The organism is Burkholderia sp. MSMB1826, assembly GCF_001526325.1.
In the GTDB taxonomy this organism is placed as follows: Bacteria; Pseudomonadota; Gammaproteobacteria; order Burkholderiales; family Burkholderiaceae; genus Burkholderia.
In genome coordinates this window covers 1-407,730 of sequence record NZ_LOYN01000029.1, presented here as the reverse complement: position 1 = coordinate 407,730, position 407,730 = coordinate 1, and the positions used below count along the sequence as shown (strand labels likewise).

383 protein-coding genes, 4 tRNA genes, 1 other RNA gene and 1 riboswitch are annotated in these 407,730 nt (G+C 67.7%); of the genes, 177 read left to right on the top strand and 211 right to left on the bottom strand.

The window, feature by feature from the left end:
* Window positions 1-568: 568 nt before the first annotated feature.
* The 4 genes from WS95_RS19435 to WS95_RS19420 all read left to right on the top strand — a co-directional run bounded on the left by WS95_RS19435 (window position 569) and on the right by WS95_RS19420 (window position 4,388).
* Entirely contained in the window at window positions 569-1,786 is a 1,218-nt protein-coding gene (locus tag WS95_RS19435; RefSeq protein WP_059781363.1) for a DUF2863 family protein, read from the top strand.
* 209 nt (window positions 1,787-1,995) lie between these two features.
* Complete coding sequence (locus tag WS95_RS19430) at window positions 1,996-2,844, top strand: response regulator transcription factor (RefSeq protein ID WP_059825091.1); 849 nt, start codon at window positions 1,996-1,998, stop codon at window positions 2,842-2,844.
* Between the two features lie 76 nt (window positions 2,845-2,920).
* Window positions 2,921-3,595, top strand: a complete 675-nt coding sequence (locus tag WS95_RS19425; protein ID WP_059825088.1) for an energy-coupling factor ABC transporter permease — start codon at window positions 2,921-2,923, stop codon at window positions 3,593-3,595.
* A gap of 136 nt (window positions 3,596-3,731) precedes the next feature.
* Window positions 3,732-4,388 (top strand): BspC domain-containing protein, encoded by a 657-nt coding sequence (locus tag WS95_RS19420; protein ID WP_059825086.1) that lies wholly within the window; start codon window positions 3,732-3,734, stop codon window positions 4,386-4,388.
* Window positions 4,389-4,468: 80 nt separating this feature from the next.
* Here WS95_RS19420 and WS95_RS19415 read toward each other — a convergent pair whose 3' ends face one another.
* Both WS95_RS19415 and yaaA read right to left on the bottom strand, forming a co-directional pair.
* On the bottom strand, window positions 4,469-5,623 hold the full coding sequence (locus WS95_RS19415; RefSeq protein ID WP_059825084.1) for a M14 family metallopeptidase: 1,155 nt from the start codon (window positions 5,621-5,623) through the stop codon (window positions 4,469-4,471).
* A 186-nt stretch (window positions 5,624-5,809) separates the two neighbouring features.
* A complete protein-coding gene (gene yaaA, locus WS95_RS19410; RefSeq protein WP_034207951.1) occupies window positions 5,810-6,592 on the bottom strand; it encodes a peroxide stress protein YaaA in 783 nt (260 codons plus the stop codon).
* A 57-nt stretch (window positions 6,593-6,649) separates the two neighbouring features.
* Between yaaA and WS95_RS19405 the strand changes: the two genes are divergently transcribed.
* The gene (locus WS95_RS19405) at window positions 6,650-7,147 is read left to right on the top strand and encodes a putative toxin-antitoxin system toxin component, PIN family (RefSeq protein ID WP_059781358.1); all 498 of its coding nucleotides are present in this window, start codon (window positions 6,650-6,652) and stop codon (window positions 7,145-7,147) included.
* A 28-nt stretch (window positions 7,148-7,175) separates the two neighbouring features.
* Window positions 7,176-8,348, top strand: a complete 1,173-nt coding sequence (locus tag WS95_RS19400) for a pyridoxal phosphate-dependent aminotransferase (protein WP_034207953.1) — start codon at window positions 7,176-7,178, stop codon at window positions 8,346-8,348.
* Between the two features lie 42 nt (window positions 8,349-8,390).
* Here the strand turns inward: WS95_RS19400 and WS95_RS19395 are convergent, their stop codons facing one another.
* Window positions 8,391-9,047, bottom strand: a complete 657-nt coding sequence (locus WS95_RS19395; RefSeq protein WP_034207954.1) for a glutathione S-transferase family protein — start codon at window positions 9,045-9,047, stop codon at window positions 8,391-8,393.
* A gap of 202 nt (window positions 9,048-9,249) precedes the next feature.
* Between WS95_RS19395 and WS95_RS19390 the strand changes: the two genes are divergently transcribed.
* Both WS95_RS19390 and WS95_RS19385 read left to right on the top strand, forming a co-directional pair.
* Window positions 9,250-10,041 (top strand): oxepin-CoA hydrolase, alternative type, encoded by a 792-nt coding sequence (locus WS95_RS19390; RefSeq protein ID WP_059825083.1) that lies wholly within the window; start codon window positions 9,250-9,252, stop codon window positions 10,039-10,041.
* A 196-nt stretch (window positions 10,042-10,237) separates the two neighbouring features.
* Window positions 10,238-10,930: a glutathione binding-like protein gene (locus tag WS95_RS19385; RefSeq protein ID WP_059825120.1), complete on the top strand. Its 693-nt coding sequence runs from the start codon at window positions 10,238-10,240 to the stop codon at window positions 10,928-10,930.
* A 47-nt stretch (window positions 10,931-10,977) separates the two neighbouring features.
* Here WS95_RS19385 and WS95_RS19380 read toward each other — a convergent pair whose 3' ends face one another.
* The 28 genes from WS95_RS19380 to WS95_RS19245 form a co-directional block, all read right to left on the bottom strand.
* On the bottom strand, window positions 10,978-11,454 hold the full coding sequence (locus tag WS95_RS19380) for a MaoC family dehydratase (RefSeq protein ID WP_034207956.1): 477 nt from the start codon (window positions 11,452-11,454) through the stop codon (window positions 10,978-10,980).
* Complete coding sequence (locus tag WS95_RS19375; protein WP_059499254.1) at window positions 11,451-11,912, bottom strand: MaoC family dehydratase; 462 nt, start codon at window positions 11,910-11,912, stop codon at window positions 11,451-11,453. Before WS95_RS19375 ends, WS95_RS19380 begins: the two co-directional genes overlap by 4 nt.
* 38 nt (window positions 11,913-11,950) lie before the next feature.
* A complete protein-coding gene (locus WS95_RS19370) occupies window positions 11,951-13,084 on the bottom strand; it encodes an acyl-CoA dehydrogenase family protein (protein WP_059825081.1) in 1,134 nt (377 codons plus the stop codon).
* A gap of 19 nt (window positions 13,085-13,103) precedes the next feature.
* On the bottom strand, window positions 13,104-14,300 hold the full coding sequence (locus tag WS95_RS19365) for an acyl-CoA dehydrogenase family protein (RefSeq protein ID WP_034207959.1): 1,197 nt from the start codon (window positions 14,298-14,300) through the stop codon (window positions 13,104-13,106).
* Window positions 14,301-14,452: 152 nt separating this feature from the next.
* Window positions 14,453-14,875 carry a DUF1178 family protein gene (locus tag WS95_RS19360; RefSeq protein WP_006750470.1) on the bottom strand — a complete coding sequence of 141 codons (423 nt, stop codon included), beginning with the start codon at window positions 14,873-14,875 and terminating at the stop codon, window positions 14,453-14,455.
* A 136-nt stretch (window positions 14,876-15,011) separates the two neighbouring features.
* A complete protein-coding gene (locus tag WS95_RS19355; protein WP_059825080.1) occupies window positions 15,012-15,602 on the bottom strand; it encodes an NUDIX domain-containing protein in 591 nt (196 codons plus the stop codon).
* Between the two features lie 39 nt (window positions 15,603-15,641).
* On the bottom strand, window positions 15,642-15,938 hold the full coding sequence (locus WS95_RS19350) for a DUF2818 family protein (protein ID WP_006478276.1): 297 nt from the start codon (window positions 15,936-15,938) through the stop codon (window positions 15,642-15,644).
* The gene (nuoN, locus tag WS95_RS19345; protein ID WP_059781347.1) at window positions 15,938-17,392 is read right to left on the bottom strand and encodes an NADH-quinone oxidoreductase subunit NuoN; all 1,455 of its coding nucleotides are present in this window, start codon (window positions 17,390-17,392) and stop codon (window positions 15,938-15,940) included. Before nuoN ends, WS95_RS19350 begins: the two co-directional genes overlap by 1 nt.
* Before the next feature lie 39 nt (window positions 17,393-17,431).
* On the bottom strand, window positions 17,432-18,922 hold the full coding sequence (locus tag WS95_RS19340; protein ID WP_006484881.1) for an NADH-quinone oxidoreductase subunit M: 1,491 nt from the start codon (window positions 18,920-18,922) through the stop codon (window positions 17,432-17,434).
* Between the two features lie 18 nt (window positions 18,923-18,940).
* Entirely contained in the window at window positions 18,941-20,995 is a 2,055-nt protein-coding gene (nuoL, locus tag WS95_RS19335) for an NADH-quinone oxidoreductase subunit L (RefSeq protein ID WP_034207962.1), read from the bottom strand.
* Between the two features lie 17 nt (window positions 20,996-21,012).
* On the bottom strand, window positions 21,013-21,318 hold the full coding sequence (gene nuoK, locus WS95_RS19330; RefSeq protein WP_006478272.1) for an NADH-quinone oxidoreductase subunit NuoK: 306 nt from the start codon (window positions 21,316-21,318) through the stop codon (window positions 21,013-21,015).
* A gap of 18 nt (window positions 21,319-21,336) precedes the next feature.
* Window positions 21,337-21,987, bottom strand: coding sequence for an NADH-quinone oxidoreductase subunit J (locus tag WS95_RS19325; RefSeq protein ID WP_011545812.1), 651 nt, complete (start codon window positions 21,985-21,987; stop codon window positions 21,337-21,339).
* A gap of 105 nt (window positions 21,988-22,092) precedes the next feature.
* The gene (nuoI, locus tag WS95_RS19320) at window positions 22,093-22,581 is read right to left on the bottom strand and encodes an NADH-quinone oxidoreductase subunit NuoI (protein WP_006478270.1); all 489 of its coding nucleotides are present in this window, start codon (window positions 22,579-22,581) and stop codon (window positions 22,093-22,095) included.
* 15 nt (window positions 22,582-22,596) lie between these two features.
* Complete coding sequence (gene nuoH, locus WS95_RS19315; RefSeq protein ID WP_034207963.1) at window positions 22,597-23,664, bottom strand: NADH-quinone oxidoreductase subunit NuoH; 1,068 nt, start codon at window positions 23,662-23,664, stop codon at window positions 22,597-22,599.
* Entirely contained in the window at window positions 23,665-25,995 is a 2,331-nt protein-coding gene (nuoG, locus tag WS95_RS19310; RefSeq protein WP_059825078.1) for an NADH-quinone oxidoreductase subunit NuoG, read from the bottom strand.
* Window positions 25,996-26,076: 81 nt separating this feature from the next.
* Window positions 26,077-27,387 (bottom strand): NADH-quinone oxidoreductase subunit NuoF, encoded by a 1,311-nt coding sequence (gene nuoF / locus WS95_RS19305; RefSeq protein WP_006478267.1) that lies wholly within the window; start codon window positions 27,385-27,387, stop codon window positions 26,077-26,079.
* Window positions 27,384-27,869, bottom strand: coding sequence for an NADH-quinone oxidoreductase subunit NuoE (nuoE, locus tag WS95_RS19300; RefSeq protein WP_009694121.1), 486 nt, complete (start codon window positions 27,867-27,869; stop codon window positions 27,384-27,386). The genes nuoF and nuoE overlap by 4 nt, the downstream gene beginning before the upstream one ends.
* 184 nt (window positions 27,870-28,053) lie before the next feature.
* Window positions 28,054-29,307, bottom strand: a complete 1,254-nt coding sequence (locus WS95_RS19295) for an NADH-quinone oxidoreductase subunit D (RefSeq protein ID WP_034207965.1) — start codon at window positions 29,305-29,307, stop codon at window positions 28,054-28,056.
* A gap of 9 nt (window positions 29,308-29,316) precedes the next feature.
* On the bottom strand, window positions 29,317-29,919 hold the full coding sequence (locus WS95_RS19290; RefSeq protein WP_034207966.1) for an NADH-quinone oxidoreductase subunit C: 603 nt from the start codon (window positions 29,917-29,919) through the stop codon (window positions 29,317-29,319).
* A 21-nt stretch (window positions 29,920-29,940) separates the two neighbouring features.
* Entirely contained in the window at window positions 29,941-30,420 is a 480-nt protein-coding gene (locus WS95_RS19285; protein ID WP_006398799.1) for a NuoB/complex I 20 kDa subunit family protein, read from the bottom strand.
* Window positions 30,421-30,482: 62 nt separating this feature from the next.
* Window positions 30,483-30,842, bottom strand: a complete 360-nt coding sequence (locus tag WS95_RS19280) for an NADH-quinone oxidoreductase subunit A (protein WP_006398798.1) — start codon at window positions 30,840-30,842, stop codon at window positions 30,483-30,485.
* 153 nt (window positions 30,843-30,995) lie between these two features.
* Window positions 30,996-31,080, bottom strand: a tRNA-Leu gene (locus tag WS95_RS19275).
* A 109-nt stretch (window positions 31,081-31,189) separates the two neighbouring features.
* Window positions 31,190-31,567, bottom strand: coding sequence for a preprotein translocase subunit SecG (gene secG, locus WS95_RS19270; protein WP_059825077.1), 378 nt, complete (start codon window positions 31,565-31,567; stop codon window positions 31,190-31,192).
* Window positions 31,568-31,639: 72 nt separating this feature from the next.
* Window positions 31,640-32,395: a triose-phosphate isomerase gene (gene tpiA, locus WS95_RS19265; protein ID WP_034207968.1), complete on the bottom strand. Its 756-nt coding sequence runs from the start codon at window positions 32,393-32,395 to the stop codon at window positions 31,640-31,642.
* 140 nt (window positions 32,396-32,535) lie between these two features.
* Window positions 32,536-33,555, bottom strand: a complete 1,020-nt coding sequence (locus tag WS95_RS19260) for an NAD(P)H-quinone oxidoreductase (RefSeq protein WP_059825075.1) — start codon at window positions 33,553-33,555, stop codon at window positions 32,536-32,538.
* 148 nt (window positions 33,556-33,703) lie between these two features.
* Window positions 33,704-35,851: a polyribonucleotide nucleotidyltransferase gene (gene pnp / locus WS95_RS19255; RefSeq protein ID WP_034207970.1), complete on the bottom strand. Its 2,148-nt coding sequence runs from the start codon at window positions 35,849-35,851 to the stop codon at window positions 33,704-33,706.
* Window positions 35,852-36,141: 290 nt separating this feature from the next.
* Window positions 36,142-36,411 carry a 30S ribosomal protein S15 gene (gene rpsO / locus WS95_RS19250; RefSeq protein ID WP_006398792.1) on the bottom strand — a complete coding sequence of 90 codons (270 nt, stop codon included), beginning with the start codon at window positions 36,409-36,411 and terminating at the stop codon, window positions 36,142-36,144.
* 107 nt (window positions 36,412-36,518) lie between these two features.
* Window positions 36,519-37,778 (bottom strand): branched-chain amino acid ABC transporter substrate-binding protein, encoded by a 1,260-nt coding sequence (locus WS95_RS19245; RefSeq protein ID WP_034207971.1) that lies wholly within the window; start codon window positions 37,776-37,778, stop codon window positions 36,519-36,521.
* Window positions 37,779-37,944: 166 nt separating this feature from the next.
* On the opposite strand from WS95_RS19245, the gene WS95_RS19240 reads away from it, so the two are divergent.
* The 3 genes from WS95_RS19240 (at window position 37,945) to WS95_RS19230 (ending at window position 41,070) form a co-directional block, all read left to right on the top strand.
* Complete coding sequence (locus tag WS95_RS19240) at window positions 37,945-38,457, top strand: hypothetical protein (RefSeq protein ID WP_027784990.1); 513 nt, start codon at window positions 37,945-37,947, stop codon at window positions 38,455-38,457.
* Window positions 38,458-38,839: 382 nt separating this feature from the next.
* The gene (locus WS95_RS36115; protein ID WP_059825074.1) at window positions 38,840-39,478 is read left to right on the top strand and encodes a carbonic anhydrase; all 639 of its coding nucleotides are present in this window, start codon (window positions 38,840-38,842) and stop codon (window positions 39,476-39,478) included.
* A 41-nt stretch (window positions 39,479-39,519) separates the two neighbouring features.
* The gene (locus WS95_RS19230; protein ID WP_059825073.1) at window positions 39,520-41,070 is read left to right on the top strand and encodes a SulP family inorganic anion transporter; all 1,551 of its coding nucleotides are present in this window, start codon (window positions 39,520-39,522) and stop codon (window positions 41,068-41,070) included.
* A gap of 72 nt (window positions 41,071-41,142) precedes the next feature.
* Here the strand turns inward: WS95_RS19230 and WS95_RS19225 are convergent, their stop codons facing one another.
* The 6 genes from WS95_RS19225 to WS95_RS19200 form a co-directional block, all read right to left on the bottom strand.
* A complete protein-coding gene (locus WS95_RS19225) occupies window positions 41,143-42,687 on the bottom strand; it encodes a 2-isopropylmalate synthase (protein ID WP_034207975.1) in 1,545 nt (514 codons plus the stop codon).
* 321 nt (window positions 42,688-43,008) lie between these two features.
* Entirely contained in the window at window positions 43,009-43,881 is an 873-nt protein-coding gene (pssA, locus tag WS95_RS19220) for a CDP-diacylglycerol--serine O-phosphatidyltransferase (RefSeq protein WP_059825071.1), read from the bottom strand.
* Between the two features lie 15 nt (window positions 43,882-43,896).
* A complete protein-coding gene (locus WS95_RS19215; RefSeq protein ID WP_006491035.1) occupies window positions 43,897-44,541 on the bottom strand; it encodes a phosphatidylserine decarboxylase in 645 nt (214 codons plus the stop codon).
* 127 nt (window positions 44,542-44,668) lie between these two features.
* Window positions 44,669-45,685 (bottom strand): ketol-acid reductoisomerase, encoded by a 1,017-nt coding sequence (ilvC, locus tag WS95_RS19210; RefSeq protein WP_006478252.1) that lies wholly within the window; start codon window positions 45,683-45,685, stop codon window positions 44,669-44,671.
* Window positions 45,686-45,788: 103 nt separating this feature from the next.
* A complete protein-coding gene (gene ilvN / locus WS95_RS19205) occupies window positions 45,789-46,280 on the bottom strand; it encodes an acetolactate synthase small subunit (RefSeq protein ID WP_034207977.1) in 492 nt (163 codons plus the stop codon).
* 111 nt (window positions 46,281-46,391) lie between these two features.
* Window positions 46,392-48,155 carry an acetolactate synthase 3 catalytic subunit gene (locus tag WS95_RS19200; protein ID WP_034207978.1) on the bottom strand — a complete coding sequence of 588 codons (1,764 nt, stop codon included), beginning with the start codon at window positions 48,153-48,155 and terminating at the stop codon, window positions 46,392-46,394.
* A gap of 355 nt (window positions 48,156-48,510) precedes the next feature.
* Here WS95_RS19200 and WS95_RS19195 point away from each other — a divergent pair, with 355 nt between their 5' ends.
* The 11 genes from WS95_RS19195 (at window position 48,511) to WS95_RS19145 (ending at window position 57,987) form a co-directional block, all read left to right on the top strand.
* A complete protein-coding gene (locus tag WS95_RS19195; RefSeq protein WP_059781338.1) occupies window positions 48,511-49,074 on the top strand; it encodes an RNA polymerase sigma factor in 564 nt (187 codons plus the stop codon).
* The gene (locus tag WS95_RS19190) at window positions 49,071-49,496 is read left to right on the top strand and encodes a DUF3619 family protein (protein WP_059825069.1); all 426 of its coding nucleotides are present in this window, start codon (window positions 49,071-49,073) and stop codon (window positions 49,494-49,496) included. Before WS95_RS19195 ends, WS95_RS19190 begins: the two co-directional genes overlap by 4 nt.
* Window positions 49,497-49,522: 26 nt before the next feature.
* Window positions 49,523-50,284 carry a DUF3106 domain-containing protein gene (locus tag WS95_RS19185; protein WP_059781337.1) on the top strand — a complete coding sequence of 254 codons (762 nt, stop codon included), beginning with the start codon at window positions 49,523-49,525 and terminating at the stop codon, window positions 50,282-50,284.
* Between the two features lie 6 nt (window positions 50,285-50,290).
* Complete coding sequence (locus tag WS95_RS19180) at window positions 50,291-50,797, top strand: RDD family protein (RefSeq protein WP_059825067.1); 507 nt, start codon at window positions 50,291-50,293, stop codon at window positions 50,795-50,797.
* A gap of 223 nt (window positions 50,798-51,020) precedes the next feature.
* On the top strand, window positions 51,021-51,959 hold the full coding sequence (locus tag WS95_RS19175) for a UDP-2,3-diacylglucosamine diphosphatase (protein ID WP_034207983.1): 939 nt from the start codon (window positions 51,021-51,023) through the stop codon (window positions 51,957-51,959).
* Between the two features lie 30 nt (window positions 51,960-51,989).
* Entirely contained in the window at window positions 51,990-53,024 is a 1,035-nt protein-coding gene (locus WS95_RS19170) for a glycosyltransferase family 4 protein (RefSeq protein ID WP_034207984.1), read from the top strand.
* Window positions 53,021-53,557, top strand: a complete 537-nt coding sequence (locus tag WS95_RS19165; RefSeq protein ID WP_034207985.1) for a diacylglycerol kinase — start codon at window positions 53,021-53,023, stop codon at window positions 53,555-53,557. Before WS95_RS19170 ends, WS95_RS19165 begins: the two co-directional genes overlap by 4 nt.
* 190 nt (window positions 53,558-53,747) lie before the next feature.
* Window positions 53,748-54,506, top strand: coding sequence for a TetR/AcrR family transcriptional regulator (locus WS95_RS19160; RefSeq protein WP_034207986.1), 759 nt, complete (start codon window positions 53,748-53,750; stop codon window positions 54,504-54,506).
* Window positions 54,503-55,084, top strand: coding sequence for a TIGR00730 family Rossman fold protein (locus WS95_RS19155; RefSeq protein ID WP_059781331.1), 582 nt, complete (start codon window positions 54,503-54,505; stop codon window positions 55,082-55,084). Before WS95_RS19160 ends, WS95_RS19155 begins: the two co-directional genes overlap by 4 nt.
* A 22-nt stretch (window positions 55,085-55,106) precedes the next feature.
* Window positions 55,107-55,868, top strand: a complete 762-nt coding sequence (locus tag WS95_RS19150; RefSeq protein ID WP_059825065.1) for an SDR family oxidoreductase — start codon at window positions 55,107-55,109, stop codon at window positions 55,866-55,868.
* A 226-nt stretch (window positions 55,869-56,094) separates the two neighbouring features.
* Window positions 56,095-57,987: an ArnT family glycosyltransferase gene (locus WS95_RS19145; protein WP_059825063.1), complete on the top strand. Its 1,893-nt coding sequence runs from the start codon at window positions 56,095-56,097 to the stop codon at window positions 57,985-57,987.
* A 145-nt stretch (window positions 57,988-58,132) separates the two neighbouring features.
* Here WS95_RS19145 and WS95_RS19140 read toward each other — a convergent pair whose 3' ends face one another.
* The 16 genes from WS95_RS19140 to WS95_RS19060 form a co-directional block, all read right to left on the bottom strand.
* Entirely contained in the window at window positions 58,133-58,750 is a 618-nt protein-coding gene (locus WS95_RS19140) for a DUF924 family protein (RefSeq protein ID WP_059825061.1), read from the bottom strand.
* On the bottom strand, window positions 58,747-59,478 hold the full coding sequence (locus WS95_RS19135; RefSeq protein WP_034207991.1) for an alanyl-tRNA editing protein: 732 nt from the start codon (window positions 59,476-59,478) through the stop codon (window positions 58,747-58,749). The genes WS95_RS19140 and WS95_RS19135 overlap by 4 nt, the downstream gene beginning before the upstream one ends.
* Window positions 59,479-59,582: 104 nt before the next feature.
* Window positions 59,583-59,993, bottom strand: coding sequence for a group II truncated hemoglobin (locus WS95_RS19130; protein WP_034207992.1), 411 nt, complete (start codon window positions 59,991-59,993; stop codon window positions 59,583-59,585).
* A 42-nt stretch (window positions 59,994-60,035) separates the two neighbouring features.
* The gene (locus WS95_RS19125; protein ID WP_059825060.1) at window positions 60,036-62,651 is read right to left on the bottom strand and encodes an ABC transporter permease; all 2,616 of its coding nucleotides are present in this window, start codon (window positions 62,649-62,651) and stop codon (window positions 60,036-60,038) included.
* Entirely contained in the window at window positions 62,648-63,265 is a 618-nt protein-coding gene (locus tag WS95_RS19120) for a DUF4126 domain-containing protein (protein WP_034207994.1), read from the bottom strand. Before WS95_RS19120 ends, WS95_RS19125 begins: the two co-directional genes overlap by 4 nt.
* 199 nt (window positions 63,266-63,464) lie before the next feature.
* Complete coding sequence (gene sugE, locus WS95_RS19115) at window positions 63,465-63,785, bottom strand: quaternary ammonium compound efflux SMR transporter SugE (RefSeq protein WP_034208737.1); 321 nt, start codon at window positions 63,783-63,785, stop codon at window positions 63,465-63,467.
* Window positions 63,786-63,938: 153 nt separating this feature from the next.
* On the bottom strand, window positions 63,939-64,220 hold the full coding sequence (locus tag WS95_RS19110; protein ID WP_059825058.1) for a putative hemolysin: 282 nt from the start codon (window positions 64,218-64,220) through the stop codon (window positions 63,939-63,941).
* Window positions 64,221-64,371: 151 nt separating this feature from the next.
* Window positions 64,372-65,070 carry a two-component system response regulator KdpE gene (kdpE, locus tag WS95_RS19105; RefSeq protein WP_034207996.1) on the bottom strand — a complete coding sequence of 233 codons (699 nt, stop codon included), beginning with the start codon at window positions 65,068-65,070 and terminating at the stop codon, window positions 64,372-64,374.
* On the bottom strand, window positions 65,063-67,906 hold the full coding sequence (locus WS95_RS19100) for a DUF4118 domain-containing protein (RefSeq protein ID WP_059825056.1): 2,844 nt from the start codon (window positions 67,904-67,906) through the stop codon (window positions 65,063-65,065). Before WS95_RS19100 ends, kdpE begins: the two co-directional genes overlap by 8 nt.
* 151 nt (window positions 67,907-68,057) lie before the next feature.
* Window positions 68,058-68,639, bottom strand: a complete 582-nt coding sequence (gene kdpC, locus WS95_RS19095) for a potassium-transporting ATPase subunit KdpC (protein ID WP_059781314.1) — start codon at window positions 68,637-68,639, stop codon at window positions 68,058-68,060.
* 39 nt (window positions 68,640-68,678) lie between these two features.
* Window positions 68,679-70,763, bottom strand: coding sequence for a potassium-transporting ATPase subunit KdpB (kdpB, locus tag WS95_RS19090; protein ID WP_059781312.1), 2,085 nt, complete (start codon window positions 70,761-70,763; stop codon window positions 68,679-68,681).
* 54 nt (window positions 70,764-70,817) lie between these two features.
* On the bottom strand, window positions 70,818-72,623 hold the full coding sequence (gene kdpA / locus WS95_RS19085) for a potassium-transporting ATPase subunit KdpA (RefSeq protein ID WP_059825054.1): 1,806 nt from the start codon (window positions 72,621-72,623) through the stop codon (window positions 70,818-70,820).
* Window positions 72,620-72,712, bottom strand: a complete 93-nt coding sequence (gene kdpF / locus WS95_RS19080) for a K(+)-transporting ATPase subunit F (protein WP_006752209.1) — start codon at window positions 72,710-72,712, stop codon at window positions 72,620-72,622. The genes kdpA and kdpF overlap by 4 nt, the downstream gene beginning before the upstream one ends.
* A 300-nt stretch (window positions 72,713-73,012) precedes the next feature.
* Window positions 73,013-73,987, bottom strand: a complete 975-nt coding sequence (locus WS95_RS19070; protein ID WP_059825052.1) for a quinone oxidoreductase family protein — start codon at window positions 73,985-73,987, stop codon at window positions 73,013-73,015.
* 172 nt (window positions 73,988-74,159) lie between these two features.
* The gene (locus WS95_RS19065) at window positions 74,160-74,552 is read right to left on the bottom strand and encodes a methylglyoxal synthase (RefSeq protein ID WP_034208002.1); all 393 of its coding nucleotides are present in this window, start codon (window positions 74,550-74,552) and stop codon (window positions 74,160-74,162) included.
* Between the two features lie 65 nt (window positions 74,553-74,617).
* A complete protein-coding gene (locus WS95_RS19060) occupies window positions 74,618-75,397 on the bottom strand; it encodes an SDR family oxidoreductase (protein ID WP_059825051.1) in 780 nt (259 codons plus the stop codon).
* Window positions 75,398-75,606: 209 nt separating this feature from the next.
* Here WS95_RS19060 and upp point away from each other — a divergent pair, with 209 nt between their 5' ends.
* The 13 genes from upp (at window position 75,607) to WS95_RS18995 (ending at window position 87,123) form a co-directional block, all read left to right on the top strand.
* The gene (gene upp / locus WS95_RS19055; protein WP_006481871.1) at window positions 75,607-76,257 is read left to right on the top strand and encodes a uracil phosphoribosyltransferase; all 651 of its coding nucleotides are present in this window, start codon (window positions 75,607-75,609) and stop codon (window positions 76,255-76,257) included.
* A 197-nt stretch (window positions 76,258-76,454) separates the two neighbouring features.
* The gene (locus WS95_RS19050; protein ID WP_034208004.1) at window positions 76,455-77,183 is read left to right on the top strand and encodes a YebC/PmpR family DNA-binding transcriptional regulator; all 729 of its coding nucleotides are present in this window, start codon (window positions 76,455-76,457) and stop codon (window positions 77,181-77,183) included.
* 102 nt (window positions 77,184-77,285) lie between these two features.
* A complete protein-coding gene (purD, locus tag WS95_RS19045; RefSeq protein WP_059781304.1) occupies window positions 77,286-78,566 on the top strand; it encodes a phosphoribosylamine--glycine ligase in 1,281 nt (426 codons plus the stop codon).
* A 118-nt stretch (window positions 78,567-78,684) separates the two neighbouring features.
* Window positions 78,685-79,608, top strand: a complete 924-nt coding sequence (gene hemF, locus WS95_RS19040; protein ID WP_034208006.1) for an oxygen-dependent coproporphyrinogen oxidase — start codon at window positions 78,685-78,687, stop codon at window positions 79,606-79,608.
* A gap of 14 nt (window positions 79,609-79,622) precedes the next feature.
* Window positions 79,623-80,348, top strand: a complete 726-nt coding sequence (locus WS95_RS19035; RefSeq protein ID WP_179949007.1) for a nicotinate-nucleotide adenylyltransferase — start codon at window positions 79,623-79,625, stop codon at window positions 80,346-80,348.
* A 4-nt stretch (window positions 80,349-80,352) separates the two neighbouring features.
* Window positions 80,353-80,796, top strand: coding sequence for a ribosome silencing factor (rsfS, locus tag WS95_RS19030; RefSeq protein ID WP_059791316.1), 444 nt, complete (start codon window positions 80,353-80,355; stop codon window positions 80,794-80,796).
* 18 nt (window positions 80,797-80,814) lie between these two features.
* The gene (gene rlmH / locus WS95_RS19025; protein WP_034208007.1) at window positions 80,815-81,285 is read left to right on the top strand and encodes a 23S rRNA (pseudouridine(1915)-N(3))-methyltransferase RlmH; all 471 of its coding nucleotides are present in this window, start codon (window positions 80,815-80,817) and stop codon (window positions 81,283-81,285) included.
* Between the two features lie 51 nt (window positions 81,286-81,336).
* Window positions 81,337-81,969 carry a Maf family protein gene (locus tag WS95_RS19020; protein ID WP_034208008.1) on the top strand — a complete coding sequence of 211 codons (633 nt, stop codon included), beginning with the start codon at window positions 81,337-81,339 and terminating at the stop codon, window positions 81,967-81,969.
* An 8-nt stretch (window positions 81,970-81,977) separates the two neighbouring features.
* Window positions 81,978-83,447 (top strand): ribonuclease G, encoded by a 1,470-nt coding sequence (gene rng, locus WS95_RS19015; protein WP_034208009.1) that lies wholly within the window; start codon window positions 81,978-81,980, stop codon window positions 83,445-83,447.
* A 126-nt stretch (window positions 83,448-83,573) separates the two neighbouring features.
* Entirely contained in the window at window positions 83,574-83,909 is a 336-nt protein-coding gene (locus WS95_RS19010; protein WP_059781300.1) for a YggL family protein, read from the top strand.
* 387 nt (window positions 83,910-84,296) lie between these two features.
* Window positions 84,297-85,259 (top strand): PRC-barrel domain-containing protein, encoded by a 963-nt coding sequence (locus WS95_RS19005; RefSeq protein ID WP_059825049.1) that lies wholly within the window; start codon window positions 84,297-84,299, stop codon window positions 85,257-85,259.
* Window positions 85,256-86,515: an MFS transporter gene (locus tag WS95_RS19000; RefSeq protein ID WP_034208012.1), complete on the top strand. Its 1,260-nt coding sequence runs from the start codon at window positions 85,256-85,258 to the stop codon at window positions 86,513-86,515. The genes WS95_RS19005 and WS95_RS19000 overlap by 4 nt, the downstream gene beginning before the upstream one ends.
* Before the next feature lie 41 nt (window positions 86,516-86,556).
* Window positions 86,557-87,123, top strand: coding sequence for an FUSC family protein (locus tag WS95_RS18995; RefSeq protein ID WP_034208013.1), 567 nt, complete (start codon window positions 86,557-86,559; stop codon window positions 87,121-87,123).
* 64 nt (window positions 87,124-87,187) lie between these two features.
* On the opposite strand, the gene WS95_RS18990 is transcribed toward WS95_RS18995, so the two are convergent.
* Window positions 87,188-87,571, bottom strand: a complete 384-nt coding sequence (locus WS95_RS18990; RefSeq protein ID WP_034208014.1) for an RcnB family protein — start codon at window positions 87,569-87,571, stop codon at window positions 87,188-87,190.
* A 93-nt stretch (window positions 87,572-87,664) separates the two neighbouring features.
* Window positions 87,665-89,416 carry a lipid A export permease/ATP-binding protein MsbA gene (gene msbA, locus WS95_RS18985; RefSeq protein ID WP_034208015.1) on the bottom strand — a complete coding sequence of 584 codons (1,752 nt, stop codon included), beginning with the start codon at window positions 89,414-89,416 and terminating at the stop codon, window positions 87,665-87,667.
* Between the two features lie 225 nt (window positions 89,417-89,641).
* Here msbA and WS95_RS18980 point away from each other — a divergent pair, with 225 nt between their 5' ends.
* From WS95_RS18980 to WS95_RS18970, 3 genes are all read left to right on the top strand, one after another.
* Window positions 89,642-90,394 (top strand): glycosyltransferase family 2 protein, encoded by a 753-nt coding sequence (locus WS95_RS18980; protein WP_059825047.1) that lies wholly within the window; start codon window positions 89,642-89,644, stop codon window positions 90,392-90,394.
* 119 nt (window positions 90,395-90,513) lie between these two features.
* Window positions 90,514-91,356, top strand: coding sequence for a glycosyltransferase family 2 protein (locus WS95_RS18975; protein WP_059825045.1), 843 nt, complete (start codon window positions 90,514-90,516; stop codon window positions 91,354-91,356).
* A 137-nt stretch (window positions 91,357-91,493) separates the two neighbouring features.
* Window positions 91,494-92,774, top strand: coding sequence for an O-antigen ligase family protein (locus WS95_RS18970; protein WP_059825043.1), 1,281 nt, complete (start codon window positions 91,494-91,496; stop codon window positions 92,772-92,774).
* Between the two features lie 139 nt (window positions 92,775-92,913).
* On the opposite strand, the gene WS95_RS18965 is transcribed toward WS95_RS18970, so the two are convergent.
* The 3 genes from WS95_RS18965 to dnaE all read right to left on the bottom strand — a co-directional run bounded on the left by WS95_RS18965 (window position 92,914) and on the right by dnaE (window position 99,177).
* Window positions 92,914-94,092: a glycosyltransferase family 9 protein gene (locus tag WS95_RS18965; protein WP_059825042.1), complete on the bottom strand. Its 1,179-nt coding sequence runs from the start codon at window positions 94,090-94,092 to the stop codon at window positions 92,914-92,916.
* 150 nt (window positions 94,093-94,242) lie between these two features.
* A complete protein-coding gene (locus tag WS95_RS18960; RefSeq protein WP_059825040.1) occupies window positions 94,243-95,331 on the bottom strand; it encodes a glycosyltransferase family 9 protein in 1,089 nt (362 codons plus the stop codon).
* A gap of 312 nt (window positions 95,332-95,643) precedes the next feature.
* Complete coding sequence (gene dnaE / locus WS95_RS18955) at window positions 95,644-99,177, bottom strand: DNA polymerase III subunit alpha (RefSeq protein WP_059825039.1); 3,534 nt, start codon at window positions 99,175-99,177, stop codon at window positions 95,644-95,646.
* Between the two features lie 216 nt (window positions 99,178-99,393).
* Between dnaE and WS95_RS18950 the strand changes: the two genes are divergently transcribed.
* The gene (locus WS95_RS18950; RefSeq protein ID WP_059781288.1) at window positions 99,394-100,248 is read left to right on the top strand and encodes a sulfurtransferase; all 855 of its coding nucleotides are present in this window, start codon (window positions 99,394-99,396) and stop codon (window positions 100,246-100,248) included.
* A gap of 25 nt (window positions 100,249-100,273) precedes the next feature.
* Entirely contained in the window at window positions 100,274-101,170 is an 897-nt protein-coding gene (gene gluQRS / locus WS95_RS18945; protein WP_059825037.1) for a tRNA glutamyl-Q(34) synthetase GluQRS, read from the top strand.
* Between the two features lie 285 nt (window positions 101,171-101,455).
* Here the strand turns inward: gluQRS and WS95_RS18940 are convergent, their stop codons facing one another.
* From WS95_RS18940 to purT, 4 genes are all read right to left on the bottom strand, one after another.
* Window positions 101,456-103,003 (bottom strand): DEAD/DEAH box helicase, encoded by a 1,548-nt coding sequence (locus WS95_RS18940; RefSeq protein ID WP_034208023.1) that lies wholly within the window; start codon window positions 103,001-103,003, stop codon window positions 101,456-101,458.
* A 373-nt stretch (window positions 103,004-103,376) separates the two neighbouring features.
* Entirely contained in the window at window positions 103,377-103,757 is a 381-nt protein-coding gene (locus tag WS95_RS18935; protein WP_034208024.1) for an MliC family protein, read from the bottom strand.
* Window positions 103,758-103,851: 94 nt separating this feature from the next.
* The gene (locus WS95_RS18930; RefSeq protein WP_034208025.1) at window positions 103,852-104,037 is read right to left on the bottom strand and encodes a DUF6726 family protein; all 186 of its coding nucleotides are present in this window, start codon (window positions 104,035-104,037) and stop codon (window positions 103,852-103,854) included.
* 18 nt (window positions 104,038-104,055) lie between these two features.
* Window positions 104,056-105,270 carry a formate-dependent phosphoribosylglycinamide formyltransferase gene (purT, locus tag WS95_RS18925; protein WP_034208026.1) on the bottom strand — a complete coding sequence of 405 codons (1,215 nt, stop codon included), beginning with the start codon at window positions 105,268-105,270 and terminating at the stop codon, window positions 104,056-104,058.
* A 216-nt stretch (window positions 105,271-105,486) separates the two neighbouring features.
* Between purT and WS95_RS18920 the strand changes: the two genes are divergently transcribed.
* Entirely contained in the window at window positions 105,487-106,032 is a 546-nt protein-coding gene (locus WS95_RS18920; protein ID WP_059781278.1) for an META domain-containing protein, read from the top strand.
* A gap of 177 nt (window positions 106,033-106,209) precedes the next feature.
* Window positions 106,210-110,730, top strand: coding sequence for a DNA translocase FtsK (locus WS95_RS18915; RefSeq protein ID WP_059825035.1), 4,521 nt, complete (start codon window positions 106,210-106,212; stop codon window positions 110,728-110,730).
* Window positions 110,731-110,826: 96 nt separating this feature from the next.
* Here WS95_RS18915 and WS95_RS18910 read toward each other — a convergent pair whose 3' ends face one another.
* Window positions 110,827-112,071, bottom strand: a complete 1,245-nt coding sequence (locus WS95_RS18910) for a lactonase family protein (RefSeq protein WP_156444499.1) — start codon at window positions 112,069-112,071, stop codon at window positions 110,827-110,829.
* 166 nt (window positions 112,072-112,237) lie between these two features.
* On the opposite strand from WS95_RS18910, the gene WS95_RS18905 reads away from it, so the two are divergent.
* Both WS95_RS18905 and WS95_RS18900 read left to right on the top strand, forming a co-directional pair.
* Window positions 112,238-114,067: a glycoside hydrolase family 15 protein gene (locus tag WS95_RS18905; RefSeq protein WP_059825032.1), complete on the top strand. Its 1,830-nt coding sequence runs from the start codon at window positions 112,238-112,240 to the stop codon at window positions 114,065-114,067.
* A 214-nt stretch (window positions 114,068-114,281) separates the two neighbouring features.
* Window positions 114,282-115,772: a polyhydroxyalkanoate depolymerase gene (locus WS95_RS18900; RefSeq protein WP_059825030.1), complete on the top strand. Its 1,491-nt coding sequence runs from the start codon at window positions 114,282-114,284 to the stop codon at window positions 115,770-115,772.
* 105 nt (window positions 115,773-115,877) lie between these two features.
* Here the strand turns inward: WS95_RS18900 and WS95_RS18895 are convergent, their stop codons facing one another.
* Window positions 115,878-116,510 (bottom strand): TetR family transcriptional regulator, encoded by a 633-nt coding sequence (locus tag WS95_RS18895; RefSeq protein ID WP_034208032.1) that lies wholly within the window; start codon window positions 116,508-116,510, stop codon window positions 115,878-115,880.
* Window positions 116,511-116,762: 252 nt separating this feature from the next.
* Here WS95_RS18895 and rsxB point away from each other — a divergent pair, with 252 nt between their 5' ends.
* Both rsxB and nth read left to right on the top strand, forming a co-directional pair.
* Window positions 116,763-117,656: an electron transport complex subunit RsxB gene (rsxB, locus tag WS95_RS18890; protein WP_373557158.1), complete on the top strand. Its 894-nt coding sequence runs from the start codon at window positions 116,763-116,765 to the stop codon at window positions 117,654-117,656.
* Complete coding sequence (gene nth, locus WS95_RS18885; RefSeq protein WP_059781269.1) at window positions 117,653-118,297, top strand: endonuclease III; 645 nt, start codon at window positions 117,653-117,655, stop codon at window positions 118,295-118,297. The genes rsxB and nth overlap by 4 nt, the downstream gene beginning before the upstream one ends.
* Window positions 118,298-118,360: 63 nt before the next feature.
* Here the strand turns inward: nth and WS95_RS18880 are convergent, their stop codons facing one another.
* Window positions 118,361-119,290 (bottom strand): DMT family transporter, encoded by a 930-nt coding sequence (locus WS95_RS18880; RefSeq protein WP_059825026.1) that lies wholly within the window; start codon window positions 119,288-119,290, stop codon window positions 118,361-118,363.
* Between the two features lie 186 nt (window positions 119,291-119,476).
* On the opposite strand from WS95_RS18880, the gene WS95_RS18875 reads away from it, so the two are divergent.
* Entirely contained in the window at window positions 119,477-119,944 is a 468-nt protein-coding gene (locus tag WS95_RS18875) for a DUF1841 family protein (RefSeq protein WP_373557157.1), read from the top strand.
* Between the two features lie 99 nt (window positions 119,945-120,043).
* On the opposite strand, the gene WS95_RS18870 is transcribed toward WS95_RS18875, so the two are convergent.
* Window positions 120,044-120,403 carry a c-type cytochrome gene (locus WS95_RS18870; RefSeq protein ID WP_006490657.1) on the bottom strand — a complete coding sequence of 120 codons (360 nt, stop codon included), beginning with the start codon at window positions 120,401-120,403 and terminating at the stop codon, window positions 120,044-120,046.
* Between the two features lie 40 nt (window positions 120,404-120,443).
* Window positions 120,444-120,803 carry a c-type cytochrome gene (locus WS95_RS18865; protein WP_006478192.1) on the bottom strand — a complete coding sequence of 120 codons (360 nt, stop codon included), beginning with the start codon at window positions 120,801-120,803 and terminating at the stop codon, window positions 120,444-120,446.
* Between the two features lie 245 nt (window positions 120,804-121,048).
* On the opposite strand from WS95_RS18865, the gene WS95_RS18860 reads away from it, so the two are divergent.
* From WS95_RS18860 to WS95_RS18840, 5 genes are all read left to right on the top strand, one after another.
* Entirely contained in the window at window positions 121,049-121,891 is an 843-nt protein-coding gene (locus WS95_RS18860) for an AAA family ATPase (RefSeq protein ID WP_034208036.1), read from the top strand.
* Between the two features lie 26 nt (window positions 121,892-121,917).
* The gene (locus WS95_RS18855; RefSeq protein ID WP_034208037.1) at window positions 121,918-123,093 is read left to right on the top strand and encodes a vWA domain-containing protein; all 1,176 of its coding nucleotides are present in this window, start codon (window positions 121,918-121,920) and stop codon (window positions 123,091-123,093) included.
* A gap of 55 nt (window positions 123,094-123,148) precedes the next feature.
* The gene (locus WS95_RS18850; protein ID WP_034208038.1) at window positions 123,149-124,360 is read left to right on the top strand and encodes a benzoate/H(+) symporter BenE family transporter; all 1,212 of its coding nucleotides are present in this window, start codon (window positions 123,149-123,151) and stop codon (window positions 124,358-124,360) included.
* Between the two features lie 168 nt (window positions 124,361-124,528).
* The gene (gene tal, locus WS95_RS18845) at window positions 124,529-125,482 is read left to right on the top strand and encodes a transaldolase (protein WP_034208740.1); all 954 of its coding nucleotides are present in this window, start codon (window positions 124,529-124,531) and stop codon (window positions 125,480-125,482) included.
* Window positions 125,483-125,723: 241 nt separating this feature from the next.
* Window positions 125,724-126,179 carry a VOC family protein gene (locus WS95_RS18840; RefSeq protein WP_034208039.1) on the top strand — a complete coding sequence of 152 codons (456 nt, stop codon included), beginning with the start codon at window positions 125,724-125,726 and terminating at the stop codon, window positions 126,177-126,179.
* Window positions 126,180-126,271: 92 nt separating this feature from the next.
* On the opposite strand, the gene mctP is transcribed toward WS95_RS18840, so the two are convergent.
* From mctP to WS95_RS18825, 3 genes are all read right to left on the bottom strand, one after another.
* The gene (mctP, locus tag WS95_RS18835; RefSeq protein WP_059499177.1) at window positions 126,272-127,822 is read right to left on the bottom strand and encodes a monocarboxylate uptake permease MctP; all 1,551 of its coding nucleotides are present in this window, start codon (window positions 127,820-127,822) and stop codon (window positions 126,272-126,274) included.
* The gene (locus tag WS95_RS18830) at window positions 127,819-128,061 is read right to left on the bottom strand and encodes a DUF3311 domain-containing protein (protein ID WP_059781260.1); all 243 of its coding nucleotides are present in this window, start codon (window positions 128,059-128,061) and stop codon (window positions 127,819-127,821) included. The genes mctP and WS95_RS18830 overlap by 4 nt, the downstream gene beginning before the upstream one ends.
* Before the next feature lie 199 nt (window positions 128,062-128,260).
* Window positions 128,261-129,178, bottom strand: a complete 918-nt coding sequence (locus WS95_RS18825) for a hypothetical protein (protein ID WP_059825024.1) — start codon at window positions 129,176-129,178, stop codon at window positions 128,261-128,263.
* A 243-nt stretch (window positions 129,179-129,421) separates the two neighbouring features.
* On the opposite strand from WS95_RS18825, the gene WS95_RS18820 reads away from it, so the two are divergent.
* The 3 genes from WS95_RS18820 to WS95_RS33615 all read left to right on the top strand — a co-directional run bounded on the left by WS95_RS18820 (window position 129,422) and on the right by WS95_RS33615 (window position 130,791).
* Window positions 129,422-129,676 (top strand): hypothetical protein, encoded by a 255-nt coding sequence (locus WS95_RS18820; protein WP_059825022.1) that lies wholly within the window; start codon window positions 129,422-129,424, stop codon window positions 129,674-129,676.
* A 109-nt stretch (window positions 129,677-129,785) separates the two neighbouring features.
* On the top strand, window positions 129,786-130,379 hold the full coding sequence (locus WS95_RS18815; protein WP_059825020.1) for a nucleotidyltransferase domain-containing protein: 594 nt from the start codon (window positions 129,786-129,788) through the stop codon (window positions 130,377-130,379).
* The gene (locus WS95_RS33615; RefSeq protein ID WP_082746943.1) at window positions 130,357-130,791 is read left to right on the top strand and encodes a hypothetical protein; all 435 of its coding nucleotides are present in this window, start codon (window positions 130,357-130,359) and stop codon (window positions 130,789-130,791) included. The genes WS95_RS18815 and WS95_RS33615 overlap by 23 nt, the downstream gene beginning before the upstream one ends.
* A gap of 263 nt (window positions 130,792-131,054) precedes the next feature.
* Here the strand turns inward: WS95_RS33615 and WS95_RS18810 are convergent, their stop codons facing one another.
* The 4 genes from WS95_RS18810 to WS95_RS18795 form a co-directional block, all read right to left on the bottom strand.
* Window positions 131,055-131,543 carry a DNA-deoxyinosine glycosylase gene (locus tag WS95_RS18810; RefSeq protein WP_059825018.1) on the bottom strand — a complete coding sequence of 163 codons (489 nt, stop codon included), beginning with the start codon at window positions 131,541-131,543 and terminating at the stop codon, window positions 131,055-131,057.
* Window positions 131,543-132,139 carry a chorismate--pyruvate lyase family protein gene (locus WS95_RS18805; protein ID WP_059825118.1) on the bottom strand — a complete coding sequence of 199 codons (597 nt, stop codon included), beginning with the start codon at window positions 132,137-132,139 and terminating at the stop codon, window positions 131,543-131,545. Before WS95_RS18805 ends, WS95_RS18810 begins: the two co-directional genes overlap by 1 nt.
* A gap of 8 nt (window positions 132,140-132,147) precedes the next feature.
* The gene (htpG, locus tag WS95_RS18800; protein WP_059825016.1) at window positions 132,148-134,046 is read right to left on the bottom strand and encodes a molecular chaperone HtpG; all 1,899 of its coding nucleotides are present in this window, start codon (window positions 134,044-134,046) and stop codon (window positions 132,148-132,150) included.
* Window positions 134,047-134,199: 153 nt separating this feature from the next.
* Window positions 134,200-135,660 carry an aminotransferase-like domain-containing protein gene (locus WS95_RS18795; protein ID WP_059825015.1) on the bottom strand — a complete coding sequence of 487 codons (1,461 nt, stop codon included), beginning with the start codon at window positions 135,658-135,660 and terminating at the stop codon, window positions 134,200-134,202.
* A gap of 229 nt (window positions 135,661-135,889) precedes the next feature.
* On the opposite strand from WS95_RS18795, the gene WS95_RS18790 reads away from it, so the two are divergent.
* The 7 genes from WS95_RS18790 to WS95_RS18760 all read left to right on the top strand — a co-directional run bounded on the left by WS95_RS18790 (window position 135,890) and on the right by WS95_RS18760 (window position 144,242).
* Entirely contained in the window at window positions 135,890-136,582 is a 693-nt protein-coding gene (locus WS95_RS18790) for a VOC family protein (RefSeq protein ID WP_059825013.1), read from the top strand.
* Window positions 136,583-136,629: 47 nt separating this feature from the next.
* Window positions 136,630-137,538: a DMT family transporter gene (locus WS95_RS18785; RefSeq protein ID WP_034208048.1), complete on the top strand. Its 909-nt coding sequence runs from the start codon at window positions 136,630-136,632 to the stop codon at window positions 137,536-137,538.
* Between the two features lie 152 nt (window positions 137,539-137,690).
* A complete protein-coding gene (locus WS95_RS18780; RefSeq protein ID WP_059825011.1) occupies window positions 137,691-138,872 on the top strand; it encodes an aminotransferase-like domain-containing protein in 1,182 nt (393 codons plus the stop codon).
* 42 nt (window positions 138,873-138,914) lie between these two features.
* Window positions 138,915-139,373 (top strand): RidA family protein, encoded by a 459-nt coding sequence (locus WS95_RS18775; RefSeq protein WP_034208050.1) that lies wholly within the window; start codon window positions 138,915-138,917, stop codon window positions 139,371-139,373.
* Window positions 139,374-139,386: 13 nt separating this feature from the next.
* Window positions 139,387-140,271 (top strand): PhzF family phenazine biosynthesis protein, encoded by an 885-nt coding sequence (locus WS95_RS18770; RefSeq protein WP_059825009.1) that lies wholly within the window; start codon window positions 139,387-139,389, stop codon window positions 140,269-140,271.
* Between the two features lie 216 nt (window positions 140,272-140,487).
* Complete coding sequence (locus WS95_RS18765; RefSeq protein WP_034208052.1) at window positions 140,488-142,827, top strand: bifunctional diguanylate cyclase/phosphodiesterase; 2,340 nt, start codon at window positions 140,488-140,490, stop codon at window positions 142,825-142,827.
* Between the two features lie 206 nt (window positions 142,828-143,033).
* Window positions 143,034-144,242, top strand: a complete 1,209-nt coding sequence (locus WS95_RS18760) for a chromate transporter (protein ID WP_059781243.1) — start codon at window positions 143,034-143,036, stop codon at window positions 144,240-144,242.
* A gap of 46 nt (window positions 144,243-144,288) precedes the next feature.
* On the opposite strand, the gene WS95_RS18755 is transcribed toward WS95_RS18760, so the two are convergent.
* Window positions 144,289-144,735, bottom strand: coding sequence for a multidrug/biocide efflux PACE transporter (locus tag WS95_RS18755; RefSeq protein ID WP_059825008.1), 447 nt, complete (start codon window positions 144,733-144,735; stop codon window positions 144,289-144,291).
* Window positions 144,736-144,846: 111 nt separating this feature from the next.
* Between WS95_RS18755 and WS95_RS18750 the strand changes: the two genes are divergently transcribed.
* On the top strand, window positions 144,847-145,731 hold the full coding sequence (locus WS95_RS18750; RefSeq protein WP_034208054.1) for a LysR family transcriptional regulator: 885 nt from the start codon (window positions 144,847-144,849) through the stop codon (window positions 145,729-145,731).
* Between the two features lie 51 nt (window positions 145,732-145,782).
* On the opposite strand, the gene WS95_RS18745 is transcribed toward WS95_RS18750, so the two are convergent.
* The 5 genes from WS95_RS18745 to WS95_RS18725 form a co-directional block, all read right to left on the bottom strand.
* Window positions 145,783-146,241: a CopD family protein gene (locus tag WS95_RS18745; RefSeq protein WP_059499163.1), complete on the bottom strand. Its 459-nt coding sequence runs from the start codon at window positions 146,239-146,241 to the stop codon at window positions 145,783-145,785.
* Between the two features lie 247 nt (window positions 146,242-146,488).
* Window positions 146,489-148,810, bottom strand: coding sequence for a DNA topoisomerase IV subunit A (gene parC / locus WS95_RS18740; protein WP_034208056.1), 2,322 nt, complete (start codon window positions 148,808-148,810; stop codon window positions 146,489-146,491).
* Between the two features lie 69 nt (window positions 148,811-148,879).
* Entirely contained in the window at window positions 148,880-150,862 is a 1,983-nt protein-coding gene (gene parE / locus WS95_RS18735; protein WP_034208057.1) for a DNA topoisomerase IV subunit B, read from the bottom strand.
* A 220-nt stretch (window positions 150,863-151,082) separates the two neighbouring features.
* Window positions 151,083-153,032 carry an ATP-binding cassette domain-containing protein gene (locus tag WS95_RS18730; protein ID WP_059825006.1) on the bottom strand — a complete coding sequence of 650 codons (1,950 nt, stop codon included), beginning with the start codon at window positions 153,030-153,032 and terminating at the stop codon, window positions 151,083-151,085.
* Between the two features lie 276 nt (window positions 153,033-153,308).
* On the bottom strand, window positions 153,309-153,713 hold the full coding sequence (locus WS95_RS18725) for a DUF4399 domain-containing protein (protein WP_059781239.1): 405 nt from the start codon (window positions 153,711-153,713) through the stop codon (window positions 153,309-153,311).
* A gap of 198 nt (window positions 153,714-153,911) precedes the next feature.
* Here WS95_RS18725 and WS95_RS18720 point away from each other — a divergent pair, with 198 nt between their 5' ends.
* Window positions 153,912-154,094 (top strand): rubredoxin, encoded by a 183-nt coding sequence (locus tag WS95_RS18720; RefSeq protein ID WP_034190709.1) that lies wholly within the window; start codon window positions 153,912-153,914, stop codon window positions 154,092-154,094.
* Between the two features lie 147 nt (window positions 154,095-154,241).
* Window positions 154,242-154,316 (top strand) — tRNA-Arg (locus WS95_RS18715).
* 164 nt (window positions 154,317-154,480) lie between these two features.
* Here the strand turns inward: WS95_RS18715 and WS95_RS18710 are convergent.
* From WS95_RS18710 to WS95_RS18670, 11 genes are all read right to left on the bottom strand, one after another.
* Window positions 154,481-155,203 carry a hypothetical protein gene (locus tag WS95_RS18710; RefSeq protein WP_059825004.1) on the bottom strand — a complete coding sequence of 241 codons (723 nt, stop codon included), beginning with the start codon at window positions 155,201-155,203 and terminating at the stop codon, window positions 154,481-154,483.
* Window positions 155,204-155,449: 246 nt separating this feature from the next.
* Window positions 155,450-155,836: a Rap1a/Tai family immunity protein gene (locus WS95_RS18705; protein ID WP_156440319.1), complete on the bottom strand. Its 387-nt coding sequence runs from the start codon at window positions 155,834-155,836 to the stop codon at window positions 155,450-155,452.
* 21 nt (window positions 155,837-155,857) lie between these two features.
* Window positions 155,858-156,604, bottom strand: coding sequence for a hypothetical protein (locus WS95_RS34880; protein ID WP_156444498.1), 747 nt, complete (start codon window positions 156,602-156,604; stop codon window positions 155,858-155,860).
* A gap of 42 nt (window positions 156,605-156,646) precedes the next feature.
* Window positions 156,647-157,162 (bottom strand): hypothetical protein, encoded by a 516-nt coding sequence (locus WS95_RS18700; protein ID WP_059825003.1) that lies wholly within the window; start codon window positions 157,160-157,162, stop codon window positions 156,647-156,649.
* Between the two features lie 325 nt (window positions 157,163-157,487).
* Entirely contained in the window at window positions 157,488-158,138 is a 651-nt protein-coding gene (locus WS95_RS34875; protein ID WP_156444497.1) for a hypothetical protein, read from the bottom strand.
* Window positions 158,135-158,551 carry a hypothetical protein gene (locus WS95_RS18695; protein ID WP_059825001.1) on the bottom strand — a complete coding sequence of 139 codons (417 nt, stop codon included), beginning with the start codon at window positions 158,549-158,551 and terminating at the stop codon, window positions 158,135-158,137. The genes WS95_RS34875 and WS95_RS18695 overlap by 4 nt, the downstream gene beginning before the upstream one ends.
* A gap of 76 nt (window positions 158,552-158,627) precedes the next feature.
* Window positions 158,628-159,662, bottom strand: coding sequence for a hypothetical protein (locus WS95_RS18690; protein ID WP_156444496.1), 1,035 nt, complete (start codon window positions 159,660-159,662; stop codon window positions 158,628-158,630).
* Between the two features lie 262 nt (window positions 159,663-159,924).
* Window positions 159,925-160,647 (bottom strand): O-methyltransferase, encoded by a 723-nt coding sequence (locus WS95_RS18685; RefSeq protein ID WP_156444495.1) that lies wholly within the window; start codon window positions 160,645-160,647, stop codon window positions 159,925-159,927.
* A 97-nt stretch (window positions 160,648-160,744) separates the two neighbouring features.
* Window positions 160,745-161,041: a 4Fe-4S dicluster domain-containing protein gene (locus tag WS95_RS33590; RefSeq protein WP_082746941.1), complete on the bottom strand. Its 297-nt coding sequence runs from the start codon at window positions 161,039-161,041 to the stop codon at window positions 160,745-160,747.
* Between the two features lie 2 nt (window positions 161,042-161,043).
* Window positions 161,044-161,352 carry a hypothetical protein gene (locus WS95_RS18675; RefSeq protein WP_059824996.1) on the bottom strand — a complete coding sequence of 103 codons (309 nt, stop codon included), beginning with the start codon at window positions 161,350-161,352 and terminating at the stop codon, window positions 161,044-161,046.
* A 12-nt stretch (window positions 161,353-161,364) separates the two neighbouring features.
* Complete coding sequence (locus WS95_RS18670) at window positions 161,365-161,946, bottom strand: RNA polymerase sigma factor (RefSeq protein ID WP_082746940.1); 582 nt, start codon at window positions 161,944-161,946, stop codon at window positions 161,365-161,367.
* Window positions 161,947-162,119: 173 nt separating this feature from the next.
* Here WS95_RS18670 and WS95_RS18665 point away from each other — a divergent pair.
* Both WS95_RS18665 and WS95_RS18660 read left to right on the top strand, forming a co-directional pair.
* Window positions 162,120-162,196, top strand: a tRNA-Met gene (locus WS95_RS18665).
* A gap of 222 nt (window positions 162,197-162,418) precedes the next feature.
* On the top strand, window positions 162,419-162,751 hold the full coding sequence (locus WS95_RS18660) for a hypothetical protein (RefSeq protein ID WP_059824992.1): 333 nt from the start codon (window positions 162,419-162,421) through the stop codon (window positions 162,749-162,751).
* Window positions 162,752-162,804: 53 nt separating this feature from the next.
* Here the strand turns inward: WS95_RS18660 and WS95_RS18655 are convergent, their stop codons facing one another.
* Window positions 162,805-163,545 (bottom strand): SDR family NAD(P)-dependent oxidoreductase, encoded by a 741-nt coding sequence (locus WS95_RS18655; protein ID WP_034208075.1) that lies wholly within the window; start codon window positions 163,543-163,545, stop codon window positions 162,805-162,807.
* Window positions 163,546-163,660: 115 nt separating this feature from the next.
* Here WS95_RS18655 and WS95_RS18650 point away from each other — a divergent pair, with 115 nt between their 5' ends.
* A complete protein-coding gene (locus WS95_RS18650; protein WP_059824990.1) occupies window positions 163,661-164,293 on the top strand; it encodes a TetR/AcrR family transcriptional regulator in 633 nt (210 codons plus the stop codon).
* A gap of 21 nt (window positions 164,294-164,314) precedes the next feature.
* Here WS95_RS18650 and eco read toward each other — a convergent pair whose 3' ends face one another.
* Window positions 164,315-164,815, bottom strand: a complete 501-nt coding sequence (eco, locus tag WS95_RS18645) for a serine protease inhibitor ecotin (protein ID WP_059824989.1) — start codon at window positions 164,813-164,815, stop codon at window positions 164,315-164,317.
* A gap of 143 nt (window positions 164,816-164,958) precedes the next feature.
* Between eco and WS95_RS18640 the strand changes: the two genes are divergently transcribed.
* Window positions 164,959-165,288 (top strand): hypothetical protein, encoded by a 330-nt coding sequence (locus WS95_RS18640; protein WP_059824987.1) that lies wholly within the window; start codon window positions 164,959-164,961, stop codon window positions 165,286-165,288.
* Between the two features lie 190 nt (window positions 165,289-165,478).
* Here WS95_RS18640 and WS95_RS18635 read toward each other — a convergent pair whose 3' ends face one another.
* Window positions 165,479-165,883, bottom strand: coding sequence for a hypothetical protein (locus WS95_RS18635; RefSeq protein ID WP_059824985.1), 405 nt, complete (start codon window positions 165,881-165,883; stop codon window positions 165,479-165,481).
* 117 nt (window positions 165,884-166,000) lie between these two features.
* Between WS95_RS18635 and WS95_RS18630 the strand changes: the two genes are divergently transcribed.
* Together WS95_RS18630 and WS95_RS18625 are read left to right on the top strand one after the other, a co-directional pair.
* Window positions 166,001-166,381 (top strand): DUF5594 family protein, encoded by a 381-nt coding sequence (locus tag WS95_RS18630; protein WP_059499107.1) that lies wholly within the window; start codon window positions 166,001-166,003, stop codon window positions 166,379-166,381.
* Window positions 166,382-166,566: 185 nt separating this feature from the next.
* Window positions 166,567-167,934 carry an MFS transporter gene (locus WS95_RS18625; RefSeq protein ID WP_059824983.1) on the top strand — a complete coding sequence of 456 codons (1,368 nt, stop codon included), beginning with the start codon at window positions 166,567-166,569 and terminating at the stop codon, window positions 167,932-167,934.
* A gap of 30 nt (window positions 167,935-167,964) precedes the next feature.
* On the opposite strand, the gene WS95_RS18620 is transcribed toward WS95_RS18625, so the two are convergent.
* The 3 genes from WS95_RS18620 to WS95_RS33585 all read right to left on the bottom strand — a co-directional run bounded on the left by WS95_RS18620 (window position 167,965) and on the right by WS95_RS33585 (window position 170,365).
* Window positions 167,965-168,603, bottom strand: a complete 639-nt coding sequence (locus WS95_RS18620; protein ID WP_080747810.1) for an AAA family ATPase — start codon at window positions 168,601-168,603, stop codon at window positions 167,965-167,967.
* Window positions 168,596-170,017, bottom strand: coding sequence for an alpha,alpha-trehalose-phosphate synthase (UDP-forming) (gene otsA / locus WS95_RS18615; RefSeq protein WP_034208082.1), 1,422 nt, complete (start codon window positions 170,015-170,017; stop codon window positions 168,596-168,598). The genes WS95_RS18620 and otsA overlap by 8 nt, the downstream gene beginning before the upstream one ends.
* Before the next feature lie 138 nt (window positions 170,018-170,155).
* The gene (locus WS95_RS33585; RefSeq protein ID WP_082725076.1) at window positions 170,156-170,365 is read right to left on the bottom strand and encodes a hypothetical protein; all 210 of its coding nucleotides are present in this window, start codon (window positions 170,363-170,365) and stop codon (window positions 170,156-170,158) included.
* 287 nt (window positions 170,366-170,652) lie between these two features.
* Between WS95_RS33585 and WS95_RS18610 the strand changes: the two genes are divergently transcribed.
* Both WS95_RS18610 and WS95_RS18605 read left to right on the top strand, forming a co-directional pair.
* On the top strand, window positions 170,653-171,204 hold the full coding sequence (locus WS95_RS18610) for a hypothetical protein (protein ID WP_059824981.1): 552 nt from the start codon (window positions 170,653-170,655) through the stop codon (window positions 171,202-171,204).
* On the top strand, window positions 171,201-171,695 hold the full coding sequence (locus WS95_RS18605) for a hypothetical protein (protein ID WP_050017462.1): 495 nt from the start codon (window positions 171,201-171,203) through the stop codon (window positions 171,693-171,695). The genes WS95_RS18610 and WS95_RS18605 overlap by 4 nt, the downstream gene beginning before the upstream one ends.
* Before the next feature lie 21 nt (window positions 171,696-171,716).
* Here the strand turns inward: WS95_RS18605 and WS95_RS18600 are convergent, their stop codons facing one another.
* From WS95_RS18600 to WS95_RS18560, 9 genes are all read right to left on the bottom strand, one after another.
* Entirely contained in the window at window positions 171,717-172,403 is a 687-nt protein-coding gene (locus WS95_RS18600; RefSeq protein WP_059825113.1) for a hypothetical protein, read from the bottom strand.
* A 70-nt stretch (window positions 172,404-172,473) separates the two neighbouring features.
* Window positions 172,474-172,956 carry a tetratricopeptide repeat protein gene (locus WS95_RS18595; protein ID WP_059824979.1) on the bottom strand — a complete coding sequence of 161 codons (483 nt, stop codon included), beginning with the start codon at window positions 172,954-172,956 and terminating at the stop codon, window positions 172,474-172,476.
* 74 nt (window positions 172,957-173,030) lie between these two features.
* Window positions 173,031-173,663, bottom strand: a complete 633-nt coding sequence (locus WS95_RS18590; protein WP_257139851.1) for a hypothetical protein — start codon at window positions 173,661-173,663, stop codon at window positions 173,031-173,033.
* A gap of 53 nt (window positions 173,664-173,716) precedes the next feature.
* Window positions 173,717-175,093: a PAAR domain-containing protein gene (locus WS95_RS32435; protein ID WP_063890170.1), complete on the bottom strand. Its 1,377-nt coding sequence runs from the start codon at window positions 175,091-175,093 to the stop codon at window positions 173,717-173,719.
* A 12-nt stretch (window positions 175,094-175,105) separates the two neighbouring features.
* Window positions 175,106-175,921 (bottom strand): DcrB-related protein, encoded by an 816-nt coding sequence (locus tag WS95_RS18580; protein ID WP_059824976.1) that lies wholly within the window; start codon window positions 175,919-175,921, stop codon window positions 175,106-175,108.
* A 97-nt stretch (window positions 175,922-176,018) separates the two neighbouring features.
* The gene (locus tag WS95_RS18575; RefSeq protein WP_257127828.1) at window positions 176,019-176,705 is read right to left on the bottom strand and encodes an ankyrin repeat domain-containing protein; all 687 of its coding nucleotides are present in this window, start codon (window positions 176,703-176,705) and stop codon (window positions 176,019-176,021) included.
* Window positions 176,706-176,800: 95 nt separating this feature from the next.
* Window positions 176,801-179,800 carry a type VI secretion system Vgr family protein gene (locus WS95_RS18570; protein WP_034208089.1) on the bottom strand — a complete coding sequence of 1,000 codons (3,000 nt, stop codon included), beginning with the start codon at window positions 179,798-179,800 and terminating at the stop codon, window positions 176,801-176,803.
* Window positions 179,801-180,312: 512 nt separating this feature from the next.
* Window positions 180,313-181,650, bottom strand: coding sequence for an ABC transporter ATP-binding protein (locus WS95_RS18565; protein ID WP_034208090.1), 1,338 nt, complete (start codon window positions 181,648-181,650; stop codon window positions 180,313-180,315).
* Window positions 181,651-181,672: 22 nt separating this feature from the next.
* On the bottom strand, window positions 181,673-183,430 hold the full coding sequence (locus WS95_RS18560; RefSeq protein WP_059504874.1) for an ABC transporter permease: 1,758 nt from the start codon (window positions 183,428-183,430) through the stop codon (window positions 181,673-181,675).
* A gap of 509 nt (window positions 183,431-183,939) precedes the next feature.
* On the opposite strand from WS95_RS18560, the gene WS95_RS18555 reads away from it, so the two are divergent.
* On the top strand, window positions 183,940-184,206 hold the full coding sequence (locus tag WS95_RS18555; protein ID WP_011545926.1) for a double-stranded DNA-specific endonuclease: 267 nt from the start codon (window positions 183,940-183,942) through the stop codon (window positions 184,204-184,206).
* A 42-nt stretch (window positions 184,207-184,248) separates the two neighbouring features.
* Here the strand turns inward: WS95_RS18555 and WS95_RS18550 are convergent, their stop codons facing one another.
* Together WS95_RS18550 and WS95_RS18545 are read right to left on the bottom strand one after the other, a co-directional pair.
* Entirely contained in the window at window positions 184,249-185,568 is a 1,320-nt protein-coding gene (locus WS95_RS18550; protein WP_059504872.1) for an ATP-binding protein, read from the bottom strand.
* Entirely contained in the window at window positions 185,552-186,277 is a 726-nt protein-coding gene (locus WS95_RS18545) for a response regulator (RefSeq protein ID WP_006493394.1), read from the bottom strand. The genes WS95_RS18550 and WS95_RS18545 overlap by 17 nt, the downstream gene beginning before the upstream one ends.
* A gap of 224 nt (window positions 186,278-186,501) precedes the next feature.
* On the opposite strand from WS95_RS18545, the gene WS95_RS18540 reads away from it, so the two are divergent.
* Entirely contained in the window at window positions 186,502-187,056 is a 555-nt protein-coding gene (locus WS95_RS18540; protein WP_059782332.1) for a periplasmic heavy metal sensor, read from the top strand.
* 69 nt (window positions 187,057-187,125) lie between these two features.
* Here the strand turns inward: WS95_RS18540 and WS95_RS18535 are convergent, their stop codons facing one another.
* A complete protein-coding gene (locus WS95_RS18535) occupies window positions 187,126-187,836 on the bottom strand; it encodes a pirin family protein (RefSeq protein ID WP_059782330.1) in 711 nt (236 codons plus the stop codon).
* A gap of 364 nt (window positions 187,837-188,200) precedes the next feature.
* On the opposite strand from WS95_RS18535, the gene WS95_RS18530 reads away from it, so the two are divergent.
* The 4 genes from WS95_RS18530 to WS95_RS18515 all read left to right on the top strand — a co-directional run bounded on the left by WS95_RS18530 (window position 188,201) and on the right by WS95_RS18515 (window position 191,410).
* On the top strand, window positions 188,201-188,983 hold the full coding sequence (locus WS95_RS18530) for an ABC transporter substrate-binding protein (RefSeq protein ID WP_059782352.1): 783 nt from the start codon (window positions 188,201-188,203) through the stop codon (window positions 188,981-188,983).
* 229 nt (window positions 188,984-189,212) lie between these two features.
* Window positions 189,213-189,902, top strand: coding sequence for an ABC transporter permease (locus WS95_RS18525; protein WP_034208096.1), 690 nt, complete (start codon window positions 189,213-189,215; stop codon window positions 189,900-189,902).
* Window positions 189,899-190,612: an ABC transporter permease gene (locus WS95_RS18520; protein WP_034208097.1), complete on the top strand. Its 714-nt coding sequence runs from the start codon at window positions 189,899-189,901 to the stop codon at window positions 190,610-190,612. The genes WS95_RS18525 and WS95_RS18520 overlap by 4 nt, the downstream gene beginning before the upstream one ends.
* A gap of 18 nt (window positions 190,613-190,630) precedes the next feature.
* Window positions 190,631-191,410 carry an ABC transporter ATP-binding protein gene (locus WS95_RS18515; protein WP_034208098.1) on the top strand — a complete coding sequence of 260 codons (780 nt, stop codon included), beginning with the start codon at window positions 190,631-190,633 and terminating at the stop codon, window positions 191,408-191,410.
* Window positions 191,411-191,476: 66 nt separating this feature from the next.
* Here WS95_RS18515 and WS95_RS18510 read toward each other — a convergent pair whose 3' ends face one another.
* A complete protein-coding gene (locus tag WS95_RS18510; RefSeq protein WP_034208099.1) occupies window positions 191,477-191,974 on the bottom strand; it encodes a GNAT family N-acetyltransferase in 498 nt (165 codons plus the stop codon).
* Window positions 191,975-192,110: 136 nt separating this feature from the next.
* Between WS95_RS18510 and WS95_RS18505 the strand changes: the two genes are divergently transcribed.
* Window positions 192,111-193,037, top strand: a complete 927-nt coding sequence (locus WS95_RS18505; protein WP_059825110.1) for a LysR family transcriptional regulator — start codon at window positions 192,111-192,113, stop codon at window positions 193,035-193,037.
* A gap of 542 nt (window positions 193,038-193,579) precedes the next feature.
* Entirely contained in the window at window positions 193,580-194,659 is a 1,080-nt protein-coding gene (locus tag WS95_RS18500; protein WP_034208101.1) for a porin, read from the top strand.
* A gap of 176 nt (window positions 194,660-194,835) precedes the next feature.
* Here WS95_RS18500 and WS95_RS18495 read toward each other — a convergent pair whose 3' ends face one another.
* Window positions 194,836-195,174 (bottom strand): P-II family nitrogen regulator, encoded by a 339-nt coding sequence (locus WS95_RS18495; protein WP_006398637.1) that lies wholly within the window; start codon window positions 195,172-195,174, stop codon window positions 194,836-194,838.
* A gap of 83 nt (window positions 195,175-195,257) precedes the next feature.
* A complete protein-coding gene (locus tag WS95_RS18490) occupies window positions 195,258-196,967 on the bottom strand; it encodes an NAD+ synthase (protein WP_059824972.1) in 1,710 nt (569 codons plus the stop codon).
* A 109-nt stretch (window positions 196,968-197,076) separates the two neighbouring features.
* Here WS95_RS18490 and WS95_RS18485 point away from each other — a divergent pair, with 109 nt between their 5' ends.
* A complete protein-coding gene (locus WS95_RS18485; RefSeq protein ID WP_034208103.1) occupies window positions 197,077-198,255 on the top strand; it encodes a GNAT family N-acetyltransferase in 1,179 nt (392 codons plus the stop codon).
* 71 nt (window positions 198,256-198,326) lie between these two features.
* Here the strand turns inward: WS95_RS18485 and WS95_RS18480 are convergent, their stop codons facing one another.
* Window positions 198,327-200,573, bottom strand: coding sequence for a glycoside hydrolase family 3 C-terminal domain-containing protein (locus WS95_RS18480; protein WP_059824970.1), 2,247 nt, complete (start codon window positions 200,571-200,573; stop codon window positions 198,327-198,329).
* A 152-nt stretch (window positions 200,574-200,725) separates the two neighbouring features.
* Between WS95_RS18480 and WS95_RS18475 the strand changes: the two genes are divergently transcribed.
* Window positions 200,726-201,760, top strand: a complete 1,035-nt coding sequence (locus tag WS95_RS18475; RefSeq protein ID WP_059824968.1) for a helix-turn-helix transcriptional regulator — start codon at window positions 200,726-200,728, stop codon at window positions 201,758-201,760.
* Between the two features lie 50 nt (window positions 201,761-201,810).
* Window positions 201,811-202,644: a GIY-YIG nuclease family protein gene (locus WS95_RS18470; RefSeq protein ID WP_059824967.1), complete on the top strand. Its 834-nt coding sequence runs from the start codon at window positions 201,811-201,813 to the stop codon at window positions 202,642-202,644.
* A 52-nt stretch (window positions 202,645-202,696) separates the two neighbouring features.
* On the opposite strand, the gene ppa is transcribed toward WS95_RS18470, so the two are convergent.
* On the bottom strand, window positions 202,697-203,224 hold the full coding sequence (gene ppa, locus WS95_RS18465) for an inorganic diphosphatase (RefSeq protein WP_034208107.1): 528 nt from the start codon (window positions 203,222-203,224) through the stop codon (window positions 202,697-202,699).
* Window positions 203,225-203,564: 340 nt separating this feature from the next.
* Between ppa and WS95_RS18460 the strand changes: the two genes are divergently transcribed.
* The 3 genes from WS95_RS18460 to WS95_RS18450 all read left to right on the top strand — a co-directional run bounded on the left by WS95_RS18460 (window position 203,565) and on the right by WS95_RS18450 (window position 207,418).
* Window positions 203,565-205,004, top strand: a complete 1,440-nt coding sequence (locus tag WS95_RS18460; RefSeq protein ID WP_034208108.1) for an aldehyde dehydrogenase family protein — start codon at window positions 203,565-203,567, stop codon at window positions 205,002-205,004.
* A 204-nt stretch (window positions 205,005-205,208) separates the two neighbouring features.
* A complete protein-coding gene (locus WS95_RS18455; protein ID WP_034208109.1) occupies window positions 205,209-205,967 on the top strand; it encodes an SDR family oxidoreductase in 759 nt (252 codons plus the stop codon).
* 146 nt (window positions 205,968-206,113) lie between these two features.
* Complete coding sequence (locus WS95_RS18450) at window positions 206,114-207,418, top strand: MFS transporter (RefSeq protein WP_059824965.1); 1,305 nt, start codon at window positions 206,114-206,116, stop codon at window positions 207,416-207,418.
* Window positions 207,419-207,691: 273 nt separating this feature from the next.
* Here WS95_RS18450 and WS95_RS18445 read toward each other — a convergent pair whose 3' ends face one another.
* From WS95_RS18445 to hemC, 3 genes are read right to left on the bottom strand one after another with little or no spacing between them, the layout of a single operon-like run.
* A complete protein-coding gene (locus tag WS95_RS18445; RefSeq protein WP_059824963.1) occupies window positions 207,692-208,879 on the bottom strand; it encodes a heme biosynthesis protein HemY in 1,188 nt (395 codons plus the stop codon).
* Between the two features lie 2 nt (window positions 208,880-208,881).
* A complete protein-coding gene (gene hemDX, locus WS95_RS18440) occupies window positions 208,882-210,852 on the bottom strand; it encodes a fused uroporphyrinogen-III synthase HemD/membrane protein HemX (protein WP_059824962.1) in 1,971 nt (656 codons plus the stop codon).
* Window positions 210,852-211,856, bottom strand: coding sequence for a hydroxymethylbilane synthase (gene hemC / locus WS95_RS18435; protein WP_059782311.1), 1,005 nt, complete (start codon window positions 211,854-211,856; stop codon window positions 210,852-210,854). Before hemC ends, hemDX begins: the two co-directional genes overlap by 1 nt.
* Window positions 211,857-212,063: 207 nt before the next feature.
* Here hemC and ppc point away from each other — a divergent pair, with 207 nt between their 5' ends.
* Window positions 212,064-215,093: a phosphoenolpyruvate carboxylase gene (gene ppc / locus WS95_RS18430; RefSeq protein WP_059824960.1), complete on the top strand. Its 3,030-nt coding sequence runs from the start codon at window positions 212,064-212,066 to the stop codon at window positions 215,091-215,093.
* 118 nt (window positions 215,094-215,211) lie between these two features.
* Here ppc and WS95_RS18425 read toward each other — a convergent pair whose 3' ends face one another.
* Window positions 215,212-215,964 (bottom strand): class I SAM-dependent methyltransferase, encoded by a 753-nt coding sequence (locus WS95_RS18425; RefSeq protein WP_059824958.1) that lies wholly within the window; start codon window positions 215,962-215,964, stop codon window positions 215,212-215,214.
* 232 nt (window positions 215,965-216,196) lie between these two features.
* On the opposite strand from WS95_RS18425, the gene WS95_RS18420 reads away from it, so the two are divergent.
* The 3 genes from WS95_RS18420 (at window position 216,197) to WS95_RS18410 (ending at window position 219,303) form a co-directional block, all read left to right on the top strand.
* Window positions 216,197-217,006: a helix-turn-helix transcriptional regulator gene (locus WS95_RS18420; protein ID WP_034208116.1), complete on the top strand. Its 810-nt coding sequence runs from the start codon at window positions 216,197-216,199 to the stop codon at window positions 217,004-217,006.
* A 107-nt stretch (window positions 217,007-217,113) separates the two neighbouring features.
* The gene (gene argH, locus WS95_RS18415) at window positions 217,114-218,523 is read left to right on the top strand and encodes an argininosuccinate lyase (RefSeq protein ID WP_034208117.1); all 1,410 of its coding nucleotides are present in this window, start codon (window positions 217,114-217,116) and stop codon (window positions 218,521-218,523) included.
* 96 nt (window positions 218,524-218,619) lie between these two features.
* The gene (locus WS95_RS18410) at window positions 218,620-219,303 is read left to right on the top strand and encodes an HAD family hydrolase (RefSeq protein WP_059824957.1); all 684 of its coding nucleotides are present in this window, start codon (window positions 218,620-218,622) and stop codon (window positions 219,301-219,303) included.
* Window positions 219,304-219,391: 88 nt separating this feature from the next.
* On the opposite strand, the gene WS95_RS18405 is transcribed toward WS95_RS18410, so the two are convergent.
* The 5 genes from WS95_RS18405 to apbC all read right to left on the bottom strand — a co-directional run bounded on the left by WS95_RS18405 (window position 219,392) and on the right by apbC (window position 225,091).
* Complete coding sequence (locus tag WS95_RS18405; protein ID WP_059824955.1) at window positions 219,392-220,204, bottom strand: lysozyme inhibitor LprI family protein; 813 nt, start codon at window positions 220,202-220,204, stop codon at window positions 219,392-219,394.
* A complete protein-coding gene (locus WS95_RS18400) occupies window positions 220,204-222,483 on the bottom strand; it encodes an arginine/lysine/ornithine decarboxylase (RefSeq protein WP_059782305.1) in 2,280 nt (759 codons plus the stop codon). The genes WS95_RS18405 and WS95_RS18400 overlap by 1 nt, the downstream gene beginning before the upstream one ends.
* A gap of 81 nt (window positions 222,484-222,564) precedes the next feature.
* The gene (gene dcd / locus WS95_RS18395; protein WP_006398615.1) at window positions 222,565-223,134 is read right to left on the bottom strand and encodes a dCTP deaminase; all 570 of its coding nucleotides are present in this window, start codon (window positions 223,132-223,134) and stop codon (window positions 222,565-222,567) included.
* A gap of 195 nt (window positions 223,135-223,329) precedes the next feature.
* Complete coding sequence (gene sodC / locus WS95_RS18390; protein ID WP_034208121.1) at window positions 223,330-223,866, bottom strand: superoxide dismutase [Cu-Zn]; 537 nt, start codon at window positions 223,864-223,866, stop codon at window positions 223,330-223,332.
* Window positions 223,867-223,999: 133 nt separating this feature from the next.
* Entirely contained in the window at window positions 224,000-225,091 is a 1,092-nt protein-coding gene (apbC, locus tag WS95_RS18385; RefSeq protein WP_059824954.1) for an iron-sulfur cluster carrier protein ApbC, read from the bottom strand.
* 352 nt (window positions 225,092-225,443) lie between these two features.
* Between apbC and WS95_RS18380 the strand changes: the two genes are divergently transcribed.
* Both WS95_RS18380 and metG read left to right on the top strand, forming a co-directional pair.
* Window positions 225,444-226,091, top strand: coding sequence for an OmpA family protein (locus WS95_RS18380; protein WP_006485420.1), 648 nt, complete (start codon window positions 225,444-225,446; stop codon window positions 226,089-226,091).
* A 379-nt stretch (window positions 226,092-226,470) separates the two neighbouring features.
* Window positions 226,471-228,627: a methionine--tRNA ligase gene (gene metG / locus WS95_RS18375; RefSeq protein ID WP_059782302.1), complete on the top strand. Its 2,157-nt coding sequence runs from the start codon at window positions 226,471-226,473 to the stop codon at window positions 228,625-228,627.
* A 92-nt stretch (window positions 228,628-228,719) separates the two neighbouring features.
* Here the strand turns inward: metG and WS95_RS18370 are convergent, their stop codons facing one another.
* Together WS95_RS18370 and WS95_RS18365 are read right to left on the bottom strand one after the other, a co-directional pair.
* Window positions 228,720-232,763, bottom strand: coding sequence for a translocation/assembly module TamB domain-containing protein (locus WS95_RS18370; RefSeq protein ID WP_059825106.1), 4,044 nt, complete (start codon window positions 232,761-232,763; stop codon window positions 228,720-228,722).
* Between the two features lie 40 nt (window positions 232,764-232,803).
* Window positions 232,804-234,618, bottom strand: coding sequence for an autotransporter assembly complex protein TamA (locus WS95_RS18365; RefSeq protein WP_059782300.1), 1,815 nt, complete (start codon window positions 234,616-234,618; stop codon window positions 232,804-232,806).
* Window positions 234,619-234,873: 255 nt separating this feature from the next.
* On the opposite strand from WS95_RS18365, the gene WS95_RS18360 reads away from it, so the two are divergent.
* From WS95_RS18360 to panD, 4 genes are all read left to right on the top strand, one after another.
* Window positions 234,874-235,062 (top strand): DUF3460 family protein, encoded by a 189-nt coding sequence (locus WS95_RS18360; protein WP_009692996.1) that lies wholly within the window; start codon window positions 234,874-234,876, stop codon window positions 235,060-235,062.
* Window positions 235,063-235,066: 4 nt separating this feature from the next.
* Window positions 235,067-235,939, top strand: coding sequence for a segregation and condensation protein A (locus tag WS95_RS18355; RefSeq protein WP_012329011.1), 873 nt, complete (start codon window positions 235,067-235,069; stop codon window positions 235,937-235,939).
* Between the two features lie 260 nt (window positions 235,940-236,199).
* On the top strand, window positions 236,200-237,039 hold the full coding sequence (gene panC / locus WS95_RS18350) for a pantoate--beta-alanine ligase (protein ID WP_034208125.1): 840 nt from the start codon (window positions 236,200-236,202) through the stop codon (window positions 237,037-237,039).
* Window positions 237,040-237,083: 44 nt separating this feature from the next.
* Complete coding sequence (gene panD / locus WS95_RS18345) at window positions 237,084-237,470, top strand: aspartate 1-decarboxylase (protein WP_034208126.1); 387 nt, start codon at window positions 237,084-237,086, stop codon at window positions 237,468-237,470.
* A 189-nt stretch (window positions 237,471-237,659) separates the two neighbouring features.
* Here panD and WS95_RS18340 read toward each other — a convergent pair whose 3' ends face one another.
* From WS95_RS18340 to WS95_RS18330, 4 genes are all read right to left on the bottom strand, one after another.
* Entirely contained in the window at window positions 237,660-238,319 is a 660-nt protein-coding gene (locus WS95_RS18340; protein WP_034208127.1) for a ParA family protein, read from the bottom strand.
* Window positions 238,320-238,466: 147 nt separating this feature from the next.
* Entirely contained in the window at window positions 238,467-238,880 is a 414-nt protein-coding gene (locus tag WS95_RS18335) for a DoxX family protein (protein ID WP_034208128.1), read from the bottom strand.
* 148 nt (window positions 238,881-239,028) lie between these two features.
* A complete protein-coding gene (locus WS95_RS35775) occupies window positions 239,029-239,163 on the bottom strand; it encodes a hypothetical protein (RefSeq protein WP_257139847.1) in 135 nt (44 codons plus the stop codon).
* Window positions 239,164-239,245: 82 nt separating this feature from the next.
* Window positions 239,246-240,748 (bottom strand): cobyric acid synthase, encoded by a 1,503-nt coding sequence (locus WS95_RS18330; protein ID WP_059824952.1) that lies wholly within the window; start codon window positions 240,746-240,748, stop codon window positions 239,246-239,248.
* 75 nt (window positions 240,749-240,823) lie between these two features.
* Between WS95_RS18330 and cobU the strand changes: the two genes are divergently transcribed.
* Genes cobU through WS95_RS18310 form a run of 4 tightly spaced genes read left to right on the top strand, consistent with a single transcriptional unit; the run spans window position 240,824 to window position 244,242 of the window.
* Window positions 240,824-241,378, top strand: a complete 555-nt coding sequence (gene cobU / locus WS95_RS18325) for a bifunctional adenosylcobinamide kinase/adenosylcobinamide-phosphate guanylyltransferase (RefSeq protein WP_034208130.1) — start codon at window positions 240,824-240,826, stop codon at window positions 241,376-241,378.
* Window positions 241,372-242,316 carry an adenosylcobinamide-phosphate synthase CbiB gene (cbiB, locus tag WS95_RS18320; RefSeq protein ID WP_034208131.1) on the top strand — a complete coding sequence of 315 codons (945 nt, stop codon included), beginning with the start codon at window positions 241,372-241,374 and terminating at the stop codon, window positions 242,314-242,316. The genes cobU and cbiB overlap by 7 nt, the downstream gene beginning before the upstream one ends.
* The gene (cobD, locus tag WS95_RS18315; RefSeq protein WP_059824951.1) at window positions 242,309-243,328 is read left to right on the top strand and encodes a threonine-phosphate decarboxylase CobD; all 1,020 of its coding nucleotides are present in this window, start codon (window positions 242,309-242,311) and stop codon (window positions 243,326-243,328) included. The genes cbiB and cobD overlap by 8 nt, the downstream gene beginning before the upstream one ends.
* Window positions 243,325-244,242 carry a cobalamin-binding protein gene (locus WS95_RS18310; protein WP_059824949.1) on the top strand — a complete coding sequence of 306 codons (918 nt, stop codon included), beginning with the start codon at window positions 243,325-243,327 and terminating at the stop codon, window positions 244,240-244,242. The genes cobD and WS95_RS18310 overlap by 4 nt, the downstream gene beginning before the upstream one ends.
* Before the next feature lie 81 nt (window positions 244,243-244,323).
* Here WS95_RS18310 and cobC read toward each other — a convergent pair whose 3' ends face one another.
* The 5 genes from cobC to WS95_RS18285 form a co-directional block, all read right to left on the bottom strand.
* The gene (gene cobC / locus WS95_RS18305; RefSeq protein WP_059824947.1) at window positions 244,324-244,929 is read right to left on the bottom strand and encodes an alpha-ribazole phosphatase; all 606 of its coding nucleotides are present in this window, start codon (window positions 244,927-244,929) and stop codon (window positions 244,324-244,326) included.
* Complete coding sequence (locus tag WS95_RS18300) at window positions 244,914-245,666, bottom strand: adenosylcobinamide-GDP ribazoletransferase (protein WP_059825104.1); 753 nt, start codon at window positions 245,664-245,666, stop codon at window positions 244,914-244,916. Before WS95_RS18300 ends, cobC begins: the two co-directional genes overlap by 16 nt.
* Before the next feature lie 13 nt (window positions 245,667-245,679).
* Window positions 245,680-246,735 (bottom strand): nicotinate-nucleotide--dimethylbenzimidazole phosphoribosyltransferase, encoded by a 1,056-nt coding sequence (cobT, locus tag WS95_RS18295; RefSeq protein WP_059782288.1) that lies wholly within the window; start codon window positions 246,733-246,735, stop codon window positions 245,680-245,682.
* Window positions 246,736-246,796: 61 nt separating this feature from the next.
* A complete protein-coding gene (locus tag WS95_RS18290) occupies window positions 246,797-247,615 on the bottom strand; it encodes an ABC transporter ATP-binding protein (RefSeq protein ID WP_034208137.1) in 819 nt (272 codons plus the stop codon).
* Complete coding sequence (locus tag WS95_RS18285; RefSeq protein WP_034208750.1) at window positions 247,612-248,610, bottom strand: FecCD family ABC transporter permease; 999 nt, start codon at window positions 248,608-248,610, stop codon at window positions 247,612-247,614. The genes WS95_RS18290 and WS95_RS18285 overlap by 4 nt, the downstream gene beginning before the upstream one ends.
* A 160-nt stretch (window positions 248,611-248,770) precedes the next feature.
* Window positions 248,771-249,018: riboswitch (cobalamin riboswitch) on the bottom strand.
* A gap of 154 nt (window positions 249,019-249,172) precedes the next feature.
* On the opposite strand from WS95_RS18285, the gene WS95_RS18280 reads away from it, so the two are divergent.
* The 5 genes from WS95_RS18280 (at window position 249,173) to WS95_RS18260 (ending at window position 251,549) form a co-directional block, all read left to right on the top strand.
* On the top strand, window positions 249,173-249,523 hold the full coding sequence (locus WS95_RS18280; protein ID WP_034208138.1) for an ATPase: 351 nt from the start codon (window positions 249,173-249,175) through the stop codon (window positions 249,521-249,523).
* The gene (locus tag WS95_RS18275; RefSeq protein ID WP_006478091.1) at window positions 249,520-249,834 is read left to right on the top strand and encodes a cell division protein ZapA; all 315 of its coding nucleotides are present in this window, start codon (window positions 249,520-249,522) and stop codon (window positions 249,832-249,834) included. Before WS95_RS18280 ends, WS95_RS18275 begins: the two co-directional genes overlap by 4 nt.
* An 81-nt stretch (window positions 249,835-249,915) precedes the next feature.
* Window positions 249,916-250,097: non-coding RNA, 6S RNA (gene ssrS, locus WS95_RS18270), on the top strand.
* A 69-nt stretch (window positions 250,098-250,166) separates the two neighbouring features.
* The gene (locus tag WS95_RS18265) at window positions 250,167-250,628 is read left to right on the top strand and encodes an EVE domain-containing protein (protein WP_034208139.1); all 462 of its coding nucleotides are present in this window, start codon (window positions 250,167-250,169) and stop codon (window positions 250,626-250,628) included.
* Window positions 250,629-250,808: 180 nt separating this feature from the next.
* On the top strand, window positions 250,809-251,549 hold the full coding sequence (locus WS95_RS18260) for an SIMPL domain-containing protein (protein ID WP_059824946.1): 741 nt from the start codon (window positions 250,809-250,811) through the stop codon (window positions 251,547-251,549).
* A gap of 123 nt (window positions 251,550-251,672) precedes the next feature.
* On the opposite strand, the gene lgt is transcribed toward WS95_RS18260, so the two are convergent.
* Together lgt and WS95_RS18250 are read right to left on the bottom strand one after the other, a co-directional pair.
* Window positions 251,673-252,569 (bottom strand): prolipoprotein diacylglyceryl transferase, encoded by an 897-nt coding sequence (gene lgt, locus WS95_RS18255; RefSeq protein ID WP_034208141.1) that lies wholly within the window; start codon window positions 252,567-252,569, stop codon window positions 251,673-251,675.
* A gap of 89 nt (window positions 252,570-252,658) precedes the next feature.
* Window positions 252,659-253,573 (bottom strand): LysR substrate-binding domain-containing protein, encoded by a 915-nt coding sequence (locus tag WS95_RS18250; RefSeq protein ID WP_034208142.1) that lies wholly within the window; start codon window positions 253,571-253,573, stop codon window positions 252,659-252,661.
* 134 nt (window positions 253,574-253,707) lie between these two features.
* Between WS95_RS18250 and ilvD the strand changes: the two genes are divergently transcribed.
* Together ilvD and WS95_RS18240 are read left to right on the top strand one after the other, a co-directional pair.
* Window positions 253,708-255,381, top strand: a complete 1,674-nt coding sequence (gene ilvD / locus WS95_RS18245; RefSeq protein ID WP_059782284.1) for a dihydroxy-acid dehydratase — start codon at window positions 253,708-253,710, stop codon at window positions 255,379-255,381.
* Window positions 255,382-255,507: 126 nt separating this feature from the next.
* Entirely contained in the window at window positions 255,508-255,834 is a 327-nt protein-coding gene (locus WS95_RS18240; protein ID WP_059824944.1) for a c-type cytochrome, read from the top strand.
* 165 nt (window positions 255,835-255,999) lie between these two features.
* On the opposite strand, the gene WS95_RS18235 is transcribed toward WS95_RS18240, so the two are convergent.
* Genes WS95_RS18235 through WS95_RS18225 form a run of 3 tightly spaced genes read right to left on the bottom strand, consistent with a single transcriptional unit; the run spans window position 256,000 to window position 258,749 of the window.
* Window positions 256,000-256,761 carry a DUF2486 family protein gene (locus tag WS95_RS18235; RefSeq protein WP_059824942.1) on the bottom strand — a complete coding sequence of 254 codons (762 nt, stop codon included), beginning with the start codon at window positions 256,759-256,761 and terminating at the stop codon, window positions 256,000-256,002.
* Window positions 256,762-256,786: 25 nt separating this feature from the next.
* A complete protein-coding gene (locus WS95_RS18230; RefSeq protein WP_034208146.1) occupies window positions 256,787-257,203 on the bottom strand; it encodes a DNA polymerase III subunit chi in 417 nt (138 codons plus the stop codon).
* 34 nt (window positions 257,204-257,237) lie between these two features.
* Window positions 257,238-258,749, bottom strand: a complete 1,512-nt coding sequence (locus tag WS95_RS18225; protein ID WP_059824940.1) for a leucyl aminopeptidase — start codon at window positions 258,747-258,749, stop codon at window positions 257,238-257,240.
* 122 nt (window positions 258,750-258,871) lie between these two features.
* On the opposite strand from WS95_RS18225, the gene lptF reads away from it, so the two are divergent.
* From lptF to WS95_RS18210, 3 genes are read left to right on the top strand one after another with little or no spacing between them, the layout of a single operon-like run.
* On the top strand, window positions 258,872-259,966 hold the full coding sequence (lptF, locus tag WS95_RS18220; protein WP_034208148.1) for an LPS export ABC transporter permease LptF: 1,095 nt from the start codon (window positions 258,872-258,874) through the stop codon (window positions 259,964-259,966).
* Window positions 259,967-259,969: 3 nt separating this feature from the next.
* Window positions 259,970-261,118 (top strand): LPS export ABC transporter permease LptG, encoded by a 1,149-nt coding sequence (gene lptG, locus WS95_RS18215; protein WP_034208149.1) that lies wholly within the window; start codon window positions 259,970-259,972, stop codon window positions 261,116-261,118.
* Window positions 261,119-261,144: 26 nt separating this feature from the next.
* Window positions 261,145-261,528 (top strand): sirohydrochlorin chelatase, encoded by a 384-nt coding sequence (locus WS95_RS18210; protein ID WP_059824937.1) that lies wholly within the window; start codon window positions 261,145-261,147, stop codon window positions 261,526-261,528.
* A gap of 81 nt (window positions 261,529-261,609) precedes the next feature.
* On the opposite strand, the gene cobA is transcribed toward WS95_RS18210, so the two are convergent.
* The 6 genes from cobA to WS95_RS18180 form a co-directional block, all read right to left on the bottom strand.
* Window positions 261,610-262,359: a uroporphyrinogen-III C-methyltransferase gene (gene cobA, locus WS95_RS18205; RefSeq protein ID WP_034208151.1), complete on the bottom strand. Its 750-nt coding sequence runs from the start codon at window positions 262,357-262,359 to the stop codon at window positions 261,610-261,612.
* Between the two features lie 60 nt (window positions 262,360-262,419).
* Complete coding sequence (locus WS95_RS18200) at window positions 262,420-263,736, bottom strand: sulfate adenylyltransferase subunit 1 (protein WP_034208152.1); 1,317 nt, start codon at window positions 263,734-263,736, stop codon at window positions 262,420-262,422.
* Between the two features lie 22 nt (window positions 263,737-263,758).
* A complete protein-coding gene (cysD, locus tag WS95_RS18195; RefSeq protein WP_006478076.1) occupies window positions 263,759-264,721 on the bottom strand; it encodes a sulfate adenylyltransferase subunit CysD in 963 nt (320 codons plus the stop codon).
* Window positions 264,722-264,796: 75 nt separating this feature from the next.
* Window positions 264,797-265,549: a phosphoadenylyl-sulfate reductase gene (locus WS95_RS18190; RefSeq protein WP_034208153.1), complete on the bottom strand. Its 753-nt coding sequence runs from the start codon at window positions 265,547-265,549 to the stop codon at window positions 264,797-264,799.
* Window positions 265,546-266,088, bottom strand: coding sequence for a DUF934 domain-containing protein (locus tag WS95_RS18185; RefSeq protein ID WP_059824935.1), 543 nt, complete (start codon window positions 266,086-266,088; stop codon window positions 265,546-265,548). The genes WS95_RS18190 and WS95_RS18185 overlap by 4 nt, the downstream gene beginning before the upstream one ends.
* A 25-nt stretch (window positions 266,089-266,113) precedes the next feature.
* Window positions 266,114-267,793, bottom strand: coding sequence for a nitrite/sulfite reductase (locus WS95_RS18180; protein ID WP_034208155.1), 1,680 nt, complete (start codon window positions 267,791-267,793; stop codon window positions 266,114-266,116).
* Window positions 267,794-268,007: 214 nt separating this feature from the next.
* On the opposite strand from WS95_RS18180, the gene WS95_RS18175 reads away from it, so the two are divergent.
* The 3 genes from WS95_RS18175 to WS95_RS18165 all read left to right on the top strand — a co-directional run bounded on the left by WS95_RS18175 (window position 268,008) and on the right by WS95_RS18165 (window position 270,357).
* A complete protein-coding gene (locus WS95_RS18175) occupies window positions 268,008-268,949 on the top strand; it encodes a CysB family HTH-type transcriptional regulator (RefSeq protein ID WP_006478072.1) in 942 nt (313 codons plus the stop codon).
* Between the two features lie 70 nt (window positions 268,950-269,019).
* Window positions 269,020-270,177 (top strand): ABC transporter substrate-binding protein, encoded by a 1,158-nt coding sequence (locus WS95_RS18170; RefSeq protein ID WP_059824933.1) that lies wholly within the window; start codon window positions 269,020-269,022, stop codon window positions 270,175-270,177.
* A gap of 95 nt (window positions 270,178-270,272) precedes the next feature.
* A tRNA-Leu gene (locus WS95_RS18165) sits at window positions 270,273-270,357 on the top strand.
* Window positions 270,358-270,706: 349 nt separating this feature from the next.
* Here WS95_RS18165 and WS95_RS18160 read toward each other — a convergent pair.
* Window positions 270,707-271,609, bottom strand: a complete 903-nt coding sequence (locus WS95_RS18160; RefSeq protein ID WP_034208157.1) for a LysR family transcriptional regulator — start codon at window positions 271,607-271,609, stop codon at window positions 270,707-270,709.
* Between the two features lie 121 nt (window positions 271,610-271,730).
* Here WS95_RS18160 and WS95_RS18155 point away from each other — a divergent pair, with 121 nt between their 5' ends.
* Window positions 271,731-272,468, top strand: coding sequence for an SDR family oxidoreductase (locus tag WS95_RS18155; RefSeq protein ID WP_059824932.1), 738 nt, complete (start codon window positions 271,731-271,733; stop codon window positions 272,466-272,468).
* A gap of 44 nt (window positions 272,469-272,512) precedes the next feature.
* Entirely contained in the window at window positions 272,513-273,412 is a 900-nt protein-coding gene (locus WS95_RS18150) for an SDR family oxidoreductase (protein ID WP_059824930.1), read from the top strand.
* A 30-nt stretch (window positions 273,413-273,442) separates the two neighbouring features.
* Here WS95_RS18150 and WS95_RS18145 read toward each other — a convergent pair whose 3' ends face one another.
* Window positions 273,443-274,333 (bottom strand): alpha/beta fold hydrolase, encoded by an 891-nt coding sequence (locus WS95_RS18145; RefSeq protein ID WP_059825102.1) that lies wholly within the window; start codon window positions 274,331-274,333, stop codon window positions 273,443-273,445.
* A 112-nt stretch (window positions 274,334-274,445) separates the two neighbouring features.
* On the opposite strand from WS95_RS18145, the gene WS95_RS18140 reads away from it, so the two are divergent.
* Window positions 274,446-275,333 carry a LysR substrate-binding domain-containing protein gene (locus WS95_RS18140; protein WP_059782271.1) on the top strand — a complete coding sequence of 296 codons (888 nt, stop codon included), beginning with the start codon at window positions 274,446-274,448 and terminating at the stop codon, window positions 275,331-275,333.
* Window positions 275,334-275,441: 108 nt separating this feature from the next.
* On the opposite strand, the gene WS95_RS18135 is transcribed toward WS95_RS18140, so the two are convergent.
* From WS95_RS18135 to copC, 4 genes are all read right to left on the bottom strand, one after another.
* Window positions 275,442-276,371, bottom strand: a complete 930-nt coding sequence (locus WS95_RS18135) for a LysR family transcriptional regulator (RefSeq protein WP_059824928.1) — start codon at window positions 276,369-276,371, stop codon at window positions 275,442-275,444.
* Between the two features lie 199 nt (window positions 276,372-276,570).
* Window positions 276,571-277,344, bottom strand: coding sequence for an SDR family oxidoreductase (locus WS95_RS18130; protein ID WP_059824927.1), 774 nt, complete (start codon window positions 277,342-277,344; stop codon window positions 276,571-276,573).
* Between the two features lie 179 nt (window positions 277,345-277,523).
* Window positions 277,524-278,024: a DinB family protein gene (locus WS95_RS18125; protein WP_059824925.1), complete on the bottom strand. Its 501-nt coding sequence runs from the start codon at window positions 278,022-278,024 to the stop codon at window positions 277,524-277,526.
* A gap of 64 nt (window positions 278,025-278,088) precedes the next feature.
* Window positions 278,089-278,463, bottom strand: a complete 375-nt coding sequence (gene copC, locus WS95_RS18120; RefSeq protein ID WP_059824923.1) for a copper homeostasis periplasmic binding protein CopC — start codon at window positions 278,461-278,463, stop codon at window positions 278,089-278,091.
* A 114-nt stretch (window positions 278,464-278,577) separates the two neighbouring features.
* On the opposite strand from copC, the gene WS95_RS18115 reads away from it, so the two are divergent.
* Both WS95_RS18115 and WS95_RS18110 read left to right on the top strand, forming a co-directional pair.
* Complete coding sequence (locus tag WS95_RS18115; RefSeq protein WP_059824921.1) at window positions 278,578-279,294, top strand: 16S rRNA pseudouridine(516) synthase; 717 nt, start codon at window positions 278,578-278,580, stop codon at window positions 279,292-279,294.
* Window positions 279,295-279,399: 105 nt separating this feature from the next.
* Window positions 279,400-279,588, top strand: a complete 189-nt coding sequence (locus WS95_RS18110; RefSeq protein WP_059824920.1) for a hypothetical protein — start codon at window positions 279,400-279,402, stop codon at window positions 279,586-279,588.
* Here WS95_RS18110 and WS95_RS18105 read toward each other — a convergent pair.
* The gene (locus WS95_RS18105) at window positions 279,571-280,608 is read right to left on the bottom strand and encodes an NAD-dependent epimerase/dehydratase family protein (protein WP_059824918.1); all 1,038 of its coding nucleotides are present in this window, start codon (window positions 280,606-280,608) and stop codon (window positions 279,571-279,573) included. The genes WS95_RS18110 and WS95_RS18105 overlap by 18 nt on opposite strands.
* A gap of 107 nt (window positions 280,609-280,715) precedes the next feature.
* Between WS95_RS18105 and WS95_RS18100 the strand changes: the two genes are divergently transcribed.
* From WS95_RS18100 to WS95_RS18090, 3 genes are all read left to right on the top strand, one after another.
* Window positions 280,716-281,747 carry a CDP-6-deoxy-delta-3,4-glucoseen reductase gene (locus WS95_RS18100; protein WP_034208168.1) on the top strand — a complete coding sequence of 344 codons (1,032 nt, stop codon included), beginning with the start codon at window positions 280,716-280,718 and terminating at the stop codon, window positions 281,745-281,747.
* 292 nt (window positions 281,748-282,039) lie between these two features.
* Window positions 282,040-283,224: an acetylornithine transaminase gene (locus tag WS95_RS18095; protein ID WP_059824917.1), complete on the top strand. Its 1,185-nt coding sequence runs from the start codon at window positions 282,040-282,042 to the stop codon at window positions 283,222-283,224.
* A 13-nt stretch (window positions 283,225-283,237) separates the two neighbouring features.
* Entirely contained in the window at window positions 283,238-283,693 is a 456-nt protein-coding gene (locus tag WS95_RS18090; protein ID WP_034208170.1) for a GNAT family acetyltransferase, read from the top strand.
* Between the two features lie 24 nt (window positions 283,694-283,717).
* Here the strand turns inward: WS95_RS18090 and WS95_RS18085 are convergent, their stop codons facing one another.
* The 8 genes from WS95_RS18085 to WS95_RS18050 form a co-directional block, all read right to left on the bottom strand.
* Window positions 283,718-284,389 carry a DUF2278 family protein gene (locus WS95_RS18085; protein WP_059824915.1) on the bottom strand — a complete coding sequence of 224 codons (672 nt, stop codon included), beginning with the start codon at window positions 284,387-284,389 and terminating at the stop codon, window positions 283,718-283,720.
* 360 nt (window positions 284,390-284,749) lie between these two features.
* Complete coding sequence (locus tag WS95_RS18080) at window positions 284,750-285,466, bottom strand: ABC transporter ATP-binding protein (protein WP_006750046.1); 717 nt, start codon at window positions 285,464-285,466, stop codon at window positions 284,750-284,752.
* Complete coding sequence (locus tag WS95_RS18075; protein ID WP_034178806.1) at window positions 285,466-286,242, bottom strand: ABC transporter ATP-binding protein; 777 nt, start codon at window positions 286,240-286,242, stop codon at window positions 285,466-285,468. The genes WS95_RS18080 and WS95_RS18075 overlap by 1 nt, the downstream gene beginning before the upstream one ends.
* 23 nt (window positions 286,243-286,265) lie before the next feature.
* The gene (locus WS95_RS18070) at window positions 286,266-287,435 is read right to left on the bottom strand and encodes an ABC transporter permease subunit (RefSeq protein ID WP_034208172.1); all 1,170 of its coding nucleotides are present in this window, start codon (window positions 287,433-287,435) and stop codon (window positions 286,266-286,268) included.
* 19 nt (window positions 287,436-287,454) lie between these two features.
* Window positions 287,455-288,405 carry a branched-chain amino acid ABC transporter permease gene (locus WS95_RS18065; protein WP_034208173.1) on the bottom strand — a complete coding sequence of 317 codons (951 nt, stop codon included), beginning with the start codon at window positions 288,403-288,405 and terminating at the stop codon, window positions 287,455-287,457.
* A gap of 211 nt (window positions 288,406-288,616) precedes the next feature.
* On the bottom strand, window positions 288,617-289,264 hold the full coding sequence (locus WS95_RS18060) for a hypothetical protein (protein ID WP_059824913.1): 648 nt from the start codon (window positions 289,262-289,264) through the stop codon (window positions 288,617-288,619).
* 270 nt (window positions 289,265-289,534) lie between these two features.
* Window positions 289,535-290,515 carry a 4-hydroxy-3-methylbut-2-enyl diphosphate reductase gene (ispH, locus tag WS95_RS18055; protein ID WP_034208175.1) on the bottom strand — a complete coding sequence of 327 codons (981 nt, stop codon included), beginning with the start codon at window positions 290,513-290,515 and terminating at the stop codon, window positions 289,535-289,537.
* 2 nt (window positions 290,516-290,517) lie between these two features.
* Window positions 290,518-290,973, bottom strand: coding sequence for an FKBP-type peptidyl-prolyl cis-trans isomerase (locus tag WS95_RS18050; RefSeq protein WP_034208176.1), 456 nt, complete (start codon window positions 290,971-290,973; stop codon window positions 290,518-290,520).
* 135 nt (window positions 290,974-291,108) lie between these two features.
* Between WS95_RS18050 and radC the strand changes: the two genes are divergently transcribed.
* The 4 genes from radC to nadB all read left to right on the top strand — a co-directional run bounded on the left by radC (window position 291,109) and on the right by nadB (window position 294,288).
* Complete coding sequence (gene radC, locus WS95_RS18045; RefSeq protein ID WP_059824912.1) at window positions 291,109-291,882, top strand: RadC family protein; 774 nt, start codon at window positions 291,109-291,111, stop codon at window positions 291,880-291,882.
* A gap of 237 nt (window positions 291,883-292,119) precedes the next feature.
* Window positions 292,120-292,353 (top strand): 50S ribosomal protein L28, encoded by a 234-nt coding sequence (gene rpmB / locus WS95_RS18040; RefSeq protein WP_004186391.1) that lies wholly within the window; start codon window positions 292,120-292,122, stop codon window positions 292,351-292,353.
* A 17-nt stretch (window positions 292,354-292,370) separates the two neighbouring features.
* The gene (rpmG, locus tag WS95_RS18035; RefSeq protein ID WP_006478046.1) at window positions 292,371-292,538 is read left to right on the top strand and encodes a 50S ribosomal protein L33; all 168 of its coding nucleotides are present in this window, start codon (window positions 292,371-292,373) and stop codon (window positions 292,536-292,538) included.
* A gap of 163 nt (window positions 292,539-292,701) precedes the next feature.
* Window positions 292,702-294,288 (top strand): L-aspartate oxidase, encoded by a 1,587-nt coding sequence (nadB, locus tag WS95_RS18030; RefSeq protein WP_059782253.1) that lies wholly within the window; start codon window positions 292,702-292,704, stop codon window positions 294,286-294,288.
* A 166-nt stretch (window positions 294,289-294,454) separates the two neighbouring features.
* Here nadB and nadC read toward each other — a convergent pair whose 3' ends face one another.
* From nadC to purN, 6 genes are all read right to left on the bottom strand, one after another.
* Entirely contained in the window at window positions 294,455-295,417 is a 963-nt protein-coding gene (gene nadC, locus WS95_RS18025; protein WP_257139841.1) for a carboxylating nicotinate-nucleotide diphosphorylase, read from the bottom strand.
* Entirely contained in the window at window positions 295,417-296,553 is a 1,137-nt protein-coding gene (gene nadA, locus WS95_RS18020) for a quinolinate synthase NadA (protein WP_034208752.1), read from the bottom strand. The genes nadC and nadA overlap by 1 nt, the downstream gene beginning before the upstream one ends.
* A gap of 303 nt (window positions 296,554-296,856) precedes the next feature.
* Window positions 296,857-298,053 (bottom strand): DesA family fatty acid desaturase, encoded by a 1,197-nt coding sequence (locus WS95_RS18015; RefSeq protein ID WP_034208180.1) that lies wholly within the window; start codon window positions 298,051-298,053, stop codon window positions 296,857-296,859.
* A 220-nt stretch (window positions 298,054-298,273) separates the two neighbouring features.
* Entirely contained in the window at window positions 298,274-299,656 is a 1,383-nt protein-coding gene (locus WS95_RS18010) for a mechanosensitive ion channel family protein (RefSeq protein WP_059824910.1), read from the bottom strand.
* A gap of 17 nt (window positions 299,657-299,673) precedes the next feature.
* A complete protein-coding gene (locus WS95_RS18005) occupies window positions 299,674-300,939 on the bottom strand; it encodes an RsmB/NOP family class I SAM-dependent RNA methyltransferase (protein WP_059824909.1) in 1,266 nt (421 codons plus the stop codon).
* The gene (gene purN / locus WS95_RS18000; RefSeq protein ID WP_059824907.1) at window positions 300,936-301,598 is read right to left on the bottom strand and encodes a phosphoribosylglycinamide formyltransferase; all 663 of its coding nucleotides are present in this window, start codon (window positions 301,596-301,598) and stop codon (window positions 300,936-300,938) included. The genes WS95_RS18005 and purN overlap by 4 nt, the downstream gene beginning before the upstream one ends.
* Before the next feature lie 123 nt (window positions 301,599-301,721).
* On the opposite strand from purN, the gene WS95_RS17995 reads away from it, so the two are divergent.
* The 5 genes from WS95_RS17995 (at window position 301,722) to dut (ending at window position 307,938) form a co-directional block, all read left to right on the top strand.
* Window positions 301,722-302,714: a bifunctional riboflavin kinase/FAD synthetase gene (locus tag WS95_RS17995; protein WP_034208184.1), complete on the top strand. Its 993-nt coding sequence runs from the start codon at window positions 301,722-301,724 to the stop codon at window positions 302,712-302,714.
* 102 nt (window positions 302,715-302,816) lie between these two features.
* A complete protein-coding gene (gene ileS, locus WS95_RS17990) occupies window positions 302,817-305,654 on the top strand; it encodes an isoleucine--tRNA ligase (protein WP_059824906.1) in 2,838 nt (945 codons plus the stop codon).
* Between the two features lie 3 nt (window positions 305,655-305,657).
* Window positions 305,658-306,158, top strand: a complete 501-nt coding sequence (gene lspA / locus WS95_RS17985) for a signal peptidase II (RefSeq protein ID WP_034208186.1) — start codon at window positions 305,658-305,660, stop codon at window positions 306,156-306,158.
* Window positions 306,159-306,225: 67 nt separating this feature from the next.
* Entirely contained in the window at window positions 306,226-307,437 is a 1,212-nt protein-coding gene (coaBC, locus tag WS95_RS17980; protein ID WP_059782242.1) for a bifunctional phosphopantothenoylcysteine decarboxylase/phosphopantothenate--cysteine ligase CoaBC, read from the top strand.
* A 54-nt stretch (window positions 307,438-307,491) separates the two neighbouring features.
* Window positions 307,492-307,938: a dUTP diphosphatase gene (gene dut, locus WS95_RS17975; protein WP_034208188.1), complete on the top strand. Its 447-nt coding sequence runs from the start codon at window positions 307,492-307,494 to the stop codon at window positions 307,936-307,938.
* 52 nt (window positions 307,939-307,990) lie between these two features.
* On the opposite strand, the gene WS95_RS17970 is transcribed toward dut, so the two are convergent.
* From WS95_RS17970 to clpS, 4 genes are all read right to left on the bottom strand, one after another.
* On the bottom strand, window positions 307,991-308,761 hold the full coding sequence (locus tag WS95_RS17970; protein ID WP_034208189.1) for a COG4705 family protein: 771 nt from the start codon (window positions 308,759-308,761) through the stop codon (window positions 307,991-307,993).
* 136 nt (window positions 308,762-308,897) lie between these two features.
* Entirely contained in the window at window positions 308,898-310,277 is a 1,380-nt protein-coding gene (locus tag WS95_RS17965) for an amino acid permease (RefSeq protein WP_034208190.1), read from the bottom strand.
* Window positions 310,278-310,380: 103 nt separating this feature from the next.
* Window positions 310,381-312,681 (bottom strand): ATP-dependent Clp protease ATP-binding subunit ClpA, encoded by a 2,301-nt coding sequence (clpA, locus tag WS95_RS17960; protein WP_059782238.1) that lies wholly within the window; start codon window positions 312,679-312,681, stop codon window positions 310,381-310,383.
* Window positions 312,678-312,992: an ATP-dependent Clp protease adapter ClpS gene (gene clpS / locus WS95_RS17955; protein ID WP_006398529.1), complete on the bottom strand. Its 315-nt coding sequence runs from the start codon at window positions 312,990-312,992 to the stop codon at window positions 312,678-312,680. Before clpS ends, clpA begins: the two co-directional genes overlap by 4 nt.
* A 545-nt stretch (window positions 312,993-313,537) precedes the next feature.
* Between clpS and WS95_RS17950 the strand changes: the two genes are divergently transcribed.
* Complete coding sequence (locus WS95_RS17950; protein ID WP_034208192.1) at window positions 313,538-313,741, top strand: cold-shock protein; 204 nt, start codon at window positions 313,538-313,540, stop codon at window positions 313,739-313,741.
* Between the two features lie 182 nt (window positions 313,742-313,923).
* Here WS95_RS17950 and WS95_RS17945 read toward each other — a convergent pair whose 3' ends face one another.
* The gene (locus WS95_RS17945; RefSeq protein WP_059825096.1) at window positions 313,924-315,531 is read right to left on the bottom strand and encodes a multicopper oxidase family protein; all 1,608 of its coding nucleotides are present in this window, start codon (window positions 315,529-315,531) and stop codon (window positions 313,924-313,926) included.
* Window positions 315,532-316,142: 611 nt separating this feature from the next.
* Between WS95_RS17945 and WS95_RS17940 the strand changes: the two genes are divergently transcribed.
* The gene (locus WS95_RS17940) at window positions 316,143-316,367 is read left to right on the top strand and encodes a hypothetical protein (RefSeq protein WP_034208193.1); all 225 of its coding nucleotides are present in this window, start codon (window positions 316,143-316,145) and stop codon (window positions 316,365-316,367) included.
* A gap of 120 nt (window positions 316,368-316,487) precedes the next feature.
* Here the strand turns inward: WS95_RS17940 and WS95_RS17935 are convergent, their stop codons facing one another.
* Window positions 316,488-318,716 (bottom strand): NADP-dependent isocitrate dehydrogenase, encoded by a 2,229-nt coding sequence (locus WS95_RS17935; RefSeq protein WP_059824904.1) that lies wholly within the window; start codon window positions 318,714-318,716, stop codon window positions 316,488-316,490.
* Window positions 318,717-318,999: 283 nt separating this feature from the next.
* Window positions 319,000-320,256, bottom strand: coding sequence for an NADP-dependent isocitrate dehydrogenase (gene icd, locus WS95_RS17930; RefSeq protein WP_006478026.1), 1,257 nt, complete (start codon window positions 320,254-320,256; stop codon window positions 319,000-319,002).
* Window positions 320,257-320,531: 275 nt separating this feature from the next.
* On the opposite strand from icd, the gene WS95_RS17920 reads away from it, so the two are divergent.
* The 6 genes from WS95_RS17920 (at window position 320,532) to WS95_RS35770 (ending at window position 327,697) form a co-directional block, all read left to right on the top strand.
* Entirely contained in the window at window positions 320,532-321,110 is a 579-nt protein-coding gene (locus tag WS95_RS17920; protein ID WP_059824902.1) for a pseudouridine synthase, read from the top strand.
* A 282-nt stretch (window positions 321,111-321,392) separates the two neighbouring features.
* Window positions 321,393-321,608: a hypothetical protein gene (locus tag WS95_RS33575; protein ID WP_011352970.1), complete on the top strand. Its 216-nt coding sequence runs from the start codon at window positions 321,393-321,395 to the stop codon at window positions 321,606-321,608.
* Window positions 321,609-321,768: 160 nt separating this feature from the next.
* Window positions 321,769-322,269, top strand: coding sequence for a DUF192 domain-containing protein (locus WS95_RS17915; RefSeq protein WP_059824900.1), 501 nt, complete (start codon window positions 321,769-321,771; stop codon window positions 322,267-322,269).
* A gap of 228 nt (window positions 322,270-322,497) precedes the next feature.
* Window positions 322,498-324,609 (top strand): elongation factor G, encoded by a 2,112-nt coding sequence (gene fusA, locus WS95_RS17910; protein ID WP_059782232.1) that lies wholly within the window; start codon window positions 322,498-322,500, stop codon window positions 324,607-324,609.
* 162 nt (window positions 324,610-324,771) lie between these two features.
* On the top strand, window positions 324,772-325,782 hold the full coding sequence (locus WS95_RS17905; RefSeq protein WP_034208199.1) for a HoxN/HupN/NixA family nickel/cobalt transporter: 1,011 nt from the start codon (window positions 324,772-324,774) through the stop codon (window positions 325,780-325,782).
* Between the two features lie 292 nt (window positions 325,783-326,074).
* Window positions 326,075-327,697 (top strand): hypothetical protein, encoded by a 1,623-nt coding sequence (locus WS95_RS35770; RefSeq protein WP_082746946.1) that lies wholly within the window; start codon window positions 326,075-326,077, stop codon window positions 327,695-327,697.
* A 27-nt stretch (window positions 327,698-327,724) separates the two neighbouring features.
* On the opposite strand, the gene WS95_RS17895 is transcribed toward WS95_RS35770, so the two are convergent.
* Window positions 327,725-328,570 (bottom strand): aldo/keto reductase, encoded by an 846-nt coding sequence (locus WS95_RS17895; protein WP_059824898.1) that lies wholly within the window; start codon window positions 328,568-328,570, stop codon window positions 327,725-327,727.
* 166 nt (window positions 328,571-328,736) lie between these two features.
* Between WS95_RS17895 and WS95_RS17890 the strand changes: the two genes are divergently transcribed.
* Window positions 328,737-329,483, top strand: a complete 747-nt coding sequence (locus WS95_RS17890) for a GntR family transcriptional regulator (protein ID WP_006489667.1) — start codon at window positions 328,737-328,739, stop codon at window positions 329,481-329,483.
* A 22-nt stretch (window positions 329,484-329,505) separates the two neighbouring features.
* Here WS95_RS17890 and WS95_RS17885 read toward each other — a convergent pair whose 3' ends face one another.
* The gene (locus WS95_RS17885) at window positions 329,506-330,897 is read right to left on the bottom strand and encodes a CoA transferase (RefSeq protein WP_059824897.1); all 1,392 of its coding nucleotides are present in this window, start codon (window positions 330,895-330,897) and stop codon (window positions 329,506-329,508) included.
* Between the two features lie 140 nt (window positions 330,898-331,037).
* Between WS95_RS17885 and WS95_RS17880 the strand changes: the two genes are divergently transcribed.
* On the top strand, window positions 331,038-332,270 hold the full coding sequence (locus WS95_RS17880; RefSeq protein ID WP_059824895.1) for a citrate/2-methylcitrate synthase: 1,233 nt from the start codon (window positions 331,038-331,040) through the stop codon (window positions 332,268-332,270).
* On the opposite strand, the gene WS95_RS17875 is transcribed toward WS95_RS17880, so the two are convergent.
* A complete protein-coding gene (locus tag WS95_RS17875; RefSeq protein WP_034208204.1) occupies window positions 332,243-332,566 on the bottom strand; it encodes a DUF2917 domain-containing protein in 324 nt (107 codons plus the stop codon). The genes WS95_RS17880 and WS95_RS17875 overlap by 28 nt on opposite strands.
* Window positions 332,567-332,792: 226 nt before the next feature.
* On the opposite strand from WS95_RS17875, the gene mdtD reads away from it, so the two are divergent.
* Window positions 332,793-334,229 carry a multidrug transporter subunit MdtD gene (gene mdtD, locus WS95_RS17870; protein ID WP_034208205.1) on the top strand — a complete coding sequence of 479 codons (1,437 nt, stop codon included), beginning with the start codon at window positions 332,793-332,795 and terminating at the stop codon, window positions 334,227-334,229.
* A gap of 168 nt (window positions 334,230-334,397) precedes the next feature.
* The gene (locus WS95_RS17865) at window positions 334,398-335,672 is read left to right on the top strand and encodes an EAL domain-containing protein (RefSeq protein WP_034208206.1); all 1,275 of its coding nucleotides are present in this window, start codon (window positions 334,398-334,400) and stop codon (window positions 335,670-335,672) included.
* Between the two features lie 19 nt (window positions 335,673-335,691).
* On the opposite strand, the gene WS95_RS17860 is transcribed toward WS95_RS17865, so the two are convergent.
* From WS95_RS17860 to WS95_RS17850, 3 genes are all read right to left on the bottom strand, one after another.
* On the bottom strand, window positions 335,692-336,297 hold the full coding sequence (locus WS95_RS17860; protein WP_059824894.1) for a class I SAM-dependent methyltransferase: 606 nt from the start codon (window positions 336,295-336,297) through the stop codon (window positions 335,692-335,694).
* A 91-nt stretch (window positions 336,298-336,388) separates the two neighbouring features.
* Window positions 336,389-337,444 (bottom strand): 2-dehydropantoate 2-reductase, encoded by a 1,056-nt coding sequence (locus tag WS95_RS17855; protein ID WP_059824892.1) that lies wholly within the window; start codon window positions 337,442-337,444, stop codon window positions 336,389-336,391.
* A complete protein-coding gene (locus tag WS95_RS17850) occupies window positions 337,437-337,961 on the bottom strand; it encodes an Mpo1 family 2-hydroxy fatty acid dioxygenase (RefSeq protein WP_059782214.1) in 525 nt (174 codons plus the stop codon). Before WS95_RS17850 ends, WS95_RS17855 begins: the two co-directional genes overlap by 8 nt.
* An 81-nt stretch (window positions 337,962-338,042) precedes the next feature.
* Here WS95_RS17850 and WS95_RS17845 point away from each other — a divergent pair, with 81 nt between their 5' ends.
* Window positions 338,043-338,750, top strand: a complete 708-nt coding sequence (locus WS95_RS17845) for a Crp/Fnr family transcriptional regulator (RefSeq protein WP_034208210.1) — start codon at window positions 338,043-338,045, stop codon at window positions 338,748-338,750.
* Between the two features lie 107 nt (window positions 338,751-338,857).
* Complete coding sequence (gene chrA, locus WS95_RS17840) at window positions 338,858-340,069, top strand: chromate efflux transporter (protein ID WP_059824890.1); 1,212 nt, start codon at window positions 338,858-338,860, stop codon at window positions 340,067-340,069.
* Window positions 340,070-340,171: 102 nt separating this feature from the next.
* Here the strand turns inward: chrA and sodB are convergent, their stop codons facing one another.
* Both sodB and xseA read right to left on the bottom strand, forming a co-directional pair.
* On the bottom strand, window positions 340,172-340,750 hold the full coding sequence (sodB, locus tag WS95_RS17835) for a superoxide dismutase [Fe] (RefSeq protein WP_034208212.1): 579 nt from the start codon (window positions 340,748-340,750) through the stop codon (window positions 340,172-340,174).
* 229 nt (window positions 340,751-340,979) lie between these two features.
* Complete coding sequence (xseA, locus tag WS95_RS17830; protein ID WP_059824889.1) at window positions 340,980-342,362, bottom strand: exodeoxyribonuclease VII large subunit; 1,383 nt, start codon at window positions 342,360-342,362, stop codon at window positions 340,980-340,982.
* Window positions 342,363-342,813: 451 nt separating this feature from the next.
* Between xseA and lpxK the strand changes: the two genes are divergently transcribed.
* The 4 genes from lpxK (at window position 342,814) to adk (ending at window position 345,803) form a co-directional block, all read left to right on the top strand.
* Window positions 342,814-343,842 (top strand): tetraacyldisaccharide 4'-kinase, encoded by a 1,029-nt coding sequence (gene lpxK / locus WS95_RS17825; protein ID WP_027812762.1) that lies wholly within the window; start codon window positions 342,814-342,816, stop codon window positions 343,840-343,842.
* On the top strand, window positions 343,823-344,017 hold the full coding sequence (locus tag WS95_RS17820) for a Trm112 family protein (protein ID WP_006482216.1): 195 nt from the start codon (window positions 343,823-343,825) through the stop codon (window positions 344,015-344,017). Before lpxK ends, WS95_RS17820 begins: the two co-directional genes overlap by 20 nt.
* A 123-nt stretch (window positions 344,018-344,140) precedes the next feature.
* Entirely contained in the window at window positions 344,141-344,932 is a 792-nt protein-coding gene (gene kdsB / locus WS95_RS17815; protein ID WP_034208215.1) for a 3-deoxy-manno-octulosonate cytidylyltransferase, read from the top strand.
* A 208-nt stretch (window positions 344,933-345,140) separates the two neighbouring features.
* Complete coding sequence (gene adk, locus WS95_RS17810) at window positions 345,141-345,803, top strand: adenylate kinase (protein ID WP_059824888.1); 663 nt, start codon at window positions 345,141-345,143, stop codon at window positions 345,801-345,803.
* Between the two features lie 240 nt (window positions 345,804-346,043).
* On the opposite strand, the gene WS95_RS17805 is transcribed toward adk, so the two are convergent.
* Both WS95_RS17805 and murJ read right to left on the bottom strand, forming a co-directional pair.
* Window positions 346,044-346,886, bottom strand: coding sequence for a SirB1 family protein (locus WS95_RS17805; protein WP_011546044.1), 843 nt, complete (start codon window positions 346,884-346,886; stop codon window positions 346,044-346,046).
* An 8-nt stretch (window positions 346,887-346,894) separates the two neighbouring features.
* Window positions 346,895-348,445: a murein biosynthesis integral membrane protein MurJ gene (murJ, locus tag WS95_RS17800; protein ID WP_059782205.1), complete on the bottom strand. Its 1,551-nt coding sequence runs from the start codon at window positions 348,443-348,445 to the stop codon at window positions 346,895-346,897.
* A gap of 302 nt (window positions 348,446-348,747) precedes the next feature.
* On the opposite strand from murJ, the gene rpsT reads away from it, so the two are divergent.
* On the top strand, window positions 348,748-349,020 hold the full coding sequence (gene rpsT, locus WS95_RS17795) for a 30S ribosomal protein S20 (RefSeq protein ID WP_006482211.1): 273 nt from the start codon (window positions 348,748-348,750) through the stop codon (window positions 349,018-349,020).
* 156 nt (window positions 349,021-349,176) lie between these two features.
* On the opposite strand, the gene WS95_RS17790 is transcribed toward rpsT, so the two are convergent.
* Complete coding sequence (locus tag WS95_RS17790) at window positions 349,177-349,497, bottom strand: DUF3579 domain-containing protein (protein WP_011546046.1); 321 nt, start codon at window positions 349,495-349,497, stop codon at window positions 349,177-349,179.
* A 412-nt stretch (window positions 349,498-349,909) separates the two neighbouring features.
* On the opposite strand from WS95_RS17790, the gene argF reads away from it, so the two are divergent.
* The gene (gene argF, locus WS95_RS17785) at window positions 349,910-350,839 is read left to right on the top strand and encodes an ornithine carbamoyltransferase (RefSeq protein ID WP_006482207.1); all 930 of its coding nucleotides are present in this window, start codon (window positions 349,910-349,912) and stop codon (window positions 350,837-350,839) included.
* Between the two features lie 87 nt (window positions 350,840-350,926).
* Here argF and murB read toward each other — a convergent pair whose 3' ends face one another.
* On the bottom strand, window positions 350,927-351,976 hold the full coding sequence (gene murB, locus WS95_RS17780) for a UDP-N-acetylmuramate dehydrogenase (RefSeq protein ID WP_034208218.1): 1,050 nt from the start codon (window positions 351,974-351,976) through the stop codon (window positions 350,927-350,929).
* 137 nt (window positions 351,977-352,113) lie between these two features.
* Here murB and WS95_RS17775 point away from each other — a divergent pair, with 137 nt between their 5' ends.
* A complete protein-coding gene (locus WS95_RS17775; RefSeq protein WP_034208219.1) occupies window positions 352,114-352,599 on the top strand; it encodes a YajQ family cyclic di-GMP-binding protein in 486 nt (161 codons plus the stop codon).
* Window positions 352,600-352,677: 78 nt separating this feature from the next.
* Here the strand turns inward: WS95_RS17775 and plsY are convergent, their stop codons facing one another.
* Together plsY and ybaK are read right to left on the bottom strand one after the other, a co-directional pair.
* On the bottom strand, window positions 352,678-353,319 hold the full coding sequence (gene plsY, locus WS95_RS17770; protein WP_059824886.1) for a glycerol-3-phosphate 1-O-acyltransferase PlsY: 642 nt from the start codon (window positions 353,317-353,319) through the stop codon (window positions 352,678-352,680).
* 116 nt (window positions 353,320-353,435) lie between these two features.
* Window positions 353,436-353,927 carry a Cys-tRNA(Pro) deacylase gene (ybaK, locus tag WS95_RS17765; RefSeq protein ID WP_034208221.1) on the bottom strand — a complete coding sequence of 164 codons (492 nt, stop codon included), beginning with the start codon at window positions 353,925-353,927 and terminating at the stop codon, window positions 353,436-353,438.
* A 237-nt stretch (window positions 353,928-354,164) separates the two neighbouring features.
* On the opposite strand from ybaK, the gene WS95_RS17760 reads away from it, so the two are divergent.
* A complete protein-coding gene (locus WS95_RS17760) occupies window positions 354,165-355,727 on the top strand; it encodes a class I adenylate-forming enzyme family protein (protein WP_059824884.1) in 1,563 nt (520 codons plus the stop codon).
* A 71-nt stretch (window positions 355,728-355,798) separates the two neighbouring features.
* Here the strand turns inward: WS95_RS17760 and xerD are convergent, their stop codons facing one another.
* The 3 genes from xerD to queG form a co-directional block, all read right to left on the bottom strand.
* Window positions 355,799-356,749 (bottom strand): site-specific tyrosine recombinase XerD, encoded by a 951-nt coding sequence (gene xerD / locus WS95_RS17755; RefSeq protein ID WP_059824883.1) that lies wholly within the window; start codon window positions 356,747-356,749, stop codon window positions 355,799-355,801.
* On the bottom strand, window positions 356,746-357,216 hold the full coding sequence (locus WS95_RS17750) for a methylated-DNA--[protein]-cysteine S-methyltransferase (protein ID WP_059782198.1): 471 nt from the start codon (window positions 357,214-357,216) through the stop codon (window positions 356,746-356,748). Before WS95_RS17750 ends, xerD begins: the two co-directional genes overlap by 4 nt.
* Window positions 357,217-357,281: 65 nt before the next feature.
* Window positions 357,282-358,517 (bottom strand): tRNA epoxyqueuosine(34) reductase QueG, encoded by a 1,236-nt coding sequence (gene queG, locus WS95_RS17745; protein ID WP_059782196.1) that lies wholly within the window; start codon window positions 358,515-358,517, stop codon window positions 357,282-357,284.
* A 17-nt stretch (window positions 358,518-358,534) separates the two neighbouring features.
* On the opposite strand from queG, the gene tsaE reads away from it, so the two are divergent.
* Together tsaE and WS95_RS17735 are read left to right on the top strand one after the other, a co-directional pair.
* Entirely contained in the window at window positions 358,535-359,086 is a 552-nt protein-coding gene (gene tsaE / locus WS95_RS17740) for a tRNA (adenosine(37)-N6)-threonylcarbamoyltransferase complex ATPase subunit type 1 TsaE (protein WP_059782195.1), read from the top strand.
* Window positions 359,068-360,594, top strand: a complete 1,527-nt coding sequence (locus WS95_RS17735; protein WP_059824881.1) for an N-acetylmuramoyl-L-alanine amidase — start codon at window positions 359,068-359,070, stop codon at window positions 360,592-360,594. Before tsaE ends, WS95_RS17735 begins: the two co-directional genes overlap by 19 nt.
* A gap of 45 nt (window positions 360,595-360,639) precedes the next feature.
* Here the strand turns inward: WS95_RS17735 and WS95_RS17730 are convergent, their stop codons facing one another.
* On the bottom strand, window positions 360,640-361,518 hold the full coding sequence (locus tag WS95_RS17730) for an EamA family transporter (protein ID WP_179950207.1): 879 nt from the start codon (window positions 361,516-361,518) through the stop codon (window positions 360,640-360,642).
* Window positions 361,519-361,822: 304 nt separating this feature from the next.
* Between WS95_RS17730 and WS95_RS17720 the strand changes: the two genes are divergently transcribed.
* Window positions 361,823-362,704 (top strand): pirin family protein, encoded by an 882-nt coding sequence (locus tag WS95_RS17720; protein ID WP_059782191.1) that lies wholly within the window; start codon window positions 361,823-361,825, stop codon window positions 362,702-362,704.
* A 52-nt stretch (window positions 362,705-362,756) separates the two neighbouring features.
* On the top strand, window positions 362,757-363,605 hold the full coding sequence (gene trxA / locus WS95_RS17715; RefSeq protein ID WP_034208230.1) for a thioredoxin: 849 nt from the start codon (window positions 362,757-362,759) through the stop codon (window positions 363,603-363,605).
* A gap of 103 nt (window positions 363,606-363,708) precedes the next feature.
* On the opposite strand, the gene tcdA is transcribed toward trxA, so the two are convergent.
* Window positions 363,709-364,566, bottom strand: a complete 858-nt coding sequence (gene tcdA, locus WS95_RS17710) for a tRNA cyclic N6-threonylcarbamoyladenosine(37) synthase TcdA (protein WP_034208231.1) — start codon at window positions 364,564-364,566, stop codon at window positions 363,709-363,711.
* A 128-nt stretch (window positions 364,567-364,694) separates the two neighbouring features.
* Between tcdA and pdxH the strand changes: the two genes are divergently transcribed.
* From pdxH to WS95_RS17695, 3 genes are all read left to right on the top strand, one after another.
* A complete protein-coding gene (gene pdxH / locus WS95_RS17705; RefSeq protein WP_034208232.1) occupies window positions 364,695-365,339 on the top strand; it encodes a pyridoxamine 5'-phosphate oxidase in 645 nt (214 codons plus the stop codon).
* A gap of 121 nt (window positions 365,340-365,460) precedes the next feature.
* Window positions 365,461-366,681 (top strand): SAM-dependent methyltransferase, encoded by a 1,221-nt coding sequence (locus WS95_RS17700; RefSeq protein ID WP_034208233.1) that lies wholly within the window; start codon window positions 365,461-365,463, stop codon window positions 366,679-366,681.
* A gap of 23 nt (window positions 366,682-366,704) precedes the next feature.
* Entirely contained in the window at window positions 366,705-367,994 is a 1,290-nt protein-coding gene (locus WS95_RS17695) for a DUF72 domain-containing protein (RefSeq protein ID WP_059824877.1), read from the top strand.
* A gap of 28 nt (window positions 367,995-368,022) precedes the next feature.
* Here WS95_RS17695 and msrA read toward each other — a convergent pair whose 3' ends face one another.
* On the bottom strand, window positions 368,023-368,583 hold the full coding sequence (gene msrA / locus WS95_RS17690) for a peptide-methionine (S)-S-oxide reductase MsrA (protein ID WP_059578436.1): 561 nt from the start codon (window positions 368,581-368,583) through the stop codon (window positions 368,023-368,025).
* Between the two features lie 231 nt (window positions 368,584-368,814).
* Here msrA and WS95_RS34870 point away from each other — a divergent pair, with 231 nt between their 5' ends.
* The 4 genes from WS95_RS34870 to WS95_RS17675 all read left to right on the top strand — a co-directional run bounded on the left by WS95_RS34870 (window position 368,815) and on the right by WS95_RS17675 (window position 372,004).
* On the top strand, window positions 368,815-369,150 hold the full coding sequence (locus WS95_RS34870) for a hypothetical protein (protein WP_156444493.1): 336 nt from the start codon (window positions 368,815-368,817) through the stop codon (window positions 369,148-369,150).
* Window positions 369,147-370,553 (top strand): selenium-binding protein SBP56-related protein, encoded by a 1,407-nt coding sequence (locus WS95_RS17685; protein ID WP_034208236.1) that lies wholly within the window; start codon window positions 369,147-369,149, stop codon window positions 370,551-370,553. The genes WS95_RS34870 and WS95_RS17685 overlap by 4 nt, the downstream gene beginning before the upstream one ends.
* Window positions 370,550-371,215: a hypothetical protein gene (locus WS95_RS17680; protein WP_059824875.1), complete on the top strand. Its 666-nt coding sequence runs from the start codon at window positions 370,550-370,552 to the stop codon at window positions 371,213-371,215. The genes WS95_RS17685 and WS95_RS17680 overlap by 4 nt, the downstream gene beginning before the upstream one ends.
* 279 nt (window positions 371,216-371,494) lie before the next feature.
* Window positions 371,495-372,004, top strand: coding sequence for a flavin reductase family protein (locus tag WS95_RS17675; RefSeq protein ID WP_034208238.1), 510 nt, complete (start codon window positions 371,495-371,497; stop codon window positions 372,002-372,004).
* On the opposite strand, the gene WS95_RS17670 is transcribed toward WS95_RS17675, so the two are convergent.
* A complete protein-coding gene (locus WS95_RS17670) occupies window positions 371,991-372,491 on the bottom strand; it encodes an Lrp/AsnC family transcriptional regulator (RefSeq protein WP_006477992.1) in 501 nt (166 codons plus the stop codon). The two genes, WS95_RS17675 and WS95_RS17670, sit on opposite strands and share 14 nt — an antisense overlap.
* Window positions 372,492-372,620: 129 nt before the next feature.
* On the opposite strand from WS95_RS17670, the gene kynB reads away from it, so the two are divergent.
* The 3 genes from kynB (at window position 372,621) to kynA (ending at window position 375,557) form a co-directional block, all read left to right on the top strand.
* Window positions 372,621-373,262, top strand: coding sequence for an arylformamidase (kynB, locus tag WS95_RS17665; protein WP_059782185.1), 642 nt, complete (start codon window positions 372,621-372,623; stop codon window positions 373,260-373,262).
* A gap of 27 nt (window positions 373,263-373,289) precedes the next feature.
* Window positions 373,290-374,543 (top strand): kynureninase, encoded by a 1,254-nt coding sequence (kynU, locus tag WS95_RS17660; protein WP_373557159.1) that lies wholly within the window; start codon window positions 373,290-373,292, stop codon window positions 374,541-374,543.
* An 81-nt stretch (window positions 374,544-374,624) separates the two neighbouring features.
* Window positions 374,625-375,557 (top strand): tryptophan 2,3-dioxygenase, encoded by a 933-nt coding sequence (gene kynA / locus WS95_RS17655; protein ID WP_059824872.1) that lies wholly within the window; start codon window positions 374,625-374,627, stop codon window positions 375,555-375,557.
* A 20-nt stretch (window positions 375,558-375,577) separates the two neighbouring features.
* Here the strand turns inward: kynA and WS95_RS17650 are convergent, their stop codons facing one another.
* The 4 genes from WS95_RS17650 to mdlC all read right to left on the bottom strand — a co-directional run bounded on the left by WS95_RS17650 (window position 375,578) and on the right by mdlC (window position 381,290).
* Window positions 375,578-376,984 carry an MFS transporter gene (locus WS95_RS17650; protein WP_059782180.1) on the bottom strand — a complete coding sequence of 469 codons (1,407 nt, stop codon included), beginning with the start codon at window positions 376,982-376,984 and terminating at the stop codon, window positions 375,578-375,580.
* Window positions 376,985-377,242: 258 nt separating this feature from the next.
* A complete protein-coding gene (locus WS95_RS17645) occupies window positions 377,243-378,187 on the bottom strand; it encodes a ketopantoate reductase family protein (RefSeq protein ID WP_059824870.1) in 945 nt (314 codons plus the stop codon).
* A 14-nt stretch (window positions 378,188-378,201) separates the two neighbouring features.
* A complete protein-coding gene (locus tag WS95_RS17640) occupies window positions 378,202-379,653 on the bottom strand; it encodes an aldehyde dehydrogenase family protein (RefSeq protein ID WP_059824868.1) in 1,452 nt (483 codons plus the stop codon).
* 29 nt (window positions 379,654-379,682) lie between these two features.
* Window positions 379,683-381,290, bottom strand: a complete 1,608-nt coding sequence (gene mdlC / locus WS95_RS17635) for a benzoylformate decarboxylase (RefSeq protein ID WP_059824867.1) — start codon at window positions 381,288-381,290, stop codon at window positions 379,683-379,685.
* A gap of 97 nt (window positions 381,291-381,387) precedes the next feature.
* Between mdlC and WS95_RS17630 the strand changes: the two genes are divergently transcribed.
* From WS95_RS17630 to WS95_RS17615, 4 genes are all read left to right on the top strand, one after another.
* Window positions 381,388-382,299, top strand: coding sequence for a LysR family transcriptional regulator (locus tag WS95_RS17630; RefSeq protein WP_059824865.1), 912 nt, complete (start codon window positions 381,388-381,390; stop codon window positions 382,297-382,299).
* Between the two features lie 209 nt (window positions 382,300-382,508).
* A complete protein-coding gene (gene dalD / locus WS95_RS17625; RefSeq protein WP_059824864.1) occupies window positions 382,509-383,903 on the top strand; it encodes a D-arabinitol 4-dehydrogenase in 1,395 nt (464 codons plus the stop codon).
* Window positions 383,904-384,008: 105 nt separating this feature from the next.
* On the top strand, window positions 384,009-385,490 hold the full coding sequence (xylB, locus tag WS95_RS17620) for a xylulokinase (RefSeq protein WP_059824862.1): 1,482 nt from the start codon (window positions 384,009-384,011) through the stop codon (window positions 385,488-385,490).
* A 121-nt stretch (window positions 385,491-385,611) separates the two neighbouring features.
* Window positions 385,612-386,568 (top strand): sugar-binding transcriptional regulator, encoded by a 957-nt coding sequence (locus tag WS95_RS17615; RefSeq protein WP_034208249.1) that lies wholly within the window; start codon window positions 385,612-385,614, stop codon window positions 386,566-386,568.
* 22 nt (window positions 386,569-386,590) lie between these two features.
* On the opposite strand, the gene WS95_RS17610 is transcribed toward WS95_RS17615, so the two are convergent.
* Together WS95_RS17610 and WS95_RS17605 are read right to left on the bottom strand one after the other, a co-directional pair.
* A complete protein-coding gene (locus WS95_RS17610) occupies window positions 386,591-387,814 on the bottom strand; it encodes an MFS transporter (RefSeq protein WP_059824860.1) in 1,224 nt (407 codons plus the stop codon).
* A complete protein-coding gene (locus tag WS95_RS17605) occupies window positions 387,811-389,007 on the bottom strand; it encodes a serine hydrolase domain-containing protein (protein ID WP_059824858.1) in 1,197 nt (398 codons plus the stop codon). The genes WS95_RS17610 and WS95_RS17605 overlap by 4 nt, the downstream gene beginning before the upstream one ends.
* A gap of 113 nt (window positions 389,008-389,120) precedes the next feature.
* Here WS95_RS17605 and WS95_RS17600 point away from each other — a divergent pair, with 113 nt between their 5' ends.
* Complete coding sequence (locus WS95_RS17600; RefSeq protein WP_034208251.1) at window positions 389,121-390,005, top strand: LysR family transcriptional regulator; 885 nt, start codon at window positions 389,121-389,123, stop codon at window positions 390,003-390,005.
* A gap of 17 nt (window positions 390,006-390,022) precedes the next feature.
* On the opposite strand, the gene WS95_RS17595 is transcribed toward WS95_RS17600, so the two are convergent.
* The 8 genes from WS95_RS17595 to WS95_RS17560 all read right to left on the bottom strand — a co-directional run bounded on the left by WS95_RS17595 (window position 390,023) and on the right by WS95_RS17560 (window position 398,342).
* On the bottom strand, window positions 390,023-391,132 hold the full coding sequence (locus WS95_RS17595; RefSeq protein WP_059782163.1) for an ABC transporter ATP-binding protein: 1,110 nt from the start codon (window positions 391,130-391,132) through the stop codon (window positions 390,023-390,025).
* A 55-nt stretch (window positions 391,133-391,187) separates the two neighbouring features.
* Window positions 391,188-391,886 carry an HAD family hydrolase gene (locus WS95_RS17590; RefSeq protein ID WP_059782161.1) on the bottom strand — a complete coding sequence of 233 codons (699 nt, stop codon included), beginning with the start codon at window positions 391,884-391,886 and terminating at the stop codon, window positions 391,188-391,190.
* Entirely contained in the window at window positions 391,883-392,734 is an 852-nt protein-coding gene (locus WS95_RS17585; protein ID WP_059782159.1) for a carbohydrate ABC transporter permease, read from the bottom strand. The genes WS95_RS17590 and WS95_RS17585 overlap by 4 nt, the downstream gene beginning before the upstream one ends.
* The gene (locus WS95_RS17580) at window positions 392,731-393,678 is read right to left on the bottom strand and encodes a carbohydrate ABC transporter permease (protein WP_034208255.1); all 948 of its coding nucleotides are present in this window, start codon (window positions 393,676-393,678) and stop codon (window positions 392,731-392,733) included. Before WS95_RS17580 ends, WS95_RS17585 begins: the two co-directional genes overlap by 4 nt.
* A 114-nt stretch (window positions 393,679-393,792) precedes the next feature.
* Entirely contained in the window at window positions 393,793-395,118 is a 1,326-nt protein-coding gene (locus WS95_RS17575) for an ABC transporter substrate-binding protein (RefSeq protein WP_034208256.1), read from the bottom strand.
* 72 nt (window positions 395,119-395,190) lie between these two features.
* A complete protein-coding gene (locus WS95_RS17570; protein ID WP_059824857.1) occupies window positions 395,191-396,549 on the bottom strand; it encodes a D-tagatose-bisphosphate aldolase, class II, non-catalytic subunit in 1,359 nt (452 codons plus the stop codon).
* Window positions 396,537-397,493 (bottom strand): sugar kinase, encoded by a 957-nt coding sequence (locus WS95_RS17565; RefSeq protein ID WP_059824855.1) that lies wholly within the window; start codon window positions 397,491-397,493, stop codon window positions 396,537-396,539. The genes WS95_RS17570 and WS95_RS17565 overlap by 13 nt, the downstream gene beginning before the upstream one ends.
* A 72-nt stretch (window positions 397,494-397,565) precedes the next feature.
* The gene (locus tag WS95_RS17560; protein ID WP_059824854.1) at window positions 397,566-398,342 is read right to left on the bottom strand and encodes an L-iditol 2-dehydrogenase; all 777 of its coding nucleotides are present in this window, start codon (window positions 398,340-398,342) and stop codon (window positions 397,566-397,568) included.
* Between the two features lie 342 nt (window positions 398,343-398,684).
* Here WS95_RS17560 and WS95_RS17555 point away from each other — a divergent pair, with 342 nt between their 5' ends.
* The 4 genes from WS95_RS17555 to WS95_RS17540 are packed head-to-tail and all read left to right on the top strand — an operon-like array spanning window position 398,685 to window position 401,784.
* Entirely contained in the window at window positions 398,685-399,146 is a 462-nt protein-coding gene (locus WS95_RS17555; RefSeq protein WP_027785279.1) for a Fur family transcriptional regulator, read from the top strand.
* 46 nt (window positions 399,147-399,192) lie between these two features.
* Window positions 399,193-400,104, top strand: a complete 912-nt coding sequence (locus WS95_RS17550; RefSeq protein WP_059824852.1) for a metal ABC transporter solute-binding protein — start codon at window positions 399,193-399,195, stop codon at window positions 400,102-400,104.
* A gap of 17 nt (window positions 400,105-400,121) precedes the next feature.
* The gene (locus WS95_RS17545) at window positions 400,122-401,009 is read left to right on the top strand and encodes an ABC transporter ATP-binding protein (RefSeq protein ID WP_059824849.1); all 888 of its coding nucleotides are present in this window, start codon (window positions 400,122-400,124) and stop codon (window positions 401,007-401,009) included.
* Window positions 401,002-401,784, top strand: a complete 783-nt coding sequence (locus WS95_RS17540; RefSeq protein WP_059782334.1) for a metal ABC transporter permease — start codon at window positions 401,002-401,004, stop codon at window positions 401,782-401,784. Before WS95_RS17545 ends, WS95_RS17540 begins: the two co-directional genes overlap by 8 nt.
* Before the next feature lie 109 nt (window positions 401,785-401,893).
* Here the strand turns inward: WS95_RS17540 and fghA are convergent, their stop codons facing one another.
* The 3 genes from fghA to WS95_RS17525 all read right to left on the bottom strand — a co-directional run bounded on the left by fghA (window position 401,894) and on the right by WS95_RS17525 (window position 405,533).
* A complete protein-coding gene (gene fghA / locus WS95_RS17535; RefSeq protein ID WP_059782145.1) occupies window positions 401,894-402,742 on the bottom strand; it encodes an S-formylglutathione hydrolase in 849 nt (282 codons plus the stop codon).
* Between the two features lie 16 nt (window positions 402,743-402,758).
* The gene (locus WS95_RS17530; protein ID WP_059824848.1) at window positions 402,759-403,865 is read right to left on the bottom strand and encodes an S-(hydroxymethyl)glutathione dehydrogenase/class III alcohol dehydrogenase; all 1,107 of its coding nucleotides are present in this window, start codon (window positions 403,863-403,865) and stop codon (window positions 402,759-402,761) included.
* A gap of 216 nt (window positions 403,866-404,081) precedes the next feature.
* Window positions 404,082-405,533 (bottom strand): xylulokinase, encoded by a 1,452-nt coding sequence (locus WS95_RS17525; RefSeq protein ID WP_059824846.1) that lies wholly within the window; start codon window positions 405,531-405,533, stop codon window positions 404,082-404,084.
* Window positions 405,534-405,972: 439 nt separating this feature from the next.
* Between WS95_RS17525 and WS95_RS17520 the strand changes: the two genes are divergently transcribed.
* Window positions 405,973-407,349: a nucleobase:cation symporter-2 family protein gene (locus tag WS95_RS17520; RefSeq protein WP_059506709.1), complete on the top strand. Its 1,377-nt coding sequence runs from the start codon at window positions 405,973-405,975 to the stop codon at window positions 407,347-407,349.
* The last annotated feature ends 381 nt before the right edge of the window (window positions 407,350-407,730 follow it).

Below are 407,730 nucleotides of genomic sequence, written 5' to 3'. Positions count from 1 at the left end.
TTCAAACCTGTTACTGTTTTCGGTTCTTTCGAACCGGTCGCTCACTCAAAGCTGACAGGAATATGAATCACTTCATAAACCTGACTTACTTTAGTGTGAGACTCTTGATACTTTTGCTATCTGATCCGAGGATCAGCTCGCTTTCATCAAGCGCCCACACTTATCGGCTGTTAGTTTTTAAAGAGCATTCTGCGAGGGAACCTGAAGTTTCCCGGCAGCGCTGCGTTTTCAGCAGCAGAGAAGCGAGATTATGAACCGTGTTTCGCAGCTCGTCAACAACTTTCTGCACTACATCGTTGCGACTGCGGGGCCATCTTTCTGCGCCGTCGGGCTCGCTACTTCCGAACTCCAACAGCACCGCTTCCCTTCTTCCCGCGCCGCGTTTCCGTTGGCGCGAAAGAGGCGTGATTCTATGCAGCCCACCCCGCAAGCGCAAGGGGTTTGAAGCAACTTTTTTACAGACGCCGCAATTCGGCCGTCCGGCCGTGCCCGGGCACGATGCCGCTTATGGTGCAAAGAACGGACTAGAATGTGAGGTTCTTCGCCTCTTTCTATATACGTCTTTAATATGCGCCAGCGAATCGCCAAACGCCTCCCCCCCGATGCCGACAAACTGGTCGGTCTGTCACTTGCGCTCTTCGCGTCGGGCAGCCGCATCGAGGATCGCTTCTGGGAAGCGAAGCTCGATGCGCTGCTCGCCAAGATTGTCCGCAACGGCAATCAGACCACGCTCGACGCCGCGCTCGACCATCTTCAGCAAAATCATCCCGACGCCTACGGCGCGCTCGCCGACATGGCCGAGACGCACAGCGAGTCGATGGTGATCGAACACGACGGCCAACCCTACGATGCGCTGCTGGTCGCCGTCCCGGTTCTCGCCTGGACGCGCTACATGATTCCGTCAGGCCCGCTCAAAGGCGACGTTGCCGACGCGCTGCGAACGCACCTGCAGGCGCATGTGCTCGCGAACGGCACCCTCGTCGGGCTCGCACCGTTTCTCTACAGCATCGACCAGTTGCCGCGGCACCACGTGGAAACCTATCGGCTGGCCCAGCAACTCGCCCATGCGGCAATCGGCCAGCACACCCCGAAGCTGAGCTTCGGCGACCTGCCGGAAACCTCGCCGATCCTGGCCGATCCGCGCTTCCTGCTGGCCGTCGTCGCCGCGCCGGCCGGCTCGCCGCTGTTCCGCTGGCAGGAAGAAGAAAACGGCAGCCGGATCGAGCGCGGCCAGTGCCTCGAACAATGGACGGCCCAAGGCGGCCCGAACCTGTCGATCGCGTTGCCCGGCTGCGAGTTCGAATGCCTGCTTCCGGACGCGTACTACTCGGCCTGTCGCGATGCGGACGAACGCGTGCGTCCGCACACCGTCCGAACGGCCATTCGTTATCTATTCGACACACTTGGTGCGGCGCCGCAGGAATTGCGCGCGGTGGTCGCCGGCTTCGGCGAACGTCGTGTCGACGAGTATCGCGTCGGCTTCACGCGGCGTGCCAGCAACGACGTGATCTACGGCGTCGTGTGGCCGCTCTATGGCCGTGAAAACGGCGACGTATCGATCGACAACGCGACGCTCGAAGGCGAAGCGCCGATCGAAGGGCCGCTCGAGGAAATCGTGAGCCTGCTGAAAGAATGCGGCGTAACCGACGTCCGCCGGCACGCGGGCCGCTTCGAGCCCGAATACTGCGACGACTGCGGCGTGCCGCTTTACGCCGATCCGCTCGGCGAAATCGTCCATGCGGAAATGCCGGAAGACGCGTCGCCCGCCCAGCCGCACTTCCACTGACCCGCCCCGCAGGCCACGATAGCCTGCCCTGCCCGAAGCCGCTTCCGGTGCCCACCGAAGCGGCTTTTTTCTTATCCGATGCCCGTCGTCCAAAATTTCGAACTTTTCCTAAGCCTTTCAGCCAAGCAGACATCGTGTAAGGTCTTTGTCATTATCGGGGCCAGCTAATACCCGACAGCAGTCAATGACTCACTTCACGGAGGTTGAATATGCGGTTCTTGGTACTTAACTCAGACGCCGAGCGGCGTGACGGACTGAAGACCCTGTTGCGGCAGATCGACCGGCACGCCAGCATCAACGATGCGCCTGACGGCTTCCAGGCGCGCCGGCTGCTGCGCACCCAGCGTTTCGACCTCGTCGCGATCGACTGGCTGGACGTGGGCCGGGTGAGCGAGCTTCAGGCACTCGGCAACGCGTGCTCGCCGACACCGGTCGCCGTTCTGGTCGACGACATCTCGCCCGACGCCATCCAGCGCTTCTTCAATTACGGCGTCGCGGGCGTGATCCCGCACTCCACGCGGCCGCACCTGATCGTGCGCGCGCTCGAGATCGTCCTGCTGGGCGGATACTACATTCCGCCGATCGCCCTCAGCCTCCTGCCGTCCACGGCGACGGCGACGGCGACGGCGCGCCACGATGCCCATTTCCAGACGCTCGCCGGCTCGCTGCCCCGGCGCCCGCCGAGCGGCCTCCTGTCACCGCGCCAAGCGCAGATCATGCGGTTCGTCCACATGGGCAGCACGAACAAGATGATCGCGCGTACGCTCGGCATCAGCGAAGGCACCGTGAAAATCCACCTCGCGAGCATCTTCCAGCAGCTCGGTGCCGCAAACCGCGCCGCCGCGGTCGCGATCTACAACGGCTGGCTGTCGCCCCATCTCGAGGTGCTGCTGGCGAACCGCAACCGCGCCCGCAAGCCGGCGATCGGCGAACACGGCCCGGCTCCGCTGCGTACGCAACGGCACGACCGTCCGTACCCGTTGCCCATCGCGAATGCCGGCACGCAAGACCTGCCGCTCGCCGCCGAGCCGCCGGCACGGTTCCGGCGCGGACGCTAGGCCAACAGTCTCGATATTGCGACGGTCGGACATGTGCAGGCTCCCACCTTTGATGCTCAACGAGTAATATGGACGCATGGGTTTTCTTTTCACACCGCTTCCGCTCTGGGTTGGCATCGGTGGCTGGATCGCCGCCGTGGCCCTGCTCGCGCTCGCGATCTGGAATCGCCCCTTCGTCCGTCTGCAAGACGCCACGCTTCAGCACGTGTGGCTTGCGCTCGTCACTGCGATCACGGTCCTGTGGGCCTCGAACGCATGGCTCGAAGATGGCATCGTCATGCATCTGCTTGGCGCAACGCTGCTCGTCACGCTGTTCGACTGGACACTCGCACTGGTCGCCATGGGCGCCGTCACGGCGGTTGCCGCGCTCATCTTCGACGCACCGTGGCAAGGCATCGGCCTGACCTATCTGATCTACGGTGCGCTGCCTGTCGGCGTGTCGGCGTTGCTGCAACGCGCCGCGCTCGCGTGGTTGCCGCACAACCTCGCGTCGTTCATCACCGGGCAGGGTTTCCTGTCGCCGGCCATCGCGATCGTCTCGGTCGCCGCCGCGGCGGCCGGTGTCCAGCTCGCGCTCGCGGACGGCGTGCCCGTCGTGATTCCGGCCGGCTATCTGCTGAACACCGCGCTGCTTGCGCTCGGCGAAGCATGGTTCACCGGCATGGCAACGGCACTCATCGCCGTCTATCGTCCTGCGTGGGTCACGACCTTCGACGTCCGGCGCTACCGCCTCGGCGGCCCGCGGGCCTGAATTCCTCCGAATCGGCTCGGCGCACACGCATACCGACGGATTCCACGGCGCGCGCCGAATACGTCACCTACTGCCGCACAACTTTTTTACGCTAAGATTGAACTCCTGTTCTTGATCGGGCATCTATACGTGCCCGATGTCTCCTTCGCTCCTCACCAATAACCAGATGGACAGCTCACCTGCCTCGCTCCGGATTTTCCGGGCGCTCGGCAAGCTGGCAGCCTGTATCGCGGGCCTGTCGCTTGCGCTTCCCGCTCCGGTATTCGCCGACCTGCTCGACCAGCGCTCCGAACTGATCAACAAATTCGTCAACGAGATGCATGCCGATCCGCTCGCCGCCGATTGTGCGGCGCACGGCAGCTTCATCGCCAGCACCTCGACGGCCTTCGACCGAGTCGACTTTGCGCCGAATGCATTCGACAGCGGCAACGCGACGATCACGCCGTGGAATGACTCGTTCGACCAAGGCAAACAGCGCGTGAAAGTCGACAATATCGTCACCGTCGACGGGCTCGGCATCCACAGCGACGGCAGCGATCCGACGCCGCTGAAATTCCGCTGCGGCTATGTCGGCCAGCAAATGCTCGCGTTCAGCTGGAACGATCCGGTTCCGCCGCTGAAGCCGCGCGTCGAGCGCTCGTCGTCTTCGACGAAGAAGTTCAAGGGCAAGTCGCACCGCGGCAAAGCCAAGGCGAAGGCATCGGGCCGCACCGGCAGCAAGAAGGCCGTCGCAACGAAGAAATCGAGCGGCCAGCACAAAGCCGTGAAGAAAAAAACCGCGAAGAAGTCCTGATACGGCGGACGGGTCAACAGCAGCAAAAAAGCCGGCGCATCTCGCGATGCGCCGGCTTTTTCATGCGACGACGGCTGCGCTTACGCGAACGTGTCGACGTGCACCAGGATCGCGGCCAGCATCGCCGCACCGAGCGCCGCGCTGCGCTCGCCGTTCCAGCCGACGCGCTCGTCGGGGAGGTTCGCGTTGTCCTTGAACGGCATCTCGAGCGTCAGCGACAGACAGCCGAACTGGTGACCAATGTACTTCGACGCGAGCTTCAACGCATCTTCCTTGTACTTGCTCGCCGCGTAGCCATGCTCGGTCTGGAAGTCGGGGCTTGCGACCTTGAACGCGTCGATGAACGCAGCCTGCTCCTTGCCCTGCTGCTCGGTAAAGCTCGGCAGCATCTCCGAGCCGGCGACGAACACGTACGGCAGATCCTCGTCGCCGTGAATATCGAAGAACATGTCGCAGCCGATTGCATGGATCGCGTCGCGCACGGCCAGCACCTCGGGGCTGCGTTCGGCATCGGGCGCCATCCACTCGCGGTTCAGGTTCGCGCCGGCCGCATTGGTGCGCAGGTTACCGTGCACGCTGCCGTCCGGGTTCATGTTCGGGACGATGTAGAAGGTCACGCGATCGTAGAGCTTGCGCGCCACCGGGTCGCCGGCCCAGTCGCCCCAGCCGGCCAGCCGCTTGACCAGGCCTTCGACGAACCATTCGGCCATCGACTCGCCCGGATGCTGGCGCGCGATGATCCACACCTTCTTCTTCGGCACACCGTCGGTTTCCGGCGTGCCGAGCGTCAACAGCGACATCGGACGGCCTTCGACCGTGCGGCCGAGCTCGACGACGCTGGCCTGCGGCAACTGCTGGACCGCCCCGAGAAACGCGGCGTGACGCTCTTCCGAGTACGGTTCGAAATACGCGTAGTAGATGCTGTCGAACTCCGGCGTATGGTCGATGGTCATCGTCTTGCCGTCGAACGTCGTCGGCACGCGGAACCAGTCGACCCGGTCGTAGCTCGCGACCGCTTGGTAGTTGCGCCAGCCGGACGGATACGCGCATTCGGCTGCGTTCTCGAACGTCATCACGCACCGCTCGCCGCGCGCCCCCGTCAAGCGGTAGTAAAACCATTGCGCGAACTCCGAACGATTGTCGCCACGCACGCGCAGCCGGATTGCATCGGGGCTGTCGCACGACACGACGTCGATTGCGCCTGCGTCGAAATTACTGGTAATCGAAAGGGCCATCTATCTCTCCTTTGTCGACCGGTGTTAGCGCTTCAGCGCTTACACCGGTCCCATGCAAAGCTGTCGACCGGTGTTAGTGCTTCAGCGCTTACTCCGGTCCCATGCAAAGCTCTCGACCGAAGCAGGCGGTGTACCGCCCGGCCGGCCTCGTGCATGCGCCTGCCGCCTCGCGAACGGCCGGCAGGGTCACTCGCCGACGCGCCGGCGATATACGTAAGTCGAATCGTTCGATGCGGCCGCATCGAACGCATAGCCCTCGGTCGAGAATGCCTTCAGCGCCTTCGGGTCGGCGATACGATTCTCGACGACAAAACGCGCCATCAGGCCGCGCGCGCGTTTCGCATGGAAGCTGATGATCTTGTAGCGGCCGCCCTTCCAGTCCTCGAATACCGGCGTGATGACCGGCGCGGCCAGCAGCTTCGGCTTGACCGACTTGAAGTATTCGGTCGACGCGCAGTTGATCAACACGCGCGCGGCGCCGCTGCGCGTCTCGAGCTGCTCGTTCAGCGCCCGCGTGATGCGGTCGCCCCAGAACGCATACAGATCCTTGCCGCGCGCATTCGCGAACCGCGTGCCCATCTCGAGCCGGTACGGCTGCAGCAGATCGAGCGGACGCAGCAGCCCGTACAGGCCCGACAACACGCGCACGTGCTGCTGCGCATAGTCGAGATCGGAGGACGACAGCGATTTCGCGTCGAAACCCTCGTAGACGTCGCCATTGAACGCCAGCACGGCCTGCTTCGCGTTGGCCGGCGTGAACGTCGGCGACCAGTCGGCATAGCGCTGGAAGTTCAGGCGCGCGAGCGGATCGGAGATATCCATCAGCGTCGCGATGTCCTGCGGCGACAGCTTGCGCAGGCCATCGATCAGCTCCGACGCGTCGTCGACGAATGCAGGCTTCGTGTAAGACTGGACGTGCGGGGGCGTATCGTAGTCGAGGGATTTGGCGGGAGAGAGAACGATTATCATAGAGGCTCGCTGGCACGCCGTGCCTTGCGGTCAGACGAAAACCTCCGATTGTAACGAATGGCCCGCTCTCTCGCCCCGCATGCCGCACACCGCGTCGTGCTCGACTCGAACGTCTGGATCGACATCCTCGTATTCGACGACCCCGCTACGCGCCCGATCCGTGCCGCGCTGGAGCACGGCATGCTTGCCGCCGTGATCGACGGCCGCTGCCTGACCGAACTCGAATACGTGCTCGACTATCCGCAGTTCCAGTCTCGGGCGATCGACAAGGCCGACGCGCTCGCCACGGTCGCCCGGCTCGCGAGCCTCGTCGAACCGCCGCCCGTCGACGCCGACGCGCCGCCGCTGCCGAAGTGCAAGGACCGCGACGATCAGAAATTTCTCGAACTCGCCCGCGCCGCGCAGGCCGAGTGGCTCGTGTCGAAAGACCGCGCGCTGCTGAAGCTCGCGAAGCGCACCGCACGCGACTTCGGTTTCCGGATCGCGCAACCCGCGCCGTTCGTGGAAGCCTGCGCGCTCGACGCCGCGCCGCCCGCCACGACGACGCCCGCCTGACGCAATCCATCCGAATCCGACCGTATCGATGAACGCTCCTTCAGATATGCCAACGACGCCCGTTTTCCCCTCGCGCCTGCCGAACGTCGGCACGACGATCTTCACGGTCATGAGCGCGCTTGCCGCCGAAAAAGGTGCGGTGAACCTCGGCCAGGGTTTTCCTGATTTCGATTGCGATCCGCGCATCGTCGATGCGGTCGCAACCGCGATGCGCAACGGGCACAACCAGTATCCGCCGATGGCCGGCGTCGCGCCGCTGCGCGACGCGATCGCCGACAAGATCGCGCAGGTGTACGGCCGGCGCTACGATCCGGCCACCGAAATCACCGTGACGGCCGGCGCGACGCAGGCGCTGCTGACGGCGATCCTGTGCGCGGTGCATCCGGGCGACGAAGTGATCGTCGTCGAGCCGACCTATGACAGCTACCTGCCTTCGATCGAGCTCGCCGGCGGCAAGCCCGTGTTCGTCACGCTGGAAGCGCCCGACTACGCGATCCCGTTCGACCGCCTCGCGGCAGCGATCACGCCGAAAACGCGGATGATCCTGATCAATACGCCGCACAACCCGACGGGCACCGTGTGGCGCGAGGCGGACATGCGCAAGCTCGAGGACATCGTGCGCGGCACCAACGTGCTGATCCTGTCCGACGAGGTCTACGAACACATGGTCTACGACGGTGCGCGCCACGAGAGCGTCGCGCGCTACCCGGAACTCGCCGCGCGCAGCTTCATCGTGTCGAGCTTCGGCAAGACCTACCACGTGACGGGCTGGAAGGTCGGTTACGTCGCGGCGCCAGCCGCGCTGACCGCGGAATTCCGCAAGGTCCACCAGTTCAACGTGTTCACGGTGAACACGCCGATGCAGATCGGGCTCGCCGACTACCTGCGCGACCCGGCGCCGTACCTGTCGCTCGCGGGCTTCTATCAACGGAAGCGCGACTTCTTCCGGGCCGGCCTCGAGCGCACGCGCTTCAAGCTGCTGCCGTGCACGGGCACGTACTTCCAGTGCGTCGATTACTCGGCGATCAGCGACCTGCCCGAAGCGGAATTCTCGAAGTGGCTCACGTCGGAGATCGGCGTGGCCGCCATTCCGGTGTCGGCGTTCTATCACGAGCCGCACGAATCGGGCGTCGTCCGCTTCTGCTTCGCAAAGCAGGAAAGCACGCTCGCGTCCGCGCTCGATCGGCTGGCTCGCCTGTAAGCGCCGCACGGGCGGCCGCGCGCCGCCCTTCGGGAACCGCGCTTATGAACGTGCGACGTTCGCCGCTTCGACATACGCCTTGCGCTCGGCTGCCACGCGTTGCGCGGCCGGGCGTTCACCCACCGTCTTCGCGTGCGCCTTCCAGTCGATGCCTGCCTCGAGCAGGAAGTCGCGGTCGAATATGGCCTTCGTCGCCATCCCGATGACCGGCAGATGAACCCAGGCGGCAATGTCCGCGAGGCCGAACGACTCGCCGAGCACATACGGCGAAAACCGCGTCATCTGCCTGAATGCATCGATCGCGCGCGGCAGGCGCTTCTCGACGTGCGCCTTCATCCCGTCGCTCACCTTGCCGCCGAAAAACGCTTCCGTATACACCTCGCGCGCCATCCATTCGAGATACAGCTCGAGCGTCTCGACCAGTTCACGCACCTTCGCCGCCGCGAACGGGCTCGCGGGGAGAATGCCTTTCTCGGGATAGCGCGCCGCCAGGTATTCGACGATCACCTGCGACTCGAACAGCGCGCCCTCTTCGGTCTTCAGGAACGGAATCTTGCCGAGCGGCGAATCGGCAAGCCGGGCCGGGTCGCTGATCGGCAAACCACACACCACCTCCTCGAACGGAATGTCGTGCTCGAGCAGGACGAACTTCACCTTGTTGTAGTAGTTGGACAACGGAATACCGCACAGCTGTAGCATTGGCATCTCCTTCCTTGCTGAAGCGCGGCCGCATCGACGCGGGCCGCATCGGGATTCATCGCGCTGAAAAGCACGTTCGTGCTAGTCTAAAGCAAGTCGTGCGTCCGTCACGACGACATTACCTCCGCTGCGGCGTCGGCTCCGCCCGTCCGCGCGACACACGCGGCGCCGCCGCCGCGCCACCCGATGGAGACACGCTCGCATGAGTGCTGAACTGCTGGCCTCGCGTCCGCCCGAGAGCGAATCGACGCTCGTCCTCACGCTGTCCAATCCCGGCGCGCGCAACGCGCTGCATCCCGACATGTACGCGGCCGGCATCGAAGCGCTCGCCACCGCCGAGCGCGATCCGGCGATTCGCGCCGTCGTGCTGACGGGCGCCGATCGCTTCTTCTGCGCAGGCGGCAACCTGAACCGGCTGCTCGAGAATCGCTCGAAGGATCCGTCCTTCCAGGCCGACAGCATCGACCAGCTCGCGGCATGGGTCACGGCGATCCGCGCGTCGACGAAGCCGGTGATCGCAGCCGTCGAAGGCGCCGCGGCCGGTGCGGGCTTCTCGTTGGCGCTCGCGTGCGACCTGATCGTCTCGGCACACGACGCGAAATTCGTGATGTCGTATGCGCGCGTCGGTTTGACGCCCGACGGCGGCGGCTCGTGGTTTCTCGCCCGCGCGCTGCCGCGTGCGATCGCGGCCGAAATCCTGTTCGAAGGCAAGCCGGTGGCCGCCGAACGCCTGCATGCGCTCGGCGTCGTCAACCGGCTCGCCGCGCCCGGCTCGGCACTGGGCGACGCACTGGCATGGGCCGACGCGCTCGCCGGCATCTCGCCGAATGCGCTCACGCGCATCAAGTCGCTGCTCGACGACGCGACCGCGCAACCGCTGGATGCGCAGCTCGGCACCGAGCGCGATCATTTCGTCGCGTCGCTGCATCATGCGGACGGCCTCGAAGGCATCACTGCCTTTCTCGAGAAGCGCCAGCCACGCTACAAGCGCTGATCCGCCGCCACGCCGCCGCGCCCATCCGATGCGGCCCGTCGCCGCGCGCTACGTCGCGGCGCTCTCCGGGCCGGCCGCGCATGCGCGTCGGCACGCGCGTTTCCGTCGCCAGCAGCCCGTGTCGATCCATGCTCTAATGACCGCCTGTCGCGGCGCCGCCGGCGCCGTTTTCGCGCATGCCACACAGGAGTTGACGATGATCGACGTCTATAGCTGGGCGACCCCGAACGGCCACAAGGTGCACATCATGCTCGAGGAAACGGGCCTCGCGTATCGCGCGCATCCGGTCGATATCGGCGCGGGCGACCAGTTCGAGCCCGAGTTCCTGAAAATCAGCCCGAACAACAAGATCCCCGCGATCGTCGATCCGGACGGCCCCGGCGGCCAACCGATCTCGCTGTTCGAATCGGGCGCGATCCTGATCTACCTCGCGGAGAAGACCGGCAAGTTCCTGCCGACCGATCCGGCCGCGCGCTATGCGACGCTCCAGTGGCTGATGTTCCAGATGGGCGGTGTCGGCCCGATGCTCGGGCAGGCGCACCACTTCCGCCTGTATGCGCCGGAGAAGATCGAGTATGCGGTCAACCGCTACACGAACGAAGCGAAGCGCCTGTACAACGTGATGGAAAAGCGCCTCGGCGAATCCGAATACCTCGCGGGCGACGCGTACACGATCGCGGACATTGCGACGTTCCCGTGGACGCGCTCGTGGCAGAACCAGGGCATCGTGCTCGACGCGTTGCCGAACGTGAAGCGCTGGTACGAGGCGATCGCCGCGCGACCGGCCGTGCAGCGCGGCGTCGAGGTGCTCGCGTCGATGCGCAAGGCGCTGCAGGACGACAAGGCGCGCGAAGTGCTGTTCGGCGCAACGCAGTACGCGAAACACTGACGCGCGTATGACGAGCGGAGCGGCATCCGTGCATGCCGCTCCGTGCGTCAGAAGTAATGCAGCGTGATGAACTCCGCCGCGCATACCGGCAGCGGCGCGTCGGGGCGCTCGACCTGCATCGATACCGACCACGTCACCTGGATGCCGCCGCGCGCGGCGTCGGCGGTTTCCTTCACCGCGAACAGCGCACGCACGCGCGCCCCGACCGGCACCGGCTTCAAGAACCGCACGCGGTTCAGCCCGTAGTTCACGCCCATCTTTTGCTCGAAACGCATTGCGTCGGTCATCAACGCGGGAATCAGCGACAGCGTCAGGAACCCGTGCGCGATCGGCCCGCCGAACGGCGACTCGCGCCGCGCGCGCTCGGGGTCGACGTGAATCCATTGATGATCGCCGGTCGCGTCGGCGAAACCGTCGACGCGCGCCTGATCGATCTCGCTCCAGCCGCTCGCGAGCGGCTCCGCGCCGACCCGCTCCCGCAACGCCTGCGCCGATGCGATCAGCGGCAAGGTCACGTCGGTCATGGGTTCGCGCCCCCCGGATGGCGCAGCCCGAAAATCACTTTGGTCTGCACGGTGATCACCGTCTCGCCGGCTTCGTTCACGCCGACCCATTCGGTCGACACGATGCCGCGATCGGGCTTGCTCTCCGACACGCGCTTGTCGTGCACCTTCTGGTACATCGTGATCGTATCGCCGGCGCGAACCGGCTTCAGCCAGCGGATCGAATCGATGCCCGGCGAGCCCATGCTGGTCGAATCCGATCCGAGCTTGCGGACCAGCAGGCTCATGAACACCGAGCACGTATGCCAGCCGCTCGCGACGAGGCCGCCGAAATGCGATGCCTTCCCCGCTTCCTCGTCGACATGGAACGGCTGCGGATCGTAGCGCTTCGCGAACGTCTTGATGTCGTCGGGCTCGAACGTGTAGCGGCCCACTTCGGTCGTGCTGCCGACCACCAGGTCTTCGTAACTGATGCCCACGGATAAGTCTCCTTGTCTGGCGCGCTCGCGCGTCGCCGTCATGCTACGTCGGTTTGCGCGAAATCGGGCAGCGCCGCGATGCGGGCGAGATGATGATCGGTATCGCCAAGCGTCGTCTCGATGATCGACAGCCGCTTGAACAGGTGCGCGGCGGCCACCTCGTTGGTCACGCCCATGCCGCCGTGCAACTGGACGGCCTGCTGGCCGACGAAGCGCGCGGCCGCGCCGACCCGCGCCTTCGCGGCCGACACGGCCTTGCGCCGCGCATCGGCATCGCCGCTCGCGTAGCGCACCGCCGCGAGATAGGTCAGCGAACGCGCCTGCTCGGCATGAATCAGCATGTCGACCATCCGGTGCTGCAGCGCCTGAAAACGCGCGATCGGCACGCCGAACTGCTCGCGCGTCTTCGTGTATTCGACCGTCGCGCGATTCAGCTCGTCGAGCGCGCCGACCGCTTCCGCGCACAGCAGGAAGGTCGCGTAATCGGCGATCTGCTCGAGTGCCGCCGCGTCGCGCGCACCGCCCGTCAGCAGTCGGGCAGGCGTGTCGTCGAACGCGATCGTCGCGGCACGCTGGCCGTCGATGGTCCGGTAGTCGACCACCTTCGCGTTGGCCGCATCGCGTTCGACGACGAAGAGGCCGATACCGCCACTGTCGACCCGCGCCGGCACGATCCACGCATGCGCCTGGGCGCCGTGCTGAACCACCGACTTGGTGCCGGTCAGCCGATACGTGCCGCCCTGCTCGCGCGCGTGCGTGTCGAGTTCGTACAGGTCGTAGCGCGCCCGCGGTTCGTGGAACGCGACCGCCACGCGCTTTTGCCCCTGCGCGACCGCCTCCAGCAGCGCGGCGTCGGCGCCTGCGCCGGAGCCGGCGATCCGCAGTGCTTCGACGCCGACCGCCGTGGCCCAGTACGGTTCGATCACGAGCGCGCGGCCGAGCTCCTGCATCACGACCAGCATGTCGACCGGGCCGCCGCCGAAGCCGCCCTGTGCGTCCGGCACGGGCAACGCGGTCAATCCCAGCTCGGTGAATGCGCTCCACTGCGCATCCGACACACCGGCATCGCTGCGCACGATCGCCTGGCGCGCTTCGAAGCCGTATTGCTCGCCGAGATACCGGCGCAGCGCGTCGGCGAACTGCTGCTGTTCATCGGTAAAGCTGAAATCCATGGTTGTCTCCGTTCCCTGATCACAGCCCCAGAATCATCTGCGCGATGATGTTCTTCTGGATCTCGTTCGAACCGCCGTAGATCGACGTCTTCCGGTAATTGAAGTAGTACGCGGCGAGCGGCGCCGCATCGTCGTCGCCCGCGATGCTGTGTTCGCGCTCGCCGTCGAGGAACGGCACGTCGAACGGGGCGGCCAGCGGGCCGATCGCTTCGACCATCAGCTCGGTGAGCGCCTGTTGCACCTCGGTGCCCTTGATCTTCAGCATCGATGCCTCGGGGCCGGGCCCCTTGCCGCTCGTCTCGCGGCTGACGACGCGCAGCACCGTCACTTCCAGCGCCATCAACTCGACTTCGAGCGCCGCGACCTTCGCGGCGAATACGGGATCGGCGAGCAACGGCTTGCCGTTCTTGCGCTGGTTCGATGCGACGCGCTTCAGGAACGCGAGCTCCCGCTTCGACGCACCGACGCGCGCGATGCCGGTGCGCTCGTGGCCGAGCAGGTATTTCGCGTAGGTCCAGCCGCGGTTCTCGTCGCCGACGAGGTTCTCGACCGGCACCTTCACGTCCTCGAAGAACACCTCGTTGACCTCGTGATCCTCGTCGAGCATCACGATCGGGCGTACCGTGATGCCGGGCGTCTTCATGTCGATCAGCAGGAACGAGATGCCCTCCTGCTTCTTCGCGGCCGGATCGGTGCGCACGAGGCAGAACATCATGTCGGCGTACTGGCCGAGCGTGGTCCAGGTCTTCTGGCCGTTGACGACGTAGTGATCGCCGTGGCGCTCGGCGCGCGTGCGCAGCGATGCGAGATCGGACCCGGAACCCGGCTCCGAATAACCCTGGCACCACCAGTCCGAGCCGTCGAGAATACGCGGCAGGTAGTGGCGCTTCTGCGCTTCGCTGCCGTATTTCATCAGGACCGGCGCGACCATCGACACCCCGAACGGCAACACGGTCGGCGCACCAATCCGCGCGCACTCCTCGTCCCAGATGTGTCGCTGCGTCGCGTCCCAGCCCGGGCCGCCATATTCGACCGGCCAGGCGGGCGCGGACCAGCCGCGCTGGCCGAGGATCCGGTGCCAGCTCGCGAAGTCCTCGCGGTCGAGTCGTTTGTGATCGAGTACCTTGGTGCGCAGTGCGTGAGGCAAGTTGGCCTCGAGCCAGGCGCGGACGTCGGCGCGGAACGCGTCGTCGGCGGGGGAATAGTCCAGATCCATGCGCAGTGTCTCCTGTCGACCGGAGTTAGTGCTTTAGCACTTACTCCGGTCCCATGCTTCGCGGTCGATCAGCATCAGCGCTTCCGCGCTTGCTCTGATCCCATGCAAGGCTCGCCGCGACCGTCCGGCCCGGCAAGGACACACTGCGTACGTTATTGCAGCGGTTCTTTCAGCGCGGCTGGAATCGGCAGCGGCATCACGTCGATGCCTTCTTCGACCAAGGACTGCGCATCCTCCGGCGTCGTGACGCCGCGAATGCTGCGTGCCGGCGCCTCGTTGTAATGGATGCGCCGCGCTTCCTCGGCGAAGCGCTCGCCCACGTTCTCGGTCTTCTCCAGCACCTCGCGCAGCGCGCGCATCACCTGCGCCTGCAGCGCACGCGGATCGGCCGGCTGCGCCTGCGTCGCGCCCGACAGGTTCAGGCGCGGCGCCGACGGCATCCGGTTGATCTCCGTCGTTCCGCACACCGGGCATTCGACCAGCTTGCGGGACAACTGCGCTTCGAATTCATCGGCGGAAGCGAACCAGCCTTCGAACCGATGACCGTGCGGACACTGTAAATCGAGGACCTTCATGCTGAATCAGGGCGTGTGACGAGTGTAGCGCAAAAAGCGGTTTTGTGAACGGTCGTGCTAAATCCGGATCGCGCGGCACGAACGCGCCGCGTCACGGAATTGTAACGCGGCGCCCCGGCCGCCGCCGACGCCGTGCTCAGGGCGTGACGACCGGCCCGAGCGGCCACGTGCCGGACAGCACCTTGTCGAGCCACATCGCGCCGATGATCGTCTTCACGTCGGTGATCTGGCCCGTGCGCACCCACTCCTGCAGGTCGGCCGGCGTCGCCGTGAAGGTTTCGAGGAATTCGCCGTCGTCGAGCTTGCGTTCGCCGGCCGTCAGCCCGCGCGCGAGATACAGGTCGATGAATTCGGTCGAATAGGAAATGATCGGATGAATGCGGGCCAGGAACACGTATTCGCGCGCCGTGTAGCCCGTTTCCTCGCGCAGCTCGCGCACCGCGCACGCGAGCGCGCCTTCGTTCGGGTCGAGCTTGCCGGCCGGGAATTCGGCCATCACCTTGCCGATCGGGTAGCGATACTGGCTCTCCATCAGCACGCGACCGTCGTCGAACAGCGGGATCACCATCACCGCACCCGGGTGCTGCACGTATTCGCGCGTGGCCTTCTTGCCGTCCGGCAGACGGACGGTGTCGCGCTTGAGCTTGAGGAACGCGCCGTCGAAGATCGCCTCGCTCTCGAGGCAGGTTTCGGTCAGTGCGGCGTCGTGATTGGGTAGTTCGGCCATCGGCGGCTCCTGAATGAGCACGACGGACGGCCGAAGCCGTCAGCGTCGTTTGACGAGATACTGGAACGTGAAGCCGGGAAACGCGAACACGACGAAGAGACTGAACGTGATCGCGTAAAACTGCCAGCCCTGTTCGAAGCGGTTGCCGGCGCGCGACTCGAGCCAGAAGCCGAGCGCGCCGACGACGAAGTACAGCACGATCAGCTCGCCGATCCGCACCCACGCATTCTTCTTCGTCGCGCCGAACGGCACGACGGCGAAGAGGCGTTGGTTCAGGAACGGCAGGTTGGCGCAGACGAGCGCCAACAGCACGATGAACCAGCCGGCTGCCGACATTACAGCGGCAGCGTGTGACGGATTGCCTGCAGGCAGGCGGTCAGCAGCGGGCTCGGGATCAGGCCGAGCACGACGACCGCCACGCCGTTCAGCACGAGGATCGTGCGCTTGCAGAAATCGCCCGTGATCGGCGTCGAATCCTGTGGAGCATCGAAGTAAATCACCTTGACGATGCGCAGGTAGTAGAACGCGCCGAACAGCGACGTGATCACGGCCAGCACGGCCAGCCACGTGAGGCCCGCGTTGACGGTCGCCTCGAGCACGGCGAGCTTCGCGTAGAAGCCGACGGTCGGCGGGATGCCGGCCAGCGAGAACATCATGACCATCATCACGAACGCGAACACCGGGCTGCGCTTGTTGAGGCCCTTGAAGTCGTCGATCGTCTCCGCTTCGAAATCGCGGCGCGCGAGCAGCATCACCACGCCGAACGAGCCGAGCGTCGTGATCAGGTAGACGATCGCGTAGAACATCGCCGAGCTGTACGCGTTCGCCGGCGCCGCCGCGTCGCCCTTCACGATGCCCGCGAGCAGGCCGAGCAGCACGAAACCCATGTTCGAGATCGCCGAGTACGCGAGCATCCGCTTGATGTTGCGCTGGACGATACCGGTGATGTTGCCGACGATCAGCGACAGCGCGGCGAGGATCACGAGCGCGGTCTGCCAGTTCTGCGCGAGCGGCAGCAGGCCCATCACCAAGAAGCGCAGGCCCCACGCGAACGCGGCAACCTTCGGGCCGCCGCCGACGAACAGCGTCATCGCGGTCGGTGCGCCCTGGTAGACGTCCGGCACCCACATGTGGAACGGCACGGCGCCGAGCTTGAACGCGATACCGGCGACGATGAAGATCACGCCGAACATCAGCACGGCCGCGTCGGTATTGCCGCCGACCGCCTTGTACACTTCGCCGAGCTCGAGCGAGCCGGTCGCGCCGTAGAGCATCGAGATGCCGTACAGCACGAAGCCCGACGCGAGCGCGCCCAGCACGTAGTACTTCATCGCGGCTTCGCTCGACTGCGCTGCGTCGCGACGCAGCGCGATGACCGCGTACAGCGACAGCGACATCAGTTCGAGGCCGAGGTACAGCGTCAGGAAGTTGTTGCCCGACACCATGACCAGCTGACCGAGCAGCGAGAACATGGCGAGCAGGAACACGTCGCCGCGGAACATGTCGCGGTCTTCGAGATACTTGCGCGAATAGACGAGCGAGACCGCGAACCCGAGCGACACGACCGCCTTCATCATGCTCGCGAACGAGTCGACGACGATCATCTTCGAGAAGAAGTAGTACTGCTGCGGGTCGAGCGCCTGGACCGCGAACCACACGCCGGCGACGACCGACGAGACGACCGCGATCAGATAGGTCAGGCGGCGGCCGGAAGCACCGGTAAAGGTGTCGTTCAGCCATGCGACGACGATGGCGGCCAGCACCAGCGCGTCAGGCAACAGGACATTCATAGAGGCGTTTTGCATGATCTTGAGTTCCTCCGCTCGCGATTACTGGGCCAGCGGCAGCTTCGACTGCGCGACGTGGGAGAGGAGGTTTTCCACGGAAACGTGCATCACGTCGGTGAAAGGCTTCGGATACAGACCCATCAGCAGCGTGAACGCGGCGAGCACGGCCAGCATCAGGAATTCGCGACGGCCGATGTCCTTCAGCTTCGCAACATGATCGTTCGCCACCGCGCCGAAATACACGCGCTTGTACATCCACAGCGTGTAGGCCGCGCCGAGGATCAGCGTGAATGCCGCGCCGAATGCGATCCAGAAGTTGTACTGGACGGCCGCGAGAATCACCATGAATTCGCCGACGAAACCGGACGTACCCGGCAGCCCGCAGTTGGCCATCGAGAACAGCATCGCGAACGCCGCGAACTTCGGCATCACGTTGACGACGCCGCCGTAGTCGGCGATCTGGCGCGAGTGCACGCGGTCGTACAGCACGCCGATGCAGAGGAACATCGCGCCCGACACGAAGCCGTGCGAGATCATCTGGATGATCGCGCCTTCGACGCCGAGCTGGTTGAAGATGAAGAAGCCCAGCGTGACGAAGCCCATGTGCGCGATCGACGAATACGCGACCAGCTTCTTCATGTCGGCCTGCACCATCGCGACGAGGCCGATGTAGATCACCGCGATCAGCGACAGCGTGATCACGACGGGCGCCAGGAAATGGCTCGCGTCAGGCGTGATCGGCAACGAGAAACGCAGGAAACCGTATGCGCCGAGCTTCAGCATGATCGCCGCCAGCACGACCGAGCCGCCCGTCGGCGCTTCCACGTGCGCGTCCGGCAACCACGTGTGCACCGGCCACATCGGCACCTTCACCGCGAACGCGAGGAAGAACGCAATGAACAGCAGGATCTGCGGCGTCATCGCGATCTTCGCGTTCTGCCACGTCGCGAGGTCGAACGAGTGCGTTTCCGTGTACAGGTAGATCAGCGCGACCAGCATCAGCAGCGAACCGGCCAGCGTGTACAGGAAGAACTTGAACGCCGCATACACGCGGTTCGGGCCGCCCCACACGCCGATGATGATGTACATCGGGATCAGGGTCGCCTCGAAGAACACGTAGAACAGCAGGCCGTCGGCCGCCGAGAACACGCCGATCATGATCCCGGACAGGATCAGGAACGCCGCGAGGTACTGCGCGACGTTCTCGGTGATCACTTCCCATGCGGCGATCACGACGATCACCGTGATCAGCGCGGTCAGCACGACGAACCACATCGAGATGCCGTCGACGCCGAGGTGATACGCGATATCGAAGCGTTCGATCCAGGTCGACTTCTCGACGAACTGCAGCGCAGCCGTGCTTGAGTCGAAGCCGGTGATCAGCGGGATCGTGACCGCGAGGCCGAGCAGCGCACCGATCAGCGCGACCCAGCGGGCCGTCCCCGGATTTTTGTCGTTACCGACCGCAAGCACGAGGAGGCCGAAGACGATCGGCAGCCAGATCGCGGTACTGAGAATCGGAAAAGCGTGCATTAGTGTTGTCCCCCCGCCTTATTTGCCGCCGAGCGTTACAAACAGGGTCAGGAGCCCCAGCATGCCGATGATCATGGCGAACGCGTAGTGATAGATGTAACCGGATTGGAGGAAGCGGATCACGCCGGCGAACCAGCCGATGAACCGGGCGCTGCCGTTGACGAGGCCGTCGATCACCACGACGTCGCCCTCCTTCCACAGGCCGCGGCCGATCGCCACCGAACCGCGGGCGAACACCACTTCGTTGATCTTGTCCATGTAGTACTTGTTGTCCAGCAGCGTGTAGATCGGGCCGAATGCACGGCGGATCGACGCCGGCAGCTCCGGACGCTTCAGATACAGGAACCACGCGACGACGACACCGGCGAGCGCCAGCCACACCGGCAGGCCCGACACCGAGTGCAGGCCCATGCCGACCCAGCCGTGGAACTCTTCGGCCATCTCGGCCAGCGCCGGATGGTTTTCGCCGATGAAGATGACCTTATCGAATGCGACGCCGTGCTGGAAGAAGTCACCGAACAGCATCGGGCTGATCGCGATCGCGCCGATGATCACCGACGGGATCGCCAGCAGGACCAGCGGCACCCACACGACCCACGGGGTCTCGTGCGGCTCGTGCGCGTGGTCGTCATGGCCGTGGCCATGACCGTGATCGTCGTGGCCGTGCGCGGCCGCCATGCCCATCGGCGATTCCGGATGCTTCGGATTGCGGAAGCGCTCTTCGCCGTGGAACACCAGGAAGTACATGCGGAACGAGTACAGCGCCGTGACGAACACGCTCGCGACGACCGCGAAGTACGCGAAGCCCGAACCCGGCAGGTGCGACAGCTTCACCGCGTCGATGATCGAGTCCTTCGAGTAGAAGCCCGAGAAGAACGGCGTACCGATCAGCGCGAGCGACCCGATGAGCGACGTGATCCACGTGATCGGCATGTACTTGCGCAGGCCGCCCATGTTGCGCATGTCCTGGTCGTGGTGCATGCCCATGATGACCGAGCCGGCGCCGAGGAACAGCAGCGCCTTGAAGAACGCGTGCGTCATCAGGTGGAACACGGCGACCGGGTAAGCGGACACGCCGAGCGCGACGGTCATGTAGCCGAGCTGCGACAGCGTCGAGTACGCGACCACGCGCTTGATGTCGTTCTGGACGATGCCGAGGAAGCCCATGAAGAGCGCCGTGATCGCGCCGATCACCGTGATGAACGACAGCGCGGTATCCGACAGTTCGAACAGCGGCGACATGCGCGACACCATGAAGATGCCGGCCGTCACCATCGTCGCCGCGTGAATCAGCGCCGAGATCGGGGTCGGGCCTTCCATCGAGTCCGGCAGCCACACGTGCAGCGGGAATTGCGCCGACTTGCCCATCGCGCCGATGAACAGGCAGATACAGGCAACGGTCAGCAGGCCCCAGTCGGTGCCCGGGAAGTGCAGGCTCGCGAGTTCCGCGCGCTTCGCGAACACTTCGCCGTAGTTCATCGAGCCGGCGAACGCGAGCAGCAGGCCGATGCCGAGCAGGAAGCCGAAGTCGCCCACGCGGTTCACGAGGAACGCCTTCATGTTCGCGTAGATCGCGCTCTCACGCGTGAAGTAGAAGCCGATCAGCAGGTACGACACCAGACCCACCGCTTCCCAGCCGAAGAACAGCTGCAGGAAGTTGTTGCTCATCACGAGCATCAGCATCGAGAACGTGAACAGCGAGATGTACGAGAAGAAGCGCTGGTAGCCGTCTTCTTCCGCCATGTAGCCGATCGTGTACACGTGCACCATCAGCGAGACGAAGGTCACGACGACCATCATCATCGCGGTCAGCGAATCGACGAGGAAGCCGACTTCGAGCTTCAGCGAGCCGACGTTCATCCATTCGTAGACGGTCGCGTTGAAGCTCGCGCCGCCCATCACGTCGAAGAAGACTTTCGCCGACAGGAGGAACGCGATCAATACGCCGAGGATCGTGATCCGGTGTGCGCCCTTGCGCCCGACTGCGTTCCCGAACAGCCCCGCAATCAGCGAGCCGGCCAGCGGAGCGAGCGGAATCGCCAGCAGCAGGTTTTCATTGAGTGTCGTTGACATAACAGCGTTGCCTGAAATTAACCTTTGAGCTGATCGAGATCCTCGACATTGATCGTGTCGAGCTTACGGAACAGGGTCACCAGAATCGCGAGACCGATCGCGGCTTCCGCTGCGGCGACGGTCAGCACGAAGAACACGAAGATCTGGCCGTGCACGTCGCCGAGGTAATGCGAGAACGCGACGAAGTTGGTGTTCACCGCCAGCAGCATCAGTTCGATCGACATCAGGATGATGATGACGTTGCGGCGGTTCAGGAAGATCCCGACGATCGCGATCGCGAACAGGATCGCGCCGAGCACGAGGTAGTGAGCAAGGGTCAGCATGGTTTTCTTTTCCTCCGCTTAGCCGTTGGTGCCCGAACCGGCTTCGCTTTGCGCCGTTTCCGGCTGCGGCTTGTCCGCTTCCATCTTCACGAGGCGCACGCGGTCGTTGCGGCGCACCTTGACCTGATCCGACACGCGCTGGCGCTTGCTGTCCTTGCCCTTGCGCTCGGTCAGGCCGATCGCGGCGATGATCGCGACCAGCAGCACGAGGCCGGCGATTTCGAACGCGAAGATGTAGTCGGTGTAGATCACCTTGCCGATCAGGCGCGTATTCGACCAGTTGGCCATCTCGCCCGTCGCCATCGCATGCACGGTGTGCGTGTCGCCGTAACCGCGCCACAGGATCAGCGCGGTTTCGATCACGATGATCGCGCCGACCACGGTGGCCATCGGCACGAAGCGCTTGAAGTCGCGGCGCAGGTAGTCGATGTTGATGTCCAGCATCATCACGACGAACAGGAACAGCACCATCACCGCGCCCACGTAGACCAGAACCAGCAGGATCGCGAGGAACTCCGCCTCCAGCAGCATCCAGATCGCGGCGGCGTTGAAGAACGCCAGCACAAGGAAAAGCGCAGACGCCACCGGGTTGCGCGAAGTGATCACCTTCAGCCCTGATACCACCAGGAGCAGCGCGAAGATGTAGAACAGTACGGTCGTGAATTCCATGATTACCGGTTCATCGTTAGGCCATAGTCAGGCGCGGCTTGCGGGACGCCCGCACCCGTCGCGGCGGCTCGGCCCGTCGATGCCGGGCCGGCACTGCAAACACAATCAACGATACGGCGCGTCGGCAGCCTTCGCCGCGGCGATGTCCTTCTCGTAGCGATCGCCCACCGCGAGCAGCATTTCCTTCGTGAAATACAGGTCGCCGCGCTTTTCGCCGTGGTACTCGAGAATCTGCGTCTCGACGATCGAATCGACCGGGCAGCTCTCTTCGCAGAAACCGCAGAAGATGCACTTCGTCAGGTCGATGTCGTAGCGCGTCGTGCGGCGCGTGTTGTCCGCGCGCGTTTCCGACTCGATCGTGATCGCGAGCGCGGGGCACACGGCCTCGCACAGCTTGCACGCGATGCAGCGCTCTTCGCCGTTCTCGTAGCGGCGCAGTGCATGCAGCCCGCGAAAACGCGGCGAAATCGGGGTCTTCTCTTCCGGGAACTGCACGGTGAACTTGCGCTTGAACGTGTAACGACCGGTCAGCGCGAGCCCCTTCAGCAGCTCGGTCAGGAAGAAAGTCTTAAAGAAGTGTTGGATAGCCGTCATGATTTCGTCCGATCTTTACTTCACCCAGATGTTCAGCGGCGACATCATCCAGAAGCCGACCACGACCACCCAGATCACCGTGACGGGCAGGAACACCTTCCAGCCCAGACGCATGATCTGGTCGTAACGGAAGCGCGGGAACGTCGCGCGCACCCAGATGAACACCGACAGCAGCGCGAAGACCTTCAGCACCAGCCAGAAGATGCCCGGGATGAACGACAGGAATTCGAACGGCGCGTCCCAGCCGCCGAGGAACAGCGTCGCCGCCAGCGCCGAGATCACGATCATGTTGATGTACTCGGCGAGGAAGAACAGCGCGAACGCCATGCCCGAGTAATCGATCATGTGACCCGCGACGATTTCCGACTCCCCTTCCACCACGTCGAACGGGTGACGGTTCGTTTCGGCGATGCCCGAGATGAAGTAGACGACGAACGCCGGCAAGAGCGGCAGCCAGTTCCACGACAGGAAGTTCACGCCGTGGCCGGCGAAGAAGCCATGCTGTTGCGAACCGACGATTTCCGACAGGTTCAGGCTGCCGGCGGTCATCAGCACGAGCACCAGCGCGAAGCCCATCGAGATTTCGTACGACACCATCTGCGCCGCGGCGCGCATCGCGCCGAGGAACGCGTACTTCGAGTTCGACGCCCAGCCGGCGAGAATCACCGCGTACACGCCGATCGACGAGATCGCCATCGCGTACAGCAGGCCCGCGTTCACGTTCGCGAGCACGGCTTCGGCCTGGAACGGAATCACGGCCCACACGGCGAATGCCGGCACGACGGTCATCACCGGCGCGATCAGGTACAGCCAGCGGCTGGCGGCGCTCGGCTGAATGACTTCCTTCAGCAGCAGCTTCAGCACGTCGGCGATCGGCTGCAGCAGGCCGCCGGGGCCGACGCGGTTCGGGCCGAGACGCACGTGCATCCAGCCGATCAGCTTGCGCTCCCACAGAATCAGGTACGCGACGCACAGCAGGATGACGACGGAGACGACGAGGATGCGCACGACTGCCCACACCGTCGGCCACGCGAAGCCGAGAAGCTCGGCCCCGCCCGCGTTGATCGTATCGAACAAGCTCATTTACGCCTTCTCCACCACCAGTTCACCGGACAGGCTGCCGAGCGCTGCGCCGGCAGGCGTCGCCGCCGACACGCGAACGACCGTCTCCGCAAGATTCGCGTCGCGCACGGCCGGCAACTGCACCGCACGCTCGCCCTGGCGCACGCGCACGGCGTCGCCTTCCTTCAAGCCCAGCTTGTCGAACAGCGCGGCCGGCAGGGCTGCGGCATTCGCCGCCTTCGCGGCGGCCGTCAGGTGCAACGCACCTGCGCGGCGCACGAGCGCGTCGGCGTGATAGATCGGCACGTCGGCCAGGCGCTCGAAACCGCCGTTCGCGGCATTCGCCGCGGCGCGAGCCGGCACGACCGACGTCCGGTTCGACAGGCGACCCGCGACGCCGGCGTCGCCGAGCGCGGCGACACGCACTTCTTCCGCGGTCTCGTATTCGAAGTTCGGCAGGCCGAGCAGGCTGCCGAGCACGCGCAGCACCTTCCAAGCCGGGCGCGTATCGCCGAGCGGACGCACGACGCCGTTAAAGCTCTGCACGGTGCCTTCCGCGTTGACGAACGTACCGGCCGTTTCAGTGAACGGTGCGATCGGCAGCAGCACGTCGGCGTAGTCGAGGCCGTGCTTGAACGGCGACATCACGACGACCATCTCCGCCTGGTTCAGCGCGGCCAGCGCCTGCGCCGGATCGGCGGTGTCGAATTCCGGCTCGACGTTCAGCAGCACGTAGCCCTTGCGCGGCTGCGCGAACGCTTCGCGAGCGTTCAGGCCGCCTTCGCCCGGCAGTGCGCCGACGACGTGCGCGCCGACCGTGTTCGCCGCTTCCGTCAGGAAGCCGAACGTGGCGCCGGTGTTGTCGGCGATCCACTGCGCGACGGCGTGCAGCTGCGCGAATTGCGGATGACGGACCGCGACGTTGCCGAGCAGCACCGCGCGGCGTTCGCCGTTCGCGAGCGACTGCGCGACAGCTTGCGCGGCCGGCGATGCGGCGACGCCAGCGAGCGCATCGGGCAGCGCGACGCCGCGCAGTTGCGCGACGGCCGCGGCGATGCCGGCCAGCTCGTCGAGCCATGCGGACGGCGCGGCGACGATGCGCTGCGCGGTCGGGATCAGCGAATCGTCACCGGTCGCGTGCAGGAAGTGCAGCTTCGCGCCGTTCTTCGCGGCCTGACGCAGGCGCGATGCGAACAGCGGATGGTCGCGGCGCAGGAACGAACCGACGACGAACGCGGCGTCCACGGTCGACAGATCGGCGATCGGCATGCCGAGCCACGGTGCGCCCTGGACCGGCGCCGAAAAATCCTGCTGACGCAGACGGAAGTCGACGTTCGGCGTCTTCAGTTCGGTGGCGAGCTGCTTCACGAGGAACAGCTCTTCCGCGGTGCTGTGCGCGCTCGCGAGCATCGCCAGCGCGTTCGCGCCATGATCCGCGGCGATGCCCTTCAGGCCCTTCGCGACGTATTCGAGCGCGGTCTGCCAGTCGGTTTCGATCCACTGGCCGCCCTGCTTCAGCATCGGCTTCGTCAGACGCTCTTCGCTGTTGAGGCCTTCATACGAGAAGCGGTCCTTGTCCGAGATCCAGCATTCGTTGATGGCTTCGTTCTCGAACGGCAGCACGCGCATCACGCGGTTGTTCTTCACCTGCACGACGAGGTTCGCGCCGACGGAATCGTGCGGGCTCACCGACTTGCGGCGCGACAGTTCCCACGTACGGGCGCTGTAGCGGAACGGCTTGCTGGTCAGCGCGCCGACCGGGCACAGATCGATCATGTTGCCCGACATTTCGGAGTCGACCGTCTTGCCGACGAACGTCGTGATTTCCGAATGCTCGCCGCGGCCCAGCATGCCGAACTCCATCACGCCGGCGATTTCCTGGCCGAAGCGGACGCAGCGCGTGCAGTGGATGCAGCGCGACATTTCTTCCATCGAGATCAGCGGGCCCACATTCTTGTGGAACACCACGCGCTTTTCTTCCGAGTAGCGCGACGACGACTTGCCGTAGCCGACCGCCAGATCCTGCAGCTGACATTCGCCGCCCTGATCGCAGATCGGGCAATCGAGCGGGTGATTGATGAGGAGGAATTCCATCACCGACTGCTGCGCCTTCACCGCCTTGTCGGACTGCGTGCGGACGATCATGCCGGCCGACACGGGGGTCGCGCAGGCAGGCACGGCCTTCGGCATCTTCTCGACTTCGACGAGACACATCCGGCAGTTGGCCGCGACCGACAGTTTCTTGTGATAGCAGAAGTGAGGAATGTACGTATCCGCCTTGTGCGCAGCCTGGATCACCATGCTGCCTTCGGGCACCTCGACCTTCTTGCCGTCTATTTCAAGTTCAACCATGATGGTGAATGGTCCTTAACCTATTTCCGCCCGTTCGCGCCTTCGCCCGACCGTGCGCTCAAATTCCGCAACCGGTGCGCTTCAGGCTGCCGCCGCGTGCGCGTGGCCGCCGACCATGCAGTGCTTGTGCTCGACGTGGTACGCGAATTCGTCCCAGTAGTGCTTGAGCATCCCGCGTACCGGCATCGCCGCCGCATCGCCGAGCGCACAGATCGTGCGGCCCATGATGTTCTCGGCCACCGAATTCAGCAGGTCCAGATCTTCCTGGCGCCCTTCGCCGTGCTCGATACGGTTCACGACGCGATACAGCCAGCCGGTGCCTTCACGGCACGGCGTGCACTGGCCGCACGATTCCTCGTAGTAGAAGTACGACAGGCGCAGCAGCGAGCGCACCATGCAGCGCGTCTCGTCCATCACGATCACCGCGCCGGACCCGAGCATCGAGCCCGCCTTCGCGATCGAATCGTAGTCGAGATCCGTCTGCATCATGATGTCGCCCGGGATCACCGGCGCCGACGACCCGCCCGGAATCACGGCCTTGATCTTCTTGCCGCCGCGCATCCCGCCGGCGAGCTCCATCAGCGTCGCGAACGGCGTGCCGAGCGGCACTTCGTAGTTGCCCGGACGTTCGACGTCGCCCGACACCGAGAAAATCTTCGTGCCGCCGTTGTTCGGCTTGCCGATCTCGAGGTAATTCTGCGGCCCGATGGACAACAGGAACGGGACCGCCGCGAACGTCTCGGTGTTGTTGATCGTGGTCGGCTTGCCGTACACGCCGAAGCTCGCCGGGAACGGCGGCTTGAAGCGCGGCTGGCCCTTCTTGCCTTCGAGCGACTCGAGCAGCGCCGTTTCCTCGCCGCAGATGTACGCGCCGTAACCGTGGTGCGCGTGCAGCTGGAACGAGAATTCCGAGCCCATGATGTTGTCGCCGAGGAATCCGGCCGCGCGCGCTTCGTCGAGCGCGGCTTCGAAGCGTCGATACACTTCGAAGATTTCACCGTGGATATAGTTGTAGCCGACGGTGATGCCCATCGCGTACGCGCCGATGGCCATGCCTTCGATCAGCGCGTGCGGGTTCCAGCGCAGGATGTCGCGATCCTTGAACGTGCCCGGCTCGCCTTCGTCCGAGTTGCAGACGAGGTACTTCTGCCCCGGGAACTGGCGCGGCATGAAGCTCCACTTCAGGCCGGTCGGGAAGCCCGCACCGCCGCGGCCGCGCAGGCCCGATGCCTTCACGTCGGCGATCACCTGCTCGGGAGGGATCTTTTCTTCGAGAATGCGGCGCAGCTGCTTGTAGCCGCCGCGCGCAACGTAGTCTTCGAGATGCCAGTTCTCGCCGTTCAGACCAGCGAGGATCAGCGGTTTGATGTGACGGTCGTGGAGGGACGTCATTTCGAGAGCTCCTCAAGCAGCTGGTCGATCTTCTCGCGGCTCATGAAGCTGCACATTCTGTGATTGTTCACCAGCAGCACCGGCGCATCGCCGCACGAGCCCATGCATTCGCCTTCCTTCAGCGTGAACTTGCCGTCGGGCGTGGTCTCGCCGAAGTCGATGCCCAGCTTCTGTTTCAGGTAGTCGGCAGTCGCTTCCGCGCCGCCGTGCGGGCCGAGCTGGCACGGTAGGTTCGTGCAGAGCGTGATCTTGTGCTTGCCGACCGGTTTGAGCTCGTACATCGTGTAGAACGTCGCGACTTCCTGCACGGCAACGGCCGGCATGCCGAGATAGTCCGCGACGAACTGCATCAGTTCGGGCGACAGCCAGCCATGCTCTTCCTGAGCAACGGCCAACGCCGACATCACGGCGGACTGTTTCTGATCGGCGGGATACTTCGTCAACGCGCGATCGATTTCCTTCAGGCCTTCAGCTGAGATCATTTTCAGACACGACTCTTTCAATTCCTACCGAACGAACAACCTGCCGCACATCGGGGTGCATGGACGGCAGACCTGGCGCTCACTCTGTTGACAGCTTGCGAAGCCGCGCCGGTTCGGCGCATACCGCATGTGACTTCGCGTGCGACTGACTGCTCGCCGCCCGCGCTTGCGGGCGGCGCAACCATTAGCGATCGATTTCGCCGAACACGATGTCCTGCGTACCGATGATCGTGACGGCGTCGGCGATCATGTGACCGCGCGCCATTTCGTCGAGCGACGCCAGGTGCGCGAAACCCGGCGCGCGAATCTTGAGGCGATACGGCTTGTTGGCGCCGTCGGACACGAGGTAGATGCCAAACTCGCCCTTCGGATGCTCGACCGCCGCGTACGCTTCACCTTCCGGCACATGGAAACCTTCGGTGAAGAGCTTGAAGTGGTGAATCAAGTCTTCCATGTTGGTCTTCATGCCGACGCGCGACGGCGGGGCAACCTTGTGATTGTCCGTCATCACCGGGCCCGGATTCTTGCGGAGCCAATCAATACACTGTTTCGCGATGCGGACCGACTGGCGCATTTCTTCGACGCGCACCAGATAGCGGTCGTAGCAATCGCCGTTCACGCCGACCGGCACGTCGAAATCTATCCGATCGTACACTTCGTAGGGCTGCTTCTTGCGCAGGTCCCACGCGATGCCCGAGCCGCGCAGCATCGGGCCCGTCAGGCCCATCTGCAGCGCACGTTCGGGGCTGACCACGCCGATCCCGACCAGACGCTGTTTCCAGATCCGGTTGTCGGTCAGCAGCGTTTCGTATTCGTCGACGCACTTCGGGAAGCGCGTGAAGAAATCGTCGATGAAATCGAGCACCGAGCCGCTGCGCGCTTCGTTCATCTTCGCGAGCGCCTTCTCGTTGCGAATCTTCGACGCCTTGTATTGCGGCATTGCGTCAGGCAGATCGCGATAGACGCCGCCCGGACGATAGTAGGCCGCGTGCATCCGGGCGCCGGACACCGCTTCGTACACGTCCATCAGGTCTTCGCGTTCGCGGAACGCGTACAGGAACACGGCCATCGCGCCGACGTCGAGCGCGTGCGCGCCGATCCACATCAGGTGGTTCAACACGCGCGTGATTTCGTCGAACAGCACGCGGATGTACTGCGCGCGCTCCGGCACGTCGATGCCGAGCAGCTTCTCGATCGCGAGCACGTAGCCGTGCTCGTTGACCATCATCGACACATAGTCGAGACGGTCCATGTACGGCACGGACTGGATGAAGGTCTTGGATTCCGCGAGCTTTTCCGTCGCGCGGTGCAGCAGGCCGATGTGCGGATCGGCACGCTGGATGACTTCGCCGTCGAGCTCGAGCACGAGGCGCAGCACGCCGTGCGCTGCCGGGTGCTGCGGGCCGAAGTTGAGCGTGTAGTTCTTGATTTCTGCCATGACGCCCCCTTAATGTTTCAGACCGCCATAGCGATCCTCGCGGATCACGCGCGGCGTGATTTCGCGCGGCTCGATCGTCACCGGCTGGTACACGACCCGCTTCTCTTCCGGGTCGTAACGCATTTCGACGTAGCCCGACACCGGGAAGTCCTTGCGGAACGGGTGACCGATGAAGCCGTAGTCGGTGAGGATGCGGCGCAGGTCGGGGTGGCCTTCGAACACGATGCCGTACAGGTCGAACGCTTCTCGCTCGTACCAGTTCGCCGAGGTCCAGATGTCGACCAGCGACGCCACGATCGGCAGATCGTCGTCCGGCGCGAACACGCGCAGGCGCAGGCGCCAGTTGTTCGTGACCGACAGCAGGTGCGACACGGCCGCGAAGCGCGGGCCGTCGTAGGCGCCGTCGCCGAAGGTCTGGTAGTCGACGCCGCAGAGGTCGATCAGTTGCTCGAAACGGAGCTTCGGATCGTCGCGCAGCGTCTTTGCGACTTCGAGGTAATCGCTCGCCTTCACGACGAGCGTCAGTTCACCGATCGCTTCGGTGAGGCTCACCACGCGCGCGCCGAGCGCGGCTTCGAGGTTGGCCTTGAGGGTCTCGATTTTGCTTGCCATATTGAGGGGACGCTCGGGGCTTTATTGACGGGCGATGGTATTGGTGCGGCGGATCTTCGCCTGAAGCTGGATCACGCCGTAGACCAGCGCCTCGGCCGTGGGCGGACAGCCCGGCACGTAGACGTCGACCGGCACGATCCGGTCGCAGCCGCGGACCACCGAGTACGAGTAGTGGTAGTAACCACCGCCGTTCGCACACGACCCCATCGAGATCACCCAGCGCGGCTCGGCCATTTGGTCGTACACGCGGCGCAGCGCGGGCGCCATCTTGTTGCACAGCGTGCCGGCGACGATCATCACGTCCGACTGACGCGGACTCGGACGGAACACGACGCCGAACCGGTCCAGATCGTAACGGGCGGCGCCCGCATGCATCATCTCGACGGCGCAACACGCGAGCCCGAACGTCATCGGCCACAGCGAGCCGGTACGCGTCCAGTTGATCAGCTTGTCAGCCGTCGTGGTGACAAACCCTTCCTTCAAGACCCCTTCGATACTCATTTGCTTTCCACTCCAGACGAGCGACCGAGCGTGGCCGCCCATGCAAACCGGCGATTAACCCATCACTCCCAGTCGAGGCCGCCTTTCTTCCAGATATAGGCAAAGCCCAGCAGGAATTCGAGCAGAAAAATCATCATTGCGATGAAACCCGGCCAGCCGATGTCCCGGAGCGCGACGCCCCACGGAAACAGGAATGCGGTTTCGAGATCGAAGATGATGAACAGGATGGCGACGAGGTAATACCGTACGTCGAATTTCATCCGGGCGTCTTCAAAGGCTTCGAAGCCGCACTCGTACGGTGCGTTCTTCTCGACGTCCGGCTTGTTGGGACCAAGGAGCTTGCCGATGCTGACCAGCGCTATACCTAAACCAGTGCCCACGAGGAGGAACAACAAGACGGGGTAATAGGCTGCGAGGTTCAAGGCAATCCTCTATCGGTTGGTTCTGAGCGTCCGGAGAATACCACTTCCGGCGGAAGGAATCATTTCGGAGTGCAGGCGATCGCAAGACAACCGCAAGCACACCCCACAAATGAAAAATGCCAGCCACTAGAAGCGGCTGGCATTGAGTAACTTTGGTGCCGACGGCGAGACTCGAACTCGCACAGCTTTCGCCACTACCCCCTCAAGATAGCGTGTCTACCAATTTCACCACGTCGGCACTGCATGCAACTCGGGTTGTGCTGCTTGTTCCCGCGAATCGCTTCAAGAATTAAATTCTAACCCGAGTTCAGGATTTGTTCAACGCACAACCGCAAAAAATTAACTTTTTATTTCGGGACGTCCTGGCCCGGCGCGCTTGCGGCCGAACCGGCGGCGGCAGACGCCGCGACAGCCGACGCCGATGCTGCGGGAGCCGATGCCGGCGCGGTCGCCGCCGTGCCGAGCACGCCTGCCGACGGCGTCGACTTGTACGAACCGAGGTACGTCAGCGCGAGCGTCGCGACGAAGAAAATCGCCGCGAGAATGGCCGTCGTGCGCGACAGGAAGTTCGCCGAGCCCGTCGCACCGAACAGGCTGCCCGACGCGCCGCTGCCGAACGCGGCGCCCATGTCGGCACCCTTGCCGTGCTGCAGCAGCACGAGCCCAATCACACCGAGTGCAGACAGCACCTGCACCACAATAATCAGCGTCTTGAATAACAGCATCACACCCACCCGATTGGATCGGGCGACCGGACCGACCGGCCGCCGTCATGGTTCAATTCGATCTCGGACCGCTCAACGCGCGGCCCGGCAGATCGCCAGAAAATCTTCCGCCTTCAGCGACGCGCCGCCGATCAGGCCGCCGTCGATGTCCGGTTGCGCGAACAGCTCTTCCGCGTTGTCCGGCTTCACGCTGCCGCCGTACAGCACGGACACGTCCGCCGCACCCTTTGCCGCGAGACGCGTACGCAGGAACGCGTGCACGTCCTGCGCCTGCGCCGAGCTCGCGCTCTTGCCCGTGCCGATCGCCCACACCGGCTCGTACGCGACGACGATGCGGGCGGCTTCGTCGGCCGTCAGCACGGCCAGCACCGCGTCGAGCTGCGCACCGACGACCCGCTCGGTCGCACCCGACTCGCGCTCGTCGAGCGTCTCGCCGACACACACGACGGGCGTGAGGCCGGCCGCGAGCGCGCGTTGCGTCTTCGCCGCGACCGTCTCGCTGCTTTCGCCGTGATACGCGCGGCGCTCCGAATGGCCGACGATCGCATATTGCGCGCCGAACTCCGCCACCATCGCAGCCGCGACCTCGCCGGTGAACGCGCCTTGCTCGTGCGCGGACACGTCCTGCGCACCGAACGCGACACGGCCGCCGCCGAGCTGCGCCTGAACCTGCGCGAGATACGGGAACGGCACGCACACGCCGATCGACGTTTCAGCCGCCACCGCGCCCGCACCCTGCACCACTTCGTTCAGCAGCGCCTGGTTGCCGGCCAGCCGGCCGTGCATCTTCCAGTTGCCGATCACTCGCTTTGTTCGTTGTTTCGACATCGTGTCTGTCTCGTCACTATCTTGTCATTAACGTGCCGGAACCCGGCCGTCAGGTTGGATCTGGCGAAGCAAACCCGCGATTTTACTGCGCGCGGCTTGAACCGGTCAAACCGCGTATGTCAAGCGCGCCGCGCGGGCCGTCATGCGTTCGCACCCCAATCGAGCACGATCTTGCCGATGTGCTCGCCGCTCTCCATCAGCGCATGCGCCTGCGCGGCCTCGCCGGCCGGCAGCACACGATAGATCACGGGCTTGATGCGGCCTTCGGCCAGCAGCGGCCACACGCGCGCCTTCAGCTGTGCGGCGATGCGCGCCTTGAACTCGACCGAGCGCGGGCGCAACGTCGAGCCCGTCACCGTCAGCCGGCGCCGCAGGATCTCGTTCAGGTTGACCTCGGCCTTCGCGCCGCCGAGCAGCGCGATCAGCACGAGACGGCCGCCGTCCGCGAGCGCGGACAGCTCGCGCGGCACGTACGAGCCCGCCACCATGTCGAGGATCACGTCGACGCCGCGATCGTGCGTCAGCGACTTCACGACTTCGACGAAGTCTTCCGTCTTGTAGTCGATCGCGCGCTCGGCGCCGAGCGCCTCGCAGGCACGGCACTTGTCGGCGGTGCCTGCCGTCGCGAACACGCGAAAGCCGAGCGCATGCGCGATCTGGATCGCCGTGACGCCAATGCCGCTCGAACCGCCCTGCACGAGCAGCGTCTCCTGTTCGCCGCCCTCGCCCGCGCCGAGCTGCGCACGGTCGAACACGTTGCTCCACACGGTGAAGAACGTTTCGGGCAACGATGCGGCCTCGATATCGGTGAGGCCGTCGGGCACCGGCAGGCACTGCGGCAGCGGCGCGACCGCATATTCGGCATAGCCGCCACCCGCGAGCAGCGCGCACACGCGATCGCCGAGCTTCAGGTCGAACGGATTCAGCGCCGCATCGGACAAATCGCCGCCGACGATCTCGCCCGCGACCTCGAGGCCCGGCAGATCCGACGCCCCCGGCGGCGGCGCATAGGCGCCCTTGCGCTGGAACACGTCGGGCCGGTTCACGCCGGAAGCCGCCACCTTGATCAACACCTCGCCGCGCTTCGGTTCGGGCCGCGGACGCTCCGCGAGCTTCAGCACGTCGGGGGCGCCGAATTCGGTGATTTCGATGGCTTTCATGGTGAGAGTCGCTCCAGGATCGGAATCGGATGGCACGCCCGTGCGCACGGCGCAGGCGCCTGGCCGGCGCTGTTGCGCCGCACAACGATGCTACAGAAAAAACGGCCGGCACGCTTTCGCACTGCCGGCCGTTGGTCCGCCTGCCCGCTTACTGCTGCGGCGGCGTATCCGACTGCGCTGCCGCCGCTGCTTCATTCAGCAGCGCCTTGGCCGACAGACGCACGCGACCCTTCTCGTCCGTCTGGATCACCTTGACCTTCACCTGCTGGCCTTCCTTCAGGTAGTCGTTGATGTCCTTCACGCGCTCGTTGACGATTTCCGAGATGTGCAGCAAGCCGTCCTTGCCCGGCAGCAGGTTCACGATCGCGCCGAAATCGAGCAGCTTGAGCACCGTGCCTTCGTACACCTGGCCGACTTCGATTTCAGCCGTGATTTGCTCGATGCGCTTCTTCGCTTCGGCCATGCCGTCGCTGTTCGTGCTCGCGATCGTCACGACGCCGTCGTCCGAGATGTCGATGGTCGTGCCCGTTTCTTCCGTCAGCGCGCGGATCACCGAACCGCCCTTGCCGATCACGTCGCGAATCTTTTCCGGGTTGATCTTGATCGTGATCATGCGCGGCGCGAATTCCGACAGTTGCGTGTTCGCACCCGACACCGCCGAGGTCATCTTGCCGAGGATGTGCATACGGCCTTCCTTCGCCTGCGCGAGCGCGACCTGCATGATTTCCTTCGTGATGCCCTGGATCTTGATGTCCATCTGCAGCGCCGTCACGCCCTGCTCCGTGCCGGCCACCTTGAAGTCCATGTCGCCGAGGTGATCTTCGTCGCCGAGGATGTCGGTCAGCACCGCGAACTTGTTGCCTTCGAGGATCAGGCCCATCGCGATACCCGCGACGTGCGCCTTCATCGGCACGCCGGCATCCATCAGCGCGAGGCAGCCGCCGCACACCGACGCCATCGACGACGAACCGTTCGACTCGGTGATTTCCGACACGACGCGGATCGAGTAGCCGAATTCGTCGGCGCTCGGCAGGCACTTGACCAGCGCGCGCTTAGCCAGCCGGCCGTGGCCGATTTCGCGGCGCTTCGGCGAGCCGACGCGGCCCGTTTCGCCGGTCGCGAACGGGGGCATGTTGTAGTGGAGCATGAAGCGCTCGCGGTATTCGCCTTCGAGCGCGTCGATGATCTGCTCGTCACCCTTGGTGCCGAGCGTCGCGACGACCAGCGCCTGCGTCTCGCCGCGCGTGAACAGCGCCGAGCCGTGGGTACGCGGCAGCACACCGGTGCGGATCTCGATCGGGCGCACGGTGCGCGTGTCGCGACCGTCGATGCGCGGCTCGCCGTTCAGGATCTGCGAACGGACGATCTTCGCTTCGATGTCGAACAGGATGTTGCCGACGGTGGCCTTGTCGGCCGCGACCGTACCGGCCGCCAGCGCCTCTTCCTCGAGCTTCGCCGACGTCGCCGCGTAGACTTCCTTCAGCTTCGCCGAACGCGCCTGCTTGTCGCGGAGCTGGTAAGCGGCGAGGAGATCGTTCTGCGCCAGCTCGGTCACGCGTGCGATCAGCGCCTCGTTCTTCGGCGCCGGCTGCCAGTCCCACTCGGGCTTGCCGCCGTCGCGGACCAGATCGTGGATCGCGTCGATCGCGACCTGCATCTGCTCGTGGCCGAACACCACGGCGCCCAGCATCACGTCTTCCGACAGCTGATCGGCTTCCGACTCGACCATCAGCACGGCGCGCTCCGTACCCGCGACGACGAGGTCGAGGCGCGATGCCTTGAGCTGCTCACGCGTCGGGTTCAGCACGTACGCGTTGTCGATGTACGCCACGCGCGCGGCGCCGACCGGGCCGTTGAACGGCAGGCCCGACACGGCGAGCGCAGCCGATGCGCCGATCAGCGCGGGGATGTCCGCCGGGATTTCCGGGTTCACGGACAGCACGTGGATCACGACCTGGACTTCGTTGTAGAAGCCTTCCGGGAACAGCGGGCGCAGCGGACGGTCGATCAGGCGCGACGTCAGCGTCTCGTGCTCCGACGGACGGCCTTCGCGGCGGAAGAAGCCGCCCGGGATCTTGCCGGCCGAGTAGGTCTTCTCGAGGTAGTCGACGGTCAACGGGAAGAAATCCTGGCCCGGCTTCGCCGACTTCGCGCCGACGACGGTTGCCAGCACGACGGTGTCTTCGACGTCGACGATCACGGCACCGCTCGCCTGGCGGGCGACTTCACCGGTTTCGAGGCGCACCTTGTGCTGGCCCCATTGGAATTCCTTCACGACCTTGTTGAACATGGACATGGTTGCTCCTTTGTATTCATGCATTTCGTTCGCCGCGCCGGCGATCCCGCGCAGCGGCGTCCCGACCGAATCACCCGGAGCAAGGTGTGTTTTTTATGCCATTCCAGCGCGGCGCTCATGCAGCGACGCGCTGGAATGACACAAATCCCGCCCCGGTATCGGTCGTGGCGGCGGCCCCGCACGAATGTGCCGGACAGCCTGCGATGCGTGTGACGCTACGCACCGCGCAAAAACAAAATGCCTGTATCAGCGGACTGACACAGGCATCTTGCTGGCGGCAATCGCCTCGATTACTTACGCAGACCCAGCTTCTCGATCAGTGCGCGGTAACGGTCGGCATCCTTGCCCTTGAGGTAGTCGAGCAGCTTGCGGCGGCGGCTCACCATGCGCAGCAGGCCGCGGCGGCTGTGGTGATCCTTCGCGTGGGTCTTGAAGTGACCCGTCAGTTCGACGATACGTGCGGTCAGCAGTGCGACCTGGACTTCGGGCGACCCCGTGTCGTTGGTACCGCGGGCGAACTGAGCAACGACTTCCGACTTCTTGATATCTGCAACAGACATGTGATTTCCTTTCTAACTGAACAGGCGGACACGGAAGAATGGCCGTGCCGTGATTTACAACCGGCGCGCATTGTAGCACAACTCGGTGCTGTTCTTACCGCCTCCTGTCACGGGCGCGTCATCGAGCACGTCGACGGCATCTCCGTCCGCGGCGCCGGCACCGCGAGCACCGTCCGGAAGCCGTAGCCCGACCCTTCGTTGTCGAAGCGCACGCCCGGCGTACCGGCCTTGTCCATTTCCATCACGTAAAGGGGTTGGATCAGCTGGTGGTCCTGCGCGCGCATCCGCGACGCGTGGAAGCCGTCGTCGAACGACAGGCCCTCGAGCGCACGCGCGACCGCGACCGGGTCGGCCGACCCCGCGCGGGTCATCGCGGCGGCCAGCATGTCGATCATCTGGCTCATCCGCCGCACCGGATAGTCGTCCTGCGCGACCGGAAAACGGGCCCGGAACGCGCGGTAGAACGCGTCGGATCGGGCGCCGCCCGCGTTCGGGTGCCAGTCGGCGACCGCCACGACACGGCCTACGCCCGCGTCGCCCAAGGCCGCCGGCGCGCCGAGGCTGTTGCCGTAGAACGTGTAGAACTTCGCGTCGAGCCCCTGTTCGCGCGCCGCCTTCACGAGCAACGTGAGGTCGTTGCCCCAGTTGCCGGTCACGACGGCGTCCGCACCGCTCGCGCGGATCTTCGCGATATACGGCGAGAAATCCTTGATCCGGCCGATCGGGTGAAATTCGTCGCCGGCGATCGCCACGTCCGGACGCCGTGCGGCCAGCGCCTGCCGCGCGAGGGCGCTGACGTCGTGGCCGAAGCTGTAGTCCTGGTTCAACAGATAGACCTTGCGCAGCGCGCGATCGCGCGCCATCACGTCCGCGAGCGCGGCCATCCGCATGCCGGCATGCGCGTCGAAGCGGAAATGCCAGAAACTGCAGCGCGCGCCGGTCAGCGCCGGATCGTCGGCCGAATAGTTCAGGAACAGCATCCGGCGGTCCGGATCGCGCGCGTTCAGCTTGTCGAGCGCCGCGACGAGCGCGGCCGCGACGGCCGAGCTGTTGCCCTGCGCGACGAAGCCGATATGGCGGTCGGCGGCCGCGCGCAACTGCACGAGCGCCTCCTCCGGGCTGCCCTTGCTGTCGAGCACCACGAGTTCGAGCGGATGTGCGCCGTCGCGCAGCTTCACGCCGCCCGCCGCATTGACCTGCTCGACGCCGAAGCGCAAGTTGCGCTCGACTGCCGCGCCCGCGTTCGCGAACGGGCCCGACATCCCTTCGATCAGCGCGATCCGCACCGGCTCGCCGCCGGCGAATGCGGACGACACCAGCATCCACCCCGCGCTCCACGCGAGCGCGCATCGCTTCCACCCCTGCATCGGCCACCTGCCCTTCAATCTGCCCGAGAAGCGCGGATCATAGGCCCCCGCACCCGCCGCCCGCAAGCGCGGCGGTGCGCGATCCGCACCGATTTTTTCCGCGCGATGCGCGATCGCGCGCCGTCCGTGATAAAACGGGGCTTGTTTCCGTGTTCTGGAGAATCCGATGCGCATTCGCATTCCCGCGCGCCTGCCGGTGCTGGCCGCCTGCGCCGCCGCGCTGCTGGCCGGTTGCGCGCAACCGTGGCAGCAATACCAGGCCGGCCAGGACGAATCGGCGATCGTCGCGCGCATGGGGCCGCCGCGCGAGATCTACGACCTGCCCGGCGGCGGCAAGCGCCTGATGTGGCCGACCCAGCCGATGGGCGAGATCACGGTCGCGGCCGACGTCGATGCAGCCCACCGGATCGTCAACGTGCGCCAGGTGCTGCAGCCGAGCGAGTTCTATCGCGCGGAGATCGGCAAGTGGACGAAAACCGACGTCCTCGTCAATTTCGGACGCCCGGTCGAGACCTCCTACTTCCCGTTGATGAAGCGCGAGGTCTGGACGTACCGGTATCTGGAGGACAACGTCTGGTACATGATGTACAGCTTTTATTTCGATCCGCAGGGCATCCTGCGCACCACGCAGAAAACGCCGGACCCGCTGCACGATCCCGATCGCCGCAACCTGTTCTGACCGATTGCGCATTTACGCGCAATTATCGCAATGGCCATTCGCGAATTATTGCTGAATGGCCATTTCATTTTTTCCGTCGCCTTATTTGATTCAACGAATAAGACGGAAAACTTTTCCGAATCAATGACATTACGATGGCGATCCGCTGAACGCCCCGTCATGCGGGCCGTTGCGCGCAAACAGGCATGGGCAGTGCATCTCATGCGTCGCGTTGGTGCATGCAATGCACTACGCCCAATCAATTTGAAACAATTTGTTTCAACCCACCCGGACTGCTAGGGCATACCCCTAATATCAGCGAAACCAAACCTTTCAATTTAGAAAGAATGCCATTGCGTCATTTCGTTCGGTATTTATTTGCCTTTATCGGAAAGGAGTCCTCATGAACCGCCCCAAGAGCATGCTGGTTGCCAACATTGCCTGGGCCCGCGAGACGCGCGAACACACGCCCGGCTTCTTCGACGCGCTCGCGCGCGGCCAGAACCCGCGCGTCCTGTGGATCGGCTGCGCCGACAGCCGCGTGCCGGCCGAAACCATCACGCACTGCGCACCGGGCGAGCTGTTCGTCCATCGCAACATCGCGAACCTGTTCCACCCCGACGACGACAATTCCGCCAGCGTGCTCGAGTACGCGGTGCGGGTGCTGAAGGTCGATCACGTGATCGTGTGCGGCCACTACGGATGCGGCGGGGTCCGCGCGTCGTTGCTGCCGCCGCCCGCCGACCTGCCGCACGTCGCGCGCCGCATCGCACCGCTCTGCGCGCTCGCGCGGCGTCATCGCGACACGCTCGACGGGCTCGACGACCTGGCCGCCGCCGACCGCCTCGCCGAGCTGAACGTGCTCGAACAGGTGCGACTGCTGCGCGCGTCGCCGATCGTACGCGGTCGCGAACGGCCGCCGCTCGTGCACGGCTGGATCTTTTCGCTCGCCGACGGGCGCCTGAAGGAGCTCGATTCCGGCTACACGGCGTCGCCAGCCGTTGCCGAGCCCGAGCCCGCCGCGGCCGCCGCGCTCGGCTGATCCGCGCCCCGCCCTCCACGCCAACGAAACCACCCCCAACCATGAAACTGAACGAGCGTCTGTCCACCCTGCCGCGCGACATCGTCGCCGGCATCGTCGTCTTCCTCGTCGCGCTGCCGCTCTGCCTCGGCATCGCCAACGCCTCCGGCGTCGAGCCGTTCGCCGGGCTCGTGTCGGGCATCGTCGGCGGCATCGTCGTCGCGCTGCTGAGCGGCTCGTCGCTGTCCGTCAGCGGGCCGGCCGCCGGCCTCGTCGTGATCGTCGTCGAAGGGATCGCGCAACTCGGCAGCTTCTCCGCGTTCCTGCTCGCGGTGCTGCTGTCCGGCGTGCTGCAGTTCGGCTTCGGCGTGCTGCGCGCGGGCCGCTTCGCCGCCTATGTGCCGTCGCCCGTCATCAAGGGCATGCTCGCCGCGATCGGCCTGCTGCTGATCGTGAAGCAGATTCCGTTCGCGTTCGGCATCGGCGGCCAGGCTGCGCAATCGTTTGCGAACTGGCCGGGCCTGCCCGTCGCATGGGCCGCCACGGCCATCGCGTTCGTTTCGCTCGCGCTGCTCGTGGCATGGGACACCCCCGCGCTGCGCCGCTTCGCGCTGGTGCGCTCGGTGCCCGCGCCGCTCGCGGTGGTCGTGCTCGGTATCGGCGCGACACTCGTGCTGGGCGTCGTCGCGCCCGCGGTCGCACCGGGCGCCGCCCATCGCGTCACGCTGCCCGAACTCGGATCGTTCGCCGCCTTCGCCGCATCGCTCAAGCACGCGGAGCTCGGCCAGAACTTCGCGCAGCTCGTCAATCCGGACGTATGGCGCGTCGCGATCACGCTTGCGGTCGTCGCCAGCCTCGAGACGCTGCTGAGCCTCGAAGCGGTCGAGCAGATCGACCCCAAGCGCCGGCCGGTGCAGCCCGATCGCGAACTGAAGGCCCAGGGCGTCGGCAATCTCGTCGCGGGTGCGGTCGGCGGCCTGCCGATCACGTCGGTGATCGTGCGCAGCTCGGTGAACGTCAACGCGGGCGCGCAAAGCCGGATGTCGGCGATCGTCCACGGGGTGCTGCTGCTCGCCAGCGTATTCGCGCTCACCGGGCTGATCAACCTGATCCCGCTCGCGAGCCTCGCCGCGATCCTGATCCATACGGGCTTCAAGCTGGCGAAGCCGGCGCTGTTCCGCTCGGTGATGAAACAGGGGCCGGCCGCATTCGTGCCGTTCGCCGCGACGATCGCGGGCGTGCTCGCGGTCGACCTGCTGTTCGGCATCGCAATGGGCCTCGCATGCAGCGTGCTCGCGGTCGCCGTCGCGAACCTGAAGAGCCCCGTCACGCTCGCGCAGCACGACGATCACTTCCTGCTGTCGTTCCGCAAGGACGTGTCGTTTCTCGGCAAGGTGCAGGTCAAGCACCACCTGCGGCACATTCCGGACCGGGCGGCGGTGATCATCGACGCGACGCGCGCCGACTACATCGATCACGACGTGCTCGAACTGCTCGATGCGTTCGTCGCCGATGCGCCGCGGCGCGGGATCGCGGTCGAGTTCCGCCGGCGCCATCCGGCGCCACGCGCGGCCGCGCGCCGCTGGCTGTTCCGTGCGCCGGCCGCCGAATGAGCGGCCGATGAAAAAACGCCCCGGCGGCGCAGGGCCGCACGGGGCGTTTCGGGGTCGCGTCGCGCGCGGCGCTTACGAGCGCTGCGGGTTGACCTTGTCGTCCTTCGAATGCAGCTTGTTCAGCGCGGAAATGTATGCCTTCGCGGACGCGGCGACGATATCCGGATCGGTACCGACGCCGTTGACGATCCGCCCGCTCTTCGACAACCGGACGGTCACTTCGCCCTGCGCCTGCGTGCCGGTCGTGATCGCGTTCACCGAGTACAGCAGCAACTCGGACCCGCTACCGACTTCACCCTCGATCGCATTGAACGTCGCATCGACCGGACCGTTGCCGCGCGCCTCGCCGGTCACTTCCTTGCCTTCGACCGCGAATACGACCTTCGCCTGCGGCTGCTCGCCCGTTTCCGAACGCTGCGACAGCGACACGAACTTGAAGTGCTCCTGCTCCTGCGCGAGCGCCGACTCCTCGGACACGATCGCGATGATGTCCTCGTCGAAGATCTCCGCCTTGCGGTCGGCCAGATCCTTGAAGCGCATGAACGCGGCATTCAACTCGGCTTCGCTGTCGAGCGATACGCCGAGCTCCTGCAGGCGCTGCTTGAACGCGTTGCGGCCCGACAGCTTGCCGAGCACGATCTTGTTCGCGGTCCAGCCCACGTCTTCCGCGCGCATGATCTCGTAGGTATCGCGCGCCTTGAGCACGCCGTCCTGGTGAATGCCCGACGCGTGCGCGAATGCGTTCGCGCCGACCACCGCCTTGTTCGGCTGCACGACGAAGCCGGTGATCTGCGACACGAGCTTCGACGTCGGCACGATCTGCGACGTGTCGATGCCGACGTCGAGACCGAAGTAGTCCTTGCGCGTCTTCACCGCCATCACGATTTCTTCGAGCGACGTGTTGCCCGCGCGCTCGCCGAGACCGTTGATCGTGCACTCGACCTGACGCGCGCCGCCGATCTTCACGCCGGCGAGCGAGTTCGCGACCGCCATCCCGAGGTCGTTATGGCAGTGCACCGAGAAGATCGCCTTGTCCGAGTTCGGAATGCGCTCGCGCAGCGTCTTCACGAGGTTGCCGTAGAGTTCCGGCACGCCGTAGCCGACCGTGTCGGCGATGTTGATCGTCGTCGCGCCTTCGGCGATCACGGCTTCCAGCACGCGGCACAGGAAATCCATGTCCGAACGGCTGCCGTCTTCCGGCGAGAACTCGACGTTGTCGGTGAACTTGCGCGCGAAACGCACCGCGAGGCGCGCCTGCTCGAACACCTGATCGGGCGTCATCCGCAGCTTCTTTTCCATGTGCAGCGGCGACGTCGCGATGAACGTGTGGATCCGGAAGCTGTTGGCCGGCTTCAGTGCGTCGGCCGCACGCTGGATGTCCTTGTCGTTGGCCCGCGCCAGCGAGCAGATCGTGCTGTCCTTCACGAGACCGGCGATCGTGTGGATCGCGTCGAAATCGCCGTTCGAGCTGGCCGCGAAGCCTGCCTCGATCACGTCGACCTTCATCCGCTCGAGGTGCTTCGCGATGCGGATTTTCTCTTCCTTCGTCATCGACGCGCCGGGCGATTGCTCGCCGTCACGCAACGTCGTATCGAAAATGATCAGCTTGTCTGTCATGGGGGGCTCCAGGGCTCTTTTATACGGAAGTCAAACGTAACGAGATCGCGCCACCGCTGGCGACGTTCAACAACAGACGAGGCTTGAGACGGAGGGCGAGAACGGTCAGCGCGGCAGGCGCGCCAAAGCTAGCGCGCGTAGCGGCGCACCGGCTAGAAGGAGGGAGAGGTGGGGAAATGCAGTCATGCCGAAGACTATAGCGACATTCCGTTGGCCGCGCAATCGGACGGCACCCGGGAATCGACGCAGCCCGGCTCGAAAAAGGGCCAAATGAAAACGGCGGCCCCGAGGCCGCCGCTTCCGGCACGCGCAGCGTCGGCGTCAGTGATCGCGCTGCGACGAGCGCGCCGGATTCGCGCGCCCGCGCACGGCCATGTAGGCCCAGAACACGTAGCCGGACAGCCCGTACAGCACGAACAGGCAGAACAGCATCAGCGGCGGATCCGACGACACGAGCACGAACGCGACGACGACGAGCAGGATGGCCGCGAACGGCACGCGGTGCCGCACGTCGAGCGCCTTGCCGCTGTAGAACGGCGCGTTCGACACCATCGTCACGCCCGCGTAGACCGTCAGCACGAAGGCGACCCACGGCAACCAGCCGAGCTTCATCGGCACGCGGTTGTCGGTCGCGAGCCACACGAAGCCCGCGATCAGCGCGGCCGCGGCCGGGCTCGGCAGCCCCTGGAAAAAGCGCTTGTCGACCACGCCGATGTTCGTGTTGAAGCGCGCGAGACGCAGCGCGGCGCCCGAGCAATAGACGAATGCAGCGAGCCAGCCCCAGCGGCCGAGATCCTTCAGCACCCACTCGTACATCACGAGCGCGGGCGCCACGCCGAACGACACCATGTCCGACAGGCTGTCGAACTGCTCGCCGAACGCGCTCTGCGTATGCGTCATGCGCGCGACGCGCCCGTCCATTCCGTCGAGCACCATCGCGACGAAAATCGCGATCGCGGCGATCTCGAAGCGCACGTTCATCGCCTGCACGACCGCGAAGAAGCCGCAGAACAGCGCGGCGGTCGTGAATGCGTTCGGCAGCAGATAGATGCCGCGCGTCTTCAGGAACCGCTGGCGCGCGGCGCGGCGGCTTTCGAGCGGCGCCTGATCGGGCGCCATCACCTTGTTGCGGCGGAACGGGCGTGGCGTCTGGCTGGAGCCGTTGCGCGGCCGACGCGGTTTGAATGCGGCCATCGTGCGCCCCGCCCCTTACTGCTCGAGCTCGGCGAGGATCGTCGACGACGCGTAGACTTTCTCGCCGATCGACACCTTCGCGCGGCTGCCGAGCGGCAGGTACACGTCGACGCGCGAACCGAAGCGGATGAAACCGTAGCGCTGGCCGCGCGACAGCGGCTCGCCGGCGCGGACGTAGCAGAGGATCCGGCGCGCGATCAGGCCGGCGATCTGCACGGACGTGACCGTCTTGCCGCTCGCCGTCTGGATCACCACCGCATTGCGCTCGTTCTCGGTCGACGCCTTGTCGATCGCCGCGTTCAGGAACGCGCCCGGGAAATACTCGACCTTGCTGATCGCGCCATCGACCGGCGAACGCTGCGAATGGACATTGAAGACATTCATGAACACGCTGATCTTCAGCGCTTCGCGGTTCGCGTACGGATCCTGCGCGGTCTCGACCGCGACGATGCGGCCGTCTGCCGGGCAGAGCACCGCGTTCGGCTGCGCCGGGATCGGGCGCTGCGGATCGCGGAAGAACTGGACGACGAAGACGAGCAGCAGCCAGAACGGCCACGCGAAGCCGAAGCCCCCGACGGCATGGATCAACAGCGCGATGACGGCTGCAATCGCGATGAACGGCCAGCCTTCGCGCGCGATGATCGGATGAGGATAGTTCATGGATTCGTTCTGTGTTCGGTGAATTGCAAAGCCCGTAGCATAACAAAAGCCGCCCGGGGCACTGCTGCCTTCGGACGGCTTTTTGATGCCGGCCCTTCGCTCGAAGGGCCGGAACAGCACGAGGTGCTTAGTTCTTCGTCTGGTCGACGAGCTTGTTCTTCGCGATCCACGGCATCATCGCACGCAGCTTCGCGCCGACCTGCTCGATCTGGTGCTCGGCCGTCAGGCGGCGGCGCGACTGCAGCGTCGGGGCGCCCGCCTTGTTCTCGAGAATGAAGCTCTTCGCGTACTCGCCCGTCTGGATGTCGGTCAGGCACTGCTTCATCGCCTTCTTCGTCTCTTCCGTGACGACGCGCGGGCCGGTCACGTACTCGCCGTACTCGGCGTTGTTCGAGATCGAGTAGTTCATGTTCGCGATGCCGCCTTCGTAGATCAGGTCGACGATCAGCTTCAGTTCGTGCAGGCACTCGAAGTACGCCATTTCCGGCGCGTAGCCGGCTTCGACCAGCGTCTCGAAACCCGCCTTGATCAGCTCGACGGTACCGCCGCACAGCACGGCCTGCTCGCCGAACAGGTCGGTTTCGGTTTCTTCGCGGAAGTTCGTCTCGATGATGCCGGCACGGCCGCCGCCGTTCGCCGCCGCGTACGACAGCGCGATGTCGCGTGCCGCGCCCGACTTGTTCTGCGCAACCGCGATCAGGTGCGGCACGCCGCCACCTTGCGAGTACGTGCCGCGCACGGTGTGGCCCGGGGCCTTCGGCGCGATCATGATCACGTCGAGGTCGGCGCGCGGGATCACCTGCCCGTAGTGGACGTTGAAGCCGTGCGCGAATGCCAGCGCCGCGCCCTGCTTGATGTTCGCGTGCACTTCCTTCGCGTACACGTCGGCGATCTGCTCGTCCGGCAGCAGCATCATGACGACGTCCGCGCCCTTCACCGCTTCCGCGACTTCCTTGACCGACAGGCCGGCGTTCTCGGCCTTGCTCCACGACGCGCCGCCCTTGCGAAGGCCGACCGTCACGTTCACGCCGCTGTCCTTCAGGTTCAGTGCGTGCGCATGGCCTTGCGAGCCGTAGCCGATGATCGTGACTTGCTTGCCCTTGATGAGGGAGAGGTCGGCGTCTTTGTCGTAGAAAACGTTCATGATGGTTCCTTCGCTAATTCAAAAATTCAACAATTCGTTCGGATGGGGTACTGCGAGCCGGGACATGACGGCGCACCCGGCGTGCCTTCTTGCAATATCGGCATCACACCTTCAGGATGCGCTCGCCGCGTCCGATGCCGGAGCTGCCGGTCCGCACGGTCTCGAGGATCGCGGTGGCGTCCAGCCCCTGGATGAATGCGTCGAGCTTGTCGCTCGCGCCCGTCAATTCGATCGTGTAGGTCTTCTCGGTCACGTCGATGATGCGGCCGCGGAAAATGTCCGACATCCGCTTCATTTCTTCGCGCTCCTTGCCCACTGCACGGACCTTGATCAGCATCAGCTCGCGTTCGATGTGTGCACCGTCGGTCAGGTCCACCACTTTCACCACCTCGATCAGGCGGTTCAGATGCTTCGTGATCTGTTCGATCACGTCGTCCGAGCCAATGGAAACGATGGTCAGCCGCGACAGCGATTGGTCTTCGGTCGGCGCCACCGTCAAGGTTTCGATGTTGTAGCCGCGTGCGGAAAAGAGACCGACCACGCGCGACAGCGCGCCCGGTTCGTTTTCCAGCAGGACGGAAATGATGTGTCTCATGTTCGCTTCTTCCAGAATGTGTCCGTGTCGATTCGCTCGCGCCGCGCGCCGCCGCGTGCCGCGCCGCCCTTCGTGAAGGCGGCCGCATCGCGCGCTGCGCGCGTCGCGCCGTTACAGATCTTCCGATCCGAGCAGCATCTCGGTGATGCCCTTGCCGGCCTGTACCATCGGCCAGACGTTTTCGGTCGGATCGGTCTGGAAGTCGAGAAACACGGTGCGGTCCTTCAGGCGCAGCGCTTCCTTCAGCGCCGGCTCCACATCCGAGGTCTTTTCGATCCGCATGCCGACATGGCCGTACGCTTCGGCGAGCTTCACGAAATCGGGCAGCGCATCCATGTACGAATGCGAATAGCGCTTGCTGTATTCGATCTGCTGCCACTGGCGGACCATGCCGAGGTAGCGGTTGTTCAGCGAAATGATCTTCACGGGCGTGTCGTACTGCAGGCAGGTCGACAGTTCCTGGATGCACATCTGGATCGAGCCTTCGCCCGTAATGCACAGCACGTCGTCGTCCGGATGGGCCATCTTGACGCCCATCGCCGCCGGCAGGCCGAAGCCCATCGTGCCGAGACCGCCGGAGTTGATCCAGCGACGCGGCTTGTTGAAACGGTAGAACTGCGCGGCCCACATCTGGTGCTGGCCGACGTCCGAGCACACGAATGCGTTGCCGTCCGTCAGCTCCCACGCCTTCTCGACCACGTACTGCGGCTTGATGATCTCGCTTTCGCGGTCGTACTTCAGGCAGTCCTTCGCACGCCAGCTCTCGATGTCCTTCCACCATTGCGCGAGCGCCTCGGTGTCGGGGCCATGCTCGGCCGTCTGCAGTTGTTCGATCAGTTCCTTCAGCACTTCCTTCACGTCGCCGACGATCGGGATGTCGACCTTCACGCGCTTCGAGATCGACGACGGGTCGATGTCGATATGGATGATCTTGCGCGGACGCGACGCGAAGTGGGCAGGATCGCCGATCACGCGGTCGTCGAAGCGCGCGCCGATCGCGATCAGCACGTCGCAGTGCTGCATCGCCATGTTCGCTTCGTAGGTGCCGTGCATGCCGAGCATGCCGAGGAATTTCTTGTCCGACGCGCGATAGCCGCCGAGGCCCATCAGCGTGTTCGTGACCGGGTAGCCGAGCAGGTCCGCGAACTGGTTCAGTTCGCGCGACGCGTCGGCGAGGATGATGCCGCCGCCCGTGTAGATGTACGGGCGCTTCGCCGTCAGCAGCAGCGACACGGCCTTGCGGATCTGGCCCGAATGACCTTTCGTGACGGGATTGTACGAACGCAGCGACACGCTCTTGATCGGCTCGTACTGGCACGGCGTCTTCGAGATGTCCTTCGGGATGTCGATCAGCACCGGGCCCGGACGGCCCGTGCGGGCGATGTAGAACGCCTTCTTGACGGTTTCCGCGAGGTCGCGCACGTCCTTCACGAGGAAGTTGTGCTTCACGCAGGGACGCGTGATGCCGACGGTGTCGCATTCCTGGAACGCGTCCTGACCGATCGCGGCCGTCGGCACCTGGCCGCTGATCACGACCATCGGGATCGAATCCATGTACGCCGTTGCGATGCCGGTCACCGCGTTGGTGACACCGGGGCCCGACGTCACGAGGCAGACGCCGACATTGCCGGTGGAGCGCGCATACGCATCGGCTGCGTGCACGGCTGCCTGTTCATGGCGCACCAGCACGTGCTGAATCTTGTCCTGCTTGTACAGCTCGTCGTAAATGTAGAGAACCGAGCCGCCGGGATAGCCCCAGATGAATTCGACGTTTTCGTCGGCCAGTGCCTTCATGAGCACGGTGCCGCCGATGGAGTCGCTATCGGGAGGGGAAAGGGGTTCCGACGTGGAGAATTCCGCGCTGGGCATGTTCATGTTGACCTTTCGAATTTTCGGCAAAAAATTGATCGGGTGCTCTCTGCCGGGCTTGTGGCTCGGGTTCAAGCGGCGCGTCTAGTTTGAAGGGCGGGCTTCTTGGGCCAGCCTCAAATGAGACCATCACTTCATGTTGCGAATCGCCGACGATAGCGGGTAGCGATTGAGCCGTCAAGCAAAATATCCTGCAGCGCATCATGCGCGCCGCCCGGCGCCCCGCCGGCGCGGTTCGCGCGCAACGCGCGGCGCCCGACCCGGTGCCAAGCCGCGCGAAAATTTGATAGCATCCGCGGGTTTTACGAAATTTTTCGACCTTTTACACCACGCAGCGGGCCGCAGCGCATACCTTCACGGAATGGCATCAGACAAGGAACTCGCCGACTTTCTGGCGGGCGTCGAAAGGCGCGCGTTCAAGCAGGCCGCATACGCCGTGCGTGACGACGATGCATCGCTCGACATCGTGCAGGACGCGATGATCAAGCTCGCTGAAAAGTACGGCGACCGGCCGGCGGCCGAGCTGCCGCTGCTTTTTCAGCGGATCCTGCAGAACGCGATCCACGACTGGTTCCGCCGGCAGAAGGTCCGCAACACCTGGGTGACGCTGTTCTCGTCGCTGAACAGCACCGACGACGACGACTTCGACCCGCTCGAAACGCTCGAATCCGCGGACGACAACGCGGGCGTCGAGAGCAGCGAGCACCGCCTCGAAAGAGAGCAGGTTCTGGCCCTGATCGACGAGGAAATCCAGAAACTTCCGGCGCGTCAACGGGAAGCGTTCCTGATGCGTTATTGGGAAGATATGGATGTCGCCGAGACTGCCGCCGCGATGGGGTGCTCCGAGGGCAGCGTCAAGACGCACTGCTCGCGAGCCACTCACACGCTGGCGCAAGCGCTCAAGGCCAAAGGAATCACGCTATGAGCTCCGCTCCCGCAAACCGAGAACTCGAATTCGCGCTGAAGGTGCGCCGCGCGCTGGATGAGCGCGCAGCCGCCCTGCCTGCCGCGACCACCGATCGGCTGGCCGTCGCCCGCCGGGCCGCGCTCGCGCGCAAGAAGCCCGAAGCCGCGAGCGCGCCGGTGTTCGTGCCGGCCTTCGCCGGCGCCTATGGCCCGACGCCCGCGAACCGCCCGCCGGCCGGCCGGCCGTCGTTCGCGCGCCGGCTGCTGCGCGCATGGCCGCTCGCGTTGCTGCTCGCGGGGCTCGTCGGCATCGCGTACTGGGAAGACATGCAGCGCACCGCCGAACTCGCCGATATCGACGCGGCGATGCTCAGCGACGACCTGCCGCTCAATGCGTATCTCGACCACGGGTTCAACGCGTATCTTTCGCGCGCTCACTAACAGACAATAACGAGGGGATCGTACGGGTGAGTCAGAAGCGCGGCCTGGCCGTATTTTTCGGATGCGTGATCGCGATCGCCGTTTCCTACGTCGCCACGTATCCCCGATTCCACCCGGCCCCCGCGACGGCGCCCGTCGCGACCACCAGCCCCGCCGCGCCCGCGTCGACCGCGACCGGCCTGACCGCCGAACTCCCCCCGCTGCCCCTGCCGCTGCCGGCCGCCGCCGGCCCGCTGTCGTGGGCGCGCCTCACGCCGGCGCAGCACGCGGCCCTCGCCCCGTTCGCCGACCAGTGGGACGGCTTCAGCGACGCCCGCAAGCGCAAATGGCTGAAGATCGCATCGCGTTTCGCGAAGTTGTCGCCGGATGATCAGAAGCGCCTGCAGGAGCGGATGACCGAATGGGCGAAGATGACGCCCGAGCAGCGCCGCGTCGCGCGCGAGAACTACCAGAGTGCGAAGGAGCTGTCCGCCCAGGCGCGCGAGCGCGCGTGGAAGGCCTACCAGCAACTGCCCGAGGAGCAGAAGGAACGGCTTGCCGCCGCCGAGCGCCGTCGCAAGCCGAGTGTCGTCAGCGCGCCGCCGACCGCCGCCGACCGTGACGTCCGCCGCCTCGTCAACGCGCACGAACACCCGGCGAGCGGCGCGGCGGCGGCCGCGGCGCCCGCGTCGGCCGGTGCCGCCGCGCAGCCGGCGCCCGCGTCGTCGACCTCCGGCACCGCATCCGCGCCGGCCGCCGTGGCGCCGGTGTCGCCCGCCGACGCGCCTTCGCTGTTCAAGGGCTCCTGAGCGGCCGTGGCGAGCACCGGCGCACCCGAAACCCCGGCCGTCGCGCCGTCCGTACGGCGACGCCTCGCCGCCCTGCTCTACGAAGGCGTGCTGCTGTTCGGCGTCGTGTTCTTCGCCGGGCTCGCGTTCAGCCTCGCGACACAGCAACGCAACGGCCTCGTCCATCACAACCTGCTTGCCGCATGGATCGCGCTCGTCGTCGGCGCGTATTTCGTGTGGTTCTGGACGCACGGCGGCCAGACGCTGCCGATGAAAACCTGGCGGCTCCGGCTCGAGTCGTCGAGCGGCCGGCCGCTGAGCGCCGGCCACGCGCTCGTCCGCTACGTGCTCGGCTGGCTGTGGTTCCTGCCGCCGCTCGCGCTGCACCCGCTCCTCGGCCTGTCGGTACCCGTCACGCTCGCGCTCGCCGCCGCATGGATCGTCGTGTGGGCCGGCGCGGCCCGACTGCACGCCGGCCGCCAGTTCCCGCACGACCGGATCGCGCGCACGCGCGTCGTCGCGATCCCGCGCTGACGCGCCGCATTCGCCAGACGAAAGCCGCTCGTCCGGCGCGCTCGCCGAGCCGGACGCCCTTACCAAACAAGCGACGATCGTTCGGTGCGGCAGGTTACGCAACGCCCATCCGTTCACTGCTAAACATCCTTCGACGGCCGTAATAAGAACGTCTCGTGACTGTCACGGCACAGTCACGCCCGCATGGCGGAATGCCGGTAATGTCAACCGGCGCGAGTCATGCATGGGCCAGAAAACGTCCGCGACCTCACTGTTTCGTCACCCCATCGGCGCTCGCGCCGCCACTGCGTTCCTGTCCGGCTCGGGGGCAACCGACGGCGTGGTGTCGCACAAGCCGCCCGTCGCGCACACCACGCAGCACGAGGACCCCGAGCCGTCTGCCCATCGCTACCGCACCATCTGGCTGTCCGACATCCACCTCGGCTCGAGCGGCTGTCAGGCGCCCTACCTGCTGGACTTCCTGCGTCACAACGATTCGGAATACCTGTACCTCGTCGGCGACATCATCGACGGCTGGCAGTTGAAGAAAGGCTGGTACTGGCCGCAGGCGCACAACGACGTCGTGCAGAAGATCCTGCGCAAGGCGCGCAAGGGCACGCAGGTGGTCTACATCCCCGGCAACCACGACGAAGGCGCGCGGCAGTTCTGCGATCTCGCGTTCGGCGACATCCAGGTGCGCGGCGAGGCATTCCACACGACGCTCGCAGGCAAACGTTTGTGGATCGTGCACGGCGACCTGTTCGACGGCGTGATCCAGCACGCGAAATGGCTCGCGTACCTCGGCGACACGCTCTACACGCTGATCCTCGTGCTGAACCGCTGGTTCAACCGGATCCGCAGCCGGCTGGGCTTCCAGTACTGGTCGCTGTCGCAGTACCTGAAGCACCAGGTGAAGAACGCGGTCAACTTCATCTCGCAGTTCGAGACCGTGATGACCGACGAGGCGCGCCGCCGCGGCTGCGACGGCGTCGTGTGCGGCCATATCCACAAGGCCGAGATCCGCGACATCGACGGCGTGCTGTACTGCAACGACGGCGACTGGGTCGAAAGCCTGTCCGCGCTCGTCGAAACGATGGAAGGCGAACTGAAGATCGTCTACTGGACGGTGATGCGCGCCGCGCCGTCGGAGACCACGTCGCGCAAGGCCAAGGCCACTGCCTGACACCCCCTTACTTACAGGACAGATGCCGCGATGAAGATCATGATCGTCACCGACGCGTGGGAACCGCAGGTCAACGGCGTCGTGCGCACGCTGAAGAGCACGTCGCGCGAACTCACGGCGCTCGGCCACCGCGTCGAACTGCTGACGCCGCTGGAATTCCGCACGGTACCGTGCCCGACCTACCCCGAGATCCGCCTGTCGATCCTGCCGTACCGCAAGCTGCGCGCGCGGATCGATGCGTTCGCGCCCGACGCGCTGCACATCGCGACCGAAGGCCCGCTCGGGTTGGCCGCCCGGCGCTATGCGCGCACCCGCAAGCTGCCGTACACGACCGCCTACCACACGCGCTTTCCGGAATACGTGCAGGCGCGCTTCGGCATTCCGCTCGCCGCGACCTACCGCTTCCTGCACTGGTTCCACGGCCCGTCGCTCGCGGTGATGGCGCCGACGCCGGTCGTCAAGCAGGATCTCGAGAAATACGGCTTCACGAACGTGGTGCTGTGGACGCGCGGCGTCGATCTCGACATCTTCCATCCGATGGAGTCGAAGGTGCTCAATACCGCGCGGCCGATCTTCCTGTACGTGGGGCGCGTCGCGATCGAGAAGAACGTCGAGGCGTTCCTGCGCCTCGATCTGCCCGGCTCGAAATGGGTCGCGGGCGAAGGCCCCGCGCTCGCGGAACTGAAGTCGCGCTACCCGGAGGCGAACTATCTCGGCGTGCTGTCGCAGGCCGAGCTCGCGAAGGTGTATGCTGCGGCCGACGTGTTCGTGTTCCCGAGTCGCACCGACACGTTCGGCCTCGTCCTGCTCGAGGCGCTCGCCTGCGGCACGCCGGTGGCCGCGTATCCCGTCACGGGCCCGATCGACGTGCTCAGCGGAGGCGACGCCGGCGCGATGCACGAGGACCTGCAGGAAGCCTGCCTCGAGGCGCTGAAGATCGAACGCACGACCGCGCGCGCGTGGGCCGAACGCTTCTCGTGGCGCGCGGCGTCCGAGCAGTTCGCGTCGCATCTGAAGCCACTGCCGAAGACCGCGTACTCGCCCGCCGAAGGTGCCGCCGTTTGAAACGAGACCTGAACGACAAGACCCCGCCCTTTAACGCAACGCCGCAACGGCACCGGCCGTTCGACGAGGAAGAGCCGCACGCCGAAACGGACGCGCATCCGCACGAGCCGCTCGGCCCGGACGATCAACTGACGCCGCTGCCGCCGAACCCGTACAAGCGCCACCGCGGCATCACGCGTGCGTGGTTCGCGCTCAAGCATTCGCTGAACGGCTTTCGCGTCGCGATCCGCGAGGAAAGCGCGTTTCGCCAGGAGCTCACGCTCGCCGCGCTGATGCTGCCGATCGGCGCGTTCGCGCCGGTGCCGGCCGCGTCGCGCGCGCTGCTGATCGCCTCGGTGCTGCTGGTGCTGATCGTCGAGCTGCTGAACTCGAGCGTCGAAGCCGCGATCGACCGCATCTCGCTCGAGCGCCACGAACTCTCGAAGCGCGCGAAGGACCTCGGCAGCGCGGCCGTGACGGTCGCGCTGTTCGCGTGCGTGACGACCTGGGGCTTCGTGCTCGGCCCGGTCGTCGCACGCTGGCTCGGCTTCTAGGGCGCCTGCCCCGCCCCCGCGTGCGGCGCTGCACCATGCGCCGCGCGGGGCCGCGATCACGAAATGCCCCGATGTGGCGAAACCCCGGTTTATAATCGTCCGCTAGACATAGAACAGCAACCCGCGCCGGACGAATCACGCAGCATCGATTGCAGCGCCCGCCAGTCCGGCATACACAGGGCCGGACGACATGGAAGCGAAACCTCCCCGCCGCACCCGCGAACGGATTCTCGAGTTGTCGTTGAAACTCTTCAACGAGATCGGCGAGCCGAACGTCACCACCACGACGATCGCCGAGGAAATGGAAATCAGTCCAGGCAACCTGTACTACCATTTCCGCAACAAGGACGACATCATCAACAGCATCTTCGCGCAGTTCGAGCAGCAGATCGAACGGCGGCTGCGCTTCCCCGAGGATCATCGTCCGACGATCGACGAAACCTGGTCGTACCTGCAGTACATGGCCGATTTCATGTGGACCTACCGGTTCCTGTATCGCGACCTCAACGACCTGCTCGCACGCAACCGCACGCTCGAGACGCACTTCAAGCAGATCATCAGCCACAAGGTGCGCTTCGCGCACGACATGTGCGAGCTGCTCGTCTCCGACGCCGAAATGGTCGCGACGCCCGCCGAGATCGAAGTCATCGCGACCAACATGGCGGTGATCTCGACATACTGGCTGTCGTATCAGTACGTGATGCATCCGCGCAAATACAACGACCAGGACGCGATCCGCGAAGAGCTGCACCAGGTGAGCATGCACGTGATCTCGATCATGGCCCCGTACCTGCGCGGCCGCTCGCGCCAGCTGTTCGACGATCTGGTCTCCGGCAAGCTGCCCAAGCGCCAGTTCTCCGACTACCTGCCGCCGCGCGACGGTTCGCCGCGCCCGGCCGGCGGGCCCGTCGCCACCGGTCAAGCCGCCGCCAAGGACGCCAAGCAATGAAGGCAGTCTGCGTTTACTGCGGCTCGTCGTCCGGCGTGCGGCCCGTCTATGCCGATGCCGCGCGCGCGTTCGGCCGCGCGCTGGTCGACGCGGGCCTCACGCTCGTGTACGGCGGCGGCCGCGTCGGCCTGATGGGTGTGATCGCCGACGAAGTGATGGCGGCAGGCGGCCGTGCGGTCGGCGTGATCCCCGAGCTGCTCGTCGACAAGGAAGTCGGCCATACGGGGCTGTCGGAACTGCACGTGGTGCCCGACATGCACCATCGCAAGAAGATGATGGCCGACCTCTCCGACGCGTTCGTCGCGATGCCCGGCGGCGCCGGCACGCTCGAGGAGCTCTTCGAGGTCTACACGTGGGCGCAGCTCGGCTATCACCGCAAGCCCGTCGCGCTCTACAACATCGATGCGTTCTACGATCCGCTGATCGCGCTGTTGCGCCATACGGTCGACGAAGGCTTCATGCGGCCGGCCTATTTCGACGCGCTGTGCGTCGAATCGGAACCCGCCGCGCTGATCGAGCGGCTGCGCCGCTACCAGCCGCCCGCCCGCGACAAGTGGGCGCCCGACGCAGCGAAGTAACCCTCACCGGAGCCCGCACGCGATGACCGCACCATCCTACCGCAAGGCCGTCCTCATCACCGGCGCGAGCCGCGGCATCGGCCGCGCGACCGCCGTGCTCGCGGCCGAGCGCGGCTGGGACGTGGGCATCAACTACGCGCGCGACGCGGCGGCGGCCGAACGGACCGCACAGGCGGTGCGCGACGCGGGCGGCCGCGCGTGCATCGTCGCGGGCGATGTCGCGAACGAGGCGGACGTCGTCGCGATGTTCGACACCGTTGCCGCCGAATTCGGGCGGCTCGACGCGCTGGTCAACAATGCCGGCATCGTCGCGCCGTCGATGCCGCTCGCCGACATGCCGGTCGACCGGCTGCGGCGGATGTTCGACACCAACGTGCTCGGCGCCTACCTGTGTGCGCGCGAAGCCGCGCGCCGGCTGTCCACCGACCGCGGCGGCCGCGGCGGCGCGATCGTCAACGTGTCGTCGATCGCGTCGCGGCTCGGCTCGCCGAACGAGTACGTCGACTACGCGGGCTCGAAAGGCGCGGTCGATTCGCTGACGATCGGCCTGGCAAAGGAACTCGGCCCGCACGGCGTGCGCGTGAACGCGGTGCGCCCCGGCCTGATCGAGACCGACATTCATGCAAGCGGCGGCCAGCCGGACCGTGCGGCCCGTCTCGGCGCGCAGACACCGCTCGGCCGCGCGGGCGAAGCGCAGGAGATCGCCGAGGCGATCGTCTGGCTGCTCGGCGATACGGCGTCCTACACGACGGGCGCCCTGCTCGACGTCGGCGGCGGCCGCTAAGCTGACGCGCGGCGCAACAATACGGCGGTCGAAACCGCGCCGTGGTCACGGCGCCACAAATCTCCACAATTCCGTGACAGTTTCAGTAAACGTCCGTAACAATTTCGTGTTCTACTAGCGGACATTCAGACAGGTGTCTTGAACACGCTGTCCGTTACCCGGATATAGCCCCTTATCGGTCCTGCCCATGTCGCCGGACCGGCTCGCTCGACCCGAGATCTTTTCCATGCCTGGAACCGCAGCGCCCAGCCGGCGACGCACGCCCGTGCCCGCCCCGGCCGCGCACACCCGCTCGACCGCCGATACCGACGTCATCGCGACGCTGGACGTCGCCGGCACGCCCGTCGCCGCCTCGATCGCCGTCACCAGCCCCCCACGCGAGCGCTCGCTGCTGTTCGGCTGGCGCGCATGGCTGTTCGTCGCCGCACTGGTGTGTGCGTACACGCTGCCCGGCGTGCTCGGGCACGATCCGTGGAAACAGGACGAAACCTACACGTTCGGCATCATCCAGCACATGCTCGAGACCGGCGACTTCGTCGTGCCGACCAATGCCGGCCTGCCGTTCATGGAAAAACCGCCGCTTTACGCGTGGGTCGCGACCAGCCTCGCGTGGCTGCTGCAGCGCGTGATGCCGCTGCACGACGCGGCGCGCCTGGCGAGCGCGCTGTTCGCCGCGCTCGCGTTCGGCTTCATCGCGCGCGCGGCCCGCGTGGCCAGTCGGGCGGACGACTGGTTCGACCTGCGCGTGCTCGGCCCGGTCGTACTGAGCGCGGGCACGCTCGTCGTCATCAAGCACGTGCACGACATGATGACGGACGTCGCGCTGTTTGCCGGCACGGCAATGGGGTTCTGCGGGCTGCTCGAACTCGTGATGCAGCACGTCGCGCGTGCGCAGCAGATGCGGCACGGGCTGCCGGCGCATCCGGCGAGCCGCTGGGCCGCGCCGATCTTCGGCGCGGGCGTCGGCGTCGCATTGATGGCGAAGGGGCTGTTCGTGCCGCTCGTGTTCGCGGCTACGCTCGTCTGCACGCTGGCGCTCTATCCGGCCTGCCGCACCCGCTCGTTCGCACGCGCGCTCGGCATTGCCGCGCTCGTGTTCGCGCCGTTCGCGCTGATCTGGCCGACCGCCCTGTTCCTGCGCTCGGAAACGCTGTTCATGACGTGGTTCTGGGACAACAACGTCGGCCGCTTCTTCGGCTTCTCCGTTCCCGAACTGGGCGCCGAAAACGACAAGCCGTTCTTCATCCTGCGCGCGTTCCTGCTCGTCGGCTTCCCGGTCGCGCCGCTCGCGATCGTCGCGCTCGCCCGCGGCGCATGGCGCGACTGGCGCGCGCCGCGCATCGCGCTGCCCGTGCTGTTCGCCGGCATCGGGCTCGCGGTGCTGCAGGTGTCCGCGACGTCGCGCCAGCTCTACATCCTGCCGTTCTTCGCGCCGCTCGCGCTGGTCGCCGCCCAGGCGATCGACCGCCTGCCGCGCCGGCTGCATCTCGCGTGGGATTACCTGAGCCGCATCCTGTTCGGCACGGTCGTCGTGCTCGCATGGGCGATCTGGGCGGTGATGGCCGATCCGGCCGCGTCGCATGCCGATCTCGCGCTGCTCGGCCGCTGGCTGCCGCTCGACTGGACGATGCCGATCCAGCCCGCGCTCGTGACCGGCGCGCTCGCGCTGACGGTCGGCTGGCTGACGCTGCTGCCGTCGCTGCGCACGACGGGCCTGTGGCGCGGCGCGCTGTCGTGGGGCGCCGGCGCGCTCGTCGCGTGGGGGCTGATCTATACGCTGCTGCTGCCGTGGCTCGACGTCGCGAAAAGCTATCGCTCGGTGTTCGACGACCTGAACGCGCATCTCGCGCTCGAATGGAACGACGGCGACTGCATGGCGAGCCTGCACGGGCTCGGCGAATCGGAAGCGCCAATGCTGTACTACTTCTCCGGCATCCAGCACACGCCGATCGACGACGCGAAGACGACGCGCTGCACGTGGATGATCGTGCAGGGCGTACGGGCCGTCGATCCGGCGCCGGGCAACGAATGGAAGCTGTTCTGGACCGGCGCCCGCCCGGGCGACAACGCGGAACTGCTGCGCGTCTACGTACGCACGCCCGAACAGCACCTGCAGTGACACGGGGCGGCGCGATGCGCCGTCCCGCCCGCCTTGACTGTCCTCTTCGGCACCGGCCGCGCGCTTTGCGCGACGCCGGCCGCCACGAACCCGCCAGCGTGCGCGGGCTCGCCGCCCGTTTCCTCGTCGCACCCAGGCCCGATCGTCAGAACGACGAGCCGGGCTCCCGCAGAAACGCCGTTTCCTCATCGGTCGACACGCGACCGAGAATCGCGTTCCGGTGCGGAAAGCGGCCGAAGCGCTCGACGACCGCCGCATGCAGCAACGCGAAGCGGTGATAGCTCTCGCACCCGGCCTCGTCGCGGATGCCCGCGCACAGGCGCACGGCCTCGCGCTGGCTCTCGACCGATTCGTCGTGCTCGAACGGCAGATACGCGAACGCACGATGATGTCCGCTCGGCAACTGCGCGTCCCAACCGGCCGCGACGACGCGACGGGCGAGCGCGAGCGCCTTCGGATCGGCGGCAAACGCGCGCGGCGTGCCGCGATGGATGTTGCGCGAGAACTGGTCGAGCACGACGATCAACGCCAGCGCCCCCTCCGGCGAACCGGCCCAGTGATCGCAGGCGCCGTCGCACGCGGCGTCGAGCAGCGCGCCGTAACGCGTGCGCAGCACGTCGTCGAACGCCGCGCCGCCGTTGAACCAGATCTTGCGTTCCTGCCCGAATTCGGCCGAGCCCGGCTCGCCGAACCAGAAATCGAGAATCTCCCGTGCCTGCGGATCGAGCGCCGCCGCGCCCGCTGTCCCGGTATCGATCGTCATGCAAACTCCAGTACGAGGCGCCGTGTGCGCGCGCTCTTCTTTTCCAGTTTCGCGACCCGCAGCCCGCCGATTTCGGACGTGTTGCGCACATGCGTGCCGCCGCACGGCTGCAGGTCGACGTTTTCGATGCGCAGCAGCCGCACGCGGCCGAGGCCCATCGGCGGCTTCACGCTCATCGTGCGCACGAGCTCGGGCCGCTCGGCCATCTCGTCGTCGGTGATCCATTCGGTCGTGACCGGATGCGCGCCGACGACGAGGCCCGCGAGGCGCCGCTCGACGTCGTCGCGGTCGATCGCGTCGGACGTCGCGAAATCGAGGCGCACGTAGTCGGCCGTCACGCTGCAGCCGTCGACCGCGTACGGCAGCACCGCGCACATCAGGTGCGCGGCCGTGTGCAGGCGCATGTGTCGGTAGCGGCGCACCCAGTCGATCGCGGCGACCACGCGCGTGCCGGGCGCAAGCGTCGCGACGCGCGCCTCCTGGCCCGGCGCGGGCACGTGCACCGCGTCGTCGGGCGTCGCGCCGTCGAACTTCGCCTTGCGCGTATCGGCAATCGCGATCGTGCTGCCGTCGGGCAGCGTCAGCGTGCCGGCGTCGCCGGCCTGGCCGCCGCCGAGCGGATAGAACACCGTGCGATCGAGCCGGATGCCATCGTCGCCGACGGCCTGGACGGTCGCCTCGCATTGCGTGAGGTACGCGTCTTCGCGAAACAGCGCTTGTGTCGTCATCGGGGGAGCCTCGTGTCGATGGGGGAAACGGCCAGTGTCGCGCCGCGCTGCACGTGCGCCCAGACGCAGATCGTCCCGCGCGCGGGCGGCGGCGTACCGGTGGATCAACCGGGCCGGTTGCGCATCCAGTCGGCCGTATCGTAGAACGAATGCATGAGCCGCTCGCGCAGCGGCTCCGGCAACCCGACGTCTTCCATCGCCCACGCCATGCAGCGCAGCCACTGGTCGCGCTCGACCGACGCGATCGGGAACGGCAGGTGCCGCGCGCGCAGCCGCGGATGGCCGAACCGGCTGATGTAGTGGTCGGGGCCGCCGAGCCAGCCGCACAGGAACCAGAACAGCTTGTCGCGCGACCCGTCGAGCGAAGGCGGATGCAGCGCGCGAATCTGCGCGAACTCGGGTTCGAGGTCCATCAGGTCGTAGAAGCGGTCCACCATGTCGCGCACGCGGGCTTCGCCGCCCACGAGCTCGAACGCCGTCGGCTGCGACGGCGCATCGTCATTCACATCGGTCATACGGATAGTCGGAAAACGGGATCTTCGGGCTACGGGCGACGCTCAGGCGTCGCGCAGCGACTGCAGCGCGGGGCGCCGCAACACATTATGCAGGCTCAGCCAGCCGGCCGCACCGGCGCAGACGACGCCGGCCGCGATGCCGGCCGGCACGAGCCACGGATCGACGGCGAGCCGGAAATCGAACACGCGCGACGCGAGCACCCAGCCGACCGCGATCGCGCCCGCCGACGCCAGCGCGCCGGCCAGCGCGCCGACCACGATGAATTCCGCGCGCTGCACCGCATTGACCTGCGCGCGCGACGCACCGAGCGCGCGCAGCAGCGCGGCCTCGCGCACGCGCTCGTCGCGCGAGCCGGCGAGCGCCGTGTACAGCACGAGCACGCCGGCCGCGAGCGTGAACGCAAACAGGAACTGCACCGCCCCGACCACCTGCAGCATCATCCGCTGCAACTGCGCGAGGATCGGCGCGACGTCGATCGCGGTCAGGTTCGGGTAGCGCGCGATCAACGGATCGAGCAGCGCGGCGTCCGATGCCGGCAGATGGAAGCTCGTCAGATAGACGGCCGGAAAATCCTTCAGCACCGGCGGCGGCATCAGCACGAAGAAGTTGACGCGGAACGAGCCCCAATCGAGCTTGCGCACGCTCGTGACGGGCGCGTCGACCGTCAGCCCCGTCACGTCGAAGCGCAGCGTGTCGCCCGGCTTCACGTTCAGCGTCTTCGCCAGGCCGGCTTCGATCGAGATCTGCGGCGTGGCCGCGGTACCGAACCAGTCGCCTTCGACGATCCGGTTGTCCGACGGCAGTTCGGTCGTGTACGACAGGTTGAATTCGCGATCGACGAGCCGGCGCGCCTCTTCGGACGGGTACGCGTCCGGATTCACCGGCTTGCCGTTGATCGCGACGAGGCGGCCGCGCACCATCGGCGCCGGTACGGCGTCGCGCACGCCGTGCGCAGCCAGATAGGCGGCGACATCGGCGCGCTGGTCGGGCTGGATGTCGATCAGGAACTGGTTCGGCGCGTCGGGCGGCGTCGACTGCCGCCAGCCCGCCACGAGGTCGTTGCGCGTGATCGCGATCAGCAGCAGGCACATCAGGCCGAGCGCGAGCGCAGTGATCTGCAGCGCGCTGGCCGTGCCGCGCCGATGCAGCGACGCCAGCGCGTAGCGCCAGCCGACGCCCGCGGCCACGCGCGCATCGCGCACCGCGCGCGCGGCGGCGAACAGCACGAGCCGGACGATCAGCGCGAACCCGACCAGCGCGCCGGCAAAGCCGCCCGCGACGATGAGACCGAGCTTCAGGTTGCCGGCGGCCGCGATCAGCAGCCCCGCGAACAGCACGACACCGATCGCATACGCGGCCCACGCGGTGCGCGACGCGTCGCCCCACTCGCGCCGCAACACGCGCACCGGCGGCACGCGCGTGAGCGGCACGAGCGGCGGCAGCGCGAAACCGAGCAGCAGCACGAGCGCCGCGCCCATGCCGATCAGCGCCGGCCACAGCGTCGGCGGCGGCAGCACGACGTCGATCAGGCTGCCGAGCGCGGCCAGCAACGCCCAGTGGCCGCCGTAGCCGAGCACCGCGCCCGCGGCGCCCGACACGATGCCGACGCCGGCGAATTCGAGCGCGAACAGCGCGCCGAGCGTGCGGCGGCTCACGCCGAGGCAGCGCATCGTCGCACAGCCGTCGAGATGGCGCCGCATGTAGCGCTGCGCGGCCATCGCAATCGCGACCGCCGCGAGCAGCGCGGTCAGCAAGGCGACGAGCGTCAGGAAATGGCGCGCGCGATCCAGTGTCTGCCGCACCTGCGGCTGCCCTTCCTGCAACGACTCGAGCCCGACGCCGCGCAGCTTCCCGCCGTCGACGCGCGCGTGTGCATACGCTTCGAAGCGCGCGACGGCCGGTGCGTCGCCCGCGACCAGCAGCCGGTACGTGACGCGGCTGCCGTAGCCCGTGAGCCCGGTCGCGGCGAGCTCGTCCGCGCGCATCATCAGCCGCGGGGAAAAATTGACGAACGAAAAGCCGCGATCGAGTTCGCGGGCAATCGCGGCGGCGACCGTAAACGTGCGCAGCCCGACGCGCACCGTATCGCCCGCCTTGAGGTGCAGCGCATCGAGCAGCGCCGGGTCGGCCCACACGGTGCCGGGCGCGGGAATCGCGGTCGCCTTTTGCGCGACGGTCGCGCCGGCCGGCAGGATCTCGACCGCGCCGCGCAGCGGATAGCCGGGCGACACGGCCTTCACGGCCGCGAGGCGCGACGGCGCCGCGTCGGCGGCCTGCCCGCCCGCGGCGGACGCGATCATGCTCGGGAAGATGGCCGTCGTCGCGGTACGCAGACCGAGCGCGCGAGCCTGCCGGTCGAACGATGGATCGACGGGGCGATCGGCGCGCACGACGAAATCGGCGCCGAGCATCTGGCGCGCGTCGCGCTCGAGCCCCTGGCGCAGCCGATCGGCGAGAAAGCCGACGCTCGTCAGCGCCGCGACCGCGAGCACCAGCGCGAGGACCAGCAGCGTCAACTCACCCGCGCGCCAGTCGCGCGCGGTCATCCGGGCGGCCTGGTGGATCAGGTCGCGCAGGCCGAAGCGGCCCGCATGCGCGCGCCCGTCATGGCCGGGTTGCCCGGCCGGCGGCTGCACCGCGTGTTGCGGCCCCTTCAATCGCGTTTTCCTCCGATCGAGTTGAGCCGCGACACCATGTGGTTCGCCATCCCGCGAAAACCGCCCGACACGCCGCGCCACAGGCGCGGCAGCGCCCATGCCGACGCCGCGACGAACGCGGCGAGCAGCACGAGAAATGCGAGCGGAACGAAGAACGCGAGGACCAGCCCGCCGACCACGAGACCGTCCTCGGTCGATGACGCGACCCAGTTCGAAATCGGTTCGGGAGACAGGTTGATCAGCGCGCGCGTGCCGGCCTTCGCCACGTGCGCGGCGCCGGCAAGCGAGCCGCCGGCGAGCCCCGCGACCGCCAGCATGGTCGGATCGGCATGGCCGAGCGCGCCGGCCGCGAGCACGGCGCCGGCCGGAATGCGGATGAAGGTGTGCACGGCATCCCACAGCGAGTCGAATGCGGGGATCTTGTCGGCAAGGAATTCGGTCACGGCGAGCACGGCCGCGGCGCCGATGACCCACGGCGACGTCAGCACGGCCAGCGTGTCGGGCAGGTGGAGCCAGCCGAACCGCGCCAGCACGCCGGCGATCAGCACCGTCAGGTACAGGCGCAGGCCGCTCGCCCACGCGAGTCCCGCGCCGAGCGAAATGGCTTCGATCATGGCCCTCTCCTTGCACTTTCCGTGCGTTTTGCCGATTGATCGGATCGGGTCGGACAGACCGGCCGCGCGGCGCGTGGCGACCGGCACCGCGTGCCGCGAGCAGCACGGCGGTATTCAGGCCCGAATGCGTTCCATTATAGACAGGCCGGGCGACCGACCGGCGCAATTCCGCGGCGGCGCGGCGCCCGGCAGGCCGTCGTCAGGCGGCCGACGACAGTTTCAGGCCGACCAACCCCGCGACGATCAGCGCCGCACTCGCGACGCGCGCGACGGTCAGCGCCTCGCCCATCATCACGATCCCGAACACGAACGCGCCGACCGCGCCGATGCCCGTCCACACCGCGTATGCGGTGCCGAGCGGCAACTGGCGCATCGCGACCGCGAGCAGCCCGAAGCTGGCCAGTGCCGTCACGATCGTAAACAGCGACGGACCGAGCTTCGTGAAGCCGTCCGACGATTTCAAGCCGGCCGCCCAGGCCACTTCCAGCAAACCGGCGATCAACAACCATACCCACGCCATCTCGACGTACTCCATATCGGATGGGGCCGTCCCCGTTGAAGCGAATGACCCGGGGTCGTCCCCGGGCGGCGCCGAGTATAACAAGAGGCTTACGGACCTGCCGGCTGTGGGCCGCCGCGGCGGCCGATGCGGGGCGCGACCGGCCGGACGCGGTCAGTTCGCCACGCGCTTGGGCGCGACGCCGCCGACGCAGCGGTCGTCGCGGTACAGCGCCCACTCCTCGCACACGCGGCCATCCTTGAACACGCACATGCCGACCTGCCCGCGTGGCAGGCTGCGGATCACGTGGCGACCGCCGAGCTTCTCGCAGTTGACCGACGCGGGATTGGCCAGCGCCACCTGCGCGGGCGGCTGCTGCCCGGGCGGCAGCGGCTGGGCGAACGCGCCGGGCGCAGCCAGCGCCAGCGCACAGCTGACGACCAGACGGACGGACATTGCACGCTCCTCGTTTTCGTTCGGGGAACGGTCAGGATAGCGGGGATTGCGCAGCCGGTGTGCAAGGGCGGCCGCGGTCGCGAAACTGTCGCGCCGGCACAACCGTGCCGGTGCGCGGCTCCCGGCCGCATGCCCCGCCGCGCACCGCCCGTCACACCGCGCCGACGAGCCGATAGCCGACGCCCGTCTCGGTGACGATGTGCTCGGGCTGCGCGGGATCGGCCTCGAGCTTCTGGCGCAGGTGCGCCATGTAGATGCGCAGGTAATGATGGCTCTCGACATGCGACGGCCCCCACACGTCGCGCAGCAGCTGGCGGTGCGTGAGCACGCGCCCCGCGTGACGCACGAGCGTCGCGAGCAGCCGGTACTCGAGCGGCGTCAGGTGCACGATCGCGTCGTCGCGCCACACCTGGCGCAGCGCGAGATCGACGGTCACGGCGCCGAAGGTCACCTTCGGCGACTCGTTCGCGCCGCCCTGGTTGCGCCGGCGCAGTTGCGCGCGCATCCGCGCGCGCAGTTCGGACACGCCGAACGGCTTGGTCAGGTAGTCGTCGGCGCCCGCGTCGAGCGCCGCGACCTTCTCCTCCTCCTGCGTGCGGGCGGACAGCACGATCACCGGCACCTCGGACCAGCCGCGCAGCTCGCGGATCACGTCGAGGCCGTCGGTGTCGGGCAGGCCGAGGTCGACGATCACGAGGTCGGGCTTGCGCGTCGCCGCGTCGATCAGCCCCTGCTTGCCCGTCTCGGCCTCGAACACCGCGATGTCCTCCTCTTCGAGCGCGGCGCGCACGAAGCGGCGGATCTGCTTTTCGTCCTCGATCAGGACGACGGTCAGGCTGGGTTCACTCATGGTCTGGCAATGGCTCGGATGGGGGCGATGCGCCCGGCAGGTCGGTTTCGTCGTCGGGCACGGCCGGCGCGGCCGGCGGCGTGTCGACCGGCAGCGTGAACCAGAAGCGCGCGCCCGTCACGCGGCCGTCGGGCGCGGTGCGGTTGAGCGCGCCGATTTTACCGCCGTGCGCCTCGACGATCGCGCGGCAGATCGCGAGCCCGAGCCCGATGCCGGGCGTCGCCGACTCCTTCTCGCCGCGCGTGAACTTGTCGAAGATCCGCGTCTCCATGCCGGCCGGCAAGCCGGGGCCGTGATCGTCGACGTGCACGCGCACGAACGGGGTCCCGTCGTCGGTCACGCGCTCAGCGCCGATGTCGAGCGACGTATCGGGCGGCGTGTACTTCGCCGCGTTCTCGAACAGGTTGGTGAACAGCCGCTCCATCAGCACCGCGTCCATCTGCAGCAACGGCAGGTCGGCCGGCAGCGCGACGCGCACGGGATGACGCGCGAGCACCCGCCGGCAGGCGGCGAGCGCGGCGCCGACGGTTTCCTCGAGCAGCGACCACTGGCGCTTGAGCTGCAGGCTGCCGCCCTGCAGCCGCGCCATGTCGAGCAGGTTCGTGACGATGCCGGTCATGCGCAGCGCCTCGTCGTGAATCGCGTCGACGAGTTCGCCCTCGCGCTGCGCGAGCCGCGCGGCGGCCGCGGCGTCGCCCGCGTCGGCAGCCGCGCGCCCGTTCGCGAGCATCGACGAGAAGCCGACGATCGTCGTGAGCGGCGTGCGCAGGTCGTGCGAGATCGCCGACAGCAGCGAGTTGCGCAACCGCTCGGACTCCATGTTGACGAGCGCGTCGCGCGCGATCTCGACGTAATGCACGCGCTCGAGCGCGAGCGCGATTTGCGCGGCGAATGCGTCGAGCATCCGCTGCTGCTCGGGCACCTCGAGTTCGCGCGGCTCGCGCGATGCGACCGCGAGCACGCCGCGCGTGCGCATCGGCGCTTTCAGCGGCAGGTACAGCGCGGCCGTCGCCGGCAGCGTATCGGTGCCGCGCCCGGCCGGCTTCTGCTGGTCGTACACCCACTGGCCGACGTCGCGGTCGAGCGCCGCGCCCGTCAGCGTGACGGCCGCATCGGGCTCCTCGATCTTCTGCCGTACCTGGTCCGCGCTGTCGGGCAGCAGGAACGCGACGCGGGCGCGGAACACCTCGCCCACGTGGCGGCTGCCGATCTCGACGATCTGCTCGGTCGTCAGCGCCGCGCCCAGCTCGCGCGCCATCGCGTAGATCGCGCCGGTGCGGCGCTCGCGGCGCTGCGCGACGCTCGCCTGGCGCGTGAGCGTCGACGTCAGGTGGCTGATCACGAGCGACGTCAGCAGCATCCCGAAGAAGGTCAGCAGGTATTGCGTGTCGCTGACCGAGAACGACATGCGCGGCGGCACGAAGAAGAAATCGAACGCGGCCACCGACAGGAACGACTGCAGCACGCCCGGGCCGCGCCCGAGCCGCACGGCCGAAAACACCACGCCGAGCAGGTACAGCATCACGAGATTCGTGAGGTCCAGCCGCCCGGATACGACGCTCGCGACGACGGTGATCGCCGCACAGATCGCGGCCGCATACGCGTAATGGCGCGGCGGCGAACGATGCGTGCCGAACTGCGCGAACGCATCGCGCCAGTCGCGCGCCCGCGCGTCGAGCGGCGCGGCGCGCGCCTCGTCGCTCGCGGACGCGCGAATCAGCATCAGGTCGACGTCGCCCGCGCGTTCCGCCAGTTGCTCGCCGAACGGCCGCGCGAAGCGGCGCGCGAGCCCGACCTTCGGCGAGCCGCCCGCGACCAGCTTCGATACGTTGCGCACCTTCGCATAGCCGATCAGCGCGGCGACCGCGTCGGCGCCGGCGAGCGTGGCCGTCTCCGCGCCGAGCTCGGCCGCGAGCTTCAGCGCGTCGAGCGTGCGCTGCCGCCGCGCGTCGGGCAGCCGCTGCAGGCGCGGCGTCTCGACGTACACGGCGATCCAGTCGGCCTTCAGGCTCGCGGCCAGGCGCGCCGCCGCGCGCACGAGCGTCGGCGCTTCGGCGCCCGGGCCGACGCACACGAGCAGCCGCTCGCGCGCCTGCCAGATGCGCTGGATCGACCGGTCGGCGCGGTATTCGCGCATCTGCGCGTCGACGCGATCGGCCGTGCGCCGCAGCGCCAGCTCGCGCAGCGCGATCAGGTTGCCCTTGCGGAAGAAGTTGCGCACCGCGCGCTCGGCCTGCTGCGCGAGATAGACCTTGCCGTCGCGCATGCGCTCGAGCAACTCCTCGGCCGGCAGGTCGACGAGCGTGACTTCGTCGGCCGCGTCGAACACGCGATCGGGCACGGTCTCCCACACGCGGATGCCGGTGATCGCGCCGACCACGTCGTTCAGGCTCTCGAGGTGCTGGACGTTGACGGTCGTATACACGTCGATGCCCGCGTCGAGCAGCTCGTAGACGTCCTGCCAGCGCTTCAGGTGCCGTGCGCCCTGCACGTTCGAATGCGCGAGCTCGTCGACGAGGATCAGTTGCGGCGCACGCGCGAGCGCGCCGTCCAGATCGAATTCGGCGAGCGTGCGGCCGCGATAGTCGAGGCGCGCGGGCGGCAGCACGTCGAGGCCGTCGAGCAGCGCGGCGGTCTCGCCGCGGCCGTGGGTCTCGACGATGCCGACGACGACGTCGACGCCTTCCTGGCGGCGCTGCCGCGCGGCCTGCAGCATCGCGTAGGTCTTGCCGACGCCGGCGGACGCGCCGAAGAAGATCTTGAGCTGGCCGCGCCGCTGCTTTTCTTCGTCTCGCTGCAGCTTGTCGAGAAGTTGGTCTGGATCGGGACGGTTCATGCGTGAGGAAGGCGGAGCGCCCGGATGCGCGCGGGTATGAGCATTGTGGTTCCAAATCGCCGCAAAAGGCAAAGACGGCGCGCGCGCCGTCGGGAAAAGCGCATCCGGCGCGGTTCGGGCGCGCCGGATGCCGGTCGGTACGCGCGATCGGTCAGTGCGCAGCCTGCGCCGCGTCGAGCGCCAGGTTCAGCTTCAGCACGTTCACGCGCGGCTCGCCGAGCACGCCGAACTGGCGGCCCGTCGTGTTCGCGGCAACGAGTTGCGCGACCGCGTCCGGCGCCATGTTGCGGACCTTCGCGACGCGCTCGACCTGGTACGCGGCGGCGGCCGGCGTGATCTCCGGATCGAGGCCGCTCGCCGACGCCGTCACGAGATCGACCGGCACCGGCTTCGACAGGTCGGTGCCGGCGTCGCGCAGCGCGGCGAGGCGCGCCTTCACCTGGTCGGCGAGCGACGGGTTCAGCGGGCCGAGGTTCGAGCCGCCGGAGCCGGCCGCGTTGTACGGCATCGGCGCGGTGGCCGACAGCCGGCCCCAGAAATACTTCGGCGCGTCGAACGGCTGGCCGATCAGCGCGGAGCCGACGACCTTGCCGTCCTGTTCGATCAGGCTGCCGTTGGCCTGCGACGGGAACACGGCCTGACCGAACACGGTCATCGCGGCCGGGTAAGCGAGCCCCGTCACGGCGGTCAGGATGACGAACAGTACGACGAGCGGGCGAATCAACGATTTCATGATGGTTCCTTCAGGTGCGGCCGGCTAGGTGCGGCCGGCTCAGGCCCAGCCGAGCGCGGCGAGCGTCATGTCGATCAGCTTGATGAACGGGAACGGCAGCAGCACGCCGCCGAGCCCGTAGACCAGCAGGTTGCGGCGCAGCAGCGACGCGGCGCCGAGCGGCCGGTAGGTCACGCCTTTCAGCGCGAGCGGAATCAGCGCGACGATGATCAATGCGTTGAAGATCACCGCCGACAGGATCGCGGACGCCGGCGAGCTCAGGTGCATGATGTCGAGCACGCGCAATTGCGGGTACGTCGTCACGAACGCGGCCGGAATGATCGCGAAGTACTTCGCGATGTCGTTCGCGATCGAGAACGTGGTCAGCGACCCGCGCGTCATCAGCATCTGCTTGCCGATCTCGACGATCTCGATCAGCTTCGTCGGGTTCGAGTCGAGGTCGACCATGTTGCCGGCTTCCTTCGCCGCCTGCGTGCCGGTGTTCATCGCGACGGCGACGTCCGCCTGCGCGAGCGCCGGCGCGTCGTTGGTGCCGTCGCCCGTCATCGCGACGAGGCGCCCGGCCGCCTGGTGCTCGCGAATCGTCGCGAGCTTGGTTTCCGGCGTCGCTTCCGCGAGGAAATCGTCGACGCCCGCTTCCGCCGCGATCGCCGCGGCCGTCAGCCGGTTGTCGCCCGTCACCATCACGGTCTTGATGCCCATCTTGCGCAGCTCCGCGAAGCGCTCCTTGATGCCGCCCTTCACGATGTCCTTCAGCTCGATCACGCCGAGCACGCGCGCCGCCCCTTCCTGCAGGTCGGCCACGACGAGCGGCGTGCTGCCGCGGCGCGCGACGTCGTCCACCGCGCGGCGCACGTCTTCCGGAAAGCGGCTGCCGTGCGTCTCGACGTAGCGGCGAATCGCATCGGCCGCGCCCTTGCGGATTTCGCGGCCCGGCAGATCGACGCCGCTCATCCGCGTCTGCGCGGAAAAGCCGAGGAACGTCGCGTGCAGTTGCGCCATGTCGCGCTGGCGAATGTCGAAGCGCGCCTTCGCGAGCACGACGATGCTGCGGCCTTCCGGCGTTTCGTCGGCGAGCGACGACAGTTGGGCGGCATCGGCCAGCGCTTCCTCGGTCACGCCGGGCGCCGGCACGAACGTCGACGCCTGGCGGTTGCCGAGCGTGATCGTGCCGGTCTTGTCGAGCAGCAGCACGTCGACGTCGCCGGCCGCCTCCACCGCGCGCCCCGACGTCGCGATCACGTTCGCCTGCATCATCCGGCTCATCCCGGCCACGCCGATCGCGGACAGCAGACCGCCGATCGTCGTCGGGATCAGGCACACGAGCAGCGCGACGAGCGCGGTGATCGTCACCACGTGGCCGGCCTTCATCGCCTCGACCGAGAACATCGAGAACGGCAGCAGCGTCGCGGTCGCGAGCAGCATCACGATCGTCAGCGCGACGAGCAGGATCGTCAGCGCGACTTCGTTCGGCGTCTTCTTGCGCTTCGCGCCTTCGACCATCGCGATCATCCGGTCGAGGAACGCCTCGCCCGGATTCGCGGTGACCTTGACGACGATCCAGTCCGACAGCACGCGCGTGCCGCCCGTCACCGACGAGAAGTCGCCGCCCGATTCGCGGATCACCGGCGCGGATTCGCCGGTGATCGCCGATTCGTCGACCGACGCGACGCCGTCGAGCACCTCGCCGTCGGCCGGGATCACGTCGCCGGTCTCGACGAGCACGACGTCGCCTTTACGCAGGTCGGACGCGGTCGTGATGCGGATCGGCGACTTCGGATGCGGCTCGTTGAGCTTCTTCGCCATCACGTCCTTCTTCGCGCTGCGCAGCGACGCGGCCTGCGCCTTCGAACGCCCTTCCGCGAGCGCTTCGGCGAAGTTCGCGAACAGCACCGTGAACCATAGCCACAGCGCGACCGCGAGGATGAAGCCCGCGGGCGCCTCGGCCTGGCCGGCGAGCGCCGCGATCCACAGGATCGTGGTCAGGATGCTGCCGACGTACACGCAGAACATCACCGGGTTGCGCAACTGCGTGCGCGGCGTGAGTTTCTTGAACGAATCCACGATCGCCGGGCGCAGCAGCGCCGGATCGAACATGGACCGTGTTGCGGAATGTTGAGTCATTGCGATCTCTTCAAGCTCTTCAGTCTTTTCAATGTGTCGCCATGCGGGCACGCGTCACGCGCCCAGCCACATCATCAGGTGCTCGACGCCCGGGCCCAGCGCGAGCGCCGGCACGTAGGTCAGCGCCCCCACCAGCAGCACGGTGCCGAGCAGCAGCACGACGAACAGCGGGCCGTGGGTCGGCAGCGTGCCGCTCGTCGCCGCGATGCGTTTCTTCGCGGCGAGCGAGCCGGCGATCGCCAGCACCGGCACGATCGTGCCGAAGCGGCCGAACCACATCGCGATCGCGGTCATCCAGTTGTAGAACGGCGTGCCGACCGTCAGGCCCGCGAACGCGCTGCCGTTGTTGTTCGCGGCCGAGCTGAACGCATAGAGGATTTCCGAGAAGCCGTGCGGGCCGGGGTTCGCGATGCCGGCCTTGCCCGCGTCCGCCAACACCGCGATCGACGTACCGACCAGCACGAGCAGCGGCGTGAGCAGCACGACGATCGACACCATCTTCATCTCGTACGACTCGATCTTCTTGCCCACGTATTCCGGCGTGCGGCCGATCATCAGGCCGGCGACGAACACCGCGAGCAGCGCGAACACGAGCATCCCGTAGAGGCCGGAGCCGACCCCGCCGTAGATCACCTCGCCCAGCTGCATCAGCAGCATCGGCACGAGGCCGCCGACCGGCGTCAGCGAATCGTGCATCGCGTCGACCGCGCCGCACGACGCGGCCGTCGTCGCGACCGTGAAGATGCCGGTCTGCGCGATCCCGAAGCGCGTTTCCTTGCCTTCCATGTTGCCGCCCGGCTGCAGCGCGCTCGCCGACTGGTCGACGTGCAGCGCGACGAGCGTCGGGTTGCCGGCCTGCTCGGCGCTCACCTCGACGCCGGTCGCGACCGCGAACGCGACCGTCATCGCCGCGAGCACCGCGATACCCTGCCGCCGGTCGCCGATCATCCGGCCGAACACGAGGCACAGCGCGGCCGGGATGATCAGGATCGCGAAGATCTGCACGAAGTTCGCGAACGGCGTCGGGTTCTCGTACGGATGCGCGGAGTTCGCGTTGAAGAAGCCGCCGCCGTTGGTGCCGAGCATCTTGATCGCTTCCTGCGACGCGACGGGGCCCATCGCGAGCGTCTGCTTCGTCAACGGCGTCGGCACCGTGACCGCGTTGCCCTTGTCGTCCTTCACCGGGTTGCCCTGCGTGTCGAGCTTCGGCGCCGCATAGGTGCTCGCCTGCAGCACCGGCACGTCCTGGTACGCCTTCAGGTTCTGCAGCACGCCCTGGCTCATCAGCAGCGCGGCGACGAGCGCGGCCATCGGCACGAGCACGTACAGCGTCACGCGCGTCAGGTCGACCCAGAAGTTGCCGATGGTCTGCGCGGTGTGGCGCGCGAAGCCGCGGATCAGCGCGATCACGACGACGATGCCGGTCGCCGCCGACAGGAAGTTCTGCACGGTCAGACCGAGCATCTGCGTCAGGTAGCTGACGGTCTGCTCGGGCGTGTAGTCCTGCCAGTTCGTGTTGGTGACGAAGCTGACGGCCGTGTTGAACGCGCCGTCGGCCGTCATCGCGCCGAACTGCTGCGGGTTGCCGGGCAGCAAGCCCTGCAGGCGCAGCAGCCCGTAGAGGAACAGCACGCCGAGCGCGTTGAACGCGATCGTCGCGACCGCGTATTGCTTCCAGTTCATCTCGGTGCCGGCGTCGACGCCCGCGACGCGGTACAGCACACGTTCGAGCGGCCCGAACACGCGCACGACGCGCGCGCTGCCGTCCATCACCGCCGTCAGATAGCGCGCGACCGGCACGGCCGCCGCCAGCAGCACGACGATGAACAGCAGCGTCTGCAACAGGTTGTTCGCGTTCATTCGATGTCCTCCGCGCGCAGCAGCGCAAAGACGAGATACGCGAACAGCAGCGCGGTGGACGCGCCCGCCAGCCAAAGCATCCAGGTCATGCTCGCCCCCCGCGACCGTATTGCACGAGCTTCTCGCAACCGGCAACCAGACCGAGGATCAGCACGGTGAAAAGCACCAGGGCGCCGATGAATACCCCATCCATTTTTGTGTTCTCCGTCGTCGAAATCAGACGACTGGAACGTTATGGGAACGCGCGTAAAGGGCGGGTCAAAGGTATCGGGGCGGATATAAAAAACGTGTAAACGCGAGGCGGGAGCAGAACTGAGGCGGGACGGGCGGCACCGCAGCGCCGCCCGCGAAGGCGCGTGCCGGCATGGCGCCGGCACGGAAAGGAACGGTCAGGGAACGAGAATCGTCGAGCCGGTGGTCTTGCGCGCTTCCAGATCCGCATGCGCGCGGCCGACTTCCGCGAGCGGATAGCGCTGGTTGATGCTCGTCTTCACCTTGCCCGACAGGATCACGTCGAACAGCTCGGCGGCCGCCGCTTCGAGATCGGCGCGCTTCGCGATGTACGAGAACAACGTCGGCCGCGTGAAGAACAGCGAGCCGCGCGACGAGAACTCCTTCGAGTCGATCGGCGGCAGCGGGCCGGACGCGTTGCCGAAGCTGACGAAGTAGCCGAGCGGCGCGAGGCTGTCGAGCGAGCCGACATAGGTGTCCTTGCCGATCGAATCGTAGACGACCGGCACGCCTGCGCCGTGGGTGATCTCCTTCACGCGCTGCGTGAAGTTTTCGCGCGTGTAGACGACCGGGTGATCGCAGCCGTGCGCCTTCGCGAGTTCGGCCTTTTCGTCGGAGCCGACCGTGCCGATCACGGTCGCGCCGAGCGCCTTCGCCCACTGGCACACGAGCAGCCCGACGCCGCCGGCCGCAGCATGGATCAGGATCGTGTCGCCGGCCTTCACCGGGTACGTGCGACGCAGCAGATAATGCGCGGTCAGCCCCTGCAGCATCACCGACGCCGCATCGTCGTAGCCGATGCCGTCGGGCAGCTTCACGAGTTTCTCGGCCGGCAGCACGCGCTCCTGCGCATACGCGCCCGGCGGCTGCGCGACGTAGGCGACACGATCGCCGACCTTCAGCGCGCTCACGCCGTCGCCGACGGCCGTCACTTCGCCGGCCGCCTCCATCCCGAGGCCCGCCGGCAGCGGCTGCGGATACAGGCCCGTGCGGAAATACACGTCGATGTAGTTGAGCCCGACCGCGTGCTGGCGGATGCGTACCTCGTCGGCCTTCGGCGCGTCGACGTCGACATCGACCCACTTCATCACGTCCGGGCCGCCCGGCTGGTCGTATCGGATTGCTTTCGGCATCGTTTTGCTCCTCGTCTGTCTGTCGGTCAGGGGAATCCGGATCGCCGATGCGCACGCCGCACCGATTCGTACGGGAGCCGGCAGGCACGCATGGCGACGCACGATTCTCGCGCGTCGCCGCCGTCCGTGCATGGCCCTGCCGCCGGCAGGGACAATCGGCCGGCGCCCGCGCCTAGCAAACGTCCTGCATGTTCCGCGCCAGATCGTCGAGCAGCATCCGCGCGGTCGCGACGTTGGTCGCGACCGGCACGTCGTGCACGTCGCAGGCGCGCACGAGCGCGGTGATGTCGGGGTCGTGCGGCTGCGCGGTCATCGGATCGCGCAGGAACACGACGATGTCGACGCGGCCGTCGGCCAGTTCCGCGCCGATCTGCAGGTCGCCGCCGAGCGGCCCCGACAGCTTGCGCTCGACGTCGAGCCCGTGCGCGGCGGCGATACGGCCGCCCGTCGTGCCCGTCGCGACCAGCCGGCATTGCGCGAGCGTCTCGCGATACTGGCCCGCGAGCGCGACGATCTCGTCCTTCTTCGCGTCGTGCGCAATCAATGCGATGCGGGGTTTGCTCATCTCCGTTTCCTTCGTCGTTCGGTTGTTCGGTCGTTGTGTCGTGGTCGTGAATCGCAAAGCGCGGGTCAGAACGTGCCCGGATACGCGCCGCCGTCGAGCAGCCAGTTCTGCCCGGTGATGTAGCCTGCGTGCACGCTGCACAGGAACGCGCAGGCCGCGCCGAATTCGGCGCGCGTGCCGAGGCGCCCGGCCGGGATGTCCCTGGCGCGCCGCGCACGCATCTCGTCGACCGTCACGCCCTGCGCCTTCGCCGATGCGGCGAGCGTCGTCGCGATCCGGTCGGTGTCGAACAGCCCCGGCAGCAGGTTGTTGATCGTCACGCCCTGCCCCGCGACCTTGCGCGACAGCCCCGCGACGAAGCCGGTCAGCCCCGAGCGCGCGCCGTTGGACAGCGCGAGCACGTCGATCGGCGCCTTCACGGCCGAACTCGTGATGTTGACGATCCGGCCGAAGCCGCGGCCGATCATCCCGTCGACGGTCGCCCGAATCAGCTCGATCGGCGTCAGCATGTTCGACTCGAGCGCGCGGATCCAGTCGTCGTGGGAGAAATCGCGGAAATCGCCGGGCGGCGGGCCGCCGGCATTCGTCACGAGAATGTCCGGCTGCGGGCACGCGGCGAGCGCGGCCGCGCGGCCGTCCGGCGTCGTGATGTCGCAGGCGACCGCCGTGACCGACACGTTCGCGCCGGCGCGGATCTCTTCCGCGGTTTCCTCCAGCGTGTCGCGCGTGCGCGCGACGATCACGAGGTTCACGCCCTCCGCGGCCAGCGCTTCCGCGCAGCCGCGCCCGAGGCCCTTGCTCGCCGCGCACACGAGCGCGGTCTTTCCTTCAATGCCGAGATCCATCGTCGCTTCCCTGGTGGCGCGCGTGCCGGCGCGGCCCCGCGTTGCCGCCGGCGGGCGGGCGAACGGGCGTGCGCGGCACGCGGATTGTCGTGAGACGTCGATAATATCCGGATCGCGCGGCGCGCCTTGGTAAAATTGCGGCCATCGGCGACGGCCGGCACGTGCCCGCCGCCGCCCCCGATCCCCTTTCGCCGCCAAGGCACCCCGTCATGAAACAGGACAGCCGTTTCCCGAACCTCTTCATCACCGATCACCCGCTGATCCAGCACAAGCTCACGCACATGCGCGACAAGGACACGTCCACGCGCACGTTCCGCGAACTGCTGCGCGAGATCACGCTGCTGATGGGCTACGAGATCACCCGCAACCTGCCGATCACGACCAAGCGGGTCGAAACCCCGCTGGTGGCGGTCGACGCGCCGGTGATCGCGGGCAAGAAGCTCGCGATCGTGCCCGTGCTGCGCGCGGGCATCGGGATGTCGGACGGCCTGCTCGATCTCGTGCCGTCCGCCCGCGTCGGCCACATCGGCGTGTACCGCGCCGACGACCACCGTCCGGTCGAATACCTGGTGCGCCTGCCGGACCTGGAAGACCGCATCTTCATCCTGTGCGACCCGATGGTCGCGACCGGCTATTCGGCCGTGCACGCGGTCGACGTGCTCAAGCGCCGCAACGTGCCGGCCGCGAACATCATGTTCGTCGCGCTGGTCGCCGCGCCCGAGGGCGTGCAGGTGTTCCAGGACGCGCACCCCGACGTGAAGCTGTTCGTCGCGTCGCTCGATTCGCACCTGAACGAGCACGCGTACATCGTGCCGGGCCTGGGCGACGCCGGCGACCGCCTGTTCGGCACCAAGAACTGACCGAAGCGAGCGGCCGCAACGGCCGCCCTGGTCGTTCGGCCATGCGCGGCGGCCCCGAACCGGCGGTCGCCGCGTGATAAAATCACGCTCCACTCGACACGCGCGGCCCCGCGGCTTCATGCCCGCCGACACGGCCGCCGATTCAACGACACACTGCAACAATCGCCCGCGCTGCGCGCCCGGGCACGGAGAAAGGTATGGCTGGTCATTCGAAATGGGCCAACATCAAGCATAAGAAAGCGGCAGCCGACGCGAAGCGCGGCAAGATCTGGACCCGCCTGATCAAGGAAATCCAGGTCGCAGCGCGCCTCGGCGGCGGCGACGTCAACTCGAACCCGCGCCTGCGTCTCGCGGTCGACAAGGCAGCCGACGCGAACATGCCGAAGGACAACGTCAAGCGCGCGATCGACCGCGGCGTCGGCGGCGCGGACGGCGCGAACTACGAAGAGATCCGTTACGAAGGCTACGGCATCGGCGGCGCGGCGATCATCGTCGACACGCTGACCGACAATCGCACCCGCACGGTCGCGGAAGTCCGTCACGCATTCTCGAAGTTCGGCGGCAACATGGGCACCGACGGCTCGGTCGCGTTCATGTTCGATCACGTCGGCCAGTTCCTGTTCGCGCCCGGCACGTCGGAAGAAGCGTTGATGGAAGCGGCGCTCGAAGCCGGCGCGAACGACGTGACCCCGAACGACGACGGCTCGATCGAAGTGCTGTGCGACTGGCAGGCGTTCTCGGCGGTGAAGGACGCGCTCGAAGCCGCAGGCTTCAAGGCCGAACTCGCCGAAGTGACGATGAAGCCGCAGAACGAAGTCGAATTCACCGGCGACGACGCGGCGAAGATGCAGAAGCTCCTGGACGCGCTCGAGAACCTCGACGACGTGCAGGAGGTGTATACGAACGCCGTCATCGTCGAGGAATGAAATGCCGGCCGCCGCACCTGTCGCGGCGGCGGCCCGACCGATTCCGCGGCCGGCGCGCCTGAGCGTGCCGGCCGCCCTGTTTTCTAGTCTGCGGGGAATCCCATGAAACTACTCGTCGTCGGTTCCGGCGGCCGCGAACATGCGCTGGCGTGGAAGCTCGCGCAGTCGCCGCGCGTCCAGATGGTCTACGTCGCGCCCGGCAATGGCGGTACGGCGCAAGACGAGCGTCTGAAGAACGTCGACATCACGTCGCTCGACGAACTCGCCGATTTCGCAGAACGCGAAGGCGTCGCGTTCACGCTCGTCGGGCCGGAAGCACCGCTCGCGGCCGGCATCGTCAACCTGTTCCGCGCGCGCGGCCTGAAGGTCTTCGGCCCGACCCGCGAAGCCGCGCAGCTCGAAAGCTCGAAGGATTTCGCGAAGGCGTTCATGAAGCGCCACGGCATCCCGACCGCCGACTACGAAACCTTCGCCGACGCGGCCGCTGCCCACGCGTACATCGACGCGAAGGGTGCGCCGATCGTCGTGAAGGCCGACGGCCTCGCGGCCGGCAAGGGCGTCGTCGTCGCGATGACGCTCGAAGAAGCGCATGCGGCCGTCGACATGATGCTGTCGGGCAACAAGCTGGGAGACGCCGGCGCGCGCGTCGTGATCGAGGAATTCCTCGACGGCGAGGAAGCGAGCTTCATCGTGATGGTCGACGGCAAGCACGCGCTGGCGCTGGCATCCAGCCAGGACCACAAGCGCCTGCTCGACGAGGATCGCGGCCCGAACACCGGCGGCATGGGCGCGTATTCGCCCGCGCCGATCGTCACGCCGCAGATGCACGCACGCGTGATGCGCGAAATCATCATGCCGACCGTGCGCGGGATGGAGAAGGACGGCATCCGCTTCACGGGCTTCCTGTACGCCGGTCTGATGATCGACAAGGACGGCAATCCGCGCACCCTCGAGTTCAACTGCCGGATGGGCGACCCGGAAACGCAGCCGATCATGGCGCGCCTGAAGAGCGATTTCTCGAAGGTCGTCGAACAGGCGATAGCGGGCACGCTCGATACGGTCGAGCTCGACTGGGATCGCCGCACCGCGCTCGGCGTCGTGCTGGCCGCGCACGGCTACCCGGACGCGCCGCGCAAGGGCGACCGCATCAACGGGATCCCGGCCGAAACCGAACAGGCCGTGACGTTCCATGCAGGCACGACGCTCGCCGACGGCGACAAGCTCGTGACGTCCGGCGGCCGCGTGCTGTGCGTGGTCGGCCTTGCCGATTCGGTGCGCGAAGCGCAGCAGCATGCGTACGACACGATCAACCAGATCAATTTCGAAGGCATGCAGTACCGCCGCGACATCGGCTTTCGCGCGCTCAACCGCAAGAGCGCGTGACGTCGCCATCGCCGCCCCGCGCCCGCGCGGCGGCGGCCCGTCTGCCGGGGTTCGATAGAATGCCCGGCAGACGCTTTTTTTACGGCCCTCGCTCAGCGCGGGGGCAGCCAGTCCAGACATGACCGATTCGACCTACGACGTGGCGCGTGTGCGCACGTACCTCCAGGGCCTGCAGACACGTATCGCCGACGCGCTCGGCGCGCTCGACGGCACGCCGCTCGCGACCGACACGTGGCAGCGCGGGCCGGCCGAACGCCTGCGCGGCGGCGGTTGCACGCGGATTCTCGAAGGCGGCCGCGTGTTCGAACGCGCGGGAATCGGCTTTTCCGACGTCGCGGGCGACGCGCTGCCGCCGTCGGCGAGCGCGGCGCGCCCGCAGCTCGCGGGCCGCGGCTTCGAGGCGCTCGGCGTGTCGCTCGTGCTGCACCCGCGCAATCCGTACTGCCCGACCGTGCACATGAACGTGCGGATGCTGATCGCGACAAAACCGGGCGAGGCGCCCGTGTTCTGGTTCGGCGGCGGCATGGATCTGACACCGGTTTACGGTTTCGAGGACGACGCGCGCCATTTCCACCAGACCTGCAAGGACGCGCTCGACCCGTTCGGCATCGAGCTCTACCCACGCTTCAAGCAATGGTGCGACGAATATTTCTTCCTGAAGCACCGCAACGAGATGCGCGGCATCGGCGGGATCTTCTTCGACGATTTCTCGGAACCCGGTTTCGAACGCTCGTTTGACATGATGCAAAGCGTCGGCGATGCGTTCCTGCACGCTTATCTGCCGATCGTCGAGCGCCGCGCCGGGCTGCCGTACGGCGAGCGCGAGCGCGACTTTCAGGCCTACCGCCGCGGCCGCTACGTCGAATTCAACCTCGTGTTCGACCGCGGCACGCTGTTCGGCCTGCAAAGCGGCGGCCGGACCGAGTCGATCCTGATGTCGATGCCGCCGGTCGCGAACTGGCGCTACAACTGGCAGCCCGAGCCGGGTTCGCCCGAAGCGCGCCTGACCAGCGACTTCCTCGTGCCGCGCGACTGGGTGTGAGCCCGCGCGCCCCGCTGCCCCAACGAAAGGACGCGTTTCTGGACACCATCGCCCGCCCCGCCCCGCTGCCGCGCCGTATCGGCTTGCTGGGCGGTACTTTCGACCCGATCCACGACGGCCATCTCGCGCTCGCGCGCCGGTTCGCCGGGCTGCTCGACCTGACCGAACTCGTATTGCTGCCCGCCGGGCAGCCGTACCAGAAGCGCGACGTGTCGGCCGCCGAGCACCGGCTCGCGATGACGCGCGCCGCCGCCGGCACGCTGTCGATGCCGGGCGTGACCGTGACCGTCGCCACCGACGAGATCGAGCACGCCGGCCCGACCTACACGGTCGAGACGCTCGCGCGCTGGCGCGAGCGGATCGGCCCGGATGCGTCGCTGTCGCTGCTGATCGGCGCCGACCAGCTCGTGCGCCTCGATACGTGGCGCGACTGGCGCACGCTGTTCGACTACGCGCACATCGGCGTGTCGACGCGCCCGGGCTTCGAGCTCGACGCGGCGCCGCCGGACGTCGCGCGCGAAATCGCCGCGCGGCAGGCCGGCGCCGACGTGCTCAAGGCCACGCCGGCGGGCCGCCTGCTGATCGATACGACCCTTTCGTTCGACATCGCCGCGACCGACATCCGCGCGCACCTGCGCGAATGCATCGCACGCCATGCGCAAATGCCCGACGCGTCAGCCGAACATGTGCCGGCCGCCGTATGGGCCTATATTCTTCAACATCGCCTCTACCATTCCTGAATCCATGGATATTCGCAAACTGCAGCGCGTGATCGTCGACGCCCTCGAAGACGTCAAGGCGCAAGACATCAAGGTGTTCAACACCAGCCACCTGACCGAACTGTTCGACCGCGTGGTCGTCGCCTCGGGCACCTCCAACCGCCAGACCAAGGCCCTCGCGTCGAACGTGCGCGACAAGGTCAAGGAAGCCGGCGGCGACGTCGTCAGCTCCGAAGGCGAGGACACCGGCGAATGGGTGCTGGTCGACTGCGGCGACGCGGTCGTGCACATCCTGCAACCGGCGCTGCGCCAGTACTACAACCTCGAGGAAATCTGGGGCGACAAGCCCGTGCGGATGAAGCTCGGCGGCGGCAAGGGCAACGGCTTCGCCACGGCGAGCGAAGACGACGACGAAGAGGAAGAAGCGCCCGCACGCCCGGCGCGCAAGACGGCCGCCCGGCGCCGCTAAGCCGTCACGCGTCTCCCGATGAAGCTTTTCATCCTCGCGGTCGGCCACAAGATGCCGGGCTGGATCGCATCCGGCTTCGACGAATACACGAAGCGGATGCCGCCCGAACTGCGCATCGAGTTGCGCGAAATCAAGCCTGAACTGCGTTCGGGCGGCCGCAGCGCCGAAAGCGTGATGGCGGCCGAGCGGCAGAAGATCGAGGCCGCGCTGCCGAAGGGCGCACGCATCGTCGCGCTCGACGAGCGCGGCCGCGACTGGACCACGATGCAGCTCGCGCAGGCGCTGCCCGGCTGGCAGCAGGACGGCCGCGACGTCGCGTTCGTGATCGGCGGGGCCGACGGGCTCGATCCGGACCTGAAAGCGCGCGCCGACGTGCTGCTGCGCATCTCGAGCATGACGCTGCCGCACGGCATGGTGCGCGTGCTGCTCGCCGAACAGCTTTACCGGGCGTGGAGCATCACGCAGAATCACCCCTACCACCGCGCATGACGCGTCGTCCTCGACACGCGCGCCGCGCGCGCTCAACGAGATAACGACACCATGCCGTCCAGCACGTCCCCCGCGCTTTTCCCGATCCTTTACCTCGCTTCGCAAAGCCCGCGCCGCCAGGAGCTGCTGCAGCAGATCGGCGTGCGCTTCGAGCTGCTGCTGCCGCGCCCCGACGAGGACGCCGAGGCGCTCGAGGCCGAACTGCCCGGCGAAACCGCCGACGCGTACGTGCGGCGCGTGACCATCGCGAAGGCCGAGGCCGCGCGCTCGCGCCTCGTCGCGAGCGGCAAGCCGGCCGCGCCGGTGCTGGTGGCCGATACCACGGTGACGATCGACGGCGCGATCCTCGGCAAGCCGGCCGACGCCGACGATGCGCTCGCGATGCTCACCCGCCTCGCCGGCCGCGAGCACGCGGTGCTGACCGCCGTCGCCGTGATCGACGCCGGCGGCGCACTGCTGCCGCCCGCGCTGTCGCGCTCGTCGGTGCGCTTCGCGGCCGCGTCGCGCGATGCGTACGCGCGCTACGTCGAAACCGGCGAGCCGTTCGGCAAGGCCGGCGCGTACGCGATCCAGGGCCGCGCGGCCGAATTCATCGAGCGAATCGACGGATCCCATTCAGGTATCATGGGTCTGCCCCTTTTTGAGACTGCCGCGCTGCTGCGTACCGCACGCGTCGCCTTCTGAACCGCACCATGAACGAAGAAATCCTGATCAACCTCACGCCGCAGGAAACGCGCGTCGCACTCGTCCAGCAAGGCGCGGTGCAGGAGCTTCACGTCGAGCGCACGCTGTCGCGCGGGCGGGTCGGCAACATCTATCTCGGCAAGGTCGTGCGCGTGCTGCCCGGCATGCAGTCGGCGTTCATCGACATCGGCCTCGAGCGCGCGGCGTTCCTGCACGTCGCCGACATCTGGCATCCGCGCCTCGCGGGCGAGCCGCAGTCGGGCGCGCCGCACCAGCCGATCGAGAAGATCGTGTTCGAGGGGCAGACGCTGATGGTGCAGGTGATCAAGGATCCGATCGGCACCAAAGGCGCGCGGCTGTCGACGCAGGTCAGCATCGCGGGACGCACGCTCGTCTATCTGCCGCAGGAGCCGCATATCGGCATCTCGCAGAAGATCGAAAGCGAGGCCGAGCGCGAGGCCGTGCGCGCGCGCCTGACGGCCGTGATCCCGCCGGACGAGAAAGGCGGCTACATCGTGCGCACGATCGCCGAGGACGCCACCTCCGACGAGCTGGCCGGCGACGTCACCTACCTGCGCAAGACCTGGGCGACGATCGTCGCGCAAGCGCAGCGGCTGCCGGCGACGAGCCTGCTGTACCAGGACCTCGATCTCGCGCAGCGCGTGCTGCGCGATTTCGCGAACGACGACACGACGCGCATCCAGGTCGATTCGCGCGAGACGTACCAGCGCCTCGCTGAATTCGCGGGCGAGTTCACGCCGGCCGTGAGCCCGAAGCTGCATCACTACACGGGCGAGCGGCCGCTGTTCGACCTGTACAACATCGAGACGGAGATCCAGCGCGCGCTGTCGCGCCGCGTCGACCTGAAGTCGGGCGGCTATCTGATGATCGACCAGACCGAGGCGATGACGACGATCGACGTGAACACCGGCGGCTACGTCGGCGCGCGCAATTTCGACGACACGATCTTCAAGACCAACCTCGAGGCCGCGCACACGATCGCGCGACAGTTGCGGCTGCGCAACCTCGGCGGGATCATCATCATCGACTTCATCGACATGGAGAACGCCGAGCATCGCGACGCGGTGCTGTCCGAGCTGAAGAAGGCGCTGTCGCGCGACCGCACGCGCGTGACGGTCAACGGCTTCTCGCAGCTCGGGCTCGTCGAGATGACACGCAAGCGCACGCGCGAATCGCTCGCGCACGTGCTGTGCGAACCGTGCCCGACCTGCCAGGGCAAGGGCCAGGTGAAGACGTCGCGCACCGTGTGCTACGACATCCTGCGCGAGATCCTGCGCGAATCGCGGCAGTTCAACCCGCGCGAGTTTCGCGTGATCGCCGCGCAGCAGGTGATCGACCTGTTCCTCGACGAGGAGTCGCAGCATCTCGCGATGCTGATCGACTTCATCGGCAAGCCGGTGTCGCTTCAGGTCGAGTCGAACCTGAGCCAGGAGCAGTACGACATCGTGCTGATGTAACGTTGCGTCCATCCGCCGCCGGCAGCGCCGCGCGGCGCCCCGATGCGGCGGCCGGGCCGTTCGCGTATGCCGCGCCAGCACCGCCGCCGCCCTTTCATCGATCCTTTTCGCATTCACCCCCAGACCATGAGCCAACGCCACAACCGCCGCCAGCGCAAGAAACTCCACATCGGCGAATTCCAGGAACTCGCGTTCAACGCCACCGCGCATTACCGCAACGACATGACCGACCTCGAGCGCGGCCAGTTGATCGATGCGTTCATCGACTTCGTCGAAGCGAACGGGCTGCTGACCGTCGCGTCCGCGGACGAAGGCATCGGCGCATACGTGATCTCCGGCGCGCCGCGCGGCACGACGACCGACGCCGACCGCGAACTCGTGCGCGGATGGCTGGCCGACCGTCCGGAGCTGACCGACGTCAAGGTCAGCGAATTCACCGACGCGTGGTATCCGGACGCCTGATTTCCCGGTTTCGCGTTGCGTCGAACGGTGCCCGAGCCTGCCCGCCGTCACGGCGAGCCAGGCCGGCGCCGCTTCTTCCGGACGATCGTGACGGCCGCTCGCGTCGCCGGGCCGCTGTCGCCGTCCGCGTATGGCGGCTCAGGCCCGCGAGCCAGGGCACCGGCTGCAGCGCCTGCACCGCGTCGTCGTGGCCCGGGCGCCGCAGCCGGACCGCCACCCGCTCCGCTCCCTTCCTTTCCCCCACGATCCGCTTGCAACCGGCCATCGAAATCGGTCCTGAAAGCAAGACACGTTAAACTCTCACCTCGCGTGGTGCGCCGCCCGCACCCGCCATCCATCGCCAGCCGCGTGCCCTCGGGCCGCCCCCGACCCATGGAGTGAGTGTCAATGAGCGGCGGACTCCCGTTTCCCGCATCCCGCAAGTCGTTGCCGTCCTCGACGGTCTTCCTGATTCTCGCCGTCGCCGCGTTGCTGTCCGGCTGCGGGCTGCTGCCGGTCCAGAACCCGCCCGCGCCGATCAGCGAGGCGCTCGTCGAGCCCGTCGAGGAGACCGCCGGCGAGCCGCTGACGATGCCGCCCGTGCCCGCGCCGACGCAACCGGAGGAACCGGAAGCGCCGAAGAAGCCGCACCGCGAGGTGGCACGGCCGAAGCCCGTGCAACGCCCCGAATCGCCGACCCCGCCGCCGCCGCCCGCGCCGCTCGTCGCGACGCGCGCGCTCGACCGCACCCAGATCCATGCGCTGCTCGACAGCGAGGTCGCGCGCCGTAACGGCAAGGTGGTCGGCCGCGCGGTCGACATGGTGGTCGACGCGAGCGGCAAGCCGCGCGAGATGATCGTCAACCTGCAGGGCTTCATGGGGATCGGCGACCGCAAGGTCATCTTCCCGTGGAACGTGTTCCGCTTCACGCCGGGCGGCAAACAGGAGCCGATCGTGCTCGACGTGCCGTCGGGCGACCTGCCGCCCGCCGCGCGGCCGAAGGCGGTGCCGCTGTCGGGGTCGGCCGCGGCGTCGCCGGCGACGCGGCTGCCGATGCTCGACAGCGACGTCGAGCGCCCGAACGGCACGAAGATCGGCCGCATCGTCGACGTGCTGATCGACCGCGGCGCCCAGCCGCAGGCCGTCGTGCTCGACCTCGGCGGGCTCGTCAATACCGACCGCCGCTCGATCGCCGCGAGCTGGGGCGCGCTGCGCTTCGTCACGCGCGACAAGGCGCTGCACCCGCAGCTCGACCTGAACGACGCCCAGATCAAGGCATCGCCGCCGTACGCGGCCGACAAGCCGATCGTCGCCGTCTTCCCGCCTGTCGCCCCGGCCGCGCCGGCATCGTCTGCGAGTGCCATCCGATGACGATCAAGCATTCCGTCAGCGTTCGCAGTCTGCGCTCCCTCGACTGGCTCAACTTTTTCGTTGCAAACGTTCAAACCGGGTTCGGTCCGTTCATCGCGTCCTATCTCGCGTCGCACAAGTGGACGCAGGGCGAGATCGGCATGGTGCTGTCGATCGGCACGATCAGCGCGATGGTCAGCCAGGTGCCGGGCGGCGCGGCCGTCGACGCGCTGAAGAACAAGAAAGGCGCGGCCGCGTGGGCGATCGCGGCCATCATCCTGTCCGCGGTCCTGCTCGCGTCGAGCCCGACGATCGTGCCGGTGATCGCCGCCGAGGTGTTCCACGGCTTCGCGAGCTGCATGCTGGTGCCGGCGATGGCGGCGATCTCGTTCTCGCTCGTCGGCCGCGCCGATCTCGGCGACCGGCTCGGCCGCAACGCGCGCTGGGCGTCGATCGGCAGTGCGGTCGCGGCGGGCCTGATGGGGCTGACCGGCGAATATTTCTCCGCGCGCGCGGTGTTCTGGCTGACCGCCGTGCTGGCGCTGCCCGCGCTGTTCGCGCTCGCGATGATCCAGCCGACGCACGAGGTGATTCCGCAGTCGTCGAAGCACGACGACGCCGACGAAGGCGAGGAACGCGAAACGCTGCTCGAGCTGCTGCGCGACCGCCGGATGCTGATCTTCGCGGCCTGCGTCGTGCTGTTCCATCTGTCGAACGCTGCGATGCTGAACCTCGCGGCCGGCGAAGTCACGGCCGGGATGGGCGAGAACGTGCAGCTCGTGATCGCCGCGTGCATCATCGTGCCGCAGGCGATCGTCGCGATGCTGTCGCCGTGGGTCGGCCGCTCCGCGCAGCGCTGGGGGCGCCGGCCGATCCTGCTGCTCGGCTTCTCCGCGCTGCCGGTGCGCGCGCTGCTGTTCGCCGGCGTCAGCAGCCCGTACCTGCTCGTGCCGGTGCAGATGCTCGACGGCATCAGCGCGGCCGTGTTCGGCGTGATGCTGCCGCTGATCGCGGCCGACGTCGCGGGCGGCAAGGGCCGCTACAACCTCTGTATCGGGCTGTTCGGGCTCGCGGCCGGGATTGGCGCCACGCTCAGCACGGCCGTGGCCGGCTACGTCGCCGATCACTTCGGCAACGCGGTCAGCTTCTTCGGGCTCGCGGCCGCCGGCGCGCTCGCGGTGCTGCTGGTCTGGCTCGTGATGCCCGAAACCCGCGTCGAGAACGGCGACGCGACGGCCGCCGAACCGGCGGCCGCCTCGCCCGAACAGGCTCATTGACGGCGGCGCGCCGCCGCTACCCGCTTCTTGGCCGACGCACGATGGATACGATCAGGACACTCAACGAAGCCCGCCAGCAGATCCAGCAGTCGATCTTCGATCTGTTCAAGGGGTTGTCATTCGGCGAGCGGCTCGCGCAAGGCGCGCTGATGGCGCTGCAGGCCGTCTGCGGCGCGTGCCTCGCGTATGCGATCGGCCGCGCGATGCATACCGAGCAGGCCGTGTGGGCGGCGATCACCGCGATCGCCGTCACGCAGCACAACTACTCGGACACGATGTCGCTGTCGCGCGACCAGTTCATCGGCGCGATGGTCGGCGGCATCCTCGGCTTCGCCGGTGCGGCGTTGGGCGGCGATCGCCTCGTCGCGTATGCGATCACGGTCGCGGTCGCGATCGTCTGCTGCTGGTGCCTGAACGTCGGCAGCGCCGCACGGCTCGGCGGCGTGACCGCGACGATCGTGCTGCTGTTCCCGGGCAACGGCCCGCTGTGGGACGTTCCGCTGATCCGGCTCGGCGAAGTGACGCTCGGCACGGTGTGCGCGCTGGGCGTGTGCTGGCTGATGTCGAGAATCGAGCGGCGCTGGTTCCGCCGCGCGGCGGCAAAGTGACGCGGGGAGCCGGCGGCCCGGCGTGCATCGCGGCATCGCGATCCATGCCGGGCCGCGGGCCGGGTCAGTCGCCGATCCGCAGCACGATGCCGGAACCGATCTGCACCAGCAGGTGATCCCCGCCGACGCCGACCCATTGATAGCCGCGCGGTGGTGGGCTCAGATGATAGCCACGCCAGTCGTCGATCACGTATTGGCGATCGCGGAACTCGGGAGGAAGCCGGTCGCCCTTGTGCCACTCGCGGCGCGGCTGGTCGGCCCAGCGCGGCGGTACGTCGTCGTCGCGATGCATCGCGTGGCCGGGCGGCACGTGTTTCGGGCCATGGCCGTGCTGCATCCCGTGGCCGCCGCGGTCATCGCGATTGTCGTGGTCCTGCGCCATTGCCGCGGTAGCCGCGCAGCCTGCGGCGATCAGTGCGGCCAGCATCATGCCGTGCATCCTCTTCATTGTCCTTCCCTCCGTGGTGTCACGTCGAACAAGAAACGACCGGGACTGCCCGACGAAGACTAGCACACGGCATCGCGGCCGCCTCACCGCGCGTTACGCCGCTTGCTGCTGATACTGGATCCGGTGCAGGTGCGCGTAGAGGCCGCCGTGGCGCAGCAGCTCGTCGTGGCTGCCCTCTTCGACGATCTTGCCGGCCTCGAGCACGAGGATGCGGTCCGCGCGCTCGATCGTCGACAGCCGGTGCGCGATCACCAGCGTCGTGCGGCCTTCCATCAGCCGCTCGAGCGCGGCCTGCACGTGGCGCTCCGACTCCGAATCGAGCGCCGACGTCGCTTCGTCGAGGATCAGGATCGGCGCGTCCTTGTAGATCGCGCGCGCAATCGCGAGCCGCTGGCGCTGGCCGCCGGACAAGCGCATCCCGTTGCCGCCGACCAGCGTATCGAGCCCGTCGGGCATCGCGGCGACCGCATCGGCGAGGTTCGCGGCCTCGAGCGCGGCCTGCACGCGCGCGCGGTCGGGTGTCTGCCCGTAAGCGACGTTCGCGGCGATCGTGTCGTTGAACAGCACGACGTCCTGGCTGACCATCGCCATCTGGCTGCGCAGCGCGTGGAGATCGTAGTCGGACACCGGCACGCCGTCGACCAGGATCGTGCCGTCCGTCGGGTCGAAGAAACGCGGCAGCAGGTTCACGAGCGTCGTCTTGCCGCTTCCGGACGGGCCGGCCAGCGCGATCATTTCGCCCGGCGCGACCTTGAACGAGATGCGGTCGAGCGTCGGCCGTTCGGCCGCGCCGTAGTCGAACGACACCGCGCGGAACTCGATCTCGCCGCGCGCATGCGGCAGCGGCCGGCCGCCGCCCTGCGGCTCGGCCGGCTCGTCGATCAGCCCGAAGATCAGCTCGGCGGCCGTCATCCCGCGCTGCAGCGGCTGGTTGACGTCGATCAGGTGCTTGAGCGGCGAGATCACCAGCAGCATCGACGTGACGAACGCGACGAACCCGCCGACCGTCGTCTGGTCGTTCGACGACTGCACGACCGCGATCGTGATCACGACCGCGAGCGCGATCGACGCAAGGAACTGCGTGAGCGGCTGCGCGAGGCCGCCCGAGATCGTCATGCGCATCGCGTAGCCGCGCAGGCGCTTGCTCATCGTCGTGAAGCGGTCCGTCTCGTACGCTTCGCCGTTGTGCACCTTGACGACCTTGTAGCCGCCGACCGTCTCCTCGACGATGTACGACAGCTCGTTGGTCAGCGTCTGGTGCTCGCGGTTCAGGCGGCGCAGCCGGCGGTTGATCTTGCTGACGAGCCAGCCGATGCCCGGCAGGATCACCGCGACGATCAGCGTGAGCCGCCAGTTCAGGTAGAACAGGTAGCCGAGCAGGAAGATCACCGTCAGCGAGTCGCGCACGAGCGTGACCATCACGCCCGTCAGCACCGACAGGATCTGGTTGACCTCGAACACGATCGCGTTGATCACCGTGCTCGCGGTTTCGCGCTGAAAGAACGACGCGCCGGTATGGATCATCCGCCGGAACATCTCGAGCCGCAGTTGCAGCAGGATGCGGTTCGATACGTAGTTGAGCAGGTAATTCGACGCGTACTGCGACACGCCGCGCACGAGCGCGAGGCCGATCACCGCGATCGGCACGTACCATTTCGCGCGGTCGCTGCCGTGCGAGCCGAAGCCGTGGTCGAGGAGCGGCTTGAGCAGCGCCGGGATACCGGCTTCGGTGGCCGCGACGACGCCCATCGTCACCACGGCGAGCACGACGATGCCGATGAGCGGCCGGATATACGGCCACAGGCGCTTGAGGACCGTCACCGGCGAAGTGCCGCTGCCGTCCATCGGTTTGCGAAGAGTGTTCTGGGTTTCCAAGGCAATCCTTCTTGAGCCGCGATGCGGCGCCCGGCGCGTGGCCGCCCGGGTGTGCGCCCTGGTCGGGCGAGTGCCGAAAAGGGCTCAACATTATAGCTGCACCGCCCCCGCCGGCACGGTCGGCGCCGATGCTGCCCGCGGCCGCCCCGAAGGTATACTGCCGCTCACCGTTTTCTCCGCCTTTTCGACGATTTCATGGCTGAACCCTCCCTCGGCGTCGCCCTCATCGCCCTCAACGCATCCGCGCGGCTCGCGCAGTGTCTCGATGCGCTGTCGTTCGCCGACGATATCGTCGTCATCGACGGCGGCAGCACCGACGATACCGTCGCGATCGCGCAGGCGCACGGCGCGCGCGTGATCGTCGAGCGCGACTGGCCGGGTTTCGGGCCGCAGAAGAACCGCGCGCTCGACGCGCTCGGCACCGACTGGATCCTGTCGCTCGATACCGACGAAGTGGTCACGCCGGAACTCGCGCAATCGATCCGCGACGCGATCCGCGCGCCGGCCGCGCAGGTCTATGCGCTCGACCGGCTGTCGAGCTTCTGCGGCCAGTGGATCCATCACAGCGGCTGGTATCCGGACTGGGTGCCGCGGCTGTTCAGGCGCGGCGCTGCGCGGTTCTCGGACGATCTCGTGCACGAACGCCTGGTGTTCGAGACCGCCGCGCAGCGCCTGTCCGGCAAGCTGATGCACTACTCGTACGAGGATTTCGAAACGGTCGTGCGCAAGCTCGACGCGTATTCGACGGCCGGCGCGCGCCAGCGCCGCGCGGCCGGCCAGCACGGCGGCTTCGGCAAGGCGCTCGGCCGCGGCGCCTGGGCGTTCGTGCGCACCTACGTGCTGCGGCGCGGGTTCCTCGACGGCCGCGCGGGCTTCATGATCGCCGTGTTCAACGCGGAAACCGTCTATTACCGCTTCCTGAAGCTCGGTCACGAACCGGCCCGCTAGGCGAGCGCCGGCGCGCGGCCGGCCCGGCGTTACAATGCCGGGTTGCGCGCGCCGCGCGTGCCCGCCCGAACGGCTGCGCCGCGCGCCGCCCGCCACGACGACCACCGAATCCGACCGCCATGTTCTCCATCATCATCCCGACCTGGAACAACCTGCCGTACCTCAAGCTCGTCGTCGACAGCCTGCGCCGGCATTCCGCGTACGACCACCAGATCGTCGTGCACGTGAACGACGGCTCGGACGGCACGCTCGACTGGGTGCGCAGCGAAGGGATCGAACACACCGCGTCGCCGACCAACATCGGCATCTGCCATGCGGTCAACCTGGCCGCCGCGCGCGCCGTGCGCGACTACGTCGTCTACATGAACGACGACATGTTCTGCTGCCCGGGCTGGGACACGGCGCTCGTGCGCCGCATCGAACGGATGCCGACCGACCTGTTCATGCTGTCCGGCACGATGATCGAGCCGGTCGACACGCGCAATCCGTGCGTGGTCGTCAGCGATTTCGGCCGCGACGCCGAGCAATTCGATGCGGCGGGCCTCGTCGCCGCGACGCCGAAGCTCGCGCGCGCGGACTGGCTCGGCTCGACCTGGCCGCCGACGCTCGTCCACCGCGACTGGTGGAACCGCATCGGCGGCTACAGCAGCGAGCTGTCGCCGGGCATGAGCAGCGACAACGACTTCTCGATGAAATTCTGGGACGCCGGTTGCCGGATCTTCATCGGCGTCGGCGACAGCCTCGTGTATCACTTCCAGCAGAAGAGCACCGGCAAGATCGTCAAGAACGACGGCCGCCGTCAGTTCCTGAACAAATGGGGCATGACCCAGGCGACGTTCGACCGCTACTACCTGCATCGCGGCGAGCCGGCAGGCACCCGCATCGCGCTCGATACGCCGGCCGTGGAAGGCCGCCTCAAGCGCGCGCTGCTGCGTTCGCGGATCAAGCGCGCGTTCAGCTGATCGAGCCCCGAAAACCGCACGGAAACCTGTCCTGCTTCGCGTATACTGCGCCGTTCGTCCCGGGTCTCTCGCCGGGGGCGCGACGCGGCGCGGTGCACGCCGTTCGCGCGTCGCATTCGTCCATACGCCAGGTTCCGATGCTTTCGTTTTCCACTCCCGCCACGCGGCGCCTGACCGCCGCCCGTGCATTCGCCGTCGCCGCGCTCTGCATGGTGCCCGTCTCGACCGCGCTGACCAACGTGTTCTGCGGGCTGTTCGCCGTCGCGCTCGTGATCTCCCCCGAATTCTGGCGCAACCTGCGCTCGCTCGTCGCCGACCCGGCTTCGCTCGCGGCGCTGCTGATCCTGGCCGCGCTGGCCGTGAGCGTCGCCTATACGGTCGCGCCGCACAACAAGGCGTGGAACTGGGTCGCGAAGTACGACAAGCTGCTGCTGCTGCCGTTCGCCGTGCTCGCGTTCCGTCATTCGAACTGGGCGCCGATCGTGCGGCGCTGCTGGTTCGCCACGCTGTGCGCGATCCTGCTGCTGTCGACGACCAACTACCTCGGGCTGACCGCGATCGGGCCGGCGCATGCGACCCAGTTGCCGCTGTCGCGCGCGTGGGTATTCAAGAACCATATCGCCGCCGGCATGTTCGGGGCGTTGCTCTTTTACCAGGCAGCCGATCTCGCGCTGGCGGCCCGCACGATGCTGTCCCGCGCCGCGTATGCGAGCGTCGCCGCGTGGTCGCTCGTCAACGTGTTCGTGATGCTGCAAGGGCGCACGGGGCAGGTCATCGCGCTGTTGCTGATCCTCGTCGTCGCCGTGCGTTTCGTGCTGCTGCTGCGCCGGCGGTCCGCGTTGCGCGCCGGGCTCGCCGCCGGCGTGCTCGTCCTCGCGGGCGCCGCGCTCGTGGTCGCCGCCTGCACGGTTCACAACGGCCGGCTGACGAAGGTCGTGACGGAAGTGCAGCAATACCGGCAGAGCGATGCGGCCACGTCGACCGGGCTGCGCCTCGAGTGGTACAAGAAGGGGCTCGAGCTGTATCGCCAGCGCCCCGTGCTCGGCTACGGCGCGGGCGGCCTCGAATCCGAATTCGAAAAGCTCACGGCCGGCAAGACGGCGGCCGAAGGCCAGCTCACGTCGAACCCGCACAACGAATATTTGCTGATGGCCGTGCAACTCGGCTCGCTCGGCGTGCTGCTGTTCGTCAACCTGATCGTGCAGATCGCGCGCGGCAGCCGGGCGCTCGATCCGCGCTCGCGACACTTGCTGCTCGCATGGCTCGCGATCTTCGCGATCGGCAGTCTCGCGAATTCGCTGTTGCTGGATTTCGCCGAAGGGCACCTGATCGTGCTGCTGGCCGGCATCCTGCTCGGCTGCAGCGAGCGCAACGAAGCGCTGCCGCGCGAAACGTCGGCAATCCGACGCAGCGTGTAACACCCGCCGGCCTACGTTCCGCTGCCCACGCCGACCGGATCGGCGGCAGCGGACCTCCGCAGCCGATACGGGCGAGCCGCGTGGTTCTCCGCGGAACGAAGCCCCCGGCCAACGAAGAAAAACGCGCGTTTGCCGGGCGTCAATCGGGCCTGGCGCGGCCCAGCCGCGACGTGTCGACGACGACGTCGGCCGGGCCCGGCGGATTCAGCCCGAGCATCTCGGCAGCCGCGGCCTTCACGCGCTGCGCCCCAAGATGGACGAGGCAGTCGCTGCGGCTGTCGACATGACGCTCGCAGCCTTCGTGCCGGCACGGCACGCAATCCCCCTCCCCTTGCAGCAGCCACACGTTCCCGTGCCGGCCCGAGCCGCGCAGCGGCCACGGATTCTCGGTCGCGGGCCAGTGCTGCGGCCACGGCCCCCAGCGCACGGGGTCTGACGGCCCGAACAGTGCAATCGTGTCGGTGCCGGTCGCGGCCGCGACGTGCGTCGCGCCGGTGTCGGGCCCGATGAAGAGCCGCGCGCGCCGCACGAGCTCCGCGCTCTCGCCGAACGTCAGGCGCCCGACCAGGTTCAGCACGTCGCCGCCCGCCTCGGTCGCGACTTGCTCCGCATACTCGCGCTCGCGGTCGGCCGGGCCGCCCGACAGCGCGACCGCGAAGCCCTGCTCGCGCAGCCAGCCGATCATGTCGACCCAGCCGTCGAGCCGCCATTGCTTGTAACGGAACATCGGATACGGATGCAGCACGACCAGCGGCTTGCCGGCGCGGATCGCGGGCGACTCGGCGAGCCACGCGTCGAAACGCGCGCGTCGCGCGGGATCGTCGCCGATGCCGGGTGCGACGACCTCGGATACCGGCTCGATGCCGATCACCGGCGCGAGTGCGAGCGTACTGACGACCGTATGCGCGGATTCGTGGTGATTGATCGCGATCCCGTTCAGCATCATCCGCGTGAGCCACGTGACGCGGTTCGGGTCGACCAGACCGACCCGCTTGCGGCCGGCGAACCAACTATAGAAACGCGGCCGGTCGGAACTCAGCGCCGCGCACGCGAGATCGTAGCGGCGCCACATCGACAGCGCGTCGCGCAACCGCTCGCGAACCCCCGCGCGCTGCGCGACCACGATCACGCGCCGCACGTCCGGATTGTGCTCGAGCACGCCCTCGGTGCCGCGAAACACCAGCATGTCGATCTGCGCGTCCGGCCAGCGGGCCTTCAGCGATCGAACGAGCGGCGTCGTCAGCAGCACGTCGCCGATACGGCGCGGCGCGGCAACGAGGATGGTTCGGGGCGGACGGGCGGAAGAAAACAGGGCCACGGCGATCGTCTGGCTGGCTGAACAAGGCTGGCAATGTACAGGATTTTGCAGCAGCCGGCGCGGCGTCGCGCACCGGCCGCGCCGGCAGCCGCGATGCGACCCCGCCCGCGGGGGCGTCGTGCGGTACGCGGCCGCACGGCGCGCCCGGCACTACGAAGCGGTCGTCACGATCGCGGCCGCTGTGGCGGCGGCCGGCGGCTCGCGCGTCGCATCGGCCGCAGCGTCGTCGCGATGGCCGGCCTGCGGCAGCAGGTGACGCACCGCGCGCTCGACCGCATCGACGCCGATCGCTTCGACGGTCGGGCCCGCGCGCAGGATCACGTGCGGCACGCCAAGCGGATGCCAGCGCAGGTATTTCTCGGGACGGTCCTCGAACAGCGCGGCCACCGGTACGCCAAGCGCCGACGCAAGATGGACGGGTGCGCTGTCGGCCGAGACGATCATATCGAGCAGGCTTGCGGCCGCCACCAGTTCGGCGATCGACGCGGGCGCGACATGCCGTGCATTCACGTCGCGCCATACTTCGTCTTCGACAGCCCGGCCGATGGTCGGATCGCGAAACACGATCACGTCGGCGATCGGTGCGAGCCGCTCGCCGAGGTCGCGCCAGCGGTCGGCGGGCCAGCGGCGCTCGGCCGCCTTGTTCGACACGAACAGCCCGACGCGCGGCTTCGTCCGCGCGCCGAGCAGGCGATGCCACGCCTCCTGCAGCGTGGGATCGGGATGCACCGACAGCTCGAGACGGTCGAGATCGGCATCGCCGAGTTCGGGCACGAGCCGGAAGCCCGACAACGCTTCATGGCACATCGGCCGCTGCGCGACATGCTCGGGCTTGCGATCGTCGAATTCGGTCCTGGCATCGTGCCAGCGGCAATCCTTCGCGCGAAGCTGGCGCGCGAACTGCATGCTGCTGCGATGCATGCCGCCGTTCGGCACGACCACGAGGTCGAACCGCAAGCGGCGCAGACGGCGCACGAGCCGCAACCGGTCGAAGAATGCGCGCATCCGCCCCGGACGGTCGTTGCGCTCGCACTGACGGCTGTACACGTAGGTGTGGATCGCGTGCACGTTCGGGTTTCCGGCCAGCGCGGCCGCGTTGTAGCGGTTCGCGACCACATGCAGCTCCGCGCCCGGCCAACGCGCCTTCAGCGCGCGGAGAAACGCCGTCGTGCACAGCATGTCGCCCAGAAAATCAATCCGGATCACGAGGATCCGCTGCGTCGGGTTCCCATTGGCCATGGTCATGTGGTGACAATCCGTTTTTATCGTCGAGACGGGCCGTTCCACGGCATCCCGTTCGGGGGCTACACCGCCGCGCGTTGCCGCACCCCGCATGGATCCGCCCCTGTTTATTCGCGCGCCACCGGCGCGGCGTCGCCCGCCGCGCGAACCCGCGGCAGGCGCGGCGTTCGGACGGTCAGCGCGGGATTGTATAGCGTCCGGATGGCCAGCCCAAGTCCGATTACCGTCGCACGTAAAAACGGCCCGCCGCACCGCACGATGGCGATGCGACGGGCCGCCTGGACGCGACACCCGCCGAAGCGGGCGCGGTCAGTACGTGATTTCGACGACGCTGCCGTCGAACGCCGCGCGCAGCTCCGCCAGCAGCACGTCGCTCGGCTTCACGCGCCATGCGTCGCCCAGACGCATTTCGCCCTGCGCGCGTGCGTTGCTGTAGTGGATCTGGACTGCAAGCCCGTTCGGCAGCGGCGGCGGCGGACGCCGACCGCCATCGCGGCCGCCGCCGCGCGGCGCGGGCGCGTCGACCGCGTTCGCCGCGGCCGGATCGTCCTTCGACACGTGCGGCTCGAGCACGCGGCGCAGCGCGAGCGCGTCGGCGTTGCCGTTCATCGTCAGCCGCACGGCCTGCGCATAGCGGCTGCGCGCGCGTTCAAGATCCATCACGGTATCGGCCGTGAAGCGAATGCCGCCGGTGAACGCGTCGTTGCGCGCCTGCCCCTGCACGATCAGCAGCTCGTCCTCCTTGAACAGCGCCTTGTTCGCCTCGAACTGCTCGTTGAAGATCGTGATCTCGCACTGGCCCGTGCCGTCGTCGAGCAGCGCGATCAGCATCTTGCCGCGCTGGGTCATCTGCGTGCGCAGCGACGCGATGATGCCGGCGACGAGCTTGTCGCGCCCTTCCTTCAGGTCACCGATCTTCTGCCGCACGAAGCGGCGCACTTCGTCGCGATACGCGTCGAACAGGTGGCCGGACAGGTAGAAACCGAGCGCGGCCTTTTCTTCCTGCAGGCGACGCTTGTCGTCCCACGCGGGTTCGTCGACGAGTGCATGCGCATGCGGCGACTCGGCGCCCATGTCGAACAGGCCCGCCTGCATCGCATTCGCTTCGGCCTGCTCGGCCGCTTCCATCGCGAGCGGCACCGACGCGATCAACTGCGCACGGTTCGGGTTCAGCGAATCGAACGCGCCGGCGCGAATCAGCGCCTCGACCGTGCGGCGGTTGACCACACGCCGGTCGATCCGCTCGCAGAAGTCGAACAGGTCGGTGAACGCCTTTTCCTCGCGCGCACGCAGGATTTCCTCGATCGCGTTCTGGCCGCTGCCCTTCACCGCGCCGAGACCGTAGCGGATCGTGCGCGAGCGCTTGCCGTCGGCTTCCGCGACCGGCTCGAACCGGTAATGCGACTGGTTGATGTCCGGCGGCAGCACGACGAGGTTGTTCACGACGCAGTCGTCGAACAGGATCTTCACCTTGTCGGTGTCGTCCATCGCGAGCGTCATGTTGGCCGCCATGAATTCGGCCGGATGGTGCGCCTTCAGCCACGCGGTGTAATACGCGAGCAGCGCATACGCGGCTGCGTGCGACTTGTTGAAGCCGTAGCCCGCGAACTTCTCCATCAAGTCGAAGATCTCGTCGGACTTCTCGCGCGTGAGGCCGTTCTTCGCCGCACCCTCGGCGAAGATCTCGCGATGCTTGGCCATCTCCTCGGGCTTCTTCTTGCCCATCGCGCGACGCAGCAAGTCCGCCCCGCCGAGCGAGTAGCCGCCGATGATCTGCGCCATCTGCATCACCTGCTCCTGATAGACCATGATGCCGTAGGTCTCTTTCAGGACGGGTTCGACGCGCGGATCCGGATAGTCGACCTTCTCGCGCCCGTGCTTGCGTGCGCAGAAGCTCGGAATCAGGTCCATCGGGCCCGGACGGTACAACGACACGAGCGCGATGATGTCCTCGAAGCGGTCGGGCTGCGCATCCTTCAGCATGCCCTGCATCCCGCGGCTTTCCAGCTGGAACACCGCGACCGTGTTGGCCTTCTTCAGGATCTGGAACGAGGCCGGATCGTCGAGCGGCACCTGCGCGAGCGACCAGTCGGCCTTCGACGGATCGAGACGGCGGATGTAGCGCTCGGCCCAGTCGAGGATCGTCAGCGTCGTGAGACCCAGAAAGTCGAACTTCACGAGGCCGACGGCTTCGACGTCGTCCTTGTCGTACTGGCTGACCACGCCGCCGTCGTCGCCCTGCGTGTACAGCGGGCAGAAATCGGTCAGCTTGCCGGGCGCGATCAGCACGCCGCCCGCGTGCATCCCGACGTTACGCGTGAGGCCCTCGACGCGCTGCGCGAGATCGAGCAGCTGGTGCACTTCGTCCTCGTGGTCGTAGCGCTCCTGCAACTGCGGCTCTTCCTTCATCGCGTCGGCAATCGTCACGTGCTTGCCGGGCTTGAACGGGATCAGCTTCGCGACGCCGTCGGTGAACATGTAGCCGAGGTCGAGCACGCGGCCGATGTCGCGCACGGCCGCCTTCGCGGCCATCGTGCCGAACGTGGCGATCTGCGATACCGCGTCCGCGCCGTATTTCTCCTTCACGTACTGGATCACGCGATCGCGGCCGTGCTGGCAGAAGTCGATGTCGAAGTCGGGCATCGACACGCGTTCCGGGTTCAGGAAGCGCTCGAACAGCAGGTTGTAGCGCAGCGGATCGAGGTCGGTAATGCCGAGCGCGTACGCGACCAGCGAGCCGGCGCCCGAGCCGCGGCCCGGGCCGACCGGCACGCCGTTGTTCTTCGCCCAGTTGATGAAGTCCGCGACGATCAGGAAGTAGCCGGGGAAGCCCATCTTCGTGATGGTCCCGCACTCGAATTCGAGGCGCTTGTAGTACGTGTCGCGCTGCGCGTCGCGCTCGGCTTCGACCGGATACAACTGCGCAAGGCGAGTCTCGAGCCCTTCCTTCGACAGCTGGACGAGGTAGTCGTCGAGCGACATGCCGTCCGGCGTCGGAAACAGCGGCAGTTTCGGCTTGCCGAGTTCGAGCTTCAGGTTGCAACGCTTCGCGATCTCGACCGTGTTCGCGATCGCCGACGGCAGGTCGGCGAACAGCGCGACCATGTCGTCCTGCGTGCGGAAATACTGGTCGGTCGTGAAACGCTTCTGGCGCCGCGGGTTCGCGAGGATGTCGCCTTCCGAGATGCACACGCGCGCCTCGTGCGCGGTGAAATCGTCGTCCGTCATGAACTGCGTCGGGTGCGTCGCGACGACCGGCAGCTTCAGCGACGCGGCGAGCGTCGCGGCCTGCTGGATGTACGCCTCGGCGCCCGGCTGGCCGTAACGCTGCAGCTCGATGTAGAAGCCGCCCGGAAACACCCGCGCCCAGCGCTCGGCGTGACGGCGCGCGGCGTCTTCGTTGCCCGCGGCCAGCGCGAGCCCGATATCGCCCTGCTGCGCGCCCGACAGCGCGAGCAGCCCCTGCGCGCGCTCGCCGTCGAGCCAGCTCGCGTCGAGTTCCGCGCGGCCGCGGTACTGGTTCGTGAGCCACGCCTTCGACAGCAGCTCGCAGAGATTCAGGTAACCGACCTTGTCCTTGACCAGCAGCAGCAACCGCGACGGCTTGTCGCGGTCGTCGGGATTGGCAATCCAGACGTCGCAGCCGGCGATCGGCTTGATGCCCTTGCCGCGGGCTTCCTGGTAGAAACGGACGAGACCGAATGCGTTGCCGAGATCGGTGAGCGCGAGCGCACCCTGACCGTCCGCGGCCGCCGCCTTGACGATGTCGTCAATGCGCACGATGCCGTCGGCGATCGAGAATTCGGAGTGAACGCGAAGATGGACGAAGCGAGGATCTGACATGGGCGCTATTGTAGCCGCGTCGCCGCGCAGGCTGCCCAAAAAATGCCCGCCTCGGCCGTTCGGCCGATGCACGCGGCGCCCCGTCGCGCGGTTGGCCGATCGGCCGGGTACCGATGCCCGCGCCGTTTGCGGGATAATACGGTTTTTCGAATCAACGCCCCGGCTTCGCACCCTTTTTTGCGGGCCGCCGTGCGGCCGTTTTCCCGTCGGACCATCATGACCATCGTCAACCTCGCCGCCTACCACTTCGTCTCGCTCGACGCGAACGAACAATGGCGCCCGCTCGTCACCGCCCGCTGCAACGAACTCGGGCTGCGCGGCACGATCCTGCTTGCGCCGGAAGGCATCAACCTGTTCATCGCCGGCACGCGCGAAGCCACCGACGCGTTCATCGCGTACATCCGCCACGATCCGCTGTTCGAAGGCAAGTTCGCGACGCTGCAGTTCAAGGAAAGCCTGTCCGACTCGCAGCCGTTCCGCCGCATGCTCGTGCGCCTGAAGCGCGAGATCATCACGATGAAGAAGCCCGCGATCAAGCCGGAACTCGGTCGCGCGCCGTTCGTCGACGCCCGCACGCTGAAGACGTGGCTCGACCGCGGTCACGACGATACGGGCCGCCCGGTCGTGATGCTCGACACGCGTAACGCGTTCGAAGTCGACGTCGGCACGTTCGACAACGCGCTCGACTACCGGATCGACAAGTTCAGCGAATTCCCGGAAGTGATCGACGCGCATCGCGCCGACCTCGAAGGCAAGACGGTCGTGTCGTTCTGCACCGGCGGCATCCGCTGCGAGAAGGCCGCGATCCACATGAAGGAAATCGGCATCGAGAACGTGTACCAGCTCGAAGGCGGGATCCTGAAGTACTTCGAGGAAGTCGGCGGCGCGCACTATCACGGCGACTGCTTCGTGTTCGACTACCGCACCGCGCTGAACCCGCAGCTCCAGCCCACCGACAAGGTCACGTGCTTCGCGTGCCGCGCGGTCGTCACGCCGGAAGCGCAACAATCGCCGCACTACGTGCCCGGCAAGTCGTGCCCGGCCTGCGCAACGGCGGCCAGCGCCGCGTAACCGCGCGTCGCACCGCGCCCCGCCGATGAACCACGGCTATCGCGGCCGCTTCGCGCCATCGCCCACCGGCCCGCTGCACTTCGGCTCGCTGGTCGGCGCGCTCGCGAGCTGGCTCGACGCACGCGCGCACGGCGGCACCTGGCTCGTGCGCATCGAGGATCTCGACGGCCCGCGCACGGTGCCCGGCGCGGCCGACGACATCCTCGCGACGCTCGCGCATTTCGGCATGACGCCCGACGAGCGGCCCGTCTGGCAGAGTACGCGCGACGCGGCCTACACGGCCGCGCTCGAGCGGCTCGTCGCGGCGGGGCTCGTGTATCCGTGCGGCTGCACACGCAAGGAAATCGCCGATTCGCTGCGCGCCGCCCACGAACGCCACACGACGCTCGCGTATCCGGGCACCTGCCGCACCGGCCTGCACGGCAAACCCGCGCGCGCATGGCGGCTGCGCGTGCCGGACGGCGACGACGCGCTCATCGCATTCGACGATCGCTGGCAGCACACGCAATCGCAGAACCTCGCGACCGAAGTCGGCGATTTCGTGCTCAAGCGCGCGGACGGCCAATGGGCGTATCAGCTCGCGGTCGTCGTCGACGATGCCGACGCCGGCATCACGCACGTCGTGCGCGGCGCCGACCTGCTCGATTCGACCGCGCGCCAGATCCATCTGCAGCGCTGCGTCGGCGTGCCGACTCCCGCGTACCTGCACGTGCCGGTCGTCGTCGACGCCAACGGCGAAAAGCTCAGCAAGCAGACCGGCGCGACGGCGCTCGAACGCAACGATCCGCTGCCGGCGCTGCGGGCCGCGGCCGCGCATCTCGGACTGTCGAACGATGGCGATCTGCCGAGCCAAACGATCGACGCGTTCTACGCGGCCGCCACCGATGCGTGGGCGCGTCGCTTCGGGCCGCGCGCCGGTTGAATCGCCGGCGGGACTCCGGCCCATGCCGACGACGTTCCTGCATCCGTCGGCGTCGAATCCGATCGCATGAAAGCGTGACGCAGGCCTGAGCGCTCCGTCCGCTACCGTCGTTGCGCAATGCGCAACGGCATCGCATCGAAATATCCGCCCCCGCGCGGCACGCAATCGCCCGCGCACGCACGCCCTGCCCCGATCGCATCGCCCAATGAAAAAACGGGCACATGCTCGTCGCATGTACCCGCCTGTCCGGCAGCGCTCCCGCGCCGCCCTGCCGCTTCGCCCGGCTTACGCCGACGGCTTGCGCGGCATTCCGAACCCGCCGAGCAGCGCGGCGACCTGACGCTTCGGCCCTTTCTTCTCGGGCTGCTGCGCGGCCTGCGTGTCGTCCGGCTGCTTCGCCGGCGCCGACGGCTCGTACGGTTTCAGGAAGAAATCGTCGACCGGCGCTTCGTGCCGGCGATGATGGCCGCCGCGCTCGGAACTGCCCGAGCGGCGACCCGCTGCACCGCGATGCTCGTCGCGCTCGCGCCGGCCGCCCCGTTCGCCACCACGCTCGCTGCTGCGCTCGCCGCCGCGCTCGTCGTGACGCTGGCGCGCGGGCTTGTCGAGCTTGAGCGTCTGCACTTCGAGCGGACGCTTGATCAGCTTCTCGATATCGGCGAGCTGCTTGCGCTCGTTCGGGCTGCACAGCGACAGCGCGTCACCCGTCGCCCCGGCGCGACCGGTACGGCCGATCCGGTGCACGTAGTCTTCCGCGCTGAACGGCAGGTCGAAGTTGATCACGGCCGGCAGCTCGGCGATGTCGAGACCGCGCGCGGCCACGTCGGTCGCGACCAGCGCCTCGATTTCGCCGCGCTTGAACGCGTCGAGCGCCTGCATCCGCTCGATCTGCGTCTTGTCGCCGTGAATCGCCGACGCGACCACGCCGTCGCGCTCGAGGTTGCGCGCGAGGCGGCTCGCGCCGATCTTGCTGTTGCAGAACACGATCACCTGCTTGAGGCCGCGATCGCGCAGCAATTGCACGACGGCCGCCTGCTTGTCGCCTTCGGCGACGTCGTAGACGATCTGCGTGACGTTCGCGTTCGTCGAATTGCTGCGTGCGACTTCGATCGTCTGCGGGTTGCGCAGATAGGTCGACGCGAGCTTCTTGATTTCGCCCGAGAACGTGGCCGAGAACAGCAGCGTCTGACGCTCCTTCGGCAGCAGGTTCAGGATGCGCTGCAGATCCGGCAGGAAGCCCATGTCGAGCATCCGGTCGGCTTCGTCGAGCACGAGGATCTGCACCTGGCCGAGGTTCGCCGTCTTTTGCTGCACGTGGTCGAGCAGGCGGCCCGGCGTCGCGATCAGGATCTCGACGCCGCGGCGCAGTTCGGCCGATTGCGGGTTCATGTCGACGCCGCCGAACACCACCGCGCTGCGCAGCGGCGTGTGCTTCGCATACGCGTGCACGTTCGCGGCGACCTGGTCGGCGAGTTCACGCGTCGGCGTGAGAATCAGCGCCCGCACGGGATGGCGCGCCGGGGACGCGCTCGTATTGGCTTGCGGCAGCAGACGCTGGATGATCGGCAGCGAGAAGCTCGCGGTCTTGCCGGTGCCCGTTTGCGCGGCGCCCATGACGTCGCGGCCGGCGAGCACGACCGGAATGGCCTGAGCCTGAATCGGCGTCGGCGTCGTATAGCCCTGCTCCGCAATGGCTTTCAGGATATCGGCGGCAAGGCCGAATTGGTCGAAGGTTGCGTCGACGGGCTTGGCGACAGAATCGGACATGGTGGCGTTTCGCTCAAAAGGCGCGGCGGGGACATCGTGCGTCAGGCCGGCCGGGCCTGCGCTCATCACAATTCGGAAATAGACGGAGCCGCGGCGCGCCGCGCGGCGCCGCTCTGGTGCTTGGGACCGGTTCGATGCGAACGCCGGACGCCAGGCCGTGCGGACTCCGTTCGGCGCGAATGCCGGCGGAAAGGGCCGTATTGTAGCACCGTGCGCGCATCTGTCCGTGACAACGCCGCGAACGGCTGCGACCGCGGCTCGCGCGGCGTGCCTGTCCGCCCCGCGCGACCGGGCGATTGGCCGATCGGACTATCCGTATCGGCCAGCGAACCATATTAGGGGCTCGATCCTGGAATCCCGCACCGGCATGCCCGCCGCCCGGCCGTCAACCCGACGGCAGGTCACGCAGGCGAATACGCGCTGCGCGCGCGTCCGCCGCTCAGCCCTTCTTCTTTTTCTTCTCGACCTGCACGCAGTCGCCCAGCAGCGGCGGCGACTGCGGGTCGGCGATCTCGTCGCGCAGCGTCGCTTCCTTGCCCTTCGTCCACCAGGTATAGCGGCCGGCCTGGTAGCGCGCGCCCGACGCCGACACCGTATCGACGAACAGCATCTGCTTGCCGTCCACCGGCACGAGCGCGAAGCTCTGGCCGTTGCCCGCGAGCCAGTACGACACGCGCACCGGCTGCTTGTGGTTCGCGCACTGGTAGAGGGTTTGCTGGCGCGCGTCGGCGTCGATCTCCTCGACGGTCAGTTGCGCGGCGTGCGCGACCGAAACGGCGGTGCCGGCGAGCGCAAGCGCGGCGAGGGTGTGGCGAATCATGCAGGTCCTCTCACGAGACGTTGGAAACGCGCCCTTGCGGGACGCGCGGTTATTGTTTGCAGGATCGGCGGGGAAATCGCGCCGATCGCCAGAATCAGGGATCGATCACGTCCGCGCACGCATCGGTCGGCGCCGCGGCGAGATGGCCGACGAGCGGCACGATCTTGAGCCCGGCCGACGCCACCCGGCACGGCGCGGCCGCGACGCCGCAGCCGGCGAGACTCGCGACGAGCGCCAGCGCGGCGCCCAGCTTTCCGATACGCAACCATCGCGACGCCATCGTCCTCTCCTCGTTCCGTCAGCGCGCCGACACGGGCCGAACGGCCGCGGCAGCGCGCTTCGCCCGTTCGCGGGCTTCGTCGACGGTCGCGCCGGTCGCCAGCGCGACGCCCATGCGCCGCTTCGCGAAACTTTCCGGCTTGCCGAACAGGCGCAGGTCCGCGCCCGGCACCGCGAGCGCGTCGCGCACGCCTTCGAACGCGATCCCGCGCTCGTCGAGCCCGCCGTAGATCACCGCCGACGCGGCCGGCGTGCCGAGCGCCGGATCGACCGGCAGGCCGAGAATCGCGCGTGCGTGCAGCTCGAATTCCGACTGGCGTTGCGAGGCGAGCGTGACGAGGCCCGTATCGTGCGGCCGCGGGCTCACCTCGGAGAACCATACGTCGTCGCCGCGCACGAACAGTTCGACGCCGAACAGCCCGCGCCCGCCGAGCGCCTCGGTCACCTTGTGCGCGATCTCGCGCGACTTCTCGAGCGCCGCCGCGCTCATCGGCTGCGGCTGCCACGATTCGACATAGTCGCCCGCCACCTGCACGTGGCCGACCGGTTCGCAGAAATAGGTGCGCGTGTCGAGCGTCGCCGGATCGATCGCGCGCACGGTCAGTTGCGTGATCTCGTAGTCGAAATCGACGAAGCCCTCGACGATCACGCGGCCGTGGTTCACGCGCCCGCCCGCCATCGCGTAGTCCCACGCGGGTTTCACGTCGGCGTCGGTCTTCACGACCGACTGCCCCTTGCCCGACGACGACATCACCGGCTTCACGACGCACGGCATGCCGATCGTCGCGACGGCCGCGCCGAAGGCCTCGAACGAATCCGCGAACGCATACGGGGAAGTCGGCAGGCCGAGCGCCTCGGCCGCGAGCCGGCGGATCCCTTCGCGATTCATCGTGAGCTGCGTCGCACGCGCGGTCGGGATCACCTCGGCGAGGCCGGCCGCCTCGATCGCCGCGAGCGCGTCGGTGGCGATCGCCTCGATCTCGGGGACGATCAGGTGCGGCCGTTCGGCTTCCACGACGGCCCGCAGCGCGGCCGGGTCCGTCATGTCGATCACGTGCGCGCGATGCGCGACCTGGTGGCCCGGCGCGTCCGGATAGCGATCGACCGCGACGACTTCGACGCCGAGACGCTGCAACGCGATGATGACTTCCTTGCCGAGTTCGCCGGCGCCGAGCAGCATGACGCGCGTGGCCGAGGGTGAAAGCGGCGTACCGAGCCGCTGACCGATCTGCATGTGATTTCCCGCTGGTTCTGTTGGAGGACGAAAACGGCTTCGATGTTAACACGGGCATCCGCGCCGGTTTGGGCGGTTTGGCCGCGCCCGCGCGTGGTCGCGCGAGGCCCGCGGGCGGGCCGCGAACGTTTTCGCGCGCGAAGTGTCGGCTCGCCTGCCGCGGGGCGGGTGCGTTACTCTTACGCCTTGATCAGAATCCGAAGAGGAACGAGGCTCATGTCCCACCTGTCCGCGGCCGCACGCGCACGCACCGGCCTGCTTCGCCCGTTGCGCGCGCCGCTTTGCGCGTTGACGCTTGCCACGCTTCTCGCCGCCTGCGCGATGCCGACCCATCCCGATTCCGCCGCCCCAGCACCCGACCCGTACAACCCGGCCGCCGTCCAGCTGCTCGACGACACGAGCTGGGAGCTCACCAGCTGGGTGAACGCCGACGGCACGCCGCGCGCGATCCCGCACGGCGACAACGGCGAGCCGATCAAGCTCGCGCTGTCGACCGACTCGGGCATCCGCCGCGCGAGCGGGTTCTCGGGCTGCAACCGCTACATGGGCACCTACGCGATCAAGAACGGCCTGCTGAGCTTCGGCCCGCTCGCCGGCACGCGAATGGCCTGCCCGAACACGCTCGGCGGCCAGCTCGAATCCGCGTACCTCGACGCGCTCGCCCACATCGAGAAAACCGGCGTGCAGATGCGCGCGCCGCAGCAATTGCAGATCGTGACCCAAGCCGGCGCAACGCTGACGTTCACGCAGCGGAGCCCCTGATGAACGGCGCGCGCGAAGGCCGACCGGCCGCCTTCGCGTGACGCGCCACGCGCACGTGCCACCCACGTGCGTCGCGCGGCATGAATCGGAATCACGCCGCGTCAGAGTCTTGTTCGCCGGCCGGTTAAACTCGGCGGGTCGCGCCCCGCGCGCCCCGCCCCACTCCTGTTTCAAAGCATGCACACGGTTGTCTTCGGCTGGTTCGGCATCTCCGCCGTCTGGTTTCTCCTTCTCTTCTGGCGTCTCGTGCAGGCGATGCTGCCCGGCGGCGGCGGGCTCGCCGGCCGCGGCTCGATCCGCCTGTGGCTCGGCTTCGCCGCGGTGTTCGTCGCAAGCTGCACGCTGACGAGCCCGCTGTCGGGCCCCGACACGAACGCGCTCGGCCATGCGTGCTCGGCCGGCTTCGCCCACGTGCTCGGCCCGATCGGCACGCCGGTCGCGATGGTCGTGCTGTTGTTCGCCGGCTTGCCGTGGCTGACCGGCATCGGCTGGCGGCAGTTCGCCGCGTGGGTCGACACGTCGTTCGGCGTCAAGCTGTCGCGCGACGGCGGCGACGACGACGCGCGCGGGATCGCCGACCTGCCGCGCAGCGCGCTGCATCGCGACGACGACGTCGTGCAGCCGACCACCGCGCACACCGTCAACTCGATGGCGCCGCGCCAGAACGGCCGGTATTCGCGCCCGACGGTGTGGAAACCCGATCCGCAGGCGCGCCCGAAGCCGCGCAGCAAGACGCCGCCCCGCCCGCTCGCGGAGCCCGTCGCGCCGTCGGGCTGGCTGAAGCCGACCGCCCCGCCGCGCACGCCGGCGCCGCCCGCGCCGATCCCGGCCAGCGCGATGCCGCCGCCGACGACCGGCAGCACCGCCAGCCTCGCGCGCGCCGCGGCGAACGCGCAGGTGCCGCGCCCCGCGCCCGCCCCGCTTCCGGTCGGATTCGAACCCGTCCGGCCGCGTCCGACCGCCGCGCGACCGGCCACCGCCGCGCTGACGCAGACGGCGCCGCGCGCGACGGTCACCCCGCGCCCGGCCGGTACGCCGCCGCAGCGTCCGCCGGTGCGGCCGGTCGCGGGCACGGCGGCCGCCGGCCCGTCGGACGCGGCACGACGCCGCCCGGCGCCGCCCGCGCCGGCGCGCGCACCGCTCTATGCATGGAACGAGAAGCCGGCCGCGCCGATCACGCCGGCGCCGAGCGTTCACGACACGCTGCGTTCGATCGAGGCCAGCACCGCGCAATGGGCGTCGCTGGGCGGCGCGCAATCGGCCGATGCCACGCGCGCGGCGACCGCTGCCGCCGCCGTGGCCGGCGTCGCCGCGACGGCAGGCAGCGTGGCCGCGCCGGCATCCGCGGCCGCGTCGAACGCGTTCGTCCCCGCGGCGCAGGACATCGCAGCCCAGGACGGCGATGTCCCGGCCGCACACGATGCCGCGCCTGCTCGCGACGACGGCGCGCCGATCGTGCTCGACGCGTTCATGCCGGTGCAATCCGGTATCGCGCAGGCCCCGCGTGTCGATTCGCCCACCCCGGCGCTCGACGACGCTGCACCGTCCACGCGACCGGATACCGGCATCGACGATCGCGCGTACGCGCATCGCGCCGACGACGAAATCCGTCGCATCGACGATGCGGCCGCTGCGCCGTCGTTCGACGCCCCCCTCGGCGTCGCGCCTTGGGACGATGTCGTCAGCCCGCCGGTTTCCGCACGCGACTGGTCGACCGAAAACCCGATGGCCGATGTGCCCGCGCACGCCACGCGATCGGAGTCCGCTCATTCGGCGTTCGCGCAAGCAGGCAATGCAGCGGTTCGCGACCTCGGTGCCAGCAAGCCGACCGCGTCCGTCGATGTCGACGACGAGGACGACGCACGACCGGCGCCTGCAATCGATCGCGCGGCACCGGCCCACTTGCGTCAAGCGGCTGCCGATGCGCACGCCGATGTGAAGCCGCCGGCCGACAGCATCGTATCGTTCGCTGCGCTGCCCGCTTCGTCGATTGCGGCAACGTCCGCACCGGCCGTATCGCATCCCGCGCCGGACGCTGCCAAGCCGGTCGAGACGGAACCTGCGGCGTCGTTGCCGGCTGTCGCTCCACGCGCGACGCCCGCCGCCACGTATTGGACACCTTCGACGGTGCAGCCCGCCGCGGCCCCGTCGACCGTCTCCGCCGAATTGCCGAAATCACCGGCGGCTCAGCCGTTTGCCGCAACATCGACGGCATCGACCGCCGCTGCGTCGCCGCTGGCCGGCACGGCTGACGGTTCGACGGCACACGCGTCCGCACTCGCCTCCACATCGAGCATCGCGCCCGTCGCCGCCGCAGTTTCGTCGGTCGGCGTAACCGGCACGGCGTCCGCGTCGCCGTCGCAACCTGCCGCATCGGCACCACCCGCTACTTCCGCCGCGTCGGCGTCGCCGGCCGGTGTGACGGGCCTGACCTACGGTTCGCTTTCGCGCGCTTCGACGCCCGCATCGACCGAGGCGCCCGCCGTGACGCCATCGGCCGCCGGCGCATCGGGTTCGCCGTTCGGTTCGACTGCGCAGACACCTACAACGCCGGCGCCCGCCACCGCGACGCCCGCAACACCCGCGACTTTCGCGTCCGCGCCTGTCGCCACACCGTCTTACGCGCCGGCATCGACGCTTCCGGTCGACACGGCAACCCCGTCGACCGGTACCACGACTTTCGCGACATCGGGCTCATCGAGCGCAGTCGCTCCGCAGCCGGCAAGCGGCCTGCCCGCGTCGCCCACCGTGTCTGCGCCGGCGTCGCCGTCCTTCAGCACGATCGCGTCGACGACCACGGCCGCCGCCACGCCGATCCAGTCGATCGCGGGCTCGCCTGCCGCTGCCGCCGGATCGCCGACGTCGATGGGCGCGACCGCTGCGACGCAGGCTCCGTCGATCGCGTTCGTCCCCGCCGCAGTCGCAGCCCAGACGTTGACGACACAGCCCGCCCCTGCCGCATCGTCGGCGAGCTGGTCGATGTCGCACGACGCGGGCGCAACGCCGACCGCGACACCGCAAGCGACGCCCCTCCCCGCCGCGAACCTCTCGCCCACGCCGGCAGCCGCAGTTTCCGCGCCGACATTGCCCGCGACCCCGTCGATCGGCGCACCGGCCGCCGAAGCCGCCGAAGCCATCGAGGCAGCCGAACCGGCCCCGGTCGCCCCCGCCCGCCCGCCGCGCCCGAACGCGTTCGAATTCCACGCCCCCGCGTCGTTCAGCGTCGAACTGCCGACGCTCGACCTGCTCGAGCCCGCCTCCGACGACGTCGAAACGATCACCGAGGAACACCTCGCGCAAACCGCGCAGGTGATCGAACAGCGGCTGCAGGAATTCAAGGTGCCGGTGACGGTGGTCGGCGCATCGGCCGGCCCCGTGATCACGCGCTTCGAGATCGAACCCGCGCTCGGCGTGCGCGGCAGCCAGATCGTCGGCCTGATGAAGGACCTGTCGCGCGGCCTCGGCCTCACGTCGATCCGCGTCGTCGAGACGATCCCCGGCAAGACCTGCATGGGCCTCGAACTGCCGAACGCGAAGCGCCAGATGATCCGCCTGTCGGAGATCCTCGAATCGCGCCCGTACCAGCATTCGCCGTCGCAACTGACGATCGCGATGGGCAAGGACATCACCGGCCACCCGGTCGTCACCGATCTCGCGAAGGCCCCGCACATGCTCGTGGCGGGCACGACGGGTTCGGGCAAGTCGGTCGCGATCAACGCGATGATCCTGTCGCTGCTGTACAAGGCGACGCCGGAAGACGTGCGGCTCATCATGATCGATCCGAAGATGCTGGAGCTGTCGGTCTACGAAGGCATCCCGCACCTGCTCGCGCCGGTCGTCACCGACATGAAGCTCGCGGCGAACGCGCTGAACTGGTGCGTCGGCGAAATGGAGAAGCGCTACCGGCTGATGTCGGCCGTCGGCGTACGCAACCTCGCGGGCTTCAACCAGAAGATCCGCGACGCGGAAGCGAAGGAAAAGAAGATCGGCAACCCGTTCTCGCTGACGCCCGACGACCCGGAGCCGCTGTCGAAGCTGCCGCTGATCGTCGTCGTGATCGACGAGCTGGCCGACCTGATGATGGTCGCCGGCAAGAAGATCGAGGAGCTGATCGCCCGCCTCGCGCAGAAGGCGCGCGCGGCCGGCATCCACCTGATCCTCGCGACCCAGCGTCCGTCGGTCGACGTGATCACCGGCCTCATCAAGGCGAACATTCCGACGCGCGTCGCGTTCCAGGTGTCGTCGAAGATCGATTCGCGCACGATCCTCGACCAGATGGGCGCGGAGTCGCTGCTCGGGATGGGCGACATGCTGTTCCTGCCGCCGGGCACCGGTTATCCGCAGCGCGTGCACGGCGCGTTCGTCGCCGACGAGGAAGTGCACCGGATCGTCGAGTATCTGAAGCAGTTCGGCGAGCCGCAGTACGAGGAAGGGATTCTCGACGGCCCGGCCACCGACGGCGCGACGCAGGACCTGTTCGGCGATGCGCCGGACGCGGAAGCCGATCCGCTGTACGACGAAGCCGTCGCGTTCGTCGTGCGCACGCGGCGCGCGTCGATCTCGTCGGTGCAGCGTCAGTTGCGCATCGGCTACAACCGTGCGGCACGCCTCGTCGAGCAGATGGAAGCGGCCGGCCTCGTGTCGGCGATGGGTATCAACGGCAGCCGCGAGGTGCTCGTGCCGGCCGCGGCCGAGTGAAGCGGGCGGCCCGCCGGCCGCGATTCATCGCGACGGGCGCGCCGCGCAACGGGCCGTCCGCAAAAAAAGGCGCTGCCTCGGCAGCGCCTTTCTCGTTTACTGCACCGGCACCAGCTTGAAATCGACCGGCTTGCCGACCGCGACCTTCTGCGGATTCGCGCCGAGCTGCCCCGTTTCCACATTGCGACTGAACACGTAGAACGTGTCGCTGTCCTGGTTGCCGACGATCAGCCACTTGCCGGTCGGATCGATCAGGAACTCGCGCGGCGTCTTGCCGAGGCTCGACTGGCGGCCGACGAGCTTCAGCCGGCCGTCCGCCTTGTTCACCGCGTAGATCACGAGGTCGTTCGCGTCGCCGCGGTTGCTCACGTACAGGAAGCGCCCGTCCGGCGACAGGTGGATCGCGCCGCCGCCGACCTTGCCCTTGAAGCCCGGGGCCGTCATCGGCACCGTCTCGATCGGCGTCAGCTTGCCGTCGCGATAGCCGAACACCTCGACCGACGCGTTGAGCTCGCTCGTCACGTACGCGAAGCGGCCGTCGGCGCCGAACACCATGTGACGCGGGCCCGAGCCGGCCTTCACCGGCGTATAGCGCGTGTCGGTCGGGCTGATCAGCCCGCGGCTGCCGTCCACCGTGTAGCGGTAGCCGTAGATCTTGTCCGCGCCGAGATCCTGCACGAACAGGTAGCGGCCGTCCGGCGAAAATACCGTCGAATGCACGTGCGCGCCGTCCTGGCGGCCCTTCACGGGCCCCGTGCCTTCGTGATGGACCGTCAGCACGGCCGGGCCGACGGCGCCGCCGTCGCGGATCGGGAACACCGCGAAGCTGCCGCCCGGATCGGCCGCCACCGAGTAGTTGGCGGTGACGAGGTACTTGCCGTCCGGCGACAGCGCGAGATAGCAAGGATCGTTCCCTTCCGACGACACGCGGTCGATGAACGTGAGGGCGCCCGTCTTCGCGTCGAAGCCGAACGCGCTGACGCCGCCGCGCTGCGTCGCCGGCCCGTTGTCGCCGGGCAGCTCGTTGACCGCGTACACGGTGCGACCGTCGCGGCTCGGCAACAGATACGACGGATTCTCGGTCTTCGCCGACGACACAGGCGCGACGCTGCCCGTCTTCGTATCGAAGCGGTAAACGTAGATCCCGTCGCTGCCGCCGCCCGTATAGGTGCCGACGAGCAGGTTGTAGACGCCGTCGGCCGGGGCGGACGATTGCTGCGCGAATGCGTGGGTCGCGGACAGGGAAAGCACGATCGCGAAACCTTTCATCCAGTGAGCGAGCCTAAGCGGGAACCCTCGTGTCGAAGCGCGTGCGTCACGCTCGCGTAAACGGTTGGGCATTGAATCCTCCTTGCATCGAGTCGCTTCAAGTGTTGAGATAGGACGAAACGCCGGCCGTTCATGCGCTCCGCCGCCCGGCCGAGTATACGGGGCGCGACGCCCGGGCGTGAAGTCCGGGCCGCCGACGTCCGCATTGTGAACTCGAATACCCAAGGATCGCCTGCCCATGCCCGCCCTGATCGAAGACTACGCCCTCGTCGGCGACGGCCACACGGCCGCGCTGATCGCAAAAGACGGCTCCGTCGACTGGCTGTGCTGGCCCCGCTTCGATTCGGGCGCCTGCTTCGCGGCGCTGCTCGGCACGCCCGAGCACGGACGCTGGCTGCTTGCTCCGGCCGCCGACGCCGCGATCACGCACACGACCCGCCGCTATCGCGGCGACACGCTGATTCTCGAAACCGATTACGAAAGCGCCGACGGCGCCGTCACCGTGATCGACTTCATGCCGCCCGGCAACGGCTGGTCCGAACTGGTGCGGATCGTCGTCGGCCGCCACGGCACGATGAAGATGCGCATGGAGCTCGTGTTGCGCTTCGACTACGGTTTCTCGATTCCGTGGGTCACGCAACTGACCCGCGAGGACGGCATGAAGGCCATCGCCGGCCCCGATACCGTCGTGCTGCGTACGCCGGTGCCGCTCACCGGCAAGAACCTCCATACGCTCGCGGAATTCACGGTCAACGCCGACGAGCGCGTGCCGTTCTCGCTCGGCTACGCGGCGTCGCACATGCGGCTGCCGCCGGCGCGCGACCCGCTGTCGATGCTCGCGCGCACCGAGAACTACTGGCTCGAATGGTCGGGCCGCTGCCAGGTGCAGGGCCGCTACGCGGCCGCCGTGCGCCGCTCGCTGATCACGCTGAAGGCGCTCGCGTACGAACCGACCGGCGGCATCGTCGCCGCGCCGACCACGTCGCTGCCCGAAAAGATCGGCGGCAACCGCAACTGGGACTACCGCTACTGCTGGCTGCGCGACGCGACGATCACGCTGCTCGCGCTGATGCGCGGCGGCTACTACGACGAGGCGCGCGCATGGCGCACGTGGCTCGGCCGCGTGATGGCCGGCTCGCCCGAGCAGATCCAGATCATGTACGGGATCGCCGGCGAGCGCCGGCTGCCGGAAATGGAGCTCGACTGGCTGCCCGGCTACCAGGATTCGAAGCCGGTGCGCGTCGGCAACGGCGCCGCGAACCAGCTCCAGCTCGACGTGTTCGGCGAGGTGATGGCCGCGCTGCACCTCGCGCGCGTGGGCGGCCTGCAGGCCGACGACACGGTCTGGTCCGTGCAGTGCGCGCTGCTCGACCACCTCGAGAAGATCTGGCAGGAGCCCGACGAAGGCATCTGGGAAACGCGCGGCGGCCGCCGCCATTTCACGTTCTCGAAAGTGATGGCGTGGGTCGCGTTCGACCGCGCGATCAAGTCGGCGGAAATGTTCCGGCTGCCCGGCTCGCTCGACCGCTGGCGCGCGCTGCGCGAGCGGATCCATGCGGACGTCTGCGCCAACGCGTGGCACGAAGGCAAGCAGGCGTTCGCGCAGAGCTACGGCAGCGACGAACTCGACGCGAGCGTGCTGCTGCTGCCGCAGCTCGGCTTCCTGCCGCCGGAAGACCCGCGCATCGTCGGCACGGTCGACGCGATCGAGCGGGAATTGCTGCACGACGGGCTCGTGATGCGCTACCGCACGACCGAATACGACGACGGCCTGCCGCCCGGCGAAGGCACGTTTCTCGCATGCAGCTTCTGGCTGGTCGACAGCTATGCGCTGCTCGGCCGGATCGACGACGCGCATCGGCTCTTCAGCCGCCTGCTCGCGTTGTCGAACGACCTGGGGCTGCTCGCGGAGGAGTACGACCCGGTGGCCGGGCGGCTCGTCGGCAACTTCCCGCAGGCGTTCTCGCACGTGGCGCTCGTGCATACCGCGATGAACCTGATGCACCACGAAGACGCGATGGCGCGCGCGGCCGGCCAGCCCGCGCCGGCCGTCGCGACCGGGCGCTGAGCGGCGCGGCGCGCGCCCTTGTTCATAGATCGTCAAATCGCAAAATTTTGATGAAAAAACCGGGAAATGTTGCATTGCACAACCGATCGTTGTCCGATATGATCGACGAGATTGTCCGGCTGCAATGCAACATGGCCGGCCGCTGACCCACACGGCACGCCGCGACGCCCCACGCCGCCCTTGCGCACCGTCCCCCCACGCGGGAGTAGCCTGCATGCTTTACCAACTGCACGAATTCCAGCGGGCGATGCTGAGCCCGCTCACGGCCTGGGCCCAGGCCGCGTCGAAGTCGTTCGCGAATCCGTCCAGCCCGTTCTCGCTGATCCCCGGCGCGCCGCGGATGGCCGCCGCCTATGAGTTGATGTATCGACTCGGCAAGGATTACGAAAAGCCGGAATTCAACATCCATCAGATCGTCAAGGACGGCCACAACATCCCGATCGTCGAGCAGACGATCATCGAGAAGCCGTTCTGCCGGCTGCTGCGCTTCAAGCGCTATTCGGACGACGCCGACGCCGTCACGCAACTGAAGGACGAGCCGGTCGTGCTGGTCTGCGCGCCGCTGTCGGGCCACCACTCGACGCTGCTGCGCGACACGGTGCGCACGCTGCTGCAGGATCACAAGGTCTACATCACCGACTGGATCGACGCGCGGATGGTGCCGGTCGAGACCGGCCCGTTCCACCTGCACGACTACATCGCGTACATCCAGGAATTCATCCGTCACATCGGCGCGCGCAACCTGCACGTGATCTCGGTATGCCAGCCGACGGTGCCGGTGCTCGCGGCGATTTCGCTGATGGCGAGCCGCGGCGAGGACACGCCGCTCACGATGACGATGATGGGCGGCCCGATCGACGCGCGCCGCAGCCCGACTTCCGTGAATTCGCTCGCGACGCAGCACTCGACCGCGTGGTTCGAGAACAACGTGATCCACACGGTGCCGGCGAACTATCCGGGCGAAGGCCGCCAGGTGTATCCGGGCTTCCTGCAGCACACGGGCTTCGTCGCGATGAACCCGGAGCGGCACGCGCAATCGCACTGGGATTTCTACCAGAGCCTGCTGCGCGGCGACGAGGACGACGCCGAAGCGCACCGCCGCTTCTACGACGAGTACAACGCGGTGCTCGACATGGCCGCCGAGTATTACCTCGAGACGATCCGCGTCGTGTTCCAGGAATTCCGGCTTGCGGAAGGCACGTGGGACGTCGAAGGCGAGCGCGTGCGGCCGCAGGACATCAAGCACACCGCGCTGATGACGATCGAGGGCGAACTCGACGACATCTCGGGCAGCGGCCAGACGCACGTCGCGCACGAGCTGTGCACCGGCATCCCGCAAGACGATCGCCGCAGCCTGACCGCCGAGAAGTGCGGCCACTACGGGATCTTCTCGGGCCGCCGCTGGCGCACGATCATCTATCCGCAACTGCGCGACTTCATCCGCGAGCATGCGCCGGAACCGAAGCACGGCGCGACGAAGCTGCCCGCCGATGCGCAGGATGCGACCACGATCGGCGTCGTGCCGGCCGCCAAGCCGCAGCCGGAAACGACAGCGCGCGTCACCGCCGCGAAACGCGCGCGCGCGAAGACGCCGGCCGTGACGGTCGCGCCCGCCAAGGCGCCCGCCGCGAAGGCCGCGCCCGCCGCCAAACGCGCGGCGAGCAGCCCGCGCGCAAAACCCGTGCGGGCCCGCAAGGCCGCCTGACGCATCGCGTTCCGACGCAAAAACGCCACCGTTGCTTGCGCACGGCGGCGTTTTTTTATGCGGCGGCCGCGAGCGGGCGGCTCGTCAGTTCGTCCGTTCGTCGCGTCAGCGCCGCAGCAGATACGCGAGCAGCACCTCGGTGCTCATCCGGACCATCTCCGCGCGTTCGTCGGTGTCGGTGAAGTCGCGGCCGAGCGTCGCCGCGAGCGTGAAGCGGTTCGAGACGATGTAGTAGCCAAGCCCCGACAGCGTCACGTAGAAGCGCAGCGGATCGACGTCGCCGCGGAACAGCCCGGCCTTCTGGCCGCGCATCAGCACGTTGCCGAGCTTCGCGACGATCGGCGACATCATCTCGCGGATCCGCGTCGACTTGTGCAGATAGCGCGCTTCGTGCAGGTTCTCGTTGTTGATGAGCCTGAGCAGCTCCGGATGGTCGCGGTAGTAGTCCCAAACGAAATGCGCGAGCCGCGTGACGGCCTCGACCGGCGCGACGCCGTCGAGATCCAGCACGCGCTCGGCCTCCGTCAGCGCGGAGAATGCGTGTTCGAGCACCGCCGTGAAAAGCTGTTCCTTGCTGCCGAAGTAGTAATAGAGCATGCGCTCGTTCGTTTCGGCCCGGCGCGCGATCTGATCGACGCGCGCGCCGAACAGCCCTCCATTCGCGAACTCTTCGGCTGCCGCCATCAGGATGCGGCGGCGCGTACCTTCAGGATCTCTTTTGATTTTTGGCTGATTCATGGTGGCGTTTTGCTACGTGAGCCGCTTGATCCGGACCGGCACCCCCACCGCCTCGGCGCCGGCCGCCCTGGAACGGGCGCGCCGCGGGCGGCCGCCCTCCTGCTGAGCCCCTGCAAAAAAGCGGTTCGATTATGCGCATAGACGGCGTCCAGCGCAATGCGGGAAATCGGCGATAATCAAGGTTTGGCAAACCTTTCCGGCCGCGCCCGACGCGGCCGAGAGCCATTCGGCGCCGTTGCGCCCGTTGTCACCGTGACCGACTCCAAAACACTCGCGGATCGCATCGAAGATCTGCTTCCCCAGACGCAATGCACGAAGTGCGGCTATAACGGCTGCCGTCCGTACGCCGAGGCGATCGCCGCCGGCGACGCGAACTACAACCAATGCCCGCCCGGCGGCGCCGAAGGCATCGCGCGTCTCGCGAGCCTGCTCGGCAAGCCGGTGATTCCGCTGAACCCCGTCAACGGCAGCGAGCATCCGCGCGCGGTCGCGTTCATCGACGAAAACCTGTGCATCGGCTGCACGCTGTGCATGCAGGCGTGTCCGGTCGATGCGATCGTCGGCGCACCGAAGCAGATGCATACGATCGTCGCGTCGCTGTGCACGGGCTGCGACCTGTGCGTGCCGCCGTGCCCGGTCGACTGCATCGCGATGCTGCCGGTAACCGGCGATCGCACGGGCTGGGATGCGTGGTCGCAGGAACAGGCAGACGCCGCGCGCGAACGCCACGACCTGCGGCTCGCGCGCCAGCGCCGCGAGCGCGAGGCCGCCGAAGCGCGCGCCGCCGCCCGCCGCGCGGCCAGTGCGGCAAAGCCGGCCGCGGGCCCCGCCGCGGCGCAGCCGGATGCGCCGGCCGCCGACGACGCCGAAGCGAAGAAACGCGCGATCATCGCCGCCGCGCTCGAACGCGCGCGCAAGAAGAAGGAAGAACTGTCCGGGCAAGGCGCCGGGCCGAAGAACACCGAAGGCGTGAGCGCGGCCGTCCAGGCGCAGATCGACGCGGCCGAGGCCCGCCGCAAGCGACTCGCCGAGCAGCAGGCGCAGCGCGATGCCGAAGCGGCATCGGGCAGCCGCGACCACGACAACGACACCGATAGCGACGATCCGGACGGCCCGTCCGCGCCGCCCGACCAGAACGCTCCATGAACGCCAGCAAACGACGCGCGATCTACGAAACGCTGCAGAGCCTCAATCCGCATCCGACCACCGAACTCGAATACTCGACGCCGTTCGAACTGCTGATCGCCGTGATGCTGTCCGCGCAGGCCACCGACGTGTCGGTCAACAAGGCGATGCGGAAAATGTTTCCGGTCGCGAACACCCCGCGACAAATCGTCGCGCTTGGCGAGGAAGGCGTCACCGAGTACATCAAGACGATCGGCCTCTATCGCACCAAGGCGAAGAACGTGGTCGCGACGTGCCGGATCCTGCTCGAGCGCTACGACGGCGAGGTGCCGGCCGATCGCGAAGCGCTCGAAGGCCTGCCGGGCGTCGGCCGCAAGACCGCGAACGTCGTGCTGAACACCGCGTTCGGCCAGCCGACGATCGCGGTCGACACGCATATCTTCCGCGTCGCGAATCGCACCGGGCTCGCGCCGGGCAAGGACGTGCGGGCCGTCGAAACCGCGCTCGAAAAGTTCACGCCGAAGGAATTCCTGCAGGACGCGCATCACTGGCTGATCCTGCACGGGCGCTACGTGTGCAAGGCGCGGCGGCCCGAATGCTGGCACTGCGCGATCGAACCGCTGTGCGAGTTCCGGCCGAAGACGCCGCCGCCCAACGAATAGGCGTCACGCCGCATGGGCGAGCGCCGCACGCGCCGTCGCGACGCCCGCTCCGCCCCTTCCCGGCTACGCGTTGGACGTCGCCGTCGCGTCGTCGGCGGCCGCGCCGCCCGCGCGCACGAGCGCCAGCACGGCCGCCAGAATCGCGACGCCGCCCGCCCACTGCAGCGGCGACAACGCCTCCCCGAACAGCAGCGCCGCGAGCGCGACCGTCACGACCGGTTCGAGCGTCGACAGCATCGACGTGCGTGCGGCCCCGAGCCGCTCGAGCCCGGCGAAGAACGCGAGCATGGCCGCGACCGTCGACACGAGCGCGATCGCGAGCATCGACGCCCAGCCGCCGGCCGTCGCGGGCCAGCGCGGCGGCGCGCCGATCGCCGCCGTGCGCACGATGGCGATCGCGACGAGCGTCGCGGTGGCCGACAGGCAGATGATCGCGGTGGTCGCGAGCGGGTCGACGCCGCGCGTCGCCCTGGTGCCGCCGACGATGTACAGCGAATAGATCACCGCGGCGGCCAGCGCGAGCGCGATCCCGAGCGGCTCGCCGTGCCCGCCGCCGACCATCAGCGCCGAACCCGCGACGCACAACACCAGCGCGACGGCCTTCGCCCGCGTCAGGCGCTCGCCGAGCCACCACGCGGCCAGCAGCGTGACGAACGCCGGATACAGGTACAGCAACAGCGCGACGAGGCTCGCCTGCGCGTGCTGCAGCGCGCTGAAATAGCAGAACGACTGCCCGACGTAGCCGAGCGCGCCCATCGCCACCAGCGGCGCGAGCGCTCGCCCGCGCGGCCATGCGACGCGGCGGTGCCGCGCGATCGCGGCGAGCACCGCGCCGCCGATCGCGAAGCGCACGATCAGCAACCCGAGCACGTCGACGCCGGCCGCATACGCGTAGCAGCCGAAAATCGCCATCGCGCCGAACGCGGCGGCGGACAACGCGACGTAGAGCGCGCCCTGCAGGGCGGCGGGCGAAGGGCGAACGGTGTCGGTCATGATGAAACGGGCGAACCAGCGTCGGGACGGAGTCGTCGGAGTGTAGCGGTGCGGCAGCGGCGAGCCTAGCCCGCGCTTACCCGTTGCGCAGCGGGCGGCCGCAACGCCCTGCGACGCCTGACTCCAGCCGCCCCGGAGCCGCCGCCAGCGCCGTCCGCCGCTCCGGCGTACAATGCGCGACGCGGCATGACGCCGCCCGAATCACGACGTTTCCCCACCATGTTCAATCCAAGCCGCGACGACGTGCGTCGCTTTTTCACCGAGACCTGGCGCAAGCAGCGCGCGGGCGAAATCCTGACGCCGCTGGAAGCGATCGCAGCCGACTGGATCGTCGAGCATCCCGAATACCACGACGAACTGGCCGACGCCGACGGCGCGGCCGCGCGCGACTACACGCCCGAGGAAGGCCGCACGAACCCGTTCCTGCACCTGTCGATGCACCTCGCGATCAGCGAGCAGTTGTCGATCGACCAGCCGCCCGGCATCCGCGCCGCGCACGACAAGCTGGCCGCGAAGCTCGACTCGACCCACGACGCGCAGCACGCGATCATGGAATGCCTCGGCGAGACGATCTGGGAAGCGCAGCGCACGAACACGCCGCCCGATACCGACGCGTACCTGCAGCGCATCCTGCGCCGCGCGTCGCGCGACTGAGCGCGGGCCGGCACGTCGACCTGCGCCGGGCCGCGGACAAAAAAATACCCCGCCGAGGCGGGGCATTCTTGCTGCGCGAGCCTGTGAGGCCCGTCGCGCTTACTTCTTGAACACGAGGTCGGTTTCCTTCAGCGACTCGATGTAGGACGCGATGTCCTTCATGTCGCTGACCGACAGGTTCTGTACCTGCGCCTGCATGATCGCGTTGTTGCGGCCGAGCAGCGGGTTCGTCAGCCCCATCTGGTACTGGCGCATCGCCCACACGAGGTAGTCGGCGTGCTGGCCGGCGAGGCGCGGATACTCGGCGTTGATCGGCTTGTTCAGTTGCGCGCCGTGGCAGGCCGCGCAGTTGTGCGATTCGACCAGTTCCTTGCCCTTCGAGATGTCCGCGGCGTGCGCGGTACCGATCGCGAGGCCGGCCGCCAGTGCCACCGCCGCCGTCTTGAATGCGTTGTTCATGAATGCTCCTGTCCCGCCGGGGAGATCGGCGGCGCGCGCTTTACTTGTAGGGGTTGTCCTTCGTGTCGGCCTTCTGGGCGGCGTAGTACGCCGACAGATCCGCGATGTCCTGGTCGGTCAGCGAACCGGCGATCGCATTCATCGACGGGAAGTGACGATCCTTCTTGCGGTAGGCCTTCAGCGCGTTCTCGAGGTATTGCTGGTTCTGGCCGCCGAGGACAGGCACCCGGTAGACCTCCGGGTACGCCGCGCGGTAGTCCTGGATGCCGTGGCAACCGATGCACATGGCGGCCTTGCTCGCCCCGTCCTTCGGGTTGCCGACCACACCGGCCGCCTGCGCGCTGCCCGCGAGCGCCACGAGCGCTGCGACAACGACGTGTTTGCCGACGAATTTGTTCATAGCTCTTGTAACCTAGCTTGAGGGGAAACTGGCGCCTAAGCGGCAACGGCCCGCGCCGTTTTGCTTATCGGATCGCCACGCAGGCCAAAAAAAACGGCCAGATTGTACCGCGTCGGCGGGGAACGCGTCCATAAGGCGCCCCGGTCCGCCCCGCCACAGCCCCGCTACGATACGCGGGCGCGGCTCAACCGCACAGCCCTTCTGACTTATACTGGGTTTTTTTCCCGAGAAAGAAGAGCGCCGCCATGCGTTTCGAAGGGTCCTCGCACTACGTCGCCACCGACGATCTGAAGCTCGCGGTCAACGCCGCGCTGACGCTGCAACGCCCGCTGCTGATCAAGGGCGAGCCCGGCACCGGCAAGACCATGCTCGCCGAGGAAGTCGCCGCCGCGCTCGACATGCCGCTGCTGCAGTGGCACATCAAGTCGACCACCAAGGCGCAGCAGGGTCTGTACGAATACGACGCGGTGTCGCGGCTGCGCGACTCGCAGCTCGGCGACGAGCGCGTGAAGGACATCGCGAACTACATCGTCAAGGGTGTGCTGTGGCAGGCGTTCGACGCCGAGCGCCCGAGCGTGCTGCTGATCGACGAGATCGACAAGGCCGACATCGAATTCCCGAACGACCTGCTGCGCGAGCTCGACCGGATGGAGTTCCACGTGTACGAGACGCGCGAGACGGTCCGCGCGAAGCACCGCCCGCTCGTCATCATCACGTCGAACAACGAGAAGGAACTGCCCGACGCGTTCCTGCGCCGCTGCTTCTTCCACTACATCCAGTTTCCGGACCCGGCGACGATGCAGAAGATCGTCGCGGTGCACTTCCCCGACATCCGCGAGGAGCTGCTGCGCGCGGCGCTCGAGAGTTTCTTCGAATTGCGCGGCGTGTCGGGCCTGAAGAAGAAGCCGTCGACGTCCGAACTGCTCGACTGGCTGAAGCTGCTGCTCGCCGAGAACATTCCGGCCGACGCGCTGCGCGGCGCGGACGCGAAACAGATCGTGCCGCCGCTCGCGGGTGCGCTGCTGAAGAACGAGCAGGATCTGAGCCTGCTCGAACGGCTCGTCTACATGAACCGGCACAACCGGTAATCTCCCTCATCCGCGAAGGCCCGGCCATGCTGCTCAATTTCTTCTACGCGCTGCGCGCAGCCAAGCTGCCCGTCTCGGTGAAGGAATACCTGACGCTGCTCGAATCGCTGAAGGCCGGGCTGATCTCGCCGTCGATCGACGCGTTCTACTTCCTCGCGCGGATGACGCTCGTCAAGGACGAGCAGTACTTCGACAAGTTCGACCAGGCGTTCGGCGCGTATTTCCACGGCGTGTCCGCGCTGCCGTCCGAGGCGTTCGACATCCCGCTCGACTGGCTCGAGAAGCGCCTCGAGCGCGAGCTGTCGCCGGAGGAAAAAGCGCAGATCGAAGCGATGGGCGGGCTCGACAAGCTGATGGAGCGCCTGAAGGCGCTGCTCGACGAACAGAAGGAACGCCACGAAGGCGGCAACAAATGGATCGGCACCGGCGGCACGTCGCCGTTCGGGCACGGCGGCTACAACCCGGAAGGCGTGCGCATCGGCGGCCCGTCGAACGGCAACCGCACCGCGGTGAAGGTGTGGGAAGCGCGCGCCTATCGCGACTACGACGATTCGGTCGAGATCGGCACGCGCAACATCAAGGTCGCGCTGCGGCGGCTGCGCCGCTTCGCGCGCGAAGGCGCGGCCGAGGAGCTCGACCTGCCCGGCACGATCCGCAGCACGGCCGCGAACGCCGGCTGGCTCGACCTGCGGATGGTGCCCGAGCGCCACAACAACGTGAAGGTGCTGATGCTGCTCGACGTCGGCGGCTCGATGGACGACCACATCAAGCGCACCGAAGAGCTGTTCTCGGCCGCGAAGGCCGAATTCAAGCACCTCGAATTCTTCTACTTCCACAACTGCGTGTACGACCACCTGTGGAAAAACAACCGCCGCCGCCACTCGGAACGCACCGCGACGTGGGACGTGCTGCACAAGTTCACGCCCGACTACAAGCTGATCTTCGTCGGCGACGCGACGATGAGTCCGTACGAAGTGCTGCAGCCCGGCGGCTCGGTCGAATACAACAACCCGGAAGCCGGCGCCGTGTGGCTGCGCCGCCTCGCCGACCAGTTCCCCCATCATGCATGGCTGAATCCCGAGCCCGAACGGCTATGGGAGTACCGGCAGTCGATCGCGATCATTCGCGACGTGCTCGGCCAGCGCATGTATCCGCTCACGCTCGCCGGCCTCGAAACCGCGATGCGCGCACTCAGCAAGTAACGATACCCACCCGCAGATACACAGGCCGCGTCCGAGCGGCCGCCCCGGAGAGCGCATGAACCCTTCGTCCACCGCGAGCGCCGGCCGCGCCGGCGGCCGCCGCTTTTTCGCCGATACGTCCGTGTCCGCGCTCGTCGCCGGCTTCGTCGCGATGATGACCGGCTACACGAGCTCGCTCGTGCTGATGTTCCAGGCCGGCCGCGCCGCCCACCTCACCGATGCGCAGATCTCGTCGTGGATCTGGGCGCTGTCGATCGGCATGGCGCTGACGACGATCGGCCTGTCGCTGCGCTTTCGCGCGCCCGTCGTCGTCGCATGGTCGACGCCCGGCGCCGCACTGCTGATCGCGTCGCTGCCCGGCGTGCCCTACCCCGAGGCGATCGGCGCGTTCGTCGTCTGCGCGCTGCTGCTGACGGCCATCGGCGTGAGCGGCCTGTTCGACACGCTGATGAAGCGCATCCCGGCCGGCATCGCGGCCGCGCTGCTCGCGGGCATCCTGTTCGAGATCGGCATCGAGATCTTCCGCGCCGCGCAGTTCCAGACCGCGCTCGTGCTCGCGATGTTCTTCACCTACCTGATCGTGAAGCGGCTCGCGCCGCGCTATGCGATCGTCACGACGCTGATCGTCGGCACCGTGGTGGCCGGCGGCCTCGGGCTGCTCGATTTCAGCCGCTTCCACATCGCGCTCGCGCAGCCCGTGTTCACGATGCCCGCGTTCTCGATCGCGTCGATCGTCAGCATCGGCATTCCGCTGTTCGTCGTCGCGATGGCATCGCAGAACGTGCCGGGCATCGCGGTGTTGCGCGCGGACGGCTATCCGACGCCGTCGTCGCCGCTGATCGCGACGACCGGCCTCGCGTCGCTGCTGCTCGCGCCGTTCGGCTCGCACGGCGTGAATCTCGCGGCGATCACGGCCGCGATCTGCACCGGCCCCGAAGCGCACGAGGATCATGCGAAGCGCTACACGGCCGCCGTGTGGTGCGGCACGTTCTACCTGATCGCCGGCATCTTCGGCGCGACGATCGCCGCGCTGTTCGCGGCGCTGCCGAAGGCGCTCGTCGTGTCGGTCGCGGCGCTCGCGCTGTTCGGCTCGATCATGAGCGGGCTCGCGAACGCGATGCAGGACGTAAAGCAGCGCGAAGCGGCGCTCGTCACGTTCATGGTGACCGCGTCGGGCCTCACGCTGCTGTCGATCGGCCCGGCGTTCTGGGGGCTCGTCGCGGGCGTCGTCACGCAGGTGATCCTGAACGCGCGGCGCCCCGCGTGACGGGGCTCGCCGCCCGCCGCGGCGCGCGCCCGGCACGCCAGAACGTGCCGGACACGAATCGGGCCTAAAATGATGGATCGGAAGCGGCGCCCGGCGCCGCTTCGCTTCGCCGCCGCGCTCGCGCGGCCCGTGAGAACCCGGCGCCCCGCGCTCTTCTTCCGAATCGCCATGACTACCGCACTCGACCAGCTGAAGCAGTACACGACCGTCGTCGCCGATACGGGCGACTTCCAGCAGCTTGCGCAATACAAGCCGCAGGACGCGACCACGAACCCGTCGCTGATCCTGAAGGCCGTCCAGAAGGATGCGTACAAGCCGATCCTCGAGAAAACCGTCCGCGATCATCGCAACGAAAGCACCGATTTCATCATCGACCGCCTGCTGATCGCATTCGGCACCGAAATCCTGAAGCTGATCCCCGGCCGCGTGTCGACCGAGGTCGACGCGCGCCTGTCGTTCGACACGCAGCGCTCGATCGACAAGGGCCGCGAGCTCGTCAAGCTGTACGAAGCCGCCGGCGTCGGCCGCGAGCGCATCCTGATCAAGCTCGCGTCGACGTGGGAAGGCATCCGCGCGGCCGAGGTGCTGCAAAAGGAAGGGATCAAGTGCAACATGACCCTGCTTTTCTCGCTCGTGCAGGCGGCCGCGTGCGCGGAAGCCGGCGCGCAACTGATCTCGCCGTTCGTCGGCCGCATCTACGACTGGTACAAGAAGCAGGCCGGCGCGGAATGGAACGAAGCGCGCGACGGCGGCGCGAACGATCCGGGCGTGCAATCGGTGCGCCGCATCTACACGTACTACAAGACGTTCGGCTACAAGACCGAAGTGATGGGCGCGAGCTTCCGCACGACCAGCCAGATCGTCGAGCTCGCCGGCTGCGACCTGCTGACGATCAGTCCCGACTTGCTGCAGAAGCTGCACGAAAGCAACGAGCCGGTCGCACGCAAGCTGTCCCCGGACACGCTGCAGGACAAGCCGGCCGATCGCGTCGCGATCGACGAGGCATCGTTCCGCTTCCAGCTGAACGACGAAGCGATGGCGACCGAAAAGCTCGCCGAAGGCATCCGCGTGTTCGCCGCCGACGCGGTCAAGCTCGAGAAGCTGATCGACGCGCTGCGCTGAGCCGAGCTGCGCGTCAGCGGCTGTCAGCAAGACTGACAACAGCCGTCAGTACGTGCGCTGCAACGGCCGCGAACGCGATGTTCGCGGCCGTTTTTATTTTTCATTCCATCGTCAAGCGCGCGCACTACAATCCACGTCACGGGTGCGACGGCCGCCTCCCGATGCGCCCTTTCCCCAGTCAATCTTGCACGACGCCGAGCCAGCGCCGACGCGCCGGTACGGCTCATCCCAGGAGACAACGATGCAAGTTCAACCGTACCTGACGTTCTACGGTCGTGCCGACGAAGCCCTGCAGTTCTACGAAAAGGCACTCGGCGCGAAGACGATGTTCAAGATGCACTTCAAGGACGCACCGCCGAATCCCGATTACCCGATGTCGCCGGAAATGAGCGACAAGGTGATGCACGCGAGCTTCACGATCGGCGACTCGATGATCATGTGCTCGGACGGCGATTGCAGCCAGCCGGCCGGCGCCGCGCATGCCGGCTATTCGCTGTCGCTGAACCCGGCGACCGTCGACGAAGGCCAGAAGCTGTTCAATGCGCTCGCCGACGGCGGCGAAGTGACGATGCCGTTCGGCAAGACGTTCTGGGCGCTCGGCTTCGGGATGGCGAAGGATCGTTTCGGCGTGCACTGGATGGTCAACGTCGAGGATCCGTCGCAGCGCGAGGAGCTCGCGAAACGCGCGCAGGGCTGACGTAAAGGAAACGCCCGCCACCTTGCGGTGGCGGGCGTTTTCGCTCTTGAGTAAAGCGCCTTGCGCGGACGTGTGCCGCGCACGGCGCAGTCTCAACCCTCGACGACGTCGAGATAATCCTCCGGCCGCGTGCGATCTTCCGCATGCGCCATGCCCATCGCGCGCACCAGCACGCTCACCGCCACCGACACCACCAGGTTCACGACCAGCGACCACACGGCCGCGTAGCCGGGGATCGCGAGGCCGAACAGGTGGATCGTGAAGATCGAGCTGGCCAGCTTCAGCGAGATCGCCATCCACGTGCCGCAGACGATGCCGGCCGCCCAGCCGGCCAGCAAGCCGCGATGGTCGAGCACGCGCGTGTACAGGCCGAGCACGATCGCCGGCAGCGTCTGGATGATCCAGATCCCGCCGAGCAGTTGCAACTGGATCGCGTAGGTCAGCGGCAACCCGAGGATGAACGCCACCGCACCGACCTTCACGATCAGCGAGACGAGCTTCGCGACGTGCGTCTCCTGGTCGTGCGACATGTTGCGGTTCACGAACTCGCGGTGGATGTTGCGCGTGTACAGATTCGCGGCCGCGATCGACATGATCGCCGCCGGCACCAGCGCGCCGATGCCGATCGCCGCGAACGCGACGCCGACGAACCACGACGGAAAATACTCGAGGAACAGCGCGGGCACCGCGAAGTTCGGGCCGAACGCCTTGAAGTACGGCGCGTACTGCGGCATGTCCTTCACGCCGGAGGCGAGCGCCATGTAGCCGAGCAGCGCCAGCAGGCCGAGCACGAACGAGTACGCGGGCAGCATCGCCATGTTGCGGCGGATCGAGTTGCCCGACGACGACGACAGGATCGCCGTGACCGAGTGCGGATACAGGAACAGCGCGAGCGCCGAACCGATCGCGAGCGTCGCATACGCGCTGTAGCCGTTCAGGCTCGTCGCGTCGGGCGCCTTCAGCAGCAGCTTCGCGGGCGGCACCGCTGAGAAGATGTGCCCGAAGCCGCCGAGCTTCGCGGGGATCACGATGATCGCGGCGGCGATCGTGACGTAGATCAGCACGTCCTTCACGATCGCGATCATCGCCGGCGCGCGCAGCCCCGACGTGTACGTATACGCGGCGAGGATCGCGAACGCGATGATCAGCGGCAAGTCGCCGACGAAGCCGGTCGTGTCGAAGCCGAGCGCGCCGATCACCACCTCGATGCCGACGAGCTGCAGCGCGATGTACGGCATCGTCGCGACGATGCCCGTCACCGCGATCGCCAGCGCGAGCATCCGGCTGCCGTAGCGTGCGTTGACGAAATCGGCGGCCGTCACGTAGCCGTGCCGCTTCGCGATGCTCCACAGCTTCGGGAACACGACGAACGCGAACGGATAGATCAGGATCGTATACGGCAGCGCGAAGAAGCCCATCGCGCCGGCGCCGAACACCAGCGCGGGCACCGCGACGAACGTGTAGGCCGTGTAGAGATCGCCGCCGAGCAGGAACCACGTGACGATCGTGCCGAAGCGGCGGCCGCCGAGGCCCCATTCGTCGAGATGGGCAAGATCGCCGCGCCGCCAGTTCGCCGCCAGGAAGCCGATGATCGTGACGCCGATGAACAGCAGGACGAAGACGAAGGTCGCGCCGAGATTCATTGCGCACCTCCTTGCGTGCCGCCCGCCTTCCATGCGTTCTTGGTCTTGAAATACACGAACGCGGTAATCACCGCGCTGATGAAGACCCACAGCAACTGGTACCAGTAGAAAAACGGAAAACCGAGCCATTGCGGTTCGATCTTGCTGTACGACGGCACCCAGACCATCGCGATCAGCGGCAGTACCAGCAGCCAGAGCCAGCGCTTGGCGGCCCGGTTGGCGTCGGCATCGTGAGCCATGACGTCTCCTCTTCTATCCCGGTTATCGATCTTGTTGAGCGGGTACGGCACCGAGAGGAGCAGCAAAACGGGTAGGCTACGGCTCCCCTAGCTTCGCGCCAGTATAGGAGCCGCGAGCACGCGGTCAAGCAGGGGCGAACCCGAGGTGATCCGCCCCTTGTCGCGCGGTTGCACCGGCCGACCGCCGATGCATCCGGCGTCAGATCGCGAACGCGGTGTCGCGTGCGCCCGTCGTTTCTTTCAAAGCTTTCACCCACTTGCGCGCGGGCAGCTTCAGCGTGTCCTCGATCAGCTTCGCGCGGGCGTCGAGCTGCGCGAACGGCACGTCGAGCTCGGGCCCCGAGAACGCGATCGCGATCCGGTTGCCGTCGTGCACTTCGGGCAGCGCGATCACGCGGTGATCGAACGCCGCGTTCAGGTGCTTCATGTTGCGCACGAAGCTCGGATGATCGCCGAACAGGTTGATCGTCGCGATGCCGGCGTCGGCGAGGCAGCCGCGCACCGCGCGGTAGAACGCGACGCTGTCGAGCACGGGGCCGCGCGCGGTCGCGTCGTACAGGTCGATCTGAATCGCGCCGGTCGTGCCGCGGTTGGCCGGGTCGTTGACGAAGTCCCACGCGTCGGCTTCGTGCACGACGAGGCGCGCGTCGTCGGGCGGCAGCGCGAACATCGTGCGCGCGGCGACGATCACGGCCGGGTTCAGCTCGACGGCCTCGACCTTCGCGTGCGGCAGGAAACGATGCGCGAACTTGGTCAGCGCGCCGGTGCCGAGCCCGAGCTGGACGATCCGCGCGGGCGTTTCGAGGAACAGCAGCCACGCCATCATCTGCTGCGCGTATTCGAGCTCGATATGCAGCGGCTTCGAGATCCGCATCGCGCCCTGCACCCACTCGGTACCGAAGTGCAGGAAGCGCACGCCGCCTTCTTCGGAGAACGTAACGGGCGCGAAGCGCGGCTTGCGCGGCGCTTCGAGCACCGGCACGTCGTCGTGTTCGTCGATGTCCGGGCGGCGTTTCACGCGCGGCGGCTGGAGCTTTTCGGAGCCGTTGTAGACGGACGGCTTGCGTTGCTTGAACGCGCGCGCCTCGGCGGACGCGCGCTTGATCAGTCGGGTCATGATGGTTGAATCTCGCTGGGTGACGCTGGATGAGCGGACGAGAGGATAGCATCGGCGGAAGGATGAACGATCGGAGCCAGCCCGGCCGTTGCGCGCCCGTGATGGATTCGCACGCGGCCGTGAGCAGCGTGCACGATAATGCAAGGCAACCACACGGTAGGCAACGAAGCGATGCGCTATCGTCAGGGCCACTCTGGCTCACGGGACCATCCTCGCCACAACCGCCAGACGATGAGGGACACCATGACGTCGAACGACAGGAATATCTGGTTTCCGGCGAAACGCTACGGATGGGGATGGGGTTTGCCGGTGGCATGGCAAGGCTGGGTCGTGCTACTGCTGTTCGCGATCGGGATCATCGCGAGCGCATGGTTGGCGCCGCCGAATCGGTCGCCGATCGCGTACGGCGCCTGCATCGTGGTGCTGGTCGCACTGCTGAGCGTGGTGTGCTGGATCAAGGGCGAGAAACCCGCGTGGAGACGGGGCAAGGACGATTGAACGCCGCGGCCAATGTACGGCCGACATCGGCATCAAGCACGCATCGCCCGAGCCAAAATCCGGCTCGATCGTGCTAATTTTTGGCTCGATCGTGCTAACATCGCAACCTATGACCAAGCTCGGCGACGCCCTTTTCTCCAATGCACAGCAACCCATTCTGGCCTGCCTCTTTGGACGGCCCGAACAGTGGTTTCACGTCAAGGAGTTGATTCGGCTGACGAATCTGGGCAGCGCCAGCGTCCAGCGGGAATTGAATCGCCTCGAAAAAGGCGGGCTCATCGAAACCCGACGCATCGCCAATCTCAAACAGGTACGGGCCTTCGCAGGCAGCCCCATTTTCAGCGAGCTGCGTCTCATCGTCCTCAAAACTTTCGGGACCGTCGAGGTACTCCGCGAAGCGCTGTCATTGCTGGCTTCAGAGATAAAACTCGCCTTTGTGTACGGCTCGGTTGCCCAAGGCAGCGACCACGCAGGCAGTGATGTCGACATCATGTTGGTCAGTGAGACCCTCAGCTATGGACAAATCATGGCCGCACTCGAGCCGGCCGAACGGCAACTCGGCCGCGCGGTCCAGATTACCCAGTACACTCCGGGCGAGTTTCTCGAACGGAAGCGCAACAATCATCCATTTCTTGCGGAAGTGCTGCGCCAGCCGAAGCTTATGGTTATAGGAATCGAGGATGACATCGAACAGATTGGATAACCTCGTACGCATTGGAAAACTAAAACCTTTCCCGGCGAACCGCAGCGAATTCGAGCATCTGCTTGGCCTCGCTCGAACCTTGCTCGACACCGTCACAAGCAGCAGCGCAATGGCAACAGAAAGCCAGTTCATTCTCGCCTACGACGCTGCTCACGCCGCATCACGCGCCGCGTTGCGGGCCCACGGATATCGGAGTGACGACAGATACCTGGTTTTTCAGTGCCTCGAACACACGATCGGATGGCCAACCGAAAAGTGGCGCGTGCTCGATACCTGCCATCGCCGGCGTAACGCGGCCGAATACGAGGGCAACATAGATCTTCCAGCGAGTTTGACCGCCGAGTTGGTTGGGCTTACGACCGAACTCGTTGAAACCGTATCCCGACTCAAACATCTGCTACCGCCCACCTGATACTGCTTCACCGAACACTCGAAATTCGGCGAGTCTCGGAAGCGCAGTCCGCGCCATATCACCTGCGTCTGTTCAAACGAAAGCATCGAATTTGCTGGACTTGACAAGCGGCAATGGCTCACGTCGACCTGCGGTTGTCCCGTGCCGTTTCCGCGGGAGCCGATCATTCCGTTCGGTACGTCGGAATATGTAGCGCTGTTCGAGATCGACGGCCATCGAACGGTAACGATTCTTGCGGTGAGCCATCAGCAGGAAAGCGATTGCTATGGAAGTCGGCTGGGAAGAATCTCGCGCCAGTGCTCGAGCTTCTGCTCGAACGACAGCATCGCATTCGCGGGGCTCGACGAAGGCAGCACGAGCGTCTCGTACCCAGCCCGGCCGATCACGTCGGCAAACCGCCCCGCCGTCTTGCCGTTGAAGCACACGCGCTTGAGCAACGGCGCATGCGCGCGCAGCGAATCGAAGTCGTTCGGCTTCGCATTCCGGATCGCGGAATCGAGGCTGCCCTGGCGATGGCACGCATCGAGCACATCCCAGATGCCGATGCCGTGCGACAGCACGCGCTCGAGCCGCGCGTCGTACGGCAATTCGTGCAGCATCGGCTCGCCGAGCACCGCGCCGAGCAGCCGCCAGAACTGGTTGCGCGGATGCGCGTAGTACTGCACGGCGTCGAGCGACGCCTCGCCCGGAAAGCTGCCGAGGATCATCGTGTGCGTATTCGGCGCGACGACCGGCGGAAAGCCCTGCAACATCACACGCCTCCGTGCGGCCCGACCGATCGCGGCCCGTCGCCGTACGCATCGAGATGGCGCCACAGCGCCGGCAGCATGCATTCGGTGACCATCAACGGCTTGCCGTGACGCTGGAACACCGAACGCCGCGCGGCAAACGCATGCGGCGCTCGCACGCCCTGCAACGCATGGCTCGCGAGCGCATACAGCGGATGACCGGCGATCACGCGCCGGCTCACGAGCGCCGAGCGCTCGACCTGCGGATCGCTGTACAGCAGCTCGGCGAGCGGCCGCGTGCGCAGCCGCCGCATCGCCTGCCACACGCCCTTGCTGGCGGCGAGCGGCGCAATGCTGTGCGCGGCGACGTACGGCGTGCCGTCGACCGACAAAATCACCTCGCGCACCCACATCGGCGCGCGCGGCGAACTGGCGAGCGCGTCCGGCTCGTCGAACCACGGCGAGTCGACGGCCTCGCGCGTCACGCGCACGTTCACGCGGCCGAGCCGCGCGAGATGCGCGGTCAGCGATCCGCCGCGCGTCAGCCAGTCGCGCTGGTCGAGCGTGCAGCCAGGCCGCGGCGTCTCGCGCCAGCCGGCCCGAGCGCCGTCGAATCGCATGCGCGCGTTCACGCGGCGCGCGACAGCAGCAGCGCGTTGGTCCGCTTCACGAAGCTCGCCGGATCGTCGAGCATGCCGCCTTCGGCCAGCAGCGCCTGATCGAACAGCAGATGGCACCAGTCGCCGAAATCGGCGCTGTCGGCCTTCAGCTGCTTCACGAGCGCGTGCTCGGGATTGATCTCGAGGATCGGCTGCATCGCCGGCGCATTCTGGCCGGCCGCCTTCAGCATCCGCTGCAGGTAGCCGCTCATGTCGTTGTCGTCCGCGACGAGGCACGACGGCGAATCGGTCAGGCGGAACGTGACGCGCACTTCCTTCACCTTGTCGCCGAGCGCTTCCTTCATCTTCTCGACGATCGGCTTGATCGCCTCGCCCGCCTGCTCCTGCGCCTTCTTTTCCTCGTCGTTCAGCTCGCCGAGATCGAGATCGCCGCGGGCCACGCTCGCGAGCGGCTTGCCGTCGAATTCGTGCAGGAACGACAGCATCCATTCGTCGACGCGATCGGTCAGCAGCAGCACCTCGACGCCCTTCTTGCGGAACACTTCCAGATGCGGGCTGTTCTTCGCGGCCTGCCACGTGTCGGCGGTCACGTAGTAGATCTTGCTCTGCTCGGGCTTCATCCGCGACACGTAGTCGGCGAGCGACACATCCTGCGCGTCGGTGTCGCCGTGCGTCGACGCGAAGCGCAGCAGCTTCGCGATGCGCTCGCGGTTCGCGTGATCCTCGCCGACGCCTTCCTTCAGCACCTGGCCGAACGCGCTCCAGAACGTCTTGTACTTCTCCTTGCCGGCGTCGTCTTCCGCGTTCGCGAGTTCTTCGAGCATCGACAGCGCGCGCTTCGTCACGCCTTCGCGGATCGCCTTCACGTCGCGGCTTTCCTGCAGGATTTCACGCGACACGTTCAGCGGCAGGTCGGCCGAATCGACGACGCCCTTCACGAAGCGCAGGTATTGCGGCAGCAGTTGCTCGGCGTCGTCCATGATGAACACGCGCTTCACGTACAGCTTCAGCCCGCCGCGATAGTCGCGATTCCACAGATCGAACGGCGCGCGCGCCGGCACGAACAGCAGCTGCGTGTATTCGCTGCGGCCCTCGACGCGGTTGTGCGTCCACGTGAGCGGATCCTGGTGATCGTGCGCGATGTGCTGGTAGAACTGCGTGTACTGCTCGTCGGTGACGTCGCTCTTCGAACGCGTCCACAGCGCGCTCGCCTGGTTGACGGTCTCGTCCTCGTCCTTCAGGACCATCTCGCCCTTCTCCTGATCCCACTCTTCCTTCTTCATCAGGATCGGCAGCGCGATGTGGTCGGAGTACTTCTGGATGATCGATTTCAGGCGATGCGACGACAGCAGGTCGTCCTCGCCTTCGCGCAGGTGCAGCGTGATCGTCGTGCCGCGCTGCGCGCGCTCGATCGCGTCGATCGTGAAATCGCCCTCGCCGGCGCTTTCCCAGCGCACGGCTTCATTCGCGGGCAGGCCCGCGCGGCGCGTTTCGACGGTGATCTTGTCCGCGACGATGAAACCCGAGTAGAAGCCCACGCCGAACTGTCCGATCAGCGCCGCGTCCTTCTGCTGGTCGCCGGACAGCTTCGTGAAGAATTCCTTGGTGCCCGAACGCGCGATCGTGCCGAGGTTCGCGATCGCCTCGTCGCGGCTCATGCCGATGCCGTTGTCGTCGATCGTGATCGTGCGCGCGGCCTTGTCGTAGCCGATGCGGATGCGCAGGTTCGGATCGTTCTCGTACAGCGCGTTGTCCGCGAGCCCTTCGAAACGCAGCTTGTCGGCTGCGTCGGACGCATTCGACACCAGTTCGCGCAGGAAGATTTCCTTGTTGCTGTAGAGCGAATGGATCATCAGGTGGAGGAGTTGCTTGACCTCTGCCTGAAAGCTCATCGTTTCGTGTGCCATGGATACTGTTTCCTCTTACTTGAACTGAACAGGGGTGACGCCGGCGCCCGGCGCGCGATGCCGGCGGCCCCACGAAGGACGACCGCCGGGCGCCGGCGGTTTGCGCGCGTATCTGGGGACGGTGCGCGGCATTTCAAGAGCCGGCCCGCCGCGTCACGACGCGCGCCGCACCGCCGAATCGATATAGCGCGCCAGCAGCCCCGGCAGCGCCGGGTCGCCGCAGTTCGCGACGTTGAAGCGCATCCACGTGGACGGCGACTGCTGCGGCGAGAACAGGCTGCCCGGCGTCAGCAGGAAGCCGGCCTCGTGCGCGACCGCCGCGAGCGCGTCCGAATCGACGCCCGTGTCGGCCCACAGGAACATCCCGGCCGCCGGCATCGTGAAGAGCCCGAGCCCCGTGCGCTCGAGCATCCGGGCGGTCTTGTCGCGCACGCCGTCGAGCCGCGCGCGCAGCCGCTCGACATGGCGCCGGTAATGCCCTTCGGTCAGGATCTTGTACAGCACGCGCTCGTTGAGCTCGGGCGTCGTCATCCCGACCAGCATCTTCTGGTCGGTGACCGCCTTCGCGATCTCCGGCGCGCAGGCCACGTACCCGACCCGCAAGTTCGCCGCGAGCGTCTTCGAGTAGCTGCCGAGGTAGATCACCCGCTTCAACTGGTCGAGGCTCGCGAGGCGCGTGGCCGGATAGCTCGGCGGGCACAGGTCGCCATACACGTTGTCCTCGACGACGAGGAAGTCGTAGGCCTCCGCGAGCTTCAGAATCCGGAACGCCTGCGCGGCCGACAGCGACGTGCCGGTCGGGTTCTGCAGCACCGAGTTGATCACGAGCATCTTCGGCCGCCACATCTGCACCAGGGTTTCGAGCGCGTCGAGGTCGGGGCCGTCGGGCGTATACGGCATCCCGACGAGTTGCGCGCCCTGCGCCGCGAAACGGCCGAACATCTGGAACCACGCGGGGTCGCCGACGATCACCGCATCGCCCGGCCGCACGTAGATCCGCGCAATCAGGTCGATTGCCTGCGTGATGCCGGAAACCAGCACGATCTGCTCGGGCTTCGCGCCGATCTCGACTTCGGCGAGGCGCGTCTGCAGTTGCTGCCGCAGCGGCAGGAAGCCCTGCGCGGTGCCGAAGCCGAGCATCTGCGCGCCCGACTGGCGCCCGAGCGCGCGCAGCGCGCCGGTGATCAGCTCGCCGTCGAGCCAGCGGCCCGGCAGGTAGCCGAGGCCCGGGCCCTTCTCCGGGCTGACGGTGTGCAGCATGTTGCGCAGCAGCCAGACGACGTCGATCGTGTTGTGCACGGGCGCGGCCTCGGCCACGCGCGCGGCGCCGTCGGCCGGCTGCGGGCCGGCGCCCGTGCGCTCGCGCACGTAGAAGCCGGAGCCGCGCCGCGAGTCGAGGTAGCCCTGCGCGACGAGGCGCTCGTAGGCCTCGACGACGGTGAAGCGCGACACGCTCTTGTCGAGCGCGAGCTTGCGGATCGACGGCATGCGCATGCCGGGACGGAACACGCGTTCGTCGATGCGCCGCCGCGCCCACTGGACCAACTGGTCGACGAGCGTGAGCGTGGCCGTGTCGTGCGGCGCGGGAATCTGGGCGAGGGGGACGGTGGACATGGGCGGCGACTCCAACTGTACCGAAGGCTATCGCGCCGATTGTACCGTTACTGTGCCGGTAGCGACGATTACAGTTGACCGGAATGGCGATCGTGCGGCCGCCGGTTCGGCCCCGCCGCACGTGGCGCCGCGCCTGCCGGCCCGCATCGCGGCCAGGCACCGGCCGGTCCGGCCCCCGCCCGGCGCCTCGCCCGCTTACCATGACACTTTCGCTTCCCGCCCGACGCTCATGCCAGCTCGCTCCCTGACACTCGACCACCTCGTGATTGCCGCGCGCACCCTCGACGAAGGCGTGCGCCACGTCGCCGACGCACTCGGCATCGAACCGGCCGGCGGCGGCCGCCACCCGCTGATGCGGACCCACAATGCGCTGTTCGGCGCATGGGGCGGGCTCTACCTCGAAGTGATCGCGATCGACCCCGACGCGCTCGCGCCGGACGACGACGCGAAGCCGCCGCGCGCGCGGCTGTTCGCCCTCGACGATCCGGCGCTCCACGCGCGGCTCGCGCAGGGTCCGTTTCTCGCACACTGGGTCGCGCGCGTCGACCGCCCGCGCCAGCTTGCGCTGTGGCAGCGCCAGTATCCGGCCCGTATCGCGCCCGTCGTGGCGATGCGGCGCGGCGACCTGAGCTGGGGCCTCACGGTGCCCGACGACGGCAGCTTCCCCGCCTGGCAAGGCGCAGGCGACGGCCTCGTGCCGTCGCTGATCCAGTGGGACAGCCCGCGCCACCCGTCCGAATCGCTGCCCGGCGACGGCATCGCGCTGAAAGCGCTCAAGGGCGCCCACCCGCGCGCGGATGCGATCCGCGCGCAGCTCGACTGGCTCGGCGCCGCTCACCTGCTCGACATCGAATCGACCGACGGCCCGCCGGCGCTCGTCGCCGAATTCGACACGCCGCAGGGCCCGCGCACGCTGCGCTGAACGCCCGCCCGATCGTCATCACCCTGCAAGACGGAGACACCCACGACATGAATTCGCGCGAAACCCGGGGCATGCTGCTCGGCCTCATCGGCGTGATGATTTTCAGCCTGACGCTGCCGATGACGCGGATCGTCGTATCCGAACTCAATCCGCTGCTCAATGGGCTCGGCCGCGCGCTCGCCGCCGCCGTGCCGGCCGGCCTGCTGCTGTGGTGGCGCCGCGAGCCGCTGCCGACGCGCGCGCAACTGAAAAGCCTCGCGATCACGTCGGCCGGCGTGATCGTCGCGTATCCGGTGTTCTCGGCCTGGGCGATGAAATCGGTGCCGGCGTCGCACGGCGCGGTGGTCAACGGGTTGCAGCCGTTGTTCGTCGCGCTGTACGCGGCATGGCTGTCGCACGAACGGCCGTCCAGGGCGTTCTGGGCCAGCGCGGTGGCCGGCAGCGCGCTCGTGATCGCGTTCGCGCTGCGCGACGGCGGCGGCGCCGTGCAGGCCGGCGACGCGCTGATGCTCGTCGCGGTCGGCATCGGCGCGCTCGGCTATGCGGAAGGCGCGCGCCTCGCGCGCCAGATCGGCGGCTGGCAGGTGATCTGCTGGGCGCTCGTCGTGTCGGCGCCGTTCCTCGTGCTGCCGGTCGGCTGGCTCGCGTGGATGCAACACGCCGCGCATCCGGGCCCGCTCGCGCTGCGCACGTGGCTCGCGTTCGGCTACGTGACCCTTTTTTCGCAGTTCATCGGCTTTTTCGCGTGGTACGCGGGGCTCGCGATGGGCGGCACCGCGCGCGTCGGCCAGGTGCAACTGCTGCAGATTTTCTTCACGATCGCGTTTTCCGCACTGCTGTTCGGCGAAACGGTCACGTCGTCGACGTGGCTGTTCGCCGCCGCCGTGATCGCGACCGTGGTGCTCGGGCGCCGCTCGGCGGTCGCCACGGCGCCGCATCCCGCTCGCGCCGGCTGAACAGGTACGCCATAATGGCTGCTTTGCCTGATCGGTGTTGCCCACCCAGCCGCGAAGGCTCGATCGCGCTCGCGTTCGCCCACCCGGCAGCGTCGAAACGATCCGCCCGAGCGACCTTTCTTGACTGACCACGATACCCGAACGAGGAGACTATGAATCCGAGCGACCTGCATCCGCCGCACTGGCTGCTTTCCGAACGCGCCCGCAAGCTGACGAGCTCGGCGATCCGCGAAATCCTGAAGGTCACGGAGCGCCCCGAGGTCATCTCGTTCGCCGGCGGCCTGCCCGCCCCCGCGACGTTCCCGGCGGAACGCATGCGCGCCGCCGCCGACCGCGTGCTGCGCGACGCGCCGGCCGCCGCGCTCCAGTACAGCGCGACCGAAGGCTACCTGCCGCTGCGCGAGTGGATCGCCGCACGCTACAGCGTGCGCGTGTCGCAGGTGCTGATCACGACCGGCTCGCAGCAGGCGCTCGACCTGCTCGGCAAGGCGCTGGTCGACCCGGGCAGCCCGATCCTCGTCGAAACGCCGACCTACCTCGGCGCGCTGCAGTCGTTCTCGCTGTACGAGCCGCGCTACGTGCAGGTGCCCACCGACGAGCAGGGCCTGCTGCCGGAAGGTCTCACGCCCGAACTCACGCAAGGCGCGCGGCTGCTGTACGCGCAGCCGAACTTCCAGAACCCGACCGGCCGCCGCCTGCCCGTCGAGCGCCGTCGCGCGCTCGCCGCGTTCGCGCAGTCGAGCCCGTTCCCGGTACTGGAGGACGATCCGTACGGCGCGCTGAACTATCAGGGCGAGCCGCTGCCGACGATGCTGTCGATGGCGCCCGATCACGTCGTGCACCTCGGCACGTTCTCGAAGGTGCTCGCGCCGGGCCTGCGGATCGGCTACATCATTGCGCCCGAAGAGCTCCACTTCAAGCTCGTGCAGGCCAAGCAGGCCACCGACCTGCACACGCCGACGCTCACGCAGCGCATCGCGCACGAAGTGATCAAGGACGGCTTCCTCGACGAGCACATCCCGACGATCCGCGCGCTGTACAGCGCGCAGTGCGACGCGATGCTCGGCACGCTCGCGCGCCACATGCCGGAAGGCGTCACGTGGAACCGCCCGGAAGGCGGGATGTTCATCTGGGTGAACCTGCCCGCGCAGATCGACAGCATGAAGCTGCTCGCCGCGGCCGTCGACAACCACGTCGCCTTCGTGCCGGGCGCGCCGTTCTTCGCGGAGAACGCGCAGCAGAACACGCTGCGCCTGTCGTTCGTGACGGTGCCGCCCGAGAAGATCGAGGAAGGCGTCGCGCGCCTCGGCAAGCTGCTGCGCGAGCGCCTCTGATCCCCTTTTCCCTGTCACGACTCTCTACGAGGAATCGAACGCATGGCTAACGTCTACGACAAACTGAAGTCGCTCGGCATCGAGCTCCCGACCGCCGGCGCACCGGCCGCCGCCTACGTGATGAGCGCGCAAAGCGGTAACACGGTCTACCTGTCGGGCCATATCGCGAAGAAGGACGGCAAGGTCTGGGCCGGCAAGCTCGGTGCGGATCTGCAAACGGAAGACGGCAAGGCGGCCGCCCGCTCGATCGCGATCGACCTGCTCGCGACGCTGCACGCGCACACCGGCGACCTGAACAAGGTCACGCGCATCGTCAAGCTGATGAGCCTCGTCAACTCGACGCTCGACTTCACCGAACAGCACATCGTGACGAATGGCGCGTCGGAGCTGATCGCCGAAGTGTTCGGCGATGCGGGCAAGCATGCGCGCTCGGCGTTCGGCGTCGCGCAGATCCCGCTCGGCGCGTGCGTCGAGATCGAACTGATCGCCGAAGTCGCGTAACGGGCGCATCGCGATGCCTGCCCGTCTCGTTCGCTTCAAGCAGGTCGACGTGTTCACGTCGGTGCCGTTCAAGGGCAATCCGCTTGCCGTGGTGTTCGACGCCGATGCGCTCGGCGACGACGCCATGCTCGAGATCGCCCGCTGGACGAACCTGTCGGAAACGACGTTCCTCTGCACGCCGACCGATCCGCAAGCCGACTATCGCGTGCGGATCTTCACGACGGGCGGCGAACTGCCGTTCGCCGGCCACCCGACGCTCGGCACCGCGCACGCGTTCCTGGAAAGCGGTGCGCGGCCGCGCACGCCGGGCCGGCTGATCCAGCAATGCGGGGTCGGCCGGGTCGCGCTGCGCGAGCAGGCCGGCGGCTGGGCGTTCGCCGCGCCGCCGGCACGCGTCACGCCGCTCGACCGTTCGGACTACCCGGCACTGGCCGCCGCGCTGCACAGCGACGCGCTCGACCTGGACGCCGAGCCGTGCGCGGTGGACAACGGCGCGCCGTGGCTGGTCGTGCGGCTGAAGTCGGCCGACGCGTGCATCGGCCTGTCGCCCGATCCGGCCGCGCTCGCGGCGCTTACCCACCGCTACGGCGTACACGGCGTGGCGGCGTACGCGCCGCACGCCGAAGGCGGCCCCGCGACGTTCGAGATCCGCTGCCTGATGACGGGCGGCCAGTTCGGCACCCCCGGCGAGGATCCCGTCACCGGGAGCGCGAACGCCGCGCTGGCCGGGCTGCTGACGCGGCAGGAACGCCGCCCCGGCCCGTCGTACACGGCCCGCCAGGGTACGGCGATCGGTCGCGACGGCCGCATCTTCGTCAGCTACGACGAAGACGGCACGACCTGGATCGGCGGCCATGTCGTCACGGTCGTCGACGGCACGTTCCGGTCGCCCGCCTGACATTTCGCGATGTGCGATGGCGCCGGCTCGTCCGGCGCCCTACGCTTTGCCCAACTATCGCAAAAACGTTCCAGCCAGTAATATCGGGCCTAATCCGTTGTTTCGGAGGTCTGTCCATGGTTGCGCGTCCCGCGAACGAACAGACGTCGGGACAATCCGAACCATAGCCGGCCATCCAGACGGATGGCGCACGCGAGCAGGACGCCGCCCTCTTCGATGAGCTCCGCCCGGTCCAACCACACGCCGCCGAACCGGCCGCTGCGCGCACCGCGCAAATCGCGCCGGCGTGCGCTGTTCGCCATCCCGCTGCTCGGGATGCTGGCGCTCGCGCTGCTGTGGGCCGTGATCATCGCGCGCCTGTCCGTCGAAAAGGACAGTGCCTACAAGGAAGCGGCGGCCTCCGCTGCGATCCTGTCGTCCGCGCTCGAGCAGCATACGGTCAAGGCGATCCACCAGGTCGACCAGATCACCCGCTTCGTCAAGTTCGAATTCGAGAAATCGCCGGCGCGCTTCAATCTCGCGAGCGCCGTCGAAAAAGGCGTCGTGCCGAGCGACACGCTGATCCAGGTATCGCTCGTCAACGCGAAGGGCATCCTGTTCGCGAACACCGCCGAACTCCATCCGCAGCCGATCAACCTGTCCGATCGCGAGCACTTCAAGGTCCATCTCGCGCACAACGACGACCGCCTCTTCATCAGCAAGCCCGTGCTCGGCCGCGTGTCGAGCCACTGGACGCTGCAGATGACGCGGCGCCTGAACAACCCCGACGGCAGCTTCGCGGGCATCGTCGTGGTGTCGGAAGACCCGAGCTACTTCACGAACGATTTCTACAACAACGCGGCCATCGGCAAGGAAGGCGTGATCGCGGTCGTGTCCGACACGGGCGCGGTGCTCGCGCGGCGCACGGGTTCGGTGAGCAACGCGCCAGGCGCGTTTTCGGCGTCGGGCGTCTACCCGATCGCGGAACGCGTGACGGGCACGATCATCGATCCGATCGACGGCGTGACGCGCATCGTGTCGTACCGCCACCTCGACGGCTACCCGCTCGCGGTGATGGTCGGGCTGTCGCAGACGGAAGAGTTCGCGGACTACTACCACACGCGCAACGTCTACCTGCTGATGACGAGCTTCATCACGCTCGCGATGCTCGCGTTCTTCGGCGTCGCGACGGGCCTGATCGGCAAGCTGCTCGGCCGCGAGCGCGAAATGACGCAGCTCGCCGAATACGACCTGCTCACCGGCCTCGCGAACCGCTATGCGACGCTGCGCGGGCTGCGCAACGACGTGTCGATGCCCGCGAGCCTGTCGCGGCTCGGCCTGCTGTTCATCGATCTCGACAACTTCAAGACCGTCAACGACACGCTCGGCCACAACGCCGGCGACATCGTGCTGCAGATGACCGCGTCGCGCCTGGCCGATGCGGTCGACGACGAAGGCTCGCTCGCCCGCATCGGCGGCGACGAATTCGTCGTCGTGATGAAGGGCGACGACGTCGAGCGGCGTGCGGTGCGGCTCGCGGAAGCGATCATCCGGATGTTCAGCGAGCCGTTCGACGTACGCGGCAGTTCGTTCGTGCTGCATGCGAGCATCGGCATCGCGCTGCACACCGTCGCGAACGAAAGCGAGATCGACCTGCTGAAAAAGGCCGACCTCGCGATGTACAGCGCGAAGGACGCCGGCAAGAACTGCTACCAGTTCTATGCGCCGCACCTGTCGCACCGCGCCGACCACCTGATGCGCTGGGAACAGCAGTTGCGCGTGGCGCTCGCCGAAGGGCAACTGTTCCTCGCGTACCAGCCGAAGATCGACCTCACGCACCGCTACATCACCGGCTTCGAGGCGCTCGCGCGCTGGGATCATCCGGAACACGGCGTCATCTCCGCGAACGAGTTCATCTCGATCGCCGAATCGACCGGCCTGATCGTGCCGATCGGCGACTTCGTGATCCGCACCGCGTGCGAGCAGATCGCGCGCTGGCGCGACGAGGGCCACGACACGCTGACGCTCGCGGTCAACATCTCGCCGGTGCAGTTCTGGCGCGGCGACCTGATCGAGACGATCTCGCAGGCGCTGCAGGACACCGGCATCGACGCGAACCGGCTCGAGATCGAGATCACCGAAACCGCGATGATGGAATATCCGGAACTCGTATCCGAGAAGATCGTCGCGCTGAAGAAGCTCGGCATCCGGATCGCGCTCGACGATTTCGGCACCGGCTATTCGTCGCTGTCGTACCTGCATCGCTTCTCCGTCGACACGCTGAAGGTCGACCGCTCGTTCGTGCAGGCGATTCCGACCGATCGCAGCGTGTGCGTGATGGTGTCGTCGATCGTGCATCTCGCGCGCTCGCTCGGGCTGACCGTCGTCGTCGAGGGCACGGAGACCGAGGAGCAGATCACGTGGCTGTCCACGCTCGGCGAAATCGAGGCGCAGGGCTTCCTGTTCTCGCGCCCGGTGCCAGCCGATGCGATTCCCGCGCTGATCGCACGCTTCGGCGTGCGCGGCGATCATCCGAACGTCGTCGCGCATCGCGCGACCGGCAGCACGGGCGCCTGAGCGCCGCGCCGCTACCGCCGCCGAGGCACGCGCGGCGCGTCCTCGCAATTGTTGCGTTTTCCGATCCGATCGTCGAGTTCATTAACTAGCGTTTTCGCGCATGGCAGTGTCATGATGCGCGGCGGACAATTGGGAGGGCCTACGTGTCGGCTGGCCGCCGGCATGGCCATACGCGAGAGATCCGGCCCCGCGCCAACTACACAATCATGACAACCGTCGAAGTCGAAGCGCCCGCTCGTGTCGAAGAGGCACCGGCATCCCTCTGGGCCTTGTTCAAGGTCGTCGCCGGCATTTCGGCCGTCTCGTGGGGCGGGCTTTCGATGATGGCGCAACTCGAACGCCATTACGTCGAGCGGCTGCAGCGGATCGAGCCGCACGTCTTCGGCGATCTCGTCGCGCTCGCGTGGCTCGTCCCGGGCCCCGTCGGCTGCAACGTCGCCGTGCAGGTCGGCCAAACGCTGCACGGCCGCGCCGGCGCATGGGTCGCCGGTATTGCGAGCGTGCTGCCGTTCTCGATCCTGATGACGCTGTTCGCGATCTTCTATCAGACGCCGCTTGTGCGCTCGCTCGCCGCGCCGATGCTGATCAATCACTTCGGGATGGTGCTCGCGGCGTTGATCGGCGTGACGTGGGTCAAGCAGTTGCGCTCGCTCGCGCGCACGCGGCTCGAACAATCGATCGCCGCGCTGTCGACGATTCTGCTCGCTTTCGCGCATAGTCCGGCCGCTTTCGTCGGGATTCTGTTCGCCGCGTTTGCAGCGGGCTGGCTGACGGGGCCGCCGCAACGCGACGCGGTCGATTTCACGCTGTCGAAGCGCGACCGCGGCCTGCTCGTGCTGCTCGGCGTGCTCGTCCTGCTGTTCGCGGTGCCGCTGCCCGGCGATTACCAGGCGGAGCTGCTGTGGCCGCGCCTCGCGGGCGCCGGCATGACGCTGTTCGGCGGCGGCTTCTCCGCGCTGCCGGTGCTCAAGACGCTGTTCGTCTCGCCGGCAACGGGCATCTCCGATCACGACTTCACGCTGGCGTTCGCGCTGTCGCCGGTCGCGCCGGGGCCGTTGCTGAACGTGGTGCCGTTTCTCGGCTACCTGACCGACGGCTGGGTCGGCGCGCTGCTCGCCACTGCCGCGCTGTTCATCCCGTCGGGATGCCTCGTCGTGTTCGCGCACAACCACCTGTTCCGGCTCAAGCGCCATTCGCGCTTCGAGCACGGGATGCGCCTGCTGCGCGCGGCGACGACGGGCTTTCTCGTGGTCGCCGTCGTGAAGATCCTGCATCGCGAGCCCGCCGACCCGGTCTACTGGCTGACGGGCGCCTTCGCGACGCTGTGCTTCACGCGCTTCAAGGTGCCCGTCTATGCCGTGTACGGCACGGTCGCCGTCGCGTGCAGCGTGTGGCTGTGGGCCGCCGCGCACTGACCGGCGGCGGCCTCCAACCCGCGGACGCCCGGCGTGCCCGGCGCCGTCAACCGGCCTGCACCGCGACCCGGCGCGCCATCCAGCGCGCGCGCAGCGCGTCGTAGGCGAGGTTGAAGCAGAACGTGTAAGGCAGGAAGAACAGCACGATGCCGAGGTCGAGCAGCAGCGCCTCGACGAGGCTCACGTTCAGCCACCACGCGGCAACCGGCACCACCATCGCGACGAGGCCGAGCTCGAACGTCACCGCGTGCGCGATCCGCATGCCGAGCGTGCGCGACAACCCGGCCCGCCGCTCGAAGCAGTCGAACAGCGCGTTGAAGGTCATGTTCCACGCCATCGCGATCAGCGACACCATCACCGTCAGCACACCGACGTGCGACACCGGCATGTCGAGCAGCCACGCGCCGATCGGCGCGCACAAGGCGATCGCCACCAGTTCGAACGTCAGCGCGTGCAGCAGGCGTTCCGTCACCGTTTTATTCGTCTGTTTCATGAGTCCTCCAAGGCATGACCTGATCCATGGTGGCCATTTTGATCGGCGATACCGGGCGAATCCAGTTTGATATCATCGGTTTCACCGATATATCGATGCCAGGAGCACTGCATGCACCACGCCCCGGAAGCCCTGCTCGCCTTCGCCGAAGCGGCGCTGCTCGGCTCGTTTACGGCCGCCGCACGCAAGCTCGGCAAGCGTCAGTCGACCGTATCGGAGGCGATCGCGAACCTCGAGATCGATCTCGGCGTGCAGTTGTTCGATCGCTCGACGCGCACGCCGACGCTCACCGACGCCGGGCGCGCCCTGTTGCCGCAGGTGCAGCGCGCGCTCGAAGCCAGCGCGGCGATCGACCGCACGGCCGCGCGGCTCGCGCACGGCGAGGAAGCGCGGCTCACGCTCGTCGTGTCCGATACGTACCAGTCGAAGCGCTACGAAGAGACGTTGATGGCGCTCGAGCGGCGCTTTCCGGCCCTCGAGCTCGAATGCCAGATCGCCGAGCACGACGACGTGCTCGACCTGATCCAGCAGGGCCGCGCGCAACTCGGGCTGATGGCCGCGCGCGCGGCTTACCCGGCCGATATCGGCGCGGCGACGGTGGCGGAGGAATCGGAGATCGGGCTGTTCGTGGGCCGCACGCACGCGCTCGCCGAATACGGCGACGCCGAGGTGCCGCACGCGGCGCTGCGCGACGTGCGCGAACTGCGCCTCAATACGTACGTGAAGGCGGAAGGCCGCGGCACCGACGACCGGATCGTCGTCGGCACGCAGCACTGGCTGGCGCCGAGCTACCTGATGCTGCTGGAGATGGCCGTACTGGGGTTCGGTTGGGCGGAACTGCCGCGCTGGATGGTCGAGCACTTCGCGCGCGACCGCCTGTGCGAGCTACGCTCGCGCGGCTGGCCGCGCCGCGTGCGGGTGGACGCGGTCTGGTCGCGCAACCGGCCGCTCGGGCCGGCCGGTTCGTGGCTGCTCGACGCGATGCTGGCCGCGTAGCGGCGCGTGCGGCCAGGCCAGCGGCCTGCGGCCGCGGCGGGCGCCGGCTGCTCAGAAGCCGCGCGACAGCACGGCCGCGCCGATCGTGACGACGCCGAGCACGAGGTTCACGACGACGAGCAGGCGCACCGCGTTCACCGCGCGCGCGCCGTCGGGCCAGTTCTGCGCCTGCACCGCACGGCGAATGCGCGGGAACAGCGCGAAGCGGATGTGCCCGAAGATCAGCATCATCACGACGCCGAGCCCGGCCATCGCATGCAGCGACCACGTCGCGTGCGCCCCGCCGAAGCTCGTCAACAGGAACCCGCCGGACAGCAGGATCACGATCACGGCCCCCGACACCCAGTTGAAGAAGCGGCCGAACACGCCTTCGATCAGCGGCAACCGGAGCTGCGGCGACAGGTCGGACAGCGCCGGGCGCAGGCAGAAGTTGGCGAAGACCATCCCGCCCACCCACACGGCGACGGCCAGCAGGTGAAGAAACAGCGCGACGGCAACGGCGTGGGACATGAGGACGATCCTGTGATGAGTGAGGTGCAACGAACGGCCGCGTCGCACGCGGCATCAAGCGACGTTCGACCCGCTAGCCGCGTCGCGGTTCAGGCCCTCGGCGCGATTTCACATTATTTTGCAAGTTCCGCGTGACAACGCCACGCTTGCTTACCCGCATCCCCGCGCCGAAAAGAAAAAGCCGCACGCCCGCCGAAGCGGACGTGCGGCCTTCGATCGCAGCTGAACCGGGCGACCGCGCGCGGCGTCAGCCGAGCAGCGGACGCAGCTCGTTGACGACCTTGAGCTTCGTCTCCGGCGCGCGGCCCTTGCGTGCACGCTTGCCGATGTGCGGCGCGAGCCCGGCGTACGACAGCGTGTCGTCCTGCGCCTTGCCGCCGCGGCCGGTGCCGATCAGCACGACGCCCGCCGGATCGATCGCCAGCGCCTGCACGAGCGTTTCCTTGTCGTCGAGCGCCATCAGGATCACGCCGCGCCCGCCGCCGGACAACGTCTTCATCTCGTCCATCCCGAACACGAGCAAGCGACCGCCGCTCGACAGGCACGCGACCTGCGTCGCGTTCGGCAGCACCGGCATCGGCGCGAGCGGCACCGCGCCCGCGTCGATGGTCATGAACGACTTGCCGGCCTTCACGCGGCTCACCATGTCGCCGACCTTCGCGAGGAAGCCGAAGCCATTGCTCGACGCGAGCAGCAGTTGCTGGTCGGCCGGCGCCGCGTAGTAGTGCATCAGGTGCGAGCCCGACTCGAGCTCGATCAGCGACGTGACCGGCACGCCGTCACCGCGCCCGCCCGGCAGCACCGACACGTCGACCGAATACACGCGGCCGCTGCTGCCCCACGCGATCAGCCGATCCGGCGTGCGGCACTGGAAGGCCGCGTACAGGTGATCGCCGGCCTTGAACGTGAAGCCGGCCGGGTCGAGCCCGTGGCCCTTCAGCGCACGCACCCAGCCCTTCTGCGATACGACGACCGTGACCGGCTCGTCGACCACCTTCGCCTCGAACGTCGCGCGCTTTTCCTGCTGGATCAGCGTGCGGCGATCGTCGCCGTACTGCTTCGCGTCGGCCTCGATCTCCTTGATCATCAGCCGCTTCATCGCGCTTTCGTTCGCGAGCAGTTCCTCGAGCTTCGCCTTCTCGTCGCGCAGCGCTTCGAGCTCCTTCTCGATCTTGATCTTCTCGAGCCGCGCGAGCTGGCGCAGGCGGATTTCGAGGATGTCCTCGGCCTGCCGCTCGCTGAGCCCGAACGCGCTCATCAGCGCGGCCTTCGGCTCGTCCGACTCGCGGATGATGCGGATCACCTCGTCGATGTTCAGGAAGACGATCATCCGCCCTTCGAGGATGTGGATGCGGTCGTCGACCTTCGCGAGACGATGGCGGCAACGACGCGTCATCGTCAGCTGGCGGAACTTCACCCATTCGTCGAGGATCGTCAGCAGGCCCTTCTGGCCCGGCCGGCCGTCGGCGCCGATCATCACCAGGTTCAGCGTCGCGTTCGATTCGAGGCTCGTGTACGCGAGCAGCGTGTTCACGAATTCCGTCTGGTCGATCGTGCGCGACTTCGGCTCGAACACGAGCCGCACCGCCGCTTCCTTGCCCGACTCGTCGCGCACCGCGTCGAGCAGGTCGAGCATCGCCTTCTTCGTGTTGAGCTGCTCGGGCGTCAGCGTCTTCTTGCCGAGCTTGAGCTTCGGGTTGGTCAGCTCCTCGATTTCCTCAAGCACCTTCTGGCCCGACGTGTTCGGCGGCAGCTCGGTCACGACGAGCTGCCACTGGCCGCGCGCGAGATCCTCGATCTTCCACTTCGCCCGCACCTTCAGGCTGCCGCGGCCCGTTTCGTACGCCGCCGAGATTTCGGTGTCGCTCGAGATGATCTGACCGCCGCCGGGGAAATCCGGACCGGGAATCAGGTTCATCAGCTCCGCGTGCGTGAGCTTCGGATTGCGGATCAGCGCGACCGCCGCGGCCGCCACTTCGCGCAGGTTGTGCGACGGGATTTCGGTGGCGAGGCCGACCGCGATGCCCGACGCGCCGTTCAGCAGCACGAACGGCATGCGGCTCGGCAGCGTCTTCGGCTCCTCGAACGAGCCGTCGTAGTTCGGCATGAAGTCGACCGTGCCCTGGTCGATCTCGTCGAGCAGCAGCTTCGCGATCGGCGTGAGGCGCGCTTCCGTGTAACGCATCGCCGCCGCGCCGTCGCCGTCGCGCGAGCCGAAGTTGCCCTGCCCGTCGATCAGCGGATAGCGCAACGAGAAATCCTGCGCGAGACGCACGAGCGCGTCGTACGCCGACTGATCGCCGTGCGGATGGTATTTACCGAGCACGTCGCCGACCACGCGCGCCGACTTCACCGGCTTCGCGTCGGGGCCAAGGCCCATTTCGTTCATGGCGTAGAGAATCCGGCGCTGCACCGGCTTCTGGCCGTCGCACACGTCGGGCAGCGCGCGGCTCTTCACGACGCTGACCGCGTAGCTGAGATACGCCTGCTCCGCGTAGTTGCCGAGCGTCAGCGCGTCGCTCTCCGGCGCGTCGGGGCTGGCAAAGAGATCGGAAGTATTGTCGTCCATCTGAATTCCGTATTCGTAAGTGGCGTGAGGCCGGGCCGGGCGTCATGCCCGGCCGCGCGGCAGGTCCGCTTAAATGTCCGCTTCGACGTCGTTGCCCTTTTCCTCGAGCCAGCCGCGCCGCGCGGCTGCCTCGCCCTTGCCCATCAGCATCGTCATCCGCGCGACGGTCGCCTCGTAGTCGAGCTCGCCGAGCTTCACCGGCATCAGGCGGCGCGTATCCGGGTTCATCGTCGTATCCCACAGCTGCTCGGCGCTCATTTCGCCGAGGCCCTTGAAGCGGCTGATGCTCCACTGCGTGTCGCGCACCCCGTCCTTGCGCAGCTTGTCGAGGATCGCTTCGAGCTCGCCGTCGTCGAGCGCATAGAGCTTCTGCGCGGGTTTCTTGCCGCGCGCGGGCGCGTCGACGCGGAACAGCGGCGGGCGCGCCACATAGACATGGCCGCGCTCGATCAATTGCGGGAAATGCTTGAAGAACAGCGTGAGCAGCAGCACCTGGATGTGCGAGCCGTCGACGTCCGCGTCCGACAGGATGCAGATCTTGCCGTAGCGCAGGTTCGACAGGTCGACGGAGTCGTCCGGGCTGTGCGGATCGACGCCGATCGCGACCGAGATGTCGTGCACCTCGTTGTTCGCGAACAGGCGGTCGCGCTCGGTTTCCCACGTGTTCAGCACCTTGCCGCGCAGCGGCAGGATCGCCTGGTATTCCTTGTCGCGGCCCATCTTCGCGGAGCCGCCCGCCGAGTCGCCCTCGACGAGGAACAGTTCGTTGCGCGCGATATCTTCCGTCTCGCAATCGGTCAGCTTGCCCGGCAGCACCGCGACGCCCGAGCTCTTGCGCTTCTCGACCTTCTGGCCCGCGCGCGTGCGCGCCTGCGCCTGCTTGATCACGAGCTCCGCGAGCTTCTTGCCGTGCTCGACGTGCTGGTTCAGCCACAGTTCGAGCGCCGGACGCGAGAACGACGACACGAGCTTCACCGCGTCGCGGCTGTTCAGCCGCTCCTTGATCTGCCCCTGGAACTGCGGATCGAGCACCTTCGCGGACAGCACGAACGACACGCGCGCGAACACGTCTTCCGCGAGCAGCTTCACGCCCTTCGGCTGCAGGTTGTGCAGCTCGACGAAGCTCTTCACCGCCTGATAGAGACCGTCGCGCAGGCCCGACTCGTGCGTGCCGCCGGCCGGCGTCGGGATCAGGTTCACGTACGACTCGCGCACGAGCGAGCCCTCCTCGCTCCATGCGACGACCCACGACGCGCCCTCGCCCTCGGCGAAGGTTTCGTCGGTCGAACGCGAATCGGCGAAACGCTCGCCTTCGAACAGCGGGATCAAGAGCTCGCTGCCGTTCATTTCGTCGAGCAGGTAGCCGCGCAGACCGTCTTCGTACTTCCACGTCTGACGCTCGCCGGTCTTTTCGTTGACGAGCACGACCTCGACGCCCGGCAGCAGCACGGCCTTCGAGCGCAGCAGGCGCTGCAGCTCGCCGAGCGGCAGGTTCGGCGAATCGAAGTACTTCGGATTCGGCCACACCTGCACGCGCGTGCCGGATTTTTTCTCGCTGCGCCCCGCGGCTTGCGTCGCGAGCGGCTTCACGACGTCGCCGTCGGCGAAGCCGAGCTCGGCGATCTTGCCGTCGCGCCAGACCGTCACGTCCAGACGCGTCGCGAGTGCGTTCGTCACCGACACGCCGACGCCATGCAGGCCGCCCGAGAACGTATACGCGCCGCCGGCGGCCTTGTCGAACTTGCCGCCCGCATGCAGGCGCGTGAACACGATCTCGACGACCGGCACGCCTTCTTCCGGGTGCATGCCGAACGGGATGCCGCGGCCGTCGTCTTCGACCGACACCGACTGATCGGCGTGCAGCGTGACCGTGATCTGCTTGCCGTAGCCGCCGAGCGCCTCGTCGGACGCGTTGTCGATGACTTCCTGGATGATGTGCAGCGGATTTTCGGTACGGGTGTACATGCCGGGCCGCTGCTTGACCGGCTCGAGACCCTTGAGCACCTTGATCGATGCTTCGCTATAGGCCGCGCTGGGTTTCTTCGTTGACATAGGCGCTGAATTTCGTCATTCATCGGGACGTTGTCCACACCTCGTGTGGATAACGTCGTGGACAAAACGTTGAGTTCCGTAAAAAAGCGAATCGAAACAACGGTGTGCTTGGACTGCTCCGAAAGCGGGCGCGCGGCTTGCGCGGCGCGCTCCTGAACGCGCGGTATTTTACTGGTTCCGCGTGGCGCGCCAATCGCGGGATCGGCGCGCGCCGCACGCGTCACGCCGGCTTGCGCTTCGCCTCGAGCGTTTCCCACCGTTCGAGCGCGGCGAGCAGTTCGTCGTCGATCGCCGCGAACCGCTCGGTCAGGCGCGTGCCCTCCTGCGGATCCTTCGCGAAAATCGAGCCGTCCTCGAGCTGCGCATTGATCGTCTTCTGCTCCGCTTCGAGCGCGGCGATCTTCTCCGGCAGCGAATCGAGTTCGCGCTGCTCGTTGAACGAGAGCTTCACCGTGCGCTGCGCGTTGCGGCCCGCCGCGCTCTTCGCCGGCTCGTCCTTCGCGGGCGCCGCTTCCTTGATCGCGCGCTTCGCCGCCTCCTGCTGCGCGAGCTGCTCCGAGCGGGCGCTCTGGATCTGCCAGTCGGTGAAGCCGCCGACGTATTCGCGCCACTTGCCGTCGCCCTCGGCCGCGATCACCGACGTCACGACGTTGTCGAGAAACGCGCGATCGTGGCTGACGAGCAGCACCGTGCCGTCGTAGTCGGCCAGCAGCTCTTCGAGCAGTTCGAGCGTCGGGATGTCGAGGTCGTTGGTCGGCTCGTCGAGCACCAGCACGTTGGCCGGACGCGCGAACAGACGCGCGAGCAGCAGCCGGTTGCGCTCGCCGCCCGACAGCGACTTCACCGGCGAGCGCGCGCGCTCCGGCGCGAACAGGAAATCGCCGAGATAGCTCATCACGTGCTTGCGCACGCCGCCGATCTCGACCCATTCGCTGCCGGGGCTGATCGTATCCGCGAGGCTCTTCTCCTGGTCGAGCTGCGCGCGCATCTGGTCGAAATACGCGACCTGCAGGTTCGTGCCGGTGCGCACCGTGCCTTCGTCGGGCTTCAGGTCGCCGAGGATCAGCTTCAGCAACGTCGTCTTGCCGGCGCCGTTCGGGCCGACGAAGCCGATCTTGTCGCCGCGCATGACCGTCGTCGAGAAACGGTCGACCACCGTGCGGCCGCCGTAACGCTTCGTCACGTCGGTCAGCTCCGCGACGATCTTGCCGGACTTCTCGCCCTGCGCGACGTCGAGCTTCACGTTGCCCTGCGCATTGCGGCGCTCGGCGCGCTCGTTACGCATCTGCACGAGCCGCGCGATGCGGCCGACGCTGCGCGTACGGCGCGCTTCGACGCCCTTGCGGATCCACACTTCTTCCTGCGCGAGCAGCTTGTCGAATTTCTCGTTCTCCACGCGCTCGACTTCGAGCTGCTGCGCCTTGCGCGTCTGGTACGCGGAGAAATTGCCCGGATACGACAGCAGCCGGCCGCGATCGAGCTCGACGATGCGCGTCGCGACGCGGTCGAGGAACGCGCGATCGTGGGTGATGAACAGCAGGCCCGCGCGCTGCGCGACGAGCAGCTCTTCGAGCCAGCGGATGCCGTCGAAGTCGAGGTGGTTGGTCGGTTCGTCGAGCAGCAGCACGTCGGGCTGCAGCACCAGCGCGCGCGCCAGCGCGACGCGCTTCTGCATCCCGCCCGACAGCGCGTCGACACGGGCGTCGCCGTCCTGCAGGCCGATCTGCGCGAGCGTCATCGATACGCGCGTGCGCCAGTTCCATGCGTCGTGCGCGTCCAGCGACGACTGCAGTGCGTTCATCCGCGCGAGCAGCGCATCGTGCTCGGCGCCTTCCGGTATCTCCGCGAGGCGGTGCGCGATCGAATCGTATTCTTCGAGCAGTTCGCGCGTGTGCGCCAGCCCCGACGCGACCGCGTCGAACACCGTCGCACCCGGCTCGAATTCGGGCTCTTGCGGCACGTAGACGGTCACGAGCTCCTGCTGGCGCGTGACCAGCCCGTCGTCGGCCTTCGCGAGACCGGCGACGATCTTCAGCAGCGACGACTTGCCCGCGCCGTTGCGGCCGATCAGGCCGACGCGCTCGCCGGCCTCCAGCGAGAAATCCGCGTGATCGAGCAACGCGACGTGACCGAACGCGAGCTGCGCGCCGGTAATGGAATAGAGCGACATGGGGAGACGGCGATGAGAGAAATCGGAAGCGCCCATTGTACCGGTCGCGGAGGCCGGTATCGGCTCGGCCGGACGGACGAAGGCCGCGGGTGGCGCTCGACGCGCGCCGGCGCGGCACCGCGAGCGGATTGCGGCCGGTTTCCGGTGCGGATGCCGGCCGCGGTTTGCGTCCCCGCGAAAACGACCGAATGCCGGCCGGATGCCCGCGCGGCCGGCCGATCGGCAGATCCCGCGCGCGGCACATCGGGCGCCTGCGCGGGATGCGCGGTTATTTCGTTATTTCACGTTGACCGTGATCGTCGAGCTCATTTCGGGGCCGTACGAACGGTGCGCACCGTCGCCGAGCTGCAGCGTCAACGTGTGCTGGCCGGGCGGCAGCTTCACGTCGGTTTCGGTCTGGGCCTTGCCGAAATGCAGCGAATGCTCGGTCGCCGGGATCACGTCGCCCTTCGGCACCGGCTTGCCGTCGATCAACAGGTGATGGTGACCGGTATCCGGGGTCATGTCGCCGGCCGGCTTGAGCGCCATGCCTTCGAGACCGAATTTCACGTGCACGGGGCTCGACACCGTCGCGCCGTCCTGCGGCTCGACGAAGAACACACGCGCTTCGGCGCGCGCGAGCGTCGACACGGCCAGCGCCGCGACACAGACTGCACCCGCGATCCACTTTCTGTTGAGCATCGTTACCTCCTTCTGATTGACAGGCCCACGAAGCATACACCGCGTGCACGGCCGACGCGTCGGCGTCGGTTGTTCGCGATGCGTACGTTTAAAACGACGTTGCGCAGGTGTTCGGCGAAATTCCGGTACCATTGCGCCTTTCGTCCGCCGGCGAGGCTGCGGACGGCATCGCCGAATTTTCATTGTCCCGAGCGCAACATGAGCGAAGTAACCGAATACCAGAGCTGGGTCTGCCTGATTTGCGGGTGGGTCTACAACGAAGCGGAAGGCCTGCCCGACGAAGGCATCGCCGCCGGCACCCGTTTCGCCGACATTCCCGCCGATTGGCGCTGCCCGTTGTGCGACGTGGGCAAGGAAGATTTCGTCGTCGTCGATTTCTGATTTTCCGTTCCGATCGCGGTCGATTACGCGATACGCGCGTCGGTGTGCATTCCGAGCCGCCGACGCGCCGCGCGTTTGCTATACTCTGCGCGCTGTCCACACCGCCGTCCGGTTCGCCATCTCTTGCGCGAATGCCCGGACTTGGCTCTCCCCGTAGTTCAATGGATAGAACAAGCGCCTCCTAAGCGCTAGATACAGGTTCGATTCCTGTCGGGGGGACCATCTAAGTTTCCAACACTTCCCAAGTTTGTCCAAAAAGTCGCGCACATCCTTGTGTTGTCTGGACTTTCGCTGCCATCATTGCCTAAGGTTACCCAATACAAGCCAAGGGGGCATCCGCGCACGCAAACCTCGAATCAGTTCGTCATATCCATCGCTGCTTGTCATCACCCCTTCCATCGTCGACTGAAGAACAGCTTGCACGAACGCACGAACAACTGCGGTTGCACAGGCCACGCAATCGCACACGCACCCCGATACTGTCGCGCGAGCGGCGGCGCATTCCAACGGCCAGGGTGTGGCATGAAATCAGCTGGAATCGCCTCGATGCCATCGAACATTGACGGCTGTGTCCATTCGACGTGTGATGCTCGGGACACGCGACGGTCAAGCGCCCGCAAGCCAATGGCGAGGTGCCGGGCCACACCGACCTTATCGCCGTCAAATCGCTCGAACGTCCGCAGATACGCGACTGCTTCGGAAAACCGCTCCCCGATTATGCGCGCCGCTGCGGCGGCCTCCTCGCGCATCTCCATCGACGCCAACGGCTCATATTTTTCCGGCGCCGAGAGCCGGGCAGCGATGGCGTTTGGCATGAAGTCGCCGTCGTCGTCGACATCATCTCGGTCGATACGTGTGGCGAAGCGCTCCTGACGGTTGACGAACCTGCCGAACTCTCGCTGTAGGCGCGTGACGATCAGTTCACGCACACCTTCGTCTTCAGGGTCAGGGTTTGCATCCGGCTCAACATGCAATTCGTCAACGATCAGCCAAGCCTCGTTCGTCAGATCCTCCACGGAGTGATCGCCCTGGGACGATCCAGCGATCCGCTCGAGCTGCTTGCGAATTAGGCCGATGACTCGCTGGAAGAATGCAAAGGCCCGGTTCAAAGGCCCTCCCGACCAGCCGGGGACGTCTTACCCGCTACCGCATCGGCAGCGCAGAAATTCCTCGGCAACGATAGCCGGGCGCAGTGCCCGGTACTCGATCTAGGGTGCATCGGGCGATGCTAGATTATTCGTATGACAGATAAAAGCATTACACAACTTTCGTGGGAGCAGTACTCTTAAATTGAAAACCATCAAAATTTGATCAGGCCGTTCATGTGACCGCTTCCTGTGCGCACGACTAGGGACCTAGTCGCAGGGGTAAGCTTCCGCGACGGCCTTTCGAATGACAATGACTGCGGGCTGAGCACCGAATTCTCGATCTCGCTGGAGCGCCATGCCGACAATCTGTCGTAACTTGGTCGCGTTTGCTTTGCCAGCGGCGCACATATGCACGACGCTTGATCGTTCCGTCAGCCTTTGATTCTCGCCGGCCTGCAGCACCGCGTCGTCATCTACGACTCCCATGACATACATACTGGCGGCCAAATGAAGAGCGCCGTCGTTCGAATTGATCCAGCTTTCCAGTTGCCGCCCCATCATTGGAGCAGCTTGGGCTGCAAAAGGCGGGAACAGCAAGCATCCCACGAGGCCCGCACCGGACATGGCTGCAATCGATGCAGTAATTTTTCTCATTGTCGCCGTCGTATAGTTTGGTCAGTCGTTCGTGCGGCCCTGTCGGCCGACCTCAGAATCATCAACCAAGAGCGCATCTAAGACGGGATCTAGCCAATCAAGCATATAGTGCGCCAACACCCTTACCGGCGCATTCGGATCCAATCGTTGCGGCTGAGACGACGTGAGCGGTACCGGATACCGCCCCCGCCAAACGACGACCTCTCCAAGGTCTCTACAAATATTCTTGACGGTTCGGACGTCACCATCGGTTCGGATGACGGTACGAAATCGATCGCCAAAAAGCTCGGCGGCCTCGGCAAGCGCAAGCAAATTGTGTCCGTTTGACGTCGGAACTCCTAAGGCTCTCAGTTCAGCCCCGGTGGCCTCGCCTTTCCCATCCATCACAACTCGCACCTCGATTTTGGCCGGATGATGTTCGACAATCCAGGCCTTTAGAGCAGTCTCGAGAGCGAGTCCGTAAAGAAGCTTCGTCGTTTCTAGAGCCTCAAGTGCAGCAGCAAAGGTCGGCTCGGTTTTGGATTCGGCCGCGGCTTCGACCTCGTCGACGACCGTTCTTTCGAACACGTTCCAAAGAGCAATTGCCGAGCGGCGGAGTGCACGCGAATGTTTGCGCCATGCGATCGGATCCCGTGCTTTCTCTAGAAACTCGGTTGCAATCATTCCGTGCCCCTGAAACGAACAGACATAAAAACCGCATGCGGCGGCCGTTGGGATCGACACACTGTCGCTCACCAACGCCGCTGCGTTCAACTTGTGTACTGCCAAGGTGAAACCGGATGCCTCAGCACTCGTTGTATGAAGCTGATGTTATGACTTGGGGAAAGTAGACATTAACCGCCGGACCTCATGCCGAACCTTCTTTGCGGCTCCGTCGATCGCCGTAACGTAGGCCGCGATCTCTCCGTCGGATGTGACAAAGTATGCGCCTGGGTTCCTGACATTAGTATTGGGCAAGTGACTGTCTACTCGCACGTTCGCGGTCTTGGCCTCGATCAGTGCTTCTGCAACATCGGCCGACGCGACTCCGTCGATAGATAGCTCATCAATTGCCGACATTACGATCCGCAGTCGGTCAACTAGATGCATGTCCGGATGCTTCACTCCATTGATTGCTGGAAGCCGCAAAATCACTGCTTGCAATGATTCGGCGCGCTGATGCGTCATGGCTAAAATCTTCTCGATCGCATCGAACCGCTCCGCTCGGTCGGCTTGGCGCATCTGCACGGCCAGGCGCCCTTGGGCTCCTCCGATCCAGAAGGCAGCAATGATCGCTGCAATCGATCCGACCGCCTGCACGAGGGCGGCCACGTCCGCGATTGTCACTTTCGCTCCTCTTTCCGCCGAGGGATCGTAGCACGCTCATGAACCATGCCCGATCAGAAATGAAAGGCCAGCTCGGGGCGGGGCTTCATTTCGGCCAGATCGCACTCACGGCAGCTTGTCGCCGCTGTCGAGCTTCGACTTGTCCAAGGTGAACGGCTAGCTGCTATGACCCTTGTGCTTCTTCGCCTTGGCGCCGGTCTTCGCGGGTGCCGCAGCGGGCGTCATCGCCTGCGCAAATACGGCTGTAACGAACATCGATGCAACGAGAGCGACTGCGAGTTTCTTCACGTCGTTCTTGATCCAACGGGTTGGGGTATGGTCCGCGTTATGCGGCGTCAGCAACAGGTTTCCTGTCCTTCGGGTCAAAATACTGCTTTACCACGATGTGGCGCACTCGCACTGGACGTCCGGACCCCTCGTGAGTATGCGTCGAGAAGAAGGCCAACTCGGCACGGCTAGAGCATTCAGCCTCTTCATATGCCGGCAGCTTTAGTCCCTGCAGTCGCTCACGCCACTTAGCAAGAACGCCGGAACAGTTTGCGCCTCGCACATACAGAATCAATGCCCCCTCGTCCGCGTTCGGCGTGCCCGGACAATATCTAGTAGTGAGCTGATTGAATCCTTTCTCGGCGTACGCATAATCTTTGTGAATTTTTGCCTCACCAACCCAGATATATCCATTGAGATGCCGAATGACGATATCTGAATGACCACCGATCTTCTCGTCGTGTGACGCATCGTATGTGCGAGAACACAGCATTCCGATCAGTTCAGCCGTCAATCGATCTTCGCCGTCATCCGCGCGCACACCCGGATCCTCTTCAATCTTTGCGATACATTGATCGATATCCTTGTACAGAACCCGTACAAAATCACCATAAGACTTAACAAGCAACCGCTCGGCAAACAACGCCCAGTCTGGCCGGATAGCACCAAATTTCTGAATATCCGCAAGCGACATTGAGTCAAGACTCACGACACACGCCCCAATGATCGCGCGTCGTCGCTAAGCACGAAGAACATGAACAGTGAATGTTCGAAATCCGGCACCGGCTCTCCCGTTTTAGGATGGTAAAAAATTGATTCATCCCGGGCTTGCGCCACGTCCTCTATCGACAATTCCTCAATGTAATCGCTCTTCTGATCAATGAATTCAAACCGAGGATCAAGCAGGTGCAGTCGTCCGCCAGAAAGATACTCGACAGATGGAAGGATATCCGCCACATCTGCTAGGCCAGCGATCTTACTAAGCTGACCAAATGTAATCCGTTCAAGGTAATTTTTATTCTGCAGTGAAAAATATTCGACTATCGCAAGGCACGCGCGACGAACCTCGGGCAAGCGCCCGAGATCCTCTTCGATGCGTGCGATAGCAATGTCCTTTTCCACAACCCTATTCACTCAAGTTTGCCCATGACCAGCGCGAAGTCATCCTCATTCGCGCACCCATCTACGATAGCATAGCTCACGTGTGCATCCGCCCCCCGGCTATCGAGAAGTGCCCGGAAATCGATACCGTTGGTGCCCTCGCGCCATCGTTCGAAAGCCACGCTTTTCGGATCGAATACTCATCCGTGTCTCCGCTGATCGCTTTCATCCCCTCTTCATGAAACTGTTCTCGACGGAGATCGGACTTTCGTCCTCGCATACGCTCCTCTTTGATCGATTGCGTAGTTGTCGCGTGACCAAGACTGTTCACAAATCCATCGTTCTGAGCATAGAGCTTAGCGATCAACGGAAAAAAGTTCTCAGCATGTAGCAGCCACTTCTCATTCTGAAAGCGTTCCCCAAAAAAGCTATTCAGCCGTTCGGTATAGAAATTGCGCGCTTTCGCGAAATCGTCCCTTGTCAGACGGCAGGAGATGTCGATTTGGACCTCGACACTACCGGATGGTCGAAATATGATCGAATCGAATGCTTGGACGAACCCGCTACGCACCCCGATCACCTCGTCATACCCATCCAGTGCAGATCGAGCGTCACCATCAAGCTCGGTCAAGTCAATCGGCTCACGCATGCGGAACGCGCGCTTACAGCAAGCGAACACACGTACCGATTTGTCCGCCTGCGTTACCGCATGGCAGAATACGCCGTTAAACGATGCGCGGCGAAGTTTTGATTCCGACAGCGGCAGAGGAAAGCGTTCGGCATACTCGGAATCGGAATCGACAAGCGCAACAACGCGCTTCCCAGCCTCTACCGCCTCCGCGGGCGAAATCTTAAATACCGAAACAGCGCGTTCACCGACAAGCAGCGAATCTAGATATATTTCCTTAACCAGATCCCGACACGCGATAAGGCTGTCCCGTGACATGACCACGTCGTTGTACTTGGCCAAGAGCGGCGGCCAACCTTGAGCGGTCGGCATTGCCGCAGCACGCAGCCGAGCAGTAACAAACCTTACTGGATAGCAATCTGAACGCGCGCGCAGTGCTTCCAAGTACTGGATCAATTCCTTCTTAATCTGCGCTGCCGTCGCGCCTTGGTCTCTCGAGTTCATACCCCTCGTTGGTCTATGCCGTTTGTTGGTTTGCCAGAAACATACCGTATTGGGCAATTCTAGGTATGCGTGTTTACCTAGTATAAGGGGTCGATACCGATCACAATCGGTCAGATCCGCTTCTCCACGCCCGTCCTTTAGGGGCATTTTTGGGGGGCATATGCCGCGCGAATTCAACCGGAAGGCGCGCCCGCTATATCACCGTGAATTCTGTCGAGGACCAGTCAAGCCCCAAACCGCCCCCAAGATTCACAGCCCCCGCTCAACCAACGACCACCGTAAACTCGACCCCCGACTCGAAATCCAGCGTCGTGGTCGAAAACCGCGGATCCTCGTCGAGGTAATCCTTATACGGTCGAACGGCGTCCTCGGCCGTGTACATATTGTCGGCGAGCACGATCGACCCCGGCCGCAGCACGCGCTCGATCTGCCTGAACAGCTTCAGATAGGCGTCAGCCCATACGTCGATAAACACCATGTCGACGGTCCCGTCCAGTTCGGCAACCGTCTCGAATACATCACCCTCCCGCACGTCGACATAGGCGTTCAGCCCCGCTGTTTCGACGTGTGCCCGCAGGTGCGCGCATTTGAGCGCATCACGTTCGGTCGCGATGACCACGCCACGGCCCAACGTACGCAGCGCGTCGGCCAAATACAGGGTCGACACGCCGCAGGAACTCCCGAGCTCGAGGATTCTGGCCGACCGTTGCGACAGCACGATGTTGCGCAGGAATCGCCCCGTCTCCGCCGACACGGCCAACGACAGCGCACCGCTTTCCGACGATTCGAAATCGTCGCTGAAGAGGCCGAACGTTTCGAGAAAGCGCCCTCGCAGCCGGGGGGCGAGCGTTTCGTATTCGTCGACGAGCGTCGGAAACGCCTCATTCGGCCCCTGGAACTGCGCGCGGGCCCGGGCGATGATTTCGCGCCGGCTTTCTTCATGCAGCCGTTGCAAAAGAACGTCGATGGTTGAAGCCAAGTGCATTCCTTGACGAGATTGATCACGTGAACGGCGTATCCAGCGGCTGCCATCCGTCGGACTGCGTGCGATACCGCGCCGTCATCGGCGAGCCCGGACGACGCTATGCCCTTCTGGCAAGCGTGATCGCCCGTTCGGGACACGCCGTCACGCAAAGCCCGCACGACCGGCAGGCTTGCGCATTCGGCGTATAGGCGACTTTCATTCCATGCACGCGCAGTTTCAAGCGATGCATCAGCCCGAGGTCGAGATAATCGGCCTGATCGATGCGCCGCACCTCGAACACGTTTTCAGGGCAAACGGCAACGCAATCGCCCTTGCCTTCGCAACGCTTCAGATCGACGACCGGCGCAATCACGCCCGCCTTCTGCTTGCAGTCGGCCGCTGATTTCTCGCGCATGATCACTCCTCCGTGGGCCGCTTGCCGCGCGACCGCCATGCGGCCCGGAACTGCTCGCGTTCTTCCGGCGTCATGGCTTCCCACTTGCGCCAGTGGCGCCGGCCGTGCCAGCCGCGGTGTCCGCGAAATCCGCCGAACAGGATGCGGCTCAACACGAGCAGGCCCAGCGAATGCGCGAAGTCGATCGTCCGGGCGCCGACGAACAACGCCGGCATCACCCAGTTCCACAGCATCATGACGATCCATCCGAGCACGCCTATGGCGACCACCACGAGCAATGCCTTGCCCGCACATCTGATCCGAAAATTCATCCGTCGACTCCTCTAGTTATCCAGTTCGTCATAAATGGGTTGCAGTCGAGCACGCAGATGCAGGACCGCGTAGCGTTTGCGCGCCAGCAGCGTATTGAGCGTGACGCCGCTTTGCGTGGCCATCTCCTTGAAGGACAGCCCCTCCAGTTCGTGTGCGATGAAAACCTCGCGCTGATTCGCCGGCAACTCGTCGAGCGCATCCTGCAACGCCTTCAGCAACAGTGTGCGTGCATAGCGCGCTTCAGGGCCGGCGTCGTGCGCCGGTAACGCGAGATCCAGGCGATACTCGCTGTCCGCTTCGTCGTCGGCATCGAGCAGATCGGTCAGCGGCTGCTCCTTCTTTTTGCGGAAACGATCGATGATGCGGTTGCGCGCGGCACGGAACAGCCACGCACTCGCCTGTTCGATCGGCGCAGGAAGTCGATAAGCCTGGACGAATTCGTGAAGCACATCCTGCAGAACGTCCTCGGCATCGTCCGGGTCGCGTATCCGGCGCCGAATGAAGTTCCCTAGCCTCGTTCGTTCACGCATCACCGTCGCAGTGATGTCGCGGTCTGGGTCGGTCATCGTTTGCGAAGTGGGTGGCGGTTCCATGCGTCTGAAGACGTTTCAGGCGCGCGAATATTGTGGCGAAGGTGAAAATTTTCCGGCCGTACGCGTCGGTTTCCGCGCGCGGCAGTCGTTTCAAGGAACAGGCCCGATATGAGCTCGGGCCGTCTTCGCACGAATCGTTTGACTCCGCGCACCGACCCAAGTACACTTCGCGCCGCGGGGTGGAGCAGTCTGGCAGCTCGTCGGGCTCATAACCCGAAGGTCGTAGGTTCAAATCCTACCCCCGCAACCAAATACCGAAAAAAAGCCCGCTTTGCGAAAGCAAGCGGGCTTTTTGCCATTCAGCGGTCCGCGATATTGCTGACGCGCGCAGGCGGCACACGAATGACGTGTGCAATCGGGCATTCACCACGATATGCGACACGCGCGCGCACCTCGCCCGTTCGCCGCCGACATGCACTGAACATTGCGTAGAATTCCGAACCTTCTTCAGTTCAGCACACGGACTCCGCCCATGCTTCGGACGATCGCGGCGCTCGCCGCGCTTTCAGCGATGACCGGCACGGCCAACGCCGCCGACACCAACACGGCCTCTGCCGAACAGCGCTACGTCAGCCCGGGCGTCGCCAACGTCACTGCGTCGGCAGCCCCGCGTCCGGACAACACGTCCCCCGACACCCGCTGCCGGGAACTGGCCGCCGGCATCGACGCGGTCACGCACTCGCCCGACCGCGGCCAGAAGGTCGTGCGCGGGATGGGCCCGGACGGCAAACCGCGCAACGAACTGCGGGCCTACGACAAACGGGCCGACCTGGAAGCCGAGCACCAGCGCGTCGGCTGCCGATAGCGAACGACGACGAACCCGCCGTCACCCGGCCCGCTCACGCCGCGCATCGGCGTTCATGCATTCGCGCCGCCGTCGATCGTCAACCCGGTCCCGGTGATCGATCGCCCTTCCGGCCCGACGATGAACGCCACGAGCGCGGCTACGTCGTCGGCCTTGCCGTACTGCTGAATCGCCATCCGCGAACGTTGCGCATCGGCGTGCTCGCCATCGGCCGGATTCATATCGGTATCGGTGGAGCCCGGATGCACGATGTTCACCGTGATGCCGCGCGAGCCGAGATCGCGCGCGAGCCCCTGCGTCCAGCCGATCAACGCGGCCTTGCTCGCCGCATAGAGGCTCATCCCCGCATCGGGCACGCGCGTCGCGAGGCAACTGCCGGTCGACACGATGCGCCCGCCCTCCCCGAGATGACGCGCCGCCGCCTGCGACGCGACGATCACCGCACGCACGTTCACGTTCAGCGTCGCGTCGATATCGTCGAGCGTGAGCTCGTCCAGCGCGCCGGCCCGGAAAATCCCCGCGTTGTTGACGAGGATGTCGAGGCCGCCGAACGCGTGCGCGGCACGATCGACCGCGTTGCGCACGGCCACCGGATCGGCGCTGTCGGCCTGGATCGCCACGGCGCGACGGCCCAGCGCTTCGATGCCGGCGACGACGGCCTGCGCCCGCTCGGCCGATTTTTCATACGTGATCGCCACGTCGGCGCCGTCGGCCGCCAGCCGTTTGGCGATCGCCGCGCCGATGCCGCGGCTGCCGCCGGTGATGAGTGCACGCTTGCCCTGAAGTCGGTTCATGTCGGTTCCTTTCCTCATTTATGTAACGACCGACACAGAATGTGGCAAGTTGCGTCGCACAGTCAATTGATTTATTTTATCGATCGATACAGATATCGACGAAGGGACGGACGCAATGGCTGAACGAGGCCGACCGAGAAGCTTCAACAAGGAAGCGGCGCTGGATCGCGCGATGGAGGTGTTCTGGCGTCTCGGCTACGAAGGGGCGTCGATGACGGACCTGACGGCCGCGATGGGCATCGCGTCGCCGAGCCTGTATGCGGCCTTCGGCAGCAAGGAAGCGTTGTTCCGGCAAGCCCTCGAGCATTACCGCGCAACCGAGGGGCGAGAAATTTGGGGAGGCGTCGAACGGGCGGCCAGTGCATACGACGCCGTGCGGAACTACCTGATGGATACCGCACGCGTGTTCACGCGGCGTTCGAAGCCGGCCGGCTGTCTGATCGTGTTGTCGGCGCTGCATCCGGCCGAACGTTCCGACATGGTCCGGCAGACGTTGATCGCGATGCGCGAGGGCACGGTCGACGCGCTGCGGGAACGCCTCGCGCAAGGCGTCGCGACAGGCGAAATATCGGCGCACGCGAACCTCGATGCGATCGCGCGCTACTACGTGACGGTTCAGCAGGGGATGTCGATCCAGGCGCGCGACGGCGCGAGCCGCCGCGATCTGGAGGCCGTCGCGCAGGCCGCGCTGGCCGCATGGCCGGCGCTCGTCGGCGCGCGCGGCGCGGCCGGCGCGGCCGGCGGATAGCGGCAGGACGCCGCCGGGAGATTACTGTTTCGCGGCTTGCTGCACGTCCTTCGACGCATGCCACACGCGATAGCGCACGTCGAAACCATCCGGTACATACACGACGAGCGGCAGACGGCTGTTGTAGCGCAGCAGCTGACCGTCGCCGCGCACCTGCACGAACCGCCGCTGCGGCGCCTGGCCCGGGCACGCCATCAGCGTCGATGCCGGCCCCTTCACGTCGGTGAGCCGGTAATACGTGTAGCCCCAGCCCTTCACGTCCTCGGCGGTCAGCTCGCCGCCGAACCACTGCTGGTTGCAGTCGGTCTCCAGCGTCTTGCCGATCATCAGCTCGACGCGCGCATCGCCCTCGTTCTCGAGCGCGGGCAGCGCGATCACGACGCGCTGCTGGCCGGCGGCTGCCTGCGGAAACATCTTGATCGACTCGGCCGGCACGGCGGGTGCGGATGCCGGCGCGGCCACGCATGCGGCGGCCGTCGTCACGCAGCAGGCGGCCAGTGCGGCCCGGATCGCGAATTTCATCGATGTGCTCCTGAAAAACAAATGAGCCCCGGATGCTAACACTTTCGTCGCAAGACCTTACGAGGCTGTAATTTGGCGACACAATTGCAAACAGCCGGCAATCCCCGGGCGCGGTACTTATAGCGGAACCAACGGAGAACATCATGCTGAAGCTCATTGCCGCCGCCGGCGTCGCCACCCTGCTGGCCGGCTGCGTCGTCGCCCCGGACACCGGATACGGCTACGGGCAGCCCTACTATTCCGATCCCGGCTATGCGTACGCCCCGTCTCCCGTGTACGGCACGGTCAACATCTGGGGCGGTGGCGGCGGACGCGACTGGGATCGCGGCCGGCGCGACTACCATCACTGGGACGGCGATCGCGGCAACCGCGGCAACGGCTGGTGGCGCGGCGGCGGACGCCGCGGCGACTGGAACGAAGGCGGCGGTGGCGGCGGACACGGTCGCGGCGACGGCGGCGGTCATCGCCACTGACGCAATTGCAACCGTTTGTATCCACGCACGGCCCGCCGATGACCGGCGGCGCATCACACCGGCGAACGGACGGCCACGCCAAAGACGAAGGCCCTCGCATCGAGCGAGGGCCTTTCGTCGTCCGGCCGGACGAAGCAAGCGTCGGCGAGGGCGTGGCCGCCCGGCACCGAACCCGCTCGCGCGCCGCCGCTTACCAGCCGGCCGGTTGCACGTAGCCGCCCTGCTGCACCGGCGCCCCGCACACGTACGCACGCTGGTAGCGGTCGTAGCAATAGTTCGGGCCGTCGTCCTGGTACTGCGCCTGCTGATAGGTCGGGTAGGCAGGCTGCTGGTACGCGGGCGCCTGATAGTAGGTCGGCGGCTGATAGGCCGGCGCCTGGTACGCGGGCGCCTGATATGCGACGGGCGGATTCATCGCCGACGTCACGATCGCACCCAGCACCGCGCCGCCGATCAATGCGCCGATGACGGCGCCGCCGTCGCGGCCATGCGCGGACGCCGGGCCCGCGACCGCGAGCGAACCGGCAAGGACACATACTGCGGCAATCTTTTTCATGATGGACTCCCACGCGAAGTGGTACTGGATGCGATGCATTGTGGCGGTACGCGGCCGTAATAGATGCAGCAAGTGGTAACGCGCGATTACCGGCATCGCCCCCGGCGAAACGCGCCGTCGCCGTGCTACGATTTTCGGCATACAGGAGACGACGTCATGCAGCCCGAAACCGCCCGCCGTTTCGATACCGAATTCGCACCGCGCATCGCGCAGGCCATCGCCGCGTTCTTCGCCGATCACGTGCAGACCGACGTCGTCCCCTATGGCGGGCACGGGCATCCGACGCGCGTGCAGATCCGCAGCGCGCCGCACGAGCACGTGAGCGGCTTCGTGCATCCGCTGAATCTCGAACTGACATGGGACACCGACGAGATCGAGCGACTGATGGAACCCGACGGCCCGCAGCGCTTCGAGCACTACCTCGCCGCGCTGCCGAGAAAGCTGGGCGCGTGGCAGGGCGCGCGCGACATCGATCTCGCATCGCGCACGCAGGCCGACCCGCTCGTGCGGCTCGGCGGTCTCGACTTCGAAGGCTGAATGCGCGCGTCGGCCGGCGGCCGTACGGCTCGGCGTCCCGCGATGCGGCCCGGTGATACACTCGACCGGCCCCGTCCCGGTGCAGCCACGCCGGCCGGGCCGTTCATCGCCGCCTCCACCCCTGCACATGGTTGCGCACGCAACCGGCAAGCGGGCGCGCGGACAACCATGCTCTCGCTCCCGTCATGAACGCCGATACCGGCCTGCCGCTTCCGCAACGCTACTGGGCGATCGTCTGCGTCGCCCTGGGCATCACGCTCGCCGTGCTCGACGGCGCCATCGCGAACGTCGCGCTGCCGACCATCGCGCGCGACCTGCGCGCGTCCGACGCCGCGTCGATCTGGATCGTCAACGCGTATCAGCTCGCGGTCACGATCACGCTGCTGCCGCTCGCGTCGCTCGGCGAACGTATCGGCTATCGCCGCATCTACATCGCCGGGCTCGCGCTGTTCACCGCGGCATCGCTCGGCTGCGCACTCGCCGGCTCGCTGCCGGTGCTGGCCGTGATGCGCGTGATCCAGGGGTTCGGCGCGGCGGGCATCATGAGCGTCAACGCGGCGCTCGTGCGGATGATCTACCCGTCTTCGATGCTCGGGCGCGGGCTGTCGATCAACGCGATGGTGGTCGCGCTGTCGTCGGCGATCGGGCCGACGGTCGCGTCGGCGATCCTGTCGTTCGCGTCGTGGCCGTGGCTCTTCGCGGTCAACGTGCCGATCGGCATCGCGGCCGTGCTCGGCAGCCTGCGCGCGCTGCCGGCCAACCCGCTGCACGATGCGCCGTACGACTTTCCGAGCGCGCTGATGAACGCATGCGTGTTCGGCCTGCTGATCACGGCCGTCGACGGGCTCGGTCACGGCGAAGGTCATGCATACGTCGCGACCGAACTGGCCGTCGCGTTCGTGGTCGGCTATTTCTTCGTGAAGCGTCAGTTGTCGCAGCCGGCGCCGCTCCTGCCGGTCGACCTGATGCGCATCCCGATGTTCGCGCTGTCGATCTACACGTCGATGGCGTCGTTCACGTCGCAGATGCTCGCGTTCGTCGCGCTGCCGTTCTGGCTGCAGAATTCGCTGGGGTTCTCGCAGGTCGAGACGGGCCTCTACATGACGCCGTGGCCGCTCGTGATCGTGTTCGCCGCGCCGCTCGCGGGCGTGCTGTCGGACCGCTATTCGGCCGGCATGCTCGGCGGGATCGGGCTCGCGCTGTTCGCCGCCGGGCTGCTGTCGCTCGCGACGATCGGCGCGCATCCGGGCACGCTCGACATCGTGTGGCGGATGGCGCTGTGCGGCGCAGGCTTCGGGTTGTTCCAGTCGCCGAACAACCGCGCGATGCTGTCGTCGGCGCCGCGCGAGCGCAGCGGCGGCGCCGGCGGCATGCTGAGCACCGCGCGCCTGACGGGCCAGACGCTCGGCGCCGCGCTCGTCGCGCTGATTTTCGGGCTCGCGCCGGACCGCGGGCCGACGATCGCACTCTATGTCGCCACGGCGTTCGCGGCGGTGGCCGCGGTCGTGAGCCTGCTGCGCATCGCGTCGCCGCGGCCGGACACGGCGGCCTGACACCATCGCGCGCCGCACGGGCGGCGGACGTCATGCGGCGTCGAGCGTATCCATCACGAAGCGCACGCGCGCCTTCACGCTCACGCGCGGCAACTCGATCAGCCGATAGCCATACGACGTATAGCAATCGACCATCGCGTCATAGGTCCGCACCGCCTCCGCGAAATCCTGCCGGCGCTCGGTGTCCTGCGCATAGATGTCTGGCCACGGCGGCGCGATGAACACGCGCCGGTGATAGCGGAAACGCCGCGCCGCGGCTTCCGCGTGCGCGGGCACCGCCAACCCGGTCAGCGTCAGATAGCCGATCACGTCCGGCACGCCGCGGTCGAAGAACACCGGCCCGCGCGCCTGCCGCGCGAGATGGTAGGACCGCATCTCCCAGCTCAGCATCAGCTCGGCGAACGCGGCCGGGTCGCGCCACGGCAGCGCCGGGCCGTCGACGGCCATCTGGTCGCGGATCACGCCGCGCCCGGCCTCCTGCGAGCGCGCGAACCCGGCGCGCTCGAGCGCATCGAGCAACGTGCTCTTGCCCGAACCCGGGCCGCCCGTCACGACGAAGAAGCGGCCGGTCGAGTCGTCGACCGCTTCGTCGTCGCGATCGGCGGCGCTCGGCGCATTGCCCGACGCGGTGGCGCCCGGCGCGGCGGCGCCCGACGCGAATTCACGCATGCGCGACCCGCCGGCCTGCCCGCCGCGTGACCGACGCCGCGGCAGCGACGCTGCGCAAGTCGGCGACGAAGGTGTCGCGCCAGACCGACAGGTCGTTCTCGCGCAGCCGCGCGAGGTTCTCCTCGTGACGCGCCTGGCGCTCCGCGAGCGGCATCGACAGCGCGCGCTCGAGCGCCTCGGCCATCTGCGACAGGTCGTACGGATTGACGAGCAGCGCGCCGGTCAGCTCGGCCGCCGCGCCCGCGAACTCCGACAGCACGAGCACACCCGGATCGGCCGGATCCTGCGACGCGACGTATTCCTTCGCGACGAGATTCATCCCGTCGCGCAGCGGCGTCACGTAGCCGACCTGCGACATCCGGAAGAACGCCATCAGCAGGTTGCGCTCGTACTTGCGGTTCAGGTACTGGATCGGCGTCCAGTCGAGCTGCGAGAAGCGGCCGTTGATGCGGCCGGCCTCGCCTTCGAGCGTTTCGCGGATGTGCTGATAGGTCTGCACGTCGGAACGCGTCGGCGGCGCGATCTGCAGGAGCGACACGCGCCCCTGCCAGCCCGGCGCATTCGCGAGCATCCGCTCGAACGACTGGAAGCGCTCGACGAGCCCCTTCGAGTAATCGAGACGGTCGACGCTCATCACCAGCTTGCGGTCGCCCAGCGCCTCGCGCAGCATCTTCACCGGCTTGCGCGTGCCGTACTGGACGGCCGCCTGCGCGATCGCGTCCGGATGCACGCCGATCGGATAGGCCGCGACCTTCACGACGCGGCCATGCGCGTGCAGCATCCCGTCGTCGCTCGCCGCGCCGATGCCGCGCCGCTCGATGTAGTCGGTGAAGGCCTGCTTGTCGGCCTCGGTCTGGAAACCCGCGACGTCGTACGCGCACATGAACTTCACGAGCTCCTCGTGCGGCGGCACGAGGCGCAGCATGTCGGGCGACGGAAACGGGATGTGCAGGAAGAAGCCGATCGGGTTCTTCACGCCGAGTTCGCGCAAACAGTGCGCGAACGGCAACAGGTGGTAGTCGTGCACCCAGATCAGGTCGTCCGGCCGCAGCAGCGCGGCGAGCTGCTTCGCGAGCATCGCGTTCACGCGCAGGTAACCGGCGTACTCCTGCCGATCGAAGCGCGCGAGATCGCCGCGGTAATGGAACACCGGCCACAGCGTCGCGTTCGAGAAGCCGCGGTAGTACTGGTCGTAGTCGCGCCGGGTCAGCCCGACCGTCGCATACGTCACGTTGCCGTCCCGCTGGATCGCGGGCTCGGCATCCGGCGCACCGACGATCTCGCCGTTCCAGCCGAACCAGACGCCGCCCGTTTCCTTCAGCGCGTCCATCACGCCGACGGCCAGGCCGCCCGCGCTCGGGCGCGTGTCCTCGCCGGCGGCGACACGATTCGATACCACGATCAATCTGCTCATGCGACTTCCCCTCCTCGATTCGATTGGCTGGCGCGCAACGCACGCCGAAGCGGGCGCGGCGGCCCGAAGGCGGCCGCGCGGCGACTCAGTTCCGAGAATTGCAATGAAATACGGCTGTGGAATGCGGCGACGACCGTATCAAGCGTCCTGCTCCTGACCGAGGTCGCGTTGATAGTCGAGCCCTTCCGGGCGAGCACCACCCTGGTTGTGATCGCCGTCCGACGGCGTCTCGTCCGGCGCGCCCGCAGGCGGCGCCGATGGCGCGTCGGTCTGCGGACGCGGGCGGTCTTCCGAATGGCCGGCCGCCGCGTCAGGCGGCCGGTGTGACAACCGTTTCGAACGGCGCATGGCTGGGTGTCTCATCTGCGGCGCGGCTCGAGGCCGTCGTAGAAACATTCCATAGCAAAACAGTCTAGGTCGCGTCAGCGCGGCCGATGGTAACAATTACCTTCAATTTGTAACGTTTCGACCCTTCGTCGATCATCTATCCGACAATAACGCCGCCCGCGCGCACGCGGCCTGCCGCGCGGCGATTTGTCAAAGCTTTGCAGTTTTCCCATGACAATTGCGAAACAATGACGCGGCATCAGGCGTGCACGCGTCGCCGCTCACCCAGACAGGACTTGCACTCAGGGATGAACATTCGTTTCGAATCGCCGCGCCGGGCCACGCCGGCGCGCGTCGTGCTGGCCGCGATCGCCACGGCCGCACTGCTGTCCGGCTGCAATTCGTTGTACAGCGAAGGCGCGACGGCCGGCGCCGGTATCGCGGGCGCCGCGATCGCCTCCAAGGTCACCAACAATGCCGCCGTCGCGACGGGCATCGGCCTCGGCGCCGTCGCCGGCGCGCGGGCCGGCGTCCAGTACACGCAACGCGTCGCGCACCGCTACACGCAGGAGCAGATCGCGAAGGCGGCCGGCCCGCTCGACGTCGGCGGCGTCGCGCCGTGGTCGACGCACCATTCGTTCCCGATCGAGGACGACGAGCAGGGCCGCGTGACGGTCAGCCGCATGATCAGCATCGGTCCGCTCGACTGCAAGGAAATCGTGTTCGCGGTCGACACGCCGGCGAAGGCCGACAAGGCCGCGCAATCGGCGTTCTACGTCGCCACCATCTGCCGCGACGGGCCCGTGTGGAAATGGGCGTCGGCCGAACCGGCGACCGAACGCTGGGGCGCGCTGCAATGAGCGTCGCGATTCGTATCGCGGCGATCGGTGCGCTGTGCGCGGCGACGGTCGCGCTGTCGGGCTGCGGGTCGGTCGGCGCGGCGAGCGGCGCGCTGGCCGGTGCGGCGACGGGCCTCGTCACCGCGAACCCGGCGGTCGGCGTCGGTGTCGGGATCGCCGTGCAGGCCGCGACCGACGAAGCCGTCAACCGCACGATGAAGCAGCTCCATCAGAACCAGCAGGACGCGATCGCGAAGACGGCCGGCAGTCTCGCCGTCGGCGAAGTGAAGCCGTGGAAGGTGAAGAACACACTGCCGCTCGAAAACGGCGAAGGCGAGGTGCGGGTCACGCGCGCGTACTCGTCGGCGCTCGCGCTGTGCAAGGAATTCGCGTTCTCGGTGAAGGACGGCGACAAGGCCGACTGGTATTTCGCGAATGCGTGCCAGCAAGGCACGCACTGGAAGTGGGCGTCGGCGGAACCGGCAGTCGATCGGTGGGGGAATTTGCAGTAACGGGGGCGATGCGCCGCGCAATCAAACCGATGCGCCTGTACGTCGATTGAATGCAGCGCGCATGTCGTCCGGGTCGACCATTTCCATTCGACCCAGCTCGGCCAGCACCGCCGCAAGCATGCCATCGACATCCGGATCCACCGCCCTCATCTGCTTCAACAATGCAGGCCGGAAGGCTTCGTCTTCGTTGATACCCGACTCCCCCGTCTGGCGTCGCGCACGATACAGTACGCCCACCCAATAACGCGTGCGCTCGATTGCGCTCCATCCCGCATACGTGTTCGGAAACGTCGTTCGTTCGATCGCCTGCCGAACGACTGCCTCGGGATCGTCCAGAAACCGCACGAAGAACATTTGTTCGCCGACGGCAAGCTTCGACGACGTCACCGGATCGTATGCGGTATAGGTTTCGTAGCGAACGTCGGTATCGGCCTCGAGTCTGTTGCCTATGTGCACCCGAATTCCGTCTTGCAGGATGCGCTGCCGCTCCGGCGGGAATTGCGCTTCGCGCTCGCTGCGCGACAGCGGACGTCCGAGCCTCGGCGAAAACTCGATTTCATGCTGACGACCGATTTGCGCGTCGACGTACCAAACGATGACCGTTTGCGACTCGGCATGCTCGAACGCCTCCAGAAAAACAGTCTCGGGGACCAACGCCGCCAACGATGAAGGCAGCGCGGCATACGGCAACCTGTCCCGCTTCAACATCACGACTCCCCAAGCCATTCGCCCGGATTCTTCCGGGTCGAGACCGCACCTTCACATCCGGGAGCGGTCGTCACAGACGCGTGCGAAGCTGCGCCACCCGTTCCTTGATCTTCGCGGACAACGCATCGTCCGGGCCGTAAGTCAGGCACCGCTCCAGATCGGCGATCGACGCCTTGATGTCACCCAGCGTCTCGTATGCCCGCGCGCGATTGAAATAGACGAAAGGCTGGTCGGGATTGAGCTTCAGCGCCCGATCGAAGTAATCGAGCGACTTCTGGTACGCGCCGCCCTCGAGGTAAATGGTCGCGAGCGTGCAATACGCCGACGGGTCCGTATAGCCCAGTTCGATGGCCCGGTTCAGATCGTTCAGCGCGAGATCGGTCTTCTTGATCATCGCGAACGTCGTGCCGCGATCGGCATACGTCGCCGCATCGTCCGGCGCCACTTTCAGGATGTCGCCGTACAACCCGAGCGCGTCCTCGATGCGGCCCTGCGACACGAATCCGCGTGCCCGCATGCGCATCGGTGAAAAATCGGGGTTCTTGCCGGTCATTCAATTTAACCATAGAAAATTTCGCGGACGAACCTGAGTATGCCGACCATCCAACATGCTCGTCCGTTGAGCGATCAAATCGATGCGCCCGTACGTTGATTGAACGCGGCCCGCATGACGTCTGGGCTGATCATTTCCATGCGGCTCAACTCGGCAAGGACCGCCGCGAGAATGGCATCGACACCAGGATCCACAGCTCTCATCTGCTTCAACAATGAAGGCTGGAAGGCCTCATCCTCATTAATGCCCGACTCCCCCGTCTGGCGCCGCGCACGGTAAAGCACGCCAACCCAATAGCGAATACGCTCGAGTGGATTCCACCCAGCGTAAGTACTCGGAAACTTCGCTTTTTCGATTGCTTGCCGGACAACGGTCTCGGGTTCTGCAAGAAACCGCATAAAGAACATTTGCTCCCCAACTGCAAGCTTCGACGACGTAATTGGATCGTATGCCGTATAGGTCTCATAGCGAACGTCAGTATGGACTCCAAGTCTATTGCCTACCCTTACTCGGATTCCGTCCGGCAGAACAATCTCCCGCTCCGCAGGAAATCGCGCTTCACGCTCGCTGCGTGACAGCAAACGCCCCAACTTTGGTGAAAACTCGACCTCATGCTGGCTGCCGATTTTCGAGTCGGAATACCAAACGACGATCGTTTGAGACTCGGCATTCTCGAACGCCTTCAAAAAAATGGCATCGGGAATCAACGCTCTCAATGCTGGAGGTAGCGAGGAGTAAGGTAGTCTGTCCCGCTTTAACATCACAATTGCTCCAAAATAATTCGCCCGAATTCATCTACCCCTACTACTTCAAACTTCACACCTGGGGGTATCACCGTTTCCGATGAATAAACCGGCTTTCCGATCAGGCCGTGGTAGTGCACTCCGAACGCAAGATCCGAAATATCTTTTGCCTTATCTGTATGAATAACAACATTCCGGTCTCCAACATAAGCGTCGCCTTCGGACGGTGCAGTCGACCAGAAATTTGACTCAACCGTTTTCCCCTCAGCAAACCTTGCATCGAATTCCGCCACCGCATCAGGATCTCCAAGACGCCATCCTCGAAATTGCGTCGGAGACGAATTTGGCATCTTGTCGAGACCCGACCGAATGATAGAGCTCAATCCCTCCGCTTCCGGGCTACCCCCCGCCAACAGTGTCTCATTCAGGTCCCGATAGAATAGCTTCGTCGTGTAACCGAATATCCCGTGCGCTTCATCTGGCGTCAGACCATGCTTATCGACTGCCTTGCCGATAAGATCCTGATACGTTGCACCTTGATCGTTCATTTGCTTGTAGAACCCTTCGATTTCCGTGGGCGACTTCCCGGTAAATTTTGATACCGCGCTGAGATAGTCCGGCGCCGCAGATAGTTCTCCTGGATTGACTGTCACCGGAACTTCCGGAGTCGCTCGGCCCAAAAGACCAACGCCCCCCTTTGTTCCAGCATACCCGCCCAGCAAGCTTCCTCCAAGCATCGACCACTTCTGCCCGTCCGACCCCTCGCCGAAAATCTTTCCGCCCAGCCACCCGCCGACTTCACCGCCGAGAAAGCCGCCGGCCGCGCCGAGAAACGCCAGCGCCGGCCCCGCAAGAACGGCCGCGCCGGCAATGCCCACCGCGGCCATCGTCCAGTTCACCCACGCCGGGATCTCGGGATTGAACTCCCCGACTGCCGGGCCACCGATGAACACGTTCGGCGATCCGTCGTTGATCAACGCGCCGCACATCATCCGGTCTTCCTTGCGGCTCGCCGGCTGGCTGTTGATGAACACCGTCGACGACCCCTGCGCGACCACCTGCGGCGGGCCTGCGTGGTCGCTGCACAGCCCGAGGCTAAAAATGGCCCGTATCGCGGGGCGACTGTTGATGAAGACGTTCGGCGAGCCCTTTATCAGGCTTCCGGTGACGTGCCGCGGCGCCCACGACATCGTGCCCAGCACTTCGCCCAGTCCGCCGCCGGCGGCAGCCCCCGCGGCGACCGCGGCAATCACCGTCAACGCCGCGCCGCCGGTCGCGACCACCGCCACGGCGCCGATCACCGCGCCGGCAATCATCCCGGCGATCATCCATCCCTTGGACGCCGTATGCGCGATCGGATCGCCGAACCGCGCAGCAGCAAGCAATGTATCCACGCGCGCTCCCCGTCAGCCTGCGTTCGCCACCGCGGTCAGATAAGCCCGCACGGCCTCGACGTTCTGCATGCCGACCATGCCCTTCACCGCCGTCACGTCACCGAGCCGATCGCCCAGCGACGCGTGCGCGTGCGAATCCGTCGTCCACAGCGCGAATTGACGGCCATCCACGGCTCGCCACGCCGGCTGCCCGTGCGGCGCAGGCTGCAACGCCAGCGGCTCGCCGCCCGGGCCGAAGAACGCGGTGTCGTCGAACATTTCCGTGACGTCGTGCCGGTACAGTTCGGCGATGCCGGTAAGCGCATACAGCGTCGCGCTCGGCTCATGCAGCACGAACACGATGCCGGCCTCGTCCTGGCCGAGCGCCCGCGGCGCGAAGGCTGCCTGATCGGGCCGCGCCAGCACGACGCTCGCGAGCAGGTTCTTGTATTCCTTGCTCTTGTCCTCGGTGAACGACTTCGGACAGGTACCAATGAAGCTGATCGCCATGCGCTCGCGCCCCGCCTTCGGCGACATCACGACCGTCTGGCGCTGATGCAGCGGCGCGCCTTCCGACACCCACCGGTAGTCGATTTCGCGCGCGGTTTCGCCGTCGATTTCCCGGTTTTCCAGATGCTTCAATTCGAAACGCGGCAGCGACTTGCGCATCTCCGAGACCAGTCGGGTCACGAACGTATCGACCGTGTCGTCCGGCTCCATCGGCGCGCGCGACACCACGAAGGTGAAGCCGCTGCTACCTGCCTCGTCGACCGTGAACAGGTGAATCGTCTTGTCTTTGAAGTGCGCCGGCAACTCAATGACGGCATCGTTCATCTGATATTCGGACATGCTCTTCTCGGTTCGGCCAGCCCGTCGGAGTGGGCGCCGGATTGAAACTGTTCGCCGGCGGCGCACGCGCCGCCGGCACATCCGTCAGGCGGCGGCGTTACCGCACGCCGGCCGCGACCAGGCGCTTGTGAATGGCTTCGATGCGACCCAGTTGCGGCGAGCCTTTCGGCGTCTGTTGCAGTTCGTCGCCGAGGACTTTCGCGTACGCGAGACCGTTGTCGTTCTTCACCGACGGATCGGCGCCATGCTCGAGCAGATAATCGACGACGTCCCACTGCCGCAGGCGCGTCGCTTCGTAGAGCGCGGTTTCCTTCATCGAGTCCCGCAGATTGACGTTCGCCTTGTGCTCGACCAGCACGCGCATGTGCGGCAGCAGCGAATCCTTGCAGGTCGCGAAGAGCAGCGGCGTATCGCCGTCGTACTTGAGATCCGGGTTCATGCCGCCGGCCAGCAACGCCCGCAGCAGGTTCGGCGTGTCGGCACGCGCGGCCAGATATGCGACGTTCGCGCCATTCTCGCCGAACGGCTGTTCAGGCCTGGCGCCGTCCCGGACCAGTTCGCTGACGATCTGAAGGCGCACGTTGCCGGCGTCCGTCTTCACCGGCACGGCTTCCTGCACCGCGAACGACAGCAGGCTGGCCTTCTTGTTGCCCAGCGCGGCGAGATCGGTATGCGTCGCAAGCGCCTTGACCCGCTCCAGATTGCCGTCGCGAATGGCACGCGCCAGCTCGAGTTGCTGCCCCGTGAAAAAATCTTCGGGCGGGTAACGTTTGAAGTCTGCCATTTTCGTTTCCTGTGCATGAGTCGGCCACCAGAACGGCGACGACAAACCGATGACCGCGACAACCGCGCCCGCGGCGATGACCTTGTTGTATTTCATCAATGTCCCTGCAGTTGACTCAGCAGCGACGATTGCTGCTCGGCGACGGTCGTATTCAGCCCGCTCGTCACCTGGCCCATCATGTGCCGCTGGACCGTCGTCACGCTGGTGCCCGGAATGGTGATCTGCTCGCCGACCGCCTTGGGCATCAGGAGCGACGTCACATCGCTGATCGGGCCCAGCCCGCCCTCCTGCGAGCCCGTCAGGATGTCGCCGTCGACGCGATAATTCGCGATCGACGACGCGCGCGGCGTGGCCCCGTATAGCGGCAGCGTTTCAGGATTGAGGCCCGCCGCGTTGAAGGTCGTCGCCCCGGCGCCGCTCGCCTGCGACGCCGCCGCCGCCAACCCGCCGCCCAGCGAATGACCGGTAAGGTCGAGGCCGCCCGCATTGCCGGAGCCGTAGATCTTCTTGCCGAGGGTCACGGCGCGATCGTAGTACGGCGAATTGTCGCCGAGCCCCTGGCTGAGGTTGTTCGACCAGTCCTCCTTGACCGTCGGCTGCGTGCCCTTGAAGGCGAGCGTCGGCTTCATGCTGTCGCCGAACACAGCCGGATCGGGCGCATAGACTTGCGCACCGAAATTGCTGCCGGGAATCTGCAGGTCCTGCGGCCGCATGCCGAATTTCTTCAACGCTTCCGGATCGTTCGACACGTTCTTCCATCCCGGCGGCGCCGTGCCCGGCGTGTACACCGCCTCCGCGAGCTTGGCCAGTTGCTGCGCCTTCACCGTCGCCTGAAGCTTGCGTGCGGCGGCCTGCACTTTCGGATCGGCCGACGCGAGACCCGCCGCGATGATCGCCTGCTGATTGGCCCACTCGATCGCCATCGCCTGCTCGGGCGTCACGAACAGCCCCTGGTTTAGGTGGATCACCGGGCCATCGAGGAAAATGCCGCTCTGATTGATCAGGATGCTCGACGCGCCGTGAGACAGCTTGATGCTGTCCGGCTTCAGCGTCACGACGCTCGCGCCGACCCGGTGCTCGATCTCGTCCGTCGCCTGATAACTCTGCTTGCCCGGCCCGGCGTCGCCCGCGAGCGCCTGCACGCCGACGGTGTTGGCCGTCGTGAAGCGCGCCTTCGCGATCTTTTCCGACAGGCTGCCTTGCGCGACATGCTTGTTCTCGTCGCCTTTCAGCACCGACACGTTCCGCGCGCCGGATTCGACCGTGTGCGATTCGCTGTCCTTGACGATCGTCTTCATGTCCTTCTGCGCATGCAGAAAGACTTCCTGGGCGCCGTTCACGTCAGAGAACCGCAGTTCGTTGAAGCCTTCGCCCTTGTGCGTCTGGCTGCGCATCCCCATCGTCTGGCCGCCGCTGCCGTGATACGGGTTGCCCGATTCGCCGTTGAACACGCGGCCGACGACGATCGGGTTGTCCGGATCGCCCTGATTGAACGAGACGAGCACCTCCTGGCCGATTCGCGGGATCGCCGAGCCGCCCCAGCCCTTGCCTGCCCACGGTTGCGACACGCGCACCCACATCGAATCCGAACCGTCGAGCTTGCCGCGCCGGTCCCACATGAAATGCAGCTTGACGCGGCTGCCGTCAGTGTGAATTTCCTCGCCCTTCGGCCCGACGACGATCGCGGACTGCGTGCCCTGCATGTGCGGCTTGGGCGTACGCCGTTCCGGCCTGAACGGAATGTCGATCGGCAGGCACGTAAACGTGTTGTGGTACGGCAGTTTCGAGGTCTGCTGGGTATAGTCGTTCGCCACCTGGTGACGCACGCGCAGGATCACGAAATCCTTGTTGTTGTATGCGGACGTGTCGTGATTGACCAGCGTGAAGCGCCCGCTCGTCGTCATCCCGTGCGCATGACCGGCGCCGTTGAAACGATGCGCGAGCGCTTCTTCCGCTTCCATCGCGTAGCACGCGTAACGCTGCCCGTCGTCGCCGTGGTCATACAGCGAATGGAACTGGTAGCGCTCGGTCGTCTGGATGTTGGGATGCTTCAGATTGACGGTCGGCACCTCGACGTGCATCAACTGCGACGACGGCTGGTTGTAGTTGAAATCCCGGTACGTGATCTTGCCGACCCGGAAACTGAACGCCTCGTCCCATCGGTCGATGCCGTTCTGCTCGCTGGCGGCGCTGTTGGCCTGGTACGGAATGGTCTTCAGGTTCGGAATCGGCTGGAACACCGCGTTGGTGTCGCCGATCACGAGGATGTGTTTATCCTGTTCGTAGCGGATCGTCCAGATCAGCCCTTCCTGCTCCATCAGGCGCGAGCAGAAACTGTAGTACGACTCGTCGTACATGACGATGTATTCGAGCTTCGGACGTTCGCCCTGCATCGCGAACGCGAAATCCGAAAAGCCCATCTCGCGGAAAATGTCGCTCAGGATGTCCTGCGGCGTCTGGTTCTGGAAGATCCGGCAATCGGTCGAGCGCGTGAGAAACCAGAACCACGGCACGACCGACATTTCGTAGCGGGTCACCGAACCGGATTTTCCGACGCGGCCGAACGACGCGACGTAACCGTCGAAATATCGCTTCGTCTCGGTATCCGCCGCCGACGTCACGACGCGCGTCAGGCTGAAATTGCGGCTCTGCGGCTCGAGCGTGAGCTTGACCCGCTGCCCGACGATTTCCTGGGGCTCGATATTGTTGCGGTGGGAAAGCAGGTCGAGATGCGTTTCGGTCAGCTGATTGACGTGTTCGTCGATGACCGCCGCGCTGACCAGCAGCACGTCGGGGCCGAGCGGCGTTTCGATCGTGATGAAGCGATTGTCCTGGGTCAGGCGCGGAACCGCGCCCGTCAGGCTGTTGATGGCGTCGGCGATCGACTCCGGGGCCTTGCCCATCAGCGACAAGCCGGTTTGCGCCAGTTGCACCGCGCTCGCGGCGCCGCCCAATAGCCCCGCGCCCGGCATCCCGGTCAGCGCCCCCAGTTGGCCCGCCATGCCGGCGAGCGAACCCAGGTTGCTCAAGCCGCCGGCCAAGGCCGCACCGCCCCCTCCCATCCCGGCGGGGTTTCCGTTTGCTGCGAAACTCATTTTTAACCTCGTTCTTGTCGTCGGGCGAACCCGCCACGATCCGGACGCTATCGCACCAACAAGGCGCTCTCAGCCACCTTGAAGGCGCCAAATATATCAAACCGTAGGGAAATTCATAACCACTTGTCAGCATCTAATATTCTGCGCCGACAACTACCCGATCGATCCCCAATATCTATCGCCGATGACGGGCGCGATCGCGCGCCGATGCAAGCGCACCGCACCAATGCGGCGGGCATTCAATGCGTGGTAACGGGGAAGACGGCGGGAGAAGTGAACGAAGCGTCGCCGTCGATGCGTGAAGCCGGGCGCGGCATGCTCGGCGAACGCCACGTCCGCCGCGCCCCCCGGCAGGGGCACAATCCGACCATCAGGTGATCCATGACCCGGCGCCCGTTGCGACCGCCAGGGTCGGGCCGCAGGCCGTTGGCTACTCATTGCGGCCGAATCCAGCCACAGCGAGCGAGCATCCGGACGATCCTGGCGAATGCGCCGGAATCGCCCCGCCAGCATCAGGACTCGACGTCCTCGAGGCTGAAGATTTCGGTCTGGTCGTTGTACGAGAAGATCTCGCCGTAACGGCCCCAGTCGATCACCGCGTCGAGCGTCTCCTCGGCCGCGCCGTCCGACAGGAAATCCTCGAGCTCCTGCTCGAAGCGCACACGCGGCGCGCGGTGGCCCGGACGCTCGTTCAGCACCTTCTTGATCCGCGCGGCGAGCGGCACGTGCTTCAGCAGGTGATCCGCGAACATCAGCTTGCGCTCCTGCGTACCGAATTCCGCGAACACGCGCCCCGGCGGCGTCAGGAACACGTCGCCTTCGCGCACGTCCGCGAAGCCGAGGTACTGCAGCACTTCCGCAATCGGGAACAGGTCGTCGACCTCCAGATGCAGCGTGCGCGCGATTTCCGGCATGTCGGCGCGACCGTGGTACGGCGCCATCGCGAGCGTCTCGATCAGGCCGGCCATCAGGTTGGTCGACACCTGCGGCAGCCAGCTGCCAAGCTCGAGCCCCTTCTTCGTCGCCTCGCCGGTCTGGCGCGCGGTCATCTTCGCGTAGATGTCGTCGACCAGCTTGCGGAACGCCGGATCGAGACGATTGCGCGGATGCTTGAACGGCACCTTGATCTCGGCGATCACGCGGCCCGGGTTCGACGACAGCACGAGAATCCGGTCGCACATGAACACCGCTTCCTCGATGTTGTGCGTGACGATCAGCACCGACTTGATCGGCATGCGGCCCTGCGTCCACAGATCGAGCAGGTCGGTGCGCAGCGTTTCGGCGGTCAGCACGTCGAGCGCGGAGAACGGTTCGTCCATCAGCAGGATGGTCGGATCGACGACGAGCGCGCGCGCAAACCCGACGCGCTGGCGCATCCCGCCCGACAGCTCGCGCGGATACGCGTTCTCGAAGCCGTCGAGGCCGATCAGGTCGATCGCGGCCAGCGCGCGTTCGCGCCGCTCGCGCGCGCCGACGCCGAGCGCCTCGAGCCCGGCTTCCACGTTCTGCAGCACGGTGAGCCACGGGAACAGCGCGAAGGTCTGGAACACCATCGCGACGCCCTCGGCCGGGCCGCGCAACGGCTTGCCGAGATAGGTCACTTCGCCGTCGGTCGGCTCGATCAGACCGGCGATGATGCGCAGCAGCGTCGACTTGCCCGAGCCCGATCGGCCGAGCAAGCCGACGATCTCGCCTTCGCGCAGCGACAGGTTCGCGTCGTCGAGCACGAGCAGCTCGCCCTGTGTCTTGTTGAAGCCGCGGCAGACGTGATCGACGCGCAGGATCTCTTCACCGAGGCGCGGCGGCTGGGACGTCTGGACGGGGGCGTTTACAGCATTCGGATTGTGCATCGCGTTTCGCTCTCAATCGGTCTCAGTCGAGCCGCAGCTTCGCTTCGGCGAAGGCATACAGCGGGCGCCACAGCAGGCGGTTGAACAAGGTGACGAACAAGGACATCACGGCGATGCCCAGGATGATCTTCGGAAAATCGCCGGCGGCGGTGGTCTGCGCGATGTAGGCGCCGAGACCGTGCGCCTCGATCCTGGTGCTGCCCCACTGCACGGCTTCCGACACGATGCTCGCGTTCCACGCGCCGCCCGATGCGGTGATCGCGCCCGTCACGTAGTACGGGAAGATGCCGGGCAGAATCGCCTGGCGCCACCACTGCCAGCCGCGAATGCGGAAGTTGGTCGCCGCTTCGCGATAGTCGTTCGGGTAGGACGTTGCGCCGGCGATCACGTTGAACAGGATATACCACTGCGTGCCGAGCACGATCAGCGGCGACAGCCAGATATCCGCGTTCAGGTGGAAGCGCGCGATCACGATCACGAACACCGGGAACAGCAGGTTCGCCGGGAACGCGGCGAGGAACTGCGCGAGCGGCTGCAGCTTCTCGGCCAGCTTCGGGCGCAGCCCGACCCACACGCCGATCGGCACCCAGATCACGGACGCGATCGAGATCAGCACGACCACGCGCAGCAGCGTGATGAGCCCGAGCACGAGCACGTGGCCGACCTCGGCCATCGTCACGCCGGTCGCGACGAAACTGACGACGCGCCATACGATATAGGCGGTGCCGATCAGCACGAGCCCCGCCCACGCGATGTCGACCGTGCGCGACGCCTTCTTCTCGACTTTCGGCAACGTGAAGCGCATCGCACCGGACAGCGGCAGGCGCAGCGGGATCCGCGCGGCCTTCGCGAAAAACCAGCCGGCCGGTACGAGCAGCTGATGGATCAGCCGCGTGCGGCGCACGAGGTCGAGCAGCCACGATTGCGGCGCGTCGCCCGACGCGGTGTTCTCCATCCGGAACTTGTCGGCCCACGCGATGAGCGGGCGGAACAGGAACTGGTCATACGCGAGGATCACGACCGTCATCGTCAGGATCACCCAGCCGATCGCGCCGAAGTTCTTGTCCGAGATCGCCTGCGCGAGATACGCGCCGATGCCCGGCAGCGTGATCGTCTGGTTGCCGACCGTGATCGCCTCCGACGCGACGACGAAGAACCAGCCGCCCGACATCGACATCATCATGTTCCAGATCAGGCCCGGCATCGAGAACGGCACTTCGAGCTTCCAGAAGCGCTGCCAGGACGTCAGGTGGAAGCCGCGCGACACTTCGTCCAGATCGCGCGGCACCGTGCGCAGCGACTGGTAGAAGCTGAACGTCATGTTCCACGCCTGGCTCGTGAAGATCGCGAAGATCGCGGCCAGCTCGGCGCCGAGCACGCGGCTCGGAAACAGCGCGAGAAAGAACGTGACCGTAAACGAGATGAAGCCGAGCACCGGCACCGACTGCAGGATGTCGAGGATCGGGATCAGCACCATGCCCGCGCGGCGGCTTTTCGCGGCGAGCGTGCCGTAGACGAGCGTAAACACGAGCGACGCGACCATCGCGGCGAGCATCCGCAGCGTGGTGCGCAGTGCATATTCGGGCAGGTTCGACGGATCGAGCGAGATCTTCTGCGTCTGCAGCACGCCGATCGGCGCCATCGTTTCGTGAAAGCCGACCACCGCCATCGCGATCAGGCAGATGATCAGCGGAAATGCGATGAAGTCCCACCGGTTCGGCAGCACGCGCCACGCGGATGCGTTGGCGGTCCGGTTCGGATTGAAGAATCCGACGTTCATCAGGCGCCCTCCCCGGTAAGGCCGATCGAAGCCGGCAGTCGATGTTGATTCATGGCAAAGCGCACGGGCGCGGTAATTCGATTGACTGGCGATCTCGTGCACGCGCGGCGCGCCGTGCACGCACGCATGCGCAGCCGCGACCGGTCGAGCCGGGCCGCGACGGCACGACACTACACCAACCTGTATTTCAGGTACAACCGTCCCCGGACGGCGCAGGCAGCGCAGGGATCGTGCCCGGCGCGTGGGCGGATGGCGGGCGCGCGGTACGGAACGGCCTGGCCGCAATCCCGCGGCCGGCACGCAGGCCCGAATTATGCCGCGATCCGGGCCGGCCGTGAACCCGCCACCCGCACGCGGGCACAAACCGTGTCCGGCATCAGCAGCCGGAGACGACGAAGCAGGTATGATCGGGGCTAGCCCCCGGGGGTCGTTTCGGCCGTGTCGCGGCAATGCGCACGCGCTTCGTGTCGACAGGCCCCGGGGATCGACCGACGAGCGGGAGGAAGGGAATGGCAGGAAACTTGGTGATCGTCTGTCGCGATCAGGATGCCGATGCGTTCTATGAACTCATGCAGGAGTACGGGTCGTTCCAGACGCGGCTGTCGTCCACGGCGTGGTACCTGAACATGAACGTCGTGCCGGAATCGCTGCAGGAGGAAATCCTGGAGCGTCTCGGCCGGTATACGACCGTCTACATCTTCGAGGCCACCACGGTGACCTACAACACGATAGACAGCAACGCGGCCGAGACGCTCGGCACGCTGTTCGGCGAATGACGCCGCGCGGCGCCTGCCCGGTGGGGCAGGCGCCGCGGCCGCTCATGCGGCCTGTGCGTGACGTTCGTCGTCCTTCGGCACGACCTCGAACGGGAACGTCATCGACACGCGCAGACCGCCTTCGGGGCGATTGCCGATGTCGCACGCGCCCCCGAGCCTGAGCACGAGCCGCTCGACGATCGCGAGCCCGAGCCCGCTGTGGCCGTTCCCGCCGCGCGCGGGATCGAGCCGCACGAACGGCCGCGTGGCGGCCGCGAGGTCGCGCGGCGCGATGCCGCCGCCGCTGTCGCTGACCGACAGCACGTAGCCGGTCGGCGTGCGCGCCGTCTCGACGAGCACGGGCGGTGCGCCGTACGCATGCGCGTTGTCCAGCAGGTTCGACAGGATCCGGTCGAGCGTCGCCGTCGGCAGCCGGAAGCCGGGATCGGCCTCCAGCCGCGTCTGGACCGTCGGCGCGTTCGGCGCGACCGCGCGGTAGCTGCGCGCGATCCGCTCGCACGCCTGGTCGACCGGCACCGGCTCGCTGCGATCGGCCCCGCCATGTGCAAATACCAGGAACTGGTCGACGATGTGCGACATCGAGTCGACGTCGCGCACGACGCCGTCGCGCAGCCGCGCGTCGTCCATCATTTCCGCCCGCAGGCGCATCCGGGCGAGCGGCGTGCGCAGGTCGTGCGCGACGCCGGCCAGCATCACCGCGCGATCGCTCTCGGCCTGCGACACCTGCTCCACCATCTGGTTGAAGCCGCGCGTGAGCTGGCGCAGCTCGCGCGGCCCGCGTTCGCGCAGCGGCGGCACCGGCTGCCCGCGGCCGAAACGCGCGACCGCGCGCGCGAGCGAGCGCAGCGGCTGCTGCAACTGCCAGGCCGCGAACAGCGCGGCGATCACGCCGGCCGAGAAGATCGTACCGAGCCACAGCAGCATCCGGTCGAGCGAGCGCGGCGGCCGCAGCGGCTGCACGGGCACCACGATCCAGTTGCGGTCGGCCGGCTCCTTCACCCACAGCACCGGCGGATGGCCGGGCGTGCCGATCTCGACCTGCGTGCCGGGCGGCATGCGGTCGCTCACGTCGTCGCGGAACCGCTTCAGCGGCGGCGGCAGCCCCGCATCGCCGCCCTTCGGCACGTCGGCGCTGTCCGGCGACACGAGCCGCACGCGCGACGGCAGCGGCTGGTCGGGCGTGCGCGCCACGTGCTGTCGCACCGCATCGACGAGGAACGCCGCCTCCTCGACCGCATAACGCGTCTGCATCTGGTTGCGCTCGAGCCGCATCGCGAAGAACCACGCGAAGTGCGACAGGAGCAGGACGCCGACGACGAGCAGCGCCAGCCGCCCGAACAGCGAATCAATGGGTTTGCGCATGGGCCTCGCCATCGGGCACGAACACGTAGCCGCGCCCGCGGACCGTCTGGATGAAGCGCGGCGTCGACGGATCCGTTTCGAGGATGCGGCGCAGGCGCCACACCTGGACGTCGATGCCGCGGTCGGTGCCGTCGTACTCGGGCCCGTGCAGCAACTCGAGCAGCCGCTCGCGCGTGAGCGTGCGCAGCGCGTGGTTCACGAAGATCTTCAGCAGCGCGAATTCGCTGCTCGACAGCGTGGCCGGCTTGCCGTCGACCGACAGCGTGCGCGCCTGGAAGTCGAGCAGGAAACGGCCGAACGCGAACGGCTCGCGCTGCTCGGGCGCGGCCGCCGACGGCGTCGCGCGGCGGCGGCGCAACACGGCCTGCACGCGTGCGAGCAGCTCGCGCGGGTTGAACGGCTTGCCGAGGTAGTCGTCCGCGCCGAGCTCGAGCCCGACGATGCGGTCGACGTCGTCCGCCCGCGCGGTCAGCATGATCACGGGGATGTCGTCGCCGGCCGCGCGCAACTGGCGCAGCGCGGTCAGGCCGTCCACGCCCGGCATCATCAGGTCCAGCACGATCAGGTCGGGCCGTTCGCGCTCGAGGCGTTTCTCGAGCGTCGCCGCGTCGTGCAGCACGGACACTTCCATCCCCTGGCGCACGAGATAGTCGCGCAGCAGGTCTCGGAGTTCTTGGTCGTCGTCGACGATGAGGATCTGGGTAGTCATGGCTCGAAGTTTATCGCGCGAGGGCGGAGTGGAAGAACGAAACAAAGGGGCGAAAGGGTTACTGCGGGTTACCGCGCAAGGGAACTGTAATGCACGGTAACCGGGCCGCCACCCCGCGTAACACCCGTCGGGGCCCGGATCGCTAACCTGCGTCTTACCGGATGCGGTACCCGGCTTTCCCGGCACCGCATCGCCGGACCCTTTGGATACAAGGAGTTTCTGAAATGTATAAGAAGACTTCCCGCGTGGCCATCGCGGCCGCCACCGTGCTCGCTCTCGCATTCGGCACCGCGCATGCCGCGCAGCCCAACGACATGCCGCCGCCGGGCGGCCCCGGCATGCACCGGATGCATGACGGCCACGAAGGCGGCCCGTTCGGCGCGATCATGAAACTGCACGATCAGTTGAAGCTCAACGCGTCGCAGGAGCAGCAATGGCAGGCGGCCGTCAACACGATGAAGCAGAACCGTGACGCGATGCGCAAGAGCCACGAGCAAATGCGCGAGCAGTTCAAGGCGCAGCAGAACCAGCCGATCCTCGACCTGAGCGCGATGCATTCGGCACGCCAGCAGGCGGAGGCGCAGAACGCGCAACTGCGCGAGCAGACGTCCGCCGCGTGGCTCACGTTCTACAACGGGCTGAACGACTCGCAGAAGACGATGGTCAGCACGGCGCTCAAGCAGCAGTTCGCGAAGATGGAGCAGCGCCACGAGAAGATGAAGGAGCGCTGGGAGCAGCATCGCGCGGCCGCCAAGAGCGCGTCGGCGCCGGCGCAGTAAGCCGGCGGGCCGCGCCCGCAGCGGCGCGGAAGGGGAACGCAGGCACCTGCCTGCGTTCCCCTTTTCGTTTCAGGCGACGTCGAACAGCAGCACCTCGGCCGTGCGGCCGCGCGCGAACGCCACCGCGTCCACGCCGCCGATCCGCGCGCCGTCGCCGACGGCCAGCGCGCGGCCGTTGATCTCGACCTCGCCGCGCGCCACGTGCACGTAGACGCTGCGCCCGGCCGGCACGTCGAATGCGGTCGTCTCGTCGCCGTCGATCAGCCCCGCGAAGATGCGGGCGTCCGCCCGCATCGACAGCGCGCCGTCGCCGCCATCGGGCGCCGCGACGAGCCTCAACCGGCCGCGCTTCTCGTCGTCGGCGAAACGCCGTTCCTCGTAGCCGGGCCGCCCGCCCCGCTCGGCCGGCTGCAGCCAGATCTGCAACAGGTGCAGCGGCCGATCGCGCGACGCGTTGGTTTCACTATGCACGAGCCCCGTGCCGGCGCTCATCCGCTGGATGCCGCCGGCACGGACGATCGCGCCGCAGCCGAGGCTGTCGCGGTGCGCGAGCGCGCCGTCCAGCACGTAAGTGACGATCTCCACGTCGCGGCGCGGCTGCATCCCGAACCCGCGCGTCGGCGCGATCAGGTCCTCGCTCAGCACGCACAGCGCGCCGACGGGCGGACGCACCGGCGCATGGGCAGGCGCCGAGCGGCACGCGGACGAAAAACTGTGACTCGATTCGAGCCAGCCGTGGCGCGTGTGGCAGCGGTCTTCGGCGCGCAGGATCTGGAACATGGGGTGAACGTTCGGGACGCAGGGTGTCGGTTCGGGTTTACCTCCACTGTAGGGTGGGGTCGAACACGCCACAATCCGTCGCCCGCGCACCGCATCGTTGCATTCGCGCAATCAATTGCCGGAATATCCGCCCCGAATGCCACGATTGCCGCAACAGCCGAATCGAGGAATCGGTCGACCGTGCCGGATTGCCGTTTTCCGGGTATCGCGTTCGGGTAAAATACCGCCCTTTTGGCGTTCGCCGTTCCGGCAGCCGCCAACGCCAGAGCGCCGATCGGCGATTTTTGGCCGTCTAGAATACGCCGCGGCGCCCGGTCCGACCGGCCGCGAGCGCCCCCGGAAAGTCAGCAACAGAAGGATGGAAATGAAGAAGGCCGCCCTGTGCGCCGCCCTCGCCCTCGTGGCGGGCAGCGCCTTCGCGAAGGAGTGGAAGACCGTGCGGATCGGTGTCGACGCCAGTTACCCGCCGTTCGAGTCGACCGCGCCGAGCGGCGAGATCGTCGGTTTCGACGTGGATCTCACCAAGGAAATCTGCAAGCGGATCAACGTGAAATGCGTGTGGGTGGCGCAGGATCTCGACGGGATCATTCCGGCGCTGAAGGCGAAGAAGTACGACGTCATCGTGTCGTCGCTGACCGTCACGGACAAGCGCCGCGAACAGATCGACTTCTCCGACAAGGTGTACGACGCGCCCGCGCGAATGATCGCGAAGACCGGCTCGCCGCTGCTGCCGACGGTCGCGTCGCTGAAAGGCAAACGCGTCGGCGTCGAGCAGGGCTCGACGCAGGAAACCTACGCGAAGACGTACTGGGAACCGCAGGGCGTGACGATCGTTCCTTACCAGAATCAGGACCAGGTCTATACCGACCTCGGCTCGGGCCGCCTCGACGCGACGCTGCAGGACGAACTGCAGGCCGATTACGGCTTCCTGCGCACGCCGCGCGGCAAGGGCTTCGCGTTCGCCGGGCCGGAGGTGAAGGATCCGAAGACGATCGGCGACGGCACCGCGATCGGCCTGCGCAAGGAAGATACCGACCTGAAGCGCAAGATCAACCAGGCGCTGGCCGACATGCACAAGGACGGCACGTACGACCGGCTGTCGCACAAGTACTTCTCGTTCAGCGTCTATTCGGCGCCGGCTCGCTGAGCGCCGACGAGCAGCAGCAGCGGATGCGGGGGCGGCCCCGCGTCCGGGCAGTACAGGCAGTCAACCACGCGCCGCCCGCTCCCTTGCCCGCCGCTCGCGCGACGGGCGGGCCCGGCCCCGTTGCCGGGGCGGACGGTCATGATACGCACGGGGCGTTCCGCGCAGCTTGGCGGGCGCGTCTTTCGCGGCGCACTGCGTGCGCCCTCAGGGACCACACCAGGGACCCCATATGTTTCTACAAGGCTACGGCCCGCTGATCCTCGCCGGCACCTGGCAAACCGTCAAACTGGCGGTGCTTTCGCTTGCGCTGTCGTTCCTGCTGGGGCTGCTCGGCGCCGGCGCGAAACTGTCGCGCAATCGCGTGACGAACGGCGTCGGCACCCTCTACACGACGCTGATCCGCGGCGTACCCGATCTCGTGCTGATGCTGCTGCTGTTCTACAGCCTGCAGATCTGGCTGAACATGGCGACCGACGCGCTCGGCTGGGACCAGATCGACATCGATCCGTTCCTCGCCGGCGTGCTCGTGCTCGGCTTCATCTACGGCGCGTACTTCACCGAGACGTTCCGTGGCGCGTTCCTGTCGGTGCCGCGTGGCCAGCTGGAAGCCGGCAGCGCCTACGGGATGACGAACTGGCAGGTGTTCACGCGGATCATGTTCCCACAGATGATGCGTTTCGCGCTGCCGGGCATCGGCAACAACTGGCAGGTGCTCGTGAAGTCGACCGCGCTCGTGTCGATCATCGGCCTGGCCGACGTCGTGAAGGCGTCGCAGGACGCCGGCAAGGGCACGCTGCGGTTCTTCTTCTTCACGCTGATCGCGGGTGCCGTCTACCTCGCCATCACGACGATCTCGAACTTCGTGCTGATGTGGCTCGAAAAGCGCTACTCGACCGGCGTCCGCAAGGCTGACCTATGATCGAACTCATCCAAGAATACTGGCGCAACTATCTCTACACCGACGGCTATCGCATCACCGGCGTCGCGATCACGCTGTGGCTGCTGGTCGTGTCGATCGGCCTCGGCTTCTGCCTGTCGGTGCCGCTCGCCGTGGCGCGCGTGTCGAAGAAGAAGTGGCTGTCGGGCGCCGTGTGGCTGTACACGTACGTGTTCCGCGGCACGCCGCTCTACGTGCAGCTGCTGCTCTGCTACACGGGCCTCTACAGCCTGCAGGTCGTGCGCGGCACGCCGATGCTCGACGCGTTCTTCCGCGACGGGATGCACTGCACGCTGCTCGCGTTCACGCTGAACACCTGCGCGTACACCACCGAAATCTTCGCGGGCGCGATCAAGGCGACGTCGTACGGCGAGATCGAAGCCGCGCGCGCATACGGAATGTCCACGTTCACGATGTACCGCCGCGTGATCCTGCCGTCGGCGCTGCGCCGCGCGCTGCCGCTGTACAGCAACGAAGTGATCCTGATGCTGCACGCGACGACGGTGGCGTTCACCGCGACCGTGCCGGACATCCTGAAGATCGCGCGCGACGTGAACTCGGCGACCTACATGTCGTTCCACGCGTTCGGCATCGCCGCCCTGCTCTACCTCGTGATCTCGTTCACGCTCGTGTGGCTGTTCCGCCAGGCCGAGCGCCGCTGGCTCGCGTATCTGCGCCCGCAAGGCAAGTAAGTTTCCGCAGGAATACTGATGAACTCCCAGAATCAAAAGCTTTTCGTCGACGATCTCCACAAGCGGTACGGCGACAACGAGGTGCTCAAGGGCGTGTCGCTGAAGGCGAACTCGGGCGACGTGATCAGCGTGATCGGCTCGTCCGGTTCCGGCAAGAGCACGATGCTGCGCTGTATCAACTTCCTCGAGCAGCCGAACGCGGGCCGCATCTTCGTCGACGGCGAGGAAGTGCGCACCGCGCTCGACAAGACGGGCGCGCTGCGCGCGGCCGATTCGAAGCAGCTTCAGCGCGTGCGCACCAAGCTGTCGATGGTGTTCCAGCACTTCAACCTCTGGTCGCACATGAACGTGCTCGAGAACGTGATGGAAGCGCCGGTGAACGTGCTCGGCATCCCGAAGAAGGAAGCCGAGGACCGTGCGCGCGAATACCTCGAGAAGGTCGGCCTCGCGCCGCGCGTCGAGAAGCAGTATCCGTCGCATCTGTCCGGCGGCCAGCAGCAGCGCGTGGCGATCGCGCGGGCGCTGGCGATGCATCCGGACGTGATGCTGTTCGACGAGCCGACCTCCGCGCTCGATCCGGAACTGGTCGGCGAAGTGCTGAAGGTGATGCAGAAGCTGGCCGAGGAAGGCCGCACGATGATCGTCGTCACGCACGAGATGGGTTTCGCGCGCAACGTGTCGAATCACGTGATGTTCCTGCACCAGGGCCGCGTCGAGGAAGAAGGCGTGCCGGCCGAGGTGTTCGCCAATCCGAAGAGCGAGCGCCTGCGCGGCTTCCTGTCGGGCAGCCTCAAGTAACGCGTCCGTCACGCACGACGCCCGAACGGGCGCCCCGCGGTTCGCCGCGCGGCGCCCGTTTTGCGTTTACGCGGCGCTCACCGGCGCGCCGTCGGCGAACGCGCGCAATTCGTCGCCCGCCAGCCGGTAACGCACCCATTCGCTCTGCGGCGCCGCGCCGACGCGCTCGTAGAAGCGGATCGCCGGCTCGTTCCAGTCGAGCACGCTCCATTCGAAACGCCCGCAGCCCGACTCGACCGCGATCCGCGCGAGCGCCTTCAGCAGCCGCAGCCCCGCGCCGGCGCCGCGAAAACGCGGCGATACGTACAGATCCTCCAGATACAGCCCCTGCCGCGCGAGCCACGTCGAATACGAGAAGAAATACACGGCGAAGCCGGCCGGCTCGCCGTCGACCTCGCAGATCAGCGCACGCGCCGGCGAGCCTTCGCCGAACAGGCTGCGCTCGAGCGATTCCGGCGTCGCGACGACTTCGTGTTGCGCCTTCTCGTAGACGGCCAGTTCGGTGATGAAGCGCAGGATCAGCGGCGCGTCGGCGACGGTGGCGGAACGGATATCGATTTGCACGGTGGGGAGCCCTCCTTCGGCCCGGACGGAAAACGGAATACGGCGCCGGCGCTGTCGCACCTGGCGCCGGTCGGATCGACATGCTACGTTCACGGCACAACTGCAGGAAGTGCAGTCTTTTCATTCCGACCTGAACATGATGCATCCCGACCTGCGCCGCCTCGACCTGAACCTGCTGCTCGTGTTCGACGCGTTGTACCGCCACCGGTCGGTCGCGGCGGCCGCGCATGAACTCGCGCTGAGCCCGTCGGCGTTGAGCCATGCACTCGCGCGGCTGCGCGACGCGATCGGCGATGCGCTGTTCGTGCGCCTCGGCAACGAGATGCAGCCGACCGTGCGCGCCGACGACATCGCCACGTGGGCCGGCGACGCGCTCGACGCGATGTCGAAGGGGCTCGCCCGCGCGCGCCGCTTCGATCCCGCGCAAAGCGACCGCACGTTCGTATTCGCCGCGACCGACTACACGGCGTTCGCGGTGCTGCCGGCGTTCCTGGCCCGCATCCAGCACGTCGCGCCGCACCTGCGGATCCGCGTCATCCATTCGGACCGCAAGATTTCCGTCGACGAGCTCGCGGCCGGCCGCATCGACTTCGCGCTCGGCTACCACGAGGAATCGGCGGCCGACGCGCCCGGCATCGAGGATTTCGACTGGTTCTCCGACGACTATGTCGTGATCGCGAGCGCCACGCATCCGGACATCCGTCGGCGGCTGACGCTCGACCAGTATCTGGCGGCCCGCCACGTGGTCGTCACGCCGTGGAACGAAGCGCGCGGCGTCGTCGACCACGTGCTCGACCGGCTCGGTCTCGCGCGGCAGGTGGCCGTGCAGTTGCCGACCGTGCTGGCCGCGCCGTTCGTGATCGCGGAGTCGGCGCTGCTGATGACCGTACCGAACCGCGCCGCGCAGGCGCTGCGCCACGCGGCGCCGATCCGCATCTTCCCGGCGCCGTTCGAGATCCCGCGCTACACGGTGAAGGTCTACTCGCATGCGAAGCACGCGCGCACCGATGCCCATCGCTGGATTCGCGCCCAGTTGCTCGACGCACGACCGAGCCCGGACTAAGCGCCGCGCGAAGCAGGACAGGCGTTTCAGGCGTCGATCGACGATGGCGGCAATCGCCCGAATCATTACGAAATACTTACCAATTTCGCGACTTTCGCGCTTACGCCGGCGCCCCGGCAACGTCAATAGTGGCAATCCTTGACCCATGCCCGCGAAATCCATGTCTGCCTTGCGGGACAAGGGTTTTCCGGCAATCGAGCACCCTTGGCCCCCCTGTTGCGCAGCGTGTTGCATGGCAATTTGGCGACAGCGGTTAGTCAAACAACGATTTCCGTCGCCACAAAATTGTATTTTTGCTAAATTAGTAACCAAAGTAGCAAAACGAAGTTCGTGAAATGTAGTTTAGCTTCACGACACAACAAGGAGACCCCGCAGGCCGACCCGGCTGCGCGGGACCGCTCAACGGTTTTCCGTCTGCTTGCCCGCGTGCCGCGCTTACCGGCCCTGCACGAGGTCTCCCTGGTTATCCCGCTTTTGCCCGGCGCTCGCGCTCCGGGCATCTCGTGCAGTCTGGGTTGACTTTTTGACAGGGTATGGAGGAGATGATGAAGAAAGCTTTGGTCGCGGCCGCGCTGATGGCTGCTGGGGTGGTGACGGCGCACGCGCAGAGCAGCGTCACGCTGTATGGCCGCCTGGATGCAGGCATCGAGTACATGAACGGCCTGCAAAACGGCCACCAAGTGCGCGCGGAAAGCGGCGACTGGGGCACGAGCCTGTGGGGCTTGAAGGGTAGCGAGGACATCGGCGGCGGCAACAAGGTCCTGTTCCACCTCGAAGGCGCGTTCAACACGATGACGGGCGGCTTCAGCGGCTCGATCTGGGATCGTTTCGCGACCGTCGGTATCTCCAACGACCGTTACGGTACGCTGCTGCTGGGTCGCGAACTCGCGATCGCCAACGGCGTGTGGGACTTCGACCCGTTCGGCCAGTCGGCGTGGTCGACGGCCTCGCTGGTACGCGGCCGTAACTGGAACAAGACCAGCAACAACGTGTCGTACCAGTCGCCGTCGCTCTACGGCCTCGACTTCTACGGCCAGTTCTCGTTCTCGAACTCGACCAGCTTCAACGGCAACACGACGGCCGGCCAACCGGGCCGTGCAATGGGCGGTCAGGTCACCTACACGAACTCGCTGTTCCAGTTGCGCGGCATCTACGACGAAACGCGCGACAGCAACGGCCGCTTCTCGGACGTGTTCAACTACTCGCGTGAATACTTCGCGGGCGTGAACGTGTTCCTCGGCCAGTTCAAGGTTCAGGCGGCCTACCAGGCATCGCGCGCCGACGGCAGCGGTGGCCCGGCAGTGAACGCCGGCGTGACGGGTACGCAACAGGTGTGGGGCGGCGTGACGTGGCAAGCAACGCCGGCAGCGGCGCTGATCGCGGCCGTGTATCACGTGAACGCGAACCACGGCGGCGGCAACGCGAACATCTACACGGTCGGCGGCTCGTACAACATCTCGAAGCGCACGCTGTTCGACCTGCAGGTCGCGACGGTGCGTAACAGCTCGACGGCCAACTTCGGTCTGAACGCGAACAACGCCGGCACGGCCGTGTCGACCGGCAACCCGCATCCGGGCGGCAGCCAGACCGGCGTCTACGCCGGCATCCAGCACCTGTTCTGATCAGGCGCCGTCAAAGAACGATTCGACAACACTTTCCACGCTGCTGCGAGAGGCGCGTATCGGTGCGGTACCCAACCGGGTATCCGCACCGTTTTTTCTTGGGCGGCGGGTTCGTGCGACCCGGCGCGCGCTCGGCCGAAGCGGCCGCGCGTGACCGAACGGCGCGAACGCAGCGCTCAGACGGCCGCTTCGTTCTCTTCGCCGGTGCGAATGCGGATCACGCGCTCGACGTCCGACACGAAGATCTTGCCGTCGCCGATCTTGCCGGTACGCGCCGCACCGATCACCGCGTCGATCACCTGATCGACCTGCGCTTCCGCGACGACCACCTCGATCTTCATCTTCGGCAGGAAGTCGACGACGTATTCGGCGCCGCGATACAGCTCGGTATGGCCCTTCTGGCGACCGAAGCCCTTCACTTCCGTCACGGTCAGGCCCGTGAGCCCCACTTCGGCGAGCGCTTCGCGGACTTCGTCCAGCTTGAAAGGCTTGATGATGGCGGTAATGCGTTTCATGGTGGTTGTCCCCCAATGCTCGTTTGGATGAAAAATCGCTTTCCCGATTGTAAGCCGGCGGGCCGCATCCGGCCCAGCGCCGCTCAATCGAGCCGTTCGGTAAAGCGTGACGTGATCGGGTAGCGCCAGTCGCGCCCGAAGGCGCGATGCGTGACGCGGATGCCGATCGGCGCCTGCCGGCGCTTGTATTCGTTGATCTTGATGAGCCGCGTTACGCGCTCGACGTCGGCCCGCGCGTAGCCGGCCGCGACGATCTCGGCGAGCGGCCGGTCTTCCTCCATGTACATCCGCATGATCGCGTCGAGCACGTCGTACGGCGGCAGGCTGTCCTGGTCGGTCTGGTTCTCGCGCAGCTCGGCCGACGGCGCGCGCGTCAGGATCCGCTCGGGAATCACGTCGCGCAGCCCGTAATCGGCCGTTGCGTTGCGATAGCGGCACAGCCGGTACACGAGCGTCTTCGCGATGTCCTTGATCACCGCGAACCCGCCGGCCATGTCGCCGTACAGCGTGCAGTAGCCGACCGCCATCTCGCTCTTGTTGCCGGTCGTCAGCACGATCGAGCCGAACTTGTTCGACAGCGCCATCAGCAGCGTGCCGCGGATGCGTGCCTGGATGTTCTCCTCCGTCGCATCTTCCGCGCGGCCCGCGAACTCGCCCGCGAGCGCGCCGCGGAAGGCATCGAACATCGGCGCGATCGCGATCTCGTCGTAGCGCACGCCGACGCGCCGCGCCATCTCCGCCGCGTCCGTCGTCGAGATGTCGGCCGTGAAGCGCGACGGCATCATCACCGCGCGCACGCGCTCGGGCCCGAGCGCATCGCACGCGACGGCCAGCACCAGCGCCGAGTCGACGCCGCCCGACAGCCCGATCAGCACGCCGGGAAAGCCGTTCTTGCCGATGTAGTCGCGCACGCCGGTGACGAGCGCGCGATACACCTGCGCGTCGGTCGACAGCTCAGGCGCGATCGCGCCGGGCAGCGGCCGCGCGCCGTCGAATTCGACGATTGCGTGCCCTTCGTCGAACTGCGGCATCTTCGCGACGAGCGCACCCTGCGCGTCGAGCACGAACGACCCGCCGTCGAACACGAGTTCGTCCTGGCCGCCGACGAGGTTCACGTACACCATCGGCAGCCCGGTCTCGCGAATCCGCGCGCGCAGGATGTCGATGCGCACCGCTTCCTTGTTCATGTGATACGGCGAGCCGTTCGGGATCAGCAGCACCTGCGCGCCGGCCGCCTTCGCGATCTGCGCAGCCGACGCATGCCACGCGTCCTCGCAGATGATCACGCCGTATTTCACGCCGTTCAGCTCGAACACGAGCGGCTCGGTGTCGGTCGCGAAATAGCGCTTCTCGTCGAACACCTCGGCGTTCGGCAGATCCTGCTTGCGGTAGGTGCCGACGATCTCGCCGCCGACGATCAGCGACACCGCGTTGAAGGTGTCGGTGGGCGGCACGCCGCGCTCGATCGGGCGGTTTGCATTACCATCGACGGCTGACGCGCTGCCCGCACCGCCGCCCGGACCCCGCATCGGATGACCGACCAGCACCGCGAGCCCGTCGAACGCCTTCAGCGCGTCGGCGAGCGCGTCGAGCGCGGCGGCGGCGGCCGCGTAGAACGCGGGCCGCAGCAGCAGGTCTTCGGGCGGATAGCCGGACAGCACGAGTTCGGGTGCGACCATCAGCTGCGCACCATCGTTGTGCGCGGCACGCGCAGCCGCGACGATGCGCGCGACGTTGCCGGCGAAATCGCCGACGGTGACGTTGATCTGGGCGAGAGCGAGTCGGGTCTTCATGGCGGGATCGGCGCAACCCGGCGGCGCGCCTCGAGCGGCTGACGAAATCGACCCGGGCGCGGGCCATGGCGGCCCGCACCCGGCAACATCCAACGGTACGGATTCACGCTTGAAACACGAACGCATCGATTATCGCACGGGCATCCTGTCGTCCCCCGCCGAGGTGCCGGCCGACGAATGGAACGCGCTGCTCGCGCGCGACGCGCAGCCCACGCCGTTCCTGCGCCACGAATTCCTCGACGCACTGCACGTCGCGCGCTGCGCGGTGGACGACACCGGCTGGTCGCCGCACTTCGTCACGCTGACCGACGCGCGCACCGGCCGCCTCGCGGCCGCCGCCCCCGTCTACGCGAAACAGCATTCGTACGGCGAATACGTGTTCGACTGGGCGTGGGCCGACGCGTACCAGCGCAACGACCTGCCCTATTACCCGAAGCTGCTGTGCGCGGTGCCGTTCACGCCGGTGCAGGGCACGCGGCTGCTCGCGGCCGACGACGACGCGCGCCGCCGGCTCGCGGCCACGCTGCTCGCGTTCGCCGAGCAGAGCGACGTGTCGTCGCTGCACGTGCTGTTTCCGACCGGCGACGAAGCGCGGCTGCTCGAATCGATGGGGATGATGCTGCGCGAAGGCGTGCAGTTCCACTGGCTCAACGACGGCTACCGGCACTTCGACGATTTCCTCGGCACGCTCGAGCAGAAGAAGCGCAAGAACATCCGCGCGGAGCGGCGCAAGGTGCACGACGCGGGCGTGACCTTCCGGCGGCTCACCGGCGATCGAATCGCCGACGCCGACTGGCGCTTCTTCTCGCGCTGCTATCGACAGACCTACCGCGAGCACTATTCGAGCCCGTACCTGAACCTCGACTTCTTCCGCACGATCGGCGCGACGATGCCGGAGAACCTGCTGCTCGTGATCGCGGAAGCCGACGGCCGGCCGATCGCGAGCGCGCTCGCCGTGTACCGGCGCGGCGAACACGGCGGCGGCACGCTGTACGGCCGCTACTGGGGTGCGATCGAGCACGTGCCCTGCCTGCACTTCGAAACGGCCTACTACCAGTTGCTCGAGTTCTGCATCGAGGCCGGACTCGACACGTTCGAGGGCGGCGCGCAGGGCGAGCACAAGCTCGCACGCGGTTTCCTGCCGACCGTCACGCACTCCGCGCACTGGCTCGCGCATCCGGCTTTTTCCGATGCGGTCGCGCGCTTTCTCGAACGCGAGACCGAGCATATCCACGCGTACGTCGACGAACTGCGCGAGCACGATCCGTTTCGGCGCGGCGCCCGCTAGCGTCATCCCGCGCACCGGCATGCGGCGAAGCCACGCATGGGCTCGCCGCATGCCGCACGGCCGCCGCCGGCTCAGTGCGCGGCGAGCGTCACCGTCTGCGACAGCGCCTGCGGGTCGCGCGACGACGCGGCCGCCGACAGCCCGTAGCTGCCCGCGCCGACCCGCCACGCGTGCGCGCTCGCATCCCACACCGCGAAGCGCTGCGCCGGCACCGCGACGCTGACCGTGCGCGCCTCGCCCGGCTGCAGCGCGACCTTGGTCCAGCCGACGAGCCGCTTCGGCGGCTCGCCGAGCGATGCGGGCAGCGCCGCGTAGATCTGCACCGTATGCGTACCGGCGCGCGCCCCGGTATTCGTCACCGTCACGCCGACCGTCACGTTGCCCGCCGCGTCGGCCTGCGCGGACATCGCCGACAACGCATACGTCGTATACGACAGCCCGTAGCCGAACGGGAACAGCGGCTCGATCGCCTTCGCGTCGAACCAGCGATAGCCGTACGCGAGCCCTTCCGCATAAACGTTCTGCAGGTTCGACGGATCGATCGTCGGCTGCGGCAAGTCGGCCTCCTGCTTCGGGAACGTCAGCGGCAGCCGGCCCGACGGATTCGCGTCGCCGAACAGCAGGTCGGCGATCGCCTGGCCGCCTTGCGCGCCCGGATACCACACGTCCAGCACGCCATGCACGTTCGCGAGCCACGGCATCAGCACCGGGCTGCCGTTCTCGAGCACGACGATCACGCGCTTGGCCTTCGCGGCGACCGCGGCGATCAGCGCATTCTGGTCGTATTGCTGGTTGTACGGGTCCGCCTTCGCATCGGGCAGCGACAGGCTCGCGAGGTCGAGCCCTTCCGTCTGCCACTGCGTGGCGAACACGATCGCGACATCGGCCTGTGCGGCCGCGCTCGCCGCGGCATTCGCGTCGGTCCCGTCGAGATAGCTGACCGACGCGCTCGGCGCCTTCGCGCGAATTGCCGCGAGCGGCGCGGACTTGTACCAGGTCGCGCAGCCGCCGAACAGCATGCCGGCCGGTTGTTGGCAGGACGTCACCGCATTGCCGTCGATCGCCGGCACCGCCCCCGAGCCGCCGCCCGACAGCACGCCCGCGTCCGCATGGCCGCCAATCACGACGACCGACTTGAGCGCGCCGGCGGCGAGCGGCAGCACCGGCTGCGTGTCGCCCGGCGCGGCCGCGTTCTTCAGCAGCACCGCCGCTTGCCGTGCGATCGCGAGCGCATCGGCATTGCCGGCGGCTTCGTCGATCGCGCCGCCCGGCTTCGGCGGCGCGTCCATCACGCCGATGCGGATCAGCGTGCGCAGCTTGCGCTGCACCATGTCGTTCAGCCGCGCGACCGACACGCTGCCGGCCTGCAGCGCCGCGCGCAGCTTCGAATTGAAGTACGAGCCGAGCGGCGCGTTGCCGTCGTCGGCCGCGCCCGGCTGTTCCTCGTCCAGCCCGGCCTGCACGGCCGCGACCGTCGAGTGCGTCGCGCCCCAGTCGGACTGCACGACGCCCTTGAAACCCCACTCGTTCTTCAGTACCGTCGTCAGCAAATACGGGTTCTCGCACGCATATACGCCGTTCAGCTTGTTGTACGAGCACATCACGTTGCCCGGCTGGCCGTCCTTCACGCCGATCTCGAACGCGAGCAGTTCCGCCTCGCGCATGGTGCGCTCGTCGACGACCGAATCGACCGTCATCCGGTTGGTTTCCTGGTCGTTGAACGCGAAATGCTTGATCGTCGCGACCACCTTCTGCGCCTGCGTGGCCTGCGTGCGCGCGGCGCTCAGCGTGCCCGCGAGCACCGGGTCCTCGCCCATGTATTCGAAGGTGCGGCCGTTGCGCGGCTCGCGCGCGAGGTTCACGCCCCCGCCGAGCCCCTCCGCGAAACCGAGCGCACGCAGCTCGAGCGCGATGCGCGTGCCGTAGGCGCCCGCGAGCGCCGGGTCCCACGTCGCCGCAAGCGCGACCGGCGCGGGCAGCGCGGTGACGCGTGCGTTCTTCACGTTCACGCCGCCCGCCGAATCGGCGCTGCTGACCGCCGGAATGCCGAGCCGCGGCACGCCCGGGATGTAGCTCGCGCCATTCAGCGCATCGGCCGGAAACGGGCCGCCCAGGCCGAGCGCCGGCATGCCGGTGCCATGCACGAGCTGCAGCTTTTCGTCGGTCGTCAGTTGCGCGACGAGGGCCGCCGCGCGCTGGTCGGCTGCCGCGTCGGGGTCGGCCGGGGCGTGAATGTCGTCGCCGCCGCACGATGCGAGCAACACCGTGAGCGCGCATGCGCACGCAATCGTCGAATACCTGAACAGCGAAGTTTTCATTGATCCTCCAGAATCGTTCTGTTAGTACTTGTCGTCTCACTCCAGCGTCCAAGTCTAAAAATCGACCGGTCACCACGCTTGACCGGCAGGAGCATGCGTTGACCTCTCGCAGCGGGGACAAACCCGAACGGCATGACGACAGGGAGACAGACATGGAGTTGCAACAGAAATCGGTATCCGTCCGGATCTACCGCTGGCTGTGCGAAGACGCGCGTGCGAACGGCATCGATCCCGCACCGCTTTACGAAACGCTCGGCATCGGGCCGGCCGAGCTCGCCGACGACACGCGCCGCATCGCGGGCGACCGGCACGTGGCCGCGATGCAACTGACGAGCGGCTGGCCGTTGTCGTGGCATCGCCCGCCGCCGCAGGTCGTGCCGTGGCTCGTGCCGTTTCCCGAGCTCGCGGGCATCACGTGCAATGCCGCGACGCTGCGCGACGCGCTGCACGGCTACCTGCACTATCGCGAGCTGATCGGCAACGTCGACTGGGTGTTCGCGCACGAGAACGGCGACGCGATCGCGCTCGAGTACGTGAACGAAGGCGACGGCCGGCACGCGGGTAGCGCGTTCGCGAATCTCGCGATCCTCGCGGCGCTCGCGCGCCTGTACGATCCGCACGTGCACGTCGACGACGCCGCATTCGCCGGCCGCGCGTTCGCGCCCGTTGCCGTGCTGCGCGACACGCTCGGCGCGCCGGTGTCGTTCGATGCCGCGCACAACCGCATCGTGCTGCGCTCCGCGCGCTTCGACACGCCGTTCGAGCGCTACAACGCGCCGCTCGCCGGCATCCAGCGTCATGCGGCCGACGCCGCACGCGAGCGCGTGCGCGCACGTTCGACGTTCGGCGCGTCGGTCGAGCAATGCGTGCGCGACTGGCTGCGCACGTCCGACGACACCGACGTGCCGACCGATACGCTGATGCAGCACGTATGCACGCGCTTCGCGATGTCGCGCTGGACGTTGCGCCGGCGCCTGCATCGCGAAGCGGTCGGTTTCCACGCGCTCGTCGCGCAGGCGCGGCTCGGCGAGGCACGCGACCTGCTGCTCAACACGCGGTTGCCGATCGGCGAGATCGGCGTGCGCGTCGGCTTCCGTTCGACGAGCGCGTTCACGCGCTTCTTCACGCGCGAACTCGGTGCGGCGCCGAGCCGCTTTCGCGACGGGCATGGCGACCGGTGGCGTTGACGCGCATTTTTTTCTGAGACACTGGCGGCTTCGCATCCCGCCGCCCTGCCATGTCCTGGTTTCTGTATCTGATCGAATGCGCCGACGACAGCGTCTACACGGGCATCACGACCGATGTCGCCGCGCGCTTCGACGAACACGCGTCCGGCAAGGGCGCGCGCTACACGCGCTCGCGCAAGCCGCGCGCGGTGCTCGCGTCGTTTCCGCTGCCCGACCGGTCGAGCGCGTCGCGCGCCGAATACTGGGTGAAGCGGCTCACGCCCGCGAAAAAGCGCGAGCTGGCGGCCGGTTTGCGGACGCTGGAATCGGTGTTGCCGGCGGCGATCGCGCTCGACGAAAGCGGCGACACGGCCGGGACGAACGCGATGGCGCGCGGGCGGAAGAAAAGGAAGGCGGAAAACGTCGACGATGCGCAGAAGACGGCCGCAACGGAGGCGGCCACCGCGAAAAGGGCGAAAACCGGGAAACGTGCCGGATCCGCAACGGCCGCGAAGCCTGCGAAGGGCAAACAAGCGTCGAAGTCGACGAAGGCAAATAAAGCCGCGCCGGACGCGAAACATGCAAAAACCGACGGTGATGCCGCCGCAAAAAAGACCGCGTCGCGTGGCACACCGGTAAAAAAGGCACGCTCGCCCTCCTCCACGCAGTCGAAAAGAAGGGCCCCGGCTGCCGCCGCAGCGGCCGGGAACGTACGCGAAGACGCCGCTTCCGCACCGGGCCGGCGCCGACCGGCGGCCACGAAAGCCGCCGCGGCGATCGCTCCGGCCGTTGCCCCGCCCCGCGCGAAACGCGCGAAGCCGGCACCGGCCACCCCACTGCCGCCCGTCTCCCCGTCCACCCGCAGGAAAACCGTGCGCGCAAAACAAAACCGCGCGGTCTCCTGAAGAGACACGCGCGGTTCGTTCCGTACGCGCCGGCCGTCGGCCGGCACGCCGCTTACTTCTTGTAGTTCGCGGCGCCGTCGGTGATTTCCTTGTGCGCGGCTTCGATGCCGGCCCAGCCTTCGACCTTCACCCACTTGCCCTTCTCGAGCGCCTTGTATTGCTCGAAGAAGTGCTTGATCTGGTCCTTCAGGTACTCGGGCACGTCGTCGATCGTCTTCAGGTTCGCCGTCATCGGGCAGATCTTGTCGTGCGGCACTGCGATCAGCTTCGCGTCGACGCCCGATTCGTCCGTCATCTGCAGCATGCCGAGCACGCGCGAACGCACGATCGAACCGGCCAGCAGCGGGAACGGCGTGATCACCAGCACGTCGACCGGATCGCCGTCGCCCGACAGCGTCTGCGGGATGTAGCCGTAGTTCACCGGGTAGCGCATGCCCGTGCCGATGAAGCGGTCGACGACGAGAAGGCCCAGTTCCTTGTCCGCCTCGTACTTCACCGGATCGCTTTGCGCGGGAATCTCGATGATCACGTTGAAATCTTGCGGCAGGTCCTTGCCGGCCGGAACATGATTGAAGCTCATGAGCACTCTCTGTAGGTCGATGGGAATTCGGGACAGGGCGCCTCGGCCGATGCATCGCCGCAGGCGTCCCCCAAAAGGAATGCGCCATTATAGCCAATCGACCGGTGGCGTCCGGATGACGATCGGCGCGATAATCGTTCCGGATGTCCGGCCGTCGAACCGGCGGCGGCGTTGCACGTCGACGATAAAGCACGGGATCCGGGCAAGCGCCAACGCGCCAGCTTGGGTCGACCGCGTTGCATGGGACCCAAGTAAGCGCTGAAGCGCTAACTTGGGTCGACCGCGTTGCATGGGACCCAAGTAAGCGCTGAAGCGCTAACTTGGGTCGACAGGAGCAGGCATGGAAGAGGCGAAGCACTTCATCGCGGGCGAATGGACGTTGCCCGCGCAACTGGAAACCATCGCGGTCGTCGATCCGTCCGACGGCCAGCCGTTCGCGACGATCGCGCGCGGCACGGCGCCCGACGTCGAACGCGCGGTCGCCGCGGCCCGCGACGCATTCGCAGGCCCGTGGGGCGCCGCGAGCGCCGCCGAACGCGGCCGCGTGCTGATGCGGCTGTCGGCTCGCGTGGCCGACCATCTCGAGGAACTCGCCGCGATCGAGGCGCGCGACACCGGCAAGCCGCTCAAGCAGGCGCGCGCCGATGCAGCCGCGCTCGCGCGCTACTTCGAGTTCTACGCGGGCGCCGCCGACAAGCTGCACGGCGAAACCCTCCCCTATCAGGCCGGCTACACGGTGCTGACGGTGCGCGAGCCGCACGGCGTCACGGGCCATATCGTGCCGTGGAACTACCCGATGCAGATCTTCGGGCGCAGCGTCGGCGCGGCGCTCGCGGCCGGCAACGCCTGCGTGGTCAAGCCGGCCGAGGACGCGTGCCTGTCCGTGCTGCGCGTCGCCGAACTGGCCGCCGAAGCCGGACTGCCGGCCGGCGCGCTCAACGTCGTCACCGGCTACGGCCATGAAGCGGGCGCCGCGCTCGCCCGCCATCCGGGCATCGACCACATCTCGTTTACGGGGTCCCCGGCCACCGGCAAGCTGGTCACGCAGATGGCGGCCGAGAATCACGTGCCGGTCACACTCGAACTCGGCGGCAAGTCGCCGCAGATCGTGTTCGCCGATGCCGATCTCGACGCGGCGCTGCCCGTACTCGTGTCCGCGATCGTGCAGAACGGCGGGCAGACCTGCTCGGCCGGCAGCCGCGTGCTGATCGAGCGCGCGGTATACGAGCCGCTCGTCGAGCGCCTCGCCACCGCGTTCAACGGGCTGCGCGTCGGCCCGAGCCGCGCCGATCTCGACTGCGGCCCGCTGATCAACGCGAAGCAGCAGCAACGCGTGTGGGATTTCCTGTCCGACGCGCAGCACGACGGCATTCCGATGGCCGCGCACGGGCAGGTCGTCGCCGACGCGCCCGAAAGCGGCTTCTACCAGGCGCCCGCGCTGTTGCGCGACGTGCCGCCGGCGCATCGGCTCGCGCAGGAGGAAGTGTTCGGCCCCGTGCTCGCGGCGATGCGTTTCGTCGACGAGGACGAAGCCGTCGCGCTCGCGAACGGCACGCCGTACGGCCTCGTCGCGGGCATCTGGACACGCGACGGCGCACGCCAGATGCGGCTCGCGCGGCGCCTGCGCGCGGGCCAGGTGTTCATCAACAACTATGGCGCGGGCGGCGGCGTCGAGTTGCCGTTCGGCGGCGTCGGCCATTCGGGCCACGGCCGCGAGAAAGGCTTCGAGGCGCTTTACGGCTTCACCGCGCTCAAGACGATCGCGATCCGGCACGGCTGAACGCACGGCGCGCGACAGTCGGCAGGCAACGCCCGGGCGCCTGCCGACGCACGACGACTCTCATGACCGGCACAGCCGTGATTCGAACTCGATGGCTCGCATGAGACACACGCCGTGCCATGGCCGCCAACCGGTCAGGCAGCCCGCCTCACGGCGGGCCACAACTGAAGTTCGAAGCAAATCGAAGATATGAGGAGACACACCATGCGGTTGAGCGGCAAGACGGCCATCGTCACGGGCGGCGGCTCGGGGTTCGGCGAAGGCATCGCGAAGACGTATGCGCGCGAAGGCGCGAACGTCGTCGTCAACGACCTGAACGGCGCGGCGGCCGAGCGCGTCGCGAGCGAGATCGCGCTCGCGGGCGGCAAGGCGATCGCGGTGGCCGGCGACGTATCGAAAGAGGACGACTGGCGCGCGCTGCTGCAGGCGGCGCTCGACGATTTCCATGCGGTGCAGATCGTCGTGAACAACGCCGGCACCACGCACCGCAACAAGCCCGTGCTCGACGTGACGGAAGCCGAATTCGACCGCGTGTACGCGGTCAACATGAAGAGCCTGTTCTGGTGCGTGCAGACCTTCGTGCCGTACTTCCGCGCCCAGGGCGGCGGCGTGTTCGTGAACGTCGCGTCGACGGCCGGCGTGCGGCCGCGCCCGGGCCTCGTCTGGTACAACAGCACGAAGGGCGCGATGATCACCGCGAGCAAGTCGCTCGCGGCCGAGCTCGGCGCCGACCGCATCCGCGTGAACTGCATCAACCCGGTACTCGGCGAAACCGCGTTGATGACCGAGTTCATGGGCTGCGAGGACACCCCGGAAAATCGCCGCCGCTTCCTCGCGACGATCCCGCTCGGCCGCTTCTCGACGCCGCAGGACATCGCGAACGCCGCGCTGTACCTCGCGTCCGACGAAGCCGAATTCATCACCGGCGTCTGCCTCGAAGTCGACGGCGGGCGCTGCATCTAGCCGTACCGGGCATCACGATCATTCTCTTGCTTCGCACGAAACCGGCTCGGACGCACGACTGCGTCTGCTCCGGCCAACGACAACGACAGTGGCGCACGGGATCCGGACAATCGCTCGAGCGCCCACCCTGATCGACAGGAGACAACATGGCAACATCGACGCAGTCGCTGCCGGGCTCGTCCGGCGCATTCGAGGAAGCAACCTACCGCAAGGTGTCGCGGCGACTCGTGCCGCTCCTGCTGCTGTGCTACGTGGTCGCGTATCTCGACCGCGTGAACGTCGGGTTCGCGAAGCTGCAGATGGCGAGCGACCTGAACCTGAGCGATACCGTGTACGGGCTCGGCGCCGGGATCTTCTTCTTCGGCTATTTCCTGTTCGAGGTGCCGAGCAACATCATCCTGCACCGCGTGGGCGCACGCGTCTGGATCGCCCGCATCATGGCGACGTGGGGCGTGATCTCGATCCTGACGATGTTCGTCACGACGCCCGCGATGTTCTACGTGATGCGCTTTCTGCTCGGCGTCGCCGAAGCGGGCTTCTTTCCCGGCGTGATCCTCTACCTCACCTACTGGTATCCCGCGCACCGGCGCGGCCGGATGACGACGTTCTTCATGACGGCCGTCGCGCTGTCCGGCGTGATCGGCGGGCCGATCTCGGGCTTCATCCTGAAGGCGTTCGACGGCGTGAGCGGCTGGCACGGCTGGCAATGGCTGTTCCTGCTCGAAGGCATTCCGTCGGTGCTCGCCGGCGTGCTCGTGTTCTTCACGCTCGACGAGCGGATCGCGAAGGCGACGTGGCTGACCGATGAAGAAAAGGCGCTGCTCGCCCGCAACGTCGACGCCGAGGAAGCCACCAAGGAAGACCTGCCGCTCGGCGCGGTGATGTCGAGCCCGCGCGTGTGGCTGATGGCGCTGATCTACTTCTCGTTCGTGATGGGGCTCTACGGCGTCGGCTTCTGGCTGCCGACGATCATCAAGGCGACGGGCGTGACCGATACGATCGTGATCGGCCTGCTGTCGGCGATTCCGTATGCGGCCGCGGTGGTCGCGATGATCCTGATCGCGCGCAGCGCGGACAAGCGCCGCGAACGCCGCTGGCACCTCGCGATTCCGGCCGCGATCGGCGCGCTCGGCCTCGTGCTGTCGGTGATCTGGGCACACCAGACTGCGCTCGCGATGCTCGGCCTCACGCTCGCGACGATCGGCATCCTGACGACGCTGCCGCTGTTCTGGAGCCTGCCGACCGCGTTCCTCGGCGGCACGGCCGCCGCGGCCGGCATCGCGATGATCAACTCGATCGGCAACCTCGCCGGCTTCCTGAGCCCGTACCTGATGGGCTGGCTCAAGCAGGCGACGGGCGCCAACGATGCGGGCATGTACATGCTGGCCGGGTTCCTCGTGCTCGGCGGGCTGCTCGCGCTGTCGGTGCCGAAGCGGCTCGTCGACAAGTGACGCGCGGCGCGTAAAGGCGCGCCGGACGTACCGAGCATCAAGCGCCAAGCATCGAACACGCCGGTCGACGGCCGGCCCCACGAAACGCCCCGACGCCCGGCACTGCCCGGCCGCCGGGGCGTTTTCGATTCCGGACAGGCAAGACCGCGCCGGCCGAATGCTTCGCCGACCGGATGACGGCGCGATGCGTCCGCACTGCGTCGCGACGGACGAAAAAAAGCCCCGAAGGCCGTTCGGCGTTCGGGGCTTTTACGCTCGCGGCGCGCCGCCGCGTCAGACCACGGTGATCGCGAGCGCGCTTTCGCGGTAGTGCTTCGCGGCCTTGTCGGTTTCGCCGAGATGCTCGAACAGACGGGCGAGCGCACGATGCGCCCGCACTTTCAGCGCCTCGTTGTCGGCCAGCTTCAGCGCCGCTTCGAGGAACGACTGCGCCTTGCCCCACAACTGCTGCTGCTGGCAGAGGCGGCCGAGTGCGAACAGCAGGTCGGCATCTTCCGGATGATCCTTCTTCCAGCCTTCGGCCTTCTGGATCAGCGGCAGCGCATCGGCGCCGGCCGTGTCCGGATAACGGCGCAGCAGGCGCGCATCCCAGTTGTGCGCGAGCGCGTCCTCGACGATCCGGCGCGCTTCGTTGCGGCGCTCGAGCGGCACGAGCAACTCGGCCGCGAGATCGGCCAGACGCGGCGACTGGCGCTCGACCGGCGACAGCGACTGCCACACTTCGAGCAACGCGTCCGGGTCGTGCCGGCGTTCGCGCAGCAGGTTTTCCGCCGCCTGCTGGCGCAGCCGCACGGCCGCGGCCGGATGCAGCGCCTCGCGCTTTTCGAGCGCCTTCGCGAGCTTCAGCACCTCGGCCCAGTTCTTCAGTTGCTGCTGCGCACGCAACGCGACCTGCTGCGCGTGGATGCGCTTGCCGCCGGCCTGCATGTCGGCCAGCGCGGCGAGCGCACCGTCGGCATCGCGGGCGTCCGCGCGCATGTCGGCGGCAGCGAGCAGCCGTGCATCCTGCCAGTCGGGCGCGTCGATCTTCGACAGCCAGTCGTCGCGACGCGTGTACTCGTGCATCCGATGCGCGGCGGTGGCCGCGACGAGACTCGCGGCGCCCAGGTTCGCGTCGACCGACAGCGCTTCGCGCGCGGCCTTCTCCGCACGCGAGAAGCGGCCCGCGTACAGGTTCGCGATCGCATCGCGCAGCGACGCCTGCGCCTTCTCGTTGCGCGAGCGCGCGCGATAGGCGGCGACCCGCTGCGGCATGCGCCAGATGTTGCGCACGATGCGCAGCAGCGCATACACGACGATGAACAGCACGACGATGGCGATCACGAACAAGTTCAGCGACACGTCGACCCGGTACGGCGGATAGACGAGCAGCACCTGCCCCGCGTCGAAACGGCCGACGGTGGCGAGCGCGGCGGCGAGCGCGAACAGGATCGCGAGCCAGACGATTCCTCGAAGCGTCATCGTTACCCCCGGCTCTTGAACTGCTGAACGGCGTTCAGGCTCGTGTTCAGGTTCGGCACCGCGACGCTCAGCGATGCGCCGTCGACCTGCTTGAGCAGATCCTCGACGGTCTGCGTGTCCTTCGACGCCTGATCGAAATACTTGCCGAGCGACGCCTGGGCGGCGTGCAGGTCGGCCTTCATCGCGCTGTCGTTGCGCGCCAGCAGCGACAGCCGCGCGGTGAGCAGACGCAGCTTCACGTTCTCGCGCACGAAGTAGCCCTGGTCGGGCGACGCGAGCATCGCATCCGCGTGGTCGATCCGGCGCACCTGCACGAGGCCCTTCAGTTGCTGACCGAGACCGGCCGAGAAGTCGTGCCACCACACCTTCCAGCGCGGCTCGCCGGCGGCGACCGACGAAGCGGCGTCGGCCGGCGCGGCCTTCGGCGCCGCGTGCGGCACGATCGCCTCGCCCGACAGCGGCAGCGCGTCGATCTTGCCGATCGCGTCGTCGAGCTTGATCGCGAGGCCGGTGAGATCGGCTGTCGGCGCGGCCTTCAGCTTCTCGATGTCCTGCGCGAGCGCCTTGCGCACCGTGACGGCCTGTGCGCTCTGCGACGTCGCGAGACGCGCGTCGGCGTTCTGCAGCGCGATCAGCGCGAGCTGCGTGTTGCCGGTCAGCTGAAGCTGCTGGCTCGCGCTCGACAGCATCTGGTCGACTTCCTCGAGCATCCACGCATCGCGATTGCGCGACAGGTCCTGGTATTGCTGCTGCAGCGCCTGCTGCGCGCTCTGCGCATCGGCAAGCTTGCCGTCGAGCTGCGCGAGCTGCGTGTCGACCTGGTGCGTGCCGGCGAGCGCCTGCTCGGTCTTCATCCGCGTTTCGGCCGCTTGCGCGTCGAGCGCCTTCTGGCGCGCGACGAACGTACCGTCGAGCCGATCGATCTTGCGGTTCAGCGCGTAGCCGCCGACACCCGCCGCGCAGCCGAGCACGACGACGACGAACCACAGCACCGCGCTGCCGCCGCGGCGCGCACGCGGCTCGGGCGCGAGATAAGGAGGGTTGGGCGGCGGTGCGGATGCAGCGGCCGGCTGGGAAGCGACGCTTTTGGAATCGTTGGTATCTGTCATGCGTTTAGTCACCGGTGCGGCTGTCGCCGGTTGGACGGCCTCGTCGGCCATCGTTCGAAACGCGCGGACGATGCGCTCATCGCCCGCGCCGGTCAGCGTAATCCTATCAAAACCCAATGCGCGCGCGGTCTGCTCGATCCGCGGGTGCGGCGTCACGAGCGGCGCATGCTTCAGCGCGTCGATCTCGGCGTCGTTCAGGTGGGCGCGCGCGAGCTCGTGCAGGTTGCGCACGCCTTCCGAGCTCGTGACGAGCCATGCGTGCGGCTGGCCGTCGAGCAGCGCATGCACGCGCTCCCACGCGCCGACGCGCGGCTCGGGCACGACGCGCCGGTACGCGGCGACGAGCGTGACGTCCGCCCCGGCCTCGCGCAGGCGGTCGGCGAGCCACTCGCGCCCGCCGTCGCCGCGCACGATCAGCACGCGCTTGCCCGCCAGCGCCTGCGCGCCGCCGAACGCGGCCTCGATGCTCGCGAACAGGCTTTCCGAATCGTAATGGGGCACGCCGCCGTCGGGCGGCGCCTGCGGCGCGATCACGCGATGCGCGGGCGCCGCGATGCCGTGACGTTCGAGCGCCGCGACGCTGCCGGGCCCGACCACGCCGACCGGCAGCGCGTTCGGCCAGATCGCGCCGTAGCGCGCGAGCGCGCGGTCGATCGCGTTCGGCGACACGAAAATCACCAGCGCGTAGTCGGCCAGCGCCGCGAACGCGGCGTCGAGCGGCGCCGGATCGTTGACCGGCGCGATGTCGATCAGCGGGAATTCGAGCACGTCGCAACCGGCATCGGCCAGTTGCGACGCAAGCGCGTCGGACTGGCCGTCCGGACGCGTCAGAACAGCGGTGAACGCGCGCGCGCCGCCCGCCATCAGGCGTCGCCCTTGCCCGCGGCCTGCGAGCCCGCGAGCAGCGCCTGGACGATGTCGAGCGCGCCTTGCGCCTCGAGCTCGTCGGACACCGCGCGGCCGAGCGCGAGCGCATCGGCGACGGTCACGACGGCCCCGCACTCCTCGGCCGTCAGCACGCGCTTGCCGTCGGTGGTCGACACGCGGCCCGTCAGGTACAGCTCGCCCGCACGCCACACCGCGTGCGCGGCGAGTGGCACCTCGCAACTGCCGCCGAGCGCGCGCGACACCATCCGCTCGGCCTCGACCGCGAGCGCGGTCTGCGGGTCGTGCAGCGGCGCGAGCCACGCGGCGACGTCGTCGCGGCGCGCGGCGATCTCGATGCCGAGCGCGCCCTGGCCGGCCGCAGGCGGGCTGGCCTCGACGTCGAGCAGCGTGCGGATCCGCGCGTCGAGGCCGAGGCGTTTCAGGCCGGCCGCCGCCAGGATGATCGCCGCGTAGTCGCCGCGATCGAGTTTCGCGAGACGCGTGTCGAGGTTGCCGCGCAGCGGCAGGACCTCGAGATGCGGATAACGCGAACGCAGCATCGCTTCGCGACGCAGGCTCGATGTGCCGACGACCGCGCCGGCCGGCAGCGCGTCGAGCGACGCGTAGTCGTTCGACACGAATGCGTCGCGCGGGTCTTCGCGTTCCATGATCGCGGCGAGCGAGAAGCCGTCGGGCAGCGCCATCGGCACGTCCTTCAGCGAGTGCACCGCGAGATCGGCGCGGCCGTCGGCCAGCGCGCTCTCCAGTTCCTTCACGAACAGGCCCTTGCCGCCGACCTTCGACAGCGTGCGATCGAGAATCTGATCGCCGCGCGTCGTCATCCCGAGGATTTTCACGTCACAAGCTGGATATAATTTGCGCAGCGCATCACGCACATGTTCGGCTTGCCACATCGCCAGGCGGCTCTCGCGCGAAGCGATCGTCAACGTCGCGGGCAACCGTGCCTGGTGCGGCCCGGCCGCGGGGGTCTCGGAATTCATTGCTGGAACATCGAAGGACGGGATTGAAGACCGAACAATGGTAGCACGCACGCCCCGGCCGCCCGAGCCCGGAGCCTGCGCCCGGCCTGCCTCCGTGCGGGTCGCGGCGCCGTGGTGCGGATGTGCCGCACGTAGCTGGTTGCTTGACCGCAGTTCCCGCAGTTTCCGCAGTTCCTTTTGACTCGAGCTTTCCCAAGGAAACCCATCGTGAAGTCTTCCGGATCGGCGCGTACGGCGCGCCGCAATGCTGCCTTGCCCTCCTCCGACGCCCCGACGGGCACGCTCGCCACCGCCGCGAACGGCCGTGCGAAAACGGCGACGAAACCCACGGCAACGAAACCGAAAGACCCGATACGTCAGACAAAAACGGCGACGAAAGCCGCCGGCGCAGTCGCCCGCCAGGCCGTCGCGACGAAGGCCGGCACCCGCGCGCGCGACGACAAGGACCGCCCGCTGTTCGAAGACATCCGCTTCCTCGGCCGCCTGCTCGGCGACGTCGTGCGCGAACAGGAAGGCGATACCGTGTTCGACGTGGTCGAGACGATCCGCCAGACCGCGGTCAAGTTCCGCCGCGAGGACGACAGCGAAGCCGCGCAGGCGCTCGAGAAGAAGCTGCGCAAGCTGACGCCGGAGCAGACGGTGAGCGTCGTGCGCGCGTTCAGCTATTTCTCGCACCTCGCGAACATCGCGGAAGACCGCCATCACAACCGCCGCCGCCGCATCCACGCGCTGGCCGGCTCCGCGCCGCAGCCCGGCACGGTCGCGTACGCGCTCGATCAATTGAAAACCACCGGCAACGCGTCGAAGCGCCTGCTGCAACGCTTCTTCGACGATGCGCTGATCGTGCCGGTGCTGACCGCGCACCCGACCGAAGTGCAGCGCAAGAGCATCCTCGACGCGCAGCACGACATCGCGCGCCTGCTCGCCGAGCGCGACCAGGAACTGACCGCGCGCGAGCGCCAGTACAACGAAGCAATGCTGCGCGCGCGCGTGACCGCGCTGTGGCAGACGCGCATGCTGCGCGACTCGCGCCTGACGGTCGGCGACGAAATCGAGAACGCGCTGTCGTACTACCGCGCGACCTTCCTCGACGAGTTGCCCGCGCTGTACGGCGACATCGAGGCCGCGCTCGCCGAGCACGGCCTGTCGGCCCGCGTGCCCGCGTTCTTCCAGATGGGCAGCTGGATCGGCGGCGACCGCGACGGCAACCCGAACGTGACCGCTGCGACGCTCGACGAGGCGATCAACCGCCAGGCCGCGGTGATCCTCGAACACTATCTGGAGCAGGTGCACAAGCTCGGCGCCGAGCTGTCGGTGTCGAACCTGCTGGTCGGCGCGAGCGACGCGGTGAAGGCGCTCGCGGCAGCGTCGCCCGACCAGTCGCCGCACCGTGTCGACGAACCGTATCGCCGCGCGCTGATCGGCATCTACACGCGGCTCGCCGCGAGCGCGCGCGTGCGCGTCGGCGAAGGCACGGTACCCGTGCGCAGCGCGGGCCGCGGCGCGCCGCCGGTGCGCGCGATTCCGTACGAGGATTCCGAAGCGTTCGTCGCCGATCTGAAGGTGCTGACCGCGTCGCTCGACGAACACCACGGCACGTCGCTCGCCGCGCCGCGCCTCGCGCCGCTCGTGCGCGCGGCCGAAGTGTTCGGCTTCCATCTGGCGAGCATCGACCTGCGCCAGAGTTCCGACATCCACGAGGCGGTGGTCGCCGAGCTGTTCGCGCGCGCGGGCGTCGAGGCCGACTATGCGGCGCTCGCCGAGGAAGACAAGCTGCGCGTGCTGCTCGCCGCGCTCGCCGATCCGCGCCCGCTGCGCTCGCCGTACCTCGAATACTCGGCGCTCGCGCAGAGCGAGCTCGGCGTGTTCGAGAAGGCGCGCGAGGTCCGCGCGCAATTCGGCGCGCGCGCGGTGCGTAACTACATCATTTCGCACACGGAAACCGTCAGCGACCTCGTCGAGGTATTGCTGCTGCAGAAGGAGACGGGCCTGCTCGAAGGCACGCTCGGCGTGCCGGGCGGCGACGCGCGCAACAGCCTGATGGTGATCCCGCTGTTCGAGACGATCCCCGACCTGCGCGACGCGTCGCGCATCATGCGCGAATACTTCGCGCTGCCGGGCATCGACGCGTTGATCGCGCACCAGGGCGCGGAACAGGAAGTGATGCTCGGCTACTCCGACAGCAACAAGGACGGCGGCTTCCTCACGTCGAACTGGGAGCTGTATCGCGCGGAGCTCGCGCTCGTCGACCTGTTCCGCGAGCGCAAGATCACGCTGCGGCTGTTCCACGGCCGCGGCGGCACGGTCGGCCGCGGGGGCGGCCCGACCTACCAGGCGATCCTGTCGCAGCCGCCGGGCACCGTGAACGGCCAGATCCGCCTGACCGAACAGGGCGAGGTGATCGCGAGCAAGTTCTCGAACCCGTCGATCGGCCGGCGCAACCTCGAGACGGTCGTCGCCGCGACGCTCGAGGCGTCGCTGCTGCCGCAGTCGAACGCGCCGGCGCAATTGCCGGCGTTCGAAGCCGCGATGCAGACGCTGTCCGACGCGGCGATGGCCGCGTATCGCGCGCTCGTCTACGAAACCCCGGGCTTCACCGACTACTTCTTCTCGTCGACGCCGATCACCGAGATCGCCGAGCTGAACATCGGCAGCCGCCCGGCGTCGCGCAAGCTGCAGGATCCGAAGCAGCGCAAGATCGAGGATCTGCGCGCGATTCCGTGGGGCTTCTCGTGGGGTCAGTGCCGGCTGCTGCTGACCGGCTGGTACGGCTTCGGCAGCGCGGTGAGCGCGTATCTCGACGGCGCGTCCGACGACGCCGAACGCGCGAAACGCGTCGCGCTGCTCAAGAAGATGAACAAGACCTGGCCGTTCTTCTCGAACCTGCTGTCGAACATGGACATGGTGCTCGCGAAGACCGATCTCGCGGTCGCGTCGCGCTATGCGCAACTCGTGCCCGACCGCAAGCTGCGCAAGCACGTGTTCGAGCGGATCGTCGCGGAATGGGAGCGCACGTCGCAGGCGCTCGCGGAAATCACCGGGCACGAAGGCCGCCTCGCGACCAACCCGCTGCTCGCGCGCTCGATCAAGAACCGCTTCCCGTATCTCGATCCGCTGAACCACCTGCAGGTCGAACTGATCAAGCGTCACCGCGCGGGCGACACGAACGCGCGGCTGCGCCGCGGGATTCACCTGACGATCAACGGGATCGCGGCCGGCCTGCGCAACACCGGCTGATCCGCGCGCGGCGCGGGTGCATTCCGCGCCGCCCGGGACAACGAAAGCCGCGATACGCGCCCATGCGTATCGCGGCTTTTTTCATGCGACGAGAAACGGCGCGGCGTGCGCCGCACGCTCAGCGCGCGTCGATCAGCAACGCATCGTGCTCGAACGAACCGTCGGGCTGCACCGCGTAATAGCCGCGCACCTCGTCCGGCGCATGCGCCCACAGCGCGCGAATGCCGGCGACGCTGTCGGCCGACGTGCGGATGCGCGCGACCCACGTGTCGAAATCGATCGGCAACCGCCAGCGGCTGTGCACCTGCGCGTCGAAACCGGCCACGCGAAACATCGCGAGCCATTCGTCCGCACGGTAGTCGCGCACGTGCGACGCGTCGCGCAGCACTTCCGCGGCCTGCAGGTACGTATCGAGGAGCGGATGGTCGTTGCCGGCGATGTCGATCATCAACACACGGCCGCCCGGCTTCAGCACGCGGCGCACCTCGGCCAGCGCCGCGCGCATGTCGTGCCAGTGGTGCGCGCTCATCCGGCTCACGACCCAGTCGAACGTCGCGGCGTCGAACGGCAGCCGCTCGGCCGGGCCCTGCTGCGTGCGGATGTTCGCGAGCCCGCGCTCGCGCGCGGCCGCGTCGACGGTCGCGAGCATCGGCGCGGCGAGATCGTACGCGACCACGTCGCGCACGTGCGGCGCGACCGCGAAGCTCGCGTGGCCGGCGCCGCAACCGAGGTCGAGCACCGCCGCATCGGGCGTCGCACGCACCGCGTCGGCGAGCGTCTGCAGGTCGGCGCCCGTCGCATGAACCGTGCTCGTCAGATAGGCGGCGGCCGTCGTGCCGAATGCGTCGGCGACCTGGTCGTGGTGTTTCATCGTTCGCTCCTTTTCTTGATGCAGCCGGCCGAACCCGGCGCGCCCGCGCGCGATCCGGCCCCGTGCAACGTCTCGTGGGACGCACGCCGTGTCCTGCCGGCGCGCGAGCCGCTACAATAGGCCCGCACATGTACCAGTACAAGTTAAGCAGTTATTCTGGTATTCGATCCACCTGTCTGATCGTTGCTGCCGGATCGTTGCCGCACCTTCGTCTCCATTTCGCCGTTTCCGCATGAACCAGCCGTCCTCCGCTCCCGTCCCGCCGCTCGACGCCACGCCCGCTCGCGCGCTCGGCGAATTCATCCGCGCCCATCGCGAGCGGCTGTCGCCGCAGGCGGTCGGCCTGCCGCCCGGCCCGCGCCGCCGCACGCCGGGGCTGCGGCGCGAGGAAGTCGCGCAGCTGTGCGGCGTCAGCCCGACCTGGTACACGTGGATCGAACAGGGCCGGCCCGTATCGGCGTCGGCCGACGCGCTCGCCCGGATCGCCGTCGCGCTGCAACTGTCGAAGGCCGAGCGCGCGTACCTGTTCGAGCTGGCCGCGCAGCGCGACCCGGCCGAGCCCGATGTCGCGGGCGGCGACCTGCCGCCGACGCTCGCCGCGACCGTCGCGGCGATCGCGACGCCCGCCTACGTGCTCGACCGCCAATGGAATGCGCTCGCGTGGAATGCGCCGGCCGCCGCACTGTTTTCCGGCTGGCTCGACGGCGAGCACGACCGCAACCTGCTGCGCTTCACGTTCATGTCGCCGGCCGCCCGCACGCTGATCGTCGACTGGGAAACCCGCGCGCGGCGGCTCGCGGCCGAATTCCGCGCCGATGCGATCCGCCACCTGACCGATGCGCCGACGCGCGCGCTGATCGACGCGCTGACGGCCGGCAGCGACGCGTTCGCGCAGTACTGGGCATCCCAGGACGTGTTCGAGCGCGAAGGCGGGTTGCGCGAATTCGACCACCCGGCCGACGGCCGCCTCGTGTACCAGCAGATCACGCTGAAGCCCGCGCACCGCGAGGACCTGAAGCTCGTCGTGCTGGTGCGCGACTGAGTACCGCCGGCCGCGCCGGCAACGGCCGGCGGGCCGGCCCGCGAATGTTAGAATCGCGGGATTCCCTCGGCGGCGCACGCCGCCCAACTCCCCTTCGAAGAAACGCCATGACGTCCCAACTGCACAAAAAGGGCGAGGCCTGGTCGGCCCGCTTCTCGGAACCGATGTCGGAGCTGGTCAAGCGCTACACGTCGTCGGTGTTTTTCGACAAGCGCCTCGCGCTCGTCGACATCGCCGGCTCGCTCGCGCACGCGAACATGCTCGCCGCGCAGCGGATCATCAGCGCCGACGACCTGGCCGCGATCGAACGCGGGATGGCGCAGATCAAGGGCGAGATCGAGCGCGGCGAATTCGAATGGCAGCTCGACCTCGAAGACGTCCACCTGAACATCGAGGCGCGCCTGACCGCGCTGATCGGCGACGCCGGCAAGCGCCTGCACACGGGCCGCTCGCGCAACGACCAGGTCGCGACCGACATCCGCCTGTGGCTGCGCGGCGAGATCGACCGCATCGGCGGCCTGCTGAACGACCTGCGCGGCGCGCTGATCGACCTCGCGGAACGGAACGCCGACACGATCATGCCGGGCTTCACGCATCTGCAGGTCGCGCAGCCGGTCACGTTCGGCCATCACCTGCTCGCGTACGTCGAGATGTTCACGCGCGACGCCGAACGCATGCGCGACTGCCGCACCCGCGTGAACCGCCTGCCGCTCGGCGCGGCCGCGCTCGCGGGCACGAGCTACCCGATCGACCGTCACGCGGTCGCGAAGACGCTCGGCTTCGACGGCATCTGCGCGAACTCGCTCGACGCGGTGTCGGATCGCGACTTCGCGATCGAATTCACCGCCGCGGCCGCGCTCGTGATGACGCACGTGTCGCGCTTCTCCGAAGAGCTCGTGCTGTGGATGAGCCCGCGCGTCGGCTTCATCGACATCGCCGATCGCTTCTGCACCGGCAGCTCGATCATGCCGCAGAAGAAGAACCCGGACGTGCCCGAGCTCGCGCGCGGCAAGACCGGCCGCGTGAACGGCCACCTGATGGCGCTGCTCACGCTGATGAAGGGCCAGCCGCTCGCGTACAACAAGGACAACCAGGAAGACAAGGAACCGCTGTTCGACACGGTCGACACCGTCGCCGACACGCTGCGGATCTTCGCCGAGATGGTCGCCGGCATCACCGTGAAGCCGGACGCGATGCGCGCGGCCGCGCTGCAGGGCTTCTCGACCGCCACCGACCTCGCCGACTACCTCGTGAAGCGCGGCCTGCCGTTCCGCGACGCGCACGAAGCCGTCGCGCACGCGGTCAAGATCTGCGACGACCGCGGCATCGACCTCGCCGACCTGACGCTCGACGAGATGAAGCGGGAACTGCCGAACGTCGCGCACCTGATCGGCGACGACGTGTTCGGCTACCTGACGCTCGAAGGGTCGGTCGCAAGCCGCAACCATCCGGGCGGCACCGCGCCCGACCAGGTGCGTGCGGCCGTCAACGCCGCCCGCGCCGCGCTGGGCAAGTAACGAGCTGCAGCCCCCGACGGACGCCTTCGGCGTCCGTTTTTCATTCGGGCGGCCGACGCGCCGCCCGCCGCCTTCCCCGCTTCACGGATGCCTCCGATGACCTTTTCCGCCGCGCTCTTCGACATGGACGGCCTGCTCGTCGATTCCGAGCGGACCATCATGAACACGTGGATCGACGTGTCGAATGCGCACGGCGTCGTGTTGACCGAGCTCGATTACCTGCAGATCGTCGGCCGCTCGTTCGCCGAAGGCCAGGTGATCCTCGCGCGACTGATCGGCGACCCCGACACGTTCGACGCGGTGCGCATCCGCGTGCGCGAGCAACTCGCCGCGCCTGAGCCCCATCCGAAGTTTCCGCTGAAGTCGGGCGCGCGTGCGCTGCTCGACACGCTCGCGCAGGCCGGCATTCCGTGCGCGGTCGCGTCGTCGTCCGCGCGCGACGTGATCCGCGCGCGGCTCGACGCCGTCGGCGTGCTGCCGTTCTTCCGCGCGATCGCGGGCGGCGACGAAGTCGCGCGCGGCAAACCCGACCCGGCCGTCTACCGGCTCGCGGCCGAGCGCCTCGGCGTGCCGGCCCACGCGTGCGTCGCGTTCGAGGACAGCGACTTCGGCGCGCTGTCGGCCGCCGGCGCGGGCGCCGCGGTCGTCACCGTGCCCGACCTGAAGGCGCCGACGCCCGACATCGTCGCGCTGAGCCTGCACGTGCTCGCGTCGCTCGACGACGCGGTCTCGCTCGTGCCGACCTGGTTCGGCCGGCTGGACACGCAGCAGCCCGCGTAAGCGCCGCACCCGGCCCCGCCAACGCAAACGGGCACCCGAGGGTGCCCGTTTGCGTTACCGTGCCGGATCGTCGGCATCGCGGCGAGGCCTACCGGTTGCCGGCCGTCTCCGACAGCCGCTTCATCGTCGCGATGCGCGCACCGATCAGGTCGACGCGGCCGTCCTCGCCGACGAGCGGCGCCGTCGCATCGCGGAACGCCACCCACGCGCGCTGCGCGCGCACGAGCGTCGCGGCCGAATGCGCGGGCATCTTGCGGCGCAGCTTCTGGTAATAGCGGTTCAGGTCGAACAGCGCGTGTTCGCACGCGGCGTCCTGCGCGCACGGCCGCACGCGGCGGATCGCCGGATCGCGCGGCGCGTTCGCCGGCTTGGCGCCGGCCGGTGCAGCCGCACCGCCCTGCGCGCCGCTCGTCGCCGCGACCGGCACGGCGGCGGGCGGCGGTGCATAGCGGTCGGCCGCCCCGCGCAGCGCCAGCGCGCGATCGCGCACCGGCTGCAGTTGCAGGTCGGCGCTCGACATCGCATACGCGGTGCCGCGCGTGGTGTCGTACACGGCCTTCAGCAGTTGCACTTCGTCCTTGCGCCACGTGAGCCAGCGACGCTGACTCTCCTGCCAGCCGCGCTTCGCGTCGGCCGGCGCATCCTTCGACAGGCGCTGGTACGCGCCGTCCATCACTGCCTGCCACTGCTGCTGCGCTTCGCCCATGCACTGGATCTGGCCGGCCGGCGACGACCGGTCGCGCCGCGCGAGGCACTGCCGCATCGCGACGTCGATCGGGTCGGCCGCCGCGACTTCCGCATGCACGACACCCGCGCCTGCGAGCCCCATCAATCCTGCCGCCCAGACGACGAGCGCGGCCAGCGCCGCGCGCATCGTCCGGAGTCGTCCGTGCGTCGCCATCAGTCGCGCACGCAGTCGACGAAGTACTCGACGCGGCCGTTCACCTCTTCCGCGACGAGGCCGTGGATGTCGGTGTGGAAGCCCGGGAAACGCTCGTTGAAGTCGCGCGCGAACCGCAGGTAGTTCACGATCGTCTTGTTGAAGCGCTCGCCCGGGATCAGCAGCGGAATGCCCGGCGGGTACGGCGTGAGCAGGATGCTCGTCACGCGGCCTTCGAGCTCGTCGAGCGGCACGCGGTCGATCTTGCGGTGCGCGAGCTTCGCGAACGCGTCCGACGGCTTCATCGCCGGCTCCATGTCCGACAGGTACATCTCGGTCGTCAGGCGGGCGATGTCGTTCGCGCGGTACACGTCGTGGATCTGCGTGCACAGGTCGCGCAGGCCGACGCGCTCGTAGCGCGGATGCTGCGCGACGAATTCCGGCAGCACGCGCCACAGCGGCTGGTTGTTGTCGTAGTCGTCCTTGAACTGCTGCAGCTCGGTCACCATCGAGTTCCAGCGGCCCTTCGTGATGCCGATCGTGAACATGATGAAGAACGAGTACAGGCCGGTCTTCTCGACGATGATCCCGTGCTCGGCCAGGTACTTCGTGACGATCGCGGCCGGAATGCCGGTCTCGCCAAATTCGCCGTCGACGTCGAGCCCCGGCGTGATGATCGTCGCCTTGATCGGGTCGAGCATGTTGAAGCCTTCCGCGAGCGGGCCGAAGCCGTGCCAGTGGTCGTTCGGCTTCAGCATCCAGTCTTCGCGCGAACCGATGCCTTCCTCGGACAGGTTGTCCGGCCCCCACACGCTGAAGAACCAGTCGTCGCCGTATTCGGCGTCGACCTTGCGCATCGCGCGGCGGAAGTCGATCGCCTCGGCGATCGATTCCTCGACGAGCGCGGTGCCGCCCGGCGGCTCCATCATCGCGGCCGCGACGTCGCACGACGCGATGATCGCGTACTGCGGGCTCGTCGACGTGTGCATCAGGTACGCCTCGTTGAAGCGATGCTTGTCGAACGTGCGGTTCTCCGAATCCTGCACGACGATCTGCGAGGCCTGCGAGATGCCGGCGAGCAGCTTGTGCGTCGAGTGCGTCGCGAACACGAGCGCGCCCGTGCGCGGACGGCCGTCGCCGATCGCGTGCATGTCGCGGTAGAAATCGTGGAACGTCGCGTGCGGCAGCCACGCTTCGTCGAAGTGCAGCGTGTCGAGCAGGTCGCCGAGCAGGTCCTTGATCATCTCGACGTTGTAGACGACGCCGTCGTACGTGCTCTGCGTGATCGTCAGGATGCGCGGCTTCATGTCCGGGTTCTGGCGCATCGCCTCGCGCGCGAACGGGTTCGCCTCGATCTTCTTGCGGATGTTCTCCGGCTTGAATTCGTCGCGCGGGATCGGCCCGATGATGCCGAAATGATTGCGCGTCGGCGTGAGGAACACCGGGATCGCGCCCGTCATCGTGATCGCGTGCAGGATCGACTTGTGGCAGTTGCGGTCGACCAGCACGATATCGCCGGGCGCGACCGTCGCGTGCCAGACGATCTTGTTCGACGTCGACGTGCCGTTGGTCACGAAGAACAGGTGGTCGGCACTGAAGATGCGCGCCGCATTGCGCTCGGACGCCGCGACGGGGCCCGTGTGATCGAGCAACTGGCCGAGTTCGTCCACCGCGTTGCAGACGTCCGCGCGCAGCATGTTCTCGCCGAAGAACTGATGGAACATCTGGCCGAGCGGATTCTTCAGGAACGCGACGCCGCCCGAGTGACCGGGGCAGTGCCACGAGTACGAGCCTTCGTCCGCATACTTGACGAGCTCCTTGAAGAACGGCGGCGCGAGCGAATCGAGATAGACCTTCGCTTCGCGGATGATGTGGCGCGCGACGAACTCCGGCGTGTCCTCGAACATGTGGATGAAGCCGTGCAGTTCGCGCAGGATGTCGTTCGGCAGATGCCGCGACGTGCGCGTCTCGCCGTACAGGAAGATCGGGATGTCCGCGTTGCGGCGGCGCACTTCGGCGACGAACGCGCGCAGCTCGATGATCGCGGTCGCGAGCTCGGGCAGCTCGCCGTCCGCGCCGGTTTCGCCGAGCATGAGTTCGTCGTCGTCGATCGACAGGATGAAGCACGACGCGCGGCTCGATTGCTGCGCGAACGACGTCAGATCGCCATAGCTCGTGAGGCCGAGGACTTCGACGCCCTCCTTCTCGATCGCTTCGGCCAACGCCCGGATGCCGGAGCCCGAGATGTTCTCGGAGCGGAAATCTTCGTCGATGATGACGACGGGAAAACGAAACTTCATGGGCGATTCTCCAAAAAGAACGACCGCGGCGCGTCACGCGCAGCGGTCACCCGGAAACTGGTGAGACGTTATGCAACCAGATCAGGTTTTCGGCAGCGTGACACCGCGCTGACCCTGATACTTGCCGCCGCGATCGGCGTACGACACGTCGCACACCTCGTCGCTCTCGAAGAACAAGACCTGCGCGACGCCTTCGTTCGCGTAGATCTTCGCAGGCAGCGGCGTGGTATTCGAGAATTCCAGCGTGACGTAGCCTTCCCACTCGGGTTCGAACGGCGTCACGTTGACGATGATCCCGCAGCGCGCGTAGGTCGACTTGCCGAGGCAGACCGTCAGCACGGTGCGCGGGATGCGGAAATATTCGACGGTGCGGGCCAGCGCGAACGAATTCGGCGGGATGATGCACACGTCGCCCTTGAAATCGACAAACGAGCCCTCGTCGAAGTTCTTCGGATCGACGATCGTCGAGTTGATGTTCGTGAAGATCTTGAATTCGTCCGCGCAGCGGATATCGTAGCCGTAGCTCGACGTGCCGTAGCTGACGATCCGGCGGCCGTCCTCGGACGCGCGGACCTGATCGGGCACGAACGGCTCGATCATCTTGTGCTCTTCGGCCATGCGCCGAATCCATTTGTCGGACTTGATGCTCATGCCAGCCTCCGCAGGGCCGTCCCGGAGGGGCTGACCGTCCCCTCGTGGGACAGCGAACGAAGTGAGCGTTGGGGTCGTTTCATATCGGGGCGCCAGGAAACGCTGCGTGACAGTCGGGAAGGGCCGCTCGCGCCAGGCGGCGGCCGGGAAAGGCGCACATTTTACGCGATCATCGGCTCACGCACGCGGCGGCCGTCAACGGATCACGCCGCAAGCCAGCGCGGGCCCCGCGCCATGCTGCGGAAACGCCGGGTCGCTCGAGTCGCGGTGCACCAGCGCCGCGCGGTTCATCGCCGAGCGCACGCCGTCGAGGGCCAGATCGGGCGCGACGATGAAGCCGGCCGCGACGCCGTTCGCATCCGCATGGATGTTGCCGAGATCGCCGGCGACGCGCGCGCCCGCGCGCAGCCGGTCGGCGGCCGGCGCGAACACCTGGCCGGCGCTCGAGCCGTCGCCCGCGTTGCAGTCGCCGCGTTCGTGCACCTGCAGCGCGTGATCGCTGTTCGGCGGCAGGCCGACCAGGTTGTAGGTGACCTGCACGCCGTCCGGGCGCTCGACGAACGTCACCGCGCCGCGCGCCTGCGAGCCGACCGTCGGCTGCAGTTGCGCGTCGGCCCGTTTTTCGTGCGACGAGGAAAAGGAGGTACAGCCGGCCAGCAGGCCCAGCGCGGCGGCGGCCAGCAGCGCGCGCCGCGCGCGGCCGGCGCGCACGCCGTGATGTCGTTGTTTCATTCGATCCTCATACCGGCTGGCGGCCGTTCGAGACGACGGCCGCGCCGGGTGGGTAAAGGGACCCGGGAAAAGTCGCAATGATACCGCGCCTCGCGGCGCCGTAAACAGCGTGAGGCCCCGCCCCGCAAGGGTTTTACGTATTTTGAACAACGATCGACGGGAACTTCGACGTCATGTCGCGCGATCGCTCGGCAATCGCCAGCGCGACGCCGCGCGCGATATCGCGGTAGCGCCGCGCGAGCGCGCCGTCCGGCTCGGCCGCAACCGTCGGCGTGCCGCCGTCGGCACGCTCGCGAATCGCGATGTCGAGCGGCAGGCTGCCCAGCACGTTCACGCCGTAATCCTTCGCCATCCGCTCCGCGCCGCCCGCGCCGAAGATGTGCTCCTCGTGGCCGCAATTCGAGCAGATGTGGATGCTCATGTTCTCGACGATGCCGAGGATCGGGATGCCGACCTTCTCGAACATCTTCAGCCCCTTCTTCGCGTCGAGCAGCGCGATGTCCTGCGGCGTCGTGACGATCACCGCGCCGGTGACGGGCACGCGCTGCGCGAGCGTGAGCTGGATGTCGCCCGTACCGGGCGGCATGTCGACGATCAGGTAGTCGAGCTCGCGCCAGTTGGTCTGGCGCAGCAGTTGTTCGAGCGCGGACGTCGCCATCGGGCCGCGCCACACCATCGGGTTGTCCTCCTCGATCAGGAAGCCGATCGAGTTCGCCTGCAGCCCATGGCCGACGAGCGGGTTCATCGACTGGTTGTCCGGCGACTCGGGGCGCTGGCCGTGGATGCCGAGCATCGTCGGCAGCGACGGGCCGTAGATGTCGGCGTCGAGGATGCCGACCGACGCGCCTTCCGCGGCGAGCGCGAGCGCGAGGTTCACGGCCGTCGTGCTCTTGCCGACGCCGCCCTTGCCCGACGCGACCGCGACGATGTTCTTCACATTCGGCAACAGCTTCACGCCGCGCTGCACCGTATGCGCGACGATCTCCTGCGACACGGCGACGCGCGCGTCGCGCACGCCCGGCACGGCCTGCAGCGCCGCGGCGACGCGCGCGCGCACGTCGTCGTGCTGGCTGCGCGCCGGATAACCGAGCACCACGTCGAGCGCCACGACATCGCCGTCGATCGCGACGTTGCGCACGCCCTTGTTCGCCGCGTACGGCCGGCCGGTATTGGGGTCGACGACTGCCGCCAGCGCGGCGTCGACTTGTGCCCGGTCAATGCTCATCGAAACTCCGTGAAAACGTTTTTCTCGCACGCAAACGTCAAAAAATATCAAATTACGCTGCGAAAATCGGGAAAAGTGAAAGAATCTGTTGCACGCCATTGCGCGAACGCGCGACCCGGCGCACTCTTCGCGTGCGGCACGCTATAGGGCCAAATCGGCCGCTTACCGCCTATATTGTAGAGGCTGACGCGTCGCGCTGTCCGAACAGCCACGCTGACGGACAGGGCATGCGATCGCCTCGGCGGCTGCCGCGAGCGCGGGCCGGCCTTCCTTTTTCGGCCGGCCCGCGCAGGGAGCCGTAGCTGTTGTTTGTCGTCGTTGTCGACTCGTTCAACCAAGAGAGGAATCCAACATGAACATGAAAATCGCGACTCGCCTGTCCGTCTTCGCACTCGCCGGCGCGCTGCTGGCAGGCTGCGCCACGCAGCAGGGCAACAATACGGCCGTCGGCACCGGCACGGGCGCGGCGCTGGGCGCAGGGATCGGCGCACTGGCCGGCGGCGGCAAGGGCGCGGCGATCGGCGCGGGCGTCGGCGCACTGGTCGGCGGCGTGACGGGTTACAACTGGCAAGCGATCAAGAACAAGCTCGCACCGTCGGCAGCGCAGACGGGTACGCAGGTCACCGAACAGCCGGACGGCTCGCTGAAGCTGAACGTGCCGAGCTCGGTCACGTTCGCGACGAACCAGTACGCGATCACGCCGGCGTTCACGCCGCTGCTGAACGACCTGGCGACGACGCTGAACCAGAACCCGCAAGTGACGGCGTCGATCGTCGGCTACACGGACAGCACGGGCTCGGCGCAGCTGAACCAGACGCTGTCGCAGAACCGCGCGCAAAGCGTCGTGAACGCGCTCGTGCAGCGCGGCGTGAACGGCGGCCGTCTGTCGGCGCAAGGCATGGGCGCATCGAACCCGATCGCGGACAACGCGACCGAAGCCGGCCGCGCACAAAACCGCCGCGTCGAGATCTACCTGCGCGCGCCGCAACAGCATCAGTAAGCGCGACCACGAGAGGAAACGTGCGGGCGTCCTGCCCGCACAGCCCCGCCTCACAAGGCTTTCGGCGGGGCCGGTAACAAATCGAAAAATTTTTCGAACTTCTGTCGCAGGCCGTGGTCAGTATTTACGGTACGCGGCTGGTGTTGCCGGCGCGTCACCATTCTCCTCTTGTCGTTGTTGCTCCGGGGCCGTATCCGCCCCGGTTTTTTTTGCCCGCGAAATTCGTGTTGCAATGCAGCATGGCGCTGTCGGGCGCGCCACCTGCGCGGCCTCGCCCCTTCTGCCGCCCGGTCCGCGGCGCGTGCCCGCCGCGCTGGCCCTTGCCCCTGCTAGAATCGCGGTTTCCCGTCGTTTTTCCCGCTGTTCTTCTCCAGACCCTATGTCCGCATCCGACCTCACTTCCGTGCAGGCTGCGGCGCCGCAAGGCGGCCGCCAGATCCTCGTTACGTCCGCACTGCCCTACGCCAACGGGCAGATCCACATCGGCCACCTGGTCGAGTACATCCAGACCGACATCTGGGTGCGGGCGCTGCGAATGCATGGCCACGAGGTCTACTACATCGGCGCCGACGATACGCACGGCACGCCGATCATGCTGCGCGCGGAGCAGGAAGGCCTGACCCCGAAGCAGCTGATCGACCGCGTGTGGACCGAGCACAAGCGCGACTTCGACAGCTTCGGCGTGTCGTTCGACAACTTCTACTCGACCGATTCGGACGAGAACCGCGTGCTGAGCGAGAAGATCTATCTCGCGCTGCAGGAAGCCGGCCTGATCGCCGAACGCGAAATCGAGCAAGCGTACGATCCGGTCAAGGAAATGTTCCTGCCGGACCGCTTCATCAAGGGCGAGTGCCCGAAGTGCCACGCGAAGGACCAGTACGGCGACAGCTGCGAAGTGTGCGGCTCGACGTACCTGCCGACCGATCTGCTGAACCCGTATTCGGTCGTGTCGGGCGCGACGCCGGTGCGCAAGACCTCGAAGCACTACTTCTTCCGCCTGTCCGACCCGCGCTGCGAATCGTTCCTGCGCGAATGGGTGAGCGGCCTCGCGCAGCCCGAAGCGACCAACAAGATGCGCGAATGGCTCGGCGACGCCGGCGAAGCCAAGCTCGCCGACTGGGACATCTCGCGCGACGCGCCGTACTTCGGCTTCGAGATCCCCGGCGCGCCCGGCAAGTATTTCTACGTGTGGCTCGACGCGCCGGTCGGCTACTACGCGAGCTTCAAGAACCTGTGCGACCGCAACGGCATCGATTTCGACGCGTGGATCCGCCCGGGCTCGAAGGCCGAGCAATATCACTTCATCGGCAAGGACATCCTGTACTTCCACACGCTGTTCTGGCCGGCGATGCTCGAGTTCTCGGGCCACCGCACGCCGACCAACGTGTTCGCGCACGGCTTCCTGACGGTCGACGGCGCGAAGATGTCGAAATCGCGCGGCACGTTCATCACCGCGCGGAGCTACATCGACACGGGCCTGAACCCCGAGTGGCTGCGCTACTACTTCGCCGCGAAGCTGAACGCGACGATGGAAGACATCGACCTGAACCTCGACGACTTCCAGGCGCGCGTGAACAGCGATCTCGTCGGCAAGTACGTGAACATCGCGAGTCGCGCGGCCGGCTTCCTGATCAAGCGTTTCGACGGCCGCGTGCAGGACAGCGCGATGAATCATCCGCTCGTCGCGAAGCTGCGCGATGCGATCGCGCAGATCGCCGCGAACTACGAAGCACGCGAATACGGCCGCGCGCTGCGCCACACGATGGAGCTCGCGGACGAAGTGAATGCGTACGTCGACGGCGCGAAGCCGTGGGATCTCGCGAAGGATCCGGCCAACGCGGTCGCGCTGCACGAAACCTGCAGCGTGAGCCTCGAAGCCTTCCGCCTGCTGTCGCTCGCACTGAAGCCGGTGATCCCGCGCGTCGCCGAAGCGGTCGAGGCGTTCTTCGGGATCGCGCCGCTCGTGTGGGCCGATGCCGCGAAGCCGCTGTCGTCGGCGCAGCCGATCAAGGCGTACCAGCACCTGATGACGCGCGTCGATGCGAAGCAGATCGAAGCGCTGCTGGCCGCGAACCGCGATTCGCTGCAGGCCGAAGCAACGGGTGCAGCGGCCGCGAGCGCGAACGCCGCGAAGCATGCGAAGCGCGATGCCAACGCGAACGCGAAGCCGGCCGCCGCGAACGGCGCCGACGACGCGCCGATCTCGATCGACGATTTCGCGAAGATCGACCTGCGCATCGCGAAGATCGTCGCGTGCCAGGCCGTCGAAGGCTCGGACAAGCTGCTGCAGCTCACGCTCGACGTCGGCGAGGAAAAGACCCGCAACGTGTTTTCGGGCATCAAGTCCGCGTACCAGCCGGAGCAGCTCGTCGGCAAGCTGACGGTGATGGTCGCGAACCTCGCGCCGCGCAAGATGAAGTTCGGCCTGTCCGAAGGGATGGTGCTCGCCGCGTCGGCCGCCGACGAAAAGGCGGAACCGGGTCTCTACATCCTCGAGCCGCACAGCGGCGCGAAGCCCGGCATGCGCGTGAAGTAAGCCGAACGCGCTGCTGCCGGCGCCAAAAAGCCCCGCACGATTCGACATCGTGCGGGGCTTTTTCATTGCCGCCCGCTACGCCGCGCCCGCGCTCAGCGCTGCCCGAACCAGCGGTCGAAACGCCGCGTGTAGTTCAAGTCGACGCCCTGGAACGTGCCGCCGTACGCGGACACCGACCAGAAGCGCGTCAGGTTGATCGTCGCCTTGAACGCGTTGCTCGCCGATTGCAGCCCCTGCTCGAAGCCGAGCACGAACCGCTCGTTGATCGCCTTCGACACCAGCACGACCTGCGGATCGGTCAGGCCGACTTCGCTGCGGCCGACCGAGACCTCGTCGAGACCGAAGGTCTGCGCGACCCGCTTGCCGGTCACGCTGCCGAGCAGCCCGAGCGCCGCCGTCATCGCCCCCTGCTGGCCGACGTTGTTGCCCTGATCGGTGCCGTGCCCGAACAGCAGCCACGACAGCTTTTCGTTGTCCGTGACGTTCGGCTCCGACACCAGCTTGGCCGTCGGCGACTGGATCGTGCCCGTCACCTGCACGCCGGCCTCGACCTCCTGGTTGCGCCGCATCGCGAGGATGTTGACGCCCGGGTTCGACACGGGGCCGTTGAACGTGAAGAAGCCGTTCTCGACCGCGAGCTTGCGGCCGAACGTCGTGTACGTCGAGCCTTCGGTCACGCGCACGTTGCCGACCGCTCGCAGCGGCACGCCCGGCGCGCTCATCACGGTGATCGTGCCGCGCAGCCCGAGATCGGCGCCGTGCCCCTTGAAACGGAAGTTGTTGCCGAGGCCGACGTCGATGTTCGCGCGCGGCGCCAGCGACGGCGCCGGCTTGTTTTCGACCGGCTTCGGCTTCGCGGCCGCAGTGCCGGTCGGCGTCTCGCCGCGCACCGTGCCGTCCGGCTGCACGATCACGACGTCGTCGGACAGGTGCGGCGCCGATTGCTCCGGCAGGTCGAACAGCGCGCGATCGACCACGAACTTGCCGTCGATCGACAACGCGCCGCGCGGCCCGTCGTTCGCGACGGTGGCCTTGCCCGACAGCGACAGCTTGCGGTCCGGCGCCGCGAACAGTTCGAGCTTGTCCGCGACGATGCTGGCGGTCAGGTCGGGCGCCTCGCCGTCGAGGCGCACGCGGCCGAGCGCGCGCAGCGTGCCGTCGCCGCCGTGAAATTCGACCTGCTGGAATTCGACGAGGTTGTCCGACAGCTTCACGCGCACGATGCCGTCCTTCAGCTGCACGCCCTGGTCGATGAGCGTCGCGGACAGGTCGTCGCCCGTCAGCGTCCCCGACAGGTTCGGTTTCACCGGCGTGCCGGAGACCGTCAGCTTCAGCGCCGCGCGTCCGCCGAGCAGGTAGCTCGGCCCGAACAGGTTGCCGGTGGTCTTCAGCGCCGGGATGTCGGCATCGATGCGGCCCGACAGCGGACCGTCGTCGACGACCCCGAACACGCCGTCGCGCAGCGCGAACGGCACCGCGACGTTCGCATCGAGCGTGCCGATCCGGCTCGCCTTCGCGAGCGCCGTCACGTTGAGGCGGTTGCCGGGCGCGAAGCTCGCGCGTGCGGACAGATCGGTCAGGCCGAGCGACGCGATGCCGCGCCCGGTCTCGATCGTCACGTCGCCGCCGCGGCGCTTCACCTGCACGTAACCCGTCGCGTTCGCGCCGAGCGAGAAATCCCAGTCGGCATCGAGCACGACGTCGGTGCGCACCGGCGGCCGCTGCCCCGTCAGTTCCTGGCGGACCTCGAGGAAACGCGCAACCGACGCGCCGCTCACCGAACCGGCCGAACGCATCTGGCCGCGATCGAACACGAACGACTTCAGGTCGATCGCCGCGCCTTCGAGCGTGAGCCGCGTCGCGCCGAGCGTCACGCGGCCGGCGCCGGCCGATATCGTCAGCGGCGCCTGCAGCGCGAGCGCCGGCGTGCCGCGATTCACGAGACGCGTGACGGTGCCGTCCCAGCGCATGCCGTCGCGGTTCTCGACCACGCCGCCGTTCGCCGCGAGCGTCAGGTCGATCACGCGGCCGCCGGCCGCTCCGAGCGCCGACGCGTCCAACGTGTGCTTCGCGCGCGTGCCGTCGAGGTTCGCGCGCAACGACTTCAGCTTGAACGAGCCGAGCGCGATGTCGGCCGCGTCCGCCGTGAACACGAGTGCGCCGTGCGCGCCGTCGCGGATGTCCGCGCGGCCCTGTGCGGTGCCGATCCGGTTCGACCCGACGACGACGTGCTCGGCCTTGTAGGTGGCCGTCACGTTCGGATGCGCGAAGCTGCCGGTCAGGTCGCCCTGCGCCTGCACGAGCCCTTCGACGCCGAAGCCGAGCCGGTCGAGCTGCGGCGCGTCGACGACGAAGCGCAGCCGGTCGCCGGGCGCGCCGAAGCTGCCGCGCAGGTCGACGTGGTTGCCGGCGATCGACAGGGTCGCGTTGCTCGGCAGGATCCGCGAGCCGGCGAGCTGCACGACGCCGGCGCCGGTCAGCGGCACGCCGTCGTACAGGCTGTCGGCGAGCTTGAAGGTCGCCTTCGTCGAGACCTGCGGCGCGAATGCGCCCGACGCGGTCAGCGTGCCCGACACGCGCGTCTCGCCGCGCTTGGCCGGCGCCCTGCCGGCCTTCGCCGGCGCCTTGCCGCCGCTCGCCTTCGGTGCGCTCGTCGCGGCGAGCAGCAGCGGATCGAACGCGGTGAGCGTCGCCTTCGCGTCGTAGCTCGAATGCGCGTCGTGGCGGAATACGCCGGTCAGGTCGATGCGCCCCTTGGCCGCCGTCACGCGCGTGTCGGTCAGCACGGTCTGCTTCTGCGTCAGCGCGACCTTGGCGCGCGCGCCGAGCGCGAGCTTCGGGTCGTTCAGGTCGAAATCGACGGTCGTCGCGTCGCCCGCGAGCGTGACGCCGAGCGGGCCGCCAAGGCGCATCGGCCGCAGCTCGGCGACGAACGCGTTCAGGTCGAGGTTCGCGACCTTCAGGTCGAAGCGGCCCTTGCCGCCCGCGAGCGTGCCGCCGCCCGTCACGCTGCCGTCGCGGATCAGCTTCAGCGCGAGGCCGTCGATCCGTTGCGCGTGCGCGTCGAGATGCACGTTCGCATGCGCGTCGATCAGCGGCAGCAGATGGTCGCCGAGCGTGCCCGGCTTCGCATTGACGATCGACACCGGGCCCGTCACCGCGAACCCCTTCGCCGGCGCCGAACCTGCCGGCGCGGTCACCGGCGCGAGCTCCGCGCGCACCGCGAGATCGGCCGCCGGCGCGCCGGGCGAAAGCGCTTGCGGGTTCACGTGATCGAACGCGAGCGTCGCGCGCGTGAGCGGCACGGCGCCGAACGGCGCGGCCTCGACGTGCGCGCGCCCGTTCAGCTTCATCCCGCTCGCATCGACCTCGGCGACGAGCGCCTCGAGCGAGCCCGACACGCGGGCCCGCGCGTCGACCGCTTCGTCGGACAGCTTGCCTGCATAAGTAGCTTCGCCCGTCAGCGCGAACGGCTTCACGCCGTCGAGCTTCGCACGCGCGGTCAGCGCGCCGTACGGCGTGTCGACGCCGTCGAGCACGAGTTCATGGTGACGGCCGTCGCTGCGGCCGTTCAGCGCGAGATGGTCGAGCTGCGTCGTCGAACCGCCTTCGTGAATGGCGAGGCGGTCGACGCGCAGGTCGTCGATCCGCACCTGCAGCGGCAGGCTCAGGTCCTGCGGCATCGTACTCGGCGTCGACGGCCCCGGCGCGATCCGCACGTCGATCGTGCCGGCGCGCAGATACGCGACGGACAGCCGCCACGGCGCACGCGTCAGCGCCCAGCGGCCGTCGAGGCGGTCGATGCGCACCTCGGTGCCGGTGCCGTCGGGGCTGGTCCACGCGAACCCGCGCAGGCGCACGCCGGTCGCGAGCGCGCCCCCTTCGAGCGTGCCCGCGAGCCGCGTGCCGAGCACCTTGCCGGCCGCCTGCCACGCGAGCCGCGTCCCGCGTTCGGTCGTCACCGCGCCCAGCACGAGCCCCGCCGCCAGCACGACGAGCAGCACGACCGTCGCGAGCGTCCACGCGACGACACGCCACGCGCGGCCGCGGCGCGGCGCGCGCGGCGGCGTGTCGGACGCGCCGTCGGGCGAATCCGGATCGTGAGGCGGCGGCGTGTCGTTCGGGTCCTTCGTCATGCGGTTCGTCGTGCGGGTCGTCGTCAATAGGGCGACAGGTTCAGAAAGCGATGCCGAGCGTCAGGTACGGGCGCACGCTGTGATTGCGCAACCCGTACGCGACGTCGACGTTGATCGGGCCGACCGGGCTGCGCCAGCGCGCCCCGACGCCCACGCCCGGGTAAAACACGCGCTCGCCCCACGCATCGGTCGCGGTGCCGATGTCGAAGAACGTCGCGGCGCCCCAGTCGCGGTTGAACCAGTGCTGGTATTCGGCCGTGCCCGTCACCAGATACTTGGTCGGCAGAACGGAGCCGTCGACGCTGTTGCCGATGCTCTGGTAGCCGTAGCCGCGCACCGAATTCGAGCCGCCGGCGCGGAACAGCAGCGACGCCGGCACGCCGGTCGAGCTGCCGCTCGTAAACACGCCGCCGAGCTCCGCGCGGAACACGAACAGGTCGCGCTTGCCGATTGGCAGGTACTGCTGCCCGCGCGCGTAGCCGCGGATGAAGGTTTCGTCGGCCAGCACGTGCTTGACCGCAAAGCCCGCCTCCGCGTGAATCAGGTTGCCCGAACGCGGAAACAGCGGATCGTCGACGTTGCGGCGGGTCCACGCCCATTGCGGCACGAGCGCGCGGCTCGTGGTCGGCCCCGCGCCGTTCTGGTCGAGCCGGTCCTGGTAATACATCAGCGAATACGAATAGTCGATGAACTGGCCGGTGCGCGTGCGCTGCACGCCGACCCGCGCGCTGTAGATACGCGTGTCGGACACGTTGGTGTTCGTGTACGACGCGAGCACGCTGTTGGTCCAGCCCTTCTCGCCCGGCGGCATCGACAGCTGGACCTGCCCGTACTGCTGGATCTGGTCGAGCCGGCCCGATACGGTCAGCGGCCACGCGGCGCCGAAGGTGTCGAGATACGTATAGGAGCCTTGCACGTGCGGCCCGGTATCGGTGGCGAAGCCGACGCCGCCGCGGATGTTGTTGTACGGGAACTCGCTGACCTTCACGTGCACGGGCGTGCGCTCGGGCTTCGACGTGTCGTCGCCGACGTCGATCGCGACGCTCGCGTAGTACGGCGTGTTCTGCAACTGCCGCTGCAATTCGTTGATCCGCCGCACGTCGTAGATCTCGCCTTCCGACAGCGGATTGACGTTCGTGACGATCTTTTCCGGATAACGGCGCACGCCGTCGACGTCGACCTTGCCGATCGTAAACGTCGGGCCGCTGTCGAACGTGACCGCGAGCGTCGCGCGCTGCGTGCGCGGATCGATGCGCGCCTCGGACGACGCGATCTTCGCGCCGAGATAGCGGCGCGCCTGCAACTGCCGGAGCGCCGCCCCCTTCGCGTCGTCCCAGTCGGACTGCGTGAACGGGTCGCCCGGCTTCATCGAGAACGCGAAACGGGTGGCCGTCTCCTGCGCCGGATCCTCGGTTTCGACGGGCCCCTTGAACGCCAGGTCGACCGTCGACACGACGGTCTGCTTCCCCGGATCGACCGCGATGCGCACGTCGCGCTTGCCGTCGCGAGTGCGCACGTCGGTACGCACGACCGGCGAGAAATAGCCGGCCGTCGCGGCCAGGTCGCGCACCTGCTGCGGCGTGGCGGTCACGAGGAAGTCGAACTGGTCGTCGCTGATGTCGTCGCGCTTGGCGAAGCGGGCGATATCGAGATGGGTCTTGAGGAGCTTGCGGATCGAGCGCGGCGCGTCGATGTCGACGTCGTACTTCGCGTGGGCCGGCAGCGCGAAGCACGCGGCCAGGCAACCCGCGAGGGCCGCCCGCGCGACGCGGGCCGCGGCGCCGGCGCGATCGCGTGCCGCGCGCGGGCCCGCGTCATGTGCCGTGTGTGCTTGCTGGTTCGACTGCCCCGCCAAATATGACCTCGCCGTCCTGGATCGTTACGGTTTCGTGGAAAACCCTGTATTTGACCACAGGGCGCGGGCGTCGCAGCCAAACGATTGTGAAAGAGTGCCAGCGCCCGACAGGGCCGCCGCCCAATGGCCGTCGGCCCGCCGGCACCGCCCGCGGTTTCGACGCGCGATTGGCGCCGGCTGTTCCCCGCGATGCGGTAAAATCCCGCCATCGCGAATCCGGCGCATCGTGCGCCGCCCGAAACGGAAGATCCAGCCATGCCGTACCAGTCCGACGTCACGCAGTTCCTGAACCAGCTCAAGCAGCAGAAGCCGACGCTCGAGGAAGAGCAACGCAAGGGCCGTTCCCTGTTGTGGGACAAGCAGCCGATCGATCTCGACGAGCGCGCCGAGCAGCAGGAATCGCGCGTGAAGCAAACGCCGTACGTCTACTACCAGAACTTCTGACGACGTGAGCGCCGCCGACGAGGCCAGCGCCGCCCGGCAGGACGACGCGATCGCCGCGCCCGCGGGCGCCGATTCGACGCCCGACACGGTCGACGGTGTCGCGGCCTTCGCTCGCCTGTACGGCGAGCCGCTCTTCAAGCTGCCGCAGGATCTCTACATCCCGCCCGACGCGCTCGAGGTGTTCCTCGAGACGTTCGAAGGCCCGCTCGACCTGCTGCTGTACCTGATCCGCAAGCAGAACTTCAACGTGCTCGACATCCCGATGGCGCAGGTCACCGCGCAGTATCTGGGCTACGTCGACCAGATCCGCACGTCGAATCTCGAGCTGGCGGCCGAATACCTGCTGATGGCCGCGATGCTGATCGAAATCAAGTCGCGGATGCTGCTGCCGGTCAAGAAGGCCGACACCGGCGAGGAAGCCGAGGATCCGCGCGCCGAACTCGTGCGCCGACTGCTCGAGTACGAGCAGATGAAGCTCGCCGCGCAGCGGCTCGACCAGTTGCCGCAGCTCGGCCGCGATTTCCTGCGCGCCGAGGTGTATATCGAGCAAAGCGTCACGCCGCGCTTTCCCGACGTGAATTCGGACGATCTGCGCGCCGCGTGGGCCGACGTGCTCAAGCGCGCGAAGCTCGTCCAGCATCACAAGATCTCCCGCGAGGAGCTGTCGGTACGCGAACACATGAGCCTGATCCTGCGCCGGCTGCAGAACGCGCGCTTCATGGAGTTCGCCGACCTGTTCGACACGTCGCGCGGCGTGCCGGTCGTCGTCGTGAACTTCATCGCGATGCTCGAACTCGCGCGCGAATCGCTGCTCGAGATCACGCAGGCCGAGCCGTTCGCGCCGATCTACGTGCGCCTCGCGTACCTGCCCGCGTAAGGGCCGCCCCCGCCGCTTCCCGTTCCCGGTTCGTTCCGACGCTCGCCGCTGAGCCGCGGCGAGTGGCCATCCGGCGGGTGTCCGGCACGCTCCGATAAAAAGTGAACGATCGTTCTTTTATCGGTGCGTGCCGCGGCCAAATCCTCTACAATCCGCCGACGCCCGATGCGCCGCCCGCGCGCCGGCGTTCTCCGCTTCGACCCCGACGCCGCTGCCGCGGCGTCAACGCGCGCCTGCGCGAGGAACCCGCTACCCGAATCATGAAAGTCATCAGCTCGATCCAGGAACTGCGCGACCAGCTGCGCGGACAGAACCGCACGGCGTTCGTGCCGACGATGGGCAACCTGCACGAAGGGCACCTGTCGCTGATGCGCCTCGCGCGCCAGCACGGCGACCCGGTCGTGGCGAGCATCTTCGTCAACCGGCTGCAATTCGGCCCGAACGAGGATTTCGACAAGTATCCGCGCACGCTCCAGGACGATATCGAGAAGCTGCAGCAGGAAAACGTGTACGTGCTGTTCGCGCCGACCGAGCGCGACATGTACCCCGAGCCGCAGGAATACCGCGTGCTGCCGCCGGACGATCTCGGCGGGATTCTCGAAGGCGAATTCCGTCCGGGCTTCTTCGCCGGCGTGTGCACGGTGGTCACGAAGCTGATGTCCTGCGTGCAGCCGCGCGTCGCCGTGTTCGGCAAGAAGGACTACCAGCAGTTGATGATCGTGCGCCGGATGTGCCAGCAGCTCGCGCTGCCGGTCGACATCGTCGCAGCCGAAACCGTGCGCGACGAGGACGGCCTCGCACTGTCGTCGCGCAACCGCTACCTGACCACCGACGAGCGCAAGGAAGCGCCCGAACTGGCGAAAACGCTGCAGCGCGTGCGCGACAGCGTGCTCGGCGGCGAACGCGATCTCGGCAAGCTCGAGCGGCACGCGCACACGCACCTGGCCGAACGCGGCTGGGTGCCCGACTACATCGCGATCCGCCGCCGCGCGAACCTGATCGCACCGAGCGCCGCCGAACTCGAAGCCGGCGAGCCGCTCGTCGTGCTCGCGGCCGCGAAGCTCGGCGCGACGCGCCTCATCGACAACCTGGAAATCTGACGGGCGCCCGCCCGCGCCTCTCACGACGCCTCACCGGAGACACCATGCAGCGCCACATGCTCAAATCGAAGATCCACCGTGCGGCGGTCACGCACTGCGAACTGCATTACGAAGGTTCGTGCGCGATCGACGAAGACCTGCTCGAAGCGGCGGGCCTGATCGAAAACGAACGGATCGACATCTGGAACATCAACAACGGCGAACGCTTCTCGACGTACGCGATCAAGGGCGAGCGCGGCAGCGGGATGATCTCGCTGAACGGCTCGGCCGCGCGCCGCGCGCAGCTCGGCGACCTCGTGATCATCGCGGCGTTCGCGATGGTCGACGAAGCCGAACTGCAGGCCGGCTGGAAGCCGAAGCTCGTGTTCATCGACGACGGCAACAAGATCAAGGGCCACCGGGACCACGTGCCGACGCAGAGCTGGAGCTGATCCGCGCGGCCGCCGGGGTGTCGCGACACGCCGGGTGTCGCCGCGATGCGACGGGCGCCCGGCGGCCAACACCGAGCCGCCACATACGGACGGAGGGCCTGATTCGGCGCGATGCCGGATCGGGCCCTTTGTCCTTTTGACGGAATCCGCCGCGCTCGCCGCTTGCAGCGCGGCCCGCGCGCGGGCGGGTCAGGACGCTTTCGCGGCCTTGTCGGCCTTCGGCATGCGGCGCTCGGCCCATTCGACGATCGGCCGCCACTGTTCGAGATCCTTCTCGACGCGGCTTTTCGCGACGTCCCACAGCGTCAGGCCGTGCGCGGCGATCTGCACGTAGTTCTGCGTGTCGCGCACGTAGCCGAGCACCGGCAGGCCGAGCCCTTCGACGAACCGGTGCAGTTGATCGGACGAGCGCGTGCGCGCATCGACCCGCATCCCGACGATCCCGACCTCGACGCCGCCCTTGCGCACGGCCTTCTCGCCGGCGAGGCGCTCCAGAAACTGCTGGGTTGCGAGAATATCGAACATCGACGGCTGCAGCGGCACGATCACCTTGTCGGCCAGTTGCAGCGCGACGTTCAGCCGCGTGCCGTGCAGGCCGGCCGGCGTATCGATCACCGCATATTCGAGGCCGCGCGGCGGCTTCGACGGCGCGTCCGGATCGAGATCCCACGCCTCGATCGTCGGCAAGCCGGCCGGCCGCAGGTCGAGCCACGCATGCGCGGACTGCTGCCGGTCCAGGTCGGCCAGCGCGACCCACGCGCCCTGCGCCGCGAAATAGCCGGCTAGATTGGTGGACAGCGTGCTCTTCCCCACGCCGCCCTTCGGATTCGCCACCACGATGACCGTCATGAATTCCCCCGATAAAGCCGCGCGGCGCCGGCCGCATGGCAGGCGCCGCTCGATTGCGGATACAGGGAGCGATGATATCGGCAAACGGGGTGTCACCGGAACCGGTCGCGGCGACCCGCGGGCCGCTTTCGTGCGCGTTCCTTCACATTACGCGCGCCCGGCCGCGGCCTCCGCCGCGCCGATCGCGAACGCGCCGCCGCCCAGCAGGGCCTGCACGGCCAGCGTGACGGCCCAGAACGCCGGATATTCCCAGCCGCCGTGCGGCGACGAGAAGCTCCAGCCGTTCGGCAGATGCGCGGCGAGCGCGCCGAGCATGAACGGCAGCAGCACCAGCGCGGCGATGCGCACGCGGAACCCCGCGAGCAGCGCCAGCCCGCCCGCCAGTTCGACGAACGTGGTCAGGTACGCGAGCCAGCCCGGCAGGCCGATCGACGCGAAGAACTGTGCGGTGCCGGGCAGCGTGAAGACGAATACTTTCTGCGCGACGTGCGCGAGGTACAGCACGCCGAGGGCGACGCGCAGCAACGTCGCGGCGAAATCGTTCAGGCGGTTGGCGTTCATGACGGCTTCCTTCGGGAGTGGATGGGAATGGATCGCACTCTATTCGAATCGATTCGGCCGATAAACACGCCATGACGATTAAATTGATTCTTATCCAGAACGAATCGAAGCGAAAAAAGGGCATGACCGAACATGCCCTCCGTCCTGCTCAGTAACCGCTCTTGCCTTGCGTTGCGTCGCCGCCGGACTGGCCGCCGCCCGGCGCATACGAATCGCACGCATGCGCCGCCGACGCGCCCAGCAGCGCCGCAAGCAGCACGCTCCACCACCATCGAGCCCTCATCGTCGCCCTCCTTCGGGCGGACCTCCGCCCTCCTTCGTTGTACGCGATCGGGCGGAAAAAGCGAGGGCGGACCGGCCCGCCGTCACCGAAACTCGGCGTACAGCGCGTCGAGGTCGAGATGCGCGGCGAACGTGTCGGCCAGCCGCTCGAGCGAAGCCTCGCGCAGCGCCGGGTAGTCGATGCGCGCCGCCCCGTCGAGCCCCGCCCACGCGAGCAGCGCCGCGCACGCGTCGGGCGCGTCGAACAGCCCGTGCACATAGGTCGCGAGGATCTGGCCGTCGGCCGACATCGCGCCGTCGGGACGCACGCCATCCTGCGCGGCATCGGCGGCCAGCGTCAGCGCGGGCGTCGCGAGCGCCGGCCCGCGCGTGTCGCCCATGTGGATCTCGTAACCGCGCACGGCTGCCTCGCCCGGCAGCGCGAGTTGCCCGGTCACGTTCTTCAGCGTCTTGTCGGGTTGCAGCGTCGTGTCGAAACCGAGCAGCCCGAACCCCGGCACGCTGCCGGGCGCACCTTCGAGGCCGAGCGGATCGTCGAGCGTGCGGCCGAGCATCTGCATGCCGCCGCAGATGCCGATCACCTTGCCGCCGTAGCGCAGATGACGCCGGATCCGCGCGTCCCAGCCCGTGTCGCGCAGCCACGCGAGGTCGCGCTGCACGCTCTTCGAACCGGGCAGGATCAGCAGGTCCGCGTCGGGCACGGGGCCGCTCTTCCAGTACGTGAATTCGACCTGCGGATGCGCGCGCAGCGGGTCGAAATCGGTGTGGTTGCTGATGCGCGGCAGCGCGGGCACGACGACGCGCAACACGCCGGCATCGCCGCGTGCGGCGGCGCTGCGCGCCTGTGCGGGCAGCATGTCCTCCGCGTCGAGCAGCAACCCGTGCAGGTACGGCAGCACGCCGAACACCGGCTTGCCCGTCCGGGCGCGCAGCCAGTCGAGCCCGGGTTCGAGCAGCGCGAGGTCGCCGCGGAAGCGGTTGATCACGAAGCCGCGCACGCGCGCGCGCTCGCTGTCCGACAGGCATGCGAGCGTGCCGACCAGATGCGCGAACACGCCGCCGCGATCGATGTCGGCGACGAGCACGACCGGGCAGTCGACGCGCTCGGCAAACCCCATGTTCGCGATGTCGCCGTCGCGCAGGTTGATCTCGGCCGGGCTGCCCGCGCCTTCGACGATCACCGTGTCGTACCCGGCGCGCAGGCGCGCATACGATTCGAGCACCGCATCGAACGCGACCGGCTTGTAGTCGTGATACGCCCGCGCGTCGAGGTTCATGCGCGCCTTGCCGTGAATGATCACCTGCGCGCCGCGGTCGCTCGTCGGCTTCAGCAGGACCGGATTGAAATCCGTATGCGGCGCGACGCCGGCGGCCAGCGCCTGCAACGCCTGTGCGCGGCCGATCTCGCCGCCGTCGACCGTCACCGCGCTGTTGAGCGCCATGTTCTGCGGCTTGAACGGCGCCACGCGTGCGCCGCCGCGGCGCGCGAGGCGGCACAGGCCCGCGACGAGCGTGCTCTTGCCCGCGTCGGACGTCGTGCCCTGGATCATCAGCGTGCCGCGCGGCCGCGGCTCGGGTGCATTCATCGTGTAAAAGGTCGTCGCGAAGCAAAGGCGGCATTATCGCCCGCGGCGCGGCGCGCGCGCCGTTACAATCACGCGATGATTCCGCACGACCTCACCTTCGTCCTCGGCGGCGCACGCTCGGGCAAGAGCGCGCATGCCGAGCGGCTCGCCGCCGACAGCGGCCGTCCCGTCACCTACATCGCGACCGCGACCGCCGCCGATGCCGAATTCGCGCAACGCATCGCGCATCATCGCGCGCGCCGGCCGGCCGACTGGGGGTTCGCCGACGCGCCCGTCGATCTCGCGGGCACGCTCGCGCGGCTCGACGATCCGCACGCGTGCCTGCTCGTCGACTGCCTGACGCTGTGGCTCACGAACCTGCTGTGCCCCGCAGAAGGCGACCCGCTCGACGACGCGCAGTACGCGACGCACGTCGAGCGGCTCGAGCACGCGTTGCGCGGCGCGCGCGCGAAGGTGATCGTCGTCAGCAACGAGATCGGGCTCGGCGTCGTGCCGCTCGGGTCGGTCACGCGCCGCTACGTCGACGAGCTCGGGCGCCTGAACCAGCGCGTCGCCGCGCTCGCGACGCGCGTCACGCTGCTGGTTGCCGGGCTGCCGCTCGACCTCAAGGCGAGCGCGCAGCCATGCTGATGCTGTCGCTGCCCGTCGTCGCGATGCTCGCGGTCGCGGCCGCGCTCGTCGACCGCGCCATCGGCGAGCCGGCCGGCTGGCATCCGCTCGTCGCGTTCGGCCGCGTCGCCGCGCGCATCGAAGCCGCGCTGAACACGGGCCGGCGCGGCCGCCTGGTCGGCGTCGCCGCATGGCTCGCGGCGGTCGTGCCGCCGGTGGCCGTCGCGGCATGGCTCGTCTGCGCGCTGCCGTGGCCGTTCGCGGCTGCGCTGCACGTCGCGCTGCTGTGGTTCGCGCTCGGCGCGAAGAGCCTCGCCGACCACGTCGCGCCGATCGCCGCCGCGCTGCTGCGGCGCGACCTCGACGCGGCGCGCACGCTGACCGCACGCATCGTGTCGCGCGACACCGGCAGCGCGGACGAAGGCGCGCTGTCGCGCGCGGCCGTCGAATCGGCGCTCGAGAACGGCAACGACGCGATCTTCGGCGCGCTCTTCTGGTTCGTCGTCGCGGGCGGTCCCGGCGCGTTGCTGTTCCGGCTCGCAAACACGCTCGACGCGATGTGGGGCTATCGCACGCCCCGCTTCCTGACCTTCGGCTGGGCTGCCGCACGCATCGACGACGCGCTGAACTGGATGCCCGCACGCCTCACCGCCGCGAGCTACGCGCTGCTCGGCGACACGGCCGCCGCGTGGCGCTGCTGGCGCACGCAGGCGCGCCACTGGGACAGCCCGAACGCGGGCCCCGTCATGGCCGCGGGTGCCGGCAGCCTGAACGTGCAGCTCGGCGGCCCGGCCGTCTATCACGGCGAGATCGAGGATCGCCCGGCGCTCGGCACCGGCGCCACGGCAACTGCCGTCCACATCGTCGCCGCGCTGTCGCTCGTCACGCGCACGCTCGCCCTGTGGCTCGCGCTGCTGGTCGCGAGCGGCGCACTCGTCATGGCCACCCATCATGTCTGATTCATCCATCGCGCACGGCGGCAACCTGCACGAAGCCGCCCGCCGCCACGGCATTCCGTACGACGCGTGGCTCGACCTGTCGACCGGCATCAATCCGGCGGGCTTCCCGGTGCCGCCCGTCCCGGCCGACGCATGGCGCCGACTACCCGACGACGGCGACGGCCTCGCGGCCTGCGCCGCGCAGTACTACCGCGCGCCCGATGCCGCGCACGTGCTGCCGGTCGCCGGCAGCCAGGCCGCGATCCGCGCGTTGCCCGGCTTGCTGCCGGCCGGCGACGCCGGCGTCGCGGCGCTCGCGTACGGCGAATATGCGCCCGCGTTCGCGCGCCACGGCCATCGTGTCGTCGCGCTGGACATCCGCGCCGATACGCTGCCCGCGACGCTGCGCCACGTCATCGTCGGGAATCCGAACAATCCGACCGCCGAGTTCGTGCCGACCGCGCGCCTGCTCGGCTGGCATGCGCAACTGGCGGCACGCGGCGGAACGCTGATCGTCGACGAAGCGTTCGCCGATACGGGCGCCACGCCATCGCTCGCGCCGCAGGTCGATCGTCCCGGCCTCGTCGTGCTGCGCTCGGTCGGCAAGTTCTTCGGGCTCGCCGGGATCCGCGCGGGCTTCGTGCTCGCATGCCCCGACCGCGTCGTCGCGTTGCGCGACCGGCTCGGCGCGTGGACGGTCGGCGGCCCCGCACGCCACGCGGTCGCCGCGGCATTCGCCGATCGCGCGTGGCAAGCGGCCGCCCGCGAGCGGCTCGCGGCCGACGGCGAACGACTGGCCGCGCTGCTGCGCACGCACGGCTTCGCGGTTCGCGCGACGCCGCTCTTCAGTTGGACCGACGACCCGCGGGCCGCGGCGCTGCATGCGGCGCTCGCGACGCGCGGGATCTGGACGCGGCACTTCCCGACCCCGTCGAGCGTGCGCGTCGGCCTGCCGGGCAGCGAAGCCGAATGGCGGCGCCTCGGCGATGCGCTCGCGCATTGCGTGCCGTTGCTGCAGCGAGTCCCGGCATGAGGCCGCGCCCGTTCCGCCGGCTCGCGCCGGCCGCACTGCTCGCGGCGCTCGCTCATGCGCCGCTCGTCCACGCCGATGTCGCGACGCGCGACGACGCCGGCGACACGGTCACGCTGCCCGCGCCCGCGCAGCGCGTGATCAGCCTCGCGCCGCACGCGACCGAGCTCGTCTACGCGGCCGGCGGCGGCGCGAAGCTCGTCGGCACCGTCACGTACAGCGACTATCCGGCCGCCGCGCAAGCGGTGCCGCGCGTCGGCGACAACAAGGCGCTCGATCTCGAACGCATCGCCGCATTGAAGCCCGACCTGATCGTCGTCTGGCGGCACGGCAACGCCGAGCGGCAGACCGATGCGCTGCGCGCGCTGCACATCCCGCTGTTCTTCAGCGAACCGAAGCATCTCGACGACGTGTCGTCGTCGCTGCGCCGGCTCGGCACGCTGCTCGGCACGCAACCGACCGCCGATGCCGCCGCCGCTGCGTTCACGCGGGACCTCGCGGCGCTACGCGCACGCTACGCGGCACGCCCGCCCGTCACGCTGTTCTTCCAGGTGTGGGACCGCCCGCTGACGACGCTCAACGGCACGCACCTGATCGACGAAGTATTCGAACTATGCGGCGGCCGCAACGTGTTCGCCTCGCTCAAGCCGCTCGCGCCGACCGTGACCGACGAGGCCGTGCTCGCGGCGAATCCGGAAGCGATCGTGACGACGAGCGCGGGGGCGACGCGTTCGACCGAACCGCTGCCGAGCCTCGCGCGGTGGCGTGCGTGGCCCGCGCTGATGGCCGTCGCGCGCCACAACCTGTTCGCGATCGACGGCGATCTGCTGACGCGGCCGTCGCCGCGGATCGTGCAGGGCGCGGCCGCGCTGTGCGAGGATCTGGATGCCGCGCGTGCGCGGCGGCCGGCGCGCTGATTGCCGGCGGCTGGCGCATTGTCGTGCACCGATGCCGGATGCGTGCGGCGCCCGAGACGGATCGAACGTGCGCGGCGTCGTTCATTGCGGACGCACGTGCGCCCATGCGTCCCAGTGCACGATTTCCCATGCTTGCGCGTCGTCGTTCGTGCGCAGCCAGACGACCCCGCCCGTCGGCACGGGCCGCGACAGCAGCGTGTCGAGCGGCACGCGCAACACATGCGACGCGAACGCGCGGATCACGCCCGCATGCGTGACGACCCATTGCGAGCCGTCGAGCGTCGCCATCGTATCGGCCTGCCGCGCGACCCGCGCGACGAATCGCGCCACGCTTTCTCCGCCGTGCGCGCATGCATGCATCAGGTCGGCCGCCCACGCATCGAGGGCCGCGCGGTCGATGTCGTCCCAGCGCTGCATTTCCCATGCGCCGAAATCCATTTCCTGCCAGTCGGCATCGCACCGCAGCGGCACGTCGAATGCCCGCGCGAGCCGTTCGGCAATCGACGCGCAACGTGCGAGCGGGCTCGTCCAGACCCGTTCGGGTGACGGCGCGCCGAGTGCCGACAGATGCGCACGCACGGCCTGCGCGCCGTCGTCGGCCGATTCGGCGAGCGGCACGTCGCTGCGTCCGTAGCAGATGCCCGGCTCGATGCCGACGGCCGGATGACGGATCAGAACGACGTCCATCCGAGCACCACGAGATAGATCGCCAGTTCGCCCAGTTGCTGCGCGAAACCGAGACCGTCGCCCGTATAGCCGCCGATCCGCTTCACGAAATAGCGCGCGAGCCACGCACGCACGAGCACGAGCACCACGCACGCGGCGACGCCCATGCGCCAGTCCGGCCAGAACAGCCACGGCATCCCGAACGCCGCCGCGATGCACGCCGCGCGTGCTCCCATGCGTTGCGCAACCGGCTTCGCCTTGCCTTCGGGCCGCACGTAGTCGAGCGACATCAGCAGGCTCACGGCCATCGCGCGGCTCGCCGCATGCGCGGCGATCATCGTCCATGCGGCGCGCAACGGCAGCATCGACATCAGCGCCTGCCATTTCAGTCCGAGCGCGATCACGAGCGCGACCGCGCCGAACGTGCCGATCCGCGAATCGTGCATGATACGCAGCACGTCGTCGCGCGTGTAACCGCCGCCGAACGCATCGCAACTGTCGGCCAGGCCGTCTTCGTGGAATGCGCCGGTCGCGAGCAGCGTCGCGGCCATCGACAGCCCGACCGCGATCGACACGGGCAGCGCGCGCAGTGCGACGAGATAGACCAGCGCGCCCCATGCGCCCACGCACGCGCCGACGAGCGGGAAATAACGCGCGGCCTGATCGAGATCGCCAGCCGCGTAGCCGATCGAGCGCGGCACGGGCACGCGCGTGAAATAGCCGAGCGCGACGAAGAAGTAGCGCAGTTCGGCCCGCATGCCGCGCGCGCGCTCAGGCGTCACGATCGTCGACGCCGGCGGACTCGAAGCTCGCCATCTCGGCGAGGAACGCGGCCGCCGCGCGCACGAGCGGCAGCGCGAGCGCGGCGCCCGTGCCTTCGCCGAGCCGCAGGTCGAGCGCGAGCAGCGGCTTCGCGCCGAAATGCTCGAGCATGCGCCGGTGGCCGGCCTCGTGCGACGTATGCGAGAACACGCAGTAGTCGCGCACGCCGGGCGCGATGCGCTCGGCGACGAGCAGCGCGGCGCTCGCGATGAAGCCGTCGACGAGGATCGTCATCCGCTCGCTCGCGGCCGCGAGGTACGCGCCCGCCATCATCGCGATCTCGAAGCCGCCGAACGTCGCGAGCACGTCGAGCGGCGCGATCGCATGCGCGTGCTTGACGAGCGCGCGGCCGAGCACCGCGCGCTTGTGCGCGAGGCCCTGGTCGTCGAGCCCCGTGCCGCGACCGACGCATGCATCGATCGGCACGTCGAGCAGGCGGCTCATCAGGCACGCGGCCGACGACGTGTTCGCGATCCCCATCTCGCCGAAGCCGATCGCGTTCGTGCCGAGCGACGCGTGCAGACGCACGCGCGCCGCGCCGGCGGCCAGCGCCGTCATCGCTTCTTCGCGCGTCATCGCCGGTTCCGTCGCGAAGTTGCGCGTACCGCGCGCGACCGGCAGCGACACGAGCCGCTCCGACGGCGGCAGCGGCGACGCGACGCCCGCATCGACGATCTCGAGCGTGCTCTGCGCGACGCCCGAGAACGCGTTGATCGCCGCGCCGCCGGCCAGGAAGTTCGCGACCATCTGCGCGGTCACCGCTTGCGGATAAGGACTGACGCCTTCGGCCGCGATGCCGTGGTCGCCCGCGAACACGATCGTCACGGGACGCTGCACGACCGGCCGCTCGGTGCGCTGGATTAGCCCGATCTGCAGCGCGAGCGCCTCGAGCTGGCCGAGGCTGCCGGGCGGCTTGGTCTTGTGGTCGATCACATGTTGCAGGCGCGTGCGCAGCGCGTCGTCGAGCGGCGCGATCGCGGGCGGGAAACAGGTCGGAGTCGTCATCGGGGAGCCGTGTCGTGGGCGCGGCAGGCGCCGCGCATCGGAAAAATCGGAACGGAAAGGGTCATTGTCGCGCAGGCCATGCCGGCAGCAGCGCATCGCGGCCGTTCTCGCGGATCAGCACGAGCGGATAGCCGAACGCGTCGCTCGCGCGCTCGGGCGTCAGCACGTCGTGCACGGGGCCGGCCCACGCATGGCCGCGGCCGTCGAGCAACAGCGCATGCGTCGCGAAACGCCGCGCGAGGTTCAGGTCGTGACACGAAAACATCACCGTGCGCGGGCCTGCCGCGAGCCACGCGGCCAACGCGGTCAGGCAGTCGATCTGGTGATGCAGGTCGAGATGCGCGAGCGGCTCGTCGAGCAGCATCAGCGGCGCATCCTGGCACAGCGTCGCGGCTAGTGCGACCCGCTGCCGCTCGCCGCCCGACAGCGACATCACGTCGCGCGACGCGAGCGCGCTCAGGTCGAACGTCGCGAGCGCATCGCGCGCGGCCGTGCGGTCGCCGTCGCGCTCCCAGCCCCAGCCGCCGAGATACGGAAAGCGGTTCAGCAGCACCGTGTCGAACACGGTCGCGCTGAACGCATCGTGCAATTGCTGCGGCATCAGCGCGCGGCGCTGCGCGAGTTGCCCGGGACGCCACGCGGCAAGCGGCCGGCCGTCGATCTCGACGTGTCCGCCGGCCGGCGGCTGCAATCCCGCGAGCGTGGCGAGCAGCGTCGTCTTGCCCGCGCCGTTCGGTCCGGCGACACACCAGATCTCGCCGGGGCGGAACGCCTGCGTGAAGCGCTCGAGCAGCGTGCGCGCGCCGGCCTTCAGCGTCAGCTCGACGGCCCTGTAGCGCATGTCGCCGGCAGCGGCGTGCGGTGCGGCGGCGCCCGTCATCGCATCGGTCTCCTCAGCAACATCCACAGGAACACCGGCACGCCGATCAACGCGGTCATCGCGCCCACCGGCAATTGCGCGGGCGCGATCGCGGTGCGCGCCAGCAGGTCGGCCGCCATCACGCCGCCGCCACCCGCAATCATCGCGGCCGGCAGCAGCATCCGCTGGTCGTTGCCGAACGCGAGCCGCAACCCATGCGGCACGACGAGCCCGACGAAGCCGATCGTACCGGCCGTCGTCACGGCGGCCGCGGCGGCCAGCGACGCGACGAGATAGATCCGCACGCGCAGGCGTGCGACCGGCACGCCGAGCGCGAGCGCGGTCGCGTCGCCGCGCAGCAGCACGTTCAGTTGCGGCGCGGCCGGCAGCGCGACGCATGCGCTCAGCAACAGCGCGCCCCACGCGAACCACGGCGCCGTCGCGCCGTTCAGGTCGCCCGTCAGCCAGAAGATGATGCCGCGCAGCCGCGCGTCGGGCGCGAGCGACAGCAACAGCGTGACGAGCGCGCCCCACCCCGCCGCGATCACGACGCCCGTGAGCAGCAGCCGCGGCGAGGCGTCGCGCGATTCGCCGCGCCACAGCTCGCGCCTCGCGAGCCCGAGCACGAGCGCGACCGAGACGAGCGAACCGGCGAACGCCGACGCGTCGACGAGCCACCACGCGCCGCCCGCGATCATCGCGACGAGCGCGAAGCCGGCCGCGCCGCCGGACACGCCGAGCACATACGGCTCCGCGAGCGGGTTGCGCAGCAGCACCTGCAACAGCGCACCGGCCAGCGCGAGCAGCGCGCCGCACGCGAAACCCGCGAGCGCGCGCGGCAGGCGCAGCGTCCGGACGATATCGGCGAACAGGGTATCGCCGCCGTGCGGCACGAGCGACGCGAGCGCCTGCCACGGCGACATCGGCACGCTGCCGATCGACAGCGACGCGACGAACAGCAGCGCGACCACGGCGGCCAGCGCGGCCCAGATCGCGGCGGCGCGCGCGGCGCTCATGCCGCGCCCGGCCGCGCGCACGACGCGCGGCACATCCGCTTGCGGGAGCCGGCCGGGCGCGACAGCGGCGCGTGGCGGACGATTGGGGTCGGCATCGAAGAAACGTTCCGTGAAACATTGCGCGCCCCGCTTCCCCGCAGGCCGCGCGTCATGGAGCCCGTGCGGGCTCCCCGTCTCGGCCGGTATCCGGGCTGGCGGCGGTCCGGCTCGCCTTCCCGCGCGATGACGCGCAGTGGCCCGCGCCCGCATGCGACTGCATGCGAAACGCGCCCGAGCCGGCCTGCGTCACGCGACGCGGCCGCTTACCGTTGCGGGGGCAGCGCAGGTCGGCGCGCTCCTGGAGCCCGCACCCTGCTTCCCGTTTAACCGCGCGTCCTGCGCGCGAGCACCGAGGCGGCGCCAGTTTAGGAGCCGGTCGCGCGAGCGTCAAGGAAGCGTCCGGACCCGCGCGGGACGCGCCTATTCGCGGCAAGAAGCAGGGGTGTTACGACTGGAAACGTTACAGATGTCGGATTGCGCGTTATTCCGCGCTAAAATGCTGGGTCTTTAGAGGACGCAGCAAATGCTCAACGAACTCGAAACCCTATCTCAAAATATTGGCCGTCTGATTTCGCTGAACAAGCGCTATCACTCGGAACGGCTCGCGCTCGAGGAGCAGGTCGCGCAATTGCGCGCGGAAGCGGACACGGTCCGCGCGGAGCTCGCGCAGCTGCGCGACGAACGCAATGCGCTCGCGGCCGAGCGCGACACGTTGTCGGCGAAGATCGACGACGCCCAGGTGAAACTGAACGCGATTCTCGAAAAGCTGCCGCGCTCGAAGGGCGCGGAGCAAGCCGACAACCAGCTCGACCTGCTGGATGCGCAGGCGCGCACGGATGGCGATGACACGGCCAGCCACGGAGAACATGCATGAGCACCAAGCAGATCGAAGTCTCGATTCTCGGTCAGCCCTATCGGCTCGCCTGTTCGGCCGAGACCGAAGCGGCGCTGCTCGAAGCGGTCGCGCGCGTCGACGCCGAAATGTCGAAAATCCGCTCGAACAGCTCGGTGCGCGGCACCGATCGCATCGCGGTGATGGCGGCGCTGTCGCTCGCATCGGAATTGCTGCGGCTGCAAACGAGCGTGCGGCATGGTGAAGCATTTCCGGCGGAGGAAATCCGTCGTACAATGCACCAGATGAACGAACAGCTCGGCGCGGTGCTCGCACAGCACGAGACGCAGTAACGTTTCAAACGATGCGTCGATTCCCCTTGATCTCGACGGTCAACGGTGGTCAAATTGGCGCATCGAATCACAGTTCAGTCAGCTTCCCTGCCTGGTTCGCCAAGGTCATATATTCCTTGAACCAATGCCATGTGCACGGTTGCGGAAATTTGTAGCACGGGCGCGCGCGTCACTCTGTCTGATGTACCCGAAGTGCTGCTAACTGCGACCAATTCTGAACCTCAGGTTCAGGATGCCGGCCTAGCGGCCAAGGTGGGGGCCTATCCAACGGCATCGGGCAAGTCCCGGTGCCGTTTTCTTTTGTAGCAGCCTTTTCTGCGTCGACCACGACCATGCAATACTGGCTGATGAAGTCCGAACCGGACGAAGCAAGCATCGACGATCTCGCCGACGCACCGCAGCGCTCGCTGCCGTGGACGGGTGTGCGCAACTATCAGGCGCGCAATTTCATGCGCGACACGATGAAGATCGGCGACGGCGTGCTGTTCTATCACTCGAGCTGCCCCGAGCCGGGCATCGCCGGGCTCGCCGAAGTCTCGTCGACGCCCTACCCCGATCCCACGCAGTTCGATCCGAAAAGCCCCTATTACGACCCGAAATCGACGCAGGAAGCGCCACGCTGGCTGCTCGTCGACGTGCGCTTCGTGAAGAAGTCGCCGCTCGTGCCGCTCGCCACGCTGCGCGAGCACGACGAACTCGCCGACATGCGCGTGCTCGCGCGCGGTAACCGGCTGTCGATCACGCCCGTCACGCGTGCGGAATGGCGATTCATCACCGAAAAGCTGATGAAGTAGGCGCGCGCCAAAGGTCAAATCCGGTCAGTACGCGCGACCGTAACGGAACTCGCGGCACTGTCGCGCAGCCTAAGCAACCACTGCCGGCCGAACGGGCCGGCCGTCGTTTTTTCGTTGCGCGGTACGCCCGCGTCGCGCACGCGTGACCCGCGTGCGCGCCCTCGCACAAGGAATCCAACAATGACCAAGAAATCCGCACTCGCGCTGTCGCTCGCCCTCGCCGCCGCCGTTCCGGTTGCGCTGACGCTCGCGTCGCCCGCCGCACACGCGCAGGCGGCGAACCCGCACTTTCCGGAGCCGGCCGGCGTGCTGTCGCTTTCGTCGCAGGCCAGTGCCGACGTGCCGCAGGACATCATCCACATCACGCTGTTCTATGAGCAGCAGGCCAAGGATCCGGGCAGCCTCACCGCGCAGCTGAACCAGCGCGCGGACGCGGCCCTGTCGCAGGTGAAGGGCGTGTCGGGCGTCACCGCGCACACGGGCGCGTTCTCCGTGTATCCGAGCACCGATCGCGACGGGAAGATCTCCGCATGGCGCGGCCGCACCGAGGTCGCGCTCGAATCGCGCGATTTCGCCGCGGCGTCGAAGCTGGCGGGCCAGTTGTCGAACCTGATGCAGGTCGCGAACGTCGAGTTCTCGCTGTCGCCGGAAGCGCAGCGCACGGCCGAGCAGAAGCTCACGACCGAAGCGATCAAGTCGTTCCGCGCCCGCGCGGACGAAGCCGCGAAGGCGTTCGGCTACAGCAGCTACACGATCCGCGACGTGAACGTCGGCAGCGGCCGCAACGTGCAGCCGTACCCGCGCATGATGGCGATGGCCGCGGCGCCGATGGACAGCGCGAAGATGAGCGCGCCGATCGCGGTCGAAGGCGGCAAGGCCACCGTGTCGGTCACCGTCAACGGCTCCGTGCAGATGAAGTAACGCGCATCGCGCGGCTGTCGGAAACGAAAAACGCCGGCCCGAGGGCCGGCGTTTTTTATGCGCGTCCGGGTATCGATGCACGCGCCGATCGCGCATGCATCGATACCGCGTCATGCAGCCACGTCACGCAGCCGCATTCGCGTTCGCCGCGCGGCGGCGATACGCCCAGACCATCAACGCGATCCCCGCGAGAATCATCGGCAGCGACAGCCACTGCCCCATCGACAGGCCGAGTGCGAGCAGCCCGAGGAAGTCGTCCGGCTCGCGCGCAAACTCGACCGTGAAACGCGCGAGGCCATAACCGATCAGGAACAGCGCGGATATCGCGCCCATCGGCCGCGGCTTGCGCGCGAACAAGAACAGCACGAAGAACAGCGCGATCCCCTCGAGCGCGATTTCATAGAGCTGCGAAGGATGGCGCGGCAGCATCTGGTATTGCATGAACACGTCGGCGAGATGCCACTTCTCGACGAGCTCCGGATGTTTCGGCAACCAGGCCGCGTCGTCGCGCATCGCGCCCGGGAACAGCATCGCCCAAGGCGCCGTCGGATCGGTCACGCGGCCCCACAGTTCGCCGTTGATGAAGTTGCCGAGACGCCCGGCCGCCAGCCCCGTCGGCACCATCGGCGCGACGAAATCGGTGACCTGGAGCCAGTGCCGCTTGCGCTGCCACGCGAACAGCATCATCGCGAGCGTCACGCCGAGGAAGCCGCCGTGAAACGACATGCCGCCTTCCCACACCTTGAACACGTCGAGCGGATGCGAGAAGTAGAAACCGGCCTTGTAGAACAGCACGTAGCCGAGCCGGCCGCCGAGCACGGTGCCGAGCACGCCGTAGAACATCATGTCGTCGATGTCCTTCGCGGTCCAGCCCTGCGCCGCGACATGCGGCAGCTTCAGGCGGATCCGGCCGACGACGATCGCCGCGATGAAGCCGACGAGATACATGAGGCCGTACCAGCGCACGGCCAGCGGCCCGAGATGGATCGCAACGGGGTCGAAATTCGGGTGAATGATCATGGATTAGCGAAGAAGTTTTCGAATACGGTACGGCCGTCGCACGCGCGCAGCACCGCGCGTTGGACGGCGCCCGCACGCCATCGTTCACGTCATGCGGCAAGACCCTGCGCGCGCACGACGTCGATGAACCCGGCAAGCACGGGGCTCACGTCGTCGGTACGCCACACGAGGCCCGTCTCGACGAGCGGCGCGTGGCCGGCGAGCGGCCGGTAGACCACGCCGGTGCGCCGCAGGTTACGCAGCGATTGCGGCACCAGTGCGACGCCCATGCCGGCCGACACGAGGCTGACGATCGTCTGCATCTGGATTGCTTCCTGACCGATGCGCGGGGTTTCCCCCGCCGCGCCGTAGCAGCCCGTAATGATGTCATAAAAGCCGGGCGCCAAACGACGCGGAAAGATCACGAGCGGCAACGCGGCGACGTCGGCAAGCTGCACCGGCTCGTCCTCGGGCGCGTCGGAAGCCGTACTCGGCATCGCGACCACCAGCGGCTCGCGTACGACGGGCAGGTACGACAAGCCGGCCGCGTGACGCGGCGGCACGGGCGGAATGACGAGCCCGGCGTCGATGCGCCCGGCGACGAGTTCGTCGATCTGCACGTCGCTCGTCGCTTCCGCGAGCTGCAGCCGCACCTGCGGATAGCGCGCGCCGAACGCACGCAGCAACGACGGCAACAGCCCGTAATCGGCGGTCGACACGAACGCGAGCGACAGCGAACCGGCCTCGCCGCGCGCGAGCCGGCGCGCCAGCGGCGGCAGCGCATCGGCCGACGCCAGCAGCCGGCGCACGTCGGGCAGCAGCGCCGCACCGACCGCCGTCAGCGCCACCGAGCGCTTGGTGCGCACGAACAGCGCGACGCCCAGCGCGTCCTCCAGCGCGCGAATCGCCTGCGACAGCGGCGGCTGCGTCATCGACAGGCGCTCGGCCGCGCGGCCGAAATGGCGCTCGTCGGCGACGGTCGCGAAATAGCGCCACTGGCGCAGGTCGGGGATCGGATCGGCCATGTTCGACTCATTCGCAAAACGACTTAATAGGCGACAAATAATATATTGGACATCCCAATCAGGACACCCCATGCTTGGTCGATCCGAACCGGCGCGCCCTCGCGAGCGACGCCCATACCACGATGGAGTCCCCCATGTCGTACAACCGTCGCTCGAAGCACATCACGCAAGGCGTGGCCCGTTCGCCGAACCGCTCGATGTATTACGCCCTCGGCTACCAGAAGGAAGATTTCGACAAGCCGATGATCGGCATTGCCAACGGCCATTCGACGATCACGCCGTGCAATTCCGGCTTGCAGCGCCTGTCGGACGCGGCCGTCGACGCCGTCAAGGCCGCCGGCGCGAACCCGCAGATCTTCGGCACGCCGACGATTTCGGACGGCATGTCGATGGGCACCGAAGGGATGAAGTACTCGCTCGTGTCGCGCGAAGTGATCGCCGACTGCATCGAGACCTGCGTGCAGGGCCAGTGGATGGACGGCGTCGTGGTGGTCGGCGGCTGCGACAAGAACATGCCCGGCGGCATGATCGCGCTCGCGCGCCTGAACGTGCCGGGCATCTACGTCTACGGCGGCACGATCCGCCCGGGCAACTGGAAGGGCCGCGACCTGACGATCGTGTCGTCGTTCGAAGCCGTCGGCGAATTCACCGCGGGCCGGATGTCGCAGGAGGACTTCGAAGGCGTCGAGAAAAACGCGTGCCCGACGTCCGGTTCGTGCGGCGGCATGTACACCGCGAACACGATGAGTTCATCGTTCGAGGCGCTCGGCATGTCGCTGCTGTATTCGTCGACGATGGCGAACCCCGATCAGGAGAAGGTCGATTCGGCCGCCGAATCGGCGCGTGTGCTGGTCGAGGCCGTGAAGCGCGACCTGAAGCCGCGCGACATCATCACGAAGGAATCGATCGAGAACGCGGTGTCGGTGATCATGGCCACCGGCGGCTCGACCAATGCGGTGCTGCACTATCTCGCGATCGCGCACGCGGCCGAGGTCGACTGGACGATCGACGATTTCGAGCGCATCCGCAAGCGCGTGCCGGTGATCTGCGACCTGAAGCCGTCGGGGAAGTACGTCGCGACCGACCTGCACCGGGCCGGCGGGATTCCGCAGGTGCTGAAGATCCTGCTCGACGCGGGGCTGCTGCACGGCGACTGCATGACGATCACGGGCCGCACGATCGCCGACGAGTTGAAGGACGTGCCGAGCGTGCCGCGCGCGGACCAGGACGTGATCTTCCCGATCGAGCGCGCACTGTACAACGAGGGCCATCTCGCGATCCTGAAGGGCAATCTCGCGGAGGACGGCGCGGTCGCGAAGATCACCGGCCTGAAGAACCCGGTGATCACGGGCCCGGCGCGCGTATTCGACGACGAGCAGAGCGCGATGGATGCGATCCTCGGCGACCGGATCCGCGCGGGCGACATCCTCGTGCTGCGCTACCTCGGCCCGCAGGGCGGCCCCGGCATGCCGGAAATGCTCGCACCGACGTCCGCGATCATCGGCAAGGGGCTCGGCGAATCGGTCGGCTTCATCACGGACGGCCGCTTCTCGGGCGGCACCTGGGGCATGGTGGTCGGCCACGTCGCGCCTGAGGCGTTCGTCGGCGGCACGATCGCGCTGGTGCAGGAAGGCGATTCGATCACGATCGACGCGCACCGGCTGCTGCTGCAACTGAACGTCGACGACGCGGAACTCGCGCGCCGCCGCGCTGCGTGGCGGCAGCCGGCACCCCGCTATACGCGCGGCGTGCTCGCCAAATTCGCGGCGCTCGCCCGGCCGGCGAACCAGGGGGCGGTCACGGGTTGATGCAGAGGCGTCATCGCATGCGACCCCGATAAACGGGCCGCCCGGGGAACGCGCAAAACGTGCGTTCCCTTTGCTTCTATAATGCGCGGACCATGAAGCCGGCCGTCCCCGCCGGCGGAGAACCGCATGAAACAGACGATATTGCGCGTGTTGCTCGCCATGCTGCTGACCGGCAGCGCGGCGGCGGCGCATGCCGACCAGGCCGACGGACTCGCGCTGGCGCAGCGCAAGAACTGCATGGCCTGCCATGCGATCGGCAAGCCGCTGATGGGTCCGTCGTTCCGCGACATCGCCGGCAAGTACGCGGTGCGCGGCGACGGCGTCGACTACCTGGCGCAATCGATCGTGAAAGGCAGCGTCGGCGTATGGGGCAGCGTGCCGATGCCCGCCAATACGCAACTGACGAGCACCGAGGCCCATACGCTCGCCCAGTGGGTGCTGTCGGTACGCTGAAAGCGAATACCCGCGCGGGTACCCACCTTGTGCGCTTGTGCGCGGGACGTCGCGAGAGGACGGCCGCGTACTGACCGACCTGTCCCTCCCCAGCGGCTTCGCACGCGTTTACTGCGCTTACTGCACCCGCATTCTCTTTTTTCGCCGCCGCGAACGATTGCCCGTTCAGCCGGAATGACCGGCGCGACGACGGGCGATCTCTTCATCGACCGCCTCGCGCACCCAGTCCATCACCTCGGTTTCCAGCGCGAGTGCGACTTCGCGCGTGACCTGGCCGACCAGCCAGGCCGAATGCTCGTGCAGCGCATCGCGACAACGCGCTTCGATGGCGTCGCGCCCTGCCCCGGTCAGATAGTTCGTCAGGCGATTGCGAAGCCGTTCGGCGATGTGCTGCGCATCTTCCGGCGTCAGCGCGACTGCGGCCTGCGCATCCGGCTGCGGCGGCACCGCGCCCGGTAGGGCCACCTCCGGCGTCGCCGATTCGGGCGCGTGCGCGGCCGCGTCGCGCGCCATCGCGGCGAACGTGTGTTTCGGCAGGTCGTCATCGACGAGCGACGAGCGCAGCGGCGCCGTCATCGCCGCCGCATCCTCCGCGACCACGTGCTCGGCAGCGCCAGGCTCGGCCGGCGCATCGGTTTCGCCCGCGGCGGCGGCCGTCGCCGCGTCGCCCGGCAGCTCGACCGCCGGCACGTGCGGCGTCGGCACGGGTTCGATCACGACGGAATCGGGGTCGGCCTCGGTTTTACGCGATTCGGCCCACGCGGCACCCGCGGCGGCCGGTGGCGCGATCACGTCGGTGAGCACCGGAATCGCCGCATCGTCGTGCGGCCGGGGGGCGGCCGACGCGGGCGAGCGCGCCGGCGCCGGCTTGCCCGGCACCAGCACGTCAGTCAGCGTCGGAATCGAGGATGAATCGGCTTCGGTCACGGGAACACTCCGTCGACGGTTGCGGCTAGCCGCCCTGCTTGTAGTTGTTCAGCGCATAGCCGCGGTCGCGGTAGAACCGGTAGCGGTCGCGGCCCGCGGCCAGCTCGTCCGGCGCGTTGCCGACCACTTCGAGCAGGCGTTCGAAGCGGGCGAACTGCGCGGGCACGGTCGCGCCGAGGTTCAGCAGCACGTGATGATGCGGCGCGCGGTCGAGATCGGCGGCCAGCACGATCGGCGTGCCGGCGGCGTGCTCGCTGTCGATGCCGCAATGCGGGATGAAATCGAGCGGCGAGAACGTCCAGAGCCGCTCGTCGAGCGCGCGCAGGCGCGCGGGCTCGGCGAGCACGACGACCGGCTGCCCGGCCTGATAGGCCTTGCGCAGCAGCCGGCACGCGTACGCAAGCGAATCGCCGACGTTCGAGTGGAAATCGATCCGCGTCATTGCCCGCGCACCCGCAGCGTCGTCGGCGCCGCCATCACTGGCCGGCGCGGTCGATCAGGAACTGCGCGAGCAACGGCACCGGACGGCCCGTCGCGCCCTTCGCCGCGCCACCCTTCCATGCGGTGCCCGCGATGTCGAGGTGAGCCCACGGATAGCTCTCGGTGAAGCGCGACAGGAAGCACGCGGCCGTCACGGCGCCGGCCGGACGCCCGCCGATGTTCGCGAGATCCGCGAAATTCGACTTCAGCTGTTCCTGGTACTCGTCGTCGAGCGGCATGCGCCATGCCGGGTCGTTCGCCTCGCGCGACGCGTCGAGCAACTCGCCGGCGAGCGCGTCGTTCGTCGAGAACAGCCCGCTGTTGTGGCCGCCCAGCGCGATCACGCACGCACCCGTCAACGTCGCGACGTCGATCACGGCGGCCGGCTTGAAGCGCTCGGCATACGTGAGCGCGTCGCACAGGATCAGGCGGCCTTCGGCGTCGGTGTTCAGCACCTCGATCGTCAGCCCCTTCATGCTGGTGACGATGTCGCCCGGCTTCGTCGCATTGCCGCCCGGCATGTTCTCGCAGGTCGGCACGATCGCGACGACGTTGATCTTCAGGCCCATCTCGGCGACCGCGCGGATCGTGCCGAGCACCGAGCCCGCGCCGCACATGTCGTACTTCATCTCGTCCATGCCTTCGCCCGGCTTCAGCGAGATGCCGCCCGTATCGAACGTGATGCCCTTGCCGACCAGCACGACCGGCGCGGCCTTCGCGGCGGCGCCCTGGTAGCGCAGCACGATGAACTGCGGCGGCTCGACCGACGCGCGGGCGACCGACAGGAACGACCCCATCTTCAGCGCCTGGATCTGCTTGAGCCCGAGGACCTCGGCCTTCAGGCCCCAATCCTTCGCGATCTTCTTCGCGGTGTTGCCGAGATAGGTCGGCGTGCAGACGTTGCCCGGCAGGTTGCCGAGGTCGCGGGTCAGATCCATCCCGTTCGCGAGCGCGACGGCCTGCTTGATCGCGACCTTCGCGGCCTTTTCGTCCGCCGGATCGACGCTGAACACGACACGCTTGAGCGTGTGCGACGCCGGTTCCGGCTTGCTCTTCATCTGCGTGAAGCGGTAGGTCTCGTTGCGCAGCGCGAGGATCGCGGCGCGCACGCCCCAGTCGGAGCTGCGCTCGTCGACCGGCAGTTGCGCGAGCGAGAACGTGACCTGGACGACCTTGGTCGCCAGCAGCGCGCGCCAGGCGGCGGTCACCGCGTCGTTATAGGCTTTCTGATTGAAAGCATCCTGCTTGCCGAGCCCGACGAGCAGCACGCGCGACGCGCCGATGCCCGACACTTCGTGCAGGAACAGCGTCTTGCCGCGCTTGCCGTCCATGTCGCCGGCCTTCACCACGCGCGAGATCAGCCCCTTGGTGGCCGTGTCGATGTCGAGCGCCGCGCCCGACAGGGTCTGCGCCTCGAAGATGCCGAGCACGATGCAGTCGGACTTCCCGGTCAGGAACCCCTTGGCCTCGCCTTTGCTCCAATCACAGCCTTTTATGCTAAAGTCCATCGCGCTTGTCCTCGGATAAAATCTGGGCTAAGGATGAAAGCCGCAATTATCCGCTATTTTTCCCGTGGCGGCGCGAGCGCTCCACCACGCGTGCGCAGCCTCCCGCCCTCTTCTCATCAAGAATGATCTTCGAACGCTCCCTCCAGCGCGAGCTTGCGTATACGGCTGGCGCCGTGTTCATGGTGCTGCTCACGATCATGCTCACGACGATGATGATTCGCATCGTCGGCTACGCCGCGTCCGGCGAAATCGATCCGCGGGACGTGCTCGTGCTGATCGGCCTGACCGTGATCGGCTACCTCGCCGTGATGCTCGTCGTCACGCTGTTCGTGTCGATCCTGTTCGTGCTGACCCGGTGGTACCGGGACTCCGAAATGGTGGTGTGGCTCGCGTCCGGCGTGAGCCTCACGCGCCTCATCAAGCCGATCGGCGTGTTCGCCACGCCGATCGTCCTGCTGATCGCGTTCTTCGCGTTCGTCGGCTGGCCGTGGTCGAACCAGCAGAGCAAGATGATCAAGGCACGTTTCCAGCAGCGCGACGAAATCTCGCTGCTCGCGCCCGGCCAGTTCCGCGAATCGGCCGCGAACCATCGCGTGTTCTTCATCGAGAAGATGTCGCCCGACCAGAGCAAGGTCCAGAACGTGTTCGTCACGTCGACGGAAAACGGCAAGCTCAACGTGGTCGTGTCGCAGACGGGCCATACGGAAACCGCGAAGGACGGCGATCGTTTCGTCGTCCTCGAAGACGGCCGCCGCTACGACGGCACGCCCGGCCAGCCGAACTTCAAGATCATGGAATTCGAGCGCTACGGCGTGAAGATCACCAGCAAGCCGGTCGTCAACGTGCAGACCACCAACAGCACGCCCACGCCCGACCTGCTGCGCAACCCGACGCGCGACAATCTCGCGGAATTCGCGTGGCGCGCGGGGCTGCCGCTGATCGCGCTGAACCTGATGGTGCTCGGCATCCCGCTCGCGTACCAGAACCCGCGCCGCAGCCGCACGATCAACCTCGTGATGGCCGTGCTGATCTACCTCACGTATTCGAACCTGCTGAACGTCGTGCAAGCGCAGATCGAGCAGGGCAAGATGTCGTTCGGCGTCGGTCTCGTCGGGCTGCACGTGCTCGTCGCGGCGATCGTCGCGTTCATTTTCTGGTTGCGCGTGCGCAATCGTCCGTTGTTGTCACGCGCGCTGTTCGGCCGCTCGGGAGCATGATCGATGCGGCTCTATGAAAAGTACTTCGCGCGGCAGATCTACATCACGTTCATCTTCATCCTGTTCGCGTTCTCCGGTCTGTTCTTCTTCTTCGACCTGATCAGCGAACTGAACTCGGTCGGGCACGGCAACTACAAGTTCGGCTACGCGGTGCTGCGCGTCGCGCTACAGACGCCGTCGCGCTTCTACGAGATCATCCCGGTCGCCGCGCTGATCAGCGCGATCTACGTGTTCGCACAGATGGCCGCGAACTCGGAATTCACGATCTTCCGCGTGTCGGGCCTCGCGACCAACCAGGCGCTGCGTTCGCTGCTGAAGATCGGCGTGCCGCTCGTGATCGTCACCTATCTGATCGGCGAATTCGTCGGCCCGTACGCCGACCAGCTGTCCGAACGCGTGCGGCTGCAGGCGCTCGGCGCATCGGTGTCGTCGAACTTCCAGTCGGGCGTATGGGTGAAGGACACGCTCGCGGCCCGCGAGAACGGCGAGCAGGTCACGCGCTTCGTCAACGTCGGCAGCCTGTCGCCCGACTCGACGATCAGCAACGTGCGCATCTACGAGTTCGACTCCAAGTTCCAGCTGCAGAACGTGCGGATCGCGCAAACCGGCCGCTACGAGCCCCCCGGCCACTGGCTGCTGAAAGGCGTCACCGAAACGGAGCTGACGCCGATCAAGCCGGTCAGCGGCCAGCCGGCCGATGCGCTGAACCCCGTGTACCGGTCGCAGCAGGTGTCGCTGCCCGAATACCGGCTGCGCTCCGACCTGACGCCGCAGATCCTGTCGGTGCTGCTCGTGTCGCCGGAGCGCATGTCGATCATCAACCTGTTCCGCTACATCCAGCACTTGCGCGAGAACCAGCAGGACACGCAGCGCTACGACATCGCGCTGTGGCGCAAGCTGCTGTATCCGTTCGCGGTATTCGTGATGCTCGTGCTGTCGCTGCCGTTCGCCTACCTGCACACGCGGGCGGGCGTGGTCGGCGTGAAGGTGTTCGGCGGCATCATGCTCGGCATGAGCTTCCAGCTGCTCAACACGCTGTTCTCGCACATCGGCACGCTGAACACGTGGCCCGCGCCGCTCACCGCCGCGACGCCGGGTCTCATCTATCTCGCGCTCGGCCTGTTCGCGCTCAAGTGGGTCGACCGGCACTGAGCGCCGCGCGCGACGGAGGCTTCGACATGCATTCGCACGGTATCGTCCTGTTCGGCCACGGCGCCCGCGACCCGCGCTGGGCCGAGCCGTTCGAGCGGCTCGCCGCGCGGCTGCGCGGCGCCGGCTCCCCTGCCGCGCAGGTGTCGCTCGCGTTCCTCGAACTGATGCCGCCGTCGCTCGCCGAGGCCGTGGCCGCGCAAGTCGCGGTCGGCTGCGCGCGCATCACCGTGGTGCCCGTGTTCTTCGGCCAGGGCGGCCATGTCCGCCGCGACCTGCCGCAGCTCGTCGACGCATGCCGCGCCGCGCATCCGGGCGTCGAGATCCGCTGCGCGACGGCCGTCGGCGAAGACGACGGCGTGCTCGACGCGGTCGCGCGCTATTGCGTCGACCAGCTCGGCGACGACGCGTAGGCCACGTCTTCGCCGCGCCCAAAGAAAAAGCGCCGGCATCTGCCGGCGCTTTTTGCGTTTGGGACCGCGCGCGAGCCGCGCTCAGGCGGCATTGCGCACCGGATCGCCCGCCTGCGCCTGCCGTGTGCGTTCGGCGAATGCATCGCCGATCATCAGCAGGCTCGGTTCCGCGGGGTCGAGCCACGCCTGCGCATCGCCGGCCGCCATCCGGGCGAGCGTCAGCGTCAGCGTGCGTTCGCGCGCGGTGCTGCATGCCTCGACGATCGCCACCGGCGTCGCCGGCGCACGGCCGGCGTCGATCAATTCCTGCGCGATGCCGGGCGCGCTGTCGCGGCCCATGTAGTAGACGATCGAATCGGCGCGTGCGGCTTCGCGAATCTCGTCGCTGCCCGGTGCGCGACTGTGCGTCGCGAACGCGACGCTGCGCGATACGCCGCGCAACGTGAGCGAACGCTTCAGCGTCGCCGCGCCGGCCAGCGCCGCGGTGATGCCCGGCACGATCTCGTAGTCGATGCCGGCCGCGTCGAGTGCGCGCATTTCCTCTTCGGCGCGACCGAACAGCATCGGATCGCCGCCCTTCAACCGCACGACGCACGCGTGCTCGCGCGCCGCGTCGACGATCTGCTTGTTGATGAAATGCTGCGCGGTCGAGCGCTGCCCGCAGCGCTTGCCGACCGCGATCTTCCGCGCGTTCGGCGCATAGTCGAGCATCGCAGGCTCGACGAGCGCGTCGTGCAGCACGACGTCGGCCTGCTCGAGCAGCCGCATGCCGCGCACCGTGATGAGGTCCGCGGCGCCCGGTCCTGCTCCGATCAGATATACCTTGCCCATGTTTGTCGCTTCGCTAGGGTCCTGCAGCGGCGGCCGGTTCGCCGCCGCGCAGATTGACGATTACGCCGAGAACGCGCGGATCATCCCGGCGGCGACCGTGTGGTGCGTCGCCTCGTCGATCAGCACGAACGCGCCCGTGCCGGGGTGCGCATCGTAGGTGTCGCACACGATCGGCTTCTGCAGCGTCAGCGCCACGCGGCCGATATCGTTCATCTTCAGGTCCTGGCGATCGGTCGCGTGCGACAGCGTATGCACGTCGAGCACCTGCTTGACGCCGCCGATCTTCGCGAACACCGTACTGGTGGTCTGCTTCAGCAGGTACTTGCGCTGCGGCGACAGCGGCGTCTCGTCGAACCAGCACAGGTCCGCCTCGAGCTTCTTCGCCGGCTCGACCGGCTCGGCGGCCGTGACGAACATGTCGCCCCGCGACACGTCGACATCCTCTTCGAGACGGATCGTCACCGTCTGGCCCGCGAACGCGTGCGCGACCGATGCGGTGCCGCCCGGCACCGGCGCGACGATCTCGGCGACCGTCGCGGTGCGGTTCGACGGCAGCACGACGATCGCGTCGCCGACCTTCACTTCGCCCGACTCGATCCGGCCCATGTAGCCGCGGAAATCGTCGGCCGAGCTGCCGTCCTGGCGCGCGACCCACTGCACCGGGAAGCGCAGCGCGTCGTGCGCCTGCGTCTCGACCGGCAGCGACTCGAGCACGTCGAGCAGCGGCTCGCCCGCGTACCACGGCATGCGCTCGCTCGCGCCGACGATGTTGTCGCCCTTCAGCGCCGACACCGGCACGAAGCGCACGTCGGTCAGGCCGAGCTGCTTCGCGAGCGCGACGTACGCGTCGCGGATCTCGTTGAAGCGCGCCTCGCTGTAGTCGACGAGGTCCATCTTGTTGATCGCGACGATCACGTGCTGCAGCCCGAGCAGCTTGACGATCGCGCTGTGGCGCTTGGTCTGCGGCAGGAGTTGCACGACGCCGTTCTCGACCGTGATGCGTGTCGCGTCGATCAGGATGATCGCCGCGTGCGCGGTCGACGCGCCCGTCACCATGTTGCGCGTGTACTGCTCGTGGCCCGGCGTGTCGGCGATGATGAACTTGCGCTTCGCGGTCGCGAAATAGCGGTACGCGACGTCGATCGTGATGCCCTGCTCGCGCTCGGCCTCCAGCCCGTCCGTCAGCAGCGCGAGATCGAGCTCGTCGCCGACCGTGCGCTTGTTCTTCGCGCGCGACAGCGCGGACAGCTGGTCGGACAGCACGGCCTTGCTGTCGTACAGCAGGCGGCCGATCAGTGTGCTCTTGCCGTCGTCGACGCTGCCCGCGGTGATGAAGCGCAACACGCCGAGGTCTTCGGTGTTCTCGATGATGCTCATGATGTGAATGTCCTCGTGTGCTTCAGAAATAACCTTGCTTCTTGCGCTGTTCCATCGCGGCTTCGGACGCCTGGTCGTCCATCCGGGTCGCGCCGCGCTCGGTGATCTCGGTCACCGCCGTCTCGGCGATGATCTTCTCGACGTCGTCCGCGTCGCTTTCGACCGGGCACGTGCAGCTGATGTCGCCGACCGTGCGGAAGCGCACCTGCGCCAGCTCGCTCGTCTCGCCGTCACGCATCGGCGTGAGCGGCGTGACCGGCACGAGCAGCCCGTTGCGGCGCACGATCTCGCGCTGGTGCGCGTAATAGATCGACGGCAGCTCGAGGTTCTCGCGCGCGATGTACTGCCACACGTCGAGCTCGGTCCAGTTCGAGATCGGGAACACACGCAGATGCTCGCCCTTGTGCAGGCGGGCGTTGTACAGACTCCACAGTTCCGGGCGCTGCGCCTTCGGGTCCCACTGGCCGAATTCGTCGCGGAACGAGAAGATGCGCTCCTTCGCGCGCGCCTTCTCTTCGTCGCGGCGCGCGCCGCCGATCAGCGCCGTATAGCCGTGCTGTTCGATCGTCTCGAGCAGCGTGACGGCCTGCGCGGCGTTACGCGAATCGGTTTCGCGGCGCAGCACGACCGTGCCGCGCTTGATCGAATCCTCGACGTGGCCGACCACCAGCTCGGCGCCGAGCTCCTGCGCGCGGCGGTCGCGGAAGTCGATCACTTCCTCGTAGTTGTGGCCCGTGTCGATGTGCACGAGCGGGAACGGCAGCGTCGTCTTGCGGTTCGCGCCGAGGCCGAACGCCTTCAGCGCCAGATGCAGCACGACGACCGAATCCTTGCCGCCCGAGAACAACAGCGCCGGCTTGCTGCATTCGGCGACGAGTTCGCGCAGGATGTGGATCGACTCGGCTTCGAGCCAGTCGAGGTGGCCCATGCGGCTGTCGGCGCCGGTGGGCGGGGCAAAGGCGGATTGCTCGAGCGTCGTGCTCATGATTTCAGTCCTTCTCTTCCGGGTTCGTGCCGCCCGCTGTCGCAGGCGGCGCAATATTCAGTTTCTTGTCGGTTTTCAGTGCGCGGCGCCGGCGTCGGCATTCGCGGGAATCGGCGTGATCGTCGTGATGTGCAGCCCGCACTCCTTCGTGTCGCGCGACTCCCACCACCAGCGGCCCGCGCGGCTGTCCTCGCCGGGACGGATCGCGCGCGTGCACGGCTCGCAGCCGATGCTCGGGTAGCCGCGCGCGTGCAGCGGGTTCACCGGCACGTCGAACGCGTTAAGGTACGCCCACACGTCGGCTTCCGTCCAGTCGGCGAGCGGGTTGTACTTCGCGATCCCGCGCGCTTCGTCCTGTTCTTCCTCGTGCAGCTCCGCGCGCGTGACCGACTGCTCGCGGCGCTGGCCCGTCACCCACGCGCCGACGTCGGCCAGCGCGCGGTTCAGCGGCTCGACCTTGCGGATGTGGCAGCACGCCTTGCGCAGCTCGACGCTCTCGTAGAACGCGTTCAGGCCGTGCTCGGCGACGTACTGGTCCACCGCGTCCTGCTGCGGGTGGAACTGCTCGATCTCGTAGCCGTAGCGCTCGCGCACGCGGTCGATCATGCCGAGCGTTTCCGCATGCAGGCGGCCCGTGTTCAGCGAGAAGATGCCGATCGGCACGCCCTTCGACAGGATCGCGTGCGTGAGCAGCATGTCCTCCGCCGCAAGGCTGCTCGCGAATTTCACCTTGTCGTGACGGGCGCCGATCCGCGCAAGCAGCGCGTCGAGGCGCTCGACCTTCGCGGCGAGTTCCGGCGTCAGCTCGGTGGCGGTCGCGGTGCTCATGCGGTCACCTTGGTGTCGGCCGCGGCCTCGCGGCGGCGGAACAGCGGCGCCGGCTCGTCGAATGCGCCCTGGTAACGCTGCGTGAATTCCGTGAACGCATTCAGCGCGTCGTGGATGTCCTTGTCGGCGCGCACCGCGAACGCGTCGAAGCCGCAGCGCGACATGTACAGCAGTTGATCGCGCAGCACGTCGCCGATCGCGCGCAGCTCGCCCGTCCAGCCGTGGCGTTCGCGCAGCAGGCGCGCGATGCTGTAGCCGCGGCCGTCCGCGAAGCGCGGGAAATCGACGGCGACCAGCGAGATCGCGCCGAAATCGGCCACGAGATCGGCCGGTTCGCTGTCCGGCGCGAGCCACACGCCGAGTTCGTCCTTCGTCTTCGCGGCGACGAGCGCCGCACGCTCGGCCTGCCACAACGCGAACGGCACCAGCACCTTGCCGGCCGGCAACGCGTCGACCGCGGGCAGCGCGCCGTCTTCCGCCGCGCGCACGACCTGCCATGCATCGTCGATCACTGCGCGGTTCTTGATAATCGAAGCCATCTGCAAATTCCTTCTACCCGGTTGATTACGCGTTCACGGCCTGGCGCGCCGCATACACGCGCTCCTTGAACGGCGCGATGCCGATGCGGTCGTACGTGTCGATGAAGCGCTCGCCGTCGATGCGCGCTTCGACGAACGTGTCGATCAGCGTCGCGATCACGTCCGGCACTTCTTGCGCGGAGAACGACGGGCCGATCACGCGGCCGAGGCGCGCGCCGTTGCGGCCCGTGCCCTGCTCGCCGCCGAGCGACACCTGATACCACTCGGCGCCATCCTTGTCGACGCCGAGGATGCCGATATTGCCGACGTGGTGATGGCCGCACGAGTTCATGCAACCGGAAATGTTCAGCGACAGGTCGCCGAGGTCGTACACGTAGTCCAGATCGTCGAAACGCTGCTGGATCGCGAGCGCGATCGGGATCGACTTCGCGTTCGCGAGCGAGCAGAAGTCGCCGCCCGGGCACGCGATGATGTCGGTCAGCAGGCCGACGTTCGGCGTCGCGAAACCGGCCGCCTTGGCCTTTTCCCACAACGCGAACAGGTCGCGCTTCTTCACGTTCGCGAGAATCAGGTTCTGCTCGTGCGACACGCGCAGTTCGCCGAGCGAGTAGGCGTCGGCCCAGTCGGCGACCAGGTCCATCTGCGCGTCGGTCGCGTCGCCCGGGGCCACGCGGTGATCCTTCAGCGACAGCGTGACGGCGGCATAGCCCGGCACCTTGTGCGGCGCGACGTTACGCTCGACCCAGCGCGCGAACGCCTTGTTCTCGAGCAGATGCTGTTCGAACGACGCGTCGGTGTCGGCAAGCTTTTCGTAGACCGGCGGCTGGAAGTACTGCGACACGCGGTCGATTTCGGCCTGCGTGAGCGTCGACGGGCCGTCCTTCAGGTGCTGCCATTCTTCCTCGACCTGCTGCGCGAACTTCGCCGGCGACAGCGCCTTCACGAGGATCTTGATCCGCGCCTTGTACAGGTTGTCGCGGCGGCCGTAGCGGTTGTACACGCGCAGCACGGCCTCGCAGTACGTGAGCAGGTGCTGCCACGGCAGGTCTTCCTTGATCACCGCGCCGACGATCGGCGTACGGCCGAGGCCGCCGCCCGCGAGGATGCTCGCGACCACCTCGCCCTGCGCGTTCTTCTTCAGGTACACGCCGAGGTCGTGGATCTGCACGGCCGCGCGGTCGTGCTTCGAGCCCGACACCGCGATCTTGAACTTGCGCGGCAGCCACGCGAATTCGGGATGGAACGTCGACCACTGGCGCAGGATCTCGGCCCACGGGCGCGGATCGATCTCTTCGTCCTGCGCGACGCCGGCGAACTGGTCGGCCGTGATGTTGCGGATGCAGTTGCCCGACGTCTGGATGCCATGCATCTGCACCGACGCGAGCTTCGCGAGAATCTCGGGCGTCTCTTCCAGTTCGATCCAGTTGAACTGGATGTTCGAGCGGGTCGAGAAATGGCCGTAGCCGCGGTCGTGTTCGCGCGCGATGCGCGCCAGCATCCGGAGCTGGTCGCTGCGCAGGTTGCCGTACGGAATCGCGATGCGGTGCATGTACGCGTGGCGCTGCATGTACAGGCCGTTCTGCAGACGCAGCGGACGGAATTCGTCTTCGCTCAACTCGCCCGACAGCCGGCGGCGCACCTGATCGCGGTACTGCGCGACTCGCTCGTCGACGATCGTCTGGTCGTATTGGTCGTACTGATACATTCGGGGACCCCAGGGTTTTCGTGTTGACCGCGCGACGTCCTAGCCACGTCGCGCCCGAATCTCCGTTCCGTCGTCACCGCCGCCATCCGCTGCCGGCTGGATTGCTAATGACGAAAACAGATATCCATATTTGAAAAACTCCGGTGAATCGTAATAAACTCGCCTTATATTTCAAACGACTAAAAAATTCTGTTGATATGCGGAAGGGTTATAAATGAACCTGCACCAATTTCGCTTCGTGCGCGAGGCCGTCCGGCAGAATTTCAACCTCACCGAGGCCGCCAAGGCGCTCTACACGTCGCAACCGGGGGTATCGAAGGCGATCATCGAGCTCGAGGACGAGCTGGGCGTCGAGATCTTCACGCGGCACGGCAAGCGCGTGCGCTCGCTCACCGAACCGGGCCGGATCATCCTCGCCTCGGTCGAGCGGATTCTTCAGGAAGTTGAAAGTTTAAAGAGGGTCGGGAAAGATTATGCGGCGCAGGACCAGGGCAACCTGACCATCGCGGCGACCCACACGCAGGCCCGCTACTCGCTGCCGGCGGCGATCGCCGAGTTCAAGAAGCGCTTCCCGAAGGTGCACCTGTCGATCCTGCAGGGCAGCCCGACGCAGGTGGCCGAGATGGTGATCCACGACCAGGCCGATCTCGCGATCGCGACCGAGGCGATCTCCGACTACAAGGAACTCGTGTCGCTGCCCTGCTTCCAGTGGCATCACGCGGCCGTCGTGCCGGCCGACCATCCGCTGCTCGAACGCAAGCCGGTCACGCTGGACGATCTCGCGCAATACCCGCTGATCACGTACGACGACGCGTTCGCGGGCCGCAAGAAGATCAATCATGCGTTCGCGCTGCGCGGACTGTCGCCGGACATCGTGCTCGAGGCGATCGACGCCGACGTGATCAAGACCTATGTCGAACTCGGCCTGGGCGTCGGCATCATGGCCGACATCGCGTTCAATCCCGAGCGCGATCGCGGCTTGCGGCTGATCCCGGTCGGCCATCTGTTCGGCAGCAACGTGACGCGCGTCGCGCTCAAGCAGGGCGCCTACCTGCGCAGCTATGTGTATACGCTCGTCGAGCTGCTGTCGCCGACGCTGAACCGCAAGCTGATCGAGCAGGCGCTCAAGGGCGAAGCCGAATCGTACGAGCTTTGACGGACAGGTATGAACCGGGGGGCGCACATTGCGCCCCTTTTCGTTGCCCGACGGACATGGAGATTCCCGCATGACGCTTCCCGCCTTGTTGCGCCGCGCCGCCGGCGCCGCCCTCGTGTTCGCCTGCGCGGTCGCGCATGCCGACCTGAAGATCGGCGTCGATCTGTCGTCGACCGGCCCGGCCGCCGCGATCGGCATCACGAGCAAGAACGCGATCCTGATGTGGCCGAAGACGATCGCCGGGCAGCCGGTGCAGGTGACGGTACTCGACGACGCGTCCGATCCGGGCACCGCGGTGCGCAACATTCGCAAGCTGGTCGACGAGGATCACGTCGACGTCGTGGTCGGGCCGAACATCACGCCGGCCGCGCTCGCGGCGCTCGACGCGGTGGCCGCCGCGCAGACGCCGATGATCACGCTGGTCGGCTCGGGCGCGATCGTCGAGCCGCAGGAAGGCGCGCGGACCTGGGCGTTCAAGATGGCGCAGAGCGACCGCGCGATGGCCGACGTGATGACGCGCTACATGGCCAACCACGGCGTGAAGACGGTCGGCTTCATCGGCTTCGCGGACAGCTACGGCGACAGCTGGCTCAACGAATTCACGCGCTTCGCGGACCTGCGCAAGATCCGCGTGGTCGCGACCGAGCGCTTCAATCGCACCGACGCGAGCGTCACCGGCCAGGCGCTGAAGCTGATCGCGGCGAAACCCGATGCGATCCTGATCGCGGGCTCAGGCACGCCGGCCGTGCTGCCGCAGCGCACGCTGATCGAGCGCGGCTACAAGGGCGCGATCTACCAGACCCACGGGATCGCGACGCCGGAATTCATCAAGCTCGGCGGCAAGGACGTCGACGGCACGCTGTTCCCGACCCAGCCGGTGGTCGTCGCGCGCACGCTGCCTGCCGACCATCCGGCGCGCAAGGCCGCGTTGGCATTCGTCGACGCGTATGAAACGAAATACGGCGCCGGCACCGTCACGCAGTTCGCGGGCGATGCGGCGGGCGTCTATCCGCGCCTCGCCGACGCGGTCGGCCGCGCGCTGAAGGCCGCGCAGCCCGGCACGCCCGCGTTCCGCGCGGCGCTGCGGCGCGAACTCGAGCGCGCGCACGAGCTCGTCGTGCCGAACGGCGTCGTCAACACGAGCGACAAGGATCACGTGGGGCTCGACCAGCGCGCGAGCGTGATGGGGATCGTGAAACAGGGTCGCTTCGTCTATCTGAGCCAGTGACTCGTACGCCGGATGCCGGGTAGCTTGCCCGCCGTCCGGATTTCCGCCATAATCCGCGTTTCGCCGCGCACAACCGCATGCGCGGCCACGATCAAGCCCAGGTGGTGAAATTGGTAGACGCAGGGGACTCAAAATCCCCCGCCGCAAGGCGTGCCGGTTCGATTCCGGCCCTGGGCACCAGTCTTTCGCAGCGTCATCCGCTGCAACGCTCGAAACCCGCGCAAGCTCGCCGCTTCGCGGGTTTTTTGTTTTTGCGCCGCATCGCCGCGACGGACGTCCCGCCCGGCAGTCCAAGCATCGGGGAGATGCCGACCACGGAGGCCGCCCATGTCCATGCGCAGGATTTCATGCCGGGTCTGCCGCGCCGTGCTCGCCACCGTGCTGGCGCTCGCGCTCGGCGGTTGCGACATACTAAGCGCGCCGCCCGTACCCGACTGGCCCGGGCCGCATGCGCCGTATCCATTCCCGGACACCCTTCCCCATCGCACCGAATGACCTGACGGCAGCCTTCGTCGTGCAGCCACTTGACTCAGGCCATCAGCTCGCGGACGAAGTCGAGAAACACCCTCACCTTCGCCGACACGAGATTCGACGCGTGGTGATACGCGTAAAGCGGGAAAGTCTCGTCCGCCCACTCGGGCAACAACTGCACCAACCGACCGTCGGCCAGGACGTCCCGCGCATAGAGTTCCAGCAGTTGCGCAATGCCGACGCCGCCCAGGCACGCGCCGAGCAGCCCGCCCGTATCGTTGACCGTCAGCCTGCCGGCGGCGTCGACCGGCACGACTTCCTTGCCGCGATGAAATTCCCATTCGTACGGCCGCCCCGTTACCGGATTGCGGATCAGCACGCACCGGTGACCGTCCGCGAGATCCCGCGGGTGCCGCGGTTCGCCATGACGCGCGACATAGGCCGCCGACGCGCAGGTCAGCACGCGCGTCTCGACCAGCAGGCGCGCACGATATGACGACGGCTCCGGGATGCCGAAGCGCACGGCCACGTCGAAGCCGTCGGCGACGAGGTCGCCCATCCGGTCGCGCACGCTGATCTCGACGGACAGGTCGGGAAAGCGGTCGAGAAATTCCGCCATCCGCGGCGCGAGCACGTAGTGACCGAACGTGCCGTCCACGTTCACGCGCAGCCGCCCCCTCACGCGCGCCTTCGACTGGCCGGCGTCGAGCGCCGCCTCCTCGATGCCGGCCAGCAGCGGCGCGACCGCCTCGTAAAAGCGCCGCCCTTCGTCGGTCAGCGTGATCGCGCGCGCCGTCCGGTTGAAGATCCGGATGCCGACGCGCTGTTCCAGCCGGGCGACGGCGCGGCTCACCGCCGGTTGAGTCAGCCCCATCGCCTCGCCCGCGCGCGCGAAGGTGCCGGCCTCGATCACCGCGGAGAGCACCCCGATACCGCTGAGCAGCCTGCTGTCGAACCCCATGAGACATACTTTCAGTCATTCATTGACTGATCATTATTCATTATTTTTATTGATTGAGGAAGCCTACAGTAGTCCTGTCGCCGGATCGAACGGCATTCATCCCTTCACCAAGGAGCAGGACATGAGCACATCGGAACAGGTCGCCCTCGTCACGGGTTCGTCGCGCGGCATCGGCGCGGAAATCGCCCGTCAGCTCGCCCGGGACGGTTTCCGGGTCGTCGTCAACTATGCCGGCAGCGCCGGCCCGGCCCGCGACGTGGTCGATGCGATCGTCGCCGACGGCGGCCATGCCGTCGCGGTGCAGGCGAACGTCGCCGACCCCGCGGCCGTGGCCGCGCTGTTCGACGCCGCCCGCGACGCATTCGGCGGCATCGACGTGGTGGTCAATTCGGCGGGCGTGATGAAGCTGGCCGCGATCGCCGACTGCGACGACGCGCTGTTCGACGAAACGATCGCCATCAACGTGAAAGGCACGTTCAACGTATGCCGCGAAGCGGCAAAACGGGTGCGCGACGGCGGACGCATCATCAACCTGTCGACCAGCGTGATCGGCATGCGCATGCCGACTTACGGCGTGTACGTCGCGAGCAAGTCGGCGGTCGAAAGCCTCACGCAGGTGCTCGCGCAGGAAATGCGCGGGCGCGGCGTCCGCGTGAACGCCGTCGCGCCGGGACCGGTCGCGACCGAGTTGTTCCTGCAGGGCAAGAGCGCCGAACTCGTCGATCGGCTCGCGAAGTTGAACCCGCTCGAGCGGCTCGGCCAGCCCGACGACATCGCGCGCGTCGTCGCGTTCCTCGCCGGCCCGGACGGCGCGTGGATCAACGGCCAGATCCTGCGCGCCAACGGCGGCATGTGCTGACGGACCGCCCGCTACCCACTCGTCTTTCCGCCAGGAGATCGCTCATGAAGGAAGTCATCCTCGTCACCGGCGCGTCCAGCGGCTTCGGCCTGCTGACGGCCCAGGCGCTCGCCCGCGCCGGTCACACGGTCTACGCATCGATGCGCGAGAGCGCCGGGCGCAACGCGCCGCGCGTCGCCGCCGTCGCCACCTATGCGCAAGAACACGGCGTCGACCTGCGCAGCCTCGAGCTCGACGTCGGCGACGATGCATCGGTCGACGCCGCAATCGATCGCGTGATCGCCGACGACGGCCGTCTGGACGTCGTCGTCCACAACGCCGGCCACATGGTGTTCGGGCCGGCCGAAGCGTTCACGCCCGAACAGCTCGCGCAGCTCTACGACGTCAACGTCGTGTCGACCCAGCGCGTGAACCGCGCGGCGCTGCCGCACCTGCGCCGCCAAGGCCGCGGCCTGCTCGTCTGGGTGTCGTCCTCGTCGGCGCGCGGCGGCACCCCGCCGTTCCTCGCGCCCTACTTCGCCGCGAAAGCCGCGATGGACTCGCTCGCGGTGTCCTACGCGGCCGAACTCGCGCGCTGGGGCATCGAAACGTCGATCGTCGTGCCGGGCGCGTTCACCCGGGGCACGAATCACTTCCTCCATGCGGGCAAGCCGGCCGATACCGTCGTGCAGGCCGCCTACGACAGCGGACCGTACGCGGGCGTCGCCGATCAGGCATTGAAGGGCCTCGCCGCGCTCGAGCCGGCTAACGCCGATGCAGGCGCCGTCGCCACGGCGATTGCCGCGCTCGTCGCGGCGCCGGCCGGCAAGCGCCCTTACCGCGTGTTCGTCGACCCGTCGCAGGACGGCGCCGAGGAAGTGTTCCGCGTCGGCGATCGCATCCGCCGCGAGATGTTCAGAAACATCGGGCTCGCCGACCTGCTCGCGCCGCGCGTGCACGGTTGACCCTTCCCGCGCCGGGCCGGCCGGCGCGGGTCACCCCCGCTCGCAGAACCCGAGAATCGCGTCCGCGACCGCCGCCGCGGATTCGCGCTGCGGGAAGTGCCCGACGCCGTCGAGCACCTGCCGCTCGTACCGTCCGGCGAAGAACCGCTCGCGCCCGGCCGAGCTGTCCGGATGATTGCAGGTGTCCGCGCCGCCATGCAGCACGAGCGTCGGCACCGCCAGCACGGGCGCCGGGTTCAGCCGCGCGTCGTCGTCCGCATAGGCCGGCGTGCCCGGCGCGAAGCCCCAGCGCTGCCGGTACGAATGCAGCACGACGTCGATCCAGTCGGGTCCGTCGAACGCGACGGCCGCCGCGTCGAAATCGCCGTCGCGATACCAGCCCGGCGGCGACCACGTATCCCACATCAGGCGCGCGAACGCACGGCGGTCGTCGCGCAGCGCCTGCTCGCCGCGCGGCGTCGCCATGAACCAGTGGTACCAGTAGTTGCGCGCCTGCTGCAGCGACAGCGGCTGAGCGGGATCGTTGGTGCCGTACCCGACCGACAGCATCACGAGATGCGATGCGGCCCCGCCGCGCAGCCCGCAGGCGTTCGCGGCCGCGCGGGCGCCCCAGTCGTGCCCGACCAGCACGGGCCGCGCGATACCGAGCGCGTCGACGAATTCGAGCAGGTCGCGCCCGAGCGCCGCGAGCTGGCCGCTGCGCGGCACGGACGCATCGCGAAAGCGCGTCGGCGCAAAACCGCGCAATGCGGGCGCGAGCACGCGGTAGCCGCGCGCAACGAGTGCCGCTGCCACCGCTTCCCAGCCGACCGGACTGTCCGGCCAGCCGTGCAGCAGCACGGCGACGCGTTCGCCGCGCGGGTTCCATTCGAGATAGGCAATGTCGAGCGACGCGGTCGTCGCATACGCATAGGGCGTCATCGGGTCCTCCATCAGGTCGAGGTCAGCATGAACGTACGATGGTAGGCCGGCTTTTCATCACGATTCGCGGAATATCATGACTTACTCTTCAAATATTGCGTTGAATCGATCCATGGAACCATCGACCGACCCCGCATCGACCGCGCTCGACATCGCGCTGCTGCGCACTTTTCTCGAAGTGGTCGACAGTCGCGGGTTCGCGCCGGCCGCCGAGCGCCTCGCGCTGACGCCGTCCGCCGTCAGCGGCCACATCAAGCGGCTGGAACAGGCGGCCGGCACCGTGCTGCTCGCGCGCACGACACGCCGTATCGCGCTGACGCCGGCCGGCGACACGCTGTACGCGTACGCGCGCAACATCGTCGACATGGAGCGCGAAGTGCGCGCGCGGCTGCGCGGCGCGCCGGCGCACGGGCCGCTGCGGGTCGGCGCGTCGGAGGATTTCGCGGGCACGTGGCTGCCGCAGGTGCTGCGCACGTTCCGCGACAGCCATCCGCGCACCTCGATCGAACTGAAGGTCGGCATCACCGCGTCGCTGTTGCGGGAGCAATCGCTGGGCCGGCTCGACGTCGTATTCGGCAAGCAGTGCCGACAGGTCGACACGCCCGGCGAACTGCTGTGGGAGGAGCCGCTCGTGTGGGCATTCGCGGCCGATACGGCGCTCGATGCCGACGAAGGCGTGCCGCTCGCGCTGTTTCCGGAGCCGTGCGTGTATCGGCAAGCCGCGGTGTCCGCGCTCGCCGCAGCGCTGCGGCCGTTTCGCGTGCTGTTCGAAAGCGGGAGCATGGCCGGCTGCATGTCGGCCGCGCTCGCCGGTTTCGCGGTCACGGCGCTCGCGCGCAGCCAGTTGCGCGACGGCCTGCGCGAGTGCGGGCCGCACGACGGCCTGCCGGCGCTGCCGGCCGCACGCTTTTACGCATTCGCGTCGAAACCCGCGGGCGTCGGCGCCGCGCTGATCGACGCGGTACGCGCCACCGGGCGCACCCGGCAGTTCGCCGCTTGAGCATGCGCGGCGCGGTCGCCGCACGGCCGCAGCGCACCGGTGCCGATCGGCCGCATCCCGAGCCGGCGAACGGCGGAACGGCCCGCGGATACCGGCACGATGCCGCCTTCAGTCGCCGCTGCCGCTCGCGCCCGCGTCGTTCAACGCATCGGCCATCAACTCGCCGAACCACTCGATGAACGCGTTGAGCCGCCTCGAGCGATGCCGGCGGTGCGGATACACGGCCGCCACGTCCATCGGCTCGGAGCGGTGGCCGGGCATCACGTCGACGAGTGCGCCGCTTGCCAGCAGATGCTCGACGTCGAAGCGCGGAATCTGGATCAGCCCCATTCCCGCGATGCAGCTGGCGATATAGGTCTCGGCGTTGTTGACGATCACGCGGCTCGGCAGCGTCAGTTCGTGCCGCTGTCCGTCCGCGCAGTATTCCCAGCCGAGCTCGCGCCCCGTCGTCGGCGACGCATAGCCGATCGCCCAGTGCCCGTGCGCGAGCGCATCCGGATGCTCGGGCACGCCGCATTCGCGCAGGTAGTCGGGGCTCGCGCAGTTGATCAGCGCGAACTGCCCGAGCGGCCGCACGACGAGGCTGCTGTCCGCGAGCCGCCCGACGCGGATCGCGCAATCGACCCCCTCCTGCACGAGGTCGATCGTGCGGTCCGTCGAGCCGAGGGACAGTTGCAGCTTCGGGTGGCGGCGAAACAGCGACGGCAGCGCGGGCGCCACGACGCGGCGCGCGATCCGGCTCGGCACGTCGACGTTCAGCCGCCCGACCACGTCGCGGTCGCGGCGCCGAAACAGGCGGTCGAGTTCGTCGGCTTCCGCGAGCAGGCGCCGGCCGCGTTCGAGCAGCAGCGCGCCGTCGGCGGTCAGCTGCACCTGGCGCGTCGTGCGATGCAACAGGCGCGTGCCGAGCGCCGTCTCGAGCTGCTGGACGGCCGCCGACACGGTCGCGCGCGGCACGTCGAGCGCATGCGCGGCCTTGATGAAGCTGCCCATCTCGGCAACCTGCAGGAAGATCCTGACCTGATCCAGCTTGTCCATCGGCGGGAAACCCGGGTTCGAACGGTCGCGGCCGCCGGCTGCCGCGCATCGCGGCCGGCTTCGGCGACACAAAGAAAAACGGGCGCGCGGCCTCGTGACCGCGCGCCCGTCCATTGTCCACGCAAACGCGCCATTGCGGTGCGCCGCGCGGCCGCAACGGCCGCCGGCGCGGCCCGTGAGCTGCCCGTGAGCGGCCCGGTTACTTGGTCGTATAGCCGCCGTTGATCAGGATCGTCTGGCCCGTGATCCACCAGCCGTCGGTCACGAGATGGCGGATGAACGGCACGACGTCCTCGATGTCGGTCAGCCCCGTCTTGCTGAACGGCGACAGCGCGGCGGCCGTCTTGTGGTACGCGACCGCATCGGCGCCTTCGGCCGGATAGAAGAACGGCGTGTCCATCGGGCCCGGCCCGACGGCCGTCACCGAGATGCCGCGCGCGCCGTATTCCTTCGACGCCGCGCGCGTGAAGTGCTCGACCGGCGCCTTCGACCCTTCGTACGCCGCGTAGAACGGCGTGAACGCGCCGAGCAGCGACGTCACGAGCGTGACGAGCTTGCCGTGATCCTCGAGGTGCCGCCCGGCTTCCTTGATGAAGAAGAACGCCGACTTGCTGTTGACCGCGAACATCTCGTCGTACTCGGCCTCGCTGATCTCGGTGAACGGCTTCTTCAGCACCTTGCCGACCGTGTTGATCGCGATGTCGATCTTGCCGAAGCGCTGCTTCGCGTCGTCGAACAGCTTCTCGACCGCGGCAGCCGTCGTCAGGTCCGCCTGGAACGTCGCGGCTTGCGCGCCGGCCGCGCGCACCGCGGCGGCCGTCTCCTCGGCCTGCGCCTGCGATGCCGTGCTGTTGTAGTGAATCGCCACCGCCTTCGCGCCGTGGCCAGCCAGGTCCCGGGCGATCAGGCCGCCGAGATTCTTTGCGCCGCCTGCGATCAGGACGACCTTGTCTGCGAGCGTATGAGTTGCCACGGTTGACTCCTTTTTTCGGTGAACGAAGCTAGGAGTGTAGGCATGCGCGAGCCGCCGGTCAGCCGGCCGCGGCTGGATGGATTATCCAGAAAATCGATCCAATCGAAGCAATGCAAGGCGGCCTGCCGCACCGACAAGAGCGCCGGATTGCGCGGTCGATCGCACGGCCGCCGGCCGGCTCAGCGTGCGTACAGCGCCGCGTCGATCTTGCCGAGCAGCCACTGCATGCCCGCCAGATGCTGCTGATCGTGGCTGCACAGGTAATGGACGAGCCCACGCACGGTCAGCGCACCGTAGCCCTCGAACTCGCCGGTACGCTCGAACTGTTCGGGCGTGAGGCGCGACAGCAGCTCCAGCGTCTCGCGCCGCGCGTCGCGAATCGCCGCGAGCACGTCGGACGCATACGCGTCGTTGTAGCGCCGCTCGATCGCGAGCGCGTCGCCGTCGATCGAGACGAGCAGCGGCCGGTCTTCGTCGAGCATGCGGCGCAGCCGCACGTGATAGCCGTCGATCTCGATGTCGCGCACATGGCAGAGCTGCCCGAGCGGCGAGAAATGCTCGCTCGGAATGCCGGCCCAGTCGTCGGGTGTCCAGCGCGCATAGCCGTCGGGGACGGCCGCGAAATGCGCTTCGAGCTGGCGGGGGAAATCGGCGAGTGCGTCGAGCGTCGTCGGATTCATGCCGGAGACTCCTGTCGGATAAAGGCGGGGGCAATCCTGGCACGGGCTTGCCGCCGCCGTTGCGTCACTTCACGCCGAAGCCGTACGCGCCCTGCGTGCGATGCCCGTCGGTCGCGACGGCCACCCACTTCACCGTGTACGCGCCCGCGCCGAGCGCCGCGAGCGGCACCGTCATCCGCTTGCGGTTCGACGCGTCGATGCGCGAGCGGCCGTTCGACACCGTCTTGCCGTCGCCGTCGACGACGACGATCGAACTGAATGCCGGCTCCAGCGGCTCGGTGAAGTCGATCGTGACGGCCGCCGGTGCGGCTGCCAGCGCGGCGCCCGCCGGCGGATCGCTCTTCGCGAGATGCGCATGCGCGAACACGGTCGACGAAACGGTCGCGACGACGATGGCCGCGGCAGCATGGCGGCCGAACGGGAATGAATCGAAAGGCATGGGCTTTCCGTGAAGAATGAACGAGCGCCGCGCGCCGCGCAGCGTTCCGGCAGCTTACCAGCGCATGCGCGTCCATGCCGGCCCTGCGCCGGCGCTTGATAGAATGCGCGCGCTATGGATCTCGAAAGCATTCTCTACACCCAAGGCTTCGGCTCGCGCCGCCAGTGCCGCGGCCTGATCGAAGCAGGCCGCGTCGCCGTCGCCGGCGCGGCCGCGACCGCCCCGGACGCCACCTTCGATACCGACGGCCTCGTGTTCTCGGTCGACGATACGGCATGGCCGTTCCATGCGCGCGCGTATCTCGCGCTCAACAAGCCGGCCGGCTACGAGTGTTCGCGCGATCCGCAGCACCATGCGAGCGTGTTCAGCCTGTTGCCCGCGCCGCTCGTCGCACGCGGCGTGCAGTGCGTCGGCCGGCTCGACCAGGACACGACCGGCCTGCTGCTGCTGTCCGACGACGGCCAGTTCGTGCACGCGTACACGTCGCCGAAGCGCAAGGTGCCGAAGACCTACGTCGCGACCGTACGCCACCCGCTCGACGACACGCAACTGCAGGCACTGCGCACCGGCGTGCAATTGCATGGCGAGCCGAAGCCGATCGCGGCCGTCGCCGCCGCCGCCCGCGACACGCACGCGCTCGCGCTGACCGTGCTCGAAGGCAAGTACCACCAGGTCAAGCGGATGGTTGCGGCGGCGAGCAACCGCGTCGAGTCGCTGCATCGCGAAAGCATCGGCGGCTTCGCGCTGCCGGACGATCTCGCACCCGGCGCATGGCGGTGGCTCGACGAAGCCGACCTTGCCGCGCTGCGCAATCCCGTCCAAACCCTGTAAGGGAAAATCCGCACGACCGTTCGGCATCCGGCCGCCCCTGCGCCGCAGGTTCCCCCGCTATACTGAAATCACAAGCTGCAAGAGCAGCGATGCAGGGGGGACGTCATGAACATCAACCATTCTTTCGAACTGTCGTCGGTGATGATCGCGTTCGCGGTCGTCGGCGTCATCGCGATCGGCGGCCTGCTGGTCACGATGCATCTGAAGCACAAATATCATCCGAACCTGATCGGTGCGCTGATCGGTGCGCTGCTGTGCTTCCTGCTGATCGAGGCGTTACCGGCGCTCACCTGACGCGCTGCCCGGCGCGAGCGTTTGAAGGAAATCGTCTACGGTCGGATAGCGCAACGTCACGCACAATTCGGCCTTGAGCCGTGCGTTGGACAGGCGCCGCGACTCGCGCATGAACGACAGCAGCATCGGCTCGAGCAGGCGCTCCGCGTCCGCGCGGCTGACGCGCGGCGGCCTCGGCAGGCCGAGCGCCTGCGCGACCCGGTCGAAATACTCCCCCATCCGCAGTTCGGTGTCGTCCGACGCGTGCACGACGCGCGCCGGCTTGCCGCGCTCGGCCGCACGGCGCAAGATCGCCGCGAGATCGTCCGCGTGGATGTGGTTCGTGTACACGTCGTCGGCCGGCTCGAGCGCCGGCGTGCCGCGCTCGAGCCGCGCGAGCGGCAGGCGGTTCGCCGCATAGATGCCGGGAATGCGCACGATGCGCGCCGACAACGCGCCGCGCACCGTCGCCGCGCGCAGTTGCCGCTCGGCCGACACGCGCCGGAACGCGCGCGGGTTCGCGGGGCGCAGGGGTTGCGTCTCGTCGATGCGCGCGCCGCCGCAATCGCCGTAGACGCCCGTCGTACTGGCGTAGACGAGCCTCGGCGCGCGAAGACCGTCGGGTACAATACGCGCTGCCCGAACGGGCGCGCCGGCCTGTCGCGCCGCGCTGCGCAGCGTTCGGAGCCGGCCGGCCGCCGGTGCCGGCGGCGCCGCCGGCCGACGCGCGGGCATGGACGTTGCGGCGATCAGCGCACGCGTGCGCCGGTCGTCGCGGCCGTCGGATTGCGGCGGCGCGAGATGCAGGATCGTGCGGGCGAGGCCCGCGAGGCGGCCGAGCGTCGCCGGGCGATCGAGATCGCCGACGATCGGCGTCGCGCCTACGGCGCGCAGTTCGTCGCGGCGAGCCGGGTGGCTCGTCAGCGCGAAGATGCGCAGATTGCGGCGCGCGTCACGCCATTGCGCGACGCAGCGCATGCCGACGTCGCCGCAGCCGACGATCAGTACGCGCGGCCGGCGCAGGATTCGTGTCGCGATCATGTTGGTTGCGAAATCAGTAGCCGCCGTTGCGCGACGCGCAACGGTTTTGCATTGTAGCTGCCGTGCGCGACACGCACGGTCCCCCCATTTTGTTCTAGTTTGGTTCTATGGCATTCAACGTCACTCTCAAGCAAAGCGGCCGGCAGTTCCAGGTCGAGTCGGACGAAACCGTGCTGGCGGCCGCGCTGCGCCAGAACGTCCATCTGCCGTACGGCTGCAAGAACGGCGCGTGCGGCTCCTGCAAGGGCCAGATCGTGTCGGGCCAGATCGAACAGGGCCCGCATGCCGCGTCGGCGCTGTCCAACGACGAACGCACGCGCGGCCTCGCGCTGCTGTGCTGCTCGAAGGCGCAATGCGATCTCGAGATCGACGTGCGCGAGATCGCCGGCGTCGACGGCGTGCAGGTCAAGAAGCTGCCGTGCCGGATCGCCGCGCTCGAACGCAAGGCGGACGACGTGATGGTCGTGAAGCTGCAGTTGCCGGCCAACGAACGCCTGCAGTACCTCGCGGGCCAGTACGTCGAATTCATCCTGAAGGACGGCTCGCGCCGCAGCTACTCGATGGCGAACGCGCCGCACGAGGAAGGCCCGATCGAGCTGCACATCCGCCACATGCCGGGCGGCAAGTTCACCGACCACGTGTTCGGTGCGATGAAGGAGCGCGACATCCTGCGCTTCGAAGGCCCGCTCGGCACGTTCTTCCTGCGCGAGGATTCCGACAAGCCGATCGTGCTGCTCGCGTCGGGCACCGGCTTCGCGCCGATCAAGGCGATCATCGAGCACGTGAAGCACGCGGGCATCACGCGCCCGATGACGCTCTACTGGGGCGCGCGCCGCAAGAAGGACATCTACCTCGCCGAACTCGCCGAGCAGTGGGCGCGCGACATCCCGAACTTCAAGTACGTGCCGGTGCTCTCCGAGCCGGACGATGCCGACCAGTGGACGGGCCGCACGGGCTTCGTCCATCGCGCGGTGATCGAGGACCTGCCCGATCTGTCGGGCCACCAGGTGTACGCGTGCGGCGCGCCGGTGATGGTCGAATCCGCGCAGCGCGACTTCACGCAGCACCACGCGCTGCCGGCCGACGAGTTCTACGCGGACTCGTTCACGAGCGCCGCCGATCTCGCGCATCCGGTCTGAGCGCCGGGCGCGCCCTCGCCCCGCTGCGCGCCGCCCGTGTCACATTCGTGGCATCGCGGCGGTTTACAGTGGGGCGCGGGATGCCTTATGCTTGCGCACATGAACCGCTTCCTGTCCGCTCTCCGACGTCGCCGCTCGCCGCTCCGCCCGGATGCCGCCGGCTCGTCACGGACTCGCGCGTAACCCTCCTCCGCTTCACCGGTTACGCACAAGCTGTTCGACCCACCAGCCACGGCCTTCCGTGGCTTTTTTATTGCCCGTTTCCTTTCAACGCCCGCTGGAGTCTGCCGCCATGCCCCTGAACGATTATCCGATCGACTCACTGATGTACATCACGAACCGCCCCGACATCGTGTTTACGCACGGCAAGGGTTCGTGGCTCTACGATCACACGGGCAAGCGCTATCTGGACTTCATCCAGGGCTGGGCCGTCAACAGCCTCGGCCACTGCAACGACGGTGTCGTCGAAGCACTGAAAACGCAGGCCGACAAGCTGCTGAACCCGTCGCCGGCGTTCTACAACGAGCCGATGGCGAAGCTCGCGGGCCTCCTCACGCAGCACAGCGTGTTCGACAAGGTGTTCTTCACGAACAGCGGCGCGGAAGCGAACGAAGGCGCGATCAAGCTCGCGCGCAAGTGGGGCCGCAAGTTCAGGAACGGCGCGTACGAGATCATCACGTTCGATCACAGCTTCCACGGCCGCACGCTCGCGACGATGTCGGCCAGCGGCAAGCCGGGCTGGGACACGATCTACGCGCCGCAGGTGCCGGGCTTCCCGAAGGCCGAGCTGAACAACATCAACTCGGTCGAGAAGCTGATCACCGACAAGACCGTCGCGGTGATGCTCGAACCGATCCAGGGCGAAGGCGGCGTGATTCCGGCCACGCGCGAATTCATGCGCGAGCTGCGCGCGCTGACGAAACAGCACAACCTGCTGCTGATCGTCGACGAAGTGCAGAGCGGCTGCGGTCGCGCGGGCACGCTGTTCGCGTACGAACTCGCCGATATCGAGCCGGACGTCATGACGCTCGGCAAGGGCATCGGCAGCGGCGTGCCGCTCGCGGCGCTGCTGTCGAAGGCCGATGTCGCGGTGTTCGAGGCCGGCGACCAGGGCGGCACGTACAACGGCAACCCGCTGATGACGGCGGTCGGTTATGCGGTCATCTCGCAGCTCGTCGCGCCCGGCTTCCTCGAAGGCGTGCGCGAGCGCGGCGAATACCTGAAGCGCAAGCTGCTCGAGCTGTCGGAGGAGCGCGGCTTCGAGGGCGAACGCGGCGAAGGCCTGCTGCGCGCGCTGCTGCTCGGCAAGGACATCGGCCCGCAGATCGTCGAGAAGGCGCGCGACATGCAGCCCGACGGCCTGCTGCTGAATGCCGCGCGGCCGAACCTGCTGCGCTTCATGCCCGCGCTGAACGTGACGACCGAAGAAATCGACCGGATGATGGCGATGCTGCGGTCGATCCTCGACACGCTGTAAGGAGACCGCCGCGATGGATGCCGCCGCCGATGCCGTCGTGATCCGCCCGTTCGAACGCGCCGACACCGATGCCGTCCTCGCGGTATGGCGCGACGCGTTCCCGCAGTACGACGAAGCCGGTGCGCCGCCGCACCGCGATCCGCTGCGATCGATCGAGCTGAAGCTCGCGACGCAGCCGGAGCTGTTCTTCGTCGCGACCAGCGGGGCGCGCGTCGTCGGCACGCTGATGGCCGGGTTCGACGGACATCGCGGCTGGCTCTATTCGTTCGGCGTCGCGAACGACGTACGCCGGCTCGGTGTCGGCCGCGCGCTGATCGCACATGCGGAACGCGCGCTCGCCGCGCGCGGCTGCCTGAAGATCAACCTGCAGGTGCTGCCCGGCAACGACGATGCATGCCGCTTCTACGCGGCGCTCGGCTATCGCGTCGAGGAGCGCATCTCGTTCGGCAAAACGCTGCCCGCCGCGTAACGCGGCCGCCGGCCGCGGCACGGCTCAGCGCGTGATCGGCCCCGCGCCCGGCAGCGGATTGCCGAGCGCGTCGGTCGGCACGGCCTGCTGCTCGAACGCCGCAAAATACGCGGCCCACTGCGTATCGCTCACGCGCACGATCAGCGCGCCGTCCTGCCACACGTCGTTGTGGTCGTTGCGGTCGTCGCCCGCACGGTGCAGGTAGTTCGAGCCGGTCGAGCCCTGGTTCATGTGCGTGTCGTGGATGCCGTTGCCTTGCGCATACGTGCGGCCGAACACGACCACGTCGAGCCCGTGCGACTGGGCGGCATTGACGAGCCGCAGCAGCGACGGGATCGGCTCCGCGTGCTCGGTGCCGTCCATCACGGCGCTCGCGCGCCATGCCCCCGTCTCGTTCAGGATGTCGCTGCGCAGATAGTCGAGCGCAGGTAGCGCGGTGTGCCCGGTGAGGTCCGTATAGCCTTCGGCTGCGGCCGCCAGCGTCGCCGTGATCGGATGATGGAAATCGTAGACGAGCTTGTAGTTCAGCAGGTCGTCCGCATCGTTGGTGCCGACGTTGATCGCGACATCCCAGTCGCCGCTCGGCAACGCGAGCGTCAGGTGGATGTGATACTGGATCTCGCTGCCGTGCGGCGAGCCCTTCAGCTGCGCCACCGACGTCACCTTCGCCTTCACGAAACCGTAGTCCAGACTCATGCGTGCTCTCCGTATCGCGATGGATCGACCATGCTACGCCGCCCGCGTGTCGGTTTGCGGACGGCCGGTAGCGGACGGCCGGTTGCGGACGGCCGGTCGCGGACGGCCGGTCGCGGACGGCCGGTCGCGGACGGCCGGTCGCGGACGGCCGGTCGCGGACGGCTGCCGGCAAACCGACACGCTGCCGTGTCCCGCACCGCGTCGCCGACCTCGCTACCCGATGAATGGAGTCGCATCCGCGAGCACAGTTCGCCGCCGGACACACCGGACGAAAAAAAGGCCGTCACGGCATCCCGTGACAGCCTTTCGACAGCCCTTGCGCGACGCGCCAGCATCCGCCGCCGCACCGGGCCCGCTCATTCATTCACCGAGATACGCGGCCCGCACCTTCGGATCGTCGAGCATCTGCTTCGCGTCGCCTTCCATCGTGACCGTGCCCGAATCCATCACGTAGCCGCGGTCGGCCGCCTGCAGCGCGAGGCGTGCATTCTGCTCGACCAGCAGCACCGTGATGCCTTCCTTCGAGATCTCGCGCACCACTTCGAAGATCTTCTCGACCATGATCGGCGACAGGCCCATCGACGGCTCGTCGAGCAGCAGCAGCTTCGGCTTGGAGAGAATCGCGCGCGACATCGCCAGCATCTGCTGCTCGCCGCCCGACAGCGTGCCCGCGAGCTGCGTCGCCCGTTCCTTCAGGCGCGGGAAGAAGCCGAACATCCGGTCGACGTCCTTCTTGATCTGCTCGTTGTCGTTGCGCAGGTACGCGCCCATCTGCATGTTCTCGATGATCGACATCCGCGCGAAGATCCCGCGGCCTTCCGGCACCATCGCGAGGCCGCGCTTGAGCAGTTCGTGCGACGGCACGCCCTTGATCGACTTGCCGTCGTACTCGATGTCGCCCGCCGAGTACGGCTTCAGGCCGGTGATTGCCTTCATCGTCGTGGTCTTGCCGGCGCCGTTCGCACCGATCAGCGTCACGAGCTCGCCCTGACGGACTTCCATGTCAACGCCCTTGACGGCCTGAATGCCGCCGTAGTTGACCTGCAAGCCCTTGATTTTCAACATTGCCGCTGCCATCAGTGCACCCCTGCGCCGAGATATGCCTCAATCACCTTCGGATTCTTCTGCACGTCCTGCGGCAGACCCTCGGCGATCACCTTGCCGTAATCGAGCACCGTCATCCGGTTGCACAGCCCCATCACGAGCTTCACGTCGTGCTCGATCAGCAGGATCGTGCGGCCGTCCGAGCGGATCTTGTCGAGCAGGCGCGTGAGTTCGACCTTCTCGGTCGCGTTCATCCCCGCGGCCGGCTCGTCGAGCGCGAGCAGCTTCGGGTCGGTCGCAAGCGCCCGTGCGATTTCCAGACGACGCTGGTGACCGTACGACAGGTTGCGCGACGTGTAGTCGGCGTACTGCAGCACGCCGACGTATTCGAGCAGCTCGATCGCGCGCTCCTTGATCTCGCGCTCTTCCTGACGTTCGGCCGGCGTCTGGAACACCGCGCCGAGCAGCCCGTGCTTGGTGCGCACGTGGCGGCCCACCATCACGTTCTCGAGCGCCGTCATCCCGCCGAACAGGCGGATGTTCTGGAACGTGCGCGCGATGCCGGCCTTGGCCACCTGGTGCACGGCCGTCGGCGTGTAGTTCTGGCCGTCCAGCTTGAAGTCGCCGGAGTCCGGCGTGTAGAGGCCCGTGATCACGTTGAAGAACGTCGTCTTGCCGGCGCCGTTCGGGCCGATCAGGCCGTAGATCTCGCCTTCCTTGATCTGCAGCCCGACGTCGGACAGCGCCTGCAGGCCGCCGAAACGCTTGTTCACGCCCTGCACGGACAGTCGGATTTGCTTGTCGCTCATGTGTGTATCCCCTTGTCCGTCGGTTAAGCGCGCACCGGCTTCTTGCCGTTGCGCTTCGCCAGTTTCGCGATCTTGTCCTCATGCTTCGGCGCAGGCCACAGGCCTTCCGAGCGGTACAGCATGATGATCACCATCGCGAGGCCGTACAGCGCCTGACGGATCACTTCGGTATCGACGACGTCGTGACCGAACAGCGCATGCTGCAGCGGGCTCATCGTCGAGCGCAGGAATTCCGGGAAGATTGCGAGCAGCACCGCACCCAGGATCACGCCCGGGATATGGCCCATGCCGCCGAGCACCACGCAGGCGAGCACGACGATCGATTCCCAGAACGTGAACGACTCGGGTGACACGAAGCCCTGGAACGCGCCGAACATCGAGCCCGACAGGCCGCCGAACGACGCGCCCATCGCGAACGCGAGCAGCTTCACGTTACGGGTGTTGATGCCCATCGCCTTCGCCGCGATCTCGTCTTCGCGGATCGCGGCCCACGCACGACCGATACGCGAGTGCTGCAGACGCGTACACACCCAGATCACCAGCAGCGAGCAGAGCACGAACAGGTAGTAGTACATGTAGACCGACGGCAGCTGGAAGCCGAACAGCGTATGCGTCTGCGACAGGTTGAAGCCGCCGACGTGCACCGGATCGATGCCCGTGATCCCCTTCGGACCGTTGGTGATGTTCACCGGACGGTCGAGGTTGTTCATGAAGATCCGGACGATTTCACCGAAGCCGAGCGTCACGATCGCCAGATAGTCGCCGCGCAGGCGCAGCGTCGGCGCGCCGAGCAGGATCCCGAAGGTCGCCGCCAGCGCCATCGCGATCGGCACGATGATCAGAAACGGCACGTGCAGGCCGTTCGGCGCGAGCGCCGCGATCCACTCGAACTGCGAGGTCAGGTGCGGCGAGCTCAGCAGTGCCGCCGTGTACGCGCCCACCGCGTAGAACGCGATGTAGCCGAGGTCGAGCAGGCCGGCGAAGCCGACCACCACGTTCAGGCCCAGCGCGAGCATCACGTACAGCATCGCGAAGTCGAGCACGCGGACCCAGTAGTTGCCGCCGGCCGAGCCGATCACGATCGGCGCGGCGATCACGAGGACCGCGGTGAGAAGGCCGATGACGACGGTCTTGGCGGTGTTGCGCTCTTCGACGAGCGACGTCGACGATTCGATCGGTTGAATGGATGTCATGTTGTTTGCTCCCCTTCCGTTACGCGCGATCCGCGACCCGTTCGCCCAGCAGGCCCGACGGACGGAACACCAGCACGACGATCAGCACGATGAAGGCGAACACGTCCTGGTAGTTGCTGCCGAATACGCCGCCCGTGAGGTTGCCGATGTAGCCGGCCCCGAGCTGCTCGATCAGGCCGAGCAGCACGCCGCCGACCATCGCGCCGCCGAGGTTGCCGATCCCGCCAAGCACCGCCGCGGTGAACGCCTTCATGCCGGGGATGAAGCCCATGTAGAAGTGCACGTTGCCGTATTCGGACGCGATCATCACGCCGGCCAGCGCGGCGAGCGCGGAGCCGATCATGAAGGTTGCCGAGATCACGAAGTTCGGGTTCACGCCCATCAGGCTCGCGGTGTTCGGGCTTTCGGCGATCGCGCGCATTGCGCGGCCGAGCTTGGTCTTGTGCACGAGCAGCAGCAGGCCGCCCATCACGATGAACGCGACGGCGATGATCACGATTTCAGTGACCGAGATCACGGCGCCGGGCGTCGTGTCGGTCGCCTTGATCACGTTGATCGGGTCGGTCGGCAGCAATTGCGGGAACGGCAGCGGGTTGCGCGACCAGATGATCATCGCGGCCGTCTGCAGCAGGATCGACACGCCGATCGCGGTGATCAGCGGCGCGAGACGCGGCGCGCGGCGCAGCGGCCGGTACGCGACGCGCTCGATCGTGAAGCCGACGAACGCACAGACGACCGCGGCGATGCCCAGGCCGATCGTCAGCGTCGCGACGTTGCCGAGTCCGGGAAAGTGGTTCTGCAGCACAGTGATGGCCGACAGCGCGACCATCGCGCCGATCATCAGCACGTCGCCGTGCGCGAAGTTGATGATGCCGAGAATGCCGTACACCATCGTGTATCCCAACGCGATGATGGCGTACACACTGCCGAGCACCAGCCCGTTGAGAACCTGCTGGACGAAAATATCCATTTAAAGCTCCTTGGCCCATGCTGCCGGAGGACGTTGCGCCCCGCGGGTAAGCGAGGATTCGCGCCTTCTCGGCGACACTGCGGGTACTAGTCGATACCGGTAAGGGTGGATCGTCCCGGCGCGCGCCGCCTGGCCTGTACGGCCGGGCCTGCCGCCGGAGCGGATACAAAAACGGCACCGCACTGTTTCGGTGCCGTCATGAGTCCCGTCGCTAAATCGTCACGACATCGAGGACGGTGTTCGTGGCCTCCTTGAAGTCGTGGGGCAGCATGCCGAGACGGCCGTCGTCCGGTTGCCCGGCCTCCGTGCCTTGGCCCGTCCGATGCCACGCAAGCATCGCGCCCGGACGGAGCGGATTCCGCGCCGCGTCGCCCGGCAAGGCGTTGCGGCAATCGCGCCCGACTTCCGTCAGGACTGCATCGGAATCCATCGTACGAACCCGGCTGCGCGCCCCGACACGGGCGGTCGCGGCGGCACGCCGTTTCGTCGAATCGAATCGAAGGGGGGACAGTGGCCTCGGCACGCTGCCGGCAACGCCGCGATCGCCCGGCATCCGTCGACCGGCCGCTTGCCGCGACACAGCCTGCATGCCCGCTACCGGCCCGCTCGTCGGGCCAAGCGCGTGGATTTCATCGATCGTCAAACGTGCCCCGTATTCCGTGTCCCTGCCCAGTTGCGCGAGACGGCGCGCCGATGGCGCTCCCCGTCCGCTTCCGGCGACGCGCCCGCCGCTGGCCGATGGTGGTGCCGCGAACCCCGCAGCCTCCCTGCCCGCCCCGTCGTCGCTCTTTTTGCTGCAGCCGGCAAGGATTGCAACCGGTGCGGCGACGGACACGGCGTAAGCCAACTTCACATGCATTGAATGGTCTCCCGCGCCTTGCCAAAACCCGATTTCAAAGCCATTCCGGCTTGAAAACGGGCGCATTGTAACTCCATTTATAGGACGCCAATATTCCTGATTCGATGGGGTTTTCCTGCATTGCAACCAATTTTGAGACACGATTGGACGCGGCCGGAGCAACCGGGTTGCACCACGATCGGGAATCATGGTTGCGATCGCAATTTCGGCGCACGAAAAAAAAGCGCGCCGGGAGGCGCGCTTCGGTGTTCCGCGGGTGCGATGCGGCAATCAGGCGGCGGGCGGCAGGTTCAACCCGCGCGGCAGCGGAAACGACACGTTTTCCTCGATGCCGTCGAGTGCGCGGACGTTGCGCACGCCGAGTTCGCGCAGCCGTGCGATCACGGCCTGGGCGAGCACCTCGGGCGCCGACGCGCCGGCCGTCACGCCGATGCGGCGCTTGCCGGCGACCCATGCCGGATCGATCTGGTCGGGCGCATCGACCATGTACGCGGCCACGCCGCGCTTTTCCGCCACTTCGCGCAGCCGGCTCGAGTTCGAACTGTTCGGGCTGCCGACCACGATCACGACGTCGCATTGCGGCGCCATGAACTTCACCGCGTCCTGGCGGTTCTGCGTCGCGTAGCAGATGTCCTGCTTCTTCGGTTCGCGGATCTTCGGGTACTTCGCCTTCAGCGCGCCGATGATCTCGGCCGCGTCGTCGACGGACAGCGTCGTCTGCGTGACGAGCGCGATGCGTTCGGGATCGGCGAGCTCGAGCTTGTGCACGTCCTCGACGCTTTCGACGAGGTGCATGCCGCGCTCGACCTGGCCCATCGTGCCTTCGACTTCGGGATGGCCCTTGTGCCCGATCATGACGATGTCGACACCGTCCTGGCGCATCTTCGCGACCTCGACGTGCACCTTCGTGACGAGCGGGCAGGTGGCGTCGTAAATGCGCAACCCGCGCACGTCGGCCTCGTCGCGCACGGCTTTCGACACGCCGTGCGCACTGAAGATCACGGTATTGCCGGCCGGCACTTCCTCGAGTTCCTCGACGAAGATCGCGCCCTTCTTCTTCAGATCCTCGACCACGTACTTGTTGTGGACGATTTCGTGACGCACGTAGATCGGCGCACCGTGCATCGCGATGGCGCGCTCGACGATCTCGATCGCGCGGTCGACGCCCGCGCAGAAGCCGCGCGGCTGGGCCAGCAGGATTTCGGCGTCGGCGGCGACGGTCTGTCCGGACAGCGTATCGGTGGTACTCATGATTACAGGATTCCGATGATTTTCACTTCGAACGTGAGCGCCTGGCCCGCGAGCGGATGATTGAAGTCGAACAGCGCCGAGGTCTCGCCGACCTCCTTCAGCACCCCCGCGTAGCGACCGCCATCCGGTGCATTGAACTCGATGAGTTCGCCCGGCGTGAAATCGTCGCCGACCATTCCGTTCTCGCGCAGCGTCGACAGCGTCACGCGCTGGAGCATGTCGGGATTGCGGGGGCCGAACCCCTGATCGGGGGCTAGCTGAAAAGTCGAGTGGTCGCCGACCCGGAGCCCGAGCAGAATCTGTTCCAGCGACGGCGCCAGTTGCCCCGCGCCCAGCAACAGCGTGGCCGGCTTGTCCGAGAAGGTGTTGACGATGTCGGCGCCGTCGGCCAGTGCCAGCCGGTAATGCAACGTGACGTGGGAACCGGGCTTCACTTCGGATAAATCGATGAGGCTCATGAATTACTCGTTCAGTCGGCGCCCGATACGGCCGAATGGCCCGGCGCAAAACCAACATTGTAAGTCACCTGAGCGTGCAAGGCGGAAAGTGCGACGACGTTGCACCCGCCGCCCGCCGCCAATGGAGTTCCGATCATGCCGTCACCCCGCCTCATCGCGCCGTCGGCCGAATGCCGCGACACCGCCGACGCGCCGGCCGATCCGCCCGGCCGCGTCATCCCGATCAACCGCCGCAGGCGCCGCCCGGGCGACTGGCGGCCCGAGCGGCCGCGCGAACGGCTGGTGGAACGCGGGCCGGCCGCGCTGACCGACGACGAGCTGATCGCGCTGCTGCTCGGCACCGGCAAGCCCGGTCACGACGTATTCGTCACCGCCCGCAGGCTGGTCGAGCAGTTCGGCACGTTGCACGGGCTGCTCGAAGCGACCACCGACGATTTCGAGGCGCACCCCGGCATCGGCCCCGCACGCTCCGCGCGGCTCGTCGCGGTCACCGAGATCGCGCGGCGCATGCTGGTGGAGAAAGCGGAAGAACGGATGCAAATCGACTCGCCCGGCGCCGTCGAGGATTGCCTGCGACTGAAGATCGGCACGCGCCAGTACGAAGTATTCATGGCGGTCTATCTCGACGCGCGCAACTGCCTGATCGACATGGAGGAAATCGCGCGCGGCTCGCTCACGCGCATGGCCGTCTATCCGCGCGAGATCGTGCGCCGCGCGATGAAACGGAACGCCGCGGCGCTGATCGTCGCGCACAACCATCCGTCGGGCGCGGTGCAGCCGAGCGCGGAAGACCGCCGCCTGACCCGCGTGCTGAAAGACGCGCTCGAGCTCATCGACGTGCGGCTGCTCGATCACATCGTCGTCGGCGTCAGCGATACTTTTTCGTTCGCGCGGGCCGGTTGGCTGTAGACTGTGGCGCGGCGGCCCGTCCCGAGGCGCCGCAACGGCGAAGCGAAATTAGGTTTGATTTTTCTGAGCTTTTTCTGCTAGAATCGCCGTCTGTCTTTTTTCCAACCAGTTCTAGCCATCGAAGGGCCTTGTCTGTAAGGGCTACGGCGTTCTGAGTGCAGCCATGGATCACGTGGCGGTGCGATGGAACCTTCACCGGCGATCGAACCCCGAATTTAGCGTATTAGGAGTGCTCTCATGGCACGCGTATGCCAAGTAACTGGGAAAGCGCCGATGAGCGGCAACAACGTTTCCCACGCCAACAACAAGACGAAGCGTCGCTTCCTGCCGAACCTGCAAAACCGCCGGTTCTGGGTAGAGAGCGAAAACCGCTGGGTGCGCCTGCGCGTCTCGAACGCCGGCCTGCGCCTGATCGACAAGAACGGCATCGATTCCGTGCTCGCTGACCTGCGCGCACGCGGCGAAGCCTAAGCCCAAGGAGCACAATCATGGCAAAAGGCGCCCGCGACAAGATCAAGCTCGAGTCGACCGCTGGTACGGGTCACTTCTACACGACCACGAAGAACAAGCGCAACATGCCGGAAAAGATGGCGATCAAGAAGTTCGATCCCGTCGTCCGCAAGCATGTGGAATACAAAGAAACCAAGATCAAGTAATCTCCGGTTTCTGCCAGCCTGACGGCGACCGAAAAGCCCCGCACCTGCGGGGCTTTTTGTTTTGGCGCGCACGCTCAGGCTCCCGACGCGGTATGCTCTCCCCTTTCCGCGGCCGCGGCCGCCGGAACGCACAAGATCAAAAGCGTAACGATGGAGATGCAGCATGAAATTCGACGTGGCGATCGTCGGCAGCGGCCTGGCAGGGCTGTCGGTCGCACTCAACCTGGCCAGCACGCGGCGTGTCGCGCTGATCGCGAAACGTTCGATGATGGAGGGGGCGAGCGATAACGCGCAGGGCGGCATCGCGGCGGTCCTCGACTCGGCGGACAGCATCGAGAACCACGTCGACGACACCCTGGTCGCCGGTGGCGGCTTGTGCGACGAAGGCGCGACGCGCTACATCGTCGAGCACGGCCGCGAAGCGATCGAATGGCTGATCTCGCAAGGCGTGCCGTTCACGAAGGACGACGCGGCCGAACTCGGCTTTCACCTGACGCGCGAAGGTGGCCACAGCCACCGCCGGATCATCCATGCGGCCGATGCGACCGGCCATGCGGTGCTGGCGACGCTGTCGGCGCGCGCGCGCCAGCATCCGAACATCACGTTCTTCGAAAACCACCATGCGATCGACCTGATCACGTCGGACCGGCTCGGCCTGCCCGGCCGCCGCTGTCACGGCCTGTATGCGCTCGACGTCGACAATGACCGGACGATCACGATCGAGGCGCCGCATACGGTGCTCGCCACCGGCGGCGCCGGCAAGGTCTACCTGTACACGACGAATCCCGACACCGCGACCGGCGACGGCATCGCGATGGCGTGGCGTGCCGGCTGCCGCGTGTCGAACATGGAATTCATCCAGTTCCACCCGACCTGCCTGTTCCATCCGTACGCGAAGTCGTTCCTGATTTCGGAAGCCGTGCGCGGCGAAGGCGGCCTCCTGAAGCTGCCCGACGGCACGCGCTTCATGCCCGCGCACGATCCGCGCGCCGAACTCGCGCCGCGCGACATCGTCGCCCGCGCGATCGACTTCGAGATCAAGAAGCGCGGGATCGACTGCGTGTATCTCGACATCAGCCACCAGCCGGAAGCGTTCCTGCGCGAACATTTCCCGACGATCCATGCGCGCTGCCTCGAATTCGGCATCGACATCGCGAAACAGCCGATTCCCGTCGTGCCGGCCGCGCACTATACGTGCGGCGGCGTCGTCACCGATCTCGCCGGCCGCACCGATCTCGCCGGCCTGTATGCGGTCGGCGAAACGTCGTACACGGGGTTGCACGGCGCGAACCGGCTCGCGAGCAACTCGCTGCTTGAATGCCTCGTGATCGGCCGCGCGGCGGCCGGGGCGATCGAGGCGGCCGGTTTCGACGCCGACGCGCCCGCCACGCTGCCCGCCTGGGACGAAAGCCGCGTGTCGGATGCGGACGAGGAGGTCGTCGTTGCACACAACTGGGACGAACTGCGCCGCCTGATGTGGAACTACGTCGGCATCGTGCGCACCGACAAGCGCCTCGAGCGCGCGAAGCACCGGCTGTCGCTGCTGCGCGACGAAATCCATGAGTACTACGCGAATTTCCGCGTGACGCGCGATCTGCTCGAACTGCGCAACCTCGTCGACGTGGCCACGCTGATCGTGAAGAGCGCGCACTCGCGCCGCGAAAGCCGCGGGCTGCACTACAGCCGCGACTGGCCGCATACGCTGCCGAAGGCATTGCCGAGCGTGCTCACGCCGCGCGTGCGCCGCTGAGCGGCGCGCCGCCCTTCCCCGCTGCGTCCGCTTGATCCCTTGTTCCACTTGCCACCTCTTCGTCTCGGCGAAAAAGTGTCAACCTATTTCAGGACGGGTCAAGCACGAGAAAAAAGCCGCTGGCGTTTGCGCGCCAACGGCTTTTGTCTATTTGGACGACATTCGATCAGTCGACGATCCGCATCGAATAGTCCGTCGCCCGCACGTCCTTCGTCAGCGCGCCGATCGAGATGCGATCGACGCCCGTCTCCGCGAACGTGCGCACCGTATCGAAATTGACGCCGCCCGATACTTCGAGCACGGCCTTGCCATCCGCCACACGCACCGCTTCGCGCATCATGTCGAGCGTGAAGTTGTCGAGCAGCACCGACTGCGCGCCATGCGCGAGCGCCGTGTCGAGTTGCGCGAGCGTCTCGACTTCGACCTGCACGGGCACGCCCGACTCCAGCGCGAACGCCGCATCGAGCGCCTCGCCGACACCGCCAGCCGCCGCGATGTGGTTTTCCTTGATCAGGATGCCGTCGTACAGCGCGAGACGCTGGTTTTCGCCGCCGCCCACGCGCACGGCGTACTTCTGCGCGAGCCGCAGCCCCGGCAGCGTCTTGCGCGTATCGAGTATTTTCGCGCGCGTGCCTTCGACGCGATCGACGTAACGTCGCGTCGCGGTCGCGACACCCGACAGCAGTTGCAGGAAGTTCAGCCCGTTGCGCTCGGCCGTCAGCAGCGCGCGCGCCGGCCCTTCGAGTTCGCACACGGTCGAATCCGCCGTCATCCGGTCGCCTTCGCGATAGCGCCATTGCACGACGATCGACGGATCGATCCGGGCGATCACGGCGTCGAACCACGGGACGCCGCACAGCACGGCTTCCTCGCGCACGATGATCCGGGCCCGGCGGCGCTCGCCGGCCGGCACGAGCCGCCCGGTCTGGTCGCCGGTGCCGACGTCTTCGGCGATCGCATCGGCCACGTTACGCGCGATCGCTGCGTCGAATGCCGCGCCGTATTGTGCGCGGACGGCTTCGAACAGCGGCGAGACTGCAGTCGCGGCGCCTTCCGCCGGGCCGCCCCCAAGGAAGGCGGCCGCCCCCTCGGTCGACAGCGAACGAATGTGAGCGTGAGGGCCGTTCATTACGCCGCTCCCACGTTCGCAAACAGTTGCTGGTCGCGCTGCAAGTCGCCGCTCGCCTGCACGCGCTTCTTGTGCGCGGCCGCGAATTCGAGCATCCGGTCGATCGGCAAACGCGCGCGCTCGCCGATCGCGGGATCGACGAAAATCTCGTTGTGGCCGCGTTCGAGCACGTCGGCCAGGTTCGCGAGGCCGTTCATCGCCATCCACGGGCAGTGCGCGCAGCTCTTGCAGGTCGCGCTGTTGCCGGCCGTCGGCGCCGCGATGAAGGTCTTGCCGGGCGCCGCAAGCTGCATCTTGTGCAGGATGCCGAGATCGGTCGCGACGATGAAGCGCTTCGCGTCGAACTTGACGGCCGCGTCGATCAGTTGCGTGGTCGAACCGACGACATCGGCCTGCGCCACGACGTTTTCCGGCGACTCGGGATGGACGAGCACCTTCGCGTCCGGATATTCGGCGCGCAGCAGGTCGAGCTCGATGCCCTTGAACTCGTCGTGAACCAGACACGAGCCCTGCCACAGCAGCATGTCCGCGCCGGTCTTCTTCTGGATATAGCTGCCCAGATGGCGATCGGGGGCCCAGATGATCTTTTCGCCGCGCGCGTGCAGGTCGGCCACGATCTCGAGGCCGATCGACGACGTGACCATCCAGTCCGCGCGCGCCTTCACGGCCGCACTGGTGTTCGCGTAGACGACGACGGTACGGTCCGGATGTGCATCGCAGAAGGCCGAGAATTCGTCGACCGGGCAGCCGAGGTCGAGCGAACAGGTCGCGTCGAGATCGGGCATCAGGATCCGTTTGTTCGGGCTCAGGATCTTCGCGGTTTCGCCCATGAAGCGCACGCCGGCGACGACCAGCGTCTGCGCGTCGTGATCGCGGCCGAAGCGGGCCATTTCGAGCGAATCGGCCACACAACCGCCGGTTTCGTCGGCGAGTTCCTGCAGTTCGGCATCCACGTAGTAGTGGGCGACCAGCACGGCCTTTTCACGGGCGAGCAACGCCTTGATGCGCGCCTTCAGCGCAGCGCGCTCCTCGGCGGACGGCGCCTCGGGCACCTTGGCCCACGCCTGTCCCACGCCGCATACGGTCCCTGCGGCGACGGGCCGGTCGTACTCGACGGGTTTGATCGTCGATTGCATCTCCATATCTCCTGTCGATCGGAGTTAGCGCTTTAGCGCTTACTCCGATCCCATGCTTCGCGGTCGATCAGAGTTAGTGCTTTAGCACTTACTCTGATCCCATGCTTCGCGGTCGATCAGCGTGGACGCTTCGGCGCCCTGCCCCGATCCCATCCCTTGCACTCGCCCGGGGCGCCCACTTGCCACCGCCCCAAGCCTCATACCCATTCAGGCGCTGCCGATCCGTCAAAAACCAGCGGCCCAAATGAAAAAACCCCGCCAACGCGGGGTTTGTGACGTCCTGAGATTCTAATCGATTTCGAATCAGGCGTAGCGACGCAGGCGCGTCGCGAATTCCTGCAGCGCCTTGATGCCGCTTTGTTCTGCGCGATGGCACCAATCCTGCAATTGCGCGAGCAGCTGTTCGCGCGACGCGGTCGAACGATCCCAGATCGCGGCGAGATCCTGGCGCAGCTGGAAGTACGTATGCAGCTTCTGGCTGTTCGCGAAGATCTCCGGCAGCAGCTTTTTCTGCGGCTCGTCGAGACCGTCGGCATCCTTGTGGAACCACTTGCGCGCGCTACGCATCAACTGGTACTTCTCGCTCGAACCGAGTTCCTTCAGGTGCGCGAGCTCCTGGCGGTACGCACGCTTCACGGCCTTGCCGTAGCGCGCCATCACTTCGTAGCGGTTCGACAGCACGGCCTGCAGCGTTTCCTGGTCGAGCACCGTCTTCGGCTTGTTCAGGCGCGGCGTGGGCGCAACCTTCTTCACCTTGGCGAGGCCGAATGCCGACATGATCCGGATGTACATCCAGCCGATGTCGAACTCGTACCACTTGTTCGACAGCTTTGCCGACGTCGCGAACGTGTGGTGGTTGTTGTGCAGCTCTTCGCCGCCGATCACGATGCCCCACGGGAACAGGTTCGTGCTCGCGTCGGCCGAGTTGAAGTTGCGATAGCCCCAGAAGTGCCCGAAGCCGTTGACGACGCCCGCCGCCCAGAACGGGATCCACACCATCTGCACGGCCCACACGGTCAGGCCGAGCACGCCGAACAGCGCGACGTCGATCACCATCATCATGCTGATGCCGAGGATCGGGTACTTCGAGTAGAGATTGCGCTCGAGCCAGTCGTTCGGCGTGCCGTGGCTGAATTTGCGCATCGTCTCCTCGTTCTTCGCTTCCGCGCGGTACAGCTCGGCGCCCTCGAGGAACACCTTCCAGATGCCGCGCGTCTGCGGGCTGTGCGGATCTTCCTCGGTTTCGCACTTCGCGTGGTGCTTGCGATGGATCGCGGCCCACTGGCCGGTCAGCATCCCGGTCGTCATCCACAGCCAGAAACGGAAGAAATGGCTCGCGATCGGATGCAGCTCCAGCGCGCGGTGCGCCTGGCAGCGGTGCAGGTAGACCGTGACGCCGATGATCGTGACGTGCGTGACGGCGAGCGCGAACAGCGCGACCTGCCACCACGAAAAATGCAGAAGCCCGTGGGAAAGAAAATCGAGCAGGGAATTCAACAAGGCAGTTACCCGTGATGAGAGCGACGCCGGCTCATGCCGACGTCAGAAAAATGAAAGCATACCGCGTGTAGACCAGAATTTTACTTCAACCGTTCCAAGTCTTTGTAAAAAATGAATATTTTCTTGCCCTGACGCAATCTGCAGGGTCCACCGGCGGACTGGGAAAGGCACGCGATCCGGTTTCGACCGCGGAATCGGTACGATTGACCGTACCCGCCCGCTACGCCGCCGGCGTGCGCGCGTCCAGCGCCCCGTTGGCGGCCGCCGGATCGGGCCCGGCCGCCACACCCTGCGCGGGAAAGCCGTCCGGCAGCCCGACCACGCGCACTTCGCGCTGCGGGAACGGAATCGAAATCCCGTGCTCGCCGAACAGCCGCCAGATGTTGCGGTTCACGCTCGAGCGCACGCCCGACGTGCCTTTCGCCGCATCCTCGATCCAGAAGCCGAGCTCCAGGTCGATCCCGTCCGCGCCGAAACTCACGAGATACGGGGTCGGCGCCGGCTCGGCCAGCACGCGCGGCACGTCCTTCGCGGCGTCGGCGAGCAACGCGAGCGCCCGCTCGACGTCGCTCGTGTACGCGACCTGCACCGCGACTTTCGCATAGCCGCGCGTCAGGTACGACGACTGGTTCTGCACGACGTCGGTGATCAGCTTCTCGTTCGGGATCAGCGTCTCGTTGCCGTCGAGGCCGCGCACGACCGTGTAGCGCGTGCGGATCTGCGTGACGACGCCCTGCAGCCCGCCGACGCTGATCGCATCGCCGAGCCGCAGCGAGCGGTCGAGCAGGATGATGAAGCCCGACACGTAGTTGCTCGCGATCTTCTGCAACCCGAAACCGAGGCCGACGCCCACCGCGCCGCCGAACACGCCGAGCACCGTCACGTCGATGCCGACGAGCGACAGCCCGATCAGGATCGCCGCGAACACGAGCAGCGCGCGGCCGACGCGCGACAGCACGACCTTCAGGTTCGCGTCGAGCGTGCTCGCGCGCGACAGGCGATCCTCGAGCACCGAGCCGAGCCACATCGCGACCATCAGCGTCACGCAGACCCACAGCGCGCCGGAAATCACCGACAGCAGCGTGAGGTGCGCAGTCGCGACCCGGAACTGCACGCTGTCGAGCCAGCCGAGCACGTCGCGCTGGATGCCGAGCACGGTCATCACCATCGCGGCCCACACGACGGTCGACACGATCTTCTCGACGATCGACAGCCATGCGTGCGTGTGGCCGTCGCGCGCGAACACGCGCCGCGCGAAGAAGAACAGCACGTAGATCAGCCCGATGCCGAACAGCGGCACGAGCGCGAGCGCCAGCAGCGACGTCGACATGAACGGGTCGAACGCGAGCTGCGCGCCGCCGACGAACACGCTGCCGAACAGCGGAAACAGCGCACGCTTCAGGCTTTGCGCGCCCGCGCCCGGCGCGCGTCCGGCGGCCCGGCGCCGCGCGTCGATCCGGCCGTGCACGAAGCGCGCGGCCACCCACGCGAAACACAGTGCCCCGACGAGGATCGCCGCCTGCCAGATCATCACCGGCTGGTGGAAATCGCGAATCACCGACGCCAGCCGGTGCGACAGCAGGCGGCTCTGCAGAGTCTCCATCGTCCGTCCGGGCGTCGTTACTGCGCGGCGCGGCGTTCGAGCACCGCGGCGAAGAAGCCGTCGGTCGCGTGACGGTGCGGCCACAGCGACAGGTAATCGCCCGTCTCGAGCGCGATGCGCTGGTCGGCCAGCACCTGCTGCGCCGGCACCAGCACGAAGTCGGGGTGATCGGCCAGGAACTGTTCGACGATGCGCTCGTTCTCGGCGTCGAGCACGCTGCAGGTCGCGTAGACGAGCCGGCCGCCCTTCTTCACGAGCCGCGCGGCGCTCGCGAGGATCGACGCCTGCTTGGGCGTCAGCTCGTCGATCGCCGTGCGCGTCTGCCGCCACTTCAGGTCCGGATTGCGGCGCAGCGTGCCGAGGCCGCTACACGGCGCGTCGACCAGCACGCGGTCGATCTTGCCGGCGAGCCGTTTGATCTTCGGGTCGTGCTCGCTGTCGATCAGCACCGGGTTCACGTTCGACAGCCCGCTGCGCGCGAGGCGCGGCTTCAGCTTGGCGAGGCGCTTTTCCGAGACGTCGAACGCATACAGGCGCCCGGTCGAGCGCATCATCGCGCCGAGCGCGAGCGTCTTGCCGCCCGCGCCCGCGCAGAAATCGACGACCATCTCGCCGCGCCGCGGCGCCACCAGCGAGCACAGCAGCTGGCTGCCTTCGTCCTGCACCTCGATCGCCCCTTCCTCGAACAGCTTCAGGCGCGTCAGCGCCGGCTTGCCGACCACGCGCACCCCGAACGGCGCGAACGGCGTCGCGCCCGCGTCGATGCCGCTCACGCGCAGCGCTTCGATCACCTGGTCGCGGCTCGCCTTCTGCGCGTTGGCACGCAGGTCGAGCGGCGCCGGGTAGTTCAGCGCGGCGGCGAGTTGCGCGAGCTCGTCGGCGTCGAAACGGGCCGACAGCGCCTGGTGAATCCAGTCGGGCAGATTCGTGCGAATGCGCACGGGCAGGCTCGCCGGATCGATCTTCGACACGTGCTCGAGCCATGCGGACTCGGTGTCGGACAGGAACGGCTTCAGCGCATTGCGACCGACCGTCTGCATCAGGCCGAGCAGCGTGAGGCGTCGCGCGGGCGTGCCCGTGCCGCTCTCGGCCAGATGCGAAAACTCCATCTTCCGGCGCAGCACCGCGAACACGGCCTCGGCGATCACGCCGCGCTCGGCATGCCCGAGCTTCGGGTGCGCGCGGAAGAACCGGCTCGTCGTCGCGTCGGCGGGGCCGGCGAACTTCAGCACCTCGGCCAGCAGAGTCTCGGTCTGGCCGATCAGGAATCCGTGCAGCTTCATACGCCCTCACTCGTTTCGGTATGCGGTTCATCCGCGAAAATCCAGCGCGCCTCTTCGGGCGCCACCACTGCACGGCCGTTCTCGAGACGCAACCGGCCGTCGACGAACCAGCGCACCGCGCGCGGATACAGCACGTGCTCGACCGCCAGCACGCGCCGCGCGAGCGCGGCCGCGTCGTCGCCGGCGCGCACGGGCACCGCGCCCTGCGCGACGATCGCGCCGCTGTCGAGCTCGGGAATGACGAAATGCACGCTCGCGCCATGCAGCGCGACGCCGGCATCCAGCGCCTGCTGGTGCGTGTGGATGCCCTTGAAGCTCGGCAGCAGCGACGGATGGATATTCAGCAGCCGGCCCTCGTAACGTCTGACGAAAGCGGGCGTGAGGATGCGCATGAAGCCGGCGAGGACGACGAGATCGGGCGAGAAACGGTCGATCTCCGCAGCGAGCGCCGCGTCGAAGCTGTCGCGGCCGTCGAACGACCGGTGGTCGACCACCGCCGTCGCCACCCCGTGCGACGCGGCAAAAGCCAGGCCGGCCGCGTCGGGCCGGTTGGCGATCACGGCGGCGACCTCGGCCGGCCAGCGTTCCTGCGCGCATGCGCGGGCGATGGCCTCCATGTTGCTGCCGCGACCGGAAATCAGGATCACGAGTTTTTTCATCCGCGAATTTTACCATTCGCCCCCGCGTTTCCCGCCTTCTCGGCCGCCGACCCGCCCGAACGTTTATAATCTTCTGCTTTGCGGCATCCCACCGCCCATTCCCCCGACGCTGCATCCGCTATCGTGAAAGTCTTCCGCGGCCTGCCCAACGCCGAGAGTCGCGCCCCGTGCGCGCTGACGATCGGCAACTTCGACGGTGTCCATCGCGGCCACCAGGCCTTGCTCGCGCGCGTGCGCGCGGCAGCGGACGCGCGCGGCCTGCCCGTGTGCGTGATGACGTTCGAGCCGCACCCGCGCGAATTCTTCAATCCGGCCGGCGCGCCGCCGCGCATCGCGATGCTGCGCGACAAGCTCGAGGCGCTGCGCGACCACGGGGTCGACCGCGTCGTCGTCGAGCACTTCAATCACACGTTCGCGAGCCAGTCGCCGCAGGCGTTCGTCGAGCGCACGCTGGTGAACGGGCTGCACACGCGCTGGATGATGGTCGGCGACGATTTCTGCTACGGCGCGAAGCGCGCGGGCACGTTCGACACGCTGAAGGCGGCCGGCGAGCAGTACGGCTTCGAGGTCGAGCAGATGGGCACGGTCGCCGGCAGCGACGGCACGCGCATCTCGAGTTCCGGCGTGCGCACGGCGCTCGCCGCGGGCGATCTCGACGCAGCCGCGCAGGCGCTCGGCCACGGTTACCTGATCAGCGGCCATGTCGCGCACGGGCTCAAGCTCGGTCGCGATCTCGGCTTCCCGACGCTGAACCTGCCGATCGCGCACAAACGGCCGGCGCTCCAGGGCATCTTCGTCGTGCAGGTGCACGGCCTCGGCCCCACCCCGTTGCCGGGCGTCGCGAGCCTCGGGCTGCGCCCGACGGTCGACGATTCCGGCCGCACACTGCTCGAAGTCCATCTGCTCGACTGGCACGGCGATGCATACGGCAAACTGATCCGCGTCGAATTCCTGAAGAAGCTGCGCGACGAGGCGAAGTTCGACGATCTCGAGGCGCTGTCGCGGGCGATCGCGCTCGACGTCGCGAATGCGCGCGCGTACTTCGTCGAGCGCGACCGCGCGCCGGGCAGCCGCGCGACAGGCTTCGCGACGTCGGCGACCGACCGAATTAGCTGATCCGGACGGCGGCGCCTCGCGCCGCACCCTCGCGCCGCCTTCTCGCGCGCCTACCCGATTCACGACGCCAGAGCGTCCCCCGATTTAGATAGCGATCCCATCATGAGCAACAAGAAAGCCGATTCGAAACCGCAGGCCAAGTATCCGGTCAACCTGCTCGACACGCCGTTCCCGATGCGCGGCGACCTGCCCAAGCGCGAACCGCAGTGGGTCAAGGAGTGGGAAGAGCGCGGCATCTACGACAAGATCCGCGCGGCCAGCCAGGGCCGGCCGAAGTTCATCCTGCACGACGGTCCGCCGTACGCGAACGGCGACATCCACCTCGGCCACGCGGTCAACAAGATCCTGAAGGACATCGTCGTCAAGTCGCGCAACATGGCCGGCTTCGACGCGCCGTACGTGCCGGGCTGGGATTGCCACGGGATGCCGATCGAGATCCAGATCGAGAAGCAGTTCGGCAAGTCGCTGCCGGCAGCCGAAGTGATGAGCAAGGCGCGCGCGTACGCGACCGAGCAGATCGAGAAGCAGAAGGTCGGCTTCAAGCGTCTCGGCGTGCTCGGCGACTGGGCCAACCCGTACAAGACGATGAACTTCGTGAACGAGGCGGAGGAGATCCGCGCGCTCGGCAAGATCATCGAGAAGGGCTTCGTGTATCGCGGGCTGAAGCCGGTGAACTGGTGCTTCGACTGCGGCTCGGCGCTCGCGGAAGCGGAAGTCGAGTACAAGGACCGCACCGACCCGACGATCGACGTGATGTTCGCGTTCGCGGAACCCGAAAAGACCGCGCAGGCGTTCGGCCTGCCGGCGCTGCCGCGCGCCGACGGCGGCATCGTGATCTGGACGACCACGCCGTGGACGATTCCCGCGAACCAGGCGCTGAACCTCCATCCGGAAATCGTCTACGCGCTCGTCGACACGGAGCGCGGGCTGCTGATCATCGCGGAAGAGCGCGTCGAAGCCTGCATGACCGACTTCAAGCTGACCGGCCGCGTCGTCGCGACCGCGCCCGGCGTGAAGCTCGCGAACCTGCGCTTCCACCACCCGCTCGCGTCTGCGCACCCCGGCTACAAGCGCACCGCACCCGTCTACCTCGGCGACTACGTGACGACCGACACGGGTACCGGCGTCGTGCACTCGTCGCCCGCGTACGGCATCGAGGACTTCGTGTCGTGCAAGGCGCACGGGATGACCGACTCGGACATCATCAACCCGGTGATGGGCGACGGCCGCTATATCGAATCGCTGCCGCTGTTCGGCGGCCTGTCGATCTGGGACGCGAACCCGAAGATCGTCGACGCGCTGAACGCGGCCGGCTCGCTGCTGCGCAGCGAGAAGTACACGCACAGCTACATGCACTGCTGGCGCCACAAGACGCCGATCATCTACCGCGCGACGTCGCAGTGGTTCGCCGGCATGGACACGACGCCGCGCGACGGCGGCAAGACGCTGCGCGAGACGGCGCTCGAAGGCGTCGACGCGACCGCGTTCTACCCGTCGTGGGGCAAGCAGCGTCTGTTCAGCATGATCGCGAACCGTCCGGACTGGACGCTGTCGCGCCAGCGCCAGTGGGGCGTGCCGATGGCGTTCTTCGTGCACAAGGAAACCGGCGAGCTGCACCCGCGCACGCTCGAGCTGCTCGAGGAAGTCGCGAAGCGCGTCGAGCAGTCGGGCATCGAGGCGTGGCAGTCGCTCGACCCGCGCGAGCTGATCGGCGACGACGCGAACCTGTACGAAAAGAACCGCGACACGCTCGACGTGTGGTTCGACTCGGGCACGACGCACTGGCATGTGCTGCGCGGCTCGCACAAGGATCAGCTGCAGTTCCCGGCCGATCTGTACCTCGAAGGCTCGGACCAGCATCGCGGCTGGTTCCACTCGTCGCTGCTGACGGCATCGATGCTCGACGGCCGCGCGCCGTACAAGGGCCTGCTCACGCACGGCTTCACGGTCGACGGCGAAGGCCGCAAGATGAGCAAGTCGCTCGGCAACGGCATCGACCCGCACGAAGTCGCGAACCGCCTCGGCGCGGAAATCATCCGCCTGTGGATCGCGTCGACCGACTACTCGGGCGAGCTCGCGATCTCCGAGGAAATCCTGAAGCGCGTGACCGAAGGCTATCGCCGCATCCGCAACACGCTGCGCTTCCTGCTCGCGAACCTGTCGGACTTCGACTTCGCGCAGCACGCGGTGCCGGTCGACGAATGGCTCGAGATCGACCGTTACGCGGTCGCGTTCTCCGCCCAGCTGCAGACGGAACTGCTCGGCCACTACGAGAAGTACGAATTCCACCCGGTCGTCGCGAAGCTGCAGACGTACTGCTCGGAAGATCTCGGCGGCTTCTATCTCGACGTGCTGAAGGACCGCCTGTACACGAGCGCCGCCGATTCGCGCGCGCGCCGCTCCGCGCAGACCGCGCTGTACCACCTGACGCACGGCCTGCTGCGCGTGCTCGCGCCGTTCCTGTCGTTCACGGCCGAAGAAGCGTGGAAGGTGTTCCAGCCGGCCAGCGACACGATCTTCACGGAAACCTACTATGCGTATCCGGAAGTCGCCGGCTCGGCCGCGCTGATCGAGAAGTGGGCGCTGCTGCGCGACGTGCGCGGCAACGTGACCAAGGCGCTCGAGGAAGCGCGCACCGCGAACCGCATCGGTTCGTCGCTGCAGGCCGAAGTGGCCGTGCATGCGAGCGGCGTGCGCTACGACGCGCTCGCGAGCCTCGGCGACGACCTGAAGTTCGTGCTGATCACGTCGGCCGCGACGGTCGTCAAGGTCGACGACGAAGCGCAGGAAAGCGTCGACGTGGCCGCGTCGAAGTACCAGAAGTGCGAGCGCTGCTGGCACTACCGCGAAGACGTCGGCGCGCACGCCGAGCATCCGACGCTGTGCGGCCGCTGCTTCTCGAACCTGTTTGAAAACGGCGAAATCCGGAGCGCTGCTTAAACCATGGCGAAAACCCTGTCGAAACCGGCCAGCGGCGCGCTCGCGCCCTGGCTCGGCATTTCGCTGATCGTGATTCTGTTCGATCAACTGTCGAAGATCGCGATCCTGAAAACGTTCGCGTACGGCGCGCAGCACGCGCTGACGTCGTTCTTCAACCTCGTGCTGGTGTACAACCGCGGCGCCGCGTTCGGCTTCCTGTCGACCGCGAGCGGCTGGCAGCGCTGGGCGTTCACCGCGCTCGGCGTCGGTGCGACGCTCGTGATCTGCTTCCTGCTGCGCCGTCACGGCCAGCAGCGGCTCTTCAGCCTGTCGCTCGCGCTGATCCTCGGCGGCGCGCTCGGCAACGTGATCGACCGGCTCGTCTACGGCCACGTGATCGACTTCCTCGATTTCCACCTCGGCGCGTGGCACTTCCCGGCGTTCAACCTCGCCGATTCCGCGATCACGGTCGGTGCGGTGCTGCTGATCTACGACGAACTGCGTCGCGTGCGCGGCTCGCGCTGAGCGCGCATACTCCGTGTCGACGGCCGGCTTCGCGCCGGCCGTTCCGTTTGACCCCAGGAGGCCTGAGTTGGCACACGCAGAACTCGCAGGAAAACACCTCGTTCTCGGCCTGACGGGCGGCATCGCCTGCTACAAGATCGCCGAGCTCACGCGGCTGCTCGTGAAGGCCGGCGCGACCGTGCAGGTCGCGATGACCGACGCCGCTACCCAGTTCATCACGCCCGTCACGATGCAGGCGCTGTCGGGCCGGCCCGTCTATACGAGCCAGTGGGACGCGCGCATCGACAACAACATGGCGCACATCGACCTGTCGCGCGAAGCCGACGCGATCGTGATCGCGCCCGCGTCGACGGATTTCCTCGCCAAGCTCGCGCACGGGTTCGCCGACGATCTGCTGTCGACGCTGTGCATCGCGCGCGACTGTCCGCTGCTCGTCGTCCCCGCGATGAACCGCCAGATGTGGCAGAACCCGGCCACGCAACGCAATGCCGCGCAACTGCGCGCCGACGGCGTGTCGGTGCTCGGCCCGGATTCGGGCGCGCAGGCATGCGGCGAAGTCGGCGACGGCCGCATGCTCGAGCCCGAGGCGATCTATGAAGCGATCGTCGCGCACTTCGCGCCGAAGGTGCTCGCGCACCGCCGCGTGCTGATCACGGCCGGGCCGACGTTCGAGCCGCTCGACCCCGTGCGCGGCCTGACGAACCGCTCCAGCGGCAAGATGGGCTTCGCGCTCGCCCGCGCCGCGCAGCAGGCCGGCGCCGACGTGCATCTCGTCGCCGGGCCGGTCGCGCTCGACACGCCGTGGGGCGTCTACCGTCAGGACGTGCAGACCGCGCAGCAGATGTACGACGCGGTGATGCATGCGGTCGCCGATGCCGACATCTTCATCGCGGTGGCCGCGGTCGCCGACTGGCGCGTCGATCAGCCGGCCGAGCACAAGATGAAGAAGACGGCCGACCGCAAGATGCCGGCGCTTGCGTTCGTCGAAAACCCCGACATCCTCGCGTCGGTCGCGGCGCTGCCCGATCCACCGTTCTGCGTCGGCTTCGCGGCCGAAAGCGGCGACCTCGACGTGCACGGCGACGAGAAGCGCAAGCGCAAGAACGTGCCGCTGCTCGTCGGCAACCTCGGCCCGCTGACGTTCGGCCGCGACGACAACGAAGTCGTGCTGTTCGAGGCTGCCGGCCTCACGCGCCTGCCGCGCGCGCCCAAGGACGAACTCGCGCATGCGCTCGTCGCGGAAATCGCGAAGCGCCTGCCCGACAACCGCCTGATCTGATCCCCGCGCGACGGCCCGTGCCGCCGCGCCCTTCCCGACCGATTCGACGACCGCATGAAACTCGACCTGAAGATTCTCGACGCGCGCATGCGCGACTACCTGCCCGCCTATGCGACCACCGGCAGCGCCGGCCTCGACCTGCGTGCCTGCCTCGACGCACCGGTCACGCTGCAGCCGGGCGAAACCACGCTGGTGCCGACCGGCCTCGCGATCCACCTCGCCGATCCCGGCTATGCGGCGCTGATCCTGCCGCGCTCGGGCCTCGGCCACAAGCACGGGATCGTGCTCGGCAACCTCGTCGGCCTGATCGACTCCGATTACCAGGGCCAGTTGATGGTCTCGACGTGGAACCGCGGCCAGACCGAGTTCGTGCTGAACCCGTTCGAACGGCTCGCGCAACTCGTGATCGTGCCGGTCGTGCAGGCGCAGTTCAACATCGTCGACGAATTCACCGCGAGCGATCGCGGCGCCGGCGGCTTCGGCAGCACCGGCCGCCACTGAGCCGCGCAGCACGGAAAAAGGGGCCTCGGCCCCTTTTCCTTTTCACGCGCCGTCACTTGCCGGTCGGTTGCGCGATTCGCGCGAGCGCCGGCTCACGCCGCCGCGCCTGCGCGATGCTCGCATAGACGACCATCGCGACCAGCACGCCGAGCAGGACGGCGGACGAGCCGACCGTGCCGAGCGCAAGGCCGCCCTTTGCGACCGGCTTCGTCAGCAGGTCGCCGACCGTCGCACCGAACGGACGGGTGAGCACGAACGCGGCCCAGAACAGCAGCACGCCGGAAATGCGCGTGAAGTAGTGCGCGAGCACGATCGCCGCCAGCAGGCCGCCGATCAGCAATGCGCCGCCGCCGAAACCGAGCCCCGAGCTGTCGGCGAGGAAGTCGCCGAGCGCGGTGCCGAGCGTGTTCGAGAACAGGATCGCGATCCAGTACAGCAGCTCGACCTTGCGCGTACGAATCAGGTCGACCGACAGCGATTCGCCGCTGAGGCGCCAGACCGCGAAGATCGCCAGCAGGATCGCGACGAGAATCGACGAGCCGGCCGCATAGCCGAGGCCGAGCGTGCGATCCATGAAGTCGGACATCGTCGTGCCGGCCGTGCTCGTCGCGACGATCACGGCCCAGTAGATCGCCGGGCGATAGCGCGTCGTCCTGAGCTGGGCGCCCAGCGTCGCGAGGAAGAAACCGAACAGCAGGATCGAGCTCACCGCGTAGCCGACGTTCAGCGTCATCGACAGCAAGTCGCCGCCCGTTTCGCCGAGCGTCGTCGCGCAGATCTTCATGATCCAGAACGCGAGCGTGATTTCGGGAAGTTTGTTCATTCGAACCCCTTTTTGCAGGAAATGGCGCGCCGATGCGGGCCCGCGCGCCGTGCAGACAGGATCGAATGTAGTCGCCGTTCGCTTAACGGAACCTTAGCAAGTGTGAAGAACGGTATCGGCCGCCGCGCCCGCGCGGTCAGCGCGCGTGCTGGTGCCGGTAATGCAGTGCGTAGGCGAGCGTCAGCAGCACGACGAACACGACGCCGACCACCATCGTCATCCGGAATTCGCGCGTGAAAGCGGTCGTCAGCAGGATCGCGGCCACGAGCCCCGCGCCGAGCAGGCTGCCGAACGGGTGTCCCCACATCCGGAACGCGAGCGCGGGGCCGCGATACCGCGAACGGAACCGAAGATGCGTGACGAAGATCATCAGCCAGGTGAACAGCGCGCCGAACATCGCGATCGCCATCATCACCGTGAACGCGGTGTCGGGCGCCAGCGCGACCAGCACGGCCGCCACCGCGACGCCGCTCGTCGAAATCCACAGCGCCGCGCGCGGTACGCCGTTCGCGCCGAGCCGGCCGAACACCGCGGGCGCGAGGCGCGCGCGCGACAGGCTGAACATCATCCGCGTCGTCACGTACAGTTGACTGTTCATCGCCGATAGCGCCGCGATCAGCAGCACGAAATTGATCACGCCCGCCGCGTACGGCACGTGCGTCGCGGCCATCACCTTCACGAACGGGCTTTCGTCGGTGCCGGCCTGCGTCCACGGCACGATCGCGAGCATCAGCGCGAGTGTCAGCAGGTAGAACAGCACGAGCCGGAACACGGTCGAGCGGAATGCGCGCGTGACCGCGTGCTGCGGATCGCGCGCCTCGCCGGCCGCGATCGCGACGGCTTCGATGCTCATGTAGCTGAAGATCGCGACGATCACCGCGACCCACGTACCCCACGGCCCCTTCGGCATGAAGCCGCCGTGCGCGGTGTAGTTCGCGAAACCGATGCCCGCTGCGGCCGGCGCCGACCAGACGAGATAGCCGCCCAGCACGATGAACACGACGATCGCCGCGATCTTCAGCAGCGAAAACGCGTATTCGACCGTCCCGTACAACGTCACGCTCGCGAGGTTCACCGCGATCAGCAGCGCGGAGAAGCCGATCACCCAGTACCAGCCGGGCACGGCCGGGAACCAGTACTTCATGAACACGGCGATCGCGCTGATCTCGGTGCCGATCGCGAACACGACCGCGAACCAGTACGCATAACGCACGAGAAAACCCGCGAGCGTGCCGACGTAGTGCTCGGCGTACGCGCCGAACGAGCCGGCCGTCGGATGCGCGACGGTCATTTCCGCGAGCGCACCCATCAGCAGCAACGCGATCAGCGCGCCGATCGCATAGGAAACCAGCACGCTCGGGCCGGCGAGCCCGATCGCGAACCCGCTGCCGAGGAACAGCCCCGTGCCGATCGCGCCGCCGATCGCGATCATCGCCATCTGCCCCGACGTCAGCGCGTGGCGCAACCCTTGTTCGCGCGCGACGATATCGTCGAACGACCGTTGTTGTTGTGTCACTGCGTCACCACTCCCCTGCACCACCATCGCGCCGCCGGCGCCGGATAAAACGAAACGGCGCGGAGAACTTCCCGCGCCGTTCGCATGAACAACGAATTATCGCTTACTCGACTTCGACCGTCTCTTCGTTCGGCTTGTGCGGCGGATTCGCCAACTTGTCGAACGACAACTGCACCTTGTCGGCCTCGTCGACGTCGACCGTCACGTGGCCGCCGTTCAGCAGCTTGCCGAACAGCAGTTCGTCGGCCAGCGCGCGCCGGATCGTGTCCTGGATCAGCCGCTGCATCGGCCGCGCGCCCATCAGCGGGTCGAAACCGTGCTTCGCGAGATGCTTGCGCAGCGCGTCGGTGAAGAGCGCGTCGACCTTCTTCTCGTGCAACTGTTCCTCGAGCTGGATCAGGAACTTGTCGACCACGCGCATGATGATTTCCTCATCGAGCGAGCGGAAGCTGATGATCGCATCCAGACGGTTGCGGAACTCAGGCGTGAACAGCCGCTTGATGTCGGTCATCTCGTCGCCGGTTTCGCGGCGCGTCGTGAAGCCGATCGTCGCCTTCTGCATCGATTCGGCGCCCGCGTTCGTCGTCATGATGATGATGACGTTGCGGAAATCCGCCTTGCGGCCGTTGTTGTCCGTCAGCGTGCCGTGGTCCATCACCTGCAGCAGCACGTTGAAGATGTCCGGATGCGCCTTCTCGATTTCATCGAGCAGCAGCACGCAATGCGGCTTCTTCGTGACGGCTTCGGTCAAGAGCCCGCCCTGGTCGAACCCGACATAACCCGGCGGCGCGCCGATCAGCCGGCTGACCGCATGACGCTCCATGTATTCCGACATGTCGAAGCGGATCAGCTCGATGCCGAGCGTGAACGCGAGCTGACGCGCCACTTCGGTCTTGCCGACGCCCGTCGGGCCGGAGAACAGGAACGCGCCGATCGGCTTGTCCATCTTGCCGAGGCCCGCGCGCGCCATCTTGATCGACGCCGCGAGCGCGTCGATCGCCGGATCCTGGCCGAACACGACGCTCTTCAGGTCGCGATCGAGCGTCTGCAGCTTGCTGCGGTCGTCCTGCGACACGCTTTGCGCCGGCACGCGCGCGATCTTCGAGATGATTTCCTCGATCTCGCTCTTGCCGATCGTCTTCTTCTGCTTCGACTTCGGCAGGATGCGCTGCGCGGCGCCCGCTTCGTCGATCACGTCGATCGCCTTGTCCGGCAGGTGACGGTCGGTGATGAAGCGCGCCGACAGTTCGGCCGCGGCCGACAGCGCGCCCGACGAATACTTGACGCCGTGGTGCTCCTCGAAGCGCGACTTCAGCCCGCGCAGGATCGCGACCGTCTGCTCGACGCTCGGCTCCGTCACGTCGACCTTCTGGAAGCGCCGCGACAGCGCCGCATCCTTCTCGAAGATCCCGCGATATTCGGTGAACGTGGTCGCGCCGATGCACTTGAGCGTGCCCGACGACAGCGCCGGCTTCAGCAGGTTCGATGCGTCGAGCGTGCCGCCCGATGCGGCGCCCGCGCCGATCAGCGTATGGATTTCGTCGATGAACAGGATCGCGTGCGGGCGCTCCTTCAGCTCCTTCAGCACCGTCTTCAGACGCTGCTCGAAATCGCCGCGATACTTGGTGCCTGCCAGCAACGCGCCCATGTCGAGCGAGTACACCTGCGCGTTCGCGAGGATGTCCGGCACCTCGCCGCGCGTGATCCGATACGCGAGCCCTTCCGCGATCGCGGTCTTGCCGACGCCGGCTTCGCCGACGAGCAGCGGATTGTTCTTGCGGCGGCGGCACAGCACCTGCACGACGCGCTCGACCTCGGGCTCGCGACCGATCAGCGGATCGATGCGGCCGTCCTTCGCCATCTGGTTCAGGTTCTGCGTGAACTGCGCGAGCGGCGTTTCCTTCTGCGCGTTCGCGTCTTCGCTTTCCGCATTCGCGTCGGCCGACTTCGCGGCTTCGCCGCTGTTCGTCTTCGCGATGCCGTGCGAAATGAAGTTCACCACGTCGAGGCGCGTGACGCCCTGCTGCTGCAGGTAGTAAACGGCGTGCGAATCCTTCTCGCCGAAGATCGCGACCAGCACGTTCGCGCCGGTCACTTCCTTCTTGCCGTTCGACGTCGACTGGACGTGCATGATCGCGCGCTGGATCACGCGCTGGAAACCGAGCGTCGGCTGGGTATCGACATCGTCGGTGCCCGGGACGGTAGGTGTGTTGTCGTGGATGAAATTGCGCAGGTTCTGACGCAGGTCCTCGATGTTTGCCGCGCACGCGCGCAACACCTCGGCCGCCGTCGGATTATCCAGCAGGGCCAGCAGCAGATGCTCGACCGTAATGAACTCATGGCGCGCCTGGCGTGCTTCCATGAACGCCATGTGCAGGCTGACTTCCAATTCCTGGGCAATCATGCTTCCTCCATCACGCACTGCAGCGGATGCCCTGCCTGCCGCGCATGGGTAACGACTTGCTCAACCTTGGTCGACGCGATGTCCCGCGTATAGACCCCACAAACCCCTCGCCCTTCGCGATGGACCTTCAGCATGATCTGCGTGGCCGTCTCGCGATCCTTCTTGAAATACTCCTGGACCACCATCACGACGAACTCCATCGGCGTGAAATCGTCGTTCAGCAGCACCACCTTGTACATCGAAGGCGGCTTGAGCTTCTGCTGCTTGCGTTCCAGGACGGTACTGTCCTGCTTGTCCGGGATAATCGCCATACACCCATTCTAAACAACTCGGACAGGCCCGCAATCCTGCCATTACCCGACCGACCGGCCGGCGCCCTCCCCGGTATCCCGGAACACGCGATCGCCCTCGCGCCATACGAAAGCCGGCTGCGGTGCCGGCTTTCACGCATGGCGCGGAACACGAACCGTCAGGGGGAATCGCACCGGAACGTCGTGTCCGCATCCAGTATCCCACAAGCCGGGACGACTCGAACGCGTGTCACTCGAGCCTGGTATATGAGCCGATTATGCGGCTTTTCAAGCCCTCGCGCTTGGCCGCATGCTGCAAAGCAAAGCCGGAAAAACCCTGAAAATGGGTTCTTTACAACGACCCTCTAAACGTCGAAAAATTCCACTTGACACTCCAATAAAGAGCGCCAACAATCAAGCTGGCACTTTTTTCAATTCGCCGATTGGCGAAACGAAAGAGGCCGAGGTGAGCTTGTGAGGGGGGAACGGCTGTATTTTCAGTCGTTTAGCTTTTCGAGCGTGCTCGTGGTAAGTAGCAGCGACTGTGTGACAGGGGAAGTAGGAAAATGGCAACTGGTATCGTTAAGTGGTTCAACGACGCGAAGGGCTTCGGCTTCATCACTCCCGACGAGGGCGGTGAGGATCTGTTTGCGCACTTCTCGGCTATCAGCATGAATGGTTTCAAGACGCTGAAGGAAGGCCAGAAGGTGAGCTTTGACGTCGTTCAAGGGCCGAAGGGCAAGCAAGCGTCGAACATCCAGGCCGCATAAAGGCATCGGATATCGGACGAAGAAACCCGGCGCACAGCGCCGGGTTTCTTTTTTTTGAGGCCGGCCCATCGATAATCGATTGGCCGGCCTTTTCGTTCAATCCCGATAATTGAACGCACATTGTCTCGTCACGCATGCGGATCGCCTGTCGAATCCGCACGTGAAACACATTCGCGGTTTCGTTACACGACCTTCAACGTACCCATCATGCCGAGATCTTCGTGTTCGAGAATGTGGCAGTGAAACATGCGCTCTCCAGGCATGTCTTGCGTGACGAGAATCGACACGGTTTCACCGCTGCGCACGTTCACGGTATCGCGCCACGCGCGGAACGGTTCGCTCGTGCGCGAACCGGCCGACGCCCGCTCGATGACCTGAAACTGCGTGCCGTGCAGATGGAACGGGTGATCCATGTCCGTCGTATTGCGGATCTCCCAGCGCTCGACGTCGCCGCGACGGCTCGTCAGCGTCGCGCGGTGCGGCGCGTAGGTGTCGCCGTTGATCGTGAAGCGCATGCCGGCCGGGCGGCCGTGCGTCGCGCCGCTCATCATCGCGTCCATGTCCATTTCCTCGCCGAACGCGACCGTCTTGTGCGCCACCGGTTCGCCCAGCGGCCGCACCGCGCGCAGCGTGGCAGGCACCGCACGGGCCTCGGCGGGCGCAAACGCGACATCGGCCAGCGCCAGCGCCGGATCGGGCGGCAGGCTGCCGTGGCCGTCGTCGTGCGACATCGCCATCTTGCGGCGGTCGTACTCGGCCGCCTGCAGCACCGCGCGCGACGCGCGGTCGCCGGCGCGCACCAACAGCTCCGCGCGCTCGCCCGGCGCAATCAGCAGCGACGTCGCGCGCCGCGGCCCGTCGAACAACCCGCCATCGGTGCCCACGTGCTCGAACGCGCGGCCGTCGTCGAAGGCGATACGCAGGTAGCGTGCGCTGCACGCGTTCCAGACACGCCAGCGTTCGTCGCCCGCGACGTCGATGCGCGGCCGACGCGCGCCGTTGATCAGCACGAACTGGCCTTCACGGCCGTTCATCCAGTCCATCATGTCGTTCGGCGCAATCGTGCCGTCGCGCGCAAGCTTCAGGTCCGACACGAACAGGTGGCGCTCGGGCCAGCCGGCAAGCGGATCGTCGGCGGCGCGCACGACGAACGGGCCGGCCAGCCCGCGGAACACCTGCTCGGCGGTCATCATGTGCGGATGCGGGTGGTACCAGTAGGTGCCGGCGCTGCCCTTCGGCAGCGTGAAGCGATATACGCGCGACGCGCCGGGCGCGACGGGATCGGACGGGTTGCCGTCCTGGTCGGGCGGCACGGGCAAGCCGTGCCAGTGGATCGTCGACGGCTGCGGCAGCTTGTTCACGAACCGGATCTCGACCGTATCGCCCTCGCGCACGTCGATCAGCGGGCCGACGACGGGGCCTTGCGTGCCCGCGCCGAACTGCCAGAAGGGGGTCGGCCGCGCACCGTGCAGCATCGGACGCGCGACGGGCTGCGCCACCAACGTGGCGCGAAACGTGCCGGGCTCACGACTTTCGTTGGCCAGCGTACGCAACGTCGCGAGCGGCGCGCCGGCCGGCAGCGCGTCGGCGGCCGCGAGCGCGACCGGCGCGGACTTGCCGTGCTGCGCATGCGCCGACATCCCCGACATACTCGACATGCCCGGCATGTCGCTCATCGAATCCATGCCGGCCATGCCCGCGTGACCGGCATGCTGCGCCCACGCAGCGCGTGCGCATAGCGACGCGGCCGCGACGCCGACGGCGTGCGACAGGAAGGTTCTCCGTCTCATCAATCGATCCTCGTTATTCATGCGGCGCCGCGCGACAGCCGCGGCGGTCGCGTCATCATAACCGCAGGCCTTCATCGAAAAACGCCGTCGCCGGGCGGGCGGCGATACGTCGCAGCAGAGCGTCGCGACAAGGCCGGACACGGCGCCACGCTTGGCATCGCCGAGCGGCGCGTCGACAACCACCGCTGCGCTCCAGCCGTGCCTTGCACCCGCCTGCAAACGAGCTTGGCGCCTTCTGCCTCGGCCCCGCTCTTGCCCCCGCTGCATCGATGATCCGCAAACCCGCCGATTTTTCACGATGCGGAACAAGTCACTGCGTTATAAAAATTCGTGGTGCAGGGCACAAATTTCCCGTTTCGCGATGCCGAAAAACGTTCCGCAATACAAAACGACAGAAATAATTATTTGTTTTTAAACGAGAAATTTTGTTTGGAGAAGCCGTTCTACCTGCACCATCCGAACAGGTCGCGGACGTAGACTTTGTCCCATGCACTGACGCTTCGCCACGACGTTCGATACGAAACCCGGCGCAAGCAGCCAGTCGGGCCACAGCCGGCCGAGCCGGCAGGCGGCACAACAGAATCGCTCGTGATCAGAAAGGGAGAACGGAAATGAAGGGATTTCGCTTTGGTTCAGCGCTCGGGTCGTTCTACATCCTGCCGGCAAACGGCGGCTGGGAAGCGACGTTCGGCAACGCCCTGCTCGGCGCATTCTCGTGCCCGGAAGCGGCGGCCGACCACATCTCCCGCGGCGACTGCGCGCAACCGTCCGAACTGGACACGGCCACGCTCGAAGTGCCGGACGAAATCGCCGAATGGGAAATCGTTCACGTCTGAATGGCAAGCCTGCAACGACAAACGCCCCGGGCGACCGGGGCGTTTTTCTTGAGTGCCGGGCGGCGAACGGTTCAACCCGCCGCGCCCGCACATGCATCGGCTCGCGCGATCGCGCGGGCGTCAGGCGACCGCGTCGACGATGCCGTTCAGCGTCGCGCTCGGGCGCATGGCCTGGCTCGTCAGCTCGACGTTCGGACGGTAGTAGCCGCCGATCGCCTGCGGCTTGCCTTGCGCGGCCGCCAGCTCTTCCAGGATGCGCGCTTCGCTGTCGGACAGCGCCTTCGCCACGCCTTCGAACTGCGCCTTCAGCGCGGCGTCCTCGGTCTGCTCGGCCAGCGCCTGCGCCCAGTACAGGCACAGGTAGAAATGGCTGCCGCGGTTGTCGAGGCCGCCGACCTTGCGCGCCGGCGACTTGTTCTCGTCGAGGAACTTGCCGGTCGCCTGGTCGAGCGTCTTCGCGAGGACGAGCGCCTTCGGGTTCCGGTAAGCGTTGCCGAGATGTTCGAGCGACGCGGCCAGCGCGAGGAATTCGCCGAGCGAATCCCAGCGCAGGAAACCTTCCTCGACGAACTGCTGCACGTGCTTCGGTGCGGAGCCGCCCGCCCCCGTTTCGAACATCCCGCCGCCGGCCATCAGCGGCACGATCGACAGCATCTTCGCGCTGGTGCCGAGTTCCATGATCGGGAACAGGTCGGTCAGGTAGTCGCGCAGCACGTTGCCGGTGACCGAAATCGTGTCCTTGCCCGCGCGGATGCGCTCGAGCGAGAAACGCGTCGCTTCGACGGGCGTCATGACGCGGATGTCGAGGCCGTTCGTGTCGTGATCCTTCAGGTAGCGCTCGACCTTCGCGATGATCTGCGCATCGTGCGCACGCGCCGGATCGAGCCAGAACACGGCCGGCGCGCCGGTCGCGCGGGCGCGGTTGACCGCCAGCTTGACCCAGTCCTGCACCGGCGCGTCCTTCGTCTGGCACATGCGCCAGATGTCGCCCGACTCGACCGCGTGCTCGAGCAGCACGTTGCCGGCTTCGTCGATGACGCGCACGACGCCGTCCGCCGGGATCTGGAACGTCTTGTCGTGCGAACCGTATTCTTCGGCCGCCTGCGCCATCAGGCCCACGTTCGGCACGCTGCCCATCGTGACCGGATCGAACGCGCCGTGCTGCTTGCAGTCCTCGATCACGGCCTGGTAGACGCCCGCGTAGCAGCGGTCCGGAATCACGGCCTTCGCGTCGTACAGTTGACCGTCCGGGCCCCACATGCCGCCCGAATCGCGGATCATCGCCGGCATCGATGCGTCGACGATCACGTCGCTCGGCACGTGCAGGTTCGTGATGCCCTTGTCCGAGTTGACCATCGCGAGACGCGGGCGCACCGCATACTCGGCCTTGACGTCGGCTTCGATCGCTTCGCGCGTGTCGGCCGGCAGATCCTTCAGGCGCGCGTACAGATCGCCGATCCCGTTGTTCGGGTTGAAGCCGACCTTCGCCAGCACGTCCGCGTGCTTCGCGAGCGCGTCGCGGTAGAACACCGACACGAAGTGACCGAACAGGATCGGGTCCGAGACCTTCATCATGGTCGCCTTCAGGTGCACCGAGAACAGCACGTCCTGCGCCTTCGCGTCGGCGATCTGCGCCTCGATGAAGCTGCGCAGCGCGTTGCGGCTCATCACCGATGCGTCGATGACTTCACCGGCCTTCACGGCCGTCTTTTCCTTCAGCACCTTCTTCGCGCCGTCGGCGGTCGTGAGTTCGATCTTCACGCTGCCGGCGTCGGCGATCAGCGCCGACTTCTCGCTGCCGTAGAAGTCGCCTTCGGTCATGTGCGCGACGTGGGCCTTCGACGTCGGCTTCCACGCGCCCATCTTGTGCGGATGCTTGCGTGCGTAGTTCTTGACCGACAGCGGCGCGCGGCGGTCGGAGTTGCCTTCGCGCAGCACCGGGTTCACCGCGCTGCCCTTGATCTTGTCGTAGCGCGCCTTGACGGCCTTCTCTTCGTCCGTCGACGGATCTTCCGGATAGGCCGGCAGCGCGTAGCCCTGCGCCTGCAGTTCGGCGATCGCGGCCTTCAGTTGCGGCACCGATGCGCTGATGTTCGGCAGCTTGATGATGTTCGCTTCCGGCTTCAGCGTGAGCTGGCCCAGCTCGGCCAGATCGTCGGAACCCTTCTGCTCCGACGGCAGGACGTCTGCGAAGGCCGCGATGATGCGGCCGGCGAGCGAGATGTCGCGCGTTTCGACGGCGACGCCGGACGAACGCGTGAAGGCCTTGACGATCGGCAGCAGCGAATAGGTCGCGAGCGCCGGCGCTTCGTCGGTGAGGGTGTAGATGATCTTGGGCGAAGTGGACATGGTGGTCAAAGCATTGCTACGTGATGATGGGACTGAGGAGCGCCGGCGGTAACCGGCGGGGAGCGACCGGGTCGATCGCGAAAGGGGCGCGCCGGTTCAGCCGGGCGGTGGTGTTGCGAGGGCCGTCATGGTCTACCTTGCAGGGCTTGCGGACCGCATCGCGGCGCCGCGGCCCGCATGCCGGGCCGCCCTGCCAACAAAACCTGCCATCCACGAAACGCTCCGGCGCCGGCAGTCAGCGCCGGGGCGGCCGGCAACCTGCCGGCCCACCCCGGAAGGGGTCTTACATGTTCTCGATCAGCACTTCGCCGAAACCGGAGCACGACACCTGCGTCGCGCCTTCCATCAGGCGCGCGAAGTCGTACGTGACGCGCTTCTGCAGGATCGACTTCTCCATCGCGGCGATGATCGTATCGGCTGCTTCCGTCCAGCCGAGGTGGCGCAGCATCATTTCCGCCGACAGGATCTCGGAACCCGGGTTCACGTAATCCTTGCCCGCGTACTTCGGCGCCGTGCCGTGCGTCGCCTCGAACATCGCGACCGAATCCGACAGGTTCGCGCCCGGCGCGATCCCGATGCCGCCGACCTGCGCGGCCAGCGCGTCGGAGATGTAGTCGCCGTTCAGGTTCAGCGTCGCGATCACGTCGTATTCGGCCGGGCGCAGCAGGATCTGCTGCAGGAACGCGTCGGCGATCGAATCCTTGATCACGATCTCGTTGCCCGTCTTCGGGTTCTTCACGCGCATCCACGGGCCGCCGTCGATCAACTCGCCGCCGAATTCCTTTTGCGCGAGCGCGTAGCCGGCGTCACGGAACAGGCCTTCCGTGAACTTCATGATGTTGCCCTTGTGCACCAGCGTGACCGACTTGCGATCGTTGTCGATCGCGTACTGGATCGCCTTGCGCACGAGACGCTCGGTGCCTTCGGTCGACACGGGCTTGACACCGATCCCGGAGGTTTCCGGGAAGCGGATCTTCTTCACGCCCATCTCGTCCTGCAGGAACTTGATCACCTTCTTCGCCTGCTCGGAGCCCGCGGCCCATTCGATGCCCGCGTAGATGTCTTCCGAGTTCTCGCGGAAGATCACCATGTCGATCTTCTGCGGCTCGCGCACCGGCGACGGCACGCCCTTGAAGTACTGGACCGGGCGCAGGCACACGTACAGGTCGAGCTCCTGGCGCAGCGCGACGTTCAGCGAACGGATGCCGCCGCCGACCGGGGTCGTGAGCGGCCCCTTGATCGACACCACGTATTCCTTCAGCACCTGCAGCGTTTCGTCCGGCAGCCACACGTCCGGACCGTACACCTTGGTCGCCTTCTCGCCCGCGAAAATCTCCATCCAGTGGATCTTGCGCTTGCCCTTGTAGGCATGCGCGACCGCCGCGTCGACGACCTTGATCATGACCGGCGTGATATCGAAGCCCGTACCGTCGCCTTCGATATAGGGAATGATCGGCTGATCGGAAACGTTGAGCGAGAAGTCCTTGTTGACGGTGATCTTGTCACCGCCCTCCGGAACCTTGATGTGCTGATACGGCATGATCGACTCCAGTGACGTGGCTGAGCAGGTGATGCTGGTCGAAACTGCGCGCGCGGCGGGGGCGCGGCATGGCCACCCCGTGACGGCAACAGCGAGCCGCTATTCTAGCGCCCCAACCGGGCACTTCGGCGCGAACCGCGGCACTGCGCATCGAGACCTCACTTATGTCTTATATAAGACAGAGGACTTGCCGTTCCGTATTATGCATTAAGATTCCGCCATTTGCCATAGACCGCCCGCCCCGGCTTCCTGCGGGGCGCCGGGCGGCCCCCGCCATGAACCTGATCGCCCTCAACAAGCCGTTCGGCACGATTTGCCAGTTTTCCGCGCACGAGACGCGGCCGTCGCTCGGCGACTGGGTAAAAACGCCCGGCGTGTATCCGGCCGGCCGGCTCGACGCGGACAGCGAGGGACTGCTGCTGCTCACCGACGACGGTGCGCTGCAGGCCCGCATCGCCGAGCCGCGCCACAAGCTGGTGAAACGCTACTGGGCGCAAGTCGAAGGCGCGCCGGGGCCCGCCGACCTCAAGGCGCTCGCACGCGGCGTCGACCTCGGCGACTACGTGACGCGCCCGTGCCGCGCCGAATTCATCGAGCCGCCCGACACGCTGTGGCCGCGCAATCCGCCGATCCGCTACCGCGCCGCGATCCCGACCACGTGGATCGAGCTGGCGATCACCGAGGGCAAGAACCGGCAGGTGCGCCGGATGACGGCGGCCGTCGGCTTCCCGACGTTGCGCCTGGTGCGCGTCGGCATCGGCGCGCTGGATATATTCGCGCTCGGCATTGCACCGGGCGAAACGATCACCCTGCCGCCACGCGCGCCGTGGGACGGTTTCGCGCCCGCCGGATGACGCATCCGGGACACGCGAATTTTTTCGTCATCTTTTTCGTCAACCGGCCGCGGAGATCGCGCGTTAAACCACGCAGATGCCAACCTTAGCTATCCGGCATTGGCAGCCGAACCCGTGTTTGCGTCACGAAAGCGACGTTTTATTCGAATACGATTCGGCGCCCGCAGCGCAAAGAGAAATTTCTCGAAGCGTCTGTCAACCGAAAGGTGGATGGCACCGTTAGACGACATGACTCCTATTGCCGGGTCATTTGGTTAATTAACTAAAGCTGAGGAACACAACATGAACAAACTGATCGCCGCTCTGGTCGCTGGCCTCTTCGCAACGGCTGCTTTCGCACAAGCTTCGGCTCCGGAAGCCGCTCCGGCAGCAGCAGAAGCTGCTTCGGCACCGGCTAAGCACGCTGCCAAGAAGCACCACGCTGCCAAGAAGCACCACAAGGCATCGAAGAAGGCTGCAGCAAGCGACGCAGCAGCACCGGCAGCTGCTTCGAACTAAGTAAGCAAGCTGTAATAACGCAGTCAAGAACACGCAGTTCTGCCGTTCTTACGGCGTTGAAAGGCAGATCACCGCAAGGCGATCTGCCTTTTTCTTTTTTGTGCCCGCCGGCGCGCATCGCGTACCATGCGGGTCTCGTTTTCCAGACAGGAGCCACGCTGTGCCATTCTCCCTGCGCCCGTCGCTCGGCCGCCTTGCGCGCGCCGCCGTGTTTCCCGCCGCCCTCGCCGTCCTCGCGCTCGGCATGCAGGCCGCCGGCGCGCAAGTGCCGCCCGGCGCCAAGCAGCCGAGCGAGTTCCCGCGCGTGAAGCTGCGCGCCGGCATGTACGTGATCGACGCGGCCGTCGCCGCCAACGACGCCGATCGCGAACAGGGGCTGATGTACCGTTCGCAGCTCGCGCCGAACGAAGGCATGCTGTTCGTCTTCAACGAGAACGCCGTGCACTGTTTCTGGATGAAGAACACGCTGATTCCATTGTCGATCGCGTTCATTCGCGCGGACGGCACGATCACCGACATCGACGAGATGAAGGCCGAGACGACCGACAACCACTGTCCGCGCAACAACGGCGTCTATGCGCTCGAAATGAGCAAGGGCTGGTTCGCCGCGAAGGGCATCAAGCCCGGCATGAAGCTCGACGGCCTGCCGCGGGCCCAGTAACGGCAACGGCCCGCGCGGCGGCATCGCGCCGCGCACCGACCGCAAGCCGGCCGCCCCGTGGCGCGCCGGCTTTTTTTCGCCCGCCGGCAGCGACGCACGCCTTGATTCCGACGGCGGCGGCCGCATCTGCAAAAGCCACGCGCAAGCGCTATGCTTGAAGTCTCGCTTGTTCCAGCCCGGGCCGGCTCCAGCCGGCCCGCTTACGATCCGAACCACCAGGAGGTTCACGTGCCCCGCAAAACCCCCATCGAGCGCTATCGAAATATCGGGATCAGCGCTCACATCGATGCCGGCAAGACCACGACGACCGAGCGCATCCTGTTTTACACCGGCGTGAGCCACAAGATCGGTGAAGTGCACGACGGCGCGGCCACGATGGACTGGATGGAGCAGGAGCAGGAACGCGGCATCACGATCACGTCGGCGGCGACCACGGCCTTCTGGAAGGGCATGGCCGGCAACTATCCGGAACACCGGATCAACATCATCGACACGCCCGGGCACGTCGACTTCACGATCGAAGTCGAGCGCTCGATGCGCGTGCTCGACGGCGCGTGCATGGTCTACGACTCGGTCGGCGGCGTGCAGCCGCAATCGGAAACCGTGTGGCGCCAGGCGAACAAGTACAAGGTGCCGCGCATCGCGTTCGTCAACAAGATGGACCGGATCGGCGCCGACTTCTTCCGCGTGCAGAAGCAGATCGGCGAGCGCCTGAAAGGCGTCGCCGTGCCGATCCAGATTCCGATCGGCGCGGAAGATCATTTCCAGGGCGTCGTCGATCTCGTGAAGATGAAGGCGATCGTGTGGGACGACGAAAGCCAGGGCGTGAAGTTCACGTACGAGGACATCCCCGCGAACCTCGTCGAGGTCGCGCACGAATGGCGCGAGAAGATGGTCGAGGCCGCGGCCGAAGCGAGCGAGGAGCTGCTCGAGAAGTATCTGCACGACCACGAATCGCTGACCGAGGACGAGATCAAGGCCGCGCTGCGCCAGCGCACGATCGCCAACGAGATCGTGCCGATGCTGTGCGGCAGCGCGTTCAAGAACAAGGGCGTGCAGGCGATGCTCGACGCGGTGATCGACTACCTGCCGTCGCCGGTCGACGTGCCCGCGATCCTCGGTCACGATTTCGCCGATCCGGAAAAGCCGGCGGAACGCCACCCGAGCGACGACGAGCCGTTCTCGTCGCTCGCGTTCAAGATCATGACCGACCCGTTCGTCGGCCAGTTGATCTTCTTCCGCGTGTATTCGGGCGTCGTCGAGTCGGGCGACACGGTGCTCAACGCGACGAAGGACAAGAAGGAGCGGCTCGGCCGGATCCTGCAGATGCACGCGAACGAGCGCAAGGAAATCAAGGAAGTGCGCGCGGGCGACATCGCGGCGGCCGTCGGCCTGAAGGAAGCGACCACCGGCGACACGCTGTGCGACCCGGCCAAGCCGATCATCCTCGAGAAGATGGAATTCCCGGAGCCGGTGATCTCGCAGGCCGTCGAGCCGAAGACGAAGGCCGACCAGGAAAAGATGGGCCTCGCGCTGAACCGCCTCGCGCAGGAAGATCCGTCGTTCCGCGTGCAGACCGACGAAGAGTCCGGCCAGACGATCATTTCGGGGATGGGCGAGCTGCACCTCGAAATCCTGGTCGACCGGATGAAGCGCGAGTTCGGCGTCGAAGCGACGGTCGGCAAGCCGCAGGTCGCGTATCGCGAGACGGTGCGCACGACGGCCGCCGACGTCGAAGGGAAGTTCGTCAAGCAGTCGGGCGGTCGCGGTCAGTACGGCCATGCGGTGATCACGCTCGAGCCGAACCCGGGCAAGGGCTACGAGTTCCTCGACGAGATCAAGGGCGGCGTGATTCCGCGCGAGTACATCCCGGCGGTCGACAAGGGCATCCAGGACACGCTGAAGAGCGGCGTGCTCGCCGGCTACCCGGTCGTCGACGTGAAGGTGCACCTGACGTTCGGCTCGTATCACGACGTCGACTCGAACGAAAACGCGTTCCGGATGGCCGGCTCGATGGCGTTCAAGGAAGCGATGCGCAAGGCCAAGCCCGTGCTGCTCGAGCCGATGATGGCCGTCGAGGTCGAGACGCCCGAGGACTTCATGGGCAACGTGATGGGCGACCTGTCGAGTCGGCGCGGCATCGTGCAGGGGATGGAGGACATCGCGGGCGGCGGCGGCAAGCTGGTGCGTGCCGAGGTGCCGCTCGCGGAGATGTTCGGCTATTCGACGTCGCTGCGCTCGGCGACGCAAGGTCGTGCGACGTACACGATGGAGTTCAAGCATTACGCGGAAACGCCGGCGAACGTGTCGGAAGCCGTGATCAACGCGAAGACGAAGTAAGCGCCGCGCGCGCCCCGGCGCATGTACGCGAAGCCCGTCCGGTTCCGGACGGGCTTTTTTTCATCCGGCGCGGCGCCTCGCACTCGCGGCGTATTGATCGGCGCGCCGAGCTTTTTTTCGCGTGCCACAATGGATGGCGAATCGTCAGATGGAACCCGCCCGATGCCGCCCACCCCTGCCCTGCGCCGCCTGCTGACCCTCTATGCCGGCCTGATCGCCGCGAACGTCGCCGTCTGGCTGTGGGCGCTCGCGGTGCTGCGCGACCATCCGCTGCTGCTCGGCACCGCGGCGATCGCGTACGGGCTCGGGCTGCGTCATGCGGTCGACGCGGATCACATCGCCGCGATCGACGTCGCGACGCGCAAGCTGATGCAGGACGGCCAGCGTCCGGTGAGCGTCGGCCTGTTCTTCTCGCTCGGCCATTCGACGATCGTGATCGCCGCGACGCTCGGCATCGCGCTGACCGCGTACGCGCTGCGCGACCGGTTCGATGCGTTCCGCGAGATCGGCGGCACGATCGGCACGGCGGTATCGGCCACGTTCCTGCTGGTGCTCGCGTGCGTGAACCTGATGATCCTGCGCGACGTGTGGCGACGCTATCGCGGCAAATCCGCGCACACGCACGACGGCGCGCATGACCATCGTCCCGCCGGACTCGTATCGCGGATGCTGCGCCCGCTGTTCCGGTTCGTGTCGAAGAGCTGGCACATGTATCCGGTGGGCGTGCTGTTCGGGCTCGGTTTCGATACTGCAACCGAAATCGGCCTGCTCGCGATCGCCGCCGCGCAGGCGAGCCAGGGGCTGCCGGTCTATACGATCATGCTGTTCCCCGCGCTTTTCACCGCCGGCATGACGCTGATCGACTCCACCGACAACGTGCTGATGATTCACGCATACGGCTGGGCAATGGACGATCCGCAGCGCAAGCTGCTCTACAACGCGAGCATCACGTTCGTGTCCGCGGCCGTCGCGCTGGCGATCGGCGGGATCGAGGCGGCCGGCCTGCTGGCCGACAAGCTGGCGCTGACGGGCCCCGTGCGCGACACGCTCGATGCGCTCGGCGAACGCTTCGGGTCGATCGGCTACGGCATCGTCGCGCTGTTCCTCGTCTGCTGGATCGCGTCGATCCTGTTCCACCGCTGGCAACGCGCGGCCGACGCGCCGGCGCGCTGAACGACGCTCCCGACGTTTCATTCCGGAAACAAAACGCTCCCCTGCGACGTTGCAGGCGTGGTCACACGACGGCGACCGCCTTTCGCCACGGGCCCGAGCGGCCGATGGCACGAATCTCGCAGATAGGGATTCGCACGGCGGGCCCGCGTGCCGATCCGTGTTCGCGGCTGGCGTCGAGCGTCGGCCCGGACGCGATCGGATCACGATAGGACAACGAATCTTTTACGCCCCCCCTGCACCACACGTAGATCGTCGCGCGGCAACGAGGCATCGCGCGCATGGGGAGGCCATGATGCATAAGACGAAACAACCGTTCCGCGCAGCGGGACGGCGCCCTCGTGCAACCTTGCTGGCCGCGGCCGCGTTTGCGTGCTGCTGCTCGTATGCCGTCGCACAGAACACGACGCCCGATGCCGCGCCCGACGCGAAGGCCAGCGCGGACACCATCATGACGCTGGTCGAGAACGCATCGCCGTGCGCCGCCAATCCGGCTGCGTGCGCGGTGCACGTTTATGCCGGCCGGGGCGTCGGTAATGGCGGTGCCGGCGCGAGCGGCAGCGGCAATGGGAATGGAAACGGCAGTGGCACCGGTAGTAGCGGTGGCAACGGTAGCGGCGGAAATAACGGGAACGGGGCCGTCGGACCGGCCGGTGTCGGTGGAACGACAGGCGGAACTTCAGGCAGTACGAGCGGCACGGGCCGGGGAGGCAATGCGTCGGGTAACGGTGGTTCGGGTGGTGGTAGCTCGGGTGGCGGCACTTCGGGCGGAGGCACTTCGGGTGGCGGTACTTCGGGTGCCGGCACCTCGGGTGGCGGCACCTCCGGTGGCGGTACTTCGGGTGGCGGCACCTCGGGCGGCGGTACTTCGGGCGGCGGTACTTCGGGCGGCGGTACTTCGGGTGGCGGTACTTCGGGTGGCGGTACTTCGGGTGGCGGTAGCTCGGGTGGCGGCACTTCAGGTGGCGGTACCTCGGGTGGCGGCCACGGTGGTGGTGGCGATGGTGACGGCGGCGGCCACGGTCATGGTGGCGGCCATGGTGATGGCGACGGTGATGGCGGCGGTCACGGCCACGGTGGTGGCCATGGCGACGGCGACGGTAATGGCGGCGGTCACGGCCACGGTGGCGGCCATGGCGACGGCGACGGTGATGGCGGCGGTCACGGCCACGGTGGTGGCCATGGCGACGGCGACGGTAACGGCGGCGGTCACGGCCACGGTGGTGGCCATGGCGACGGCGACGGTAATGGCGGCGGTCACGGCCACGGTGGCGGCCATGGCGACGGCGACGGTAATGGGGGCGGTCACGGCCACGGTGGCGGCCATGGCGATGGCGGCGGCGGTCACGGCAATGGCGGCGGCAATGGCGGCGGCAATGGCAATGGCGGTGGTGGTCACGGCAACGGTGGCGGCCATGGCGATGGCGGCGGCGGTCACGGCAATGGCGGCGGCAATGGCAATGGCGGTGGTGGTCACGGCAACGGCGGAGGCCATGGTGACGGCGGTGGCGGCCATGGCAACGGCGGTGGCAACGGTGGCGGCGGTCACGGCAATGGTGGCGGCAACGGCAATGGCAACGGCAGTGGCGGAGCCGGCAATGGCGGCGCTAACGGTGTCGGCAACGGCCGTGGTAATGGTGGCAATAGCGGCAGTGCCGGCGGCGGCGCGGGCAACGGTGGCGGAAACGGTAACGGCGGTGGAGGCGCGGGTAACGGTGGCGGAAACGGTAACGGCGGTGGCGGCGCGGGTAACGGCGGCGGGAGCGGCGGCGCCAATGGCACCGGCGGCCACGGCAATGGCGGCGGCAACGGTAACGGCAATGGCAGTGGCGGCGCCGGCAACGGCGGGGCCAACGGCGTCGGCAACGGCAACGGCGGCGGTCACGGCAACGGCGGATCGTCCGGCGGCAACCACTGACCCGAAGCGTTGCCCGGCCGAAGACGGTCAGAGCATCTCGAGCGCGCGCTTGCTGCGCGGCGGACGGAAATACGCGTCAAGCTGCGCGCGCTCGTCATCGCTCAACACGAAATCGAGCGCGGCACGGTTGTCGCGCACGTGTTCGATCCGCGACGCCTTCGGAATCGCGAATACGCCCGGCTGCGCGAGCACCCATGCCAGTGCGACGCGCATCACCGACACGCCGCGCAGCCGCGCGATTTCGTCGAGCGGCGAGCGTTTGGGCAGCCGCCCGTGATCGACCGGGCTGTACGCCATCGCCGGAATCCGATGGTCGGCCAGCCACGGCAACAAGTCGAATTCCGGGCCGCGTCGCGCGATGTTGTAGAGAATCTGGTTGGTTGCGCACGCACCGCCGCCCGCCTCGCCGACGAGTTCGGCCATGTCGGCCGTATCGAAATTGCTCACGCCCCAGTGGCGGATCTTGCCCGCACGTTGCAACGCGTCGAAACCTTCGACGGTTTCCTCGAGCGGCACCGAACCGCGCCAGTGCAGCAGGTACAGGTCGAGGCGGTCGGTACGCAGGCGCTTGAGGCTCGCGTCGCACGCGGCGACGACCCCGCGCCGGCTCGCATGGTGCGGATAGACCTTGCTGACGAGAAACACGTCGTCGCGCAGGCCCGCGAGCGCGTCGCCGACCAGTTCCTCGGTCGCGCCGTCGCCATACATCTCGGCCGTATCGACCAGCGTCATCCCGAGTTCGACGCCCTCGCGCAGCGCGGCGATCTCGTCCGCGCGCCACGCCGGCCGCTCGCCCATTTCCCAGGTGCCCAAGCCCAGCTTCGGAATCGTCTCGCCGTTCGGCAAGGCGACCGTGGCGATCGTGTCTGTCATGCGTTCCTCGTTGCGGATTCGTGGCCGCACACCGCGGCCGAAGCATCGGATACGACGCATCAGTGTAGTCAATCGGTGCGCCGCTGGCCTATTACACGGCAAAAACCGGCTATAACGGCGCGGCATGATGACTTAGAATGGCCGCAACCTGATCGATACCCATTGTATGAAGGCACCCACGGACGACCGCTGGCAGGACCTGCGCCCCGACCCCGACAACGATACGCCGCTCTACCTGCAGCTCGCCCGCAAGCTCGGCGACGCGATCCACGACAACCGCTGGACGGCCGGCGAAGCGCTGCCCTCCGAGCGTGTGCTGTCCGAAGCGCTCGGCGTGTCGCGCATCACCGCGCGCAAGGCGATCGCGCTGCTCGTCGAGCAAGGCTTGATCCGCCGCACGCAGGGCGCGGGCAACTTCATCCAGCCGCGCTACGAGGATCCGCTGTCGCGGCTGTCGAGCTTCAGCGAAATGCTCGAGCGCCGCGGCTTCAAGCCGAGCTCGCAGTGGCTCGCGCGCGAAATTCAGCCCGCGAACCGCGACGAAGTGATCCAGCTCGGGCTGTCGCCGGCCGCCTCGGTTACACGCTTGAAACGCCTGCGTCTCGCCGACGGCATCGTGATGGCCGTCGAGAACTCGACGTTCCCCGCCACGCTGATTCCCGATCCGCAGGCGATCGTCGGCTCGCTGTACAGCTATCTCGAAGCGCGCGGCACGCCGATCGTGCGCGCGCTGCAGCATTTCCGCGCGGTCAACGCGACCGACGAGATCGCCGAGCAGATGGGCATCGCTCCGCACGACGCCCTCCTGCTGATCACGCGGATCGGCTATACGTCCGACCAGCGTGCGATCGAACTGACCGATACCTACTGCCGCAACGACTACTACGATTTCGTCGTCGAACTGCGCAAGTAACGCGAGCGCACGTCGCCGGCCCTCACAGCCAGCGTGCGTCGTCGGTGCCGAGCGGCACGGGCGGCCGCGCGAACGACGGCGGCGTCGCCGACAAGCGCTCGGCCGGCCGCACGGTGTCGAGCACGCCGAACGGCGAGGCGATGCGGTCGATCCGGTCCCGCACGTCGGCAAGCGCGAGATCGGGCGCGTGCAACCCGTCCGGCACGACGCCGAACGACTGCAGCCAGCGCCCCGTCTGCGCGAGCGACATCCGCACGTGCCAGCTTCCCCCTTCGCGCGCCCGCCGTGCGAGCGCGATCATCGCGCCGAACGCCGCGAGATACCCCGTTGCATGATCGAGCGCCTGGCACGGCAGATGGCGCGGCCCGCTCGCCTGCGCGGCCTGCTGCTCCTGCCACGCGATCCCGCTCGCCGACTGCACGAGGCTGTCGAACCCGCGCCGCGCCGCCCACGGTCCTGCATGCCCGTACGCCGACACCGACACGTAGACGATGCCGGGCCGCCGCGCCGCCAGGGCCTGCGGCGCAAAGCCGCGCGCCGCGAGCGCGCCGGGCCGGTACGACTGCAGAAACACGTCCGCATCGCGCGCCAGGGCGTGCAGCGTATCGACGCCCGCCGAGTCGCGCAGATCGACCCACGTCGAACGCTTGCCGCGCCCGTTGTCGATCACGAGCGGCGCAATGTTCGGCAGGTGCGGACCGTTGACGAGCAGCGTCTGCGCGCCATGCGACGCCAGCGTGCGGCCCGCGACCGGCCCCGCGATGATGCGCGTGAGATCGAGCACGCGCACGCCCGCCAGCGGCTGGTCGGCCTCGCCGCGGCCGATCGGCTCGGCCGGCGCGTCGCCGATCCGCTCGATCTCGAACAGCGGCAGCGACGCGATCGCGCGCGCCTGCTCGTGAGCCGCCCATTCCTCAGGGGTTCTGATCAATGCCGCGCAGAGGCCGGCATCGGCCAGCGCCGTGTCGAGTGCCGCGCCGTCCCACGTACGGATCGCCGCGGCCACGTCGGCGGGCTGCGAGCCGCAGCCGAGCACGTCGAGAATGCCGTGCAGGTGATGCGGAAAATTCGCATGCAGTTGAATCCAGCGTCCGTCGCCCGTCTCGAAGAAGCCGGTCACCGGATGGCGCAACTCCGGCGGCGGCCCGTCGTCCACGCGCAGGTAGCGTTCGCTGCGGAACGCCACGAGCGCGTCGCGCACCGACACGTCGACCGTTTGCGTCACGCCCGTTCGCAGCCGATGGCATTCGGCCGCCGCGAGCCCGGCTGCGGCGATCGTCGCGGCGGCGAGCGTGCCGACATGAAACGTCGACGGCAGCGCCGGGTCCTGCCCGGTCACGGTCGTCCGGGCCAGCGCGTCGCGCGCGCCGTCTGCGAGTTGCCAAAGATGCGCCAATGCGAATTCGGGTGTCATGGTGAAGGAGACGCCGTTGGGGAGACGGAATCGAGTCTAGAATTCGCGACGGGCACGATCAATCTTGATTGTGCGAATCAATACATAACGAATAGTTGTAGCGGACCCGCGTTTCATGCGCGGCGACAGGAGCGAGCGGCATGACATCCGTCAGTGCACAGGAAGCCGCCGGCATGCTCGGCGTCAGCGTGAGCACCCTCTACGCATACGTGAGCCGCGGCCTGCTGCGCTCGCTGCCCGACGGCGCGACCAAGCGCCGCCGCTACGACGCGAACGAGGTGCGCCTGCTCGCGCGCCGCCGCGCCGACGCGAAGCGCGCGGGCGGCGTCGCCGAACGTTCGCTCGACTGGGGCGTGCCGGTATTGGAATCGCGCATCACGCAGATCGCCGACGGCCGCCTGCGGTACCGCGGCACCGATGCGATCGCGCTGGCCGACGCTGCGACGCTCGAAGAAACGGCCGCGCGGCTGTGGGACTGTCCACCCGCGCGGCTGGCCGCCACGTCGCTCGCATCGACCGGTTTCGATGCGGCGCAGTGGGACGACTGGGCGCGTCGCTGGGCGCATCTCGCACCGCTCGAACGGGCGCTGGTGCTGCTGCCGGCCGCGGCCGCATCGCTGCCGCGCCTGTGGGCGCAGGGGCGCAACGCGCAGCTCGATTCCGCGGCGCTGCTGCTGCGCGTCGCGACGGCCGCGCTCGCCGGCATCGCGCCGGGCGACGCACCCGTGCACCGCCAGCTCGCGGCCGCGTGGCGCGTGCGGCGGCGCGACGAAGCCGACCTGCTGCGGCGTGCGCTCGTGCTGTGCGCCGATCACGAACTGAATCCGTCGACCTTCGCGGTGCGCTGCATCGCATCGACCGGCACCCATCTGTTCGGCGCGATCTCGGGCGGGCTCGCGGCGCTGTCGGGGCCGCGCCACGGCGGCGAGACGTTCCGCGCCGGCACGCTGCTCGACGAAGCCGCCCGCGCCGCCGATCTCGATCGCTACCTCGCGCTGCGGCTGGCGCACGACGAACGCGCGGACGGCGGGCGCACGGCCCTGTCCGGCTTCGCGCACCCGCTGTACCCCGACGGCGACCCGCGCGCGCGGGCGCTCCTCGATGCGCTGCACGCGGCGACACCCGAGCGGCCGGCGCTGCGCAGGGCGCGCGCGCTCGCTTCGCGCGTCGAAGCGGCGACGGGCCTGCGGCCGACGATCGATTTCGCGCTCGCGGTGCTGGAGCGCACGCTCGCGCTGCCCGACGGCGCGGCGTTCACGCTGTTCGCGGCCGGCCGCACGGCCGGCTGGATCGCGCATGCGCTCGAACAGTACGCGGACGGGAAACTGATCCGGCCGCGGGCGCGCTACGTCGGCAGCGACGCGGCCGCGTGACGCCGGCCGCCGCGCCATGCGGCGAACGGGCGCCACCATGCCGGCGCGCGGCGCTCGGCCGGCGCCGCGAGCGGGCCGAACGCGAACGTCGCGCCGCGCGGCCCGGCGCTGACCCACGCGCGCGTGCCGGGCAGCAACGTCAGCGATGCGCCCGCACCCAGCCAGTGATCGTCGGGCCGGCCCTCGACGGTCACCCACACGTCGCCTGCGGCCACCTCGAGCAGCGTGCGATCGACGATCCGCCACCGTCCGGCCGGCTCGTCGCCGTCCATCACGTAAAGTCGCAGTTCGCGCATGGCAGCCTCCTGGTCGCACGGGGTCGATGCCGCCAGTATTTCGGATAGCGGCGGCACACGGACAGATACGGCCGCAGACGCTTTCGGCTGAACTGTACTGGCCGCCCGACGGAGACAGGCATCCGGCGGCCGAGCCGGGCGGGCCACCCGACACAGCACCCCGAACTGCACGGCGCGGCGGCTTTCCCTACAATGTCGGCTGTCCCGCGCCACCGTCCCCGCCGTCATGTTCCAACGCCCGCCCGCCGCCGCTCCCGGCGAAAAGAACCTCACCGTGATGCTCTGGCTCGTTGCGACGGGCTTCTTCATGCAGACGCTCGACGCGACGATCGTCAACACGGCGCTGCCGTCGATGGCCGCGAGCCTCGGTGAATCGCCGCTGCGGATGCAATCGGTCGTGATCGCGTACTCGCTGACGATGGCGGTGATGATCCCCGTGTCGGGCTGGCTTGCCGACACGTTCGGCACGCGGCGCGTGTTCTTCAGCGCGATCCTGGTGTTCTCGCTCGGCTCGCTGCTGTGCGCGAACGCCCATACGCTGACGCAGCTCGTCGCGTTCCGCGTCGTGCAGGGTGTCGGCGGCGCGATGCTCCTGCCGGTCGGGCGGCTCGCGGTGCTGCGCACGTTCCCCGCCGAGCGCTACCTGCCCGCGCTGTCGTTCGTCGCGATTCCGGGGCTGATCGGCCCGTTGATCGGGCCGACGCTCGGCGGCTGGCTCGTGAAGATCGCGTCGTGGCACTGGATCTTCCTGATCAACGTGCCGGTCGGCGTCGCGGGCTGCATCGCGACCTTCTATTCGATGCCCGATTCGCGCAACCCGGCCGCCGGCCGCTTCGACCTGAAGGGCTATCTGCTGCTGACGATCGGGATGGTCGCGATCTCGCTGTCGCTCGACGGGCTCGCCGATCTCGGCATGCAGCACGCGGCCGTGCTGGTGCTGCTGATCCTGAGCCTCGCATGCTTCGTCGCGTACGGGCTGTACGCGGTGCGCGCGCCGCAGCCGATCTTCTCGCTGGAGTTGTTCAAGATCCACACGTTCAGCGTCGGGCTGCTCGGCAACCTGTTCGCGCGGATCGGCAGCGGCGCGATGCCGTACCTGATCCCGCTGCTGCTGCAGGTGAGCCTCGGCTACTCGGCGTTCGAGGCCGGGCTGATGATGCTGCCGGTCGCGGCGGCCGGCATGTTCTCGAAACGGATCATCACGCGCCTGATCACGCGGCACGGCTACCGCAAGGTGCTGCTCGCGAACACGATCATGGTCGGCGTGATGATGGCGAGCTTCGCGCTGATGCGCGACACGGTGCCGGTGTGGGTGAAGGTCGTGCATCTCGCGCTGTTCGGCGGCTTCAACTCGATGCAGTTCACCGCGATGAACACGCTGACGCTGAAGGATCTCGGCACCGGCGGCGCGAGCAGCGGCAACAGCCTGTTCTCGCTCGTGCAGATGCTGTCGATGAGCCTCGGCGTCACGGTCGCCGGCGCGCTGCTCGCGACGTTCACCGGCATGCTGCGCACCGTGACGCCGAGCAACACGCTGCCGGCGTTCCATGCGACGTTCATCTGCGTCGGGATCATCACGGCCGCGTCCGCGTGGATCTTCGCGCAGCTCGCGCCCGAGATCCGCAGCACCGCGCGCAAGACCGACCCGTCCGAGCGCGCGTGACGCGCGGCGCGCGCCGAATCGGGCTCGCGCGCACCATCGCGGTGCAACGCGGCCGGGCACGCGTGCGCGTACCGGCCGCGAATGGCGGCCGCGCGCGGCGCGCTGCCGTGCATGCTTCTTGCTCGCCTATTCTGTAGGTAAACTGGCAGTCTTCCTTCGGCCGACATCATGAGCATGATCGAAATCGATCCCCCCGGCTTTCAGCCGCCCCGCCCCGTCGCCGGCGACGACGGGAACCGGCGCACCGTGCTGTACGGCGGCTACACCGTGTTCAGCGTGTTCCAGCCCGTTTTCTCGGTGTCGCACCGGCGCGCGATCGGCTATCACGCGTCGCTGCGCGCGCACGACGAGGAAAGCCGCCAGGTGGCGTCGCACGAGGTATTCACGCAGGCGGCGCGGCGCGGCGACCTGCTGGAGCTCGGCCGGCTCGCCGAATCGTTGCACCTCGGTAACTTCCACGCGTTCGACAGCCACGACGAATGGCTCTTCCTGAGCCTGCATCCGGCCGCGCTGATGGACACCATCTACGGCGACGCGCTGCTCGCGAACCTGAAGGCGCTCGGGCTGCCGCCGCACCGCGTGGTGCTCGAGGTGCCCGAGCAGGCCGGCGGCGAGACGCCGCGCTATGCGGCGATCATCGACGGGCTGCGCAAGGCCGGCTTCCTGATCGCACTCGTCGGCTTCGGCGCGAAGCATTCGAACATCGATCGCGTGTGGCATTTGCATCCGGACATCGTCACGCTCGACCGCGGCATCCTCGCGCAGGCGAGCGAGCACTCGCATCTCGAACGCGTGCTGCCGGGGCTCGTGTCGCTGCTACACGAATCCGGCCAGCTCGTGCTGATGGGCGGGCTCGCGACCGAACGCGACGCGCTGATCGCGCTCGAATGCGACGTCGATTTCGTGCAGGGCCAGTACTTCGCGGGGCCGAGCGTCGATCCCGTGCAGCCGCAGGCCGCCGCAGGCTGCATGGACACGCTGTCGGCCGCGCTGCGGCTGCGCGTCGCGCAGCGCGAGCGCACGCAGGCGGAACGGCTCGCGCCATACGTCGCCGCGCTCGAGGAAGCGAGCCGCAAGCTCGGCGCGGGCGAATCGCTCACCGACGCAGCCGCCGCCGTGCTCGGGCTGCCCGAGACCGCGCGCTGCTTCCTGCTCGACGCGTCGGGCCGCCAGATCGGCGACAACGTGCTCGCGCGCGGCAGCGTGTCGCAACGCGCGAAGCGCTTCCGGCCGCTGCTGCATTCCGAAGGCGCGAGCTGGGAACGCCGCCCGTATTTCATCGACGCGATGCGCGCGCCGGGCGGTGTGCACCTGACGGCGCCCTACCTGTCGATCAACGAGGCGCACCTGTGCGTGACCGCGTCGATCGCCGCGCCGGCCGCGACGGGCATGCAGGTGCTCTGCGTCGACATCAACTGGGAAGCGGCGCTCAGCCGCGAGTAAGTGCGTGGGCGCGTCGCGTTCACGCGTCGCCGCCCGCCTTGCGCACGATCAGCCGGTGCACGCGCTTGCCGGACGACGCGCCGACGACCTCGTGTTCGTCGATCACGTGCACGCCGGCGCCCAGCGCCGCACGCATCCGCGCCGAGTCGAGCGGCGTATAGAGGCGGCCGCGCTCGTCGCGCAACATGCCGTTTCCGCCCACCCGCCAGCTCAGGTACAACGTGCCGCCCGGCATCAGCAGATCGGCCAGCCGCGCGGCGGCCGCCGCCGCGTCCGCCTGTTCGAGATGCATGACGACCGTTTCGCACAGCACGTTGCAAAACGCGCCGGACGGTACGCCGGCCAGCGCCGGCAGCGCGGCCAGCTCGAAAACCAGACCCGGATGGCGCCGTCGCGCCTCGTCGAGCAGCGCGGCGCTCGCGTCGTAGCCGCGCACGTCGAACCCGCGCGACGCGAGCCAGGCCGTGTCGCGCCCCGCGCCACAGCCGACGTCGGCGGTCAGCCCCGGCGAGAAATGCTGTTCGAGCAGCGCATACATGTCGTCGGGCGCCGCCTGGTCGAGCCAGTCCTGCGCATATTGCGCGGCATGGGCGTCGTAGGCATCGAGAGTCGGGCGATCCACCATGGCGATTGCTCCGCAAAAGCGTCGGATGACGCACTCCGCATCTTAGCCGTTGCGCACGGACCGCGCCGCCGGCCAATGGTGCGACGCCGGCCTACGCTGCCGGCACGCGGCCAGTGCGCGGCGCCTGCGCGGACAGCTCGGCCCACAGCGCATCGCCGCGCCACGCCGGGCGCGCCGCCGCGCTTTCCGCGTCGTGGACGAGCGCGCAGAGTCGCGCATTGACCGGCGCCGGCGCACCGAAGCGGCCGGCCAGCCGCACGATTTCACCGTTGATCCAGTCGACTTCGGTCGCGCGGCCCGCCGCGAGATCGTCGGACATCGACGACCGCGCCAACGGATCGATCGCGAGCATCCGTCCGCCGAGCACGCGAAACGCCGCATCGGGCAGATCGAGCACGGCCGGAATCCATGCAGCCGGCAACGGCGTCAGCCGTGCAGGGCGGATCGCGGCCCGTGCCAGCCAGTGCAGCGCCTCGCGCTGGGCCAATGCGACGCAGCGCCGGTACGTGCGCTGGGCAAGTTCGTCGCGCAGCGGCAGGTTCGCGAGCGCGTTGATCGCGTTGTTCAGGTTGAGCAGCAGCTTCGCCCACTGCACGGCGCGCATGTCGCGATGCAGCACGAGCGGCAATCCGGCGCGCGCGAACATGCTGGCGAACGGCTGCAGCGCCGGCGCCGCGTCGGCCGCGAGCGTGCCGGCCGAACCCTGGTGAAACGCGCCGGGCCCGCGCTCGATCACGTTGAACGGCACCATGCCGGCCAGCACGGTCGCTTGCGGCAACGCGTCGCGCAGCGTATCGGCGTGGTGCAGGCCGTTCTGAAAGCTGATCACGATCGTGCCGGGCCGCAGCACGCCGGCCAGTTGCGCGGCGGCCTCGCGCGTGGCGGCCGACTTCACCGCGACGAGCACGAGCCGCGCGTCGGCCGCCGCGGCCGGATCGGTCGCGAACCCGACATCGGCCGGCGCGAGCGCCGCGCGATAGCCGCGCCGATCGGTCAGCGTGAGCCCGTGTCGACGAATCGCGTCGCCGATCCGTGCACGGCCGACGAGCGTCACGTTCGCACCGGCCGCCGCGAGGCGGCCGCCGAGATAGCAGCCGACCGCGCCTGCGCCGAACACGCAGACCGGCCCGGCCGGCCTGTCAGACATGCGAATGCGCGCCGCCGTGCACCGGGCCCGCGCGCCGCTCGACTTCGCGGCGCACGTCGCCGCGCAGCCCCGCGAAGAATGCGATCTCGGCGACGACGAACAGCGGCCCGACGATCAGGCCGACCAGATCGTCGACGAACGCGGGTTTGCGGCCTTCGAACCAATGCCCGACGAACTGCACGATCCAGCCGACCACGAACGCGCCGACGCCGATCGCGAGCCATTGCGCGGTCGGCAGCAGCGCCAGCGCCTGCGCGGCCCACAGGCCGAGCGCGAGCAGCACGGTCATCACGATCCCGAACCGCAGGTCGAGACGCAGGTAGAACGCCGCGGACACGACGGCGAGCAGCAAGGCCGGCGACAACGCAATGCCGGCCGGCGCGCCGATCGCCGGCCGCGACAGCAACACCTCGACCGCGAACACGATCATCGGGATGCCGACCAGATGCGTCGCGATGTTGCGCGCGTCGCGATGGTAGGCCGCATACTGGGAAAGATGGTCTTCGAGGGTTTTCATGGCGTCTCCTGATCGGTTATCGAGCGCTATGATGCGCGTCACGCCCGAGAACCTCTGTCAGCTACCCGACATCGCGTGCCCATGCCTTCCTCGCTCGCCCCGTACCTGCCGCAGATCGAAGCGAACCCGTGGTTCGCCGCGCTGCCGCCCGCGCTGCGCGCCGAACTGATCGCCCGCGCGACGCTGCGCCGTCTGCCGTCCGGCCACGCGCTGTTCCGGCGCGGCGATCCGCCGTGCGGGCTGTACGCGGTGCTGGCCGGTTCACTCACGATAGGTGCGGTCGATCCGCAGGGCAAGGAAACGCTGCTGACGGTGGCCGAGCCGGTCACCTGGTTCGGCGAGATCGCGTTGTTCGACGGCCAGCCGCGCACGCACGACGCCATCGCGCTCGACGACGCGCTGCTGCTGCACGTGCCGCAGGCCGCGCTGCTCGCGATCCTCGATGCGACGCCGCAGTACTGGCGGCAGTTCGCGCTGCTGATGGCGCAAAAGCTGCGCCTGAGCTTCCTGACCGTCGAGTCGATGAGCGTGATGCCGGCCGCGCAGCGGCTCGCCGCGCGACTGCTGATGATCGCCGAAGGCTACGGCGGCATCAGCGCCGGGCGCACGCACGTCCGGCTGTCGCAGGAGACGCTCGCGTCGATGCTGTCGCTGACGCGGCAGACCACCAACCAGTTGCTGAAGGCGCTGCAGGCCGACGGCGTCGTGCGGCTGCACGTCGGCGAGATCGAGCTCGTGGACATCGACGCGTTGCGCCGCGCGAGCGGGCTCGGCGACGGCACGCACTGAACGCCGCACAACGGCCGCCATTCGGCCTCGATCGGCCTCGATGCGCTGCCTGCGGCCGCCGAGTTGCGCTATCGTGGCGGCTCGTTCCGTCCGCCGCCCGCACCGTCTTGAACACGTCGACCCTTCCCGCCCCCGCGCGCCATCCGTGGCCCGTATTCGTCGCATTCCTGCGGCTCGGCCTCACGTCGTTCGGCGGGCCGGTCGCGCATCTCGGCTACTTTCGCGCGGAATTCGTCACGCGGCGCGGCTGGCTCACCGAGCGCACTTATGCGGATCTCGTCGGGCTGTGCCAGTTCCTGCCGGGGCCGGCGAGCAGCCAGGTCGGGATGGCGATCGGTCTCGCGCGTGCCGGCTATGCGGGCATGTTCGCCGCGTGGCTCGGCTTCACGCTGCCATCGGCGCTGCTGATGATGCTGTTCGCGCTCGGCGTTCACGCATCGGGCGCGCCGATCGAAGCGGGCGCACTGCACGGGCTGCGCATCGTGTCGGTCGCGGTGATCGCGCAAGCCGTATGGGGCATGGCGCGTACGCTGTGCCCGGATGCGCGGCGCGTCACGCTGATGGCCGCGGCCGCGTGCGTCGCGCTGCTCGCGCCGGCCGCCTGGACGCAAGTCGCGGTGATCGTCGTGGCGGCAGCGGCCGGGCTCGTGCTGCTGCCGCAACTGGCGCGCGACGCGCATGAACCGTTGCCGCTGCACGTGTCGCCGCGGGCGGGCGTGCTGTGGCTCGCCGTGTTCGCGGCGCTGCTCGTCGCCCTGCCGTTCGCGGCCCGCACGCTGCGCTCCGATACGCTCGCCGTCGTCGACGCGTTCTTCCGCACGGGTGCGCTCGTGTTCGGCGGCGGCCACGTGGTGCTGCCGCTGCTGCAGGCGGCTGTGGTCGCACCCGGCTGGGTCGGCGATTCGGCGTTTCTCGCCGGGTATGGGGTCGCACAGGCCGTGCCGGGGCCGCTGTTCACGTTCTCGGCATTCCTCGGTGCGTCGCTGCGCGATGCGCCGAACGGCTGGCTCGGCGGCACGATCGCACTCGTGTCGATCTTCGCGCCGTCGTTCCTGCTCATCGCCGGCACCGCGCCGTACTGGGAGCGCCTGCGCCGCAGCGCGCGGATGCAGGCCGCGCTCGCCGGCGTGAACGCGGCCGTCGTCGGGCTGCTGCTCGCCGCGCTCTATCGCCCGGTCTGGACCGACACGATCGTCGCGCCGCGCGACCTGGCCGCCGCGCTGGTCGCCTTCGTCGCGCTGGTGTTCTGGCGCGTGCCGCCGTGGGCCGTCGTGGTCGCGAGCGCGGCGCTCGGCTGGCTGCTCGGCATGGCCGGCTGATCCGGCCCACGCGCCGCGTTCGGGCGGGACAAAAAAACAAAAAGCCCTCGAAACGAGGGCTTTTTCGATGCCGCGCGCCGCGACGGCGCGCAAGCGCCGGACTTACGCGAAGTTCTTCGCGGCGAAGTCCCAGTTCACGATGTTCCAGAACGCTTCGACGAACTTCGGACGTGCGTTGCGGTAGTCGATGTAGTACGCGTGTTCCCACACGTCGATCGTCAGCAGCGGCTTGTCGGCGGTCGTCAGCGGCGTGGCTGCGTTGCTCGTCGACACGATGTCGAGCGAACCGTCGGCCTTCTTCACGAGCCATGCCCAGCCCGAACCGAACGTGCCGACTGCCGCCTTCGAGAACGCTTCCTTGAATGCGTCGTACGAACCCCACTTCGCGTTGATCGCATCGCCCAGCGCGCCCGTCGGTGCGCCGCCGCCGTTCGGCGACAGGCTGTTCCAGAAGAACGTGTGGTTCCAGATTTGCGCGGCGTTGTTGAAGATGCCGCCCGACGACTTCTTGATGATCTCTTCCAGCGGCAGGTTCTCGAATTCCGTGCCCGGGATCAGATTGTTCAGGTTCGTCACATAAGCCTGATGATGCTTGCCGTAGTGGTACTCGATCGTCTCTTTCGAGATGGTCGGCGCGAGTGCGTCTTCAGCGTACGGGAGCGGCGGGAGCGTATGAGCCATGGCGATTCCTTCGTTGAGTATGTAGGGAGGCTGTGTTGAATGCTGCCGAGCGTCCGATTGTAGGCGAGGACGAATATCCCCGCAAACTCACGGGCCATTTATCCGCGGTATGCGAAAAAGCGATGCTGGCGCAACGTCCGGCAGGACGAACCCGACGATGCGCAGCATTCGTGCCCGGTCGCGCGACCCGCATTGCGGCGTTCGTCGCGTTTCGCTCGCGCCGCTTACGTCAGATCGTATCGGTCAGGCGCGGCTGCACGTCGGCGAGCGACACGTCGGCCGAACCCTCGGCGAGATGCACGGTCAGGCGCCGCTGCGGTTTCAGCGCGTTCGGCGCACGCACCGCGCGGCCCGTCTGCGCATCGATCAGCGCCGCATAGCCGCGCTCGAGCGTGCGCTGCGGGCTCAGCACCTCGAGCCGCGCCGCACAGGCTGACACACGCGCCGTGTCGCGTTCATGACGGCGCTGCAATGCGGTCGCGAGCCGTTGCGACATTCCCGCGAGCGCGTGGCGCGCCTGTGACGGATCGGGCCGCGCGCGCTGCCAGCGCAGCTGCGCGAGCGCGAAACGCGCCCGTGCATCGCGCACCGGCCGCGATGCGGCCGACGCCAGCCGCACCGCGAGCTGCTCGACGTGCGTGCGCTGCCGCTGCAGCCGCTCGGCCGGGCTCACGAGCCGGCGCGCGAGCCAGTCGAGCTGCTGTGCACGCTGCTCGAGCCGGCGCGCCATGCCGCGCGCGAGCGCACGCCGGCGGTCGTCGACCTCGCGCAGCAGCAGCGCGCGCTGCGGGCTCGCGAGTTCGGCCGCACCGGTCGGCGTCGGCGCGCGCAGGTCGGCCGCGAAATCCGCGATCGTGAAGTCGGTTTCGTGCCCGACGCCGCTCACCACCGGCAACTCGCTCGCCGCGATCGCGCGCGCCAGCGCTTCGTCGTTGAACGACCACAAATCCTCGATCGAGCCGCCGCCGCGACAGACCAGCAGCACGTCGACCTCGCGCCGCGCATTCGCGGTCGCGACGGCCGCGACGAGCTTTTCGGCGGAACCGGCGCCCTGCACGGGGGCCGGATAGACGATCACCGGAATGTGCGGCGCGCGCCGCGCGAGCGTGGTCAGCACGTCGCGCAGCGCGGCGGCCTGCAGCGACGTGACGATGCCGATCGCGCGCGGGTGCGCCGGCAACGGCCGCTTGCGCTCGGGGGCGAACAGGCCCTCGCCTTCGAGCTGCGCCTTCAGCCGCAGGAACGCCTCGTACAGGCGCCCCTGCCCGGTGCGCCGCACCGCTTCGACATTGAGCTGCACTTCGCCGCGCGGCTCGTACATCGTGACGACCGCGCGCACCTCGATGCGGTCGCCTTCGCGCGGCGTGAATTCCGCGTATTGCGCGCGGCCGCGGAACATCACGCAGCGCATCTGCGCCTGCTGGTCCTTGATCGAGAAATACCAGTGGCCGCTCGCCGCGCGCGTGAAATTCGACACTTCGCCGGAAATCCACAGCAGCGGAAACGAACGCTCGAGCATCGTCGAAATCGCACGATTGAGCGCCGAAACGGGAATCACTTCGTCGCCGCCGCGCGTGGCGCCGGGTGCGGAAAAAGGAGAATCGGAAAGCATGGGCGGTCGGATGAATGCTGGCGGCGTCACGATAGTCCGACATGCACGCGACGTCCAGCGCCGCCGCATTCGCCGCCGGGCACGGCAAAGGTGTCCACACTCTGGCATTCGTCCGCGTAAAACGCTCGGAAACCGCTAAAAAAGCCAGACAATTCTTTGTAACACGTTGATTTTTATAATTTTTTAAAGCTTTCAGAATGATTCTCATCCGATTCGATGCCCGCCGGACGGGCGTTTGAGGCAATCGACCGGGGAGTTTTTCACAGAGTTATCCACAGCCCGACCCGATCCGGCCCCGCACGCTGCAGCGGCCCATCGCGCTTGCCGCGCCCGCGTGCGGCGCGCTAGAGTGCCGCCTTCCACGGACCCTGCGGCATGCGCCGCCCAACGGAGAATCCGCCTTGACGAATCCGTCCCTCGCCGCGGCGCACGACGCGCCGCGCCCGGCCCGATGAGCGCGCCCGGCGGCCCGCTCGCGCGACTCGAAGCGCGTCTGACACGCGAATGGCAGCGGCGCGGCGCGCTCGCATGGGCGCTCACGCCGTTCGCATGCGTGTTCGGCCTGTGCGCGGCGTTGCGGCGCACCGCTTACGCGCAAGGCTGGAAGCAGCCGGTCGACGTCGGCGTGCCGGTGGTCGTGGTCGGCAACGTGACCGTCGGCGGCACCGGCAAGACGCCGACCGTGATCGCACTCGTCGACGCGCTGCGCGCGGCCGGCTTCACGCCCGGCGTCGTGTCGCGCGGCTATGGCGCGAACGTGAAGGCGCCGACCGCCGTCACGCCGGCGTCGCGCGCGGGCGCGGCCGGCGACGAACCGCTCTTGATCGCGCGCCGCACCGGCGCGCCCGTATGGGTGTGCCCGGACCGCGTCGCGGCCGCGCAGGCACTGCGCGCCGCGCACCCGGACGTCGACGTGATCGTCAGCGACGACGGCCTGCAGCATTACCGTCTCGCGCGCACCGTCGAACTCGTCGTATTCGACCACCGGCTCGGCGGCAACGGCTTCCTGCTGCCGGCCGGCCCGCTGCGCGAGCCGCTGTCGCGGCACCGCGACGCGACGCTCGTCAACGATCCGTACAGCGGCGCGCTGCCGCCGTGGCCCGACACCTACGCGCTCGCGCTGACGCCCGGCGCCGCGTGGCACCTCGACCAGCCCGCGCTGCGCCGCCCGCTGTCGCAATTCGCGAACGAACGCGTGCTCGCCGCGGCCGGCATCGGCGCGCCGGAACGCTTCTTCGCGACGCTGCGCGCGGCCGGCCTCGCGCCGGCGACCCGCGCGCTGCCCGACCATTACGCGTTCGCCGACAATCCGTTCGTCGACGATGCCGTCGATGCGATCCTGATCACCGAGAAGGATGCAGTAAAATTGGGCGCTTCCTGGCGCGACGCCCGACTGTGGGTGGTCCCCGTCGAAGCCGCGCTCGACCCTCGCCTCATTGCCCTCGTTGTGGAGAAACTCCGTGGACGCTCGCCTGCTTGAAATCATTGTGTGCCCTATCTGCAAAGGCCCGCTCCACTACGACCGTGCCGCGCAGGAGCTGATCTGCAACGCGGACAAGCTCGCCTACCCGATTCGCGACGGCATCCCGGTGATGCTCGTCGACGAAGCGCGCCAGACCGTCGAAGGCACGCCGGTCGACCCGGCCGGCCGCTGAACCGCCGCGCCGCTCGCCCGGCGCACCGATTCGAAACCGGCGGCCCGGCCCCGGCCGGGTCGCCGCAGTCCGCCGGGCGACCGGCTTCCGGCGTCGCCCGCCCCGTTCTTCCCAACGCTCCCGATGACTCACCCGCAACCCTTCATCGCCGTCATTCCCGCCCGGCTCGCGTCGACGCGGCTCCCGAACAAGCCGCTCGCCGATCTCGGCGGCAAGCCGATGGTCGTGCGTGTCGCCGAGCGTGCGCGCGAGGCGGGCGCGCAGCAGGTGCTCGTCGCCTCCGACGCGCAGAGCGTGCTCGACGCGGCGCGCGATCACGGCTTCGAAGCGGTGCTCACCCGCGCCGATCACCCGTCCGGCACCGATCGGCTCGCGGAAGTCGCGGCGGCCTTCGGCTGGCGCGACGACACCGTCGTCGTCAACGTACAGGGCGACGAGCCGCTGATCGACCCCGTGCTCGTGCGCGACGTAGCGTCGCACCTGGCCGCGCATCCGGCGTGCGCGATCGCGACCGCGGCTCACCCGATCCACGACGCGGCCGACGTATTCAACCCGAACGTCGTGAAGGTCGCGCTCGACGCGCAGAGCGTCGCGCTGTACTTCTCGCGCGCGCCGATTCCGTGGAGCCGCGACGCCTATCAGCCGCACTGGCCGAACGTCGCGGCCATGCCGGCAGCGGCTTTCCCGGTCTATCGACACATCGGCCTCTATGCGTATCGCGCGCGTTTCCTGCGCACCTATCCGTCGCTCGCGCAGGCGCCGATCGAACAGGCCGAGCAGCTCGAACAGCTGCGCGCGCTGTGGCACGGCGAGCGCATCGCAGTGCTGATCACCGAGTCCGCGCCCGAAGCCGGCATCGACACGCCCGCCGATCTCGCGCGCGTGCAGGCCCTTTTTCAGCCGGGTTCAAAATAACCCGTGGCATAATCAGGCGATTGTGCGAGCCGTCCGCGACCAGCGCGTCCTCGCTTGACCCCGCCCGTGGCCTTGCCGGCAGCCGCGCGTCGCCCTGGCCGACGCGCCGCATCAGACCGATCCGCCGCGCGCCGGGCAAGCCCCGCGCCCGCTGTCGCCGACGCCTTCGTGTCTCGCCACACGAATCTACATACTTGGAGATATCACCATGCGTTTGATCCTGTTGGGCGCGCCCGGCGCGGGAAAGGGCACCCAGGCAAACTTCATCAAGGAAAAATTCGGCATCCCGCAAATCTCGACGGGCGACATGCTGCGTGCGGCCGTGAAGGCCGGCACGCCGCTCGGCGTCGAGGCGAAGGGCTACATGGACGCCGGCAAGCTCGTGCCGGACGCGCTGATCATCGGCCTCGTCAAGGAACGCCTGAAGGATTCCGACTGCGCGAACGGCTATCTGTTCGACGGTTTCCCGCGCACGATCGCGCAGGCTGACGCGATGAAGGAAGCCGGCGTCGCGATCGACTACGTGCTCGAGATCGACGTCCCGTTCTCGGAAATCATCGAACGCATGAGCGGCCGCCGCACGCACCCGGCATCGGGCCGCACGTACCACGTCAAGTTCAACCCGCCGAAGGTCGAAGGCCACGACGACGTGACGGGCGAACCGCTGATCCAGCGCGACGACGACAAGGAAGAAACCGTCAAGAAGCGTCTCGAGGTGTACGAAGCGCAAACCAAGCCGCTGATCACGTACTACGGCGACTGGGCGCAGCGCGGCGAGGAGAACGGCCTGAAGGCGCCGCAGTATCGCAAGATCTCGGGCCTCGGCACCGTCGACGAAATCCGCGAGCGCGCGTTTGCCGCACTGAAGTAAGCCGCGCGTCGCGCACCCGCAAGCCGCCCGTTCCGGGCGGTTTTTTTTGCCTGCCGCGACGTGCACGACCGTGCACGTGTCGCCGCTGCGCCGTGGCACCCCGTGCGATCGGGCGAACGCGCGGGTTGCGCCGGCGGCGCGGCCCGGATGCGGCCGACGTCACCGCACGCGCGCAAGAAAAACGCCCGCGATGCGGGCGTTTCTTCCATATGCCGGCCGCGAACGCGCGGGCGACTCGACTCAATCTTCGCCGTCGCGCTGCATCCGCTGCCGCAATTCGCTGACCTGCGACTCGACGACGGTCGCGTCTTCCGCCTCCGGCCGCTCGCCGAGATACTGCTCGAGATCCTCGAGCGCGGGACGCAGGTAGTCGAGCCGCGCATACGCGAAGCCGCGGTCGCGCACTTCGTCGAGCTGCTCGGGCAACAGGATCACGAGCCGCTGCTGCACCGCGAGCAGCCGCTGCCAGCGTTCCGTCTGCAAGTAGATCGTCTTCAGGTTGCGCAACATCCGCGCGATGATCTCGCGGCTCGTCGCGGGCTGCAGCAGCGCGCGCAACGCGCTGTCGACCGCACCGGCCGCGCGCGCGACGTACGGCTCGAGCATCTCGACCATCTCGGCTTCGGACAGCGAATGGCCGTTGGTCGGATCGATGATCAGGTCGCCGTCCGGCAGCGTCACGCGCAGCAGGAAATGACCGGGGAACGACACGCCGCGCGCCGGCACGCCGATCTGCTCGGCGAGCTCCAGGTACAGCACCGACAGCGAGATCGGGATCCCGCGCCGCCGTTTCAGCACGGCGTTCAGGTGGCTGTTATCGGGGTCGTAGTAATCGTTGTGATTGCACGCGAAGCCGAGCTCGCGGAAGAAGAAGTCGTTCAGCGCGGCGACGCGGCCCTTCAGGTCCGTATCGTCGGCCAGCCGCCGGCGCAGCCGCGCCGCCAGCATGTCGAGTTCGGCCAGCGTGCCCTGCAGGTCGAGGTCGGGATACGCGTCCTGCGCCAACGACAGCGCGGCTTCCGTCACGGGCAGACTGTCGTCGTCCGCCACGAGCGTGCTGAAGTAGTCGAGGACGCGGGTCATTGCGGTCGTCACTTGGCGCGCCTTCTGAAGTAAGCGTATTTGAAGCCCATCACCCACAACATACCGAAATATAGTGCAGCAAACAGCACGAGACACGCGGCCATCAGCGCAATGCGATCGAGCGGCTGCGCGCGCATCCCGGTCCAGTCGAAACTGATCGCGCACCAGTGCATCAGGCCCGCGAGCACGAGCGCCGCGCCAACGAGCTGCACGAAAAAGCGCAGCCAGCCCGGCGACGGCTGGTAGATGCCGCGCTTGCGCAGCCCGAGGAACAGCAGCAGCGAGTTCAGGCATGCGCCGACGCCGATGCTCAGCGTGAGGCCCGCGTGGCCGATCAGCGGCACGAACACGTAGTTCGACAGTTGCGTGACGATCAGCACGCCGATCGCGATCTTCACGGGCGTCTTGATGTCCTGCTTCGCATAGAAGCCCGGCGCGAGGATCTTGATCAGGATGATGCCGACGAGGCCGATCCCGTAGGTGGCGAGCGCGCGCGCGACCATCGTGACGGTATGCGCGTCGAACTTGCCGTAGTTGAACAGCGTCGCGGTGAGCGGCGTCGCGAAGAAGAACAGCGCGAGCGCGCTCGGCGCCGCGAGCAGGAACGTGACGCGCAGCCCCCAGTCGAGCAGCGCCGAATATTCGTGCGAATCGGCGTCGACGTGCGCCTTCGACAGGCTCGGCAGCAGGATCGTGCCGAGCGCGACGCCGAGCAGCGCCGTCGGGAATTCCATCAGGCGGTCGGCGTAATTGATCCACGACACGGCGCCCTGCCCGAGCCGCGACGCGATGTTGGTGTTGATGATCAGCGACAGTTGCGCGACGGACACCGCGAACGTCGCGGGCACCATCTTCGCGAGCACGCGCTTCACGCCCGGATGACGCAGCGCACGCAGCGGGTTGAGGCCGATCAGCGGCACCATGTCGATCTTCTTCAGGCCCGGCAACTGCACGAGAAACTGCAGCACGCCGCCGACGATGACGGCCCACGCGAGCGCGTAGACCGGCACCTTCAGGTGCGGCGCGACGAACACGGCCGCGGCGATGAACGCGACGTTGAGCAGCACCGGCGCGAACGCGGGCAGCGAGAAGCTCTTGTACGTGTTCAGCACGCCCGACGCGAGCGTGGTCAGCGAAATGAACACGATGTACGGGAACATGATCCGCGTCATCGTGACCGCGAGCGGGAACGCCTGGCCGTCGCCGTGCAGGCCGGACGCGACCGCGAACACGACCCACGACGCGCCGGCGATCCCGACGACCGACAGCGCGGCCAGCGCCCACGCGAGCACGGTGGACATCGCGTCGACGAGCGCCTTCGTCGCATCGTGCCCCTGCTGGTTCTTGAACTCGGCGAGGATCGGCACGAACGCCTGCGAGAACGCGCCTTCGGCGGACAGGCGGCGCAGCAGGTTCGGAATACGGAAGGCGACGTAGAACGCGTCGGTGTATTGACTGGCGCCGAACGCACGGGCGATCAGCGTCTCGCGGGCCAGTCCGGTCACGCGCGACAGCAGCGTGAAGCCGCTGACCGTCAGCAGGGCTCGGAATAGATTCATGGGGCGCTTATTATACGGACGTTGCGCGGCACGGCATGGCCGGATGCCGAAAAGCGCACCCGCCGCACCTGCCCGGCATGCGTGGGCGACGCCAAACTTGCCACGCGCTTGATTTTGTTGCTATAATCCGCCGTTTCTGGGCTTGCCACATGCGTTGCGCCTGACGTTTCCATGGGTCGGCTCCGGTAAAATCACCGTTTTTTATGCGCCCCTGGGCAATCGCTCTCAGGGGACGGATCGAAAAGCAGCGCTTGGCCGTCTAGGCTCCAAGCTCTGGAAACAGGACAGGATAAGGAACCGTCATGGCTAACTCCGCACAAGCACGCAAGCGCGCCCGCCAAGCCGCGAAGGCAAATTCGCACAACTCGGCGCTGCGCTCGAAATTCCGTACCGCGATCAAGTCGGTTCGCAAGGCCGTTGAAGCCGGCGACCAGGCAAAGGCTGCCGAACTGTTCAAGGCTGCCGTGAAGACGATCGACACGATCGCCGACAAGAAGATCGTTCACAAGAACAAGGCCGCTCGCAGCAAGAGCCGCCTGGCCGCAGCCGTCAAGGGCCTGCAGGCAGCAGCGTAAATCTGGTGCGCCCGCCTGCGCGGGCGCTCCTGTTTCCTGCGATCGCAAAAAAACCCGCGAATGCGGGTTTTTTTGTTGCCTGTCGCCTGCGCATCACGCACGGCGGCGGCATTCGTCCGGGCAGGCGCGGCACGCGCCCTCGCCCGTCGACACCACTCACTTCTTCGTGTTGTAGTCCGGCAGCTCGCACGCCTCGGTCACGACGAGGTTGTTGTCCTTCGCGAAATTCAGCACGAAATCGAACGCCATCGGCTCGATGTCGCGCAACCGCGAATCGAGGATCACGCATTTCAGGTCGCCGAGCATCGTCGGGCGCACGTACAGCGAATACTTGAGACGCGCATTCGGCCCGCTCGCCCCCGGCCCGAAGCAGGCCATCACACCGGCCAGGCGTTCCGACCAGTCGCTCGGGCGAAACTTTTTCCCGTCTTTCGTGATGCCCTGGATGAAAAATTCGGTCGGAGGGGTTTCAGCCATGTGGTTACCCAAGTGACGGCCCGGCGATGCCCAAGCAACGGCGCCTGGGTACGCGAACACAAAGCTGGAGGGTCGGCGGCACGAGCCGATCGATATCCCGAAAACGGGGCGTCGAGGCGCGCCGCCGGTGGACTGCACCGGATGTGTGCAGCGCACGGCTTGTGTCCGGCAGAGCGCGAAAAGCCTTGCCTGCCGGGCTGGAGAAAACTTTCGGATTATACCGCAGCGCGCCATCGCGCGTCGTCCCGACACCCCCGCTCCCGCGCCGCCGGCCGTACGCGGCGATCCCGCGTCGCGTCGCGCCACGGCTCGTCAAAGCACGGAAAATCCTTTATGCTGCTTTGAGTTATCCACACCCGACGGCGGCGCCGTCCGGCCTCGCTGCCGGGTGAGACCCGCCGTATTTCGTTTCATGACCGCCAAAACCATTCGTCACTACCTGCAGTTCAAGGATTTCTCGCTGGAAGACTACGAGTACGTGCTCGAACGCACGGGTATCCTGAAGCGCAAGTTCAAGAACTACGAGACCTATCACCCGCTGCACGACCGCACGCTCGCGATGATCTTCGAGAAGAGCTCGACGCGCACGCGCCTGTCGTTCGAGGCCGGGATCTTCCAGCTCGGCGGCCACGCCGTCTTCATGAGCACGCGCGACACGCAGCTCGGCCGCGGCGAACCCGTCGAGGATTCCGCGCAGGTCATCTCGCGAATGGTCGACATCATCATGATCCGCACGTTCGAGCAGGACGTGATCACGCGCTTCGCGCAGAACTCCCGCGTGCCGGTGATCAACGGCCTGACCAACGAATATCACCCGTGCCAGGTGCTCGCCGACATCTTCACGTACTACGAACACCGCGGCCCGATCGCCGGCAAGACCGTCGCGTGGGTCGGCGACGCGAACAACATGCTGTACACGTGGATCGAAGCCGCGCAGATCCTCGGCTTCAAGCTGCGCCTGTCGACGCCGCCCGGCTACGCGCTCGACATGAAGCTCGTGTCGCCCGACAGCGCGCCGTTCTACGAGGTGTTCGACGATCCGAACGAAGCGTGCAAGGGCGCCGATCTCGTGACGACCGACGTATGGACGAGCATGGGTTTCGAGGCCGAGAACGAGGCGCGCAAGCAGGCATTCGCCGACTGGTGCGTCGACGAGGAAATGATGGGCCATGCGAATCCGGATGCCCTCTTCATGCACTGCCTGCCCGCGCACCGCGGCGAGGAAGTGACGGCCGGCGTGATCGACGGCCCGCAAAGCGTCGTGTGGGATGAAGCGGAAAACCGCCTGCACGTGCAGAAGGCGCTGATGGAGTTCCTGCTGCTCGGCCGCCTCAAGCACTGACGCGCCGCGACGCGCGCGCGTAAAAAAGCGCCGGTCGACGATCGGCGCTTTTCGTTTGGATGCGCCCGAACCGGCGCGCGCACTGCGTTACAGACAGACCGGCTCCGCCTCCAGCTCGACGCCGAACCGCGCGCGCACGTCGGCCTGGATCGCCCGCGCCAGCGCGAGCACGTCGGCGCCGGTCGCGCCGCCGCGATTGACGAGCACGAGCGCCTGGCGGTCGTGCACGGCCGCCGCCCCGAGCGCGCGACCCTTCCAGCCGCAGCGGTCGATCAGCCAGCCGGCCGCGAGCTTCACGTGCCCGTCCGGCTGCGGATACGACACGATCTCCGGCGCGCGGGCGCGCAATGCATCGAACTGCGCGGCGTCGATCACCGGATTCTTGAAGAAGCTGCCCGCATTGCCGAGCACCAGCGGGTCGGGCAGCTTCGCGCGTCGGATCGCGACGACCGCGTCGAACACGTCGCGCGGCGTCGCCGCATCGGGCGCGATGCCGCGCGCGTCGAGTTCGCGCGTGACGTCCGCATAGCCGAGCCGCGGCGCCCATTGCTTCGGTAGCCGGAACGTCACCGCGACGATCGCGAACCGGCCGCGCCCTTCCCGCTTGAAGAAACTGTCGCGATAGCCGAACGCGCAGCGCGCGGCGTCGAAACGCTCGCGGCGCCCCGTCGCCAGCTCGACCGCGACCAGGGAATCGAAATACGCCTTCATCTCGAGGCCGTACGCGCCGATGTTCTGGATCGGCGCGGCGCCGACGGTGCCCGGGATCAGCGCGAGATTCTCGAGGCCCGGCATCCCGTGCTCGAGCGTCCACGCGACGAACGCGTGCCAGTTCTCGCCGCCGCCGGCCTCGACGTACCACGCGTCGTCGTCCTCGCGCACGACCCCGCGGCCCGCGATCTCGTCGAGCAGCACGACGCCGTCGAAATCGCGCGTGAACACGATATTGCTGCCGCCGCCGAGCACGAGCTGCGGCAGGTTCGCGACCCGCGGGTCGCGATGCAGCGCCTCGAACTGGGCCGCCCGGGTGATGCGCGCGGCGAAACGCGCGCGCGCGGCGATGCCGAACGTGTTGTGCGCGGCGAGCGGATGATCGGGAAGCAGCGACAGGGCGGAATCGTCAGGAGGCATCGGCATTCGCGGTCACGTCGGCCCCGGCGGCGCAGGGGCCGGCCTTGGGCAAACGCAGGGGCATCGGTAAAATGGCAAACAGTCCGCAATTATAGCGAGTGCCCGCGCGCGAGCCGGGCGCCCGCATCTCAAGGGAGAATGCCATGCCATCGTTCGACGTCGTTTCCGAAGCGAACATGATCGAAGTGAAGAACGCCATCGAGCAGTCGAACAAGGAAATCTCGACGCGCTTCGACTTCAAGGGCTCCGACGCACGCGTCGAGCAGAAGGAGCGCGAGCTGACGCTGTTCGCCGACGACGATTTCAAGCTCGGCCAGGTCAAGGACGTGCTGATCGGCAAGCTGGCCAAGCGCAACGTCGACGTGCGCTTCCTCGACTACGGCAAGGTCGAGAAGATCGGCGGCGACAAGGTCAAGCAGATCGTCACCGTGAAGAAAGGCGTGACGGGCGACCTCGCGAAGAAGATCGTGCGCCTCGTGAAGGACAGCAAGATCAAGGTGCAGGCGAGCATCCAGGGCGACGCGGTGCGCATCTCGGGCGCGAAACGCGACGACCTGCAAAGCACGATCGCGATGCTGCGCAAGGACGTGACCGACACGCCGCTCGACTTCAACAACTTCCGCGACTGACCGACCGCCGGCCCGTCGCGTCGTCCGGCCGGGCCCCGCCTAGCGGCGCGCGCGGCGCGCGGCAAGCGCCGCGCGTTCTCAGGCTTTTCCGCCGTCGTGCGCGCCGCCGTCCGCAGCCGCCTTCTTCTTGTCGCCGATCCGGCTCTCCTGCCCCGCCAGCAGCTTCGAAATGTTGCCGCGGTGACGCCACACGAGCAGCACGCTCATCGCGAGCACGGCCCAGGCGATCGGGTTGTGGCCCGGCATGCCGAACTGGAACACGTCGAACACCGGTGCGAACACGGCCGCCACCAGCGCCGCGAGCGACGAATAGCGGAAGAAGAACGCGACGATCAGCCAGGTCAGCGCGGTCGCGAGCCCGAGCACCGGGTGCACGGCGAGCAGCACGCCGGCCGCGGTCGCGACGCCCTTGCCGCCCTGGAAGCGGAAGAACACCGGGTACAGATGGCCGAGGAACACCGCGATCGCGACCCACGCGACCGCGACGTCGGGCAGGCCGAAGCGCCGGGCGAGCCAGACGGCGATCCAGCCCTTGAACGCGTCGCCGACGAGCGTCAGGATCGCGGCCTTCTTGTTGCCGCTGCGCAGCACGTTGGTCGCGCCGGGATTCTTCGATCCATACGAGCGCGGGTCGGCCAGGCCCATCACGGAACTGACGATGACGGCGAACGACACCGAACCGATCAGGTAGGCAACGAGGGCGGCGAGCAGGATCTGCATGCGGGGAACTCTTCTTTCAACGTATCGGGAAAGGGACGGCGGTGCGCGGCAAGCCGGCAAGCCGAAACGGCGCCCATTCTACCGAACGGGCGCGGACTGCCACGAAGGTGAAACCCTCAGTCGACGCTCGCGCACTGCACGGGCTGCGCGCCGAGCAGCGACGTGAGCACCGCCGGCGCGAGGCTGACGAGGTAGCCGCGCCGGCCGCCGTTCAGGTAGATCGTCGGCAATTCGAGGATCGTCGCCTCGACGTAGACGGGCATCGCCTTGCGTGTGCCGAACGGCGACGTGCCGCCGACGAGATAGCCCGAATGGCGGTTCGCGACCTCGGGCTTGCACGGCTCGACCCGCTTCGCGCCGATCTGCCGCGCGAGATTCTTCGTCGACACGGTGCGGTCGCCGTGCATCAGCACGATCAACGGCTTCGCGTGTTCGTCTTCCATCACGAGCGTCTTCACGACGCGATGCTCGTCGACGCCGAGCTGGCGCGCCGATTCGCCGGTGCCGCCGTGCTCGACGTATTCGTACGGATGCTCGCCGAATGCGACGCCGTGGCGGCGCAGCAACTGGGTCGCGGGGGTTTCGGACACGTGTCTGGATTTGCTCATGGCGGCATTTTAATGGCGAACGATCGGCGCGCGCGATGGCATGCCCGCGCCGACGCTATACTCGCGGCCCGTTTTCCCGCCGGCGGCCCGCCGCATCGCGACGACGATCGCACGCGTCATCGTTGCGGACATCGCGAAGCGCTATTGCCCGATTGGCCGATTGTGGCGCGCGCTCAGCCATGGCACGATCGTTCGCAAATATCGTCGGCCGCCGCCGGCCCCTCTTCTGGAGACGCCATGTCCTCGCCTCGCCGCTCATCCGAATCGCTCGACGTCGATGCGCTGCTCGCCGCGCTGCCGCGTCGCATCGCCGACGTGCCCGCCCATCGGGCCGCGCAAGCGCCTGCGCATCCGGCGCTGATCGAAGATGCGCGCCGCCTGTCGTACGGCGAGCTGGCGCGGGCCATCGAAGCGGCGGCGGCACGGCTGGCGAGCCTCGGCGTGCAAGGCGGCGACCGCGTGATGATCGTCGCGGAAAACTGCGTCGCGCAGATCGTGCTGATGTTCGCGGCCGCGCGCCTCGACGCGTGGGCGCTCCTGTCGAACGCGCGGCTGTCGGCCGCCGAGCTCGACGCGATCGCCGCGCACGCGCGCCCGAAGCTGGTCGCGTTCACGACGGACGTCTCCCCCGATGCGCGCGCCCATGCCGAGCGGCTCGGCGCCACACCCGCCGGCGCGCTGCCGGTCGACATCGGCGCGTGGTCGTATCGGGTCGATGCGGGCGCGCCCGCCGAACCGGTGGCCGCCGACGGCGCCGAGCAATGCGCGGCGTTGATCTACACGACGGGCACGACCGGCATGCCGAAAGGCGTGATGCTGTCGCACCGCAACCTGTTGTTCATCGCGGCGACGTCGAGCACGCTGCGCCGCGTGTCGCCCGACGACGTCGCCTACACGGTGCTGCCCGTGTCCCACGTATACGGGCTCGCGTCGGTGTGCCTGGGCAGCCTGTACGCGGGCGCGACGCTACGGCTCGCGCCGCGCTTCTCGCCGGAAGCCGTCCGCGTCGCGCTCGCCGACGAAGGCGTCACGATCTTCCAGGGCGTGCCCGCGATGCACGCGAAGCTGCTCGAACACCTGCACACGCACGGTCACGCATGGCGCGCGCCGCGGCTGCGCTTCGCGTATTCGGGCGGCTCGCCGCTCGACGCGAACCTGAAGGCGCGCGTCGAGCGCCTGTACGGCGTGCCGCTGCACAACGGATACGGGATGACCGAAAGCAGCCCGACGATCACGCAGACGCCGCTCGACGCGCCGCGCACGGACAGTTCGGTCGGCGTGCCGATTCCGGGCGTCGACCTGCGGATCGTCGCGCCGGACGGCGCCGACGTGCCGCGCGGCGAAGTCGGCGAGATCCGCGTGCGCGGGCCGAACGTGATGCTCGGCTACTACCGCGACGCGGACGCGACGCACGCGGCCGTGTCGCCGGACGGCTGGCTGAGCACCGGCGATCTCGCGCGGCAGGACGCGGACGGCGCGGTGACGATCGCGGGCCGCAGCAAGGAGCTGATCATCCGCTCGGGCTTCAACGTGTATCCGGTCGAGGTCGAACAGGTGCTGAACGCGCATCCGGACGTCGTGCAGGCGGCCGTGATCGGCCGCGCGATCGAAGGCAACGAGGAAGTGCTCGCGTTCGTCGAGCTGGTGCCGGGCGCGACGGCGAACGACGCGGCATTGCACGCATGGTGCGCGGACCGGCTCGCGGCTTACAAACGCCCTGCGCATATCCGCGTGCTCGCTGCCCTTCCGGCCGCGTCGACCGGCAAGGTGCTCAAGCACCGGCTGCGCGAACTGGTCTGACGCGACCGCTTCACACGCGTGAGCCCGCATCGGCGCGCGTGCCGCGTCGCGTCGCATGCACGCGTCGCGCGTCAGCCGCGCGGGTGGTGCTGCGCATGCAGCGTCTTGAGCCGCTCGCGCGCGACGTGCGTATAGATCTGCGTGGTCGAGATGTCGCTGTGGCCGAGCAGTAGCTGCACGACGCGCAGGTCGGCGCCGTGGTTCAGCAGGTGCGTCGCGAATGCATGCCGCAGCGTGTGCGGCGACAGGTGCGCGCGCACGTCGGCCCGCTGCGCGTGCCGCTTGATGATGTTCCAGAACTGCTGGCGCGTCATCCCGTCGCCGCGCGCGGTCACGAACAGCGCGTCGGCAGCGCGCGCGCCGAGCAGCGCCGGCCGCGCGTCGCGCAGGTAGCGTTCGATCCAGCCGTGCGCGACTTCGCCGAACGGCACGAGCCGCTCCTTCGCACCCTTGCCCATCACGCGCACGACGCCTTCGTTGAGGCCGACCTCGACCGTCTTCAGCGTCACGAGCTCGCTCACGCGCAGCCCGCTCGCATACATCAGCTCGAGCATCGTGCGATCGCGCAGGCCGAGCGGCGTGCCGATGTCGGGCGCGCCGAGCAGCGCCTCGACCTGCGCCTCGGACAGCGTCGACGGAAACCGGGCCGCCCGTTTCGCCGACGTGATCCGCAGCGTCGGGTCGGCGCTCGCGCGATGCTCGCGCACGGCCCAGCCGTAATAGCGGCGGAACACGGACAGGCGCCGGTTCGACGACGTCGCCTTGCCGTCGCTGCGCGCGGCGATGTAGCCCGTCACCATCGCCTCGTCGGCCGAGTCGAGCGGCGCGTCGTGCGTCGCGGCCAGCCATTGGGAAAACAGCGCCAGGTCGCGCCGGTACGCATCGAGCGTGTTGCGCGCGAGCCCGTGTTCGAGCCACAGCGCATCGCAGAACACGTCGATCGACGCGCGGCTCGCGCGCAGCGCGGGCGACGCCGCGACGGCATCGCCGTCGGCTTCGGGGGAAATCAGCGGTTCGCTCATCGGTACGGCACGCCCTCGTGCGTCAGCAGCCAGCGCTTCACTTGCTGGTAATAACCATTGTCGTCGTGGTTCGCGAACCCGCCGAGGCCGCCCGCCGCGACGACGCGATGGCACGGAATCACGAGCGGGAAGTAGTTCGCGCCGCACGCCTGGCCGACCGCGCGCGGCGCGCTGCCGATCTGCTTCGCGACCTGGCCGTAGGTCAGCACCGTACCGGGCGGGATAGCGCTGATCACGTCCCACACGCGGTGCTGGAATGCGCTGCCGACGTCGGCGAGCGGCAGGTCGAAGCGGGCGGACGCGCGCTCGAAATAACGTTCGATCTGCTCGACCGCGCGTTTCGCGAGCGCCGAATCCGGCTCGACCGACTTCATCGACTCGGGCAGATAGACGATCTCGCGCACCACCGCGGCATCGGTGCGGATGCCGACCTTGCCGAACGGCGCGTCGATGACTGCGTTGAACATTGCCTTCTCCTGACCGGGGGATGCGCGCGGCCCTGACCGCGCGCCGACGACACTTTACGCCGCCTTCACGCGGCTCGCAGCGCCCATTCGACATGCTCGCGCACGACCGGCGACGGATCGTCGGCCCGCGCGCGCAGCGCGGCGACGATCGCGTCGCGCGCGGGCCTGTCGAGCCGGTCCGTGCCGGCGCGCAGCGCATTGCCGAGCCCGACCGCGAGATTGCGCAGCCAGCTTTCGTAGCCGATGCGCCGGATCGCGCTGCCCTGCATCCGCGTATCGAACGCGTCGGCGTCCCACGCGAACAGCTCGACGAGCGTCGCGCGGTCGAGGCCGTGCCGCACGTCGAAATCGGCGACGGGCGCGGCCTGCGCGAACTTGTTCCACGGGCACACGAGCTGGCAGTCGTCGCAGCCGTACACGCGATTGCCGATCATCGGCCGCAGCGGCTCGGGGATGCTGCCTTTCAGTTCGATCGTCAGATACGAAATGCAGCGGCGCGCATCGACGCGGTACGGCTCGACGATCGCGCCGGTCGGGCACGCGTCGAGGCAGCGCGTGCAACTGCCGCAATGCGCGCCGGGCGTCTCGGGCGCGGTGTCGGGCGACGTGTGCGCATCGGTTGGCAGCGGCAGGTCGACGTAGATCTCGCCGAGAAAGAACAGCGAGCCGGCATCGCGCTGCAGCAGCAGCGTGTGCTTGCCGCGCCAGCCGACCCCGGCCTTCTGCGCGAGCTCGACTTCGAGCACGGGCGCCGAATCGGTGAACACGCGGTAGCCGAACCCGCCGATCTCGTGTTCGATGCGCTCCGCGAGCGTCTGCAGCCGGTTGCGCAGCACCTTGTGATAGTCGCGGCCGCGCGCATAGATCGACACGACGGCCGCCTGCGGATCGTCGAGCCGCGCCCGTTCGCGCGCGCGCCAGTCGTGCGCGACGAGCGCACCGGGCGCGCCGCCGGACGCCCCGTCGGCGCGCGTCTGGGCCGGCAAATAGGCGAGCCGCACGGAGATCACGCGTCGCGTACCGGCCACAAGTTCGACCGGCCGCGCGCGTTTCATCCCATGTTTGGCCATATAATCCATTTCGCCGTGGTATCCGGCTTCCAGCCAGGCGGCGAGGCCTGCTTCGGCATCCGAGAGATCGGTATCGCTGATGCCGATCGCCCCGAAACCCAATTCGCGCCCCCACGCCCTGATGCGAGCGGCGAGCGCAGTCAACGCCGCATCGTCGAGCGCGCACGGCGCCGCGCCTTCGTCACGAGTCGAAGGCCTGTCGGATGCGGCGCGTTCCGGTAGTCGGTTCATCGCACTATTTTACGAGAATGCCAGCCACGTCCAGCCAACCGCCTCAGCCCACGTTGCCCGCCCCGCTCGCGGAACGCGTGATCGCGCTCGCCGACGAAGCGGCAACCGAGGCCTTCGGCACGCGTTTCGCGCACGCGCTCGACGCTGCACGCATCGAGCTCGACCGCGCCCATGCGTTCGACGGGCTGCAGGTCCAGCTGGTCGGCGATCTCGGCGCGGGCAAGACGACCCTCGTGCGCGCGATCCTGCGCGGCCTCGGCCACTCGGGGCGCGTGCGCAGCCCGACCTATACGCTCGTCGAGCCGTACGCGCTCGAACGCAGCGATGGGGAACTCGAGGTCTATCACTTCGATCTGTATCGATTCAACGATCCGGCCGAATGGTCCGATGCAGGTTTTCGCGAATATTTCAATTCCAGCGCGATCTGCCTCGTCGAATGGCCACAACGGGCGGGCGCCTTGCTCGGCGTGCCCGATCTGGTTTTCTCGCTCGACGTGGACGGCGACGGCCGCGCCCTCACCGTCCGTGCGTACAGCGCTTCAGGAAAGGCATGTCTCGAAAGATGTTGATCAAACCGTTCCGCTCGATCGAATCGGCGGCCACCGCGACGCACAACTGGCGGCGCCGTCAAATCCTGCGCGCGGGGGCGTCGACGCTGGTGCTCGGTCTCGTCGCGCCGCGACTCGCGCACGCGTCGTCGGTGCTCGGCGTGCGCGTGTGGCCCGCGCGCGATTACACGCGCGTCACGATCGAATCCGACCAGCCGCTGCAGAATAGCCAACAGTTGCTGCAGGGTCCCGACCGGCTCGTCGTCGACCTGAGCGGCCTCGACCTGGACCAGGCGCTGCGCGACCTCGTATCGAAGATCGCGCCGAACGATCCGCAGATCCAGTCGGTGCGCGTCGGCCAGTATCAGCCGCACGTCGTGCGGATGGTGTTCGACCTGAAAGGCTCGGTGAAGCCGCAGGTGTTCACGCTGCCGCCTGTCGGCACGTACAAGTACCGGCTCGTGTTCGACCTGTATCCGGCCGTCGCGCCCGATCCGCTGTCCGACCTGATCGCGCAGACGGAACGCAAGGAACAGGCGCTCAACGACACCGCGCGCGCGCAGCAGATGCAGCCGCCGCCCGCGCTGGCCGGCCCGGGCACGCCGCCGCCCGCCACGGGCGACAACAGCGACGCATTCTTCCAGCGTTTCGCGCAGAACACGCCGGCCACGCCGCATGCGCCGCCGGCCGCCGGCACGCCGTCGACGCCCGCGAAGCCGGCCGTCAAGCCGCCGCCCGTCATCGCGCGCCGCGACGACAACGACGACGACGGCGACACCTACAAGTTCACCGCGCCGAAATCCGGCAAGGGCGGCACCGTGCGCCTGCTGACGGTCGCGATCGACCCGGGCCACGGCGGCGAGGATCCGGGCGCGATCGGCGGCGCCGGCACGTACGAGAAGCACATCGCGCTCGACATCGCGAAGAAGCTGCGCGCGAAGATCGACGCCGCACCGAACATGCGCGCGATGATGACGCGCGACGCCGATTTCTTCGTGCCGCTGAACGTGCGCGTGCAGAAAGCACGCCGCGTCGGCGCGGATCTCTTCGTGTCGATCCACGCGGACGCGTTCACGACACCGTCCGCGCGCGGCTCGTCGGTGTTCGCGCTGTCCGACCACGGCGCGACGAGCGCCGCGGCGCGCTGGATGGCGAACAAGGAAAATTCGTCGGACCTGATCGGCGGCATCAACATCAAGACGGCGGACGCGGCAGTGAACCGCGCGCTGTTCGACATGTCGACGACCGCGCAGATCCGCGACTCGCTGCGCTACGGCAACTACGTGCTGAAGGAAGTGGGCGGGATCAACAAGCTGCACAAGGGCTCGGTCGAGCAGGCCGGGTTCGCGGTGCTGAAGGCGCCCGACATTCCGTCGATCCTCGTCGAAACCGCATTCATCAGCAACCCGGACGAAGAGCGCCGGCTCAACGACGACAGTTATCGCGACGAGATGGCCGACGCGATCTTCCGCGGCATCAAGCGTTATTTCGCCGCGAATCCGCCGCTCGCGAAGAACCGGATGGCCTGAGCGCCGCCCGTTCCCTGCCGCCGGCACGCAGCGCGTGCCGGCGCGTCACGACGCCGCGAAGCGGCTCAGCAGTTTCCCGCCGAACACGTTCACCGCGAGCCCGCCCATCACGAGCGCGGCGCCGATCAGCTGCGCTTGCGTCAGATGCTCGTCGAGCAGCAGCGCCGACGACGCGAGCCCGACGATCGGCACCAGCAGCGAGAACTGCGCGACCTGCGCGGCCGGGTAGCGCGACATCAGGCGGCTCCACAGCCCGTAACCGAGCAGCGTCGCGACGAACGCGAGATAGACGACCGCGAAAATCGACGCGCCGTCCAGGCCCGCGAGCGCGGTCGCGATCCGCTGCGGCCCTTCGAACCACAGCGACAGCAGAAAGAACGGCACGGGCGGCACGAGGCTCGCCCACACGACGAGCGACACGAGGTTCGCCCGCCCGACCTTCTTCGTGACGATATTGCCGACGGCCCACATCGCGGCCGAGCAGATCGTCAGCAGGAAGCCCGCGAGCGTCATCGTGCGGCCGCCCTGCGCGGCGATCACGACGAGCCCGCCCGCGGCGATCGCGAGCCCGATCAGGTTCTGCACGCGCAGCCGCTCGCCGAGAAACAGCATCGCGAACACCAGCGTGAAGAACGCCTGCGACTGCAGCACGAGCGACGCGAGGCCGGCCGGCATGCCGACGTACATGCCGGTGAACAGGAACACGAATTGGCCGAGCTGGATCGTCGCGCCGTACAGTATCAGCAGCCGCCACGAAATCTGCGGCCGGCGCACGAAGAACACCGCGGGCACGGCCGCGAGCGTGAAGCGCAGCGCGCCGAGCAGCATCGGCGGCATGCCGTGCAGGCCGACCTTGATCACGACGAAGTTCACGCCCCACGCCAGGATCACGACCAGTGCGAGCAGCAAGTCCTTGGGGGCCATCATCGGCGTCTCCTTCGATTGTCGAATCGTTGTCGTGAAGCCGGTCAGTCTACCGGGTTTCGCGGTCCGGCCCGATACCCGCGCGGCGCGCATGGAATCGGCGGCGTGCGCAGCGGCATGCGCAGCGGCGCGCGCAGCGACGCGCGCATCGGCCCGTGCAGCGGCTTGTGCAACGCGGTGGATACCGCACGACGCATGCCTGCCGCGGCCGCATCGCACCGCGCGCGTTTCGCGTTCCCGTCACGCGCGCCGCCGCGCCGCCAGTACAATGACCGGCAATCCAGCCGTTCCCACGAGGCCCGCCATGACCGACTCGATCAAAGCCCTGCTCAAGCCGCACGTGCGCGACATCGGCAACCTGCAGGTGCGCCGCACGCTGCCCGCGCTCGCCGCACGCCTCGTCGGCCCGTTCATCTTCTTCGATCACATGGGTCCCGCCGTGCTGCCGGCCGGCACGGGGCTCGACGTGCGCCCGCATCCGCACATCGGGCTCGCGACGGTCACCTACCTGTTCGACGGTGCGATCCTGCACCGCGACAGCCTCGGCTCGCGGCAGGAAATCGTGCCGGGCGACGTGAACTGGATGACGGCCGGCCGCGGGATCGTCCACTCGGAGCGCACGCCGGACGCGCAGCGCGCCAGCGGCCACACCGTGCACGGGATCCAGACCTGGGTCGCGCTGCCGCAAGCGCACGAGACGACCGAGCCGTCGTTCGAGCACCATGCGGCCGACACGCTGCCCAAGCGCGACGAACACGGCGTGTCGCTGACGGTGATCGCCGGCGACGCGTTCGGGCTGCGCTCGCCCGTGACGACGTTCTCGCGCACGCTGTACGTCGCGGCCGAATTCGCGGCCGGCGGCCGGCTCGAACTCGATGCGTCGCACGAGGAGCGCGCGGTCTACGTGGTCGACGGCGAGCTCGCGATCGACGGTACGCCGGTGCCGGCCGAACGGATGGCCGTGCTCGCACCGGGCGCGACGGTCACGCTGACGAGCGGCCGCGGCGCACGCGCGATGCTGCTCGGCGGCGACCGGATCGACGGCGAACGCTTCATCGAGTGGAATTTCGTCGCGAGCAGCCGCGACGCGATCGAGCGTGCGAAAGCGGCCTGGACGCGCCAGGAGATGGGCAAGGTGCCGGGCGAAACCGAGTGGATTCCGCTGCCCGAATCGAAGCCGCGTTGAAAAAGCGGCGCGCCGCCCCCATCCTGACGATATTCGAACGGAAGAGAACGACATGGACACCACGCTTGCCACATTCGAGAAAGACGTCATCGAGGCGTCGCTGGACACGCCCGTGCTGGTCGACTTCTGGGCGCCGTGGTGCGGCCCCTGCAAGACGCTCGGCCCGCTGCTGGAAAAGCTCGAAGCCGACTACGCAGGCCGCTGGAAGCTCGTGAAGGTCAACGTCGACGAGAACCAGGAACTCGCCGCGCACTTCCAGACGCGCAGCATCCCGCACGTGATCGCGTTCGCCGACGGGCGCCCGGTCGACCAGTTCGTCGGCGTGCTGCCCGAAGGCCAGTTGCGCGCGTTCCTCGACCGGCTGCTGCCGGCCGCCGAGGAAGCCGAGCGCCGCGCCGCGCAGTATGCGATGGCCGAACAGCGCTTCGACGATGCGCGCGCGCACCTCGAAGCGGCGCTCGCGCTGAACCCCGGCTACGACGACGCGCGCCTCGACCTGATCGAGCTGCAGCTCGCGCGCAACGAGGTCGACGCCGCGCGCGCGGAAACCGAGCGCCTGTCGCCGCAAACCGTGCAGAACGGCGACCCGCGCTATCAGGCGATCAAGACCCGTTTCGACGCGCTCGACGCCACGGCCGACCTGCCGCCGACCGACGCGCTCGAAGCGCGCATCGCGGCGAACCCGGCCGATCTCGACGCGCGCTTCGACCTCGCGCAGAGCCTGATCGCGCGACGCGCGTACGAAGGCGCGCTGGAACAGTTACTGGAAATCGTGACGCGCGATCGCGCCTACGGCGACGACCTCGGCCGCCGCACGATGATCTCGGTGTTCGAACTGGCCGGCGATCGCCCCGACCTCGTCGCCGCGTGGCGACGCAAGCTGAGCATGGCGCTCAACTGATGCGCGCCCGGCCGGGCCGCGATGGCCCGGCCGCATCGCCGTATCGCGCGCGGCACGTCACCCGCGCCGCGGCATCGTCTTGCCCTGCCCGCGCGCCGCGCGCTCAGCCGGCCGCCTGTGCCGCGATCGCCCGCAGCGCATGCGCGGCGGCCGCGAACCCGAAGCTCGCGGTCACGCACACGCTCGAACCGAAGCCCGCGCAGTTGAGCCCCGCGACGTGCGCGGCCGCGGACGGCTCCGCGCCGTCCTCGATGTCGCAGGCCGCCGCTTCCGGATAGATCAGCGGCTCGTCCGAATACACGGCGCTGACCTTGAAACGCGCCTTCGGCCCGCGCGGAAAACCGTGCTGCTTGCGCAACTGCGCGCGCACCTTCGACAACAGCGGATCCTGGATCGTCAGCGCGAGATCGTCGATGCGGATACGCGTCGGGTCGAGCTGGCCGCCCGCGCCGCCGACGACGATCAACGGCTGCCGCTTCGCGACGCACCACGCGATCAGCGCGACCTTCGTGCGCACGCTGTCGATCGCGTCGATCACGTAGTCGAAGCCGCCGCCGAGCAGCGCGTCGAAGTTGTCGGGCTCGACGAAATCCTCGATGCGGTTCACGCGGCACGCGGGATCGATCAGCGCGATCCGCTCGGCCATCGCGTCGACCTTCGGCTTGCCGTAATTGCCGTCGAGCGCATGGACCTGCCGGTTCGTGTTGCTTTCCGCGACGTTGTCGAGATCGATCAGCGTCAGCGTGCCGACCGCGTTGCGCGCGAGCGCCTCGGCCGCCCACGACCCGACGCCGCCGATCCCGATCACCGCGACGTGCGCCCGCTCGAACGCGGCGGCGGCCGGCGCGCCGTACAGGCGCGCGACGCCGCCGAAACGCCGCGCGCGATCCACGTCAAGCCGGATTTCCGGGGTCGGGGTAAGATCGGAAGAACTGGGCGGGACAGCATCGGCGGAGGACATGGCAGCAAGGAAAACGTAAGTCGTGCAGCCCTCTATTTTGCCTGAACTCCCCGCTCGCACGCGCCACTGTGCACGCACGATTCTCGTGCGTTCGCTATACTGGCCCTCGATTGAAGCGTTTGCATAACATGACGACTCTCGCCGATCTCCGCATCAACTATTCGCGTGCTTCGCTCGACGAGGCCGATGCCGCCCCCGACCCCTTCGCCCAGTTCGATCGCTGGTTCAAGGAGGCGCTCGCCGCCAAGCTGCCCGAGCCGAACACGATGACGCTCGCGACCGTCGGCGCCGACGGCCGGCCGTCGGCCCGGATCGTGCTCATCAAGGGCGTCGACGAACGCGGGTTCGTCTTCTTCACCAATTACGAAAGCCGCAAGGGCCACGATCTCGCCGTGCATCCGCAAGCCGCGCTGCTGTTCTACTGGATCGAGCTCGAACGCCAGGTGCGCATCGAAGGCCGGATCGAGAAAACCAGCGCGGAAGAAAGCGACCGCTATTTCGCGTCGCGCCCGCTCGGCTCGCGCATCGGCGCATGGGCGTCGGAGCAGAGCACCGTGATCGACAGCCGCGCGACGCTCGAAGCGCGCGAACGGGCCGTCAGCGAGCGCTACGGCGACGACCCGCCGCGCCCGCCGCACTGGGGCGGCTACCGCCTCGTGCCCGACTCGATCGAGTTCTGGCAGGGGCGCCCGTCGCGGCTGCACGACCGCCTGCTCTATACGCGCGACGCCGCGGCGGCGTCGGGCTGGACGATCTCGCGCCTGTCGCCGTAAGCGCGCCGCCGGCGCGTGCCGGCCGTGTCTCGTGTTGCATCCGGGCGCCCGCGCGGCAAGCGGCGGACGCCGGTCAAGATACTTGGCTGTATTCGATTCAACGAACAAACGGAGAATCCAAATGTTCTGGGAAAAGAAGCTGGCACAGTGGGCGGACGAAGTACGGGCGAAGGCGAACATACCGGCGCGCCTCGTGCTGTGGAACGGCGAGCAACTCGATTTCGGCACCTTCAGCGCACCGCAGGTCACGCTGAAGGTGAACAGCGCGTCGGCGTTGCCGCTGCTGCTCGAACCGAGCCTCGACAATCTCGGCGAGGCGTACGTGAAGGGCAAGATCGACATCGAAGGCAAGCTGTCGGACATCATCAACATCGGCTACTCGCTCGCGCGCAGCACCGTGACGAGCGCGAGCAAGCTCGCCCGCGTGAAGCGCTACTTCAATCACACGAAGAGCACCGACAAGAAGGCGATCCAGTATCACTACGACGTCTCGAACGAGTTCTACCAGCTGTGGCTCGACGAGAACATGGTGTACTCGTGCGCGTACTTCGAGAACGGCGACGAGGATCTCGCCACCGCGCAGATCAAGAAGATCGACCACATCCTGACGAAGATCCGGCTCGAGCCCGGCCAGCGTCTGCTCGACATCGGCTGCGGCTGGGGCGCGCTCGTGCTGCGCGCCGCGCAGAAGTTCGGCGCGACGTGTCTCGGCGTGACGCTGTCGCAGAACCAGTTCGACCTCGCAACCGCGCGCGTGAAGGCCGCGGGGCTCGAAGACCGGATCGAGATTCGTCTGCAGGATTACCGCGAGATCGAAGGCCAGTTCGACCGCATCACGAGCGTCGGGATGTTCGAGCACGTCGGCCGCAAGAACCTGCCGCTCTATTTCTCGCGCATCCGCGAGCTGCTGACCGACGACGGCATCGCGATGAACCACGGGATCACGTCGACCGACGCGGAAAGCGGCGAAACGGCGCTCGGCGGCGGCGAATTCATCGATCGCTACGTGTTCCCGGACGGCGAGCTGCCGCACATCAGCCTGGCGCTCGAAGCGGCGCAGCGCGGCGGGCTCGAGGCGGTTGACGTCGAAAGCCTGCGCCGGCACTATGCGCGCACGCTCGATATCTGGACGGAAAACTTCGAAGCGAAAGCCGAAGAAGCGAGAAAGCTCGTCGACGACGAGAAATTCCGGATCTGGCGCGTGTATCTTGCCGGCTGCGCGTATGCGTTCGAGCACGACGACGTGTCGATCTTCCAGATCGTGTGCCGCAAGGCCGGACGCAGCGCGAAAACGCTGCCGTGGTCGCGGCGCTACATGTACGAACACGCGCTGCCGCGCTAGGCGGCGCCTCACGCTGGGCATGCATGGGTGACGGCAGGACGCGGCGCAAGGCGCCGCCGCAACGACAGCAGCACGACGACGCCAACGAGTCGCACGCCGACGGACAATTCGACCTGTTCGGCGTGCCGACGCACGCCCCACGCGCATCGCCCGCGGACGGCGCTCGCCCCGCCGGCCCCAATGAGCACGTGACGCCGGGCGCACCAAATGACGCGCCACGGGCGCCGCCCGCCCGCACGACTTCCCGCCCCGCCGCCGACGACACGCCTGCCCCGTCGTCCGGCCTGCTGTGGGACGAACCGTCCCCGCCGGTCGCCGCGCCGAAGAAAGGCCGCCGCCAGCGCGGCGTGCCGCCCGCGCCGGTCTCGGCGGACGTGGCCGACGTCGCGGCCGCGCTGCCGCCGAACGTGCGGCTCGGCACGTCGTCGTGGTATTTCCCCGGCTGGAACGGCATCGTCTACGACGGCGATTTCGCGCAGACGAAGCTGTCGCGCGAAGGGCTCGAAGCGTATGGCGCCCATCCGCTACTGAAAAGCGTGAGCCTCGACCGGTCGTTCTACGGGCCGCTGTCGGTGGCCGACTACCTGCGCTACGCGCAACAGGTGCCCGACGATTTCCGCTTCGTCGTGAAAGCGCCGGCCGCGGTGACCGACGCGGTGATCCGCGGCCGGCGCGGCGAGCCGTCCGGGCCGAACCCGACCTTCCTCGATGCGCCGCTCGCGACCCGCGAATTCGTCCAGCCCTGTCTCGACGGGCTCGGCCGCAAAGCCGGCGTGCTCGTGTTCCAGTTCTCGCCGCTGCCCGATCAACTCCTCGCGGAGCCGGCCGCGCTGATCGACCGGCTCACCGCGTTCTTCGCGGCGCTGCCGCCGGACGCCGACGGCACGCGCTACGCGATCGAGATCCGCGACGCGAGCCTGCTCACGCCGCGCTTCATCCGCGCGCTGGCCGCGCTCGGCGTGCGCTACTGCGTCGGCCTGCACGCGCGGATGCCCGACCCGCTGCGCCAAGCCGCCGCGCTCGCGCTGCTCGACGGCGACGCGCCGGGCCCGCTGATCGTGCGCTGGAGCCTGCACGGCGGCTTCAAGTACGAACAGGCGAAAGCGAAATACGAGCCGTTCGACAAGCTCGTCGACGAGGATCCGGCCACGCGCTCGGCGCTCGCCGAACTGGCCGCACGCTATGCGCTGGCCGGGCAGCCGGTGATCATCACGATCAACAACAAGGCGGAAGGCTCCGCGCCGCTGTCGTGCATCGCGCTCGCACGCGAAATCGCCGCCGCGTGCGCGCAGTGGCGCAACGAGGCGGCGTGACGCCGGTTTGCGCCGGCCATGCCCGCGCTTACGCGCCGCGCAGCGACTTCAGCCGGTGCGAGAACTTCTGCCGGAACTTCGCGAGCTTCGGCCCGATCACGACCGAGCAATAACCCTGCCCCGGGTTGCGCGCGTAATAGTTCTGGTGATAGTCCTCCGCCGGCCAGTAGTTGCCGTCGAGCGGCACGACCTGCGTGACGATCGGCTGACCGAACACCTGTTCGCGCTCGAGTTCGCGGATCACGTCGAGCGCCGTGTCGCGCTGCGCATCCGAATGCGTGAACACGACCGACCGGTACTGCGTGCCGACGTCGTTGCCCTGCCGGTTCAACTGGGTCGGATCGTGCGTCGCGAAGAAGATCTCGAGGATCTCGCGATAGCCGATGCGCGCCGGATCGAACGTCACGTTGACGACTTCCGCGTGGCCCGTGTCGCCTTCGCAGATGTCGCGATAGCCGGGATTGCGCGTATGACCGCCCGCGTAACCCGACTGGACGGCCGTCACGCCGTCGACGTCGAGAAACACGGCCTCCGTGCACCAGAAACACCCGCCTCCGAGCGTCGCGGTTTCAAGCATCTCGTTCCCCATGAAATCAGTCCCTCGTGGATGACGGCAGCCGGCGCGCAGGCGCCGGCGCCACCGTTTCGCGTCGCCGTCGCCCGCCCGCGACGCGGACGGCAACGGCACTTCGTCAAGTATCTCACTCGCGCGCGAACCTGGCAGATCGGCCAGGCGCCGCACGCGACCCGCCGCGGATTTCTCGTCTACACTTAGGCACGCGCACGCGACGGCCAACCTGTCGCGCCCGCGCAGCGTCCGATGCATGCCCGCCCCCGATGCCAACCCCATCTGCCGGAACATCGATATGCACGCCTTAACAGACATCGCCTGCGTCACGGGCCCGGTCGCCGATACGTCGATCGCGCCATCGCGATCGCGCGTACCCGTTTCACCGCGGGCGCCGCGCGCCAGCCTTTCGCCTTTTCCCGCTTTCACGACCTGATGCACGGCATCGCGCGCGCCGCCGACGCGTGCCGGCTCGCCGAGCGCGCCGCCGGCATGACGCGCGTCGCGCGGCAATCGCAGCCCGCACGCACGCGACGGACGGCGGCCGTGCGCCCACGATCCGACACCATCGAGAGGACATCACCATGAGCATGCGGCCCGACCCGACGTTTCACGCTTCGCCCGAGCTCGCGATGCAGGCGCCGGCCGAAGCATTCGCATATACGTTGTTGCTGAGCCCCGATTTTTCCAGACCCGACGCGCTCGCCGTGATCGACGTGAAGCCCGGTTCGTCGACGTACGGCAAGATCGTGCATACGGTGACGATGCCGAACACCGGCGACGAGTTTCACCACTTCGGCTGGAACGCGTGTTCGTCGTCGCTGTCGCCGCTCACCGGCCATGCGTTCCTCGAGCGCCGCTTCCTGATCATCCCCGGCCTGCGCTCGTCGCGCATCTACGTGATCGATACGAAGCCGCATCCGACGCAGGCACGCATCCACAAGATCATCGAACCCGACGAGATCTTCGCGAAGACCGGCTACTCGCGGCCGCACACCGTGCATTGCGGCCCCGAGGGCATCTACGTGAGCACGCTCGGCGGCGCGGGCAAGGACGGCACCGACGGCGCGCCCGGCATCTTCATCATGGATTGCGAGACCTTCGACGTGCTCGGCCGCTGGGAGATCGACCGCGGCCCGCAGGACAAGCATTACGACTTCTGGTGGAACCTGCCGCGCGACTACATGGTGTCGAGCGAATGGGCGCTGCCGCCGCAATTCGAGAACGGGATCGTTCCCGAGGATCTGCTCGCGAACAAGTACGGGCACCGGCTGCATTTCTGGGACCTGCGCGCGCGACGCAACGTGCAGACGATCGATCTCGGCGCGCAGCACCAGATGGCGCTGGAGGTGCGGCCCGCGCACGACCCGGTGCGCGAATACGGATTCGTCGGCGTCGTGGTCGATACGACCAATCTCGAAGGCTCGATCTGGACCTGGTGGCGCGAAGGCGGCAAGTTCCATGCGAAGAAGACCGCGACGATCCCGGCCGAGCCGGCCGCCGCCGACGCATTGCCGCCGCTGCTGCAAGGATTCGGCGCGGTGCCGCCGCTCGTGACCGACATCGATCTGTCGCTCGACGACCGGTTCCTGTACGTGTCGTGCTGGGGCACCGGCGAAATGCGCCAGTACGACGTGTCGGATCCGCACCACCCGGTGCTGGCCGGGTCGGTACGCATCGGCGGCATCGCGCGCCGTGCGCCGCACCCGAACGGCCGCACGTTCGCGGGCGGCCCGCAGATGGTCGAGATCAGCCGCGACGGCCGGCGCGTGTACTGGACCAACTCGCTCTATTCGACGTGGGACGATCAGTTCTATCCGGACGGCGTGCCGGCCGCGCAGGTGCTCGCGCACGCGGGGCCGGACGGCGGGCTGACGCTCGCCGACGACTACTGGGTCGAATTCCCCGACGGTTACCGCGCGCACCAGATCCGGCTCGAAGGCGGCGACTGCTCGACCGATTCGTTCTGCTATCCGTCGGTCAAGCGTTGAGCGCCGGCCTTCACGTGCCGTTCGCGTGGTGGGCGGCCGTGCTCGCGAGCGGCGTCTATCACGGTCTGAACCCGGCGATGGGCTGGCCGCTCGCGGTGTCGAACGCGCTGATAACGCGCCGTGGCGCCGCGCTCGTCGCCGCGCTCGGCTATCTCGCGCTCGGTCATGCGCTCGCCGTCTTCGCGGTGATGCTGCCGTTCGGGCTGCTTGCGGCGCTGCTCGCCTGGCAGTCGGCGATCCGGATCGGCGCGAGCGCACTCGTGATCGGCTTCGGCGCAGGGCTGCTGATCCGGCGCCGGCATCCGCGGGCGCTCGCGCGGATTCCGCCGGCGCGGCTCGGCCTGTGGTCGTTCGCGGTCGCACTCGCGCACGGCGCGGGGCTGATGCTGGTGCCGATCTACCTCGGCCTGTGCGGGCTCGACCGGGATGCCGGCCATCGCGCGGCCGCGGCGCTCGTCGATGCGCATCTCGGCATGGCGCTCGTCGTCGCGGCCGTGCACGCGGCCGCGATGATCGCCGCCGGCGGCGGGCTCGCGTGGCTCGTGTACCGCTATCTCGGGCTGAAGTTCGTGTCGCGGAGCTGGTTCAATCTGGATGCGGTATGGGCGTCGAGCCTGATCGTGACGGGCGCGTTGTCGCTCGGGCTGGCGGCGGCGCGATAGCATGGGCGGCGATGCCGGGCGGGACGGCACGGCGTCGGCATGAGCGGCAGCACCGCTGAAAAACGCGACAGAACGGCGCCGCCGGCCGCGCGCCGCAGTGTTCGCTACGTCACCCTCCCGTCGCGCCGCGCCGCCCGAGCGGGCCCGGCGGCCCCGATTCCGCTAAAATCGGGCCATGCGCACCCCTTCTTCATCGACCGCTTCGTCGCCTTTCGTCCGCCGCGCCCGTCACACCCGTGGCGTGTCGCGCCCGCCCGTCCCGTTCCGGATGGCCGCCCGATGAGCCACGCCAATCCGCCGGATTTCGACTCGGCCGCCTTCCGGCAGGCGCTCGGCCAGTTCGCGACGGGCGTGACGGTGATCACCACGCAGGCGCCGTCCGGCCAGCTGATCGGCATCACCGCCAGCTCGTTCAATTCGGTGTCGCTCGATCCGCCGCTCGTGCTGTGGAGCCTCGCGCACAAATCGGCGTCGACGCCCGTGTTCCGCGGCAACAGCCATTACGTGGTGAACGTGCTCGCGGCGTCGCAACTCGACCTGTGCAAACGCTTCTCGACCTACAAGGGCGACCGCTTCGAAGGAATCGCGCACGCGGCCGGCAACTCGGGAATGCCCGTGCTCGACGGCGCGCTCGCGTGGTTCGAATGCCACAACCGCAGCCGCTACGACGAAGGCGACCACGTGATCTTCGTCGGCGAAGTGGAACGCTGCGGCGTGCGCGCGGTATCGGAAACGGCACCGCCGCTCGTGTTCCACGGCGGCGGCTTCCACGGCCTCACACCGCTTTGATCGCCCCCGTGCGCGCCAGGCCGACCGGCGCGCCGGCTTCGTCCTTCAGCGTCTGCAGCACGATGTTCGAACGGATGTCCATCACGCCCGGCGCCTTGTAGAGCCGGTTCAGCACGAAATCCGAATAGTGCTTGAGGTTGTGCGCGAGCACGCGCAGCAGATAGTGGCTCTCGCCGGTCACGACGAACGCGCCGACCACCTCCGGCCATTCGCGCAGCGCTTCCGCGAAGCGCTCGTGCCATTGATTCTCTTCGTTGCGCATCGACACCTGCACGAACGCCTCGAGCTCGAAGCCGAGCTTCTCGCGGCTCAGGCACGCGCGATAGTGCTCGATCACGCCCTGCTCCTCGAGCAGACGCATGCGGCGCAGGCAGGCGGACGGCGAAAGCGAGATGCGTTCGGCCAGGTCGAGATTGCTGATTCTGCCCTCCTCCTGCAGTACCGCCAGAATCCGGCAGTCGGTGGCATCGAGCGTGATCGCGTGCATTTTTGGTCCCCGTTTTCCCTCTGAGTCGAATTATCTGCCAATCCGGCGGATTGTCCATGTTTATTTCGCAAGCACTTTCTGCGAGCGTCCACCTATCATTCGAAGGATCGACTCACGATTCGTCATGCCATGGACACACTCTGGGACATCTCGCCGCCCGTCAGCCCCGCCACCCCCGTGTGGCCGGGCGATACGCCGGTTTCCGTCGAACGCGTGTGGCGGATGGAGGCCGGTTCGCCGGTCAACGTCGCACGCCTGACGCTGTCGCCGCACACGGGCGCGCACTGCGACGCGCCGCTGCACTACGACGCCGACGGCGCGCCGATCGGCGCGGTGCCGCTCGACACCTATCTCGGCCCGTGCCGCGTGATCCATTGCATCGGCGCATCGCCGGTCGTGCGGCCGGCCGACGTCGCGGCCGCGCTCGACGGCGTACCGCCGCGCGTGCTGCTGCGCACGTACGCGCACGCCAGCGTCGAGCAGTGGGACAGCGATTTCTGCGCGGTCGCGCCCGACACCGTCGACCTGCTCGCCGCGCACGGCGTGAAGCTGATCGGCATCGATACACCGTCGCTCGATCCGCAGGAATCGAAGACGATGGATGCGCATCGCCGCGTGCGCGCGCACCGGATGGCGATCCTCGAAGGGATCGTGCTCGACGACGTGCCGGCCGGCGACTACGAACTGATCGCGCTGCCGCTGAAATTCGCGACGCTCGACGCGAGCCCCGTGCGCGCGGTGCTGCGCGCGCTGCCCGCGCGGGCTTCCTGATTACCCGACTTACGACCTCACATCATGATGATCAAGACCCGTGAAGACGCGCTCGCGCTCGACCGCGACGACCCGCTCGCCCCGCTGCGCGACCAGTTCTCGCTGCCCGACTGCGTGATCTACCTCGACGGCAACTCGCTCGGCGCGCAGCCGCGCGCATCGGCTTCCCGTGCGCAGCAGGTGATCGGCGCCGAATGGGGCGAAGGCCTGATCCGCAGCTGGAACACGGCCGGCTGGTTCGCGCTGCCGCGCCGCCTCGGCGACAAGCTCGCGACGCTGATCGGCGGCGCGCCCGGCGAGACGGTCGTCACCGACACCATCTCGATCAACCTGTTCAAGCTGCTGTCGGCGATGCTGCGCCATCAGGCCGAGCGTGCGCCCGAGCGCCGCGTGATCGTGTCGGAACGCTCGAACTTCCCGACCGATCTGTACATCGCGCAAGGGCTGATCGAGCAGCTCGGCGGCCATTACGAGCTGCGCCTGATCGACGATCCGGCCGACCTGCCCGACGCGCTCGGCGCCGACACGGCCGTCGCGATGATCACGCACGTGAACTACCGCACCGGCTACATGCACGACATGCCGGCCGTCACGCAGCTCGTGCACGACGCGGGCGCGCTGATGCTGTGGGATCTCGCGCACTCGGCCGGCGCGGTGCCGGTCGACCTGAACGGCGCACGCGCGGACGGCGCGGTCGGCTGCACGTACAAGTACCTGAACGGCGGCCCCGGCTCGCCCGCGTTCGTGTGGGTGCCGCAACGCCATCTCGCGCATTTCTCGCAGCCGCTGTCGGGCTGGTGGGGCCATCGCGCGCCGTTCGCGATGCAGCCGAGCTTCGCGCCCGATCCGGGCATCGCGCGCTTCCTGTGCGGCACGCAGCCGATCGTGTCGATGTCGATGGTCGAATGCGGGCTCGACGTGTTCCTGCAGACCGACATGCAGACGATCCGCCGCAAGTCGCTCGCGCTGACCGACGCGTTCATCGCGCTCGTCGAGGAACGCTGCGCGGGCCTGTCGCTGAAGCTCGTCACGCCGCGCGCACATCACCAGCGCGGCTCGCAGGCGAGCTTCGAGCATCCGCACGGCTACGAAGTGATGCAGGCGCTGATCGCGCGCGGCGTGATCGGCGACTACCGCGAGCCGTACGTGCTGCGCTTCGGCTTCACGCCGCTCTATACGCGCTTCGCCGACGTATGGGATGCGGTCGAGACGCTGCGCGACATCCTCGCCACCGACGCGTGGAAGGCGCCCGAATTCGCCGAACGCGGCGCGGTGACCTGAGCGGTTCTGCGCGGCGCGCCGCAGTTGCATGCGGCGCGCGTTCGTCATTCAAATCTGGAGAAAGTCGTGAATTCTGGTCATATGCAGCCCCCCGGCGGCGACGCGCCGGCCGGCTGCCCGTTCTCGGGCGCACGCGCCGCCCAGCCGGCGCAAGCCGCGCACGAAGCGCCGCACGTGCCGGGCGATGCCGCCGAAGGCGGCTGGCACGACGCGCAGCTCGATTTCTCGAAGTCGATGAGCTATGGCGACTACCTGTCGCTGAATGCGATCCTCGACGCGCAGCATCCGCTGTCGCCCGATCACAACGAGATGCTGTTCATCATCCAGCATCAGACGAGCGAGCTGTGGATGAAGCTCGCGCTGTTCGAACTGCGCGGCGCGCTCGATGCGGTGCGCGCCGACGCGCTGCCGCCCGCGTTCAAGATGCTCGCGCGCGTGTCGCGCATCCTCGAGCAACTGGTGCAGGCGTGGAACGTGCTGTCGACGATGACGCCGTCCGAGTATTCGGCGATGCGGCCGTATCTCGGCCAGTCGTCGGGCTTCCAGTCGTATCAGTATCGCCAGCTCGAATTCCTGCTCGGCAACAAGAACGCGCAGATGCTGCAGCCGCATGCGCACCGGCCCGATATCCTCGAACAGGTGCGCGCGACGCTCGAGGCGCCGTCGTTCTACGACGAGGTCGTGCGCCTGCTCGCGCGGCGCGGGTTTTCGATCGCGCCGGAGCGGCTCGATCGCGACTGGACGCAGCCGACGCGTCACGACGAAACGGTCGAAGCCGCGTGGCTCGAGGTCTATCGTCATCCGCAGCAGCACTGGGAACTGTACGAGATGGCCGAGGAACTGGTCGATCTCGAGGACGCGTTCCGCCAGTGGCGCTTCCGTCACGTGACGACGGTGGAACGCATCATCGGCTTCAAGCAGGGCACCGGCGGCACGAGCGGCGCGCCGTACCTGCGCAAGATGCTCGACGTCGTGCTGTTCCCCGAACTCTGGCACGTGCGCACCACACTGTAACGCCCGTCGCGCGGGCGCCGTCACGACGACGTCCGCGCGAGCTCCTCGCCTTCGCACGGCGGCGCATGCGCGCGCGACAGCCGCGGAATGTGCCGCCGCACCGCGAGCAGCGCGACGCAGACCACGCCCATCGCAACGGCCAGCATCGTCAGGTAGGCACCCGCGCCGCCCGCCGTGATCACGATCGCGCCCGCGAACGCGCTGAAGATCGCACCGAGCCGGCCGAACGCGAGCGCACTCGCGGTGCCCGTCGCGCGCACGGCCGTCGGGTAGATGTACGCGCACAGCGCATACATCGTCGACTGCACCGCGTTGACGAACAGCCCGTGCAAGCCGAGCCCGACGATCAGCCAGCCCGTATGGCGGCTCGCATCGACGCCCATCAGCCATACCGCGCTCGCCGCGCCGCCGATGCTGCACAGCGCGAGCGGCCAGCGCGACCCCGCATGCGCGATCGCCCATGCGCACAGCAGCGCGCCGACCACGCCGCCGAGGTTGTACGCGGTGAGTCCCGAGCCCGCGACCGACACGCTCAACCCGCTCGCCGCGAGCATCGTCGGCAGCCAGCTGAATGCGGCGTACACGGCGAGCAGGCACATGAAGAACGCGCACCACAGCGCGATCGTGTCGCGCGCGTGGCCGCTCGCGAACAGTGCGCCGAAGCCGCCGCGGCTGCCGGGCGCGCGGGCGTCCTTCGTATCGGTGAACACGGTGCCGGGCGCGACCGGCCGCTGCATTCGCGCGAGCAGCGCGCCGAGTTCCGGCCAGCGTGCGGGGCGCCGCGCGAGATAGCGCGGCGATTCGGGCAACGCGCGCACGAGCACGAAGCCGAACACGAGCGGCAGCGCACCGCCCGCGAAGAACAGCCCGCGCCAGCCGTAGCGCGGCAGCACCTCGTGCGCGAACAGGCCGGCCAGCATGCCGCCGAGCGGCACGCAGACGATCGTCGCGGTCACCATCATCGTGCGGCGCCGCGCGGGCGTGTATTCGGCGGTCATCGTGGTGGCCGTCGGCAGCGCGCCGCCGATCCCGAGCCCTGCACAGAAGCGCAGCATCGCGATCGTCGCGACGTCGGGCGCGAAGCCGATCGCGCAGGTCGCGATGCCGAACAGGAACACGCTGCCGATCACGGCCTGGCGACGGCCGAAGCGATCCGCGACGATCCCCGCGCACGCGCTGCCGATACCCATTCCGATCAGCCCCGCCGCGACGGCCGGCGCGAACGCGCCGCGCGTGATGCCCCATTCGCGAATCAGCACGGGAATCGCGAAACCGATCAGTTGGCCGTCGAAGCCGTCGAGCACGATCGCGAGCGCGGCGAGCAGCACCACGCCGCGCTGCATCGCCGTGAACGGCCCGTCGTCGAGCGTCGTGCCGACGTCGACCGACGGCGGCAGCCGTCCGTCCAGTGGGTCGCGCGTGCTCATGCGACCTCCCGGGCGCCGCACGTCGGCGGCAACGTGCGCGAACGGCGCGCGGCAAGACAACGGTATTCGATGGCTTTCATGGCGTCTCCTGTTGTCCGGGCTGGCGCACACGCGTGCCCGGATCTCGTGCTGCGCAGTCGGCCGGCGCGCATGCATCGGCGCCGGCGTCCTGTCCTGCCCTTCACGATCCGACGCCATCGCCCCGCGTGCGCGGCATCCGTATCGTCACGCGGCGCCAGCCGGCCGCCGGCCTGCTGCTCAGTTCGTCCGTGCGTCGATCAGCCGGACGAGCGCGAGCAGCGTCTCGGCATGCGGCACCGCGACGCCCGCTTCGCGCGCGGCTGCGACGACCTTGCCGTTGATCGCGTCGATCTCGGTGCGGCGGCCCGCGAGCACGTCCTGCAGCATCGACGGACGATGGCCGCGATGTTCGCGGATCGCATGCTCGACGTTGCGCGCAATGCGTTCGCCGTCGACCGCGATGCCCTTCGCGCGCGCGACGGCGGCGGTCTCGGCCGCGATCGCCAGCGCGAGCCGCGGACCGTCGTGACGATGGCCGAGCTGGTCGACGGTGCAGCCCGTCGCCGCGCACAGCGGGTTGAGCGCCGCATTGAACGCGACCTTCTCCCAGATCGCGGCCCACACGTCAGGATCGAGCGTGCACGCGAGCCCCGCGCGCGACAACGCGTCGGCCACGGCCGTCGCGAACGGGCGCGCCACGCCGTCGGCCGTCATCATGCGGATCGTGCCGGCGCCGTGCGAGCGCACGTGCGCGGGACCGGCCGCATCGGCCGGCCACGTCGTCACGCCGACCAGGATGCGCTCGAGCGGGACGAACGCATTCAGCGTCTCGACGTTGCCGAGCCCGTTCTGCAGCGTCAGCACGAACGTGCCCGCCGTCAGCAGCGCGCGCACGCCGTCGAGCGCCGCCCGCGTGTGCAGCGATTTCGTGAAAACGATCAGCAGGTCGAACGATGTGTCGGGCGCGGCGGCCGCGTATGCATTCGCGGCTTCCGGCCGCACGGCCTGCAGCGAGCGGATGCGCCGCTCGCCGCGAGCGTCGTCGATGCGCAGCCCGTCGCGACGGATCGCATCGAGATGCGTATCGTTCACGTCGATCAGCGTGACGGCTTCGCCGCTTTCGGCGAGCCGCCCGCCGAACAGCGAGCCCATCGCGCCCGCACCCAGAATCGCGATTCTCATCGTCGGCGGCCTCGTCAGAACGGATAGTGGCGCGGCGCCGTCTGCACGGTGATCCAGCGCAGGTCGGTGAACGCGGCGATGCCGGCCTGGCCGCCGAAGTGGCCGAAGCCGCTGTCCTTCACGCCGCCGAACGGCATCTGTGCTTCGTCGTGCACGGTCGGGCCGTTCACGTGACAGATGCCCGATTCGATGCGCGCGGCGACACGCAGCGCCCGCGCGACGTCGCGGCTGAACACGGCCGACGCCAGCCCGAACGCGTTGTCGTTCGCGCAGCGGATCGCGGCGTCCTCGCCGTCGACGCGCACGATGCCCTTCACCGGGCCGAACGATTCTTCCGCATAGATGCGCATCGCCGGCGTCACGTGATCGAGCAGCGTCGCGGGAAACAGCGTGCTGTCGGCCTTGCCGCCGCACAGCAGCGTCGCGCCGTGCGCGAGCGCGTCGTCGATCAGCGCGTTGCAGCGCTCGACGGCCTTCGCGTCGATCAGCGAGCCGAGCACGACGGGCCCGTGGCGCGGGTCGCCGAGCGGCAGCGACGCAGCCTTGGCGGCGAGCTTCGCGACGAACGCATCGGCGATCGATGCGTCGACGACGATGCGCTCAGTCGACATGCAGATCTGCCCGGAATTCGCGAATGCGCCGAATGCGGCCGCGGCGACCGCCGCGTCGAGATCGGCATCGTCGAGCACGACGAACGGCGCCTTGCCGCCGAGTTCCAGCACCGACGGTTTCAGATGGCGCGCGCAGGCTTCGGCGATGATCCGCCCGACTCGCGTCGAGCCGGTGAAATTCACGCGGCGCACGGCCGGATGCGCGATCAACGCGTCGACGACGGCGCCCGCGTCGTCGGGCGCGTTCGTCACGAAGTTGACGACGCCCGGCGGCAGCCCGGCCTCCTGCAGCGCCTCGACGACCAGCCCGTGCGTGACGGGGCACAGTTCCGAGCCTTTCAGCACGACCGTGTTGCCGCATGCGAGCGGCAGCGCGAGCGCGCGCGTCGCGAGAATCACCGGCGCGTTCCACGGCGCGATGCCGAGCACGACGCCGGCCGGCTGCCGCACGCCCATCGCGAGCGAGCCGGGCACGTCGGACGGGATCAGCGCGCCGCCGACCTGCGTGGTGAGCGACGCGGCCTCGACGAGCCCGCTCGCCGCGAGCTTCACGTTGAAGCCGGCCCACAGCGCGGAGGCGCCCGTCTCGGCCGCCATCGCGGCGACGAACTGCTCGTGTTTCGCTTCGAGCGCGGCGGCCGCCTTCAGCAGCCATGCGCGTCGCGCGCCGGGGCCGAGCGCGGCCCATTCGGGAAACGCACGGGCGGCCGCGTCGGCCGCCGCGCGCGCATCGTCGACGGTGCCCGCGGGCGCGGCCGACGCGATTTCGCCGTCGAGCGGGTTGCGGCGCACGAAGGTCGCGCCGCTGGACGAGTGGCGGCGTTCGCCGCCGATCAGCATCGCTACGGTTTGCATGGCATCTCCGGAAAGACGCGCGCGGCGCGTCAGGCAATCTCGACTTCGACGACGACCGGCGTCGCGGCCCGCAGCGCGTCGGTCAGCGTGTCGCGCAGGCGTGCGGCATCGGCGACGCGCACGCCGCGGCAGCCCATCCCTTGCGCGAGCGCGACGAAATCCAGGTCGGGCAGATCGGTGCCCTGCACCGGGTCGCCCGGGCCGAAGCCGAACACGGGCGCGAAATCCTGCAGCGCCGCGTAACGCCGGTTGTTCAGGATCACGAACGTGATCGGCAGCTTCAGTTGCGCGGCGCTCCACAGCGCCTGGATCGAATACAGGCTCGAGCCGTCGCCGATCAGCCCGATCACGCGCCGGCCCGGCTGCGCGAGCGCGACGCCGACGGCGGCCGGCATCCCGTAACCCAGGCCGCCGCTGTCCATCGTGTAGAACGTGCCGCTGCGCGTGAACGGCAGATGTTCCTGCATCACCGACCGCGCGCTCGGCGCCTCCTCGACGACGATGTCCTGCGCGTCGCGCACGTCGGCGAGCGTCTGCAGCGCGAACGCGACCGACATGCGCTCGCCGGCGGCGGGCGTGTCGACACGGACGTGCGGCGGGCGCGGCGCGGGCATCGACCGCTCGGGCGGCGCGGGCCGCGCCAGGAGATCGCGCGCGGCGAGCCGCAGGTTGCCGACGACCGCATCGCCCGACGGCGTCCACGCGGCGACGCCGGGATCGTCGACGAGCTGCACGAGCGTCGCGCCCGGCGGCACGTGCGGACCGAAGCCTTCGATGTGGTACGTGAACGCGGGCGCGCCGAACGCGAACACGAGATCGTGCCCGGCGAGCCGCGCGACGATCTTCTCGCGGATCGCGGGCAGGAAGCCGGCGAACAGCGGATGGTCCTCGGGAAAGCTGCAGCGCCCCGACATCGGCGCGACGTACACGCGCGCACGGTGCCGCTCGGCGAGACGCACGGCGTCGTCCCACGCCCCCGCGCGATCGACGGCCGCGCCGACCACGAACGCCGGGCGCCGCGCGGCGTCGAGCGCGTCGCCGAGCCGCGCGAGCGCGTCGGGATCGGGCCGCACGATGCGGCTGACGTCGCGCCGCGGCAGCCGTTCGGCCGGCTGGTCCCAGTCGTCGACCGGAATCGATACGAACACGGGGCCGCGCGGCTCCTGCATCGCGATGCGGTACGCACGCGCGATCGCGGCCGGCACGTCCTGCGCGCGCGCGGGCTCGATGCTCCATTTCACGTACGGCTTCGGCAGTTCGGCGGCTTGCGTCGCGCCGAGGAACGGATCGAACGGCAGAATCGCGCGCGCCTGCTGGCCCGCGGTGACGATCAGCGGCGTGCGGTTCTTGAACGCGGTAAACAGATTGCCCATCGCGTTGCCGACACCCGCCGCCGAATGCAGGTTGACGACCGCCGCATTGCCGGTGGCCTGCGCATGGCCGTCGGCCATCCCGACCACGACGGCTTCGTGCAGGCCGAGCACGTAGCGGAAATCGTCGGGAAAGGCGCGGAACATCGGCAGCTCGGTCGAGCCGGGATTGCCGAACACGCGGTCGATGCCGAACTGGCGGAGCAAGTCGATCACCGCATCGCGAACGGTGATCGATGCGGCGGAAAGGGGTGAATGGCCGGACATGCTCGGCGCTCCTCGATGGCTTGGCGGTTTCCACAGTATCGAAGCGCAAGCCATTCACCGATACTGTATTTTCTGCGAAAAGCCATTACGTTCCGGCATGACTTTCGATCTCCGACAACTGCGTGCCTTCACGACGATCGTCGCGTGCGGCAGCCTCGGCCGCGCGGCCGATGCGCTGCACGTCACGCAGCCGGCGCTGAGCCGGATCCTGAAGCGGCTCGAGGAGCAGGTCGGCGCGCCGCTGTTCGAGCGCCATTCGAAGGGCGTGCAGCTCACCGCGTTCGGCGAGGCGTTGCTGCCGCACGCGACGCTGCTGCAGCACGAGGCCGAACATGCGCGCGAGGAGCTCGACGCGATGCGCGGGTTCGCGAAGGGCACGATCAAGGTCGGCACGGTGGGCAGCATCGCGAGCCTCGTGCTGCCGGTCGCGGTCGGCCGCGTGCTCGACCGCTGGCCGAACCTGCGCGTCGAAATCATCGAGGGCGTGTGGGACCGGCTCGCGCAAGGGCTGATCAAGCACGAGATCGACCTTGCGCTGTCCGCGCACGGGCCCGATACCGACGAGATCGTCGCGATTCCCGAATGCCGCTGGGAGGACCGCAGCCATATCGTTGCGGCGCCGCACCATCCGCTGCGCGCGCTCGGCCGCGCACCGACGCTCGCCGATACGCTGCACGCGCGCTGGGCGATTCCGCCGCGGGGCACCGCGCCGTTCGACCACATGCGCGCGACCTTCGACGCACACGGCCTCCCGCTGCCCGACATCGCGGTCGAGACGCGCTCGGTCACGACGCTGAAAAGCTTGGTCGCACATGCGGGATTCCTCTGTTGGATGGCCGAGCCGATGTACGGCGCCGAACGGCGCGCCGGCACGATCGACACGCTGCCCGTGCGCGAAGTCGTCGCGGTGCGCACGCTCACCGCATTCCGGCGCCGCCACGGGATCCTGCCGGGGCCGGCCGGCAAGCTGCTCGACGAACTCGTCGCACTCACGCGCGAGGGGGGCTGACGCTCTTTTCGCCGGCTGCGTCGCGCCTGCCCGCCTACCCGCCTGCCTGCCCGCGTGCCCTCCCCGCCCTCCCCGCCCGCGCCGCAGCGCACCATCGAAATGCCGTGTCCCCGCCTTGACTTTCGTTCGCCCGAATACGATCATTCGCTCACACAAAGAGCAAATGATCGTATTCGACAGGATAGACAGGCAGGAACAGGAGACACCGGATGAGCGACTCGCCCTCCGCCCGCGCGCCCGTGCTGCTGCACATCGGCGCGGGCTCGTTTCACCGCGCGCACCAGGCGTGGTATCTGCATCGCGTGAACGCGGCCGTGCCGGCCGACGAACGCTGGTCGCTGACCGTCGGCAACATCCGCGACGACATGCGCGCGACGATGGACGCGCTCGCCGCGCAACATGGCGCGTACACGCTCGAAACCGTCACGCCGCAAGGCGAACGCGCCTACGAGACGATCCGTTCGATCACGCGCGTGCTGCCGTGGTCGATCGATCTCGCCGCGCTGATCGACGCCGGCGCCGATCCGGCGTGCCGGATCGTGTCGTTCACCGTCACCGAAGGCGGCTACTACCTCGACGAACACGACCGGCTCGACCTCGCGAACGCCGATCTCGGCGCCGACCTGCAGGGCGCGCGCACGACGCTGTACGGTGCGCTCGCGGCGCTGCTCGCCGAACGCGTGCGGCGCGGCGCCGGCCCGCTCACGCTGCAAAGCTGCGACAACCTGCGCAACAACGGCGCCCGCTTTCGCGCGGGGATGCGCGAATTCCTCGAGCGACGCGGCGAAACGGACCTCATCGCGTGGTTCGATGCGAACGTCGCGACGCCCAGCGCGATGGTCGACCGCATCACGCCGCGTCCGACCGCCGACGTGCGCGAGCGCGTGCGCGCGGCCACCGGCGTCGACGACGCGTGCCCGGTGATGGGCGAATCGTTCATCCAGTGGGTGATCGAGGACCGCTTCGCGGCCGGCCGGCCGCGCTGGGAGCTGGCCGGCGCGGAACTCGTCGACGACGTCCATCCGTACGAGGAAGCGAAGATCCGCATCCTCAACGCGACGCACAGCTGCATCGCGTGGGCCGGCACGCTCGCGGGCCATGCGTATATCCACGAAGGCACGCACGACGCGGCGATCCGCCGCTTCGCGCACGACTACGTGACGCAGGACGTGATCCCGTGTCTGACGCCGAGCCCGCTCGATCTCGCGCGCTACCGCGACGTCGTGCTCGAGCGCTTCGGCAACCCGTACGTGCTCGACACGAACCAGCGCGTCGCAGCCGACGGCTTCTCGAAGATCCCCGGCTTCATCGCGCCGACGCTCGTCGAATCGTTCGCGCGCGGCGCCGCGCCGGTCGCCACCGCCGTGCTGCCCGCGCTGTTCCTGTGCTTTCTCGAGCGCTGGGCGCGCGGCACGCTGCCGTATGCGTACCAGGACAGCGTGATGGACGACAGCGTCGCGCGTGCGATCGTCGACGCCGACGACCCGGTCGTCGCGCTGTGCGCCAACCGCGCGCTGTGGGGCTCGCTGGCCGGCAACGCGGCGCTGCTCGACGCGTTGCGCGCCGGGCTCGCGCGCGTCGACGCATGGCTCGCGGCGCGCTGACCACGCGCGTGCCGGCGCCCGGCCGCGCAGCCGGGCGAACCCGCTTGGCACATGCCGTGCGGCACGGCTAAAGTAGCGGCTCCTCTCTGACGGAACGGATCGCTCATGTATCTCGGCATCGACCTCGGCACCTCGGAAGTGAAGGTGCTGCTGCTCGCCCCGGACGGCGCGGTCGTCGGCACCGCCGGCTCGCCGTTCACGGTGTCGCGGCCGCATCCGCGCTGGGCCGAACAGCATCCGGACGACTGGTGGCGAGGCACGCTCGCGGCGCTCGCGACGCTGCGCGAGCGGCACCCCCACGCGTTCGCGCAGGTGCGCGGCATCGGCCTGTCGGGCCAGATGCACGGCGCGGTGCTGCTCGGCCGCGACGATCGCGTGCTGCGCCCGGCGATCCTGTGGAACGACATGCGCAGCGCCGACGAATGCGCGCTGCTCACCGAGCGCGCGCCCGATCTCCACGCGCTGGCCGGCAACCTCGCGATGCCCGGCTTCACCGCGCCGAAACTGCTGTGGGTCGCCAAGCACGAACCCGACGTGTTCGCGGCAACCGCGTGCGTGCTGATGCCGAAGGACTACCTGCGATTCCGGCTGACCGGCGCGAAAGTGTCGGACCCGTCGGACGCGGCCGGCACGCTGTGGCTCGACGTTGCCCGTCGCGACTGGTCCGATGCGCTGCTCGCCGCGTGCGGGATGACGCGCGCGCAGATGCCGCGCATCGTCGAGGGCAACGCGCCGTCCGGCACGCTGCGTGCGGACGTCGCACGCGAGCTCGGGCTGTCGGAGGCCGTCCCGGTCGCGGGCGGCGGCGGCGACAACGCGACGAGCGCGCTCGGCATCGGTGCGATCCACGCGGGCGACGGCTTCGTGTCGCTCGGCACGTCCGGCGTGCTGAGCGTGGTCGGCGACCGCTTCATGCCGAATCCCGCGTCGGCCGTGCATGCGTTCTGCCATGCGATTCCCGATCGCTGGCAACTGATGAGCGTCGTGCTGTCGGCCGCGAGCTGCCTGCGCTGGGTCTGCAAGCTGACCGGCACCGACGAGCCCGCGCTGCTCGCCGAAGTCGCGGCGCTCGACGCCGACGCGCTCGCCGCGGCGCCGCTGTTCCTGCCCTACCTGTCGGGCGAACGCACGCCGCACAACGATCCGTACGCGCAGGGCGTGTTCTTCGGGATGACCCACGCGACCGAGCGCGCGCACCTCGGCTATGCGGTGCTCGAAGGCGTGACGCTCGGCCTCGCCGACGGTCTCGACGCGCTGCATGCGGCCGGCGTCGAAACCGACCGGTTGTCGCTGATCGGCGGCGGCGCGCGCAGCGCGTTCTGGGCGCAACTGATCGCGGACGCGCTGAACGTGCGCACGCGCCAGATCGGCGGCGGCGAAACGGGCGCGGCGCTCGGCGCGGCACGGCTCGGCTGGCTGGCCGTCGGCGGCGATCCGCAGACGGTGCTGACCAAGCCGCCGGTGCGCGCCGAATACGAACCCGACGCCGCCCGCCATGCGCGGTTGCGCGAACGCCTCGAGGCGTTCCGCGCGCTGTACCGTCACGTGCGGCCGCTGTACGAACCGTCGCGCGCACGGCTCGCGTAGGCGCCGCGCTCGCGCGGCCGGCCGCCGGCCGTGCGCGCGACATGCGGTACAGTGGATGCCGTCATGCGGCCCGCCGGCCGGTCCGCGGGGCGGCACCCCAGATCCGAACCGAATCGCTATCGTGTCCAAGTCCTCAGAAAAACTCGATCTCGCCACGCGCGCCGCATGGCTCTATTACGTCGCGGGCGACACGCAGAACGAAATCGCCGAAAAGCTGCAGGTGTCGCGCCCCGTCGCGCAGCGCCTCGTCGCGTTCGCGGTCGAGAAGAACCTGATCCGCGTGCGTGTCGACCATCGGCTCGCCGACTGTCTCGATCTCGGCGCGCAACTGTCGAAACGCTACGGCCTCGCGATGTGCGAAGTCGTGCCCGTCGACGCCGATGCGCCCGACGCGATCGACCGCAAGCTCGCGGTCGCCGGCGCGCAGGTGATGGAGCGCTACCTGAACGAAACGCGGCCGATGGTGATCGCGGTCAGCAGCGGCCGGACGCTGAAGGCCGCGGTCGCGCAGATCGCGCAGATCGACCGCCCGCAGCACCGGCTCGTGTCGATGGTCGGCGCGATCGCGGCCGACGGCTCGTCGAACCGCTACGACGTCGCGCAGTACATCTCCGAGAAAACCGGCAGCAAGCATTTCCTGCTGCCCGCGCCGCTGTTCGCCGACAGCGACGCCGAGCGCGCGCAGTGGTGCAATCACCGGCTGTACCGGATCGTCGAGGCGCTGTCGGGCGAAGCCGACGTCGCGTTCGTCGGGATCGGCAACATCGGTCCGCACTGCCCGCTCTACGAAGACGGCTTCATCACCGAACAGGAGCGCGACGAGATGACCGCGCTCGGCGCGGTGGCCGAACTGCTCGGCGTGCCGATCGACGCGCAGGGCACGCAGATCACCGTGTCGACGAGCGCGCGGGTGACGAGCGTCGCGCTCGCCACGCCGCCGAAGCGGCCGACGATCGCGTTCGCCGGCGGCCCGAAGAAACACGACGCGGTGATTGCCGCGCTGCGCGGCGGCTGGCTGTCGGGGCTCGTCACCGACGAAACCTGCGCGCGCGCCGCGCTCGCCGCGAAGGCGGCCTGACGCTGCCGTCGCACGCGCCGGCTCAGGCCGCGCGCGACGCAGGAAACGCATGCCGGCGTGCGCGCCACGCGCCGACCCACGCCAGCGCCAGCAGCGCGACGAGCACCCACGGAATCGCGCCGGCGCCCGTCGCGCCGAGCAGCATCCCGCCCGCGATGCCGCCGCCGGCGATCGCCAGATTCCACACCGTCACGAGCATCGACTGCGCGACGTCGGCCGATTCGCCCGCCGCGTTCGCGGTGGCCGTCTGGAACAGCGTCGGCGCGCCGCCGAACGCGAGCCCCCACAGCACGACGCCCGCATAGACGGTCGCCATCCCGGAACCGGCGCCGAGCATCGCCGCCGCCAGCGCGAACAGCGCGATGCTCGCGAGCGTGAGGCGTCGCTGCGCGGCGCCGATCCACGCGCCCGTCAACGCGATGCCGACGAGCGACGCGACGCCGAACACGAACAACACCACATCGACCTGCGCCCCCATCCGCACGCCCGCGAGGAACGGCGCGACGTACGTGTACAGCATGTTGTGCGCGAGCACGTATGCAAACATCACCGTCAGCACCGGGCGCACGCCGGGCAGCGTCATCACGCCGAGCACCGGCTCGCGCGCGCCGGCCTGCTGGCCGGGATAGTCGGGTACGCGCATGCGGATCCAGCCGATCAGCGCGAGCGCCGCGGCCGAAATACCGGCGAACGCGAGACGCCAGCCGAACGTCGCGCCGAGCGCGGTGCCGGCCGGAATGCCGATCGACATCGCCGCCGGTATGCCGAGCATCGCGACCGCGATCGCGCGGCCGCGCAGCGACGGCTCGACCATCCGGCTCGCATAGCCGGCCAGCAGCGCCCACAGCAGCCCGGCCGACATCCCCGCGACGAACCGCGCCGCAAGCGTGAGCGCGTAATACGGCGACGCGGCCGTCAGCGCGTTCGACACGACGAAACCGGCCAGCGCGGCGAGCAGCAGGCGGCGCCGGCGCATCGCGCGCGTCGCGGCGACGAGCGGAATCGCCGCGACGATCGAGCCGAGCGCGTAGGCGGTCACCAGTTGGCCGATCAGCGCCTCGGTCACGCGCAGGTCGGCGCTCATCGGCGGCAGCAGGCCGGCCGGCAACGCTTCGGTGAGCACCGTGATGAAGCCGGCGGTGGCCAGCGCGAGCAGGTTCGCGACGGGCAGGCGTGCACGGGCCGGCGTGGACGGATCGGCCGCCCGATCGACGGCGCGCTCGGAGACGGATATGCACTCGCTCATTGCGCACTCCGATCGTCGACGCCATACACCGCATCGCGCACGTCGGTGACGATGCGCCCGTGCATCCCTTCGTACAACGTATTGGTCAGCGCCACCACCGTCAGCCCGGCCGCCCGGTCGGCGAACCACGCATGCCCGTACGCGCCGCCCCAGCGCCACGTGCCGACCGATTCCGGCGATTGCGCGGCCGCCGGGTCATGCAGCACGGAAAAGCCGAGTCCGAAGCCGAACCCCGGCGCGTCCGGCAGGTCGTGCGCGCCCGGCTGAACGCGCGACATCTCGTCGATCCAGCGGCGCGCGAGCCAACCGTCGCGCCCGGTGCGCAACGTATCGAACAGCGTCATGCAGTCGCCCGCCGTAGCGATCATCCCTGCGCCGCCCGACGGCCACGCGGCCGCATCGAACGCGCGCGCCGGTGCGAAACGGATGCCGACCGTACCCTCGTACACCGGGACGAGATCGTCGTCGGTCATCCGGCGCGGCACGCCGGGCGTACTGACGTAAGGCGTCGCGAGGCGCGCCGCGTCACGCGTGAAAAACGCCGTGTCGGTCATCCCGAGCGGCGTCGTCACGAGCGCCGCCACGGCGTCGGCGAGCGGTCGGCCGTCGACCGCCTCGATCAGCGCACCGACCACGTCGGTCGCGAGCGAGTAGTGCCACGACGTGCCGGGCGCGAACCGCAGCGGCACGCCGGCGATGCGCCGCACGTTCTCCGCGAGCGACGGTCCGGCGCCGTCCATGCCGTCGGACACGCCCGCGCGCGCATACGGTCCGTCGGCGTCGGCTTCGAGAAAGCGATAGCCGAGCCCGGCCGTGTGCGACAGCAGATGGCGCAGCGTGATGTCGGCAGGCGTGCCGTCCGCGAGCGTCGGCGCGAACGCGGGCAGCCAGCGCGCGACCGGTTCGTCGAGGCCGATCTTCGATGCCGCGACCAGCCGCATCGCGGCGGCCGTCACGATCGGCTTGGATACCGACGCGAGCCGGAACAGCGTGTCCTCGCGCATCGGCGTGCCGGCTTCGCGGTCGGCCAGCCCGGCCGCGCGTGCATAACGCAATTCGCCGTCGCGCGCGACCAGCACGACCGCGCCGACCACGCGCGCGTCGGCCAGCGCGCGATCGAGCACGGCGTCGAGCCGCGCGCGCAGCGCGGCGTCCGGTTCCCTGCGGTGCGTGGTGACAGGCAACGATGACATGGCGTGACCTCGAACAGTGAAGGAACGCCCATCGTAAGGAGCCGGCGCCGGAAGAAAAACCGGGTTAGAGTTCCGGACACTCCGGACATCGATGTCCGTAATCGAGGCCCTGCATGGAAAATCTTGGCGGTTTCGTCGTGTTCGTCCAGGTCGCGGAAACGCGCAGCTTCGTCGCGGCCGGCCGCGCGCTCGGATTGTCGGCGTCGGCGGTCGGCAAGCGCATCGCGCGCCTCGAGGCGCGCCTGAACGTGCGGCTCTTTCACCGCAGCACGCGCAGCATCACGCTGACGGCCGAAGGCGCGCGCTTTCTCGAACGGTGCCGGCGCGTGATCGCCGAAATCGATGCGGCCGAGCGGGAATTGACGCAGAGCGTCGAGGCGCCGCGCGGGCGGCTGCGCGTGAGCCTGCCGACGATCGGCACGCTGCTGCTGCCGGTGCTCGCCGATTTCATGGCTGCGTATCCGGAGATCGAGCTCGACATCGATTTCAGCGACCGGATCGTCGACGTGATCGACGAAGGCTTCGACGTGGTCCTGCGCACCGGCCGTCCGACCGATTCGCGACTGTCGTCGCGGCTGCTCGGCCACTTCCGCCAGCACCTGGTCGCGTCGCCCGACTATCTCGACCGGCACGGCACGCCGCGCACACCGGCCGATCTCGCGCAGCACCGCTGCCTGCATTACCGCTTCCCGAGCAGCGGCAAGCTCGAGATCTGGCCGCTGCGCGCGCCGCGCGCCGGCACGCCGCCGGAGGTGCCCGTCTCGATGGTCAGCAACAACGCCGAGACGCGCCTGTGCTTCGCGCTGCGCGGGCTCGGCATCGCATGCCTGCCCGAGTTCTTCGTACGCGACACGCTCGCCGACGGCAGGCTGCGCGCGGTGCTCGACGACCACGTCGCGAGCCGTACGCCGTTCTACGTGCTGTGGCCGTCAGGCCGCCATCCGATGCCCAAGCAGCGCGCGTTCGTCGATTACATGGCCGAGCATTTGCGGCTGTAACCGGCGCGCAGCAGCGGTCAAGCCGCCTTCGCGTGCGCGCTCAGCCGCCGAAACGCCTGCCCGTGCTCGTCGAACAGATGGCAGTGCTCGGGCAGCGCATGCACGCGCAGCGCCTCGCCGGTGCGATACGTGTCGAGCGGCGGAATTCGCGCGATCAGCCCGTCCGGCGCGACGGCCGACTCCGCATACAGATACGCGGCGTCGCCGAGCGATTCGACGGCCATCGTCCGCGCGGCGACGCCGGGCGTCGCCGCATCGACCAGCAGGTGTTCCGGCCGCACGCCGACGGTCACGGCCGCACCGCGCTGCAGCCCGGCCGCGTCGACCGCGACACGCTGCGTCTCGCCGCTGTCGAACCGCACGAGCACGCCGGTCGCATCGGCCGATTCGACCGTGCCCTTCAGGAAGTTCATCTTCGGCGAGCCGATGAAGCCCGCGACGAACTGGTTCGCCGGCGCGTGATACAGCGTGTTCGGCGTGCCGACCTGCTGCACCGCACCGCCCGACAGCACGACGATCTTGTCGGCGAGCGTCATCGCCTCGACCTGGTCGTGCGTCACGTAGATCATCGTCGTCTTCAGCTCGTCGTGCAGCCGCGCGAATTCCAGCCGCATCTTCACGCGCAGCGCGGCGTCGAGGTTCGACAGCGGTTCGTCGAACAGGAACACCTTCGGCTTGCGCGTGATCGCGCGGCCGATCGCGACGCGCTGCCGCTGGCCGCCGGACAGTTGCTTCGGCTTGCGGTCGAGCAGATGATCGATGTGCAGGATCTTCGCGGCCTGCTTCACGGCCTGGTCGATCTCGGGCTTCTTCGCGCCCGCGAGCTTGAGGCCGAACGCCATGTTGTCGTACAGCGTCATGTGCGGGTACAGCGCATACGACTGGAACACCATCGCGATGCCGCGCTTCGCGCTCGGCACGTCGTTGACCTTCGCGCCGTCGATCAGCAGGTCGCCGCTCGAAATGTCTTCGAGGCCGGCGATCATCCGCATCAGCGTGGATTTGCCGCAGCCGCTCGGCCCGACGAATACGACGAATTCGCCGTCGGCGATGTCGAGGTTCACGTTGCGCAGCACTTCGGTGTCGTCGTAGCGCTTCGCGATGTTGCGCAGGAGCACGCTTGCCATGATCTGTCTCCGTTCGTTCGTGATGCGTCGCCTGGCCGGCGGCGCGTGATCGTTGCTAGTTCGGCAGCACCGCGCCCGTCGCCTGCCAACGCGCGACGTAGCCGGGCAGCTCGTGCATGTCGTCGAATACGTGACGCGCGCCGATACCGCGCAGCGCGTCGATCTGCGCGGCCGATGCGTGCCCGCCGCCGACGAAGCCGAGCACGGTCATGCCGGCCGCGGCCGCCGCGGTGATGCCCGTCGCGCTGTCCTCGACGACCAGGCAGTTCGCGGGCGCCACGCCGAGCGTGCGCGCGGCCGCCAGATACACGTCCGGCGCCGGCTTCGGCCGCGCGACCGAATCCGCGCAGAACAGCCGGTCGCCGAAAAAGCGCGCGAGGCCGGTGCGCGCGAGCGCCGCTTCGACGTATGCGCGATAGCTGTTGCTCGCGCAGGCGGTCGTCAGCTCGATCGCCGCGAGTGCCACATCGATGCCGTCGACCATCGGCGCGTTGACGGCGGCCGCCTCGACCGCACGGCGGATCGCGTCGACGTCGGCGGCCGACAGCGCGCGCCCCACCGCGTCGCTCGCGCCCGCCAGCACGCGCTCGATGCGCAGCCCGAGCAGCGGCATCACGGCCGGCCGCGCATCGACGCCCGGCCAGCGCGCGTCGAGCTCGCGCACGATCACGTCGGCGGCCACGGCCTCGCTGTCGATCAGCACGCCGTCGCAATCGCAGATCAGCACGTTCGTCCCTGCACTCGCACCGCTCATTTGACCGCCCCAAACGTGAGCCCCCGCACGAGCTGCTTCTGCGACAGCCAGCCGACGATCAGGATCGGCGCGACCGCGAGCAGCGAGGCGGCGGACAGCTTCGCCCAGAACAGCCCTTCGGGGCTCGAGTACGACGCGATGAACACGGTCAGCGGCGCGGCGTTCGAGCTCGACAGGTTGATGCTCCAGAACGCCTCGTTCCACGACAGGATCACGAGCAGCAGCGCGGTGGACGCGAGCCCCGGCAGCGCCATCGGCATCAGCAGGTAGACGATCTCCTGCCACGTCGACGCGCCGTCGATGCGTCCGGCTTCGAGGATGTCCTTCGGGATCTCGTTGAAGTACGTGAAGGTCATCCATACCGCGATCGGCAGGTTGATCAGCGTGTAGACGATCACGAGCCCCGACACCGTGTCGAGCAGCCCGGAGTTCTTCCACAGCAGGTAGATCGGCACCAGCACGCCGACCGACGGCATCATCTTCGTCGACAGCATCCACAGCAGCACCTTCTGCGTGCGATGGTTCGGGAAGAACGCCATCGCATACGCGGCCGGCACCGCGAACAGCAGCGAGATCACCGTGACGCCGGCCGAGATCAGCACCGAGTTCCACGCGAACGCGAAATAGTTGCTGCGCGCGAACACCTCGCGGAAGCTGTCGAGCGTCGGCATGAACCACAGCGTCGACGCATACGCCTGCTGCTCGGTCTTGAACGCGGTGATCGCCATCCAGAAGATCGGGAAGAACAGCAGCAGCGCGATCAGCCATGCGAGCGTGCCGGGCAGCGCGCGCCGCACGAGGTCGAACACGGCCGGCGTGCGCCGGCCTTCGAAGGTCAGGTCGCTCATTTCTCGTACTCCCCCTTCAGGTTGCGCGCGAGCATCCGCACGAGGAAGAACGACACGACGTTCGCGACCACGACGGCGATGATGCCGCCCGCGGACGCGAGGCCGACGTCGAACTGCTGCAGGCCGAGCGCATAGATCAGGTAAGACAGGTTGGTCGTCGCGTCGCCGGGGCCGCCGCCCGTCGTCGTATAGATTTCCGCGAAGATCGACAGCAGGAAGATCGTCTCCATCATCACGACCACGGCGATCGCGCGCTTCAGGTGCGGCAGCGTGATGTAGAAGAACATCGCGACCGGGCCGGCGCCGTCGATGCGCGCGGCTTCCTTCTGTTCCTGGTCGAGCGACTGGATCGCGGTGAACAGGATCAGGAACGCGAACGGCAGCCACTGCCACGCGACGATGATGATCACCGCGGTCAACGGGTAGTCGGCGAACCAGTCGATCGGCGTCATCCCGAGCGCGCGCATCGCGTTCGCGACGAGCCCGTACACCGGATGCAGGATCATGTTCTTCCAGATCAGCGCGGACACCGTCGGCATCACGAAGAACGGCGCGATCGCGAGCAGGCGCGCGATGCCCTGCCCGTAGAACTTGCGGTCGAACAGCACGGCCATCAGCACGCCGCCGACCACGGTGATCGCGAGCACCGCGCCGATCAGCACGAGCGTGTGCCAGATCGCGGGCAGGAACGACGGATCGGTCGCGAGGAAACGGTAGTTGTCGAGCCCGGCGAAGCCCTTCACGTCCGGGTTCAGCAGGTTGTAGCGCGAGAACGAATACCAGATCGTCATCGCGAGCGGAATCGACATCCACAGCAGCAGCACCGCGACGGACGGCGACACGAGCCAGCTCGCGCCGCCGCGTGCCCGGCGCGGCGCACCGGGCGGCGACGACGCGTCGCCGACCGACGGCGCGTGACTCAGGGGAAGACGCAGGTGACGCATGATCGGAGTCCCTCCGGTTGATGCGCGGGCGCGAACGGCCTGCCCGCCTGTCGGCTGCGCCGGCTCGCGCCGTGCGCCATGGCGCACGATGCGAGCCGCGCGACGGCTTGCGCGTTACTTCTTGTAGCCGGCCTGCCGCACCGCGCGGTCGGCGGCAGCCTGCCCGGCGGCGAGCGCCTGGTCGACCGACATCTGGCCCGCGACCGCGCCCGCGATCGACTGGCCGACCACCGTGCCGAACGACTGGAATTCAGGAATCCCGACGTACTGCACGCCCGTGTACGGCACCTTCTTCAGCGACGGATCGTTCGGGTCGGCCGTCTCGATCGCCTTCAGCACGAAATCCGAGAACGGCGCGGCGGCCTTGTACTCGGCGCGCTGATACGTCGACGCGCGCGTGCCCGGCGGCACCGAGGCCCAGCCCTCGTCCTTGCCGACCATCTCGATGTACTGCTTGGACGTCGCCCACGCGATGAACTTGCGCGCGGCGTCCTGCTGCTTCGACGTCTTCGGCACGGCCAGCGCCCACGCCCACAGCCAGTGCGAGCCCTTCGGCGTGACGGCGACCGGCGCGGCCGCGAAGCCGATCTTGTCGGCCACCTGCGACTGCTGCTTGTTGTAGAGCATCCCGGCCGCGACCGTCGCGTCGATCCACATCGCGCACTTGCCGGACGCGGTCAGCGTCAGGTTCTCGTTGAAGCCGTTCGAGCTCGCGCCCGGCGGGCCGTTCTTCTTCAGCAGGTTCACGTAGAAATTGATCGCCTTCTTCCATTCGGGCGACGTCAGCTGCGCGTTCCAGTTCTCGTCGAACCAGCGCCCGCCGAACGTGTTCACGACCGTCGACACGTACGCCATGTTCTCGCCCCAGCCGGCCTTGCCGCGCAGGCAGATCCCGTAGGTGCCCTTCGACTTGTCGGTGAGCTTGTCCGCGAATTCGGCGATCTGGTCGTAGGTCGGCTGGTCGGGCATCTTCAGCCCCTTCGCCGCGAACAGGTCCTTGCGGTAGAACGTCATCGAGCTTTCCACGTAGAACGGCAGCGCGTAGAGCTGGCCGTTGTACGACAGGCTGTCGCGCGCGGTCTTCACGATGTCGTTCAGATCGTAGTCGGCCGGCAGCCCCGTGATCGGCGCGAGCCAGCCGCGCTTGCCCCACTGCGGCGTTTCATAGGTGCCGATCGCCATCACGTCGAACTGGCCGCTGCCGGTCGTGATGTCGGTGGTCGCGCGCTGGCGCAGCACGTTCTCCTCGAGGATCACCCAGTTCAGCTTGATATCGGGGTTCGCCTTCTCGAACGCCGGCGACAGCTTCTTCAACTCGATCATGTCGGGGTTGTTCAGCGTCGCGATCGTCAGCGTGCCGGCGGACGCCGCGCAGGCCGCCGTCGCGAGCGCGGCTCCGGCGAAACAGCGTGCGGCGGCGTCGAGCATCTTTCGTTGCATGGCATGTCTCCTGTGATTGTTCGAAATGTCGTCGGTCTTGCGTCGGTGTTGCATCGTTTCCTTCGCGGCCCGTCATGCCGGCCGCTGCATCCCGCACGCGCGTGCATAGTGCGCGATCACGTCGCGTATCCGGTGGCGCACCCATGCGCGCGGTTCCTTCGCGAGGCCGCCCGCACGGCACGCCGCGTACACGTCCGGCAGCCATTGCGCGACGAGCGTCTCCGGCACCGGCTGCCGCGCGAGGTTGTCGAACAGTTGCTCGACCGCCGCCGCGACGGCCGGCTGCAGCCAGTAATAGCGGATGCGGTCGCTGTAGCTGAACTGGCGCGCGAGCCGCTGCGCGGTCTCGTCGCCGCGGTAGTAAGGCGCCCAGTGTTCGGGCTGCGCGCGCATCGCCGCATCGACGACGTCGCGCAACCGCGAGCGCTGCACGACGTCGTCGATCAGCGCGTCCTCGATGAACGTCAGCGCGAACAGCGCCTCGCGCAGCGCGAACGTCAGTGCGGGGCCGACCTTCAGCACCGCGAAATGGTCGCGCACCAGCGCGGCGAGCGCGGCCTCGGTCTGGTAATCGGTCGAATGCGCTTCGAATACGAGGCGCGGCGTCTGCAGGATACTCGCGCCCAATGACGCGGCCTTGGCGCCGTCGTAGTCGAGCACGTGGCGATCGTCGAAGTCCACGCCCGGCTGCGCGACGATCGCGACGACGCGCGTCCACGCGTCGTCGAGCCCGGCCGCCGCGAACGCGCTGCGGTGCGCGTCGAGCGTCGCTGCGATGCTGTCGGTGCGCGTGACCGCGATCCGCGCGATCGCGGCGCCGTCCGCATCGCCGTCGCCGGCCACTTCGCCGCCCGGCGTCGGCACCTCGGTGCCGATCACGTAGACGGGCGCGATCCCGGCGCGCGCCGCCGCGTCTTCCGCGACGCGGCACAGCTCGGCCGCGCGCGCGGCGATCGTGCGATCGTCGAGCCGCGCCGGGTCGTCCGCGCACGCCATGCTCGCATCGAGATGGATCTTTTCGAACCCGGCTTCGACATACGCGGCGACCATCGCACCGGCCTCGCGCATCGCGTCGGCCGCGCGGCGATGCCGCCAGGGGTTCGGGCCGAGATGATCGCCGCCGAGCACGAGCGCCGACGGCGCGAGCCCGCAGCGCGCGGCGATCGCATCGACGTCGCGGCGAAAATCGGCCGGCGTCATGCCCGTGTAGCCGCCGAGATGGTTCACTTGATTGCAGGTCGCCTCGATCAGCAGCGGCGAGCCGTCGGTGCGCGCGGTTTCGCACGCGGCCTCCAGCACGAGCCGGTGCGCGCTGCAGATCGAATAGATGCCGCGCTGCGCGTCCGCGCGGTTCGCGTCGAAGATCATCCGCAGCACGGTGCCCGCGTGCGCGGTGCGCGTGCGCTCGGCAACGGTCGTCAGGCCGGACATGCGATACCTCGTTCGGTCAGGAAACGGTCGATCTCGGCCGCGCTGCTGTTGCCTTCCATCGGGCCGCGCCGCGTGACCGCGATCGCGCCCGCCGCGTTCGCGCGGCGCAACGCGACATCGATCGGCAGGCCCGCGACGAGGCTCGCGACCAGCGTGCCGCCGAAACAGTCGCCGGCGCCGGTCGGATCGAGCTCGTCGACGGGATAAGCCTGCGCGTCGATGCGGCTCGCACGGTCGAACGCGACACTGCCGGCCGCGCCGCGTTTGAGCACGACGCGCTCGAGCAGCGGATGCGTCGCGAGCAGGCCCGCGATCGCGCGCTCGGCCGGCTGCGGCCCGCAGAAGAACGGCAAATCGGCTTCGCTCGGCAGGAACAGGTGGCACGCGGCGAGCATCTCGTCGAGCGCCGCGCGCATCGGCCGAAAACTCAGCATCTCGGGCCGCACGTTCGGATCGAACGACACCTTCGCGCCGGCGCGCGCGGCCTCGATCACGCCGCGCTGCACCGCCGCGATCGCCGATTCGCTCGTCAGCGACGAGCCCATCACGTGGAAATAGCGGCAGCCGTCGAACATCGCGGTGTCGACGTCGGACGCATCGACGCACGCGGCCGCGCTGGTCGACAACGTGAAGACGAAACTGCGCGAGCCGTCGTCGCGATACGCGACGAACGCGGTGCCGGTCGGACGGGCGACGCGGCGGATGCGCGCGACGTCGACGCCGTCGCGTGCGAGCCGCGCGACGATCGCGTCGCCGAACGCGTCGCGCCCGACGCAGCCCGCATACGCGACGCGCGCGCCGAGCCGGGCGGCCTGATCGGCGAAGATCGCCGGCGCGCCGCTCGGGAACGGTCCGGCGAACAGGCCCGGCGTATCGAAGCCCTGGCCGCGCTCGGCGGCGACGAATTCGGCCAGCAGCTCGCCGGCGACGACGATCTCGGCCATCAGGCGTGTCCTCGTGCGGCGGCGGCCGCGTGCAGCGAAGCCGCCGGGGTTGCGCGTGCGAGCGGCGGCATGTCAGCTCATCCAGTTGCCGCCGTCGACGTTCAGCGTCTGGGCGGTGATGTAGTCGGCGTCGGCCGACGCGAGGAACAGCGCGGCGCCCGTCAGGTCGCCCGGCACGCCCATGCGGCCGAGCGGCACGGCTTCGCCCACGAGCCGCTTCTTCTCGCCGAGCGGCCGGTTCTCGTAACGCGCGAACAGCGCATCGACCTGCTCCCACATCGGCGTGTCGACGACGCCCGGCGCGATGCCGTTCACGTTGATCCGGTGCGGCGCGAGCGCGAGCGCGGCCGACTGCGTATAGCTGATCACCGCGGCCTTGGTCGCGCAGTAGTGCGACACGAGCGCCTCGCCGCGACGGCCGGCCTGCGACGACATGTTGACGATCTTGCCGCCGCGCCCCTGCTCGACCATCCGCTGCGCGACGGCCTGCATCAGGAAGAACAGCCCTTTCACGTTGACCGAGAACAGCCGGTCGAACACGTCCCACGATTCGTCGAGGATCGGGCGCATGTCGAACAGCGCCGCGTTGTTGAACAGGATGTCGACGCCGCCGAAGCGCTCGACCGCCGTCGCGACGATCCGCTCGATGTCGTCGCGGCGCGTGACGTCGGCCGTGACGGCCACCGCGCGGCCGGGGCTGGCCTCGATCAGCCGTGCGAGCGAGCCGCTCGCAGGCTTCAGGTCCACCAGCACGCAGCGCGCGCCCTCGTCCAGATAGCGTTGCGCGACCGCCTCGCCGATGCCGCTTGCGGCGCCCGTCAGGATCGCGACCTTGTCTGCCAGTCTCACTGGTTGTCTCCGGTTCGTTCTGTTGCACGACGGTCGCGAGGTGAGCGAACGCTCGCAGACCGATCAATTGCTCTGTTGGTGATCGAATGATCGGATACGCGATACGCGCTGTCAAGACGACGCGACGGCTTTCTATGACGCGCTGCGGCACGGCCGCGCACGGCGATGCCCCGCCGCGCCCGCACGGCAAGGCGCGGAGGCGCACGGTGCGGCGCAGTGGCGTCGACGGTGAAGGGGACGCAGCAAGGGCGGGAAGCAAGGGCGTCGAACGGAATTCGCGCTGCATGGCGCGGCGATACGTTATATCATCGCTGTACTTTGTTTCAGCGCCTGCTTCACGCCATGGCTACCTCATCGTCCATTGACGCCCGGCTGTCCCGGGCCGACGCATTCGCCGCCGAGCACGGGCTCGCGTGGACGCCGCTGCGCCGCCAGGTCTACGAACGCGTGCTGGCCGCGCAGCGCCCGATCGGCGCGTACGACCTGCTCGCGGAACTCGAACCGCAGCGCGGCCGCGTGCCGCCGACGACCGTCTATCGCGCACTGGATTTCCTCGTCGAGCACGGCTTCATCCACCGGATCGAATCGAAGAACGCGTTCTTCGCCTGCTGCGAGATCGGCGTGCCGCACGAAGGCCAGTTCCTGATCTGCGACGCGTGCGGCGACACCGTCGAGATTCCCGGCGGCGACCTCGCGAAGCAGTTGTCCGCGAGCGGGCCCGCGCACGGTTTCGAAGTCCACCACCAAGTCGTCGAGCTGAGCGGCCTGTGCGGGCACTGCAAGCGCAAGCCCGCGCAGCGCTGACGCCGACTCGCGCGGCGCACGCGCCGCCCTTCCAACGAGGAGTTCCATGTCCATTGCCCTGAAGCGCGCGCCGCGGCGCGCCCTGTCGCCTGTCCGCTGGCTGGCCGCCGCCGTCGCCACGCTGTCGTTCGCCGCGCCCGTGCTTGCGCAGACCGCGACCGTCAACGTCGTCGCCGCCGAGAATTTCTACGGCGACGTCGCCTCGCAGATCGGCGGCCGCCACGTCGCGGTCACGAGCATCCTCAGCAATCCCGACCAGGATCCGCACCTGTTCGAAGCGAGCCCGAAGACCGCCCGCGCGCTCCAGCACGCGCAGGTCGTGATCTACAACGGCGCGAACTACGATCCGTGGATGGCCAAGCTGCTCGGCGCGTCGAAGCAGGCGAAGCGCGCGACGATCGTCGTCGCCGATCTCGTCGGCAAGAAGGCCGGCGACAACCCGCACCTGTGGTACGACCCGGCGACGATGCCGGCGGCCGCACGCGCGATCGCGGCCGAGCTCGGCCGCGCCGACCCGGCGAACAAGGCCGAGTACGACGCGAACCTGCAGAAGTTCGTCGCGTCGCTGAAGCCCGTCGACGACAAGGTCGCCGCGCTGCGCGCGAAGTACAAGGGCGTGCCCGTGACGGCCACCGAGCCCGTGTTCGGCTACATGTCGGACGCGATCGGCCTCGACATGCGCAACCAGCGCTTCCAGCTCGCGACGATGAACGACACCGAGGCGAGCGCACAGGACGTCGCCGCGTTCGAAGGCGACCTGCGCAAGAAGCAGGTGCGCGTGCTGATCTACAACAGCCAGGCCGAAGAACCGATGACCAAGCGCATGCTGAAAATCGCGCGCGACGGCGGCGTGCCGACCGTCAGCGTCACCGAGACGCAGCCGGCCGGCAAGACTTTCCAGCAATGGATGGCCGGCCAGCTCGACGCGCTCGGCAACGCGCTTTCGGCCGGCAAGTAACGGACGACCGTAACGACATGACCGTCACTCCCCACGCCCTCGCCGTCGATCGCGTCACGCTCGAACTGGGCGGCCGCACGATCCTGCGCGACGTGAGTTTCTCGATCGAGCCCGGCGAATTCGTCGGCGTGCTCGGGCCGAACGGTGCGGGCAAGACGACGCTGATGCGCGCGGTGCTCGGCCTCATCCCCGTGTCGGCCGGCACGCTGTCGGTCGGCGGCGTGCCGGTCGTGCGCGGCAACGCGTCGATCGGCTACATGCCGCAGATCAGGAGCGGCCTCGCGAACCGCCGGATGCGCGGCTACGACTTCGTCGCGATGGCCGCCGACGGCCACCGCTGGGGCCTGCCGCACACGAACGCGGCCACGCGCCGCGACGTCGATCGCGTGCTCGACCTCGTCGGCGGACCGTCGCTCGCGCGCCGGCCGCTGTCCGAACTGTCCGGCGGCGAACGGCAGCGGCTGCTGCTCGCGCAATGCCTGCTCGGCAACCCGAAGCTGCTGCTGCTCGACGAGCCGCTGATCAGCCTCGATCCGAACCACCAGCGCGGCGTCGTCGAACTCGTGCGCAACGTGCAGCGCGAGCTCGGCATCACCGTGCTGTTCTCCGCGCACGAACTGAATCCGCTGCTGAACGCGCTCGACCGCGTGCTGTATCTCGGCAACGGCGTCGCGGCGCTCGGTACCGTCGACGAGGTGATCACGAAGCCCGTGCTGTCGCGGCTCTACGGATCGCCGATCGACGTGATGCGCGTGAACGGCAAGATCTTCGTGATGTCGGGCGACGTCGAGATCGAGAAGCACGATCACGAACACGAGGACGACGATCATTCGCACGGCGGTGGCGGCGGCCACGGCCATCATCACCACGGACACGCCCATCCCGGGCATTCGCACGATGTTTGAATACGACTTCATGATCAACGCCTTCGCGGCGTCGGGAATCGTCGCGGTGCTCGCGGGCATCGTCGGCTATTTCCTGGTGCTGCGCGGGCAGACCTTCGCCGGCCACGCGCTGTCGCACGTCGGCTTCACCGGCGCGACGGGCGCGGTGCTGCTCGGCCTCTCGCCGATCTGGGGGATGGTCGGCTTCACGCTCGCGGCCGGGATCGGCATGGGCGCGCTCGGCGAACGGCTCGCGGGCCGCGACGTCGCGATCGGCGTGATCCTGTCCGGCGCGCTCGGCTTCGGCCTGCTGTTCCTGCACTTCTACACGTCGTTCGCGACGCAGGTCACCGCGCTGCTGTTCGGCAACGTGCTCGCGGTCAGCCGCGACACGCTCGCGGTGCTCGCCGGCATCGGCGCGGTGAGCCTCGTCGCGCTCGCGCTGATCGCGCGGCCGCTGTTGTTCGCGTCGCTGCAGCCCGAGCTGGCCGAAGCCAAGGGCGTGTCGCTGCGCACGGTGTCGATGCTGTTCCTCGCGGTGTGCGCGCTCGCGGTGGCGGCGGCGACGCAGATCGTCGGCGTGCTGCTCGTATTCACGCTGCTGGTGGGGCCGGCGGCGGCCGCGCAGAACGTGTCGACGCGCCTGTCGACGGGCGTGCTGCTCGCCGCGCTGTTCGCGCTGTTCGAAGCGTGGGTCGGCATCGTGCTCGCGTATCACACCGACTGGCCGACGAGCTTCTGGATCACCGCGCTGTCGGCGCTCGTGTACGGCGCGAGCCTGTTGCGGCGCAACTGATCGCGGCGCGGCGCTCGCCGCCCGATTCCAATGAAAACGCCGGCGTGCCCGAGGGCAGCGCCGGCGTTTTTTCATGCGAACCGGATGCGTGACCGGCTTGCGCCGATACTCACCGCGCCAGCACGCGCGCGTGATGCGCGAGGTGATCCGCGATGAACGTCGAGATGAAGTAGTAACCGTGGTCGTAGCCCGGATGGCGGCGCAGCGTCAGCGGCTGGCCGGCCTTCGCGCACGCGGCTTCGAACACGTCGGGGTTCAACTGGTTCGCGAGGAACTGATCGGCGAGCCCCTGATCGACCAGGATGCCGTCCGCGAACTTCGGTGCATCGGCGCGCGCGACCAGCTCGCTCGCGTCGTGCGCCTTCCACGCTTCGCGATCGGCGCCCAGGTAGCCCGTGAACGCCTTCTCGCCCCACGGGCAGCGCGTCGGCGCGGCGATCGGCGCGAACGCCGACACCGACCGGTACAGGCCCGGATGACGCAACGCGAGCGTCAGCGCCCCGTGGCCGCCCATCGAGTGGCCGAAGATCCCGAGCCGCGCGCCGTCGATCGGCAGCTCGGCCGCGACGAGCTCGTGCAGCTCGCCCGTCACGTACGACTCCATCCGGTAATGCGTCGACCACGGCGCTTCGGTCGCATCGACGTAGAAGCCCGCGCCGACGCCGAAGTCCCACGCATCGGTCTCGCCCGGCACGCCCGCGCCGCGCGGGCTCGTGTCGGGCATCACGAGCGCGATGCCGTGCTGCGCCGCGTACTGCTGCGCGCCGCCCTTGATCGCGAACGTCTCGTCGGTGCTCGTGAGCCCCGCGAGATAGAACAGCGCTGGCACGCGCCCGTGCACAGCCTGCGGCGGCAGATACACCGAGAACTTCATCGGCAGGCCGATGGCCGCCGAATCGTGACGGTAGAAACGCTGCTCGCCGCCGTGGCACGCATGCGAGGAAACGAGTTCGAGCATGGCGGTATGCCCCCGGTCAGTACAGCACGACCGAGCGGATCGACTCGCCGGCCTTCATCAGGTCGAAGCCTTCGTTGATCCGCTCGAGCGGCAGCGTGTGCGTGATCAGGTCGTCGATGTTGATCTTGCCTTCCATGTACCAGTCGACGATCTTCGGCACGTCGGTGCGCCCGCGCGCGCCGCCGAACGCCGAGCCCTTCCATTCGCGGCCCGTCACCAGCTGGAACGGACGCGTGCTGATTTCCTCGCCGGCCGCGGCCACGCCGATGATGAACGACTGGCCCCAACCCTTGTGCGTGCACTCGAGCGCCTGACGCATCAGCTTCACGTTGCCGACGCATTCGAACGAGTAGTCGGCGCCGCCGTCGGTCAACTGCACGATGTGGTCGACGATGTTCTCGACTTCGTTCGGGTTGATGAAGTGCGTCATCCCGAACTTCTTCGCGAGCTCGACGCGCTTCGGGTTGATGTCGACGCCGATGATCTTGTCCGCGCCGACCATCTTCGCGCCCTGGATCACGTTCAGGCCGATCCCGCCGAGGCCGAACACGACGACGTTCGCACCGGCCTCGACCTTCGCCGAGTACACGACCGCGCCGACGCCCGTCGTCACGCCGCAGCCGATGTAGCAGATCTTGTCGAACGGCGCGTCCTCGCGCACCTTCGCGACCGCGATCTCCGGCACGACGATGTAGTTCGAGAACGTCGACGTGCCCATGTAGTGGAACAGCGGCTTGCCGTCGAGCGAGAAGCGCGACGTCGCGTCGGGCATCAGCCCCTTGCCCTGCGTCGCACGGATCTTCTGGCACAGGTTGGTCTTGCGCGACAGACAGAACTTGCATTCGCGGCATTCGGGCGTGTAGAGCGGAATCACGTGGTCGCCCTTTCTCACGGTGCCGACGCCGGGGCCGACGTCGACCACGACGCCCGCGCCTTCGTGGCCGAGGATCGCCGGGAAGATCCCTTCCGGATCGGCGCCCGACAGCGTGTAGTAGTCGGTGTGGCAGATGCCCGTCGCCTTCACCTCGATCAGCACTTCGCCGGCGCGCGGCCCTTCGAGATCGACTTCCTCGATCGTCAGCGGCGCACCGGCCTTCCATGCAATCGCGGCTTTCGTTTTCATCGTGTCACTCCTGTGTGTCTGTGAGATCGGCCCGAGCCGGCGTGCCGGCGCCTGCCGGGGTTTCGTGCAAAGCGGTCGAAGCCGTGCCGCGCGTGGCACGGCGCAAGAATTTCGTGCTCGCCATGATGGCTGCTCCCGCCGCGCGTCGCGTGCGAGAAACGGTCGCCGGCTTGCCAGGATGCGTCATCGCTGGCGCAAAAGAACAAGTGCCCGAGTTTAAACGCCCGTCGTGAACCATGCATCCGTGCGCGCGTACAGATCGACGAAGCGCGCGTGGCGTGCAGCCAGCAGGCGGTCGTCATGCGGCGCGGCAACCGGCGACGCGCTCGGCGCCAGCGTGTGCAACGCATCCTCGCGCCAATGCCCGATCGCGACGCCTGCGAGCAGCGCGGCGCCGCGCGTCGCGGCGTTCGGGCAGTCGATCGCCTGCAGCGATGCGCCGAGCGCGTCGGCGAGCAACTGGCGCCAGCGCGGATCGACCGAGCCGCCGCCCGCGAGGCGCAGCGTCGTCACCGCGTCGCCGCGATCGGCGTCGCGGATCGCATCGAGCCCCGCGCGCAACGCGAACGCGACGCCTTCGAATGCGGCGCGCATCATCGCGCCGCGCGTATCGCCGAGCCCGAGGCCGAGCCAGCCGCCGCGCGCATCGGGGTTCATCCACGGCGAGCGCTCGCCGGTCAGGTACGGCAGGAAGCACAGCCGTTCGGACGCCGGCTGCGCGAACGCGTCGTCATACGCATCGGCCCATCGCGCGTAGCCGAGCCAGCCGCGCACGGCTTCGAGCGCGAGCCCGACGTTCTGCATCGCCGCCATCGTGTAATAGCCGCCGCCCGCCGCCGCACGATAGCGATGCAAGCCGCGCCGCGCGGGCGGCAGCGCATCCGCGAGCACGACGATCTGCCCGCCGCTGCCGGTCGTCAGCAGCGCATCGCCTGCCGCGGCCAGCCCGCTGCCGAGCGCCGCGCACGCGGTATCGGCCGCGCCCGTCGCCAACGGCACGCCGGCCGGCAGGCCGAGCGCGGCGGCGGCCTGCGCGCCTAGCACGCCGCAGCGCGCGGTGGACGCACGCACCGGCGCGAAGCGGTCGGCAGGCAGGCCGAGCGCGTCGATCAACGCGATATCCCACTCGCCGTCGGGCGTGGCGAGCGCGGTGGCGCACGCGTCGCTCGGATCGGCCGCCACGTCGCCGCCGAGTGCGCTGCGCAGCCAGTCCTTCGGCTGCACGGCCCAGCGCGCGGCATGCAGCGCATCGGGTGCGTGCGTCGCCAGCCAGCGCAACAGCGGGCCCGCCATGCCGGGCGCCACGGGGTTCGGTGCGACGGACGATCCGGACGCCGGCCAATCGGCCGCATCCGCCTCGCGCGCCGCGCGCGTGTCGGGCCACAGCAGCGCGGGCCGCACCGGCTGGCCGGCCGCGTCGATCAGCACGACGCCATGCATCTGTCCCGAAAACCCGATCGCCGCCACCTGCGCACGCTCGTCGGCCGGCAGCCGCGCGGCCGCGCGCACGAGCGCCTGCCACCACGTGTCGGGCGCGATTTCCGCCCAGCCGGGCTGCGGCGACGACAACTCATAAGGCTCGCTCGCCACCGCCCGCTCGACGCCGTCGGCATCGAGCGTGACGAGTTTGATGGAGCCGGTGCCGAGGTCGATTCCGAGCAGGCGCATGACGTGAAGGAGAGTCGTATGAACGGATATCGATGATAACGGGATCGCGACGCGCGCCCCGTTTTTGGCCGTCGCTTCGACGCATCGAAAATGCGGTCGAGTCGCGGCGCTCCACCGGGCTGCACCGTGCACGCGAAAGCGGCCGTTCGCGGGTTAACCCGGCGCGATTTCCGCACCCCGCTTTTAGCCACTATGCGGCCCGCCCGATACACACCATAAAGCGACCCATATTTGACATGGGGGCCGGCGCTATTTTGAAGCGCTATAAAACCGGTACACCTCACTCCCGCGGCAGTTTCCCGATGATCGATCCCCTGCTCCATGCCGAAATGGCATATCGAACCAGCAAAGAGCGGAATAGAACCCAGTGCTCTTGTTGCATGGACTCATTCCGAATAACTTCGTATCACCCCGAAAACAAGATCATGGAGTGAGACAGATGCAATCGAACACGGTCCATCCGTGCGATGAGGTGCTGCCGACCGGCAAGCTGGTAACGCTCGGCCTGCAGCACGTCCTCGTCATGTACGCCGGCGCCGTCGCCGTGCCGCTTATCGTCGGCGCGGCGCTCAAGCTGCCGAAAGACCAGATCGCGTTCCTGATCAGCGCCGATCTGTTTTCGTGCGGCATCGCCACGCTGATCCAGACGCTCGGCCTGTGGATCTTCGGCATCCGCCTGCCCGTCATCATGGGCTGCACGTTCGCGGCGGTCGGCCCGATGATCGCGATCGGCACGAACCCCGGCCTCGGCATTCTCGACATCTTCGGCTCGACCATCGCCGCCGGCATCATCGGCATCGTGCTCGCGCCGATGATCGGCAAGCTGTTGCGGTTCTTCCCGCCCGTGGTCGTCGGCACGGTGATCGCCGTGATCGGGCTGTCGCTGATGGAAGTGGGCATCAACTGGGCGGCCGGCGGCGTCGGCAACCCCGAGTACGGCAGCCCGGTCTATCTCGGCCTGTCCCTGCTCGTGCTCACGCTGATTCTGCTGATCAACAAGTTCGGCCGCGGCTTCATCGCGAACATCTCGGTGCTGCTCGGCATCGTCGCCGGCTTCGTGATCGCGTTCGCGATCGGCCGCGTGAACACCGACGGCGTGGCGCATGCGCCGTGGGTCGGCTTCGTGATGCCGTTCCACTTCGGCCTGCCGCACTTCGATCCGCTGTCGATCGTGACGATGGTCACGGTGATGTTCGTCACGTTCATCGAATCGACCGGCATGTTCCTCGCGGTCGGCGACATGGTCGATCGCCCGGTCAATCAGGAGCGCCTCGTGCGCGGCCTGCGCGTCGACGGCCTCGGCACGCTGATCGGCGGCATCTTCAACTCGTTCCCGCATACGTCGTTCTCGCAGAACGTCGGCCTGATCGGCGTGACGGGTGTGAAGAGCCGCTTCGTGTGTGCGACGGGCGGCGTGATCCTCGTGCTGCTCGGCCTGTTCCCGAAGATGGCGCAGGTCGTCGCGTCGGTGCCGCCGTTCGTGCTCGGCGGCGCAGGCATCGTGATGTTCGGGATGGTCGCCGCGAACGGCATCAAGGTGCTGTCGAAGGTCGACTTCGTGAACAACTCGCACAACCTGTTCATCGTCGCCGTGAGCGTCGGCATGGGCCTCGTGCCGGTCGTGTCGCCGCACTTCTTCTCGAAGCTGCCGCCGGCGCTCGCGCCGATCCTGCACAGCGGCATCCTGCTCGCATCGGCCACGGCCGTGATCCTGAACATCGTGTTCAACGGCGTGAAAGGCGAAAAGGATGCACGCTGCGAAATTCGGCGCGCCGGACACGACTTCGATGGGCGTCCCGCCGACGCGCACCACTGATCGCGCCGCGCCGGACGACGGCGCGAAGCGGTAACGACGAACGCCACGGCATGCCGTGGCGTTTTTGTTTCGGGGTGCAGGACCCGACACGGTGCCGGGCGATCGCACTTCACGCGGGCAGGCAAGTCGCCGGATGCACGATGCGCCATGCCGACTGACGGTGTGATCGACGTGTGATGGCACGAACGCAATGCGACGCGACGCACGCATCGTCACGACGTCGACGCCATTCTTCCCGCACGATTCGACCGCGCAATCGGGATAGGGGCGGTCAGGCAGCCTGACCGATCCCCTCCCACACCACCCGGCATGCGGGTCCGCACCGGGCGGTTCGAGCAGTTGAGGTCATGAGAGTCGAGGCACGCCCAGACGGTCGAAGTG

Bases quoted from the DNA above. Each gene is read 5' to 3' on its own strand.
- WS95_RS19435 (WP_059781363.1), top strand. From the start codon at position 569: ATGCGCCAGCGAATCGCCAAACGCCTCCCCCCCGATGCCGACAAACTG.
- WS95_RS19430 (WP_059825091.1), top strand. From the start codon at position 1,996: ATGCGGTTCTTGGTACTTAACTCAGACGCCGAGCGGCGTGACGGACTG.
- WS95_RS19425 (WP_059825088.1), top strand. From the start codon at position 2,921: ATGGGTTTTCTTTTCACACCGCTTCCGCTCTGGGTTGGCATCGGTGGC.
- WS95_RS19420 (WP_059825086.1), top strand. From the start codon at position 3,732: ATGTCTCCTTCGCTCCTCACCAATAACCAGATGGACAGCTCACCTGCC.
- WS95_RS19415 (WP_059825084.1), bottom strand. From the start codon at position 5,623: ATGGCCCTTTCGATTACCAGTAATTTCGACGCAGGCGCAATCGACGTC.
- yaaA (WP_034207951.1), bottom strand. From the start codon at position 6,592: ATGATAATCGTTCTCTCTCCCGCCAAATCCCTCGACTACGATACGCCC.
- WS95_RS19405 (WP_059781358.1), top strand. From the start codon at position 6,650: ATGGCCCGCTCTCTCGCCCCGCATGCCGCACACCGCGTCGTGCTCGAC.
- WS95_RS19400 (WP_034207953.1), top strand. From the start codon at position 7,176: ATGAACGCTCCTTCAGATATGCCAACGACGCCCGTTTTCCCCTCGCGC.
- WS95_RS19395 (WP_034207954.1), bottom strand. From the start codon at position 9,047: ATGCTACAGCTGTGCGGTATTCCGTTGTCCAACTACTACAACAAGGTG.
- WS95_RS19390 (WP_059825083.1), top strand. From the start codon at position 9,250: ATGAGTGCTGAACTGCTGGCCTCGCGTCCGCCCGAGAGCGAATCGACG.
- WS95_RS19385 (WP_059825120.1), top strand. From the start codon at position 10,238: ATGATCGACGTCTATAGCTGGGCGACCCCGAACGGCCACAAGGTGCAC.
- WS95_RS19380 (WP_034207956.1), bottom strand. From the start codon at position 11,454: ATGACCGACGTGACCTTGCCGCTGATCGCATCGGCGCAGGCGTTGCGG.
- WS95_RS19370 (WP_059825081.1), bottom strand. From the start codon at position 13,084: ATGGATTTCAGCTTTACCGATGAACAGCAGCAGTTCGCCGACGCGCTG.
- WS95_RS19365 (WP_034207959.1), bottom strand. From the start codon at position 14,300: ATGGATCTGGACTATTCCCCCGCCGACGACGCGTTCCGCGCCGACGTC.
- WS95_RS19360 (WP_006750470.1), bottom strand. From the start codon at position 14,875: ATGAAGGTCCTCGATTTACAGTGTCCGCACGGTCATCGGTTCGAAGGC.
- WS95_RS19355 (WP_059825080.1), bottom strand. From the start codon at position 15,602: ATGGCCGAACTACCCAATCACGACGCCGCACTGACCGAAACCTGCCTC.
- WS95_RS19350 (WP_006478276.1), bottom strand. From the start codon at position 15,938: ATGTCGGCAGCCGGCTGGTTCATCGTGCTGTTGGCGCTCGTCTGCGCC.
- nuoN (WP_059781347.1), bottom strand. From the start codon at position 17,392: ATGAATGTCCTGTTGCCTGACGCGCTGGTGCTGGCCGCCATCGTCGTC.
- WS95_RS19340 (WP_006484881.1), bottom strand. From the start codon at position 18,922: ATGCACGCTTTTCCGATTCTCAGTACCGCGATCTGGCTGCCGATCGTC.
- nuoL (WP_034207962.1), bottom strand. From the start codon at position 20,995: ATGTCAACGACACTCAATGAAAACCTGCTGCTGGCGATTCCGCTCGCT.
- nuoK (WP_006478272.1), bottom strand. From the start codon at position 21,318: ATGCTGACCCTTGCTCACTACCTCGTGCTCGGCGCGATCCTGTTCGCG.
- WS95_RS19325 (WP_011545812.1), bottom strand. From the start codon at position 21,987: ATGGAATTCACGACCGTACTGTTCTACATCTTCGCGCTGCTCCTGGTG.
- nuoI (WP_006478270.1), bottom strand. From the start codon at position 22,581: ATGACGGCTATCCAACACTTCTTTAAGACTTTCTTCCTGACCGAGCTG.
- nuoH (WP_034207963.1), bottom strand. From the start codon at position 23,664: ATGAGCTTGTTCGATACGATCAACGCGGGCGGGGCCGAGCTTCTCGGC.
- nuoG (WP_059825078.1), bottom strand. From the start codon at position 25,995: ATGGTTGAACTTGAAATAGACGGCAAGAAGGTCGAGGTGCCCGAAGGC.
- nuoF (WP_006478267.1), bottom strand. From the start codon at position 27,387: ATGACGTCCCTCCACGACCGTCACATCAAACCGCTGATCCTCGCTGGT.
- nuoE (WP_009694121.1), bottom strand. From the start codon at position 27,869: ATGATCTCAGCTGAAGGCCTGAAGGAAATCGATCGCGCGTTGACGAAG.
- WS95_RS19295 (WP_034207965.1), bottom strand. From the start codon at position 29,307: ATGGCAGAAATCAAGAACTACACGCTCAACTTCGGCCCGCAGCACCCG.
- WS95_RS19290 (WP_034207966.1), bottom strand. From the start codon at position 29,919: ATGGCAAGCAAAATCGAGACCCTCAAGGCCAACCTCGAAGCCGCGCTC.
- WS95_RS19285 (WP_006398799.1), bottom strand. From the start codon at position 30,420: ATGAGTATCGAAGGGGTCTTGAAGGAAGGGTTTGTCACCACGACGGCT.
- secG (WP_059825077.1), bottom strand. From the start codon at position 31,567: ATGCTGTTATTCAAGACGCTGATTATTGTGGTGCAGGTGCTGTCTGCA.
- tpiA (WP_034207968.1), bottom strand. From the start codon at position 32,395: ATGTCGAAACAACGAACAAAGCGAGTGATCGGCAACTGGAAGATGCAC.
- WS95_RS19260 (WP_059825075.1), bottom strand. From the start codon at position 33,555: ATGAAAGCCATCGAAATCACCGAATTCGGCGCCCCCGACGTGCTGAAG.
- pnp (WP_034207970.1), bottom strand. From the start codon at position 35,851: ATGTCCATGTTCAACAAGGTCGTGAAGGAATTCCAATGGGGCCAGCAC.
- rpsO (WP_006398792.1), bottom strand. From the start codon at position 36,411: ATGTCTGTTGCAGATATCAAGAAGTCGGAAGTCGTTGCTCAGTTCGCC.
- WS95_RS19245 (WP_034207971.1), bottom strand. From the start codon at position 37,778: ATGCAGGGGTGGAAGCGATGCGCGCTCGCGTGGAGCGCGGGGTGGATG.
- WS95_RS19240 (WP_027784990.1), top strand. From the start codon at position 37,945: ATGCGCATTCGCATTCCCGCGCGCCTGCCGGTGCTGGCCGCCTGCGCC.
- WS95_RS36115 (WP_059825074.1), top strand. From the start codon at position 38,840: ATGAACCGCCCCAAGAGCATGCTGGTTGCCAACATTGCCTGGGCCCGC.
- WS95_RS19230 (WP_059825073.1), top strand. From the start codon at position 39,520: ATGAAACTGAACGAGCGTCTGTCCACCCTGCCGCGCGACATCGTCGCC.
- WS95_RS19225 (WP_034207975.1), bottom strand. From the start codon at position 42,687: ATGACAGACAAGCTGATCATTTTCGATACGACGTTGCGTGACGGCGAG.
- pssA (WP_059825071.1), bottom strand. From the start codon at position 43,881: ATGGCCGCATTCAAACCGCGTCGGCCGCGCAACGGCTCCAGCCAGACG.
- WS95_RS19215 (WP_006491035.1), bottom strand. From the start codon at position 44,541: ATGAACTATCCTCATCCGATCATCGCGCGCGAAGGCTGGCCGTTCATC.
- ilvC (WP_006478252.1), bottom strand. From the start codon at position 45,685: ATGAACGTTTTCTACGACAAAGACGCCGACCTCTCCCTCATCAAGGGC.
- ilvN (WP_034207977.1), bottom strand. From the start codon at position 46,280: ATGAGACACATCATTTCCGTCCTGCTGGAAAACGAACCGGGCGCGCTG.
- WS95_RS19200 (WP_034207978.1), bottom strand. From the start codon at position 48,155: ATGAACATGCCCAGCGCGGAATTCTCCACGTCGGAACCCCTTTCCCCT.
- WS95_RS19195 (WP_059781338.1), top strand. From the start codon at position 48,511: ATGGCATCAGACAAGGAACTCGCCGACTTTCTGGCGGGCGTCGAAAGG.
- WS95_RS19190 (WP_059825069.1), top strand. From the start codon at position 49,071: ATGAGCTCCGCTCCCGCAAACCGAGAACTCGAATTCGCGCTGAAGGTG.
- WS95_RS19175 (WP_034207983.1), top strand. From the start codon at position 51,021: ATGGGCCAGAAAACGTCCGCGACCTCACTGTTTCGTCACCCCATCGGC.
- WS95_RS19170 (WP_034207984.1), top strand. From the start codon at position 51,990: ATGAAGATCATGATCGTCACCGACGCGTGGGAACCGCAGGTCAACGGC.
- WS95_RS19160 (WP_034207986.1), top strand. From the start codon at position 53,748: ATGGAAGCGAAACCTCCCCGCCGCACCCGCGAACGGATTCTCGAGTTG.
- WS95_RS19155 (WP_059781331.1), top strand. From the start codon at position 54,503: ATGAAGGCAGTCTGCGTTTACTGCGGCTCGTCGTCCGGCGTGCGGCCC.
- WS95_RS19150 (WP_059825065.1), top strand. From the start codon at position 55,107: ATGACCGCACCATCCTACCGCAAGGCCGTCCTCATCACCGGCGCGAGC.
- WS95_RS19145 (WP_059825063.1), top strand. From the start codon at position 56,095: ATGCCTGGAACCGCAGCGCCCAGCCGGCGACGCACGCCCGTGCCCGCC.
- WS95_RS19140 (WP_059825061.1), bottom strand. From the start codon at position 58,750: ATGACGATCGATACCGGGACAGCGGGCGCGGCGGCGCTCGATCCGCAG.
- WS95_RS19135 (WP_034207991.1), bottom strand. From the start codon at position 59,478: ATGACGACACAAGCGCTGTTTCGCGAAGACGCGTACCTCACGCAATGC.
- WS95_RS19130 (WP_034207992.1), bottom strand. From the start codon at position 59,993: ATGACCGATGTGAATGACGATGCGCCGTCGCAGCCGACGGCGTTCGAG.
- WS95_RS19120 (WP_034207994.1), bottom strand. From the start codon at position 63,265: ATGATCGAAGCCATTTCGCTCGGCGCGGGACTCGCGTGGGCGAGCGGC.
- sugE (WP_034208737.1), bottom strand. From the start codon at position 63,785: ATGGCGTGGGTATGGTTGTTGATCGCCGGTTTGCTGGAAGTGGCCTGG.
- WS95_RS19110 (WP_059825058.1), bottom strand. From the start codon at position 64,220: ATGTCCGTCCGTCTGGTCGTCAGCTGTGCGCTGGCGCTGGCTGCGCCC.
- kdpE (WP_034207996.1), bottom strand. From the start codon at position 65,070: ATGAGTGAACCCAGCCTGACCGTCGTCCTGATCGAGGACGAAAAGCAG.
- WS95_RS19100 (WP_059825056.1), bottom strand. From the start codon at position 67,906: ATGAACCGTCCCGATCCAGACCAACTTCTCGACAAGCTGCAGCGAGAC.
- kdpC (WP_059781314.1), bottom strand. From the start codon at position 68,639: ATGAAATCGTTGATTCGCCCGCTCGTCGTACTGTTCGTCATCCTGACC.
- kdpB (WP_059781312.1), bottom strand. From the start codon at position 70,763: ATGACTCAACATTCCGCAACACGGTCCATGTTCGATCCGGCGCTGCTG.
- kdpA (WP_059825054.1), bottom strand. From the start codon at position 72,623: ATGAACGCGAACAACCTGTTGCAGACGCTGCTGTTCATCGTCGTGCTG.
- kdpF (WP_006752209.1), bottom strand. From the start codon at position 72,712: ATGACCTGGATGCTTTGGCTGGCGGGCGCGTCCACCGCGCTGCTGTTC.
- WS95_RS19070 (WP_059825052.1), bottom strand. From the start codon at position 73,987: ATGCCGAAAGCAATCCGATACGACCAGCCGGGCGGCCCGGACGTGATG.
- WS95_RS19065 (WP_034208002.1), bottom strand. From the start codon at position 74,552: ATGAGCAAACCCCGCATCGCATTGATTGCGCACGACGCGAAGAAGGAC.
- WS95_RS19060 (WP_059825051.1), bottom strand. From the start codon at position 75,397: ATGGATCTCGGCATTGAAGGAAAGACCGCGCTCGTGTGCGCGGCGAGC.
- upp (WP_006481871.1), top strand. From the start codon at position 75,607: ATGAAACAGGACAGCCGTTTCCCGAACCTCTTCATCACCGATCACCCG.
- WS95_RS19050 (WP_034208004.1), top strand. From the start codon at position 76,455: ATGGCTGGTCATTCGAAATGGGCCAACATCAAGCATAAGAAAGCGGCA.
- purD (WP_059781304.1), top strand. From the start codon at position 77,286: ATGAAACTACTCGTCGTCGGTTCCGGCGGCCGCGAACATGCGCTGGCG.
- hemF (WP_034208006.1), top strand. From the start codon at position 78,685: ATGACCGATTCGACCTACGACGTGGCGCGTGTGCGCACGTACCTCCAG.
- rsfS (WP_059791316.1), top strand. From the start codon at position 80,353: ATGGATATTCGCAAACTGCAGCGCGTGATCGTCGACGCCCTCGAAGAC.
- rlmH (WP_034208007.1), top strand. From the start codon at position 80,815: ATGAAGCTTTTCATCCTCGCGGTCGGCCACAAGATGCCGGGCTGGATC.
- WS95_RS19020 (WP_034208008.1), top strand. From the start codon at position 81,337: ATGCCGTCCAGCACGTCCCCCGCGCTTTTCCCGATCCTTTACCTCGCT.
- rng (WP_034208009.1), top strand. From the start codon at position 81,978: ATGAACGAAGAAATCCTGATCAACCTCACGCCGCAGGAAACGCGCGTC.
- WS95_RS19010 (WP_059781300.1), top strand. From the start codon at position 83,574: ATGAGCCAACGCCACAACCGCCGCCAGCGCAAGAAACTCCACATCGGC.
- WS95_RS19005 (WP_059825049.1), top strand. From the start codon at position 84,297: ATGAGCGGCGGACTCCCGTTTCCCGCATCCCGCAAGTCGTTGCCGTCC.
- WS95_RS19000 (WP_034208012.1), top strand. From the start codon at position 85,256: ATGACGATCAAGCATTCCGTCAGCGTTCGCAGTCTGCGCTCCCTCGAC.
- WS95_RS18995 (WP_034208013.1), top strand. From the start codon at position 86,557: ATGGATACGATCAGGACACTCAACGAAGCCCGCCAGCAGATCCAGCAG.
- WS95_RS18990 (WP_034208014.1), bottom strand. From the start codon at position 87,571: ATGAAGAGGATGCACGGCATGATGCTGGCCGCACTGATCGCCGCAGGC.
- msbA (WP_034208015.1), bottom strand. From the start codon at position 89,416: ATGGACGGCAGCGGCACTTCGCCGGTGACGGTCCTCAAGCGCCTGTGG.
- WS95_RS18980 (WP_059825047.1), top strand. From the start codon at position 89,642: ATGGCTGAACCCTCCCTCGGCGTCGCCCTCATCGCCCTCAACGCATCC.
- WS95_RS18975 (WP_059825045.1), top strand. From the start codon at position 90,514: ATGTTCTCCATCATCATCCCGACCTGGAACAACCTGCCGTACCTCAAG.
- WS95_RS18970 (WP_059825043.1), top strand. From the start codon at position 91,494: ATGCTTTCGTTTTCCACTCCCGCCACGCGGCGCCTGACCGCCGCCCGT.
- WS95_RS18960 (WP_059825040.1), bottom strand. From the start codon at position 95,331: ATGGCCAATGGGAACCCGACGCAGCGGATCCTCGTGATCCGGATTGAT.
- dnaE (WP_059825039.1), bottom strand. From the start codon at position 99,177: ATGTCAGATCCTCGCTTCGTCCATCTTCGCGTTCACTCCGAATTCTCG.
- WS95_RS18950 (WP_059781288.1), top strand. From the start codon at position 99,394: ATGACCATCGTCAACCTCGCCGCCTACCACTTCGTCTCGCTCGACGCG.
- gluQRS (WP_059825037.1), top strand. From the start codon at position 100,274: ATGAACCACGGCTATCGCGGCCGCTTCGCGCCATCGCCCACCGGCCCG.
- WS95_RS18940 (WP_034208023.1), bottom strand. From the start codon at position 103,003: ATGAGCGCAGGCCCGGCCGGCCTGACGCACGATGTCCCCGCCGCGCCT.
- WS95_RS18935 (WP_034208024.1), bottom strand. From the start codon at position 103,757: ATGATTCGCCACACCCTCGCCGCGCTTGCGCTCGCCGGCACCGCCGTT.
- WS95_RS18930 (WP_034208025.1), bottom strand. From the start codon at position 104,037: ATGGCGTCGCGATGGTTGCGTATCGGAAAGCTGGGCGCCGCGCTGGCG.
- purT (WP_034208026.1), bottom strand. From the start codon at position 105,270: ATGCAGATCGGTCAGCGGCTCGGTACGCCGCTTTCACCCTCGGCCACG.
- WS95_RS18920 (WP_059781278.1), top strand. From the start codon at position 105,487: ATGTCCCACCTGTCCGCGGCCGCACGCGCACGCACCGGCCTGCTTCGC.
- WS95_RS18915 (WP_059825035.1), top strand. From the start codon at position 106,210: ATGCACACGGTTGTCTTCGGCTGGTTCGGCATCTCCGCCGTCTGGTTT.
- WS95_RS18910 (WP_156444499.1), bottom strand. From the start codon at position 112,071: ATGCCCAACCGTTTACGCGAGCGTGACGCACGCGCTTCGACACGAGGG.
- WS95_RS18905 (WP_059825032.1), top strand. From the start codon at position 112,238: ATGCCCGCCCTGATCGAAGACTACGCCCTCGTCGGCGACGGCCACACG.
- WS95_RS18900 (WP_059825030.1), top strand. From the start codon at position 114,282: ATGCTTTACCAACTGCACGAATTCCAGCGGGCGATGCTGAGCCCGCTC.
- WS95_RS18895 (WP_034208032.1), bottom strand. From the start codon at position 116,510: ATGAATCAGCCAAAAATCAAAAGAGATCCTGAAGGTACGCGCCGCCGC.
- nth (WP_059781269.1), top strand. From the start codon at position 117,653: ATGAACGCCAGCAAACGACGCGCGATCTACGAAACGCTGCAGAGCCTC.
- WS95_RS18880 (WP_059825026.1), bottom strand. From the start codon at position 119,290: ATGACCGACACCGTTCGCCCTTCGCCCGCCGCCCTGCAGGGCGCGCTC.
- WS95_RS18875 (WP_373557157.1), top strand. From the start codon at position 119,477: ATGACGCCGCCCGAATCACGACGTTTCCCCACCATGTTCAATCCAAGC.
- WS95_RS18870 (WP_006490657.1), bottom strand. From the start codon at position 120,403: ATGAACAACGCATTCAAGACGGCGGCGGTGGCACTGGCGGCCGGCCTC.
- WS95_RS18865 (WP_006478192.1), bottom strand. From the start codon at position 120,803: ATGAACAAATTCGTCGGCAAACACGTCGTTGTCGCAGCGCTCGTGGCG.
- WS95_RS18860 (WP_034208036.1), top strand. From the start codon at position 121,049: ATGCGTTTCGAAGGGTCCTCGCACTACGTCGCCACCGACGATCTGAAG.
- WS95_RS18855 (WP_034208037.1), top strand. From the start codon at position 121,918: ATGCTGCTCAATTTCTTCTACGCGCTGCGCGCAGCCAAGCTGCCCGTC.
- WS95_RS18850 (WP_034208038.1), top strand. From the start codon at position 123,149: ATGAACCCTTCGTCCACCGCGAGCGCCGGCCGCGCCGGCGGCCGCCGC.
- tal (WP_034208740.1), top strand. From the start codon at position 124,529: ATGACTACCGCACTCGACCAGCTGAAGCAGTACACGACCGTCGTCGCC.
- WS95_RS18840 (WP_034208039.1), top strand. From the start codon at position 125,724: ATGCAAGTTCAACCGTACCTGACGTTCTACGGTCGTGCCGACGAAGCC.
- mctP (WP_059499177.1), bottom strand. From the start codon at position 127,822: ATGAATCTCGGCGCGACCTTCGTCTTCGTCCTGCTGTTCATCGGCGTC.
- WS95_RS18830 (WP_059781260.1), bottom strand. From the start codon at position 128,061: ATGGCTCACGATGCCGACGCCAACCGGGCCGCCAAGCGCTGGCTCTGG.
- WS95_RS18825 (WP_059825024.1), bottom strand. From the start codon at position 129,178: ATGACCCGACTGATCAAGCGCGCGTCCGCCGAGGCGCGCGCGTTCAAG.
- WS95_RS18820 (WP_059825022.1), top strand. From the start codon at position 129,422: ATGACGTCGAACGACAGGAATATCTGGTTTCCGGCGAAACGCTACGGA.
- WS95_RS18815 (WP_059825020.1), top strand. From the start codon at position 129,786: ATGACCAAGCTCGGCGACGCCCTTTTCTCCAATGCACAGCAACCCATT.
- WS95_RS33615 (WP_082746943.1), top strand. From the start codon at position 130,357: ATGACATCGAACAGATTGGATAACCTCGTACGCATTGGAAAACTAAAA.
- WS95_RS18810 (WP_059825018.1), bottom strand. From the start codon at position 131,543: ATGTTGCAGGGCTTTCCGCCGGTCGTCGCGCCGAATACGCACACGATG.
- WS95_RS18805 (WP_059825118.1), bottom strand. From the start codon at position 132,139: ATGCGATTCGACGGCGCTCGGGCCGGCTGGCGCGAGACGCCGCGGCCT.
- htpG (WP_059825016.1), bottom strand. From the start codon at position 134,046: ATGGCACACGAAACGATGAGCTTTCAGGCAGAGGTCAAGCAACTCCTC.
- WS95_RS18795 (WP_059825015.1), bottom strand. From the start codon at position 135,660: ATGTCCACCGTCCCCCTCGCCCAGATTCCCGCGCCGCACGACACGGCC.
- WS95_RS18790 (WP_059825013.1), top strand. From the start codon at position 135,890: ATGCCAGCTCGCTCCCTGACACTCGACCACCTCGTGATTGCCGCGCGC.
- WS95_RS18785 (WP_034208048.1), top strand. From the start codon at position 136,630: ATGAATTCGCGCGAAACCCGGGGCATGCTGCTCGGCCTCATCGGCGTG.
- WS95_RS18780 (WP_059825011.1), top strand. From the start codon at position 137,691: ATGAATCCGAGCGACCTGCATCCGCCGCACTGGCTGCTTTCCGAACGC.
- WS95_RS18775 (WP_034208050.1), top strand. From the start codon at position 138,915: ATGGCTAACGTCTACGACAAACTGAAGTCGCTCGGCATCGAGCTCCCG.
- WS95_RS18770 (WP_059825009.1), top strand. From the start codon at position 139,387: ATGCCTGCCCGTCTCGTTCGCTTCAAGCAGGTCGACGTGTTCACGTCG.
- WS95_RS18765 (WP_034208052.1), top strand. From the start codon at position 140,488: ATGAGCTCCGCCCGGTCCAACCACACGCCGCCGAACCGGCCGCTGCGC.
- WS95_RS18760 (WP_059781243.1), top strand. From the start codon at position 143,034: ATGACAACCGTCGAAGTCGAAGCGCCCGCTCGTGTCGAAGAGGCACCG.
- WS95_RS18755 (WP_059825008.1), bottom strand. From the start codon at position 144,735: ATGAAACAGACGAATAAAACGGTGACGGAACGCCTGCTGCACGCGCTG.
- WS95_RS18750 (WP_034208054.1), top strand. From the start codon at position 144,847: ATGCACCACGCCCCGGAAGCCCTGCTCGCCTTCGCCGAAGCGGCGCTG.
- WS95_RS18745 (WP_059499163.1), bottom strand. From the start codon at position 146,241: ATGTCCCACGCCGTTGCCGTCGCGCTGTTTCTTCACCTGCTGGCCGTC.
- parC (WP_034208056.1), bottom strand. From the start codon at position 148,810: ATGGACGACAATACTTCCGATCTCTTTGCCAGCCCCGACGCGCCGGAG.
- parE (WP_034208057.1), bottom strand. From the start codon at position 150,862: ATGTCAACGAAGAAACCCAGCGCGGCCTATAGCGAAGCATCGATCAAG.
- WS95_RS18730 (WP_059825006.1), bottom strand. From the start codon at position 153,032: ATGTCGCTCTATTCCATTACCGGCGCGCAGCTCGCGTTCGGTCACGTC.
- WS95_RS18725 (WP_059781239.1), bottom strand. From the start codon at position 153,713: ATGCTCAACAGAAAGTGGATCGCGGGTGCAGTCTGTGTCGCGGCGCTG.
- WS95_RS18720 (WP_034190709.1), top strand. From the start codon at position 153,912: ATGAGCGAAGTAACCGAATACCAGAGCTGGGTCTGCCTGATTTGCGGG.
- WS95_RS18705 (WP_156440319.1), bottom strand. From the start codon at position 155,836: ATGAGAAAAATTACTGCATCGATTGCAGCCATGTCCGGTGCGGGCCTC.
- WS95_RS18690 (WP_156444496.1), bottom strand. From the start codon at position 159,662: ATGAACTCGAGAGACCAAGGCGCGACGGCAGCGCAGATTAAGAAGGAA.
- WS95_RS18685 (WP_156444495.1), bottom strand. From the start codon at position 160,647: ATGCACTTGGCTTCAACCATCGACGTTCTTTTGCAACGGCTGCATGAA.
- WS95_RS33590 (WP_082746941.1), bottom strand. From the start codon at position 161,041: ATGCGCGAGAAATCAGCGGCCGACTGCAAGCAGAAGGCGGGCGTGATT.
- WS95_RS18675 (WP_059824996.1), bottom strand. From the start codon at position 161,352: ATGAATTTTCGGATCAGATGTGCGGGCAAGGCATTGCTCGTGGTGGTC.
- WS95_RS18670 (WP_082746940.1), bottom strand. From the start codon at position 161,946: ATGGAACCGCCACCCACTTCGCAAACGATGACCGACCCAGACCGCGAC.
- WS95_RS18660 (WP_059824992.1), top strand. From the start codon at position 162,419: ATGCTTCGGACGATCGCGGCGCTCGCCGCGCTTTCAGCGATGACCGGC.
- WS95_RS18655 (WP_034208075.1), bottom strand. From the start codon at position 163,545: ATGAACCGACTTCAGGGCAAGCGTGCACTCATCACCGGCGGCAGCCGC.
- WS95_RS18650 (WP_059824990.1), top strand. From the start codon at position 163,661: ATGGCTGAACGAGGCCGACCGAGAAGCTTCAACAAGGAAGCGGCGCTG.
- eco (WP_059824989.1), bottom strand. From the start codon at position 164,815: ATGAAATTCGCGATCCGGGCCGCACTGGCCGCCTGCTGCGTGACGACG.
- WS95_RS18640 (WP_059824987.1), top strand. From the start codon at position 164,959: ATGCTGAAGCTCATTGCCGCCGCCGGCGTCGCCACCCTGCTGGCCGGC.
- WS95_RS18635 (WP_059824985.1), bottom strand. From the start codon at position 165,883: ATGCATCGCATCCAGTACCACTTCGCGTGGGAGTCCATCATGAAAAAG.
- WS95_RS18630 (WP_059499107.1), top strand. From the start codon at position 166,001: ATGCAGCCCGAAACCGCCCGCCGTTTCGATACCGAATTCGCACCGCGC.
- WS95_RS18625 (WP_059824983.1), top strand. From the start codon at position 166,567: ATGAACGCCGATACCGGCCTGCCGCTTCCGCAACGCTACTGGGCGATC.
- WS95_RS18620 (WP_080747810.1), bottom strand. From the start codon at position 168,603: ATGCGTGAATTCGCGTCGGGCGCCGCCGCGCCGGGCGCCACCGCGTCG.
- otsA (WP_034208082.1), bottom strand. From the start codon at position 170,017: ATGAGCAGATTGATCGTGGTATCGAATCGTGTCGCCGCCGGCGAGGAC.
- WS95_RS33585 (WP_082725076.1), bottom strand. From the start codon at position 170,365: ATGCGCCGTTCGAAACGGTTGTCACACCGGCCGCCTGACGCGGCGGCC.
- WS95_RS18610 (WP_059824981.1), top strand. From the start codon at position 170,653: ATGAACATTCGTTTCGAATCGCCGCGCCGGGCCACGCCGGCGCGCGTC.
- WS95_RS18605 (WP_050017462.1), top strand. From the start codon at position 171,201: ATGAGCGTCGCGATTCGTATCGCGGCGATCGGTGCGCTGTGCGCGGCG.
- WS95_RS18600 (WP_059825113.1), bottom strand. From the start codon at position 172,403: ATGTTGAAGCGGGACAGGTTGCCGTATGCCGCGCTGCCTTCATCGTTG.
- WS95_RS18595 (WP_059824979.1), bottom strand. From the start codon at position 172,956: ATGACCGGCAAGAACCCCGATTTTTCACCGATGCGCATGCGGGCACGC.
- WS95_RS18580 (WP_059824976.1), bottom strand. From the start codon at position 175,921: ATGTCCGAATATCAGATGAACGATGCCGTCATTGAGTTGCCGGCGCAC.
- WS95_RS18575 (WP_257127828.1), bottom strand. From the start codon at position 176,705: ATGGCAGACTTCAAACGTTACCCGCCCGAAGATTTTTTCACGGGGCAG.
- WS95_RS18570 (WP_034208089.1), bottom strand. From the start codon at position 179,800: ATGAGTTTCGCAGCAAACGGAAACCCCGCCGGGATGGGAGGGGGCGGT.
- WS95_RS18565 (WP_034208090.1), bottom strand. From the start codon at position 181,650: ATGCACAATCCGAATGCTGTAAACGCCCCCGTCCAGACGTCCCAGCCG.
- WS95_RS18560 (WP_059504874.1), bottom strand. From the start codon at position 183,430: ATGAACGTCGGATTCTTCAATCCGAACCGGACCGCCAACGCATCCGCG.
- WS95_RS18555 (WP_011545926.1), top strand. From the start codon at position 183,940: ATGGCAGGAAACTTGGTGATCGTCTGTCGCGATCAGGATGCCGATGCG.
- WS95_RS18550 (WP_059504872.1), bottom strand. From the start codon at position 185,568: ATGCGCAAACCCATTGATTCGCTGTTCGGGCGGCTGGCGCTGCTCGTC.
- WS95_RS18545 (WP_006493394.1), bottom strand. From the start codon at position 186,277: ATGACTACCCAGATCCTCATCGTCGACGACGACCAAGAACTCCGAGAC.
- WS95_RS18540 (WP_059782332.1), top strand. From the start codon at position 186,502: ATGTATAAGAAGACTTCCCGCGTGGCCATCGCGGCCGCCACCGTGCTC.
- WS95_RS18535 (WP_059782330.1), bottom strand. From the start codon at position 187,836: ATGTTCCAGATCCTGCGCGCCGAAGACCGCTGCCACACGCGCCACGGC.
- WS95_RS18530 (WP_059782352.1), top strand. From the start codon at position 188,201: ATGAAGAAGGCCGCCCTGTGCGCCGCCCTCGCCCTCGTGGCGGGCAGC.
- WS95_RS18525 (WP_034208096.1), top strand. From the start codon at position 189,213: ATGTTTCTACAAGGCTACGGCCCGCTGATCCTCGCCGGCACCTGGCAA.
- WS95_RS18520 (WP_034208097.1), top strand. From the start codon at position 189,899: ATGATCGAACTCATCCAAGAATACTGGCGCAACTATCTCTACACCGAC.
- WS95_RS18515 (WP_034208098.1), top strand. From the start codon at position 190,631: ATGAACTCCCAGAATCAAAAGCTTTTCGTCGACGATCTCCACAAGCGG.
- WS95_RS18505 (WP_059825110.1), top strand. From the start codon at position 192,111: ATGATGCATCCCGACCTGCGCCGCCTCGACCTGAACCTGCTGCTCGTG.
- WS95_RS18500 (WP_034208101.1), top strand. From the start codon at position 193,580: ATGATGAAGAAAGCTTTGGTCGCGGCCGCGCTGATGGCTGCTGGGGTG.
- WS95_RS18495 (WP_006398637.1), bottom strand. From the start codon at position 195,174: ATGAAACGCATTACCGCCATCATCAAGCCTTTCAAGCTGGACGAAGTC.
- WS95_RS18490 (WP_059824972.1), bottom strand. From the start codon at position 196,967: ATGAAGACCCGACTCGCTCTCGCCCAGATCAACGTCACCGTCGGCGAT.
- WS95_RS18480 (WP_059824970.1), bottom strand. From the start codon at position 200,573: ATGAAAACTTCGCTGTTCAGGTATTCGACGATTGCGTGCGCATGCGCG.
- WS95_RS18475 (WP_059824968.1), top strand. From the start codon at position 200,726: ATGGAGTTGCAACAGAAATCGGTATCCGTCCGGATCTACCGCTGGCTG.
- WS95_RS18470 (WP_059824967.1), top strand. From the start codon at position 201,811: ATGTCCTGGTTTCTGTATCTGATCGAATGCGCCGACGACAGCGTCTAC.
- ppa (WP_034208107.1), bottom strand. From the start codon at position 203,224: ATGAGCTTCAATCATGTTCCGGCCGGCAAGGACCTGCCGCAAGATTTC.
- WS95_RS18460 (WP_034208108.1), top strand. From the start codon at position 203,565: ATGGAAGAGGCGAAGCACTTCATCGCGGGCGAATGGACGTTGCCCGCG.
- WS95_RS18455 (WP_034208109.1), top strand. From the start codon at position 205,209: ATGCGGTTGAGCGGCAAGACGGCCATCGTCACGGGCGGCGGCTCGGGG.
- WS95_RS18450 (WP_059824965.1), top strand. From the start codon at position 206,114: ATGGCAACATCGACGCAGTCGCTGCCGGGCTCGTCCGGCGCATTCGAG.
- WS95_RS18445 (WP_059824963.1), bottom strand. From the start codon at position 208,879: ATGACGCTTCGAGGAATCGTCTGGCTCGCGATCCTGTTCGCGCTCGCC.
- hemDX (WP_059824962.1), bottom strand. From the start codon at position 210,852: ATGGCGGGCGGCGCGCGCGCGTTCACCGCTGTTCTGACGCGTCCGGAC.
- hemC (WP_059782311.1), bottom strand. From the start codon at position 211,856: ATGAATTCCGAGACCCCCGCGGCCGGGCCGCACCAGGCACGGTTGCCC.
- WS95_RS18425 (WP_059824958.1), bottom strand. From the start codon at position 215,964: ATGAAACACCACGACCAGGTCGCCGACGCATTCGGCACGACGGCCGCC.
- WS95_RS18420 (WP_034208116.1), top strand. From the start codon at position 216,197: ATGAACCAGCCGTCCTCCGCTCCCGTCCCGCCGCTCGACGCCACGCCC.
- argH (WP_034208117.1), top strand. From the start codon at position 217,114: ATGACGTCCCAACTGCACAAAAAGGGCGAGGCCTGGTCGGCCCGCTTC.
- WS95_RS18410 (WP_059824957.1), top strand. From the start codon at position 218,620: ATGACCTTTTCCGCCGCGCTCTTCGACATGGACGGCCTGCTCGTCGAT.
- WS95_RS18405 (WP_059824955.1), bottom strand. From the start codon at position 220,204: ATGGCGACGCACGGACGACTCCGGACGATGCGCGCGGCGCTGGCCGCG.
- WS95_RS18400 (WP_059782305.1), bottom strand. From the start codon at position 222,483: ATGAAGTTTCGTTTTCCCGTCGTCATCATCGACGAAGATTTCCGCTCC.
- dcd (WP_006398615.1), bottom strand. From the start codon at position 223,134: ATGAGCATCAAGTCCGACAAATGGATTCGGCGCATGGCCGAAGAGCAC.
- sodC (WP_034208121.1), bottom strand. From the start codon at position 223,866: ATGAAACAACGACATCACGGCGTGCGCGCCGGCCGCGCGCGGCGCGCG.
- apbC (WP_059824954.1), bottom strand. From the start codon at position 225,091: ATGAGCATTGACCGGGCACAAGTCGACGCCGCGCTGGCGGCAGTCGTC.
- WS95_RS18380 (WP_006485420.1), top strand. From the start codon at position 225,444: ATGAACATGAAAATCGCGACTCGCCTGTCCGTCTTCGCACTCGCCGGC.
- metG (WP_059782302.1), top strand. From the start codon at position 226,471: ATGTCCGCATCCGACCTCACTTCCGTGCAGGCTGCGGCGCCGCAAGGC.
- WS95_RS18370 (WP_059825106.1), bottom strand. From the start codon at position 232,763: ATGACGAAGGACCCGAACGACACGCCGCCGCCTCACGATCCGGATTCG.
- WS95_RS18360 (WP_009692996.1), top strand. From the start codon at position 234,874: ATGCCGTACCAGTCCGACGTCACGCAGTTCCTGAACCAGCTCAAGCAG.
- panC (WP_034208125.1), top strand. From the start codon at position 236,200: ATGAAAGTCATCAGCTCGATCCAGGAACTGCGCGACCAGCTGCGCGGA.
- panD (WP_034208126.1), top strand. From the start codon at position 237,084: ATGCAGCGCCACATGCTCAAATCGAAGATCCACCGTGCGGCGGTCACG.
- WS95_RS18340 (WP_034208127.1), bottom strand. From the start codon at position 238,319: ATGACGGTCATCGTGGTGGCGAATCCGAAGGGCGGCGTGGGGAAGAGC.
- WS95_RS18335 (WP_034208128.1), bottom strand. From the start codon at position 238,880: ATGAACGCCAACCGCCTGAACGATTTCGCCGCGACGTTGCTGCGCGTC.
- WS95_RS35775 (WP_257139847.1), bottom strand. From the start codon at position 239,163: ATGAGGGCTCGATGGTGGTGGAGCGTGCTGCTTGCGGCGCTGCTGGGC.
- WS95_RS18330 (WP_059824952.1), bottom strand. From the start codon at position 240,748: ATGAATGCACCCGAGCCGCGGCCGCGCGGCACGCTGATGATCCAGGGC.
- cobU (WP_034208130.1), top strand. From the start codon at position 240,824: ATGATTCCGCACGACCTCACCTTCGTCCTCGGCGGCGCACGCTCGGGC.
- cbiB (WP_034208131.1), top strand. From the start codon at position 241,372: ATGCTGATGCTGTCGCTGCCCGTCGTCGCGATGCTCGCGGTCGCGGCC.
- cobD (WP_059824951.1), top strand. From the start codon at position 242,309: ATGTCTGATTCATCCATCGCGCACGGCGGCAACCTGCACGAAGCCGCC.
- WS95_RS18310 (WP_059824949.1), top strand. From the start codon at position 243,325: ATGAGGCCGCGCCCGTTCCGCCGGCTCGCGCCGGCCGCACTGCTCGCG.
- cobC (WP_059824947.1), bottom strand. From the start codon at position 244,929: ATGGACGTCGTTCTGATCCGTCATCCGGCCGTCGGCATCGAGCCGGGC.
- WS95_RS18300 (WP_059825104.1), bottom strand. From the start codon at position 245,666: ATGCGGGCCGAACTGCGCTACTTCTTCGTCGCGCTCGGCTATTTCACG.
- cobT (WP_059782288.1), bottom strand. From the start codon at position 246,735: ATGACGACTCCGACCTGTTTCCCGCCCGCGATCGCGCCGCTCGACGAC.
- WS95_RS18290 (WP_034208137.1), bottom strand. From the start codon at position 247,615: ATGACGGGCGCCGCCGCACCGCACGCCGCTGCCGGCGACATGCGCTAC.
- WS95_RS18285 (WP_034208750.1), bottom strand. From the start codon at position 248,610: ATGAGCGCCGCGCGCGCCGCCGCGATCTGGGCCGCGCTGGCCGCCGTG.
- WS95_RS18280 (WP_034208138.1), top strand. From the start codon at position 249,173: ATGCTCAACGAACTCGAAACCCTATCTCAAAATATTGGCCGTCTGATT.
- WS95_RS18275 (WP_006478091.1), top strand. From the start codon at position 249,520: ATGAGCACCAAGCAGATCGAAGTCTCGATTCTCGGTCAGCCCTATCGG.
- WS95_RS18265 (WP_034208139.1), top strand. From the start codon at position 250,167: ATGCAATACTGGCTGATGAAGTCCGAACCGGACGAAGCAAGCATCGAC.
- WS95_RS18260 (WP_059824946.1), top strand. From the start codon at position 250,809: ATGACCAAGAAATCCGCACTCGCGCTGTCGCTCGCCCTCGCCGCCGCC.
- lgt (WP_034208141.1), bottom strand. From the start codon at position 252,569: ATGATCATTCACCCGAATTTCGACCCCGTTGCGATCCATCTCGGGCCG.
- WS95_RS18250 (WP_034208142.1), bottom strand. From the start codon at position 253,573: ATGGCCGATCCGATCCCCGACCTGCGCCAGTGGCGCTATTTCGCGACC.
- ilvD (WP_059782284.1), top strand. From the start codon at position 253,708: ATGTCGTACAACCGTCGCTCGAAGCACATCACGCAAGGCGTGGCCCGT.
- WS95_RS18240 (WP_059824944.1), top strand. From the start codon at position 255,508: ATGAAACAGACGATATTGCGCGTGTTGCTCGCCATGCTGCTGACCGGC.
- WS95_RS18230 (WP_034208146.1), bottom strand. From the start codon at position 257,203: ATGACGCGGATCGATTTCCACTCGAACGTCGGCGATTCGCTTGCGTAC.
- WS95_RS18225 (WP_059824940.1), bottom strand. From the start codon at position 258,749: ATGGACTTTAGCATAAAAGGCTGTGATTGGAGCAAAGGCGAGGCCAAG.
- lptF (WP_034208148.1), top strand. From the start codon at position 258,872: ATGATCTTCGAACGCTCCCTCCAGCGCGAGCTTGCGTATACGGCTGGC.
- lptG (WP_034208149.1), top strand. From the start codon at position 259,970: ATGCGGCTCTATGAAAAGTACTTCGCGCGGCAGATCTACATCACGTTC.
- WS95_RS18210 (WP_059824937.1), top strand. From the start codon at position 261,145: ATGCATTCGCACGGTATCGTCCTGTTCGGCCACGGCGCCCGCGACCCG.
- cobA (WP_034208151.1), bottom strand. From the start codon at position 262,359: ATGGGCAAGGTATATCTGATCGGAGCAGGACCGGGCGCCGCGGACCTC.
- WS95_RS18200 (WP_034208152.1), bottom strand. From the start codon at position 263,736: ATGAGCATCATCGAGAACACCGAAGACCTCGGCGTGTTGCGCTTCATC.
- cysD (WP_006478076.1), bottom strand. From the start codon at position 264,721: ATGAGCACGACGCTCGAGCAATCCGCCTTTGCCCCGCCCACCGGCGCC.
- WS95_RS18190 (WP_034208153.1), bottom strand. From the start codon at position 265,549: ATGAGCACCGCGACCGCCACCGAGCTGACGCCGGAACTCGCCGCGAAG.
- WS95_RS18185 (WP_059824935.1), bottom strand. From the start codon at position 266,088: ATGGCTTCGATTATCAAGAACCGCGCAGTGATCGACGATGCATGGCAG.
- WS95_RS18180 (WP_034208155.1), bottom strand. From the start codon at position 267,793: ATGTATCAGTACGACCAATACGACCAGACGATCGTCGACGAGCGAGTC.
- WS95_RS18175 (WP_006478072.1), top strand. From the start codon at position 268,008: ATGAACCTGCACCAATTTCGCTTCGTGCGCGAGGCCGTCCGGCAGAAT.
- WS95_RS18170 (WP_059824933.1), top strand. From the start codon at position 269,020: ATGACGCTTCCCGCCTTGTTGCGCCGCGCCGCCGGCGCCGCCCTCGTG.
- WS95_RS18160 (WP_034208157.1), bottom strand. From the start codon at position 271,609: ATGGGGTTCGACAGCAGGCTGCTCAGCGGTATCGGGGTGCTCTCCGCG.
- WS95_RS18155 (WP_059824932.1), top strand. From the start codon at position 271,731: ATGAGCACATCGGAACAGGTCGCCCTCGTCACGGGTTCGTCGCGCGGC.
- WS95_RS18150 (WP_059824930.1), top strand. From the start codon at position 272,513: ATGAAGGAAGTCATCCTCGTCACCGGCGCGTCCAGCGGCTTCGGCCTG.
- WS95_RS18145 (WP_059825102.1), bottom strand. From the start codon at position 274,333: ATGACGCCCTATGCGTATGCGACGACCGCGTCGCTCGACATTGCCTAT.
- WS95_RS18140 (WP_059782271.1), top strand. From the start codon at position 274,446: ATGGAACCATCGACCGACCCCGCATCGACCGCGCTCGACATCGCGCTG.
- WS95_RS18135 (WP_059824928.1), bottom strand. From the start codon at position 276,371: ATGGACAAGCTGGATCAGGTCAGGATCTTCCTGCAGGTTGCCGAGATG.
- WS95_RS18125 (WP_059824925.1), bottom strand. From the start codon at position 278,024: ATGAATCCGACGACGCTCGACGCACTCGCCGATTTCCCCCGCCAGCTC.
- copC (WP_059824923.1), bottom strand. From the start codon at position 278,463: ATGCCTTTCGATTCATTCCCGTTCGGCCGCCATGCTGCCGCGGCCATC.
- WS95_RS18115 (WP_059824921.1), top strand. From the start codon at position 278,578: ATGGATCTCGAAAGCATTCTCTACACCCAAGGCTTCGGCTCGCGCCGC.
- WS95_RS18110 (WP_059824920.1), top strand. From the start codon at position 279,400: ATGAACATCAACCATTCTTTCGAACTGTCGTCGGTGATGATCGCGTTC.
- WS95_RS18105 (WP_059824918.1), bottom strand. From the start codon at position 280,608: ATGATCGCGACACGAATCCTGCGCCGGCCGCGCGTACTGATCGTCGGC.
- WS95_RS18100 (WP_034208168.1), top strand. From the start codon at position 280,716: ATGGCATTCAACGTCACTCTCAAGCAAAGCGGCCGGCAGTTCCAGGTC.
- WS95_RS18095 (WP_059824917.1), top strand. From the start codon at position 282,040: ATGCCCCTGAACGATTATCCGATCGACTCACTGATGTACATCACGAAC.
- WS95_RS18090 (WP_034208170.1), top strand. From the start codon at position 283,238: ATGGATGCCGCCGCCGATGCCGTCGTGATCCGCCCGTTCGAACGCGCC.
- WS95_RS18085 (WP_059824915.1), bottom strand. From the start codon at position 284,389: ATGAGTCTGGACTACGGTTTCGTGAAGGCGAAGGTGACGTCGGTGGCG.
- WS95_RS18080 (WP_006750046.1), bottom strand. From the start codon at position 285,466: ATGGCAGCGGCAATGTTGAAAATCAAGGGCTTGCAGGTCAACTACGGC.
- WS95_RS18075 (WP_034178806.1), bottom strand. From the start codon at position 286,242: ATGAGCGACAAGCAAATCCGACTGTCCGTGCAGGGCGTGAACAAGCGT.
- WS95_RS18070 (WP_034208172.1), bottom strand. From the start codon at position 287,435: ATGACATCCATTCAACCGATCGAATCGTCGACGTCGCTCGTCGAAGAG.
- WS95_RS18065 (WP_034208173.1), bottom strand. From the start codon at position 288,405: ATGGATATTTTCGTCCAGCAGGTTCTCAACGGGCTGGTGCTCGGCAGT.
- WS95_RS18060 (WP_059824913.1), bottom strand. From the start codon at position 289,264: ATGCATGTGAAGTTGGCTTACGCCGTGTCCGTCGCCGCACCGGTTGCA.
- ispH (WP_034208175.1), bottom strand. From the start codon at position 290,515: ATGAGTACCACCGATACGCTGTCCGGACAGACCGTCGCCGCCGACGCC.
- WS95_RS18050 (WP_034208176.1), bottom strand. From the start codon at position 290,973: ATGAGCCTCATCGATTTATCCGAAGTGAAGCCCGGTTCCCACGTCACG.
- radC (WP_059824912.1), top strand. From the start codon at position 291,109: ATGCCGTCACCCCGCCTCATCGCGCCGTCGGCCGAATGCCGCGACACC.
- rpmB (WP_004186391.1), top strand. From the start codon at position 292,120: ATGGCACGCGTATGCCAAGTAACTGGGAAAGCGCCGATGAGCGGCAAC.
- rpmG (WP_006478046.1), top strand. From the start codon at position 292,371: ATGGCAAAAGGCGCCCGCGACAAGATCAAGCTCGAGTCGACCGCTGGT.
- nadB (WP_059782253.1), top strand. From the start codon at position 292,702: ATGAAATTCGACGTGGCGATCGTCGGCAGCGGCCTGGCAGGGCTGTCG.
- nadC (WP_257139841.1), bottom strand. From the start codon at position 295,417: ATGAACGGCCCTCACGCTCACATTCGTTCGCTGTCGACCGAGGGGGCG.
- nadA (WP_034208752.1), bottom strand. From the start codon at position 296,553: ATGCAATCGACGATCAAACCCGTCGAGTACGACCGGCCCGTCGCCGCA.
- WS95_RS18010 (WP_059824910.1), bottom strand. From the start codon at position 299,656: ATGGAGACTCTGCAGAGCCGCCTGCTGTCGCACCGGCTGGCGTCGGTG.
- WS95_RS18005 (WP_059824909.1), bottom strand. From the start codon at position 300,939: ATGAAGCTGCACGGATTCCTGATCGGCCAGACCGAGACTCTGCTGGCC.
- purN (WP_059824907.1), bottom strand. From the start codon at position 301,598: ATGAAAAAACTCGTGATCCTGATTTCCGGTCGCGGCAGCAACATGGAG.
- ileS (WP_059824906.1), top strand. From the start codon at position 302,817: ATGAGCAACAAGAAAGCCGATTCGAAACCGCAGGCCAAGTATCCGGTC.
- lspA (WP_034208186.1), top strand. From the start codon at position 305,658: ATGGCGAAAACCCTGTCGAAACCGGCCAGCGGCGCGCTCGCGCCCTGG.
- dut (WP_034208188.1), top strand. From the start codon at position 307,492: ATGAAACTCGACCTGAAGATTCTCGACGCGCGCATGCGCGACTACCTG.
- WS95_RS17970 (WP_034208189.1), bottom strand. From the start codon at position 308,761: ATGAACAAACTTCCCGAAATCACGCTCGCGTTCTGGATCATGAAGATC.
- clpA (WP_059782238.1), bottom strand. From the start codon at position 312,681: ATGATTGCCCAGGAATTGGAAGTCAGCCTGCACATGGCGTTCATGGAA.
- clpS (WP_006398529.1), bottom strand. From the start codon at position 312,992: ATGGCGATTATCCCGGACAAGCAGGACAGTACCGTCCTGGAACGCAAG.
- WS95_RS17950 (WP_034208192.1), top strand. From the start codon at position 313,538: ATGGCAACTGGTATCGTTAAGTGGTTCAACGACGCGAAGGGCTTCGGC.
- WS95_RS17945 (WP_059825096.1), bottom strand. From the start codon at position 315,531: ATGAGACGGAGAACCTTCCTGTCGCACGCCGTCGGCGTCGCGGCCGCG.
- WS95_RS17940 (WP_034208193.1), top strand. From the start codon at position 316,143: ATGAAGGGATTTCGCTTTGGTTCAGCGCTCGGGTCGTTCTACATCCTG.
- WS95_RS17935 (WP_059824904.1), bottom strand. From the start codon at position 318,716: ATGTCCACTTCGCCCAAGATCATCTACACCCTCACCGACGAAGCGCCG.
- icd (WP_006478026.1), bottom strand. From the start codon at position 320,256: ATGCCGTATCAGCACATCAAGGTTCCGGAGGGCGGTGACAAGATCACC.
- WS95_RS17920 (WP_059824902.1), top strand. From the start codon at position 320,532: ATGAACCTGATCGCCCTCAACAAGCCGTTCGGCACGATTTGCCAGTTT.
- WS95_RS33575 (WP_011352970.1), top strand. From the start codon at position 321,393: ATGAACAAACTGATCGCCGCTCTGGTCGCTGGCCTCTTCGCAACGGCT.
- WS95_RS17905 (WP_034208199.1), top strand. From the start codon at position 324,772: ATGCCGCCCACCCCTGCCCTGCGCCGCCTGCTGACCCTCTATGCCGGC.
- WS95_RS35770 (WP_082746946.1), top strand. From the start codon at position 326,075: ATGCATAAGACGAAACAACCGTTCCGCGCAGCGGGACGGCGCCCTCGT.
- WS95_RS17895 (WP_059824898.1), bottom strand. From the start codon at position 328,570: ATGACAGACACGATCGCCACGGTCGCCTTGCCGAACGGCGAGACGATT.
- WS95_RS17890 (WP_006489667.1), top strand. From the start codon at position 328,737: ATGAAGGCACCCACGGACGACCGCTGGCAGGACCTGCGCCCCGACCCC.
- WS95_RS17885 (WP_059824897.1), bottom strand. From the start codon at position 330,897: ATGACACCCGAATTCGCATTGGCGCATCTTTGGCAACTCGCAGACGGC.
- WS95_RS17880 (WP_059824895.1), top strand. From the start codon at position 331,038: ATGACATCCGTCAGTGCACAGGAAGCCGCCGGCATGCTCGGCGTCAGC.
- WS95_RS17875 (WP_034208204.1), bottom strand. From the start codon at position 332,566: ATGCGCGAACTGCGACTTTACGTGATGGACGGCGACGAGCCGGCCGGA.
- mdtD (WP_034208205.1), top strand. From the start codon at position 332,793: ATGTTCCAACGCCCGCCCGCCGCCGCTCCCGGCGAAAAGAACCTCACC.
- WS95_RS17865 (WP_034208206.1), top strand. From the start codon at position 334,398: ATGAGCATGATCGAAATCGATCCCCCCGGCTTTCAGCCGCCCCGCCCC.
- WS95_RS17860 (WP_059824894.1), bottom strand. From the start codon at position 336,297: ATGGTGGATCGCCCGACTCTCGATGCCTACGACGCCCATGCCGCGCAA.
- WS95_RS17855 (WP_059824892.1), bottom strand. From the start codon at position 337,444: ATGTCTGACAGGCCGGCCGGGCCGGTCTGCGTGTTCGGCGCAGGCGCG.
- WS95_RS17850 (WP_059782214.1), bottom strand. From the start codon at position 337,961: ATGAAAACCCTCGAAGACCATCTTTCCCAGTATGCGGCCTACCATCGC.
- WS95_RS17845 (WP_034208210.1), top strand. From the start codon at position 338,043: ATGCCTTCCTCGCTCGCCCCGTACCTGCCGCAGATCGAAGCGAACCCG.
- sodB (WP_034208212.1), bottom strand. From the start codon at position 340,750: ATGGCTCATACGCTCCCGCCGCTCCCGTACGCTGAAGACGCACTCGCG.
- xseA (WP_059824889.1), bottom strand. From the start codon at position 342,362: ATGCTTTCCGATTCTCCTTTTTCCGCACCCGGCGCCACGCGCGGCGGC.
- lpxK (WP_027812762.1), top strand. From the start codon at position 342,814: ATGAGCGCGCCCGGCGGCCCGCTCGCGCGACTCGAAGCGCGTCTGACA.
- kdsB (WP_034208215.1), top strand. From the start codon at position 344,141: ATGACTCACCCGCAACCCTTCATCGCCGTCATTCCCGCCCGGCTCGCG.
- adk (WP_059824888.1), top strand. From the start codon at position 345,141: ATGCGTTTGATCCTGTTGGGCGCGCCCGGCGCGGGAAAGGGCACCCAG.
- WS95_RS17805 (WP_011546044.1), bottom strand. From the start codon at position 346,886: ATGACCCGCGTCCTCGACTACTTCAGCACGCTCGTGGCGGACGACGAC.
- murJ (WP_059782205.1), bottom strand. From the start codon at position 348,445: ATGAATCTATTCCGAGCCCTGCTGACGGTCAGCGGCTTCACGCTGCTG.
- rpsT (WP_006482211.1), top strand. From the start codon at position 348,748: ATGGCTAACTCCGCACAAGCACGCAAGCGCGCCCGCCAAGCCGCGAAG.
- WS95_RS17790 (WP_011546046.1), bottom strand. From the start codon at position 349,497: ATGGCTGAAACCCCTCCGACCGAATTTTTCATCCAGGGCATCACGAAA.
- argF (WP_006482207.1), top strand. From the start codon at position 349,910: ATGACCGCCAAAACCATTCGTCACTACCTGCAGTTCAAGGATTTCTCG.
- murB (WP_034208218.1), bottom strand. From the start codon at position 351,976: ATGCCGATGCCTCCTGACGATTCCGCCCTGTCGCTGCTTCCCGATCAT.
- WS95_RS17775 (WP_034208219.1), top strand. From the start codon at position 352,114: ATGCCATCGTTCGACGTCGTTTCCGAAGCGAACATGATCGAAGTGAAG.
- plsY (WP_059824886.1), bottom strand. From the start codon at position 353,319: ATGCAGATCCTGCTCGCCGCCCTCGTTGCCTACCTGATCGGTTCGGTG.
- ybaK (WP_034208221.1), bottom strand. From the start codon at position 353,927: ATGAGCAAATCCAGACACGTGTCCGAAACCCCCGCGACCCAGTTGCTG.
- WS95_RS17760 (WP_059824884.1), top strand. From the start codon at position 354,165: ATGTCCTCGCCTCGCCGCTCATCCGAATCGCTCGACGTCGATGCGCTG.
- xerD (WP_059824883.1), bottom strand. From the start codon at position 356,749: ATGAGCGAACCGCTGATTTCCCCCGAAGCCGACGGCGATGCCGTCGCG.
- WS95_RS17750 (WP_059782198.1), bottom strand. From the start codon at position 357,216: ATGTTCAACGCAGTCATCGACGCGCCGTTCGGCAAGGTCGGCATCCGC.
- queG (WP_059782196.1), bottom strand. From the start codon at position 358,517: ATGAACCGACTACCGGAACGCGCCGCATCCGACAGGCCTTCGACTCGT.
- tsaE (WP_059782195.1), top strand. From the start codon at position 358,535: ATGCCAGCCACGTCCAGCCAACCGCCTCAGCCCACGTTGCCCGCCCCG.
- WS95_RS17735 (WP_059824881.1), top strand. From the start codon at position 359,068: ATGTCTCGAAAGATGTTGATCAAACCGTTCCGCTCGATCGAATCGGCG.
- WS95_RS17730 (WP_179950207.1), bottom strand. From the start codon at position 361,518: ATGGCCCCCAAGGACTTGCTGCTCGCACTGGTCGTGATCCTGGCGTGG.
- WS95_RS17720 (WP_059782191.1), top strand. From the start codon at position 361,823: ATGACCGACTCGATCAAAGCCCTGCTCAAGCCGCACGTGCGCGACATC.
- trxA (WP_034208230.1), top strand. From the start codon at position 362,757: ATGGACACCACGCTTGCCACATTCGAGAAAGACGTCATCGAGGCGTCG.
- tcdA (WP_034208231.1), bottom strand. From the start codon at position 364,566: ATGTCCTCCGCCGATGCTGTCCCGCCCAGTTCTTCCGATCTTACCCCG.
- pdxH (WP_034208232.1), top strand. From the start codon at position 364,695: ATGACGACTCTCGCCGATCTCCGCATCAACTATTCGCGTGCTTCGCTC.
- WS95_RS17700 (WP_034208233.1), top strand. From the start codon at position 365,461: ATGTTCTGGGAAAAGAAGCTGGCACAGTGGGCGGACGAAGTACGGGCG.
- WS95_RS17695 (WP_059824877.1), top strand. From the start codon at position 366,705: ATGGGTGACGGCAGGACGCGGCGCAAGGCGCCGCCGCAACGACAGCAG.
- msrA (WP_059578436.1), bottom strand. From the start codon at position 368,583: ATGGGGAACGAGATGCTTGAAACCGCGACGCTCGGAGGCGGGTGTTTC.
- WS95_RS34870 (WP_156444493.1), top strand. From the start codon at position 368,815: ATGCATGCCCGCCCCCGATGCCAACCCCATCTGCCGGAACATCGATAT.
- WS95_RS17685 (WP_034208236.1), top strand. From the start codon at position 369,147: ATGAGCATGCGGCCCGACCCGACGTTTCACGCTTCGCCCGAGCTCGCG.
- WS95_RS17675 (WP_034208238.1), top strand. From the start codon at position 371,495: ATGAGCCACGCCAATCCGCCGGATTTCGACTCGGCCGCCTTCCGGCAG.
- WS95_RS17670 (WP_006477992.1), bottom strand. From the start codon at position 372,491: ATGCACGCGATCACGCTCGATGCCACCGACTGCCGGATTCTGGCGGTA.
- kynB (WP_059782185.1), top strand. From the start codon at position 372,621: ATGGACACACTCTGGGACATCTCGCCGCCCGTCAGCCCCGCCACCCCC.
- kynU (WP_373557159.1), top strand. From the start codon at position 373,290: ATGATCAAGACCCGTGAAGACGCGCTCGCGCTCGACCGCGACGACCCG.
- kynA (WP_059824872.1), top strand. From the start codon at position 374,625: ATGCAGCCCCCCGGCGGCGACGCGCCGGCCGGCTGCCCGTTCTCGGGC.
- WS95_RS17650 (WP_059782180.1), bottom strand. From the start codon at position 376,984: ATGAGCACGCGCGACCCACTGGACGGACGGCTGCCGCCGTCGGTCGAC.
- WS95_RS17645 (WP_059824870.1), bottom strand. From the start codon at position 378,187: ATGAGAATCGCGATTCTGGGTGCGGGCGCGATGGGCTCGCTGTTCGGC.
- WS95_RS17640 (WP_059824868.1), bottom strand. From the start codon at position 379,653: ATGCAAACCGTAGCGATGCTGATCGGCGGCGAACGCCGCCACTCGTCC.
- mdlC (WP_059824867.1), bottom strand. From the start codon at position 381,290: ATGTCCGGCCATTCACCCCTTTCCGCCGCATCGATCACCGTTCGCGAT.
- WS95_RS17630 (WP_059824865.1), top strand. From the start codon at position 381,388: ATGACTTTCGATCTCCGACAACTGCGTGCCTTCACGACGATCGTCGCG.
- dalD (WP_059824864.1), top strand. From the start codon at position 382,509: ATGAGCGACTCGCCCTCCGCCCGCGCGCCCGTGCTGCTGCACATCGGC.
- xylB (WP_059824862.1), top strand. From the start codon at position 384,009: ATGTATCTCGGCATCGACCTCGGCACCTCGGAAGTGAAGGTGCTGCTG.
- WS95_RS17610 (WP_059824860.1), bottom strand. From the start codon at position 387,814: ATGAGCGAGTGCATATCCGTCTCCGAGCGCGCCGTCGATCGGGCGGCC.
- WS95_RS17605 (WP_059824858.1), bottom strand. From the start codon at position 389,007: ATGTCATCGTTGCCTGTCACCACGCACCGCAGGGAACCGGACGCCGCG.
- WS95_RS17600 (WP_034208251.1), top strand. From the start codon at position 389,121: ATGGAAAATCTTGGCGGTTTCGTCGTGTTCGTCCAGGTCGCGGAAACG.
- WS95_RS17595 (WP_059782163.1), bottom strand. From the start codon at position 391,132: ATGGCAAGCGTGCTCCTGCGCAACATCGCGAAGCGCTACGACGACACC.
- WS95_RS17590 (WP_059782161.1), bottom strand. From the start codon at position 391,886: ATGAGCGGTGCGAGTGCAGGGACGAACGTGCTGATCTGCGATTGCGAC.
- WS95_RS17585 (WP_059782159.1), bottom strand. From the start codon at position 392,734: ATGAGCGACCTGACCTTCGAAGGCCGGCGCACGCCGGCCGTGTTCGAC.
- WS95_RS17580 (WP_034208255.1), bottom strand. From the start codon at position 393,678: ATGCGTCACCTGCGTCTTCCCCTGAGTCACGCGCCGTCGGTCGGCGAC.
- WS95_RS17575 (WP_034208256.1), bottom strand. From the start codon at position 395,118: ATGCAACGAAAGATGCTCGACGCCGCCGCACGCTGTTTCGCCGGAGCC.
- WS95_RS17570 (WP_059824857.1), bottom strand. From the start codon at position 396,549: ATGTCCGGCCTGACGACCGTTGCCGAGCGCACGCGCACCGCGCACGCG.
- WS95_RS17565 (WP_059824855.1), bottom strand. From the start codon at position 397,493: ATGGCCGAGATCGTCGTCGCCGGCGAGCTGCTGGCCGAATTCGTCGCC.
- WS95_RS17555 (WP_027785279.1), top strand. From the start codon at position 398,685: ATGGCTACCTCATCGTCCATTGACGCCCGGCTGTCCCGGGCCGACGCA.
- WS95_RS17550 (WP_059824852.1), top strand. From the start codon at position 399,193: ATGTCCATTGCCCTGAAGCGCGCGCCGCGGCGCGCCCTGTCGCCTGTC.
- WS95_RS17545 (WP_059824849.1), top strand. From the start codon at position 400,122: ATGACCGTCACTCCCCACGCCCTCGCCGTCGATCGCGTCACGCTCGAA.
- WS95_RS17540 (WP_059782334.1), top strand. From the start codon at position 401,002: ATGTTTGAATACGACTTCATGATCAACGCCTTCGCGGCGTCGGGAATC.
- fghA (WP_059782145.1), bottom strand. From the start codon at position 402,742: ATGCTCGAACTCGTTTCCTCGCATGCGTGCCACGGCGGCGAGCAGCGT.
- WS95_RS17530 (WP_059824848.1), bottom strand. From the start codon at position 403,865: ATGAAAACGAAAGCCGCGATTGCATGGAAGGCCGGTGCGCCGCTGACG.
- WS95_RS17525 (WP_059824846.1), bottom strand. From the start codon at position 405,533: ATGCGCCTGCTCGGAATCGACCTCGGCACCGGCTCCATCAAACTCGTC.
- WS95_RS17520 (WP_059506709.1), top strand. From the start codon at position 405,973: ATGCAATCGAACACGGTCCATCCGTGCGATGAGGTGCTGCCGACCGGC.